Source organism: Ensifer sp. Root142, assembly GCF_001426785.1.
Lineage (GTDB): Bacteria > Pseudomonadota > Alphaproteobacteria > Rhizobiales > Rhizobiaceae > Ensifer > Ensifer canadensis.
Genome location: NZ_LMFK01000001.1, coordinates 1 through 453,002, shown reverse-complemented (window position 1 = coordinate 453,002; position 453,002 = coordinate 1). Strand labels below are relative to the sequence as shown.

At 62.4% G+C, this 453,002-nt stretch carries 438 protein-coding genes, 2 tRNA genes, 2 other RNA genes, 12 pseudogenes and 1 riboswitch (1 of these 455 running past the window's edge); of the genes and pseudogenes, 191 read left to right on the top strand and 263 right to left on the bottom strand.

Translation table 11 applies throughout. From position 1 onward, the window contains the following. A protein-coding gene (locus tag ASD52_RS02220; protein ID WP_025427492.1) for a hypothetical protein crosses the window boundary here: on the top strand, window positions 1–99 show its end. 306 nt of this gene lie to the left of the window's left edge; only the last 99 of its 405 coding nucleotides appear in the window; the start codon falls outside the window, past its left edge; its stop codon occupies window positions 97–99. A 230-nt stretch (window positions 100–329) separates the two neighbouring features. Here ASD52_RS02220 and ASD52_RS02215 read toward each other — a convergent pair whose 3' ends face one another. Further along, window positions 330–482 (bottom strand): hypothetical protein, encoded by a 153-nt coding sequence (locus ASD52_RS02215; RefSeq protein WP_025427493.1) that lies wholly within the window; start codon window positions 480–482, stop codon window positions 330–332. Window positions 483–683: 201 nt separating this feature from the next. Here ASD52_RS02215 and ASD52_RS02210 point away from each other — a divergent pair, with 201 nt between their 5' ends. Beyond that, window positions 684–1,139 carry a hypothetical protein gene (locus ASD52_RS02210; protein ID WP_057214251.1) on the top strand — a complete coding sequence of 152 codons (456 nt, stop codon included), beginning with the start codon at window positions 684–686 and terminating at the stop codon, window positions 1,137–1,139. A gap of 375 nt (window positions 1,140–1,514) precedes the next feature. On the opposite strand, the gene ASD52_RS02205 is transcribed toward ASD52_RS02210, so the two are convergent. Both ASD52_RS02205 and ASD52_RS36720 read right to left on the bottom strand, forming a co-directional pair. Further along, window positions 1,515–1,916 (bottom strand): hypothetical protein, encoded by a 402-nt coding sequence (locus tag ASD52_RS02205; protein WP_025427495.1) that lies wholly within the window; start codon window positions 1,914–1,916, stop codon window positions 1,515–1,517. 83 nt (window positions 1,917–1,999) lie between these two features. Further along, entirely contained in the window at window positions 2,000–2,173 is a 174-nt protein-coding gene (locus ASD52_RS36720; RefSeq protein WP_025427496.1) for a DUF1328 domain-containing protein, read from the bottom strand. Between the two features lie 237 nt (window positions 2,174–2,410). Between ASD52_RS36720 and ASD52_RS02200 the strand changes: the two genes are divergently transcribed. After that, a complete protein-coding gene (locus ASD52_RS02200) occupies window positions 2,411–3,073 on the top strand; it encodes a hypothetical protein (protein ID WP_025427497.1) in 663 nt (220 codons plus the stop codon). Window positions 3,074–3,518: 445 nt separating this feature from the next. Here the strand turns inward: ASD52_RS02200 and ASD52_RS02195 are convergent, their stop codons facing one another. The 5 genes and pseudogenes from ASD52_RS02195 to ASD52_RS02170 all read right to left on the bottom strand — a co-directional run bounded on the left by ASD52_RS02195 (window position 3,519) and on the right by ASD52_RS02170 (window position 8,354). Next, window positions 3,519–3,881: an SPW repeat protein gene (locus ASD52_RS02195; protein ID WP_025427498.1), complete on the bottom strand. Its 363-nt coding sequence runs from the start codon at window positions 3,879–3,881 to the stop codon at window positions 3,519–3,521. 94 nt (window positions 3,882–3,975) lie between these two features. After that, window positions 3,976–4,575: pseudogene (locus tag ASD52_RS02190) on the bottom strand (DUF6596 domain-containing protein); the annotation flags it as partial. 450 nt (window positions 4,576–5,025) lie between these two features. Further along, window positions 5,026–5,346: a hypothetical protein gene (locus tag ASD52_RS02185; protein WP_025427500.1), complete on the bottom strand. Its 321-nt coding sequence runs from the start codon at window positions 5,344–5,346 to the stop codon at window positions 5,026–5,028. 174 nt (window positions 5,347–5,520) lie between these two features. Next, a complete protein-coding gene (locus ASD52_RS02180) occupies window positions 5,521–7,038 on the bottom strand; it encodes a DUF1254 domain-containing protein (RefSeq protein ID WP_057206224.1) in 1,518 nt (505 codons plus the stop codon). 749 nt (window positions 7,039–7,787) lie between these two features. Then, window positions 7,788–8,354 carry a hypothetical protein gene (locus tag ASD52_RS02170; protein WP_156612858.1) on the bottom strand — a complete coding sequence of 189 codons (567 nt, stop codon included), beginning with the start codon at window positions 8,352–8,354 and terminating at the stop codon, window positions 7,788–7,790. Window positions 8,355–8,705: 351 nt separating this feature from the next. Here ASD52_RS02170 and ASD52_RS38110 point away from each other — a divergent pair, with 351 nt between their 5' ends. From ASD52_RS38110 to ASD52_RS02165, 3 genes are all read left to right on the top strand, one after another. Then, window positions 8,706–8,882: a hypothetical protein gene (locus ASD52_RS38110; RefSeq protein ID WP_156585759.1), complete on the top strand. Its 177-nt coding sequence runs from the start codon at window positions 8,706–8,708 to the stop codon at window positions 8,880–8,882. A 691-nt stretch (window positions 8,883–9,573) separates the two neighbouring features. After that, window positions 9,574–9,744, top strand: a complete 171-nt coding sequence (locus ASD52_RS39215) for a hypothetical protein (protein WP_200953994.1) — start codon at window positions 9,574–9,576, stop codon at window positions 9,742–9,744. Beyond that, window positions 9,737–10,204 carry a hypothetical protein gene (locus tag ASD52_RS02165; RefSeq protein WP_063991798.1) on the top strand — a complete coding sequence of 156 codons (468 nt, stop codon included), beginning with the start codon at window positions 9,737–9,739 and terminating at the stop codon, window positions 10,202–10,204. Before ASD52_RS39215 ends, ASD52_RS02165 begins: the two co-directional genes overlap by 8 nt. 119 nt (window positions 10,205–10,323) lie before the next feature. Here the strand turns inward: ASD52_RS02165 and ligD are convergent, their stop codons facing one another. Beyond that, window positions 10,324–11,610, bottom strand: a complete 1,287-nt coding sequence (ligD, locus tag ASD52_RS02160) for a non-homologous end-joining DNA ligase (RefSeq protein ID WP_347369212.1) — start codon at window positions 11,608–11,610, stop codon at window positions 10,324–10,326. A gap of 707 nt (window positions 11,611–12,317) precedes the next feature. Here ligD and ASD52_RS02155 point away from each other — a divergent pair. Then, window positions 12,318–12,677 (top strand): helix-turn-helix transcriptional regulator, encoded by a 360-nt coding sequence (locus tag ASD52_RS02155; protein WP_200953992.1) that lies wholly within the window; start codon window positions 12,318–12,320, stop codon window positions 12,675–12,677. A gap of 322 nt (window positions 12,678–12,999) precedes the next feature. Here ASD52_RS02155 and ASD52_RS02150 read toward each other — a convergent pair whose 3' ends face one another. From ASD52_RS02150 to ASD52_RS02135, 4 genes are all read right to left on the bottom strand, one after another. Further along, window positions 13,000–14,442, bottom strand: coding sequence for a DUF1254 domain-containing protein (locus tag ASD52_RS02150; RefSeq protein ID WP_057209430.1), 1,443 nt, complete (start codon window positions 14,440–14,442; stop codon window positions 13,000–13,002). A gap of 163 nt (window positions 14,443–14,605) precedes the next feature. Continuing rightward, window positions 14,606–14,980 (bottom strand): DUF1515 family protein, encoded by a 375-nt coding sequence (locus ASD52_RS02145; protein ID WP_244496112.1) that lies wholly within the window; start codon window positions 14,978–14,980, stop codon window positions 14,606–14,608. Then, complete coding sequence (locus ASD52_RS39655; RefSeq protein ID WP_082571693.1) at window positions 14,980–15,219, bottom strand: hypothetical protein; 240 nt, start codon at window positions 15,217–15,219, stop codon at window positions 14,980–14,982. Before ASD52_RS39655 ends, ASD52_RS02145 begins: the two co-directional genes overlap by 1 nt. Before the next feature lie 117 nt (window positions 15,220–15,336). Continuing rightward, the gene (locus ASD52_RS02135; RefSeq protein ID WP_057223345.1) at window positions 15,337–15,990 is read right to left on the bottom strand and encodes a lysozyme; all 654 of its coding nucleotides are present in this window, start codon (window positions 15,988–15,990) and stop codon (window positions 15,337–15,339) included. A gap of 96 nt (window positions 15,991–16,086) precedes the next feature. On the opposite strand from ASD52_RS02135, the gene ASD52_RS02130 reads away from it, so the two are divergent. Continuing rightward, on the top strand, window positions 16,087–16,314 hold the full coding sequence (locus ASD52_RS02130) for a nodulation protein (RefSeq protein ID WP_156585459.1): 228 nt from the start codon (window positions 16,087–16,089) through the stop codon (window positions 16,312–16,314). 286 nt (window positions 16,315–16,600) lie between these two features. On the opposite strand, the pseudogene ASD52_RS02125 reads toward ASD52_RS02130, so the two are convergent. From ASD52_RS02125 to ASD52_RS02090, 8 genes and pseudogenes are all read right to left on the bottom strand, one after another. After that, window positions 16,601–16,873, bottom strand: a pseudogene (locus tag ASD52_RS02125) (hypothetical protein); the annotation flags it as partial. Between the two features lie 272 nt (window positions 16,874–17,145). Continuing rightward, the gene (locus ASD52_RS39650; RefSeq protein ID WP_244497404.1) at window positions 17,146–18,066 is read right to left on the bottom strand and encodes a hypothetical protein; all 921 of its coding nucleotides are present in this window, start codon (window positions 18,064–18,066) and stop codon (window positions 17,146–17,148) included. Window positions 18,067–18,078: 12 nt separating this feature from the next. Next, window positions 18,079–19,605: a hypothetical protein gene (locus tag ASD52_RS02115; RefSeq protein ID WP_057222774.1), complete on the bottom strand. Its 1,527-nt coding sequence runs from the start codon at window positions 19,603–19,605 to the stop codon at window positions 18,079–18,081. Beyond that, the gene (locus ASD52_RS02110) at window positions 19,605–22,253 is read right to left on the bottom strand and encodes a DUF1983 domain-containing protein (protein ID WP_057222773.1); all 2,649 of its coding nucleotides are present in this window, start codon (window positions 22,251–22,253) and stop codon (window positions 19,605–19,607) included. The genes ASD52_RS02115 and ASD52_RS02110 overlap by 1 nt, the downstream gene beginning before the upstream one ends. 6 nt (window positions 22,254–22,259) lie before the next feature. Further along, complete coding sequence (locus ASD52_RS02105) at window positions 22,260–22,664, bottom strand: hypothetical protein (protein WP_057222772.1); 405 nt, start codon at window positions 22,662–22,664, stop codon at window positions 22,260–22,262. A 2-nt stretch (window positions 22,665–22,666) separates the two neighbouring features. Continuing rightward, window positions 22,667–23,263, bottom strand: a complete 597-nt coding sequence (locus ASD52_RS02100; RefSeq protein ID WP_057222771.1) for a DUF2163 domain-containing protein — start codon at window positions 23,261–23,263, stop codon at window positions 22,667–22,669. Next, window positions 23,260–23,928: a hypothetical protein gene (locus tag ASD52_RS02095; RefSeq protein ID WP_057222770.1), complete on the bottom strand. Its 669-nt coding sequence runs from the start codon at window positions 23,926–23,928 to the stop codon at window positions 23,260–23,262. Before ASD52_RS02095 ends, ASD52_RS02100 begins: the two co-directional genes overlap by 4 nt. After that, the gene (locus ASD52_RS02090) at window positions 23,928–26,033 is read right to left on the bottom strand and encodes a phage tail length tape measure family protein (protein ID WP_057222769.1); all 2,106 of its coding nucleotides are present in this window, start codon (window positions 26,031–26,033) and stop codon (window positions 23,928–23,930) included. The genes ASD52_RS02095 and ASD52_RS02090 overlap by 1 nt, the downstream gene beginning before the upstream one ends. Before the next feature lie 60 nt (window positions 26,034–26,093). Here ASD52_RS02090 and ASD52_RS02085 point away from each other — a divergent pair, with 60 nt between their 5' ends. From ASD52_RS02085 to ASD52_RS39030, 3 genes are all read left to right on the top strand, one after another. Further along, the gene (locus ASD52_RS02085) at window positions 26,094–26,462 is read left to right on the top strand and encodes a hypothetical protein (RefSeq protein WP_057222768.1); all 369 of its coding nucleotides are present in this window, start codon (window positions 26,094–26,096) and stop codon (window positions 26,460–26,462) included. A gap of 100 nt (window positions 26,463–26,562) precedes the next feature. Then, window positions 26,563–26,820 carry a hypothetical protein gene (locus ASD52_RS02080; RefSeq protein ID WP_057222767.1) on the top strand — a complete coding sequence of 86 codons (258 nt, stop codon included), beginning with the start codon at window positions 26,563–26,565 and terminating at the stop codon, window positions 26,818–26,820. After that, window positions 26,817–26,981 carry a hypothetical protein gene (locus ASD52_RS39030; RefSeq protein ID WP_162254143.1) on the top strand — a complete coding sequence of 55 codons (165 nt, stop codon included), beginning with the start codon at window positions 26,817–26,819 and terminating at the stop codon, window positions 26,979–26,981. The genes ASD52_RS02080 and ASD52_RS39030 overlap by 4 nt, the downstream gene beginning before the upstream one ends. 22 nt (window positions 26,982–27,003) lie before the next feature. On the opposite strand, the gene ASD52_RS02075 is transcribed toward ASD52_RS39030, so the two are convergent. From ASD52_RS02075 to ASD52_RS02050, 6 genes are all read right to left on the bottom strand, one after another. After that, window positions 27,004–27,627, bottom strand: a complete 624-nt coding sequence (locus ASD52_RS02075) for a hypothetical protein (RefSeq protein WP_057222766.1) — start codon at window positions 27,625–27,627, stop codon at window positions 27,004–27,006. Window positions 27,628–27,636: 9 nt separating this feature from the next. Continuing rightward, a complete protein-coding gene (locus tag ASD52_RS02070) occupies window positions 27,637–28,578 on the bottom strand; it encodes a hypothetical protein (RefSeq protein WP_057222765.1) in 942 nt (313 codons plus the stop codon). A 121-nt stretch (window positions 28,579–28,699) separates the two neighbouring features. After that, window positions 28,700–28,942, bottom strand: coding sequence for a hypothetical protein (locus ASD52_RS40690; RefSeq protein WP_057222764.1), 243 nt, complete (start codon window positions 28,940–28,942; stop codon window positions 28,700–28,702). 107 nt (window positions 28,943–29,049) lie between these two features. Beyond that, entirely contained in the window at window positions 29,050–29,439 is a 390-nt protein-coding gene (locus ASD52_RS02060; protein WP_057222763.1) for a hypothetical protein, read from the bottom strand. A gap of 14 nt (window positions 29,440–29,453) precedes the next feature. Next, on the bottom strand, window positions 29,454–29,939 hold the full coding sequence (locus ASD52_RS02055) for a hypothetical protein (protein WP_025426953.1): 486 nt from the start codon (window positions 29,937–29,939) through the stop codon (window positions 29,454–29,456). A 1-nt stretch (window position 29,940) separates the two neighbouring features. Further along, window positions 29,941–30,366: a phage tail terminator-like protein gene (locus ASD52_RS02050; RefSeq protein ID WP_057222762.1), complete on the bottom strand. Its 426-nt coding sequence runs from the start codon at window positions 30,364–30,366 to the stop codon at window positions 29,941–29,943. Between ASD52_RS02050 and ASD52_RS38105 the strand changes: the two genes are divergently transcribed. Continuing rightward, entirely contained in the window at window positions 30,365–30,622 is a 258-nt protein-coding gene (locus ASD52_RS38105; RefSeq protein WP_156612857.1) for a hypothetical protein, read from the top strand. The two genes, ASD52_RS02050 and ASD52_RS38105, sit on opposite strands and share 2 nt — an antisense overlap. On the opposite strand, the gene ASD52_RS02045 is transcribed toward ASD52_RS38105, so the two are convergent. Further along, a complete protein-coding gene (locus tag ASD52_RS02045; protein WP_057222761.1) occupies window positions 30,573–31,028 on the bottom strand; it encodes a hypothetical protein in 456 nt (151 codons plus the stop codon). The genes ASD52_RS38105 and ASD52_RS02045 overlap by 50 nt on opposite strands. Further along, on the bottom strand, window positions 31,028–32,065 hold the full coding sequence (locus ASD52_RS02040; protein ID WP_057222760.1) for a phage minor head protein: 1,038 nt from the start codon (window positions 32,063–32,065) through the stop codon (window positions 31,028–31,030). Before ASD52_RS02040 ends, ASD52_RS02045 begins: the two co-directional genes overlap by 1 nt. 33 nt (window positions 32,066–32,098) lie before the next feature. Between ASD52_RS02040 and ASD52_RS02035 the strand changes: the two genes are divergently transcribed. Beyond that, the gene (locus ASD52_RS02035) at window positions 32,099–32,341 is read left to right on the top strand and encodes a hypothetical protein (protein WP_057222759.1); all 243 of its coding nucleotides are present in this window, start codon (window positions 32,099–32,101) and stop codon (window positions 32,339–32,341) included. Here the strand turns inward: ASD52_RS02035 and ASD52_RS02030 are convergent. After that, complete coding sequence (locus tag ASD52_RS02030; protein ID WP_156612856.1) at window positions 32,338–32,700, bottom strand: hypothetical protein; 363 nt, start codon at window positions 32,698–32,700, stop codon at window positions 32,338–32,340. The genes ASD52_RS02035 and ASD52_RS02030 overlap by 4 nt on opposite strands. A 101-nt stretch (window positions 32,701–32,801) precedes the next feature. On the opposite strand from ASD52_RS02030, the gene ASD52_RS02025 reads away from it, so the two are divergent. Beyond that, window positions 32,802–33,428 (top strand): hypothetical protein, encoded by a 627-nt coding sequence (locus ASD52_RS02025; RefSeq protein ID WP_057222758.1) that lies wholly within the window; start codon window positions 32,802–32,804, stop codon window positions 33,426–33,428. A 12-nt stretch (window positions 33,429–33,440) separates the two neighbouring features. Here the strand turns inward: ASD52_RS02025 and ASD52_RS02020 are convergent, their stop codons facing one another. The 5 genes from ASD52_RS02020 to ASD52_RS02000 all read right to left on the bottom strand — a co-directional run bounded on the left by ASD52_RS02020 (window position 33,441) and on the right by ASD52_RS02000 (window position 36,997). After that, window positions 33,441–33,935, bottom strand: a complete 495-nt coding sequence (locus ASD52_RS02020; RefSeq protein ID WP_057222757.1) for a DnaT-like ssDNA-binding protein — start codon at window positions 33,933–33,935, stop codon at window positions 33,441–33,443. Between the two features lie 130 nt (window positions 33,936–34,065). Continuing rightward, window positions 34,066–34,422, bottom strand: a complete 357-nt coding sequence (locus tag ASD52_RS36705; protein ID WP_057222756.1) for a hypothetical protein — start codon at window positions 34,420–34,422, stop codon at window positions 34,066–34,068. Between the two features lie 12 nt (window positions 34,423–34,434). Beyond that, window positions 34,435–35,373 carry a DUF2184 domain-containing protein gene (locus ASD52_RS02010; RefSeq protein WP_057222755.1) on the bottom strand — a complete coding sequence of 313 codons (939 nt, stop codon included), beginning with the start codon at window positions 35,371–35,373 and terminating at the stop codon, window positions 34,435–34,437. Between the two features lie 11 nt (window positions 35,374–35,384). Beyond that, the gene (locus tag ASD52_RS02005) at window positions 35,385–35,849 is read right to left on the bottom strand and encodes a DUF2190 family protein (RefSeq protein WP_057222754.1); all 465 of its coding nucleotides are present in this window, start codon (window positions 35,847–35,849) and stop codon (window positions 35,385–35,387) included. Next, on the bottom strand, window positions 35,849–36,997 hold the full coding sequence (locus tag ASD52_RS02000; protein ID WP_057222753.1) for a DUF2213 domain-containing protein: 1,149 nt from the start codon (window positions 36,995–36,997) through the stop codon (window positions 35,849–35,851). The genes ASD52_RS02005 and ASD52_RS02000 overlap by 1 nt, the downstream gene beginning before the upstream one ends. A gap of 62 nt (window positions 36,998–37,059) precedes the next feature. Here ASD52_RS02000 and ASD52_RS01995 point away from each other — a divergent pair, with 62 nt between their 5' ends. Continuing rightward, window positions 37,060–37,659, top strand: a complete 600-nt coding sequence (locus tag ASD52_RS01995; RefSeq protein ID WP_057222752.1) for a hypothetical protein — start codon at window positions 37,060–37,062, stop codon at window positions 37,657–37,659. On the opposite strand, the gene ASD52_RS01990 is transcribed toward ASD52_RS01995, so the two are convergent. The 3 genes from ASD52_RS01990 to ASD52_RS01980 are packed head-to-tail and all read right to left on the bottom strand — an operon-like array spanning window position 37,652 to window position 40,891. After that, complete coding sequence (locus tag ASD52_RS01990; protein ID WP_057222751.1) at window positions 37,652–39,046, bottom strand: phage portal protein; 1,395 nt, start codon at window positions 39,044–39,046, stop codon at window positions 37,652–37,654. The two genes, ASD52_RS01995 and ASD52_RS01990, sit on opposite strands and share 8 nt — an antisense overlap. A gap of 8 nt (window positions 39,047–39,054) precedes the next feature. Further along, a complete protein-coding gene (terL, locus tag ASD52_RS01985; protein WP_057222750.1) occupies window positions 39,055–40,440 on the bottom strand; it encodes a phage terminase large subunit in 1,386 nt (461 codons plus the stop codon). Beyond that, window positions 40,427–40,891 carry a DUF2280 domain-containing protein gene (locus ASD52_RS01980; RefSeq protein WP_057222749.1) on the bottom strand — a complete coding sequence of 155 codons (465 nt, stop codon included), beginning with the start codon at window positions 40,889–40,891 and terminating at the stop codon, window positions 40,427–40,429. Before ASD52_RS01980 ends, terL begins: the two co-directional genes overlap by 14 nt. Before the next feature lie 194 nt (window positions 40,892–41,085). Between ASD52_RS01980 and ASD52_RS39645 the strand changes: the two genes are divergently transcribed. Further along, window positions 41,086–41,439 carry a hypothetical protein gene (locus tag ASD52_RS39645; RefSeq protein ID WP_082571692.1) on the top strand — a complete coding sequence of 118 codons (354 nt, stop codon included), beginning with the start codon at window positions 41,086–41,088 and terminating at the stop codon, window positions 41,437–41,439. Here ASD52_RS39645 and ASD52_RS01975 read toward each other — a convergent pair whose 3' ends face one another. After that, window positions 41,440–42,060 carry a putative metallopeptidase gene (locus ASD52_RS01975; protein WP_057222748.1) on the bottom strand — a complete coding sequence of 207 codons (621 nt, stop codon included), beginning with the start codon at window positions 42,058–42,060 and terminating at the stop codon, window positions 41,440–41,442. A gap of 120 nt (window positions 42,061–42,180) precedes the next feature. On the opposite strand from ASD52_RS01975, the gene ASD52_RS01970 reads away from it, so the two are divergent. Then, window positions 42,181–42,489, top strand: a complete 309-nt coding sequence (locus ASD52_RS01970; RefSeq protein ID WP_057222747.1) for a hypothetical protein — start codon at window positions 42,181–42,183, stop codon at window positions 42,487–42,489. An 86-nt stretch (window positions 42,490–42,575) separates the two neighbouring features. On the opposite strand, the gene ASD52_RS38100 is transcribed toward ASD52_RS01970, so the two are convergent. Together ASD52_RS38100 and ASD52_RS01965 are read right to left on the bottom strand one after the other, a co-directional pair. Further along, window positions 42,576–42,959 carry a hypothetical protein gene (locus tag ASD52_RS38100; RefSeq protein WP_156612855.1) on the bottom strand — a complete coding sequence of 128 codons (384 nt, stop codon included), beginning with the start codon at window positions 42,957–42,959 and terminating at the stop codon, window positions 42,576–42,578. 159 nt (window positions 42,960–43,118) lie between these two features. Further along, a tRNA-Met gene (locus ASD52_RS01965) sits at window positions 43,119–43,195 on the bottom strand. A 959-nt stretch (window positions 43,196–44,154) separates the two neighbouring features. Between ASD52_RS01965 and ASD52_RS01955 the strand changes: the two genes are divergently transcribed. Next, window positions 44,155–44,373, top strand: a complete 219-nt coding sequence (locus ASD52_RS01955) for a hypothetical protein (RefSeq protein ID WP_057222745.1) — start codon at window positions 44,155–44,157, stop codon at window positions 44,371–44,373. 155 nt (window positions 44,374–44,528) lie between these two features. Here ASD52_RS01955 and ASD52_RS01950 read toward each other — a convergent pair whose 3' ends face one another. The 5 genes from ASD52_RS01950 to ASD52_RS01930 form a co-directional block, all read right to left on the bottom strand. Beyond that, the gene (locus ASD52_RS01950) at window positions 44,529–45,119 is read right to left on the bottom strand and encodes a transcription termination/antitermination NusG family protein (RefSeq protein WP_057222744.1); all 591 of its coding nucleotides are present in this window, start codon (window positions 45,117–45,119) and stop codon (window positions 44,529–44,531) included. Further along, complete coding sequence (locus tag ASD52_RS01945) at window positions 45,116–45,538, bottom strand: helix-turn-helix domain-containing protein (RefSeq protein WP_057222743.1); 423 nt, start codon at window positions 45,536–45,538, stop codon at window positions 45,116–45,118. Before ASD52_RS01945 ends, ASD52_RS01950 begins: the two co-directional genes overlap by 4 nt. Further along, complete coding sequence (locus ASD52_RS01940) at window positions 45,528–46,049, bottom strand: hypothetical protein (RefSeq protein ID WP_244497403.1); 522 nt, start codon at window positions 46,047–46,049, stop codon at window positions 45,528–45,530. Before ASD52_RS01940 ends, ASD52_RS01945 begins: the two co-directional genes overlap by 11 nt. A 64-nt stretch (window positions 46,050–46,113) precedes the next feature. Then, window positions 46,114–46,758 (bottom strand): hypothetical protein, encoded by a 645-nt coding sequence (locus tag ASD52_RS39025; protein ID WP_162254141.1) that lies wholly within the window; start codon window positions 46,756–46,758, stop codon window positions 46,114–46,116. After that, window positions 46,755–47,660 carry a hypothetical protein gene (locus ASD52_RS01930; protein WP_057222741.1) on the bottom strand — a complete coding sequence of 302 codons (906 nt, stop codon included), beginning with the start codon at window positions 47,658–47,660 and terminating at the stop codon, window positions 46,755–46,757. The genes ASD52_RS39025 and ASD52_RS01930 overlap by 4 nt, the downstream gene beginning before the upstream one ends. A gap of 65 nt (window positions 47,661–47,725) precedes the next feature. Between ASD52_RS01930 and ASD52_RS39210 the strand changes: the two genes are divergently transcribed. Next, the gene (locus tag ASD52_RS39210) at window positions 47,726–47,896 is read left to right on the top strand and encodes a hypothetical protein (protein WP_200953989.1); all 171 of its coding nucleotides are present in this window, start codon (window positions 47,726–47,728) and stop codon (window positions 47,894–47,896) included. A 35-nt stretch (window positions 47,897–47,931) separates the two neighbouring features. Here ASD52_RS39210 and ASD52_RS01920 read toward each other — a convergent pair whose 3' ends face one another. From ASD52_RS01920 to ASD52_RS01910, 3 genes are read right to left on the bottom strand one after another with little or no spacing between them, the layout of a single operon-like run. Beyond that, the gene (locus ASD52_RS01920; RefSeq protein ID WP_057222739.1) at window positions 47,932–48,117 is read right to left on the bottom strand and encodes a hypothetical protein; all 186 of its coding nucleotides are present in this window, start codon (window positions 48,115–48,117) and stop codon (window positions 47,932–47,934) included. After that, entirely contained in the window at window positions 48,114–50,255 is a 2,142-nt protein-coding gene (locus tag ASD52_RS01915; protein WP_057222738.1) for a DNA cytosine methyltransferase, read from the bottom strand. Before ASD52_RS01915 ends, ASD52_RS01920 begins: the two co-directional genes overlap by 4 nt. Window positions 50,256–50,306: 51 nt before the next feature. Beyond that, the gene (locus tag ASD52_RS01910) at window positions 50,307–50,711 is read right to left on the bottom strand and encodes a hypothetical protein (protein WP_057222737.1); all 405 of its coding nucleotides are present in this window, start codon (window positions 50,709–50,711) and stop codon (window positions 50,307–50,309) included. Between the two features lie 48 nt (window positions 50,712–50,759). Here ASD52_RS01910 and ASD52_RS01905 point away from each other — a divergent pair, with 48 nt between their 5' ends. Further along, window positions 50,760–51,008, top strand: coding sequence for a hypothetical protein (locus tag ASD52_RS01905; RefSeq protein ID WP_057222736.1), 249 nt, complete (start codon window positions 50,760–50,762; stop codon window positions 51,006–51,008). 229 nt (window positions 51,009–51,237) lie between these two features. On the opposite strand, the gene ASD52_RS38095 is transcribed toward ASD52_RS01905, so the two are convergent. From ASD52_RS38095 to ASD52_RS01885, 4 genes and pseudogenes are all read right to left on the bottom strand, one after another. After that, window positions 51,238–51,567, bottom strand: coding sequence for a hypothetical protein (locus ASD52_RS38095; RefSeq protein WP_156612854.1), 330 nt, complete (start codon window positions 51,565–51,567; stop codon window positions 51,238–51,240). Window positions 51,568–52,505: 938 nt separating this feature from the next. Beyond that, a pseudogene (locus ASD52_RS01895) lies at window positions 52,506–52,751 on the bottom strand (DUF2312 domain-containing protein); the annotation flags it as partial. 9 nt (window positions 52,752–52,760) lie between these two features. Continuing rightward, a complete protein-coding gene (locus tag ASD52_RS01890) occupies window positions 52,761–53,006 on the bottom strand; it encodes a hypothetical protein (RefSeq protein WP_057222734.1) in 246 nt (81 codons plus the stop codon). Then, window positions 53,003–53,206 (bottom strand): Cro/CI family transcriptional regulator, encoded by a 204-nt coding sequence (locus ASD52_RS01885; RefSeq protein ID WP_057204932.1) that lies wholly within the window; start codon window positions 53,204–53,206, stop codon window positions 53,003–53,005. Before ASD52_RS01885 ends, ASD52_RS01890 begins: the two co-directional genes overlap by 4 nt. Window positions 53,207–53,289: 83 nt before the next feature. On the opposite strand from ASD52_RS01885, the gene ASD52_RS01880 reads away from it, so the two are divergent. The 20 genes and pseudogenes from ASD52_RS01880 (at window position 53,290) to ASD52_RS01790 (ending at window position 63,689) form a co-directional block, all read left to right on the top strand. After that, window positions 53,290–54,024, top strand: a complete 735-nt coding sequence (locus tag ASD52_RS01880; RefSeq protein ID WP_063991797.1) for a helix-turn-helix domain-containing protein — start codon at window positions 53,290–53,292, stop codon at window positions 54,022–54,024. Between the two features lie 554 nt (window positions 54,025–54,578). After that, window positions 54,579–54,878 carry a hypothetical protein gene (locus ASD52_RS01870; protein WP_057204938.1) on the top strand — a complete coding sequence of 100 codons (300 nt, stop codon included), beginning with the start codon at window positions 54,579–54,581 and terminating at the stop codon, window positions 54,876–54,878. Between the two features lie 17 nt (window positions 54,879–54,895). After that, the gene (locus tag ASD52_RS01865; protein WP_057222732.1) at window positions 54,896–55,639 is read left to right on the top strand and encodes an N-6 DNA methylase; all 744 of its coding nucleotides are present in this window, start codon (window positions 54,896–54,898) and stop codon (window positions 55,637–55,639) included. Window positions 55,640–55,680: 41 nt separating this feature from the next. Next, window positions 55,681–55,932, top strand: a complete 252-nt coding sequence (locus tag ASD52_RS01860; protein ID WP_057222731.1) for a hypothetical protein — start codon at window positions 55,681–55,683, stop codon at window positions 55,930–55,932. Continuing rightward, entirely contained in the window at window positions 55,932–56,168 is a 237-nt protein-coding gene (locus ASD52_RS01855) for a hypothetical protein (protein ID WP_057222730.1), read from the top strand. Before ASD52_RS01860 ends, ASD52_RS01855 begins: the two co-directional genes overlap by 1 nt. 1 nt (window position 56,169) lies before the next feature. Then, window positions 56,170–57,147: a hypothetical protein gene (locus tag ASD52_RS01850; RefSeq protein ID WP_057222729.1), complete on the top strand. Its 978-nt coding sequence runs from the start codon at window positions 56,170–56,172 to the stop codon at window positions 57,145–57,147. Next, window positions 57,147–57,476, top strand: coding sequence for a hypothetical protein (locus ASD52_RS01845; protein WP_057222728.1), 330 nt, complete (start codon window positions 57,147–57,149; stop codon window positions 57,474–57,476). Before ASD52_RS01850 ends, ASD52_RS01845 begins: the two co-directional genes overlap by 1 nt. 9 nt (window positions 57,477–57,485) lie before the next feature. Beyond that, window positions 57,486–58,448 (top strand): hypothetical protein, encoded by a 963-nt coding sequence (locus ASD52_RS01840; RefSeq protein ID WP_057222727.1) that lies wholly within the window; start codon window positions 57,486–57,488, stop codon window positions 58,446–58,448. 2 nt (window positions 58,449–58,450) lie between these two features. Further along, on the top strand, window positions 58,451–58,876 hold the full coding sequence (locus ASD52_RS01835) for a hypothetical protein (RefSeq protein WP_057222726.1): 426 nt from the start codon (window positions 58,451–58,453) through the stop codon (window positions 58,874–58,876). Continuing rightward, the gene (locus ASD52_RS01830) at window positions 58,876–59,064 is read left to right on the top strand and encodes a hypothetical protein (RefSeq protein ID WP_057222725.1); all 189 of its coding nucleotides are present in this window, start codon (window positions 58,876–58,878) and stop codon (window positions 59,062–59,064) included. Before ASD52_RS01835 ends, ASD52_RS01830 begins: the two co-directional genes overlap by 1 nt. Next, window positions 59,061–59,489 (top strand): hypothetical protein, encoded by a 429-nt coding sequence (locus ASD52_RS01825; RefSeq protein WP_057222724.1) that lies wholly within the window; start codon window positions 59,061–59,063, stop codon window positions 59,487–59,489. Before ASD52_RS01830 ends, ASD52_RS01825 begins: the two co-directional genes overlap by 4 nt. Beyond that, complete coding sequence (locus ASD52_RS01820; RefSeq protein WP_057222723.1) at window positions 59,486–59,881, top strand: hypothetical protein; 396 nt, start codon at window positions 59,486–59,488, stop codon at window positions 59,879–59,881. The genes ASD52_RS01825 and ASD52_RS01820 overlap by 4 nt, the downstream gene beginning before the upstream one ends. Beyond that, entirely contained in the window at window positions 59,878–60,072 is a 195-nt protein-coding gene (locus tag ASD52_RS01815; RefSeq protein ID WP_057222722.1) for a hypothetical protein, read from the top strand. The genes ASD52_RS01820 and ASD52_RS01815 overlap by 4 nt, the downstream gene beginning before the upstream one ends. Further along, window positions 60,072–60,206, top strand: coding sequence for a hypothetical protein (locus ASD52_RS40530; protein WP_277996376.1), 135 nt, complete (start codon window positions 60,072–60,074; stop codon window positions 60,204–60,206). Before ASD52_RS01815 ends, ASD52_RS40530 begins: the two co-directional genes overlap by 1 nt. Then, window positions 60,199–60,894: a hypothetical protein gene (locus ASD52_RS01810; RefSeq protein ID WP_057222721.1), complete on the top strand. Its 696-nt coding sequence runs from the start codon at window positions 60,199–60,201 to the stop codon at window positions 60,892–60,894. Before ASD52_RS40530 ends, ASD52_RS01810 begins: the two co-directional genes overlap by 8 nt. After that, window positions 60,894–61,292 (top strand): annotated as a pseudogene (locus ASD52_RS01805) (DUF968 domain-containing protein); the annotation flags it as partial. The gene ASD52_RS01810 and the pseudogene ASD52_RS01805, both read left to right, overlap by 1 nt. Window positions 61,293–61,389: 97 nt before the next feature. Next, the gene (locus tag ASD52_RS38090; RefSeq protein WP_156612853.1) at window positions 61,390–61,704 is read left to right on the top strand and encodes a hypothetical protein; all 315 of its coding nucleotides are present in this window, start codon (window positions 61,390–61,392) and stop codon (window positions 61,702–61,704) included. After that, entirely contained in the window at window positions 61,701–62,240 is a 540-nt protein-coding gene (locus ASD52_RS01800; RefSeq protein ID WP_057222720.1) for a DUF1643 domain-containing protein, read from the top strand. Before ASD52_RS38090 ends, ASD52_RS01800 begins: the two co-directional genes overlap by 4 nt. A gap of 47 nt (window positions 62,241–62,287) precedes the next feature. Continuing rightward, on the top strand, window positions 62,288–62,521 hold the full coding sequence (locus tag ASD52_RS01795) for a hypothetical protein (RefSeq protein WP_057223334.1): 234 nt from the start codon (window positions 62,288–62,290) through the stop codon (window positions 62,519–62,521). After that, a complete protein-coding gene (locus ASD52_RS01790; RefSeq protein WP_057222719.1) occupies window positions 62,481–63,689 on the top strand; it encodes a tyrosine-type recombinase/integrase in 1,209 nt (402 codons plus the stop codon). The genes ASD52_RS01795 and ASD52_RS01790 overlap by 41 nt, the downstream gene beginning before the upstream one ends. A gap of 89 nt (window positions 63,690–63,778) precedes the next feature. On the opposite strand, the gene ASD52_RS01785 is transcribed toward ASD52_RS01790, so the two are convergent. Both ASD52_RS01785 and ASD52_RS01780 read right to left on the bottom strand, forming a co-directional pair. After that, window positions 63,779–63,854: transfer RNA gene (locus tag ASD52_RS01785), tRNA-Lys, on the bottom strand. Between the two features lie 444 nt (window positions 63,855–64,298). Next, entirely contained in the window at window positions 64,299–65,216 is a 918-nt protein-coding gene (locus ASD52_RS01780; protein WP_025427508.1) for a PhzF family phenazine biosynthesis protein, read from the bottom strand. A 564-nt stretch (window positions 65,217–65,780) separates the two neighbouring features. Here ASD52_RS01780 and ASD52_RS36680 point away from each other — a divergent pair. The 3 genes from ASD52_RS36680 (at window position 65,781) to ASD52_RS01765 (ending at window position 67,974) form a co-directional block, all read left to right on the top strand. Continuing rightward, the gene (locus ASD52_RS36680) at window positions 65,781–66,485 is read left to right on the top strand and encodes a DUF930 domain-containing protein (RefSeq protein ID WP_025427509.1); all 705 of its coding nucleotides are present in this window, start codon (window positions 65,781–65,783) and stop codon (window positions 66,483–66,485) included. A gap of 319 nt (window positions 66,486–66,804) precedes the next feature. Next, entirely contained in the window at window positions 66,805–67,425 is a 621-nt protein-coding gene (locus ASD52_RS01770; protein ID WP_038576209.1) for a TetR/AcrR family transcriptional regulator, read from the top strand. A 12-nt stretch (window positions 67,426–67,437) separates the two neighbouring features. Then, window positions 67,438–67,974, top strand: a complete 537-nt coding sequence (locus ASD52_RS01765; RefSeq protein WP_025427510.1) for a DUF6151 family protein — start codon at window positions 67,438–67,440, stop codon at window positions 67,972–67,974. Between the two features lie 153 nt (window positions 67,975–68,127). Here ASD52_RS01765 and ASD52_RS01760 read toward each other — a convergent pair whose 3' ends face one another. Next, entirely contained in the window at window positions 68,128–68,376 is a 249-nt protein-coding gene (locus tag ASD52_RS01760) for a hypothetical protein (protein WP_025427511.1), read from the bottom strand. A 173-nt stretch (window positions 68,377–68,549) separates the two neighbouring features. On the opposite strand from ASD52_RS01760, the gene ASD52_RS01755 reads away from it, so the two are divergent. Beyond that, on the top strand, window positions 68,550–68,882 hold the full coding sequence (locus tag ASD52_RS01755; RefSeq protein ID WP_025427512.1) for a hypothetical protein: 333 nt from the start codon (window positions 68,550–68,552) through the stop codon (window positions 68,880–68,882). 92 nt (window positions 68,883–68,974) lie between these two features. Then, entirely contained in the window at window positions 68,975–69,505 is a 531-nt protein-coding gene (locus tag ASD52_RS01750) for a GNAT family N-acetyltransferase (protein ID WP_025427513.1), read from the top strand. A 241-nt stretch (window positions 69,506–69,746) separates the two neighbouring features. Here ASD52_RS01750 and ASD52_RS01745 read toward each other — a convergent pair whose 3' ends face one another. The 8 genes and pseudogenes from ASD52_RS01745 to ASD52_RS01715 all read right to left on the bottom strand — a co-directional run bounded on the left by ASD52_RS01745 (window position 69,747) and on the right by ASD52_RS01715 (window position 78,623). Next, window positions 69,747–70,481 carry an NUDIX hydrolase gene (locus ASD52_RS01745; RefSeq protein WP_025427514.1) on the bottom strand — a complete coding sequence of 245 codons (735 nt, stop codon included), beginning with the start codon at window positions 70,479–70,481 and terminating at the stop codon, window positions 69,747–69,749. Window positions 70,482–70,483: 2 nt separating this feature from the next. Beyond that, entirely contained in the window at window positions 70,484–71,590 is a 1,107-nt protein-coding gene (locus tag ASD52_RS01740) for an endonuclease/exonuclease/phosphatase family protein (protein ID WP_025427515.1), read from the bottom strand. Beyond that, a complete protein-coding gene (locus ASD52_RS38085) occupies window positions 71,559–71,885 on the bottom strand; it encodes a hypothetical protein (protein ID WP_128090503.1) in 327 nt (108 codons plus the stop codon). Before ASD52_RS38085 ends, ASD52_RS01740 begins: the two co-directional genes overlap by 32 nt. Window positions 71,886–72,037: 152 nt before the next feature. Then, window positions 72,038–73,405, bottom strand: coding sequence for an FAD-binding oxidoreductase (locus ASD52_RS01735; RefSeq protein WP_225906321.1), 1,368 nt, complete (start codon window positions 73,403–73,405; stop codon window positions 72,038–72,040). 135 nt (window positions 73,406–73,540) lie between these two features. Next, entirely contained in the window at window positions 73,541–75,931 is a 2,391-nt protein-coding gene (locus ASD52_RS01730; protein WP_025427517.1) for an arylsulfatase, read from the bottom strand. A 476-nt stretch (window positions 75,932–76,407) separates the two neighbouring features. Next, on the bottom strand, window positions 76,408–76,704 hold the full coding sequence (locus ASD52_RS01725) for a hypothetical protein (protein WP_225906314.1): 297 nt from the start codon (window positions 76,702–76,704) through the stop codon (window positions 76,408–76,410). Between the two features lie 199 nt (window positions 76,705–76,903). Then, on the bottom strand, window positions 76,904–77,386 hold the full coding sequence (gene greA, locus ASD52_RS01720; RefSeq protein ID WP_025427518.1) for a transcription elongation factor GreA: 483 nt from the start codon (window positions 77,384–77,386) through the stop codon (window positions 76,904–76,906). 336 nt (window positions 77,387–77,722) lie between these two features. Continuing rightward, window positions 77,723–78,623 (bottom strand): annotated as a pseudogene (locus ASD52_RS01715) (LysR family transcriptional regulator). A gap of 137 nt (window positions 78,624–78,760) precedes the next feature. Here ASD52_RS01715 and ASD52_RS01710 point away from each other — a divergent pair. Next, complete coding sequence (locus tag ASD52_RS01710) at window positions 78,761–79,534, top strand: SDR family oxidoreductase (protein ID WP_057206216.1); 774 nt, start codon at window positions 78,761–78,763, stop codon at window positions 79,532–79,534. A 161-nt stretch (window positions 79,535–79,695) separates the two neighbouring features. Further along, on the top strand, window positions 79,696–81,939 hold the full coding sequence (locus tag ASD52_RS01705; protein WP_025427520.1) for a mechanosensitive ion channel family protein: 2,244 nt from the start codon (window positions 79,696–79,698) through the stop codon (window positions 81,937–81,939). 131 nt (window positions 81,940–82,070) lie between these two features. Here the strand turns inward: ASD52_RS01705 and ASD52_RS01700 are convergent, their stop codons facing one another. Both ASD52_RS01700 and ftsZ (ASD52_RS01695) read right to left on the bottom strand, forming a co-directional pair. Next, window positions 82,071–82,886, bottom strand: coding sequence for a nucleotidyltransferase domain-containing protein (locus ASD52_RS01700; RefSeq protein ID WP_234907742.1), 816 nt, complete (start codon window positions 82,884–82,886; stop codon window positions 82,071–82,073). A gap of 104 nt (window positions 82,887–82,990) precedes the next feature. Beyond that, window positions 82,991–84,040: a cell division protein FtsZ gene (gene ftsZ / locus ASD52_RS01695; RefSeq protein ID WP_025427522.1), complete on the bottom strand. Its 1,050-nt coding sequence runs from the start codon at window positions 84,038–84,040 to the stop codon at window positions 82,991–82,993. A 455-nt stretch (window positions 84,041–84,495) separates the two neighbouring features. Here ftsZ (ASD52_RS01695) and ASD52_RS01690 point away from each other — a divergent pair, with 455 nt between their 5' ends. Then, window positions 84,496–84,846 carry a transposase gene (locus ASD52_RS01690; RefSeq protein ID WP_057222718.1) on the top strand — a complete coding sequence of 117 codons (351 nt, stop codon included), beginning with the start codon at window positions 84,496–84,498 and terminating at the stop codon, window positions 84,844–84,846. Next, entirely contained in the window at window positions 84,795–85,643 is an 849-nt protein-coding gene (locus tag ASD52_RS01685) for an IS3 family transposase (RefSeq protein ID WP_156612851.1), read from the top strand. The genes ASD52_RS01690 and ASD52_RS01685 overlap by 52 nt, the downstream gene beginning before the upstream one ends. 256 nt (window positions 85,644–85,899) lie before the next feature. Here the strand turns inward: ASD52_RS01685 and ASD52_RS01680 are convergent, their stop codons facing one another. Then, window positions 85,900–86,508 (bottom strand): glutathione S-transferase family protein, encoded by a 609-nt coding sequence (locus ASD52_RS01680; RefSeq protein ID WP_057206215.1) that lies wholly within the window; start codon window positions 86,506–86,508, stop codon window positions 85,900–85,902. 219 nt (window positions 86,509–86,727) lie between these two features. Between ASD52_RS01680 and ASD52_RS01675 the strand changes: the two genes are divergently transcribed. Continuing rightward, on the top strand, window positions 86,728–87,024 hold the full coding sequence (locus tag ASD52_RS01675; protein WP_025427525.1) for a hypothetical protein: 297 nt from the start codon (window positions 86,728–86,730) through the stop codon (window positions 87,022–87,024). 73 nt (window positions 87,025–87,097) lie between these two features. Here ASD52_RS01675 and ASD52_RS01670 read toward each other — a convergent pair whose 3' ends face one another. The 3 genes from ASD52_RS01670 to ASD52_RS01660 are packed head-to-tail and all read right to left on the bottom strand — an operon-like array spanning window position 87,098 to window position 90,902. Further along, on the bottom strand, window positions 87,098–88,123 hold the full coding sequence (locus tag ASD52_RS01670; protein ID WP_025427526.1) for an ABC transporter ATP-binding protein: 1,026 nt from the start codon (window positions 88,121–88,123) through the stop codon (window positions 87,098–87,100). Further along, entirely contained in the window at window positions 88,111–89,913 is a 1,803-nt protein-coding gene (locus tag ASD52_RS01665; RefSeq protein ID WP_244497401.1) for an iron ABC transporter permease, read from the bottom strand. Before ASD52_RS01665 ends, ASD52_RS01670 begins: the two co-directional genes overlap by 13 nt. 8 nt (window positions 89,914–89,921) lie before the next feature. Further along, window positions 89,922–90,902: an ABC transporter substrate-binding protein gene (locus ASD52_RS01660; protein WP_025427528.1), complete on the bottom strand. Its 981-nt coding sequence runs from the start codon at window positions 90,900–90,902 to the stop codon at window positions 89,922–89,924. Between the two features lie 139 nt (window positions 90,903–91,041). On the opposite strand from ASD52_RS01660, the gene ASD52_RS01655 reads away from it, so the two are divergent. From ASD52_RS01655 to ASD52_RS01645, 3 genes are all read left to right on the top strand, one after another. Then, the gene (locus ASD52_RS01655) at window positions 91,042–91,299 is read left to right on the top strand and encodes a hypothetical protein (protein WP_025427529.1); all 258 of its coding nucleotides are present in this window, start codon (window positions 91,042–91,044) and stop codon (window positions 91,297–91,299) included. Window positions 91,300–91,610: 311 nt separating this feature from the next. Continuing rightward, entirely contained in the window at window positions 91,611–92,081 is a 471-nt protein-coding gene (locus ASD52_RS01650; RefSeq protein ID WP_025427530.1) for a carboxymuconolactone decarboxylase family protein, read from the top strand. Then, entirely contained in the window at window positions 92,081–92,938 is an 858-nt protein-coding gene (locus ASD52_RS01645) for a sigma-70 family RNA polymerase sigma factor (protein WP_025427531.1), read from the top strand. Before ASD52_RS01650 ends, ASD52_RS01645 begins: the two co-directional genes overlap by 1 nt. Before the next feature lie 217 nt (window positions 92,939–93,155). Here ASD52_RS01645 and ASD52_RS01640 read toward each other — a convergent pair whose 3' ends face one another. Both ASD52_RS01640 and ASD52_RS01635 read right to left on the bottom strand, forming a co-directional pair. Next, window positions 93,156–93,788 (bottom strand): dihydrofolate reductase family protein, encoded by a 633-nt coding sequence (locus ASD52_RS01640; RefSeq protein WP_057206213.1) that lies wholly within the window; start codon window positions 93,786–93,788, stop codon window positions 93,156–93,158. Window positions 93,789–94,154: 366 nt separating this feature from the next. Then, on the bottom strand, window positions 94,155–94,853 hold the full coding sequence (locus ASD52_RS01635; protein WP_025427533.1) for a TetR/AcrR family transcriptional regulator C-terminal domain-containing protein: 699 nt from the start codon (window positions 94,851–94,853) through the stop codon (window positions 94,155–94,157). Between the two features lie 199 nt (window positions 94,854–95,052). On the opposite strand from ASD52_RS01635, the gene ASD52_RS01630 reads away from it, so the two are divergent. Continuing rightward, window positions 95,053–95,541: a RidA family protein gene (locus tag ASD52_RS01630; protein ID WP_025427534.1), complete on the top strand. Its 489-nt coding sequence runs from the start codon at window positions 95,053–95,055 to the stop codon at window positions 95,539–95,541. Between the two features lie 215 nt (window positions 95,542–95,756). Here ASD52_RS01630 and ASD52_RS01625 read toward each other — a convergent pair whose 3' ends face one another. After that, entirely contained in the window at window positions 95,757–97,202 is a 1,446-nt protein-coding gene (locus tag ASD52_RS01625) for a phospholipase D family protein (RefSeq protein ID WP_158268924.1), read from the bottom strand. Between the two features lie 684 nt (window positions 97,203–97,886). On the opposite strand from ASD52_RS01625, the gene ASD52_RS01620 reads away from it, so the two are divergent. Beyond that, on the top strand, window positions 97,887–98,768 hold the full coding sequence (locus ASD52_RS01620) for a hypothetical protein (RefSeq protein WP_025427536.1): 882 nt from the start codon (window positions 97,887–97,889) through the stop codon (window positions 98,766–98,768). On the opposite strand, the gene ASD52_RS01615 is transcribed toward ASD52_RS01620, so the two are convergent. Both ASD52_RS01615 and ASD52_RS01610 read right to left on the bottom strand, forming a co-directional pair. Beyond that, on the bottom strand, window positions 98,765–100,282 hold the full coding sequence (locus ASD52_RS01615) for a M81 family metallopeptidase (protein WP_025427537.1): 1,518 nt from the start codon (window positions 100,280–100,282) through the stop codon (window positions 98,765–98,767). The two genes, ASD52_RS01620 and ASD52_RS01615, sit on opposite strands and share 4 nt — an antisense overlap. Before the next feature lie 422 nt (window positions 100,283–100,704). After that, window positions 100,705–101,499: a transporter substrate-binding domain-containing protein gene (locus ASD52_RS01610; RefSeq protein ID WP_025427538.1), complete on the bottom strand. Its 795-nt coding sequence runs from the start codon at window positions 101,497–101,499 to the stop codon at window positions 100,705–100,707. A 248-nt stretch (window positions 101,500–101,747) separates the two neighbouring features. Here ASD52_RS01610 and ASD52_RS01605 point away from each other — a divergent pair, with 248 nt between their 5' ends. Continuing rightward, the gene (locus ASD52_RS01605; protein WP_057206207.1) at window positions 101,748–102,665 is read left to right on the top strand and encodes a LysR substrate-binding domain-containing protein; all 918 of its coding nucleotides are present in this window, start codon (window positions 101,748–101,750) and stop codon (window positions 102,663–102,665) included. Between the two features lie 64 nt (window positions 102,666–102,729). Here ASD52_RS01605 and ASD52_RS01600 read toward each other — a convergent pair. The 3 genes and pseudogenes from ASD52_RS01600 to ASD52_RS01590 all read right to left on the bottom strand — a co-directional run bounded on the left by ASD52_RS01600 (window position 102,730) and on the right by ASD52_RS01590 (window position 107,235). Continuing rightward, window positions 102,730–103,945: pseudogene (locus tag ASD52_RS01600) on the bottom strand (TCR/Tet family MFS transporter). A 646-nt stretch (window positions 103,946–104,591) separates the two neighbouring features. Then, a complete protein-coding gene (locus ASD52_RS01595; RefSeq protein WP_025427541.1) occupies window positions 104,592–105,065 on the bottom strand; it encodes a VOC family protein in 474 nt (157 codons plus the stop codon). Between the two features lie 211 nt (window positions 105,066–105,276). After that, window positions 105,277–107,235 (bottom strand): elongation factor G, encoded by a 1,959-nt coding sequence (locus tag ASD52_RS01590; RefSeq protein WP_057222716.1) that lies wholly within the window; start codon window positions 107,233–107,235, stop codon window positions 105,277–105,279. 275 nt (window positions 107,236–107,510) lie between these two features. Between ASD52_RS01590 and ASD52_RS01585 the strand changes: the two genes are divergently transcribed. Continuing rightward, window positions 107,511–108,194, top strand: coding sequence for a glutathione S-transferase family protein (locus tag ASD52_RS01585; RefSeq protein ID WP_025427543.1), 684 nt, complete (start codon window positions 107,511–107,513; stop codon window positions 108,192–108,194). Window positions 108,195–108,234: 40 nt separating this feature from the next. On the opposite strand, the gene ASD52_RS01580 is transcribed toward ASD52_RS01585, so the two are convergent. Next, a complete protein-coding gene (locus ASD52_RS01580; protein ID WP_025427544.1) occupies window positions 108,235–109,098 on the bottom strand; it encodes a hypothetical protein in 864 nt (287 codons plus the stop codon). Then, the gene (locus ASD52_RS01575) at window positions 109,095–109,904 is read right to left on the bottom strand and encodes an alpha/beta fold hydrolase (protein ID WP_025427545.1); all 810 of its coding nucleotides are present in this window, start codon (window positions 109,902–109,904) and stop codon (window positions 109,095–109,097) included. The genes ASD52_RS01580 and ASD52_RS01575 overlap by 4 nt, the downstream gene beginning before the upstream one ends. A 222-nt stretch (window positions 109,905–110,126) precedes the next feature. On the opposite strand from ASD52_RS01575, the gene ASD52_RS01570 reads away from it, so the two are divergent. The 3 genes from ASD52_RS01570 to ASD52_RS01560 all read left to right on the top strand — a co-directional run bounded on the left by ASD52_RS01570 (window position 110,127) and on the right by ASD52_RS01560 (window position 112,645). After that, window positions 110,127–111,176: an aldo/keto reductase gene (locus tag ASD52_RS01570; RefSeq protein ID WP_025427546.1), complete on the top strand. Its 1,050-nt coding sequence runs from the start codon at window positions 110,127–110,129 to the stop codon at window positions 111,174–111,176. Window positions 111,177–111,554: 378 nt separating this feature from the next. After that, a complete protein-coding gene (locus ASD52_RS39640) occupies window positions 111,555–111,959 on the top strand; it encodes an antitoxin Xre-like helix-turn-helix domain-containing protein (protein ID WP_025427547.1) in 405 nt (134 codons plus the stop codon). Continuing rightward, complete coding sequence (locus tag ASD52_RS01560; RefSeq protein ID WP_025427548.1) at window positions 111,956–112,645, top strand: RES family NAD+ phosphorylase; 690 nt, start codon at window positions 111,956–111,958, stop codon at window positions 112,643–112,645. Before ASD52_RS39640 ends, ASD52_RS01560 begins: the two co-directional genes overlap by 4 nt. A 493-nt stretch (window positions 112,646–113,138) precedes the next feature. On the opposite strand, the gene ASD52_RS01555 is transcribed toward ASD52_RS01560, so the two are convergent. Then, window positions 113,139–113,630, bottom strand: coding sequence for a hypothetical protein (locus ASD52_RS01555; RefSeq protein ID WP_025427549.1), 492 nt, complete (start codon window positions 113,628–113,630; stop codon window positions 113,139–113,141). Between the two features lie 364 nt (window positions 113,631–113,994). Further along, a complete protein-coding gene (locus tag ASD52_RS01550; RefSeq protein WP_025427550.1) occupies window positions 113,995–114,915 on the bottom strand; it encodes a LysR family transcriptional regulator in 921 nt (306 codons plus the stop codon). Between the two features lie 239 nt (window positions 114,916–115,154). Between ASD52_RS01550 and ASD52_RS01545 the strand changes: the two genes are divergently transcribed. The 3 genes from ASD52_RS01545 to ASD52_RS01535 all read left to right on the top strand — a co-directional run bounded on the left by ASD52_RS01545 (window position 115,155) and on the right by ASD52_RS01535 (window position 117,398). Further along, window positions 115,155–115,565 (top strand): cupin domain-containing protein, encoded by a 411-nt coding sequence (locus tag ASD52_RS01545; protein WP_025427551.1) that lies wholly within the window; start codon window positions 115,155–115,157, stop codon window positions 115,563–115,565. 89 nt (window positions 115,566–115,654) lie between these two features. Then, window positions 115,655–116,644, top strand: coding sequence for an aldo/keto reductase (locus ASD52_RS01540; protein WP_025427552.1), 990 nt, complete (start codon window positions 115,655–115,657; stop codon window positions 116,642–116,644). Window positions 116,645–116,657: 13 nt separating this feature from the next. Next, entirely contained in the window at window positions 116,658–117,398 is a 741-nt protein-coding gene (locus ASD52_RS01535; RefSeq protein WP_025427553.1) for an SDR family oxidoreductase, read from the top strand. Window positions 117,399–117,590: 192 nt separating this feature from the next. Here ASD52_RS01535 and gcvA read toward each other — a convergent pair whose 3' ends face one another. Continuing rightward, the gene (gene gcvA, locus ASD52_RS01530; protein WP_025427554.1) at window positions 117,591–118,541 is read right to left on the bottom strand and encodes a transcriptional regulator GcvA; all 951 of its coding nucleotides are present in this window, start codon (window positions 118,539–118,541) and stop codon (window positions 117,591–117,593) included. A gap of 149 nt (window positions 118,542–118,690) precedes the next feature. Between gcvA and ASD52_RS01525 the strand changes: the two genes are divergently transcribed. Together ASD52_RS01525 and ASD52_RS01520 are read left to right on the top strand one after the other, a co-directional pair. After that, window positions 118,691–120,109 carry an MFS transporter gene (locus tag ASD52_RS01525; RefSeq protein WP_081788907.1) on the top strand — a complete coding sequence of 473 codons (1,419 nt, stop codon included), beginning with the start codon at window positions 118,691–118,693 and terminating at the stop codon, window positions 120,107–120,109. Between the two features lie 66 nt (window positions 120,110–120,175). Next, entirely contained in the window at window positions 120,176–120,580 is a 405-nt protein-coding gene (locus ASD52_RS01520) for a DUF4180 domain-containing protein (RefSeq protein WP_234907744.1), read from the top strand. 142 nt (window positions 120,581–120,722) lie between these two features. Here the strand turns inward: ASD52_RS01520 and ASD52_RS01515 are convergent, their stop codons facing one another. The 4 genes from ASD52_RS01515 to ASD52_RS01500 all read right to left on the bottom strand — a co-directional run bounded on the left by ASD52_RS01515 (window position 120,723) and on the right by ASD52_RS01500 (window position 126,516). Beyond that, window positions 120,723–121,493: a siderophore-interacting protein gene (locus ASD52_RS01515; protein ID WP_025427557.1), complete on the bottom strand. Its 771-nt coding sequence runs from the start codon at window positions 121,491–121,493 to the stop codon at window positions 120,723–120,725. 300 nt (window positions 121,494–121,793) lie between these two features. After that, the gene (locus ASD52_RS01510; protein ID WP_025427558.1) at window positions 121,794–123,269 is read right to left on the bottom strand and encodes a DUF1254 domain-containing protein; all 1,476 of its coding nucleotides are present in this window, start codon (window positions 123,267–123,269) and stop codon (window positions 121,794–121,796) included. 51 nt (window positions 123,270–123,320) lie between these two features. Continuing rightward, complete coding sequence (locus ASD52_RS01505; protein WP_038576223.1) at window positions 123,321–124,811, bottom strand: DUF1254 domain-containing protein; 1,491 nt, start codon at window positions 124,809–124,811, stop codon at window positions 123,321–123,323. Window positions 124,812–125,286: 475 nt separating this feature from the next. Further along, window positions 125,287–126,516: a PLP-dependent aminotransferase family protein gene (locus tag ASD52_RS01500; RefSeq protein WP_057206203.1), complete on the bottom strand. Its 1,230-nt coding sequence runs from the start codon at window positions 126,514–126,516 to the stop codon at window positions 125,287–125,289. Window positions 126,517–126,853: 337 nt separating this feature from the next. On the opposite strand from ASD52_RS01500, the gene ASD52_RS01495 reads away from it, so the two are divergent. Further along, window positions 126,854–128,479, top strand: coding sequence for an arylsulfatase (locus ASD52_RS01495; RefSeq protein ID WP_025427561.1), 1,626 nt, complete (start codon window positions 126,854–126,856; stop codon window positions 128,477–128,479). A 164-nt stretch (window positions 128,480–128,643) separates the two neighbouring features. On the opposite strand, the gene ASD52_RS01490 is transcribed toward ASD52_RS01495, so the two are convergent. Continuing rightward, a complete protein-coding gene (locus tag ASD52_RS01490; RefSeq protein WP_025427562.1) occupies window positions 128,644–129,276 on the bottom strand; it encodes a glutathione S-transferase family protein in 633 nt (210 codons plus the stop codon). 376 nt (window positions 129,277–129,652) lie between these two features. On the opposite strand from ASD52_RS01490, the pseudogene ASD52_RS01485 reads away from it, so the two are divergent. Further along, window positions 129,653–130,213 (top strand): annotated as a pseudogene (locus tag ASD52_RS01485) (class I SAM-dependent methyltransferase); the annotation flags it as partial. Between the two features lie 816 nt (window positions 130,214–131,029). Here ASD52_RS01485 and ASD52_RS01480 read toward each other — a convergent pair. The 5 genes from ASD52_RS01480 to ASD52_RS01455 form a co-directional block, all read right to left on the bottom strand. Next, a complete protein-coding gene (locus tag ASD52_RS01480; protein WP_025427564.1) occupies window positions 131,030–131,941 on the bottom strand; it encodes an EamA family transporter in 912 nt (303 codons plus the stop codon). A 355-nt stretch (window positions 131,942–132,296) separates the two neighbouring features. Continuing rightward, window positions 132,297–132,605, bottom strand: coding sequence for a hypothetical protein (locus ASD52_RS01470; RefSeq protein ID WP_051509209.1), 309 nt, complete (start codon window positions 132,603–132,605; stop codon window positions 132,297–132,299). A gap of 191 nt (window positions 132,606–132,796) precedes the next feature. Next, window positions 132,797–133,426: a L,D-transpeptidase gene (locus ASD52_RS01465; RefSeq protein ID WP_225906323.1), complete on the bottom strand. Its 630-nt coding sequence runs from the start codon at window positions 133,424–133,426 to the stop codon at window positions 132,797–132,799. Window positions 133,427–133,503: 77 nt separating this feature from the next. Further along, window positions 133,504–134,457 carry a glycine betaine ABC transporter substrate-binding protein gene (locus tag ASD52_RS01460; RefSeq protein ID WP_025427567.1) on the bottom strand — a complete coding sequence of 318 codons (954 nt, stop codon included), beginning with the start codon at window positions 134,455–134,457 and terminating at the stop codon, window positions 133,504–133,506. Window positions 134,458–134,767: 310 nt separating this feature from the next. Then, on the bottom strand, window positions 134,768–135,292 hold the full coding sequence (locus ASD52_RS01455) for a metal-dependent hydrolase (protein ID WP_063991796.1): 525 nt from the start codon (window positions 135,290–135,292) through the stop codon (window positions 134,768–134,770). Between the two features lie 256 nt (window positions 135,293–135,548). Between ASD52_RS01455 and ASD52_RS01450 the strand changes: the two genes are divergently transcribed. The 4 genes from ASD52_RS01450 to ASD52_RS01435 all read left to right on the top strand — a co-directional run bounded on the left by ASD52_RS01450 (window position 135,549) and on the right by ASD52_RS01435 (window position 136,822). Further along, window positions 135,549–135,734, top strand: coding sequence for a cold shock domain-containing protein (locus tag ASD52_RS01450; protein ID WP_057247483.1), 186 nt, complete (start codon window positions 135,549–135,551; stop codon window positions 135,732–135,734). Between the two features lie 271 nt (window positions 135,735–136,005). After that, complete coding sequence (locus ASD52_RS01445) at window positions 136,006–136,293, top strand: hypothetical protein (protein ID WP_025427570.1); 288 nt, start codon at window positions 136,006–136,008, stop codon at window positions 136,291–136,293. Between the two features lie 15 nt (window positions 136,294–136,308). Further along, the gene (locus tag ASD52_RS01440; RefSeq protein WP_025427571.1) at window positions 136,309–136,524 is read left to right on the top strand and encodes a hypothetical protein; all 216 of its coding nucleotides are present in this window, start codon (window positions 136,309–136,311) and stop codon (window positions 136,522–136,524) included. A gap of 97 nt (window positions 136,525–136,621) precedes the next feature. Then, window positions 136,622–136,822, top strand: a complete 201-nt coding sequence (locus ASD52_RS01435; RefSeq protein WP_025427572.1) for a hypothetical protein — start codon at window positions 136,622–136,624, stop codon at window positions 136,820–136,822. Between the two features lie 231 nt (window positions 136,823–137,053). Here ASD52_RS01435 and ASD52_RS01430 read toward each other — a convergent pair whose 3' ends face one another. From ASD52_RS01430 to ASD52_RS01420, 3 genes are all read right to left on the bottom strand, one after another. After that, window positions 137,054–137,263 (bottom strand): cold-shock protein, encoded by a 210-nt coding sequence (locus ASD52_RS01430; protein ID WP_025427573.1) that lies wholly within the window; start codon window positions 137,261–137,263, stop codon window positions 137,054–137,056. 357 nt (window positions 137,264–137,620) lie between these two features. Beyond that, complete coding sequence (locus ASD52_RS01425) at window positions 137,621–137,917, bottom strand: hypothetical protein (protein WP_025427574.1); 297 nt, start codon at window positions 137,915–137,917, stop codon at window positions 137,621–137,623. Window positions 137,918–138,448: 531 nt separating this feature from the next. Further along, entirely contained in the window at window positions 138,449–138,805 is a 357-nt protein-coding gene (locus ASD52_RS01420) for a helix-turn-helix domain-containing protein (protein WP_082523501.1), read from the bottom strand. 146 nt (window positions 138,806–138,951) lie between these two features. Here ASD52_RS01420 and ASD52_RS01415 point away from each other — a divergent pair, with 146 nt between their 5' ends. Further along, window positions 138,952–139,833, top strand: coding sequence for an NAD(P)-binding domain-containing protein (locus tag ASD52_RS01415; RefSeq protein ID WP_057206190.1), 882 nt, complete (start codon window positions 138,952–138,954; stop codon window positions 139,831–139,833). Between the two features lie 163 nt (window positions 139,834–139,996). Here the strand turns inward: ASD52_RS01415 and ASD52_RS01410 are convergent, their stop codons facing one another. Both ASD52_RS01410 and ASD52_RS01405 read right to left on the bottom strand, forming a co-directional pair. Next, a complete protein-coding gene (locus tag ASD52_RS01410; protein WP_025427577.1) occupies window positions 139,997–141,034 on the bottom strand; it encodes an MBL fold metallo-hydrolase in 1,038 nt (345 codons plus the stop codon). Window positions 141,035–141,295: 261 nt separating this feature from the next. After that, on the bottom strand, window positions 141,296–141,955 hold the full coding sequence (locus tag ASD52_RS01405) for a peroxiredoxin (protein WP_025427578.1): 660 nt from the start codon (window positions 141,953–141,955) through the stop codon (window positions 141,296–141,298). 422 nt (window positions 141,956–142,377) lie between these two features. Here ASD52_RS01405 and ASD52_RS01400 point away from each other — a divergent pair, with 422 nt between their 5' ends. Continuing rightward, a complete protein-coding gene (locus ASD52_RS01400; RefSeq protein WP_057206253.1) occupies window positions 142,378–144,162 on the top strand; it encodes an adenylate/guanylate cyclase domain-containing protein in 1,785 nt (594 codons plus the stop codon). Between the two features lie 206 nt (window positions 144,163–144,368). Here the strand turns inward: ASD52_RS01400 and ASD52_RS01395 are convergent, their stop codons facing one another. Further along, a complete protein-coding gene (locus tag ASD52_RS01395) occupies window positions 144,369–146,678 on the bottom strand; it encodes a rhodanese-like domain-containing protein (RefSeq protein ID WP_025427580.1) in 2,310 nt (769 codons plus the stop codon). Window positions 146,679–146,906: 228 nt separating this feature from the next. Between ASD52_RS01395 and ASD52_RS01390 the strand changes: the two are divergent. Beyond that, window positions 146,907–148,282: pseudogene (locus ASD52_RS01390) on the top strand (IS1182 family transposase). A 398-nt stretch (window positions 148,283–148,680) separates the two neighbouring features. Here ASD52_RS01390 and ASD52_RS01385 read toward each other — a convergent pair. The 3 genes from ASD52_RS01385 to ASD52_RS01370 form a co-directional block, all read right to left on the bottom strand. Next, window positions 148,681–149,637 (bottom strand): MYG1 family protein, encoded by a 957-nt coding sequence (locus tag ASD52_RS01385; protein WP_025427581.1) that lies wholly within the window; start codon window positions 149,635–149,637, stop codon window positions 148,681–148,683. Window positions 149,638–149,972: 335 nt separating this feature from the next. Next, window positions 149,973–150,935 (bottom strand): helix-turn-helix domain-containing GNAT family N-acetyltransferase, encoded by a 963-nt coding sequence (locus ASD52_RS01375; protein WP_025427583.1) that lies wholly within the window; start codon window positions 150,933–150,935, stop codon window positions 149,973–149,975. A gap of 83 nt (window positions 150,936–151,018) precedes the next feature. After that, window positions 151,019–151,651, bottom strand: a complete 633-nt coding sequence (locus tag ASD52_RS01370) for a LysE family translocator (RefSeq protein WP_057222715.1) — start codon at window positions 151,649–151,651, stop codon at window positions 151,019–151,021. Between the two features lie 325 nt (window positions 151,652–151,976). On the opposite strand from ASD52_RS01370, the gene ASD52_RS01365 reads away from it, so the two are divergent. Both ASD52_RS01365 and ASD52_RS01360 read left to right on the top strand, forming a co-directional pair. After that, on the top strand, window positions 151,977–152,360 hold the full coding sequence (locus ASD52_RS01365; protein WP_025427585.1) for a hypothetical protein: 384 nt from the start codon (window positions 151,977–151,979) through the stop codon (window positions 152,358–152,360). Between the two features lie 401 nt (window positions 152,361–152,761). Further along, window positions 152,762–153,007, top strand: a complete 246-nt coding sequence (locus tag ASD52_RS01360; protein WP_025427586.1) for a helix-turn-helix domain-containing protein — start codon at window positions 152,762–152,764, stop codon at window positions 153,005–153,007. Window positions 153,008–153,296: 289 nt separating this feature from the next. Here the strand turns inward: ASD52_RS01360 and ASD52_RS01355 are convergent, their stop codons facing one another. The 3 genes from ASD52_RS01355 to ASD52_RS01345 form a co-directional block, all read right to left on the bottom strand. Next, window positions 153,297–153,974 (bottom strand): NUDIX domain-containing protein, encoded by a 678-nt coding sequence (locus tag ASD52_RS01355; RefSeq protein ID WP_225906316.1) that lies wholly within the window; start codon window positions 153,972–153,974, stop codon window positions 153,297–153,299. A gap of 37 nt (window positions 153,975–154,011) precedes the next feature. After that, the gene (gene ilvC, locus ASD52_RS01350) at window positions 154,012–155,031 is read right to left on the bottom strand and encodes a ketol-acid reductoisomerase (RefSeq protein ID WP_025427588.1); all 1,020 of its coding nucleotides are present in this window, start codon (window positions 155,029–155,031) and stop codon (window positions 154,012–154,014) included. Window positions 155,032–155,279: 248 nt separating this feature from the next. Further along, entirely contained in the window at window positions 155,280–155,927 is a 648-nt protein-coding gene (locus ASD52_RS01345; protein WP_025427589.1) for a TetR/AcrR family transcriptional regulator C-terminal domain-containing protein, read from the bottom strand. A 460-nt stretch (window positions 155,928–156,387) separates the two neighbouring features. Here ASD52_RS01345 and ASD52_RS01340 point away from each other — a divergent pair, with 460 nt between their 5' ends. Continuing rightward, entirely contained in the window at window positions 156,388–157,293 is a 906-nt protein-coding gene (locus ASD52_RS01340; protein ID WP_057222714.1) for a tyrosine-type recombinase/integrase, read from the top strand. A 9-nt stretch (window positions 157,294–157,302) separates the two neighbouring features. Then, a complete protein-coding gene (locus tag ASD52_RS01335) occupies window positions 157,303–158,511 on the top strand; it encodes an IS91 family transposase (protein WP_082571721.1) in 1,209 nt (402 codons plus the stop codon). 612 nt (window positions 158,512–159,123) lie between these two features. Here the strand turns inward: ASD52_RS01335 and ASD52_RS01330 are convergent. From ASD52_RS01330 to ASD52_RS01310, 5 genes are all read right to left on the bottom strand, one after another. Next, a complete protein-coding gene (locus tag ASD52_RS01330) occupies window positions 159,124–160,362 on the bottom strand; it encodes an NAD(P)/FAD-dependent oxidoreductase (RefSeq protein WP_025427593.1) in 1,239 nt (412 codons plus the stop codon). 243 nt (window positions 160,363–160,605) lie between these two features. Beyond that, window positions 160,606–160,872: a DUF2277 domain-containing protein gene (locus ASD52_RS01325; RefSeq protein WP_057222712.1), complete on the bottom strand. Its 267-nt coding sequence runs from the start codon at window positions 160,870–160,872 to the stop codon at window positions 160,606–160,608. 174 nt (window positions 160,873–161,046) lie between these two features. Then, window positions 161,047–161,979, bottom strand: coding sequence for a ribose-phosphate pyrophosphokinase (locus ASD52_RS01320; protein ID WP_057222711.1), 933 nt, complete (start codon window positions 161,977–161,979; stop codon window positions 161,047–161,049). 223 nt (window positions 161,980–162,202) lie between these two features. Then, window positions 162,203–162,652 carry a VOC family protein gene (locus ASD52_RS01315; RefSeq protein WP_057211159.1) on the bottom strand — a complete coding sequence of 150 codons (450 nt, stop codon included), beginning with the start codon at window positions 162,650–162,652 and terminating at the stop codon, window positions 162,203–162,205. 290 nt (window positions 162,653–162,942) lie between these two features. Then, the gene (locus ASD52_RS01310; protein ID WP_025427597.1) at window positions 162,943–163,275 is read right to left on the bottom strand and encodes a TetR family transcriptional regulator C-terminal domain-containing protein; all 333 of its coding nucleotides are present in this window, start codon (window positions 163,273–163,275) and stop codon (window positions 162,943–162,945) included. Window positions 163,276–163,476: 201 nt separating this feature from the next. Here ASD52_RS01310 and ASD52_RS01305 point away from each other — a divergent pair, with 201 nt between their 5' ends. From ASD52_RS01305 to ASD52_RS01290, 4 genes are all read left to right on the top strand, one after another. Then, window positions 163,477–164,811, top strand: coding sequence for an efflux RND transporter periplasmic adaptor subunit (locus tag ASD52_RS01305; protein WP_025427598.1), 1,335 nt, complete (start codon window positions 163,477–163,479; stop codon window positions 164,809–164,811). 8 nt (window positions 164,812–164,819) lie between these two features. Beyond that, window positions 164,820–166,763 (top strand): MacB family efflux pump subunit, encoded by a 1,944-nt coding sequence (locus tag ASD52_RS01300; RefSeq protein ID WP_057222710.1) that lies wholly within the window; start codon window positions 164,820–164,822, stop codon window positions 166,761–166,763. Between the two features lie 52 nt (window positions 166,764–166,815). After that, window positions 166,816–167,334, top strand: a complete 519-nt coding sequence (locus ASD52_RS01295) for a hypothetical protein (RefSeq protein WP_225906317.1) — start codon at window positions 166,816–166,818, stop codon at window positions 167,332–167,334. 77 nt (window positions 167,335–167,411) lie between these two features. Beyond that, window positions 167,412–168,104, top strand: coding sequence for a Type 1 glutamine amidotransferase-like domain-containing protein (locus ASD52_RS01290; RefSeq protein ID WP_207207599.1), 693 nt, complete (start codon window positions 167,412–167,414; stop codon window positions 168,102–168,104). 148 nt (window positions 168,105–168,252) lie between these two features. Here the strand turns inward: ASD52_RS01290 and ASD52_RS38080 are convergent, their stop codons facing one another. After that, window positions 168,253–168,501 carry a DUF1127 domain-containing protein gene (locus ASD52_RS38080; protein ID WP_128090489.1) on the bottom strand — a complete coding sequence of 83 codons (249 nt, stop codon included), beginning with the start codon at window positions 168,499–168,501 and terminating at the stop codon, window positions 168,253–168,255. Between the two features lie 74 nt (window positions 168,502–168,575). Between ASD52_RS38080 and ASD52_RS01280 the strand changes: the two genes are divergently transcribed. Further along, a complete protein-coding gene (locus ASD52_RS01280) occupies window positions 168,576–169,481 on the top strand; it encodes a LysR family transcriptional regulator (RefSeq protein ID WP_025427603.1) in 906 nt (301 codons plus the stop codon). Window positions 169,482–169,530: 49 nt separating this feature from the next. Here ASD52_RS01280 and ASD52_RS01275 read toward each other — a convergent pair whose 3' ends face one another. Together ASD52_RS01275 and ASD52_RS01270 are read right to left on the bottom strand one after the other, a co-directional pair. Beyond that, window positions 169,531–170,064 (bottom strand): hypothetical protein, encoded by a 534-nt coding sequence (locus ASD52_RS01275; RefSeq protein WP_025427604.1) that lies wholly within the window; start codon window positions 170,062–170,064, stop codon window positions 169,531–169,533. Window positions 170,065–170,199: 135 nt separating this feature from the next. Next, the gene (locus ASD52_RS01270) at window positions 170,200–170,607 is read right to left on the bottom strand and encodes a GFA family protein (protein WP_025427605.1); all 408 of its coding nucleotides are present in this window, start codon (window positions 170,605–170,607) and stop codon (window positions 170,200–170,202) included. Between the two features lie 312 nt (window positions 170,608–170,919). On the opposite strand from ASD52_RS01270, the gene ASD52_RS01265 reads away from it, so the two are divergent. After that, window positions 170,920–171,921, top strand: coding sequence for a threo-3-hydroxy-L-aspartate ammonia-lyase (locus ASD52_RS01265; RefSeq protein WP_025427606.1), 1,002 nt, complete (start codon window positions 170,920–170,922; stop codon window positions 171,919–171,921). Between the two features lie 587 nt (window positions 171,922–172,508). Further along, complete coding sequence (locus ASD52_RS01260) at window positions 172,509–173,258, top strand: SDR family oxidoreductase (RefSeq protein ID WP_025427607.1); 750 nt, start codon at window positions 172,509–172,511, stop codon at window positions 173,256–173,258. A 112-nt stretch (window positions 173,259–173,370) separates the two neighbouring features. On the opposite strand, the gene ASD52_RS01255 is transcribed toward ASD52_RS01260, so the two are convergent. Beyond that, window positions 173,371–173,823: an Lrp/AsnC family transcriptional regulator gene (locus ASD52_RS01255; RefSeq protein WP_025427608.1), complete on the bottom strand. Its 453-nt coding sequence runs from the start codon at window positions 173,821–173,823 to the stop codon at window positions 173,371–173,373. A gap of 114 nt (window positions 173,824–173,937) precedes the next feature. Between ASD52_RS01255 and ASD52_RS01250 the strand changes: the two genes are divergently transcribed. Continuing rightward, window positions 173,938–174,921: a nucleoside recognition domain-containing protein gene (locus ASD52_RS01250; RefSeq protein ID WP_057222709.1), complete on the top strand. Its 984-nt coding sequence runs from the start codon at window positions 173,938–173,940 to the stop codon at window positions 174,919–174,921. Window positions 174,922–174,942: 21 nt separating this feature from the next. Here the strand turns inward: ASD52_RS01250 and ftrA are convergent, their stop codons facing one another. Further along, window positions 174,943–175,998: a transcriptional regulator FtrA gene (gene ftrA / locus ASD52_RS01245; protein ID WP_051509172.1), complete on the bottom strand. Its 1,056-nt coding sequence runs from the start codon at window positions 175,996–175,998 to the stop codon at window positions 174,943–174,945. Window positions 175,999–176,071: 73 nt separating this feature from the next. On the opposite strand from ftrA, the gene ASD52_RS01240 reads away from it, so the two are divergent. The 3 genes from ASD52_RS01240 to ASD52_RS01230 all read left to right on the top strand — a co-directional run bounded on the left by ASD52_RS01240 (window position 176,072) and on the right by ASD52_RS01230 (window position 177,972). Then, window positions 176,072–176,503, top strand: a complete 432-nt coding sequence (locus tag ASD52_RS01240) for a rhodanese-like domain-containing protein (RefSeq protein ID WP_025427611.1) — start codon at window positions 176,072–176,074, stop codon at window positions 176,501–176,503. A 180-nt stretch (window positions 176,504–176,683) separates the two neighbouring features. Beyond that, window positions 176,684–177,154 carry a GNAT family N-acetyltransferase gene (locus ASD52_RS01235; RefSeq protein ID WP_025427612.1) on the top strand — a complete coding sequence of 157 codons (471 nt, stop codon included), beginning with the start codon at window positions 176,684–176,686 and terminating at the stop codon, window positions 177,152–177,154. A 398-nt stretch (window positions 177,155–177,552) separates the two neighbouring features. Continuing rightward, the gene (locus tag ASD52_RS01230; protein ID WP_025427613.1) at window positions 177,553–177,972 is read left to right on the top strand and encodes a DUF1801 domain-containing protein; all 420 of its coding nucleotides are present in this window, start codon (window positions 177,553–177,555) and stop codon (window positions 177,970–177,972) included. 350 nt (window positions 177,973–178,322) lie between these two features. Here the strand turns inward: ASD52_RS01230 and ASD52_RS01225 are convergent, their stop codons facing one another. From ASD52_RS01225 to ASD52_RS01205, 5 genes are all read right to left on the bottom strand, one after another. After that, window positions 178,323–179,555: an HlyD family secretion protein gene (locus ASD52_RS01225; protein ID WP_025427614.1), complete on the bottom strand. Its 1,233-nt coding sequence runs from the start codon at window positions 179,553–179,555 to the stop codon at window positions 178,323–178,325. Between the two features lie 3 nt (window positions 179,556–179,558). Continuing rightward, window positions 179,559–180,023 (bottom strand): hypothetical protein, encoded by a 465-nt coding sequence (locus ASD52_RS01220; protein ID WP_025427615.1) that lies wholly within the window; start codon window positions 180,021–180,023, stop codon window positions 179,559–179,561. A gap of 259 nt (window positions 180,024–180,282) precedes the next feature. Continuing rightward, window positions 180,283–181,551: an NAD(P)/FAD-dependent oxidoreductase gene (locus ASD52_RS01215; RefSeq protein WP_025427616.1), complete on the bottom strand. Its 1,269-nt coding sequence runs from the start codon at window positions 181,549–181,551 to the stop codon at window positions 180,283–180,285. A gap of 430 nt (window positions 181,552–181,981) precedes the next feature. Next, window positions 181,982–182,923 (bottom strand): efflux RND transporter periplasmic adaptor subunit, encoded by a 942-nt coding sequence (locus ASD52_RS01210; protein ID WP_057222708.1) that lies wholly within the window; start codon window positions 182,921–182,923, stop codon window positions 181,982–181,984. Continuing rightward, on the bottom strand, window positions 182,920–183,165 hold the full coding sequence (locus ASD52_RS01205) for a DUF3302 domain-containing protein (protein ID WP_025427618.1): 246 nt from the start codon (window positions 183,163–183,165) through the stop codon (window positions 182,920–182,922). Before ASD52_RS01205 ends, ASD52_RS01210 begins: the two co-directional genes overlap by 4 nt. 587 nt (window positions 183,166–183,752) lie before the next feature. Between ASD52_RS01205 and ASD52_RS01200 the strand changes: the two genes are divergently transcribed. Next, the gene (locus tag ASD52_RS01200) at window positions 183,753–185,441 is read left to right on the top strand and encodes an autotransporter outer membrane beta-barrel domain-containing protein (RefSeq protein ID WP_156408404.1); all 1,689 of its coding nucleotides are present in this window, start codon (window positions 183,753–183,755) and stop codon (window positions 185,439–185,441) included. 145 nt (window positions 185,442–185,586) lie between these two features. On the opposite strand, the gene ASD52_RS01195 is transcribed toward ASD52_RS01200, so the two are convergent. Further along, window positions 185,587–186,078, bottom strand: coding sequence for a MarR family transcriptional regulator (locus tag ASD52_RS01195; RefSeq protein ID WP_025427620.1), 492 nt, complete (start codon window positions 186,076–186,078; stop codon window positions 185,587–185,589). Window positions 186,079–186,232: 154 nt separating this feature from the next. Here ASD52_RS01195 and ASD52_RS01190 point away from each other — a divergent pair, with 154 nt between their 5' ends. The 4 genes from ASD52_RS01190 (at window position 186,233) to ASD52_RS01175 (ending at window position 188,828) form a co-directional block, all read left to right on the top strand. Further along, window positions 186,233–186,628 (top strand): Ohr family peroxiredoxin, encoded by a 396-nt coding sequence (locus ASD52_RS01190; RefSeq protein ID WP_025427621.1) that lies wholly within the window; start codon window positions 186,233–186,235, stop codon window positions 186,626–186,628. Between the two features lie 72 nt (window positions 186,629–186,700). Continuing rightward, window positions 186,701–187,729 (top strand): DUF3095 family protein, encoded by a 1,029-nt coding sequence (locus tag ASD52_RS01185; protein WP_025427622.1) that lies wholly within the window; start codon window positions 186,701–186,703, stop codon window positions 187,727–187,729. A gap of 438 nt (window positions 187,730–188,167) precedes the next feature. Continuing rightward, on the top strand, window positions 188,168–188,434 hold the full coding sequence (locus tag ASD52_RS01180; RefSeq protein WP_025427623.1) for a hypothetical protein: 267 nt from the start codon (window positions 188,168–188,170) through the stop codon (window positions 188,432–188,434). Between the two features lie 124 nt (window positions 188,435–188,558). After that, on the top strand, window positions 188,559–188,828 hold the full coding sequence (locus ASD52_RS01175; RefSeq protein ID WP_025427624.1) for an antibiotic biosynthesis monooxygenase: 270 nt from the start codon (window positions 188,559–188,561) through the stop codon (window positions 188,826–188,828). Between the two features lie 17 nt (window positions 188,829–188,845). On the opposite strand, the gene ASD52_RS01170 is transcribed toward ASD52_RS01175, so the two are convergent. Together ASD52_RS01170 and ASD52_RS01165 are read right to left on the bottom strand one after the other, a co-directional pair. Continuing rightward, a complete protein-coding gene (locus tag ASD52_RS01170; protein ID WP_038577231.1) occupies window positions 188,846–189,427 on the bottom strand; it encodes an isochorismatase family protein in 582 nt (193 codons plus the stop codon). Window positions 189,428–189,435: 8 nt separating this feature from the next. After that, entirely contained in the window at window positions 189,436–189,900 is a 465-nt protein-coding gene (locus tag ASD52_RS01165) for an Lrp/AsnC family transcriptional regulator (RefSeq protein WP_025427626.1), read from the bottom strand. A 199-nt stretch (window positions 189,901–190,099) separates the two neighbouring features. Between ASD52_RS01165 and ASD52_RS01160 the strand changes: the two genes are divergently transcribed. Further along, window positions 190,100–190,819, top strand: coding sequence for an aspartate/glutamate racemase family protein (locus tag ASD52_RS01160; RefSeq protein ID WP_025427627.1), 720 nt, complete (start codon window positions 190,100–190,102; stop codon window positions 190,817–190,819). A 261-nt stretch (window positions 190,820–191,080) separates the two neighbouring features. On the opposite strand, the gene ASD52_RS01155 is transcribed toward ASD52_RS01160, so the two are convergent. From ASD52_RS01155 to ASD52_RS01145, 3 genes are all read right to left on the bottom strand, one after another. Next, window positions 191,081–191,455: a VOC family protein gene (locus ASD52_RS01155; RefSeq protein ID WP_025427628.1), complete on the bottom strand. Its 375-nt coding sequence runs from the start codon at window positions 191,453–191,455 to the stop codon at window positions 191,081–191,083. 201 nt (window positions 191,456–191,656) lie between these two features. Further along, window positions 191,657–192,928, bottom strand: coding sequence for an NAD(P)/FAD-dependent oxidoreductase (locus ASD52_RS01150; RefSeq protein ID WP_025427629.1), 1,272 nt, complete (start codon window positions 192,926–192,928; stop codon window positions 191,657–191,659). Between the two features lie 18 nt (window positions 192,929–192,946). Continuing rightward, window positions 192,947–193,351: a helix-turn-helix domain-containing protein gene (locus ASD52_RS01145; protein ID WP_025427630.1), complete on the bottom strand. Its 405-nt coding sequence runs from the start codon at window positions 193,349–193,351 to the stop codon at window positions 192,947–192,949. Window positions 193,352–193,513: 162 nt separating this feature from the next. Between ASD52_RS01145 and ASD52_RS01140 the strand changes: the two genes are divergently transcribed. Further along, window positions 193,514–194,401, top strand: coding sequence for an NmrA family NAD(P)-binding protein (locus ASD52_RS01140; protein ID WP_025427631.1), 888 nt, complete (start codon window positions 193,514–193,516; stop codon window positions 194,399–194,401). A 270-nt stretch (window positions 194,402–194,671) separates the two neighbouring features. On the opposite strand, the gene ASD52_RS01135 is transcribed toward ASD52_RS01140, so the two are convergent. From ASD52_RS01135 to ASD52_RS01125, 3 genes are all read right to left on the bottom strand, one after another. Beyond that, complete coding sequence (locus tag ASD52_RS01135) at window positions 194,672–195,886, bottom strand: multidrug effflux MFS transporter (protein ID WP_057222707.1); 1,215 nt, start codon at window positions 195,884–195,886, stop codon at window positions 194,672–194,674. A 127-nt stretch (window positions 195,887–196,013) separates the two neighbouring features. Further along, window positions 196,014–196,637, bottom strand: a complete 624-nt coding sequence (locus tag ASD52_RS01130) for a histidine phosphatase family protein (protein WP_025427633.1) — start codon at window positions 196,635–196,637, stop codon at window positions 196,014–196,016. Window positions 196,638–196,909: 272 nt separating this feature from the next. Beyond that, window positions 196,910–197,662, bottom strand: coding sequence for a pyridoxine 5'-phosphate synthase (locus ASD52_RS01125; protein ID WP_025427634.1), 753 nt, complete (start codon window positions 197,660–197,662; stop codon window positions 196,910–196,912). Between the two features lie 457 nt (window positions 197,663–198,119). On the opposite strand from ASD52_RS01125, the gene ASD52_RS01120 reads away from it, so the two are divergent. The 3 genes from ASD52_RS01120 to ASD52_RS01110 all read left to right on the top strand — a co-directional run bounded on the left by ASD52_RS01120 (window position 198,120) and on the right by ASD52_RS01110 (window position 201,209). After that, the gene (locus ASD52_RS01120) at window positions 198,120–199,232 is read left to right on the top strand and encodes a hypothetical protein (protein WP_025427635.1); all 1,113 of its coding nucleotides are present in this window, start codon (window positions 198,120–198,122) and stop codon (window positions 199,230–199,232) included. A gap of 416 nt (window positions 199,233–199,648) precedes the next feature. Then, window positions 199,649–200,329 carry a MerR family transcriptional regulator gene (locus tag ASD52_RS01115; RefSeq protein ID WP_025427636.1) on the top strand — a complete coding sequence of 227 codons (681 nt, stop codon included), beginning with the start codon at window positions 199,649–199,651 and terminating at the stop codon, window positions 200,327–200,329. Window positions 200,330–200,534: 205 nt separating this feature from the next. Beyond that, window positions 200,535–201,209: an MnmC family methyltransferase gene (locus ASD52_RS01110; RefSeq protein WP_025427637.1), complete on the top strand. Its 675-nt coding sequence runs from the start codon at window positions 200,535–200,537 to the stop codon at window positions 201,207–201,209. An 80-nt stretch (window positions 201,210–201,289) separates the two neighbouring features. On the opposite strand, the gene ASD52_RS01105 is transcribed toward ASD52_RS01110, so the two are convergent. After that, a complete protein-coding gene (locus ASD52_RS01105) occupies window positions 201,290–201,649 on the bottom strand; it encodes a VOC family protein (protein ID WP_025427638.1) in 360 nt (119 codons plus the stop codon). 39 nt (window positions 201,650–201,688) lie between these two features. Next, window positions 201,689–202,816 (bottom strand): ATP-dependent RecD-like DNA helicase, encoded by a 1,128-nt coding sequence (locus ASD52_RS01100; protein ID WP_025427639.1) that lies wholly within the window; start codon window positions 202,814–202,816, stop codon window positions 201,689–201,691. A gap of 405 nt (window positions 202,817–203,221) precedes the next feature. On the opposite strand from ASD52_RS01100, the gene ASD52_RS01095 reads away from it, so the two are divergent. The 4 genes from ASD52_RS01095 to ASD52_RS01080 all read left to right on the top strand — a co-directional run bounded on the left by ASD52_RS01095 (window position 203,222) and on the right by ASD52_RS01080 (window position 206,185). Further along, window positions 203,222–204,310, top strand: a complete 1,089-nt coding sequence (locus tag ASD52_RS01095) for an AbrB family transcriptional regulator (RefSeq protein ID WP_057211151.1) — start codon at window positions 203,222–203,224, stop codon at window positions 204,308–204,310. Between the two features lie 141 nt (window positions 204,311–204,451). Then, complete coding sequence (locus ASD52_RS01090) at window positions 204,452–204,823, top strand: hypothetical protein (protein ID WP_057222706.1); 372 nt, start codon at window positions 204,452–204,454, stop codon at window positions 204,821–204,823. A 10-nt stretch (window positions 204,824–204,833) separates the two neighbouring features. After that, a complete protein-coding gene (locus ASD52_RS01085) occupies window positions 204,834–205,361 on the top strand; it encodes an RNA polymerase sigma factor (RefSeq protein WP_225906325.1) in 528 nt (175 codons plus the stop codon). Next, the gene (locus ASD52_RS01080) at window positions 205,358–206,185 is read left to right on the top strand and encodes an anti-sigma factor (RefSeq protein WP_025427643.1); all 828 of its coding nucleotides are present in this window, start codon (window positions 205,358–205,360) and stop codon (window positions 206,183–206,185) included. Before ASD52_RS01085 ends, ASD52_RS01080 begins: the two co-directional genes overlap by 4 nt. A 348-nt stretch (window positions 206,186–206,533) precedes the next feature. On the opposite strand, the gene ASD52_RS01075 is transcribed toward ASD52_RS01080, so the two are convergent. The 3 genes from ASD52_RS01075 to nthA are packed head-to-tail and all read right to left on the bottom strand — an operon-like array spanning window position 206,534 to window position 208,192. Then, a complete protein-coding gene (locus ASD52_RS01075) occupies window positions 206,534–206,905 on the bottom strand; it encodes a nitrile hydratase accessory protein (protein ID WP_057222705.1) in 372 nt (123 codons plus the stop codon). Next, window positions 206,892–207,551: a nitrile hydratase subunit beta gene (nthB, locus tag ASD52_RS01070; protein ID WP_025427645.1), complete on the bottom strand. Its 660-nt coding sequence runs from the start codon at window positions 207,549–207,551 to the stop codon at window positions 206,892–206,894. The genes ASD52_RS01075 and nthB overlap by 14 nt, the downstream gene beginning before the upstream one ends. Further along, the gene (nthA, locus tag ASD52_RS01065; protein WP_025427646.1) at window positions 207,548–208,192 is read right to left on the bottom strand and encodes a nitrile hydratase subunit alpha; all 645 of its coding nucleotides are present in this window, start codon (window positions 208,190–208,192) and stop codon (window positions 207,548–207,550) included. The genes nthB and nthA overlap by 4 nt, the downstream gene beginning before the upstream one ends. 346 nt (window positions 208,193–208,538) lie before the next feature. Here nthA and ASD52_RS01060 point away from each other — a divergent pair, with 346 nt between their 5' ends. The 3 genes from ASD52_RS01060 (at window position 208,539) to ASD52_RS01050 (ending at window position 211,503) form a co-directional block, all read left to right on the top strand. Then, the gene (locus ASD52_RS01060; protein WP_057222704.1) at window positions 208,539–209,552 is read left to right on the top strand and encodes a hypothetical protein; all 1,014 of its coding nucleotides are present in this window, start codon (window positions 208,539–208,541) and stop codon (window positions 209,550–209,552) included. 188 nt (window positions 209,553–209,740) lie between these two features. Further along, window positions 209,741–211,024 carry an SDR family oxidoreductase gene (locus tag ASD52_RS01055; RefSeq protein WP_025427648.1) on the top strand — a complete coding sequence of 428 codons (1,284 nt, stop codon included), beginning with the start codon at window positions 209,741–209,743 and terminating at the stop codon, window positions 211,022–211,024. After that, the gene (locus ASD52_RS01050) at window positions 211,024–211,503 is read left to right on the top strand and encodes a DUF2269 domain-containing protein (RefSeq protein ID WP_057211149.1); all 480 of its coding nucleotides are present in this window, start codon (window positions 211,024–211,026) and stop codon (window positions 211,501–211,503) included. The genes ASD52_RS01055 and ASD52_RS01050 overlap by 1 nt, the downstream gene beginning before the upstream one ends. Here ASD52_RS01050 and ASD52_RS01045 read toward each other — a convergent pair. After that, window positions 211,495–212,088, bottom strand: a complete 594-nt coding sequence (locus ASD52_RS01045) for a LysE family translocator (RefSeq protein WP_025427650.1) — start codon at window positions 212,086–212,088, stop codon at window positions 211,495–211,497. The genes ASD52_RS01050 and ASD52_RS01045 overlap by 9 nt on opposite strands. A gap of 277 nt (window positions 212,089–212,365) precedes the next feature. Between ASD52_RS01045 and ASD52_RS01040 the strand changes: the two genes are divergently transcribed. Beyond that, a complete protein-coding gene (locus tag ASD52_RS01040) occupies window positions 212,366–213,211 on the top strand; it encodes an aldo/keto reductase (RefSeq protein ID WP_025427651.1) in 846 nt (281 codons plus the stop codon). 627 nt (window positions 213,212–213,838) lie between these two features. On the opposite strand, the gene ASD52_RS01035 is transcribed toward ASD52_RS01040, so the two are convergent. The 7 genes from ASD52_RS01035 to ASD52_RS01005 all read right to left on the bottom strand — a co-directional run bounded on the left by ASD52_RS01035 (window position 213,839) and on the right by ASD52_RS01005 (window position 223,248). Then, window positions 213,839–214,333: a nucleoside deaminase gene (locus ASD52_RS01035; protein WP_025427652.1), complete on the bottom strand. Its 495-nt coding sequence runs from the start codon at window positions 214,331–214,333 to the stop codon at window positions 213,839–213,841. Window positions 214,334–214,805: 472 nt separating this feature from the next. Next, window positions 214,806–215,378: an acetolactate synthase small subunit gene (gene ilvN, locus ASD52_RS01030; protein WP_025427653.1), complete on the bottom strand. Its 573-nt coding sequence runs from the start codon at window positions 215,376–215,378 to the stop codon at window positions 214,806–214,808. A 22-nt stretch (window positions 215,379–215,400) separates the two neighbouring features. Continuing rightward, window positions 215,401–217,179, bottom strand: coding sequence for an acetolactate synthase 3 large subunit (locus ASD52_RS01025; protein WP_025427654.1), 1,779 nt, complete (start codon window positions 217,177–217,179; stop codon window positions 215,401–215,403). Window positions 217,180–217,974: 795 nt separating this feature from the next. Further along, window positions 217,975–219,192, bottom strand: coding sequence for an MFS transporter (locus ASD52_RS01020; protein WP_025427655.1), 1,218 nt, complete (start codon window positions 219,190–219,192; stop codon window positions 217,975–217,977). A gap of 254 nt (window positions 219,193–219,446) precedes the next feature. Beyond that, on the bottom strand, window positions 219,447–219,980 hold the full coding sequence (locus ASD52_RS01015) for an SRPBCC family protein (protein WP_025427656.1): 534 nt from the start codon (window positions 219,978–219,980) through the stop codon (window positions 219,447–219,449). A 420-nt stretch (window positions 219,981–220,400) separates the two neighbouring features. Beyond that, window positions 220,401–220,763 (bottom strand): hypothetical protein, encoded by a 363-nt coding sequence (locus tag ASD52_RS01010; RefSeq protein ID WP_244494216.1) that lies wholly within the window; start codon window positions 220,761–220,763, stop codon window positions 220,401–220,403. Window positions 220,764–220,806: 43 nt separating this feature from the next. Next, on the bottom strand, window positions 220,807–223,248 hold the full coding sequence (locus tag ASD52_RS01005) for an arylsulfatase (RefSeq protein WP_057222703.1): 2,442 nt from the start codon (window positions 223,246–223,248) through the stop codon (window positions 220,807–220,809). 216 nt (window positions 223,249–223,464) lie between these two features. Between ASD52_RS01005 and ASD52_RS01000 the strand changes: the two genes are divergently transcribed. Both ASD52_RS01000 and ASD52_RS00995 read left to right on the top strand, forming a co-directional pair. Then, entirely contained in the window at window positions 223,465–225,489 is a 2,025-nt protein-coding gene (locus tag ASD52_RS01000; RefSeq protein ID WP_162254147.1) for an ATP-binding protein, read from the top strand. A 269-nt stretch (window positions 225,490–225,758) separates the two neighbouring features. After that, a complete protein-coding gene (locus tag ASD52_RS00995; protein WP_025427660.1) occupies window positions 225,759–226,160 on the top strand; it encodes a VOC family protein in 402 nt (133 codons plus the stop codon). A gap of 29 nt (window positions 226,161–226,189) precedes the next feature. Here the strand turns inward: ASD52_RS00995 and cax are convergent, their stop codons facing one another. Next, complete coding sequence (gene cax, locus ASD52_RS00990; protein ID WP_057211147.1) at window positions 226,190–227,290, bottom strand: calcium/proton exchanger; 1,101 nt, start codon at window positions 227,288–227,290, stop codon at window positions 226,190–226,192. Window positions 227,291–227,351: 61 nt separating this feature from the next. After that, window positions 227,352–227,693, bottom strand: a complete 342-nt coding sequence (locus tag ASD52_RS00985; protein ID WP_025427662.1) for a potassium channel family protein — start codon at window positions 227,691–227,693, stop codon at window positions 227,352–227,354. A gap of 186 nt (window positions 227,694–227,879) precedes the next feature. Between ASD52_RS00985 and ASD52_RS00980 the strand changes: the two are divergent. Continuing rightward, a pseudogene (locus ASD52_RS00980) lies at window positions 227,880–229,022 on the top strand (sulfatase-like hydrolase/transferase); the annotation flags it as partial. 166 nt (window positions 229,023–229,188) lie between these two features. Here ASD52_RS00980 and miaA read toward each other — a convergent pair. Continuing rightward, the gene (gene miaA / locus ASD52_RS00975; protein ID WP_025427664.1) at window positions 229,189–230,100 is read right to left on the bottom strand and encodes a tRNA (adenosine(37)-N6)-dimethylallyltransferase MiaA; all 912 of its coding nucleotides are present in this window, start codon (window positions 230,098–230,100) and stop codon (window positions 229,189–229,191) included. On the opposite strand from miaA, the gene serB reads away from it, so the two are divergent. After that, window positions 230,099–230,986: a phosphoserine phosphatase SerB gene (gene serB, locus ASD52_RS00970; RefSeq protein ID WP_025427665.1), complete on the top strand. Its 888-nt coding sequence runs from the start codon at window positions 230,099–230,101 to the stop codon at window positions 230,984–230,986. The two genes, miaA and serB, sit on opposite strands and share 2 nt — an antisense overlap. After that, window positions 230,983–231,558 carry a GNAT family N-acetyltransferase gene (locus tag ASD52_RS00965; protein WP_025427666.1) on the top strand — a complete coding sequence of 192 codons (576 nt, stop codon included), beginning with the start codon at window positions 230,983–230,985 and terminating at the stop codon, window positions 231,556–231,558. The genes serB and ASD52_RS00965 overlap by 4 nt, the downstream gene beginning before the upstream one ends. Before the next feature lie 272 nt (window positions 231,559–231,830). Here ASD52_RS00965 and ASD52_RS00960 read toward each other — a convergent pair whose 3' ends face one another. Further along, complete coding sequence (locus ASD52_RS00960) at window positions 231,831–232,733, bottom strand: LysR substrate-binding domain-containing protein (RefSeq protein WP_025427667.1); 903 nt, start codon at window positions 232,731–232,733, stop codon at window positions 231,831–231,833. 94 nt (window positions 232,734–232,827) lie between these two features. Between ASD52_RS00960 and ASD52_RS40525 the strand changes: the two genes are divergently transcribed. Further along, complete coding sequence (locus ASD52_RS40525; RefSeq protein ID WP_255569857.1) at window positions 232,828–232,956, top strand: hypothetical protein; 129 nt, start codon at window positions 232,828–232,830, stop codon at window positions 232,954–232,956. A 330-nt stretch (window positions 232,957–233,286) separates the two neighbouring features. Here ASD52_RS40525 and ASD52_RS00955 read toward each other — a convergent pair whose 3' ends face one another. The 9 genes from ASD52_RS00955 to ASD52_RS00915 form a co-directional block, all read right to left on the bottom strand. Then, entirely contained in the window at window positions 233,287–234,795 is a 1,509-nt protein-coding gene (locus ASD52_RS00955) for a DegQ family serine endoprotease (protein WP_057217699.1), read from the bottom strand. Window positions 234,796–235,192: 397 nt separating this feature from the next. Continuing rightward, entirely contained in the window at window positions 235,193–235,579 is a 387-nt protein-coding gene (locus tag ASD52_RS00950; RefSeq protein WP_025427669.1) for an ACT domain-containing protein, read from the bottom strand. A 5-nt stretch (window positions 235,580–235,584) separates the two neighbouring features. Beyond that, complete coding sequence (locus tag ASD52_RS00945) at window positions 235,585–235,770, bottom strand: DUF2065 domain-containing protein (RefSeq protein WP_025427670.1); 186 nt, start codon at window positions 235,768–235,770, stop codon at window positions 235,585–235,587. Window positions 235,771–235,777: 7 nt separating this feature from the next. Beyond that, window positions 235,778–236,701, bottom strand: coding sequence for a protease modulator HflC (locus tag ASD52_RS00940; RefSeq protein ID WP_025427671.1), 924 nt, complete (start codon window positions 236,699–236,701; stop codon window positions 235,778–235,780). After that, window positions 236,698–237,795 carry an FtsH protease activity modulator HflK gene (gene hflK, locus ASD52_RS00935; protein ID WP_025427672.1) on the bottom strand — a complete coding sequence of 366 codons (1,098 nt, stop codon included), beginning with the start codon at window positions 237,793–237,795 and terminating at the stop codon, window positions 236,698–236,700. The genes ASD52_RS00940 and hflK overlap by 4 nt, the downstream gene beginning before the upstream one ends. A 253-nt stretch (window positions 237,796–238,048) precedes the next feature. After that, window positions 238,049–238,585 carry a dihydrofolate reductase gene (locus ASD52_RS00930; protein ID WP_025427673.1) on the bottom strand — a complete coding sequence of 179 codons (537 nt, stop codon included), beginning with the start codon at window positions 238,583–238,585 and terminating at the stop codon, window positions 238,049–238,051. Then, window positions 238,578–239,183, bottom strand: a complete 606-nt coding sequence (locus ASD52_RS00925) for a glutathione S-transferase (RefSeq protein WP_025427674.1) — start codon at window positions 239,181–239,183, stop codon at window positions 238,578–238,580. Before ASD52_RS00925 ends, ASD52_RS00930 begins: the two co-directional genes overlap by 8 nt. A gap of 151 nt (window positions 239,184–239,334) precedes the next feature. Next, entirely contained in the window at window positions 239,335–240,129 is a 795-nt protein-coding gene (locus ASD52_RS00920) for a thymidylate synthase (protein WP_025427675.1), read from the bottom strand. Between the two features lie 163 nt (window positions 240,130–240,292). After that, a complete protein-coding gene (locus ASD52_RS00915) occupies window positions 240,293–240,601 on the bottom strand; it encodes a DUF2853 family protein (RefSeq protein WP_025427676.1) in 309 nt (102 codons plus the stop codon). Between the two features lie 144 nt (window positions 240,602–240,745). Here ASD52_RS00915 and ssrA point away from each other — a divergent pair. The 4 genes from ssrA (at window position 240,746) to ASD52_RS00900 (ending at window position 242,415) form a co-directional block, all read left to right on the top strand. After that, window positions 240,746–241,109, top strand: a transfer-messenger RNA (tmRNA) gene (ssrA, locus tag ASD52_RS36550). A gap of 111 nt (window positions 241,110–241,220) precedes the next feature. Continuing rightward, window positions 241,221–241,736, top strand: coding sequence for an SspB family protein (locus ASD52_RS00910; protein WP_025427677.1), 516 nt, complete (start codon window positions 241,221–241,223; stop codon window positions 241,734–241,736). 20 nt (window positions 241,737–241,756) lie between these two features. Further along, window positions 241,757–241,966, top strand: coding sequence for a DUF4169 family protein (locus ASD52_RS00905; RefSeq protein ID WP_025427678.1), 210 nt, complete (start codon window positions 241,757–241,759; stop codon window positions 241,964–241,966). A 212-nt stretch (window positions 241,967–242,178) separates the two neighbouring features. Continuing rightward, window positions 242,179–242,415 carry a ribbon-helix-helix domain-containing protein gene (locus tag ASD52_RS00900; protein WP_025427679.1) on the top strand — a complete coding sequence of 79 codons (237 nt, stop codon included), beginning with the start codon at window positions 242,179–242,181 and terminating at the stop codon, window positions 242,413–242,415. On the opposite strand, the gene ASD52_RS00895 is transcribed toward ASD52_RS00900, so the two are convergent. Then, complete coding sequence (locus ASD52_RS00895) at window positions 242,395–243,279, bottom strand: GGDEF domain-containing protein (protein WP_025427680.1); 885 nt, start codon at window positions 243,277–243,279, stop codon at window positions 242,395–242,397. The genes ASD52_RS00900 and ASD52_RS00895 overlap by 21 nt on opposite strands. Window positions 243,280–243,680: 401 nt before the next feature. On the opposite strand from ASD52_RS00895, the gene ASD52_RS00890 reads away from it, so the two are divergent. Then, window positions 243,681–244,472, top strand: coding sequence for a hypothetical protein (locus tag ASD52_RS00890; protein WP_025427681.1), 792 nt, complete (start codon window positions 243,681–243,683; stop codon window positions 244,470–244,472). A 389-nt stretch (window positions 244,473–244,861) separates the two neighbouring features. Here ASD52_RS00890 and ASD52_RS00885 read toward each other — a convergent pair whose 3' ends face one another. Next, on the bottom strand, window positions 244,862–248,599 hold the full coding sequence (locus tag ASD52_RS00885; RefSeq protein WP_025427682.1) for an AsmA-like C-terminal region-containing protein: 3,738 nt from the start codon (window positions 248,597–248,599) through the stop codon (window positions 244,862–244,864). A 167-nt stretch (window positions 248,600–248,766) separates the two neighbouring features. Then, complete coding sequence (locus ASD52_RS00880; RefSeq protein WP_025427683.1) at window positions 248,767–250,173, bottom strand: FAD-linked oxidase C-terminal domain-containing protein; 1,407 nt, start codon at window positions 250,171–250,173, stop codon at window positions 248,767–248,769. Window positions 250,174–250,484: 311 nt separating this feature from the next. Here ASD52_RS00880 and ASD52_RS00875 point away from each other — a divergent pair. Further along, a pseudogene (locus ASD52_RS00875) lies at window positions 250,485–250,921 on the top strand (DUF1772 domain-containing protein). A gap of 76 nt (window positions 250,922–250,997) precedes the next feature. Here the strand turns inward: ASD52_RS00875 and ASD52_RS00870 are convergent. Both ASD52_RS00870 and ASD52_RS00865 read right to left on the bottom strand, forming a co-directional pair. Next, window positions 250,998–254,138 (bottom strand): efflux RND transporter permease subunit, encoded by a 3,141-nt coding sequence (locus ASD52_RS00870; protein ID WP_025427684.1) that lies wholly within the window; start codon window positions 254,136–254,138, stop codon window positions 250,998–251,000. Beyond that, entirely contained in the window at window positions 254,135–255,319 is a 1,185-nt protein-coding gene (locus ASD52_RS00865) for an efflux RND transporter periplasmic adaptor subunit (protein ID WP_025427685.1), read from the bottom strand. Before ASD52_RS00865 ends, ASD52_RS00870 begins: the two co-directional genes overlap by 4 nt. Window positions 255,320–255,635: 316 nt before the next feature. On the opposite strand from ASD52_RS00865, the gene ASD52_RS00860 reads away from it, so the two are divergent. From ASD52_RS00860 to ASD52_RS00845, 4 genes are all read left to right on the top strand, one after another. Next, on the top strand, window positions 255,636–256,457 hold the full coding sequence (locus tag ASD52_RS00860) for a cyclase family protein (RefSeq protein WP_057211137.1): 822 nt from the start codon (window positions 255,636–255,638) through the stop codon (window positions 256,455–256,457). 132 nt (window positions 256,458–256,589) lie between these two features. Further along, window positions 256,590–256,994 (top strand): carboxymuconolactone decarboxylase family protein, encoded by a 405-nt coding sequence (locus tag ASD52_RS00855; protein ID WP_025427687.1) that lies wholly within the window; start codon window positions 256,590–256,592, stop codon window positions 256,992–256,994. 135 nt (window positions 256,995–257,129) lie between these two features. Next, window positions 257,130–259,574 (top strand): UvrD-helicase domain-containing protein, encoded by a 2,445-nt coding sequence (locus ASD52_RS00850; RefSeq protein ID WP_025427688.1) that lies wholly within the window; start codon window positions 257,130–257,132, stop codon window positions 259,572–259,574. Between the two features lie 382 nt (window positions 259,575–259,956). Continuing rightward, window positions 259,957–260,259 (top strand): hypothetical protein, encoded by a 303-nt coding sequence (locus tag ASD52_RS00845; RefSeq protein WP_128090488.1) that lies wholly within the window; start codon window positions 259,957–259,959, stop codon window positions 260,257–260,259. 34 nt (window positions 260,260–260,293) lie between these two features. On the opposite strand, the gene ASD52_RS00840 is transcribed toward ASD52_RS00845, so the two are convergent. From ASD52_RS00840 to ASD52_RS00825, 4 genes are all read right to left on the bottom strand, one after another. Further along, window positions 260,294–260,740 (bottom strand): DUF488 domain-containing protein, encoded by a 447-nt coding sequence (locus ASD52_RS00840; RefSeq protein ID WP_025427690.1) that lies wholly within the window; start codon window positions 260,738–260,740, stop codon window positions 260,294–260,296. A gap of 51 nt (window positions 260,741–260,791) precedes the next feature. Continuing rightward, window positions 260,792–261,253, bottom strand: coding sequence for a GNAT family N-acetyltransferase (locus ASD52_RS00835; protein WP_025427691.1), 462 nt, complete (start codon window positions 261,251–261,253; stop codon window positions 260,792–260,794). Between the two features lie 190 nt (window positions 261,254–261,443). Continuing rightward, the gene (locus ASD52_RS00830) at window positions 261,444–262,085 is read right to left on the bottom strand and encodes a cysteine hydrolase (RefSeq protein ID WP_225906331.1); all 642 of its coding nucleotides are present in this window, start codon (window positions 262,083–262,085) and stop codon (window positions 261,444–261,446) included. A gap of 130 nt (window positions 262,086–262,215) precedes the next feature. After that, window positions 262,216–262,890: a phosphoribosyltransferase gene (locus ASD52_RS00825; RefSeq protein WP_025427693.1), complete on the bottom strand. Its 675-nt coding sequence runs from the start codon at window positions 262,888–262,890 to the stop codon at window positions 262,216–262,218. Between the two features lie 248 nt (window positions 262,891–263,138). On the opposite strand from ASD52_RS00825, the gene ASD52_RS00820 reads away from it, so the two are divergent. Both ASD52_RS00820 and ASD52_RS00815 read left to right on the top strand, forming a co-directional pair. After that, on the top strand, window positions 263,139–264,383 hold the full coding sequence (locus ASD52_RS00820) for a GGDEF domain-containing protein (RefSeq protein WP_025427694.1): 1,245 nt from the start codon (window positions 263,139–263,141) through the stop codon (window positions 264,381–264,383). 107 nt (window positions 264,384–264,490) lie between these two features. Then, window positions 264,491–264,991: a CreA family protein gene (locus ASD52_RS00815; protein WP_025427695.1), complete on the top strand. Its 501-nt coding sequence runs from the start codon at window positions 264,491–264,493 to the stop codon at window positions 264,989–264,991. Between the two features lie 82 nt (window positions 264,992–265,073). Here ASD52_RS00815 and ASD52_RS00810 read toward each other — a convergent pair whose 3' ends face one another. From ASD52_RS00810 to ASD52_RS00795, 4 genes are all read right to left on the bottom strand, one after another. Next, window positions 265,074–265,370: a hypothetical protein gene (locus tag ASD52_RS00810; protein WP_025427696.1), complete on the bottom strand. Its 297-nt coding sequence runs from the start codon at window positions 265,368–265,370 to the stop codon at window positions 265,074–265,076. Between the two features lie 247 nt (window positions 265,371–265,617). Next, complete coding sequence (locus ASD52_RS00805; protein ID WP_018326507.1) at window positions 265,618–266,082, bottom strand: chemotaxis protein CheW; 465 nt, start codon at window positions 266,080–266,082, stop codon at window positions 265,618–265,620. Between the two features lie 2 nt (window positions 266,083–266,084). Next, a complete protein-coding gene (locus ASD52_RS00800; RefSeq protein WP_057222701.1) occupies window positions 266,085–268,220 on the bottom strand; it encodes a methyl-accepting chemotaxis protein in 2,136 nt (711 codons plus the stop codon). A 179-nt stretch (window positions 268,221–268,399) separates the two neighbouring features. Beyond that, window positions 268,400–268,813: a MarR family transcriptional regulator gene (locus ASD52_RS00795; RefSeq protein WP_309141651.1), complete on the bottom strand. Its 414-nt coding sequence runs from the start codon at window positions 268,811–268,813 to the stop codon at window positions 268,400–268,402. Window positions 268,814–268,961: 148 nt separating this feature from the next. On the opposite strand from ASD52_RS00795, the gene ASD52_RS00790 reads away from it, so the two are divergent. The 4 genes from ASD52_RS00790 (at window position 268,962) to ASD52_RS00780 (ending at window position 272,201) form a co-directional block, all read left to right on the top strand. Then, the gene (locus ASD52_RS00790) at window positions 268,962–270,161 is read left to right on the top strand and encodes an NAD(P)/FAD-dependent oxidoreductase (protein WP_025427699.1); all 1,200 of its coding nucleotides are present in this window, start codon (window positions 268,962–268,964) and stop codon (window positions 270,159–270,161) included. Between the two features lie 64 nt (window positions 270,162–270,225). Beyond that, window positions 270,226–270,384, top strand: coding sequence for a hypothetical protein (locus ASD52_RS39200; protein WP_025427700.1), 159 nt, complete (start codon window positions 270,226–270,228; stop codon window positions 270,382–270,384). A 186-nt stretch (window positions 270,385–270,570) separates the two neighbouring features. Then, window positions 270,571–271,170: an SCO family protein gene (locus ASD52_RS00785; protein ID WP_025427701.1), complete on the top strand. Its 600-nt coding sequence runs from the start codon at window positions 270,571–270,573 to the stop codon at window positions 271,168–271,170. Between the two features lie 155 nt (window positions 271,171–271,325). Beyond that, window positions 271,326–272,201, top strand: a complete 876-nt coding sequence (locus tag ASD52_RS00780; protein ID WP_025427702.1) for a 50S ribosomal protein L11 methyltransferase — start codon at window positions 271,326–271,328, stop codon at window positions 272,199–272,201. Between the two features lie 1,435 nt (window positions 272,202–273,636). On the opposite strand, the pseudogene ASD52_RS40520 reads toward ASD52_RS00780, so the two are convergent. Continuing rightward, window positions 273,637–274,167, bottom strand: a pseudogene (locus tag ASD52_RS40520) (adenylate/guanylate cyclase domain-containing protein); the annotation flags it as partial. 631 nt (window positions 274,168–274,798) lie between these two features. Here ASD52_RS40520 and ASD52_RS00775 point away from each other — a divergent pair. Next, window positions 274,799–276,634, top strand: coding sequence for an aminopeptidase P family protein (locus tag ASD52_RS00775; protein WP_025427704.1), 1,836 nt, complete (start codon window positions 274,799–274,801; stop codon window positions 276,632–276,634). 259 nt (window positions 276,635–276,893) lie between these two features. Here the strand turns inward: ASD52_RS00775 and ASD52_RS00770 are convergent, their stop codons facing one another. The 6 genes from ASD52_RS00770 to ASD52_RS00745 form a co-directional block, all read right to left on the bottom strand. Beyond that, on the bottom strand, window positions 276,894–277,133 hold the full coding sequence (locus tag ASD52_RS00770; RefSeq protein WP_025427705.1) for a hypothetical protein: 240 nt from the start codon (window positions 277,131–277,133) through the stop codon (window positions 276,894–276,896). 228 nt (window positions 277,134–277,361) lie between these two features. Beyond that, complete coding sequence (locus tag ASD52_RS00765; protein WP_025427706.1) at window positions 277,362–277,676, bottom strand: AzlD family protein; 315 nt, start codon at window positions 277,674–277,676, stop codon at window positions 277,362–277,364. 3 nt (window positions 277,677–277,679) lie between these two features. Next, a complete protein-coding gene (locus ASD52_RS00760) occupies window positions 277,680–278,399 on the bottom strand; it encodes an AzlC family ABC transporter permease (RefSeq protein ID WP_025427707.1) in 720 nt (239 codons plus the stop codon). A 418-nt stretch (window positions 278,400–278,817) separates the two neighbouring features. Next, window positions 278,818–279,639, bottom strand: coding sequence for a 3-methyl-2-oxobutanoate hydroxymethyltransferase (gene panB, locus ASD52_RS00755; RefSeq protein ID WP_025427708.1), 822 nt, complete (start codon window positions 279,637–279,639; stop codon window positions 278,818–278,820). 2 nt (window positions 279,640–279,641) lie between these two features. Further along, the gene (gene panC, locus ASD52_RS00750; protein WP_057222700.1) at window positions 279,642–280,520 is read right to left on the bottom strand and encodes a pantoate--beta-alanine ligase; all 879 of its coding nucleotides are present in this window, start codon (window positions 280,518–280,520) and stop codon (window positions 279,642–279,644) included. Between the two features lie 196 nt (window positions 280,521–280,716). Next, a complete protein-coding gene (locus ASD52_RS00745) occupies window positions 280,717–281,103 on the bottom strand; it encodes a VOC family protein (protein WP_025427710.1) in 387 nt (128 codons plus the stop codon). Window positions 281,104–281,490: 387 nt separating this feature from the next. On the opposite strand from ASD52_RS00745, the gene ASD52_RS00740 reads away from it, so the two are divergent. Next, a complete protein-coding gene (locus tag ASD52_RS00740) occupies window positions 281,491–281,901 on the top strand; it encodes a VOC family protein (RefSeq protein WP_025427711.1) in 411 nt (136 codons plus the stop codon). A 211-nt stretch (window positions 281,902–282,112) separates the two neighbouring features. Further along, on the top strand, window positions 282,113–282,766 hold the full coding sequence (locus ASD52_RS00735; protein WP_198956844.1) for a CatB-related O-acetyltransferase: 654 nt from the start codon (window positions 282,113–282,115) through the stop codon (window positions 282,764–282,766). 34 nt (window positions 282,767–282,800) lie between these two features. Here the strand turns inward: ASD52_RS00735 and ligA are convergent, their stop codons facing one another. From ligA to aqpZ, 10 genes are all read right to left on the bottom strand, one after another. Continuing rightward, window positions 282,801–284,954 carry an NAD-dependent DNA ligase LigA gene (ligA, locus tag ASD52_RS00730; RefSeq protein WP_025427713.1) on the bottom strand — a complete coding sequence of 718 codons (2,154 nt, stop codon included), beginning with the start codon at window positions 284,952–284,954 and terminating at the stop codon, window positions 282,801–282,803. Between the two features lie 81 nt (window positions 284,955–285,035). Continuing rightward, on the bottom strand, window positions 285,036–285,998 hold the full coding sequence (locus tag ASD52_RS00725; RefSeq protein ID WP_025427714.1) for a hypothetical protein: 963 nt from the start codon (window positions 285,996–285,998) through the stop codon (window positions 285,036–285,038). Between the two features lie 83 nt (window positions 285,999–286,081). Beyond that, window positions 286,082–287,755 (bottom strand): DNA repair protein RecN, encoded by a 1,674-nt coding sequence (gene recN / locus ASD52_RS00720; protein ID WP_025427715.1) that lies wholly within the window; start codon window positions 287,753–287,755, stop codon window positions 286,082–286,084. Window positions 287,756–287,775: 20 nt separating this feature from the next. Beyond that, entirely contained in the window at window positions 287,776–288,642 is an 867-nt protein-coding gene (locus tag ASD52_RS00715) for an outer membrane protein assembly factor BamD (RefSeq protein ID WP_025427716.1), read from the bottom strand. A 172-nt stretch (window positions 288,643–288,814) separates the two neighbouring features. Further along, on the bottom strand, window positions 288,815–289,768 hold the full coding sequence (lpxC, locus tag ASD52_RS00710) for a UDP-3-O-acyl-N-acetylglucosamine deacetylase (protein WP_025427717.1): 954 nt from the start codon (window positions 289,766–289,768) through the stop codon (window positions 288,815–288,817). A gap of 337 nt (window positions 289,769–290,105) precedes the next feature. Then, a complete protein-coding gene (gene ftsZ / locus ASD52_RS00705) occupies window positions 290,106–291,875 on the bottom strand; it encodes a cell division protein FtsZ (protein ID WP_057222699.1) in 1,770 nt (589 codons plus the stop codon). Window positions 291,876–292,082: 207 nt separating this feature from the next. Beyond that, window positions 292,083–293,414: a cell division protein FtsA gene (gene ftsA, locus ASD52_RS00700; RefSeq protein WP_025427719.1), complete on the bottom strand. Its 1,332-nt coding sequence runs from the start codon at window positions 293,412–293,414 to the stop codon at window positions 292,083–292,085. Beyond that, complete coding sequence (gene ftsQ / locus ASD52_RS00695) at window positions 293,411–294,316, bottom strand: cell division protein FtsQ (protein WP_225906334.1); 906 nt, start codon at window positions 294,314–294,316, stop codon at window positions 293,411–293,413. The genes ftsA and ftsQ overlap by 4 nt, the downstream gene beginning before the upstream one ends. A 32-nt stretch (window positions 294,317–294,348) precedes the next feature. Further along, window positions 294,349–295,275 (bottom strand): D-alanine--D-alanine ligase, encoded by a 927-nt coding sequence (locus tag ASD52_RS00690; protein WP_025427721.1) that lies wholly within the window; start codon window positions 295,273–295,275, stop codon window positions 294,349–294,351. Between the two features lie 332 nt (window positions 295,276–295,607). Next, window positions 295,608–296,294, bottom strand: coding sequence for an aquaporin Z (gene aqpZ, locus ASD52_RS00685; protein WP_025427722.1), 687 nt, complete (start codon window positions 296,292–296,294; stop codon window positions 295,608–295,610). Between the two features lie 323 nt (window positions 296,295–296,617). On the opposite strand from aqpZ, the gene ASD52_RS00680 reads away from it, so the two are divergent. Then, window positions 296,618–297,928, top strand: a complete 1,311-nt coding sequence (locus ASD52_RS00680; protein WP_025427723.1) for an MFS transporter — start codon at window positions 296,618–296,620, stop codon at window positions 297,926–297,928. A gap of 118 nt (window positions 297,929–298,046) precedes the next feature. Here the strand turns inward: ASD52_RS00680 and ASD52_RS00675 are convergent, their stop codons facing one another. The 18 genes from ASD52_RS00675 to ASD52_RS00595 form a co-directional block, all read right to left on the bottom strand. After that, window positions 298,047–298,493: a hypothetical protein gene (locus tag ASD52_RS00675; protein WP_025427724.1), complete on the bottom strand. Its 447-nt coding sequence runs from the start codon at window positions 298,491–298,493 to the stop codon at window positions 298,047–298,049. Window positions 298,494–298,775: 282 nt separating this feature from the next. Next, on the bottom strand, window positions 298,776–299,750 hold the full coding sequence (gene murB / locus ASD52_RS00670) for a UDP-N-acetylmuramate dehydrogenase (protein WP_025427725.1): 975 nt from the start codon (window positions 299,748–299,750) through the stop codon (window positions 298,776–298,778). 2 nt (window positions 299,751–299,752) lie between these two features. Then, the gene (murC, locus tag ASD52_RS00665; RefSeq protein ID WP_025427726.1) at window positions 299,753–301,162 is read right to left on the bottom strand and encodes a UDP-N-acetylmuramate--L-alanine ligase; all 1,410 of its coding nucleotides are present in this window, start codon (window positions 301,160–301,162) and stop codon (window positions 299,753–299,755) included. Then, window positions 301,159–302,283, bottom strand: coding sequence for an undecaprenyldiphospho-muramoylpentapeptide beta-N-acetylglucosaminyltransferase (murG, locus tag ASD52_RS00660; RefSeq protein ID WP_025427727.1), 1,125 nt, complete (start codon window positions 302,281–302,283; stop codon window positions 301,159–301,161). The genes murC and murG overlap by 4 nt, the downstream gene beginning before the upstream one ends. 3 nt (window positions 302,284–302,286) lie before the next feature. Then, a complete protein-coding gene (gene ftsW / locus ASD52_RS00655; protein WP_025427728.1) occupies window positions 302,287–303,441 on the bottom strand; it encodes a putative lipid II flippase FtsW in 1,155 nt (384 codons plus the stop codon). 99 nt (window positions 303,442–303,540) lie between these two features. Then, window positions 303,541–304,932, bottom strand: coding sequence for a UDP-N-acetylmuramoyl-L-alanine--D-glutamate ligase (gene murD / locus ASD52_RS00650; RefSeq protein WP_025427729.1), 1,392 nt, complete (start codon window positions 304,930–304,932; stop codon window positions 303,541–303,543). A gap of 7 nt (window positions 304,933–304,939) precedes the next feature. Continuing rightward, a complete protein-coding gene (gene mraY / locus ASD52_RS00645; protein WP_025427730.1) occupies window positions 304,940–306,040 on the bottom strand; it encodes a phospho-N-acetylmuramoyl-pentapeptide-transferase in 1,101 nt (366 codons plus the stop codon). Between the two features lie 236 nt (window positions 306,041–306,276). Further along, complete coding sequence (locus ASD52_RS00640) at window positions 306,277–307,716, bottom strand: UDP-N-acetylmuramoylalanyl-D-glutamyl-2,6-diaminopimelate--D-alanyl-D-alanine ligase (RefSeq protein WP_057222698.1); 1,440 nt, start codon at window positions 307,714–307,716, stop codon at window positions 306,277–306,279. 1 nt (window position 307,717) lies between these two features. Further along, window positions 307,718–309,181 carry a UDP-N-acetylmuramoyl-L-alanyl-D-glutamate--2,6-diaminopimelate ligase gene (locus ASD52_RS00635; RefSeq protein WP_025427732.1) on the bottom strand — a complete coding sequence of 488 codons (1,464 nt, stop codon included), beginning with the start codon at window positions 309,179–309,181 and terminating at the stop codon, window positions 307,718–307,720. 67 nt (window positions 309,182–309,248) lie between these two features. Beyond that, window positions 309,249–310,997: a penicillin-binding protein 2 gene (locus ASD52_RS00630; protein ID WP_025427733.1), complete on the bottom strand. Its 1,749-nt coding sequence runs from the start codon at window positions 310,995–310,997 to the stop codon at window positions 309,249–309,251. Then, window positions 310,997–311,380 carry a hypothetical protein gene (locus ASD52_RS00625; protein ID WP_025427734.1) on the bottom strand — a complete coding sequence of 128 codons (384 nt, stop codon included), beginning with the start codon at window positions 311,378–311,380 and terminating at the stop codon, window positions 310,997–310,999. Before ASD52_RS00625 ends, ASD52_RS00630 begins: the two co-directional genes overlap by 1 nt. Window positions 311,381–311,387: 7 nt before the next feature. Beyond that, entirely contained in the window at window positions 311,388–312,413 is a 1,026-nt protein-coding gene (rsmH, locus tag ASD52_RS00620) for a 16S rRNA (cytosine(1402)-N(4))-methyltransferase RsmH (RefSeq protein WP_025427735.1), read from the bottom strand. Window positions 312,414–312,427: 14 nt separating this feature from the next. Next, entirely contained in the window at window positions 312,428–312,868 is a 441-nt protein-coding gene (gene mraZ, locus ASD52_RS00615; RefSeq protein WP_025427736.1) for a division/cell wall cluster transcriptional repressor MraZ, read from the bottom strand. Between the two features lie 588 nt (window positions 312,869–313,456). Then, window positions 313,457–313,856, bottom strand: an RNA gene (gene rnpB, locus ASD52_RS04865) — RNase P RNA component class A. Between the two features lie 97 nt (window positions 313,857–313,953). After that, window positions 313,954–315,144, bottom strand: coding sequence for an FAD-binding oxidoreductase (locus tag ASD52_RS00610; RefSeq protein WP_025427737.1), 1,191 nt, complete (start codon window positions 315,142–315,144; stop codon window positions 313,954–313,956). Between the two features lie 331 nt (window positions 315,145–315,475). Next, the gene (locus ASD52_RS00605; protein WP_025427738.1) at window positions 315,476–316,003 is read right to left on the bottom strand and encodes a transglycosylase SLT domain-containing protein; all 528 of its coding nucleotides are present in this window, start codon (window positions 316,001–316,003) and stop codon (window positions 315,476–315,478) included. A gap of 228 nt (window positions 316,004–316,231) precedes the next feature. Then, window positions 316,232–316,996, bottom strand: coding sequence for an N-acetylmuramoyl-L-alanine amidase (locus ASD52_RS00600; RefSeq protein WP_025427739.1), 765 nt, complete (start codon window positions 316,994–316,996; stop codon window positions 316,232–316,234). Continuing rightward, window positions 316,993–317,700: a DnaJ family molecular chaperone gene (locus ASD52_RS00595; RefSeq protein WP_025427740.1), complete on the bottom strand. Its 708-nt coding sequence runs from the start codon at window positions 317,698–317,700 to the stop codon at window positions 316,993–316,995. The genes ASD52_RS00600 and ASD52_RS00595 overlap by 4 nt, the downstream gene beginning before the upstream one ends. A 406-nt stretch (window positions 317,701–318,106) precedes the next feature. On the opposite strand from ASD52_RS00595, the gene ASD52_RS00590 reads away from it, so the two are divergent. The 3 genes from ASD52_RS00590 (at window position 318,107) to ASD52_RS00580 (ending at window position 321,160) form a co-directional block, all read left to right on the top strand. Next, a complete protein-coding gene (locus tag ASD52_RS00590) occupies window positions 318,107–319,321 on the top strand; it encodes a pyrophosphate--fructose-6-phosphate 1-phosphotransferase (protein ID WP_025427741.1) in 1,215 nt (404 codons plus the stop codon). A gap of 94 nt (window positions 319,322–319,415) precedes the next feature. Further along, a complete protein-coding gene (locus ASD52_RS00585; RefSeq protein ID WP_025427742.1) occupies window positions 319,416–320,051 on the top strand; it encodes a LysE family translocator in 636 nt (211 codons plus the stop codon). Window positions 320,052–320,167: 116 nt separating this feature from the next. Next, window positions 320,168–321,160 (top strand): lytic transglycosylase domain-containing protein, encoded by a 993-nt coding sequence (locus ASD52_RS00580; RefSeq protein ID WP_057211119.1) that lies wholly within the window; start codon window positions 320,168–320,170, stop codon window positions 321,158–321,160. Between the two features lie 38 nt (window positions 321,161–321,198). Here ASD52_RS00580 and ASD52_RS00575 read toward each other — a convergent pair whose 3' ends face one another. Next, window positions 321,199–322,554, bottom strand: a complete 1,356-nt coding sequence (locus tag ASD52_RS00575; protein ID WP_057222697.1) for a serine hydrolase — start codon at window positions 322,552–322,554, stop codon at window positions 321,199–321,201. Window positions 322,555–322,618: 64 nt separating this feature from the next. Beyond that, window positions 322,619–324,181 carry an EAL domain-containing protein gene (locus ASD52_RS00570; protein WP_057211114.1) on the bottom strand — a complete coding sequence of 521 codons (1,563 nt, stop codon included), beginning with the start codon at window positions 324,179–324,181 and terminating at the stop codon, window positions 322,619–322,621. Window positions 324,182–324,358: 177 nt separating this feature from the next. On the opposite strand from ASD52_RS00570, the gene ASD52_RS00565 reads away from it, so the two are divergent. The 5 genes from ASD52_RS00565 to ASD52_RS00545 all read left to right on the top strand — a co-directional run bounded on the left by ASD52_RS00565 (window position 324,359) and on the right by ASD52_RS00545 (window position 329,941). Next, window positions 324,359–325,606: a DUF3419 family protein gene (locus ASD52_RS00565; RefSeq protein ID WP_057222696.1), complete on the top strand. Its 1,248-nt coding sequence runs from the start codon at window positions 324,359–324,361 to the stop codon at window positions 325,604–325,606. Then, a complete protein-coding gene (locus ASD52_RS00560; protein WP_025427746.1) occupies window positions 325,603–326,337 on the top strand; it encodes a class I SAM-dependent methyltransferase in 735 nt (244 codons plus the stop codon). The genes ASD52_RS00565 and ASD52_RS00560 overlap by 4 nt, the downstream gene beginning before the upstream one ends. A gap of 120 nt (window positions 326,338–326,457) precedes the next feature. Further along, the gene (locus ASD52_RS00555; protein WP_025427747.1) at window positions 326,458–327,243 is read left to right on the top strand and encodes a glycoside hydrolase family 25 protein; all 786 of its coding nucleotides are present in this window, start codon (window positions 326,458–326,460) and stop codon (window positions 327,241–327,243) included. A 153-nt stretch (window positions 327,244–327,396) separates the two neighbouring features. After that, on the top strand, window positions 327,397–328,590 hold the full coding sequence (locus ASD52_RS00550; RefSeq protein WP_025427748.1) for a lytic murein transglycosylase: 1,194 nt from the start codon (window positions 327,397–327,399) through the stop codon (window positions 328,588–328,590). Between the two features lie 412 nt (window positions 328,591–329,002). Beyond that, on the top strand, window positions 329,003–329,941 hold the full coding sequence (locus ASD52_RS00545; protein WP_025427749.1) for a DMT family transporter: 939 nt from the start codon (window positions 329,003–329,005) through the stop codon (window positions 329,939–329,941). A gap of 512 nt (window positions 329,942–330,453) precedes the next feature. On the opposite strand, the gene metF is transcribed toward ASD52_RS00545, so the two are convergent. From metF to ASD52_RS00525, 4 genes are all read right to left on the bottom strand, one after another. Continuing rightward, window positions 330,454–331,395, bottom strand: a complete 942-nt coding sequence (gene metF / locus ASD52_RS00540; RefSeq protein ID WP_025427750.1) for a methylenetetrahydrofolate reductase [NAD(P)H] — start codon at window positions 331,393–331,395, stop codon at window positions 330,454–330,456. 2 nt (window positions 331,396–331,397) lie between these two features. Then, the gene (locus tag ASD52_RS00535; RefSeq protein ID WP_057211113.1) at window positions 331,398–332,417 is read right to left on the bottom strand and encodes a metalloregulator ArsR/SmtB family transcription factor; all 1,020 of its coding nucleotides are present in this window, start codon (window positions 332,415–332,417) and stop codon (window positions 331,398–331,400) included. Window positions 332,418–333,077: 660 nt separating this feature from the next. After that, entirely contained in the window at window positions 333,078–334,727 is a 1,650-nt protein-coding gene (ettA, locus tag ASD52_RS00530; RefSeq protein WP_025427752.1) for an energy-dependent translational throttle protein EttA, read from the bottom strand. 118 nt (window positions 334,728–334,845) lie between these two features. Then, window positions 334,846–335,592: a ribonuclease gene (locus tag ASD52_RS00525; RefSeq protein WP_081788876.1), complete on the bottom strand. Its 747-nt coding sequence runs from the start codon at window positions 335,590–335,592 to the stop codon at window positions 334,846–334,848. Between the two features lie 217 nt (window positions 335,593–335,809). Between ASD52_RS00525 and ASD52_RS00520 the strand changes: the two genes are divergently transcribed. Genes ASD52_RS00520 through ASD52_RS00510 form a run of 3 tightly spaced genes read left to right on the top strand, consistent with a single transcriptional unit; the run spans window position 335,810 to window position 339,451 of the window. Further along, window positions 335,810–336,793, top strand: coding sequence for an alpha/beta hydrolase (locus ASD52_RS00520; protein ID WP_025427754.1), 984 nt, complete (start codon window positions 335,810–335,812; stop codon window positions 336,791–336,793). 12 nt (window positions 336,794–336,805) lie between these two features. Then, window positions 336,806–337,759 carry a DMT family transporter gene (locus tag ASD52_RS00515; RefSeq protein WP_025427755.1) on the top strand — a complete coding sequence of 318 codons (954 nt, stop codon included), beginning with the start codon at window positions 336,806–336,808 and terminating at the stop codon, window positions 337,757–337,759. A 45-nt stretch (window positions 337,760–337,804) separates the two neighbouring features. Then, window positions 337,805–339,451: a thiamine pyrophosphate-binding protein gene (locus ASD52_RS00510; RefSeq protein WP_025427756.1), complete on the top strand. Its 1,647-nt coding sequence runs from the start codon at window positions 337,805–337,807 to the stop codon at window positions 339,449–339,451. 276 nt (window positions 339,452–339,727) lie between these two features. On the opposite strand, the gene ASD52_RS00505 is transcribed toward ASD52_RS00510, so the two are convergent. The 3 genes from ASD52_RS00505 to ASD52_RS00495 all read right to left on the bottom strand — a co-directional run bounded on the left by ASD52_RS00505 (window position 339,728) and on the right by ASD52_RS00495 (window position 341,497). Continuing rightward, on the bottom strand, window positions 339,728–340,078 hold the full coding sequence (locus ASD52_RS00505; RefSeq protein WP_025427757.1) for a cupin domain-containing protein: 351 nt from the start codon (window positions 340,076–340,078) through the stop codon (window positions 339,728–339,730). A 157-nt stretch (window positions 340,079–340,235) separates the two neighbouring features. Beyond that, complete coding sequence (locus ASD52_RS00500; protein ID WP_025427758.1) at window positions 340,236–340,574, bottom strand: TIGR01244 family sulfur transferase; 339 nt, start codon at window positions 340,572–340,574, stop codon at window positions 340,236–340,238. A 77-nt stretch (window positions 340,575–340,651) separates the two neighbouring features. Beyond that, entirely contained in the window at window positions 340,652–341,497 is an 846-nt protein-coding gene (locus tag ASD52_RS00495; protein WP_057222695.1) for a DUF4432 family protein, read from the bottom strand. 166 nt (window positions 341,498–341,663) lie between these two features. On the opposite strand from ASD52_RS00495, the gene ASD52_RS00490 reads away from it, so the two are divergent. Next, window positions 341,664–343,091: a L,D-transpeptidase gene (locus ASD52_RS00490; RefSeq protein WP_025427760.1), complete on the top strand. Its 1,428-nt coding sequence runs from the start codon at window positions 341,664–341,666 to the stop codon at window positions 343,089–343,091. 490 nt (window positions 343,092–343,581) lie between these two features. Continuing rightward, complete coding sequence (locus tag ASD52_RS00485) at window positions 343,582–344,871, top strand: FAD-binding oxidoreductase (protein ID WP_025427761.1); 1,290 nt, start codon at window positions 343,582–343,584, stop codon at window positions 344,869–344,871. Between the two features lie 430 nt (window positions 344,872–345,301). Here ASD52_RS00485 and ASD52_RS00480 read toward each other — a convergent pair whose 3' ends face one another. The 7 genes from ASD52_RS00480 to ASD52_RS00450 form a co-directional block, all read right to left on the bottom strand. Beyond that, window positions 345,302–346,822: a globin-coupled sensor protein gene (locus ASD52_RS00480; protein WP_025427762.1), complete on the bottom strand. Its 1,521-nt coding sequence runs from the start codon at window positions 346,820–346,822 to the stop codon at window positions 345,302–345,304. A 289-nt stretch (window positions 346,823–347,111) separates the two neighbouring features. Next, a complete protein-coding gene (locus tag ASD52_RS00475) occupies window positions 347,112–347,831 on the bottom strand; it encodes a ParA family protein (RefSeq protein WP_025427763.1) in 720 nt (239 codons plus the stop codon). Between the two features lie 234 nt (window positions 347,832–348,065). Next, a complete protein-coding gene (locus tag ASD52_RS00470) occupies window positions 348,066–349,214 on the bottom strand; it encodes an iron-containing alcohol dehydrogenase (RefSeq protein WP_025427764.1) in 1,149 nt (382 codons plus the stop codon). After that, window positions 349,211–350,596: an aldehyde dehydrogenase family protein gene (locus tag ASD52_RS00465; RefSeq protein WP_025427765.1), complete on the bottom strand. Its 1,386-nt coding sequence runs from the start codon at window positions 350,594–350,596 to the stop codon at window positions 349,211–349,213. Before ASD52_RS00465 ends, ASD52_RS00470 begins: the two co-directional genes overlap by 4 nt. A gap of 86 nt (window positions 350,597–350,682) precedes the next feature. Further along, window positions 350,683–352,047, bottom strand: coding sequence for a glutamine synthetase family protein (locus ASD52_RS00460; protein WP_025427766.1), 1,365 nt, complete (start codon window positions 352,045–352,047; stop codon window positions 350,683–350,685). A gap of 95 nt (window positions 352,048–352,142) precedes the next feature. Continuing rightward, on the bottom strand, window positions 352,143–353,690 hold the full coding sequence (locus tag ASD52_RS00455) for an amino acid permease (protein ID WP_025427767.1): 1,548 nt from the start codon (window positions 353,688–353,690) through the stop codon (window positions 352,143–352,145). 111 nt (window positions 353,691–353,801) lie between these two features. Beyond that, entirely contained in the window at window positions 353,802–354,575 is a 774-nt protein-coding gene (locus ASD52_RS00450; RefSeq protein ID WP_025427768.1) for an N-formylglutamate amidohydrolase, read from the bottom strand. 173 nt (window positions 354,576–354,748) lie between these two features. On the opposite strand from ASD52_RS00450, the gene ASD52_RS00445 reads away from it, so the two are divergent. The 7 genes from ASD52_RS00445 (at window position 354,749) to ASD52_RS00415 (ending at window position 361,356) form a co-directional block, all read left to right on the top strand. Then, entirely contained in the window at window positions 354,749–355,627 is an 879-nt protein-coding gene (locus ASD52_RS00445; RefSeq protein ID WP_025427769.1) for a MurR/RpiR family transcriptional regulator, read from the top strand. Window positions 355,628–355,814: 187 nt separating this feature from the next. Then, window positions 355,815–356,918 carry an ABC transporter substrate-binding protein gene (locus ASD52_RS00440; protein WP_025427770.1) on the top strand — a complete coding sequence of 368 codons (1,104 nt, stop codon included), beginning with the start codon at window positions 355,815–355,817 and terminating at the stop codon, window positions 356,916–356,918. 282 nt (window positions 356,919–357,200) lie between these two features. Beyond that, window positions 357,201–358,076: an ABC transporter permease subunit gene (locus ASD52_RS00435; protein WP_025427771.1), complete on the top strand. Its 876-nt coding sequence runs from the start codon at window positions 357,201–357,203 to the stop codon at window positions 358,074–358,076. Beyond that, window positions 358,073–358,861 carry an ABC transporter permease gene (locus ASD52_RS00430; RefSeq protein WP_025427772.1) on the top strand — a complete coding sequence of 263 codons (789 nt, stop codon included), beginning with the start codon at window positions 358,073–358,075 and terminating at the stop codon, window positions 358,859–358,861. Before ASD52_RS00435 ends, ASD52_RS00430 begins: the two co-directional genes overlap by 4 nt. Before the next feature lie 4 nt (window positions 358,862–358,865). Further along, on the top strand, window positions 358,866–359,927 hold the full coding sequence (locus ASD52_RS00425) for an ABC transporter ATP-binding protein (protein WP_025427773.1): 1,062 nt from the start codon (window positions 358,866–358,868) through the stop codon (window positions 359,925–359,927). 194 nt (window positions 359,928–360,121) lie between these two features. Further along, complete coding sequence (locus ASD52_RS00420) at window positions 360,122–360,475, top strand: TfoX/Sxy family protein (RefSeq protein WP_025427774.1); 354 nt, start codon at window positions 360,122–360,124, stop codon at window positions 360,473–360,475. A 166-nt stretch (window positions 360,476–360,641) separates the two neighbouring features. Next, a riboswitch (FMN riboswitch) is annotated at window positions 360,642–360,791 on the top strand. Between the two features lie 91 nt (window positions 360,792–360,882). Further along, window positions 360,883–361,356: a 6,7-dimethyl-8-ribityllumazine synthase gene (locus ASD52_RS00415; RefSeq protein WP_025427775.1), complete on the top strand. Its 474-nt coding sequence runs from the start codon at window positions 360,883–360,885 to the stop codon at window positions 361,354–361,356. A 240-nt stretch (window positions 361,357–361,596) separates the two neighbouring features. Here the strand turns inward: ASD52_RS00415 and ASD52_RS00410 are convergent, their stop codons facing one another. The 17 genes from ASD52_RS00410 to ASD52_RS00330 all read right to left on the bottom strand — a co-directional run bounded on the left by ASD52_RS00410 (window position 361,597) and on the right by ASD52_RS00330 (window position 380,375). Then, the gene (locus ASD52_RS00410) at window positions 361,597–362,874 is read right to left on the bottom strand and encodes a low temperature requirement protein A (protein ID WP_025427776.1); all 1,278 of its coding nucleotides are present in this window, start codon (window positions 362,872–362,874) and stop codon (window positions 361,597–361,599) included. 357 nt (window positions 362,875–363,231) lie between these two features. After that, window positions 363,232–363,669, bottom strand: a complete 438-nt coding sequence (locus ASD52_RS00405) for an RpiB/LacA/LacB family sugar-phosphate isomerase (protein ID WP_025427777.1) — start codon at window positions 363,667–363,669, stop codon at window positions 363,232–363,234. Between the two features lie 42 nt (window positions 363,670–363,711). Further along, window positions 363,712–364,479, bottom strand: a complete 768-nt coding sequence (locus tag ASD52_RS00400; protein WP_025427778.1) for a triose-phosphate isomerase — start codon at window positions 364,477–364,479, stop codon at window positions 363,712–363,714. Next, window positions 364,476–365,261 carry a DeoR/GlpR family DNA-binding transcription regulator gene (locus ASD52_RS00395; RefSeq protein ID WP_057223327.1) on the bottom strand — a complete coding sequence of 262 codons (786 nt, stop codon included), beginning with the start codon at window positions 365,259–365,261 and terminating at the stop codon, window positions 364,476–364,478. The genes ASD52_RS00400 and ASD52_RS00395 overlap by 4 nt, the downstream gene beginning before the upstream one ends. A gap of 104 nt (window positions 365,262–365,365) precedes the next feature. Further along, window positions 365,366–366,304, bottom strand: a complete 939-nt coding sequence (locus tag ASD52_RS00390; protein WP_025427780.1) for a TIM barrel protein — start codon at window positions 366,302–366,304, stop codon at window positions 365,366–365,368. Between the two features lie 14 nt (window positions 366,305–366,318). Continuing rightward, a complete protein-coding gene (locus tag ASD52_RS00385; protein WP_025427781.1) occupies window positions 366,319–367,158 on the bottom strand; it encodes a TIGR01459 family HAD-type hydrolase in 840 nt (279 codons plus the stop codon). Further along, entirely contained in the window at window positions 367,155–368,441 is a 1,287-nt protein-coding gene (locus tag ASD52_RS00380) for an FGGY-family carbohydrate kinase (protein ID WP_025427782.1), read from the bottom strand. Before ASD52_RS00380 ends, ASD52_RS00385 begins: the two co-directional genes overlap by 4 nt. After that, window positions 368,438–369,490, bottom strand: a complete 1,053-nt coding sequence (locus tag ASD52_RS00375; RefSeq protein ID WP_025427783.1) for a class II aldolase/adducin family protein — start codon at window positions 369,488–369,490, stop codon at window positions 368,438–368,440. Before ASD52_RS00375 ends, ASD52_RS00380 begins: the two co-directional genes overlap by 4 nt. A gap of 12 nt (window positions 369,491–369,502) precedes the next feature. Further along, window positions 369,503–371,035, bottom strand: coding sequence for a glycerol-3-phosphate dehydrogenase (locus ASD52_RS00370; protein WP_038576262.1), 1,533 nt, complete (start codon window positions 371,033–371,035; stop codon window positions 369,503–369,505). After that, complete coding sequence (locus ASD52_RS00365; protein WP_025427785.1) at window positions 371,035–372,072, bottom strand: 2-hydroxyacid dehydrogenase; 1,038 nt, start codon at window positions 372,070–372,072, stop codon at window positions 371,035–371,037. Before ASD52_RS00365 ends, ASD52_RS00370 begins: the two co-directional genes overlap by 1 nt. Then, a complete protein-coding gene (locus tag ASD52_RS00360; RefSeq protein WP_025427786.1) occupies window positions 372,069–373,646 on the bottom strand; it encodes an FGGY-family carbohydrate kinase in 1,578 nt (525 codons plus the stop codon). The genes ASD52_RS00365 and ASD52_RS00360 overlap by 4 nt, the downstream gene beginning before the upstream one ends. Further along, a complete protein-coding gene (locus tag ASD52_RS00355; RefSeq protein ID WP_057211106.1) occupies window positions 373,646–374,770 on the bottom strand; it encodes an ABC transporter ATP-binding protein in 1,125 nt (374 codons plus the stop codon). The genes ASD52_RS00360 and ASD52_RS00355 overlap by 1 nt, the downstream gene beginning before the upstream one ends. Further along, window positions 374,767–375,885 (bottom strand): ABC transporter ATP-binding protein, encoded by a 1,119-nt coding sequence (locus ASD52_RS00350; protein ID WP_057211104.1) that lies wholly within the window; start codon window positions 375,883–375,885, stop codon window positions 374,767–374,769. Before ASD52_RS00350 ends, ASD52_RS00355 begins: the two co-directional genes overlap by 4 nt. Window positions 375,886–375,888: 3 nt before the next feature. After that, a complete protein-coding gene (locus tag ASD52_RS00345; protein ID WP_025427789.1) occupies window positions 375,889–376,746 on the bottom strand; it encodes a carbohydrate ABC transporter permease in 858 nt (285 codons plus the stop codon). A gap of 10 nt (window positions 376,747–376,756) precedes the next feature. After that, entirely contained in the window at window positions 376,757–377,680 is a 924-nt protein-coding gene (locus ASD52_RS00340) for a sugar ABC transporter permease (RefSeq protein ID WP_025427790.1), read from the bottom strand. Window positions 377,681–377,837: 157 nt separating this feature from the next. Beyond that, complete coding sequence (locus tag ASD52_RS00335) at window positions 377,838–379,280, bottom strand: extracellular solute-binding protein (protein ID WP_025427791.1); 1,443 nt, start codon at window positions 379,278–379,280, stop codon at window positions 377,838–377,840. A 126-nt stretch (window positions 379,281–379,406) separates the two neighbouring features. After that, on the bottom strand, window positions 379,407–380,375 hold the full coding sequence (locus ASD52_RS00330; protein ID WP_025427792.1) for a sugar-binding transcriptional regulator: 969 nt from the start codon (window positions 380,373–380,375) through the stop codon (window positions 379,407–379,409). A gap of 32 nt (window positions 380,376–380,407) precedes the next feature. Between ASD52_RS00330 and ASD52_RS00325 the strand changes: the two genes are divergently transcribed. Continuing rightward, window positions 380,408–380,704: a hypothetical protein gene (locus ASD52_RS00325; RefSeq protein WP_057211102.1), complete on the top strand. Its 297-nt coding sequence runs from the start codon at window positions 380,408–380,410 to the stop codon at window positions 380,702–380,704. A 339-nt stretch (window positions 380,705–381,043) separates the two neighbouring features. Here ASD52_RS00325 and ASD52_RS00320 read toward each other — a convergent pair whose 3' ends face one another. Then, window positions 381,044–381,847 (bottom strand): LuxR C-terminal-related transcriptional regulator, encoded by an 804-nt coding sequence (locus ASD52_RS00320; protein ID WP_025427794.1) that lies wholly within the window; start codon window positions 381,845–381,847, stop codon window positions 381,044–381,046. A gap of 186 nt (window positions 381,848–382,033) precedes the next feature. On the opposite strand from ASD52_RS00320, the gene ASD52_RS00315 reads away from it, so the two are divergent. The 5 genes from ASD52_RS00315 to ASD52_RS00295 all read left to right on the top strand — a co-directional run bounded on the left by ASD52_RS00315 (window position 382,034) and on the right by ASD52_RS00295 (window position 386,883). Next, the gene (locus ASD52_RS00315; RefSeq protein WP_025427795.1) at window positions 382,034–383,122 is read left to right on the top strand and encodes an ABC transporter ATP-binding protein; all 1,089 of its coding nucleotides are present in this window, start codon (window positions 382,034–382,036) and stop codon (window positions 383,120–383,122) included. A 71-nt stretch (window positions 383,123–383,193) separates the two neighbouring features. After that, a complete protein-coding gene (locus tag ASD52_RS00310) occupies window positions 383,194–384,354 on the top strand; it encodes a spermidine/putrescine ABC transporter substrate-binding protein (RefSeq protein WP_057211169.1) in 1,161 nt (386 codons plus the stop codon). Window positions 384,355–384,432: 78 nt separating this feature from the next. Beyond that, window positions 384,433–385,299 carry an ABC transporter permease gene (locus tag ASD52_RS00305; protein ID WP_025427797.1) on the top strand — a complete coding sequence of 289 codons (867 nt, stop codon included), beginning with the start codon at window positions 384,433–384,435 and terminating at the stop codon, window positions 385,297–385,299. After that, complete coding sequence (locus ASD52_RS00300) at window positions 385,299–386,117, top strand: ABC transporter permease (protein ID WP_025427798.1); 819 nt, start codon at window positions 385,299–385,301, stop codon at window positions 386,115–386,117. Before ASD52_RS00305 ends, ASD52_RS00300 begins: the two co-directional genes overlap by 1 nt. A 4-nt stretch (window positions 386,118–386,121) precedes the next feature. Beyond that, the gene (locus tag ASD52_RS00295) at window positions 386,122–386,883 is read left to right on the top strand and encodes an SDR family oxidoreductase (RefSeq protein ID WP_025427799.1); all 762 of its coding nucleotides are present in this window, start codon (window positions 386,122–386,124) and stop codon (window positions 386,881–386,883) included. 296 nt (window positions 386,884–387,179) lie between these two features. On the opposite strand, the gene ASD52_RS00290 is transcribed toward ASD52_RS00295, so the two are convergent. The 7 genes from ASD52_RS00290 to ASD52_RS00260 form a co-directional block, all read right to left on the bottom strand. Further along, window positions 387,180–387,986 (bottom strand): class I SAM-dependent methyltransferase, encoded by an 807-nt coding sequence (locus ASD52_RS00290; protein ID WP_025427800.1) that lies wholly within the window; start codon window positions 387,984–387,986, stop codon window positions 387,180–387,182. Between the two features lie 193 nt (window positions 387,987–388,179). Next, complete coding sequence (locus ASD52_RS00285) at window positions 388,180–389,841, bottom strand: urocanate hydratase (RefSeq protein WP_025427801.1); 1,662 nt, start codon at window positions 389,839–389,841, stop codon at window positions 388,180–388,182. A 311-nt stretch (window positions 389,842–390,152) separates the two neighbouring features. Then, window positions 390,153–390,482 (bottom strand): TfoX/Sxy family protein, encoded by a 330-nt coding sequence (locus tag ASD52_RS00280; RefSeq protein ID WP_025427802.1) that lies wholly within the window; start codon window positions 390,480–390,482, stop codon window positions 390,153–390,155. A 111-nt stretch (window positions 390,483–390,593) separates the two neighbouring features. After that, entirely contained in the window at window positions 390,594–391,691 is a 1,098-nt protein-coding gene (locus tag ASD52_RS00275; protein WP_025427803.1) for a DUF917 domain-containing protein, read from the bottom strand. A 1-nt stretch (window position 391,692) separates the two neighbouring features. Then, entirely contained in the window at window positions 391,693–392,952 is a 1,260-nt protein-coding gene (locus ASD52_RS00270) for a Zn-dependent hydrolase (protein ID WP_025427804.1), read from the bottom strand. 8 nt (window positions 392,953–392,960) lie between these two features. Next, window positions 392,961–394,340 carry an amidohydrolase family protein gene (locus ASD52_RS00265; protein WP_057211100.1) on the bottom strand — a complete coding sequence of 460 codons (1,380 nt, stop codon included), beginning with the start codon at window positions 394,338–394,340 and terminating at the stop codon, window positions 392,961–392,963. Between the two features lie 42 nt (window positions 394,341–394,382). Then, window positions 394,383–395,921 carry an aromatic amino acid lyase gene (locus ASD52_RS00260; protein ID WP_025427806.1) on the bottom strand — a complete coding sequence of 513 codons (1,539 nt, stop codon included), beginning with the start codon at window positions 395,919–395,921 and terminating at the stop codon, window positions 394,383–394,385. A gap of 209 nt (window positions 395,922–396,130) precedes the next feature. On the opposite strand from ASD52_RS00260, the gene ASD52_RS00255 reads away from it, so the two are divergent. Beyond that, window positions 396,131–397,327, top strand: a complete 1,197-nt coding sequence (locus tag ASD52_RS00255; RefSeq protein WP_025427807.1) for a LysR family transcriptional regulator — start codon at window positions 396,131–396,133, stop codon at window positions 397,325–397,327. A 232-nt stretch (window positions 397,328–397,559) separates the two neighbouring features. Here ASD52_RS00255 and ASD52_RS00250 read toward each other — a convergent pair whose 3' ends face one another. Beyond that, window positions 397,560–398,597, bottom strand: coding sequence for a GlxA family transcriptional regulator (locus tag ASD52_RS00250; protein WP_025427808.1), 1,038 nt, complete (start codon window positions 398,595–398,597; stop codon window positions 397,560–397,562). Between the two features lie 108 nt (window positions 398,598–398,705). Here ASD52_RS00250 and ASD52_RS00245 point away from each other — a divergent pair, with 108 nt between their 5' ends. From ASD52_RS00245 to ASD52_RS00205, 9 genes are all read left to right on the top strand, one after another. Further along, on the top strand, window positions 398,706–399,608 hold the full coding sequence (locus tag ASD52_RS00245; RefSeq protein ID WP_025427809.1) for a 3-keto-5-aminohexanoate cleavage protein: 903 nt from the start codon (window positions 398,706–398,708) through the stop codon (window positions 399,606–399,608). Between the two features lie 11 nt (window positions 399,609–399,619). Next, complete coding sequence (locus ASD52_RS00240) at window positions 399,620–401,110, top strand: carnitine 3-dehydrogenase (RefSeq protein WP_025427810.1); 1,491 nt, start codon at window positions 399,620–399,622, stop codon at window positions 401,108–401,110. A 277-nt stretch (window positions 401,111–401,387) separates the two neighbouring features. Continuing rightward, complete coding sequence (locus ASD52_RS00235) at window positions 401,388–402,548, top strand: acyl-CoA dehydrogenase family protein (protein ID WP_057222694.1); 1,161 nt, start codon at window positions 401,388–401,390, stop codon at window positions 402,546–402,548. 230 nt (window positions 402,549–402,778) lie between these two features. After that, window positions 402,779–404,845 carry an acetate--CoA ligase family protein gene (locus tag ASD52_RS00230; protein ID WP_025427812.1) on the top strand — a complete coding sequence of 689 codons (2,067 nt, stop codon included), beginning with the start codon at window positions 402,779–402,781 and terminating at the stop codon, window positions 404,843–404,845. 4 nt (window positions 404,846–404,849) lie between these two features. Then, entirely contained in the window at window positions 404,850–405,632 is a 783-nt protein-coding gene (locus tag ASD52_RS00225) for a carnitinyl-CoA dehydratase (protein WP_025427813.1), read from the top strand. Between the two features lie 340 nt (window positions 405,633–405,972). Further along, window positions 405,973–407,562 carry an ABC transporter substrate-binding protein gene (locus tag ASD52_RS00220; RefSeq protein WP_025427814.1) on the top strand — a complete coding sequence of 530 codons (1,590 nt, stop codon included), beginning with the start codon at window positions 405,973–405,975 and terminating at the stop codon, window positions 407,560–407,562. Continuing rightward, window positions 407,562–408,677 carry an ABC transporter permease gene (locus tag ASD52_RS00215; protein WP_025427815.1) on the top strand — a complete coding sequence of 372 codons (1,116 nt, stop codon included), beginning with the start codon at window positions 407,562–407,564 and terminating at the stop codon, window positions 408,675–408,677. Before ASD52_RS00220 ends, ASD52_RS00215 begins: the two co-directional genes overlap by 1 nt. Next, window positions 408,674–409,501: an ABC transporter permease gene (locus tag ASD52_RS00210; RefSeq protein ID WP_025427816.1), complete on the top strand. Its 828-nt coding sequence runs from the start codon at window positions 408,674–408,676 to the stop codon at window positions 409,499–409,501. Before ASD52_RS00215 ends, ASD52_RS00210 begins: the two co-directional genes overlap by 4 nt. Further along, the gene (locus tag ASD52_RS00205) at window positions 409,494–411,146 is read left to right on the top strand and encodes an ABC transporter ATP-binding protein (RefSeq protein ID WP_025427817.1); all 1,653 of its coding nucleotides are present in this window, start codon (window positions 409,494–409,496) and stop codon (window positions 411,144–411,146) included. Before ASD52_RS00210 ends, ASD52_RS00205 begins: the two co-directional genes overlap by 8 nt. Before the next feature lie 81 nt (window positions 411,147–411,227). Here ASD52_RS00205 and ASD52_RS00200 read toward each other — a convergent pair whose 3' ends face one another. Further along, window positions 411,228–411,569 (bottom strand): PAAR domain-containing protein, encoded by a 342-nt coding sequence (locus ASD52_RS00200; protein WP_057211096.1) that lies wholly within the window; start codon window positions 411,567–411,569, stop codon window positions 411,228–411,230. Between the two features lie 173 nt (window positions 411,570–411,742). Further along, window positions 411,743–412,537, bottom strand: a complete 795-nt coding sequence (locus tag ASD52_RS00195) for a helix-turn-helix transcriptional regulator (RefSeq protein ID WP_057211094.1) — start codon at window positions 412,535–412,537, stop codon at window positions 411,743–411,745. A 128-nt stretch (window positions 412,538–412,665) separates the two neighbouring features. On the opposite strand from ASD52_RS00195, the gene ASD52_RS00190 reads away from it, so the two are divergent. From ASD52_RS00190 to ASD52_RS00160, 7 genes and pseudogenes are all read left to right on the top strand, one after another. After that, a complete protein-coding gene (locus ASD52_RS00190; RefSeq protein WP_025427820.1) occupies window positions 412,666–414,255 on the top strand; it encodes an ABC transporter substrate-binding protein in 1,590 nt (529 codons plus the stop codon). Between the two features lie 122 nt (window positions 414,256–414,377). Further along, window positions 414,378–416,372 (top strand): CocE/NonD family hydrolase, encoded by a 1,995-nt coding sequence (locus ASD52_RS00185; RefSeq protein WP_057211091.1) that lies wholly within the window; start codon window positions 414,378–414,380, stop codon window positions 416,370–416,372. A 66-nt stretch (window positions 416,373–416,438) separates the two neighbouring features. Then, window positions 416,439–416,933: an HPP family protein gene (locus ASD52_RS00180; RefSeq protein WP_057211088.1), complete on the top strand. Its 495-nt coding sequence runs from the start codon at window positions 416,439–416,441 to the stop codon at window positions 416,931–416,933. After that, window positions 416,930–417,497, top strand: a pseudogene (locus ASD52_RS00175) (TetR/AcrR family transcriptional regulator). Before ASD52_RS00180 ends, ASD52_RS00175 begins: the two are co-directional and overlap by 4 nt. A 139-nt stretch (window positions 417,498–417,636) precedes the next feature. After that, window positions 417,637–418,098 carry an SRPBCC domain-containing protein gene (locus ASD52_RS00170; protein ID WP_025427823.1) on the top strand — a complete coding sequence of 154 codons (462 nt, stop codon included), beginning with the start codon at window positions 417,637–417,639 and terminating at the stop codon, window positions 418,096–418,098. Beyond that, entirely contained in the window at window positions 418,091–419,686 is a 1,596-nt protein-coding gene (locus ASD52_RS00165; RefSeq protein ID WP_234907748.1) for an MFS transporter, read from the top strand. Before ASD52_RS00170 ends, ASD52_RS00165 begins: the two co-directional genes overlap by 8 nt. 124 nt (window positions 419,687–419,810) lie before the next feature. Continuing rightward, window positions 419,811–420,230, top strand: coding sequence for a GFA family protein (locus ASD52_RS00160; protein WP_025427825.1), 420 nt, complete (start codon window positions 419,811–419,813; stop codon window positions 420,228–420,230). 12 nt (window positions 420,231–420,242) lie between these two features. Here ASD52_RS00160 and ASD52_RS00155 read toward each other — a convergent pair whose 3' ends face one another. Beyond that, entirely contained in the window at window positions 420,243–420,644 is a 402-nt protein-coding gene (locus ASD52_RS00155) for an ACT domain-containing protein (RefSeq protein WP_025427826.1), read from the bottom strand. Window positions 420,645–420,876: 232 nt separating this feature from the next. On the opposite strand from ASD52_RS00155, the gene msrA reads away from it, so the two are divergent. Continuing rightward, window positions 420,877–421,554, top strand: a complete 678-nt coding sequence (gene msrA / locus ASD52_RS00150) for a peptide-methionine (S)-S-oxide reductase MsrA (RefSeq protein ID WP_038577286.1) — start codon at window positions 420,877–420,879, stop codon at window positions 421,552–421,554. Between the two features lie 43 nt (window positions 421,555–421,597). Here the strand turns inward: msrA and ASD52_RS00145 are convergent, their stop codons facing one another. Then, window positions 421,598–422,521, bottom strand: coding sequence for an alpha/beta hydrolase (locus ASD52_RS00145; protein ID WP_025427828.1), 924 nt, complete (start codon window positions 422,519–422,521; stop codon window positions 421,598–421,600). A 160-nt stretch (window positions 422,522–422,681) separates the two neighbouring features. On the opposite strand from ASD52_RS00145, the gene ASD52_RS00140 reads away from it, so the two are divergent. The 10 genes from ASD52_RS00140 (at window position 422,682) to ASD52_RS00095 (ending at window position 432,781) form a co-directional block, all read left to right on the top strand. After that, entirely contained in the window at window positions 422,682–423,590 is a 909-nt protein-coding gene (locus tag ASD52_RS00140) for a LysR family transcriptional regulator (protein WP_025427829.1), read from the top strand. A 205-nt stretch (window positions 423,591–423,795) separates the two neighbouring features. Further along, window positions 423,796–424,956, top strand: coding sequence for an ABC transporter substrate-binding protein (locus ASD52_RS00135; protein ID WP_025427830.1), 1,161 nt, complete (start codon window positions 423,796–423,798; stop codon window positions 424,954–424,956). A gap of 190 nt (window positions 424,957–425,146) precedes the next feature. Continuing rightward, window positions 425,147–426,145 carry an ABC transporter ATP-binding protein gene (locus ASD52_RS00130; protein WP_025427831.1) on the top strand — a complete coding sequence of 333 codons (999 nt, stop codon included), beginning with the start codon at window positions 425,147–425,149 and terminating at the stop codon, window positions 426,143–426,145. Continuing rightward, window positions 426,142–427,092 (top strand): ABC transporter permease, encoded by a 951-nt coding sequence (locus tag ASD52_RS00125; RefSeq protein ID WP_025427832.1) that lies wholly within the window; start codon window positions 426,142–426,144, stop codon window positions 427,090–427,092. The genes ASD52_RS00130 and ASD52_RS00125 overlap by 4 nt, the downstream gene beginning before the upstream one ends. Beyond that, complete coding sequence (locus ASD52_RS00120; RefSeq protein ID WP_025427833.1) at window positions 427,082–427,897, top strand: ABC transporter permease; 816 nt, start codon at window positions 427,082–427,084, stop codon at window positions 427,895–427,897. Before ASD52_RS00125 ends, ASD52_RS00120 begins: the two co-directional genes overlap by 11 nt. Before the next feature lie 25 nt (window positions 427,898–427,922). After that, window positions 427,923–429,350: a gamma-aminobutyraldehyde dehydrogenase gene (locus ASD52_RS00115; RefSeq protein WP_025427834.1), complete on the top strand. Its 1,428-nt coding sequence runs from the start codon at window positions 427,923–427,925 to the stop codon at window positions 429,348–429,350. Window positions 429,351–429,417: 67 nt separating this feature from the next. After that, window positions 429,418–429,909 (top strand): ester cyclase, encoded by a 492-nt coding sequence (locus ASD52_RS00110; RefSeq protein ID WP_025427835.1) that lies wholly within the window; start codon window positions 429,418–429,420, stop codon window positions 429,907–429,909. 289 nt (window positions 429,910–430,198) lie between these two features. Further along, window positions 430,199–430,951 (top strand): siderophore-iron reductase FhuF, encoded by a 753-nt coding sequence (gene fhuF, locus ASD52_RS00105; RefSeq protein WP_025427836.1) that lies wholly within the window; start codon window positions 430,199–430,201, stop codon window positions 430,949–430,951. A 2-nt stretch (window positions 430,952–430,953) separates the two neighbouring features. After that, complete coding sequence (locus ASD52_RS00100; RefSeq protein ID WP_057222693.1) at window positions 430,954–432,099, top strand: ABC transporter substrate-binding protein; 1,146 nt, start codon at window positions 430,954–430,956, stop codon at window positions 432,097–432,099. Window positions 432,100–432,259: 160 nt separating this feature from the next. Next, the gene (locus ASD52_RS00095) at window positions 432,260–432,781 is read left to right on the top strand and encodes a hypothetical protein (protein ID WP_025427838.1); all 522 of its coding nucleotides are present in this window, start codon (window positions 432,260–432,262) and stop codon (window positions 432,779–432,781) included. A 24-nt stretch (window positions 432,782–432,805) separates the two neighbouring features. On the opposite strand, the gene ASD52_RS00090 is transcribed toward ASD52_RS00095, so the two are convergent. Beyond that, complete coding sequence (locus ASD52_RS00090) at window positions 432,806–433,390, bottom strand: cysteine hydrolase family protein (protein ID WP_025427839.1); 585 nt, start codon at window positions 433,388–433,390, stop codon at window positions 432,806–432,808. Between the two features lie 114 nt (window positions 433,391–433,504). Between ASD52_RS00090 and ASD52_RS00085 the strand changes: the two genes are divergently transcribed. Next, a complete protein-coding gene (locus ASD52_RS00085; RefSeq protein WP_244494709.1) occupies window positions 433,505–433,948 on the top strand; it encodes an Lrp/AsnC family transcriptional regulator in 444 nt (147 codons plus the stop codon). 164 nt (window positions 433,949–434,112) lie between these two features. Here ASD52_RS00085 and ASD52_RS00080 read toward each other — a convergent pair whose 3' ends face one another. From ASD52_RS00080 to ASD52_RS00070, 3 genes are all read right to left on the bottom strand, one after another. Continuing rightward, complete coding sequence (locus ASD52_RS00080; protein ID WP_025427841.1) at window positions 434,113–435,399, bottom strand: aromatic ring-hydroxylating dioxygenase subunit alpha; 1,287 nt, start codon at window positions 435,397–435,399, stop codon at window positions 434,113–434,115. A gap of 250 nt (window positions 435,400–435,649) precedes the next feature. Further along, a complete protein-coding gene (locus tag ASD52_RS00075) occupies window positions 435,650–438,097 on the bottom strand; it encodes an FAD-dependent oxidoreductase (protein ID WP_057211084.1) in 2,448 nt (815 codons plus the stop codon). Beyond that, window positions 438,094–440,541 (bottom strand): FAD-dependent oxidoreductase, encoded by a 2,448-nt coding sequence (locus ASD52_RS00070; protein WP_057217677.1) that lies wholly within the window; start codon window positions 440,539–440,541, stop codon window positions 438,094–438,096. The genes ASD52_RS00075 and ASD52_RS00070 overlap by 4 nt, the downstream gene beginning before the upstream one ends. A 128-nt stretch (window positions 440,542–440,669) precedes the next feature. Between ASD52_RS00070 and ASD52_RS00065 the strand changes: the two genes are divergently transcribed. Then, window positions 440,670–441,536, top strand: a complete 867-nt coding sequence (locus ASD52_RS00065) for a LysR family transcriptional regulator (protein ID WP_025427844.1) — start codon at window positions 440,670–440,672, stop codon at window positions 441,534–441,536. Between the two features lie 6 nt (window positions 441,537–441,542). Here ASD52_RS00065 and ASD52_RS00060 read toward each other — a convergent pair whose 3' ends face one another. From ASD52_RS00060 to ASD52_RS00045, 4 genes are all read right to left on the bottom strand, one after another. Further along, on the bottom strand, window positions 441,543–442,214 hold the full coding sequence (locus ASD52_RS00060) for an amino acid ABC transporter permease (RefSeq protein ID WP_025427845.1): 672 nt from the start codon (window positions 442,212–442,214) through the stop codon (window positions 441,543–441,545). A 22-nt stretch (window positions 442,215–442,236) separates the two neighbouring features. Further along, on the bottom strand, window positions 442,237–443,052 hold the full coding sequence (locus tag ASD52_RS00055; RefSeq protein ID WP_025427846.1) for a transporter substrate-binding domain-containing protein: 816 nt from the start codon (window positions 443,050–443,052) through the stop codon (window positions 442,237–442,239). Window positions 443,053–443,063: 11 nt separating this feature from the next. Beyond that, window positions 443,064–443,366, bottom strand: coding sequence for a GYD domain-containing protein (locus tag ASD52_RS00050; protein ID WP_038576291.1), 303 nt, complete (start codon window positions 443,364–443,366; stop codon window positions 443,064–443,066). 61 nt (window positions 443,367–443,427) lie between these two features. After that, on the bottom strand, window positions 443,428–444,093 hold the full coding sequence (locus ASD52_RS00045; protein ID WP_025427847.1) for an isochorismatase family cysteine hydrolase: 666 nt from the start codon (window positions 444,091–444,093) through the stop codon (window positions 443,428–443,430). Window positions 444,094–444,240: 147 nt separating this feature from the next. Here ASD52_RS00045 and ASD52_RS00040 point away from each other — a divergent pair, with 147 nt between their 5' ends. Further along, on the top strand, window positions 444,241–445,131 hold the full coding sequence (locus ASD52_RS00040; RefSeq protein ID WP_025427848.1) for a LysR substrate-binding domain-containing protein: 891 nt from the start codon (window positions 444,241–444,243) through the stop codon (window positions 445,129–445,131). Window positions 445,132–445,146: 15 nt separating this feature from the next. Here ASD52_RS00040 and ASD52_RS00035 read toward each other — a convergent pair whose 3' ends face one another. From ASD52_RS00035 to ASD52_RS00020, 4 genes are all read right to left on the bottom strand, one after another. After that, window positions 445,147–446,838 (bottom strand): alpha/beta-hydrolase family protein, encoded by a 1,692-nt coding sequence (locus ASD52_RS00035; RefSeq protein WP_025427849.1) that lies wholly within the window; start codon window positions 446,836–446,838, stop codon window positions 445,147–445,149. 179 nt (window positions 446,839–447,017) lie between these two features. Then, complete coding sequence (locus ASD52_RS00030) at window positions 447,018–447,650, bottom strand: LysE family translocator (RefSeq protein WP_025427850.1); 633 nt, start codon at window positions 447,648–447,650, stop codon at window positions 447,018–447,020. A 313-nt stretch (window positions 447,651–447,963) separates the two neighbouring features. Beyond that, window positions 447,964–449,253, bottom strand: coding sequence for a mechanosensitive ion channel domain-containing protein (locus ASD52_RS00025; RefSeq protein ID WP_057217674.1), 1,290 nt, complete (start codon window positions 449,251–449,253; stop codon window positions 447,964–447,966). Window positions 449,254–449,511: 258 nt separating this feature from the next. Continuing rightward, window positions 449,512–449,970, bottom strand: a complete 459-nt coding sequence (locus tag ASD52_RS00020; RefSeq protein WP_025427852.1) for an Lrp/AsnC family transcriptional regulator — start codon at window positions 449,968–449,970, stop codon at window positions 449,512–449,514. A 124-nt stretch (window positions 449,971–450,094) separates the two neighbouring features. Here ASD52_RS00020 and ASD52_RS00015 point away from each other — a divergent pair, with 124 nt between their 5' ends. After that, window positions 450,095–451,378: a cystathionine gamma-synthase family protein gene (locus ASD52_RS00015; RefSeq protein WP_025427853.1), complete on the top strand. Its 1,284-nt coding sequence runs from the start codon at window positions 450,095–450,097 to the stop codon at window positions 451,376–451,378. 55 nt (window positions 451,379–451,433) lie between these two features. Here the strand turns inward: ASD52_RS00015 and ASD52_RS00010 are convergent, their stop codons facing one another. Together ASD52_RS00010 and ASD52_RS00005 are read right to left on the bottom strand one after the other, a co-directional pair. After that, a complete protein-coding gene (locus ASD52_RS00010) occupies window positions 451,434–451,784 on the bottom strand; it encodes a VOC family protein (protein ID WP_025428215.1) in 351 nt (116 codons plus the stop codon). Window positions 451,785–451,852: 68 nt separating this feature from the next. Further along, window positions 451,853–452,785, bottom strand: a complete 933-nt coding sequence (locus ASD52_RS00005; protein ID WP_051509174.1) for a LysR family transcriptional regulator — start codon at window positions 452,783–452,785, stop codon at window positions 451,853–451,855. Between the last annotated feature and the right edge of the window lie 217 nt (window positions 452,786–453,002).

The following is a 453,002-nucleotide window of genomic DNA, read 5'->3' as shown; positions in this document are numbered from 1 at the left end:
GCGTCGGTCATCACCTTCATCGGCGTGCTCCTGTTTGCGGCCATCATCTTTGGCAGCAGCGAGACGGTGACGCGGCCGACCGCGGTGCCGTCGCGCTAAAGCATTTCAAGGAAAAGTGCGAAGCGGTTTTCCGTCAGGAAATGCGTAAAAACAAAGAGCCATAGCGTTCTGCGGCTCAGTCTAAACGGGAAACGCTCCAGCGCATTTCCAGGAAAAGTGCGAAGCGGTTTTCGTAAAAAACAAGGAGCTAGCGCGTTTCCGTCTTTACCGGAACCGCGCTGGCTCGCAAAGACGCGCGGCCGTCTCCCGGTGGCAAGGCCGGGCGCTCTTTACTGAGCGCTCGCCTTCAGCACCCGATACGTCGCATTGTCGAGAGCAAGGCCGGTCTCGGTGCCGTCCTTCTGGAATCCGCGCACCGTGTTCCCGCAGGCCGTCAGCGAAAGCAGCACCGGACACACCAGCGCGATGGTGGCCCTGGACATCCTCATCTCCGTCTTGATTTGCCTCGCCTGACGAGATGACGCGCCCGCTGGTAAAATCAACGTGTCCGACAACAAAAACAAGGACTAAACCAGTTTCGTGCCGGCACCGCCCACTCGACACCTTCCGAAACTTGGAGCACTCTTAAACCTGTCGTTCGAGAGGATTTCATGATCAGGCTTATGCGAAGGAGTGGCACCCCTTTGGAGCTAGAGGCAAGCCAGGTGCTGCGCATCCGCAAGACGGATCCGCGCCTCGATGACGGTCTCGGCAACACGCTGATCAATGCCGGCCAGACCTTTTTCGTCCAGGAGGAGGCAGCGGCCGTCGCCGCTGCCGTCAAGGCCGAGCTGCCATCCCTCTATCGTTTCACCCATCGCATCGGCGCGCCGGTCTGGGTCAATGTGCACGCGGCCAAGGGGCCAATGCCGCTTGCGCCCAACCACCGCGTGCCTGGCCTAGGGTCAGCGCTGGATATCGGCGGCAAGCGCCAATATGTCCGCGAAAGCCCGGAAGAGGTCAGAAGCGCGATCGCGGCGGCGGGCGGTGATGTGCAGCCGATCCCGGACGAAGGCCTCTGGGTTCAGGGAAGAGAGACGCTGAGGGAGATCCTGGGCAGCCTCGAGGCCTGGGACGAGGAATTGACGACGCCGGAATAGGCCCGCCACCTGTCTCGCCCCGGCGGCCCTGAGCCGTACTGCCGGCCCGCGCAACCGCGCCGCTACAGCTCGCCCGTCGTATTTATTTCATCAGGCGTACCGGAATCGCCGAATCGGACCTTCCCCAGCCCAAGGTCGGCATAGTATTTACCGTACCGCGCAGTACGTTCCTTTATGAACTGCGCTTCCCCGCACCCTGAGCCATTTTGGGTGCTTGCTTGCCCCGCCATCGCGCGGGGCTTTTTCTTACCGGGCGCAGAACCTTTCCAGGAAAAGTGCGAAGCGGTTTTCCGTTAGGAAATGCGAAAAACAAAGAGACCGAGCCCTTCCAGGAAAAATGCGAAGCGGTTTTCGTCCGTCGATGACGGAAACATTTCAATCGACCTTGAAGACGGCATCGCCGGCGAAGACGATGACATATTGCCCCTCCGTCGTCGGCTCGCTTGCCCAGTCCGAAAGCTGCCGCCAATAGGGCTCGCGTCTCCAGATATCGGGGAAGTCCGGATCGACAAGCACGGTGATCTGCGGCCCCTGCCGATAGATCATCATGTGCGAATTCGCAGGATCCCATTCGGGCCCGAGCCGCTCATCCGTCATCCATAGACAGAGAAAATCGCGGCAAAGCTGCGGCCGCCGCTGATAGATCCGGCAGCCCTTGCCCTCGACGCAATTCTCACACCATTCGTTGGCCGGCTTTGCCAGCGCATCGATATCCGGCAGCCGGCAACAGAGCGTGCAGGTGCCGCAGGCGCGATCGGCAAGGAAGGTCTGGTTCATGCGCGGGTCCGTATCATCTCGCTGACGGCGGCGACAGAAAATTCGATATGTCCGCCAGTGTCGGCGCCGCAGCCCTCGTCACCTCAAACGACAACGCTACCGGCCATGAACGCCAGCACCAGGAAGATCAGGAAGACGATCAAAGCAAGATAGAACAGGATCTTGGCGATGCCCGCCGTTGCCGACGAAACGCCGGAGAAGCCGAGAAAGCCGGCGATCAATGAAACGACGAAGAAGATCAGCGCCCACTTGAGCATCGCAAATACTCCTGTTTGGTTGTCGCTACGGAAAGTCGAATCCCGGCAAAAAGTTCCCGTCCGCGTGGCATTCCCGGTGATGCGCTTTACCTCGCAAAGCGTCGGAGATACGGCCCTTGCCCTTGCGTTACTCCGCAGGCTTAGTCAGCAAACGGGGTCGATACTCAGATAAGGCTAATGTCCCGGTTCCGCCCCGCATTGTAGGATATGCCCACGGTTGCGACCCTGGGGGCGGCAATGTTTCTGCAACGAACCGAAATCCGCGAGCACACGATAGAGGTGCGGGAGTTCGTTGGCGAAGGCAGCGTCGAAATCGACGAGCGCATCCTGTTCGATGACGAGGATTCCCACATCGTTCTGCTTCTGGAGATCCTGGCCGGCGACGTCACCTTCACGCTCAGGGGCCCGGATGTCGCAAACCTGGCCAGGGATTTCGCCGATCGCGTGCGGCTCTATATCATACCCCCCGCGCGGCGGGCCTACGATGCCTTTCTGGAGATCCGCGCCCGACCCGGCAGCCGGTTTCGCGCCATCATCGCTCGCATCGGCAGCGCCTTTGTCAGTGCCGCCAGCGAGTTGTCCTGCCGCGCCTGCAAGCAGGTCTGCAAGCTCCTGGCTTCCACCGTGCTCGCCTATGTCGGCGTCCCCAACCCGGAAGATCTGACGCGGGGTGAGGTGCTGCACATCACCGCCGAGCAGTCGTACGAACTCGACGAGGGGCTCGGTCATGCCGCCATCCACGGCCCGCTGGCGGAAGGCCCGATCGGAACGTTCCTTGCCCTATTTGCCGACAACGTCAGGAGTGTCGTCTGGTCCGCATTGCAGTCCGCGCAGCAAGTCTTCGAGCCGCCCGACAGGACCTATACATTCGCCTGCAGACGCCTCGGTTGCTGCCCATAAACCGCTGAACGCCGGCGCCGTGGGCGCAACGGCGCCTCGCGGTCCGGAAAGCCGCCGCCCGCGATCGCGGCCCGACAATGGAAAGCCGGCGTCGGCGCTCGCCATTGGTCTATCATTCCAGCGATTTTCCGATTTCATTGCTACCGCATGTTTCCTTAAACCCTATCCGGCTTAGGGACAAAAACATGCAGCATTCAAAGCTACAGCGACCTTTGCGCGTCCAACAGGATGCGCGGCGCTGTAGGGCCCAACCAGCATTGCAAGACGCTGCTCCGCCCCAGACCCGGAGCCCAGCCCCGGAGCCATGAGAACTTAACGAACAGTTCCAATGAACGCACGTGTCGTCAGTCCCTTGAGAACCCTTCGATCAAACCTGTCCTTCGTCCATGATGGCCCTTCGGCTTGCGCCTACCGGGGCCATCATGGATTATCAGACGATGCTCTTTCACGCATGCGCATGCGGATCGTGGCGATGCGCCCAAACCGCCCAGGCCGACACGGCGGCCACGAGCAGCCCGAGGACGGCGTGCGTCCACATCACGCTCATATTGACCGCATAGCCGAGCACCCAGGGCGACACGACCAGCCATGCCCCAAGCGCCAGATTGGCCCACTCCTCCCACTCTGCGAAGACCGAGAGAGTAGCGTAGGCCAGCACAGCAAGCGCAAGCCCAACAATCCAGGCATTCCAAGCCGGAACGGTTTCCATGCTATACCCGATCACCCAGGGAGAAAGGAAAAGGCACACTGCCAGCGCAAGATTGCACCAATCCTGCCCTCTTTTGCCTTCCATGAAATGGTACGCCATTTGATAACCTCCACGAATGAAGTTTCACCAAGGCGTCACTGCCAGCGCGCAGTTGCACGCCCTGGATTCGAGATGGTTGTTGCAAGGTGAAACTTCAAGTGGCTGTTCGCAAAGGACGTTCTGCCCGCTGCCGCAGGAAGGCCGCATCGGAAGGCGAACCGGCGAGAGCAATGGCGATCGCATAGGCTTTTGCCGCTTCGTCCGCTTGCCCCATCCGCGACAGGAGCTCCGCTCGCGCCGCATGATAGGGCTGGTAGTCCCGAAGCTCGGCCGAAAGCGCGTCGAGCGAGCGCATCGCCGGTTCCTGCCACCCCGCCTCGCACAGCGCCACCGCCCGGTTGAGCCGCACGACAGGCGTCGGCTCCAGCCGCAGCAGGCTGTCATAGAGCAGTACGATCTGCGCCCAGTCGGATGCCTCGCCCTGAACGTGGCAGGCGGCAATGGCGGCCTTGATCTGGTATGGCCCCGGCGCGCGCCGCCGCATGGCGGTATCGATCAACCCGAGCCCCTCGTCGATCTGCCCCCGGTTCCATTTCGTCCGGTCCTGCTCGCCGAGCGGCACGGTGACGCCATCGCCGTCGACGCGCGCCAGGCAGCGCGCATGCGTGATCAGCACAAGCGCAAGGCACCCCTCGATCTCTGGATCTTCAGGGCGAAGCCGGTTCAGCAGCCGGCACAGAAACAGGGCCTCCTCGGCGAGATCCCGGCCCTGCGCCGGAGGGCGTTACTCACCCTGATCCAGAGAACGAACCAGATTGGGATGAGCAGGAGGGCGTAGAGGGAAGTGGTCGTCAGCATCATGGGGATATCCCCGGTTTGAGTTGCGTACGACCCAAGAACGGAAGCCGCCGTCGGATTTCGACATGCGTCCGAAATATTTTTGGAGGATCGGCGAGAGAGGCTCGAGCGCGGCGGCCTGTTGGCATGCCGGCAAGGCCTGAAGGTGAGGATGCAGTGGATTGCGTCTGTCGAAACGGAAGCGCTGCCGACAAAAAAGACCCCATCAACCGAACACGGCTGATGGAGCCAGACAGATCACTTGATAGTGCACGGTCAACAATAGGGCGAGATGCACCACGCCCTTACCCCTGCCCTCGGCACATAGGCGCAGAGATTCGCGGCGGCCGGGACAGATTGCCTCTCGCTACTTGACGGTCACGCCCATTGCGGGCGAGCCCTCGTTCGACCAGCACGAACACGGCTCGCCGGCCGGACCTGCGCCATAGCCGCACTGCTGTCTCGGGGTCTTGCACTGTCTTGGGCTCTTCGCATCAGCCAGCGCCTTCGCCTCGGCCGCAGTTGCAGTCTTGGCCTTCTTGCCGCTCGCAGGCTTCGCCTTGGCCTTTTCGCTCAGATGGGCATTTTCGACGCCAGCCCGGGAATCCCCGGACGGACCAGTTTCGCTGCAGGACGAAACAAGCAAGAGGGTAGCAACAGCAAACGCAATTCCGGAGAAGATCTTCATGAGATATCCGGTAATCCGACAATTGCGATTTTTCAAGATGGGTGGCGCGCGGATTTACCTCCAGAGCGGCTGGCCTTGGCCAGCGCACGGCTCCGATCGGCGCTGCGAGACGAACCTTCGCCTGACGATCGAACGAGCGGATGGCGAACCATCCGCTCGTTCGACTGTTTTCCCCTATTTCACCAGTTCGATCTCACCAGGCCGCCAGGAATTGTTGAACCAAGGTTCCAGCGGACCGTACAGGCGAAGGATCATGAACCAGCCCTTGCCCGGGATTGTCTGCACCCAGTTGTTCTCCATTCCCGCCGGGGCTTTCGGTCCGAAATAGACATCCACCGAACCATCCGCATTGGCCTTGACGCCCTTGTTCTGGCTACTGACGCTTGGGGCTTGCTGGTCGGTCTGCACCATCGACCGGGTCTGGTTGTCGTAGACGATGACCGACCAGAAATCCTTGACCGGGACATTTGGCGGCAGGCGCAGCTTGTAGGTCTTGCCGCCATTAAAGGGATTGCCCTCCGAATCCTGAACCGACCACGGATATTGCGAGCCCTCGCCCACCATCTTCTCTTCCATCGCCGGTGTCACGCCGATGGCGAAGTAATAGTAGAAGACAGCACCATCCAGGTTGCTGACACCGGGCGCCGACTCGAACTTGTAGCCGCCAAAAAACGGCAGGCGCCACGTACTGTCAGGATAGAAATACGCATCCTTCGCGCGAACCTTGAAAGCGATCGTCCGGGCCGTCACGGCGCCGATGTTGGCGGCATCGGTGAGGATCTTCTTCATCCGCTCATCGGGATTGAAGGGCTTGCCCTTGACGATGCCGATCGAGGCGAACAGGCCCAAGGTGGTGGGATCGGAACCGTCCGCCGGCTCTTCCTGGATGACCTGGTTCAACAGGCTCCAGAACGAATAGTCGCCTGGCGAGACGAAATTCGCCGGAATTCCGGAGGCATTGACGAATTTCATCGGCGGCGGGTTGGCGGCCTCGTCCAGGCGATAGATCCGCAGGTGCTTCTTGACCGAGTCAACCCCGGGCTGGGTGGAACCGTCTACAACGAAGGCGCGAAAGACGAGGTAGCTGCCGAAAGTGCTCGGCCGCACCACGTGATACCCCGATGGTATGTCGCCCTTGAATCCAGGCGGCAACAGGAGGTACTTGCCGCCTTTGCCCTTATCGGCCCCGGTGATGCCGATGTCGGCCACCCACTTGTACCAGAAGTCGTCGACCATCCCCAGCACCTTGGGCGGTATCTCGGCCACCAACGGTCCCTTGCTCGTGTCGACCCAAACGTAGTTGTAGATCGTGTTATCGTTGGCCGTCAGCTCCACGGACTTCGGATCGACCAGATTTTCCCAGATCACGTCGGTCTGGTTATCAGGCCCGAACTTGCGTATCGAGTCGCGCATGCCGGCCTGATTTACGATCGGAATCGCCAGCAGATAAGCCTGCAGCGCGCGCGAACGGTCGAGGTTGTCGTAGATTTTGTCGACGGTATCGGCCGACGGGTAGCCGTAATTGAGATTCAGCGTCCCGATCGAGGACTCGATCTTATCCGGAACCGCGACGCCCGACGCAAAGGGCGTCGTCATCTTGTAGGTCTGCGCCGTATCGGCAGCAGAAGCAGTACTCAAGCCTATCAGGACTGCCGCGGCGGCGGCGCAAAGCAGTCTCGTCGTACGTATCATTGCTCTCATGGCCGAACCTTTAAAATTGCGTTGGATCTGTGAAATAGAATTCCCTCAGTGCACCACTTACGCTGCGTCGCTTCCGGGCTTAGAGCAACGTAAATTACTGTTACGAGCGTGTAACTAAACCTCGAACGCGATGCGCCCTTCGGGGCAACGAGGCTTCAGTGGCGGGCGTATCGGACGACGTGCTGCGGTCTGAGTGGCACTTCCGTCGCTGCGACGGCTGTGGCTGCCAGCAGGAGATTCCGTCTGGTCGTCATGGTCTGCCCCTCGCTAATGCAGTAGGACGTGTGTGTTGCACGCCGTCGCAAGACGGCTTTGCTTGCGCGACATTCATATTTCTACGGTACTGAGCAGCAAACAGAGTTCGAAACCACTCATTTTACGCCAGGGCTCTGTTATTTCTGGAGTTTTTTGCACGATGTCTACTTAAGGGAACCGGCGGAGCTGTCCTCAATGGTCAACATGAGACGCGAAACGGTCGACCAAAGCCAGCCGATCGATTCTTACAGAGCAGGACTTTTGGAAATAAATCAGCAGCTTAAGGAAGTTTTGGTGGGTGATCACGGGCTCTAACCGTGGACCCGCTGATTAAGAGTAATTGATTTTAAGCTCAAAACCGCGTGGCACAAGTAAAGCGGTTTCCAATGTGCTTCCAAAACAGCACGAGAAACGCCGGAACATATCGAGAATTGGCAACCATATCTAACTACCATTTAGAGAGATCTTCGTAGCAGCGCAATCGTCTATTTATCTGCGCGGAGTCTGTCAGCATAAACGCCCAAGCTGGTGCCCCGGCCGCTGACAATAATCTGGCCGCCAGAGACGAGATTGCGCCTGACCTCCTCCGGAACGCCACACAGGCGCTCGAACACGATTGGAAAACTCTGCAACTCGATCGACGAGGGGCATCGACTGGAAATGTGCCGGTTGGCATCTGCAACGGTGAAAGAAAGCTCGACCTGGCTCCCGGTCAGCAATGCAATGATCATCGGACCAGTGAAGACGACAGCGTGATTCCCGAACAAATAACCAAGAAGCGGAGCACCGATCACGGCCACCGCCTTTCTGACCTCGCCGCCGTCCGGTGCCGTGGCCAACCTTCTGCAGACGATCCAAACTGCGCCGCCGGCAGAAATCAGACCAACACCAATGCCCACTAGGAATGTGCGGTTCAGCCACTCCATCGAGGGCAAGAACTGATAGCCAACCATCTTGGCCAATACAGGCAGTGCACCAGCTAGCGCCCAGATCCCAAATGCGATCTTCGCCTTGCCACGCAATTGACCTGGCGTATTCGCCTTTTCACTCATCCGCCCCCACAGCACCCTCGACAGAGTTCCCCATGCCGCACCTGTGACACAGTGAGGGTTGCACCTTCAAGAGCATCAATCGTTGGGCGAAAACTATTTACTAACGGCGGAGTCCGAACCCACGACCCCTTGCCCCCCAGGAGAGTGGGCTAATTTCGCCAAGCCCTTGTAGCGCAGGCGGTTGCGGCCTGCACACCCATCCACTTCGAGACTTATTTCGGGACTCTGTGACTCGCTATTGTCTTCACCCGCTCGATTGCCGACCGACGTTATAGCGAAATCTTACCTGTCACATTTGCATCTAGAACGTTTTTTCGCCTCCGCCTACCGTCTCACCAAGAGGAGATGGCCATGGACGATAGGAAGCAAGTCACCGAGTTCAGTGACGAGGAACTCTTGAACATCTGCATTGTGATGATCGATTCAGCACTCGACAAGGTGCCAATGCCAGACGACGTCGCGGATATCGCAAGCGCGGCACTCCATGAGTTGATCCGGCGCGGGATTATCGCGACGCCATTTCACTAGCAAGACCTTGCGAACAGTAGTTGCCGCCCCAACATCTTCTGCAGGAGGAGACGCCATGCCGAAAATACCTGCGCCGAAGCATCCGAAATGCCATCCCGACCGTAGTCTCCATTGCCAGGAGGCAATCGAGGCTGAATTCCAGTCGCTAGCCGATCGAGCCCACGCTGCCGGCTGGTCAGCGAGGAAGTGGCGACGGCGCTGATGGAACTTGCCGACAACAATTTCCTCTCGATGACCGCCAACACCGAGATGTTCGAGCTCGGCGCCGGCGTAGTGCTGATCGCCCCAAATCCGCATTAGCTTTACTTGCCCACCGAAAGACTGCGGGCACAGAACTGACAGCTAGAAGAAAATGCTCAGAAGCGCACCAATGGCAGCACTTACAAACACCAGCCATCTGACAATCCGAGGATCGGTGTACCAAGGTATCGGCTTCTGAAATAGGGCTTCAATCCTAGCCTTCTCTTCTTCCGTAATACTTTCTTCCGCCATAGTGCCCCTACGGAGCGCAGCGCATCAGTTAGTCGCTGCCTGCTCCTGTCCAACTGACCCACAACTCTAACCTCCTATCCCGACTTCGGTTCGGATGAAAGTAGGCTCTGAAGCTCCAGTGCCTCTCCCTAAATCTGGTCGTTGACTCTCTGCGCCAATGAGAACATTTGTAGAACAGATATTCTCAGAAGGCATCAGCATGAGCGACGAAACCGGCGCGGCAAAAGCCGCAAGCAGCGGCCCGTATGTCCACCTATGTGAACATCCTGGCTGTAAGAAGTGGGGCGGTTTCGGCTTCGCTGTCGGAAGGGCCACCCCGAACTGGTTCTGCTTCGAACATCGACCGGAATGGAAGAAGGGCAATGCCTAAGAACGGTGCCTGGTGGCTTTCCGAGCTTGTCGCCAAGGTTCGCGTCGAATGCTCCTGCGGCGTGAAGAAGCAATATGACGCCAAAGCGCTGCTAGAACGTGTCGGCGACATTCCTATGCCGTCCCTCCTAGAGAAGCTGGCTCAAGCCAACGGCTGCTCGAAAACAAAGAACAACTTCAATGATCGCTGCCAATTGAAATACAGCGACCCGATGCCTTCGGAGGCCCCGCCCTCCCGATTGTACCGGCTGGCAATGCGGAGCCAGCCGGACGACCGGAAGAAATCACCTTCGCCAACCTGCCGGAATGGTATGAGCTTTTCTGCCATTGCAAACGCTGTGGCCGGGAACATCACCTTGATCGGCACGATCTGGCGCGCCGGTTCGGCACCACGCAGTCTATCGTGGCTCTTGGTCGACGCATGCGTTGCAAGCAGTGCAGCAACAACAACGGGAATGTAATCCGGGTGGGGAAACAGAGACGGTGATTATCGACCGCGGAGATGGAACATTGCCGCCGCAGCGGTGTTATATGCACTCATCTCGAAGGATGCTTCTCTCCAAGGCCCCTCCCTTGGGACCTATTTTTTGAGCTCAAACACATCGGCATTGTCGGCTAGCTCGCGCATGCCTTTGAATGAGGGATGGCGAAGCTTCCCGTCGCTGGTGATCTCGGTATAGGTGATTTCGGCCACGAACGCCGGCTCGCAGAACACGACGTTATTGCGCTTCAGTGCGACCGGCGGCACCTTCGGCGGCATGGCTGCCAACTGCTTCCGAAGATCGCGGGTCATCTTGTCCGTAAAGCCCGTTCCGACGCCACCAACATAAACCAGCTCGTCGCCTCGCCTTGCCGCTAACAGTAGACGAGAGATTGCGCCCCGAACCTTCGTCGACGGCTCGTACCCAACGACGACAAAGCCGTCACTCCGATGACATTTAAGCTTGAGCCAATCGCCCTTCCGGCCGGATCGATAGGGAGCCCGCCTGTCCTTCGCGATGATACCTTCGAGGCGGAACTTGCAGGCCTGCGCCAAGATGGCCGCGCCCTCGCCTTCGATCTCTTCCGACACGCGAATGATGGGTGCCCCCTCTTCGATCGTATCTTCCAGGATCATCCGCCGTTCTCGCTGATGCAGGCCGCGCAGGTCGTGGCCGTCGAAGTAGAGAAGATCGAAGGCATAGAACAGCGCCTCGCCGGCGACGCGCTTGCCGCCGCGGCCGCCGAGTGCAGCCTGCAGCATGCCGAAGTTCGAGCGGCCGGCCTCGTCCAGCACCACCGCCTCGCCGTCGAGGATCATGGTTGTCGGTCCAAGCGACTTAGCCGCCGCCTCGATCGCCGGGAAACGATCCGTCCAGTCATGGCCGCCGCGCGTCAGTATGCGCACGCGGCTGGGCTCGACATGCAATGCCAGGCGGTAGCCGTCCCACTTGATTTCGAATGCCCAATCGCCAGCAGCCGGCACTTTCTTAGCAAGCAGCGCAAGGCATGGCTCGACGCGATCCGGCATGGGATCCGCCATCGGTCCAGGGGGAGGTTTCTTTCTCAGCGTTTTAGCCATTCCGTATAAACGCACGAGATGGCGAAAACGTCTCACCGCTCGCCCCTGCCCGAAATCTAGGCTGGTGAATCCTACAGGAGGAGCTTTTTGGCTCGGTGCTTTACACTTGCTGGATCTCGTCATCGAAAGAGACAGGGATGCCCAAACGCAAGCAGCGCCTGGAAGTCGAGTGAACTCCCGGATTTTGTGGCTGAGATGATTGCCGCTGGGTGCGACATCTGCGCCGTCGGCCACGATACTTACGTCGCCGCAGACATGGACCTTGTCCCACTGCCGTCGCGGAACGACGAGAGAATTACCAATCAAGCACCGTCCGGAGGCACGAAGAAGCAGTTAACGCGGTATTTCCCGTTCTGCCCCATTCCCGCAGCTTCAGAAGGGTCATCTGTTGGCTGAAGGCAGATGTGATAGTCATAGTCGTGAGATCGAAGCTCCGTTCCGTAAGGGATCAGCAATAGCTGATTTCTCGTCACGAGATGATGGTCCCCTGGATGAAGGTGAATTGAGAATCCGAATGGCCCTTTCGTGACGTCCGAACTCGGAATCGCTTGGCAGTCACCATCGACATCGTCGCCATTGCAACAGACGGGTGGGTAGGTCCAACCGCCAGCCGCCATGTGGGCATCGCTCGATGCGAACAGACCCATCAATAAAACCGCAAAAGGCACCAAAAGTGCTGTAGCTGGTGAGGAACCCATGGACCGCCTCGGCGTAGCCCTTCGACTTCGTGAGCCAGGTTGGATTTTGCGAAGCTGATGGCTATGGCTTCACCTACAAAAAAGCGGCCTCCACCATGGAGGCCGCAATTGGAATGCGTACCCAGTGATCAAAGTTTACAACTATTCCAGCTGTGGCGGAATACCTGTCTCGAGATCCGTATTTCAATCCCCGCAGCCGCTGTCTGTCTTGTCCTGACCGCCGGGCCAAATTTTTAAGGCAAACTACGATCTGACTAGCCTACGCGGCGTCAGCTGCGCATATTCGACCGGCAAAGCTAGCGACAGGGGATGCATATGGGTCGGACGACGGCAGATGCGGCAAAAGCGCTTTCCAGGCAGATGGGCCAGCGCATCAGAGCCATACGTAAGATGCGAGGGTATTCTCAAGGGCAACTGGGAAGCTTGATCGGCCTGTCGTTTCAGCAGGTTCAGAAATACGAAAATGGGACAAATCGTGTCTCCATTCCAGTGCTGATGCAAATTTGCGAGGTGTTGGACGCGCACCCAATGGATATCATCGGTGAAGGTCCGCAGGATGGACGGGACAAGAGACTAACCGCCTTGCTGCAACGCCTTGAAGCCGCAGAAAGCAAGCTGAAGATTCTTGAAAGCAAACTGGCCCGGATGCAGAAAATATTCGCCGAACCGGATTGATGGGGAGGACTTATCACCCGTCCCAAGGACCAGGGACATCTGCAGTGGCGAAGGTGAGGCAAAAAATACGGCCTCCGAGAGGAGAGCATCGGAGGCCGCAGGAGATTGCATTCAAGATCTGAACCATACACCCGCACTTGCTCTGATGCGAGAATCAATTGCCCGCGACACCCAGACCCGCGGACGAGAACGCAAATTCCTCGCCGAGTGCTCGGCACGAATGCGGCTTCGTCCTTCCCCTTTCGCAGGGGGCTTGTCCTGATGCCGGGCCCCGGAGGCTGCTGTAAAGCATCCGAGGCCCGATCCTTTCGGCTTATGCTCGTCAATCTGCCTTCGTTGCAGCCGGCAGGACCCACGATCCGTCGAGGATTGACGGATTTCCTTCTTTTGGCCAATACAACCGCATCATCAGAATAAACTTTCCCTTCGGGGCAGGTAGCCAGTTCGACTCTTTGTCTGTGCCTGGAGACTCATGCTGGATGTAGATATCGGTCGATCCGTCAGCATTGGCCTTGAGGTCCTGGCGCGGGCTGATTGAATAGCGGTTCAGCGGGTTATCAACGAAGAAGTATCCCGCGTCATACATCGTGATGGACCAGAAGCCGTTTGCCGGTGGCAGATGCCCCTTGGCAAAGGTGATCACATATTTTTCCGAACCGTTATAGTCGCGAGCAAACAGGCCATCGCCGGACTTCGTACTCGTCGGATAAACCGCATCCTGTGGGCGATTCGCACCAAGCCCGATTGCCGTGATCAGGGCGCGCTGTACATAGTCCGTACCATAGAGACCCGTTTTCGTCGTGTAGGCCCAGCCGTTGATGTCCTTTACATCGCCACCACTATCCTTGAAGTGCAACATAATCCGCGCGTAGGCGATCTGTGGGAGACGCTTCTGAAGGACGACGTCAAGTTTGCTCTCGTCGAAATCCTGGCCGGGAACGATCCCGATGGTCGCCAACCGCTCCAGCAGTGGAGCGTCTGCCGCGGCGGGTGGATTAGTCTTCAGCAGGTCGCAGAACAGTTTGAAGTAGCTGACTGCATCCAACGCATTGACCTGCTCACGAACGGCGGTCTTCATATCGATAGTCGGGTCAGGCTTGCCGGCCGGCGGCGTGTAGTCGGTTCCGTAGCCACTCAGGGGAACGAGTTTGACCTCATCCTGAAGCTTGTGGACTTCGGCATAATCCTCAGGCGTGCCGGTGCAATAGATACGTCCGAGGAGCCAAACCATGCTTGTCGGTGATTTGTACTCGGTCACGCCTTCAGGCAGGGTCCCCGTCCACTCCGGTCCGGTGATCGCATAGGTCTGGGCGCCCGTTCCTGTTGTTCTCTTTCCGGGCACTTCAAAGACGTTGGTCCAGCCGTCAAGCATTGGGAAGAGCGCGTAGCGATCGCCCATATCCGGAAGGCTCAAGACGTAGGGTTCCTTGGCGACATCGAAGAAACCATAGGTGTAAAGAGTATCTGCATTGGGAGCTGTCACGTCGCGGAAAGAGGCGTCCGGATAGGCACGCAGTCGACCAATCTGGCCCATCGGCGCCTTGGTGCCCTTGGGCTCCGCCACGTTTGTGATCACTCGCCGGGTATATTCCATGGTGACCAGCGGATAGGCATAGATATAGGCTTCTAGCGCTGTCCAGAAGTCGGTCCGTCCCAGCAGCTCGTCGCCAAGCGAACCGTCCTGTGCAACAACGGGCCCCGCTAAGACCCCCATAGCAAGCCCCGCACACGTAGATGTCGTGAATGCTCGACGCGAAATATTCATGTTTCCCTCCGAACTGCAACAATGTGCATTAGCGGCGAGATGCTAACTCACAGCGGGAGAAAAATCGACTCCAAAACTTGTCGTAGAAAATAGCCGGCTCGGCCCAGTCGACCGCTCACACTGTGGCCGCTTTCTCTCCTCGCACCGCTTCCGCAGAGCGGTTTCACACCTTCCCGATAATCACAAATACAATGCGCCGTATCGCTTCCGCGAAACTCACCCCGAGCGCCATCGCAGCTATCCCTGTGACGCCGAGCGCGCCGATGCCCATCAGCTTCCAACGTTTCACGTCGTCGGTTACCGGTTTCATCTCCGCCACGTCGGCGACAATTGTTGCCGTCGACGTTTCAAGATGACCAACGCGACCGACAAGCTCATCCATGCGGCGATGCACGCCCGCACGGCTCTCGGCCGCCTTGTCTTCCGCACGGTCGGCGCCCTCCTCTATCCGGCGCATCGTGTCTTGCAGGGCTCGCATTCCTGCCGCCAGTTCGCCAAGCTGGCGGTGGACAGCCGCCTCTGTCTCTGTGGATGCCATTACCGCCCTTCCCCGTGCCTCACGCATTCCGCATTCGTCCAGACGCCGCCGGCGCAAAGGCCGACGACAGTCCGGTCTATCTTTCGTTGATCCGCCGGCGTCGCCCCTCGCGCGCCGACCAGGTCAGTTCCGACGACCCGCCGCAGGCCGTCGACATTCGCTGGCGCCGAAGTCCCACAGGCCGTCAGGGCAAGTATCATAGTCAGAGCGAGCATCGCCCGCGGAATGTGCCGCCGCATTGTTTTGCCTCTTGAATGCGTTGGTGACTGATCGGGCGCCGTCCTCGCGGATCTCAAGGACGGCCCAGGTGATGGCAGCGAGCACGAGCACGCCGCCGAGGATCTTCGGCCAGGGGATCATGCCGGATCGAGCCGCTTGCGGATGAACAGGAAAGCGCCGCCCGCAAACGATGCGACAATGATGCCGGCCAGTGCCCACTGCAGCGGACCATTGCCGGTGAAAGCAAAGCCGAGGGTCGAGACGATGCCGGCGAGCCAGCTGACATTTTCCTTCGTCACGACTTCCGGAGCCTTCGGAGCAGCCGGCACGGTGTTGCTGGAAACGAACTCGCCCTTGGCCCAGAGCCCGGCTTCAGCCGCGCGGCGGTTGACGAGACCCTTTACCCGCTTGCCGCCGGCGTTGACCCACTTCATCAGCTCGGCCGGCACGGCGTCGTAGTCGCCCTTGTTGAGCTTTTTCAACAGGGTCGACGAATGCAGCTTGCCGGTATTGAAGTCGAAGGAGACGAGCACCGCGTGCTGGTTATCCGTCAGCGGCACTTTGACCAGGCGCGAGACTCGCTCCTCGAACGTGGCGAGATCGGCGCGCAGGATCTCTTCGGCGCGTGTCTCGGTGATTACCATGCCCGGCTTTACCACCGGCGCGCCGGCGGCGCTGGTATGGCCGTAACCGATGGTCCAGACGTCCGCGACGTCCTGATAAGCCTTCGTCTTCAGTCCTTCCCATTGTTTGACGAGCGCAAGGCCCGCCGCGTTGATGCGTCGGTTCATGTTCATGTTGCTACTTTCATTTTGGTGGGGGACAATCTTCTCAGTCGACAGACTGAGGAGCGGGTGATGGACTTCGAGAGGGTCGGGCGAGCACGGATGATGATGCGCCTGCCGGCACATCGGAAACAGATTTCCGACGCCAACTTCGCGGCACTCAATGAGTTGATGGAAGCCTACGGCATGGCAGTGTTGAGCCGCGATGAACTGCGCGAGCAACGGACATCAGATCCCAAAATGCTAAAGGAATTTGAAGACCTCTGTCAGGAACTGGAGGACGACATCGTCAAGATGCTGGCTGGCGTAAGCCCGCGAATGGTTCGCTGACCACCAGTAGATTCTCAGTAGTGAAAAGGTGCGCCCGGTTCGCAATGTTCACTTAACGAGTGAGCGGCATGCTCTCGATAGTTGCCGCCGCCCCCTGCCCCCCGCCGGCAACTTGGAACCGCAATCCAGCTCTCCGGATTGCGGTTCTTTCCGTGATGGAGCATCTGATGGGCTATGATTGGAATGGCGCCCGCTGGCGTCGATTAAGAGTGGCGAGATACGGAACCGCCGTGGCGTTGGCGGGTCTGCTGGTCGCTGTCGCGACGCAGGTGGTGACGAGGGCGCTTTAGGCGCCAGTTTCTGGCCAGATGAACGCCGGCAACTCGGTGATAAAGGCCTCGACGGTCGGCTGCTCGCGATCGCCGGCCATGACTTTCTTCAGTTCCGCCGTCGAGTAAGTCCACACGACCGACCGCCAGGCGAAAAGAGCCGCGCCCTCGGCCGCGAATTGCAGGTTCGGATCGTCGCGATAGGTGATGGCTGTCTGGATGCCGTCATACTGCCGCTCGCGCGCCTTGGCATCGAGATGAACCTGTATGGCATTCGAATAGTCAGCCTGCGTCGGCGGCGTGAATGGCTGGACGATTTCAACAACCGAGCCGCCGACCAGCTTTCGAAGCCCCTGATACTCCAGCAGCTCCTGCCACTGTTCGTCGGTGATCTCCATAGCGGCATCAGGAATAGCGCAATCTGGATTTGGTTCACTTCCTGTCACCACCTCAATACCGTCGACAACCTCGACGATGTTCCGCATGCGCCCGCCGTGCACCTGGCTGTTGAAAAAAGCCAGCGGCTTGCCGTCGCTGTCGGTCAATACGAAGTACGCCATAATCACCTCCCGAATGCCATAAATTCAACGCGCGCGGCCGAGTTAGCATGCGGCGTGCCATTCGGCCGGTTGACAACCACGTTAAATGATCCGGGCGATTTACTTCCGTGAAGCGCCGGTTGCGCCTGAATATTGGCATCCCCGTTACACACGATGACGACGTACATGTTCTGCGGGAAAGACAGCGGCATCGATATGGTTGCGAAGCCATTGGGGTCAGTGTTTATGACCGCCGTAGCCATTTGATGGATAAAGAAGTTGGGGGCAGGATACCGCACCCAAACGGCGGTTGAGCTTGATCCGGTCGCTATGTCGTTGTTCATCCAAAACTTGCCGAGCTGCGAAGCGTCAACTTGCGCCGTCAATCCCTGCACACCATCCCAGCCGATATTAACCTTGTTCCCCCCTTGGCCGCTACCGCCGCCTTGCTGGACCGGAGTGAAGCCGAGGGCCGCTTGCGCTGCGAGAATTGCCCGAACTGCGGCGGCGTCGGTCTTGTCGAGGAACGTCTTGGCGAAGTCCGTGACGGTGAACATCTCCATTACGGTAGCGCTCAACCCGCGCGGAACCTTGCCCGCGCCGAGCTGCGCAGAAATTGCTGCCAAGGCCGACAGCGACGCATTATCGAGCCGCTGCAGATAGGTCGACAGCGCTTGCGCGTTCGCAACCGTCTGCTGGCCATAGGCCGTGTCGCGCTGGATCCAGTATCCCTGCCCTTCCCCGGTTGCGCCGCGCCACGGCTTGGCAAGCGTCAGCTGCGTGTTGCTGTCGATGCTGAGGATCGGGATAGGGTTTCCGTCGCTACCGTCAAGGCCGAAGAGGCCGCCGTTTAGAACGGACGTGGCCCACGCGGTTCCGGCACCCGTGACCACGGCGTTGCCATTGGCCACGGAAACCGTGCCCGTTACATAGGGGATGGACATGTCTGGATTTTCCTAAGCTGGAACGCCGAAGATGTAGTAGCGGATGCCGATAGGCGCGTAAGCGCCGGAGGTCCGCCAGGTGCCGGGGCTATCGCTGCGATTGTAGTAGTCGCCGACATTGCCCGCGAAGGTGTGGAACCGGGCGTTGTTCGCCGTCAGCTCGCAATAGGTGCTTTCGCCGGCGTGAGATTGGTTGAAGTTGTAGACGTATCGCAGACGTTTGACGAACGGGAGGCGCCACAACGCACCCCACGACATGGGGAGGTTGTTTTGCCCAAGGCTCGCGCCACTTCCGGCGCCATGATGTGTGAGGTATTTCACCATCGGGAACATGCCCGCCCCGTCAAACGGGATATCGGTGATCACGTCGTTGCCGGCAGACACGTTGAAATAGCCTTGCGCGAGGATCTGCACCTGCGGCCAGCGGGTATCAATGACGATATCGGCCCAGCTCGGCGGGTCTGCGGAACCAGGGCGAAGGAACTGGACCACATCCCGCGCACCATCGTTGAACTGCCGAAGTACCTTGTTCGAGCCGCCCGTCGGCGGGCTGGTGTCCTCCAAATAGAGCATAAAGCGGGCGCGCATTGCCTTGCTGGCTTCGAAGTAGATCTTGGTGCCGTCGAACCAGTACTCCGCGCCGAAATCGAGGACCTGCGGGTTCGACGGATACATGATCGTCGCGCTGTCGTAGAAGTGTACATCGAGCACGACTGTGTCGGGCAAGGGAATGCCGGTCTCGTAGAAGCTCACTCCGGCTGGAAGAGCGATGTCAGCTGCAGCAATGACCTTCACCGGCAACTTGGAAGCATCAAAGGCCATCTGCTGAACGCTGGCAGCATCGACGTTGTAGCCAGGCTTGGCGATCCTCAACTCGGTTGATGAGATCTTGATAGTCTTGGTCCCGTTCGGCGCCAAAACGGGGGCGTCATCCGGCGCGATGTTGTTCCCCGGCAAATTCCAGACGTTCAACCGCTTGTCCCGCGATCGGAATTTGTTGAACGCATCAATTCCGTCATTCGGCGTGACGATGATCGGCGTGCCGTATGCGAAGTTCCCCAGATTGTTGTTGAGAACCATGTTTTCCGCCCATCCGATTTGAGCGTAATTTCCCACGGCGTAGTAGCCGCCCTGACCGTGGTAATACTCACCGCTATCGGTCCAGGCGACCATCTGTTGATTGTAGCGGTTGCTCCCACCGCCCTTCTTGGCTTTCACGTCAAACAGCGGGACATTGTAGCGTAGGGTCGGAAACGCTGAGTTTCGAAGTCCCCAAAACGTGCCCTGCGCAGTGGTGACAGACATGTACGTGAACGTCGCGGAATTGCTTCCCGGAGGATAGTAGGAGGGACCGCTACCAGCCTGGAACGTGTTCACCAGCCATATGTCACACAAGCTCGCTTGAATGCCGAGTTTGCTGTTGTAGAGGAACTTCCAGCGCTGGCTATCCGGCGTGGTGCGCGGATCGTCGGCATCGTTCTTCATGATCTTGATGCAGGCGGCATCCGTCGAGTCGATGCCAATCATCGTGCGAACCATCAGCTATAAAACTCCAGGGTGCCGGCATTAAGGTTGAAGTCGACCTTGTTGTTGTAGGCAAGAAACCGTCCGGCGCGGATCAAGCCCGCGTTGAGAACGTTCAGGCGAAGTTCGCCATTCTCGAAGACAAACGGCAGGTATGCCGAGTTTCCGGGGTTCCAGACAACGAACTGATCGGCCTTCACGGCAAAGCGCGATTTCAGGACGGCGTTCTCGGTGTAGATCTCGACATAGAAACCGCTGTCCTTGAACTGGTCGCTCAGGTTGGCACGCAGCATCACCGAGAACCGGGCATTGACGCCCGATTGATCGGCTGCCGCCTCGAACTTCACCAGGCCGCCGGCGAACCGGCCGTTTACATCCGCGCTGACGCCCGTGATGCTGTTCGCCAGCGCGCTGTCTTGTGTCGCACGGGTGTTTTCCTCGGTAACCAGCCGAGCAAGGTTCGTGCCTACCTTCGAGTCAAGCGAGACAATACGACTGCTCAATGCCTCGTCGGCCGTGGCGCGGGCTGTCTCTTCCGTGATCAGGCGGGCCAGGTTGCTGCCAACCGTGGCGGTCAATGCTGTGTAGAGCTGCGCTAACGCCTCATCTGCCGAGACGCGCACCCTCTGCTCCACGACGATCTGCGCGAACGCCTCGCCGACCGCTGCCTTCAGCTCCTGCCGCTTGATCTCGCCTACAGCACCATCGAGCGAAAACGCTGACGTCAGTTCTTCCAGCCGCTGCCACACGCCGTTGAACTCGCCCTGCAGCTCTTCGAAACGGTCCCTGACGTCGTCGCGTACCTGCCCAAGTCCAACCTGCAGCGTGAGTGCACCCGTGACGGTCGAAGTCGTTCGCCACGCCGTGAAATTTCGCAGCCGATCGGGCATGGTCGTAATCGTTGCCCGCGCCACATAGGCCTTCTCGGAAAGAATGTTCTTCGTCGTTCGGTACCGCCCCAATTCCGGCTCGGCACTCTGATCGGTAAAATCCTCGAGAGTGCCCTCGACCCGATAATTGAAAATCACCGACGTGATCGTCGGATCGTCCGGAGGGGTCCACACGAACTCCAACGCCGGCACGTCATAGCCGTTTCCGCCGGCGATCATGCCGGCGTAAACGTCAAAGCCCTGCACCGTGAACAGCTGCGACGGATTGATCGGCGGCACAGGCGGAATGACGATCGGCCCAGGCGCGATATCGCCATCGTCGTAAATGTCGGCGCCGGCCTCCCCGAGGATCAGCGTCACCTCGAAGGCTTCCGAGAGCTGCCACTCCATCACCATCCAGGTCTTACCCTCGAAGGTGACCCACTCGCCTTCCTGAACAGCGAAGCCAACGCGTCGGCTGACGGGCACGGTAGCCGTGCCGCCATTGCGGTTCTGGCGATAGCGGATGTTGAGCAGGTACTGCGCAATGTCCGGATCATGCACCTGCAGGAAGTCGTTCGACGTCTGGCGCGCACGCTTGTCGGCGGCGACGTCGGCATTGACGACAATCGTCTTCAGGCTCTCCGGATTCCACATCGCTTCCGGAGAAGTGAACTGGCCGGAGAGATGATTGAACAGGGCGAATGCCGATTTGCGCAGCTGTTTCTGCTTGGCCCGCTTTACCGGGATATCGGTTGGCGTGATTTCCAGCACCGGGATCTGCGGCGCGCCGACGATGACACCCGACAGACCGCGCCGGTTGATGGCGTAGCCAGCCATGGCGTCGTCGAACGCGGAAAGGGCTTCCGTATGATCGGTATCGCTGTCGACCCAGAGCGAGCACTGATAGGTCGGCTTACCCTTGCGCAGCGTGCGGCAGTAGTTGATCGCCGCAAAATACGACGGCAGATCCAGCTGACCCAGCGACTTGCCCTCGCCAACGATCGTGCGGCCAGAGCGCAGACCACGGAGGCCGAGCTGGTAGTTCAGCCGGTGGATCGCTGGCACAAGCGTGTGCACCCACGTCGACGGATCATCAATGCGTTGCGGACCCGCGCCGCCAGCGACGGTCGAGTCCTTCGTCGGATCGTACTCGCGCAGGCCGCGCAGCACGAACTCGATATCCGGACGTCCCTTGCCGGCGTCGCGAAAGAACTGCAAATGATAGTAGAGTTCGACGACGACATAGCAGAGCCCGCTCAGACGGCTCGTAGCCTTCCATGTGTTGCCGAGACCCGCAGTCACGTCGACGAGACGCTGGTCGACGCCCTGCCCCGGCCGGCCGTCATAGAAACGGATGGAGACGGAACTGTTGCCGTCGCCGTCGATGAAGCCCTCTACGCCATAGCGCGCGACCTCGTTGCCGATCGTTGCCTGGGCGACAAGATTGTGTTTCTGGCCGTACATATAGACGTAGGGCTCAAGCCCATCGCACCAGCCGCTCGCCAGAACGAAAACATGGGCGTTCAGTTTGTTGCCTTTGTCCCACTTTGCATAAAAGACGCGGTGCCCCTTCGTCTTTCCGGTGCCATAGAGCGTGCCCGCCGGCACGTCTCCGCCCATCTGCACCTGCCCCTGAACGGCGGTGAACTTCTGCTTGTTCTGCTGGCTCTGCTTGACCTTGGCGAAGGCGAACTTCGCGCCAAAGGCGAGCGCGCCGCCGACGATCTTGCCAACCAGGGCAGAGCCGAACAGCGTGCCGATCGCGGCGCCGATACCTGTGAAAATTGCCATGGAAAGTTATCCGAGATGGAACGTAGCGATGACGTCGGAAAGGCCGTGATCTGATCGGCCCCTCTCGGTTTTGGTGATGAAGCGCAGGCCAAGGCAGATGCCGACATGCTCGGCGCCATCAGGGAGACGAAGTATGACGAGATCCCCGAAGCGGGCCGAGGCGCCACCCGCGGGCTCCTGCCCCAGCTCGGTTGCGAAGAAGTCGACGAGGCTCGAAAATCTGCGACGCCGCAGTGCACGTTGTGCACCTGATAGCGTTCGGTATGCCCCGTGATACTTCTCGACGAGGGAGGTGCCGTGCAGGGCGTCCGCCATGGCGCAACCAAGGTGGAAACAATCGGCCGGGCCATAGGCATAGGGGGTCGATAGCTCACGCGTCAGCGTGGTCTCGACAATGCGAAAGCGATTCATGATTACCTCGAAACCTGTCCCCACTCTTCGGGAATGGTGCCGACCGTCGCCACATATTCGAGGCCCGTGTCGGTTTCGTCATTGTCAAACTGCTGCTCAGCAAGGCTGCGCTTGACCAGCGTTTGCCCGCGTGCCGAGCGGCCCGGCGGCTGCAGCTCGATCGTCAGCGACAGTGTGTGCGTGCCTGTGTCGTCGGCCGCGCCAGTGTCATAGGTCACGTTGTCAATTTCATAGATGCTCGACGCCAGCACGCCGATGACCTGGTCGGAGTTCGGCGCACCTACCAGGTGCGTGACGATCACTGGCGCATTCGGATAATCATACTGCTCAACGACAGCCATCGCGTCGGCCGGGTCTGTAACCGGGATGTTCGAAAACCGGATTGTCCGACTGGTCACCGAAGCGCCGAGGGCGCTGCGCATCTCACCTTGTTGCAGGTAGCGGTTCGGCAGGTATGTGATGCCGTTATACGCAAAGGGGCGCCCGCCGCGATGGTATCCGACCGGATCTCGGCCAGGCAAGTCAAAGCGGATCAGATCGATGCGAGAGATATCGCCGCTTTCAAGCGCGGCGATGACAGCGGGATCAAGGATACTCATGAGAAGAATACCTCAGTCGCGGTGAACGAGGGCGAGCGGTTGGCCCAAGACTTCTTGCCGTCGTAGCTACCGGGGTCGATTTGCATAGTGCACGACGGCTTCTCGAAATGGACCGTGGAAGACGTGTTGAAGACGCCGGTATCCAGGCGGTATCGAATCGACAAAGTTGCGACGCCGCCGGCGTTTGCAGTTGCAGGTGCGATGACCCGGTGCAGTGAACGAACAAGCGGACTTTTCCTGATTTCGACATAGTCGCCACGGGATAACTGGAAGCCAGCCGGAAGACCTGACACTACGATCGTGACGGGGTTTGTGATCGTTTGCAGAACCGCATCACCGCTGAATGCCCCGCCCCCAGCTTTGCTGCCTGAAAGCGGAAAACCGTTGTCGTGGGCGATGGGTCGTGGGCGGAAAACATCGTGTGCCAGAAACGTCTGCCCGTTATCGTCGAGTTGCATCATGAAAGCGTCCATGACGCCGAACTCAGGACGCAGCAGCGGGCGCGTCACATAGCCGGCAACCCAATACGGCGTCCCGAACGTTTGGCTCTCCGTGCGGCGCCCTTCCATCTGATCGCTGCTGCGGGGTTGAATTGGGTCGAACCTGCATTCGACCCACTCCTTCCTCCCATCGCCGAAAATCGGAAGCAAAATTGGATCAGGCATCAGTAAGCCTCGCCGCCGTTTTCATACTGATTCCGTTTGCCCTGCTCGTACGCCCGGAGGTTCTCGATGGTCACATTCTCGCTCTCCGAACGGATCGTAGGTCGGAACATCGGACCCTCCTCACCAATGACGCGAAGCACGACCTGCGTTGGCTGCGACTGAGTGGTAGGGGTGCTCGACGGTGCAACGTTCGTGTTCGCGGCACCATGCACGCGGTGGTTCGGGATAACCTGCTCGCCACCTTTGAACCGGACGAGCTCGGGCCCCTTCTCGCCGACCCAGGCAACGCCCGGGCGAGCCGAAGACGTGCCGCTCGCGTAACCGCGGAGTCCGGCCCACGGGTCGACGGCGGTCTTACCGCCACCGAACAGACCACCGAGCAGGCCAAGCAGGCCGCCACCACCGGCGCCCTTCCCGGCGTTGCCAACCTGAAACACGGCATCGATAACATCGGTCAGCAGCTTGTCGGCGATCCGGTCGAGCACGCCCAACGCCGCGTCGCCGAACGATTCCCAGACCGACTTCCCGCGCTCAAGCCCGGCGAAGAAGTCGTCGAAGAAACTATGGGTGAGCATCTTCGAGAACTCGATCGCCTCGCCCATACGAACGGTCTCGGCCTCGACCGAGGCCATGACCTGGGCAAGGGCAGACAGTTCGCTCTTCTGGGCGTCGGTGAGCGAGATGCCGCGTTGCTGCGCTTCGTTCAGGAACTGGGTTTCGTAGCGGAGAGCCGCAGCGGCTTCCGCCGTCAAGCCGAGGGAGTCGCGCTCCGCCTCGAGCGCGGCGATCTGACGTTCGGCGCCCTTCACGATGTCGTCGTATTTTTCGAGGTCGCTCTTACCGGCCCGCTTCTTCGACTTGTCGTCGACGGTCCCTATCCACTTAGCAAGATCCTTGACCTTGTCGGCCGCCGTCGAAGCATAACCGCCAATGGCTTCAATGCCCTTGCCGATATAGTCGGTGCCTTGGGCTGAGTTGTAGGCATCCTGCGCCGCGCGCATCACTGCGCCGGCGGCCTCAGGGTGCGGGTTCTTGGGCCGATCAAATTTGACAGGTGGGATGATGAAGTCATTGTAGTTCTTAAGGGGCTGCCCAATGGACTCCATCCAAAGGGCATATTCGTTGATCAAGTTGTTGAGGCCATCAATCGCTTTCTGCACCATGCTTTCGATGCCGCCAATGACCCGGTCGGCAGTCGAATAAACAAAATCAGCGATAGCTTCTGGCAACTTCCCCCATACAGCTTTGATTGCCTGATAGCCGCCAATGAACGCGCCAATGACCGCGTTCACGCCGTTCTTGGCGTCCGCCACGATATCCCGCCCAAATATCTGCGTGAGCTCATCGCGGAACACGTTCGCGGCCGCTACCGCCGCTGCAATTCCAGCGACGAATGCCACGACTGGGTTCGCCAGCGCGAAGGCACCGGCGACGATTCCCAGTTGGACGACCAAGCGGCCGAGGAGCGCGATCAACGATACGATGCCGCCAACAATCGCCGGCGCGTAGATCAACGTCAGCGCCGCCGCTGCCGCCACCGCATATGGCGCGATCGGTTCGAGCACATCCGCGAGGGCAGTCAATGCGGACTCGGCGAGCATTGACCAATTCACGTACTGCAGAAGCGCGGCGACGAGAGCGATGACGCCGATGGTGACCAGGCTGACTGGGGAAATGACCGACAGAAAAGCCTGGCCAAGCCCCTTCACCGGGTTCTCCATCGTCGAGAGCACCGCCGCCAGCTGAGTGCCCTGCTGCAACGCGATTTGCATTGGCCCCATACCCATCTGGGCGGAGACCGCGATGTCCTGAAACTGCGCGGCAATGTTCGCCATGTTGCCGCGACCGGCCGCGCCGCCATTCTGGTTCGCTGCGCGGTTCATCATCTCGATTTGCTTCGATGCTGACGCCGCAGCGGCCCCTTCTGTCGCATAAGCCTTTGCAGCAGCACTCGCAGCGCCGGTAGCTCCCCGGTTGGCGCCCGTCAGGCCGTTAGCCGCAGCTTCTGCGCGGGCAGCAGCCCCTGTCAGTTGATTGAGTGCTTGCGTCCCCTTCTCAACGGAGCCGCTTTCAACCTTCAATCCCAGCGTGGCGACATCGGCCATGGCTTTTCCTTTTCGTCGAACGTGCGCTATCGTCCCGCCGTTTCAATCGGAGGATGATTCATGCGCAGCTATGTGATTGCAGTTGTTGCACTGCTCGCGTTCCCGGCTTCCGCCCAGGAGCCGGATGTGAATGAGTTCCGCGCGGTTTTGGACGCGGCTTTTGGCAAGATGGCAGTCGCGTATCTTTGCAGAGACGAGATCGGCATTTCTCATTATCAAGCCGCGCGGATAGGTGCAGAAGGCGCAGCGATTCAGATCGGCATGCCCCGCGACGAAGCGGTCCTCGCCGTCGACAAGATGGACAAGAAATTCAAGGCTGACACCCGGACCGAGAATCCGAAAGCTGACGCCGGTAGCTGTTTCGGCAAACTAAACGAGTTTTCCCATGAACTGGACGTCGCGATTGCCAAGGTCAGGACCGGGAAATAACAAAAACCGTCCTCTACGAAGACGGCACCAAGGAAGAGTTCAAGTAGAAGGCCCGCAGAGACGACATTTGCCCACAGGCGCGTAATCCAGGGAAATAGCGATGGCGGATAGCTACGAACAGTTGCGGAAAAAGCCCAAAGACACTTTGGTCCGCGAGTACGATGGGATTGCCCAGAGCACGCAACTCGGTCTGAACTTTTATCGGGATGAGATAGCTCGACGCGACGCCGAAGAGCAGAGCCAGCTCATTCTCAGCTTCACGAAGCAGATGCGAGACATGACGATTGCCATCACCGTGATGACGGGTGTTGTCGTGGTGCTAACGATCGTCAACGTTTATCTGGTGTGGCCGAAATGAGCGAGACAAGTGACGAACCCGACATCGAAGTCGCCCTCGCCTCCTACATGGCCGAGGAGAACGTCGTCCGCGCTGAAGCGCTGCGCCGGATCGTGCGCGACTGGCTGCTTGGACATGGGTACTTGCCTATCACTCCCGCCACTCTTGATTTGACGAGTTAAGATCGGTGAACACCTGTTTTAATCAGGGATCTGGCTTCTCAAGCAGTTGGTCATTCTTCTGGTACAAGCGGTCGATCAAATAATAGAGCCCATGGCACGTCGTCACGAAGAGATGCGCTATGATGAGAGAGCACACGATTATTAAAGCGGCGTGTAGCATCTCCAGAGACGAGACTACGTAGGGGCCAGCTACTGGAATTTCACTTACCCTGCTGATCAACTTGCCGTCCGCCGCTGCCGCCACAATGAGCAGAATCGAGCCTATGGAGATTATCAGGGAAACAAATGACAGGTACCCGAACAACGAGCAAACGTACTGTCGCCGAGTAAGGTCTTCAGAGCGGCCATCTGTAGCGATGCGTTTGATCGGCCCAACGACAATGACTTCATCAAGATCACCAATTGAAGAACTGAAACTAGCGACACCAACCAACGCGGCGATATAGAAGCCGGTAAGAACCGCCGAAAAACTCCCTATTCTGTCCAGGAAGCCCTTGTCGCCAAAAAAATTCGCTTCAGCAAAGATGAAAGGCGCGCTTATCAATGCAGTCAAGAGCACGACCGTGAGAGCATTTCTCCTAAACAACTTGCGCCCATGCTCGTCAGTCAGTCTCAAGTACCCCAGAGGGTACGATAAGACGTTCATGAATCCCTCCTATGACTTGGCGATTGCCAGTCCTTTCTCGACAACTTCATCGACTATATCGATGCTACATGCAGGTAGTGATGCCTTGAACGAAGCCCGCTCAGAACGGACAAAAAGGATTTCCTTGGCCTCGTCGTCTTTATCAATTTTGACAGTTCGATTGCGCTGATCGTCCAGATCAATATCAACCTTGAAGTCCGACCAACCATCGCCCCGCGCTTTCTGCACGAGGTTGGCAAATACGCTTTTCCAATTCTTTCCGTTGATTTCACCTGTCACGCGGAGTCGGAGGACCTCTTGTTCTGGTTTAAAGAGCCCGTCCGCGTCTACAAAATCGGGTTTAGCAGGCCTAACCAAGGTCACGAAATTTACATGCCCCTTGCTGAGGGCATTGGACATTGTTTCTGACGGAACACCTTCAGGCTTAAAGGTACAATAGGTCTCAATGGGCTTTTTCGCCCGGAGGAATTCATATGGATACTCCTTCAGCGCGTCCGCAATGAGCCGCCTAATTACCGCCATGCTTATGCCGGGGATTTCTTCAAGGGTGGCCCGGTACACCCCATTTCCGGTCGTATCAGTCGAAATCACAAGGTGAGCGGAAATCGACTGCTCCTCATCCGCATCTTTCACAGCTTGGCGTATCGTTACCTTTTTCCCGGCCTGCTGCCTGGCTTTCTTTCGGTACGTTGGTTCAGCCGCATTAGGGCTCGCTCTATGGATCAGCACGACGAGCGCGCCGGCCTTCGGCTTTACCTCCATGAGTTCAACAATGTCGCCATTCGTTTGGACTTCGAGGGCTTTCTCAGCGGCAATATGTTTTTGGACCGCGTCAAACACGCTGTACTGTTTGGTATTACCAGTGAGAGGCAAGAACGGTGCGCCGATGTGGCGCGGCGCGAAACGAAACTCGTATTTGCGGAAGAACCGCGAATGCTTTTCTAAGAACAAGATTTACCCTCCGAATCCCAGGGGATCTAATCGGAGGATTTCACCTATGTCGAGTCAGTTGTGCTAGTTCGATTTAACCCCGTGGCGTTGTATTGGAGGAATCATGTGAATCTAACATCAATTAGCAGCGGGGGGATTCTTCTCGCCTCCTGATCGCCTCGGTTTCGCGCTCGATTTCCAAGCAAAAACTCGCATCCATGGCCCTCACGATACCAATCTCCTCCCGACGGATGATGTTTCCTGTGACCTGGCACCAAGCCATCAATTCTAGGTTCGATACCGGTACCGGCCCAGAGAACCCCGGCGGCTGTGACTGCCGGAGTTCCCAGAACCAATCCCAGATAAAGGCGCCGTGGTCCGGCACTTCGGCATCCGGGCTTTCCGTCTCGAACGCCTCGTTGCGCTCGCGCCTCGTCTCGCCATCCTTGTCACGGACGCTGTCGTAACGAGCAACGACAGCGACTGCCTCGGCTAGGGCTTCGCCGAGCTCTTCGTAAAATTTGCCCGATCCTCCGAGGTTGCCGCGATCTGGTCGTAGATCCAACCGGCTTCTTCCAGCACCTCGCGCACCTGCTCAAAGGTACATTCCGGCTTGGCTCCTTTCCAATCATGGTCACCCCAGTCCCAGGAGGCGACAGATGCGGCGGCCTTGTCGAGATATTCAGCCTCGACCTTGCTGGACGTCAGCTTCTTCTTGCGACTGGCAAGGAACTTGTCGCTGTGCTGGCGAACGACACGCTTTACAGCGTCGCTCTCGGCCGAGCGGATCATGAAGCGAATGCCGATGAGCTCGTCGGTGTCCGGGCCGGTGAGCTTCAGTTCGAAAAGATCTTCGGAATTGACGAGCTTGGAAATGTCCATGTTTTCACCTCAGATTACGGGATGGGGGTCGGATTGACGCGGATCGGTAGCTGGTTGAGGCCGATCGTGAAGCGTTCGAGTTCGAAGTCGTCAGAGCCGCCGCCCGGGTAGAGCGGGCCAGAAACAACGCCGCGGCTGTAGAAGATGGTATTCGTCTTGCCGGCGCCGCCGTCGTTGCGCTCGATCTTGATTGCCATGTTATCGAGGTTCAGCGGATCGCCGAATGTGCGCAGGATCATCTGACCGGCATCGTCGAAGACCGAAGCGACTTCTATCTGCGGATCACCTGCATTCGCCGTGCCCTTCTGCTTCTGAGTCACCGGCTCGTCGAGCGTGTTGTAGCTATTCATCGTGCTGTCGGCGCCGAAATCACCGACATTGCCAACCTTGCCAACCTGCACCCAGGTCAACCCTACAAAGGCGGACTGGATGAGATCGGTATTCTGGGCGAGCGCGCAAACATAGACCTTGCTGCCCTTCTTCGTTGCCTTGTTTGCCATGTTAGTTCTCCGGTTCGAATGCGTGGTAGGGGATGGTGATCGGGATCTGGACCCGTTCACTCTCTTGGAGCGGGCCTGCCGCCCATGGCTCGCTGCTGATCGTGATCCTCACGCCAGAGGCGAATAGCGTTTGGTTCTTGAACTGGTCGATGACCTGGTCGACGACTTCGAGGGCGTCGATAATTCCCTGCCCGACCGGCCAAACCACAGAGACCTGAAGCAAACCGCGCTTCTGTTGCGGATCGTCGCCCATGGTCACTTGGCGCGTCTGGTTAGGCATAAAGGCAAGGCGCAGATACCTTGGCGGCAGCGGCTGCCCGGTGACGGGAAACACGACGTTCGGCCCGGCGATCGGTAGCACCTGAGGCATGGCGCGCAGCCGCTCGGTGAGCGCTTTGAAGATGATTGCGTCGGAACCAACGGCCATGTATCGATTGCCTATGTCTGAAAAGCCGCCTCTCAGCGACGATGAAGTGTATGAGCTCATCCATGCGGCATTGCTGGCATTGGGCCGGGATAGCGCCGCAACGGTACGAGGCGACACCTCGCTCAAGGCCGCCCGGAAAGCGTTGACGATGCTTCAGCTTGGGTTGCTGGCGGCGATTGAAAAGAACATCGACACCAACGCTGCGATCAAAGACCCAGACGGGCCTTCAGCTCGGCAGCCTTTCGATCCACGATAATCGGCCAGTTCTGAGCGGCCAGGCGAACGAAGCCGTCGGCCGGCTGGCCGTTCGAGCCATATTCACGGTGCCCGGCATATGCGGCGGTGTAGCCGAAATAGAGTGTGTCTCCGATATCGGCTCCGGCGATCACCGCCTCGACCTGGTCGAAGCTTGTAGCATAGCTGTTTGGCCCAGAGCCGGGCGTGGGGTTCTTGCCCGACACGATCGAAGGCATCGCCGCAGTAGAAGCAAGCAGCGATGCCCGGAGAAAGCCGGTGTCAACACGCATGCGTCCACCCTGACCGGCGGGCTTCTGCATCTCCTCGACGACCTCATGCGTTGCCTCTTTGAACACAGCCTCGACTGCGCCATCGACCTTGTCCGCCCACTGAGCAACAGCCGCGCTGAAGGAGAGCGTCGCCATCAGGCCGCCTCGGCACGGTAGCGACGCGCGACGGCGCCGATGTAGTCGATCTTGTATTCCAGCCGGCAGCGGCAGCCCGACGTTTCCGTGATTGGCGCGCGCGGGTCGCCGGGATAGCGAAGCGACGCGCCCGACGGGCTTTGGAACGTCTCGTCGATGCCGACGCTCTTGCCGTTCATAACGCGGTGAGTGTGCCGAACTCGACTGTCGCCGGCCGATCGCCAAATCTTCGTGATGTCCTGCGCCTGGACTTTGCCCGCCTCTATCTGCTGCCGCATCCCCTCGTCTCGTGCGGAGCCGAGAGCCATCATGGTTTCGGTGCGCGCCAGCATTTCGCCGCGGAGCAATAGGTTCTTGTCGTTGAGCCTGCCGATGATCCGGGTCAGCGCTTCGCCCGCGACCGGCTTGCCTTCACGGATGGCAGCCGACACGGTGCGGTCAAAGCGCTTGTCCCGCGTCTTGAGCTCGAAGTACTTCTTCATCAGCTCCGGATCGCCGGATGCGAGGTTGCCCCGGGCCCGGTCGATAAACTCGATCTGGTAGCGGGTCAGGCCAATGACGCCACCCTCTCGCCGACCGGTGACACGGTTCTGCCGGCCGACAACGTCGAGTGCGGTGGCGCGCGGGTTGGCGCCTCTGGCAAGCCCCTGCTCCAACGCCTGGCGCACACCCTGCCGCTGATCTTCGGTGATGTGCGTAACCATGGTCGAAGACAGATCGCGGAGGATCGCCTCTGCAACCGGGTTGCGGACGCCAAAGCGCCAGATTACACGGTTGCCCTGCGGGTCCATCACCTTCGGCAGTTCGCCAACGGCATTGGTGCCACCGGCGTTGAAGGCCTCCTGCAGGGCGATTTCGAGTGCCGAGAATGCTTCTGGCTCAAGCTGCATCGCCTCGATCGCGCCGTTCACGTCGCCTCGCTCGAGACGTTCGACGACACGCGCGAGGATGATGCTCGACTTGATCTCGTCCACCGCCTCGCGAAACGCCGCAGCAAGGCGTGGCTCGTATGTGGCGAGCAATTCGTCGAATGTCATACGATTCTCGTTTTTTGGCTGGGAGGAAGGACTATGATGGTTGCTAACAACAGACCATTAGCTGGCAATCTCAGGACACGTATGATCCTCTTGTTGCTCGTATTAATTCCTCTGGCTTTCTACGCGCATGGCTTGGCTCGCGCGGGCTTGGTTTTGCTGATCGTCGCCATCATGTTTCAAGCGTTTATCGGCCCGCTGGATCCAGTCACCCAGACGATCGCAAATGCCCTCAACGGGGTTGCCGACCCGATCCGCGCCTTACTCGACCGAGGCTAGGATGCTGTTCGCCCTTGGACGACGAAAACAACGTTGGTCACGCCGTCGTATTTATTCGGGTCTCCATTCACGATGGCGTAGTCGGTACCGTTGGCGGCGACGATGTCGCCGACGGTGGGCTCGATCGCGAGGCCGACGGCCGAAATGTAGATCTGCATGTCACCGCTGCGGATAGTGGTCCCGTCGATGTAACGGGCCTCGTAGGCCATCGGGACGAGCGTTGCCGGGTAAGGCGTCGGGACCGGTTCGCCGCCCAAGACCGGGTCCGGAGGTGTGAGGCGGGTGACGACGCCGGCCTGGCCGAACTTGGCAATGAGCCGGCCCGCCGTGAGGCGAGCTCGCAAATAATCAAAATGCATAATTCGACGACACTTTCCGCTGCGAGAAGTTGAGCAAGGTTGACACTGCGCATCCGACGAAATCAAAGACTACTTGCAAAGCCGGGAGACACTTCAAACTGATGACGAAGAAAATAGTATCAATGCGCGAGTTTCTACGAACGGGCGCGTTCGGCCCATTGACGACCGACGCCACGCTCTTGGACGTCGCTCGGGCACTGGGGGCACCGACGTTTTTCTCGACCGAGCACGCAGAAGATGTCCCGACTTACTGGGGCTATGGAAAACTCGAAATCCAATTCGAAACCACCGCCCCTCACCGTACCGACTGGTTTCAGATTGAACATGCAGACGAACTTGAGGGAGAGTTCGAGCTCATCACTCAAAACCTCGTTCTCGCTCTAGAGGGGTGTGATGGCACCGCTCGCCCATCGGCGCTGTTAAGCTCCAACATCTGGCAACCAGAGCTCTGTGTGGTGACTATCGGCGCCCTAGCCGACGATGTGTTGCTCAATATAAGGGCGCGCAACATCCGTGTTGTTTATCGCGTGGACTCAACGTTCATTTCGGACGGTGATGCCATCAAGTACGTCTCTCAAACAGGCATCGAAGAAATTGTTCGCGAGATCGACCATAGAACCGAGATCGACAGCATCTATTCCTTCAGATTGGACAAAAACGCACCGGCGTCCATTGCCGACGTGCACGCAATTTCCAGTTCGCGCTACCTGGCCGCCTTGGCAAACTAAGAGCGTTTGTTTTCAAACCACCAGCGCACCAGGCCAGCATTGCGAGAGGAACGGCCATAGCAGTGCCTCGATAGAGGTCACGACCGGAGTAGACAACGCGACAAGGTCGTCAATGTCTCTCGATGTCGACGTGGCGTATTCGACTTCAAGCTGGCCGATCTTTTCGCGCTTGACCGTGGCCGTGCCTGTGACGACCGGTGAAAGGCTGCCCGGGTTCGTCAATTCGAGAAACGCCGCCTCATATGAAGCGTTGACGATCGCAACCGGGATTTCTGTCGGCGGGATCGCCTCACCGTCGTATGTCGATGCGCCGGTGCGCGGCCATGCCCGTTCCTGGGCGAATCCGCCGGTGCGCCGACCGCTGAACCGCGGTTCGTACCGATCGATCACCAAAGCGCCGCGCTGGCGAGCAGCGGCCTTCTGGTCATCAGTCGTGCCAAAAGGCATGACATAGCCGGCCGCCATCGCGTAGGCCGTGAAGCCGTCGTTATCGCCATATCCGGCCATGTCATTCCTCGCAATTTACATTAGGCATTCATAAACAAAGCCGGTGCATTCTTGCTGGCAGCAGGGGGGCGCCAGCACGCACACTTGCTGACGTAGGGGCTCGCTGTTGTAACAGCGGCCCCTTTTTCGTTCAGGGCTTGGTTGCCAAGTCTTCGAGGGCGGCGACGATCTCGTCCTTCTTCGCCGGCGTCTTATCGCCGAGAAGCTTGGAAGCCGCAGATTTGAAGGACATGAACTGCACGTTCGGATCGTTCGCCATGGCGAGGACTTCCGTCACGGACTTGGAAGAGTTGCCTTCGTCAGCGATATCCTCATCGCCATCGAGTTTCAGATGGCCGGCATCCACCCAGGCTTTCCCGACCGGATGGTCCTTCACCGTCTTCCAGTCGGCCGCTTCGACTTCAAGCGAACCGCCGCCAGCGATGACCGGGCCGCCCGGGATGCCAAATCCGCCCGGGCGAGTATTCTGAATGGTAATCTTAGACATAGCGAATACTCCTCAGATGCCGTCGAGGTAGCGCATGGCGCCCGGACGACGAACTTCGACACCGCCAAGGCGGAAGATGCCCGGCACTTCAAACTTCAGCAGACGCTGTTCGGCCTGCAGCCAGCGGAGCGGCATCGGCACATGCATCTTCACGACGTCGGGCGACCGGCGATAGGCCACCATGCGGTGGGTGCTGCCGGCGCCGGCGGTTTCCAGACCGAAGACTGCCCGGATAGTCAGCGGCCGGCCGGTCCGGATCGTGTAGATGTTCGCCCGCTGGATATGCTCCAGGATCGTCGTGGTCATCGTCGCGTCGAGACGCTTGGTCGCGATGAGCGCGTAACGATCCTGGTCGAGCAGGATGGTGTCGGCCTGCTCGATGCCGTTGGACGCGGTGAAGATGACCCCGAGCACGCTGTTGACGTCGGCAAGGATCTCGTCGGCGGTCTTGGTGGTCCAGGTTGCAGTGCCGCCCGCGCCGTTCGCCGCGGTAATGGCCGTGACCGAGGTGGTGTTGAGCAGGCCGGTCATGCCGAGCTTGGAGCGACCGAGGAACGCAACGTTGTCGACATACTGCTCGTACTTCCGACGGGCAGCGTCGGCGCGGTCGTTCTGCAGGCGGATGCCGTATGCCTGAGCATGGGCAAGCTCCTGCAGATTGTACCGGTAGCCGATCGCCGCCATCCAGACACGGCTGTTGCCGCCGTCGAGCTTGAAGTCGACGAACGGGATGTCGTCGCCATCTGCGGCGAACTCGCGGGCCTGCCCGACGTCATCGCCCATGGAGAAGAAGTCGATAGCCGTGGTCCAGTCCGGCGCCGAGTTATCGACGGGCACGAGCTCGCGATACTGGAAATCCGGATACTGGCGAGCATAGATGCCCGGCTCGATGTAGTTCTGAGCCGTGCGCAGGAAGTTCAGCGCCAGCGCGGGCGCGTCAGTGGTGAACATGTGCGTTCTCCTTACTTGGTGACGCCAAGGCGGAGACGCGCGAGCTGGTTGGTACCGCTCGTGACGCTTGCCCATTCGGCATTTTCGATCAGCTGGTTGGCTGCCGAGTTGGAAACGTTGGTGAAGCCCCCGGTCGGGGTCATATAGACCGGGTCGCCCTGAGCAACGGCGACAAGCGCGGTGACCCAGATCGAACCATTCTTCATGACGCTGATCTGGTCGTACGGCTTGTAGAGCTCGCCGTTGGCGAAGGGCAGAGTGCGATCGCCGACCGCGACGCCGGCGAACTTGCCGATAGCGGTCGGCAGCTTCACCGTGTCTTCGACCGTGTCGTAGATCACGCCCACGCCGAAAGGGATATTGCCGGAAGCTGCCGCAACGATCATCGACGTGATGAAATGCGGCTCAGTGGTGGCGATCAAGCCGGGATAGCCGGCCGGCGTGTCGCGCGAATAGGAGACGGGAGGAAAGGCCATTATGCGTTCTCCTTCTGATTGCCCATCCAGGCGTTACGATCGCGGGCAAGCATTGCCTCGTAGGCCTTGTTGGAGTCGGTGAGGTCCGCATCCGAGGTGAGCCCCTGCTTCACAGCGTTGCGGAAGGGGTCGCTGGGGTTCTTGGCCGCGTCCTCGACGAGCGTGTCGAAGCGGGCGTCAATATAGGCGTCGGACTTGCCGGCAACGGCGGCGTCGCCGATCTTGGCAGTAACGACGGCCTTGCGAATGGCAGCGTCGGACAGGCCCTCGGTCTTGACGTCCTTGGCGATTGCCTTGGCGGTGGCGATGAGATCGCCGCGGGCCTGGACGCGTTTGTCGAGATCGGCATCGGAAAGCACCTTAGCTTTCGTCGCGTCGAGCTCGGCATCCTTCTTGGCCAGCTCGGCATCCTTGGCGGCCAGCGCCGTCTGGTGTGCCGTTTCGGTTGCGGTCATCTTGGAGATGGCATCGGCAAGCCGAGACTGCAGTGTGGCGATGACGGTGGCGCCCTGGTCGGTTACTTCAACCGGGATGCCATCGACGGTAACCGTCTTCAGGGTCATGATCTTTTCCTCTTTCGGTTTCTGATCACTGGTGACAGGGGCAGCGCCCCACGACCTCACACCGTCACCGATGCGAGCTTGTGATCCGGCGCGGCCGCGCTGCACGATGGCAACGTGGTTGATCCGGATATCTTTCTGGATGGCGTCGTACTTCTCGCCTTCGGACGTGGTGCCCGGCTCCCATGCGAGATCGCAGGTGTAGCCGGCGGATAGCTCCCGCTTGCCCTCGTCGACGGATTTGATGGCCGCAGCATCCATGACGATGAGCGGGATGCGGACGAACTCGCCATCGCGTGCGACCTCGTCACCGATCTGGCCGACGGCCAGGTCTTTCCAGTTGGCAGCGCTGACGGCTTCGTCTGGGTGCTCGTTCGTCACCGGCTTGTGTGCATAGCTCCCGAGGCTGTCGCGGGCGAAAACCTGATCGGCGGGGCGGTAAACCTTCACGACCGGCATATCGGGCTTCCCGACCTCATGGCCGGCATAGTCCTGGATGCCAGTGCGTGCGGTGCGAACCTCAGCAATTAGGTAGCCGTCGGCGGTCCGTCGCGTGCCCGCGATCGGTGCAGCATCTATAAATTGCATATTCTGGTCACCTGGGCTTAAGCTGACTTTAAATCAGCAGAGAAACAGAAGGGAAATGCAGAGTGCGCAACTTCTTGATCGCCGCGAGCTTAATCGTCGCCTCTCCAGCTTGGGGCCAGGACGCGAACAACGAGAAGAACTTGGTGGACGGATTAAACAAACAACTTGGGCACACGGCGCCGAGCAGTACCGTTCTCACCCCGCAAAGTCCCTCCGCGACAATTGCGAATACGCCCAGTTGGGGGGTCATCGTTCGCGATCCGAAGGGTGGCCTCGTCGATGTTTTCGGTTCGGTTGACTACAAAGTCACCCCAACGGGAGCGATCGAAGTTCCCGGATACAGCCTTCCAAAGGGCGCTTCGCTCGAGGTTGTGCCGCAGAAAGAATTCATAGCTGCAGCTGCGGAAGTGAAGCTCGACCCGCTATTTCAGCCATTGGACAAGATCCCTGACGCCGTCACCAAGGCCACTGACTATCTTGCAACGAACCTCTGCGCCAAGAAAGGCAGACCTTCGTCCTTGACCTTGACCGTTTCGGTAAATGCATCTGGCTCGCTTTTTTTCGCAACTGTGGGCACCGAAGCCGGCTCCGAGGTCAGCTGGGATTTTGCAGACACCTGTGAGCGATATGGGCTTGAAGGGGATGGCATCGCGTTTAAGTAGTTGATTGACCTGAATTCCGGTACGGACTCGTTAGAGGGGCAAGGCCAGCTCCAGCCCGTACCTCATTTTCATCTGGCTCCTGCTCGCTAAGCTTGCCGTATTCATCAATGGCGGAATCAAGGCCTGGCAAAGAGCCATCCTCGACCAGCGCATTGACTAGAGCGTCGGATACAGCCTCGCGAGGAATAATTTCCTGCCCTGGCGAAGTGCCTACCAACTGGCGCGCGGCATCGGCTTTCGTCTTGAAAACGTCGGCCTTTTCCTTCTCGGACATGCCCCAGAGCGGCGCCCACTCATAGTAAATGTCGGGGTCGCGCGAGCCGGTACCGCTGCGGATGATGCACTCGTCGAGCCGCATCATGGCCGGGGTCATCTCGACTTCCTGCATGGCCTGGAGGCGATCGTAGTAGTTGCGCAGGTCGCTTTCGCCGGTGGCGTTCATGCCGGCCGGCGACTGACCGAGGAGCCGGGTCGCCGGAATATCGGCCGCGCCCGAGACGATCTGCAGGAACGACATCAGCACTTCCGGGAGGGTCGCGAAGCTCGCCGTCTTCTGTTCGAATTCCTCTTCCTTGTCGAGCAGCAGGTCGCCGTTGATGCCCTTGGCCGTGGCGGCAAGGGTGTAGCGCTCCAAGATCTTCGCGCGATACTCGGCATTGCCGATGTTCTGCATGAAATCCGGAAGCCGGATGATATTGACCTTCGCCTCGAAGACGAGACTGGCAATGTTCGCCGCAGTGCCATCGGCCTGCTTGATGGCCTCGACGACAGACAAGAGCACGCTGTCGCCCCAACCCGGATAGGCAGAGGTGGCAATCTCGTCATCGGGCGCCGGGTTGCCATGGAAGATGACCAGGCGCGACGGATGAATTTCGACCTGCCGGCCGCCGGCCGAGCTCACCTGATAGAGCGTTGGTTTGCCGTACCATTCCGACGCCGGGTCGCGCTCGACCTCGCCGGCCGTAAGCTGGCGGCGCGACATGACCGTGAGGTACTTCAAGCCACCCTTGCCGATGCGATCGACGCCCAGCGGGGCGGTGAGATCCTGCTCACCGGTACCGATGACCAGTGCAGCGCCGCCCCAAAGCCTCGCCTTGATACGGGCTTCGAGCACCTTGCCCTTGACGTTCAGACGCTTCTCTTCCGCCTCGATCGCCTCGATCTGCGGCTTCTTTGCCTGCCAGTCACGCCAGGCGCGGACGCTATCGAAGGCTGGGATATCGACGATCTTCCGCGGAAGCCAGGCGCCACGGTAGGCGTTCAGCAACTCCTCGTCCGAAAGCATCGGCATCGAATAGAACGTGGCAGACGCCTTGTCCCGGCTTGTGCCGAGGTTGGCGACCATGTTCGTCAGGCTGTCGCGGACGAAAGCGATGATGTTACCCATGTCCGCTCCTAAACGTTCGCCAGCGTGAACGTGCTTGCGCTCAACAGCGCGTTGAAAGCACGGCTCGTGCTGTCGGCGTCATCGTCATGTGCCGCTTCGGGGAAACCCTCAAGCGATGAAAACCAAGCCTCATTCCATGGTCCACGGAGAACCAGGACATTGCCCGCTTCGACCTGAGCCGAAAACGGGCTGAAGCGCGTGATCTTGTCACCGGATTCGGGCGTGGCCCGAACGGTGAAGCCGGCAAGCATCTTCGTCAGGTTGGTGACCTGCGATTTACCCGCCTGCCCCGGATCCTGCGGCAGTGATATCTGCGTATCCTTGCCGTCGGCTTCGGCGGTGTTCTTGATCAGCCGTTCGACACCCGAGGGTGACAGGCGATCGCGGCAATGATGGGCGACGATATATCGACCATCGGGTAGCTTTCCGATCTTGCTGCCGGCCGTCCAGTCCGGATCGTTGCTCTCTGTCTTCGGCGTGGCGCCCAAGTCCCAGCCGCGCATCCAGCGCGCGCCGGCAGGGATGGCATCGACCACCTCGCACCAGCCGCGGCGGAACAAGAGACCAGCCGCCGGCCGGATCTTCCAGTTACCACCCAGCAAGCGCTCGCGCTCGACCGTTGGCAAAGCCATGAGGTTTGCGAGGTAGCCGGGGTCGGCTGCCATGAGCGCGGCGTTGTCGGTCAGCTTCGCCGGGACGAACGTCACCGACTTCGGCGGGATAGGCTCGCCATCGAGCGGGTTGATGTAGTCTGACAGCTCTGCCGGATCATCGGCCCAGACAATGGCGTCACCGATGCGGACGAACCAACGCAGCTTGCCAGCCCGCTCCGGTATTGGCAGGCCGGTGTCTGGATTGATCCACCACGAAATGAAATCGGCGACCCAACTATCGGCATCCGGGTTGCACGTCGCCCTGATGTAGGGCCTCACGCCGCACATCGAGCGGTTACGCGAGACCATGTACCAGAACTGTTTGGCGCTGAAATGCGTCAGTTCGTCGAAGCAGATCAGCGGGATCTGCGAGCCCTGCCAGTTCAGGACCGTCTTGTCGTGCTCAAGGTGAGCGAACGATACCGAGGCGCCGGCCGGGAAGTTCCACTGCAGCACATGCTCTTTCGGCACCGCGCCGATCGAGGGATAAAGCTTCTCGCTCTCGTCCCATAGACCGCCCTCGTTTCGGACCTGCACCGTCGACCGACGAAAAAACACGGCGCCGAACTGCGGATTGGCCACGTGGCGCAGCGGCTCCATGAGCAGCGCCCAGGTCTTGCCGCCACCGGCCGAGCCGCCGTAGATGGCGATGTCAGCCGGGGAAGCAAGGAACGCTGTCTGCGGGCCAGCCTGCGGCCGGATGATTGTCTGGGCGCCCTGCCCTTGCTCAGCTCCTGCCATTGTCGGGTAACTGGAAGATCGTGACGGGTGATACTGGAACCGGCAGATCCTTTCCGTCCTTCCCCGTCAGTTCGCGGCGGTTGGTGTAGGCATTGCCCACCTCTTCCGCCGCTTGCTTCAACAATGACGAGGCCAGCACCATGTTGCCCGCGTTCTCTGCTTTCTCAGCCATACGCTGTAGTGCACGCAGCCGAACGGCGCGGTGACTGATGGCGATGGTGGCCGTATCCTCAAGGAACGTCTTGCGGGTCTCTTGGAACAAGAGCCGCCACTTCTCTGCGAGGTTGCTGCCAGCCTTCTTCGTTGGGTCGTAGCCTTCGACCGACTGGCGCGTGATCGTGGTGCCGTATTCCTTCCTGACTGCATCGACGACAACAGACGGTGTGTCGAAACAGGCGAGGCTTTGGACGATGAAGGTTTTGACCTCGTCCTTCAGGGTACCCTTGGCCATTGGTCTGTCAGGCTCCGGTCAGTTCGAAAGCATAATCCCGGTTCCCCGCCAAGCAGCGAGGAGTATGTTAGCACATACGAATACGGCGCTGGTGTCCGGGGAACGGATCCAAGCATCGGTCAGACAAATCGTTCTTGCCAATCAGCAAGCAACCTCTCGGCGTTTTCGAAGGGCTGCCTCCAAGGAGGTGCACAATGACATTCGCCCCATCAAGCGTATCCCTGATCACACTTGCGGCAATCTCAGTCGGCGTAGTTCGAGCCGACGCTCACCAGGCAAAGACCGGCTGGACCTATCCTCCGGCGTGCTGCAAGGCTCATGAGGTAGGTGGAGATTGTGGAGCCATTCCCGCTCCGGACATAATGCGAGGAGCTCGTGGTTTTTCTGTCTTCTTGCATGCGGGTGACCATCCCCTGGCTACACGACCACATGTGTTCTACATCCCGTATGGCGATGAGATGCCGTCGGGCGATGGACGATACCATATCTGCCTGCATCCGACTGAAGACGACGTGAACTGTTTCTTTGCCCCGCCTGATAGCAGCTAACTACGCGACCCTCAGCTGGCAGGTGCCGCAAGCGTGAGCGATCTGCACTCTGGCGATCTCGGGCTTCTGGTTTGCTGCATCGACCATGGCGCGGACACCTGCTGCATCTGCCCCATAGCGACGGACAACGCCGACGAACTCCTCGACATCGTGACCACGGATGACGAACACCGGGCGGCCTGTCGATCGGCTGAACTTCGGCCCACCGAATGCGTCGACATCCTGGGCAGCGTGGTAGAGCTCGTGCTCGACCAGCGCCATGAACTCGGCGTCTCCGCATTCCCTGCAGTAGTCGGCGTCCAGCGTGATGATGAAATCAGGGACGTGGCCGAACCACTGCTTGACCTGCATCTCTGCCCGGGCGCGGGACCACTTGCCCATTGTGCCCTGCGGAGATCCTGTCTCGCACTGGCCGATGACCCGACGCCCCTTCTTGCTGTTGCCGACGGTGGTCCAGAGGAAACCGATGTCAGCGAACCGGAGATGAGCGTGGTCGGGATTGTGAACCGGCGATGCCGCATCAATGAAGGTATCCCGTACCCAGTCGGGCATTTCCTCGGCGGGGGCAAAGGCTGGTGAGCTAATCTCGTCGAACATCGACAACGGCGGTTGCGGTCTCATTGTACCCGTTATCCCCAGGTGGTTGTGATTTACGGGTGCAGATCTACTGGCGAGCAGCAATTTGCTTGCGACTCAAGGTCGTTCATCGTTTCCTTCTTATGCAACTAGGAAAGGAACATCATGACGACATATGTAATCTCATACGACATCAAGAAAACGACGCCGGATCCATATTCGGAATTCCTCAACCAGGCGGAGAAGGTGGGCTGGAAGGTCTGGATATGGGCGCCATCAGTCAAGAAATGGTATCGGCTACCAAACACTACATTGGTGGGCGATTTCCAAAATCGCGACGCCGCACATCGGGCATTCAACACCGCGGTGGCTAATACCTCTGCAGCTATCGGCGTTACGGTTACAGTCGAAAAGTTCTTCCTGGCTGCCTATTCGGAATCACTCTTCAATTCGGACTTCATAACCGCAGGCTGATGCCGCAACCTCTACCCTCCCCTGAGGGCACAAATTGAGGCAGCCCCGCGGCAACATTCGCGGGGCTCTGTTTTCTTGCCAACTGTCTATCGGCCAACGTACCCCATAACTGGATAGCCATTGATAATGGCAGTGCACGGTGTACCTACTGGGTTCGCAGCCCCGTAGGCCGCGCCCCACTGCGTGACACAGTAATTACCCCAAGCCACTTGGGGAACGTTGTTCGCCTGTGGCGGTTGAAACTGCGGTCCGCCGACTGGTTGCGCAAAGCCACCAGGAAAACTCGGCACTACATTATCCAGTGGATTGCCCACCCCTTTGTGCACTTGGTCAAGGCCGTTGGCGGTGTCCTGGTTGATAACCCCCGTTTGGCAAAGCACGTCGGCAAGGAATCCGGACGAGCAAGACGCCGAAGCTTCATTTGAAATAAACGAGCAAGTAGCAACCAAAGCTATCACAATATTTTTCATGACCTTTCTCCTCAGGCCGGAAAATAACGTTGGCAGCGTTATTAGTTGTTCTTCAACCGCCGAAGCGGATGAACAGTAACTTTGCCTCTGTTCATGTGAGTTAATTTATACTGATCGCCAAACTTTAGCTGTTCCAAATGTAACGCTGATGGAAATAGGTTGCGGCGACAGGATCCAAACCTGCGACTCTCCAGTTTATGAGGCTAGGCGAGCTACCGGGCTGCTCTACGCCGACGAGACCGGACTTACCTGATTTGGGCGGCTTATGTGCGCCTAACATACTACGAACATACGGAGAACAAGTTGCGGCAGTCATCTGCCTCACTACCTGTGATCCCGCGCGGCGCTCCCGCGATCGTGGTATAATCCCAACTTGCTACAGAGCTTCGAACTTTGTTGACCAGTCAGGCCATCCGGCGTGACGGCGTGGCTCTCGTGTGTGCAAAAATGGTACCGGCCATGGTAGGTCGAAAGAACTTCCAAGAACCTGATCATCGCTCTTCAGCAGGGCTGCCGGTGAGCATTTTACTGCTCTCCATCCTCGGTATAACGGCCTATCTATTGGTCGAGGGATCCTTACTCGATAGAAAGCGCGACGGATCCAAGGTCTACCTGCCCGTTCCGCAAGTTCAGGATCGTTGAGGTCTTTCGTGGTTCTGAGCCACGCCGCTTGCCGTTTGCCCTGCCTGCGGAAATTGGTGCCGGATTCATCCACCTCGGGGAGGCAAAGGTCGCCACTACCAACGGCGCTGGATCTGAAGGCGCCTTCGCTCCTCGTCAGTGCCAAAGCAAAACGATTGAGCCAGCGATGAATACGAGCGAGAGCAATGCGAAACCAATTCGGTTTTTGTCGTCCGAAACGTTCCAGCGATGCGTTTTAGCATCCCTGAGGTTCCACTTAATCACGATGAAGCCAGCTAGAAGCAGTAGCCCCACGAATAGATACTCTCTCACCGAATTAACTCCTGCGACTTCCGGCACCCAGTTTTGGAGCATGAAGTGCGAGGCGCGTCGAGCGCAATTGTGCTTTGTTCATAACGTTGCGCCTCTTCGTTGACCGCCACGCCATGCGTCGACTTCGGGGGCTGTCGCGCTGTCGAAATACGACACCCGCCGTATGTCGCTTGCTTGATGATCGTCCTACGCCAAATCTCCCGCAATCCTTGGCGGGAGGTTCGAACCTAGGAGACTACCAATGAAGATCGTTATCGCCGCCCTGGCGTCGCTCGCTTTCGCGACTTCCGCCATTGCTGCCGTGCCGTCGACGCCAGCCGAAAAGCAGTCCACCGTCAAAACTACCGGCCAGATTGAATTGGCCTTCGGATCGTCGCGCGGACTTGCCGCATCAACCAAGAACAGCAAGAAGAGCAATGGCGGCGCGCCGAGTGGTGGAAAGACAACGTTCGCCAGATAATGAAACGAGATAGGGCGGCTTCGGCCGCCCTGAATTTCGGCAATATGCTGCTATGGCGGGAGGCGGTGAGTTCCTCCCTAAGGCCCGGCGAGTTTTCCCTCTAATCGAGGTCCGCAATCAGAACAGCCTGCAAATCACCAAAGATCGCAGTGATTCTAAGCGACTTTATCGATCAGATCAAGCGGCAGATCGACGTGAACAAGGCCACCAAGGTATTCGACCACAGCTTTGACGGTATTGCGTCCGGTGACATCGAGCACGGACGCGAGCATGCCCCCGACGAGGCGATGTTCGGGGGCGACCCTAACGACTGTCGACCGCGGGAACTCCTCCTGCAACTGCTTGCGGCTCCGCTTCTTTCGCGCGTCGCGCTCTCGCTGCAGGGCGGAACCCGCCATAGCCTCGGCGTCTCGCAGGCTCTCAACCTCGAAATCCGAGATGCGCAGCGGATAGCCCGCAACGCCGAGGATCGCCGTCACCCCGTCAACGCGGGAAAGTCGGTAGAAATCACGCGTGGGCAGATAGACGAACGAATAGCCGGTGATCATGGCGAAGCGGCGCTCGATCAGTTCCTTGGTCCGGTGATGTTTGATGTCCTTCCGGAATGACGGCATGAATATTTCGAGGTCGGCGTCTCTGACATTGCGCTCGATGATGAATTCGCCCTTGCGGTCCCCGCTCTCACCGACGCGCGGCGTTGCCGGGCGCTGTGTTCCTGGACGGGTCTTGATTGCGTACCAGCTCATTGGGCCTTCTCCATTTCGATCTTGCGGCAGGAAGTCAGAACGGTGGTGTGGTCGCGGCTGAAGATCCGCGCGATAGCCGGCAGCGACATCTTCCGCTGATGGCGAAGCTCCCACATGAGTAAATGGCGGTGTTCCGTGATCGATCGTACCCGCGACGGGCCGACCATCACCGCGAAAGGAATTCGGAGCTCGAGGCAACGCAGCTTCACGTGTTCCGTCGGCGACAATCGCGGCCGCTGCTGCAGACGGTACGCTCGATAGGCCCAGACGTGATCATCGGCCGGTGCGCGAAGCTTCGGCTTCGGAACGTAGACCTTCGGCGGCTTTGGCGTCCCGACCAGCTTCCTCCGCAGGGCAAAGACTTTGGCGCGGTAGACCGCCTCGGTGGTGACAGGCTGTTGCGGGAGTTCAAGCAGCACGGCTTTTCTCCTCGGGGGCGACCTCGGCCATCTCGGCTTCGATCTTCCGCCTAAATGCCGCCTGCTCGGCGCCAACCTGCCACCAGTCGGGCAGTTCGGAGATCTTGGCCCAGTACTCAGCCTTCTCAGGCGACATGGGCTCGTGGACGACGACGCCCCGTTCCTTGGCCTTGGCCTCCTCGTGCTCTTGGCGGAACTGGTTGAGGCGGGCTTGCACTCGGGCCATGAGCTCGGGCGAACGATCGACCTCGGGGGCGATACCCTTCAAGGCCGATGCAGTCTCGCGCTTGCGGGCCAGATCCTCGCGGGCCGCCCTCGCCTCCTGCTTTGCCAGGGCGGCAAGGATCGGCGGCTTCGGGATCATGCCGAGCAAGATATCCGGGTTGCCGGCGTAGTCGCCCCTGATGAGCTTCTGGGTGGCAATCGTGAGGCCGCAGTTCGGCACCCCATCGAGAGCGTAGCCGTAGATCACGTCAAACTTCTGGGCGTCAACACCTTTTGGCAAGCTCATCCCGGCGCTTTGCATGACGTCGAGGCTCCGAACGATGGCATCAGCGCGAACCGGGGCCAGGCGCTCAGTGAGCGTTGTAATCTCCCGGTTCAAGGTCGAAAATTGGGCCGGTGCTGGCAAATTCGTCATGGCCTGGATTCCCGTTCAGTTTCTGTTGGATGGATTCTCGGAACTCCCGCTGGTGGCGGGCATGCTCGGTTTCCCGTGGCGGGGCTTGCTGATGAGGGCGATTGCGAGGCTTGGCAGCGTTGCGCAACCAATTGCGCCACGTCGCCGGCCAATCGAGCTTGGTGGCGTCCTTCCCGGCTTTGGCGTTCCAGTAGTCCCGGAACTTGTCGAACTCGGTCATGGCTTGGGAGCGATCGAAACCGAGCTCGACCGCGAAAACCAGATTGGGCTGGAAGTCGGCAGGCAAGCGGGTCCCGCGTTTGTTGTCCGAGCGAAGCGAGGATGGGGTGGGGTTAATTTCTTTAGGGGGTGTGGGGGACCTTTCTTTATCAGGGGTGGGGTCGTCCCCGGACTGTCCCGTGACTGTCCCGTCCTTGTCCCGTGACTGTCCCGCCCGTTGACGGCGCTTACGATCGCGCTCGACCTGGCGACGCCGATCGATTTCAGCGTCCTTCCCCTCGATCGCTTCGACCGCGAGCGCAATCGCTTCCGGTGGTGCGCCGGCTTGGGCCATCTTGCGGATCAGTTCGGCGATGCTCACAGTCCGCACCCCGCTTCGCAGACCATAAGAAGATTGCCTTGTCCTCGCTCCTCGGCTGTCGTCAGGTCGATCTCAGACAACGGTCTGCCAGATCGATGTACGAACAATTCGCCGCGGATCTTGCCATGCTGGTGCATGTCCCGGATCAGTGCGTCAATCGCACAAGCGTCAGCGAATGCCGCCGGATCGGTCTCGCGAAGAATCCGCCACTCAGCATCGGAGCGATACGGGCAGAAAGTGCACGCGCTTTTCATCGGCACGGGATATCCGCGCTTGATCAGCCAAGCCTCACAGTCCTGCCGTGACATCCTCATTTCGAGCAACGGATACCGGTTGGTGGACCAGTTTTCCCAGGAGGCCCCGGCGCGCACGACCTCGTCAGTGCTGATGCCTATCCACACTTCAACTTGCGCGTCGGGGATCCGCTGGCGAGGCCGATACCCCAGCAGTTCGCGCTGCGTCTTCCGTATCGGGTCGATTTTATAGTCCTGAGTGCATTGCCGATTGACCTGGCCGAGCCGACCCTTGGATGATTTGACAAAGAATGGGGGCCGAGCGGACATGCCGTTAAGTCCGGCAGCCGCGTCCTCAATTTCCTTCTTGAGACTTCCGGCCGTGACCGTATGGATCGGGAAAGGGAGAACATTGTCCGACTGCAGCCACCGGACCTGCTCATAGACGCCGGCCGGTTCTGCCTCACCATCCGCGAAGATGGCGCAGTCGGGCATCGGACCGATTTCACCATGCGCAGCCATCAGCGCTAGTGTCGTCGACTGGACGCCCGCGCCCATCGAAAGCACGCGCAGCTTTGCGCCTTCCACCGGACCCCACGACCATCCGCCACGGCGGACGCGCGGAGCCTTCTTCGGTTCCTGGGCGAGAAGGTTGAACAGTTCCGTCATGCCTCGTCTCCCTCGCGGAACAAGCGCGGCGCGGTAACAGTTAGCCTCCGAAAGAGGAGACCATCATGAGCAAGAAACCTACTGAACCGATTCCGAAGCTCCCGGATCCTGAATTTCCGCCAGATATGCCGCGAGACGTGCCCCAGCCACCGGACAGAGAGCCCGACGTCCTTCCGGACGAGATTCCCGATCCGGGCCCGGATGAGAACCACAAGCCACCGAAGCTCAAGGCGTGACGCCAGCGAAGCAAGCGCAAGAACAGGGAGCGGACTCATGACACCGCACCTCGCTGTTCGAGGGCAGCCAGAGACCGATTGCAGCGGTCACGAAGGCGGGTGATCACGGCGAGCTTGTGCAGCTTCACGCCGTTGTCCGACTTGTTCATGCTGGACTTGAGGCGGAAGATCTGGGCTTCGAGTTCTTTGATCTCTTCGCGGAGGAGGTCGACGTCCGTCATTCTGCAGCCTCCCGGTACTCGACGAGGTGCTGGCAGTTTGCCGAGACAATCGCCGCAGCGACTGGCGGAGACACGGAGTTGCCGACGCACGAAACCTGGACGTTCTTCGGGAAAGGGCGGCCATTGATATCGGCATCGATCTTGTAGTCGGCCGGGAAACCCTGAGCCGAATACAACTCGCGGGGCGTCAGCATGCGCATGCCGATATCGACGATGACGAACTCAGCGTCACCGATGGTCAGGGTGACGAACTCGCGATCATCCCAGAAGCCATAAGAGCGCATGAAGTCGGCGACGTCACGCGCTCGGGCGTGCTGATCTTCGGTGAAAGGCGGCGCGCTGATCGCAGCCTCGACGTGGCTGAACCGCGGTTTGGTCGTGATGGTGTGAAAGGGCTCGTTCTCGGGCGTGTCCTGGTCGGAGCCGTAATAGGCGTGCAGATGCGGGGCAACGAGGGCCGACTTGTTGACGCCGGCGGTCACGGTTGCCGATGGTTCTTCGACGCCATGACCGACGCTGGCACCAAACTGGCGAGAAACGAAGGCAGAAACGACGCCTTGCTGCGCACCGGTGGCCGTCACGGTGGACATGGGCTCTGAAGCTTCGCGGCCCGGGTTAACGCCACCGATGCGGCGGCTGTCGTTGTTGTGCTGGGCAACGAACACTGCGGAGACGCAAGCATCAGCCTTGGCCGTGACTGTGGCCATGGGCTCGTCACCAGCGCGAGGGCGGCTTTGACCGGCCCGGCCGCCACACCCAACAATGGTCGGCACGATGACCGCAGAATGGCCACCGCCTGCGAGCACCGTCGGATGTGGCGCATCAGCCGGCCTGTCCCGGCGGTCGCTGCCCTTCATGCTCATGAGGCTGGGCACGATGACCGAGTTCTGTTCCTTCTTGCTGGCCGTGATGGTGTGGTGCGGTTCGTCGATTGAGCGGTTAGCGCCACCCTGCTGGGCATAGGTCAGCACAGGCGCGATGACAGCATGTCGGTTCTCGGTGGTGACCACGCGCACCGGTTCTTCCGCGCTAGCCGATCTGTCTTGGCCTCCGGCTCCGGGACCGTAGAAAGCAGACAAATGCGGGGCAATGATGCCGAGCGGCGCAGCGCCACCAGGCTTCTTGATGTAGCTGTTGGCGGTGATCGTCGAGACTGGCTCGTCCATGGCGCTGCCGGTCGCGCCGGTATTGAACCGGGTCAGCGACGGCGAAACGACGGCATGCTTAACGCCACCGGCCACGACCGTGCCAAGCGGCGTTTCACTATCCAGGCATCGCGGATCCTGTCCCTTGCGCTCGCCGTAACCTGTCTGAACCAGAAAAGGGCGCGCAGCGTCCAGCACATATCGCTTCGTGCCTCGCGCCACACGGGCCATGGTGGCATCGGCGAGCGGACGGATCGCGCGCAGACCGAACTTGCTCATGATCTCGCTCGAAGTGTCGAAGATCGATGGGCAAGGAAGCGACCAGTCAATAATTTCGGCGGCTGTGCGCCAAGGCAGTTTCTTTCCGGCGAGAACGTCCAGATCGGCCGGCGCGCCGTGTGTCGGCTCCGGCCAGACAATCGGCTGCCCGTCGCGACGTGCGATGACAAAGAGGCGCTTGCGGATGGTCGGCGCGCCGTAGTCGCAAGCCCGCAACTCACGATGCTGCAGTTTGTAGCCGGCGCGCTTCATGGCCTTGCACCATTTCTGGAAGGTCTGGCCACGGCTGTCAGGGCAAGGCATCAAGCCCTTGTCGGTTTCGACGAGCGGGCCCCACTCCTTCCACTCCTCGACGTTCTCCATGATGATGACGTCGGGCTTTGCGCGCTCGGCCCAAAGGACGATCACCCATGCGAGGTCGCGGATGTTACGCTCGACGGGCTTGCCGCCCTTAGCCTTTGAGAAGTGCTTGCAGTCTGGCGAAAACCAAGCCAGGCCCACATGCTGTCCGGCCACGTAGTCGAGCGGATCCACCTTGAAGATGTTCTCGGACAGGTGCAGCGTTTCCGGATGGTTGGCAGCATGCAGCGCCAGCGCGTCCGCGTTGTGGTTGATCGCGATGTCGGGCGAGCGGCCGAGCGCCATCTCAATGCCCGTCGAGGCGCCACCGCCACCCGCGAAACTGTCAACAATAAGAGGTACACTGTTCTGCATCACTTCCCCTCGTCCTTCAGTTCCGGCGCTAGATACTCGGCCCAATCCAGCCTACGGCCGGCGATCCGCTGCCACCTGCGTGCGAGCCGCAGCCGCACCGACGCGGGCAAGCTTCGCATCCAGCGCAACCAGACGGGCGCGCAGTTCTCTTTGTTCACGCTTGCTCTCCTCGATTTCGGCCAGACGCAGCGCGTCCATTTCCTCGGCGTCGATCCGTCGCGCGGTTCCTTCCCAGATCGAGCGCGCGCGCCGCTGGGTGAATTCTTTCTGGACGAAGCGATTGACGTACTTGCAGACTTCGAAAAATACGTTGTCGAGCTTGCCGTATCGCTCCAGGGGAAAGGCCCCCTTCATCAAATCGCGTGCCTCTAAAACATCCGCACTCATGTCGTTGCCCTTGTTGACAATTCTCGCCTTGGGGCGAGACCCCAAGGGCTTGTCGTGAGTTCCCAACACCTTGTCGTTCTCCTATGCGATCACTGATCCCGTTGATGGAGACACGTGATGCACACAGGCATTACTTCCGAAGAGGACGGCGCCGTTGGCGCGGCTGCCGGTCCCTCCCAAGTCATTCCCTTCCGTAGAGCCGCCGCCGCATACGAAGGCTCTACTGCCGGTGACGATCCCTCGTCGTCACCGGCCATTCCCTTGGGTTCCGCTGTTCAGGCCGTGGTTTTGAAGCTGGCGAACAAGCGGATCCGGTTGAGAGTTGAGAGCCCCAGCCGGGAGGAGGAAGACTGGGGCTCTCTTTGATCGCGAGGGAGGAGGAGCCGCGATCAATCCAGGACGGGGCGAAGGCCGGAGCGAAGATCGCAAAGGATGATCTCGGCCAGTTCGTCGTCAGTAATTTTCAGGAATTTGTTTTCAGCGAGCGCGTCACGGCGCTCCGAGATGAGGCGTCCGATCTCCTCGCATACCTCGCGCCAGAGAAAGACGCCGAGGAGTGCGAGGCCACTGATGCCGGCGACAAGAAATCAGGCGGTCATGACAGCACCTCATCGAACATTGGCCGCCCAGAAGGCATGTCACCGAAGATGGAAAAGGCCGATGAAATCTCGCAGTCCGGTTTGCCGAGGCGACGAGCTGCGCCGATACCGGCGATACTCCCTGCTCTGCGCAGCTGGGCTGCGGTGTTCTTCCCCATGAACTTCCGACCGTTGCGCCGTCCGTACTCATGAATGGCACTCACGGTGGCGCCGACATTCATGGCGATGTGCTTGGCGCTTATGCCGCAATCGATCCCGCCGTCGATCTGGGCGAGTTTTTGTTCCTTGGAGGCGCGGGCCCACCATGACGACTTCATCCCAATCATGCGAATTCCCTTTCGTTCGCCCGCAGGCACGTTCCGCAGTGAGTTCGGCCATAGCCGCCGCAGTTCTCTGGACGCTGGCAGTTTGGGCGCAGCGGAGACGGCGGTTTGGTGAGGAAAGAAGATGCAGGGGCCACAGCCGCAGCCGATGGCTCAACGCCGCCCTGCCGACGCCCGTCAGTCGGTCCGGCCTCGGAGGAGCGCTGACGGTCTGTCTCCGCTTCGGCCCTACTCACCGGATCAACGGTTGCGGTGCCCTTGGCCTCCGCGCCCTCCTCGGCTTTCGTCAGGAATTTCGGTGCCTCTTCAGGCGAATTGGGGTCGGCGGGGCATTCCTCTTTCGATCCGTCGATCTCCGGAGCACTTTCCCCGCCGGCAGGAATGTCGACAGACTGACTCGGTGGCGCCGTCGCGTCCTCCACACTGTCTCCGTATACCTGCTTGGGCGTCTCGCTTGCCGCTTCCGGCGAATTGGTTGCCCGTTCAGCCTCCGGGCCAGAGGGTTCGAGATTGATGGGGTCCACCGGACCTGCGCGCTCTGCGCTGCTTTCTACATCGTCTCCTCCTGCGTTGGCGCCGGCGCAATCTTCGTCTGCCGCCGCCTCGCGGTCGGTCTCGCGCTGGTCGCTGTGGTCTTCGGCTTCGCCTTGAGAGGCCGAAGCAATCTCGGTTGCTGGATCGCTCTCATAGCGACCAGCTTCGCAATGGCAGCGGCCGAGCCATTCACCGTCGATACGATGAACGTCGCCAGAGCCATTGCAGTACTCGCAAAGGGTTTCGTCCGCCTGGGCCTCTTCCTGCTCGATCATGATGTCGACGGCTGCGACCAGCGCAGCGCGGCCGGTCTCGGTCTGCAGGCCGGTGACGATGGTGTGAGCCAGCTTCGGGCTCAGTTCACCGGTTTCGGCGTCGTGAGGCTCGTCATCGAAGAGATCGGGCTGCGGAATCATCCCGAGTGCTGCCAAGTAGGTATCGAGGATCGCTTCCTGTTCGGCGCGCTCGTCCCGGTCCATCTTGCGGATCGAAATGACCTTGCGCAGGATTTTGGTATCAAATCCGGTGCCTTTGGCTTCGCCATAGACATCCTTGATGTCGTCGGCGATTGTCTGCTTCTCGGCTTCAAGCCGCTCGATACGCTCGATGAAAGAGCGGAGCTGGTCGCGAGCTACCATGTGAACGTCGGCCATGATCAATCCTCAGAATGGGATAAGGTCGTCGGTATCCGTGAGCGGTACCGGCTTGGTGATTTCAACTCGGGAGACGGCGGGCGTGCTGGCCGTGACGGCGTCCACAGCAGCGAGGACAACGAACGTGACACCAGGGTTGGCCCTGGCGAGGCGTGCCGCCTCGATCTGGGCGCCGGCCTTGCTCAGGTGCTTGTATCGCGGAGCGCCCTGCCCCAGTCCGTAGACCATCCAAAATTTCGCAATGGGCTGGCTCATCGAACCGCCTCCGGCTGCCCGCCGAATACGTCCGGTCGCTGCTCATGCCGGGAGATGCCAGTGATGCGCTCGATGTCGAGCACACGTTCCGCAGGGACACGGTTCCAGGAGTACAAGGCCGTGTGCTTGATGCCGAGTTCACGTGCGAGCGAAACTACGCCCCCCGCCTTCTCTGCTGCTCTTTCGACGATCTCAATCATGTAAGTGAAGGTAAGCTACACTTACTCTTTTTGTCAAGCGCTATGTAGGTGCTTTTTACGTAGGGGATAATTACAAACAGCGAATGGACACGATCGGCGAGAGAATCCGCGCAAGGCGCAAAGCGTTGAGCATCACCCAGCAAGGCCTGGCTGAAGCATTCGGCATAAGCCGCGTGTCCGTCACGCTATGGGAGAACAACTCCACCTCGCCAGAACGCGACAAGATCTCTCGACTTGCGGAAATTCTTGAGGCCGATCCGGAATGGCTCTTGACTGGGCAGGGAACCCCGCCTGAAGAGCCACCACAGGCTTACCGAATGAGAATGGTTCGGGAGAGGGTTCGTCCGTCAACGCCGAAGCCAAAGCCGAACGCGAGCTTTCCGCCTCGATGGCAAGCCTTTCCTGCGGACGTCAGAATTCCGCTTCGCGGCCATATAGCGGCCGGCGCCAACGGCCGGTTCATTCTGAATGGGCAGGATATCGCCCATGTCTTCTGCCCTCCCGGGCTGGAAGGCGTCGAAGGCGCTTATGCGGTCCAGATTGAAGGGACGTCAGGCGAGCCGCGTTTCTACCAGGGCGAAACCGCGTGGGTGAACCCGCACACGAAGGTGCGCCAGGGCGACGATGTAATCGTGCAGATCCTTGGCGATGACGACGATGACGAGGTTTCAAGCTACCTCAAGCGGTTCGTATCGCGGTCTGGCGACGTTCTTCGCCTCTACCAGTACAATCCTGGCAAAGGCGAGAGCCACGAGCTGGAGTTCCCAGCCGACAAGGTATTCAGCGTTCACAAGGTTGTATTTCACGCCATGCTTTGAAGCAGCTCGGCGCCCCGCCATGAAGGCCTGATGGTCAAGTTGCGGAACGCTGTCGGCATCTTTGGGCACTCGCTGCAGCGGATCTTCCTGCAGAGCTGCATGTAATTATGAACGCCCAGATCGGCGGCCTTCTGAAGGTTCGTCAGGTGAAGCACACGCGAGTGCCCACAATCATCACAAGCCACATAAACGCTTTCGAGCTCGACGACCAAACGAAGGGCGTCGGGATGATCTACGGGAGCACTACGCGACATTCTTTTCTCCTGTGTTCCTATTTTGTTCTCACAAAAACAGCAGGAATGCAGCCCAGAGTCGAGTCGCTTTTCTGAAATAATTTGCTTGCCACAAGAGCTAGCGGCCGAGCGCGGCCCCGCCCCTAGATATCTGCACGCCCCTCCCCGCCTCGTCAGAACCGAGCTGCGCGTCAGAATTTCCCCTGCTTACTCCTTACCTTACGAGAAAAAGTAGGGCTTACCTACATTCGATATTGACGAGTAAGGTAAGTTGCGCTTACATTCCTTACATCAGCAAGACGCTGACGAGAGGACGAAGCGATGATCAGCAAATCGGCAGTGATGAAGGAAGCCTGGGTTCAGTACCGGCTTGCGCTCGCCGAGAACGCAAAGCGCTTCACCCCCTACGAGAATTGCACCTTTGGCGAATGCCTGCGTCTGACGTGGCAGGCAATGAAGCGCGCGGCGAAGCGTTCGGCTCCGGTTGTTCCGGCTGCGAACGTCGAGCGCGTGACCCGCCTTCGTCAGGAAATCGAGAACCTGAATTACCGGCCGTTCCGCATGCCGATCGCGGCAGAGCGTGCGGCTTTGGAAGCAGAGATCAACAGGCTGTCGGCCTAATCACCGAAGGATTTACCATGCCGCAAATCAGCGAAGACGTATTGAAAGTATTGGACGCAGCGACCCTTGAAGGCGCGAAGGTCTTCTTGACCGGCGCACTGGACCGCAAGCTCTACACCGAGACAAACAAGGTTCTCGAAGCGGCTGGCGGCAAATGGAACCGCAGCGCGAAGGCGCACGTGTTTAACGGCGACGCTGCAGACGCCTTGGAACCCATCATCCTGACCGGCGAGTACAGCCGCACGAAGCAGGATTTTGGGCAATTTGACACCCCGATGGACCTCGCAACGAACGTTGCCATCATCGCCCGCATCGAAGCAGGGATGCAGGTTCTTGAACCAAACATCGGGCTCGGCAACATTGCCTTTGCAGCCGAGCGCCAAGGCGCCGTCATCACCGGGTTTGAAATCGATGTCGCACGCGCAGGGAAAGCTCACGCGGTCCTGCCCAAGGCTACCATCAAGGTAACTGACTTCCTGAGAGAAGCCGCTGAACCGCGCTTCGACCGCGTCGTTATGAACCCTCCCTTCGCCAAGCAGGACGACATTCGGCACGTGCTCCACGCACTGCGGTTCCTTAAGCCCGGTGGCCGGCTGATCGCGATCATGTCTGCGGGCGTGATGTTCCGCGAAAACAAGCTGAGTTCGGAATTCCGCGACCTCGTCGAGCAAAGCAGCGGCTCAATCGAGCGTTTGCCTGAGGGGGCATTCAAGGCCTCCGGCACCTCGGTCAACACCTGCATCGTCACCATCAACGCCTGATCCCCTTCGGCGTCGGCCTTCTTCCACCGAGGAAACGAACAATGCTCACCTCCTCCAACATGCGCACCATCATCGCGGCCATTGGCTGCGTCGAGCGTGAAGAAATCGAAATTGCCGGCGAGATGTCCGACAAGCGCTGGCTGGACTTCCAGACTGACCCGCATCGCACGTTCATGAAGCTGAACGACGAGCAGCAGGCCGTTGTCACCGATATCGTGAACCGCCGGATTGCGATGGGTCACAACTCCGCTGCTCGCCGCGATTTCGCCAGTGTCGAAGGGGCGCGCCTCTAATGGAACGGGCCGTCTCCTACGCCTGCGATCCGGCCGCCCGATACTGTGAATGTGGCGACTGCCAGCTTCCGCCGGCACGCAACATCGATCTGGACGCGATCGCCGAGTTCAACCGCGCGTCCTACGCCACCGCCTATTTCCTTCTCCTGCTGTGCGCCCTCCTCGCCTTCATGGCGATTGGGCTGGTGCGGACAGAGGAAGTCCACAAATCCATCATCGCTGACAGGAGCGTTTGAAATGACCGCAGAAACCAATCTTTGGAGCTGGTGGCAGAACGCCCTGGCGGGGAACCTCGGCCCGATGCATGAAGGCCAGCCGGAACAGGGCTATTACCGGACGCGCTTCAAGGGTGGACAGTGGGAGCCGGTTGCGATCTGGCTTGACGATGCCGGCGGCTGGCTCGCGATGCGCGGCGAGCGCATGGTCGATGCTGCGGACGCCTGGAATTTCTGCCGCACGCATCCGGTCAGCTATGAGGCCTACCAGAACGCAATAGAGGGCGCGGGTTGGGATGACGAGCCGCCGGCACCTGCCATGGGCCACAACCTGCCCTCCGATCCGTTCGAAGCGTTGAAGCTCGAATATCAGGCGGAGGCCGAGCAGGCGGCCGTCTTCATGAAAACCCCGATCACGACGCAGGATCAGGCCGACAAAGCCGCAATCTGGGCCAAGCGCCTGACCGCGATCAAAACCAAAGCCGAGAGCCTGCACAAGGTCGAAAAGCAGCCTCACCTCGATGGTGGCCGTGCGGTCGACGACAAGTGGCGCGACCTGAAGAGCGATCCAGACACCCTCGCCAAGAAGCTCAAGGCCCACGTCACGCCGTTCCTCAGGGAGCAGGAGCGCCTTGAAAACGAGCGCCTGCAGCGCGAGCGCGCCGAAGCCGAACGGAAGCGCCGTGAAGCCGAAGAGTTAGCCGCGCAGGCGGACGTAAGCGACACTGACGCGCAGGCCGAAGCAGAGCGCCTGCAGCGCGAGGCCGACGAGCAGGAACAAGCCGCGAAGTCGACGAAAACGCAGGCCGGCCGCACCGGCGCCCGCGTATCTCTCCGGACGTTCGTCTCCGCCCTCATCACCGACTACGACAAGGCTCTGAAGGCCTTGGGCAACCACCCCGAAATGAAAGCGCTCGTCGAGACGCTCGCCAATCGCGCGATCCGCGCCGGCGTCGAGCTCGATGGCGTTCAACGCTTCGAAGAACAAAGGGCCGCCTGATGACCGACCAAACACCCCGCACGATCGTCGCCGTCAAGTTCGCTTGGGAGAAAGCCGATAAGACATACGACTATTTCGCAGATTTTCCAGTCGCGGTCGGCCAGCGCATCTATGTACCGACAAAGCGAGGCGAGGCGAAGGTCGAGGTCGTCGAGATCAAGACCGCATCCGAAATGGCCTCGGTTGCTGCACTCCGCCCGGTCGAAGACCTGCGAACCGACGAAGAGAAGCAGGCCAAACACCCCAATGGACAGCGCATGTTCTCGGAAGACCGCACGATGCTCGATGACAAGGGCAATCGATCGATCTTCGATGACATCGACCGGTAGGAGATACCAATGAACGCTCACGTTCCAGCACTCTCGGGCGGCGGCCAGGTCATGGCGATCGTTCCTCAGACGTTCGAAGAAACCTTTCGGATGGCGCGCACTGTCGTTGCCTCCGGCCTCGCCCCGGCGGCGCTGGTCGGCAAGCTCACCGGTGACGACGCCGCGAGCGCTGTCGCTGTCGCCATCATGTCCGGCGCCGAGCTCGGACTCAAGCCGATGGTCAGTCTTCGGAGCTTCACCGTCATCAATGGCAAGCCGGCGCTCTACGGCGATGGCCTGATCAACGTCGTCCGCATGTCGGGCAAGGTCGCGTACCTCCGCACCGGCTGCGACGAGATCAACGGCAAGCTCATCGGTTACTGCGAAGCAAAGCGCCTCGACACCGGAGAAGAGAAGCGCGTTGAGTTCTCCCAGGATGACGCTACCCGCGCGCGCCTCTGGGATGATCGCCCCACGGTCCGGAAGCAGGTCTGGGACAACGGTCAAAAGGTCTGGAAGAACGACGTCCCGAACGATGCGCCTTGGTATCGCTTTCCTAAGCGCATGCTTGCCTGGCGCGCCGCCGGCTACTGCCTGCGCGAACTCTTCGGCGACGTGCTCGGTGGCATTCGCGACGAGTTCGAGGTGCGCGAGATCGACGAAGTCGAGACGATGCGGGATATCACGCCCGAGAAGCCGGCAATCCCGCCGAAGCCCCCGGCACCTCCTGCCCCGCCAGCCAAGGCCGCCGCACCAATCGAGGCCGAACCAGCCGCCTCGACGACCGAACCTGAATTCGACCTTGGCGATTTCCTTGAGCAGATCGAGACCGGCCTCGCCGGCGCCAAGGACGAAACCGACGTCGCTGAGATCTGGAACGACTTCGACGCGCCGGCCGTGCTCGAAACCAATGGGCACGCCGACATGATCGATACGGCCTTCGCTATCCGCGATCGTCGGCTCGCGCAGCTTGCGCCCTTGAACGGTGGCTGACCATGGCGAAGAAGGAGAAGCCCCCGCACATCGAAGCCGTGATGACGCCGCGCGGGCTCCGCGCGCACACGGCTGACGATGCCGAGAAGATGGCCGGGATTCCGCAAGGTAAGGTTTTCGAGCTCGTCCCGGTATCGCAGCGCTCGAACAAGCAGTTGCGCACCTACTGGAAGGCGCTTGGCCTCGTGGTCAAGGTCACAGGCAAGTGGGCTTCTCCTGAAAACCTCCACCGCGACATCAAGATGACGCTCGGCTACCGCGAGCAGACCATCAATCTGCGCACCGGCGAAATCACCCTCGTTCCCGACAGCATCGCTCTCGACAAGATGGATCACGACGAGTTCTGCGCCTTCATGAACCAGGCGATGGAGCTGCTGGCCGATCATGTCGGATTCGACCCGCTGGCGTTCCTGCAGGAGGCCGCGTGATGGACACGGAAACCAAGCTCCAAAAGGCCGGGGAAGCGATCGCGTATCTGCTCAACCGATCCCGCCGCGACGACAAGCTCTACTACCAGATTGGCTTTGGCACCGAGGCTTTCCGCCTTCTGACGGGCGCGCACGCAGTGTTGACCGGCGAGGACGTCGCAGCCGTTGAAAAGAGGTATGGCGCATGACCAGCAATCCGCGTGTGAACCGCTATCTCAAAGACAAGGCGATGGACCACATCGACCATGCGCTCGGCCGTCCGGTAGATCCGATGGGCGAGACCTACCGCGACCACTTTGCGACCGACAAAGACGGCAAGGATGCTGCGTCGTTCGGCGCCTCTCCTCACTGGCACTTGGACGGCTGCACGGGCCGGATGGCCTTCTACAGCGTGACCGACGCTGGCCGGAAGGCTCTTGCCGACCACCTCAAGGCTATCGGCGATCCGTGGCGGCCCTATTCAGTCGAATGGAATGACGCGACTTGCATCTATGCAGCGACCTCCGAGGCAGACGCAAAGAAGCAGGCCTATTCCTCAGCGTCGGACGTCTTCTCCGATTTGACGTTCCGAAAGTTCGATCGCGAAGCATCCGTGGCGAGGGTTGGCGCATGACCCTTTACGTCCTCCTCAAGCGCGATCTGTTCGAAAACCCGAAGCACCAGGGATACACCGGCATCAAAGACCTGGCCGGCACCTTCCCGCTCGAAGACTTCGAACGCTGGGGCATCCAGATCAAGGAAAAATACGAGCCCTACGATCGCGAGCACTACGCTCTTCGGGTCGAGCTCGCGCCCGAGTTCACCAATGCCTGCTTCCATGATCTGGCACAGGAACACCTCGAAAAGAAGTGCGCGGCTAAGGATGCGGAAATAGTAGCGCTGCGCGAGGCGATGCAGGAAGCTTGCGACCTGTTGGCCGAGCGCAAGTACGGCTCGCCGGCACGCTCTCCCGGCCACAACGCCCGCGTCGCCCTTGAATGGGCGTTGAAAGGCGGTGCAGCATGAACACGCTCCTCCGCCGCGTCATCAATGCCTGGATCCTCTGGCGGATCGACCGCCGGCTCTACCGGGCACACCCGCAGCTTCGTGACCGCGCCCAAGCCATCAAGGCCGCACGCCGGTCCCACCGGAAAACGAAACCCCTCATCGACGAGCAGCAAGAGGAAATGACCCGGCTGCTCAAGGCAGGTTTGTAATGGCCGATCTTTTCAACGCCATCTTCTATTCGTTCTGGACCTTCACCGGTACCGCGATCCTTCTCGGCATCGTAACGAAGGGCCTTGTCGCCATCGTTGCGCTTCTCGTGATTGGAGGTAGCCGCAATGGTTGACCATCCGATCCTTTTCAGCGGCGCGATGGTGCGCGCCCTTCTCGCCTGTCGGAAGACGCAAACCCGACGTGGTCTAAAGTTCCAGCCTGCGCCGGGAATATCCATCATTCGGAAGACCATCCGCCCACTTGATGCGGCACCATATCATTCGTTCGAGCGGCGCAGTGTGTACGGGAACTATGCTGGCGAGCTCGACATCAAGATTAAGCGCGGCGATCGCCTTTGGGTTCGTGAGGAATTCAGCGGACCATTCGAGTTCAAGCCGAAGGTGAACCCACCGACAACATGGCCTGTAGGCTGCGATATCTGGTATTGGGCGGATGGAAACCCTGATTACGGCGACTGGACCAAGCCCAAGCGGTCAATGCACATGCCCCGCTGGACGTCCCGCCTAACACTTCCGGTCACCGACGTTCGCGTCGAACGGCTGCAGGATATCAGCGAAGCCGACGCCATCGCCGAGGGCATTGAACCTCATCACTCGGGATGGATGCCTTACACGACGGCCTTCTATGAAGCCGACGGCGTGACGCCAGCCAACTACCACTTGGACCCGCGCGAAAGCTATCGCTCGCTCTGGAACAAGATAAACGGCTTCGGCGCATGGGAAGCGACCCCCTGGGTCGTCGCCTACACCGTCTCGGTGATCAAGCAGAACATCGACCAGATCGAAAGGGAGGCGGCGTAATGGCATCCCGCATCGCAAATTTCATCCGCCCCGCCCCGACGCCGAAGCGCAAGCCGACGAAGAGCAAGGACTATCTCGCCTTCATCCACGAGCTACCTTGCTGCGTGACCGGGCGGTATGGCGTCGAGGCCGCGCACCTGTCGTTTGCCTCGCCCCGATACGGCCACTATGGCCGTGGCAAGGGCAGCAAAGCTTCCGACCGCTGGGCGTTGCCTCTGCACCAAGCCGAACACCGCCGCCAGCACCGCATGAACGAGGAGCGGTTCTGGTCGTCGATCGGGATCGACCCGCACCTTCTGGCGCTCGTCGTCCACGGCATTTGGTCCGACCTCGGCGACGACGCCGTTGCGTTCGCGACCGCCATCATCAACCAGACGCTAGCCGACGCCGGCGCGCTTGATCGAGGGACGAGGCATGACCGCTATCACCGACGAAATGAAGCTGGAAGCCACCCGAGCAATTCAGGATTGGCACCTATCGACCAGCGGATTCCCAATGAGCATCGACGAGGCGCTCCTCGTCGCGACCAATGTCCTTGAGGCAGCTCTCTCCTCCCGCTCCGCTGAAGCAGGCAACGCGATGGCGCAAGCCGCCGCCTCCGATGTAGAGACGACGGCCAGCTTGCACCCTGTTTCCAAGCAGGGGCTCCCTCTCTTGCACGAAGAGGGACGCACCGAGACTGTAGCCGGAACCGATCATCCAAACTTTCATGAAAGTGCCAAGTTATCGAAATCGTGCCATGAAAACACGAGCAAGAGCGCCGCTCCCCAGCCCAACACGAACACAGTTGATGCGGAGGGATCAGAATGAGCAATCTTCTCATGACCCGGCGTGTGATCTTCTCTGAGTGCGGCCTGTATCGCTATCTGCTTGAGCATGACTTCGGCGGAAGTGGTCCAGTCATCTCGCTCGGCATGGTCAACCCGTCAGACGCGGACGGAGAGAAGAACGACCAGACCATGACCAAAGTGGACGGCTTCGCCATGCGTCTCGGCGCCAGCAAGGTTTCGATCTGGAATCTGTGCGCGCTCGTCAACAAAGATGTTAAGGCGCTCGCCTCCGCTGTCGATCCAATCGGCCCGGAAAATGACGCCCACATCGCCAAAGCCATCATGGATGCAGACATCCATATCGTCGCCTGGGGCCCTGCATCCAAGCTTCCGAAGGCGCTGCGCACAAGGTGGCGTTCTGTCGTCGATGTCCTGGCTGAGGCCGGTGCCAAACCGATGTGTTGGGGCACCGCACTCGACGGTCAGCCACGTCACCCCCTCATGCTGGCCTACGCCACCCCGCTTGTTCCATGGAGCGCTCCGCCAGCCGTCGCAGCGCAAGGGGAGCAGCCATGACTGCTCGCCGCGCATCGATCATCCCTGCCGGGAGTTGGCCGCCACGCATGACGGCAGACCTCGCCGCTGGGTACTGCGGTGAAAGGCATGTCGAGGACTTCCTCGAACGCGTGGGCACCACCTATCCGAAGCCGCGCATCGTTGACAGCACTCGGAGAAAGTTTTGGTATCGCGAGGATCTGGACAAGGCCATGAACCTTGGCACGGTGACCGCATCATCTGGATTGGGAGCAAAGTTCCGTGAAAAGATCAGGGAAAAGCGGGACGGTAGCGCTGCCTAAGCATGTCCATCGCGTCACAAAGCGCCGTCGCGGCGGCGCAGAGACCGTCTACACCTTCTACACGCGGTTCCGGAACACCAAGACTGCGTGGCCATCGATCGCGCTCCCTGAGCCGCTGGAGAAGGAATTCTCGGAGCGTTTGGCAATCTGCGAAGCACTGGATCGGGACGAGAAAGGTTTTCTCCTCGACGGCAAGCGCCTTCCTGATTCCAAAGACAAAGACTTTTGGCCGGAAGCTCAGAAAGCGCATGAAGCTTTCATCAAGCGAGGGCGTGAAGGCATCAAGGACTTCAAGGCGCTCGTCGAAGCGTTTCAGAACGAGAAGAACCCGTTCTGGACCGACCTCGCCGCATCCACCAGGCGGGGCTACAAAACGTCAGGCGACATCATCATCGAAACATGGGGCTACGATCTGCCGGTTGAATTGACCACGGTTGATGCTCAGGAGGCCATTGACGCCCTTGGCGAGACCCCGGCGAAGGCGAACCAGTTTCGCGCGTTCCTTTCGCGCCTGATGTCCTGGGGCGTCCCCCGTGGGTACTGCACTGCGAACGTGGTCGAGCACACGGAAAAAATCCCCGGTGGTGAACCGTGGGTGCCGTGGCCTAATTGGGCTTTTGAAATCTTGCTTGAGCATGCGCCCTTCCACCTGCAGATCATCGCCATGTCTGCGTTCTTCACGGGGCAGCGCCAAGGCGACGTGCTCGCAATGACGAAGCCCAAGGCTGGCGAGAACACGATTGCAGTGAAAGCGCAGAAGACGGGCAAGACCGTCTGGATCCCGGTGCACTTCGCCTATCGCAAGTGGATCGATCGGGTGCAGTCGGACAGCGTAATGCTCCATGCCGGTGCCCGGGCCCTCTCCTACAAGTCAGCCGACGGTTTCCGGACCGAATGGCAGAAACTGATGAAGAGGGACGAGTTCAAACGTTTCCGCGAGGAGCGGATCGTCTTTCACGGATTGCGCAAAAACGCGGTTATTAATCTGTTGGAAGTTGGGTGCACCGAGAACCAGGTCGGGGCGATCTGCAACATGTCGGCGCAGATGGTTCAGCACTACGGGCGCGAGGTCGCGCTGCGGTCATTGGCGAAGGACGCAATGAAGCTTATGGAGGCTCGTTGGAGCGAGATTGAGCCGGCTGCTTTCCGGAACAAGAACGGAACGTGAATTGGAAACCGTTTCCAAATTCCTGGAAACTGGCAACGTTTTTCAGAGCAGGAAAATTGGAATTTAATCAGCGTTTTCAAAGAGATGTTTGGTGGGTGATCACGGGCTCGAACCGTGGACCCGCTGATTAAGAGTCAGCTGCTCTACCAACTGAGCTAATCACCCATCCGGACCGCTTCGGTGTTTGTCGCTGCGGTCTGGAGGGGCGTATAAAGGCGTTCTTTCGGCTTGTCTAGCGTCCTTTGTAAAATTCTTGGGAAAAAATTTCAGACGGGCGGAAAACAGGCTTTTTCCACAGGATCTGCCGCCCTTCTCGCCAACTGCGTTGGATGCACCCACCATAAGCCTCTGAAACAACACGCCGTCTTTTCCCCTGCCCGACCTTGAACGCCGCGTCTGTGGCGAATGCATGCCTCCCAAAGCATATCGCGGCCTCGGGACGACGACATGCATCAGGCTAAATACATCGAGGACAAGAACCCAAGCGCATGTCGCGCAAAAGCGTGCAGCCGGTTTGCGGGTAGCGACACGCCTAAAGTCCGACTGGCCAACCCCAGGGATCGCGGCACGCTACAAGCGCCCTGACATCCGCCCCTGCGCCATGCTCCCTTAAAGCAGCAGCTCGCCGGCGGCGATCTTCACTGCATGGCCGCCGATGCGCGCCGTGTTGATCTGGCCGCCCGCCACATCGAGATGCAGGTGGATGAAGGACGGCCGCCCCATCTCCACCCCTTGCTCGATCAGAAAGGGGTGGTGGCCATCGACCAGCTGGTCGAAGTGGTGGATGGCACCGGAAAGTGCTGCCGCCGCCGCACCCGTTGCCGGGTCCTCGGCAAGGCCCATCTCGGGCCTGAACATGCGGGTGTGGAACCGCGCCGTGTGGTTGATGCCGCCGCGACAATAGAGATAGGCAGACGCTAGGCGTCCTTCGGCAAGCGGCGCCAGATGCTCCCAGCGCTGCGGGTCGAATTCGACGGTAGCGGCCGCGGATACATCGTGCAGCGGCACCATGACGAAGGGAACGCCGGCGCTCCAGAAGGACGGCGCATGGTTCTCGAAGCCGATCTGCGAGGTCTTCAGGCTCAGCGCGTCGGCAAGCGCCTGCTTGTCGAAGCGGGCGTCGAGCCGGGTCGATCTGCGCGGCAGGTCGAATTCGGCAAAGCTCGCCTCGCCCGGCTTGATGCGCACGGCGCAGCGCACCGGCCCCACCTTCTCCTCCAGTACCTGCACGAGATCGGCGCTCTCCTCAGCCATGCCGTGGGCTCTTTCGGCGATCGCCACCGCAGCACCTACGGTCGGATGCCCGGCAAAGGGAAGCTCGCGCCCCGGCGTGAAGATGCGCAGCCGCGCCGTATGCGCCGCCCCGCCCGGCCGGCGGATGAACACCGTCTCCGAAAGGTTGAACTCCTGCGCGATCGTCTGCATCGCCTGATCGTCGAGTGCATCCGCCCCGAAGACGACGGCCAGCGGATTGCCCTCCAGCCGGTTCTGCGTGAAGACATCGTAGATCGCGTAGCTGAGCGGCATTTATTCCCCCTTGCGAATATAGTCCGGCCACGAACTTGCAATGTCATCGCCCGGGCGGCAAGCGCAAAAACGCCATCGTGCACCACACCCATCGTTATCCGATCCCCCTCGCCACTGGGCCGAAAACAAGGCCGCCGTTGACCGCATGGGACACCCGTCAGCGGCACGACTGCGCAAGAACGCCCCTGCCGGTGCCGGAAAAGTGATCGCCGCGGCCGCCAATGCGCGACCGTGCCGCGGATTTGGTGCTGATCTCATGCATGGCGCCCGAAAATGTCCCGCGCTTCCGCGTCACGACGTGCATAGGGCGAGAAGCCAAAGCACTTCCAGGAAAAGTGCGAAGCGGATTTCCGTCAGGAAAAGCTAAGAACAAAGAGGTAGAGCGCTTCTGCGACCCCGTCGAAACGGGCAACACTTCAAAACACAACGCAGCAAACCGATCTTGAACGACGTGATCTACAGCGCCGCGCATCTATTAGACGCGCAAAGGTCGCTGTAGCACTTTGAATGGCTGCATGTTTTTATCCTTAAATCGAATAGGATTTAAGGAGCGGGCAGTAGCGCATGCAGCAAACGATGCGACGGGCGGATGACACGACGATCTGGTGGGCCTTGGCGCTTGCGCTGGTGCTGCATGCCTTCGCCTTCGCCGCATTCTCGCGCCTGCCGCCGAAGCTGATGCCCCCGCCGGGCGCCGTAGACAGCATCGAGGTCGAAATCCTGGCCGGCGTGCCGGAAAAGCCGAAACCTGCCGTGCCCGCGTCGGAAGCGAGCCTGCCGGTGCCAGAACCGCAGCGCGAAAATCTGAAGACGCCGGCCAAGACGACCGACGAGCGCCCCCGCGGCAACCAGCCCGCGCCGCAGGCCCCAGGCATGGTGCACGCCCAAAACCTCTATTCCGCCGGCATCCTCGCCTCGCCGCGTAGCCGCCAGGCGCGTAAGGGTCTGGCGCAGCTGGCGCCCGAAGAGCGCGTGGTGCAGCTCTGCAATCTCGAAGCGATGGAACAGGTCCACCGCTGGAAGGCCGACCTCGATCCGGATTACCTCGTCGCCTATGCCCTGTCGGGCGTGAAGTTCTCCGGGGAAACGCTGAAGACCAATGGCGGAGCGTTTCGCAGCAAACGGCAATGGTGGCGCATCGCCTATTCCTGCTCGGTCACGCCGGATCGAACGACAGTGGTCGGCTTCGACTTCAAGGTCGGCGATGCCATCCCGCGCGAGCAATGGCAGGACCTTGGGCTTCCCATCGCCGACACTGCCGCCGACTGATGGTCGCGAACCATCCCCTCGCATTACCCGCCCTTCGCCATCGCTCCGGCGCCAAACCGTTATGGCGCGTTGCGCCAAAACCGGGGCCGCATGGAGATGTTGCGTTGCGTTAAATAGCGCGCGCAATTCCTTGAATAAATTCAGGCATTTGCCCATCATGATCCGGGCCCGTGAGGTACCCCGTGTCGCGTCCCATTCCGGCCTTCGTCAATGCAATGACACGAAAATCACCCTCATAGCCGCTCGGGATCGCTCCTATCGCCCAGTTACCAAAAAATCCCGCCATTGACACATACCGACCGTATGGTATGTTGGTTAAATGCCCAGACCAACAAAGCAATCACCCGAACGCGGCAACGCACGGATCCGGCTTCTCGATGCGGCGCGCGATGTCATTCGCGCAAAAGGCTTTGCGGCCACCAGCGTCGACGACCTCTGCCGTGCGGCTGACGTCACCAAGGGCGCGTTCTTCCACCATTTCGCCAGCAAGGACGCGCTCGGCGTCGCTGCGGCCGATTACTGGGCGGAAACGACGACCGACTTTTTCGCCGCCGCCCCCTATCACGGACCGCCCGATCCGCTGGCGCGCGTTCTCGCCTACGTCGCCTTCCGCAAGGCGATCATCCTCGGTGAAATCACCGAGTTCACCTGTCTGGTCGGCACGCTGGCGCAGGAGGTCTATGCCAGCGCGCCCGACATTCGCGAGGCTTGCGCCCGCAGCATCTTCGGTCATACCGCCACGCTCGAAGCCGACATCGAGGCCGCACGCAGCGACCGCGGCATTGTCGACGCCTGGACGGCCGAAAGCCTGGCCCGGCACACGCAGGCCGTCATCCAGGGCGGCTTCGTGCTCGCCAAGGCCGGCAACGACCCCGAGCTTGCGCGCGAAAGCCTCGACCATCTCGACCGGTACATCCGGCACCTGTTTCACGTCACTTGAGGAGGATGCGACATGAGCGATACCACCCATATCGGATGCGCCTGCGGACAGACACGGCTGAAAGTGCAGGGAGCGCCGATCCTTGTTTCCGAATGCCTTTGCGACAGCTGCAGGGCGGCCGCCGCCCGCCTTGGCGCCCTGCCCGGCGCCCGCAACATCCTGACTTCCTATGAGGCCACCCCCAGCGCCGAATACCGCAAGGACCGGATCACGATTGTCTCCGGCGAGGAGAACCTCAGCGAATTCCGGCTGTCAGAGGGTGCGGGCTCACGCCGCGTCGTCGCCACCTGCTGCAACACGCCGATGTTTTTGGAAATGAAGGGCGCGCACTGGCTCAGCCTCTATCTGCACCTCTGGCCGGCCGAGACGCGGCCGAAGGCCGAGCTGCGCACCATGGTCGGCGACCTGCCCGACGCTTCCTGGCTGCCCAAGGACATCCCCAACCTGAAGACCCACACCGTATCCTTCTACGCCAAGCTTCTCTGGGCCTGGATCGCCATGGGCTTCCGCAACCCGAAGATCGCAATAGCGCGCAAGATCGAGGCCTGACGCCGGCGTGCGGATGGGTCGGCACATGTCGGCCTTCCGTCTCGCGCCCCTGCCAGCGGCGCTGCACCAGCAACGCGACATCATGCCCACCAGCCCGGACCCCGCATCTGGCGAGCGCTGCTGACTGCATATCTGCGCACCCAACCACAGCAATCAACCGCGCGATGCGAGCATCGTCATGAAAATGGGCGTCCCGACCACGACGCCGGCGAAGACAAACAACGGTCCGTAAATCAGCGCGCTCAGCGGGATGATGGAGACACACGCCCGCAAACCGTCATTCAGGCAGTTGTGCGTCCCGCCCTCGAAAATGCCGTAGACGGGTAGAAACAACCCCGCGATGATCAGGCTGGAAGCAAACGCCAATGCGGCGGATAGGATGAGGCAAGCGAGTGTCTTCATGCTTTACGGCTATAGGATTTTGGTGATCCGAGCCAACGCCCGACCATTGGGCACCATCGGGGTCGGATACGCATTGAATGCGGCTACGCGGAAGAGTTGCCTTTACCTTGCCGAAACTGCTCTTGCGATAATCTCGGATGAAATCCTGTCACGACGCCCATCAACATCGACAAATGCCCAGCACAACAAAGCGGCTACTCAACAAGCTCAGGGAGATGGAGGCGCGGCGCGGCGTCGAACGCCCACCGTCTCGGGGGCTTTTGTCGCCGTTCGCCAGGGGATTGGCGGAATTCCTGCAGGACTATCGCCGCATCACCTCGTTTTATGCCGGGTCGTTTTCCATCGTCATCTATTGTGCATTCGCCAGCTACGTGGGTGCCATCGTCGCACTGCTGTTCCAGTGGCCCGCGATCTATCCGGCCGCAGCCGCCTGCCTAGCCACGATCATTCTTCGGCATTGGGTCCGAAACGCCAAAAAGAGGCACGATCGACATTATCGACCGTGACGCCGTGTCCTCCCTGACGACCGATGTGCAGGCGCCGCCGCACCGCCACAATGCGGATTGTACCGATAGCTTTGCCATGTAATGTGCCGGCCATGGATAAGACCACGACATTCCCGATCTCGCTCTCCGGTTTTGAGATCGAAGGGCTGATTGAAGCGGATGCACCGCGACTGATGCCGCTTTACCAGAACTGTCAGGACTATGTGGTTTTGGAGCGCGGCCATCCACCGGATGCAACCGTGGCGATCGAAGAATTTCAAAGCTTTCCGCCGGGCAGAACCGAGGCCGACAAGTTCGTCTTCGGATTGAAATCGGGCGCCGGGAACCTCATCGGCATGCTCGCCTGCGACCGCAATTATCCGCAGGAGAAGTCCTGGTGGATCGCCTTGCTGATGATCGATCCGGCCTTTCGCCGGCACGGCGCGGCGAAAACACTCTGCGACGACTTCTTCAGCTGGCTGAAGACACAAGGCGCGGACCGCGTGGAGCTCGCCGTCTTCGCAGAGAATGAACAGGGCCTTCGCTTCTGGGAAGGCCAGGGCTTCGAGATGGTGCGCACCGCAGGGCCGGTCCCCATCGGGACAAAGCAGCACAGAATGGAAGTCTTGGGTCGATCGCTGTGAGCGTCTCAATTCCGCACGGTTGACGGTTGCGCCGATCGTTCGCCGAAAAGCCAACGCCGACCGTTTGAATCAGCCCCTGCCATTTTCCGGCATACGCCAAGCAGCCGCGCGCCGCCCATGGATAGCGCCGCCGTTCGCCGCCTGCCGACGAACAGGGCCGCTCCGCGCACCGGTTGACCACATCTCAAAGACGACGCGCTCCGCCGCCGCACAGCGCAATGGCCATGCCCCCGAGACATCGTCACCGCTTTCCGTCAAACAGCCAGGTGAGGATCGGCAAAATGAACGGCGGATAGTTGTGCGCACCCGGATCCGGCCCCCAGATGGCGATCGCCTCGTCGATCTCCGGCTCGGGATCGCCGGCGATATGGGCGGCCACCCTTGCAACCAGCGCTTCCGCCGTTTCCGCCACCCGGTAGAGCCGGAACACCGTCACCGCCCGCCCCATGTGCAGCACGTGATAGCCGGGTTCGGCAGTCGCGGCATCGAGGTCGATGCCGGTTTCCTCCAGCGCCTCGCGGCGGATATTGCCTGGAATGTCGCAGCGGCCGTCGACCACGTCATCAGGCTCCAGCGAGCCCGAGGGGCTGTAGACCCGGGCCGGATTGGCCGTGTGCGATCCCATGCGCACCAGGATCAGGGCACCATCGGACGACACGATCACCGGCATGGCGAACAGGTGGAAGGCGGCGTCCGCGCGGGTCTTGCGCCACCACAGAAAGGTCGAATAGGGCACCACATGCCCCTCGCCGACCACGCGGCCGTCCTCGATCCGGAGCGCCCGCTGCAGCACCATCTGCCCGTCGAAGAGATGCGGGTTAGCGGCGATCTCCGCCCGCCAGTTTTCCTGCGCGGTATCCACCTGATCGAGATGGAAGGGATGCGGGCCCTCCTTCACCCGGATATCGACGCCTGAGATCGGCAGGATCTCGCCTTCTTCGGGCCAGTGGGCAAGGTTGCTTTCGAGAGTATCCATCGTCACACGTCCAGTGTCATGGCCACGGGGCAATGGTCCGATGCCTTCGGCCGGTCCCAGCCGGTGCGCGGATAGCGCTCCACCTCCTGCCCCGGCGGAAAGATCGTGCGGAAGGGCTGGCCGCCGCGGATGATTTCCGGCACTTGGGCTGCATTGCGCTGCGCGAGCGCCGGCGACAGCCAGATATAGTCGAGCTGGCAGAGGTGCCGCTCCTGCGGCCCGCGGCTGTGAAACAGCGTCCAGCGGTCGAGCACCGGCCGGCGCAGCATCGGGTTTTCGACAAAACCGTCTGCAGTCAGCACATCGAGCGCGCTTTCCTCCTCCTCGCGCGGCACGAACTCGTAGCCGTTGCGCCGGTCGCCAAGGATGTCGACCTTCTCCTGATAATCATTCATGTCGCCGCAGATCGCGAACATCTTGTCAGCCGTATGCCCGCGACCAAAGCGGCTTTCGATGATATGGCGCACGGCCTTGGCCTCGGCCACCCGCACCGGCATCGTCGCCTGGCGCCCGTCGAGCCCGTCGCGTGCCGGCCCCATGGATTTGAAATGCACGACATAAAGCGTCAGCGGCCGCCCGCCGATCCGCAGGTCCAGTTCCAGGCAATCACGCTTGAAGATCCGGTCGTTCGGCCGGCTGGAGGCAGCGAGCGCATCGTTGAAGATATCGAGATCCGCATAGGTCAGCCCCGCATGGCTCTTCACCTCGAGGCACTCGATCGGCTGGCCATCGCGCGTTTCCTCGCGCATCAGCACCGCCACGTCGATCCCGCGCGAATCATTGCCCTCGATCAGGTATTTCTGGCGATAGCCGTTGCCGACCATGCGGAAGAGATAGTTGTACTCAAACGCCTGCAGCGACGCCATGTTGTCGGCCTCCTGCAAACACAGAATATCCGCATCGCAATCGGCAATCGCCAGCGCCGACATCTGCCGCGTATCATCCGTATGCGCGATCGTCCGCGCCTCCTCCAGCCGCTGATACTCCGCCTCGCTCTTCACCTCGAAGAGTCTGAGCACCCGGTCCTGCTTGAGCTGATTGCGGAAGCCGGAAAAATCGAAGCGGCTCATGAGATTTTCAATATTGAAGGTGGCAAGTCGAAGGGACATCAAGCAATTCCATAACTGAATTGCCGCGGAGATTAGGCATTGAAGCGCAAATGTCGAGGGCGATTTCCCGGCAGGTGCGGGAGCCTCTCCTGAGTGGCCCCCAACGCTTGTTGTCCAGCGAACGGTCAGTGATGTGGAAAGCACACGCCTGCGTGTCTTCGAAACAACCGAAGACCACCGTGAAGGCGAAAACCAAGAGTTTTTTCGTGCCGACAAAGGCGACCCCATGAGAAACCGCCGGAATACAGCAAATGAAGCGGATGGATTTCTGCCCGCTGCTTGATGCAGCAGCCATGGCCCAGCGTTGTTTCCGCGCCGGTGTCGAGCTGGTCTATTCGCGGTCCCAAGCCTGACGGCGGTGGGCGCATGGCCAACGTGCCGAGCGCCGGCACGTTGGCGTTCCTAGGCACCGCGCGAATTCCTCGCTGCATGAAAGCTTTTGCCGCGTTAGCCCGATTTTCGTTCTGGCTGGATATTCTGGTTGAGCCGGAAGAGATTGCCAGGATCGTACTTGGCTTTAAGCGCCGCCAGCCGTGCATGGTTGCCACCATAGGCCTGGGCGACCCTTTCGGTTTCATCCTCCGGCATGAAGTTGACGTAGACGCCACCTGTCGCATGTGGCGCAGCCGCGGCAAAGATTGCCCGCGCCCAATCGATGGAGGGTTGTTCGTCGGCCTGGTCACGCCACCTGGTGTGAACGTTCATGACAAACTTGGCCTCGCGATGCGGATAGGCGGTCGCGTCGGGTGCCACGCGGCTGCTGGCACCACCGAGCTGCCCGATGAAGATTTCACATTCATCAGTCGGCAACGTCCCTATATGTTCGCTCAGGATCTCAAACAACCCGTCGCTCAGGGCCGTGAAATTGTGCGACTTCCAATAGTTGAATGCCCCTGGCGTGAGAAGCGGATCGAATGCCGTCTGCCATGCGGAATATGGCTGCACGCCGACGACGTCGGCGATCGGTTCGCCAAGCGAACGCAGTGGTTCAAGTGCCTCCTCGGCTCTGCTCGGCTCACCGGCATAGCAGACGGCGAAGACGAGGATTTCCTTGCCGTGCACCTCTTCGGGCAGGAACGGCAATGGCGGCGCCTTACGCAGGACCACCCAAATGGTAAGATCGTCGGACGCAGCGGCCGCCACGCGGCGATACCCCGCAAGAAGTTCACGGGCGTGGGCAAACGGATGAACGATCAGCCCGGATACCAGATCGGGACCGACCGGATGCAGCTTGAACTCGAACGACGTGACCACGCCAAAATTTCCACCGCCGCCGCGAAGAGCCCAGAATAGGTCCGGATTTTCCGTTGTGTTTGCATGGACAAGCTCGCCGTCGGCGGTCACCACATCGGCCGAAATCAGATTGTCTACCGTGAATCCGTATTTGCGACTGAGCCACCCGAAACCACCCCCAAGCGTGAGACCGGCCACCCCTGTGGTTGAGTTGATACCGAGCGGGGTGGCAAGACCGAACGCCTGCGCCTCTTTGTCGAACTCTCCGAGCGTCGCGCCAGGCTCGACCCTCGCGGTGCGTGCCTTGTCATCGACCCGGACAGAACGCATCGGCGAAAGATCGATCAAAAGTCCGCCTTCGCAGACGGCATTGCCGGATATGTTGTGACCGCCACCGCGTACAGAGAGGAGCAATCCGTTGTCGCGGGCAAACTGCACCGCCTTTACGACATCTCCTGCGCCATGGCAGCGCACCACAGCCCCAGGCCGCCGATCGATCATGGCGTTCCAGATTGTCCTGGCCTCGTCGTAACCAGCCTGGCCGGCCAAACACACGTTCCCGCGACACCGAGTTCCCAACATCTCCAAAAGGTCGGTTGAAAGGGTGACCGTTTCGCCCTGAAGCCCACTAAATTGAACATCTGTCATTTCATCCTCCCTGCCGGCACGGATGTACGAGACGCCTCTTGGGGCGCAGACGGACGAACCGGCCCTTGCTTAGTTCAGTTGCACCGACAGCTTGTCGATGGTTCCCGTGAACTGAAATGGCACCTGGTAATCCCCGTCCTCGACGCCAGTGCGGGTATCGACGCCGACATCGAAGGTCTCGTCAATCGTCATGAGGAAGGGCACGGTGTTTGCGACCTTTTGACTGGCGACTTCTTTGCCGTCGACGTTCAGGACTCCGCTGCCGCCCTTGCCGGGGCCGCCACCATCGTATTTGAAGGTAAAGACGATGGTATGCTTGCCCGGAGTGAGCGCGTCCTGGCCTTCCCAACGGAATTTTTCCAGTGCCAGAAGGTTGTAAAGGAAGACCGGCTTGCCCTTCAGCAGGTAGAGCCCGTACCCGCCGAAGCGACCGCCTTGGGTGACCAGCATGCCATCGCCGCCGCCTTGCGGCACGTCTACCTCAGCCGTGACAGTGTAGCTTTTATTGACGATGTCGGGCGCGTTTCCGGATGGAAGACCGGATATTTCGCCTGAGTACGTAAACAAGGTTTTTCCGGCCGTGGCACTCGGGCGGGGTGCGAGAACGCGCTGGAGAAAGTCGTTGTCGAGCGGAAACACACCATACTTCGCCGCCTCGACGAGGAACAGTTCCTTCAACTCCTGAAGCTTGTCAGGCATCTTGGCCGCGAGGTCGTTGTTCTGCGAATAGTCCTCGTTGAGATTGTAGAGTTCCCAGGTGTAGCCATTGACCACTTCGGGCATCTTACCCAAACCGAGCAACCACGGCGCAAGCGGCGGCGTTGTGGATGCCATCCAGCCGTCGTGGTAGATGGCGCGGTTGGCCAGCATTTCGAAATACTGCGTCGTACGCCGAGACGCAGTATTGGCGTTCTCCTTGTCCCAGCTATAGGCCATGGAAACGCCTTCAATCGGCTTCTGCGCCACGCCGTTGACCATCACGGGAGCCTGAATGCCGGTCGCCTCGAGGATCGTCGGGACGATGTCGATCAAATGGTGGAATTGTGTGCGGATTCCACCGGCATCCTTGATACGGGCCGGCCAGGCCATGGCCATGCCTTGCCGGGTGCCGCCAAAGTGCGATGCCACCTGCTTCGTCCACTTGAATGGGGTGTCGAAGGCCCAGGACCACGCCACCGACATGTGCGGCTGGGTCTTGTCCGAACCCCAGACATCGTAATATTTCAACTGTTCCTTGACCGGAACATTGATGCCTTCGATCGCGGCCAGGTCGAACGGCGTGCCAACGGTGGAACCTTCGGCACTGGTACCATTGTCGCCTTCGATGTAGATGACGAGCGTATTGTCGAGCTTGCCCAAATCGTCCACCGCCTGGATCACCCGTCCGATCTCATTGTCGGTGTAGGCCACATAGGCGGCATAGACTTCCGCCTGGCGCGCGAAGAGCTTCTTGCTGTCGGCGTCGAGCGTATCCCACTTGGGCAGATCGTTGGGCCACGGCGTCAGTTGGGCGTTCGCCGGAATGACGCCCAGCTTCTTCTGATTGGCGAATATCTGGTCGCGCATGGCATTCCAGCCCATGTCGAACTTGCCCTTGAACTTATCGACCCATTCCTGGGTTGGATGATGGGGGGCGTGGGTGCCGCCCGGCACGTAATAGAGGAAGAACGGCTTATCAGGCGCAACGACGCTGAGTTGTCGCATGTAGCCGATCGCCTCATCCGCCATGTCAGTCGTGAGGTTGTAGCCGGGCTTTCCGATCCATGGAAAAATCTGTGTGTGATCGCGGAACAGGTAGGGTGTCCACTGGTCGGTCTCGCCGCCCATGAAGCCATAGAAGTATTCGAAACCCATCCCAGAGGGCCATTGGTCGTAGGGGCCCGCCAAGCTGTACTGATAGCTCGGCGTGTTGTGGTTCTTGCCGAACCAGGACGTCGCATAGCCGTTGTCTTTCAGGATTTCACCGACGCTGGCGTTATCGAGACCGAGGATGGAATCATAACCTGGATAACCGGTGGCCTGCTCGGAGATCACACCGAAACCCACGGAGTGATGATTGCGGCCGGTAATCAGAGCCGCGCGCGAGGGCGAGCAGAGCGCCGTCGAGTTGAACTGGGTGTAGCGGAGCCCCGCCTGCGCGATCCGGTCCAATGCAGGCGTGGGGACAACACCGCCGAAGGTACCAGGGACACCGTAGCCCGCGTCGTCGGTCATGATCAAAAGGATGTTCGGCGCGCCTTTTGGGGGCACGATCTGCGGCGGCCAATAGGGCTTCGAGTCTTTCGCGCTGAGCCCGATCGCACCACCGAATGTCGGCGGGGGGTTGGGGAGATATCGCCCGTCGACCGTCGTCGTGGCATCCGGGTTGCCCGGTGTGCCGGTGATCTGTTGTGCGCTCGCCGCACCAAACCCCATCAGGATTGTGATGATGGCGGTCGATGCAATCGCGGTCGATTTCATGCTACGCATGTCAACACCCTCCCCTCGTGGCAGCTCCGTCCGAGGGCGGACGCGCACTGCACCATTTCGATCTCGCTCGGCGGCCATTCCATACTGAAGAAAGGTTCGATCGGACTGTAGAGACGTAGGACTGTGCCCTTGGTCGCCTTGGGCACGGCCGGCAACATCGGCGGAGCTTTCAGAATCGGCACCTTGATTATTTCAGCGATGACGCTTCTGAGCAGGACGACGTGACGGCAGTGATTGCAGCGAATGCGAGCAACCGGACGGCGTCATTGATGCGCCGCTTGGATCAGTCTTCCGGATGTGGCGGAATACTACCACACAGATTGCGCTCTTGATACTGACTCAACCGCTCACGACCCGGCGTGGCTCGCCCCCGACCGTCGAGTAGCCGGGTGAAAGGCAGCGGCAGCTTTTGGCCGATACCGTTGAAAAACACCCCCGATGTGAAGTGGCTCAACGTCGGCGAGATATTAAGTTATCAGTTGCAAAAGCAGCGAAGGCGAACTTAGGAAGCCGCCAACAAAGAGGCCAACGAATCCAAGAGCTAGCGCTCCGACAAGTCCATGGTTCTCCCAGCCAGTCGAAGCTCCCACCGCTGTCGCTGCGACGATGATCGACACTGACCATACGATCTTGATGAGCACGACCGTGCGCCGCATGACTGTAGGTTTTTCTTGCGCCATGGCAAAACCAGTTTGTTTCGAAGCCTTTGTTGATTGAATATAATATCGAATTCTCTTTCCACGATAGCCGTGATTGATAGCCATCGTCCCATCCCGGGCCAGTAGCAGCCAAGCCAGCGCCTCTAGCTGTGAACTTTCAGGAGGTTGTCCATTTGGAGCAGATTTAGGAGACTGGAGTTACCACACCTCAGTTTTCCAGGATCGCACCGAATGAACATTCACAAGAATGCCCGACTGACGCCGTTGCATCGAGAGGAAATGGCCGTCGGACAAAACGCCCGCCCTATGAAATCCCCGTAATATCCAGCTCGTGTCCGCCCATGGCAGCCACATCGCCGACCCCCTTGCCCATGAGGATCCGGGCCACCGGGGAAACGTAGGAAATCGATCCGGCCTTCGGGTCCGCCTCGTCCTCGCCGACGATGCGATAGGTCTGCACCCGGCCGTCGTCGCGGCTGAAGGTGACGGTGCTGCCGAAGGCGACGATGTCAGTCGAGGTCGGGGCGGCGACGAGCTGGGCGGTGCGCAGCCGTTCGGCAAGATAGCGCAGGTCGCGCAAGGGGCCGGCCGCCTGCCGCCGGCGCTCGTTGACGTCTTCGATCCCGCTGGTCGCATCATAGGCCGCGCGCGCTTCGCGCTGCTGCTGCTCCAGCACCTTGAGGCCCGCTTCGGTGACAAGGTTGGGATGCGGCGAAACCGGGCGGTCGGGCAAAAGGGTTTCCGCCGCGGTTTCGGCACTTTCTTCCTTGGTGAAGGCAACGCTCACGATCGAACTCCGTTTGGACGCGGCAGGCTCTTACAATGCCTCCGCGCGAAAGCCCACTGTCGGTGAGGCACCGCGCTGGGGATGACAAGAGTAATCGCTGATATTGCCCCATCCGCGGGCGGCGGTCACCCCGCATTATCTGACGTCATCCGCTGGCATGAGGCACTTGGAAACCGGCACCAGGCAGAGGCGCGGATCGGCCATCCATGACAGTCCGAAGCCCGAATGAGTAAGGGCCATCGCCGCACCGGACGCCTCCTCTTGTCCGCAAAACCCGCGACGCGCCTCGCCACCCTTGCAATCAGCGGCTGCCCGCCTTCGCCGCCACGCACCCCATCAGGTGGCGAGCAACGGCCGCATCAATCCCTCCAGCCACTCGGCAAACACCTGGAAGCGACGGGAAAGATGCTGGCGGTGCGGGTAGAGCAGCGCCAGCGGCATCGGCTCGGCGCAATGGCCGGGCATGACCTCGACGAGGTCTCCGGCCTGCAGATGCGCCTTGACGTCATAGGCCGGGATCTGGATGAGGCCGAGATCCGCCAGGCAGCAGGCGATGCTGCCCTCGGCGCTGTTGACGGTAACGCGGCCGGCCATCGCCACGGTCCGTGTCTCGCCACCTTCGATCCACTCCCACTCCTCCACCCGGCCGGTTGAGGGCGACGCGTAGTTGACGGCGAAATGCCGGGCCAGGTCTTCCGGTTTTTCGGGCGTGCCATAGCGCGTGAGATAGCCGGGCTTGCGACATTGACGAGCTTGAGGTTACCGATCGGCCGGGCGATCAGGGCGGAATCACTGCGCGGCCCGACCCGCAGCGCGCAATCGACGCTTTCCTCGATCAGGTTCACCGCCCGGTCGGTCATGCCAAGGTCGACGTCGATACCGGGATATCGCTCGAGGAAGCTGGCGAGTTCAGGGCGACGATCAGCCGGCCGATCCGGCTCGGCAGCTCGACGCGCAGCCGGCCGGTCGGCCAGTCCTCTCCCTGGCGAAACAGGTTTTCCGTCTCGTCGACATCGGCGATCAGCCGCATGCAGCGCTCGTAGAAGGCCGCCCCATCCTGGGTCGGCGAAACCTTGCGGGTGGTGCGATGCAGGAGCCGCGTGCCCACCCGGGTTTCCAGCGCCTGCACCGCCGCCGACACCGACGAGCGCGGCATATCCAGCGTGTCGGCGGCGCGAGTGAAGCTGGCGCAGTCGACGACGCGTGTGAAAATGCGAAAAAGCTCGATCCGGTCCATGGTCAGCCGCTTATTGTTCGAGATTCCTGACAGGTTATGTCACGGACGGCGGCTTTATAACAGAGATGCCGACGATATGCTTCGGGTGGAAAGACGGCCGCAGCGGGCGGCCTTCAAGCACCGAAAAGGTTCTGGCCATGACCGATCACAGCATCAGAGGTAAATCCGTTCTCATCGCCGGCGGCGCGAAAAACCTCGGCGGTTTGTTGGCGCGCGATTTTGCCGAACAGGGCGCCCGCGCCGTCGCCATCCATTACAACAGCGCCGCAACTAAGGCCCCCTCCGAGGAGACCGTGGCTGCGATCAAGGCGGCTGGTGCCAATGCCTTCGCCTTCCAGGCCGACCTGACCGGCGCCAGCGCGGTGGAAAAGCTGTTTGCCGATGCCAAGGCCGCGCTCGGTGGCATCGATATCGCCGTCAACACGGTCGGCAAGGTGGTGAAGAAGCCGCTCGTCGACATCACCGAGGCCGAGTATGACGAGATGACCGCGGTCAATTCCAAGTCCGCCTTCTTCTTCCTGAAGGAAGCCGGCAAAAATGTCAGCGACAACGGCAAGGTCTGCACGCTGGTCACCTCGCTGCTCGGCGCCTTCACGCCGTTTTACGCCGCCTATGCCGGCACCAAGGCGCCAGTTGAACACTTCACCCGCGCCGCCGCCAAGGAATTCGGCGATCGCGGCATCTCGGTGACGGCGATCGGCCCGGGGCCGATGGATACGCCCTTCTTCTATCCTGCCGAAGGCGCCGATGCCGTTGCCTATCACAAGACTGCTTCCGCGCTGTCGAAGTTCTCGACCACAGGCCTTACCGATATCGAGGACATCGTGCCTTTCATCCGCTTCCTCGTCTCCGACGGCTGGTGGATGACCGGCCAGACCATCCTCGTCAATGGCGGCTACACCACGAAGTGACCGGCAAAGGGCGGTGCTGGCGCCGCCCGTCGACAGGACAGAAATTTCACAATAGCCTCATAAACGAGCCGCCCTGCTCCGCCGACGGAAGATCGACCGGAGCGGGCGGCCGTTCGACCTGCTGCGGCATCCAACGCCCCGGCGCTTCACGGATGGATTTCATGGCGTCTTTCCTGCCCACGTCGCCTCGCCTGCCTGCGCTGCTCGCCCTTCTCGTCATGCTCCTTCCGCCGCTCTACGCCCGGGCGCAGACGCCGCCGGCCCCCGTGACCGTCGTTCTCACCCATGGTCAGCCAAGCGAGGAGATCGAAAGCACGCTGCGGGCAGCAGCCGCTTCCGGCCGGCCGGTCACCGTCGAATGGCGCGATGCGCCGGACACCGCACCAAAGGCACCGATCGACGCCACCACAGCCGCCGCCACAACGCCTCAGCCCCAGTCGCCCGCGGCCGACGACGCGCTCGAGGGACTATCGGCTCGCTTCGTCAATGGCCTGCAGATGGGCCTGAATGGCACCTCGGCCATCGCTGCCGTCATGGGCGATGTCGCAGCCAGCGTGCGCGCCGAGGGACGGTCTATCCTTTCGGTCACCTCGGTGGCGCTGGCGGCCATTCTTGCCGGCCTCGCCGCCGCCGGCCTGCTCGGCTTTGTCTTCCACCGCCTCATCGGCAGCCATTTCGCCATCGTCGACGTGCTGCACCGCGTGCGCGCTTCGCTGGTGCGGCTGGGTCTCGACATCATCCATCTCGTCATCTTCGCAGGCGTCGCGCATGCGATGCTAAGGTTCTTCCTCACCGCCGGCACTGCCTCGCAAGAGCTGGCCCGCGCGCTGGTAACCGTCGCCGTCACCACGGCCGCCTATGCGGTCTGCGGCCGCTTTCTCTTCGCCCCGTCGCGGCCGCAGACGCGGTTGCTGCCCATCGCCCGGCCACGCTTCCATTTCGCCATGCTGGTTGCCTATGGCGCCATCGGTGCCGTCGTCGGCGCCAGCGTGCGCTTCGCCAACGAGCGTGCCCTGGAGCCCGCCGCCATCGAGGGCTGGTTTCTGATCGGCGTCACCGCGGTGACGTTCCTGAAGCTCTACTGGTTCATCGCCGGCCGCACCGATATCCGCAATCTCTTTGCCGGCGAAGCGCCCGGCGCCGTCCGCCGCGCCATCGCATTCGTCGTTCCCGAGTTCTATGCGCTGAGTGCGCTGACGCTCTGGCTCATGGGCTGCATCGTCGCCGGCAGCCCCAACAGCGCTCAGTGGAGCTTTGCCGGCGGCACGACGCAGGTCATCCTGCTCGGCCTTCCCATCCTCGCCTTCGGCATCCATTCGCTGGCGGGTGCGGCCGCCGATCGCCGGCGCACGCCCGCCTCCTCGCCGCTGCACCTGGCCATCGCCGGCAGCGTGCAGACCGCCCTTGCCGGCGCCGTGTGGCTGATCGGGCTGCATATCATCATCGTGCTGTGGAGGCCGATCATGATCCAGGGCGATACCACCGCCGCCGTCGACTGGATCGTCATTCTAGAGCGCGTCAGCCTTGCCGTCGTCGCCAGCTGGGTGATCTGCAGCTTCCTCTGGCGCAGTTTTGAGGCCTTTGCGCCCACCGCCCGCGTCTCCATGCCCGGCGAGACCGAGGAGGAGGCGCAGATCCATCAGACAAGCCGGCTTTCGACCATCCTGCCGCTGATCCGCAATCTCGTCTTCGGCGGTATCTTCGCCGTCACCAGCCTCGTCGTGCTTTCGGCGCTCGGCATTAACATCGCGCCGCTGCTTGCCGGCTTCGGCGTGCTTGGCCTGGCGCTTTCCTTCGGCTCGCAGACGCTGGTCAAGGATGTGGTATCCGGCATCTTCTTCATCGCCGACGACGCATTTCGCGTCGGCGAATATGTCGACACCGGCAAGCTCAAGGGAACGGTCGAGCGCATTTCGCTCCGCTCGCTGCGCCTGCGCCACCAGAACGGCCAGATCCACACCATTCCCTATGGCCAGCTTCAGGCCGTCACCAACTACAGCCGCGACTGGAGCACGGTGAAGTTCGAGCTGAAATTCGAGCGCGAGGACGATCCGGAAATAATCCGCAAGACCATCAAGAAGGTTGGCCTTGCCATGCTGGAGGACGAGGAGTTCGGGCCGGAGTTCCTGGTACCCTTGAAGATGCAGGGCATCCAGGACGTCACCGAAAACTCGCTGGTCGTGCGGCTGAAATTCACCGCCCGGCCGGGCAACCCCAGCATCCTGCAGCGCGAGGCGATGAAACGGCTGCTGCCCGCGCTGCGCGAGGCCGGCCTCAGCCTCGCCTCCAATGCCGTCACCGTGCGCTCCGGCCCCGGTGGCCTGAGCGATGCCGATGTGGCTGCGGCGAATGCGAGGCTGGCGAAAAAGCCGATCGATCCCGAAGCGGCCGCCGCCGAGACATAACGCTTGTCGCGCAAACGTGCGCAGCGACATGCTGCTAATACACGAGCTTGAAGCGCACCCTGGAAATCGCGGCGCGCCGTGCCACGGCATTTCCTGGCGGAAAACCGCTTCGCACTTTTCCTGGAGATGCTCTAGCCCGAAAGCCCACCCTGCCGCCGTGCAGTCTGCGGCGCATCGCGGCGATCACCGTCAAACAGCGGCCCACCCTGGCGCTCGAGCTCGTCCTGCGCCAGAGTCACCAGCACATCTGGCTGCGCCTCGCCAGCCAACCGGAAAGCGTCGTCGAAGCGCTGCGCCAGCGCGGGGTCAAGACGCTGGAGGAGCCGCGGCAGCCATTTGCCCTTGCCCGACCAGTGGCCGCGCCCGAGCAGCGCCAGGTCGCATAGCGGCTGGTGGAGGGCCGCGGCGATCGCCCGCATTTCCGCCGTCGGCCGCCTATCCCTGAGGTCGTCAAGCAGGTCGGTGATCTGGTAGCGAAGCATGTCCCGCCGCTCCGCCTTGAGCGGACCCGGCCCGCATGAAAGCCTGGCCTTTGCCTCGTTCTGGAGGGCCAGGCCGCGATCGATGTCCCGGCCGACAACTGTTCCGCCTGCGACCATGTCGAGCAGCACGGGATAGCCGCTGGCAAGATCCTGATCGACAAACCAGTTCAGCGTCTCGAAATCGTGGACGAAAGCCTCGACCGGAAATCCGCCGGCGATGAAGCTCTCGCGCCAGGCATTGCTCAAGTGTTCGTGCAGCACCACCAGATCGATATCGGAGGATGGCGTGCCCTCGCCGCGCAGGATCGAGCCGGCAACGATGGCAAACAGCGCGCCTGGATAGCGCTCGTTCAGGATCGTTTCGGCCGTGCGAACCGCCCGCACGCGCTGGGCGGCCGTGGCGTCGTTGTCGGGCAAACCCGCCTGACCGTCTCGTTCCGCGTCCATCATGCCCGTCTCGTCCATACGAAAAATCCCCCCGGGCGGCTGTCATCGCACGGGAGGATTTTCAAAGAAAGGCAGAAGGCTTCGATGCCGCCAGGAACCTGGCAGCGCGTGAGGCCGAGCCGTTACTGCAGCGTGCGGGTCGGCGCCTGGCCGGGCTGGCCGGGCTGGCCGGCGTTCGCCGCAGCACTTGCCGGGTCTGCCGCGTTGCGCTGGCTGTCGAGGCCGGTTGCCACCACCGACACGCGGAAGGTGCCGTCGAGCGTGCGGTCGAAGATCGAGCCGACGACGATGTCGGCCTCGTCATAGACTTCCTCGCGAATGCGGGTGGCCGCTTCGTCGACTTCGAACAACGTCATGTCCATGCCGCCGGAGATCGAGATCAGCACGCCCTTGGCGCCGCGCATCGACACTTCGTCGAGCAGCGGGTTGGCGATCGCCGCTTCCGCCGCCATCAGCGCGCGGCCCTCGCCGGTCGCCTCGCCGGTACCCATCATCGCCCGGCCCATGCCCTTCATGACGGATTTCACGTCGGCGAAGTCGAGGTTGATCAGGCCTTCCTTGACGATCAGGTCGGTGATGCAGCCGACGCCGGAATAGAGCACGCGGTCGGCGATCACGAAGGCATCGGCAAAGGTGGTCTTGGCGTCGGCGATGCGGAAGAGGTTCTGGTTGGGGATGACGATAACGGTGTCGGCCGCTTCGCGCAGGCGCTCGACACCCTCTTCAGCCATCTGCATGCGGCGCTTGCCTTCGAAGCTGAACGGCTTGGTGACGACGCCGACCGTCAGGATGCCGGCCTTGCGGGCTGCCGCCGCGATCACCGGCGCAGCACCGGTGCCGGTGCCGCCGCCCATGCCGGCGGTGACGAAACACATATGCGTGCCGCCGAGGTGATCCATGATCTCGTCGATCGATTCTTCCGCCGCCGCGCGCCCGACTTCCGGCAGCGAACCTGCACCAAGGCCCTCGGTCACATGCGCACCGAGCTGGATCAACCGCGACGCCTTCGACATCGCCAGTGCCTGGGCGTCCGTATTCGCCACGATGAAATCGACCCCCTGGAGCCCTTCGGTGATCATGTTGTTGATGGCATTGCCGCCGCCGCCGCCGACACCGATGACGGTGATCTTCGGGCGCATTTCGGTGATCGTGGGCTTCTTGAAATCGTTCATGGCTTTGTCTCCTAGGGCGAACGCCGCCAAAACAACGGATCGGGGCGAATCGGGCAGCTGTTATTTTAGGAATTGAAAAAAGCCACGGAGAAGGCAAGAGAAAAGGCTGATGCCACTTTCCACACATGATTTGTCATTTGCCGTTCGAGTGGGATTTCAGTCCTTCGCCCAGTTCGTCGTGGCGACCAAATTAATTCTTTTTATCAATGACTTGCTACATTTCCACATAGGCAACCGCCATTTGCCTCGGATCGAGCCGGCGCCACCCTCTTCTTGCTTCAATGGACCGAAACGGCGCGGCGCATCTCTTCCCACTCTATGTCGACAGGGCGGATCGGCCAATACAAGTGCCAATCGGGGGCAAACGTGAACTGCAAATTGGAGTGCGCCCCTGAGGGCGGACAGATAGGCCTGATGAATTGACCGGGCTTGCCGGGTTTCCGAAAGTGGAGCCCATGGCAAAACATCGCATTCACAGTATGGAATTCAAACGGCAGGTCGCGCAGGAGTTTGTCGCGGGCGAGACGCTGCATGGCCTGGCAAAGCGCCACGACGTGTCGCGCAACTTGATCCGGATTTGGGTGCGCAAGTATGAGGAAGGTGCGTTCGACGACGACGCTCAGGCCGCCGACCTTATCCAGGAATACGAGGCCCGGATTGCAGCGCTTGAACGCCTCGTTGGCAAACAGGCGCTGGAACTGGAGTTTCTAAAGGGGGCTCTGAAAAACGCACCGCGGCCGAGAAGCGGAGTTACATCCGCCATCACCGGCCCGCTGGTATCTCCGTCACCGAAGGATGCGAGCTGATGGGTATCGCACGCTCGACCTATTATGACAGCCCGGAAAAGCCGGTCGATGATACCTCTATCGTCGAGGCGATGTTTGCGATCTGCGATGAATTTGAATTCTACGGCTACCGTCGCGTTGGTGCCGCGCTACGCCAGCAGGGCTTGGTCATCAACCACAAGAAGATCAGACGGTTAATGCGTCAACACGATCTGCATCCGAAGATTCGCCGCAGGTTCGTCGCCACCACCGACAGCAATCATGATGGCCTGATCTTCCCGAACCTGGCGAAGGACATCGTGCCGACCGGCCCCAACCAGCTCTGGGTTTCCGACATCACTTACGTCGCGCTGCCAACCCGCTTCATCTATGTCGCGGTCATCCTCGATGCCTGGTCACGGTTAATCGTCGGTTACGCCGTCAGTCGGAGTATCGACGCGCGTCTGACGGTTGCAGCATTGAAGGCAGCGATAGAGCGTCGGCGGCCGCCATCGGGCTGCATACATCATTCCGACCGCGGTTCCCAATACGCAGCTCAGGTGTACCGGGATGCCCTGTCTGGCAGTGATCTCGTCGGCTCAATGGGCCGCAGGGGGAATCCTTATGACAATGCCAAGGCCGAAAGCTTCATGAAGACGCTGAAGGTCGAAGCGGTGTACCCAATGGCCTATGAAACTTTCGAAGAGGTGACCGAACACCTTCCCCACTTCATAGAGGAGGTTTACAACACACGCAGACTTCATTCAGCGCTCGGCTATCTAAGCCCGCAGCAGTTCGAGGATCAACACATCCGGCAGACTGGCAAAACAGCGGCCTGATCACTGTCCGCCCTCAGGGGCGCACTCCAAATGGCGGCCAGATTTGCCCCTCACCCCAGCCCTCTCCCCGCGTGCGGGGAGAGGGAGAACCGAGCGTGCGGCCCCCTCCAATTCTCCGCACGTCCAATTCCATCCCTCTTGCGGAATGCGTCTCGGCGGGTGCCGCAAAGTCCCTTCTCCCCGCCAGCGGGGAGAAGGTCCCGGCAGGGGGATGAGGGGCGGATCACCGCGATAACCCCGTCCCTCGACGGGCGGTCTAAGCCTCAAAGCTCGGCCGCGCCCGCACCCTTTCCAGCCAGCGCTGGACATTCCTGAGATCTCCCGGCACCTCCATGCCGAAGACGTCGCCAAGCCAGGCGCAGACGCCGGCGGTGATGTCCGCGATCGAGAACTTGTCGCCGGCAAGGAACGGCCGGCCATCGGCAAGCTCCCGGTCGAGCCAACCCCATTTCCTCGGCACCGCCTGCCGCTCGGTCTCGGCGAAGGCGGGAAACTGCCTCAGGCGGTCCTTGAAGAAAGCATCGGAATGCAGCGCGACATTGCCGATGGTGCCAAAAATCACCAGCTCGGCCCGCCGGTTCCACATTTCCACTTTGGCACCGCTGACGGCGTCGCTGCCGAAAAGCTGCGGTTCGCGGTGCGTCTCCTCGAGATAGCGGCAGATGGCGACGCTCTCGGTGATGACGGTGCCGTCATCCAGTTCCAGCACCGGGATCTGGCCAAGCGAATTGAGCGCGAGGAACTCGGGCCCCCTGTGCTCCGCCTTGGCGAAATCGACGTCCACCATCGGCAATTCGATGCCCTTCTCCGCCATGAAGATACGCACCCGGTACGAATTCGGTCCCATGCCCTGATAAAGTTTCATCGCTTCCTCCCATCGGCTCGCACGGCATGATTGCCGCCCCGTCGTGATGCAGCCACTATGCCATACCAGTTGTTTTTAGCAACCAGTTTTATTTAACTATATAGTTTATTTCGAGCCGCGGTTGCGCAAGCCGACTGCGTCAAAGTCGCCAGGCGCAAAGGTAACCCGACTTGAACACCGCCGGGCTCCGTGGACTGCTGCTGCAAACAGGAGCCGCGCATGCAGATCAGAGCCCTGGCCCTTTCGGCTGTCGCGCTTCTCGGCGCCGGCGCTTCCCATGCCGCCCTTGCGCCGAACTATCAGCGCGCCAACGAACTGACCGCGATCATCAGCGCCGTTGCCGCAGCAGTGCCGAAATATCCGATCGACAAGATCATCAGCCAGGGGCGCGACCGCTATACGGTGGTCGCCGGCAAATGCACCGTCATCGCCCACATCGTCGGCCTGCCGGCAGAGCCGGGGCTGGTCGGACCAAGACAGTTCAAGGTGGAGCTCGACAGACCGCGTTGCGATTGATGTTTCTGCCTGCCTGTCGACCCGGCGCAGATGCTGCCGACCGTCGGTCGCGATCGGCGCTTATCCTATGCCCTCAAAGCCGCCAGCTGCTGGCAATCGCGAAGGTCGCTTTCTGTCCAACAGGAATGGCCGTGCCGCCATAGGCCTTCAGTGCCTGCCCGTCCGGCAGCGCCAGCGTCAGCGCAAAGCGTTCGCCCTCGTAGACGCAAGCCTTGACCTCGAGCGCGATGCCGTCGGCGGTGAGCCGCACATGCTCGGGCCGCACCAGCACGTCGCGACGAAGGCCGCTGTCGGTGGAGCCGATCGCCTGGCGGAGCATCGGCCACTCCAGCGCCCTCGGCGCGCCCTCTGGTAGTGGTAGCCTGAGGATCGAGCCGCGGCCGATCAGCCCGCCGACAACACTGCCTTCCGGGCGGGTATAGATTTCCGCCGGCGGCGCCAGTTGCACCAGCCGCCCCTCCGACATCACGGCAACATCGGTCGCCAGCGCCATCGCTTCCGACTGGTCGTGCGTCACATAGACCATCGTTGCGCCGGAGCGCTCATGGAAGATGCGGAAGGTCTCCTCCATCGATTTACGCAGGTGCTGGTCGAGATTGGCGAGCGGCTCGTCGAGCAGCACCACATCGGGCGACGTCACCAGGCAGCGCGCCAGCGCCACCCGCTGCCGCTGTCCGCCGGAAAGGGCCGCAGGTCGGCGCTCGGCATAATCGGTGAGTTTTACCAGCGCCAGCGCCTCGCCGACGCGGCTGCGCCAGGTCTCGCCGGAAATGCCGCGCACCTTCAGGGGATAGCCGACATTTTCCGCCACGGTCATATGCGGCCAGAGCGCATAGGACTGGAACACCATCGCCATGTTGCGCTTTTCCGGCGGCAGCGCCCGCGAGGCATCCGATAGCCGGCGCTCGCCATAGTCGATCGAGCCGTCGGTCGGCTGCTCGAAGCCGGCGATCATGCGCAGCACCGTGGTCTTGCCGCAGCCAGATGGCCCAAGCAGCGCCAGAAACCCGCCTTCGCGCACCGTCAGCGACACGTCGGAGACGGCAGGACGACCGCCGCCGAAATCCTTGGTCAGGTGATTGAGGATCAGTTGCGCCACGGCAGCACGCCTTCCGGTAGATAGTTTGCAAGGGCCTCGAGCGCCGCCATCAGTACCATCACCATGATGACGACCAGCACCGAGAGCGCCGACGCCAGATCGGATGAGCCGCTGTCGTCGAGGTTGAAGATCGCCACCCCCAGCGTCTGCGTACCCGCCGACCACAGCAGGGCTGAAACCGTCAGCTCATTGGCGGCTATCAGAAAGACGAGGATGATCGAAGCGCCCGCCGCCGGCGCCACCAGCGGCAGGATGACGTCGCGCATGCGTCGGAAGAAACCGGCGCCCGACAGCCGCGCCGCCTCCTCCAGCGATGGGTCCATCTGCAGGAAGGCGCTCATAACCGGCTTCAGGCTGACGGCAAGGAACGAGGAGAAATACGCAATCAGGATGATCCAGATGGTGCCGTAGAGCGATACCTTGAGGATCGGCAGCGGCGCTGCAAAGGTGAGGATGAAAGCAACCGCCAAAACAATGCCGGGCAGCGCATAGGGAATCTCGATCAGGATGCCGATCGTGCTTGAAAGCGCACCCTTGCGCCGGTTCATGAGATAGGCGGCCGGCACCGCGACGACGAGCAGCCCGAGCGCCGCCGTGCTCGCCAGGAACAGCGAATTGCCAAAGGCGCTCAGCGTCATCGTCTGGCGAAAGAGAATTTCTTCATAGGCGCGCAGCGAGACGGTCTGAAGGTTGAGCGGCACGCCATAGGCCGGAACCAGCGAGCTGGCGATCAGCGCCGCCAGCGGCGCTACCAACACCAGAAACAGGATCGCCGAAAGCGCCAGTTCGACAGCCACACGAAAGCGCCCGAGCGAAAAGGCGGCGCTGGCGCCGGAAAGGCCGATGATGCGGTAGTCCCTGCCCGCCAGCGCGCGCTGTTGAAGGATCAGCCCGGCGGCCGCGATCACAGCGATCAGGCTGGAGAGCAGCGCGATCTCGCCGAAGGTGCCGGTGCCGAAGCTCGCGAGCCGCGTGTAGATCAGCGTCGGCAGCACCGAAATCCCGGCGGGAATGCCGAGGATCGCCGGAATGCCGAAATTGCCGACGCCGGAGACGAAGGCGATTGCGGCACCGGCGATCAGCCCGGGGGCGGCCAGTGGCGCAACGATATCGAGAAGGACGCGAAACGGCGACGCGCCGGAAAGTCTTGCCGCCTCCACCCCGTCGCGCGGCGACGCAGCCAGCCCCGCCTTCAGCGCCAGGAACACCAGCGGCGCGTGCTGCACCCCGAGAAGCAGAGAGATGCCAAACAGCGAATAGAGCGGCTGCGGGCTGCCGAGCGGCGGTGCGATCCCCAGCGTTTTCAGGAGCGGGCTTGCCGGCCCGGTCATCTCCACCCAGGCAAGGGCCGTCACCTGCGGCGGGATCATCATCGGCAACATGAAGGCAAAACTCAAAAACAGTTTGCCCCTGACATCGGTGAGCGCCACGGCAAAGGCAAAGAGCGCGCCGATCACAAGCGAGATCAGCATGCCGCCTGTCGCCGTCACCAGAGTGTTGCGGATGGCCGCATAGGTCGCAGGCTCGGTCAAGACAGCGATGGAATTGCCATTGATCACTCCCGCAAAGCCGGCTTTGGCGAGGCTGATGAGCGGCAGCGCGCAGAGGAAGAAAAGGCAGGCGAGCACGAAGGGCACCAGCCAGCGCGGCTCGCCGGCGGGCGAAGCACCCGGTCTCGCGCGACCCGACCCTGGCTCGCTTGACCTCACCCGCCCCGGACGCTGCAGCCCCGCAATGGGAAAGCGCAGCCAGCGGTGCCGGCTGCGCATGGTTTCACCCTGTTCGGACATTCAGGCGATCAGTTCGTACCGAAGATGCCGGAGAAGGTCTTGAGGTCGGCGTCGGAATTCTTCACGGCCGAAGCAGCATTGATCGGCAGAACCTTGATCGTCTCGCGCGCCGGATAACCTTCGGGCAGCGCCACGCCGTTGCGTGCCGGGATATAGCCCATCTTCACCGCCGTCTTCTGGCCCTCCACCGAGATCAGGAAGTCGACGAATTTTTTGGCGGCGTCAGGGTTCTTGGCGGTCTTCAGGATGCCGACCGGCTCGGTGACGGCGGAAACGCCCTCGGCCGGGAAGACGAACTCGACCGGCGCGCCCTTGGCCTTCTCGCGGATCGCCATGAAGTCGACGATCATGCCGTAGGCCTTCTCGCCGGTGGCGACCGCCTTCAGCACGCCGCCATTGCCGCCGGCAGCCGTGGCACCGTTTTCGGCCAGCGCCTTGTAATAATCCCAGCCGAGGCCGTCGATGCCGGCAAGCGTCTGGGCGTGGATGAGGGCCGCACCCGAGGTCAGCGGGCTCGGCATCGTCACCAGGCCTTTGGCGTCGGCCTTCGCCAGATCCTGCCAACCCTGAGGCTTCGTCGAGGCCGAGGTGTTGTAGATGATGCCGGTGGTGATCATCTTGGTGGAGTAATAGGCGCCGTCGGCGTCATAGAGCGCCGCGTCGTAGTTGGCCGCTTCCGGCGACTTGTAGGCGAGCAGCTGGCCGGCTTCCTTCAGGCGCTGCATCGTCACGGTGTCGGCGATCAGAAGCACGTCGGCAACCGGGTTGCCGGCCTCGATCTCGGCCATCAGCTTGGCCATCAGCTTCGTCGTGCCTTCGCGCACCCACTCCACCTCGACACTGGGATTGGCCGCCTTGAAGGCGTCGACCGTCGCCTGCGCATCCTCGTTCGGCTGGCTGGTGTAAAGCACCAGGCTCTCGGCAAAGGCGGCGGTGGAAAGCAGCGAAGCGACAAGCGCGCCGGCAACGACGGAAACAAACGATTTCATCGGCATATCCTCGGTTCAAGATGGCGCCGAGCCTTAGAGCCGGTGTTTTACAGGGGTGTGACAGGGCCGCCGGCTGACACACCCTTGACAGCACCGGCAAGCCGCGAAATCGTGCGCCCCAAACGGATGGAGAATTGTGATGGATACTTTGCTGAAAGTGGCCGGCGCTCTGGTCATCCTGGTATCGGCTGGCGCGGCCGTTGCCGTAACCCTGCCGTCCTTCGGCGCACCGGCGGTGATGTGGGCGCTGCAATGGGCGCTTCCGGGCATCGGCATCGGCATCGCCCTTGCCGCCTTCGGCTCGATGCTCGGCCAATTGAAGCGCATTCGCCTTGCCGCCGAGCGCCAGGCCGATCTGTTCCAATCCATTCTGGAACGCCGTCAGCCCGCGAAATAACGGTACCGCTTGCGATCGGCGACGACCCTATCCCGCAGCCATCGGGTGAGACCGTGGGCTCTCGCCGCAGGTCTCTTCGACGTGCGGGAAACACGTCACGCCCATAGACAGGCAAACACGTTTCCAGCTTGGCCGCGGCGAAGATGGCGGCAAGGCTCAAGCGCAACCATCTGCTCACCACCCTTCAAAGGTGCAGCACGCACCCCGCCTGCGGGCCTGCCAGAAAAAATTCGCGAAAAAATCTGCGTCGATGTCACAGGGGCCAATCCTGGCTCGTCATGTAGTCGGAACCAACGAAAGGAAACGGAACCATGACTGCCAAGATCGACCTTTTCGCCGCCGCTCCGCAACTGATGAAGAGCTGGACCAGCGTCTCTATGTCCGTCGCCGCCAGCCTCGAGTCTGATCTCATCGAACTCGTCAAGATCCGCGCATCCCAGATCAACGGCTGCGCCAACTGCATCAACATGCACACCCAGGAAGCGCGCGCCAAGGGCGAGACCGAGCAGCGTATCTACCTGCTGTCGGCCTGGCGCGAAGCCCCCTGCTATTCCGAACGCGAGCGCGCCGCGCTAGGCTGGACCGAGGCGCTCACTCGCCTGTCGGAGGGCCATACCCACGAAAGCGCTCGTCAGGCTCTGCAGAACCATTTCACCGAGGAGGAGCAGGTGAAGCTCACGCTCATGATCAACGTCATCAACGGCTGGAACCGCCTGGCCGTCGGCTTCGGCCTCTGGATCGAGCCGGCAGCGGCAAAGGCAGTCGCCGAGGTCGCCGCCTGATGACGGGCAACGCCCAGCTCGACGCAGCGGCCGGTTTCGACCCGCTGCGTCCGAAACTCATGCGCGTTGCCTATCGCATGCTCGGCTCGGTCGCCGACGCCGAGGACATAGTGCAGGAGGCCTTCATCCGCTGGATGGGGGCCGACCGCTCCGCGGTGCGCGAGCCCGAAGCGTTCCTGCGAAGCACCGTCACCCGGCTCTGTCTCGACCAGCTGAAGTCGGCGCGGCGCCAGCGCGAGACTTATGTCGGCCCCTGGCTTCCCGACCCCGTCGTCGAGGAGGAACCGGAAGAGGACGTCACCCTGCCCCTGATGCTCGCTCTGGAGCGCCTGTCGCCGCTCGAGCGCGCCGCCTTCCTGCTGCACGACGTCTTCGGCCTCAGCTTCGAGGAAGTCGCCGCGACGATCGAGCGCGACCCGGCCGCCTGCCGCCAGCTCGCCGCCCGCGCCCGCACCCATGTCCGCGAGGCGCGGCCCCGCTTCCATGTCGAGCAGGCGCGCGGCGTCGAACTTGCCGAAGCCTTCTTCACCGCCTCGCGCAGCGGCGACCTGAAGACGCTCGGCGCCATGCTCGCCTCCGATGTCAGCATCCACGCCGACGGCGGCGGCAAGCGCCCCGCAGCGATGCGCCCCATCCTCGGCTTCGAGGCGGTTCTCGGCGTGCACGAAAAACTGGCGGTCGCCTTCCGCACGCAGATCTCGACGCTCGTGCGCTCCGGCTTCATCAACGGCCTGCCCGGCTTCGTCACTCGCGAAGCCGACGGCGAACTGCAGTCGACAGCACTAGAGATCGAGGACGGTAAGGTCGTGGCGATCTACATCGTGCGCAATCCCGACAAGCTGGGGCATCTGCACTAAGAGCATTTCCAGGAAAAGCGCGAAGCGGCTTTCCGTCAGGAAATGCTAAAAAACAGAGAGATAGAGCGTTTTCGTCTAAATCGGAAACGTTCTACAGCGCCGCGCGTCTTAGGTCGCTGTAGCACTTTGAATTGCTGCATGTTTTTGTCCTTAAATCGAATAGGATCTAAGGATAAAAACATGCAGTAGGAGTTGTGGATCGCATGCTCGGACGTGGTCACGCCGGCCGATAAATCTGCGCCACCGAGCCCCCCGGAAACGCTGTTGAGCTGATCAGCTTGAGGCGCTTTGGCGGGGCGACGTCAGAGAAGATCGGCAAACCCCTGCCGAGCACCACCGGATGCACCAGCAGGGCGTATTGATCGACCAGACCTTCCGCGATGAGACTGCGCGCGAAGGCGGCGCCGCCGTGGGCGAGGATCGGCTTGCCGTCCCGGGACTTCAACCTGGCGATCTCGTCGGCCAGATCGCCGCTCGCCACATAGGCCTCACTCCAACTGTCCGCGCCGGGCTGCAGCTTCCCCGAATGCGTGCTTCCCGCGTCGGTCCGGGCATCTTCGAGCGCCCTGGTCGCTTCAGCCGCTTTCAGGACCGCCGGCCCTTGTTTTGAGAAGACGGCCTTCGGAATCCGGTTCATCGGCGGCGCGAATACCTGTGTGGAGGTCGGCCAAAATGCCGCCATGTCCTTAAAGGTGCGGCTGCCCATGATGTGTAGGCTGGCGTTCCCCACCGTCTCCACCGACCAGGCAATGGCCTCTTGATCGCCGCTGAACACCCATTCGATTTCGCCCTCGGGCCCGCCGACAAAGCCATCGAGCGACACGGACATCTTCAGGATCAACTCTCTCATTGCTTCTTCCTCACGCTGGTCCGACCCAAGGACGGGCGAGATCAATCGGTTCCGACAATTCGCATTCGCCAAGCCGAAAAAATCTCGACCAACTCCGTGTCGCTTCTTCGGCCTGCGCAGGACGATCGGAATTACCGGTTGAGCGCAACCGGTATGGTTCCTGTTGCCGCGCCTCGGTCACCCACGCCGCCATTGTCCCGTGGCCCGTTAGCGGCTCCCAGGAAGGGCGAAACGATTTCCCGTCAGGAAATGCGTAAAAACAAGGGCTTAAAGCGCAGAAGGCGAATCTGAAAGATCGCGACGTGTATCAATGCATGTCGCGCAAAAGCGTGCAGCGGTGTTGCGGGAAACCGTGTCGTCGCGCGCTCATCGTCTCGGGCCGAGGCCATCGAGCAGGAAGTCGAGGCCTTTCCTGAAAGCACCGTCCCAGTCGTTATCCAATAGCAGACGAGAGCGTTCAATCGTCGGGTAGTGTTCGCTGAGACCTGCAAGGCGCTGCTGCCCGGCGGCCCTGTCCTCGTCCGAGAGGTCGAAGCTCGCCCGAGTGATGGTAGCGCCCATCACATAGTTCCAGAGCGACCATATCGCGACGTTCAAGTCCGCGTCCGAAACACCGGCTCCCGACAGGGTCCTGCTCAGGAGTTCCAGGCGATTGAGCATGTTCGGGCCGAGCGCCCGGCGCGGCAATAGCGATGCCGACCAGGGATGGCGCAGCATGACGGCGCGCCAGTCTTCGAGCATATGAACGACGTCCCCGCGCCAGTCTTGAGCCTCGACCCTATGCGACGGCCCGCGATATTCGAGCACCGCGTCGAGCGCCAGATCAAAGACCTCGTCCTTGTTGCCGACATGCCAATAGAGGCTCATCGCGCCGGCGCCGAGGCGATCGGCCAGCCGACGCATCTTCAATCCGTCGACCCCTTCGGCATCAAGCAGGTCTACGGCGGTCGCCACGATCCGTTCCAGGGAGAGCGGCGCTTCACTGCGTGGCTCCTGCACAGGCTGGAGTGACGCAGCCTTCCGCTGAGGCCGTTTGCTCTGAGTGCCGCTGCGTTTGGCTGCCATCGTTTTTCCTTGCTGATCAGAGCGTCGTTTTAAGCCGACAATCCGCCGAATGTCGATCCTGACCAATTGACGCGTACGTTGTACGATGCAATTTAATCGTACAACGTACGAGTCAATCGCATCGGCAATGCGTTCAAGTTCAATCCTGCAGGCCGTGAGCGTCGGTTGCTCACGGTCCTCTCGGAGCCAAGAGAAAATCATGTCACGCGACAGCAAGCATCTGCTTATCGGAGGGCTAATCATCATGAGCATGGCAGTTCCCACTGCGACGACAGCGAATGAGAATGATCTCAAGCTGACCATCGTCAATCCGCAAAACCTCTACGACCCGACGCCGAACGGCTACAGCACGGCGGTGATCGTGCCCCGTGAAGGCCGGGTTGCCTACATCTCCGGACAGGGCGGCCAGGACAGCACCGGCGCCCTGTCGCCCGACTTTGCCGTCCAGGTCAGGCAGGCCTACGCAAATCTGCGCACCGCCCTCGATGCGCTCGGCGCCAAACCGGATCAGGTCGCCAAACTCACGGTCTTCGTGGTCGATCACGACATGTCCAAGCTCGAGGTCCTGACCAAAAACGTCAAGGAAATGTTCGGCGCGTCCCTGCCGGCGCAGACGCTGATCCCCGTCCCCAAGCTTGCCATCGACCCCATGCTCTTCGAGGTCGAAGCCGTCGTCATGCTGAAATAGCGGCGGCGACGCATGAGGCGCGATTGGCAACTGTGTGAGCGGATACCAATGGGTACTTACGGGGACCGTCGTCGCGCCAACAGGCACGCAACTGCTCTAAGAGGCGCGTCTGCGGAGATTCTTCCATGCTTCAGCGCGCGCTCACGTCGTCGCGCCGTTTACGGCCCAGCAATGCCGGGACGTCAGGCTGCACGCCGGTCGCAAAGCGATCGGCGTCAAACTTGCGAGTCGATCGGCAGGAGTTTCACGAGGTCGGCGATGAGCCGCCGGCGGAATCCCGTTTCGGGCTCGTCGCCGTAGCTGACGATCTCGCCGTCCCGCACCGTCTTCCAGACGATCGCGCCATTAGGATCAAGGAAGACGTGGTAGCTGTTGGCGGGCGCGACGCCGGTCGCCATATAGGCCGTCAGCCTCGAGGCAAGCTCCGAACTCTCGATATACAGGCCGGCTTCCGTGTTGATTACCGCGGATCGCGGGTCGAGGTTGAAACTGCCGATGAACACGGCCTTGTTGTCGAAGACCATGGCCTTGGTGTGCAAGGCCGCCCGCGACCGCCCGGAATGGTGCGACCAGCCTGACCGGAATGCGTCGGTGTCCGCGCGCAGTTCGTAGAGCTCCAGGCCGTTCTCGAGAAGGCGCCTGCGGGTCTTGGCATAGACCGAATGCGCGGCGATCTGGTTGTTCGAAGCGAGCGAGTTGGTCAGCACGCGCACCCGAACATGGCGCTCGTGCAGCGCCTTGACGATCGCCTGCGCCCCGGCGGGCAAGGCGAAATAGGGCGCCTCGACGAGCAGTTCCTCCTTCAACTCGGTGACCCGCCCGCGAATGAAGGCGGTAACGTCGTCGGCCGCCTTGCCGCTGGCGATTGCTTCCGGGTCGTCGGCGATGATCCGCCCTGGCGCCCACACGAGACCGTCGCGCAGCTCGGCGCTCCGGGTCGCCAGCTCGCCGAGATCCTGGTCGATCGGATAGGGGTATTCGGCGGCGGCAATCTCCTGGCGCAAGCGGGTCAGAATGGCGTCGAGATCGGCGGCGCCATAGGTGCGCTTGACGATGGTCGCGATCGGCCTCGTCGAGGCGCTGTTCCAGTATCGGTCGAACACCCCCGACAGATCGTCCACAACGGGCCCGACCGCCAGCACATCCAGATCGCGAAAATTGGCGACGGTGTTCACGCCATAGTAGTCGTCGCCGATATTGCGGCCGCCAACGATCGCCGCCGAATTGTCGGCCACCATCAGCTTGTTGTGCATGCGGCGGTTGACCCGGCGGAAGTCGACAAGGAAGTCTAGCCTGGACCACCTCCGGTTCTTGGTCGGGTTGAACAGACGGATTTCGACGTTGGGGTGGGCGTCGAGGGCAGCTTTGACCTGATCACTGGCCTTGTAATAGGGATCGTCGACCAGGAGCCGCACCCTGACCCCGCGATCGGCCGCCCGCATCACCCGGTCGACGATGATCCGGCCGGTTGTATCGCCGTCCCACACATAATACTGCATGTCGAGATGTTTCTCGGCCAGGTCGGCCAGCGCCAGACGCGTGATGAAGGCATGTCGCGCCTCGCTCAAGAGGCTAAAGCCGGAGAGGCCAGGATGCGCGGCAGCGGCCGGGCTGAAGAACTGGCTCAACCGGGTTAACGCGGTATGCTCGAACCCCGTCATGGCCTTCATCTCTGGTTAGCGGCGGCGGCGCCTAACGCATGTCGCGCAAAAGTGCGCCGCGGTTTTGCGATAACGACATGCGTAAAAACAAGAACTTAGAGCGCGGCAAGCGAATCCTAGAGATTGCTACGCGCTTTAGCCCTCTTCAAGAAGCTTCATGATCTCCGCCTTCATCGTCGCGTCGTCTTGGGAGGCGAGAATCGATTGATGTAGCCGGTTTTGCGCAGATCGAATTCGACCAATCCACGTCGCCAGAGTTGACCAATCTCGGTATCGACACGTCGGCAGTCGACCCAGTCATCGCTCTGGACGCACCCAGTTTGGCGTCAGGGAAAATGCGCCAATGGACAGTGGGCGCGGCATGTTTTCCCCGTCTATATTGGGCTGAAACGATAACACGGTTCAGATGCAATGTCGTCACCGTTCACTGTGGGCGGTGCGAGCGAGGGTGCCGACTGGGGGATGATGGCGATTCGCGGCTGGCGATCGTCGTGCAGCGAAGGTGACGGGATCACGCGGCGAGATCAATGCGCTTGCTGAGCGAGGCCTCGGCGCTGCCCTCCCTTCCAGCCGAGCTCAATGACTTTTCCGCTCGATGCAGGAAGGAGGCGAGGCTGAAATTGTCGCAAGCCACCGCTCGCTGTCCGCCCCCTTTTATCAAAATACTAACGCCCTGGTTGCTAAATGGACGAACGCGCTCGCTCTCGTTACCGGTGGGATCTTCTGCCGCAGGAGTGGCCGGTTGCCGAGGTGCCGATAGCCATGTGGCCATTCGAAGATGACGTGTATCCGGAAGGGTATTTGCTGCCTGTGGATGTGACCGGGACACCACTGCGATGGAGGGACTTCGGGCGGCGGCACGGGGTTGCCGTTCTGCATTATGGGCACTACGGGCTGTTCGCCGCCGACAATGTCCGGCTGCCGGATGGTACGCGCGGTCGGGTGCGCCTTGCGCCCCAAGGCCCTCATTGGCGGCGACCGCTCAACGATCATAATCGCGCCTGGTCCAGCGCCGCCGTGGCAATCCCGGTCCACTGGCGTTGGGGCACGCTGACGATAGGCCCCGACGATGTCGTGTTTGAGGACGATCAATCGTTGCCGGAGTACATGTTGCAAGGCCGCAACGAACGCCTCGATTACGATCTCTGCCAAAGTTCCGAGATCCGAAACCTCGCCCTGACAATGGAAGGGTGCAACGCGCTTTACGGCTTGCTCGTTGAACGACATTGGGCGCGTTCTCCCGACGATGAGAGCTGCTCATATACGCGGAAAGGCGCGGCCAGGCTGCTTGCAAAAATTCGCGGCCTCGGCGAGACATTCTATGATTTCACCAGTCCGGGCTGGCTGTGTTACCGGGGCTATGCGGCCGAGCACGAGAGGATAAGCCGTCAGCTCGAACGGCTCGGTTGGCACGATGTTACCGAGAAACCCGCCTCCCTGTCGGCAGACGGAGCTGGTGCGTCTGACGGGATGCCGGAGCTTCTGCGAACAATGGCGCTTTTCGTTGTCGGCACCATGGTCGCCTTTTTCATCCTGCTCGCCATCACAATACTCGCCCCGGTCTAGCGCGCCGCCACAATCTCTGCCTCCCTATCCAGCGGATAGATCGGCCGGCGCACGCGTTTGAATGCCCGTGCCCCGATATTGGCGGTGCTCAGACCATCGGCGTCGACCTCGATGATATCAGACGCGATCGGGCCGAAGGCGGCGCGGAAATGTTGCTGCGACTTGACGACGACGATGTCGTAGCGGGCGGGCTCGATGCCGACGGCGCGAAACAGGTTCTGGTCGAGCAGCTGCTGCCGCTCGCTCGAAATCAGGATGTCGATGCCTGAGACATGGAAGCGCACGCTTGGGCCGAGCGACGCCGGCAGGCCCTGGAACATCGGCCCTTCGAAGATGATCCGGCCATCGGAGATCGCCTGCACCGTGCCCCTCACCCGGATCGGCCCGCCGCCGACCGCAGGGTCGATCTTGCAGCCGAGCGTCACCTCCCGCTCGGCGCCGAGGCCGGCTTCGATCAGTTCGGCCACCACAGCTGGGTCGCACATCGCCCCGAAGGCTGCGTTTTCGACACCCGCCTGCAGCAGGCCTGTGAGCAGGCAGGTGGAATCGCTGTAGGCGCCGCAGCCGGGATTGTCGGAGAAATCGGCGATCACCAGCGGCCCGGGCTCGCGCTTGGCCGCGAAATGTTTCGCGATGGCGCCCGGCAGCGCGGCAAGCGGCAATTGCTGGTCCTGATGCTCGCGCCGCCGCCAGATCTCGTCGCAGAGCCGCTCGGCGTGCGCAATGGCATCGGCGTCGGCAACCCGCGCCTTGTCGTAGCAGATCACGGCAGAAGGTCCGGTGTTGTGGATGTCGGCGTCGTAGAAGCCGGCATTGATGGAGGTCGCAAGGATCCCATTCTCCTCAGCGATGGCATCGGCGATCTCCAGGAGTTCGGTCATGGCGCAGGCATGGGTCGTGCGGCCGTCGTTGCAGCCATTGATCATCGGCGGCTGGCGGATGGCGATGGCGGGCGTGATCTCCCTGCGCATCGCCGCCTCCAGCAGCGCGCCGGCCTTGTGGCCGCACTCGGCCATGTCGACATGCGGATAGGTGCGGAACGACACGGCAATGTCCAGCAGCGCGGCCATGTCAGGCGCGGAATTGGCATGAAGGTCGAAGGTGGCAGCGATGGGCAGATCGGACCCGACGATGCCTCTGACCGTCTCTAACAACTGGATCTGCGCATCGTCGGCCGTTTCGGTGCACATGGCGCCGTGAAAGACGATGAAGACGCCGTCGAGTTTTTCGCCGTTGAGCGCCGCCGTCACATCTTCGACGAAGCGCAGCCGCGTTTCCTCGTCGACCCTTCCGCCGGGCTCCGCCCGCGCCGCCACCGTATAGACCGACTCCCAGCCATAACGATCGCAACAGTCGATGAAGCCGCCGATTTCCGAATTGGTGCCGCGGCAATTGTCCTCGATCGCCGCGCCCTTGAAGTAGTGGCACATCTGAAAATCTTTAAAGCCGGTCTTCAGCTTCGAGAACGTGTTGGTTTCCTGGTTGAACTCGAGAACGGCGACCTTGAAGCTCATCGCATGCACTTTCATGTTGGGACTGGGAGAAAATCGAGGAAACGGGCGCCGGGGAAGCGCGAACACCCCGGCGCCGCGCCCACCGCTTGCCGCGCCCTGCGCTGAGCGCAACGCACAACACGCGAATTCCTTGTGAGAGGCGTGCAACACACCCTGACCCTCTCCCCGCAGGCGGGGAGAGGGAACGAGGCCGCCACGCGCGCATCACCTTGCGCACTCATTCACTGTTGCGAACGTTGCGGGCGCGGCAGCGACGCCGTCACCTTGTCGTGACAGAAGAGAAAGCTGAGAGGGCTGGCGGCTGTTGGGGTTGCGAGCGGGTGCCGCAATGTCCCTTCCTCCCGCATGCGGGGAGAAGGTGGCCGGCAGGCCGGATGAGGGGCTTCGATGAGCCAATAACGATCCTGCTCTAGCCCCTCGCCTCACCGGAAATATTCGGTCGTGCTCTTCGGCCGCGCCATGATGTCGAAGTCGAAATACTGTTTGCGGATCTTCTCGTAGGTGCCGTTCGCCATGATCGCCTCCAGCCCGGAATTGAGCTTGGAAAGCAGCGCCTCGTTGCCCTTGCGCACCGCCATGGCGTTGCCCTGGGCGGTGTCGAGAATGAAGCTGTCGCCGACGAAATCGCAGCAGCCGCTGTCGTCCTTGGCCAGCCAGTCGGTCAGCGCCATCTGCCCTTCGAGGATCAGGTCGAGGCGGCCGTTGGCCATGTCGAGAAACACTTCGCTGAGCGTTGGATAGAGTTTTATCTCGCTGTCGGGAAAGAACTCCTGCAGCGCCTCGACCGCCACCGAGCCGGACTGCGTGCCGATCACCTTGCCCTTCAGCGCCTCCGGTGAAACTTGCGCCAAGCCCAGGTCCTTGCGGGTGATGAAGCGCATGGCGTTGAAGTAGTAGGGCTTGGTGAAGTCGACTTCCTTCTTGCGGTCCTCGTTGATCGCCATCGAGGCGATCATCACGTCGAACTTCTTTGCCTGAAGGGCGGGAATGATGCCGGACCACTCGTTGGTGCTCCACACGCATTCCATCTTGATCTCGGCGCAGACCGCCTGGCCGATATCGTAGTCGAACCCTTTGATCTCGCCGCTCGCCGTCACATAGTTGAAGGGCGCATAATCGCCTTCCGTGCCGATCGCCAGCTTGTCCGCCGCAAGGCTGGTGCCAGCCATCGCACAGGCGAAGAACATCGCTGCCGCACTCATGAACTTCTTTTGCATCTCGTTCCCTTTATTGTTCTTCTCGGCGCCTCCCGGAATATCGCTCGCAAAGCCGCACACCGGGTTACACCCAATGCGGATTTCGCTTGTTATTCCGTAAACTTGCTGCCGATCGTTGTTGCATTTTCGCTTTATTATTCATCGACAATGGGGGATGCGGCAGCGCTTCGCAATGTCAAAGAAATAATCCCAGCCATCCAAAAAATTCATATATACTTGAGCGATTGAACCGCCTTCCGGAGAAACCCATGCGCGATCTGCCGAGCCTGAAATCCCTGCGCGCCTTCGAAGCGGCGGCGCGCAATGGCAGCCTCACGGCGGCGGCAAACGAGCTCTGCATCGGCCAGGGCGCCATCAGCCACCAGATCCGAATTCTCGAAGACAATCTCGGCCTCAGCGTGTTCGTCCGGAAGCAGCACGGCGTCGAACTGACGCCCGAGGGTGCCCTGCTCTTTGCCTCCTGCAACCGCGCCTTCGACGATCTCGAAGGCGTCGTCCAGCATATCCGCCCGCGCAACACCCAGAAGATCCTGCGGGTCAAGGTCGGGCCGTTCTTTTCGATGAAGCTGATTGCGCCACGCATCTCTGAGTTTCTGGCCGAAAATCCCGGCCTGCAGATCCACCTCTCCCACCTCGAAACCAACACGCCCGCCTCCGGCACCGCCGACGTCATCATCGACTATTGCCTGCACCCGCCACCCGCCCGGTTTTCGCAGCGGCTCTTGCGCGAGCGCCTGGTGCCGGTCTGCGGCAAAGCCACTTGGGAGGGGCAGGCCGACAAGCACGATCTTCTCTCGGGCAACCGCCTGCACTATCGCGGCCTTCAGGAATGGCAGAGCTGGATCGCCTCCTCCGGCCTCCGGCTTTCGCCCAGCCGCCAGGACCTGATCTTCGACGACCAGCACATCATCCTCGAGGCGGTCAAGGAAGGACAGGGCGTCGCCCTCGTCGACCGCACTATGGTCGAATATGAGCTCAGAACCGGACAGATCTGCCTGGTGCACGACCACTATTACGAACCGGCAGAGACCTACCAGTTCGTCTGCCAGGAAGAGCTGTTCCGTACCAAACCGGTGACCAAGAGCTTTCTCGGCTGGCTGCTGCAGGAAATCGACGAGCGCCAACGCCGCTATGCCGAGATTGCCCCGGCCGGCTCCGCTGGCTAAGGCGCGGAGTGGCCGTGACGGGGCAACCGTACCGCTCCGCGACCACTATGCAGCCGACGCGATCTCACCCTCGGGATGACGACGTCGCTGGGCCGGCGTCAGGCAGCGAATGCCCATACCGCAGACCGAGAACCAGGGGCACGGCGATCGCATAGATGACGACGACCGTAAGCCAGATTGCACCGGGCCATTGCTCCCGGACGACGAAATAGAAGCTTGAGAACGCCAGCGGCGCCACGATCGAGGCGAGGCTGACGGCCGACGTCAGCACGCCCTGGAACTGGCCCTGCTGGTCCTCGTCGACCTGCCGGGTCGCCAGGGATTGCAGCGCCGGCGTGCCAATGCCGCCAAGCGCGAAAACCGCCATGATCGCGAAGATCATCCAACCCTCTGTCGCAAACGCCATGACAACAAGCGCAAGACAAACGCCAGCGATGCCCGTCAGGATGGTGGCGCGCTCGCCGAGCAGTTTCACGACCGGACCGGGAAGGAAGGCCTGGGCAAGGGCCTGGCAGACGCCAAAGGCGCCGAGTGAAAGGCCGATCCAGAGCCCGTTCCATTGAAAGGTGTCGCTGCCCCAGAGCGCCCAGCAGGTGCCATAAGCGTCGCCGGTGGCGCTGAAGATGAAGAAGGTGAGGATGACGGGAAAGCAGGCTCTTCACAGAAAACACCCAGCGCAGCGGCCGAAGCGGGTTCAGCGCTGCAAGATCGATCTTCTCCCGGCTCGGCGCGCGCGACTCCGGCAGGATGAAGAACGCCAGCAGCAGATTGAAGCCGTTCAGCACGGCCGCCGCGATGAATGGCAGCCGCAGCCAAGTGTCGCCCAAAACGCCGCCAAGCACTGGGCCGATGATGAAGCCGATACCGAACATGGCGTTGAACAGGCCGAAGCGCCGGGCGCGCTTATCCTCCGGCGAGATGTCGGTGATGTAGGCTGATGCCACCGACATGTTGGCGCTCGTCAGGCCGGCGATCGCGCGGCCGATGAAGAGCATCCAGAGATTGGGTGCAAAAGCCAGGAACAGGTAGTTGATGGCGGCACCGCCAAGCGAAATCAAGAGCACCGGCCGACGGCCCAGCCGATCGCTGAGCACGCCGAGCACCGGCGCAAAGATGAACTGCATCACCGCGTAAAGTGCGGTCATGATGCCGATATAGGGGGCGACGTTGTCGGCGTGGGTCACCTCCTTGAGCAGCGAGGGCAGGATTGGAAAGATGAGGCCGATGCCGATGGCATCGAGGACAATGGCAGTAAAGATGACGATGAGGGGTCTGGTCATGACAGGTTCCGATGGACGCAAGCATGCGGACGCCGCCAGGCGCCATGAGCTCACGATAAGGCCCGACAGAGGTCAGGCGTTTGATGTTCTGGGAACCGCTGGCCGATCCATACGTCAGGCGTACGGATGGCGTGTGCTTGACCGCCTGGACGTGAATTCGTCCACCTGTTTACTCCGCCACTGAGCGGATCAAGGGAAGCAGTCGCTTTTCGCGATGGGCGATATTTACGCCAGACGATTGCGCGCGGCAAGCCCCCTGCTGCTGGCGCGTGGTGGCTGGCAGCTTCTTGCCAGGCGTCGGTTTGGACCTGGCCCTGCCAAAACGGCGGCACCAATGCGTCCGTCCTAGTCCTGCCTTCTTTTGGAAAGAACGCGCCTCCGGCCCGACAGCGGAGGACTTGCGCGCCATGGCCACGACCCGGCATCCTCGGCTGCCGTGGCTGAAAGCCAGATTGTAGGCCGTTGTGTTGAGGTAGCCGGCTGCGTCTACGCAGAGCCGCCATTTGCCGCGGCTGGTGAGGCCGCAGGCGCCTGTTGCGCTCGCGCGGTCCTCTGAAGGTGGATGGAAGGACAGAGCAACCATCTGACCAGCTCGCGCCGCCCGGCGCGCTTCACGCCAGGCGCGTCGCCCGCGAAAGGGATGGTCTCAGCCGCGGCGCGCCGCTTCGATCGCCGCCACGTCAATCTTCCTCATGGTCATCATCGCGTCGAATGCACGCTTGGCCTCAGCACCGCCTATGGCGAGCGCATCGGTCAGCACGCGCGGCGTGATCTGCCAGGACAGGCCCCATTTGTCCTTGCACCAGCCGCATTCGCTTTCCTTGCCACCGTTGCCGACGATGGCGTTCCAGTAGCGGTCGGTTTCTTCCTGACTGTCGGTTGCGATCTGAAAGGAGAAGGCTTCGCTGTGTTTGAACGTGGAGCCACCGTTCAGGCCGATACAGGCAACACCCGCAACCGTGAATTCAACGACCAGCACATCTCCCTGTTTTCCATCCGGATAATCTCCAGGCGCACGGATCACAGCGCCTACTGCGCTGTCGGGAAAGGTCGCGGCATAAAAGCGGGCCGCCTCCTCCGCGTCCTTGTCGTACCATAGGCAGATCGTATTCTTGGCCATTGTGTCGTCCTCTCACTGTTCGTTGCCCAATCCGGCCTGAACGACTTGAAGTAGGAGGAAAACCGCCTGTCTCCAGCCCGGACACCCAATTTGATGGGAAAAATGAGACAAGCCGGCCAGTTTGCCGAACCGTTTGCCTGGCGCGGCCCGGAGCCTCGCCGCATGGGCCGCCGAGGACTATGCCGGAGCGAAAGCCTGGTCCGTGCGCGACCTACCCAGCCTGCGCCGTCCCATGAGAATGGATCACCGCCTCGGCCTCCTTGCCGTAGAGCTCCTCGAAATGGTCGAAGTTCTTGGAGAAGTAGCCGATCCCTTGCGTTGCCGAACGCAACGCCCGCGCCAGCTCGTCGAGCGCCGAGCCCGGCACCAGGGCGCGAAAAACGTCCCAGCCCTTGGCCGCCTCGTCGCGGTCGAAGCCGAGCACCTGGCCCTTGAAGGTCGAGACAACCGGCACCAGGCTGCCGGAATAGATCGACGGGATGTGGATCTCGACGCGCACCACCGGCTGCATCAGCACGGCGGAGGCCTGCGACAGCGCCTGGCGCACGCCCATCTTGGCAGCAGCCCGGAAGGCGAATTCGGAGCTGTCGACCTGATGGTGCTGGCCATCCGTCAGCGTCACGCCGACATCGATCACCTGAAAGCCGAGCGGCCCCTTCTCCATCGCCTCGCGTGCGCCCGCCTCGATCGCCGGGATGAAGTTGCGTGGCACCGCGCCGCCCTTCACCGTCTCGTTGAAGCTGAAGCCGCCGCCGCGCTGGTTGGGGTGAACACTGAGCTTGACGTCGGCAAACTGCCCCGCCCCGCCCGTCTGCTTGCGGTGGCGGTAGTGCACGTCTGAGGGTTTGAGCACCGTCTCGCGATAGGTCGGGCTCGGCGGCCTATCGGTGACGCCGACATGGAAGACATCGGCCAGCGTCTTGCAGAGATCGCGCAGATGCACCGGCCCCTGCACGCAGATCAGCTGCGCGCCTGTGCCCTCCTCCTGCATCACCTTGAGGCTGCGATCGGTCTCCGCCAGCTTCGCAAGCGTACCGGAAAGCTTGGTCTCGTCGCGCTCGCTGTCGGGCACCAGGATGCGCTCCAGCATCGGCGTCGGCGGCACCGTCCAGTCAGGCGCCTCGGATGCGGCAGTGCCGGTCAGAAGCGCCGGCACCGGCAGGTGGTCGGATTTGACGGCGGCAAAGATCGTGCCAGGCTCCGGTGTCCCTGTGGCAAGCGGTTTTCCGGTCGCCGGGTCCTGCACCGAGCCGACACCGCCGCCGCCGAGTGCCGCACCCTGTTTGATGCCGTTTGAAAGCGCGCGGACAAGCACGGTCTTGCCGACATTCTGGCGGTGAAAGGCATGAAAGCTGACGGCAGCGAGGTTCGCTTCGGGAACCTTGCTCGCCTCGCCGAGCCTTTTTCGCAGCGTGTCGACCGGCGGCGCCTCGTGCCTCAGCGCCTTCATCAGCCGCAGGATGCCGTTGCTGTGGCTCGCCGCGCCGACGAGAACAGGGATGATCCGGTTTTCCCTGAGCAGCCGCGAGGAGATGGCATAGATCGTGTCGCTGCCGGGCTCGCGATCCTCGATCAGCTCTTCGAGCAGCCAGTCGTCGAATTCCGAGAGATGTTCGAGCAATTCGGTGCGCGCTTCCTTCTCGCGCTCCAGCGTCGTATCCGGGATCTCGATCAGCGCCGAGGTCTGGCCCTCGCGATAGCGCCAGGCCCGCTCGGAGATCAGGTCGCAGCTGCCGACGATCCTGTCGCCTTCGCGGATCGGCACCTGCCGCAGGATCAGCATGTGGCTGGAATAGTCCTGCAGCGCGGCGATGACATCCCGCAACCGGCCGCGCGGCTCGTCCATGCGGTTGACGAAGATGATGCAGGGCGTGCCCGATGCTTCGATCACCTTGAGATAGGGCGCTGCCAGCACCGCCTCCTCCGGCGCCGGCGAGACGCAGAGCACGCAGGCGTCGCTCGCCAGAAGCGCGTGCTGCGCGTGCGCGAGCGCCTCGGTGCCGCCGGGCGCATCGAGCGCGCACCAGGCTTCCTTGCCGATCTCGAATTCGGTGATGTTCAATCCATAAGGTGACGTGGCCTTTCTGGAGCTTTCCCCCAGCGCAGCCAGTTTTTCCACCAGCGTGGATTTTCCGGTCTGCGAAGGCCCAACTACCGTGAAGCAGCGCATCGGCGATCCTCCCCTGTTGCGGAGCGCCGTGCGTTTCGACGCCCTGCCTTCTATTAAGTCTAGCGCATCTTTTGGGCTTTCAATGGCCTTGGGCAAAAACGGAACACGAACCGTGCTTCAAAGCACGCCACTTGGCGTTCGCAACACTCCAAAAACTGATTGCATAAGTGCATCAGTTTTGCCATAAGTTCCCCAGTAAAATCCGACCCATCAGCGTTGCGCCGGGTTACCGGACGCAACGCCCGCCTGAACCGTCAGCATCGGAGATTGTCCGCATGTCGCTCACGCTTTATCTGCATCCGCTCGCCTCATTCTGCCACAAGGTGCTGATCGCGCTCTATGAGAACGATACACCCTTCGAGCCGAGCCTGGTCGATCTTCTGGATCCCGTGGAGGCGGCCCGTTTCGCTGAGCTCTGGCCGGTCGGCAAGATGCCGGTGCTGCGCGACAGCGCCCGCGATGTCACCATCCCGGAGACGTCCATCATCATCGAATATGTCGATCGCCATTACCCCGGCAGCCAGCCGCTGATCCCCAGGGATAGCGACGCGGCGCTACAGGCGCGGCTCTGGGATCGCTTCTTCGATCTCTACATCCATGTGCCGATGCAGAAGATCGTCACCGACACGCTGCGCGCCCAGGGCGAGAACGACCATCGCGGTGTCGCAGATGCCCGCGCTACGCTCGGCGTCGCCTATCGCATGGCCGACCGGCATTTCGCAATCAACGCCTTTGCCGGCGGTGCCGCCTTCAGCCTTGCAGATTGCGCCGCGGCCCCCGCACTCTTTTATGCCGGAATTGTCGAGCCCTTTGCCGACGCCTATCCGCATCTCTCCGCCTATTTCGAACGGCTGCTCGAACGCCCTTCGATGACCCGCGTGCTGGCCGAGGCGCGCCCCTATTTCCACATGTTTCCCTATAAGGATCTCATGCCCGCGCGCTTTCTTGCCGGGGCCTGAAACGGCCTCGAAACCGCCGCCCGCCGTCGGACGCCGCACCCTAGAATTGTGGTTGCGGCTCGGCCTGCCCGCTGCCTTCCGGGCCGCTGTCCCTCGCCTTCGCCGGCTGCAGAACCTCGAGCGTGCGCACCAGCTCCCAGGCCGCCTGAAGTTCGGTTTCAAACAGCGCGATGCTGACATCGATCGGCTCAAGCCTCGCGCGCGAAGACGGTATTTCCCGGCGGCCGATCTCGTCCTGTACCCGGTAGAGATCGGCGCGAAGCGCATCGACATTCAGTCCGAGCGAGTGCAGCACGATGTTGATCTTGCGTTGCAGGTAGCCCCGCGAACCGGCGCTGAGCTCCGAGCGCAAACCCAGGATCGACAGAAAATTGACGAGGAAGAGATAACCGTCGGCCCCGAGATCGGCCTCAGGATAGCGCGGCAAGGCGCGCAACGTCTCGGAAAAGCGTGGCCGCGAGCACAGGAAGATATCGATCCGGAACGCCGTGTCGATCAGCTCGGTCCATTCCGCTTCATCGAGCGGGCCAAGCTCACTCAGTTCATGGTCAAGGTTGAAATAGGGCATCGAGCGCCTGGCGAGGATGAGCGCCAGCCGGACGGTAGAAGGCGACATCGGCGAGCCGCGCGCGGCTTCCGCCTCCGCCAGGCGCACGATGCCGGCGTCCGGCACGCCCCGTTCGATCTCGCCCCGGCTTGCCAGATATTCGTAGCGCAGCATCGACGTCTGGAGATAGGCGAGCCAGGCAAGCCGCACCTGTCTGGATGCGGCCCAGCGCGCCAGAAGATAGCCGCTGCCGACAACGGGCAAGTTGTAGAGGCGCAGATCGTGCCGCTCGAAGCAATTGTGCTCGAAACCGGCAAAGCTCTCCAGCGACAGTTGGGGGCTTGCCACGTCGCTCACCGCAGGCACTCCTCGATGTCGTCGAGTACCCGGCGATAGCCGGCATCGCTCTTGCAGACATCCGTGTGGTTGCGACGATCAACGGTATAGAACGGCGGATCCTGCGCAAAATCGCCGGGTTCGACGATATTTTCATACTGGCCGATCGTGATCTTGGTCGCGACCAGACATCGCAGTCGGCCCCGCGCCAGCCGCGTCAACGTCCCGGCTTCGATATCCCTTATGAAGTCCGATTTAGGCCGAAGGTCTTCCAGGATCGGTGCCTTGTAGAGCAGGCCGCATCGCAGCGCCGCCAGTATCCCGTGCCCCACCATCATCCCGCCCGCGTTGTGCAGCGCGTTCGATCCCTTGTGAGCAGGCGCAAAGAGCAGAAGCTGGATGTGATCCGCATAGGCGTCGTTGGCGCGGGCGAGATCCAGCGCCACCTGCCGCATGATCGCGCCACCCAGCGAATGCGCCACCACGACGACCCGGTCGTAGATGAAGGGCTGCCGCTGCGCTCCGTAATAGATGTAGCGATTGGAAAATTCGGCCGGCTCGGCCAGCAGCTTGCGAAACAGATCGAGCACCCAGCGACTGATCACACGCGCCCGGCTGCGCACGCTGTCATAACCGAGGAAGAGAACGTCCGCAGAGGAAAAAAGCGCATCCCGCCGGATATAGGCACTGGCATTGTGCCACGTCGCCTCCGCGGCGCCGGTAAAACCGTGCAGGAAAACGACCAGCGTTCCGGGCGTATCGAGGCACCAGAAGGCCGAACTGCCCACGCCGAAATCGATCCGGCCGAGACAATAGTGATTGCTCATTGCCCGCCCTTCCAACGCCTCTCCGCCCGCCATGATACAAGGCATTGCCCGATCAAGCGATGCATCTATTATAAGTAGCATTGCGGCGCCGCACGCGCGGACGTTCTCCCGTTCGACGCGGAGCCGACGCCTCATCCGCACCGTCACCTTGTTCCGCCTCGCTCCGCCCCTAATTTGTCACCCAACAGCAAAGGCCGACACCACAGGGAAGAGGAAAGCCAGATGGAATACCGACTGCTTGGCCGCTCCGGCCTGAAAATCTCGACGATCACCATGGGAACGATGACGATCGGTGGCGGCGGCAAGTTCGCGCAGGTCGGCAATGTCGGTCTCGACGAGGCGCGCCGCTATGTCGACATGTGCCTCGATGCCGGCGTCAACCTGATCGACACCGCCGATATCTATTCCACCGGCGGCTCGGAGGAAATTATCGGCGACATCCTCGCCGGCAAGCGCAAGAACGGCGTGCTGGTTGCCACCAAGGCGCGTTTCAACATGGGGCCGGGCCCGAACGACGGCGGCCTCTCCCGCCACCACCTGATTGCCGCCTGCGAAGCGAGCCTCAGGCGGTTGAAGACCGATGTCATCGATCTCTACCAAGTGCACGAATGGGACGGCCAGACGCCGCTCGAAGAAACGATGGAGGCGCTCGACACGCTCGTTCGCCACGGCAAGGTGCGCTACATCGGCTGCTCCAACTATTCCGGCTGGCACATCATGAAGGCGCTCGGCATCAGCGCGCTCGACCGCCGCCACCGCTTCGTCAGCCAGCAGATCCACTACACGCTCGAAGCCCGCGAGGCCGAATACGAACTGCTGCCGATCAGCATCGACCAGGGCCTCGGCGTGCTCGTCTGGAGCCCGCTTGCCGGCGGCCTGCTGTCGGGCAAGCACCGGCGCAACCAGACGCCGGAGGGTACCCGCCAGCTCGCCGGCTGGAACGAGCCGCCGATCCGCGACGAAGAACGGCTGTGGAAGATCGTCGACATGCTGGTAGCGATATCAGGCGAGCGCGGCGTCTCGCCAGCCCAGATCGCCCTTGCCTGGCTGATCGACCGCAAGGGCGTCACCTCCGTCATCATCGGCGGTCGCCGGGAGGAGCAGTTCCGCGACAACCTTGCCGCCGCAAGCCTCAAGCTTACCGATGAGGAGCGCGAACTGCTCGACGCCGTCAGTCTGCCGCCGGTCATCTATCCCTACTGGCACCAGCTGCGCAGCGCCAAGGACCGACTTGGCGAAGCCGATCTTTCGCTGCTGGGCCCGCATGTGTGAGAGCACGCTATTGCCAACGCGGCGAAGCGCGTTGCCCCTCATCCGGCCTGCCGGCCACCTTCTCCCCGCATGCGGGGAGAAGGAAACCCGCGGCGCCCTACCCATTCACATCGCGCCATACCAAAGCCTCCCGATCACCATGAGAGGGATCGCCGAGTTGCAACCCACTCTGTACCGCGTCCCCTCTCCCCGCCTGCGGGGAGAGGGTTAGGGTGAGGGGCCAATCTGCGACAGCAGTGAGTGGCAAAACTGCGAGAGCCCGGCGAGAACCCACCCGGCCACGCGTCGCTGTCGGACACCACACCTCCCCTTGACTTCCAGCTCAAAACCCCCATTTTATATCATATGATACGGCACGGGATTTCATAGGAGACGTTCATGCCCAGCGCACAGCCGGTTCTTGCCCCCGACCGCGACGCGGCAAGACATGAGGAAGCCGTCATCGTCAGGGCGGTGGTGAAGGCCTGCGACCTGTGGAAGCTGACCAACCGGGAAGCGTCGCAGCTCTTCGACGTGCCGATCGCCACCTGGAACCGGATGAAGGCCGGCGACTTCAAGGGCAAGCTCGACCAGGACAAGCGCATGCGTGCCAGCCTGATCGTCGGCATCTTCAAGGGCCTGCGGCTCTATTTCAACGGACCGCTGACCTATCAATGGCCAAAGGCGGTCAACACCGGGCCGGTCTTCGACGGCCAGTCGCCGGTCGACCTGATGATCGAGGGCGGCATACCCGCGATGATGAAGGTGCGCCGCTATCTCGATGGCCTGCGCGGCGGCCTATGATCGCCGAGATCGATTTTACCGATCCGGCCACCATCCGGCTGATCTCGACCGCCTATATCGACGAGCCGGCCGTCAAGCCGCTCTGCGACGACGAGGACGACATCGAGATCCTCAACCGGCTGGAGGCGCTGACATCCGCGCGGCTGAGCCCGCTGGCGCTACCCGCCGGTGTCAACCCGGCGGAGCTTCTGAACGAATCCTTCGGCTACGGCTGGTCGCTGATCAACGCCGCCTTCTGCCACGCCCGCCCGCCGGGCAACCGCTTCAACAACGAGGACCGCGGCGCCTGGTACTGCGCCTTCGGCGACACCGCGCTCGAAACCTGCCAGGCCGAGATCGTCTATCACCGCACCCGCGCGCTTGCCGACGCCGGTATGTTCCAAGACATCGGCGCCTACCGCGAGCTGATCGCCGGCTTCACCTGCCGTTTCCACGATGTCCGCGGCGAAACCGATGCTACCTATCTCGACTCCGACCCGACCCTTGCCTATCCGGCCGGTCAGGCACTCGCCGCCACTGTCTACGCGGAAGGCGGCAACGGCCTGATCTACCCCTCCGCCCGTCACCTCTCAGGCGAATGCATCGCCGTCTTCCGCCCCGCCGTCATCCAGAACATCCGCCAGGGCCAAACGATCACCTTCGAGTGGAAGGGTTCGCCCGAACCGACGATCCGGCGGGAAGGCTGAGGGTGCCGCAGCGGAGCTGCGGACGCAAAGTCATCTGTGATGCGGAAAGATCTAAATCCACTGACTGCCTAAAAACTCCCTCATTCCGGCCTTGTGCCGGAATCCAGCCAGCCCAAGTCCTTGGGCTGAAAGGTCTTTTGACCTGACAGCCGCCAAGTCGCTGGATGCCGGTACACGGCCGGAATGAGGGAGAGCAAGTCGCGCGCTCCGCCCTGAGCGGAACGGTTCGTCGGAACCAACCACTCAGCACCGGGGCTCGGGAATAGGTCGAAACGCCATCAGGCGGTAAGTTTGGAATGCCGGGAATGCGCTACTGCATGTTTCCTTAGATCCTATTCGATTTAAGGATAAAAACATGCAGCAATTCAAAGTGCTACAGCGACCTTTGCGCGTCTAATAAGACGCGCGGCGCTGTAGCAACGCACGCGACATCATCAATGCGCAGATGCACCACGCTCCCGCTCGCGGTCCATTCGAGCTTGTCAGGGCGTGATTACTGAGCGGCCTGGCAAGCCCTCAGGGCCTTGAAGGCTGCGTCGGTTCCGGCCAATTTTACGACAATGGGATTGCCGCCCTGGGGCGTAATCGTCACAGCCTTCTTCTTGGCCAGGTCATAGATGAAGTCAGCATTGTTGACCCATACGAACGCGCCGCGATAGCCGTCTATGGCTTGGCCCTTCGCCTCGCCGCTGAACTGCTGGCCATCGACATCGAACAGGACCGCAAGCTTTTCGTTTGCAGCAACATTAGCATCAGCTTTGGTGTAGAGCGCCATGTAGCCACGCAGCGCGGCCGTTGCATCGATGCCCATCTGAACTTGTGTACCGTCTGCGTTTGATTTTGTGATCAAGCATCCTGGCCCCATGTTGTCCTTCACGAGAATGTCCCAGCCGGCTTCTGAACCGTATTTGGTCTGGGCCATCACACCGGTTGCAAGGAGGGTCGAGAACGCCAGCGTCAGTCCAATTGCAATCTCCGTTTTCATAGCAATCTCCTTATGTTTAACAGGAATTACCAAGCCAAGCGCGGAAGGACGCCGTTTATAGCAGCGCCCAACAGGCTGCGCTGCAACGGCTTCAACACGAGTTTGCGCGCAGGAGAAAAGCGAGCAACTGCGGCTTTCTAATGGAAACGGGCGAAATACTATCGGCGCTGTCGCCTGGATTGCACCGGCAATCAAATAATTCGGTGGATTAACCCTTCATTAATCTTGGAATCGCCGAAAAATTGATAACGTGAACGTGGCTGCTTGCTTTTGGGCACCGCTGCCAATCGTAAGGCATTGAGGCAACCTTAGGGCGTCCGGCAACGGGCGCTCTTTGCGTGTAGCTCTTGAAAAGTTTCAACGATCACGCCTGCTGGAATGACTTGTGACGCGGACCCCGATACCGCAGCGCGTCGGCAATCAATGCAAATGCGGGCGACGTTTGCCGGCGGCTCGGGTAATAGAGGTGGTAGCCGGCAAAGGGCGGGCACCAATCTTCCAGAACCTGCACCAGCTGGCCCGAGGCGAGATAGGGCGCGACGGCATCTTCAGGCAGGTAGGTCAGGCCCAGCCCGCCAAGGGCCGCGTTCAGCCTGAGCGCGATGTTGTTGAAGACGAGTTGGCCCTCGACCCGCACCTTCACCTCGCGGCCTTGCCTCTCGAATTCCCAGGCATAGATGCCGCCATGGGTCGGCAGGCGCAAGTTGATGCAATTGTGCTCCGTCAGGTCCTGCGGCATTAGCGGCATTTTCCGTGTGGCGAAATAGGCGGGTGCGCCGACCACCGCCATGCGCATGTCGGGCCCGATGCGCACGGCGATCATGTCCTTGGCCACCTGCTCGCCGAGGCGCACGCCGGCGTCGTAGCGCTCCGAGACGATATCGGTCAGGCCGTAGTCGACGATCACCTCGACATGAACATCCGGATAATCAGGCAAGAGCCGCTCCAGCGCCGGCCAGAGGATGCGATCGGCCGCATGCTCGCCGGCGGTGATGCGGATCGTACCCGCCGGCTTGTCGCGAAACGCGCTGAGCGCTGCCAGTTCCTGGTCGATCTCATCCAGGCGCGGCCCAATCGACACCAGCAGCCGCTCGCCAGCTTCGGTCGGCGAGACGCTGCGGGTCGTGCGCGTCAGGAGCCTCAAGCCCAGCCGCGCCTCGAGCCCGCGGATGGTGTGGCTCAGCGCCGACTGTGAGACCCCGAGCTGCGCTGCCGCCTTCGTAAAGCTCCGTTCCCTTGCTACAGCAAGGAAGGCGATGAGGTCATTGATCGGCTGGCGCGGCATTCATGAATTCCCCTCATAAGCTCGTGCGATATTTACCATCTAATCCTGATCAATCCCACGCCCTAAATTGCTGCTGCATGTTTCCTGAGATCCTATTCAATCTAGGGATAAAACACGCAGCAATTCAAAGTGTTACAGCGACCTTTGCGCGTCCAATAAGGCGCGCGGCGCTGTAGTGACGACAGCGACGACGTCAGGCCCGACCACGGCCGCGTCGCCATTTGCAAAGGATCGACGCCATGAACATCAAACGAAGCGGCTCGCAGCCCTCGGCCAAGGGACCGGCGGATTATTTCACCGGCACGGTGCGCATCGATGCCCCCTTCAACGGCTCGTCCCCTGCCCGCGTCGGTGGCGCCACCGTCACGTTCGAGCCCGCCGCCCGCACCGCCTGGCACACCCATCCGCTCGGCCAGACACTGATCGTCCTATCCGGCCTTGGCCGCGTCCAGCGCGAAGGCGGTCCGGTCGAGGAAATCCGCCCCGGTGATATCGTCTGGTTCGAACCGGGCGAGAAGCATTGGCACGGCGCCTCGCCTTCCGCCGCCATGACCCATGTCGCGATCGCCGAAGCCCTCGACGGCAAGGTCGTCGACTGGATGGAGAAGGTCAGCGATGCGGACTATGGCGCCGAAATCAGGGCCGACTGATCGCCATCTCCCGGAGCGCCCTCGCCAGCCCGGCCGTGTGCGCCATTTCTAGCCCAAAGACATCATCATTCGAGACAAGGAAAAGCCCCATGGAAAAGCGCACACTCGGCAAAAGCGGCCTTGAAGTCTCCGCCCTCGGCCTCGGCTGCATGGGCCTCAGCTACGGCTATGGCCCGGCAACGGAGAAGCAAGCGGCAATCGCCCTCATCCGCACCGCGTTCGAGCGCGGCGTCACCTTCTTCGACACCGCCGAGGCCTATGGCCCCTACCAAAACGAAGAACTGCTCGGCGAGGCGCTCGCGCCGATGCGCAACAAGGTGGTGATCGCCACCAAGTTCGGTTTCGACTTTGACAACCAAGGTGGCCAGAGCGGCATGAACAGCCGGCCGGATCAGATCCGCAAGGTCGCCGATGCGGCACTGAAGCGCCTGAAGACGGACGTCATCGACCTCTTCTACCAGCATCGTGTCGATCCCAATGTGCCGATCGAGGACGTGGCCGGCACGGTGCAGCGGCTGATCAGCGAAGGCAAGGTCAGGCATTTCGGCCTTTCCGAAGCCGGCGCCGAGACCATCCGCAAGGCCCATGCGGAACAGAAGGTCGCTGCACTCCAGAGCGAGTATTCGCTGTGGTGGCGCGAACCGGAGGCCGAAATCCTGCCGCTGCTCGAAGAGCTCGGCATCGGCTTCGTACCCTTCAGCCCGCTCGGCAAGGGGTTCCTGACCGGCGCCATCAACGCCGACACCACCTTCGACGCCAAGGATTTCCGCAATGTCGTGCCGCGCTTCACGCCGGAGGCGCGCAAGGCCAATCAGGCGCTGGTCGATCTCCTGGGCCAGATCGCTGCCCGCAAGGGAAAAACGCCGGCGCAGGTAGCACTCGCCTGGCTGCTGGCGCAACAGCCTTGGATCGTGCCGATCCCCGGCACCACCAAGCTGCCCCGGCTCGAGGAAAACATCGGCGCCGCGGCCGTACGGCTGACCTCGGACGATCGCGGCGAAATCGACGATGCGCTCGCCAAGGTCACCATCGAGGGCGATCGTTATCCGGCCCACCTGCAGGCGCGCGTCGGCCGCTGAAGAAGAGGCAACAATGACAGAGAATATCAAGGACAAGGTGGTCGTCATCACCGGCGCCAGCAGCGGCCTTGGCGAAGCGACGGTGCGGCGGCTTGCCGGTGACGGCGCCAGGCTGGTGCTGGGCGCGCGCCGCATCGACCGGCTGCGGGCGCTTGCCGACGAGCTATCGCTCGGCAAGCAAGCTGCCGTTCAGACCGACGTAACGTCGTTCGAGGAGGTCAAGCGCCTGGTCGATCACGCCGTCCGGCTCCATGGCCGCATCGACGTCATGCTCAACAATGCCGGGCTGATGCCGCACTCGCCATTGGAGCGCTGCAAGGTCGAGGATTGGGACCGCACCATCGACGTCAACCTCAAGGGCGTGCTCTACGGCATCGGTGCTGCACTTCCTCACATGAAGCAGCAGAAGAGCGGCCACATCATCAACGTCTCCTCGGTCGCCGGCCACAAGGTCGGCCCCGGCGGTGCCGTCTATGCCGCCACCAAACACGCCGTACGCGTGATTTCCGAGGGGCTGCGGCAGGAGGTGAAACCCTACAATATCCGCACCACCATCATCTCGCCGGGGGCGGTCGCGACCGAACTGCCCGACAGCGTCACCGAGACTGATGTCGCCGAGAATGTCCGCGCGCTCTACGAGCGTATCGCCATCCCCGCCGACAGCTTTGCCCGCGCCGTGGTCTACGCCATGAGCCAGCCGGAGGATGTCGACATCAACGAGATCCTGTTCCGGCCGACCAGCCAGGAATATTGAAGCCGCGGGAGGGTGGCGCCTTGCCGCCCTCCTCTCGTGATCCCTTCGATCGCGCAAGCTGCTTCCTGCGCAAATACCGCTACAACGACCTCGGCAGCAAGACGCCGCGCCTCTCGACGAGACGCGGCGTTTTTCTTTTGCGGGTGGCGCAACGAGGAGAACCGGGCGAAAGCACCTGTCGAGGCAGCAGCGTCAGCCGGCTGCTACGGAGGCAATTGCCGCCGGTTTCGCTCCCTGGCCAACCTCGCCCAGCATCCAGTCGCAAAACGCCAGAACCCGCGGATCCTGGCCAGAGCTTTCGGGATAGACGAGGTGATAGGCATAGTCCTCGGCGACGCTGACGCCGATGTCGAACAGCTGCACCAGCCGTCCCTCGGCAAGTTCGTTGCGGATCATCGCGAGATCGACAAGGCCGACAGCGCCACCATCGATAACGGCCTCGACCACATGGCTGGTGTCGGTAAAGGCCACGCATCGGCTGTCGTCGAAATCATCGATGCCGGCAGCCGCCATCCACATGCGCCAGTTCGGCCACAGCATGCCTTCGGTATAGCATTCGACATGGCAAAGCGTCTGAGCGAAGAGATCGCGTGGCGTCTTCGGCCGTCCGCTGGCAGCGATCAGCTTCGGGCTGCAGACCGGGGCGATCACCGCCTCGAACAGGCGCTCAGACCGCGTCTGCGCATAACGGCCGGAGCCGAAGCGGATGGCGATATCGACATCGTCGGCGTCGAAATCCCTGACCTCGTCGCTGATGTCGAATGTCAGCTCGATCGTCGGGTTGGCGGCACGAAATTGCGACAGCCGCGGCAACAGCCAGTTGGTGGCAAAACGCGGGCTGAGCGACACGCGCAACTGCTGGGCGCCGCGCGCCATCCGGCGCGCACGGCCGACCGCCCGCTGCAGCGTCTCGAGCGCCTGGACCGCTGCCTCGAACACCACGGCGCCGGCCGGCGTCAGCTGGATGCTGCGGCTGGTGCGGGTGAACAGCACGAGGCCGAGTTGATCCTCGATTTCCTTGATCTGGTAGCTGACCGCCGCCGGCGTCAGCCCGACTTCGTCGGCCGCACGGGTGAAATTGAGATGGCGACCGGCAGCCTCGAAGGTTCTGAGCGCGCGGGTTCCTGGCAGCATTCGGCTCATGGATCTTCAAGCTCCATTTAACAATGCATCGAGAACTATTTGTTTTTCAATGAGCGATCAATCGGTGATGATCGAAAGCATTGATGATCGAAGCCATCGGGACCGCAGATTTCCGTCTCGCGGCGCCCAAATTTCCATGGAGTGAACATATGTCAGTTGGCTTGACCCCGAGCGATGGGCGGGCAGATAGCGCTGCCCTTGCGCCCGGTCAGAACGACGCGCTGCATTGGCCGGCGCGCCTTTGGGTAGCGCTCTTCATCTTCAGCGGGGTGATCCTGCTCGACGGGCTCGATATCTCGATGATTGCCGTAGCGATCCCCGAAATCCAGCATGAGTTCGGTATCAGTGCAGCCACCGCACAATGGCTGGTCAGCGCCTATATCCTCGCCTTCGGCGGCTTCCTGCTTCTGGGCGGGCGCTGTGCGGATCTGTTCGGCCGCAGGCGTGTGTTGGTCGTCGGGCTCGGTGTCTTTGCCGTGGTGTCGCTGTTCGGCATGGTCACCAACGACCCGATCCTTTTGATCGTTTCGCGCTTCATCAAGGGCATGACCGCAGGTTTCACCGGACCGGCGGCCATGTCGTTGCTGACCACGACCTTCCCGGAAGGCCCCCACCGCAACAAGGCTTTCGGCATCTTCAACCTCTTCGAGGCTTCGGGCTACTCCTCCGGCCTGCTCGTCGGCGGGCTGCTCGCCGGGCTGGACTGGCGCTACATCTTCGTGCTGCCGGCGCCGATCGCGGTGCTGTTGATGCTGGCTGCTTTGCGCTTCCTGCCGCCGGATGCGCCGCGCGCCGAGCGCCTGCGGCCGGATGTCGGCGGCGCGGTCACCCTCGTCGCCGGCATGCTGCTGCTCGTCTTCACCGTCGCCTCGACGGCCGATGCCGGCTGGACCTCGCTGCGCACGACCGGTGGCCTTGCGCTCTCCGCCCTGCTGCTCATCACTTTCCTGCTGATCGAGCACCATGTCGAGCAGCCGCTGATCCGGCTCGGCATCTTTCGCAACCGCGGCCTAGTAGCCGCCAATGTCAGCGCCGCCCTGCTCTATGGCGGCGCGATGGGCTTTCAATTCCTGATCGCTCTCTATCTGCAGAACCTCCAGGGTTGGAAACCGATACATATGGCTTTGATGCTCCTGCCGGCCGGTCTCATGGTGGTCATCCTCGGGCCGAAACTGGGGGCATTGATGAACCGTTTCGGCGTCCGTCGCGTGTTGATGGTTGGACTTGTGGCTTTCGTGCCCTGCTATCTCCTGATGCTGCGGATCGGCCCGACGCCTGACCTGTGGACCGTATTGCTGCCGGCATCGCTGCTCTGGGGCATTGGCTTTGCGCTCAGCATCTCGGCGCTGATGGTCGTCGGGACCAGTGGTGTCGCAGACGAGGAACAGGGGCTGGCCGCCGGACTGCTCAACAGCTCGCTGCAGGTCGGCGGCGCCTGCGGACTTGCCGTCGTCACCGCCGCGATCATGCCCGGCACGCAACTCGCCATGCTCTATCCCGGCGTCATCGTCATCCTGGCCTTTGCTATCCTGACGCTGCTGGCGCAATTGATCCATCGCCGCCGCTGAGGAGGCCGGCGCCGGCGCCGACCCGATCAACGGTCGGTCGCCGGCGACTACGTGTAAGGCATAATCTTGCAACCTCCGTCTTTCCTCGCTATGCCCTTCGCCATGGAACAGCTCGTCGAAATCGGAAATACGCGTGTTCTCAGATGCGCAGACGAAGGCGGCCTGCTGCGGGTCGCAGGCGACGCCAATGATTTTCTTGGCGATGCCTGGGCCCATAGTGCCGATATGCTCGCGATCCCGGTCACGCGCCTCGGCCCGGATTTCCTCAACCTCAGCACGCGCGTCGCCGGCGAGGTCTTCCAGAAGTTCGTGAACTACCGCATGAAATGCGCCATCGTCGGCGATATCTCTGGGGCGCTTGAAAGCAGCAAGGCGCTTGGCGACTTCGTTCGCGAAACCAACAAGGGCAATGCGCTCTGGTTTGTGCACGATTTCGATGCGCTTCGCCTCAAGCTCGCCAGCGCCGCCTGACCCAGCTTTCCCGAATGCATGTCGCGCAAAAATGCGCTGCGGTTTTGCAATGACGACATGTGAAAAACCCGGAACTTAAAGCGCGGCAAGCACACCCCGGAGCTCGCGGCGCGCTTCAAGCGAACGGCCCGCCCCGTGGCGGTTACTCAAACTTCTCCGTGCTATCCGCCTTGCCCTTGACCCAATATCCCGATGCCTTGATCCAGGAGAGCGGATAGCCACGTTCCTCGGTGAGATGCGCGCGGATCGCCCGCGTCACCGAGGCTTCGGCCGCGACCCAGACGAAAGTGTTGGGCTCGATGACGACAGAGCTAAGGATGGCGAGAAGCGCCGAGGCGTCGGTCGCCTGATGCAAGGGGCGATAGACCCAGTGGCACGTCAGGTCGGCCTTCGTCTCGAACGCCTGTTGCTCGGCAGCGTCAGCGACGGCGGCAATGCTGGTGATACGGGCGCCGGCAGTGGCCTCCTCGATCCGCCGACCGATCGCCGGCAGCGCTGTCTCGTCGCCGATCAGCAGCCAGCGCTCGACGTTGGAAATAACCGCCGAGCCGCGTGGGCCGCCGACGCTCAAGCCATCGCCCGGGCGCGCGTTCATTGCCCACTCCGTGATCGGCCCGGCCTCGTGCAGCGCGAAATCAAGCACCAGCGTGCGGGCGGCGGCATCGTAGCGGCGCGGCGTATAGTCCCGCCGCTCCTCCGTGCCCTCGGCTGAAGGCACCAGGATCTTGACGTGATCATCGGCGCCAAGGCTGACGAAATCGGCAAGGTCATCGCCAGAGAGCGTGATGCGCAGCATGCCGGGCGTGATCCGCTCGACATCGGTAACAGTGAGCGTGCGTCGCTTGAGATCGTGACGCACACGCTCGATCCTTGGGGTGGAAGCACTGTGGAAAGAGGGTTGGCTGTTGTCCATCTGTATCCTCTGGGGGCTCGCAAATCTCGATCCGCAGGACACAGTCGCGCAGATCGAAACATGAGAGCCGTTCGATCATACGCGTTGAGTGACGTTAACGCTTACGTGGCCGGACAGCGCCCGACCATTTCGCCCGTTGTAGCCGACATGCCGCCCTTCTGCAACGCGTTCTGAACGCGCTACCAAGAGCGACAGCGCCTCTAGAGCGTTCGGACCAAACGGCGTCGCCGAAACGCTCTATCTGTTTGTTTTTGCGCATTTCCCGACGGAAAACCGCTTCGCACTTTTCCTGGAAAGGCTCTATCCCGCCTTGTCGACCGCCGGCGGCGTCCATGTGCCGTCGACAACCGTCGGCTTTGGCCAGTAGGCGCGGATGTAGAGCGAGAAATCCCCGTCCTCCGGCGCCGGCAGCCAGTTGTCGCGAAGGTCCTCCTTCGGCGGCTCGGACTGGACGTAGATCGTCAATGATCCATCGGCATTGTATTTCAGTGACTTGTTCTTGGTGCCGAGTGAATAGCGCTTGATATCGTTCGGCTCGAAGAAGTGGTGCTCGTTGTAGAGCGTCAACGACCAGAATCCATTGACCGCAGGTGCTTCGCCCTTGGCAAAGGTCACGGTGTAGCTGTTCTTGCCGTTCAGGCGTGCGCTCGCCTGATCGAGATCCTGGTAGAAATACTTGGTCTCGGATGGCGCGTTGACGAAGATGTTCGACTTGGCGACGGCCGTACGGGTGTAATAGTCCGTGCCGAACGCCGCGTTGTTCGACGTCGTCGTCCAATTGTGCGTCAAGGGCAGGCCGTAGTTGCGGAACTGGAACAGCGGCTTGACCAGCCGCTCCTCTGCCTCCACAGCCGCCTCGTCCACCGCTTTGCGAATAGCCGGGTCGGCCTTGGCCGCTTCAGCGACCGCAAGCACCTGGGCGTAGCGCGCCTCTTCGCCCGGCAAGGGCGGCGCATCGGCGAGAACCAGCGGCAACTCGTCGATGAATTTCTCCGGCACCACCCATTGCGTTTCCGCCGATCCGTCACCGGAGGCCGGCACCTTCTTGACCGTGCTCCAGTCGACCGACTTCATCGTGCCGTCGAATTCCGACAACGGATAGAGCGTGATGCCCTTCAGCACCTCCTGGATGGCTGCCTTGTCCTCAGGCGTATCGTCCTGGAAGACGCGCGGAATGACGTTGGCGGTGTTGGTCGAGGCGCGGAAAACCTTGGTGATGCCCTTGGGAACCTCCCCCTGCCAGTTCGGCCCGACGAGCAGGTAGAATCCCGGCTGCGTGCCATACATCTTGCCGAGCTGGGCAAAGCTGTCGGTCCTGAGGTCGACGACCTGATAGACCCAGAAGCGATCCTTGAAGTCTGGGACCTGAATGACAACCGGCGATTGGTCGAGCCCCAGCAGCCCTGCGCCATAGACCACGTCCTGGTTCGGGCAGGCCACCAGCCGCTCATCCGGCTCGATATAGTCCGTCAGCATCGTCAGGCTGTTGATCGGCGCCATCGGGGCGGCACCGGAATAGATCCGCTGCGGAATCTTGGAAAAGGCCAGCCGCCGATTGAACATGTTGACCATCGGCCATGCCCAGAAATAGGCATCGCTGACGACGAGCTTTGCATAGTCGGCGGTGATCCGCGTGCCTGAAACCGGGCCGGCGGGCATGGAGGTGGCCCAGGCGGGCGAGATCCGTACCGGTTCTGCCGCTGCTTGGCGAACAGCAAGGATCGCGGCAATCGCGGTCACGGCCAGGATCGGGCGATGGGTTGTGGTGGTGACCATAAGAAATTCCCAGGGAAATGAAGCGACGGGCGCCGATTGGCAGACCGTGGATTACTTGACCTTCTCCAGATCGCCGGGCTTCCAGCTCTTGTCGAAGAAGGCCTTGGTCGGGCCGTAGAGGCGCAGGATCGTGAAGAAGCCCTGGTCGGGAATCGTGGCGATCCAGTTCTTCCCCTCACCCGGCGACTTCGGCCCGAAATAGATATCGGTCGAGCCGTCGGCATTCTGGACCGGCTTGTCCATGGTGTTGAGCGAGGGGAACGGCTGGCCGTTGTCAAGGCCCGATCCGGTGACCGGATCGTAGACCGTCACCGACCAGAAGATCTTGGCCGGGATATCCTTGGGCAGGGTCAGCTTGTAGTTCACGTCGCCCGAGAGATAGTCGCCGTCGGCGTCCCTGAAGGCATTGGGATATTTGGCGCCGACATTCTCCATGTTGATCGCCATGCCCGGGCTGGTCGAATAGGCATAGGTGAAGAAGCTGGAGCGGGCATCAAGCTGGTTGTAGCTGTCGGCGGTGAAATCGGCATTGGTCGAAAACGGGTTCAGCCACTGTCGGTCCTCGTAATATCTCAACGAGGTCGGCCCATAGCCTAGGCCATGCGCCATGCGCGAGGCGGTCTTGGCCGCATCGTCGAGCAGCTTGCGCATCTCTTCGTCGGGCGCAAACGCCTGCCCCTTGATGATGCCGAGATCGGCGGCCATGCCGCGCATCTCGAAATCCTTGGGGTCGACATATTCGTGCTCGACGAAGCGCGCCAGCATGTCGAAGGCCGCGCCATCCTGCGGATAGAGCATGTTGACCGCCACGCCTGAGGCATCGGGGAACTCCATCTTCTTCGCCGTCGCCTCCTTGCCGAGCGGATAGATGCGGGTCTGTTCCATCACCTTCACCGGCTCTTCCAGTTGCTTCGGGTCCTTGAAGAAGCCGCGCCAGAAGACGAAGACGCCATAGGTTCCGGAGCGATAGGTGAAGTAGCCGTCGGGAATTCCGCCCTCATAGTCCGGCGGCAGGATCAGATACTTTCCGCCCTTGCCCTGGTCCGGTCCGGGCAGCCCGACATCACCCGCCCATTTGCGTCCGCCGATCTCGCCTTCAGACGGGATCGGCCGCTGGAAGAAATCGTCGAGGATCCCCTGAAGTCCGGGCGGAACCTCGATCACCATCGGCCCGTCTTGCTTGAGGTCGAGATAGCCGAGCCCATAGATCACATCGGAATTGGGCGTGGTGATCAGCGTCTTGGCATCAAGCCGCTTCTTGAAGATCGGCAGGACATTGTAGCCTTTGCCGAATTTGGCCTCCGAGCCTTCCTTCATGCCGTACATGTTGAGCGCCGGCAGCGCCCAGAGATAGGTCTGCACCGCCCGCTGGAAGATCAACTCTTTCTGCAGCGCGGTGACGCTGTCCGGCGACAGATATCCCTTGGTGTAGGGCGCGCGCGCCAGATCGCGCGCGTCGGCAGCGACAGTGGTTGAGGTCATCGTCGAAAGGGCGAGAAGGCCCGCAGTCAGGCCAGTAGCTAGAATAGTGTATCGTGGCATCGTCCGCTCCTGGAATGCTCGATCACAAGATCACATCGATGGAGATGACAGAAGAACGTAACAGTTACGATGGCGGCGTAACGACAGATTCAGGGCGGGCGGGGCCAATCGCGGCCAGCCAAAGCGTGTCCCGCTAAACAGCATTCCTGTGCCGTCACCAGCCCGGCCGTTTCCGCTCCGCTGAAAGCGGAAGAGACACCACAAAGCTCAGCAAATTCAGGCGGGATTGCTGACAAGCCATGCATTGTCCTCGACAGATCGCTGGGACGGCCTAGCGAGGAACCCTCACTCCTGTGCTTGTCACAGGAGTCCAGTCAGTCCAAGTCCTTGGACGGAAAGGTCTTTCGATCCGACAGACGTCGGATCGCTGGATCCCCGTCACAAGGGCGAGGATGAGGGGCTCTTCCCATCAAATCAAAAAAGGCGCGCCCGTTTCCGCGGACGCGCCTCTCTAGGAGAAACCGGGTGGCTACCGTCAGGCCGCCAGTGCCGCGGCTTCGCCGCGCACGAGATCGCTGAGACGGCGGATGCCCTCTTCGATCATCTTGTCGTTGGCGCAGGAGAAGGAAACGCGCAGCGTGTTCTCGCCCGAACCGTCGGCAAAGAAGGCGCGGCCGGGCACGAAGGCGACCTTGGCCGTCTCCAGCGATTTCGCCAGAAGCGCCGTTCCGTCCATGCCCTTGGGCAGCGTCACCCAGACGAACATGCCGCCTTCCGGCTTGGTCCAGGTCACGCCATCGGGCATGTACTTTTCAAGGGCTGCCAGCATGGCGCTGCGGCGGTGCTTGTAGACCCTGTGGATCTTGGCGACCTGCGCGTCGAAACCACGCTCGGCAACCGTGCAGATCGCCATCTGGTTGATGGTCGAGGAATGCAGGTCGGCCGCCTGCTTCAAGAGAACGAGCTTGCGGATCACCGTTTCCGAGGCGCAGACCCAGCCGACGCGCAGACCCGGCGCCAGCGTCTTGGAGAACGAACCGCAATAGACGGTGCGGGTGTGGTTGATGTCGCCCTTGCGGGCGATTTCCAACGCCAGGATCGGCGGGATCGCCTCGCCGTCGTAGCGCAGCGACTGGTAGGCGGCGTCTTCGATAACGGCAATGTCGAGCTCTTCGGCAAGGTCGAGCACCCGTTCGCGCCCTGCCCGGTCCACCGTCTCGCCCGTCGGGTTGGAGAAGTCGGCCGAGAGATAGGCGAACTTGACGCGGCCGCCGGCGGCTTTCGCGGCCTCGGCATAGGCCGCAGGCGTGCGGTTGCCGCCCGGGTTCAGCTGGTCATAATGCGGCTCATAGGCGTTGAACGCCTGCAGCGCGCCGAGATACGTCGGCCAGGTCACGAGCGCCGTGTCGTTGGGCGACAGGAACAGCTTGCCGATATAGTCGAGGCCCTGCTGCGAACCCGAGGTGATGAAAATGTTGTCGACACCGGCTGGAATGCCGATCTTTTCCATCTGCTTGGCGAGCCATTCACGCAGCGGCTTGTAGCCTTCGCTGACGGAATACTGCAGCGCAGCGCTGACGGCGGGGCCGGAGAAGATCTCCGCATATGCGTCCTTGAACTCCACATCCGGAAACAGCTCGGGATCGGGAATGCCACCGGCAAACGAGATGATGTCGGGGCGGTCGAGCAGTTTCAACAGTTCGCGGATTTCCGAGGCGCGCATCCTGCTGGCGCGCGTCGCGAATATATGGTCCCAGTCGAGCATTGGGTCGTTTCCTCAAGGATTATTGGAGCGGGGCAGCGCCTCCAGGCTTCGTCCCGCAATCATTCTCATTGTGCTTCGACAGGATCACGGCGGCTAATTTATGTCAATGTTATTGACCTAAATCGGCTTCAATTTCTGCCTCACGCCATCTCACTTGACGTCAATTGAGTGACGGAGCGTAACCCACCGTTCCACCGAACGAGACTGGCCTTCGTAGCCCTGATGTTACTGTTACATCCTTGTCCGCCTCACGCACGGGGCGCAGACTTCCGTTCGTCCACCGATTGCAGACCCAGGCAGCATTTCCGACCCTTCAACGACGTGGAGTAAAGACGCCATGAGCACGCATCCCGACGACGATCAGCAGCAGAACGGACATCCCCTTGGCGTCAGCCGGCGCAATCTTCTGCTTGCCGGCAGTGCGCTTGCGGCAGCGGCGCTGACCACGTCAGGTGGGGCGACGCCGGCCGTCGCGCAGCAATCCGCCCAACCCGCCGCCGCAGGCGCCAAACCGAACATCCTCATGATCATGGGCGACGATATCGGCTGGTTCAACCCGAGCATCTACAACCGCGGCATGATGGGTTACCGCACGCCCAATATCGACCGCATCGGCAATGAAGGCGCTGTCTTCACCGACTGGTATGGCGAGCAGAGCTGCACCGCCGGCCGCGCCGCCTTCATCACCGGCCAGTCGCCGATCCGCACCGGCCTCACCAAGGTCGGCCTGCCCGGCGCCGATGTCGGCCTGCAGCCGGAGGACCCGACGGTCGCCGAATTCCTTAAGGCGCAAGGATATTCGACCGGCCAGTTCGGCAAGAACCACCTGGGCGACAAGGACGAATTCCTGCCGACCAATCATGGCTTTGACGAATTCTTCGGCAACCTCTACCATCTCAACGCCGAGGAAGAGCCTGAGAACCCCGACTATCCGAAGAGCCCCGAGTTCCGCAAACGCTTCGGCCCGCGCGGCGTCATCCACTCCTATGCCGATGGCCGGATCGAAGACACCGGTCCCCTGACGAAGAAACGCATGGAAACGGTCGACGGCGAGTTTCTGGTCGCAGCGCTCGATTTCATCGATCGGCAGAACAATGCCCAGAAACCGTGGTTCTGCTACTTCAACTCCACGCGCATGCACGTTAACACCCACCTGAAACCCGAGTCCGCAGGCAAGACCGGCAAGGGCGTCTATGCCGATGGCATGGTCGAACATGATGGCATGGTCGGCGAACTCCTGAAGAAGCTCGACGATCTCGGCCTCGTCGAAAACACCATCGTCATCTACACCACCGACAACGGCGCCGAAGTGATGACCTGGCCGGATGGCGGCAACACCCCGTTCCGCGGCGAAAAGGCGACCAATTGGGAAGGCGGCTACCGCGTGCCGACCTGCATCCGCTGGCCTGGTGTGATCAAGCCGAACACCGTCTACAACGACATGTTCTCGCACTACGATTTCATCCCGACCTTCTGCGCGGCCGCGGGAGAGCCGGATATCGTCGCCAAATGCAAGGCCGGCTACGAGGCGGGTACCAAGACCTTCAAGGTGCATCTCGACGGCAACAACCTCATGCCCTTCTTCCGCGGCGAGGTGAAGGACGGGCCGCGGCGCGAATTCCTCTATTGGAACGACGACGGCGAACTGGTCGCCGTGCGCTTCCAGGACTGGAAGGTCGTGTTCAAGGCACAGGAAAGCACCGGCATCGGCGTCTGGCGCGACGAGTTCACCACGCTCCGCGTGCCCAAGCTGTTCAACCTGAGGGCCGATCCATTCGAGCGCGGCGACGAGTCGATCGAATACGAATCCTGGTACTTCGCCCGAGCCTTCGTGGTGGTGCCGTCGCAGGCGATCGTGGCGAATTGGCTGTCGAGCTTCCAGGAGTTCCCGATCCGCCAGAAGCCGGCAAGCTTCAACCTCGACGACGTGATGAACAAGCTGTCCGCTTCCGGCAGCAAATAGCGCCGGGTCATGAGGTCCGGGCCTTCGGGTCCGGGCCTCCTGCCCTGCGAACACCGCTACAGCGCCGCCCGTCAAATATGACGCGCAAAGAACGCTGTAACGCTTTAAACTTGCTGCATAATTTCATCCTTAAATCGAATCCGATTTAAGGGATTATGCAGCAATCAGCCCGCAGCCTCGAGGCTTGCAAGAGCGTCGGCGATCCGCGGCGGCGCCTTGGCGCGCGCATACATTCGCTCGAGATAGGCCTTGAGATTGGGGAACCCGTCGATCAGCCCGACCTCATTGCCCCAGTCGATGACATAGACGGTGACGCAATCGGCGATGCTGATGCGGTCGCCGATGACGAACGTACGCCCGTCCATGTGACGCTCGAGCACCTCAGCCATCGCCACAAACTCCTCCTTGGCAAGCGCAATGTCCTCGGGCAGACGCTTGTCTTCGGGGTATAGGAATGTGTGCTTGGCGATCCGCCATAGCGGCTGCTCCAGCTCGGTGACGGCAAACAGCGTCCAGCGATAGGCCTGCGCCCGCTCGTTCAAGTCGGTGGGCATCAGCCCCTTGTCGGCGTATTTCTCGGCCAGATAGAACACGATCGCGGCGGATTCCGTCAGCACCAGGTCTCCGTCGACCAGTACCGGAACCTTTCCGGCGGGGTTGAGGCGCAGAAAATCGGGGTGACGGTTTTCGCCGCCCAGCAGGTTGACCGGCACGAACTCGAAGTCCGCATCAAGCTCCTGAAGCGCCCAAAGGGCACGAAGCGAACGTGTCGGACCCAATCCATAGAGTTTCATCATCTTGGCTTTCCTCGATTTCAATCAGCCTGCAGCGTCGCTGCACTGTCAAAACGGCGGCCCCGAATGGCTGATCTCATGTTTGCGCACATTCCCTGCATCGAATTTCACATCGGTTTTGGGCGGCTTCGCTATTTTTCTCCAAGCCCTGAGGGCGGCTTCGGATTCCCACAGTTCCATCATGTTAACACGGGAAGGATCGACGGAGTCTTCGCTGATCGACAGGTCGAGGCAGCCTACAGCGCCGCGCGTCTTATTAGATGCGCAAAGGTCGCTGTAGCACTTTGAATTGCCACATGTTTTTATCCTTAAATCGAATAGGATTTAAGGAAACATGCAGTAAGAGGAATACCAAGTGACGAGCACACGCGACGATACCATGGCCTTCTACCGCGACAACGCCGAGACTTATGCGGCACGCGACCGTCAACCGCCGACGGATCGTCTCGCCGCCTTCATCGCCCGGCTTTCGCCCGGTGCCGCTGTGCTCGATCTCGGCTGCGGTGGCGGCCACGACAGCCTGCATCTGATCGAGGCAGGGCTCGAAGTCACGCCCTGCGACGGATCTGCGGAACTGGCGCGCGCGGCAGAGCGGCGGATCGGCCGCAAGGTCGAGATCGTCACCTTTCAGGACATCGAGTGGAGCCAGAGGTTCGACGCCATCTGGGCGGAAGCCTCGCTGTTGCACGTGCCGCGCACCGAATTGCCTGACGTGCTGGTGCGGGTGCACAGGGCCTTGCGGCCGGGCGGCCTGCTGCAGGCGAGTTTCAAGGCGGGCGAACGGGAAGGCCACGACCGCTTCGGCCGTTACTTCAACTATCCCTCGGCAGCCTGGCTCCGGACCTGTTTCGAATGGGCCGGATGGTCGAACATCCACATCGAAGAAGCGGACGGCGGCGGCTACGACAACCAGCCGACCCGCTGGCTGCATGTGACGGCCACGGCTGACCACGCAACGCCTCGAAGCGGGCTGCTTCCCTCCTGCGCACGCAGACGGACACTCCGCGCGTCGGTCAGCACCATCGATCGAAAAATGAAAGGACCACGCGTTCAGGAGGACTGTACCGCCCGCAGCAACTGCCGCTTTGCGCGGCTACTGCCTGTTTCCTTAAATCCTATTCGATTTAAGGATAAAAACTTGCGGCCATTCAAAGTGCGACAGCGACGTTTGCGCGTCTAAATAAAACGCGCGGCGCTGTAGGGGCACGGGCGGATCAGCACCAGAAAGCAAAGGCCGGCGACCCGCTCTAACGACGCGAACAGTTCAAGCCAAAACCTTATCTCAGGCTTCGCGACTAAAGTAACTCAGGATCAGAAGCGTGCAGATCGCGCCGATGATCAGCGCATCGAAAAGTGCAAAGTGCTCCAGAATGTTTGGCATGGTACATCCTCCTTCCCACTAAACCTATGAGAGCATAATTTTGTTCCAATGGAAAGCTTTTCAGGAAAATATACTTTATTGATCAACGTCAATTCAGAAACACAATCTTGCAACGCAACAGACAAATACTGCAACGCACAAACGGATAACCAGTCAAATTCCACGGAAACCTCAACCAGAAAGAGTATCGCGGAGGTAACAGTCATGGCTCGCAACCGTCCCCAGGCTGGCTGGTTGCGTTACATGGCCGCGCCGACCAGTCCGGCCACGAACGTCTCCCGATAGGCTAAAGCTCAGGTGGGCCCGATGGCCGCCGCACCGTACAGGCAATGATCGCCGCAGGCCGACCCTCAGTCTTGCTGAAAGCTCACCGGGTTAGCGTCCGCGCTCGAATTTCGGTTTTGCCTGACGTGCCGTCCGCCGTGGCTTGAAAAGCATATCCTTGGCGGCAAGCATCGCCCCGACCGTGATCATGACGCAGGCGACCGCGATCGACCAATGGAACATGCCAAACCCTGCCAGCAGCAGGACGATGACCGAGAGCAGCGGCGCGGCATAAGAAAGAGCGCCGAGGATCATGATGTCGCCGTGCTTGCAGCCATAGTCCCAGGCGTAGAAACCCGCTCCGAGCGGTATAGCGCCCAGAATGGCGATCGCGGCCCATTGCACCGACGTTTCCGGCCAGACGGTGGTTTCCAGTGTCAGATGCAGCGCAAGCGCAACGACTGCGGTGATCAGGCAATAACCCGCCACCACATCGGTTGGCACCTGGCCGAACCGGCGCGACAGTACGGAATAGCCGGACCAGACGAAGGCGCAGAACAGGGCGATCAGATGGCCAGGCTTCACGCCCTCGGCCAGCCCGACGCTGCCGCCCTTGGTAATCACCAGAATGGCGCCGGCGAGACCGAGGATCACGCCGAGAATGTGGTGCAACTGCAGCCTCTCGCCCGGCAGGAATGCCGCAAACACCACGATCAGCAACGGCCACAGATAGGCGATCAGGCTCACCTCGACCGGCGGCGCCGACTGGATCGCGAAGAAATAGGCGCAGTGGTAGATGCAGAGCCCGGCAGTGCCGAGCGCCCAGACCTGCCATGGCTGGCGCAGCGACTTGATTGCGGCCGGACGAAAGACCCAGCTCGAGGCTCCGACAAGCCCGCCAAGCAGAAACGTCATCGCGGCCAGCTGAAACGGCGGGATCGGCCCGGCAGCGGTGGAAAGAAGCGCAAGGAACGACCAGGTCACGATCGCCAGAAAGCCGATCAGCGTCGGTATCGTCGTCATGTCGCATGGCCTCCATCCGCAAGCGCATGTTTTCGCATGGAAAGGGCGTTCTCCACTGCCGCATACGGTCAATCGCTAACGGAAATGCGACGTGGCGGCGCGTTGGGGCATCGCCCCCTTTGTCACATCAAGCGGATTGATGGTTGCGCGCGCTGCACCGCCTTGAGCTGGCGCCACCTCCAGGAGAAGTCATGCGGAAATTCGAGGCGCGACCAAGAACCATTGCGCCCTATATTGCGGGCCGCCGGCGCGTTGCGCCGAACGATCGCGACCCGAAACCGCGCGGGCGGTTTCGGGTCGTCGATAGGAGGCAACATAAGGCCGGAAGCATTGATCCGTCCTCACGCGCCGTGCGTCAGGCGGCCGGCTGGACCGACTTCACGCTGCCGCTGGTGTCGACGATGCAGTTGAACTTTCGTCCGCCGGCGTCGAGATCGACGCTGTAGGATGTCGCGTCCAGCTGGCGCGAGCTTGTGGGCAGAACCTTGCTGCTATCGACCTTGGCGGTGCCGGCCGCCGCATTGGCGCAGATCAGCTGCAGATCGGCCGGCGCCGTCTGCAAGCTCGTGCGCGCCATTTCCTCCGGCTTCGGGGGCGCCGACTGGCAGCCGCCGAGAATGGCAAGGCCAACGCCTGCCGCGACAAACAAGTTCCTTGAACGCATCGTCCCCTCGATCACAAAAAGTCCTCCCCTTCCAGATCCTGTGGCTTGCTGCCCGGCCTACCCTTGTCTCAAAGGCAGGCTGAGATCAGACACCTGTCGCAACGCAATTTCCTAAACAGTCCGGTTTCATCACGCCTGCGAGACGCACCTGCCCGACACGCCGTCAGGTTCGCTGCCGCCGGTTTGTCTCGTCAAACACCCTTGTAGAGTGCCGCGCCCTGCATCAGCACGATCACCTTCGCCCCGACCTCCACGCGTGAGTGCAGGTCGGTGACGTCATCATTGTTCATGCGGATGCAGCCGGACGACACGTCGAGCCCGATGGTCCAGGGCTCCACCGTCCCGTGGATGCGGTAGATCGTGTCCTGGTCGCCCTCATAGAGATAGAGCGCGCGGGCGCCGAGCGGGTTGTCCGGGCCGCCGGGCATGCCTGCCGCCCATTTCGCAGCGTTCGGATCGCGCGCCACCATTTCGGCCGGCGGCGTCCAGGTCGGCCACTCCGCCGTGCGCCCGACGCGCACGATGCCGGCCCAGCCGAAGCCCTCGCGGCCGACACCGATGCCGTAGCGGATCGCCTGCCCGCCGGGCTGGACCAGATAGAGAAAATGCTGGTTGCCGTCGATGATGATCGTGCCCGGCTTTTCCGCCGTGCGGAACGGCACCACCTGCCGGCGAAAGGCCTCGGGCAGCTGATTGTTGCGGGCAAAATATTGCCGCGCTTTCTTCTTGTCGTAGTTGACCCATTTCTTGGTCCTGGCGTCATAGATCTGGGTCTGCGCCAGCGCCACCAGGGGGCCGAGACAAACGCCTGCGGCCAGCATCACCAGCCCGAGCTTGCGCGCCCGGGTCATGAACCTGGCGCGTCCTGCATCGGCTGCGTTTCGATCCGGTGTTGTCGTCATGGTTTCGCCCACCCGTCGATGCGTGCCGTGTTGTCGTCCACCCATTTCTTCGCGTAGTCGGCCGGCGCCTGCCGCTCGACCTCCAGCGCGTAGCTCATCTTCGTCACTTCTTCCGGCGAGAAATCGACCTGATCCAGGAACTTGGCGATGTCAGGATGTTTCTTGCCGAAGCCGGTGGCGTAGGCGATCTGGAAATGCGCCGCGTCCCAGGAGGTCGCAGCCGTCGACTTGCTGATCCACAAGGGGTCATCCGCACCGACGATCTTCCACTTGGCCGGATCGTGCGGCGGCTCCTCGATGCGCGCAATCTTGTGCAGCTCGAAGACGTGGTGCGGAGCATAGCAGTAAAACACCATCGGCCGCGCCGTCGCGATCGCCGCGTCAACCCCTGCCATTGCCACCTCTTCTTCCGCCTCGAACAGCGTCAGGTTGGCGCCATAGCCATAGCTGTTGGCCCGGGTGCGCTCGATACCGGTCGAAAGCCAGGTCGGCGCGCCGATCCAGAGCTCGCCCTTGCCGTCGCCGTCGGTGTCGAGGATCTTGGTCTTCTCGGGGTCGCTAAGGTCGGCGATCGTCTTGATCGTCGCTGCCGCCTCCGGCGTGGCACAGAGCCCCTGCCAGGCGGGCACGCTGCGTGCGCTGAGCGTTGCCACACCCTTGTCTGTCACATATTTCTTGACGATGTCCCCGAAATTGGGCTGCCAGACTTCCGGCTGGATATCGACATCGCCGGTCTCGAAGCCGACGAAGGCGTTGAGCGTGCCGAGCTCCTTGACCTCGGCATCAAGGCCGAATTTCTTGGCAATGCTGACCTTGAGGATATTGGCCGTCGCCTGGCCGGACGGCCAGTTGGGCATGGCGATCACCAGATCCGCCGCCATCACGGGGGCAGCGGAGCCGAGCAGAAGCACCAGGCAAGCAGACATGCAGAACTCTAGACGTCTCTTCACAGTCCCCTCCGAACAGCATTGACCGATCGACTTGAATGACTTGCGAATGCGTATTGAAAGCGGCACAGGCAGCGGGCGTACCCGCACCCCGGGAGCGGGCGTACCCGCACCCCATCGAATGCAACTGTTCCTGTATCCGGGCCGCTTACCGGCCCCGGCGCCGTTTTCCGCCGCCCTGTCTTCTTTGGCCGGCAGGATGCCTACAGGATCGACATCCGTCAACGCCCGGTTACACCGGACGTTGAAATGGCTGTGATTTTCTCTATCAGCCGGCAGTTGTCCCCAGAGCTGGCGAGCTATGGTCCAACCGTTATTTGACCGCAGGCAGTGCAGCCACCCGGCCGCGCCATCGCCGCCAGTCGAGCGTGGCGGCGACGGCGGCCGAAACCACGATCAGCAGCTCGGCCATGAAGGTCCAGTGGAAGAGGAAGTTGAGATACCAGGGTTTGTAGAGCGCCTGGACGTGCACGAGGTTCACGCGAAGATCCGATAACGGATGGAACCAGCGAATATCGGCGGCGACCGAGTCCAGGAGCAGATGCAACAGCACGTTCGCGAGCCCGACGCTGACGAGAATGAGCTGATTGCGCCTGCCACTCAGCGTCAACGCCAGCGCCAGAGCTGCTGCGGCAGCCAGCCAGAACAGCGGCGTGTGCGTCCAATAGTCATGGTGCGCCGTTCGCCGGCCGTCGACCAGATAGAAATAGGCGAGATCACAATCCGGCAGCACCGAACAGACATTCCCTGTGGCAATGATCGCGCCGGATTGAGTCGGTCTACCACGCGCGATGAAACGGCTGAGCAGGTAGCCCGCCGGCAGATGAGCAACGAACAAGAACGATCCCCCGGACAATTGACGCATGACGCGAACAGGAACGCGATTGCAACTCATCTGGTCGAATTCGTGGCGACCTTGCGTTAGACGCAATTAAAGCTCACAGTATCTTATCGACATTGGCCATTATGGCTTTTCGCGGCGTCAGAGGCTCTCGACCCGCCATCTTTCCCCATATCGAGCGTTGAAGTGTGCGCGCCGCGCACGCTCGACATCCCTCGAACGCCCATGTGCTGACATGATCACAGGAACGATCATGCGTTTCGACTTCAATCGCGGCTACGGCTTCGTTCAGCCGGAAGACGGTGGTCGCGCAGTCTACGTCGATGCGCGGGCGCTCTATAGGTCAGGCATCAAATCGATCTTTCCCGGGCAGACTTTCCGCTTCGAGATCTGGAAAGACGAAAAGGGGCGCATCGCCGCCCGCAACCTGCGGCTCTGACGCAGTCGAAACAGATCGTCCTACTGCCTGTTTCCTTAAATCCTATTCGATTTAAGGATGAAAACATGCAGCCACTCAAAGGGCTACAGCGACCTTTGCACGTCTAATAAGACGCGCGGCGCTGTAGTCGCAACGCCGCGCAAATGCCGGCGATAGAGCACATTGCGCAAAAGTGCGTAGCGGTTTTGCGATCACGGCATGCGCAAAAACAAGAGCTTGAAACGCAATAAGCGCCCCTCGGAGATCGCGGCCCGCTTTAGAAGGAGACGTCATGTTCAGCCGAACCAAGCACCGCACCGTCCACTTCAGTGAACCCTTCCAATTGCCGGATGTCGAAGGAGTGCTCGCGGCTGGAGACTATGAGGTGGATGATGACGAGGAACTGATCGAAGGCATTTCGTGGCTCGCCTATCATCGCGTCGCCACCTTCATCAAGGTGCCGGCAACCGCGGACAATGACCATCGCATGCGCATGGTCGCAATCGCGCCGGATGAGCTCGATCGCATCATCGCTATCGACCGCGCCAAGCATGCCTTCGTCCCGGCACCCCAACCCTGAAGAGGTCAAGAACCAATGCCCGCACATCGCTTCGCCGTTGGATTATCGGTCCGTCTCAGGGATCGCAGCCATATCTCGCCGATTGCCGCGGAAACCTACCGCATCACCGCCATCATGCCCGTTCGCGACAGCCAGCCCCAGTACAGAATTCGCAACGACGAACTTGGCCAGGACCGCGTCAGCAAAGAGGAAAACCTGGAGCCGATCGAGTGGGGCATGCCCCGCCACTAGATCGCTTCGGAAACGCTCTATCTGTTTGTTTTTACGCATTTCCGGACGGAAAACCGCTTCGCACTTTTCCTGGAAATGCTCCAACCGAGGAACCGCCATGACCTATTACGGAAAACTGAGACAGCTGCTCCAGTGGAAAGGCGCGCCGGCCATGGTGCCCATCACCAAGCCGCCGACGCGAAAACCGTCTCTCCGCAAGCCAAAAACCCTGTCGGACGACGAGCAGAAGGGTGCGAACGAGAGCGCCGTCAAATCGCGGCGCGGCCGCGAAACGCTGGAGCGGCATCGCCTCTTGTGAACGGTGGCAACGGGATTTGTTTGAACACGCGCCACGACGGCAAGGGCGCAGGCAGACGGGCGAGCCCGAGGGCGCGGTCGTCTGTGACGACGGCAATCGCCACGCGTCGCAGTCTTGCGGGCTGAAAAGCGCCCAAAGAAAAAGGCCGGGAAATCCCGACCTTCTCAATATCGTCTCAATGGCCAGTGCCAGTACATCCGTGGTCAAGGACCAGAGACGAAATATCGGTGATTACGCAGCCGACAGGTTGTCGGCAGCGCTCTTGCCCGAACGTGCATCGCGAACGATGTCGAAACGGACCTTCTGGCCTTCAACGAGCGAGCTCATGCCAGCGCGTTCAACAGCAGAAGCGTGCACGAAAACGTCGGTTGCGCCGTCGTCCGGAGCGATGAAGCCAAAACCCTTGGTGGTGTTGAAGAACTTTACGGTTCCAGTATTCATAAGAAATTCCTTTCAATCAAAAGTTCGCCTCCCGACTTTGGGCCGGACAAGGCAGTAAGATCGATTTTGATAGGAAAGGTCAGCTTGAACGCCGGTCGGCGAGAAAACAAAGCTCAGCAAGCAAGATCGATGGCAGACCCTTTACAGGCACATTGTGTTCTTAGCAAGGAGCAAGATCGACTACGGAAATACGTAAGGGCTCCGTACACCATTTTCGATGGCCTAACTTGCGCGCATCCCGCCCGGCCGATGGCAGCCTTGACCGGGCACGCGGCTGGGTTGGTTTGTCGGCCGGGCGTGGCGTCCGCGCCCGCGATGCATTCCTCGGCGAGCGGCGCTGCCTGCCGGCAGATGCGCCTACTTGATCGTGCAGATGCCGTTGGCTCCGCCCTTACCAGTATAGGAGACGGCGGGCGAACCGTCCGGGTTGACGCTGAGCGAAATCGTCACCCCGCCGCCCTTGGCTTCGAAGTAGTTGTCGTTGAATTTCTTCAGCTTGCCTTCCTTGCCGTTGATATAGATCGGCCCGCCCTCATCGGCGTGCACCTCGATATTGCCAGGGCAGGAAGCATTGACCAGCGGAATGCCGGCAACGGCCTCGCCGGCCAGAGCAAATGCAGCGATTGCGGCAGCAGCACGCAGGCACGTCTTCATGACACTCTCCTTGGGAACCGTGGTCGACAGCACCGGGGGCAGAAACCGGCGGCCGGATCGTGGCAGCATGAGAATGGGTGTCAAGCAAGAGTGCAACCGCAGCAAGGCGTTGGCATGCGGCCCATTGCCGCCACCGCGACATCATCGACGGCATGCTCCTTCGTTTGGCATCTGGCTCAGGGAGCAATCCACGGCAGCTTTCAAGCGTCGCAGCGCCGTTCAGGCGTGATCTGTCGCGACGCCACGGCCAAACGAGAAAAGACCCGCCGCGGTCAGCACGCGACGGGTCTTTGGCAGATGCGGATCACCAACGGGGAGGCTCGTTGGGATCACGTGAACCAGCTGACTGGGAGGCGATCAGTTGGTTCGCATTGCTCTTGGCAAAGGTCTTTGCCTTGCATGTGTTGGATATTAGCCGAGCGATCTGCCAGGAGGTGTTCCCAGGGTAACAGGCACGAAAAAATCATCGGAAGCGGCGGGGCATGCTCAGCTTGTCCCTGCCCAATGTTCGCACCGGTCACCCCAACCGCCTCAGGCAACCACAGCATCGTCGACGACGGCCACTGAACCCTTGCCATGCCGACCGCCCTCTTCCCCCCAACGACACAAGGCGGCGGCCGCAACGTTGAGCGCCGCGCCGCGCTCCGTCAGGGAGTAGACAACCTTTGCCGGCAGCGACGAATAAACCGTACGATCGACCAGTCCATCCGCCTCCAGCTCGCGCAGCGGCTGGGCCAGCATCTTTTCGCTGATCGCCGGGATGGACTGGCGTAGGCGGCCAAACCGGCGCGCCGCCTTTCCAAGCTCGCAGAGGATATCGACCTTCCACTTGCCCTCGATCGCCTTGAGTGCGGTGGCAAAGCCGCAATTTTCCATGGTCGGGTTCACGATATCCTCCTTACTATCCGGGGAGTAAGCACTTACCCCACGGTAAGCGCTTACCGGCCGGTGCGTATTGCGCACGTCCGGCGCCACCATACCTCTGGCCAGCGACGGCAAAAAAAGCGTCGCGCCAACGGATATGGAGTTTTGCAATGAAGCCATCAATGAGTGTTTTGGGAACGGGACGCATGGGATCGGCGCTGGCGCGCGCCCTGCTCCAGGCCGGGTATCGCACCACGGTCTGGAACAGGACAAGGGAGAAAGCCGAGCCGCTCACGGCACTCGGCGCCACCTTAGCGCCGACCGTCCGCCAGGCGATTGACGCGTCCGAGATCGTCATCGTCAATGTCAGCGACTATGCCGCCACCGCAGCGTTGCTGCGCGCAAACGACGTTGCGCCCGGCCTGGCAGGCAAGCTGATCGTTGAGTTGACCTCGGGGACGCCTGAGGGCGCGCGCGAAACCAGCGGGTGGGCCGCGACCCATGGCGCCCAATACATCGATGGCGCCATCCTGGCGACGCCCGACTTCATCGGCACCGATGCGGGCACGATCCTGCTATCGGGCGCGCTTGAACCCTTCACCGCCAACGAGACTGTGTTTCGCGCGCTCGGCGGCAATGTCCAGCACATCGGCACCGAACCGGGGCGCGCCAACGCGCTCGATAGCGCCCTCCTCGCGCTGATGTGGGGGGCGCTCTTCGGCGGGCTGCACGCGATCGCCGTCTGCCGAGCCGAAGACATCGACGTTGGCGAACTGGGACGCCAATGGAAGGCGACCGCGCCCGTCGTCGAAGGGCTGGTCGCCGACCTGATCAAGCGGACCGGTGCCGGACGGTTTGCCAGCGACGCGGAAACGCTGTCGTCGATCTCGCCGCATTACGGCGCGTTCCAGCATCTCAAGGACCTGATGGAAGCGCGCAGCATCGATCGGACCGTAGTCGACGGTTATGACGCGATCTTCAGCCGGGCGATTGCATCGGGCCATCTGCATGACGACTTCGCCGCCCTCTCCCAGTTCATGGGCAAGGCGTAGCGCCCTCAAGCAAACAGGGAACATCTCACCTATTCCCGGACCGGCCGCCATTCCGAGCTGGCTAGGGATCAGCCCTTGGATCGGATCCGATCCAAGGAGAAATCATGCAGTAACTTTAAAGCGTTACAGCGTCGTTCGCGCGTCATGTTCGACGCGCGGCGCCTTAGCGCACCAGCGGCCCGTTTGCCTTTTTCCAGGCATCGATGCCGCCCTCGATATGGCAGGCGCTGATCAGTCCGGCGGCTTGCGCCGCCTGGACCGCCATCGCCGAGCGTTCGCCGAAGGCGCAATAAAAAACGATGCGCTTGCCCGTCGCAAGCGCCAGTTCATGCAGCATGCCGCCAGCGCCGATGTTTTCCCGCAGTTCCGGATAGGGTGCGTGCAGCGCACCGGGAATGGCGCCGTGCTTTTCCCGCTCCGCCTTCTCGCGCAGATCGACGATTGCGACATCCGAACGGCCCCTGAGCGCCAGGGCTTCCACCGCCGAAACCGCCCAGCCCTTGGCGGCGATCTCGTCCTGATGCAGGCCGACATGGATATTGGCCGGCACTGCCACATCCATCATCTTCGGGTTCGGCAGGTTGAGATTGTTCATCAGGTCGACATATTCGTCGACCGATTGCACCTTGAGGCGCGGATTGAAGCGCTTTTCCTCGCCGATGGTCGAGACCGTGTCGCCCTTATAGTCGTGGGCCGGATAGACCAGCGTGTCGTCGGGCAGCTTCAAGAGCTTGTTGAAGATCGAATCATATTGCTGGCGCGGGTCGCCGTTCTGGAAATCCGTGCGCCCCGTGCCGCGGATGAGCAGCGTGTCGCCGGTAAACACCCGCCCACCCGTCAGGAACGAATAGCTGTCGTCCGTATGGCCAGGCGTGTAGAGCACGTCGAGGCTGAGGCCCTCGATCGAAACACGGTCGCCCTCGGCCACCCGCATCGAAACCACATCGGCCGCCGTTTGCTCGCCCATGACGGTGATGCAATGGGTGCGATCGCGCAGCGCCCCGAGCCCGGTGATGTGGTCGGCATGCAGATGCGTGTCGACCGCCTTGACCAGTTTCAGGTCAAGCTCGCGCACCAGCTGCAGATAGCGGTCGACCTTTTCCAGAACCGGGTCGATGATCAGCGCCTCTCCCCCCTGCCTGGAGGCAATGAGGTAGGTATAGGTGCCGGACGTACTGTCGAAGAGTTGGCGGAAGATCATCGGTTTCCCCCTAGAGCATGTCGCGCAAAAGTGCTCAGCGGTTTTGCGATGACGACATGCGCAAAAACAAGAGCGTAAAGCGCAGCAAGCGAATCCTAGAGATCGCGACGCGCTTTAGTGCAAGCCCGCTGCATCCCGCGGGACAAATCTCATCCGCGGGATGTCTCGTACTTCAAGAAGCGGCTGCATGATCCTTGCCGAGACCGGCTCCGGCCCAGGGCGTCATGCAGTGGCGCGGGCGCGGCAGGCCGCCTCCCGCGATTACTTCGGCTGCGGCACGATCCGGATATAGGGTTTTGGTGCGCGCCAGCCTTCCGGATACTTCTGCTTGGCTTCCTCGTCGCTGACCGAGCCGGCGATGATCACGTCTTCGCCGTTCTTCCAGTTCACCGGCGTTGCCACCTTGTGCTTGGCCGTCAGCTGCAGCGAATCGATCACCCGCAGCACCTCGTCGAAGTTGCGACCGGTGGTCATCGGATAGATCAGGATCAGCTTGACCTTCTTGTCCGGCCCGACGACGAAGACGTTGCGCACAGTCTGGTTATCGGCGGCGGTGCGCTGCGTCGGGTCGCCCGATACCGGCGCCGGCAGCATGCCGTAGAGCTTCGACACGTTGTAGTCGACGTCGGCGATCATCGGAAAGTTCGGCGTGGCTCCCTGCGTTTCCGCGATGTCGCTGACCCAGCCGGCGTGGCGGTCGAGCGGATCGACGGAGAGCCCGATGATCTTTACCCCGCGCCGGTCGAATTCCGGCTTGATCTTGGCCATGTAGCCAAGCTCGGTGGTGCAGACTGGCGTGAAATCCTTCGGATGCGAGAACAGCACGGCCCAGGAATCGCCGATCCAGTCGTGAAACTGGATCTTGCCTTCCGTGGTTTCCGCCTGGAAATCCGGTGCGATGTCGTTGATTGCAAGTGTCACGATAGACCCCATCATTTGAATATGCTGGCTTCAGCCATACAAGGCGGGAAGTGTGCCACTTTTGGTGCGATAGGCAACTTCTAAAGATGAGGTAGAGAGACGAGAGGCGGCCGCCTTGCCGCTGTGGTAATCTGCGTCATATCAGTCTGTGCTGATATGACCGATTGCGTGGGACCGTGTGCGGTCATCCGGCGAGGAGCAGACCTCGGAGCGATGCCTTGGCATCGGTTAAGGATTGCGACGCGGCCGGTGGTCGACAGGCGGCCCACCCGAAGGGCCGGACACTTTTGGCCCGCTGATGGCGTCGACAATCCTTACCGGACCGCTTGGGTCCGGCTCCGGTTGTCTTCTTGCCGGAGAACAAAATCGCTCCGGCGCAGGAGGTCAATATCGGTGCAGGTTGGTATCAGGTCGGAGCTGCCATGAGCGATACGCGAAAAATTGCGGCCATCCTTGTCGCCGACGTGGTCGGGTACAGCCGGCTCGCCGGCGCCGACGAGGAGCGTATCCTGGCGCGGCTGCGCACGCTGCGCAGCGACCTGATCGACCCCACCATCGCCGTCTACAACGGCCGCATCGTCAAGCGCACCGGCGATGGCAGCCTCATCGAGTTCCGCAGCGTCGTCGATGCCGTGCGCTGCGCCATCGAGGTGCAGAGCGCCATGCTGGAGCGCAACGCCGGCGTGCCCGAGGACCGGCGCATCGAGTTCCGCATCGGCATCCACCTCGGCGATGTCGTCGAGGAAAGCGACGGCGACCTGATGGGCGACGGCGTCAACATCGCCTCGCGGCTGGAAGGCATCGCCCGCCCCGGCGCGATCTGCCTTTCCGAGGATGCCTACCGTCAGGTCAAGGCGCGGCTGGACCTTACGGCAACCGACCTTGGTGCCACGCAGCTGAAGAACATCGTCGAGCCGATCCGGATCTACGCGCTGGAGATCGGCGTTGCCCGCGCGGCCAATGGCCCCGCCCCTGCCCCGACGCCGGCAAAGGCGCAGCCGCCGAGCCCGTACCGCCTGCCGGAAAAGCCTTCGATCGCCGTGCTCGCCTTCGACAACATGAGCGGCGATGCCGAGCAGGAATATTTCTCCGACGGTATCAGCGAGGACATCATCACCGACCTTTCCCGGCTGTCGGAGCTGCATGTCATCGCCCGCAACTCGTCCTTCGTCTACAAGAACGCGGCGGTGTCCGTGCCTGAGGTCGCCAAGGCGCTCGGCGTGCGCTACGTGCTCGAAGGCAGCGTGCGCAAGGCCGGCAACCGCGTGCGCGTCACCGCGCAATTGATCGACGCCAACGATGGCGGCCACGTCTGGGCCAATCGCTTCGACCGCGATCTCACCGATATCTTCGCGGTGCAGGACGAACTGACGCGGGAGATCGTCACTGCGCTGAAAGTCCAGTTGACCGGCGGCGACAAAAGCTCGCTTGCCGGCGGCCGCCCGGTCGACGTCAAGGCCTACGAGCTGCTCTTGCGCGGCCGCGAGCAGGCGTCTGCGCACACGCTGCTCGCCAATGCTGCCGCACGCAGCCTCGCCGAAGCCGCTGTTGCCATCGACCCCGACTATGCCGCCGCCCATGCGCTCATCGCCTTCACCCATGTGCTCGACTATATCAACGACTGGAGCGCCGATCCCGAGCAGTCGCTGAGCACCGGCCGTGCGCTTGCCGAACGGGCAGTCGCGATGGCGGACGACCAGCCCGACTGCCACTGCGCGCTCAGCGTCGCCTGCATGTGGATGAGAGAGCTGGACCGGGCGCGGGACGAGGCGCATCTGGGGCTGGCGCTGGCGCCCAACTCGGTGCAGCTCCACATGGCGCTCGCCCATGCGCTGATCTTCTCCGGCGAACCGAAGGCAGCGCTCGACGAACTCGACATCTCCATGCGGCTCGACCCGCTCTATCCCGAAGTGCTTTTACAGTTCCTCGCCGACGCCCACTTTTCGCTCGGCGCTTACGAAACGGCGATCCTGGCGATCGAGGCCCGACTGATGCGAAACCCGCATTCGGAAACCGCCTTTGCCCTGCTCGCCTCCTGCCACGGCCATCTCGGCCATCTGGACCAAAGCCGCCAGGCCTGGAACCGCGCGCTGGAACTCAACCCCAATTTCTCCATCCCCCGCCGCCGCCGCGTCCTGCCCTTCCGCAACCCGGATGATTTTGAGCGTCGAGTGGAAGGGTTGCGCAAGGCGGGGCTGGTGGAGTGAGAGGCCGGGAAGCACTTTGCGTGCCTGGCTCGGCACATTCAAGACATACAGACTGTTTGCGAAAGTAGCGCAGCTAACCGTTCGGGTCACAACACGTGTGAAGGTCATCTCTGCAAGACATTGAACGACTGGATTGCGCCAAAGGTGGTCACAATGATCCGGATTGCGTTTGGTGGCCACATGGTTTCATGTGGCTCTTGCTCAATCTATCTCTTGACCTCGATTACAAGTGGATAGCCCTCGTCGTCCCACTCCAAAAAACCGCCGGCAAAATAGTAGATGTGCGTGTAACCCCAGGCGATCGCCTTGGCCGAAGCATAAGCGGCATAGGTGCAACTCTTGCCCTGACAATAGAAGGCGACCTCACCTTCCTTTCCCCCCACCATGGCAAGGCTTTCCTTTGATAGGCCGGTGACGAGGGATAGGTTGATGGCCTTGGGGATATGGCCATTGTCATAGTTAAGCGAAGCACGCACATCGATGAAGGGCACGCCGCGTGCGAGCAGCGCCTTTGCTTCCGTGACATCGATTTTTATGGTTCTGTCGACACTGAGTTCGCCCTTGGTCAGCGCCATAAACTTCACGTAGTCGTCAAGGGCGAGGTCTGTGCCAGCCCCCTCGGGCAATCCGGCCTTGCGGAGTCCCTCCTGCAGGCGCGTGATGTAAGGCCTATGGTAGCTGAATGCGCTACCATACCAATCATAAGCACTTTCCTGGACGGTGAGCGGATCGCCCAAGAAGGACATGGCCAGCGTGTTATACTGGTCGATCAGCGTCTGAATGCCGTCAGTGCGCCCGAGATGTCCGTAGCTTGCTATCAGGGTGGCGTAATCTGCCCGGAGATCGGACTTTTTGCCGATCACGCGTTCAAAGGTGTCGACGGCTTCGACATATTTTCCCTGGGAAAAGAACGAGACTGCGAGCATGCGCAGCGTTGCACGCGAGGGATGGGGATCGAACCTCATCGCCAGGCGGGCCTGCTGTTCCGCCTCAGTTGCGCGTCCCTTCGCGTTGAGAATCCGCGCCAGGCCGACATGGTTGTCAGGATCATTCGGCGCAAGCTTCATCGCCCGGTCGATGGCAGTGAATGCTTCGTCATAGCGACCCTGCTGCGCAAGCACCTGCGCCGATATCGCATAGGCAAGCGGCGTCGGCTTCTCCATAGCCTTTGCTAGATTTCTGATGAGGTTCTTTGAAGCGGTCTCCCGACGGTAAAAATCCCAGGACAAGATGCTCGTCCGCCAGTTTGCTGCTGCCAGTGACGCATAGGCGCGGCTATAGTTTGGATCGAGTACGATCGCCTTCTGGAAGAAGTCGGAGGCCGTGGCCGTTTCGGCCTCGCTGTCCCGGCGAAGATGATCCCAACCCCGCAACAGCGAATCGTAGGCTTGCGGATTCGTCGTTTCCGGCACCGCTGCCACGCTTCGCTCGGCACTCGTCAGCTTCACTGAAAGAGTTGAAACGATCTGTCCGATCACCCTGTCCTGCAGCCCGAACACGCCGCTCATTTCCCCATCATAGCGCTCGGCCCAGAGGTGATGTCCGTCGATCGCGTCAATCAACTGGGCATTGACACGAACATGGTTTCCCTCTCGACGTACGCTGCCCTCCAGGATGTAATGGACGCCCAGTTCCTCGGCCACCTGCTGAACTTTGGTGGGCTTGCCCTTGTAGGTGAAGGTCGAGTTGCGCGCGATCACGAAGATGCCAGACAGTTTTGAGAGTTCGGTGATCAAGTCGTCGGTCATCCCGTCGGCAAAATAGCTCTGCCCCGCATCAGAGCTGAGATTGTCGAATGGCAGGACGGCGATGGAGGGCGTTTGGGGTAGCGGAAAAGCCATCCGCGCAACGGACGCCGCGTCAGCACTTTCGCGCGTTTGGGCCAGCCAAACTGCTGGAACGCTTATCAGGAGCAGGAAGGCCAAAGCAGCCGGGATTCTCCAACGGCGAAAGCTTTTGAGGTTGAAGCGTCGCAGCCGAGTATTTCCCTCGAACCTCACCCGGTAGACACGGACGGGCCGCTGGATATTCTTCACATGCTGCTCGCCGATAAATTCCAGCGGCAATTCGAACTTGCCCTGCAAGTGATCGAAAGCAGTGCCAGATACGAAAAGTCCCCCTGGCTCACACATCTGCTCAAGGCGAGCCGCGACGTTGACGCCATCGCCCAGCAAATCATCCTCGTCGACAACCACATCTCCGAGATTGATGCCCATGCGGAGGAGAAGTCGACGCTGGACTGGGACATCCACTTGGCACGCAGCGACCTTACTTTGTGACGCGACTGCGCAAGCCACGGCGTCGACGACGGAGCCAAATTCCACGATCGCACCATCGCCCATGAGTTTCACGATGCGTCCGTGATAATCTTCCATAAAGGGATCGAAGATTTCGGAACGCCATGCCTTGATTGCAGCCAGGGTCCGGGCCTCGTCGGCTTCGATGAGTCGCGAATAACCGACAATGTCGACGGCAAGAATTGCCACCAGCCGCCGTTCTGCGCGAACTGCTTCCATAGCCACCTCTCCCAAAGGTGTAGAGAAGGCCTCGCTCTTGCGTTGGTCAGGGGCGGGAACTCTAGCTTCCGAAGCTACGCTTGTTTCCTCGCTCGTGCCAGATTTATTGCCTGACTCGGGACCTTGCCGGAATGGCCGCTTCGGGCCGATACTGTTGAAAAACTCGGTATTGCCGGTACTTGGGACGCGTGATTCAATCCTCTGAGTGATTTGCAGGGGATCAGGTGAATGATGGGATGTCAGGCGGCTCCGGCGCAGCTCTTCTACGACTTCTGCCTCAAAGATCACGTCCCTGCTGACCATCTGCTGCGCGGGATAGACCGCCATCTCGACCTCGACAGCGTGCGAGCACCGTTGAAGCCGTTCTACAGCAACACAGGTCGTCCTTCGGTTGCCCCTGAGCTGATGATGCGGATGCTGATCATCGGCTATTCGATGGGTATCCGCTCGGAACGGCGACTTTGCGAGGAAGTCCACCTCAACCTTGCCTATCGTTGGTTCTGCCGCCTCGGACTGGACGGCAAGGTACCGGATCACTCCAGCTTCTCGAAGAACCGTCATGGCCGGTTCCGGCAAAGCGACATCCTGCGGCACCTATTCGAGACGGTGGTGGAACGCTGTCTTGCCCAGGGACTGGTGGGCGCGGAAGGGTTTGCCGTCGATGCCTGATCGCCGCAGACGCCAACAAGCAGCGTTCTGTGCCTGGTGCGGAGTGGGAAGTCAAAGACGATGCCAGCCGCTCGGTCCAGGAATACCTTGCAGTTCTTGATGATGCCGCTTTCGGTGCGGCATCGCCGGTGACGCCGAAGTTCATCTCGCCTTCCGATCCAGCAGCGCAATGGACGGGTGCCCACAAAGGCCATGCCTTCTTCGCCTACGCCACCAACTATCTGATCGATACCGATCATGGCGTCATTCTGGACGTGGAGGCGACACGTGCGATCCGCCAGGCAGAGGTCGGAGCATCCCGCACAATGCTCGACAGGACCGAGAACCGCTTCGGCTTGAAGCCAGACTATCTGGCAGCCGATAGCGCTTATGGTTCTGCCGACAATCTGGCCTGGCTGGTCAAGGAGAAGAAGATCGCGCCGCACATTCCTGTCTTCGACAAATCGAACCGGACGGACGGGACCTTCTCGCGTTCGGACTTCACCTGGGAGGCCGAGAATGATCGCTACGTCTGCCCTGCGGGAAAGGAATTGAAGCAGTTCCATCGAACCTATGCAACGCCCAGATCAGGGATCACGAGCGAAGGAACACGACTCTATCGCGCCAGCAAAAAGAACTGCGACCCGTGCGAATTAAAGCTTCGCTGCTGCCCGAACATGCCTATGCGCAAGGTGCCGCGTGATCTCAACGAGGATGCCCGCGATGTTGCCCGAGCTATTGCCACCACACCTGAATACGTGCAGTCCCGACATCGTCGCAAGAAGGTAGAAATGCTCTTTGCCCACCTCAAGCGCATTCTGCGGATGGCGCGTTTGAGGCTAAGAGGACCGTGCGGTGCGCGAGACGAATTCTTGCTGGCAGCAACCGCCCAAAACCTCAGGAGGCTCGCGAAACTCAGGCCGCAAAGGTCGCTATACCGCGCCATCGCCGCATGAGCGCGGCATACATCGATACCTTGCGCTAAGGCGCAGGGCAGATAACCGATGACCCCGCGCCCAAAAGACCAAAACGGGCGGATGGGCGGAAATCCATCGAGTTTTTCAACGAAATCGGCCGACTGCGGACGTAATGATTGCAAAGCGCCAGAAAGAAAGCCAGTCCGGCAAAGACGACGACAGGCAGATACTGCGGCCGCTTCGCGAATAGGTTGGTGCCATCAGCCGGCTGCGGGCGGGAACTCTCTCCCCACATAAGCCGTATCCCGCATGCCGGACACAGAGAGTGCTTGGCCGTTTCTGGTCACTTCGGCCAAGTCCGACGAGTGGTGCAGCGCTTCCTCAACAAGCCCATGGCAGCAAGTGGTCGGACTGCACCACAATCGTCACTCGATGGCTCACGCCACCTGAGCAGCCGTCGCTTGCCCTTGCGCGACAGAGACAGCCTCCGTTACCGCCAGTTCCGCCATCGCCAGCGCTGCCTCGCGGGTTTTGGCGGCGGCGATGAAGCGGCCGTTGTGGCAGAAGGTGGCGCCCGCAACGCCGCAGGCGGCCTCGAGGTCGGCGTTGGTGAGGCCGGCCCAGGCGGCCGGCAGGTCGGCGCGCAGCTCGAAGCCCTCGTCGGCGCGGCGGATGCCGGTCAGGCACCAGTCCTTGTCGCGCGGGTGGACGACAAACAGCAGGTGATCGGCGCCTGCCTTGACGATGGCGGGACGGAACGGCATGCCCATCGGCAGCTCCAGCACACGGGCCTCGCCGGTATCGACGATCGCCTGGTGCACGACGGCTTCCGCACGCAGTTTTGCGGCGCTACGGCCGATGCTGGCCTCGACGAAACTGCGGGCGATGGCGAGGGCTGAATGGAAGGCGCGATCATCGGCGCCGGGATCGGTCTCGTCGAAAACCGGTTTCAGGGTTTCGAGCAGCGCCGGCAGCGTCAGTCCGGCGAGCGGCCCGGCAACGGAGGGGCTGAGCGCGCCATTGTCCACCAGATCGATTGGCAGCACGAAGCTCTTGTCGAAGGAGGCGTGCACCGCCTCGACATGCGCTTCCGGGACACCGGAGGCGGCGAGATAATCGCGGCCATAATGCTTCCAGATCAGGCCGAACGAGCTGTAGGGCTGGCCATCATCGCGCAGCGGTGCGCCGCGCTGGTGATGGTCGAAGATCCTGGTTTCAGCGTCATAGGCGCCGCCGACGTCGTAGATGATGCGGTCGGTGCCGGGTGTGATCCACTCCGGCGCCCGGCTGCGCACGATCTTCGCCTCAGGGAACAGCCGGGTCAGGATGACGCTCGACATGAGCTCATCGGCATGGAAGCCACCGGAATGGGTGACGAGGAATTCTGGGCTCATGCCGGGATACGCCTTGTGGTTTTCTGAAGAAAGTTCGCCCGAGGGGCGTTTGCGATGGCACCAGATAGCCTTTGCCAGACGCCATCTCAACCCTCTGATCGCTTATTCCGGGGTTCGCGCCCTCATCCGGCACGGCCTTGCGTTTCAGACGGAGGTGCTTTCGGTTCCGGCCCGGAACACCAAGCGGCGGCCCGATCCGGAGGATTTCGCCGCACGCGGATAGGCCGCCGTCAACCCACAACAGATCTGCCGCCGGGGCGCAGCCCCGCGCCGTTGCCCCGCTATGCGGGACGATGGATGGGAACCACGCGGCGCGGACAGAAGACCTGTGCCTCTTATCGCTCGCCGGCCACTTTCCGTTTCACCCCCTGCCCGAGATCGAGCGACCAGGTCTGGCCCACCAGGTCCTTGCCGAAGGAATGGTGCGGCGCCTCCTCGGTGAGCGTGAAGCCGGCGCGCTCGTAGATGCGCCGGGCCGAGGTCAGCACGCTGTTGGTCCACAGCACCAGCGTGTGATAGCCGACAGTGCGGGCGCGCTCGATGCAGGCGGCAACCAGCGCCGCCCCGACGCCGCGTCCGCGCGCATCCGGCTCGACATAGAGCAGCCGCAGCTTGGCCACATCAGGCTTGTCGCCGGCCACGAGGAAGATCGAGCCGACGACGCGGCCGTCGATTTCGGCGATCCAGGCGGCCTCGCGGGCCGGGTCGAAGGATTTTACGAAATCCGCGAGGATGCCCGCAGCCAGCGCCTCATACTCCTGGTTCCAGCCATATTCCTGAACATACAGCACGGTCTGGCGATGGATGATCCAGCCGAGATCGCCCGGCTTCAGATCGCGCAGCATTAAGTCCCCGCCTGCCTTGTCCTCAAGGATCTCGCTGATGGTGCTGGTGGCCGCGATCAACCGCTTGCGCTCGGTCGATGGCAATGTATCCAGCAGCTTGCCGATCGCCTCGCGGGTGTTCTGCTCCAGGGCGGTGAACGCCTTGCGCCCGGCAGGGGTGAGCGAAATCGGCTGGCGGCGGCCACCCTCCGGATGGTCCGACTTCTCGACCAGCCCGCGATCGGAGAACCGCTTTAGCGTGCGGCTGAGCTGGGCACGGTCGACTTGAAGCGTCCGCATCAGCTCGGCCGCCGTCGTCTCTTGCCGATGGGCAAGCTCGTAGAGGATACGCGCTTCGGTGAGCGTGAACGGGCTCTGGTCGAGATGGGCGTTCAACAGGCCCAGACGGTTGGTGTAGAGACGGTTGAAGGCGCGCAGCGCCGCCACATCAGGGTGATCGTTGGTGAGTGCCATGGGAAATGATCCAGCATGAGTTGACTCAATCAACAACGGTTTGTTGATTGAGTCAACATAAAATGGCAATCGGTCGAGGCGTATTAGTTCCTGGCCCCGAGCGCCAGCCGGCAGGCAAGGCCAGCAAAGACGGTGGCGAGCAGATATTGCGGCAGCTTCTTGAAGCGGGTGGGCGACGTGAACCGGCTGCGGATCCGGCCGCCAAGCAGGATCACCGCGCAATTGACGAGAAAGCCGATGCCGTTCAGCACCGTCGCCAGCACCAGCGTCTGCACGATCATCGCGCCGTTTTCGGGCCGAATGAACTGCGGAAACAGCGCCAGCACGAACAGCGCCATCTTCGGGTTGAGCAGGTTGGTGAGCAACCCCTCGCCAAAAATCCGCCGGAGTGACAGCCGCTTCAGCGACGCGGACGGCGAAAAGTCGATCGCCTGCGAGCGCAGGGTCTTGAAGGCGAGATAGAGCAGATAGGCGCAGCCGACCCAGCGCACGATCTCATAGGCGATCGGCACGGTGGCGATCAGCTGCGACAGTCCGAGGGCGGCGGCAAGCGCATGGCAATAGGTGCCGAGCGCGATTCCGGCATAGGTGAGGAACCCCGCCCCCTGCCCCTGGCTGACGCTGCGTGAAGCGATCAGCAGCATATCGGGACCGGGCGTGGCGGTTAGCACCAGCGACGCGGCGGCAAAAAGTGCAAGTGTGGAAAAATCCGGCATGACATCTTCCTTTGAGGTGGCCGGAATTTCGGTTTAGCCGGATTCGTGGGAATGGCAAGGCCGGCGTGAAAGCCGCCTTACGGCCTGTGGGGATGCGGGGTCGGCAAAAGCGGGTGCATCATGCGGTTGCGAGCTCAAGTGCCAGCATTGTGGAATATCGGGCGCAAGGCTGATGATCGCCGTTCGCCCATCACTTGGACGCTTGCTTGCCGCGCGAAGAACCAATGCGGATTTCGGCATTCGACAACAAGACAGATCCAAGTTGTATTCGACATGATTTGACCGTAGGAGACGTTGTCATATTGTAATCAGGGGTTGAAACTTAATGACCATTTCATTCAAGCGATTGCTCGCAGCCACGCTGATCGGCTTTACCCTCATGCCGGGTCTGGCCCACGCGGAATCCTTGGCCCAGCTCGAAAAGCAGGGCTATAAGGTCAGCAAACTCACCAAGAACAAGGCCGGCCTGCATGGCTGGGTCGCATCGAACGGCGACAAGCGCTTCTTCTGCCGCATGAATGTCAGCATAGCCGTTGTCAGCAAGAAAGAGCTGGTCAGCATCACCTCGGCCGGTAACCTGGTCAAGCTGAACCGCGCCACCTTCGAAGCGACATTGGGTGGGCCTGATCCGTCCCTGCCCCTCTGGAGCGACCTTCAGGCCGGCCGCGTCAAGGCGCCTCACGTCAAGGGCTGCACGCCCCTTCGCTGACCGACACGGGGCAGGCCTGCTCCCTGCTCTGGGCGCGGGTCTGCTGCAGGATTGCCCGGCAGTACCCTCCGCAGACAGTGACGACGCAAAGCCAGCCACCGGCGATGTTCCTTTCACCGCAAAAGTCATGCCCGCACCAGTTTTTTTGAGCGGGCACACCCGTCGCCTCAGGCACTATATCATAAGGTTTCCAAACGATTTTTCATTGCGGCAGACGCTTGCCTGCCAAAGGGCCCAGCGGCTCTGTCCACTCAAAAATGCCGGGACCAGCTTGCCTTGGCGATCGCCCTGACTATATTAGCGAGGCCTGAACGCCTCTCATTATTCGAGTCGCACGATATTTTCGGGCCCCCTTCACCCGACGAAACTCCTTGTCGGTGGACGAACGAAGGAGACACTTCATGTCCTTTAAGAAAAATCTGAATAAGGCTTCCGACGCCACTGTTTCGCGTGTCAGCATCGGAGCCGCTGTAAAGCGTTCGCGTGAATCCCACGGCTACACCGTCGATGATATGTCGGTAACCACAGGCCTGACGGAAACGGAAATCTCCAAGGTCGAACTTGGTGCCGATACCGATCCCGTCAAGCTGCAGCGCATCGCTGCCGCCCTGCAAGTCTCGCCTACCACCTTCACCGCCACACACTAACGGCGGTGCCGGGCACATAGTGTCCGGGCCGGGCACATGCCCACCCCGAAATGCGACCTACGATAGACCATTCTCTTGCAGCAAGGCTCAACCGCCGCTGCTTCAAGCCGAGAGTCTGGACTGAAATCTGGCCCAGCGGCCATTGGCTCAAAAAGGGAAAGCCGGGGTTTTCGCCCCGGCTTCCTTCGTTTTTGGAAAGCTCTTCCGCAAAGACGTTCATTGCCGCAACGGACCCACCGTCATGCTCACCGCAATGTTTTGCCTCCCGTGACGTCGATCAGTGCTCTCCTCACCGTCCCGGTGAACGGACAAGGCGATTGGATCCCTGGGAGAAAAACGTGGAAACCGGATAAGGCAATGCGAGTGGCGGCATCTCGTCCGGCCCGAAATATCGAAGCGATCTTGTCTCGCTGTCTGTCCACTCCCCGCAGTCGTCAACGATCCGGCACCCGAACAGTGTGACGATGTATTCGACGTGATCGCCATTCGGATAGGTGTAGCGAAATTCCCGCCCACCGAAGACGCCGAGAATGGTTGCAGGCACAACCGTAAGGCCGGTCTCCTCCACCACCTCGCGAATGACGGCCTCCTGCGGCGTTTCGCCGGGCTCGATAGCGCCGGCAGGCAGGCTCCACCCCTCGCCCGAAGATTTCTCCTGCAGCAGCAGATTGCCCGCGTGGTCATGGATGACGGCGGCGACGGAGGGAAGCAGGAGCAAGCGGTTTCCGATCAAACCGCGCAGTTCCGCCAGATACGATCTCATCGGGCTCATCGGGGCGCTTTCCATGAGGTAGCGGGCCAATGTCGAACACCGGGACGAATTAGGCAAGTGCCTCCATGAGGCGTGGTCGCGCCCGACGTCGATCCTGGCATCCGTTTCCTCGACAGCACGCCGCGCAATGGTCGAGCCCGCCTGCGGCGGCGCGGCGACGATCGCTTGCTGCAGCAACGAAAAAAGCCGGAGCATGCGCCCCGGCCTTTCCTATGCATTTGATCGCTAAAACTTAGTTCTTCGCCTTGTCGACCAGCTTGTTCTTGCCGATCCACGGCATCATGCCGCGCAGCTTGGCGCCGACTTCTTCGATCTGGTGGTTGTCGTTGACCCGGCGGATGCCCTTGAAGCGGGCCGCACCCGACTTGTATTCCTGCATCCATTCCGAGGTGAACTTGCCGGTCTGGATGTCGGTGAGAACGCGCTTCATCTCGGCCTTGGTTTCTGCCGTGATGATCCGCGGGCCGGTGACGTATTCGCCCCACTCTGCCGTGTTCGAGATCGAGTAGTTCATGTTGGCGATGCCGCCTTCATAGATCAGGTCGACGATCAGCTTGACTTCGTGCAGGCACTCGAAATAGGCCATTTCCGGCGCGTAGCCGCCTTCGACCAGCGTTTCGAAGCCGGCGCGGATGAGCTCGACGAGACCGCCGCACAGAACTGCCTGTTCGCCGAAGAGGTCGGTTTCGCACTCTTCCTTGAAGTTGGTTTCGATGATGCCCGAACGGCCGCCGCCGACGCCGCAGGCGTAGGAGAGCGCGAGGTCAAGGGCGTTGCCCGAAGCGTCCTGGTGAACGGCAACGAGGCAGGGAACGCCGCCGCCCTTCTGGTATTCGCCGCGAACCGTGTGGCCCGGGCCCTTCGGTGCGATCATGACGACGTCGAGCGTCGCCTTCGGCTCGATCAGGCCGAAGTGAACGTTGAGGCCGTGTGCGAATGCGATGGCAGCACCGTCACGGATGTTGCCGGCGATGTCAGCCGTGTAGATTTCGGCCTGCAGTTCGTCCGGCGTTGCCATCATGATCAGGTCGGCCCACTTGGCAGCTTCGGCGACCGAAAGAACCTGGAGGCCATCGGCCTCGACCTTGGCAGCCGTTGGCGAACCCGGCTTCAGCGCGACGCGGATTTCCTTGGCGCCGGAATCCTTCAGGTTCAGCGCGTGGGCGCGGCCCTGGCTGCCGTAGCCGACGATGGCGACCTTCTTGGACTTGATGAGGTTGATGTCGGCATCACGATCGTAATAGACGCGCATTTGAATGGTCCTTCCCGTTGCTATCAGTTGTATTTCCGCTGCACGATGCCTGAACCGGGATCGATCCAGGCGCCATGCAGCAATTCCGTTTCTGCAGCGGCCTTTGCGCGTCTTCAACACGCGGCGCTGCAATTCAGTTCTGCAGCGGCCTTTGCGTGTCTTCGACACGCGCCGCTGCAATTTCAGTTCCGCAGCGACCTTTGCGTGTCTTCGACACGCGGCGCTGCAGGCGGAGATCTCCCCCGCCGTTAAACCTTCCGGCCGTAGAGCGTGAGAAAGGCGCTGACCGCCTGCTCCGCCTTGCGGCCGAAACTCTTTTTCATCTCGCCGGCCTCTTCGCCGAGCAGCATCTTCAGGTGCCAGTCGGAAACGACCAGCCCGTAAAGCGCGCCATAGGCTTCGTCGGCATCGTCAAACGCGAGCAGCCCCGCCTTGCGGCCGGCCTCCAGCAGAGCGGCAGCACGCCGCCCGATCTGCCGGCGTCCGCGCTCCTGCAGCATGTGGCCGAGCTTGGAGCCTTCGCGGCTCGCCTGGCCGATCGCCAGCCGGTTCAGCGCCAGCGACACGTCGCCGGCAAGAACCTCGAGCAGATCCTTGGCGAAGACAACCAGATGCCGGCTCAGGCTTTCGGCGTCGAGCGCGCTCGCGGCGACATCCAGCGTGCGCACCTTGCTCGCCTGGAAACCGATCATCGCCGATAACAGCCCGTCGCGATCGCCGAACCACTTGTAGAGGCTTTCCTTCGAACAGTTGGCAGCCCGCGCGACACCGGCGGTCGTCAGCGCCTTCTCGCCGCCGTCAACAAGCAGACGCAACGCCTCTTCGAGGACGACACCCTGACGCTCGGTCAGGCCGCTCCCGGCATTCGCCTCTTTTGTCGCAGCAACGCTTTGCACCTGGCTCCACCCATTTGAGTACCGTACGGTACGGTTCGCAGTGTTCTAATCAAGCGCGACGGAAGCGTCAAGGCGATTTTGTCGAGTGGGCGAAATTTCGACAGCGGCAGCGGATGTGGATCCTCATGGGCTGAGGATGCAAAACTGGAAGAGCTCGACGCCCCGCGGGATAGAAGGATGTCGTCGTGATCTTGTGCTTAACCAACGCTCCGAGTTTCAGGGACACCCGCTATTTCCGGCACGACAGCGACGCAATCTCTGCATGCCGCTGCGCGCTTGCCGGCGTTGGTGCGATGGCAACCATGCGCCAAAGAACGAACCCGCTCGCGCGGGAGGGGCGCGGGCTGAGGCGTGTGCCTCGTTGACGGTATCGGCGAGGCTTTGATCGGACCAGGGGTGACGAACGGCCGGAGTCCTCCGAGCATGAAGGGGTCAACCTTCAGCTTGAGAGGAGCATCCGATGACCGTCGTTCCTAATCCATCCGGTAGCGCGCTTCGTGAGCGCATGATCGAAGACATGTCCATGCGCGGCTTCACCGAGGCCACGCGCCGTGACTACATCCGTTGTGTGAAGGCGTTTGCCGCCTTCATCGGCCGCTCCCCCGACATGGCGACGGCTGAGGATCTGCGCCGGTTCCAGTTGCACCAGACCCGGGTGGGCATGCAGGCAGCGAGCATCAACAGCTCAGTCTCGGCGCTGCGCTTCTTCTTCACTGTGACGATCGACCGGCCCGATCTCTCGCGCCGCCTGACCGTGATCCATCAACCACGCAGGCTGCCGCTGGTTCTGAGCGTCGCGGAGGTAGTACGGCTGCTCGACGCCGCACCGGGGCCGAAGTACAAGGCTGCCCTCGGCACGGCCTATGGCGCCGGATTGCGGGTGTCGGAGATCGTGGCGCTCAAGGTGACCGATATCGACTCGACACGCATGCTGATCCGCGTCGAACAGGGCAAGGGGCGCAAGGATCGCCACGCCATGCTGTCGCCGCAACTGCTCGAGTTGCTGCGGGCTTGGTGGCGCGAAGGCAAGCGCCGCGGCGTAATGCTGCCGCAGGGCTGGCTGTTTCCGGGCCGCAACCCGATCACGCCACTCTCCACGCGGCAGATGAACCGCGTCGTCCATACCGCCGCGCAAGCCGCCAAGATCAAGAAGCGGGTGACGCCGCACACGCTGCGCCACAGCTTCGCCACGCATCTGCTGGAGCAGGACGTCGACATCCGCGTCATCCAGGTCCTGCTCGGCCATGCCAAACTTGATACGACCGCGCTCTATGCCCGCGTCGCCACCAAGACCATCCGCGCCGTGATGAGCCCGCTCGACCGGATCAGACTTCTGACAGAGAACGAGACCAGACCGGACGCGTGACGCGTGGCGGTGAGCCGCCCGTTACTAGAGGTCGCCGATATCTTCCACCGCCATGGCGCCGCCTGGCGCGCGACCCATGCCGGTCACTTGAGCCTCGGCCAGTTGAAGGTAATGTCGGCGATCGAGAGCTGCCGCACCGCAGCCCTCGGCGGTCACGTCGAGGCATGCGAGGACTGCGGCCATAGCCGCATCGCCTATAACAGCTGCCGCAATCGTCACTGCCCCAAGTGCCAGGGTGCGGCGGCAAGGGAATGGCTCACCGCGCGCCAGGCCGATCTGCTGCCCGTCGGCTATTTCCATGTTGTCTTCACGCTACCGGTCGAGGTCGCCGACATCGCCTATCACAACAAGAGGATAATCTATGATCTCCTCTTCCGTGCCGCCTCGCAGGCCATGCTCACCATCGCGGCCGATCCCAAGCACCTGGGCGCACGCATCGGCATCACCGCCGTGCTGCATACGTGGGGCTCGGCGATGACCCATCATCCGCATGTGCACATGATCGTGCCCGGCGGCGGCATCGCGCTCGATGGTGAGCGGTGGGTGTCATGCCGACCCGGCTTCTTCCTGCCCGTGCGCGTGCTCTCAAGGCTGTTCCGCCGCCTCTTCCTGGCGAAGCTCACTGAGGCCCATGCCGCCGGCCAGCTGAAGTTCTTCGGCGATCATGCTGGCTTAAGCGAGCGCAGCTCCTTTGTTAAATTCCTGGTGCCGCTCAGAAAAAAGAACTGGTTCGTCTACGCCAAGCCACCCTTCGCCGGACCCGAGGCCGTTCTGGCGTATCTGTCGCGCTACACCCATCGCGTCGCCATCTCCAACAGCCGGCTGATCGCGCTCGATGGCTCTGGTGTGACGTTCCGCTACAAGGACTACCGTCGCAGCGGTGACGAGCGTTATCGGGCCATGACGCTCGATCCAGATGAATTCATTCGCCGCTTCCTGCTTCACGTGCTGCCCATGGGCTTCCATCGCATCCGACACTATGGACTGCTTGCCAGCGCCGGCCGCGCGGCAAATGTCGCCCGCGCCCGCGTGCTTCTCGCCGCGCCCCAGCCTGAAATCGGCCGATCCGATGATGCCGATACTGCTGCCCCACCAGACTGGCGGCCGCCCTGTCCGTGCTGCGGCGGGCGCATGATCATCATCGAGACCTTCGAGCGCGACAACCACGCCCAAGCACCGCCATCCGCCGCCTCAACAACAAGGCCCCAAACGCCATGACCGCGACCCGCCCGTCACGCACCATTCCTGCCCAGGAACCTCATCGTCCCCGGAAGGATAACTTCGTCCGCCCGCGTCGAACGTCGCAACTAAACACACCAAATCGACCTCGCTGGAACCACCAGGCCGCAGCATGCGCGGCACCGGCGAAGTTCGCTCCGACCTCACCATGATCATTACCACCCCTCAGCCGCACTTCGGCCGAACACCACCCAACGAAAACGACAAATCCCCATAGACCGGCAACCGCGCTTTCCATCCCGCGGGTTCTTTCACTGGAGGCTTTCGGACGCCGGCCCGAGCCAGGCCAACGCGTGGAGCGCCAGCATCCGAAACCCATCACACCAGCAGACATTCAGGTCCTCGCTTATCTTCGACTGGCTCGGGCCGGAAGTGGACGCACTGCTTCCAGCGGTAATCGATGGCAGACATTCCCGCGCAGAAGCGAAGTCCTTGGCTGATCCCTGGAGACCATTGCCTTCGCCCAGTCGGAACGTCGCCAAGGGGCGAGACGTGACACTGGTGGTGGCGGCGCAAAACAGCGGCTGACAATCTGTCGGCCTCTGATCCCGGCCCTGACCGTCAGGAACTTCTTGACCATGCCGAAGGCGGTCACGAATGCCCCGCGATATGGTCGACAAGGCGAGGCGCTTCCTCGGCGATCGCCAGGATGATGCCTGACTTGCGTGTGGAGGCGAAGTCCAGCCCTGCGAAATAGAGGCCCGGCAGGGCGGCCACGCCATCCTCATGAACAGGCTGTCCCGCGCTGTCGAGCACACCGGGAAGCCTCATCCAGCTGAAATCGCCCTTGAACCCGGTGCACCACACCACGCTCGCTATGCCGGAGCGGGAGAGATCGAGCGAACCGATCGGCGGGTTCTGTCGACGCAGCGCGACCGTCTCCGCCGGGTCGGGCTCGGCAGGGGGCGCATCGATCCCGGCGCGGCTGATATAGTCGTCGACATGGCGTTTGACAGTGTCGGAGGCTTCATCCGCAAAGCGGACATTCGCTTCGAGATCGTCGGCAAACGAGAGGTTGCCGCCATCCTCGATGCCGGTGAGACGCCCAAGAAGCGCGACACCTTGGGCGCTCAGCGCCTGAAGGCTTATCGTATGCACCGAGCCGAGCACACCGCGCGGCGGGATGCGTCCCGCAAGTCGAATGACCTCCTCTCGCCGCACGTCGAGAAACCCGCTTTCGAGCAGCCAGACCATGATGTCGCGACCCCGGTAGCGCCGCGGGAGCCGCCCGACACGACTGGTCGCAAGGAAGACCTTTCGGCCCGCTTCCGCCAATTCCTCGGCGATCTGAGCACCCGATTGGCCGCTTCCGACCACCAGTACCGATCCATCTGGCAAATCAGCAGTGCTGCGGTAGCCGGAAGCGTCGATCTGATGGAGAGCCGGCGACAACGCGGGCGCCCAGACCGGGCGCACCGGGCAATTCAAGCAGCCGCTTGCGACGATAACGTTGTGCGCCCAAAGCGTGCCGTGTGAAGTGGTGAGCCGATAGGCGCCATTCTCGTGCGCGAGTTCGCTTACCGCGGTATCCGGTTCGATCGGCAGCGTGTTGCGCCGGGCGAAATCCTCAAGCAGAGCGACGAACTGCTCGCCCGTCATGGCACCATCCGGATCCGGACCGTCATAGCAGTCGCCCGGCATGACGGTCTGCACATTGGGAGTATTCATCCGAAAGCAGTCCCATCGCTGTGTGCGCCAGGTCTCTCCGATGCGGCCCCGCTCCAAGACACTGTGGCGCAGGCCCCGTCGTGCCAGCCAATAGCTGACACCCAGGCCGGCCCAGCCGGCCCCGATGACGACAGCATCGAGAACATCGCCGTCATCAGTCATCTGCTGCGGTGATCCCATAATCGCCCCCGGCAATCCCGCCATCCCCGCGCAGCATTAAGCCCTGTCGACGGCAACGAGTCCAGCACCGCCGATTTCCGCGCGGCTGGCCGTTCGCATTCCGGTTCGCGGCCCTCTCGCCAGACCGCAAGGCGATCCCGCCTGATGCGAAGCAGATCGCTTCGTCGCTGGTGCGGTGACTGTGAAAGAGCTCCCGTCGATCTCCGGTGCGTGACAGGACTCCCCTTACGCGAACCGGGCCGCTGTTCTCGCGCGCGCCCTTGCCGCGACTTCCTCGCGATCGCGAGGGGGTTGAGAAGTCTCCAGCGAATCCAGCAGCTGGCGGGCGCATGCCGCGACTGAATTGACCGCGCGCTCGAACGCAGCCTCATTGCGTTTCGATGGTTTGTTCGTGCCGCTCACCTTGCGCACGAACTGTAGCGCGGCGTCACGAATCTCCTCGTTCGTCGCAGGCGGATCAAAATTGAACAAGGGTTTGATATTCCGGCACATGACTTGCTCCCGGGCGTGTCACTGACAGGAGGGTGGCGAAGCATACGAAAATAGTCGCGTGAGCGCCAATTGCAACGGACGGGCCAAGCCGGGCCGCGTGGGAACGCTGCGCACTGCATGCCCGGAAAACGAGCGTGATCTTGGCTGACGGTTGCAATCGCGCCATGAGCCGGATCAGTTGAAAAGGGTTGAAACGCTTTGCTCCCTGGCGGTGCGAGCGAGGACTTCGCCGATCAGCGGCGCAATTGTGACGCGTCGGATATTGGCGGTCTGGCGGTGAGCTTCGGTTTCCTGAATGGAATCGGTCACGACCAATTCCTTGAGGTTGCTGGCGCCAATGCGTTCACAGGCGCCTTCGGAAAGCACACCATGGGTGATGTAGGCAGAAACCTCCTTGGCACCAGCCTCCAGCAGGGCTTCCGCCGCATTGATCAGCGTGCCGCCGCTATCTGCGATGTCGTCGATCAGAAGACAACTTTGCCCGGACACATCGCCAATGATGCCCATCACTTCCGAGACACCGGCGCGGGGTCGCCGTTTATCGACAATGGCAAGATCGGCACCAATGCGCTTGGCGATGGCGCGAGCCCGCGCCACGCCGCCCACGTCGGGCGAAACGATCGTCAAGTTCTTGGTGTCGTAGTGCTTTTCAATATCGCGGGTCATCACCGGCGCTGAATAAAGATTATCGGTCGGTATATCGAAAAAGCCCTGAATCTGGTCGGTATGGAGATCGACGGTGATGACGCGGTTAACACCTGCACCGGCAATCATATTGGCGACCAGCTTGGCCGAGATCGGAGTGCGGCCGGTGGCGCGGCGATCCTGGCGAGCATAGCCGAAATACGGGATCACGGCCGTGATCCGGCGGGCAGACGAGCGGCGCAGTGCATCGGTCAGGATCAGCAACTCCATCAGATTGCCGTCGGCGGGGGCGCTCGTTGACTGGAGAATGTACACGTCCTCGCCGCGCACATTCTCATGGATTTGAACGTAGATTTCCTGGTCGGCGAAACGCTTGACCGTACAGTCTATGAGGGGAAGTTCCAGGTGGCTGGCAATAGCCTGGGCCAGGGCGCGGTTCGAGTTACCGGTCACCAGCTTCATCAGCGCGATCCTGTTTCAAGGGGCCTTCGAGAGGAAAAGACCTTCCAGTTTCGCGGGGCACCTTCAGAGCCTTCCCCCAGACTCGCAACACGGCACCTCGCATTGCTTGCGCAATAGGGCGAAAACGTCGGGAGAAATCAAGATTTATCTGCCGCAGAGGCCTGTGCTTCGAGACTGATTTTTGCGGCAGCCCAATGACCGGTTTGGGCTCCACAAGCGGTCGTCAGCATCTCGGTCGATTACCTATCTGCTCAAGCTCAAGGACGTTTCCCTCCGGATCGCGCGCATAAGCAATAAGAAATGGCTTATCCGGCGTCCCAAAGTCCGTGATTTCGCCGATCTGCGCCCCGCCGGCTTGGATGATTTCCGCGAGCACCACGCTGATATCTTCCATCTGGAATGACAGGTGCCCGAAACCGGGCTCATTCACCCTTGGCTGGTCTCGATCATGAGTGACCTTGTGCTCATGTATCTCCAAGAATGGGCGTTCGAGTTCGGGGAATGTCAGCCAGATCGTATATATCTCAGAGTTCGAAATACCATTGCCGCGCGACACTTTTTCCCCGGACACCATCTTGGGTTCACGAAGGGATTCGCATTTCATGACATTCATGTAGAACGCTGCGAGCACTTCCGCATTTCGGGCTACCAAGTTGATGTGGGCAAGTTTCATGACGGTCGATATCCTCGGCTATGAGGCAACCATATTCATTGGTCGGGAACAACGAAAGAAGTCTCCTTCAGGCCGTCAACGGTCATTGGAGGCATTTGCCAGGCAGGACCGCATTCATGCGCCTGGGGCTCGGCGTTTGTACCCCTGATCCGCCTGCCGGCATCTTCTACAACGAGTGTGGCGAGCTTGTCGCCAGATCCTCGCAACCTGAGCGCAGAGGACAGCCGCGTCCCCTCTTCCCGCCTGAGGCCAGCGCAAATCTCGCAAGGCTTTTGAAGCGCGCCCGCGCCTCAGGCGCCGGTGCGCCGGTGGGCTGGAATGACGCCGCCAAGGATGCCGCGCACCAGAATGCGTACCGCCTGCGCCCGGCCAGCATCATCCGCTGAACGCTCCAGAAGCTGAACCAGCGATAGCCCCTCCAAACCGGCGAGCAAGGCTTGCGCGTGGACGCGCGCCCCGCCCTCGCTCACGCCATCGCCACCCAACCGCTGCAAAACTGCCGCGAGCGCCTCGGTCCCCCGCGCCAGCCGGGCGGAGAAGATCGCTGCAATCCGCTCGCTGCGGTGGCTGGCGCCGACGATCTCGAGCCAGGCCGCCGCCTCGCCGGCGTTCCAATCCCGCATCTGACGGTCTCGGGGCTGAAGGGGTAACACCAGGGGCATCCTGGTTGCGGGGAGCACTCCGCCTCCCCGCAGCCAAAACATTACAATAATATAATGATCTCAATGCTTCCCGCTCCGGCCGTTTGTGCCTATTTGCTGCTAGGATGAATCGCGCCTGGAACGATGGCGCTGGCAAGGCCAGGTATGGGGCCGGGTATGGGCATGAACAAGACAGGCAAGACGGCACGCACCGAGACCACCGCACGCGAGGAAGCGACGCCCAACGTCACCTTCATTCCCGGTGCCACCCCCATCCGGCGCAAGCGACGCACGCGCACCTGGCTGTGGATCCCCGTCGTCCTCGCCGTCCTCGGCGCCGGCTATTATGGCTGGACGCGCTATGCGACCAATCCGACCGGGGCTGCCATGGTCACCCAGGCCGTTATGCGCGGCGACATCGAAAACAGCGTCACCGCCGTCGGCACACTTGATGCGGTCAAATCGGTCGATGCCGGCGCCCAGGTCTCCGGCCAGTTGAAGGCCCTGCATTTCGATATCGGCGACAAGGTCGAGCAGAACCAGCTCGTTGCCGAAATCGACCCCGCCACCATCGAAAACCGGATCGAGATCGACCAGGCCGAGCTTGCCAATCTCCAGGCGCAGCTCGTGTCGAAGAAGGCCCAGCTCGTGTTGAAACAGGCCAATATCGATCGCCAGCGCAATCTGGTCGCCGCCAACAGCATCGCCCAGTCGACGCTCGACCAGGCAATCGCCGATCTTGCCGCCGCCGAGGCCGACGTCAACGCCATCGAAGCGCAGATCCGCAAGCAGCAGGCGACCCTTGCCGGCGACAAGGTCGATCTCGGCTACACCAAGATCTTCGCGCCGATGGGCGGCACCATCGTCGCCAACCCGGCCAAGGAAGGCCAGACGCTGAACGCCAACCAGACGACGCCGACCATCGTCACCATTGCCGATCTCTCGACCATGACCGTCAAGGCGCAGGTGTCTGAGGCCGATGTCGGCAAGCTCAAGGTCGGCATGGACGCCTATTTCACCCTGCTCGGCCAGCCGGGAAAACGCTTCGAAGGCAAGCTGCGCCAGATCCAGCCGATGCCGGACACGGCAAACAACGTCGTGCTTTATTACGCCCTGTTCGACGTTCCCAATCCTGATGGCGAGTTGATGATGTCGATGAGCGCCCAGGTGTTCTTCGTTCAGTCATCAGCCAAGGACGTGCTGATCGTGCCGAGTGCTGCGCTGCGCATGACCGGCGAGAAGGATGGCGGCCAAGCGGCCGGCAAGCGTGGCGGCAATGCGAACGCCGCCGGTGGCAAGGCAGGCGCTGCCGGCGGCAGCGCCGAGCTCACCGTGGTCACACCCTCGGGCGCGCCCGAAACCCGCGCCGTCGACGTCGGCATCCGCAACCGCGTCAACGCCGAGATCACGAGCGGCCTCAATGAAGGCGACACCGTCGTCGTCGCCACCGGCACCGATACCCCGGCGGCGAGCACCCGTGGCAGCCAGCGCGGCATGCGCATGCCGCCGATGTTCTGAGACCGGCCATGACCCCGCTCCTCTCGCTCCGGCACGTCAGCAAGACCTATTTCAACGGCGATCTCGCCGTCGAGGTGCTGCATGGCGTCTCGCTCGACATCGAGGCCGGCGAGTTCGTCGCGATCATCGGCCAGTCCGGCTCGGGCAAGTCGACGCTGATGAACATTCTCGGCTGCCTCGACCAGCCGACCGAGGGCGACTATCTCATCGACGGCGAGCGGGTGTCGGGCTTCGACACCGACGAACTGGCGGCGCTCAGGCGGCGCACCTTCGGCTTCGTCTTCCAGAGCTACAATCTCATCCCCACCGCAAGCGCACAGGAAAACGTCGAGGTGCCGGCCGTCTATGCCGGCATGTCGGCACGAGACCGTCACGATCGCGCAGGCGCCCTGCTGCATCAGCTGAAGCTCGGCGAGCGGCTCGACCACCGCCCAAACCAGCTTTCCGGCGGCCAGCAGCAGCGGGTATCGATCGCCCGCGCGCTGATGAACGGCGGCCGCGTGGTGCTGGCGGACGAACCGACCGGCGCGCTCGACAGCCAGAGCGGCTCCGACGTCATGGCGCTCTTGCGCGACATGAACGACAATGGCCATACGGTCATCGTCATCACCCACTCACGCGAGGTCGCCGAACAGGCCGACCGGCTGATCGAGATCCATGACGGCCGCATCGTCGCCGACCGCACCAAGAAGAGCCGCAGCAATCCGGACGCAGCCCATGCGCTCAGCCGGACGGTGAGCGAGGGCTCGGCTGCGATCGCCGACGTCACCGAAGCGGTGAAGATGGCGTTCCGGGCGTTGCGCGCCAATCTCTTCCGCACCATCCTCACTTTGCTCGGCATCGTCATCGGCGTCGGCTCGGTCGTCGCCATGCTGGCGATCGGCACCGGCGCGCAGGATTCCGTGCTCAGCCGCATTTCCTCCATGGGCTCCGACCTCCTGGTGGTCAGGCCGAGCATGGCCAATTTCCGCGGCAGCGCCGGCGGCAGCAATGTCACCCTTGTTCCTGCCGATGCCGACGCCATCCTCGAGGTACCGAATGTCGCCTTCGCCGTGTCCGAGTTGACCAGCACCGTCACGGTCCGGCGCGGCAATGTCGACTACCAGACCAGTGCCAACGGCACGGTGCCGCAGTTCACCACCGCCAAATCCTGGAAGATACAGCAGGGCGAATTCCTCACCCAGGACGACATGGACACCTATGCGCCGGTGGCGGTCCTCGGTCAGACCGTGGTCAAGACGCTGTTTCCTGAAGGAGACAATCCGCTCGGGCAGTATGTGCTCGTCAACAAGATCCCCTTCCAGGTCATCGGCGTGATGGCGGAAATGGGCGCCACCTCCTTCGGCAACGACCAGGACGACGTCGTGCTCGTGCCGCTGACGACGGGCAGCATGCGCCTCTTCGGCCAGCGCAACGTGCGCACCATCACCGTGCAGGTGAAGGACGCGGCCGCCATCGACATCACGCAGCAGACCATCCAGGCGCTTCTCAACCAGCGGCACAAGCGCGAGGACACCCAGATCACCAACATGTCGTCGGTGCGCGAAGCCTTCACCGAAACCTCCAATACGATGAAGCTGTTTCTCGGCTCGGTCGCCGCCATCTCGCTGCTCGTCGGCGGCATCGGCGTGATGAATATCATGCTGGTCTCGGTCAGCGAGCGCACCCGCGAAATCGGCGTGCGCATGGCAACCGGCGCGCGCCAGCGTGACATCCTCCTGCAGTTCATCATCGAGGCGCTGGTCGTCTCGGCGATCGGCGGCACGCTCGGCGTCGTCCTCGGTCTCGGCACCGGAGCGCTCGCCGGCCAGTTCGGCATGCCCGTTTCGTTCACGCTCGGCCCCGTCGCACTCGCCTTCGCCTGCGCCTTTTTGACTGGCCTCGTCTTCGGCTTCCTCCCCGCCCGCAATGCTTCCCGCCTGCAGCCGGCGGTGGCACTCAGTGCCGATTGAGGCAAGCGGAGATTTTTCAACGAAATCCGCCCATTGCCGACACTCTTGTGTCATGCAACAACAACGCGAAATCCCTTATCAGGCGCATTTAGCACTCGGCATGCAACGCAAGAAACCGCTTTATCGCAAGGTGAACACCCGAACGCACGGTGTGCGGCACGGTGACGGCGGCGAGTGGCGAGAGTCACGAGGCACAAAGGCCGTCAAACTGGATCTGTCTCATAACGGCTCGATGCACTCTCACCACCGGCATGGATTGGACTACACACCGCTGTTCCGGTTTCTCCTTTCACGCGTTGGCAACGATTGGAACGAAACCTACAGCGAAGCCGTCGCTCGGATTGATCGCTCTGATCCCATCTTTTGGCTGGTCGCCCGAAGCGAAGATGAACGACAGCCGTATGTGCGCCTCGGCGAGAGCTCATACTACAGCGGCCTATATGTTGATGAGAACAAGCACCTGGCATTGGTGGACCCGACGCTCACCGTCGACAATATGAAGCCCACTTGCAGATGCTGTACACACACTTTCAACGGGGAACGCTTCACACAGCCGTATGACGAGAGTTGAAGCGGCATCATGTAGCCACCGAGACTTTGCCAATCTTTGCATTCTGACCGGATCGCTTGACAAACCAAGAGGATTACTTGCTCAACCTCATATTCTACAGCGACCAGCTTTTCCCCGAATGTTCGGCAATCGACCTCCGGCTCGTGGACTTGCTGAAGGCCCGCGGCGGCGGAAACCGCATCGCCTATGTCGCCTCCGGCCCGGAACCGGACCGCAGCTTCTTTCTGGCCGGCCAATCCTATTATGGCAGACACGATCTCGATCTCGCGCTGTTCTACGATCTCGACGAGCCGCATCCCGCCGAAGATATCGCCGGGCTCTTCGCCTCAGACGCCATTCACCTCGCGGGCGGCCACACCGGTGAATTTCTGCAACGGCTGAAACGAAGCGGGATGCTCGGGCCGCTCCGCAATTGGGCGCCCTCCGGCGGCATCCTCATCGGCGTCAGCGCCGGCGCCATTCTCATGGGCCCGACGATCGCCACCGACGCGCTCTTCATCGGCCGCAGACCGGAGGAGATAACGGACGGCAATGCCCTCGACCTCATGCCATTCGAGTTCTTCCCGCATCTTAGTGACGAGGACACCTACCTGCCCGACCTGCTGCGTTACAGCACCGGCACGGCGAGGCCGATCGTAGCATGCAACGATGGCGACGGTGTCGTTGTTGCGGGTGGAAAGATTGAGTGCGTGGGAAATCCGCTGTGGATCTCCGGTGGCGCCGTACGCGCGCCAGGCGAAATCGAGCTTGGCGGCTTTTCGATAGCGTAGCCCTCAGTTCGCGGCACTCGCGCTGGCGCTACGGCATGCCGCGCAAAACTGAACAGCGAAAAAACAAGAGCCGCGAGCGCGGCAAGAAGATCCTGAGATCGCGGCGCGTTTTCGCGCCGACGAGGCCGTCGCAGATGCCTTTCGTCGTCTACATCGCCCCCGCACGCGCGGCTTCGGAATATCGCGCAGTCGCTGCGGTTCCTCGCGACGACGCCGGCGCGCTTTCGGTGCGCCTTCCCTGCCACGCTTCGGCAGGTGTGACGCCGATGTCGTCCAGACGCTCCGCGTCCAGTTCGCGCAGATTTTGCAACTGCCAGAGCCGCGAGCGCGGCGAAGCGGCGAGAAAGAGGCCAAGTTCCCTGAGCATGTCGAACACCCATGTTTTGCTGCTGATCATGCTCGCATTGTGCAAGGCATCGATCTATAAATGAAGCTTGGATGTTCTATGCAATGCATAAGGATTTCTTTGGTATGGCAACCCTCAACCTGGACTACCTCAAAACCTTCGCGCTGGTCGCCGAACTCGGCAGCTTCTCCGCCGCCGCGGAGCGCCTGGGGCTGACGCAGCCGGCCATCAGCCTGCAGGTGCGCGCGCTGGAAAAGCAGCTCGGCGTGCGCCTCGTCGAGCGCGTCGGCCGCACTGCAAGGCCAAGTGCCGCCGGCGCCGAACTGCTTGCGCATGTTGGCCGCATCGAGGCCGCGACAAACGAGGCTGTCGACGCGGTGGCACGCCACTCCAAGGGCGTTCTCGGCCGCGTGCGGCTCGGCACCGGCGCCACCCCTTGCGCCTTCATGCTGCCGCCGCTTCTCGCCGATCTCAATTGCCGCTTTCCCGATCTCGACATCACCGTGGCGACGGGCAACAGCGCCGACATTGTCAGGGCTGTCGACGACAATCTGCTCGACATCGGGCTGGTCAGCCTCCCCGTCTCCGGCCGCATGTTCGAAGTCACCCCGCTTTTCGACGAGCGCTTCGTCGCCATCGCTCCGGCGGAGACCTCGCTCCCCGACACCGTGACGGCGGAGACATTGGCGCAACGACCGTTGATCCTTTACGAGCCGGGCGCCAACACCCGCCGGCTCACCGATGAATGGCTGGCGGCAGACGGCGGCACCGCCGTCAAACCGGTGATGGCGCTTGGCAGCGTCGCCGCGATCAAGGAGATGGTCGCCGTCGGCCTCGGCGCGGCGCTCGTTCCGGAGATCGCCTTGCGCGCGCATGATCGCGAACGGCTGGTCGTGCGACCGCTGTCGCCGCCACTCTCGCGCCGCTTCGCCCTCGTGCTGCGCCGCGACAAACGGCTTGATCGAGCCCTGCGCGAAACGCTGGCTGCCTTGAAGACGCTGGCGGCGCTGGAGCCGGAGCCCCTGATATAGGCTGCAAGGTTGCGGCCACGAGACCGGCGCATTGTTCCAGCCTTTCAAATCATGCAAGCGCGTCCAGTTGCCGCAAGAGCTTGAAGCCTACGTAGTCGCTGCACCGGAACTGCCGACGGTAGTAGCAGTCCCAATAGCTCATCACCCGGTCACAGGTGAGCTTATAAAACGCCGGATTTGCCTTGATAAATGTTGAGACAACGTCCCGCTCCAAGTCGGGCAGAGCCGCGTAGATGTCATGGATGATCTCGACGACGTATTCGCCGATCAACGCGATGACGAAAGGAATGGACCAGGGCTTATTGATGTGAAGGATTTCTTGCAGAGCGGCCTGACGTCCGAAGCCATCGGAACTGCGCGTCAGCATGCACAGTGCAATTTGGCGCCGTTGCAGGTTCAGCCCTACAAACTCCGGCTTTGTCGAGGGAAGAACCCGACCAGGTATGTGCAGGATCTCGCCGAGAACGTTGACCGAAAACGGTTCGGAAACGTAGTCGGAATTCAGTTTGAGTGCTGAAACAGCAATCGCGGACTGGGAGCGGAGTGCACTCGGGAAGGCTTCTGGAAACGTCTTTTCCACCATCAATCAACTCCAGAAATGCAGCCCCACCAGGGACATGTGGCCGCAACATTATCCGCGAGGCAATATCCCCGCAAAAGCTGACGGCTGCATCAAGAACTGCGTAACACAAGGGGTCAGGATTTTCAGAAACGAGCCCTACAGATGCCGCACCTCTGATGGTGTCGAGCCCCAGTCATCGTGCAGTCCGTCGAAGTAGGTGACGGGTGCGGCCATCAGTTCGTCGATATCGACGCCGTCGAGGCAGGCGACGTTGATGTTGTAATAGGTGTGTCCCGTCATGTTCGGTGCGTCGATCCGCTCGAACGGGCGCACGCCGCAATGGCTGCAGAAGAAATGATGGGCGACCGGGTTGCGACCGCGATAATCCGCTAGCGCCTCTTCGCCGGCGATCAGACGGAAAGCCGACGGCGCCACCTCCACCGACCACAGCCGCATCTTGGTACAGAGCGTGCAGTTGCACTTGCCGGTCCCGGCGCTGAGATCGACATCTGCCTCGATGTAAACTGCGCCGCAATGGCAGCTGCCAGTGTAGGTCTTCAGCATTCCGCCCCTCCCGCCTTGCCTGAAAATCCCAAATCCAAGGTCCTGCGGCGTGTGTGCGTCCCATCTGACGCGACGCTGCCAAGCCGCGCAAACTATGCCACCGGCCGCCGTTGTTGAAAATCGCGGAACTGTGCAGCAGATGCCTTAAAGCCGGTACAATGCGGCCTGGCCCGTGTCAGCGGTGTCATAAGGCAGATGGCGCCAATGGTTCTTCAACCTGGCTCGTGCAAACGCCGGCGCGATGCTACATTGCCGTGCCTTGGAAAATTCCCTCTCGGCCCAGGGCCACCGCGTGCGCAATGGAGGTTTCTCGTGGTCAATCCTGCACCGGCACCCGCTTCGCTGCGCATCCCGACCTTCGACGATGTCCAGACCGCCCGAGCACGCATCGCCGGCGCGGCGCACCGCACGCCTGTGTTGACATCGCGAACTGCCGACGCCCAAGCCGGAGCGACCGTATTTTTCAAGGCGGAGAACCTGCAGCGTGCGGGCGCTTTCAAATTCCGTGGCGCGTACAACGCCATCGCTGCGCTGGACGCACGCTCCCGGCAGAATGGTGTCGTCGCCTTTTCCTCAGGCAATCACGCCCAGGCACTCGCCTATGCCGCGAGACTCCAGGGTGTTTCGGCGACAGTGGTCATGCCGCGCGACGCTCCGGAGATAAAGGTGGCGGCGACCAGGGGCTATGGAGCCGAGATCGTCTTTTACGATCGATATACGGAAGATCGTGCGGAGATAAGCCTGCGCCTTGCCGCCGACCGGGGCGCAGCGCTGATCCCTCCCTATGACCACCCGGATGTCATCGCCGGACAGGGTACCGCAGCACTGGAACTGATCGAGGATGTCGGGGAGATCGATTTGCTCGTCGTTCCGCTGGGCGGCGGCGGTTTGCTTGCCGGCAGCGCGCTCAGCGCCAGGGCGCTTTTGCCCGCCTGCTCCATTGTTGGCGTCGAGCCCGAGGCGGGAAACGACGGCCAGCAATCATTGCGCAAGGGCGAAGTGGTTCAGATCCCGGTGCCGAAGTCGATCGCTGATGGCGCGCTTGTCACCCATGTCGGCAACCACAACTTCGCCATCCTGAAAGACACGGTCGATGACATCGTCACGGTTACTGATGGGCAACTGGTCGAGACGATGCGGTTCTTTGCCGAGCGCATGAAGATCGTCGTGGAACCGACCGGCTGCCTGGCCGCGGCGGGCGTTTTGCAGGGGGCAATCGCCTGTGGCGGAAAGCGGGTGGGTATTCTGTTGAGCGGCGGCAACATCGATCTGAAAACCTTCAGCGCACTTCTAGAGCGCCGTGCGTTCAGATGAACGCACAAAGGACGCTCTAGCACTTTGATCCTAGAGCATCTTATCCGCTTTCAGCGATTCCACTTGAAAGCAGGATGCTCTAGGCGGGCACTGAAGCGCGCACCCGCTTACCCTTCGGTTGCATCAATGCTAATATGCCCTCGATCGGTGAATGGGGATCGCCGCCATGATCGAGGGTCAAGCTTTCTACTATGTCCTGGTTTGGATGCTGGCTTTTGCCGTCTGGTTTTTCTTCTTCCGATGAATGTGAAGGATAGTCGGCCCTACAGCGCCGCGCGTCTTTTAGGATGCGCCAAGGTCGCTGTAGCACTTTGATTGACTGCATGTTTTTGCCCTTTGATCGGATAGGAGTAAAGGAAACATGCAGGTGCTTGAGCAGTCATCTTTGCCGCGGCGAACTTTCCAGGGTGCAGGGCAAACACGAGATCGTGGCAGATGCTACGCTTCGATCCGCTCAACCCTGACATCCGGACCGACCCTTCAAATTTTCGATGACCACCATCATTCAGTTGTCCCCATCGCAAATCGGGTGGGCGCTGCTTCTTGTCGGCGATACTCAGTGCGCCTCAACCAAGAGGAGCAAGTCCATGTCCATGCTGCAAGATAAGATCGCAATCGTCACCGGCGCGTCGTCGGGTATCGGCCGCGCGGTCGCAGAACTCTTCGCCACCGAAGGCGCGAAGGTGGTTTTGAACGCCCGCACCCAAGCACCACTCAATGCCGTGGTGGAGGCTATCCGTGCCGAGGGCGGCGAAGCGATCGCCGTCAGCGGCGATGTCGCTGACGAAGATACCCATGCCCGGCTGATTGAGGCCGCCATCAGCCGGTTCGGCGGCCTCGACATTGCCGTCAACAATGCCGGCGCCGTCGGCGCGGTCAGGCCGCTTGCCGAGATCACGGCCGCAGAATGGCAGGAGGTGCTGGCCGCCAACTTCACCTCCGCCTTCCTCGGCGCCCGCCACCAGATCCCGGCAATGCTCAAGCGCGGCGGCGGATCGCTGGTCTTCACCTCGACCTTCGTCGGCACCAGCGTCGGCATCCCCGGCATGGGCGCCTATGGCGCCTCCAAGGCGGGGTTGATGGGGCTGGTCAAGGGCATCACCGCCGACTATGGCGCGAGCGGCATCCGCGCCAATGCCCTGCTCCCGGGCGGCGTCGACACGCCGGCTGCCGGCAGCCAGGAGCAGAAGGAATGGGCCGCAGGCCTGCATGCGATGAAGCGGATCGCCCAACCGGAGGAAATCGCCCGGGCGGCGCTATTCCTGGCAAGCCCGATGGCAAGCTTCGTTGCCGGCACCGCGCTCTACGCCGATGGCGGCAACGCCGCGGTCAAATGACCATAGCGGCAACGCCGTTGTTGCGCGCCGGAGTAGATCGCCCCGGCGCCTTCGTTTGATGCCGCAGATCGGGGTGCAGTGCCTGCGAAACTCGTCCAGTTACATCGAAGCTTCAAAGCGGGATTGCCGTCGTCTCCTTGCCGGTGCGGATCACGAAGCTGGTGTAGTATCGCGCGACATTGCTCCCTTCCCCGAACAGTCGCTCGGTGAGCGCGTCGAGTTCGTCCATGTCCTTCAGGCGCAGCATCAGAAGCGCATCGGTCGCGCCGCTGACGCTATAGGCCTGGGTCACCGCCGCCTCGGCGGCGACCATATCGAGAAAACGGCGCACATATTGTTCGCCGTGGCGCTCCAGCTCGACGGTGATGATCGCCTTCACCCCTCGGCCCGCTTTTGCGGGATTGAGAACGGCAACGACGCGGTCGATGATACCAGCGGATCTTAAGCGCCTGATGCGCCGCAGGCAGCTCGACGGCGACAGCCCGACCTCGGTGGCAAGATCAGCGTTGGTTCGCGACGCATCCTCCTGCATCAGCTTGAGCAGCTTTCTGTCGATCCGATCCATTCCATCCCCCAATTTATGCGCGTGCAATTTTATTGCACATATTCGCATATTTTGACCACAACTGCGAATGGCCCCGCGCTAGTCCTTGGACAACCCATTCAAGGAGGCATCGCCATGACCGTTCACATCATCCTCTACCGCAAGACGCTCGCCACTCTCGAAATCTACTGGGACCTGGTGCGCATCATCGTTCCCGTCACGATCGTCACCCATGTCCTGCAGGAACTCGGCGTGATCCGGGCGGTCGCACCGGCCTTCGAACCGCTGATGACGCTCGTCGGGCTGCCGCCCGAGCTCGCCTTCGCCTGGCTCACCGGCCTCTTGGTCGGCATCTGGGGCGCGGTCGTGGTCGTCTTTGCGCTGGTGCCGGTTTCGGAACTGACGACCGCCGACATGACCATCTTTTCGGCGCTGATGCTGGTGGCCCACGCCATCCCGATCGAACAGCGCATCATCCAAAAAGCAGGCCCTGGCTTCCTGGTCACAGGGGCGCTCAGGATCGGCGGCGGCCTCATCTTCGCGGCACTGCTACACCAGGTCTTCGCGGCAACCGGCTGGCTCGCCACGCCGCTCAACCCCACATGGATACCGGTCAACGAAGGCTCCGGCTGGATCGCTTTCGCGCTCAGCACGCTGAAGACGCTCGCCACCATGCTCGTCGTGCTCTTGGCCTTGAGCTGGACGATCGAGATCCTCAAGCTGGTGGGCCTCCTCGGCTGGCTGAACCGGGGCATGGCGCCGCTCTTCCGCCTTGCGGGCATAAAGCCGCAGACGGTGCCGTTTGCCGCCGTCGGCGTACTCTTGGGGATCTCATATGGCGGCGCGCTGCTGATCCGTGAGGCACGCGAGGCGAATGTCGAGCCGCGCCAGGTCTTCCTCGCGTGCGTCTTCATGGGCTTTGGCCACAGCCTGGTGGAGGATACGCTGGTCGTGGTTGCCCTCGGCGCCGATTTCACCATCGTGTTCTTCGGTCGCCTAGTCTTTGCCATAGCGGCAACGGCGATCGTCGCCCGGGTCATCGTCTCGGCGCCGGACGCCGTGTTCTTCAAGTCGTACTTCCGCAGGAACGGCAGCGAACTTGCCCCGTCGGAGGCGTAGTGGCAGCAGGGCGCGGTCCGGCTACTCGGCCGCGACCTCGGCCGGCGCACCCGCTTGCGCTGCCACCCGCCCGAACATGGCGCGATAGGCGGCGGGCGTCGTCGAAAGCTGCTGGCGAAAGTGATGCCGCAGCGTCTGGGTCGAGCCGAAGCCCGAGCCTTCGGCCACCTGTTCCATGCCAACAGTGCTTTCCTCCAGCAACTGCCGGGCCCGCGCCAGCCGCTCGCCAAGCAGCCAGCGCGCCGGCGTTGTGCCGGTGGCCGCCTCGAAGCGGCGCAGGAAGGTGCGTTCGCTCATGCCCGCTGCTTTCGCCAGCGCCGCGATCGAGAAATCCTCACCGAGCCGCGCGCGCATCCGGTCGATCAAGGGCCCGAGGCGCGCGCTCTCGTGCACTTCCGGCACCGCCCTTTCGATAAATTGCGCCTGCCCGCCATCGCGGTGTGGCGGCACGACGAGGCGCCGCGCCACCCTGTTTGCCGCCTCGCTGCCGAAATCGCGGCGAATGAGATGCAGGCAGAGATCGATGCCGGCGGCACTGCCGGCAGACGTCAGCACCGCGCCGCTATCGACATAGAGCACGTCGGGCACCACCTCGACATCAGGGTAGAGCGCCCTGAGCTTGTCGGTGTAGCGCCAATGGGTCGTTGCCCTGAGGCCAGAGAGCAGACCGGCCGCCGCCAGCACGAAGACGCCGGAGCAGATGGAGAGAACCCGCGCGCCGCGCGCATGTGCCGCCCGCAGGGCCTGGCACAGGGCTTCAGGCACCGGGGTATCGGCACCGCGCCAGCCGGGCACGATGATGGTTCCGGCCTCAGCCAGGAGATCGAGCCCGCCATCGGCCGTCAGCCTGATGCCGCCGGTGGCCCTCAGTTCCCCCGGTTCGATCGCCGCAACGGCGAAGCAATACCACCCCTCGCCCATCTCAGGCCTGGGCAGGCCGAACATCTCCACCGCCACGCCGAACTCGAAGGTGCAGAGACCATCATAGGCGAGAGCGACGACGAGTGGATTGGCTGGTGATGGCGATGTGACAGACGGTTTTGGCATGATCTTGAGCATATATGGCAAACCTGCCATCTGCCAGCCCCTTTCCGACATTGCTACAACCCTCCTCGTCAACCGCCCAAGGCCAGAGCCACAGGAGAGAAAGATGAGCTACGTCACCGAAACCCAGGCCGCAGCACCCGAGATCGCCATTGCCCATTTCGCCCGCCGCCTGAGCGTCGAGACCGATTGCTCCGACGTTGCCGCCGCGCTGAAGAAGGGCGAACAGGATTTCGTGCTGCTGCACGTGGTCGGAACCGAGGCCGCCTATGCCCGCCGCCATGTGCCGGGCGCGATCCACCTGCCCCACCGCGAGATCAGCGCAGAGCGTTTGGCCGAATGGCCGGCCGACACCCTGTTCGTCCCCTATTGCGCTGGGCCGCATTGCAACGGCGCCGACCAGGCGGCGCTGAAGATCGCCCGGCTCGGACGACCGGTGAAGATCATGATCGGCGGCATTACCGGCTGGGAAGACGAAGGCCTGGCCTTCGCTTCAGGCGCCGCCCCCGGCGAACCCCGGCTGCTGCTTGCCGCCTGAGCGCTACTCCTGCGATGCAGATGGCCCGCGGATCAGGCGGGCCATCGCTGGCTCCCCGGGCGGCCGGATTCGATTGTGCGCGTATCCATGCACTCCACCAAACGGCCACCTTGGCGGATCGGCGCAAACACGCCAAGGTAGCCGGCAGGATCACCCCTGCCAGCCCCCTTGAGGAGCCCTATGACGATTGCCATTTCCACGCGCCCATTCGAGCATCGCGATGTCGCCACGGTGCTGGCGCTGATGCGCGGTCTTGCCGTCTTCGAAGGCTATATCGACAAGTTTGCCGTCACTGAGCGGGACCTGATCGACCACGGCCTTTGCGACAGCCCGCGCTTCGGGGTCTTCGTGGCGGAGCTCGACGGTCGCGTCGTCGGCATCGCCGTCCAGTATGTCATTCCCTGGACCTATGACCTGAAGCCAACGGTGGTTTTGAAGGAACTGTTCGTCGAGGAAACCGCGCGCTCTTCAGGCGCGGGCGCTGCCCTCATCGAAGCGCTGAAGCGCTACGCCGCCGAAATCGGCGCGCCGCGCATCAACTGGACCGTGCTTGCCGGCAACGCCCCGGCCAAACGCTTCTACCGGCGTCACGGCGGCGGGCCCGACGAAGTCTGGGAACCGTGGACGATGCCGGTGCCGTCAGGCAACTAACCGACATCGCGGCAGTGAGCGCGTTCGCAAGCGCACGCAGACGCGGGTGACAGCACCTGTGCGGCGCAACGGCCGCTCGTTGTATGGGATGGTCTATCGTTGCAATTCATGCTGCCCCCTCGACCTAGCGCCCGCCCGCACCATATTGCCGCGCAAGCCGGAAAATGGCGTCACGCGGTGTCCTCCCGTTGCGGAAACGACGGCGCTGCGCTTCACGCCGCAACACATTAATCCCGCTGCATAATACCTTGAATCGATTCCGATTTGAGGCATTGTGCGGTGGCAATTGCGCCGCCCAAGCAGTCGAGGAGCCAGGACGGCGTTTCTGGCACGAGCAAAGTAAGCGCAGTTTTTGCCGGCGGAAGAAACGGAGCCGGAAGTCGGAGGATAGAGGCCCAATGAATGCATCGGAACACATCGACCAGTTGATTGCCGGGATTAGCGACTGGCGCGGCAAGACACTCGCCAGCCTGCGCAAAAGCATCCTTGGAGCAGACAAGGAGATAGCAGAGGAATGGAAGTGGATGGGAAGCCCGGTGTGGTCTCGCGATGGCATCATCGCGGTCGGCAACGCCCACAAGGATAAGGTGAAGCTTACCTTCTCTCACGGCGCGAGCCTGCCGGACCCTGAAAATCTGTTCAACAACGGCTTTGGCGGCAAGGTCTGGCGCGCGATCGACGTCTTTGAAGGTGACGAGATCGACGAGCGCGCGCTGCAGAACCTCGTCCGCGCCGCCATCGACTACAACCAGGCCAAGGCGAAGAAGAAGGCGTCTTCGGGCAGCCGGGCAAAGGCGGCCAAAAACACGGACGCATGATGCGGCCGCTTGTCCCTGCCGGCGCCGACACAGGACTGGCGACAAACCGACTGTTCGCTATTTTGCAAGAATGGAAATGGCGTTGCGAAGCGGCACAAGAATTGCGCTCCGGTGCGTTTGGTCATGCCCGCCGGATCGTTGCCAGGGCGCGCCGCATATCCACCTAGAGCATTTCCAGGAAAAGTGCGAAGCGGTTTTCCGTCAGGGAATGCGCAAAAACAAAGAGATAGAGCGTGTCCGTGACTCCGTTTAAACCGGAAACGCTCTAGCCCCTCCCGCGTGCCGACCGACGGAAAAGGTGGCGCGAACACGCGCCGCGCCGTTTTGCCGTCAACAGATGCGGCGGACCGTCAGTGCCCGCCGAGCACCAGTGTCTGCACCGGCAGCATCAGCGCCTGCATACGCAGGATCATCGCATGCACCAGGCCGACCGTGTCGACAACGTGCAGATAGATCCCGCGCAGCGTGCTGGTGCCGGGTGCTTCCAACTCGTCATGGCTGTTGGTGTAAGCGTTGGCGATGCAACTGCTGCCCGGTGGAAGCCCTTCGAGGCCGCCGGGATAGAGCGGCTCAAGGTAAACGGTGATCGTGCCGGGCGCCGCTAGTTGCGAGAGGTCGATCAGTTGATCGCTCGCCCTCAGCTGTCCGCCGGCGATCACGGCCTGCACCTCCGTCACCACCATCGGGATGATGGTGAAGGGTTTGCCGACGCAGGTGGCCTCGGCAATCATGCCGACTTTCAACACCTGCGCCTCGATCTGGCCGAACCCGGCGATCAGCGCCACGCGACCGGCCTCAGACGGTACCATAATGCCCGCCGGGCGCAGCATCGGGTTGACGACTTCGCCGACCCTGAGCGTGAATTGCTGCAGCGTGCCGGAAAAGCCGGCGCGCACGGTGGTCTTGTCGAGCTCCACCTGAGCCTGTTTGAGGGCTGCCTCGGCGCTTGCCTTCTGCGATGGCAGCAGCGACGCGATCTTCGTTTCCAGCGTGCGCTTGTTGGCAGTGGCCGCGTCGACCGCTCCCCTGCGGCCGTCAGCCGCCACCTGCAGCCGCTCGATCTCACGCGGAGCCACGACATTGGGGTTGCGGCGCATCAGCTCCGTCTGGGTCTCGAGCTGGTCCTGTGCCTGAAGAAAGGCGCCTTGCGCCTGCTGGATCAGCCCGTCGGCGGCGGCAAGCTCAGTCTGCGCCACCGTGGTTTCGGCCTCGACCTCGGCAATCTGCCGACGTGCAAGCTCGATCGCCGCTTCCTGTTCGGTACTGTCGAGCTTGAACAGCGGCGCACCAGCCTCCACCATTTGATGGCGCTGGACATAGACCTCGGCCACACGCCCGCCCGTCTCCGGCAGAATGGTAACGGTGCGGAACACCGAGGTGACGTTCTTGGTCGACGGATGGAAATAGAACACCAGGGTGATCAATGTCAGCGTCAGCATCAGACAGGCGGTGATGCCGTACCGAAGTTCGAACCAGACGGAATAGAGCGTGATTTCGTGGCCGAACCTCTTGCCCTGGACATACCGGCGAAAGAGATAGTCGGGAAGGATGGTCAGCATCGAGCAAAGCAGGAACTCGAACATGGCTCATGCCCTCCCATCATTCGAGGTCGGCTCGACCCTGGTTTCGACAGCCGACGCCGCCGGCTCGGGAACAACAGGGTGATCGACACGGACGTGCCCATGGGCGTCCAGCTCCGGCTCCGGTTCGCGGCCCGACATTTTCTCCAGCGAACGCGCGATCGATCTGAGCGGCGACCAGATGTCGGGCAGATCCACCAGAGCCAAGATCAACCCCGCGATCCAGAAGAGATGATTGTGCGTAAACAGCGCGATCAGCGCCAGCACTGCCACGACCTCGAACTTCGCCTTGCTCCCCCCGTGGGCCATCTGCTCGGGCAGGGCATGCAGGCGCAGGTAGAGCGTGCCGATCCCGAAGATTGCGAGCAGCAGGAACACCACGACGAAATTGAACAGAAGGTCAGACTGCCCGGGCGGCGTGACGAACATCGGCAGATGTTCGATCGCTTTTGGATGTATCAAGTCTGCCATCTCCGTCTCCCCCAACGCATGTCAGGTTATAGTCTCGATTTCAGAGAGTTAGCACACAATTTGCGCTTGTAAGCAAAGTCTTTTTTACCGTATCCCCGATCACGGTTGATATCAGCCGGTCGCGTCCGGCGGGCCTTGCCGGCCACCGCCCCTCCATCATTGCGTCAGGAGCCAGCGAGCCCTTGTAGAGGCACACTCACCTGTAGAGGCACACTCACCACCCGCGATGCTCAGGCCCGCCGGCTGTCATGCCGCACCGCTATTGCCCGTCGCGCAAAGTCTCTTTCTGGGTAATCAACCGGGCGCTGTGCTGGCCACTCAAATAGGTCCAGAACCAGCTCCAGGCGACGGCGAAGCGGCTGCGCGTGCCGATCAGGAAATAGATATGGGCGATGCCCCAGATCCACCAGGCAAGCGCACCCTTGAGCTTGAAGCGGCCGAAATCGATGATCGCCGCCCGCCGACCGATCGTCGCCAGGCTGCCCTGATGGCGGTAGCGAAAATCGCCGGGCGGCTTGCCGCCACCAAGGCGTGCGCGGATGACCTTCGCGACATAGGCACCCTGCTGCTTTGCGGCCGGCGCGATCCCCGGCACCGGCTTGCCTCCGTCATAGGTGACGGAGGCCGTATCGCCGATGACGAAGATATCGTCATGACCTGGCGCCTCAAGATCGGCGCCGACGATCGCGCGGCCGGCCCGATCCTCGGCAATGCCGAGCCAACGGGCGGCGGGCGACGCCTGGACGCCGGCGGCCCAGACGAGCGTCCGGCTGGCAACGAAAGTCTCGCCGATCGTCACCCCTTCGGCGGTGCAGTCCGTCACCGGCGTTCCGGTCCGGACCTCCACGCCCAACCTTTCCAGTTCACGCCGGGCATAATCGGACAGGTCCTCGCTGAAGGCAGCCAGAATGCGCGGCCCCGCCTCCACCAGGATCACCCGGGCCTTTCGGGTATCGATGCGGCGAAACTCGCTCGGCAGCGTGCGGTGGGCCATTTCGGCGATGATGCCGGCAAGCTCGACGCCCGTCGGCCCGGCGCCGATCACGGTGAAGGTCAACAGCGCCTCGCGCACGGCCGGGTCTTCCTCGAGTTCCGCCTTTTCGAAAGCGATGAGCACGCGGCGACGGATGGTGGTCGCGTCCTCCAGCGTCTTCAGACCCGGCGCCACCGGCTCCCATTCGTCATGGCCGAAATAGGCATGCGTCGCGCCGGTGGCGATCGCCAGCGTGTCGTAGCCGATCGCCTGCCCGCCCTTGAGCGTCACCGTCTTGGCGGCAGCATCGACGCCGGTAACCTCGCCCAGAAGCGTCGTTACCTCCGGCCGGTCGCGATAGAGATTGCGGATCGGCCAGGCGATCTCCGACGTAGCGATCAGCGTGGTCGCGACCTGGTAGAGCAGCGGCTGGAATAGATGGTGGTTTCGCCGGTCGATCAGCGTGATACGCACCGGCGCGCCGGCAAGCCCGTTGACGAGCTGCAGCCCGCCAAACCCTCCACCGACGACGACGACATGATGCCTGTCCTGCATGGCCATGATCCCGATTTGACTTTTCTCAAATGTGGAGCGGCGCCGCGCCAACACAACCGCCGGCTTCGTATGCCACCCTTGCAAAATCGGTCATGGCGCTGGCACCGGCGTTGCAATAATGTGTTGGGCTACCGTAGACGGGTGCCGGAAGTCGGTGCTGGCAGGATCGTTTCCCCCTCTCCCTGCGAGGCGGCCTTCGGCGCCGTGTGGCTGGCGCAATGCCGCCCTTCAGCTGCTGCTGGTCATTTGCAGAACGCATTCGAGAGCAGTGGCAGCCTCACCTATTGGGCAACGTCGGCCAAGCATGGGTTCAGCACGCGATTTCCGAAAATGGACCCCGGGCATGGGACATGATTGCTTGCAGCTGGCCGCCCTACGCCCGCAGCCGTTTACACAAGCACTGATCGTTTCGCCCCGATCTAGCCCTCAGTCAGAAGGGGTTGATGTAGTTCGTGATCGCGATCTGCCGAAGCAGGTCTTTCCGGATCACATGGGCCGCGCTGACATGTTCGGTAAAGATCGCCGCATCCCCCGTGCTTCCTGCGGGCAGACGATTGGCAAACTCGGCGTCATCAAGTTTTACCCTGACAACGAACGGCAGCGTCTCGATGGTCTTCGATGAAACGGCAGTGCCCGACGTCTGCGTCTGTCCGGTCGCCACCGCCTGGAGAATGCTCTCAACCTTGCCGCCGTAGACTTTTCCGGGCTCGTACTTGAACGTCACCTCAACAGGCTGACCGGGCTCGACATAGCGCGCATCGATCTGCGGCACCTCGACGCCGATGATCGTCTCCGAGGTATCGATGAAGGCCATGACCGGTGATAGCGGCAGATTGGCGACACGCGCGCCCGTGCGCAGCGCTAGGTTCGTCACGTAGCCATCGGCAGGAGCACGGACGATGGTTTTTTCGAGGTTCCAGTTGGCTCCCACCAACTGCGCCTCCAATTGATCGACCTCGGCCTGATATTGTTCGACATCGAACGCGCGTCCGGCGGGAGTCGTCTGCAATCTCGTTTTCTCCGCCAGCCGCAACTGGCTCAACTTGAGCTGGGCCTGCAGAGCATTGACCTGCGACTGATAGGGAGCGGGATCGATACGGAACAGCACGTCACCAACCCTTAGCGGCGAATTCGCCTTGACCGGCACCTCGACCACTTCGCCCGCGACGCTGGGCACTATGGCGACGGAATTGCGCACGACGAGTGCGGGTCCTTGCGGTGCGCCCCAGTTCATCGGGATGAACAGGCCGACCAGCAGGATGAGCAGGACCAGTATCGGTGAGACCTTCCAGAACAGATTGAACGGGACAATCCGAAACTTCACCAGGCAGAACAGGATGACCAGATAGACGTTGAGAAGAACAACGATCATTGTCCAAGCTCCACCTTGGAGACACGGGGAACGTCAACATAGGCCCAGATCAGGACGATCGGCCAAAGGGCGAAACCCAACAGCAGCGTCACCCAACCGCCCACCGTCACCGCTTCGGCCCACGGATGGTTCCGCTTTTTGGCGATCATCCCGGGCAGCATGGCCAGGAAGACGATCACCGCGACGGTGCTTAAGACCAGGACGACAAGCACGATCCACGCAAATAGGTCGATAAGGCTCATGGCCAAATCCCTTCGTTGAGGCGTAAACACTATTGAGCCAGGCATGGCCGTGGCCTCTGGCATGAGCGAGCCGACCCGCGCTGCCGGCAAGGACGCTGAACAGATCGGCTCAGGCTAGCCAATGCCGCTCGCGTGGGAAGTACGTAACAGTTAATCCGATGCCGACGTCGGCACGGCCGAGAAGACGGCATGACGGCCTTGGCCCGTGGCGGGCGCCCTCGCGCAACGACGGGTGCAACCGTGTCTCTTTCACCTTTGAACCGCCCGCACGGGCGGCTCCGCATTGTCCCCGACGACGTTGGTCGAGCATCGGCAACGGCTTTGTCGAGTTCGGCCCGATTGCCAGGCATGCGGGAAAAACCGCCATCGAACCACTAGAATTGCACGGTGGGAGTGCGGCAAGCTTTGAGGAAATATACAAATGGAGTCGGTGCGGCGGGGCAGTCGCCTGCCGCCTCGGGGGCAAGGGGAATAGCGCCAGGAAGCGGCTTGGAGCGATTGACGATACTTCGCTGCGGCAGGAATGTCGCAGAGCGTTTGGGGGAAGCATGCGCAGAGCTGATTTCCATGTCCGACAAGCGGCGTCGATGGCATATCTGGGTGCGGCGCTGATTGCCGGCCTCTGCAGTTTTGGGGCAGCCGGCGACGCATTAGCCGCGAACTGCAGTTCCCGCGGCGGCCTGGCCTATCTCGGCAACACGAAAGGGGCCACCCGCTCTGTCTGGCTTTCCGGAACCAGCGCCGGGTCTTTCGGCCTCGAGGCGGCTCAGGGCAATCAGACAGTCGACACCTGGAGCAAGAGCAAGCGCGGCCTCCATCTCTCGCTTTCGCCGGTCGTTTCAAACGGCAACGGTGGCACGCACAAGCTCTATGACACATCGAGCGGAAAACCGTGCCTGCTCGACACCCAGAACCAGGTGCGTAATATCATCTTTCCGAACATCGACTGGCCCGACGGCCGCCCGGATGTTGGCCCACAGCCGGTGTTTCCGGGTTTCAACTTGCCCGATGGCCGACCGGACGTCGGCCCGCAGCCGGTGTTTCCGGGTTTCAACTTGCCCGATGGCCGACCGGACGTCGGCCCACAGCCGGTGTTTCCGGGTTTCAACTTGCCCGATGGCCGACCGGACGTCGGCCCACAGCCGGTGTTTCCGGGTTTCCACTTGCCCGACGGCCGCCCGGATGTCGGCCCCCAGCCGGTGTTCCCGGGTTTCAACTTGCCCGATGGCCGCCCGGACGTCGGCCCGCAGCCGGTGTTTCCGGGGTTCACGCCGCGCACCCCGACCGCCATCAGAGGCGGCCGCGTGGTCGCAGCCCCCACGCCGGACACCTGTATCGACCCGCGGTCGATAAATTCCAACAAGCAACAGCGCGACCTGCCGATCTGCCGGGACCTCGCTGCCGAAGAAGCCGCCGCCCAAAGCGCCGACCGATCACAGGTGCCGTTGACGCCGGGCCGCGATCTGCCAGCGCCCTCGCTCTGGAACTTCTGGTCGGATATCCAGTTCGCAGACATATCCGACGAACGTTATGACCGCGACAGCGACACGCTCGCCCGCTCGTTGACGATGGGTCTCGATCGCCGCATCACCAACGACCTCGTCGTCGGCATGACCGTTTCCCTTGAGAACAGTTCGACCGATGCGTTCGACGGCACATTGGGCATCGACACCGACGGCTTCAGCTTCGGCCCCTATGCGGCCTACCGTCTGTCGAAACACTGGGCGATCGACGGATCGCTGACATACGGGCGCTACAACAACGATATCGACCTGAGCGTGCTGAGTGGCCGACAGGATTCGGAGCGTCTTGCCGGCGAAATCTCGCTCCACGGCCAATATAAGGTCGATGCCTATTTCATCCGCCCCAAGGTCTCCGTCAATTGGTCCCATATCGACAGCGACGCCTACGACCTCTCGGGCAGCATCCTCAACATACCGGTCAGCGTTTCCCTTCCCGGCGACAGCTTCAATTATGGCGTCCTCGATCTCTCGACCGAGATCAGCCGTTATTTCCGTCTGCCGGACGGGCAGCCGTTTCTCGCCTTCGCCGAACTCGGTGCCGAATACCAATTCGAGCGGCCCAACGACGGCAAGATCCTGACCGGCGACCTGTCGGAAGTGACGCCCTCGCCCTGGGCGTTTTCGCTTCGCTCGGGCTTCCGAATGCTGGTGAACGACAACCTCCAGATCGAAGCGACGGGCGGCTATTTGAGCTTCGGCCAGAAAGATCTCGATGTCTGGGAGGGCAAGCTCCACGTCGCGTGGAGCTTCTGATTTCCAGCAAACGTGCGAAGCGGTTTTTCGTCAGGAAATGCGGAAAAACAAAGAGATAGAGCGCTTCCGTGATTCCGCCTAACGCTCTGACTATCTCCTGCGAGCCGACAAGCGGCGAATCTGCCCGGCTCCTGGCTACCGAACGTCATGTTTTCTCAGGATGCGTCGCACGCAACAGGTTGTCGCGCAACTTCACCACGGTTTGCTGCACCACCGGAAAATCGTCTCCGAGACCGATCACGTCCGTCAATGCTGCGCCGGGCTCCATTTCGACCAGTTTGCGTCCAGCCGCTGTCAGCGTCACGCGGACCTGCCTTTCATCGGCCGGATCGCGCCGGCGCTGCAGATAGCCCTCGGACTCGAGCTTCTTGAGGATCGGCGTCAGCGTGTTCGACTCCAGGAAGAGCTTCTCGCCGAGCGTGCCCACGGTCTGTTCGTCTTCCTCGGAAAGCGCCACCATGGTCACGTATTGAGTATAGGTCAGACCGAGCTTGTCCAGCAGTGGCTTGTAGGCGCGACCGAAGGCGAGGTTTGCCGAGTAGATCGCAAAGCACAGAAAATTCGAAAGCTTCCTGCCGCCGTATTCGGCCTGCGACGCGGAAACGTCGGCACCTTTTGCTGTTGGGGATTTGGGCATGGGTATATCCTGTTCCATTGTCCTCGTTGTCGACCCTTATATAAATCGCATCCGATTAAATCGCAATGGTATTGACATCCGGTTTGGGTTGGCATATTTACATCGCATCCGATTATAGTGGATGCGATAAAACTTAACCAGAAAGGATTTCACCATGACCGAGAAGCTCCTCTTCACCGGCAAGACCCACAACACCGGCGGCCGCAACGGCGGCACGCGCAGCGACGATGGCATGCTTGACCTCAAGCTGGCGCAGCCGCATCCGGCCGCTGAAAACCTCTTCGGTGCTGCCTGGTCCGCGTGCTACATCGGTGCGATCGAGGTCGCCGCCTCCCAGAGAAAGATCAAGCTTACGGCCGGACCCGAGGTCAACACCGAGATCGATCTGAACGTTAATGACGGCTCCTACTTCCTGCGCGCACGTCTCAATGTCAGCCTGCCGGGCCTCGACCGCGACGTCGCCCATGAACTGATCCATGCAGCCCACGAGATCTGCCCCTATTCCAAGGCGACACGCGGCAACATCGATGTCGAGACCAATCTGGTCTGAAGGCCATCCGGTCAGGTCTGGCCGCTCACCCGGCAGACCTGACCTCCCCTTATGCCCACTTGGAGAACACGGATGAGCAACAGCCACACCCAGCCGCCGCAAGCCTATAGTGAGTTCTCTGATGTGGTCGACCCGGCCATCTATGAGCCATTGCCCGACGATTGGCACATCGCCATTACCGATGTCGTCGACTCGACCTCGGCGATCAGGTCCGGGCGCTATGAGGACGTCAACTTTGCCGGCGCCTCCGCGATCGTCGCCTTCGGCAACGCCCGGGGGACGTTCGATTTTCCCTTCGTGTTTCGTGGCGACGGCGCGGCATTCGCCCTGCCGCCGGAGGCGGCCGCAACCGCGGCATCGACCTTGCGTCAGGTCGCGGCCTTTGCGAGCGACAGCCTTGGCCTGACGCTTCGAACCGGGTTGTTGTCCGTGCGCGAAGTCCGCGCCAACGGAAGCGATGTCAGGATCGCCCGCTACGCGGCATCGCAAGACGCCACCTATACCATGTTTGCCGGTGGCGGATTGAAATGGGCGGAACAGCAGATCAAGCGCGGGCGCTACCTGATAAGGCCGGACAGGGATACGACGCAACCGAACCTGACCGGTCTCCGGTGCGAATGGAAGCCGTTTCCCAGCCAGCGCGGTGAAATTCTCTCCTTGCTGGTAGAGCCGACCGAACAGACCGGCGCTCAGGACTTTGCCGCCCTGGCGAGAAGCGTCCTTGCCGTTCTCGAGGCCGGGCAGCGCCAGGCTCATCCGGTGCCGGAGGCGGTCGCGGTACCAAAGGATGAGCGGATGGATGTCGACCCGGCGCGCTGGTCGACGGTCGCGGCCAATTCGGATTTCCGCAAGTGCGATGACGGCTTGCGCCTGACGCTCGATTGCACGCATGAGCAGATCGACCGGGTCGAAGCCATCCTTGTCGCCGCCAGACAACGCGGCGAAGTCAGTTTCGGTCTACACCGCCAGTCTCATGCGCTGATGACCTGCCTGATCCCATCCGGCAGACCTGATTCACACCTACATTTTCTCGACGGAATGGACGGCGGCTATGCCAGGGCCGCGGAAATGCTGGCACCTGCCAAACAAGCTGCGGCGTGATTATTGGCGGGCGGCAAAGGCCATCCACTTTCATATCCACCTCCAGCAAACCGACATCCAGTAGATTCGCTAGGCAGTTGACAGAAACATCGCAAGCCCCGGACGGGGCCGTCCAAGCCCTCCATATCAAGCTTGCGATGGGCTACCGGATGCCGGCGCCCACAGCCGAGCCCTCACCCCGGTTTACCATTTCATTCTGTCGCGACCGCTCGTGAAGCATTCGACACCAGAGCGCGAGGGTCGCCAAGTGAAACAACCGAAAGCTCAGCCGCGACAGAACGACCCAATGAATGCGATTTTTCCGAATTAATCCAAAGTGATTGCAGAGATATCTTTCGGATGGGCGGGTCGAAAACAGCCACATTCGTAGCATCATTGAAATGAACGTTACCAAACGCAGCAGTGTAGTTGAATATTTGACCCACAAGGGAGGACATCATGCCTACCGTTATGGCTTATCACGATGTCAAAGACACCAAACACTGGCTCGCCTCGCCGCTCCGCAAGCAGATCTTCGAACCGATCGGCGTCACAAACATCCGCACATTTGTAGACCCTCAGGCATCCAACCGCGTCGGCTTGGTCATGGATGTTGCCGACATGGCAAAATTGGAGGCCTTCATGCAGACAAAAGCGGCAGCGGATGCGATGACGCATGATGGCGTGCTGCCCGAAACTCTGGTGTTACTCGTCCAATCCCAGTAACCGGGGTGCCGCATCCGACATCATGCCAAGACGGTCTTAAGGCGCTTGCGCCGATGTCTCGGCATCACAAAGGCCCCTCCGGGCAGGACACTCGTCCCAACCCAACCTGACGCAGGAGGATGATATGACGACATTGTTCGTAAGACACGAAGTCTTCGACTACGCGGCCTGGCGCAGGGTATACGATGCGTTTTCGCCGGTGCAGAAGGCAAACGGCGTTTTGGCGGAGGCGGTTTATCAAGCCCCTGACAATCCCAACGATGTTACCGTAACCCATGAGTTTGCCACGCTTGAAGCGGCTCAGGCGTTCGGCAACCTGGACGAATTGAAAACGGCAATGCGCAACGGCGGTGTGCAAGGCACGCCGACAGTGTGGTTTGCCAACAAGGCATGAGATAGCCCGGAGTGGCATCACCCCGCCTGCGCCATCGCCGGCTCGAAGCCGATTTCGTCGATGGTTCCGACCAGCACGATCTCGTCGCCGAGCGACCATTCGGCGGCCCGCGCCGCCATGTGCGCCGGGACCTTTTCCGAGCCGCCCGGCCCCGGTGGCACGTCATAGGTGGCGTGCGCGTCGTGGGCGAGGATCACCTGGAAGCCGAGGTCCATCGCCCGGCGCGCCGTTGCCGCCAAACACATTTCCGACAGCATGCCGCAGATGGCGATGGTTTCGACCCGATGGCTCCTCAGCCGCGCCTCCAGATCGGTGTCGTGAAAACCATCGTCGACGGACTTGCGCACGACCGTTTCACCGGGGCTCGCATCGAAGAACAACTGCCAGCCGTCCGTGCCCGGCTCGTCCGGCGCACCCTTTTCCCCGTCGTTCTGCACGAAGATGATGGGGACTGCCTTTTCGCGCGCGCGCTCAAGCAGCCGGCCGACGGCCCGCTGCAGCGACAGAAGATCCGGCACCGCATCCGCACCCGATATGAAGGCGCGCTGCACGTCGACGACCACAAGCGCCTCGGCCAGTTTGATGCCGTTCTCGCTCATCGTCTCAATCACTCCGCATAATCGACCGGCACCGCGGTGCCGCTCTTCAGGATCTCCATCGAGATAGACGCGGAAACGTCGAAGAGCTCCACCTTGCGCACGATCTGTTTGTAGACCACGTCGTAGTGTTCGACCCGCGGCAACACGACCTTGACGATATAGTCGTAGTTGCCGGTCAGGCGATGCGCCTCGACGATCTCGGGGATGTCGCTGATCGCCCGGCGAAATGTCTCGATCCACTCGTCGGAGTGATGCGCAGTCTTGATCATCGCGAACACGGTGGTCGGCACGCCCATGCGCTCGCGGTTGAGAACGACGATACGCTTGGCGATGTAACCTGCCTCTTCCAGCCGCTGGATGCGGCGCGAACAGGCGGACAGCGAAAGGTTCACCCGGTCGGCAAGTTCGCCGACGGCCATGCTCCCATCCTGCTGCAACAGCGTCAAAAGCTTCCTGTCTCTCTCGTCCAGCACGCTCACCACTCCCATTTCATCGAAACGATACGCTGCATATTTGCACAATCAACAGTCATTGCGCAATTCATTCGCGCTAAACGACCATTCTCGCGCCATCAAAGCGAACCATTGCGGACGAAGGTCCGGCATAGTTTCCCCATCGAAAACAGCTGGCCGCACTTCGGTGCGGATGGCGACAGGATCAGGGAAAGAAACGATGGAAATGCGCAAGATCGGTCTTATCGGCGGCATGAGCTTCGAAAGCTCGGTGGTCTATTACCGCATGGTCAACGAGGCCGTTCGCGAGCGGCTGGGCGCGCTGCATTCGGCCGAGGTGCTGCTGCACTCCGTCGACTTCCAGTCGATCGTCGACCTGCAGAAGGCCGGCCGCTGGGACGACGCCGCCAGGCGGCTTGCCGATGTTGCCCATGGGCTGAAGACGGCCGGTGCCGACTGCGTGCTGATCTGCACCAACACCATGCACCTGATCGCCGACGCCGTGCAGGCGGCCGTCGACATTCCGCTGATCAACATCATCGACGAGACCGGAGCCCGCCTCAAGGCCGCCGGCGTTCGCAAGCCGCTGCTGCTTGCCACCCGCTACACGATGGAGCACGGCTTTTACGCCGAGCGCATGAAGAGCCACGGCATCGAAGTGATGGTGCCCGACGCTGCTGGCCGCACGCTGACGCACAACATCATCTTCGACGAGCTTTGCGCCGGCAAGGTGCTGAGCCCTTCCCGCAAGGCGCTGATCGACCTGATCGACACGGCGGAGGCCGAAGGGGCCGATGCCGTCATCCTTGGCTGCACCGAGATCTGCCTGATCCTCGACCCGAAGAGCCTGCCGCTGCCGGGCTTCGACTCCACCGCGATCCACGCCGACGCCGCCGTCGAATTCGCCCTCGGCGTCGAGGATTTGCGCCGCGCCGCATAAGCCAGGATCGGGCGTTCCCCGATCCGCACCGACCGCAAACGAAAATGGCCTCCAGCCTGCGCTGTGGGCCATTTTCCGTTGATCCATGCGGCATGCTCGGTCCCTTACAGGCGTCTTATTAGACGCGCAAAGGTCGCTGTAGCACTTTGAATGGCTGCATGTTTTGATCCTTAAATCGAATAGGATTTAAGGAAACATGCAGTAGGCGCAATTGCCGCGCCGCGTGCTTGACGTTTGCCGCCGTTCAGGTGCGTCGGATGTTCAAGCCGTTTCCTGCCCGCTGCGTGGCCCGCGAAGGCCGATGCAGTTGCCCCAGGGGTCGCGAACCTGGCACATCCACAACCCGTCTTCGATCGCAAGCGGGCCGCGATAGAGCGGCGCGCCCAGACCGTTGAAATCGGCAAGCGCCCGGTCGAAATCCTCGACCTGCCAATAGACGACCGAACCGGCCGCGCCGCTCGCCACCTTCTCGTCCGCCGGCACGATTTCCAGATGGGTCGAACCGATCTTCAGATACTCGAAATCGAAGGCGTCCAGACGGCGACGTTCTGCGCTTGGGAAGGCGCGCTGATACCAGGAAAGCCCTGCATCCACATCGGCGACATGCACCAGAACCGCAGCCACAAATTCTGTCATCACAACACCTCGCCAACGCAAAGAACCATTTGAGGGTCGGCATTTCCGTCCCTCTACAGCGCCGCGCGTCCATGACGCGCAAAGGACGCCGTAACACCTTATATTTGCTGCATAATTCCTTAAATCGAATCCAACTTGAGGAATTATGCTGAGCGGGCCTTATACAGGGTTTGCACGCGGATGCGCGGTCTCGCGGTACGCTCAGGCGGGCACGGCGACAGCGCTTTCGGCGACCGGCTGCGCGCATATCGCCTGCCAGTCGCACTCCTTGAGGCCCGCGGCTGCAAAGGGGTCGATCAGCGTGCCCGAAACTATCGAGGCGAGCAGCGCCGGCGAAGGCGGAATGCGCGCGATCGTTGCCACCAGCCGGTCGCGCAGCCAGGCAAGCGCTGCGGAGTCCGATTGGTAGAAGGGCGTGAACGCCAGCGACAGCAGCTGGAACAGCGCCATATGGTTGCGCCTCGCCCGGCCATACGCGGCCAGCGCCGCGTCGATATCGTCGGTAAGCGACAAAGTGTGGGCAAGCGTCGCCGCATCGATCAGCGCCATGTTGGCGCCCTGCCCCAGTTGCGGGCTGGTCGAATGCGCGCTGTCGCCGACAAAAGCGACGCGGCCCGACGTCGGCGGGCGCAAGGTGCGGTGGGCATAGCGCGCCAGCGTCAGTTGGTCCCAATCGTCGATCTGGTCGAGCAGCGGCGCGCAATCCGGCCAGTAGTCGCGAATTGCCGCCTTCCATCTGTCCAGACCCGCCGCCTTCACGGCGTCGGCATCGCCGACCTTGACGCTCCAGAAGAAGGCAACATGGTCTCGCGCCTTCGGTCGCGCCCGGCCCGCCGGCAGGATGCCGATCATCACCTTGGCGCGGTCGTAGCGCTGTGTCAGTGCGTTTGGATCATGGGTCAGGCCGTCACTGTCGAGCGTCGCCCAGAAGGCGCCATAGGCAAGCTCGCGCACGCCGGGCGCCGTCGCGGCACCCGCCGCAATGGTCGAGCGGGCACCGGTCGCGTCGATGACGAGATCATAGCGCCCCGCCTCCTGGCCGGCGGCATCCGTCAGCACCGCCTTTTCGCCCGAGGTCTTGGCCGCGGTCAGCGTCATGCCGGTGCGAATGGCAATGCCGGCCGCTGTAACTGCATCATGCAACACGCCGAACAGCGCTGCGCGCTGAACGGCCAGCCCGAAGCGACCGCCCGCAAGCGCGTCATAGCGCACGTCGAGCACCGTGCGGCCGCTCCTGGCATCGGCGCCGTGCAGCCGGTCGATGCGGCTGCCGAGCGCCATGATCGGCTGAAGCAACCCGAGCGCGGCGAGCGCCGTCAGCCCCGTCGGCTGCAGCATCAGCCCGGAGCCGACCGGCGCGACGTCCGCGAAACGTTCCAGGATTTCAACGCGGTGGCCCTGCCGCGCAAGCAAAAGCGCCGAGGCAAGCCCGGCCGGCCCGGCGCCGGCAATACCGATATCGAGTCTCTTCATGCAGTCAGCAATAGCCGCTCAAGGCGCGCCGTCATAGGCCTGGCGCGAGGCGCGGATTGCCACATGGTTGGCAGCCGACCAATCGACAAAATGCTTCAGCAATTCGTGCAACGAGCGCCCGAGATCGGTCAGCGCATATTCCACGCTCGGCGGCTGCGTCGGAAAGACCGTGCGACTGATATAGCCGTCGCGCTGCAGGTCGCGCAGCGTCTGCGTCAGCATGCGCTGGGAGATATCGGGGATCAGCCGCCGAAGTTCCGAGAAGCGCAACGCCCCGTCGGCCAGCGACAGGATCATCAGCGAGTTCCACTTGCCGCCGATGTTGTCCATGACGTCGCGCACCGGGCAATTCTCGACATCCATCGGCACGCCGCAGACCATCGCCACGCGCTTGCCCTTCACATCACCACTGAGCTTGTTCATGGGCCGGTACCCTTTTTGTAACCACGGCAGAAAAAACTGCCTCCTTTACAGCTCTTACCAGATTACTAGATTAGAGCAACTCTCAAAAAGAGACCAACAACCGGCAGACGTGCTTTCCCTCCCGAAGCGTCGGCTGGCATCACAGAGAAAAAGGAAAAGTTCATGTCCGATACATTGCTCGTGACCGGCGCCACCGGCCAGCTCGGCAAGCTCGTGCTCGATGCGCTGCTTGCATCCGGCAAGGTCCAGCCGGCCAACATCATCGCCACCAGCCGCGATACGGCAAAGCTTTCCGACTATGTCGGCAAGGGCGTGCAGGCACGTGTCGCCGACTTCGACGATCCGGCCTCGCTCGACCGGGCCTTTGCCGGCGCCGACCGCATCCTGATCATCTCCACCGATGCGCTCGACCAGCCGGGCAAGCGCCTGCATCAGCATCTGGCAGCCGTCGCGGCCGCGAAGAAGGCCGGCGCCAAGCACATCCTCTACACCTCGATGCCGAACCCGGAGACCTCGGTCATCCCGTTTGCGCCCGATCATCTCGGCACCGAAAACGCCATCAAGGCAACCGGCATCCCCTACACGATCCTGCGCAACGGCTGGTATATGGAAAACCTGTTCATGGCGCTGCCGCATGCGCTGGAAACCGGACAGTGGTACTCGTCCTCGGGCAAGGGCCGCCTCGCCCACCTCGCCCGCGCCGATGCCGCAAAGGCCGCCGCAGCAGCCCTGCTTTCAGCCGGCGATGAAAGCCGCACGTTCACGCTGACCGGCCCGGAGCTGCGCTCGACCGACGAGATCGCCGCTCTCGTCTCCAAGGCTGCCGGCAAGCCGCTCGACGTCGTCCACATTTCCGACGACGCGCTGGCCGGCGGGCTGAAGGGCGCGGGCCTGCCCGACTTCCTCATCCCGATCGTCGTCTCCTTCGACGCCAACACCCGCGAGGGCCATATCGACATGGTGACGAGCGACGTGACGACCCTGACCGGCGCCACCCCCCTGCCGCTCACCGCCTTCCTCGAAGCCAGCAGGGCAAGACTTGCCGGCTGAATGGTAAGCGCCCTCATTCCTGTGCCTGTCACAGGATTCTAGCCAGCCCAAGTCTTTGGGCTGAAAGGTCTTTTGACCCGACAGACGTCGGGTCACTGGATCCCCGCCACAAGGGCGAGGATGAGAAGGACGGGATGTCTCTCGCATCAAACAGGGGATCTCGGTCGTTTGTCATCAGCCGGGCCGGCAAATGCCGGCTTTCGGTCCGCCAACACCCCATTGCTTCCAAGCTTTCCCCACGGCCTGCCCAATCTTCGCAGCCCTCTATCGTTATCGGACGGCCTCCACCGGCCCGACATCTCCCCGCACCGCGATCTCGGCCAGAACGAGAGCGCTGAGGCCCGCGAGGAAGAAACCCGCCGACAGGTTCAGCGTCGTGCCGTTGTAAAAGGCGCCCAGACCGATGGCAAACAGGGTCGCGATCAGGCTCGATCCGGAGGCGATCAACGATGCGCCGAGGCCCGCAACCTGGCCAAGCGAGCGCATAGCCATGGCGTTCAGGTTGCCGAACAGCACCCCGACTGCAAAGAACGCCGCAAAGCCGAGCACCATCAGCACGGTCAGTGGCGGCCGTCCGCCCCAAAAAATGGATGCCGCCAGCATCATCAGTCCCGCCGTCGCCAGCCCGACAAAACCATAGCGTGCCATTGTCTCCGCCCCAAAGCGCTGCACAAGTTTTGCGTTGAGGAACGAAGCAAGCCCGATCCCTGTGGCCAGCATCGCAAAATACAATGGGAAGGTTTGTCCGATCCCATAGGCATCGAAGAAGAGATCGGCCGCCGTGCTGAGGTAAAGGAGCTGCGCACCGAAGACGAGCCCGGTCGCCACGATCAGCAGCGTCACGCGCCGATTTGACAGGATACGCCGCCCGTTCGACAGCAGAAGCCTCGGACGAAAGGGAATGCGTTTCCCGGCCGGCAATGTTTCCGGTTGCCGCATGACCAGCCACAACCCGAGAAGGCCTGCCACAGCGAGATAGACCACGAAGACGCTGCGCCAGCCGCCGACCGCGATGATACCCTGCGCCAACGTCGGAGCCAGCATCGGCACGAGAATGAAGAGCGTGAACATGAATGACATGACGCGGGCCATGGCATCGCCCTCGAACTGGTCGCGGATCATCGCCCGCGTGGCGATCTTCGGTCCGGAGACGCCGACCCCCTGAAGAAATCGGCCGAGAATCACCATTTCGAGTGAGCCTGCCACCATGGCGATGACCGTACCGAGCGCATAGACGCCAAGGCCCAGAACAAGCGCTTTCTTTCGTCCCATCGCGTCGGAGAGCGGGCCCAGCAGCAACTCTCCGAACGCCATGCCGAGGATGAAAAGCGATATGATGTGCTGGGTAGAGAGCGGCGGCGCAACGCCGACATCGGCCCCGATCTGACGCAAGCCCGGCAACAGCGCATCGATGCTGATGGAGGTTAGCGAGGTCAGAAGGGCATAGAGAGCGATACGCTCGCGGAAACTGGTGGGAGATGTCATTAGCCGCACACAAAGGAAAAGATAGGCTCGACCTATAGCAGTCAAGCCGCAGGTTTGCGCGCGCCAGTCGCAAGACTCGTTCGAGAAACTTTGCTCCTGAAAGTTCAGCGTCTCGGTTTCACGGCGCTCAGGAGTTCAGGTGGGAGGCATCCGCCAGGCTGATGACTGCCCGATTTCGGAAGAAATCGTCCTGGCGCAGATGCGTGATGCTCCCGGATTTTGCCGGGAAACTCAGGAAGCCCGAGGCATCGATCGGTATCTTCATCCACGCGGCAAGGACCAGCGTGAGTGTAAAGCCATGGGTCACGATGATCTGTGTCTCGCAAGGCCGCTCGACGATCGCGTTCACGCAAGGGTAGACACGGGCTGCCACGTCGCGCCGGGTTTCCGCGCCATCGATGCCGCAATGGTAATCGAGCCGGTTGTCGTCCGGCGCCGGGCTATACCGTGCGTCGAGCCACGCCTGGGGTTTGCCGCCCGCCACACCGTAGCTGATTTCCCTGAGATCGGCGGTCTCCGTCACCGGCCGCTGGAAGCGCTTTGCAATGGCAGCCGCCGTCTGCGATGCGCGGCGAAGATCCGAGCTATGGATCTCCACCTCGTTCCCGCCGATGAGGTCCAGCAGCTGCTCGGCAGTTGCCGCCGCGTCCTCGTGGCCGCGAGTTGTCAGGTCGGTGTCGTACCAGCCTCCCACCTTGTCCTCTTCGTGGTGGATGGATTGAGTGTGGGTGACGACGAAAATGTCTTTCATATCGGCAATCTCATGAATTTCGCCTCGTCGGTCCGGTTTTCGCGACACAGCAACTGCATGGCGCGCCTTAAATCGGAATCGATCGACGGAGAAAATTATGCAGAAATTTTAAAATGTTACAGCGCCGCGCGGCGCTGCAAGAGTGAACATTCCGCCATGCCAGCGCTTGCGGAATACGTCGCGAAACTCGCGACGTCCCCATGGGCTCCGCGCCCGCCTGCCGCTCTGAATGGCGCGCCCGTCAGGGACTGCGTCGCCTGCAAATGGTGGCTTCAAACCGTCTGGCCGCAGGCGCGGCGGAAGCGGCGCACGGTTTCGGCCATGCCATACTCCAGCGCATCTGCCGTCAGGCCATGGCCGATCGACACTTCGGCGAGGTTGGGGATGTGCCTGGCGAGCAGCGGCAGATTGGCGACTGTCAGGTCGTGCCCGGCATTGACCTCGAGCCCGAGGCTGGCGGCGATTTCCGCCGTGCGGCCGAGTTCGGCGGCAATCTTTTCCGCCTTCTCGGGGTCGTCATAGCAACCGCCATAGGGGCCGGTATAAAGCTCGATGCGGTCGGCACCCGTCTCCTTGGCAATGCGTAGCGCCTCGGTGTCCTCGTCGCCATCGGCAAACAGCGAAACGCGAAAGCCCTTTTTCTTCAGCCGACCAACGACGCTGCCGAGCAGGTTGTGGTTCTTGCGGAAGTCCCAGCCATGGTCTGAGGTCGCCTGCGCCGGATCGTCAGGTACCAGCGTCACCTGTTCCGGCTCGTGCGTTTCGACGAGGCGTAGAAACTCCTCGTTCGGGTAGCCTTCCATGTTGAACTCGGTCGCTGAGAATTCGTCGTCGATGAGATCGCGGATCGGCTGCAGATCGGAGAAGCGCACATGGCGCTGGTCGGGGCGCGGATGCACCGTCAGCCCGCTTGCGCCGGCTTCAAGAGCAATGCGGCCGAGCGCAGTGACGGACGGCCAGGGAAGATCGCGCCGGTTGCGCAGCATGGCAACGGCATTCAGATTCACGGACAGTTTTGCGGGCATGTCGGAACTTTCCAGAGGCGGGCAATGTCAATGCAATGTTCTACTGCATAATTGTAAAAACAGAAAACAGTTTGGACCAAGATTATGCAGCAATTCCAAAGAGTACGTTCGCCAGCGAAAGTCGGCTCCGGCGTCGCTTGTTTGCCGGCCATGCCTTGACGAAACCTTGACATTAGTGGGGCCTAACATGCAGTGCGTCCAGCAAGACCCATCAACCAAGGCAAAAACCGATGCGGATGTCGGCGATGCAAGGTCGCAAAAGACGCACCGCTACGTTCTGCCACAGGGGACGGTCGCAATTTTGAGTTTATTTCAGATAAATCTCAAATTTGGGGTCAAGCATCCTGACAACAGCTTTTTTTGAGCCTAAATTTCCGAATCATATCGAATTGCGGCAGATCTGCCCTTCGATCTCTTTCATAAAGTTTCGCGACGAATGAACCTGGAGCAACAATTGATGATGGCGGTCGAAAGACCCTGCGACGAGACGATACGGCAAAACCTTCGCCGTATCCTCGAGAGCAAGTCTTTCGCGCGTTCCGAACGCCTGCGCGCTTTTCTCGCCTATGTGGTCGAAAAGGAGATGATCGGCGAAGGCCCGCAATTGAAGGGCTATTCGATCGCCATCGACGTCTTCGACCGCCCTCAGGCGTTCAATGCCGACAGCGATCCGCTGGTGCGGGTGCATGCCGGCAAGCTGCGCAAATTGCTCAAGGCCTATTACGAGACCGATGGCGCCGAGGACGAATGGCATCTGGTCATTCCCAAGGGCACCTATGTACCGGAATACAGCCGCCGGCAGATCGATGCGGCCTGCCCCGCCGAGCCACAGACGCGCCAGCCGAAGCTGACGCGCAAGCGCCTCCCCGGCCAGAAGACGGCCTGGCCGCCGGCACCGTTGTCTTCGCCGCTGGCTGTGCTGTCGGTGCTGCCGCTTTTGTTGTTTGCGCCGCTGCCTTCACCGGAAATGACGATGGACATCGATGCGCAGGCGAAGCTCTTCAACGGCCGCCATTCGATCGAGCGCGTGCTGCCCTCCGTCAACGTCGCCATATCGGGAGACCAGAACGCCGACGTCAAAGCCTTCGCCGTCGCCCTTCGCGCCGCCGCTCAGCGCCACCGGACACTGGCGCGCGCCACCGACGGCGACGCCGGACGGCCGGTATCGCGCAATGCGGCGCTGTCGTTTTCGCTCGAGCTGACCTGGTACGACGCGCCTGCGGCCGGTGTGCGCGTTACGCTCAAGCATGATGGCGAAGGCGTGCCGCTGCGGCAGGATTTCATCACAAGCGAACGATTGAAGAGTGAGCCCGATCTGCTGTTTGAAAGCATGTCGCTGGCATCCGAACTGTTTTCCCTCGATGGCGAGATCTACACCCATGCGAGCGAAGAACAGATCCAGAGCCCGCTGATGGATTGCATGACGGCAACCGCCCAGTATCGCAAGCTGCTGACCCGCGGCAGCTTCGAAAGCGCCTGGTCCTGCCAGCAAAAACTGGCACCGCTGCGCGGCGACGAGCCGCTGTTCATCCTCAGCGCAAACAGCCCACTCCGGGTCATCGGCCACTGACGGAAAACCATGCTGCCTGCGTCCTAAGCGGCCCGCCAGCATGGCCCAAACCAGCACTTCCCCTGCAATATTCAGGACTATTCATATATGTGATTCGCGTATACGGTGTGGCCATGCGTTGGGAATTGGTGCCTGGTTGCTCGTCAGGCAAGCACAATTGTCAGCAGTAGCCGCGCCCTTCGCGGTGTGCCCCAGCCGAGCAGCAGTCGCTATCGTCGACCATCGACGGTTGCATTGGAGCGCGGATCGCTTCCGCTCCGGTCATACCGTGCGATCGCGACGAGTTCCTGATGCCTGCGGCATAATTCCGTAAATCGGCAGCGATATCGGGATCAATTATGCAGCAAATCGAAGCGTGACGGCTGCCTTCGCCCCCTTGAACAGGCGCGCGGCACTGTCAAACGGGGATCATCGATATGCCGCGAGACCACTGGAAGTACGAGGGCGCGCTGGCGGCGCCGGAGCGCACCGGCTACCTGCCCAGACTGCCGCTTCCCCATCACGATCCCTCAAGCCCGCTTGCAATCGCCGATATGGCCGATGCCTTCGGCGTCACCCACCGCACCCTGCATTTCTATGAGGAGAAGGGCCTGCTGACCGCCGCCCGCATGGGGCCGATGCGGGTCTATGGACCGGACCACATCCGCCGCATGGCCGTCATCAACGCCTGCCGTGAAATCGACATGCCGATCGCGGCCATCCAGGAACTGCTCGCTGGTCTTGCCGGCGCCGACGACCAGACAGAGGCCGACCGGCTGTTCAAGGAAGCGCTGTTGTCACGACGCCGGGAACTGGCGGCGCAACAATCCAACCTGCGGCGCCAGATGCAGCGCATCGCCGAACTGCTGGAAAACGAAGCTGAACAGGGCGAGGCCTCGTCCGATGACGCCGAAAACGTGCATCTCTCGCCGATCGAGAGCGAATGCCTCACATTCATGGCCGAAGGTTACCCGGCTGCACGCATCGCCCGGCTGATGGAGATGGATCTGGCCGCAGCGCTGACGCTCGAGGCCGGCATCATCCGCAAGTTCAACGCCCACAACCGCTTCCAGGCCATCGCCAAGGCGGTGCTATCAGGCATGATCGCCGCGGAATAACCAGGCGCGACGCTTCGCGCTATCGGACGTATCTAGCCGAGATCCCGCGCTGGTCACGGGGATGAAGCATCGCGGTGTCGAAATTCCCGTCGCCGAAAAGGGCATCGTGAGGGGGCAATTCTCCCTGGATCATCGACAATGTGATGTCTTCAGCGCCACGCTCATGTTACGAGGCGCTTGAACGATGCAATGAGAGACGACCCCGATGCTTCCCTGGATCCTGCTAGACCGCGCAACCATTCCCGGTGATGGCGACGAGTTGCGCCTGAAGAGCCGCGGCAGCGAATTTTCCATCATGCTCGGCTCGACGGAATTGATGAACAGCCGGCTGAGCGGATCGGAAGAGGCGCTGGCGACGCTGAGCTGTGAGCGGATTGCCTGCCGGAAGAATGCCCGCATGCTGATCGGCGGCCTCGGCATGGGGTTTACCTTGCGGGCCGCATTGGGCGCGCTGCCTGATGATGCCAGGGTGGTGGTCGCAGAGCTCGTGCCAGCTGTCGTCGAGTGGGCGCGCGGACCGATGGCGGATCTCCACCAAGGCACGCTCGACGATCCACGCGTCGACATCCATGTCGGCGATGTCGGCGCGCTGATCCGATCGAAGACCGCCGCTTACGATGCCATCCTGCTCGATGTCGACAATGGTCCGGATGGCTTGACGCGCGCCTCCAACGACAGCCTCTACAACCACACCGGCCTTCGCGCGGCCAAGGCTGCCCTGCGCCCAAACGGCGTGCTTGCCGTCTGGTCATCGGCGCCGGACAGCGCCTTTACGCGCCGCTTGCGCGAAGTCGGCTTTGCCACCGACGAGGTGAATGTGCGCGCCAACGGCAAGCGTGGTGGTGCCCGCCATGTCCTGTGGATGGCGACCAAGCGCTAGCAAAGAGCAGAAAGAGGGCGCGCGCTTCAGATCCGGCCGCGGCGCGACGGAGCCAAGAAAAACGCCGCGCTATTCGACAGTCACCCGTTGCGAAAAGCGCGGCTTGAGACCGAGATCGGATCGTCGCACGGGTCCTTCGCGTTGGCGAAGACATAGCCATCGGCCTGATGGATGGCCCCAAACACCAGCCCTTCGGCAGCGCAGCGCTCGCAGAAGGCTTCGACGTCTCTCACGTCGAATACCAGCTTGACCAGCGACTGGCCGCGCCGCTGTCCCTTGGCCGCCGGGTGGATCATCAGGTTGGCCCCGCCTTCCCCGCAGATCAGCTCGATGATCCGGTCGCCCGCCTCGTCGCATGCTTGAAAGCCGAAGTGCTTCTCGTAGAAGCGGACGGTCGCCTCGACGTCTTGGGCGTAAATGATGATCCTGTTGATCGGCACTGAAATCTCCCTCGATCGAAGACTTAGGCCTGCCCGTCCTCAGCGAACGATCGTCAGGCGCTCGGCCGCACGGGTGATCGCGGTATAAAGCCAGCGCTCGCGGGTATCGCGAAACGCCCAGCTCTCGTCGAACAGCACGACATTGTTCCACTGCGAGCCCTGCGCCTTGTGCACCGTCAGCGCGTAGCCGAAGTCGAATTCGTCGTAGCGCTTGCGGGTCGACCAAGGAATTTCGCCCTCGACCTCTTCGAAGGCTGCCTTCAGCAGCTTGATCTTGGCGGCACCGCGATCCATGTCGTCGTCCTCAGGGCGGATCATCAGGTTGATGCCGGGCTTCACCGTTTCCTTCGACGAGCTCATGACCTGCCAGAGCGAGCCGTTGAGCAGGCCCTTGGCCGGGTCGTTGCGCAGGCAGACCAGCTTGTCGCCGGATTGCGGATATTCGCTGGTAAAGCCCTTGAGCTCGCGAAGCCGCTGGTTGTAGCGCCGCCGGGTCTTGTTGGTGCCGACCAGCACCTGGTCGGCCTCCAGCACCAGCTCCTGGTTGACCTGCCCGCGGCCGATCACCTGGGTGGTGCCGTAGTCGCCATGCATGATCTCGTTGCCTTCGCGCACCTGCATCGCCAGCCGGATGATCGGGTTGTCGCGGGCCTGGCGGTGAATGTCGGTCAGCAGATAGTCCGGATCCTGATTGGTGAAATAGCCGCCGCCGGTGACCGGCGGCAACTGGCCGGGGTCGCCGAGAACCAGGATCGGCGTGCCGAAGCTCATCAGGTCCTTGCCGAGCGCCTCGTCGACCATCGAACATTCGTCGACGATGATCAGCGCCGCCTTTGCGACCGGGCTTTGCCGGTTGATGGAAAACATCGGCGCGATCGAGGTCTTGCCGGTCTCCTCGTCGGAAACCTCCTCCTCGCCGCGCGGCCGGTAGATCAACGAGTGAATGGTCTTGGCGTTGCTGGCACCCTTGGAGCGCAGCACCTGGGCGGCCTTGCCGGTAAAGGCGGCAAACAGCACGTCGCCATCCACATGCTCGGCGAAATGGCGCGCAAGCGTCGTCTTGCCGGTGCCGGCATAACCGAACAGCCGAAAGAGCTGCGAGCGGCCCTCTTTCAGCCATTGTGAAACGGCCTTGAGGGCCTCGTCCTGTTGCGGAGCAAATTGCATGATCCGAAGTGTCAGGATTCGGGGTGCACAAGCAAGCCCGGATTTCGGGTCGTCGTATCCTGCCGGACGCCCGGCACCCGCGTTTGCAACGACCTCCATCGCGAAATCCCGCACCAGATCAAGGAGCTATCATCGATCTGCCGCGCGCCGGGCTGCCCAGCGCCGCGCCGCAATGGCGCAGGCGTGTCACATGACGGCACCCCCATCCAGTCGTTTCGGCCGCCCGCCCTATCCGCTGTGGCACTTTCTGGCCCTGTGGCCAGCCTGCCGCTTGAATGCCTGCGCGCAATGCTGCTAACGAGCGGTTGCGCGGCGGCGAACCGATCCCTGCATGGGCCAGCCCCGACAAACGGATCAGGCGGGCACGAACACGTCAACCGCCTGAGGCAATGCCGGAGAATGCCCTTGAAGCCCGACCAGCCCGCCACGCCCTCGTCTTCGGACCCTGTCGGCATCGGCCGCCTTGCGCCGACGCTGCAATGGCTGCTTCTCACGCTCGTCTCCGTGATCTTTGCGACAGTCCTCGAATTGGTCGGCATTCCCGCCGGGCTGTTGATGGGGCCGATGCTCGCGGCCGTGCTCTTCGGCATGAACGGCGGCACCATCCGCCTGCCCAAGCAGGTGTACTTCTGCGTGCAATTCATTCTTGCAATGATGATCGCCGGCGCGATGACGCCCGGCATGCTCGGCACCTTTTCCGGCAACTGGCCGCTGTTCCTCGGCGTCATTCTCTCCGTCATCGCCGTCAGCACGCTCTGCGGCTGGGTGATCACCCGCATGCGCATCCTGCCGGGCACGACGGCGATCTGGGGCTCGTCGGCGGGTGCCGCCTCCACCATGCTCTTGATGGCGGATGCCTATGGCGCCGATGCGCGCCTCGTCGCCTTCATGCAGTATCTGCGCGTCATCTTCGTCGCCAGCACCGCGACGATGGTCGCCCATCTCTGGGTGACCGGCGCGGAGGCCGAAACCGCAATCGTCTGGTTCGAGCCTGTCTCGATCCTGCCGTTCCTGGCAACGCTTGCCGTCGGGCTCGGCGCGGCCTTTGCCGGCCGGATGCTGCGCGTGCCGGCCGGCGCCTTCCTGCTGCCGTTCCTCGTCGGCGCCGTGCTCAATGTCAGCGGCGTCATGACCACCGAGCTGCCGCAATGGCTGCTGGCGCTCTGTTACGCCCTGCTCGGCTGGAACATCGGCCTTGGCTTCACCCGCTCGATCCTTGCCCACGCGCGCCGCGCACTGGTGCCGACGGTGATCTCAATCGTCGTCTTGATCTCGTTTTCCGGCCTGCTTGCCCTGCTGCTCATCAAGGTCGCCGACATCGACCCGCTGACGGCCTATCTCGCCACCAGCCCGGGCGGGCTCGATTCGATCGCGGTCATCGCCGCTTCGAGCAATGTCGACCTCTCCTTCGTCATGGCGCTGCAGTCCGCCCGTCTCATGATCATCACCATGATCGGCCCCGCGCTCGCCCGCTTCGTCGCCAACCGCGCCTGAAAGCGGTGCGGCTCGCCGGCACTTGAAAAAAGTGCGACGATGCAACAATTCCGGGAATAATCCCCGCCCTCCTCGTGTCTCATGTCAGGATCCGCGCGCCTGCGCACTCCGCTAGATTCAAGTTGAGGAAGGAAAGCTCCCATGAGAACGTTACCGCTCGCTATTGCCATTTCCCTTGTCGCCGGCGCCGCCTTTGCGGCACCTCCGGTCAAGACGGTCGAAACGGCAAAGGGCAATGTGCTCGCCGCCGCCAACGGCATGACGCTTTACACCTACAAGGACGACCATGGCGGCGTTTCCAGTTGCTATGACGCCTGCGCGAAGAACTGGCCGCCCTTCACGGTCGAAGGCGATGCCATGGCGGAAGGAGCCTACACGGTCGTCGAACGCAAGGATGGAGCCAAGCAGTGGGCCAAGGACGGTATGCCGCTGTATTTCTTTATCAAGGACAAGAAGATGGGTGACATTACCGGGGATGGCTTGAAGGGCGAATGGGATGTCGTCAAGCCGTGATGGCGTGAATATGGATGCGGGGGCGAAAAGCCCCGCATCCGACCGGTTCGAGGAGGATGTGCTGGCGCTGATGCCGGCGCTCCGGCGCTATTCGCGCAGCCTTGTGCGCTCGGATCCTGATGGTGAAGATCTGCTGCAGGATTGTGTCGAGAAGGTTCTGGCGCGCCGCGCCCAGTGGCGCGGAGTCAACCTGCGTGCCTGGGCCTTCACCATCATGACCAATCTCAGCCGCAACCGGCACCGGCACACCGCGCTGCACCCGCAGGTCGAGCTCGACGACAACCTCGGCCTCCAGGCGGAAACCCAAGAGAGCGATCCGCTCGAACGCTCGCGGCTGGAACGGGCGCTGAACGGCCTTTCGGCGGAAAACCGCTCGGTGCTGATGCTCGTGGTGATTGAGGGATACCGATACCAGGATGTGGCCGACATGTTGGCCATTCCGATCGGCACGGTGATGTCCCGCCTGTCGCGGGCGCGTCACCAGCTTGCCGAAGCGATGAAGGACGACAACGTGATCAGCATGCGGAGACCGAAATGACGGACGAATTGAACACCGTCTCCGAAGACGACCTCAACGCCTATGTCGACGGCTTCCTGAGCGAGGCGGACCGGGCGCGGGTCGAGCAATGGCTCGAGCGCAACCCCGCGCGCGCCGAGGAGGTCCGCCAGTGGCAGGGCCAGGCAACCGAACTCCGCGCCATGTTTTCGACCTATGCCCGCAGTGACGAGCGCGACCGGGCGTTGCTCGCAGGTACGAGCAGCCGGGGCGCGGCCGTCGCTTCGCGCGATCGCTGGACTTTGCGCCTTGGCGGCCGCATCGCCGCCGGTCTCCTGCTCTTTGGCGCCGGCGCCCTCAGCGGACTTTATGCCCCGCATGTCCTCGCCCCCGAACGTTCAGAACAGGTTGCCCTGGTGACTGAGAGCTTGCCGCGGCAGGCGCAGTCAGCGTTTCTCATCTATGCAAGCGAGGTGCGCCACGCCGTCGAGGTCGGGCCGGACCAGCAGACCCACCTTGCCACCTGGCTCGGCAAGCGGCTCGATCATCCGCTCAACATTCCCGATCTGTCGAAACTCGGCTTTTCGCTCGTCGGCGGCAGGCTGCTACCGGTCAACGGCAAGGCGGGCGCGCTGTTCATGTATGAAGACCCGAGCGGCCAGCGGTTGACCGTGCTTCTCGGCCGCAACCCGGACAACCGCGAAACCAGCTTCCGCATCGACAGCAGCGGCGGCGTCGAAACCTTCTACTGGATCGACGGACCGATCGGCTATGCCGTCACCGGCGAAGTGCCGCGTACGCTTCTGCAACAGGTCGCCGACGAATGCTACCGCCAGTTCGAGAAGCCGGCAGCCGCCAAGAGTTGACGGCGTCAGAGACGACTGCAGCGCTGCCGCAACTGAAAGCGTTTCGAGGTTAAAACCGTCGCCATATCATAACGTTGGCTCAGTTTTCGAAGCATCGATTCACGTTACGTGATGTTCCGTGGAGATGGCCCCTCATCCGGCCTGCCGGCCACCTTCTCCCCGCACGCGGGGAGAAGGAAACTTGTGGCTCGCGGCCACTCCACGTCAGCCATTCGCTGCCGAGGTGCTCGTCAACGACAGATGCCAGGTGGCAACGCTATTGTCGTCCACGTCCCCTCTCCCCGCCCGCGGGGAGAGGGCTAGGGTGAGGGGCAAACCCGCTCGCGTCCCATGAGATATGACAGACCGCTACCGCAGCGGGTCGTTCTCGATCAGGATCGGATGCCCATGCGGCGTCGCCTCGGCCGCGCGCTGCCAGCTCTTCGTCAAGGTTTCCAGCTGCCCGCTGGAGGTGATCGAAAGCTCGGTGACGAGCCGCGACAGCGCCGCCACCCAGCAATCGAAATAGTCGCTGGCATCCGCCTTGCGGCCGGGCTTGTAGAGTTCGGCGGAAAGCGCCTCGGCCCATTCGTTCCAGGAAAAGACGCCCTTTTCGTGCAGTCTCACCGTCATGGCAAAGGCAGACGCCTGCCACAGCTCGGCGAAGACGGGATCGCCCTCGGGCGATTTCGGCAGCCCGGCGGAGGCGGCAAGCGGCGATGTCGTCTTACAGGTGCTCAAGGTAGCTCTCCCAGGCATCGATCGACACCGTCAATGTCGGGTCGGCGCCCTCGCCCCAGATCTCAGCCCCGTCAAACACCACTGTATAGAGCCACTGCGCGCTCTCGCCGCGGCCATGGGCGTTATCATCGGGAAAGACGAAGGAACCCTGCACCGCCTCGATCGTGCCGAGCTTGGCGCGGGCATAGCGCGGCAGCCGCGTATGGGTCGTCGGGTTGAAATTTTTGGTGCGCACCTGTTCGCCGACGACGAAGCGCGGGCGCGTTTCGACCAGCCGGTCGCAAGAGCCGCCCTTGGCAAGCACCGCCGGCACCATGTCGGCCTTCAGCACGCGCTTGGGCTCGGCTCCTTTCTCGAGCATTTGGCCGCCGTCGAGTTCGGCCTGGGTCACGAAACCGTGGCGCTTCAGCAGCGTCTCCAGCGCCCGCGTCCAGATCTCGTAATAGCTCGCCGAGAGATAGGTGGCAGGCGGCAGGTTTTCACGCGCATGCCGGCTCTCGTCGATGGTCCAGGCGCCGAAGGCGCCGCAGGAAAGCGTCACGCCGAGCGCCCGTTTTTCCCATTCGGCGTGAAAATAGGGTTCGTTGGTCTCGGGCGCGACCGGACCCATTCCATGCTGCCCGCCGAGATCGTGCGGCCCGTTCATCGCAGCGCCTCGGTGACAAGCGCAAGCCCGGTACCGATCATGGAATCGCGGGTCACCAAATCGGCAAGCTCTTCCTCGCGGAGCCCCTCTGTCCCCACCGGCCGCTCCGGCACGACGAGATAACGCAGCTCCGCCGTCGAATCCCAGACGCGAATGCGCCTGTCCTCGGGGAGCATCAGCCCGAATTCCGCCAGCACCCCGCGCGGATCGATGACCGCGCGCGAGCGATAGGGCGGCGCCTTGTACCAGACCGGCGGCAGGCCGAGCACCGACCAGGGATAACAGGAGCAGAGCGTGCAGACGACGAGGTTGTGGGTGTCGGCCGTATTGAACACGGCGCGCATGTGCTCGCCCTGCCGGCCGGTATAGCCGAGGCTGGCGATCGCCGCCGTTGCGTCGCCCTTCAGCCAGTCGGCAAATTCGGCGTCGGTCCAGGCCTTGGCAACGACGCGGGCGCCGTTTCGCGGGCCGATCTTGGTCTCGTAGGTCTCGACGATGGCATCGATCGCCGCCGGATCGATCAGGCCCTTCTCCGTCAACACCGTTTCCAACGCCTTTACCCGCGCCTCCATATCGGTGAAATGGTTGTCGTGGTGATGGTCGTGATCATGGTGATCGTGACCATGATGGTGTTCGGACATTGCCTGGCTCCTCGCAGCACGGCGCCTCGCGGCTGCGCAGATGGCGCCGCTGCCTCCCTGAGGCAATAGTCGTAGCGAATAAACGCCGATTTCGAAATCGATTTTACCAGCGGCCGTGGACCGGAATTGTCACCGTAACAAGTCCGGTTCGACGCGGTTTGCCATCGCTGTCAAAACGGCCCGTTTGATTGCAAGCAATCATCAGGAAACGGCGAAGGCACGATTGCACACCACCTCCGTCACAAGTCTGAAGTTGCGCTAAGGTCTTAGCAAGCGGGGTGATTCGACGCCACGACGCCTTGTGGGCGGAAGGCGGAGGACGGAGCATTGGGGGAACTGGCAGCGCATGACGACACCAACCGAAAGTGCTTTCCCGTCCCGTGCTATCCGCGTCGTTGCGCCCGTCTTTTCCCTCGGCTTCTTTTTCCTCTTCCTGGCACTTTTGCCGTTGCCATTGGCGGTGGGCCTGCTCCGGCTCCCGATCGACGAGATCAGGCGTGATTACGCCATCAGCCGGAACCCCGTTCTCGTCAGCGGCGCAGAGATTTGCTCGGTCGATTGCCTGCCTGGCAGCGGCGAACCCCAGCTCTGCAGCACGCAGGTTCGCTTTCAGCACGATGGTCAGCCCCACGAGCAAATCTTGAACACCCGTTCGGTCGGTCAACCCGGCCTTTGCCGGCACGGCAACATCACAATCGCCGGCGACAGCCCCGAGCATGTCAGCCTCACCCATGATTATCGCAGCGTCATTCGCACGACGGCGCAGCGGCTCATCCTCGGAGCCGGCCTTGTGCTGTTCAGCCTGGTCATGCTGAGCAACGCCATCCCCATTCTCCTTGCCCGCCGCGCCGCCGGCCGGCGGTATTTGCTGAAGCCCATCATCGTCGATCTGAGCGGCAGCCAAATCCTGCGCTACGCCCCGAGCGTTCCCTTTGCGCGCGGTACTATAAAGACAGCCTATACCCGGATGAAGCCAGGCCAGCGCCCACTGTACCTCCGGCCGACGAGCGACGACCGCGCGCTGCCGACAACCCCCTTCGCCGGACATGCCTACCCCGCCCTCGCCGTCATCACCGAAGGCGTCCCGTTACCGATCCTGCTTGACGAGAAACTCACCCGGCTTGAACTGAGCGAGGCCGAGCGCAATCACATTCGAGCGGCAATCGATGAGACCATAGGGGTGTCCTTCGGCGACCTCCTATCCCCCGCGTTCGTCAGGGAAAAACTCATTCGACCGTTGCGGAAAGACAATCCGGTCGATAGGCCACGATTGCCTTCAAAATGGGCATTCCGGCTTGCCATAGTCATTCCGCCAATGCTGCTGCTCGCTGTCTTGTCCATTATCGACCAGTTCTTGTGATAGGTTCGCCCTGCCCCCTGCCGCGTCGGTTGTTGACCTAGCAATCGCAGGCTTGCCCTGGTGCCCGCAGCAGCCTCTGCTGTTGCATGATGCCGGCTCCATCCGAGGCGCGAAGTCGTCCAATCCACCTTCGCTGCTCGATCATTTTTACCCGCCAATTTTCGCTGGCAGCTCTGTAAACTGACGTCATGAAAATTCTGATTCTCGGCGCCACCGGCTTCATCGGCTCGGCCCTCCTCGATCGACTGACAAGCGACGGACATGGGGTGACCGGCCTTGGTCGCAATGTCGCCCGCGCCCGGCTGAAACGGCCGGGAGCGTCATGGATTGCCGCCGACCTTGCTGAGATGCGCAAGGCCGGCGACTGGCTGCCGCTGGTCGAGACGCATGACGTGGTCGTCAACTGCGCCGGCGCGCTGCAGGATGGCCTGGCCGATCATGTCGCTGCAACCCAGGAAGCGGCGATGCTGGCGCTCTATACCGCTGCCAAAAACAAACCGCCGATGCGCATCGTGCAGATCTCGGCGCCGCGCGGCGATGCCGGCACTGACCTCGCCTTTCTCGCCACCAAGTTCCGCGCCGACACGGCGCTTGCGGAAAGCGGCGTGTCGCATGTCATTCTGCGGCCGGCGCTGGTGCTCGGCCGCAATGCCCATGGCGGCTCGGCCCTGCTCAGGGCGCTTGCCGCCCTGCCCTTCGCGATCCCGCTCGTCCACGCGCAAAGCCGCGTCGAAACAGTTGCCCTTAGCGATGTCACCGAGGCGGTCAGCGCCGCCGTCGCAGGTCTCCTGCCCGAACGAAGCGACCTCGTGCTCGGCCACCCAGAGCGGCCACCCCTTGCCGAGCTCGTCGCGCTGCACCGCCAATGGCTTGGCCTATCGCCAGCTAGGATCGTTTCGCTGCCGGCCCCGCTCGCCGCACCCGTCGGGCTCCTTGCCGATATCGCCGGACGGCTCGGCTGGCGCTCGCCACTGCGCTCGACTGCGCTTTCGGTGATGGCCGGCGGCGTCTCAGCCGAGGATGACGCTCACGCCCCGGTGCCGTTTCTGTCGGCCCGCCAAAGCCTTTCGGCTGTGCCATCCGGCGTGCAGGATCTCTGGTTTGCCCGGCTTTATCTTTTGAAACCACTGTTGATCGTCGGGCTGTCGGCCTTCTGGTTGCTTTCGGGGCTGGTCCCGCTCTTTGCCATCGATGCGGCGAGACAGCATTTCCTGCGGTTCCTGGCCGAAGGCCCGGCAACGGCGTTGACGCTGTTGACCTGCCTTGCCGATATCGTGCTCGGAGCCGCGGTGCTCGTCCGCCCGTGGGCGAAACAGGCGCTCTTGGGAATGCTGGCGCTGACCGCCGCCTATCTCGCCTCCGCAACCCTGGCGGAGCCCGAACTCTGGACCGATCCGCTCGGGCCGCTCGTCAAGGTTCTGCCGTCGATCCTGTTGACGCTTGCCACCCTCGCCATTCGGGATGAACGCTGATGTTTCCGGACGACCTCCTGCGCCTCACCCATGTCATCGGCGCCACCGTGCTCTTCGGTACCGGCGCCGGCATCGCCTTCTTCATGCTGATGGCGAGCCGCACGCGCGATGCGCGGCTGATCGCCCATGTCGCCGGCACAGTCGTGGTCGCAGATACGGTCTTCACCGCCACAGCCGTGGTGTTTCAGCCGATCACCGGATATCTGCTGGCGACAAGCATTGGCTGGTCGCTTGCGGAAGGGTGGATCGCGCTGTCGCTGATCCTCTATGTCGTCACCGGCCTGTTCTGGCTTCCCGTGGTCTGGATCCAGATCCGGCTGCGCAATCTGGCGCAGCTTGCTGCGGCGGAGAACACGCCGCTGCCGCCGGCCTTCGATCGGCTCTATGCCATCTGGTTTGCCTGCGGCTTCCCGGCCTTCTTTGCCGTTGTCGGCATTTTCTGGCTGATGCTGGCAAAGCCGCAGTTCCAGCTATTTTAGCATCGGCCACAGGCTGACGACGAGCAGCACCGCCATGGTGATGTTGAACCATTTGAGCCGTGCGGGCTCCGACAGCCATTGGCGCAGGGCCGAGCCGAAACCGGCCCAGGTGGAGACGCTCGGTACGTTGACGAGGGCAAAGACCAGGCCGACGGCAAGCACGCTGGCGATGTAGCTTTCGCCGCCGGTATAGGTCGCCATTGCCGAGACTGCCATGACCCAGGCCTTGGGATTGACCCATTGGAAGGCCGCCGCCTGCAGGAAGGTCATCGGCACGGCGCCGGCCTTGCCTTCGCCGAGCGAGCGCGAGGTGCCGATCTTCCAGGCGATCCAGACGAGATAGGCACCGCCGGCAAACTTCAGGGTGGTGTAGAGCAACGGTACGGCGTGGAGAAGCGCGCCCAGGCCGAGACCGACGGCGATCAGCAGCGAGAAGAAACCGGCACCGATCCCCAGCATATGCGGGATGGTGCGCACGAAGCCGAAGTTCACGCCCGAGGCAAAGAGCATCATATTGTTCGGGCCCGGCGTAATCGACGTCGTGAGCGCGAACAGAAACAACGCCAGGAGCGTATCGGCCTGCATTATCTTCCTCCACCAGGATTAGGTCAACATAATTGACCTAATCCTGGCAACCAGCCCGGAATTGTCACGGTGACAACATCGGGCGACCACCGGCCTGATAGGACGGAACGGGAGTTGGGTCGAGTTCCGCGCCCGAGATATCGCGACCAGCAACGCGCCTGCGCGCCGAGAAAAGGCACCTCGAAAGACCCGCCGATTGCGCTAGATTGCGACATACGAAACGCTGGGACCCGCCCAACGCTTAATCCCGTCCACGTCCGACCAAGGGGAAAGCCGAATGCACGATCCGATCCCGACCACCACGCTCATCGATGGACGCTCCGTTCCGGTTCTCGGCCAGGGCACCTGGCGCATGGGCGACGAGCGCTCGCGCGCCGCAGAGGAAGTGAAGAGCCTGCAGGCCGGCCTCGACCTCGGCATGACGCTGATCGACACCGCCGAAATGTACGGCAACGGCGCCTCGGAGCGCGTCGTCGGCGAGGCGGTCAAAGGCCGGCGCGACGAAGCCTTCATCGTCAGCAAGGTGCTGCCCTCCAATGCCAGCCGGATCGGCACCGAGGCCGCCTGCGAGCGCAGCCTGAAGCATCTCGGCATCGACCATATCGATCTCTACCTGCTGCACTGGCGCGGCGGCTATCCGCTCGCCGAGACGGTGGCGGCGTTCGAAGCCCTGAAGAAGGCCGGCAAGATCGGCGCCTGGGGCGTTTCCAACTTCGATGTCGACGACATGGAGGAGTTGTTGGCGGTTCCCGGCGGCAAGAACGTCGCCGCCAACCAGGTTCTCTACAATCTCTCAAGGCGCGGCATCGAATATGATCTCCTGCCCTGGTGCCAGAAGCGCGGTGTCGCCGTCATGGCCTATTCGCCGCTCGACGAGGGCCGGCTCTTGCGCAACGCGGATCTCGTCCACATCGCCAAGGCGCACCAGGCAACGCCGGCGCAGATCGCACTCGCCTTCCTGAAAACCCGCCCCGGCGTGATCTCGATCCCCAAGACTGGCTCGGCGGAACGCGCCCGCGAAAACCGCGACGCGATGGACATCCACCTGACCCCGGAAAACCTCGCGACCCTCGACAACGCCTTCCCGCCACCGAAGCGCAAAAGGTCGTTGGAGATGATTTGAGGGCCGACCGTTTAAGGCCCCACTCGGATCTTTCCGGCAGAAATTGGCAGGTTCAGCTCTCATGATGACGGGTCGTGGAGACGCTGGGGACCGGCCAAACCCCCCGTCATTCCTGTGCTTGTCACAGGAATCCAGCCAGCCCAAGTCTTTGGGCTGAAAGGTCTTTTGACCCGACGGACGTCGAGTCGCTGGATTCCGGCACTACAGCGCCGCGCGTCTTATTAGGCGCGCAAAGGTCGCTGTAGCACTTTGAATTGCTGCATGTATCCTTAGGATACATGCAGTGGGCCGGAATGCGGGAGAATGGCGTGCCCCTATCGCGTGTAGGCTGTTTACGGGATTAGCCAACTGCCTGGCCTGTCGAAGTTTCCTGGCGACTTGCACAGCGTTCCGCCCGCCCCTCATCCGGCCCGCCGGCCACCTTCTCCCCGCCTGCGGGGAGAAGGATAGATGCGGCAAACTTGCGCAATTAGGCAGAAACTGCCACCAGACTCCAATCCATTGGACTCATAGGATCGTCGCGATCCAGAGCATTTCCAGGAAAAGTGCGAAGCGGCATTCCGTCAGGAAATGCGTAAAAACAAAGAGATAGGGCGTTTCTGCGACTCCGTTTAAATCGGAAACGCTTTAACGACGAGACCAGTATTCTTCGTGGAGTTTCGCCGCCTCGTCCACAAGCATGGGGCCGACGACTTCCGTTGGGCGCTGACCGGCGGCGAACACGATGTGGCAGGGGAGATCAAGCGTCGGATTTTCCTCGCTCGCGCCTATCTGTTGTTTCATCTCTCTCTCGGACAGGCCAAACACGACGCGCCCTATGCCTGCCCAATAGATCGCGCCTGAGCACATGGCGCATGGCTCCGCGGACGTGTACATCGTGCATCCGGCAAGAAAATCCAAATCATAGGCTTTGCCGGCGCGCGTGGCTAAAAGCCGCTCCGCGTGGGCCGTGCGGTCGCCACCTTCCGAACTGTAGCCGTTGCACTGTTCCAGTAAGACATTGCCGTCACGGTCGGCGAGAATTGAACCAAACGGGTGATCCCCGCCCTCGCGCGAACGCCGCGCCACATCGAAGGCCTTCCGCAAAAGTGTCTCATCATAGGGCCGCTTGCTGCTTGCCATTTTGTGAGCTCCTGAGAATTATCGCGGTTCATTCACCACTAATGTTTCCCCGGTAACGGAACGGGTAATTTGCATTCTCTGCCAGGTAAAAGGATGTCAGCTCCCCAGCGCCGCCTATCTGCCATTCCCCCGATGAACAGATACAAGAATCAATTTGATCTTTTTTGACTTTGGCAGCAAGGCCGATCGAGGTGCGAGCTTGTCAGGGAAGAATCGGGGGGACGGGTGGCAGTCGCCACCTAGAGCATTTCCAGGAAAAGTGCGAAGCGGTTTTCCGTCAGGAAATGTGTCAAAACAGGGAGATAGAGCGTTTCTGCGACTCTGTCTAAACCGGAAACGCTCCAGTTGCGCAAACTCGAAGTTGCACCCCCTCTCCCCGCCTGCGGGGAGAGGGCTGAGGTGTGGGGCAAACACCCCCCGCCTGGCTCAGATAGGCCAGACAAGGGTCACCCCCCTACCCGCTAACCTACAATCACATCCCCTGCGGGCCGCGGTTCATCGCGGCGATGCCGGTGCGGCAGACTTCGATGAGACCGAGCGGCTTCATGATGGCGATGAACTGTTCGATCTTCGACGACTTGCCGGTGATCTCGAACACGAAGTGATCGATATTGGCGTCGATGACGGAAGCACGGAAGGCATCTGCCAACCGCAGGGCCTCGACGCGATGGTCGCCCGAGCCATGCACCTTGACGAGCGCCAGCTCGCGCTCGACCGGGCGGTCATGGCCAAGCGTGCCGGCACGCACGGTGAGATCGACGACCCGGTGGACCGGAACCAGCCGCTCGAGCTGGTTCTTGATCTGGTCGAGCACGTGCGGCGTGCCGCGGGTGACGATGGTGATGCGCGAGAGATGCGCCTGATGTTCCGTTTCCGAAACGGTCAGGCTCTCGATGTTGTAGCCTCGGCCGGAGAACAGGCCGATGACCCGGGCGAGAACGCCCGGCTCGTTGTCGACGAGAACCGAAAGCGTGTGCGTTTCGGCGACTTCGGTTTCCTTGGCGATGAAATAGGCGGAACCGGTCGGTTGAAGGTGTGCGCTCATTTTATTGTTTCCTGTCCCTATCTCAAACCAGCTGGCGGCCCTTGGCGTCGATCGCGTTGGCGACCGCTTCGTCCGTGGCTTCGTCCGGCAACAGCATCTCGTTGTGCGCCTTGCCCGATGGGATCATCGGGAAGCAGTTGGCGAGGTTGGCAACGCGGCAATCGAAGATGACCGGCGCCGGCGTGTCGATCATGCGACGGATCGCATCGTCGAGTTCGCCCGGCTTGTCGCAGCGGATGCCGACACCGCCATAGGCTTCCGCCAGCTTGACGAAGTCAGGCATCGCCTCGGTGTAGGAATGCGACAGACGGTTGCCGTGAAGCAGCTGCTGCCACTGGCGCACCATGCCCATGTACTGGTTGTTGAGGATGAAGATCTTGACCGGCAGGCCGTACTGGACCGCGCAGGACATTTCCTGGATGCACATCTGGATCGAGGCATCGCCGGCAATGTCGATGACGAGGCTGTCGGGATGCGCGACCTGGACGCCGATGGCAGCCGGGAAACCGTAACCCATCGTGCCGAGACCACCCGAGGTCATCCAGCGGTTCGGCTGTTCGAAGCCGAAGAACTGGGCGGCCCACATCTGATGCTGGCCGACTTCGGTGGTGATGTAGGTGTCGCGACCCTTGCTCAACTCATAGAGCCGCTGGATCGCGTATTGCGGCATGATGACGTCGTCGTTGGCGGCATAGGCCAGCGAGTTGCGCGCCCGCCACTTGACGATGCCTTCCCACCAGTCGGCCAGCCGTGTCTTGTCGTCCGCCTTTGTGGCCGCACGCCAAAGCCGGACCATGTCTTCGAGAACCGAGCCGACATCGCCGAGGATCGGCACGTCGACGCGAACGTTCTTGTTGATCGACGACGGATCGATGTCGATGTGGATTTTCTTGGAGTTGGGCGAGAACGCGTTGAGGCGGCCGGTGATGCGGTCGTCGAAGCGCGCGCCGACGCAGATCATGACGTCGCAGTCATGCATCGCCATGTTGGCTTCGTAGGTGCCGTGCATGCCCAGCATGCCGAGCCAGTTCTTGCCGGAAGCAGGATAGGCACCCAGCCCCATCAGCGTCGAGGTGATCGGGAAATTGGTGAGCTCGACCAGTTCGCGCAGCAGCTGCGAGGCTTGAGGGCCGGAATTGACGACACCGCCACCGGAATAGATGATCGGACGGCGGGCCGTCTTCATCAGTTCGACGGCTTCCTCGATCTTCTTCAGATCGCCCTGCGTCTTCGGCTGGTAGCTCGTCTGGGCCGGAACGGCCGACGGCGGCGTATAGGTGCCGGTCGCAAACTGCACGTCCTTCGGGATGTCGACAACGACAGGACCCGGACGGCCGGACTGGGCGATGCGGAACGCCTCATGGATAACGCGGGCGAGATCGTTGACGTCGCGAACCAGCCAGTTGTGCTTGGTGCACGGCCGGGTGATGCCGATCGTGTCGCACTCCTGGAAGGCGTCCGAGCCGATCAGAGAGGTCGGGACCTGGCCGGAGATGCAGACGAGCGGGATGGAATCCATCAGCGCGTCCTGCAGCGGGGTGACGGCGTTGGTGGCTCCGGGACCGGAGGTAACCAGCATGACGCCGACCTTGCCGGTGGAGCGGGCATAGCCTTCGGCCATGTGGCCGGCGCCCTGCTCGTGGCGAACGAGGATGTGCTGGATATCTTCCTGCTGGTGAATTTCGTCGTAGATCGGAAGCACGGCGCCACCGGGATAGCCGAAGATATGCTCGACGCCATTGTCCTTCAGTGCCTGGAGAACGATCTCCGCGCCTGTCATCTGGTTCTCTGTACCGCTCATTGACTTGCTTCCATCCCTTTTCCCAGTTGGGTGCTTAGCTTGTTTGAAGGCATAAAAAAAGGCCCCGTCAGGAGCCTCGTTTAGCGCATGGGTGGCTACTGCCGGATGGTTACACCATCCTGCCCATGCGCCGTCCCACCACAAGAATAACCGCAAAATTTATCATGGGACGATTTGTTAAACGCAAAAGCCGGAAGCGTCAACGCTTTTTCCGGGAGATATCGGATTGCACGAAACCGGGCCGCCGCCGCCGCAAGCGCCCATGAGGCAACGTCGCGCCATCGCCACCAATCCCTTCCGTTTACCATATCGATCCACTTAAACTTAAGTGGCCTGGGGAAAGATGGCCCGGCTGCATGATGCAGTGCTAAAAAACAAGGCAATGATATGCTTGACCTTTCCGTACTCTCGCCGCTGGTCATCAGCGCTGGCGCCATCTACCTGTTCTTCCGCTGGGTCGTCTTCGACATGAACTCCCACCAATAGAGCGGTTGCGACAGAGCCGGCCCTGCCCGTTCACGGACCAAAGCTCCCTTGATCGCGGCCGAAAGCTCCGCCGACGTCATGCGTTGACCAGCTTAGCCACGAGATCGCCGAGCAACCGTTCCAGTTCCCGGTCACCGTTGGGTTTGCCGACCCGCTGCGTGTCGCGTCATTGACGCGGCCCAGCCCGTCGCTTGCCCGCCTCCGTACACGGGCCGGTCCTCGAACTTCGCCTGGTACCCGGGCGCTGACCGAGCGAGGCGGACCTGATCCAAGCCCTCGCGGCCGTCCACGTGGGCTATCGCCCGATGATCACTGTGCCGGTACGGGCACCGGCACGCCTTTGGGGAATGGCCTGAAGGTCAAGGCGATCAGGAAGGCGCCGAGACCGATGCCCCAGGCACCGATATAGAGCCAGGCGTAGCTGGCGAAGGCGTCATAGATCAGGCCACCGGCCAAGGGTCCGGTCGCCATGCCAAGGCTACCTGCCATGGCCGTGCCGCCAATCACCGTGCCCATCATCCGCTGCGGAAAATTCTCGCGCGCCAGCACCGCATAAAGCGGCATGACACCGGCATAGATGAAGCCGAACAGCACCGCCACCGCATAGAACGCCCCCAGTTCGCTGACGAAGACATAGGCAAGCGCGCCGAACGCCTGGATCAGCAGTCCCAGAACCAGAATGCGCTTGGCTCCGAACCGGTCCCCGAGCAGGCCGAAGGCGACGCGGCCGCCCATGCCCGCGAGCCCTTCGACGCTGTAGATCGAAACGGCAGCTATCATCGGGATGCCGCAGGTGACCGCGTAGCTCACCGTATGGAAGATCGGGCCCGAATGGGTGGCGCAGCAGAAAAAGTTCGTCAGCAGAAGCACGATGAATTGCGGGGACCGGACGGCCTGGCTGACCGACATTGACGATTGCGGCCCGCTATCCATTGCCGAAGCGGTGTTTTCGTCTTCCTGAACCGGCGGGCGGCGCACCAAGAGCGTCGTCGGTATCATCACGGCGGCAACGATGACCGCGATGATCTGCAGCGCCGTTCTCCAATCGTAGATGGAGACGAGCCATGCCGCCAGCGGCGACATGGTCATCGGCGCCATGCCCATGCCGGCAGAAACCAGGGATACCGCCAGGCTGCGATGGGTATCGAACCAGCCGGTGACGCAGGCCATCATCGGCGCAAAGATCGCCGCGGTCGCCGCGCCGACGAGAAGGCCGAAGACGATCTGAAACTCGATGAGCGATGTCGCCCGGCTTGCCAAAAGCAGGCTCCCGGCAAGAATAACCGACCCGATCAGCACGATCATCCGGGCGCCCAGCCGGTCCGAGAGGCTGCCCCAGGCGATGCTTGCCGCCGCCATGGATAGAAAGCCGATGGTCATCGCGCTGGAGACGCCGGTGACGGACCAGCCGGTATCCTGCGAGATCGGCCGAAGAAACACCGGCAGCGAAAACATGGCGCCGATGGCGATGCAGCCCAACAGGCCGCCCGCCGCGACGATCACCCAGCGATATCGGGAATTGTGCATGTGGTATCTCCTCGTACCTCATCTCGACTGCTGTTCTTCAAGCGGCCCGGCTTGCGCCGGCCCGGACGGAAACTCCACGCAAGGCACACACACCGTCCCCTCGGCACAAGGACGCTTCCGGGCTCGGACATCCGACTCGTCGTCGCACTTTTTTTGCGCGAACAGATTTCTGGAGCACAGCCGGCGTGCGGCATCGGGCTCTCGGAGCGAGAAGCCCTGCATCGCCACACGCCTGTTGTGACCGGCGCTCCCCTTCAGGCAGGCAGCCGTTGGTCGTAGTCTTTCATCAGGCGGTTCCAGCCGTCCCAGAAAGGTTGCGGCTCCGTGCCGTTGGCACGAGCAGCCAGAATGTCGAGATGCATGTGCCAGCCGGCACCGAACATCAGCATGGTGGCGCGGTCGGCAATGCTGCGGTGGGTCACGGTCAACAGCACCCTGTTGCCCACCGTCTCCAGCTCGAAGGAAACGTCACCACTACCGGCCCAGCTTATCGAGAGCTTTCTCGGCGGGTCGAGGTCGGTGATCTGGCTCTGCATCCGATGCTCTTCGGGAAAACCGGCCGGGCGCTCGCCGGGCGGGTTGGTGAGTTCGTCGTTGCGCCAGACGAGTTCGACCGGCGCGCCTACCTTCATCTCCATCTGGCCTGACGCCAACCACTGCTGGCGCAGGTCGCTTTCGGTCAGATAGGCCCAGACTCGCTCGATCGGCCCGGGTAGTAGCCGCGTCATCTTCAACGTGTCCGGTTCACTCAGCACGCCATAGGTGTCCAGGGTCGAAAGGTCGTTCATCTGTCGTCTCCTTTTTGGGTTTGTCGGGCTTGGGTTTGTCGGGCCCGGAAAGGCCGGGCGAGGTTCGATCGGGTCGGCTTTGGTCTGGCCACGGCCGGTCGGGCCGTGGTTTTCCGTTGATGGAGACACGCGCTGGCTCAACGCCCTCTCGAGCCTGTCGAGACGGTCGGTCCAGAAGCGTTCTGGGCATTCGGCAGGTGGTCGGGGTGAAAGACGAACATCATCTCAGGCACCTATAATTCAACCATTTGGTTGAATGTACGCGCGCACTGGCAAATAGTCAACCGTTTGGTTGAATTACGTTTGCGACAGGACGTATGGTTTCCCGAACTTCCCCGTTATTGCGAACAGGTCAGCCGCCGTGGCCTTCAATCAAGGTTGTCGTCCCCGAGATTCCGCGTCCTGAACTGGGATCTTCGTTCAACGCTCCGGAGCGACGAGCCAAGCGCGCGACAAAAGGATGGAAAAGACGGCATGAAGCGCGACGACCGGCCACAGCAGGACGCCGGTCAGCTCACCGGCGACAGCGAGATAGGCAAGATAAAGCGTCACGGCCACATTGTAGGTCAACATGCCGACCAGAGGCGAATGCCGCCAGCAGGCGAGCCCCAATGCGATCAGGGCGATCCCGGCCACGCGAGCAGCCGACGCTCCCGCGCCGGCCAGGGGCTCGCCGAACAACAGTTCCGCCACAAACGACGGGGCGATGAGTAACGCCATCCCCGTGGCCGCCTCGCTGACGGCGGCGAACATCAGGACCGTTTTCATCGAACTCACCAGCATATACCTTTCATTCAACCATGCGCTTCAAGGCTGCCTGAACAGCCTAAGGCTTCGCTGTTGGCTGCTCGCTCAACTTGAAAGTCAACTTGTCGATTTTGCCGGTGAACCTGAAAGGTGGATCGTAGCGATACTCGATCATCGCGACGCCGGAGCGCGTATCCAGGCCAACATCGAAAGATTCGTCTTCCGGAAACGTGATCGGCGTGGTGTGATCCAGCGAATTCCTTACCACTTCCTTGCCATCCACGGTCAAGATACCCGTGCCACCTTGACCCAGCGCTGGGCCGTCCGACTTGAAGTCAAAGACAATGGTGTGCTTGCCGGCATCCAGTGTGGGCCCTTCCCATGTGGTTCGTTTGAGGTCGAGCAGGTTATAGAGGAAGACGACCTTACCGCTCCCGAATCCCAGTTCTCCCTTGCTCAGGAACAGCCCGTAACCGCCGAACCTCCCACCCTCGGTGACGATCATGCCTTCCGCTCCGCCTTCGGGTATCTCGACTTCGGCCGTGATGCTGTAGGACTTGTCCAGTATTTTCGGCGCAGCACTGGCTGGCACACCGCTTAGTTCGCCCGAATAGGTGAATTCCGCCCGTCCCGCCGTCAGGCTCGGACGAGGCGCGTTCCAGCGGGCGAGCGTGGAGTTATCCAGCGGCAAGACGTCGTGTTTTGCTGCCTCCGAATAAAACAGCGCCTGCATTTCCTTAAGCTTGTCTGGCATCTTGGCGGCAAGGTCGTCGAACTGGGTGGGGTCGTCCTTGACGTTGTAGAGCTCCCATTTGTATCCGGAGATCACATCGGGAGGCGTCTTGGCGCTCAGCTCCCACGGCAGGGTCGCTGGCGTCGTCGCCGCCACCCAGCCGTCGTGATAGATGGCGCGATTGCCGAGCATCTCGAAATATTGGGTCTTGCGCGTGGATGGCGCCTCGGCGTTGGCTTTGTCGCAGGTATACATCATGCTCACGCCATCGAAGGGGCGCTGCTGGATGCCGTTGATCGTGTCCGGCGCTGTGATACCGGTCGCCTCAAGGATCGTCGGCACGATGTCGATGAAATGGTGGAACTGCCGGCGGATACCTCCCGCGTCAACAATGTGGCCCGGCCACGACATCGCCATGCCCTGAGCCGTTCCGCCGAAGTGCGACGGCACCTGCTTCATCCATTTGAACGGCGTGCCCATCGCCCACGCCCAACCAGCGGAGAAATGCGGGAACGTGCGGTCCGACCCCCAGAATTCGTACCAGAGATACTGGTCTTTCACCGGGACCGGAACGCCGTTGAACGTCGTGAACTCGTTCGGCGTGCCGTTGACCATGCCTTCGGCGCTCGCACCGTTGTCGCCGCTGATGTAGATGATCAGCGTGTTGTCGCGTTCGCCCAGATCGTCGACCGCCTGGATGACCCTGCCGATCTCATTGTCGGTATAGGCGAGATAGGCTCCATAAACGTCCGCTTGCTTGATGAAGAGCTTCTTCTGCTCAAGATTGAGGGTATCCCATTCCGGCAGTTCCTTCGGCCAAGGCGTCAGCTTGGCATTTTCGGGCATGATGCCCAGCCGTTTCTGGTTGGCAAAGATGGTCTCGCGAAGCTTGTTCCAGCCCTCGTCGAAGAGATGCATATCGCCGATCTTCTTAATCCATTCCGGCGTGGGATGGTGCGGCGCGTGGGTGCCGCCGGGCACGTAGTAGACGAGGAACGGCTTGTCTGGCGCGATCTCCTTCAACTGCGTCATGTACTGTATGGCATCGTCGGCCATTGCCGTGGTCAGGTTCCAATCGGGCTTGCCCTCGAACGGGTAGATGGCCGTGGTGTTGCGGAACAGGTTCGGTTGCCACTGGCTCGCGTCGCCCCCGACGAAGCCGTAGAAATATTCGAAGCCCATTCCGCTCGGCCATTGGTCGAACGGGCCCGCCTGGCTTGACTGATAGAAGGGCGTGTTGTGGTTCTTGCCGAACCACGAGGTGGCATAGCCATGGTCCCTGAGAATGGTGCCGATGGTGCCGTTCTCCTTGCGGATGATCGAGTTATAGCCAGGATATCCCGTTGCCATCTCACCAACGACACCGAAGCCGGCGACGTGATGGTTGCGGCCGGTAATCAATGCCGCTCGTGAAGGCGAGCACAGCGATGTGGAGTGGAAGTTCGTGAAACGCAGGCCCTCGTTGGCGATGCGATCGAGAGCAGGCGTCGGGACGACGCCACCAAAGGTGCCGGGCGCACCGAAGCCCACATCGTCCGTCATGATAAGCAGCACGTTGGGAGCGCCCTGCGGCGGCGCGATGCGCGGGGCCCACCAGGGCTGCGACTCCGAGGCCTTTTGATTGATCACGCCGCCGAAGCGCGGATCGGCTTGGGGAAGCTGCTTGCCGTCAATCGTGATCGTGGCGTCCGGAGAACCCGGGAGACCTTTGACCTCCTGCGCCAACCCGGGGATGCAACTCATGGCGAGAAAACCTGCGCCCGCAAGCATGCTGTGACAAATTTTCATGAGGAAAATCTCCCGTGGCTCAGGCACACTTTGAATTCATTATATTAGAGTACGCGCATAAATTGATGCGAGCAATGCACCAGCCATGCGTCGCTGGCAGCGTTCGCGCCTGATCGGCGCAGCCAATGCCGAAACCACTTGTTAAATCCCCCGCGCTAACATGAAGGACCGTTGTGCCGGGGTTGTGCGTTGCTGAACAATGATCTTCATTCCTCGATGCGTGCCGGAGAGCAGGATCGCCGCGACGGCTTGAAGCCCGGCAATCGCTTCCTCGGCCGCGTCGTCGCGTGCAGCGGTTCGCGCGCAACCATTGCTGCCGTCGCGGAAAAGGGCGAAACCTCGCTGACGGAACTCTGGTCGGTCGGCCGGCTGATCTCGATCACGGTCGGAAGAAACCGTGTGGTTGCCCTCGTCTATTCCATGCAGACGGCCAGCAGCGAATGGGGCGAAGACACCGACAACACCTTCCGCATCGAGGTCGAGCTGATGGGAGAAGTCCATGTCGGCCCCGGAGGCCGTGAGGAGTTTTCCGCCGGCATCAGCGTGTATCCCTACCTTGGTGCGGTCGCCCATCGCATTCGCACCGCCGATCTCGCCCGCATCTACGATTCCGGCCAGGACGATTGCTGCATCATCGGCAAGCTGACCCAGGACGAAAGCCTCGACGCGACGATCCATGTGCCGTCGATGCTGGCCAAGCATTTCGCCATCGTCGGCACCACGGGTGTCGGCAAGTCGACCGCCGTGACGCTGCTGCTCAACAAGGCGATTGCCGCCGATCCGAAACTGCGCGTGCTGATCCTCGACCCGCACAACGAATTTGCCGCCGCCTTCCCGGAACTTGCTGTCGTCATCGACCCCGATACGCTTGACCTGCCGTTCTGGTTCTTCCGGCTGGAGGAGTTCGCCGAGGTCATTTTCCGTGGCCGTCCCGCCATCCCCGAAGAACTCGACATCCTGCGCGACGTCATTCCCGACGCCAAGAAAGCCTTCAAGGGCAGCGCCGAGTCCGGCCTCGTGCGCCGCCAGACGGAAAAGAGCTCGATTACCGCCGATACCCCCGTGCCCTATCGCATCGCCGACCTCTTGGCGCTGATCGACGAGCGCATTGGCCGGCTCGAAGGGCGAAACGACAAGCCGCATCTGCGTTCGCTCAAGGTCAGGATCGTCTCGGCGATCAACGACCCGCGCTACCACTTCATGTTCTCGTCGAACACGATCTCCGACACGATCCAGGACACGATCGCCAAGGTCTTCCGCATTCCCGGCGAGGGCCGGCCGATCGCCACCTTCCAACTCGCAGGCATCCCGTCGGAAGTCGTCAATTCCGTCGCCTCGGTGCTTTGCCGCATGGCGTTCGAAATCGGCCTTTGGAGCAGTGGCGGCATCCACATGCTGGTCGTGTGCGAAGAGGCACACCGCTATGTGCCCGCCGACCCGTCGCTCGGCTTCCTGCCGACGCGCCAGGCGATCGCCCGCATCGCCAAGGAAGGCCGAAAATACGGGGTCTCGCTCGGCATCATCACCCAGCGTCCGGGCGAACTCGACCCGACGATCCTGTCGCAGTGCTCGACGGTCTTTGCCATGCGGCTCGCCAACGACCGCGACCAGGAGATCATCCGCTCGGCCATTCCCAACTCGTCGATCTCGACCACCAGTTTCATCTCATCGATTGGCAACGGCGAAGCCATCGCCTTCGGCGAGGCGGTCGCCGTGCCCATGCGAATGCGCTTTACCCGCGTCAACGAGGAGCGGCTGCCCCGCGCCCACGGGATTATCGACCGGGTCGACGAGGACGCGCCGCCGACCGTCGACATCCGCTCGATCGTCAACCGCATGCGGGCGATCACCGGCCCGAACATCTCGAATTTCCAGCAGAGCTATCTGGCGGCCGCCACCACCGACGAGCAGGACGAGCGGCTCTGGGCCGCAGAACTGGGCCCCGAGACCCGCGACGAACCGGCGCCTGCCGGCTTCGACGACGATGACGTAGCGGAGATCGAGCCCTATCGCCCCGACATGCTGCCCCGCGCGCCCGAGCCCGGCAATCCGCAGCTCGAGCGTTTCAACCAGATCCGCCAGCAGCTTCTGACCGAGACACCGGAGCCGGCGGCCGGCTATCGCCCGCCGCCACCGACTGAAGCCTATCCTGTCCGCCCCGCCACCGAACCGCGACGCGAAGGCTCGCTGCGCGACAGCCTGCTCAAGCGGCCGCTCGGCAGCATCATCCGCAAACCCTGAGACGCGCAGGTGCGCCTCGGCAGGCTTCGGCTCGCGCCGGCCCCTCAAGGCGTTTTCACCCTCCCCACCGGACATCAGCAGATCGGACAGACTTGTGCGCCCCCGCCGCGTGCGGCAAAAGTGCGCCCGCGTTCGCGCCAGCAAAGGCACGGGCGCGTCAAAGGAGCGGGAACCGCAGGGCCGACCTGGCCGTTCTCCAGTACGGGGCCAAGCCGACATCAAAACAGCGCCGCGGCGTGCGGCCAAAACATTCGACGCAGGAGGCAGACATGGTAGCAGCCGTCACCCCTTTCCTGATGTTCCAAGGCAGCAACAGGGCCGAGACCGCGATGGCGCTCTACGTCTCGCTGTTTCCCGATGCCGAGATCCTGTCGATCGAGCGCTATGGCCCTGGCGAACAGGGTGCCGAAGGCAGCGTCAAGGTGGCAGCCTTCCGCCTTGGCGGCCAGACGGTGAAATGCATCGACAGCCCGGTCAGCCACGCCTTCGATTTCACCCCGTCCTTCTCCTTTTTCATCGATTGCGACAGCGAGGAAGAACTCACTCGTCTTTCCACCGCTCTTGCTGAGGACGGCAAGATACTGATGCCACCGGAGGATTACGGCTTCAGCCGGCGTTTCACCTGGGTCAACGATCGCTTCGGCGTTTCCTGGCAGATCAACCTGCCCTGAACAGCTGGGTCCTTTGCCTGCGTGCGAGCTCACAAGAGCTTGGGCGGCAGCAGATACAGCGTCATGGCGAAGATCACATAGACCATGAGCATCAGCACGCCTACGAACCACGCGGCCCGGCCGCTGGTCGTGACGATGAAGGCCGTCATGGTGGAGAGCAGCACCATGGTGACCGCACCCGGCCAGAACTGCAGGTCCATCGGCGTCGGCCCGATAACGTAGCTCAAAAGCACGAGAACGGGAGCAACGAAAAGGGCAATCTGGGCAGCACTACCGAGCGCAATGCCGACGCTCAGGTCCAGCCGGTTTTTGCGAGCGCCGGAAAATGCCGACGCCATTTCGGCCGCCGCCCCCACCAGTGCCACGACGATAAACCCGACGAATGCCGGCGTCATTCCGAACGTCTCGGCCGCCTGCTGCACCGATTCCACGAAGACTTCGCTGACTAGGGCGACCATGACCGTCACGGCGGCCAACGTCGCAAGCGCAACACTCAACGGCCAGGGAGCATCGTCCGAGGTGGCAGCATGCTCGACGCTGCCGAAGAATTCGCGATGGCTTTTCAGGGAGAAGAACAAGCCCAACCCGTATGCGATGATCAGAACGATCGCCAGACCGAAGCTCAACTCCTGCATGAAGTCCGGTGCCGCTGCGAGACTATCGGCCTCGGCCATTGCCGACGGAACGATAAGGGCGATCGTTGCCAGGAAAAGCATGCTCGTCTGCAGGCGGGCGCCGACGCGATTGTAGTCCTGAACGTGGTATTTCAGGCCGCCGAGCAGGAATGAAGCGCCCAGCATGAAAAGCGTGTTGCAGACGATGGCGCCGGCCAATGAGGCCTTCACCAGCGTGTACTGACCAAGCCGCAAGGCGGCCAGCGCAATGATAAGCTCGGTCAGATTGCCGAGTGTTGCGTTGAGAAGGCTGCCGACCGTGTCGCCCGTCCTGGCGGCGACGGCTTCGGTGGCATGGCTCAACAAAGTTGCCAACGGAATGATCGCCAAGACCGAAAGCAGGAAAAGCAGCGTGTGCGCATCGGGTGCGGCACTATGCGCCACCAGCACCAACGGCCCCAGGACCAGGAGCCAGAGGAGCGGAGTGTGCCGAATTTCGTGCCAAAGCTGGCTCATGAGCCCCCCAAATGCATCGAGGCTTCTCGACCGGAATGCGGCCGGCGACAGCAAACAAGGCTCAGTCTGGCGAATCTCGCCCGTTGCTATCATCGGCCGTAGTCCTCAGCGCCTGGACACTGACGGCTGCCACGAGGCCGGTGAGCACAATCCCCGTAAGACCGATAAGCAAGGCCAGCACGCGCGAAGACAAGTGGCTCGGCACCAGATCGCCGTAGCCGATGGTAAGACCGGTCACGAAGGTGAAATACAGCGTGTCCATCATCCGCCATTCCTCTATTCGCCCGATCAACAGGCCGCACCCGAGCATGATGCCAAGCATGCCGGACAGGATTGGCCAGACAACGCCAAGCTGGCGATAGAACTCGATGAAGAAGATCCGTCTTGTGCGCTTAGTACCCATCGGACCCTGCCCGAGAAACGAAAGCCGCCATCCCCATGATGGCCGCCTGAAAGACATTTCCAGATAATGCCGACGACCAGATTACCCCTGCAGTCCAGATTACAATTTAGGGTGATCTAATGTGGAGAAATGTCAACTCTGTAACGGTAACGAGGTAGGTCGGCTGCCATCGAGCGGATTTTGCGGTTCCCCGACATGGATCCGAAGCTGCGGGCGATGTTCCAGAAAGTGACCAAAGGCGCTCTGTCAGGCAAAGCGGGTGAAAAAGCCGTGGAAGAGTTCAAGATCAACGGCCAGTACGTCGATACGCCGACGATCAACGGTGCACCGGGTGTTGTCGGTATTCCGTTCTTCGACAGCTACGTCGAGAAGGCCGCCGTTGGCTTCCTCGACGACGCATCCAAATCCGACAAGCCATTCTTTATCAGCGTCAACTTCATGAAGGTGCACCAGCCGAACCTGCCTGCACCGGAGTTCGAGCATAAGTCGATGTCGAAATCGAAGTATGCCGACAGCATCGTGGAACTGGACACCCGCATTGGCCGCATCATGGACAAACTCCATGAAACCGGCTTGGACAGAAATACCCTCGTGTTCTACACCACCGATAACGGCGCCTGGCAGGACGTGTACCCCGACGCCGGTTACACGCCATTCCGCGGCACCAAAGGTACCGTTCGCGAAGGCGGCAATCGCGTTCCCGCCATCGCTGTCTGGCCGGGCAAGGTCAAGCCAAACAGCAAGAACCACGATATCGTCGGCGGGCTTGATCTGATGGCGACTTTCGCCTCCGTCGCCGGCGTCGCCCTGCCGGATAAGGACCGCGAGGGCCAGCCGACCATCTTCGACAGCTATGACATGTCGCCGATCCTGCTCGGTACGGGCAAGTCGGAACGCACGTCCTGGTTCTACTTCACCGAGAACGAACTTTCGCCCGGCGCTGCCCGCGTCGGCAATTACAAGGCGGTGTTCAATTTGCGCGGCGACGACGGTCAGTCGACGGGAGGACTGGCGGTCGATTCGAACCTTGGCTGGAAGGGCGCATCCAAATATGTCGCAACGGTCCCGCAGGTCTTCGATCTTTGGCAGGACCCGCAGGAGCGCTACGACATCTTCATGAACAACTACACGGAGCGCACCTGGACGATGGTCACCATCGGCGACGCGATCAAACAGCTGATGGAAACCTATGTAAAGTATCCGCCGCGCAAGCTGCAGAGCGCGAGCTACTCCGGTCCGATCGAGATCTCGAAATACCAACAATTCCAGTGGCTACGCGATGAGTTGTCAAAGGACGGTTTTAGTATCCCGATGCCAACAGGCAACTGATCACCTATCCCGAAGGTGGTCGCCCGCATAGCCGCGCCGTCGACCGCGGCGCGTCTTGACGACGACACTTCCGCACCAAACGACAAAGCCGCCGAGAATGGCGGCTTTGTCCTGCAAGTCTGAATTTTACACATCGTTATCCGGTGGTGCGATCGCCCGCCGGAACTCAAATAGCCTCGGCAGCATTCTCGATGCGCTGCCAGCTGTCGTCGAGCTGGTTGCGAAACCAGGTCATCTGCCGCTTGGCATATTGCCGGGTTGCGGCGGCGCCGGTCTCGATCACCTCGGCCTCATCGATCTCGCCGCGCAGGAGCGCGGCAATCTGGCTGACGCCGATCGCCTTCATCACGGGCATGGCCGGATCGAGGTTCAGCGCCAAGAGCGCACGCACCTCGTCGATCGCCCCACCGGAGAGCATCATACCGAAGCGGCGGTTGATGCGATCGTGCAGCACCTTGCGATCCGGCAGCACGACAAGCTTTCGCGCCCGTTGCGGATCGATGATCTCAGGGCCGCTCTTCTGCTGGTAGAGGCGGATCGACTGGCCGGTCGCCTCCACCACTTCGAGCGCGCGCACGATACGCTGGCCGTCGCCGGGCTTCAGCGTCTCTGCCGTCTGCGGGTCGCGCGCGGCAAGCTCGGCATGCAGCCCATCCGGCCCCTCTTGCATCAGCCGCTCGCGCAGCCGCTCGCGAATGGCGGCCGGAATTTCGGGCATGTCGGCAAGCCCGCCGGTCAACGCCTTGAAGTAGAGCCCGGTGCCGCCGACGAAGACCGGCAACCGGCCGGTCTTGCGCAGCGTGGCGACGAGCGCTTGCGCCTCGCGCAGCCACGCCCCGGTCGAATAGGCCTGACCGGCAGGCATATGGCCGTAGAGACGGTGTTCGACGCCACCCATATCGGCCTCGTCAGGGCGCGCGGTCAGCACCCGCAAAGTGTCATAGACCTGCATGCTGTCGGCGTTGATGACCACGCCGTCATGCCGGCGCGCCAATTCGACCGCAAGCGCGGACTTGCCGCTGGCGGTCGGCCCGGTTATCAGGATCGCGTCCGTATCGGTTTCAAGGTTGTTGTCCATGGCTCTCGTTGCCACGCTTATCGCCAATCCGTCAAATCCTGTTCTGACGCCAGCGCTCGCGGAAGCCGCCGCTGACGCCGTTAGGGCATCCGGTCTCTACTGGCTCGCCGACGGCGTCGCCTGCGACCTGGCGCTCACCGACGGCACGGACCCCTTTGCCGCCGAGGCGGCGCTGCGCGGCGCGCTGAACGGAACGCCTGTCGATGTCGCCGTCCAGGACGCCGACACCAGGCGCAAGAAGCTTCTGATCGCCGACATGGACTCCACCATGATCGGCCAGGAATGCATCGACGAACTTGCCGCCGAAGTCGGCCTCAAGGACAAGGTTGCCGCCATCACCGCCCGCGCCATGAACGGCGAGATCGCCTTCGAGCCGGCGCTGATCGAGCGCGTCGCGCTGCTGAAGGGCCTGCCTTCGAGCGTCGTAGGCGATGTCATCGCCAGGCGCATCACGCTGACGCCGGGCGGCCCTGAGCTGATCGCCACGATGAAGGCGAAGGGCTACTACACCGCCCTCATCTCCGGCGGCTTCACCGTGTTTACCGGCCCGGTCGCCGACATGCTCGGCTTCCAGGAAAACCGCGCCAATACGCTGATCGAGAAGGACGGCACGCTGACCGGCGAGGTCGCCGAACCGATCCTCGGCAAACAGGCCAAGGTCGATGCGCTCATCGACATTGCCGGCCGCCTCGGCATTTCGACCGACGAGGCGCTTGCCGTCGGCGACGGCGCCAACGATCTCGGCATGCTGCAGCTCGCCGGCACCGGCGTTGCGCTGCACGCCAAGCCCGTGGTCGCCGAACAGGCGAAGGTCCGCATCGACCATGGCGACCTCACGGCCCTTCTCTATCTGCAGGGCTATCGAAAGACCGATTTCGTCAGATGATCGTTTCCGAGACCGAACGCCTGCGCATCCGCGCCTGGAAGGAGGCCGACCGCGATCTCTTCTTCGAGATCAACAATGATGCCGAGGTGATGGCGTTCTTCCCCCATCGCCGCAACCGGGAGGAAACCGACGCGCTGTTCGACCGCGTCGGCCAGGGCATCGCCGAAACGGGGCTCGGCTTCTTCGCTGTCGCGCTGAAAAAAGACGACCGGCCGATCGGCTTCTGCGGCCTCGCCTATACCGACCTCGAGCCCCACCTGCCGAAAGGCACCGTCGAGATCGGCTGGCGGCTCGCCGCCCCCTTCTGGGGCAAGGGCTATATCACCGAGGCAGCGTCCGACCTCCTGCGCTACGGCTTCGACGAAAAAGGCCTTCGCGAAATCGTCTCCTTCGCCGTCCCCGACAACACCCGCTCGACGGCGGTGATGGCGCGCCTTGGAATGCACCGCGACCCCGCACGCGACTTCAACCACCCGCGCATCCCCGCCGACAAACCGCAGCTCGTTCGCCACGTGCTCTACGCAATCACCCGGGCGGAATGGCAGGCACAGCGGGCGAAGGACGTGGCGTGAAAGCGCCGCGGCGCCGGTAAACGGCGGCTTGCGGGTTCATCCGTCAGCCGCTTGCAGTTCATGACGCTGCGCTTGCCCCTCACTGTCCTGCCGGACATCTCTCCCCGCCAGCGGGGAGAGATGCGCAAGCCGAACCCTCTTCGCCAATCCCCAACGTTTGCGCGTTGTCAGTCCGGTCACATCCGAGCCTGCTCCCCGCAGGCGGCGAGAAGGTGCCAGCAGGCGGATGAGGGGCGACCCACCCGGAACATCTCGCAACGCCATCCGAGACGTCACCCCCCGCGCCCTGCCCCCGGATAACTCCGTTCGACCCAAGTGACGAACGCCTGCGCCGCCTCTGACAAAGCGTCGAACCGCCGCGCCACGAGAAAGAAGGCGCCATAGGGCACCGAGACATCGAACGGCTGCAGCAGGCGCCCGGCCGCAAGCTCGTCGCGCACATGGTCGCGATCGACCAACCCGACGCCGTTGCCGCGCAACGCCGCCTGCAGCACCATGGCGCCATCGGTAAAGATCGCGCCCCGCTCGATGCGAACCGGTCCCGCCCCGGCAGCAGTGAACCATTGCTGCCATGCTTCGCGATTGTCCTCGTGCAGGAGCGCATGCTGCATGAGATCGACAGGCATCAACAAGGGCCTGCCGGACCGGGCAAGCTCCGGCGCGATCACCGGGATCATCTCCACCTGCGCAAGCCGTCGCGCCTCGACGCGCGGCCAGGAGGAGAGCTTCAAGCTGTGACGCATGGCGATATCAGCGTCCCCGCTGCGAAACTCCACAAGCCGCGGGTCGGCGTCGATCAACAGGTCGATCTCGGGATGCTCGCTCTGGAACTCCGCCAGATGCGGAACCAGCCAGCAGCCGGTAAGGGACGGTTCGGCACTGACCCTCAGCGTATGGCCAGGCTTGTGCCCGGAGAGCGCCTCCAGGCTGTCTCCCACCATGTCGAAGGCGGAGGTCAGCACCGAAAGCAGCGACCGGCCCTCGACCGTCAGGCTGACGCTGCGGTGGCGCCGCTCAAACAGCGGCCGGCCGATGAGGTTTTCCAGCTCGCGGATCTGTCGGCTGATTGCGGCTTGGGAAACGAAAAGCTCGCCGGCAGCCAGCGTGAAGCTTTCGAGCCGGCCCGCAGCCTCGAAACTCCGCAACGCTGTCAGGGGCAGACGGCCGCGCTTCATGCATAACCTCAAGTCATCCGAAGACAACTGTAAACTCGTTTGAGCCTTTGCGACAAGTGCGTTGAAATGAGGAACCAGAAAGGAGGATCCGGCCATGTACGCCATCCTCGAGACCCTGATCGACGCGCTGCGCCTGATGACCTTTCAGCCCCTGCGGCACGACATACACCGCACCCGACCGGAACGGACCGCCAGCCACGGCGTGCCCTGCGCCAAAGACTGAGGGGGGGGCCGCCGCACCGCTTTCCCCAACGGCGCTGCAGGCGGTACCTCCAAGACAGCGGCCACCGCCCGTCACCACAGTGCCGGACGTAAGACAGGACCTACCAAACATGCAGCAATTCAAAGTGCGACAGCGACCTTTGCGCGTCCAATAAGACGCGCGACGCTGTAGATCGCCCGAAGCGCCACCGCATAATACTGAGCTTCGACCGCTGCCGGTTCAAGGAAGACACCGCCTTGAATCGAAATCTCAGGGATCGGAATCAAGCCGGGAGAGAACGGCGCGATCATCCTGAAAGGATTCAGGAAAAGGCCATCGCGCCACGCCGTCCTATTCCATGCGCACGGTGACGAAGCGCAATTCGCCGGTCTTGTTGGAAAGCATCAGCAGCGCATTGCGCCGGCCGTCGGACTTCAGCTCTTCAACGCGCTCGGAGACGTCGTCAGGCGTATCCATCGCTTCCTGGCCGACCTCGACGATAACGTCACCCGGCTCCACCCGCCGCTCGGCGGCGGCAGAGCCTGCCTGGACCTCGGCGATCACCACGCCTTCGACATCGTCGGCAATGCCGAACTTCTTGCGGCTTTCGGCATTGAGCGTGGTCAGCTTCATGCCGAGCACCGTGTCGGTGGCGGGCAGCTCGGCTGCCGGCGGCTGATCCGTCTTCTTGTCCTCGCCGCCTTCTTCATTGGTGGTTACCGCGGCATTGGCGATGCCCTCGCCATCCTCGAGCCGTCCGAGCGTGACCTTGACCGTCTGCTCCTTGCCGTCGCGGATGATCACCACGTCGACGGCCTTGCCGACGGCACTTTCGGCGACCGCCCGCGGCAGGTCGCGCATCTCGGAGACGTCCTTGCCATCGAACTTGATGATGACGTCGCCGGCCTTGATCTCGCCCTTGGCGATCGGCCCGCCCTCGATAATGCCCGAGACCAGAGCGCCGCGCGGCGAGGCCATCTTCAGGCTTTCAGCGATATCGTCCGTCACCGGCTGGATGCGCACGCCAAGCCAGCCGCGCCGCGTCTCGCCGAAATCCTTCAGCTGCAGCACGACATTGGCGGCAAGCTCGGTCGGAACCGAGAAGCCGATACCGATCGAGCCGCCCGTCGGCGAAATGATCGCCGTGTTGATGCCGATCACCTCGCCCTGCATGTTGAACAGCGGGCCGCCCGAGTTGCCGCGGTTGATGGCGGCGTCCGTTTGGATGAAATTGTCGTAGGGGCCGGCATTGATGTTCCGGCCGCGCGCCGAGATGATGCCGACGGAGACAGAGCCGCCAAAGCCGAACGGGTTGCCGATCGCCATGACCCAATCGCCGATCCGCATCTTGCGGGAATCGCCGAAGGGTACTGCCTTCAGCGGCGTCTTCGGCTCGACCTTGAGCACCGCGAGGTCGGTCTTGGTATCCTTGCCGACGAGCTTGGCCTTCAGCTTGCTGCCATTGGCGAAGATCACTTCGATATCGTCGGCACCCTCGATCACGTGATTGTTGGTGACGATGACGCCGGCGGGATCGATGACGAAGCCGGAGCCGAGCGAATTGACGGTGCGCTGGCGGTTGCCGCCCTTGTCGCCCTGCCCCTTGAAGAACTCGTCGAAGAAGTCCTGATAGGGCGAGCCCTCCGGCACCTGCGGCGTCGGCGCATCGTCGTCGTTCTTGACGCGCTGGGACGTCGAAATGTTCACGACCGCATCAAGCAGGCCGGCCGCAAGGTCGGCGACGGATGCGGGGCCATTGCTCGGCGGGCGAACGGCGGCCGTCTGCGCCATGGCCGCATTGGACAGAAGCAGCGTGGCGGCCAGCGCCAGAGCGCCGAAGGATTTCGATCGAGTGGACAATTCGCGGAGCTCCTCACATTGTCTCGGCGGTGCGGCGCCCTTGAAGGTAGCCGCGTCATGCGATGCTCTGCAGCCCCATGCGCCCGACAAAGAGCAAGGGTCGCTGCAGCGACTTTGATTTGCCGCATAATTTATCCCACGATCGATCCCGATCGGAAGACTTATGCAGCCGGTGACAGAGACGCGATCCGGGGATCACGTTGCACCCGATCTTCCAGTGAAGATACGGCGGAATTCAGAAGCGTCCAGACACGATTTTCTGATCCGCTCGAAAGTGCGGATACGGAGCCTACAGCGCCGCGCGTCAAATATGACGCGCTAAGGACGCTGTAGCACTTCAGGCTCACTGCATAATTTCTCCTTAAATCGAATCCGATTTAAGGAATTATGCAGTAGATCAGATGGTGATCTCGTGCCCGTGCTCTTTCAGCGCCTGCACCGCTTTGTCGAGATCGGAGCCCGGCACGAAGATATAGTCGGTGCTGAAGGTCGAATTGGCAAAGACGCCGATGCCCGCGGCCGACAGCGGCCTGAGCACGGAAGAAAGCACGCCGGGCACGTCGACGCTGAAATGCTGTTCGATACGGAAGCAGCGCCAGCCGAGCGAACTCTGGGTGCTGGAAGGGACGCGCGCGGCGCGACAGACGAGGGTCATTTCCTCTCGCGAGCTGGACACGGTCCAGAAACCCGGCCCCGGCAGCCATTCCGGCATCTGGGAACCGACATTGAGACGGGTGATCGCATATTCGGCATCGACCAGCCGGATCAGCAGTTTATGTGGCATTCGCATTATCCTCGAAGCAACCAGACAAGTCCGACACCGGCGGCAACGGAAAATACCCCGGCCAGTCGAAGCTGATGCTCCGGGACATACGGCAAACGCTTCGCCAATTCCACTAAAACCAAAGGGGCCAGTGCGTACACCAGCCCCTCGATGATCAGGAAAAAAGCAATCCCGGTCAGAAAGTCGGACATTGTCCGCTTAGTTCCCGGTCGCCGGTTGCGTCTCTGTCGCAGCCGGTGCTTTGCCTTCCGAGTCATTGAAATAACGGAAGAACTCCGAATGCGGCGACAGCACGAGCGTCGTGTCCGAGCTACCGATGGACTCCGTATAGGCGGTCATCGAACGGTAGAATTCGAAGAACTTCGGATCGCGCGCAAATGCGTCGGCAAAGGTCTTCGTCCGTTCGGCTTCGCCTTCACCGCGCAGGATTTCCGATTCGCGCTGGGCGTCGGCGACGATCTCGACGACCTGACGGTCGGCGATGGCGCGGCGACGCTGGCCGGCTTCGTTACCGCGGGCACGGATCAGTTCGGCTTCCGCCAGACGCTCGGCCTTCATGCGGTCGAAGGTCTGCTGCGAGACTTCCTGCGTAAGGTCTGTGCGACGGATGCGAACGTCCTCGATGTTGAGGCCGAGCGATTCGGCATCGGTTTTGAGGTCGGCGCGAACTTCGCGCATCATCGATGCACGCTCGTCGGACAGCGCTGCCTCGAAGCCACGCAGACCGTAGACGCGACGCAGCGATGCGTCGAGACGGGTGCGCAGACGTGCCTCGGCAGAATCGCGGTCGCCCGAAACGGTTTCGCGGAAGCGACGGGGATCGGCGATCTTGTAGATGACGAAGGCGTCGACTTCATAGAACTTGCCGCCCGAAACCTGGACGCGGATGTTGTCGAGATCGAAGCGCAGGGCCTGGTCTTCGACATACTGCACGCGATCGGCATCCATGAAGGCGAAGGGCAGCTTGAAGTAGAGGCCCGGCTGGGTCTTGACGTCCTGGATCTGACCGAAGCGAACGACGATCGCCTGCTGGCGTTCGTTGACCACGAAGATCGACGAATAGAGACCGACCAGGACGACGGCGAGCAGGATCAGGATGATTGAAGTACGATTGTTGATCACTGTGCGCCTCCCGACTGTGCCGGCCGACCGATTTCATTCAGCGGCAGATAGGGCACGACGCCCTGCCCGTTCTTCTCGTCGATGATGACCTTCTTCGACTTGCCGAGAACGCCTTGCATCGTTTCGAGATAGAGACGCTTGCGGGTTACATCAGGCGCCTTTGAATATTCGTCATAAACAGAGATGAAGCGCTGGGCCTCACCTTGCGCTTCCTTGACGACGCGGCCCTTGTAGGCGGCTGCCTCTTCGCGGATCTGCGCGCCCTGACCGCGGGCCTTGCCGAGGATCTGGTTGGCGTACTGGTTGGCTTCTTCGACGAAGCGGTCTTCGTCCTGCTCGGCACGCTGCACTTCGTCGAACGCATCGGCGACTTCGCGCGGCGGGGCCGCATCCTCGATCGCCACGGTGTTGACGGAAACGCCGGCGCCGTAGCTGTCCATCGTTGCCTGGATCGTGCTCTTCACGTCGGCGGCGATCGCCTGACGGTTATCGCGGAAAATGTCCTGGGCCGGACGACGGCCGACCACTTCGCGCATCGCGCTTTCGGCGACCTGCTGCAGCGTGTCAGCCGGATTTTCGACGTTGAAGAGGTAGGCCTTCGGATCCGTGACCGAGAACAGCACCGAGAACTGAACGTTGACGATGTTCTGGTCGCCGGTGAGCATCAGGCCGGCATTGGACTGACCGCTGTTGCGGCCGCCGATGTTCTGCTGCTGCTCGGTGATCTTGACGAACTCGACGGTTTCGAGCGGCCAGAAGTGATAGTGCAGGCCCGGCATCGAGATCTCGTCCTTCGGCTTGCCGAAGCGCATTTCGACGCCGCGTTCATCCGGCTGGACGGTGTAGATCGAGTTGATCAGGATGAAGCCGACGATCAGCAGGCCGACGATGGCGAAGATGCCGCCGTTGAAACCGCCGGGAACGACGTTCTTCAGCTGATCCTGGCCACGGCGAATGATCTCTTCGAGATCCGGCGGTCCGCCCTTGCCGCCGCCACGCGGCCGGTTCGGCCCCTGGCCCCATGGCCCCTGATTGCCTCCGCCGCCGCCGCCGCCCCAAGGGCCGCCGCCGCCATTCTGATTGCTCCAGGGCATCAAAACCTCTCTTTTGAATACTGCTCACGCTGAACTGCCGCGCGAATGCACGGACGTCCACGATGTGAACCCGTTATAGGTATGACATGCACCGCTTTCAACGCGATACGCCAGAGTTCACCGTAAATGGTTCAAAATAGTTGACGAATGGCCCATTACGCGCGGCGCGCCAAACATGACGCGCCAAGGACAGCGCTTCAAACTCGCTGCATAACTTTCTCCTTAGATCGATGCCGATTTTAGGAGGCATGCATTAGCGCGTGGCCCGGCGCCGCCACGTCACGAAATGCATGGCATGGCTGTCTTTCTCGCCCTGCGGCAGGTCCTCTTCGAACACCTTGTCGAAAACGTCAGGGTCGATATCCGGAAAGCGAGTATCGCCTTCGACTTCCGCCTGAACCTCTGTGATGTGCAGGATATCGGCGACGCCGATCGATTGCCGGTAGATCTCGCCGCCGCCAATAACGCAGATCTCGTCTGCCCCTGATGCCGACGCTTCGCGCCGCGCTGCGCCCAGCGCCTCCTCCAGCGAATGCGCGACGGTCGCGCCCTCAGCAGTAAAATCTGCGCTGCGGCTGATGACGATGTTCGCTCGGCCGGGCAGCGGACGTCCGATCGAGGCCCAGGTCTTGCGCCCCATGATCACGGGCTTGCCGATCGTCAGCGCCTTGAAGCGCTTGAGATCGGTGGAAAGCCGCCACGGCAGATCGCCGTCGCGGCCGATGACGCCGTTGGCGGCAACCGCGACGACGATGGAGATTTTCGGCTCGTTGGTGCTGGTATCAGTCATGGAACCCATTCGGTTTGCTGTCGATTTCACTTGCCCTGACATAGGCTGCCCGGTCCGTGACCACCCGGATATAGCGGTCGACGACCTCACTCTCGGGCAGGATCTTGCGCATCCATTGCAGTGCGCTGGCCAAAAGCAGGTCGGCGGCGCTCATCGTCGCGCCGAGCAGATAGGTCTGTCGGTTGAGCACGTCGATCACATGGGCGCACATTTCGCTGTAGAGCCGCGCCTGCGCCGGATTGTTGATCGTCGCGCCGGTGATGTGGGCCAGCGCCGTCGGCTCGATCACGCCGGCATAATAGGCAAGCCAGGAGAGATAGGCGCCGCGCTCGGGATGGCCGGGCGCCCGGCCGAGACTGCATTCGGGGTGAAGGTCGGTGAGATATTGTACCACGGCCGCCGATTCCCAGATCAGCGCACCCTTGTGCAAGAGCGCCGGCACCTGCTTGTGCGGATGCGGATTGTTGTCGTCGGGTGCGCCGGTGCCATCCCAGCGGCGGATCGAGACATAGCGGATCTCGTATTCCGCGCCGATCTCCTCGAGCAGCCAGACGATACGCGACGAGCGCGACAAGGGTGCGTGGACGAGCGTCAGCATCGAAACCTCCCGACAGCGCCTCGCCGAACATGATGCGCAAAGGCCGCTGTAACATCTGAACTCCGTAAGAAACGGCAAACCCTCCCGGTCTGCCGCCGTTACGCGAATGCCCGTATCGACCGCCTGCCCGCACCCCCGAGGCGACGACGCCTCAGACGGCGATCGGCGCCTTGATGGTTGAATCAGCTTCGTAGCCGACCAGGGTAAAGTCTTCAAAACGGAACGAAAACAGATCCTTGACGTCTGGCTTGATCTGCATGGTCGGCAGCGTCTTCGGCGTGCGGGCAAGCTGCAGCCGTGCCTGGTCGAAATGGTTGTGGTAGATATGCGCGTCGCCGAAGGTATGGACGAAATCGCCCGGCTTCAGCCCGGTCACCTGCGCCACCATCATCGTCAGAAGCGCGTAGGAGGCGATGTTGAACGGCACGCCGAGGAAGATGTCGGCCGAACGCTGATAGAGCTGGCAGGAAAGCTTGCCGTCGGCGACATAGAACTGGAACAGGCAATGGCACGGCGGCAGGGCCATCTCGTCGACCAGCGCCGGGTTCCAGGCGGAAACGATATGACGGCGCGAGTTCGGATTGGTCTTCAGGCTTTCGACAAGACCGGCGATCTGGTCGATATGCCGCCCGTCCGGCGCCGGCCAGGAGCGCCACTGGTAGCCGTAGACGGGCCCGAGATCGCCGTTTTCGTCCGCCCATTCGTCCCAAATGCTGACGCCGTTTTCCTTGAGATAGGCGATATTGGTCTCGCCCTTCAGGAACCACAGCAGTTCGTGGATGATCGAGCGCAGGTGCAGCTTCTTGGTGGTCAGCACCGGGAAGCCTTGCGAAAGATCGAAACGCATCTGGTAGCCGAAGACCGAGCGCGTCCCCGTTCCCGTCCGGTCACCCCGGTCGGTTCCGCTGGTCATCACATGGTCGAGGAAGTCGAGATATTGCTGCATGGTCTGGCGCCGCCGATTCGTGTTGTCCCAAATTTAGGGTGAAGCCGGCGGCAAACCAATGTCCCGGGGGTGTTTATCCCGCATATTCAGCCGCGCTCAAAGCGGGATCAAGGAAAGTGCGCGCGGTTTTCCGCCTGCATCCCGCCTTCACAATGAACGTGATCTACAGCGTTTGCAGCTTACCGAGGTTCTTGGCCACCAGATAATAGAAGGTCACGCGTGACTTGGATCGATCTGCCGACATCGCCTTCGTCGTCGCCGAAATGGCCGCATCCGCTTCCGCACCCACGACGCCGAGCTTCTTCTCGCACCATTTTTCCCTAACGCGATCGAGTTCCTTGGGGTCCGTGGCCGACACGAGCGAGGAATCCTTGTTGCGCAGTGCAATGCCGAGATGGCGCACGATCTTGTTCACAACAGCTTCGTCGGCGCCGCTGTCATACTTCTGCACATCTGCGAGATAGTCAGTCATGATGCCTCCAGATTGATCTTGCTCGATAAACCGCAGCGCCCTTGCAGGCCGCGTGCAGCAGCCGGAGTTTTTCACGGCTGCCATTCATGTCAAGGCGTTTGGCATGTCAGGGGTTTTGGAAAAGCTGCGATATATCCGTGCTTTCCCCTTTTCTTCAGCGCCGGAAAGACCTATATGACAGATGCCGTCTTCGGGCGGCTATGGCAATAAACGGGCGGTGAAATAAACCCATTGGACCCGGGGGCGGTACCCGGCGCCTCCACCAAAAACCGGTCGAGATTTCGATGACCGGCTTTTGATGGGGGCGAAATAGGATCGACAAGGGCGTAAAGATCGACTTTTTGCTCGGCATTGTACCACCGTTATCGGGCTAAACTTATAGTTGCAAACGACAACTATGCTGAAGCACGTCTCGCTGCCTAACGGCGGTGCGACACTTCAAATCAAGTCCTTCCGGGTAGCACCGTAAGGCGGGGTCCGAAGGCACCTGGCAACAGAAGCCTTCACCTTCTCCCCCGCTTCGAAATGGTCTATAGATGCTTGAATAATTGACTCGTCATATCGAGACGGGCAATGGAAAGCCGACAGTAGAATTGAGTTCGAGAAAGACGGGAATCTCATGGGCCAGGACCACATTCGCTACGACATTCTGGCGCAGGACGCGCTTCGCGGCGTCATCCGCAAGGTGCTGACCGAGGTTGCGGCCACCGGCCACCTGCCCGGCGAGCACCATTTCTTCATCACCTTCCTGACCGGCGCGCCGGGTGTTCGCATCTCGCAGCACCTGAAATCCAAGTATCCCGAGCAGATGACCATCGTCGTGCAGCACCAGTTCTGGGAACTCAAGGTTTCCGAGGCCGGCTTCGAAATCGGCCTGTCCTTCTCCGATACGCCGGAGCGGCTGGTCATTCCGTTCAATGCCATTCGCGGCTTCTACGACCCCTCGGTCAATTTCGAACTCGAATTCGACGTGGCGACGGCCGAAGAGGAAGAGGCCGAATCGGCGGAGATCACCGCCTATCCCGTTCCTGAAACCGATGGCGAAGTGCCGCCCAAGGACCCGGAAAAATCCGGCGACGCCAAGAACGGCGGCGGCTCGGTGGTTTCGCTCGACTCCTTCCGCAAGAAGAACTGAGGCAAGCGAAAGGACGCGGCATGAGTGGTGACGTCGTCAATCTACGCCAGTTCCGCAAGCGCAATGCCCGCGCCGAAAAAGAAAAGCAGGCCGAACAGAACCGCATCTCGTTCGGCCGCACCAAGGCCGAGAAATCGCTGACCGACGCCTTGAATGCGAAGGCGGCAAAGGCCCTCGACCAGGGGCGCCGCGAACCTTCCGGCGATCGACCTGACGAGGCCGAGGACTGAAGCGCCGCGCGCACGAACGGCTGCGGAACGTTTAAAGCGTTACAGCGACCTTTGCGCGTCTAATAAGACGCGCGGCGCTGTAGAGATCGCGACGCGCTTTAGAACGTCGAACCCGGCGCACGACCTGCAAAAAAGCGATTCCGCTTCAATGACTTGCAGCAACGTCCCGAATCAAACCGCCAACGACTTGAATCAATTTGCGAGCTCCGGCGATGATCCGAAAACACTCCGCCACCTTGCACGGCCACCGCACCAGCTTCTCGCTGGAAGATCCGTTCTGGTTGGAGCTGAAGACGATCGCGGCCGCCCGCGCCATGCCGATCGCCCAACTGATCGTCGAGATCGACGATGCGCGTGGCGCCGACAGCAACCTGTCTTCGGCGCTCCGCGTCTACGTTCTCGACTGGATCAAGGCGAATATAGAGCTGTCAGCGGCCAGCGACACTTGACGGCTCTTCGCCTGGCTCATCGCGGCCGCTTCCGAATGTCTCGGTGAAGACGCCTGCAAGCCCCTCGCGCAGCTGGTTTGCCATCGCCCTGATGCCGCCCGGCCGACGCAAATACTCGACCAGGCAAACCCGGTTGCGCCCGGTATTCTTGGCGAGATAGAGCTGGTCGTCGGCGATCTTGAAGACATCCTCATAGTGGGCGGGATAGCTGAACAGCGCCACACCGACGCTGACAGTGACTGGCTCTGCGCCCGGCGCGATCGCCTGCCCGCGCTCGGCCACCGCCAACCGAATTCGCTCCGCCATCGCCCCTATCGTTTCGGGACGGGCATAGGGAACGAAAACGCCGAATTCCTCTCCGCCGAGGCGCCCCGTCAGGCCGCTACCGTCCACTGCCTGGCGCATCTCGGTTGCTATCGCCACCAATGCCTGATCGCCGGCCAGATGGCCGTGGCAATCGTTGATGCGTTTGAAGTGGTCGGCGTCCAGCACCATCAGCGCCGACGTCGGCGGAAACGGCTCGAGGTCCTGATCGGCAAAGAATGCGGTGACATCCGATGTGAAGGCGGCACGGTTGAGACAGCCCGTCAGGCCGTCATAGCGACTGGCCAGCGTCAGAAGATCGTTGGCAAGTGCCAACTGTTGGAGCTTGATGCCGATGAAGGCGAAAAGCGGGATGGCCAGCAGCAGCGGAATGAACAGCGCAAGGCGCATTGAGGTCGCCATCAGCTCGCCGCCGAACGGGACGATGTAGTAATAAGTGATGAGAAGGGCAACGGCCGTGCAGCCGGCAGTGCCTGAAAACGTCCAGTTCATGATCCAGATGATCGCGCGGCGATCAAGGCCCTGCTCCAGCGACTTCATGCCACCCCCCGTTGCAGGCCTCACTGTGAAGGCAGGATGCTAACTCCTGCTCAATCAATCCATTAGGATTTTAGGGGTCTCCCCATTTCAGCGCGCAAAAGCAGGCATTCGGCGCAGGAGCGGGATTGCCTTCACAAACCAGATGCATGCCTCAGCACCCGTCCCTGAACACACCAATCCGGGAAAATTTGAAGCACACGCCGACAGAAACATAGACTTGAGATTGCAACTGTGGCCCATCCCACCGGTTTCTGTGTGCTTGGCGCCACAGCTCGGGCATTTCGGTAACGCTTGATCCGGCAATAAACGCGAATGGGCTTGTTTAGACTGCACTAATTTCAAACAATCATACAGTTGCCAGCGCACGAGAGTCGCTGGCTGGACAGGAGAGGGAGGAACCCATGAAGCTCTATGCTCGTATCGGTCTGGCCACGTGTTTGACTTTGTCATCGGCCGCCATCGCCAGCGCCGCCGATATCGCACCCCTTCTTGCACCCACAGCCCAACAGCAGGAGACGGAGAGCGGCTGGAAGTTCACCGTTGCACCCTACTTCTGGATGGCGGGCCTGACGGGCGACACCGCCCAGTTCGGTCTCCCTGAGGTGCACATCGATTCAAGCTTCGGAGATATCTGGGACCATCTCGATTTCGCTTTCATGGCGACGGGCGAAGCCCGCAACGGGCCCTACAGCATCTTCGGCGACGTGATCTATACCGACCTTTCCGCCGACGGCCACACGCCGAACGGCATTCTTGCCAATAGCGTCGATGTGAAATCGAAGACCTTTGCCGGATTGCTTGGCGTCGGTTATGCGATCTACGAAGATCAATCGTCCAACCTGGATTTCGTCGGCGGCCTGAAAGTCTGGTCGGTTGATTCGACGCTTTCGTTCTCAGGCGGCCTGCTCAACGGTAGGAAACGCGAAGACAGTGCGACATGGGTCGATGCGGTCGCGGGCTTGCGCGGCGCCTATTATTTCACGCCCGAGTTCTATATGACCGGCTGGGGGCTGGTCGGTGCGGGCGGCGCGGATCTCGACTGGGATGCAGCGCTCGGTCTCGGCTACAAGTTCACGGATACGATCTCAGTCGTCGCCGGCTACCGCGCACTCGGCGTCGACTACAGCGACGACGGCTTCAAGTTCGACGCCGTGCAACACGGACCGATCCTCGGCGTTGCCATCCACTTCTGAACCGGGACGCGGCGACGCTTCGCAATCCTGGCCGAAAGATTCTATGCTCCAATGCGAGCTGGAGACCCAAGCATTTCCAGGAAAAGTGCGAGGCGGTTTTCCGTCAGGAAATGCGTAAGAACAAAGAGACAGAGCATTTCTGCGACTCCGCTTAAACTGGAAACGATCCAAGCGTGATCGTCCGGTGTGAGCACGCGGGCGACAAACCGCACAGCTGCACGCCCGACGGCACGCACAGCTACAGCGACCTTTGCGCGTCTTATTAGACGGGCAAAGGTCGCTGTAGCACTTTGAATTGCTGCCTGTTGTTATCCTTAAATCGAATAGGATTTAAGGAACCATGCAGTAGGCCAACGCCTATGCGGCGCGCAACCGCGATGCCGGCAAGACTATTGCACGGTAATGTCGGGCAAGACGTCGAAATTCAGCCCCTGGCCGCCCGGTTTCTGCGGGCCTTCGACGGTACCTGTATTCGGCTGCGCCTGCGCTGGCGCGCCCAGCTGCTGTTGCTGCTGGCGTTCGCGTTCGGCCTGAGCAGCCTCTTCCGCCGCCTTGCGGGCCGCCTCGGCGCGGGCGGCGAGATCCGCCTTCACCCGCTCCGCCTCGACTGCCGCAGCGGCGCGGCGCCGTTCTTCGGCGATCGCCCGCAGGCGCTCGACTTCACGCTGCTGCGCCTTTGCCTTGTAGAGCTGCACCTCGCGGCGCAGCCGCTGCTTCTCAAGCACGTTGGCCTGCAGCGTCTCGACGCGCCGGCGCTCGCGCTCGAAGGCCCGAAGCGAGAGGAAATTCGAGAGATCGGCAACATCGAGGCTGACGCCTGGCGATGCCAGCAGTCCCGCGAAGCCGAGCCGCACGCGCGGCTCAGCGCCAGCAAGCGCCTCGTCACCCGGACGGAAAGTCATGTCGATGCCGGCATCGATGCGTTCTGCCGCAAGGTCGAGCGACGCCTCGCCGGCAAAAGCTGCGTTGCCGTCGGCGGCCGTCACGTTCTGTGCCCGCAGCACGCCGCCGGCGATGCTGAAGGGCACCTTGACCACACCGACGACCGACTGGCCCGAAAACACCGTCGCCTCCGCCGCCTGGCGGATCGCGTCAGCTGAAATCTCCATCTTCAGCGCATCGGCAGTCGCCATCAACTGCGGCAGGGCGGCGCTGTTGATGCCGTTGAGTGTCACGCCGTTGAAGGTCGCAGTGCCCGAGCCGCTTGCCGAATGCGCCATGGCTTGCGCGTTCGCGCCCGATGCCTCCAGCGCCACGGACAGGTCGAAGGTGCCGGTGGCAACCGGCGCGCCTGCCCGCATCCAGCCCGCCTGCGCCAGATCGCCGCCCTTGACGTCGAGACGCGAGCGCAGGAAGCCGGAACCGTTGGCATTGCCGATCTGCACCCGGCCCTCAAGTTTGCCGCCGAGCCAGTCGCCGGTCGCGTCGGTGAAGGCGATCTCGTCGCCCTTCCATTCCATCTTGCCGACAAAATTTCCAACGGCGCCGTAGAAGCCCGGCCAGAAATTGGCCGCCTGCACATCCAGGGCCACGTTGAGGCCGGTCCAGGCCGCCTGGGCGACCGGCGTTTTCGACAGCGCGCCGGTCGACATGTCCTGAACCTGGCCGAGGATGCCCTCGGCGAGCCAGGCGAGATCGAGCGTTGCAAGGTTGATCTGGCCCTCCGCCTTGCCCGGCACCTTGCGGTCGATCGTCAGCGCGCCTGCAAAGCCGTTGTTATCCGCCTTGCCTTCGACCGTTGTAAGGGCGATCGCCTCCGGTGTCGTCGCCACGTCGGCCGAAACAGAGATCGGCAGGCCACTGCCCGTCTGTGGCAGGGCGATGCCCTGCTGCAGCAGATAAGGTTCGAGGTCTTCCGTCTGCAGCGTCAGCTTGGCCTGGCCCTCGAGGAAATGGTCGCGCGAAAGATCGAAGCTGCCCTTGGCGGCAAGCGCCGTCTTCTCAGTGGTAAAGGTCACCGTGCCATTGGCGTTGGAGCCATCGGTGCTCTGCAGCTTGACCGAGAGGATGCCGTTGGCGTCCGCATCGAATGGCAGCGGATCGAACCCGGCCTGGCCGAGCAGCAACAGCGTCTGCGGGTTTTCGAGCGTCGCTTCGAGCAGCATGCCCTTGCCGGCAAGCGCCTGGGCCATGTCGGGCGCCTGATAGCTGGCGGCGATCTTGGTGCCGTTGGCCGTGCCGAAGATGCCGAAGGTCGCGGGCGCGTTGCCTTCCTTGTTGCCGGCGGTCAGCGTCACGTCGAAGGCGGCGTCCGTGTAGTACGGGCCAGCCTTGGTCAGCCGACGAAGGGCCGGATGATCGACGGCGTGCCGGCCGATCATTTCCAGGAACGGCGTCAGATCGTTGGCCGCGAGCTTCATCTTGGCCGAAATGACGGGCTTTGCGAGATCGCCGCTGGCGCGGCCGGAAAAGGCAAGCTGCGCGCCGGCAAGCGAGCCGATCGCCACGCGCTCGGCCTGTAACTGGCCGTTCTTGAGCGTCACCACCGCCTGAACGTCGCGGGCATCTTCGCCGAAGGCGGAGAACTCGTCGGCCGAAAGGTCGGCAGCGATCGCGTGCTGCATCAATGTCGAGGTCGAGGCATCGCCGGCGACGAGGCCAGCCAGCGCCTGCAAGGCTTCGAGATCGATGCGGTTGCCGTTCAGCTGCAGCGAAAGGTTCGGCTGCTGCTCGGCGAAGGACTGGCGCTCGAGCCGCCCCTTGAGGCTGGCATCGCCGGCCGCGACTTCAAGGTTTTCGAACTGCTGCAGCGTGTCGGTCAGGTTGACGGTTGCCGAAAAACCCGCGGTCTTCAGCTTGCGGATGGCCGGGTCGACAGAGCCGGCCAGCCAGCTCGCCAGCCCCGACGGCTGGTTGGACGCGAGCAGCAGGTCGCCGCGGAAGGAGCGCTGACCCTTGAGGTTGAGCCGTCCCTTGGCCTCGAGCTGGGTGCGACCGGGCAGAAGCGCCACGACATTGTCGATTACCCATCCGGCGCCATCAGGCTGTACGTCGATGCGCACGTCGCGCACCGTCGTATCGCCGATGACGATCGCCGGCAGCTTCAAACTGGCCCTGCCCGGCACCTGCGGAATGGGAATGTCGGCAGCGATCGCCAGCATCGCTTCCAGCCGCTGGCGCATGGAGATCGCCGGGTCGCGCCCGGTCTTGCCGTTGCTGCCGGAATTGCCGATGCGGCTGACGTCGATCTGCTGGCCGTCGGCAATTAGCAGGAACTTCTGCTCCTTGCCGGTGTCGAGCGTCGCCTCGCCGGTCACCACGTAAGGATCATCCGAAGGACCGACCTCGAAGCGATACTCCGGCACACGGATGCTCTCATTGGTCAGCTGGAAATCGCCGTTGATGCGCAGCGGCGCATGGTCGTCGACTTCTTTGGCCTCGCCCTGCGGGCGGTTTTCGGTCAGCGTGAAGCGGCCGCCGTAAAGCGGCTTGAAGTCGACGATCTTCAGCGCGCCATCGAGCTCGACGCCGAATGGACGCTTGTCCGGCGTCACCCGCGCCTTGAGGCTGAGCGCGCCCGCCTCGTCCACCTTGTTACTGGCAAAGGCAAAACTGCCGGCCTCGCCGTCCAATGCCGCACGACCTTCGACCTTCCAGGGGCCGGCCAGCGACCGGGCCGAAAGATCGGCGGCAAGGTCGGTCACGCGCCGGGTGCGGCCGGTCTGCTCGTCGATGAATTCGATCTCGCCCTGGGTGATCTCTACGTTTTCAAGCACCACCGTCTTGGCGGGGATCGCCGTGCGCGTACCACGCGCCCAGTCGAGCGTACCGTCGGAAAGCAGCCGGACCTTGGCCTTGGGCCGGTCGAGGCGCATGTCGAAGATTAGCGCTTCGCCACTCAGGAACGGCGCAAGCTCCGCGCTCATCGAGAATTGTTCGACCTGGATCAGCGGTTCGCGCGCATCGCTGCCGCCGACACGCACGTCGTTGAGCGTCACGGTCGGGAACGGGATCAGGCGTGCGTCGACGCGGCCGTGCACGACGACGGGTTTGCCCATGATGCGGCTAGCCTCGCGCTCGAATTCCTTGCGGAAACCCGTCCAGTCGATGAACCACGGGGCGATCAGCGCCGCAAAGAGCGCAACAACCACAAGACCGCCGATGGCAACCAGAATTCGCGAAAGCACCGTGCCTACATTCCCATCAAGTTCTCGGGGCGCCTGTCGACGCCGTCTGCGTCCATATGAACGCCAAAGGGACGTTTCCGTCCATTACAATTGCGCGGGCGCGCCCGCCTTTGCCCCAAAGGGGTAGTGGCCGCGCGGCCGCGTGTCCCCTCGCCCGTCGTCTCGCGTCAGGCGAAGATCTTGCCGGGGTTGAAGATATTCTGCGGGTCGAGAGAACGCTTGACCTGCCGCATCAGATCCAGCGCGTCGCCGAGTTCGGCTTCGAGGAACGGCATCTTGCCCTGACCGATGCCGTGTTCGCCGGTGCAGGTCCCGTCCATCGACAGCGCCCGCGCATTCAGCCGCTCGACGAAGGCCTCGGCCCGCGCCACGTCGGCGGCGTCCTTGTCGTCAAACAGCAGGCCGACGTGGAAGTTGCCGTCGCCCGCGTGGCCGACGATCGGTGCCGTCAGACCGTGCTGGGCGATGTCGTCATGGGTCGCCGCAACGCAATCGGCCAGCCGCGAGATCGGCACACAGACATCGGTGGAGAGAATTGCAGCCCCGGGGATCAGGCTCTTCTGGGCCCAGTAGGCGTTGTGCCGCGCCTTCCACAGCCGCGCCCGCTCTTCCGGGTTGGTCGTCCAGATGAAGCCACTAGAGCCGAATTCCGACGCAATTTCGGCAAAGTGCCGCGATTGCATCTCGACGCTCTCGCTGTTCCCATGGAATTCGACAAAAAGCGTCGGCGTTTCCTCATAGGAAAGGCCGGAGTAGCCGTTGCACGCCTTCATCTGCAAAGCGTCCAACAGCTCGATGCGGGCGACCGGAATGCCGGACTGGATCGTCAGGATCACCGCGTTGCAGGCATCGGCAATCGTCGGGAACGGGCAGACGCCGCCGGAGATGACCTCGGGAATGCCCTGCAGCCGGAGCGTGATCGAGGTGATGATGCCGAGCGTGCCCTCGGCCCCGACGAAGAGCCGGGTCAGGTCATAGCCGGCAGACGACTTGCGTGCCCGATGCGCGGTGCGCACCTCGCGCCCGTCTGATGTCACCACCGTCAGCGCCAGCACATTGTCCTTCATCGTGCCGTAGCGCACCGCGTTGGTGCCGGACGCCCGCGTCGAGGCCATGCCGCCGATCGAGGCGTTGGCGCCGGGATCGATCGGGAAGAACAGGCCGGTGTCGCGCAGATAGGTGTTCAGCTCCTCGCGGGTGATGCCGGGCTCGACCCGGCAATCCAAGTCTTCCGCGTTGACCTCGAGCACCCGGTTCATCCGCATCATGTCGACGGAAATGCCACCGTTCGGCGCGTTGACGTGGCCCTCGAGCGAGGATCCGGTGCCAAAGGGAATGAGCGGCACGGCATTTGCGGCTGCGATCGCAACGATCTCGCGCACCTCGTCGGCACTCTCGGGGAAGACGACGCCATCGGGAAGCTGCGCCGGGATGTAGGTGGTGGTGTGGGCATGCTGGGCACGGATCGCTTCGCCCGTCTGGAACCGATCGCCGAATCGGGCAGCAAGCTGCCCCTTTGCGGTTTCGATCCCGGTTTCGTTTCTCGAGCCAGCTCTGATCGCCTTCAATGCCACGGAAAACGTCCCTTCTTCATGCCATTCGCGCTGCCCCATTCCGACATAGGGGAAGCGCTTTCATTTCAAGGCGCTACTGTGCAAATCGGAATCACTTTGTCCAGACGTTCACGCAGTCTCCGGCAGACTATCGCGTGAAAACGCCGCTGGTGAGACCTGAGGGTCACAAAGCTTTCGCATTGCGACGGATAACGTCGATCAGAATTCCCTCCCGGATCTGCCCTTGAGCCGGCAGCTCTGCGCCCAACGACGACACCTATCGTTGTGCAGCCCCTGACGGTATATACTGAAGGGAGAGAGGAGAAGGTCAAATGCTCGGTCTGCTCGCTTTGTTTACCGCAGCGGTATTCTTCGGCGCCGCCGTCTACATCAACGTCGCCGAACACCCGGCAAGGCTTCACCTCGATGAGCGGCCCTCGCCCAATGGGTGCCGGCCTACCGGCGAGGTTTCGAGATGCAAGCCTCGCTCGCAATCATCTCGGGCCTGCTCGGCGCTGCCGCATGGTGGCAGAGTGACAATGCACTTTGGGGCCTAGGGGCAGCAATCATCATTCTGAACTGGCCCTACACGATCCTCGTCATCATGCCGATCAACCGACGCCTCGAGGCAACGCGGCCGGATGAGGCGAGCGAGGAAACCCGCGCGCTTCTCCGCCGCTGGGCGAGGCTCCACGCCGGCAGGAGTGCGCTGGGCGCGATCGCAGCGGTGGTCTTTCTGATCGCCGCCTGGCTTGAACTTCAGGGTTAGCGCTTTTTAGAGCCAGGGAGCAGCGCGACAGGCGGTCAGCGTTGACATCTTCGCTGCCGACGCTGAGAGCCCGCCGCTATTTCGTTTCGAGCGCGGCCGCCGCTTCCATTTCCTCGTGCAGCTTGCGCTCCTCGTCCGCATGCGGCTTCGTGAGCCCAGCAATGACGAGATAGGCGACCGGCGTGAGATAGAGCGTCACGACCACGGCAAGGCCGAGCCCGCCGACCAGCACCCAGCCGAGCGCAATGCGCGCCTCGGCACCGGCACCGCTTGCCAGCACCAGCGGCACCGCGCCGACGATGGTGGCGATCATCGTCATCATCACCGGCCTGAGGCGAATGTTGGCGGCGTTCTCGATCGCCGTGCGCACATCCTGGCCGCGATCACGCAGCTGGTTGGCGAATTCGACGATCAGGATGCCGTTCTTCGCCATGATGCCGACAAGCATGACCAGGCCGATCTGGCTGTAGATGTTAAGCGTGTTGCCGGTCATGATCATCGCAAAGATCGCGCAGGCAAGCCCGAGCGGCACCGTCGCCATGATGATGAAGCCGCTGATGAAGCTTTCGAACTGCGCCGCCAGCACCAGGAAGATGATGACGAGGGCAAAGCCGAAGGTGATGACGAGGCCGTTGGCGTTCTCGTTGAGGGTGGCAGCCTCGGCCAGCGGCATGATGCGCGAGCCCGGCGGCAGCAGCGGCTCGGCCATCTGCTCGACCATGGTCAGCGCCTCACCGAGCGCCAGGTCGGACTTGAGCCCGGCCGACAGCGACACGGCGCGAAGCTGCGATTCGCGCGAGAGCTGCGGCGCCACGGCGGTTTCCTCGACGCTGGCGATCGTCGACATCGGCACGATCTTGCCGTCGCCGGCTTTCAGAAAGATGTTCTGCAGGTCGGTCGGGTCGTTGACCGGATTGGTCGAGGACAGGAGCTTGACCGGGTAGGATTCGCCGTCGACATAGACATCGACGACGCTGTTGCCGTCGAGCATCGCCTGCAGCGCCCAGGCAAGGCCGCCGATATCGACGCCCATGTCGGATGCCCGCTCGCGGTCGATGGTGATCGAAAGCTGCGCCTGGTTGGCCTCATAGTTCAGCCGCACATTCTCGAAACGCCCGGTGTCTTCCATCTGGCGCACCAGCTTTGCCGCGGCATCGCCGAGCTTGGTGTAGTCGTTACCAACAAGCGCCACCTGCAGGCCGCTGCCGGCGCCGCGAATGCCGAGGCTGTTGGGCTGCATCGCAAACACCCGCACCGAGGGGATGCGCGCCGTCACCTTGTTGATGTCGGAGACGATCTGCTGCTGGCTGCGGTCGCGCTTGTCCCAGGGGGCAAGCGTCAGCACCATGAAGCCGCTATTGGCCGAACCACCCTGGCCGGAGATCGAGAAGATGTTGTCGATCTCGCCGGATTTGACCAGCGGCTGCAGCCCGTCCTCGATCCGGCGCATCTGCGCCTGCGCATATTCCAGCGACACGCCCTGCGGCGCGTTGATGCGCATCATCACCTGCGAGCGGTCCTCGCTCGGTGTCAGTTCCGATTTCAGCGTCATGAAGCCGATGCCGCCCATGGCGGTGAAGAAGGCGGCAACGACGAAGACGATCAGCGGCGCATTGAGGCAACCGCGCAACGTGACCCGGTAGAATTCCGAAGCCCGTGCCCCGAACCGGCGCATCGGCCCCGGCTTCTCGTTGTGGGCCTCCTTTGTCAGCATGCGCGATGCCAGCATCGGGCAGAGCGTCAGCGACACGAAGGACGAAAGCAGGATCGAGAAGGCGAGCACGAAGCCGAACTCGCGGAAGAGCCCGCCTGTCTGGCCCGGCAGGAAGGACAGCGGCACGAACACGGCCGCAAGCGTCGCGGTCGTCGCCAGCACCGCGAAGAACACTTCGAGCGTGCCGTGCACGGCCGCGGCCCTTGGGCCCAGCCCTTCGGCCCGCCGTCGCACGATGTTTTCCAGAACCACGATCGCATCATCGACCACGAGCCCCGTGGCGAGCACGATCGCCAGCAGCGTCAGGATGTTGATCGAGAAGCCGGCCATGTAGATCGCCGCCACCGTCCCGATCAGCGCGATCGGCATGGTGATGGTCGGGATCAGCGTTGCGCGCCAGTCGAGCAGGAACATGTAGATGACGAGCGTGACGATGAAGATCGCCACGCCCAGCGCAATCTCGACCTCGTGGATGGCGCCGTTGATGAAGACGGCGTCGTCGCTGGTGATCCTGAGCTGCGTGCCCTCGGGAAGAATCTGCGTCTGGATCGTCTCGACGACCTTGCGCACGCCCTCGGAAATATCGACGGTATTGGATTGCGCCTGGCGGATGATGCCGAGGCCGATGCCCTGGCGGCCGTTGGAGCGCAGCGCCGTGGTGCCTGAATCGGGTCCGAGCGTCACCGTGCCGATGTCGCGCAGCCGCACATTGTTGACGAGGATGAGGTTTTCGAATTGCTCCGGCGTCTGCAGGTCGGCGGTGGCGCGCACCGAAATGTCCTGGCTGGCGCTCGTGAGCTTGCCGGCCGGCACGTCATAGGAGGCGTTGGCAAGGGCCGTCCTGAGGTCTGCCACCGTCACGCCGCGCCCGGCAAGCTTGGCTTGGTCGAGGTCGATGCGAAAGATTTTTTCCTGGTCGCCATAGACGGCAACGTCGGCGACGCCCTCGACGGCGGCCAGCCGGTCGCTGATCTCGTTTTCGACGAGCAGCGTCATGTCTTCCATCGACATGGTATCGGAGGTCAGCGCCAGGCGCATGATCGGTTGGCTGTCGGCGTCCGCCTTGACGATGCTCGGCTCGTCCGCCTGGTCGGGCAGCTGGTTGCGAACGCGCCCCAGCGCATCGCGGATATCGTTGGCCGCCTGGCCGATGTCGGTGGTGTCGGAGAATTGCAGCGTCACGCGGCTGCGGCCGAAGGACGAGGTCGAGGAGATGTCGCGGATGCCCTGCACGCGCGAGACCGCACCTTCGACGACCGATGTCACCTCGCGGTCCATGGTCTCGGGTGCTGCACCGTCGAGCGTCGTCGTCACGGAGACGACCGGCTGGTCGACCTGCGGCAGTTCGCGGATCTCGATGCCGTTCCAGGCCGCAAGGCCGGCGACGACGATCAGCGTGTTGACGACCAGGGCGAAGATCGGCCGGCGGATGAAAAGCGCGGTGAAGCCGGTCTTGCCGGCCTCGCGCGCGGTCTGGTGGCCGGGTTCCTTCGCGCCGCTCACTTCCCGTCCTCCGCGACCTTCTGCGCGGCATCGCGGCGCTCGCGCCCGGCAATGCGCACGTCGCCGCCGTCGCGCAGCCGCTGCACACCTTCGGTGACGACTTCGTCGCCTTCGCTCAAGGCCGCATCAACCAGCACCTTGTCGGGGTTGCGCTGGATGATCTTGACCGGAACCCGCTCGCTCTTGTCGGCGCTGACACGCCAGACATAGGAGCCTTCGGAGCTCCACTGGATCGCGAGCGGATCGACGGTCGGATAGGTGTCGCCATCGAATGCCATGGTCACCGAGAAGGACATGCCCGCCCGCAACGTGTCGTCAGGATTTTCCAGCCGCGCCCGCACGCGCAGCGTCCGGCTTGCCTGGTCCAGGCGGTTGTCGATGGCGTGAATGACGCCCTCGAGTTGGCTGCCCGGCTGGGCAATGGCGTGCGCTGTCACCGGCTGGCCGACGACGATCTTGCTCGCAAAACGCTCCGGCACCCAGAAGTCGACGAGGATTTCCGAGCGGTCGTCGACCACGGCGATCGGCGTCGTCGTGGTGACGTAGTCGCCGACATTGACGGTGATGATGCCGACAACGCCCTGCGACGGCGCAACGATATCGCGGCGCTTGAGGTCGAGCTCGGCGGTCTTGAGCGCAAGCTCCGCGGCCTGCATGGCGATTTCGGCGTCGCGCACGTCGACGGCGGTCACCGCGCGCGCTGTGCTGAGGTTGCGATAGCGCTCCAGTTTTTCGCGGGCACTGTCGCGCGTCAGCCGCGCCTGGTCGGCAGCAATCTTCTGGTCGTCGCTATCGAGCTTGGCGATCACCTGCCCCTGCGCCACCTTTTCGCCGGAGCGCACGAGAATTTCGGTGAGGTTGCCGGTGGCCGTCGGCGTCACGGTGACGGAGTGGATCGCCTCGCCGTTGCCGATCGCGTTCAGCCGGTCATTGACGACAGACGTTGCCGAAGGGCGAACCATGACGAGGATGGCGTCGTTGCCGCCCTGCCTGCGTCCGCCGCTGCCTTGGCCGCCCTCGCCCCCAGCGGCACCGCTCTGCTTGGAGATGGCATCGATCAGCGGATGCGAGACACCGATCGCGGCCAGCGTTTCGCCTGCTCCGGGCACGAACCGCACCCAGACGCCGGCACCCACCAAAAGCACAACGGCGCTCACCGCCAGCTGTTTCCAAACCCGCATTCATGTCTCCAAATATGCAAAACGCGCTCCTGCGCGGCACGCGCCGGCGGAACGTTCCGATTTGCCCAGAGTATCGTTGTTCGCACCTTTGTGGGCAACGGCGGAATGCCATCATTACGCAATTGTAATAAAAGCGTATTTGTTGGCGGCATGATGACATCAGCGCCATCGTGCGCCGGCAATCGCGATCGCCGTGTCATTCCATCAAAACGCACGGGACAAAGACCGTTTACAGCGATTTCCTCTGAGGTATCCTGCAACCGCTGGCAGCCATTGCCATCAGGTTTCGACCGGTTCTTGAGAGGGAAGCAAAGACATGTGCGATGCGTGCGTCATGGAATCCGTAAAGCAGAAAATGTTGTCCCGCCGCAGCTTCTTCAAGGCAGCAGCCGTCGGCACAGCGGGCATCGCCGCCGCGAGCGCCGGTATCGCCCCGCCGGCGCTCGCCCAGGGACACACCGGCGTCACCGACCTCACCCACGAACTCTACGAGGAGTTCCCGACCTTCTTCGGCCAGCAGCAGTTCTTCCGCGAGCAAAAGTTCAGCTACGCCAAGGACAAGTTCAACCTGTTCGAGCTCCGGGTGAACGAACACACCGGCACCCATGTCGACGCGCCGCTGCATTTCTCCGCCGATGGTCTGTCGGTCGCCGAGCTGCCGGTTGAAAAGCTCGTCGTGCCACTCTGCGTCGTCGACATCCGCGAGAAGGCGTCCGCCGATGCCGATGCGCAAATAACACCCGACGACATCAAGGCCTGGGTCGCCGCCAATGGCGACATTCCGGAAAACGCCTGCGTCGCCATGCTTTCCGGTTGGGGAGCGCACCTTGGCACTGACAAGTTCCGCAATGCCGATGCAAACGGCAAGATGCACTTTCCCGGTTTCCACGCCGAGGCGGCGAAATACCTGCTCGACGAGACCAAGGCGGCCGGCATCGCCGTCGACACGCTTTCGCTCGACCATGGCCCCTCGCCTGATTTCGCCACCCACTATGCCTGGCTGCCGGAAGGCCGCTGGGGACTGGAGGCGGCCGCCAACCTCGACAAGGTGCCCGTCAAGGGCGCGACCCTCGTGCTTGGCGCGCCCAAACACCGCGGCGGCACCGGCGGTCCGGCGCGCGTGTTTGCGCTCGTCTAGAGCATACCCAGGAAAAATGCGAAGCGGTTTTCCGTGAGGAAATGCGTACAAGCAAAGAGGGATACCAACCTGCCGATCCGGCGGCGTCCGCCGCCGGACGCCCCCCGATTGACCCTATGACCAGGAGACGTCATGAGCACCATCGCCCCGCCTGCCGATCCGGAATCCGACGCGCGCGTAAAAGCCGTGTTCGACGACATTCGCGCCACCCGCAAATCGGATTTCATCAACAATATGTGGCTGTGGCTCGCCTTCGATGCCGACCTGCTGGAGCAGACCTGGCGCGACGTCAAGGCGGTGATGGCAACGCCCTCCGCGCTCGATCCGCTGGTCAAGGAAATGCTCTACATCGCCGTTTCCGTCAGCAATGGCTGCGGCTACTGCGCCCATTCGCATACGGCTGCCGCGAGAGCCAAGGGCATGAGCGACGCCGAACATGCCGATCTCTTGCGCGTGATCTCACTTGCCGCCAGAACCAACCAGCTGGCGACCGCCTTGCAGGTGCCGGTGGACGCTGCCTTCGACAGGACGGCCTGACGGCGGTGAGCGCGAGAATAAGCGGCTTCGAAATCGCCTGTCTTTCCACAGGCTTGGTGCGGGTGGCGCAGAAAACGGAATAAAAGAAGAACATCCTTTCTGGCCTTTCGCCTCCGAATCACTACATTGAGCCGCATGATGAGTGGTTTCGACGACATTCCCTTCTTCGACGAAGAGCCGGCCCCGCGCAAGCAGCCGCCAGCAACGGGCGGCATCGCCGCGCGCGCCATGGCTGCCCGCGACCGCCAGCAGCGCCCGGATTATCTCTCCGGCCTCAATCCGGAACAGGCCGAAGCGGTCGAATCTCTGGATGGCCCGGTGCTGGTTCTCGCCGGCGCCGGCACCGGCAAGACCCGGGTTCTCACCACCCGCATCGCCCATATTCTTTCCACCGGCCGCGCCTTCCCCTCGCAGATCCTTGCGGTGACCTTCACCAACAAGGCGGCGCGCGAGATGAAGGAGCGCGTCGGCGTGCTCGTCGGCCATGCGGTCGAGGGCATGCCCTGGCTCGGCACCTTCCACTCGATCGGCGTCAAGCTGTTGCGCCGCCACGCCGAGCTGGTGGGCCTGCGCTCCGACTTCACCATTCTCGACACCGACGACGTCGTCAGATTGATCAAGCAGATCATCCAGGCCGAGGGCCTCGACGACAAGCGCTGGCCGGCCAAGCAGTTCGCCGGCATGATCGACGGCTGGAAGAACAAGGGCCTCGACCCGGCGCAGATCCCCGAGGGCGATGCCCGCGCCTTTGCCAACGGCAAGGGCCGCGAGCTCTACGCCGCCTACCAGAACCGGCTGCGCACGCTGAACGCCTGCGACTTCGGCGATCTGCTGCTGCACCCGATCCGCATGTTCCGCAGCAATCCGGATGTGCTGAAGGAATACCACGACAAGTTCCGCTACATCCTCGTCGACGAATATCAGGACACCAACACCGCGCAGTACATGTGGCTGCGGCTTCTGGCGCAGCGCGCCAAGGGCGTGCCGCAGAACGTTTGCTGCGTCGGCGACGACGACCAGTCGATCTATGGCTGGCGCGGCGCGGAAGTGGACAACATCCTGCGCTTCGAAAAGGATTTCCCCGGCGCCAAGGTCATCAAGCTCGAGCGCAACTACCGCTCGACCGAGCATATTCTCGGCGCCGCCGCGCATCTGATCGCCCACAACGAGGGGCGCCTCGGCAAGACGCTGTTTACCGAACGCACCGACCCGGATGACGAGAAGGTGCAGGTGCACGCCGCCTGGGACTCCGAAGAGGAAGCCCGCGCCGTCGGCGAGGAAATCGAACAACTGCAGCGCAAGAGCCACAAGCTCAACGACATGGCGATCCTGGTGCGCGCCTCGTTCCAGATGCGCGAATTCGAAGACCGCTTCGTCACGCTCGGCCTGAACTACCGCGTCATCGGCGGCCCGCGCTTTTACGAGCGGCTCGAGATCCGCGACGCCATGGCCTATTTCCGGCTCGTCTGCCAGCCGGCCGACGACCTTGCCTTCGAGCGCATCGTCAACACGCCGAAGCGCGGCCTTGGCGACACCACCATTCGCACCCTGCACGACTATGCCCGCGCCCGCGACGTGCCGATGCTTGCGGCTGCGACTGACATCATCGAGACCGACGAACTGAAGGCCAAGGCCCGCAAGGGGCTGTTCGATGTCGTCGCCGATTTCCGCCGCTGGCAGAGCCTGCTCGAAACCACGCCGCACACCGAACTTGCCGAGCAGATCCTCGACGAGAGCGGCTACACGGCTATGTGGCAGAACGACAAATCGGCCGAAGCGCCGGGCCGGCTCGAAAACCTCAAGGAACTGATCCGCTCGATGGAAGCCTTCGAGAGCCTGCGCGGCTTCCTCGAACACGTCGCGCTGGTGATGGACGCCGAGCAGAACGAAAACCTCGATGCCGTCTCGATCATGACGCTGCATTCGGCCAAGGGGCTGGAGTTCGACACCGTGTTCCTGCCCGGCTGGGAGGAAGGCCTGTTTCCGCACCAGCGCGCGCTTGACGAGGGCGGCCGCTCCGGCCTCGAGGAAGAACGCCGTCTTGCCTATGTCGGCATCACCCGGGCAAAGCACCGCTGCCACATCTGGTTCGTCTCCAACCGCCGCATCCACGGGCTGTGGCAGTCCACCCTGCCCTCGCGCTTCCTCGACGAGTTGCCGAATACCCATGTGGAGGTGGCCGAGACCGAGCAGTCCTATGGCGGGTACGGCCGCGGCGGCTATGGCCAGTCGCGCTTCGACAAGGCCGATCCCTTCCAGAACAACTACTCCACCCCCGGCTGGAAGCGCGCCCAGCAGAACCGCTCGGATGCGACGCGCGACAACTGGGGCTCGCGCTCCGGCCACGCCGTCGAGCGCATCGGCTACGGCGAAAGCGGCCCGCGCAGCCGCACCATCGATGGCGAACTGGTGGCGAAATCCACCAGCACCGAGCCCTCGCGCTTCACCGTCGGCGACCGCGTCTTCCACATGAAGTTCGGCAACGGCAACATTTCAGCGATCGAAGGCAACAAGCTGACGATCGACTTCGACAAGGCCGGGCAGAAGCGCGTGCTGGATGGATTTGTCGAGAAAGCGTGAGCGCAACGAGTCTGCTAGGCTGGCACATCAGGTGGCAACCAGTTGGGACAACGGACGATTTGGATTGCCGGCATCGGATTCTAAATCGCCCAGGCGGAACGGCCAATATGATTGACACCTCCCGCACCGTCGAAGTCAAAAAATCCTGGCCCCAATTGATAGGAATCCTCGCCGCCGCCGCAGCACTGTCGGCGGCTTCCCTAACAACTGTACTGAACTGGGTGTAGAAGCAGGTTCTGGTCGCTTGTTGTTCGCCCGCTATCTCGGCTCGATAGCTTGGCCCGCTGCATTCCTGGGTGTACTCGTCCTCTACGTTCCGATGCGACGCAGCGTTATCATGTTGTCCCCTCAGGGGTTTAGCGATGCTCGACTGGCTCCGAGCATGATCCCCTGGCCCGCGATCGTCGGCCTCAATCCGATCGAGTATCACAAACAAAAAATGATTGTGTTGACACTCGATCCGAACACGATCGGCCGCCTACATAAGAAAATTGGCGCGAAGATTCGGCGAAGCGGCATGTTTGGAACACCCAAAGGGCTCCTAGTGGTCTCGCACGGCCTTGCCATTACTTTTGCCGAGCTACATTCACTACTCCTTGCCTACCATCGCGACCATGGCCACAAGGCTGATGTTGTTCAAACAGCTTGCGAGTACGGGAGCGTTCATCAAGAGCGTGACGGTTGAAGGAGACGGCACAGCTGCTGGCGACTGTCAGGTCCTACAGATGCTCGACGCGAAGGCGGCCTCCCCAACGATCGTTGAGATATTCGCAGACGAGGGTGCGGTGGCAGCGGTGCGGTTTGTCCTCGGCGCAGAGCAGGCAGGCGCCCTGCAGCGCCTCCGGCTTCACGTGCTGCTCGACCTTGCGCTCCGCCATCAGGTCGAGAAAGTCCCGCGAAAAGGTCTTCCAGTCGCCCTTGTCGGTCTTGTAGGCCTTCATGATCGCCTCGGTGGGCGCAAAAAGCGGCTGGTGCACATAGTCGATACCGCCGATCTTCTTCAGGAAGAACGCAAGGTCATTGGCCTTGGCGAAGCCGGCAAGCTGCGAGGTATTGTGCAGCCGGACATCGACGATCGTCTTGACGCCGGCCTTCTGCAGGCGATCGAAAAAATCTTCCGCCGATGATTTTGTGAAGCCGATCGTAGAAACCTGCACGTTGTCCATCGCGTCCACCCCAGTTGCCCGCTGTCACACAGCCTTCAGCCAAGCTAAAGCCTAGATCATCTTGCGGTAGACGAGAAAGCCTGAACGCTCCGCCACCTTGTCGTAAAGTGCCATCGCTGTGGCATTGGTCTCATGTGTCTGCCAGTAAACCCGCGGCGAGCCGGCCGTGCGGGCGGCCTCGTAGACGCCTTCGATCAATGCCGCGCCAACGCCCTTGCCGCGCGCAGCTTCGCTGGTGAAGAGATCCTGGAGATAGCAGTTCGGCCCGATGGACGTCGTGCTGCGGTGAAAGAGGTAGTGGGTGAGCCCGACCAGCCGTCCCTCGTTTTCGGCCACCAGCGCGTGCATCGGCTCGTAAGCATCGAAGAATCGCGACCAGGTCATTGCGGTGATATCAGGATCGAGCGCCGTTGCACCCGACCTTCCATAAAAGGCGTTGTAACCATCCCAGAGCGGCAGCCATTGCTGGTAATCGCTGCGGACAATCGGGCGGATGCGAACTGCGTCGGTCATATCTCTATCCTGCTGGATCGATGCGAATGAACTATGGGGATGATGGCGTGATGTCTTTCCATTCATAGCCTGCCTGCGCAAGGCGTGCTCAGCCCTCAAGGGGCGAAGGCGCCACGGTCTTCGCGATTGCGAGGACCGTGCACCCACTGAAACAGCCCGAGCTGGAGCGGACCAGCGACAAAGACTGCCGCTACATTCGGCCCTTGGCCATCGCCCCGATGATCTCGTCCACGCCGGTCAGGATCGCGTCGCCCATGAAGGCGATGTTGTCCATCGAGCGCTCGCCGGCCTCGTGGTGGCCGGCGCCGCAGGCATCGCGGATGACGATCGGCACCAGCCCAAGATCGGCGCCATGGCGCACCGTCGGATCGATACCGATTTCGGTTGCAATGCCGCAGATGGCAAACGAGGTCAGTCCGAGATCGCGCAGGATGATGGCAAGGGGCGTGCCCTCGAAGGCCGAGAACGTGATCTTGTCGAGAATGGCCTCATCGTCGCGCGGCGCCAGTTCCGCCACCAGCTCGAAGCCCGGCGTGCCGCGCAGGAACCAGGGCTTGACGGCATCGGGATCGTCCGTGCGCTGCCAGGCCATCGCCTGGCGCATCTGGAACGCGCCCATCAGCGGCTTCGGCATCGACAGATGCCGCAGAAAGATGATGGGATAGCCGCCGGCGCGCGCGGCCTCCAGAACCTTCAGCACCTCAGCCAGGATCGCCGGGCCATTCTTGACCTGATTGGTGATCCCCGCCTGCATGTCATAAACCACCAGCGCCATCCGGTCCGGTCGGCAAAAATCGGCAAGCGTTTTCCCAATGTCCAGTGAAACTGCCATCATTCCCCTCTTCCGGCCCACCTCCTCCGGCGGCCGTCCTCACGCTTCAATCAAGCACCGGGAATGTGGCGCGGCGGTTCCAAGGTTTCAATACGGCCGGAGGCAGATGTTGGCGGTAACAACCTCCGTCTCAAGCGTCATCGCACCCGCCTGCCCTCGCCCTGCTGATCAAGGTCATGACCTCGGCATCCGAGGTCTGCTCGAAGTCGCGGTAATGCAGGCCGACGGCGCGGAAGAAGGCGGGGGTGGAGAGACAGACGATGCCGTCGACCGACGGCCGCAGGCTTGCGAGCGCGCTCGCCGGCGCAACGGGAACCGCCAACAGCAGGCTACGCACACCGGTCCGGCGCAGCGCCTGGATCGCCGCGCGGATCGTGCCGCCGGTGGCAATGCCGTCGTCGACGAGCACCACATTGCGATCCCTCGGCGAATGCGGCTCGCGATCGCCGAGATAGAGCACCCGCCGTCTTGCGATTTCCGCGCGTTGGCGCTCGGCTTCGGCGGCGATGTAGCCGCGCGGCGGCCGCACCAGGCGCACGGCCTCGCGGTTCAGCACCAGTTCCGCCTCTTCGCCATCGACCAGTGCGCCAAGCCCGAATTCCTGATGACCCGGCGCGCCGATCTTGCGCACGATCAGCACCTCAAGCGGTGCGCGGAGATACGTGGCAATCTCGAAGGCAACCGGAACGCCGCCGCGCGGCAGCGCCATGACCAGGGGCTCCGGCGGCGCCTCGACGGCCACCGCCTGCGCCAGCCTGCGGCCGGCGTCGGCCCTGTTTTCGAAGAACACCGGTCCCGTGAACATGTCGCCTCTCCCGGCCCGCAGAAGGCCGCTTGAACCGCCTGGCACCGCGTCACCGCCGACGAAACGCCTGACCATCCGGCAGTTGTCACTCCGCATCGGTGGACAACCGTGTCAATTTCGGCAGTCGCTAAAATTGCAGCGATTTCCGCCGGGTTTCGTTAAGGCGCCAAAGCTACCAATTGACCCCTGCATATTTGGCATTGACGTAAGCCGCCTTCCTCGATTTTAGCACGACAGGCCGTTTCGAAATGAGCTTTCTCCCCGCCCTATCGATCATATGCCTACTGGTGATGCTGCCGGTACTGCTTTCGCTGCAGAAATCATCGATGCCAGGCGCTGCGGAGTTCGCTTCCGGCTGTGCCATGACAGCCATTGCCATGACACTGGTGATGCTGGCCGAGATCCAGTCTCTCCGGCCGCTGCTGCTTGTCGGCTTTGCGTTTCTTGCCATCGCCTGTCTCTTCGTACTCGCCGGGTTCCGCTCGTTCTTCGCTCTACCCAGCTGGAGGCCGGCAATCCTGCCGCTCGGCGCAACGATGGTTGCAACCATCTCGGTTCTGGCTGCGTTCGGCGCTGAGAGTACCGCGGCTCGGGCGCTGATCACGCTCGGCATCGCCGCCGCCGTCTTCGTGGTCGCCTCCATTTCCGTCCTGAGGCTGCGCACAGCGAGCGACCCGACAACACGGAAGGCAATCGTCATCGGTGCCGCCATTGCCAGCGTCACGCTCCTGCAGATCGCCGCGATCTCGCCCCCTTCCCCCGTGAACGAGGCGGGCCCGGCTCCCCTTGTTGCTTGGAACTTTCTGCTGGCTGCGATGTGGCTGCTCTACATGCCCATCCTGTTTCTCGGCGTCATCCTGATGACTCATGACCGCGTCATCGCCGATCTCAAGACCACGATTGCCCGCGACGAGTTGACAGGAGCGCTGTCGCGGCGCGCCTTCATCGAACTTGGCGAACGCATCTTTGCCTCGTGCACGGCGCACGCGCGCCCCGCCGCCTTCCTGCTGCTCGACCTCGACTATTTCAAGCAGATCAACGACCGCTATGGCCATGCGGCCGGCGATGCCGCGCTCGGCCATTTCGCCGACACGGTCACCGCCTGCCTTGCCGGACGCGGCACATTCGGCCGCATCGGCGGCGAGGAATTCGGCGTGGTGCTGTCTGACCATACCGAAGGCGAAGCGTTTCTGCTGGCCGAGGAGATCGGCCGTACGGTCCGCGTCACCCCCGTCGGACGTTTCGGCCAGCCGATCCGATTGACTGTCAGCATCGGCATTGCCAGCGCGGGCCTTGGCGATACCATGACCGACGTGATGATCCGGGCGGACATGGCACTCTACGCCTCCAAGGCCGACGGACGCGACCGCTGCACCATCGCCGGGAGGCTGCAGCCAGACGCCAGCGGTCGCGTGCTTGCCGCTGCCGCCGCACAGCTTCGCGCTGCCGAGGCCTATTCGCTCGCACCGCAACTGCTGCGCGACACCGGCTGATCCGGGAACCTCCGCTCAGCCCGGTTCACGTGTCCACCTTGCGCTGGCCATCTTGCATTGATTGGGGCAGAACCTATGTGAACGGTGCAAACCACCGGAGGAAATTCATGTCCCGTTCGTTCCGCGTCTTGATGCTAGCCAGCCTTGCCGCTTTCGTAACGACAGTCTCTCCCGCCCGGGCCGAAACCGTCGGCGAAGTCGGCGTCGACTGGCTCGGCAACGACATCATCGTCGACGCGGTCAGCGATCCCAAGGTCAAGGGTGTGACCTGTCACGTCACCTATTTCGATCGCGGCGTCATCGATAGGCTGAAAAACGGCAACTGGTTCGAGGATCCATCCAACAACTCGATCGCCTGCCGCCAGACCGGCCCGATCGAGATCGGCGACATCGACCTTTCGAAAGAAGGCGAGGAAGTGTTCCGCTCCGGCTTGTCCTTGATCTGGAAAGACCTGCTCGTCACCCGGATCTATGACCGCAAGAACGACACGCTGATCTATCTTGCCCACTCGCGCGAACTGACCGACGGCTCGGCCAAGATGTCGATCACGACGATCCCGCTCTACGGGCAGACCGTCAACTGGCAGGAAGGCAAGCCGAAGCCCTGACAAAACGAACCCTCCCGGAAGAGTGTTCCAGGAGGGCTTTGTCACCGGCCAGTCCCCACAACTGGCGTCAGGCCATCGATGCTCAATAGGTAGGCGGGACGATACCCTGGTAGTAGTCGCCGTCACCACCCTGATAGCGATCAGTTAACGGCTGCTGGTAGGCACGCGGAACGGTTCTGTAGATACTGCCTGTCGACATCCTATCGACTGGAGCAACGGTGGTGCGCATCGGGGCGACCCTGGCGCGATACTGTGTTCCGGGAGGATTGTTCGCGTCGATGCCCTGATAGTAGCTGTCAGCCAGAACTGGCCCGGCGGCGCCGGCAATGAGCGTTGTTACGGAGAGCGCGGCAATGAGTTTCCTTACAGACATGGTCATAGGTTCAACTCCTGTTTCAAAAATACGGTACCCGGCCTCCGAACAGGTACGCTGCGACAACGCTAAAGTAGTACAACTGTTCCGTCAGCGCTCATGACGTTTTGTCACGATAGCCTCGCCCAAGCGTGAAAATCATGACGCAAGTTTAACTTGACCTGCGGGCTTTCTGACCAACGTGCCACGCGCAAAACGCGAAACGCCCCGGGAAAGCCCCAGGGCGCATCGCCAATCCGCGGCTCGAAGGTGGTCAGGCGGCCTGCGCCAGCTCGTCGGCAATCACCGTGTCGAGGTTGAGGAAGCAGACCATGGTCTTTTCCAGCGCGACAATGCCGCGGCAGAAGGCACGTTGCGCTTCCGGAATGATCTCCGGCGCCGGCTGCAGATCTTCGCTCTTGATGGTCATCATGTCGGATACCTGCTCGACGAGCAGGCCGACCAGCTTGCCGGCAATGTCGGTGACGATGATCGCCGAACGTTCCGACGGTTCGGTCATCTTCATGCCGAGACGGCAGGCCATGTCGATGACCGGGATCACCGCGCCGCGCAGGTTGATGAGGCCGAGCACGTAGGGCGGCGTGTGCGGCATCGGCGTCACCGGCGCCCAGCCGCGGATTTCGCGGATCGCCATGATGTCGATGCAGAATTCCTGGTCGCCCAGATGAAACGAAACGATTTCGAGATAGGCACCGGACTGCTTGATTGCGTTGGACATGATCAGAATTCTTCCCAATTCTCACCGGAGGCCGACGTCGATGGCACGGAGCCCGGTTGGTTGCCGAATGCGCCCGCTAGCTTGCCCATCAGGGCCTTGGCGGGGGATGGAGCTGGACGCGAGGTCGATTTTGCCGAGGCAAGGTTGTGCAAAGGCACCGCCTTGTGCGTGCCCCTGGGTACGAGCCTTGCAGCTGCAGGCGTCGTTGCGGCTGCGATCTGCGTTGAAGCCCGCGTCTGGACAGGCGCTGCCGGCTTCACGGTCGTAACTGGCTTCACGCTCGCGGTCGTCTGCGACGGTGCGTTGGAGCGCATCAATGCTTGGACGGTCCGGCCCTCGTGGAACTGGCCGACGAGTTGCGTCAGCTTTTCCGCGTCCTGCGCCAGCGTGTGGCTGGAGGCGTTGGTCTGTTCGACCATCGCGGCGTTCTGCTGCGTCATCTGGTCGAGCTGGCCGACCGCCGTGCTGATTTCGTTGAGCCCGGTCGACTGCTCACGCGCCGCCATGACGATGGAACTCATGTGCTCGTTGATCCGCGCGACATCGGCGCCGATGCGACCGAGCGCCTCGCCCGTCGCCTGCACCAGCCGGACACCGGTGCCGACCTCGTTGCCCGAGCGGCCGACGAGCGTCTTGATATCCTTGGCGGCGCCTGCGGCGCGCTGCGCCAGCGCGCGCACTTCCTGCGCCACGACGGCAAAACCCTTGCCGGCTTCCCCTGCCCGCGCTGCCTCGACGCCGGCGTTCAGCGCCAGAAGGTTGGTCTGAAAGGCAATCTCGTCGATGACGTTGATGATCGTGCCGATCTCGTTCGAGGCATCCTCGATGCGGGCCATGGCGCTGATCGCCTCGCCGACGATGCGGCCGGATTCCTGCGCATTGGTGCGGGTCTCGTCGACCATGCGGCTCGCCTCTTCGGCGCGCTGGGTCGCGGTGCGCACGGTCACCGTGATCTCGTCGAGGGCGGCGGATGTCTGCTCCAGCGATGCGGCCTGCTTTTCGGTGCGGCGCGCCAGGTCGTCGGCGGCGGTGCGCATCTGGCGGCCATTCGTCTCGATCGAGAGCGCGTTTTCCTTGACGTTGAAGAGCACGTCACGCAGGCGCTCGACCGTCTGGTTGAAATTGCGGCGCAGCGTATCGAGCTTGCCATCGAAGGGGCGGTCGATGGTGACGGCGAGATCGCCTTCGGCAAGCTGCGTCAGTGCCAGGCCGAGGCTGTCGACCGCAGCCTGGATGCGGCGAACCGCTTCGTCGCGCTCGCTTTGCTGCTGTTCGCGTTCCTTCTCGATTTCGCGGCGGCTTGCCGCCGCATTCTGCTCGAGCGATTGCTTTTCTATGGCCGAGGCACGGAAGAGATCGACGGAGCGGGCCATGACGCCGATCTCGTCGCCACGGTCAAGCGCCTCGACCTTGGAGCCGAGCTCGCCCTTCTGGATGCGCTGCATGCTGTCGCGAAGCCCGAGGATGCCGCGGCGCAACGTCGCCCCGTGAAACCAGAGCAGGCCGAGCAAGGTCGCCATGGCGACGAGACCGGCTATAGTCTGCAGCAGAAGCGCATCGGCCGAAACGGCGCGCGCTTCGTCGACCCGCGTCTGAACCAGTTGTGTCGCAGCCTCGGAGAGCTGCGAAAGTGCTTTACCAAGCCGTTCGCCGGCACCGTCGATCGCGTCGTCGATCTTGCCGAATTCTTCCGTCGAAGCCTTGCCTTCGACCAGCGTCTTCAGGTCGACGCCGATTGCCTGGCGAAGTTCGGTGAGATCCGCGTCGAAGGTCGAAAGCGCGTCAGTCCGGCCGAGCAGCGTCGCCAGCGTCTTGATATCCGCCTTGCTGGCTTCGAGAAGGCTAAGCGTGGTTGCGATGCCTGCGGCGCGCTCCGGATGGATCACGCCTTCGTTACGGTCGACGATGGTATCCATGGCGTTGAGCACGAGGTTGGTGGTGGCAAGCCGCATCTCGTCGACGGCGGTCAGGCCGCGCTGCGCGGTGATCGCCCCGTTCAGCGCCTCGTTCGAGCGCATGTCCTCATACCAGCCGACGCCGAGCACGGAGCCGAAGCCAACGAAGGCGGCACCGGCGAGCGTGGCAAGCCGCTGGCTGACGGTGAGGTTCTTTTTCAGGGGCGCAGACGTTCCGGTCATAGGGCAGTCCATGGTCACGGACCTGCCAAAACCAGGCGAAGTCCTCCGTTAAAATCGATGCGGAAAGCCGGGCTCGATCAAACCGGATGACGTCATGTCATGTAGAGGTGAAGCACTTCACCCGCGTTGGCAAAACACTGGCAAACAGACCTTAAGCATTCGCTAAGCCGACCCCCGAATCATGGGGAGAAACGCAGCGCGGCGAGATGCTTTTGCTGGAGCGCGGTCGCCCCTTCGAGAAAGCGCAGCAGAACCGCCTGCTCCTCGGCTGAAAAGGTCGCGAGGAAGCCGGCACCTTCCTCGGCGATCGGCCGGTAATAGGGCGCCGTCAGCATCTCCACTGCATCGGTGTTTTCCACCATCACCTTGCGCCGGTCTTCGGCGCTGCGCGTCCGCTGCAAGAGGCCGCGTGCCTCCATCCGGTCGATCAGCGCCGTCACCGCCGCTGGCGTCAGTCCCGTCTCCTCGGCAATCGCGCCGGCCGGTCGCGGGCCGGCATGCAAGAACGCGAGGCAGCGGCGCTCGGCGGCATTGAGCTGCAGCCGCTCGCCCACCGCCTCGTCATAGGCTTGGGTCGCATCCTGCCAGCGCATCACGGCGCCGCCAATTGCTCGGACGAGTCCGTCCGGCGCCGGGCTTGACGAATTTACTTCGATCATCTAAATATTAATCCATCGTACTTTTCATTCATCGCAACAATATGAACTTCGCTTGCAGCGGACGCAAGCCTTGGAGACGCATATGCCAAAGCAGAATTCCATCGCGATAACAGGCGCCGGCATTGCCGGCCTGTCCCTCGCCATTCGCCTGCGCCAGACCGGCCACTCAGTCCAGATCTTCGAGGCGCGGCCGCGGGAGGCGTCCGGCGAAGGCGCCTTCCTGACGCTGGCGCCGAACGGCATCAATGCGCTGCGCGCGCTCGGCCTTGCCGAGCGTGTCTCTTCCCTCGGCATCCCGACGACCGGCATTGAAATCCTCAACGCCGCTGGCCGACGGCTGGCATTGCTCGATGAGCGGGAAGCCCAACGGCAGGCGGGCGCCGCGAGCATCACCCTGCGTCGCGCCGACCTGCTGGAGGCGCTACGCCAGACAGCGTCGGCGCAGGGCGTCGACATTCGCTATGACCACGCGCTCATCGACATCGAGCGGAAAGCGGACGGCGTGACCTTGCGCTTCGGCAACGGCGAGAGTGCGCATGCGCATTGGCTCGCCGGCTGCGACGGGGTCTGGTCGCGCACGCGGCGCCTCGCATTGCCCGCCTCGCCCGAGCCGCTCTATACCGGGTTGACAGGCACCGGCGGCTTTCTCGATTGTCCTCACGTGCCGTCGAGCGGCGGCGTGCTGCGCCTGATGTTCGGCGAAAGCGCCTTCTTCGGCTACATCAAGGCGCAGGAAGGGCCGGTGTTCTGGTTCGATTCCTTCACGCTCGACGAGGAGACGGCGATCGGCCGGCCGGATCCGGCAGCCCTTGCCGCCCGCACCCGCGCCCAGCACGCCGGCGACGCCGCCCCGGTCCGCGACATCGCCGCGGCCGTCACCTCGGTGCCGCGCGCCTATCCGGTCTTCGACATGGGCCACCTGCCGCGCTGGTTCGACGATCGCGTCGTGCTGCTTGGCGATGCCGCCCATGCGGTCTCTCCCCATGCCGGCCAGGGCGCCTCGATGGCGATCGAGGATGCCGTCGTGCTCGCCGCCTGCCTCACCGCCTATGGCGCGCCGAGCCGGGCCTTCAGGGCCTATGAGACGCTCCGGCGCGACCGGGTGGAACACATCGTCCGCATCAGCCGCCGCCGTGGCGCCAAGAAGCAGGCAAAGGGCCCGGTCGCACTGTTCCTGCGCGATCTTCTCCTGCCGCTTCTGTTGCCCTTCGACGCGAAAACGACCCAGGCCGTCCAGCGCTACCGCGCCGATCTCGACCCGCTGGTGTTGCCGGCCGCCTGAACGCCGATCTCCGGCCCGGCCGGAGATCCCTTCCCCTTGGCGCTCCGGATGCTATGATAGGGTCATGAACACGAGAACGCAGAGATCGATCCGGCTTCCGCTGCTTGCGGGTCTTGCGATGGCGCTTGCCGTCGTGACGCTTCTCGCCTTCCGCGGCTGGATGGCGAACGGCGCCGATATCTTCCTGGCGCTCGCCCAGTCCGGCCTTGCCTGGTGCATCTGAGCTGACGGGCATTACTGCCGGAGGATTTCCAGGAAAAGTGCGAAGCGGTTTTCCGTCCGGAAATGCTTCAACACAAAGAGATTGCCTGCGGCAATTGTCCCATTTGCGTGGCTGCGGCGGAGACGGTATCAAAAGCCGATCAACCTGATATGGCCGGCCAAGGCCCCAACTAAATCGGTAGCACGCATGAAAACCATTCGCATCGCCCTTTGGGCCGCCGTCGTCGTCATGGCCGGCGTTCTCGGCTGGCTGACCTACGAGATGACCCAGTCGAAGCAGCAGGGCGCCTCCGGCCCCTTCGGCGTGCCCTTCACGCTGGTGGCGCAGGATGGCAAGGAGATCACCGAGAAGGCTTTCTCCGGCAAACCGACCGCGCTGTTCTTCGGCTTCACCCATTGCCCGGAGGTCTGCCCGACGACGTTGTTCGAGCTGAACGGCTGGCTGGAAAAGGTCGACCCGGAAGGCAACAAGCTGCAGGCCTATTTCATCACCGTCGACCCTGAGCGCGACACGCCTGAAATTCTCGGCCAGTACGTCTCCAACGTGTCCAAGCGCATCACCGGCATTTCCGGTCCGGCCGACAAGGTGCTGGAGATGGTCAAGGGCTACCGCGTTTACGCCAAAAAGGTGCCGCTCGACGCCGAAAAGCCTGACGGCGACTACACCATGGACCATACCGCCTCGGTGTTCCTGCTCGACGCCGACGGCAGCTTCTCCGGCACCATCGCCTACGGGGAAAACCCCGAAACCGCGATCAAGAAGCTCGAGAACCTCACCAAGGGTTGAGGACCGCTCCTGCCCCAATCGAACATCTTTGCTAGCGCCGGCATCGCCCGGCGCTTTGCGTTTGCCAAGCTTTCATGCTAGCGGCGGGGGCTTGCAGCGGCGCACGTCGGATAGGGCGTGCGGCGATTATGCAGAGCCAGCCGAAGGACAGAGCCTTGAGCGAGATCAGACTTTTCGTCACCACCACCGAGAAGCAGGCGGAAGCCGTGCTCGACCGCATGAGCGAGGTCTTCGGCGAAGAGGATTTTGCCATCGGCACGACGGAAGTCGACGAAAAGCGCGACGTCTGGGAAGCCTCGATCTACATGATGGCGGCCGACGAGGAGAGCGTCAACGAGCGGCTGACGGAGGCGCTTGCCGACGACTTTTCCCATCTTGCCATCGAACGCGAAGTGCTGCCGGATATCGACTGGATCGCCAAGTCGCTCGAGGGGCTGGCGCCCGTGCGCGCCGGCCGTTTCGTCGTGCATGGCTCCCATGACCGCGACAAGGTCCGCACCGGTGAGATCGCCATCGAGATCGAGGCCGGCCAGGCCTTCGGCACCGGCCACCATGGCACGACCGCCGGCTGCCTCGAAGTGCTGGCGACCGTGGCGCGCACCCGCACGGTGCGCAACGTGCTCGACCTCGGCACCGGCAGCGGCGTGCTGGCGATCGCTGCCTGGAAGCTCCTGCATGTGACGGTGCTCGCCACCGACATCGACCCGATCGCCACCCGCGTTGCCGAGGAAAATGCCCGCCGCAACGGCGTCGTCACCGGCATGACCTTTGCGACGGCCCCCGGCTTTCACTCCACCGCCTTCAGCGGCAACGGCCCCTTCGACCTGATCATCGCCAACATCCTCGCCCGTCCGCTGATGAAGATGGCAGCGCAACTGACCGCCAACCTCGCCCCCGGCGGCTCGGTGATCCTCTCGGGCATTCTTGCCGAGCAGCGCTGGAAGGTGCTTGCCGCCTATAACGGGCAGCACCTGCGCCATGTCCGCACCATCTGGCGCAACGGCTGGGTGACGATCCACCTGGAGAAGTGAGGCACGCGTCCGGAGCGACAGCCGCAGGGTTTCTTCGCAAAGCCTGACCTGGTCTCGGTTTGCAGCCTATCCCTTCGCCGGACGGCGGTGGGAGAACTGAGCGATGGATATGCCGGCTTTGCGGAAGCCGTTCAGCCAGAGCTCCGCATCCTCTGACAAGGAGCAAATCTTCGCGGTGTTTCGGGCGTAGACGTCTGCATCGAACGCCGCGGGCATCGCGCGCGTTATGATTGCCGCCTCCTCCGCCCTGCCGAGCTGGGCGAGACAGGCCGCCTGGCCTGCCGAGCTGGGCGAGACAGGCCGCCTGGTTCAATCGGAAGAAATACGGCGGATCGATCAGGGTTCCGTAGGCGGTCAATGCCGCATCGAACCTGCGCGCGAGATAGTAGCAGTCCCCGAGACTGGAGAGGAACGCCGGCGGCAGGAGCGGCTCGAACTTGCAGCCCCGTTCGACAAGCGCCAAGCCTTCTTCATGCATTCCCGCATAGGAAAGGATCATGCCTCGGGCGACAAGGACGTTCATGTCGCGCGGGCTCATCGAGATCGCAATGTCGGAGTAGCGCAGGGCCTCGTCAATTTTCCCGACCAACAGAAAGCATGCAGCAACGCTGGTGAGGACGAATGGATCGTTTCTGTCGGCAGCGATCGCCCGCGCGGCATATTCCTGGCACTCAACCTCAAGCCCGGCATCTGTCGCAGCATCAGGCTCACTGAACCGCCAGTATGCGTAGAGCAATCCTAGCGAGGCGAGAGCGGGCGCATAGGTCGGGTCGACGCGGATCGCCTCCTGCATGTGCCCGCGTGCACCCTGTTCGTCACCGTTGCGCCAGGCAGCCCCTGCCCGGAGCCAGGACCTATAGGCGGAGATATCCGTCGTCGAACTCCTTGCGCGAACGGCCCCGGCCACCTCTTGAAGATTGAAAAACAGGCGACCTATGATCGCATCGACGATTTGATCCTGGACCGCGAAGATGTCCGCCATTTCGCGATCGAATCTCTCGGCAAAGACATGCGCCCCTGTCTGTGTGTCGATCAATTGCACCGAGGCGCGCAGGCGCTGGCCAGCCAGCCGGACACTGCCTTCGAGGACGAATTCCGCACCGAGCTGCCGGCCCACCTCCGCCACGTTCACCGATTGGCCCCTGTAGCTGAACGTGGTGTTTCTGGCGACGACGGAGAGATTCCGGAAGCGGCTCAGCTCGGTGATGATGTCCTCGGTGAGGCCGTCGGCGAAGTAGTCCTGCTCTGTGCTTCCCGACATGTTCGTGAGAGGCAGAACGGCGATGGTGGTAAATTCCCTGCCGCGAGAAAGTGTCGTTTGGAGCAGTGCCCGGGCCGTCTCCATTCCGAAGATCCTGACCGGCGCAGCAATGTTCTTGAGCTGCACCAGTCCGAGGTCTTTCATCACGACGGGGATCTTGCCTCGGACTTCATTGTGCACCTTCTCGGACATGCAGATGCCACCCGGCTCGGCCAGCGCTTCCAGTCGCGCTGCGATGTTGACCCCCTCGCCATAAATGTCTGAACCCTCGCCGATGACATCGCCGATGTTGATGCCGATGCGGAGCAGGATCTCGCTGGGTTCTGGAACACCGGCATTCGCCTCCGCCATCTTCCGCTGAAGCTCGAGCGCGGCCTCGACGACGTCAATCGCGCTGGCGAATTCGACCAGCACGCCGTCGCCCATCAGCTTGACGATGCGTCCTCCATGGGCGCGCACCACCGGGTAGAGCACATGACTTCGCCGCTCCTTCAGCGTCTCATACGTCCCGGCTTCATCGGCTTCCATCATGCGGGAATAGCCGACCACATCGGCGACGAGGATCGCAACAAGGCGGCGGTGGATTGATTTCTCGACCACGCTCCCACGTCTCCTTCGGGTGGCGCACTCTGTTGGGAAACCGAACTCGTCCACAATATCGGGATTGTGACCTTGTGCAAAATCATCTTGTGGCACGTGCTCCATAACGGCGCACGAAAGAGCCGTTGATGTCAGGGTGCCAGCGCCAAAAAGCCAAGCCGAAGAAAAACGAAAAGGCCGCCACGTCTTTCATGACGGGCGGCCCTTCGAAACAAAGGCGATGCCAGGGGCATCGCCTGCTGGTTCGGCTTGAGACCGAACCATGCCCGCGAGCCTGAGGAGGAGGAGCGCTCGAGCGGGCGTCTACCGTTCCGAAATTGACCACCCTTGAGGGAGGAGGAGAACAGAGTGATCAACTATTCTCGGAACTGCAGGCTTTTGAACCACCGGATGTTCGTCCGTGTTCGTTGAGGCGGCTTATAAACTATTATTCCGATAGAGATAGCAGCTTCTTGGCATAGGAGCCATGCAGAAAGCGCATATGTATGGTAAATGAGCAATTGCCCTCTAAAGCATTTCCGATTTATGCGGAATCGCAAAAACGCTCTATCTCTTTGTTTTTACACAATTCCTGACGGAAAACCGCTTCGCACTTTTCCTGGAAATGCTCTGATTCTGTGCACGTCCTGCCGCCGGCATGCCCGGCAGGATCTCGCCTCTTTCCTCCCCATGGACGTTTCCGCTAAGATCGCGCATCTTTCCCGCGGTTCTCCGCCCAATTTACCGGAAATCCCTCATGTTTCAGTCCTTTGAAGTCACCTCCACGCCCCAGTTCGGCAAGGAGCGCACAGAAGCCTTGCGCGCCACCTTCGCCGCCCTCGGCATCGACGGGTTTCTCGTACCCCGTGCCGACGAGTTCCAGGGCGAGTATGTGCCGGCATCGTCGGAGCGGCTTTCCTGGCTCACCGGCTTTACCGGTTCCGCCGGCGTCGCCCTCATTACGCAGCGTCAGGCTGTCGTTTTCGTCGATGGACGTTACGTGACCCAGCTGAAGGAACAGGTCGACGGCCAGGTCTTTATCGGCGGCGATCTCATCGGCGAGCCGCCGCATCTCTGGCTGGAAAATAACGGCACCAAGGGCTTCAGGCTCGGCATCGACCCGTGGCTGCACACAGGCGCTGAAGTGCGCCGGCTGGAAAAGGCGCTTGCCGTCCTCGGCGGCTCGCTCGTCTTCCTCGACCACAACCCGCTCGACCGCATCTGGACCGGTCGCCCGGCAGCCCCGCTCGGCCGCGTCTCCATCCAGCCGATCGAGCAGGCCGGCGAGCTTGCCAAGGACAAGATCGCGACCATCGCTGGCGGCCTCGAAAAGGCCGGTGCCAGCGCCGTGGTTTTGACCGACCCCTCCTCCGTCGCCTGGACCTTCAATATCCGCGGTACCGACGTGCCGCACACGCCGCATCCGCTCGCCCGCGCCATCATCCATGCCGACGGCCGCGCCGAGATCTTCCTCGACAAGCGCAAGACCGGCATCGAGCAGGAAGCCTATCTCACCCAGATCGCCGAGATCGCAGCACCCTCGACCTTCGACGACCGCCTGTCGACGCTCAGTACTGCGGGTGCTGCCGTCATGCTCGACCCGGACCTTGCCTCCTTCGCCATTTCCGAGCTGATCCGCTCCAAGGGCGGCAAGGTCGTCGAGGCCGTCGACCCAGCCCGCCTGCCCCGCGCCCAGAAGAACAGGGCCGAGATCGAGGGCTCGACCCGCGCGCATCTGCAGGATGGCGCCGCGATGGTCGAATTCCTCGCCTGGCTCGACAAGGCCGAGCCCGGCACCGTCACCGAGATCGGCGCTGCCAACCAGCTGGAAGCCGCCCGTGCCACCGTCGGCGAGCGCATGCAAAACCCACTCAAGGACATTTCCTTCGACACCATCTCCGGTGCCGGCTCGCATGCGGCGATCATGCACTACCGCGTGACGACCGAAACCGACCGCGCGATCGAAGCAGGCACCATGTTCCTGATCGATTCCGGCGCGCAATACATCAACGGCACCACCGACATCACCCGCACGGTGGCGGTCGGCGCGGTTCCGGAAGAGCAGAAGCGCTTCTTCACGCTGGTGCTGAAGGGCATGATCGCCATCAGCACCGCGCGTTTCCCCAAGGGCTCGCGCGGTGTCGACCTTGACCCCTTGGCCCGCATCGCGCTGTGGAAGGCTGGCGCCGACTACGCCCATGGCACCGGCCACGGCGTCGGCTCCTACCTCTCGGTGCATGAGGGACCGCAGCGCATCGCCCGGCTTTCAACCCAGGAACTGCTGCCCGGCATGATCCTGTCGAACGAGCCCGGCTATTACCGCCCCGGCGCCTTCGGCATCCGCATCGAAAACCTCATCGTGGTGCAACCGGCCGAAGAGATCGCCGGCGGCGACCTGGCGATGCTCGGCTTCGACACGATCACCTATTGCCCGATCGACAGCCGCCTGGTGCTGCCGGCGTTGCTGACCGACGAGGAACTGGGCTGGTTCAACGCCTACCACGCCGAGACGCGCGAAAAGCTGATGCCGCTGTTGGTGGGCGACGAGACCCGCAACTGGCTGAAGACCGCGACGAAAGCCATCACACGCTGAGTGGGGCATTGCGAAGGGGCTGAAGCGCGTTTCCAGTCCCCAAAGCATGTCGCGCAAAGGTGCGCAGTGGTTTTGCGATAACGACATGCGCAAAAACAAGAGCTTAAAGCGCAACAAGCGAATCCGGGAGAGCGCCCGGCGCTGTAGCAAATTGGGGCGGGATGCGGCCGGAAAACCGCACGCAGTTTTCCTCATCCCGCTCTGACGCCGGCTTTCAAGAAGAAGCACAAAGGCTTGGGGGAAGCCCCGGCTTTTCCTTTCAGATTCCCAACAGTTTCTTGGCCTGGCCGAGCGTTGCCTCCGACGCGGCGTGATCGCCGGCCTTGTGCTGGTCTTCGCCCTGCTTGCGCAGCGCCGTGACCTTCGCCATGTCGGCCTCGGAAAGAGAGGCCGTCGGGATGGCCGCATCGATCGCAGCCATCATGGTGGGGCACTGGTTGGCAAAGGCCGTCGCAGGCGCAAGCGCGAGCAAAAGGGCAATCGAGATCCTGGTAATCATGGTCGCTCCTCCACCACCGGGAGGCTGCAGCAAGTCAAAGTGCAACCGCGACCTTTGCGCGTCAGACAGGGCGCGCGGCGCAGCCGTACCTCTCCGGCAATCAGAGGATGATAATCCAGGACGCGCCCGAAGCCAACGCCGGAGCGTTCAGCGCACCCTGCCCTGCCCGCGCCGTCTTCGACGACACGACCAGCGACAGGGATTGCCCGCACAAAGGCGGTGAGGAACCTACAGGACGAGATGCCGGATCAGCATCACCACCACCCAGCCGATGACGAGCATGCGCAAGGTGGAGAGATTAAGCCCGAGCGCAATGGCGAAGGCGACGAACATCGAGACCGCGACGTCGAAGCCGCCATAGACGAAGGCCGGCGCCACCAGCGTCGTCAGCACCGCCGCCGGAACGGCGTTCAATGCCGATTCGAGCCGCGGCGGGATCTGCTTCATCTGGGTGATGAGCACATAGCCACCGATGCGGGTGATGAAGGTCGCAACGGCCGCCGCGATGATCAGATAGATGAGATTGAGGTGTTGCGGGTCCATGGCTCAGGCCTCCTTCTCGATGGCGACGGGCGGTGCCGAAACCGTCTCGGTCGGCGGCAGGCAGGCGGCGAGCAGCACGCCCGCCAGCGCCCCGATGCTGACATGCCAGGGCGAGCCGACGAGATGCATGCCGGCAACCGACGCCACGGCAGAAACCGCAACGATCGGCAAAAAGCGGTCACGCTTGCGAAAACCCATCACCAGGCCGAGGAAGTAGATCGGCAAGAGCACGTCGAGGCCGATGGCCTTGGGATCGCCGATCAACTGACCGAAGATCGCGCCAAGCAGCGTGTTGAAGATCCAGGGGAAATAGATCACCAGGCCGAAGCCGAGATACCAGGGGAAGGTCACCGGCAGGCCACGCTCGCCGCGCTTCTCGGTCTCGGCATATTGCGGATCGACCAGCAGGAAGAAGGCAAAGAACTTCTGGACCGGGGTGAAATGCCGGATGTATTTGGCGATCGAGGCGGAATAGAGCACGTGGCGGAAGTTGACGGCGAAGACCGAAAGCACCACCAGCCATGGCTGGACATGGTTGCCGAACAGCTCGATGCCGACCATCTGGCTGGCGCCGGCATAAACCGTCGCGCTCATGAACACGGTATCGGCGATGGTAAAACCATTGTCGACCGCAAGCGCACCGAACAGCGCGCCAAAGGGTGACGCCGCTAGCATGATCGGGAAGCCGCCGCGCACGCCTTCCCAGAATTCGTCTTTTCTCATGGAATCCTCCCGCGGCGCCGGCAATGGGCGCCCGCGGCATGCCGTCTTTAATCGGGATCGATCAAGGCCACATGCAGCATTTCAAAACTGCGACAGCGACTGTGCACCTCAAGGCGCGCGCGGCTGTCGTCCTGTGCCGGACAGATAGGCGTTCCCGCCCCGACCAACAATTCAATTGCGCTTATACAATGATTGAATTTTATGATGCCTGACCGCGGCAGGCTTGAACGAAATGCGCACGGGTCGATAAGCGATCGCCGTTTTTTCACCGCCGCCTCGCCACCGACCACCTGGCGGTGGGGCATTTATCCGAAGATCGCTCCCCCAGTGGGATAGGGCGCAAGCCGCATGACCTGCGCCCTCCTGTTCAAAGTCGCCGTGTGCTCGTTGGCGCGGCCAGGTCGTGCAAAGAGATGTGTCAGCGCTTGACCTGGAACGTATGCTCGACACCCGGGAACGTGCGCGCCTTGACCTCGTTGGCGTATTCCTCCGCAGCCTTCGAGATCGCCGGCGCCAGTTCGGCAAAATGTTTGACGAAGCGGGGCTTGAAGTCGTTGAACAGGCCCAGCATATCGTCAGAGACGAGGATCTGGCCGTCGCAGGCCGGCGATGCGCCGATGCCGATGGTCGGCGAGCGCAATTCCCCGGTGATCTCGCGCGCAACCGGCTCGACGGTGCCTTCGACGACGATCGCAAAAGCGCCGGCATCGTCGATCGCCTTGGCGTCGCGGCGGATCTTGGCCACTTCCTTCTCGTTGCGACCGACCGAGCGATAGCCGCCGGTGGTGTTGACGAGCTGCGGCATCAGCCCGACATGGCCGAGAACCGGAATGCCGCGGCTGACGAGGAACTCGACCGTCTCGGCCATCTCGGCGCCACCCTCGAGCTTCACGGCGCTACAGCCGGTTTCCTTCAAAACGCGTGCAGCACTTCGGAAGGCCTGTTCCTTGGATTCCTGGTAGGAGCCGAACGGCAGGTCGATGACAATGCAGGAGCGCTCCGAGCCGCGCATGACCGCCTGGCCATGGGCGATCATCATCTCGAGCGTGACGCCGACGGTGGTGTCGAGACCGTAGAGCACCATGCCGAGCGAATCGCCGACCAACAGGAAATCGACATGCGGATCGAGCAGCCGGGCAATCGGTGTCGTATAGGCCGTCAGGCTGACGATCGGGCGCTCGCCCTTCAGCGCCTCGATATTGGCAGGGCTCAGGCGGCGTCTGGCAGATTGTACGCTCATTCTCAGGCAACCTTTGCAAAATGGGCGGATTTGGCGGCAATCACGCGGTTGTCGAGCAGCTTCGTCGTGCCGAAGCGCACGAAGAGCAGCAGCAGCAGCACCGGCTTGTCACCGATCTCTTGAATTGTTTCGAGCGTGCCAGGATCGCGCAGCGCCACGACTTCGGGTCGAGCCAGCGGTTCGGCGGAAAGAAAAGCCGTCACGGCCCTTTCCACTTCGACGGCATCGGTGATCCCGGACGCGACCAGCCGCTCGGCCTCGGCAAGTGCCTTCGGCACGATGGCAGCCGCTTCACGCTCAGCGGCGCTGAGGTAGACATTGCGCGACGAACAGGCGAGCCCATCGGCCTCGCGCACCGTCGGCACGCCGATGATCTCCACCGGCTGGGCGAGATCATCGACCATACGGCGAATGATCTGCAGCTGCTGGAAATCCTTCTCGCCGAAATAGGCGCGGTCCGGCTGCACGATGTTGAACAGCTTGGTGACGACAGTCGCAACGCCGGCAAAGTGGCCGGGACGCACGGAACCTTCAAGCTCGGAGCCGAGCTTCGGCACGTCGACCACCGTTTCCATCGGTCGCGGATACATGTCGGACACCCCTGGCGAAAACAGGAAGTCGACGCCGCCCTCTTCCAGCATCGCCTGATCGCGGGCGAGATCGCGCGGATATTTGCTCAAGTCTTCGTTGGGGCCGAACTGCAGCGGATTGACGAAGATGCTGGCAACGACGACGTCATTTTGCCCGCGCGCACGGCGCACAAGCTCCATATGGCCGACATGCAGATAGCCCATGGTCGGCACGAGCCCGACCGTCTTGCCTGCCCGCCGGTATTCGGCAAGGGCTGCGCGCAGCTCGGTGATGGTGGTGATGGTCTTCAAATCCGGACCCTCCAATCCGCGAAGGCGCCGCTAGCGCCCCGCCCCGCGGCCTGTGGCTCTTGGCCCGCTCCGCGAAAAGGCAATTGCACAAAATTTGGCTGCAAACCTCTATCTTGTGCAGCGCAAAAAGACAAACGGAATTGGTGCCGCTGCGAATAGAGCCAAGCCAATTATCGCACGGTCCGGGCGGGCAAGCTCAGCTGTGGGCGGAACTCGGCACCCGCCAGGGCGGATCGAGCCTGTTGGCGCCTGCGAAATAAAGTACGATGCGGTTGCCGGCGGGATCAAAGATTTCGGCTTCCCGCCACAGCCAGCTCTTGTCGGCGGGACTGCTCGCAAACAGGATACCGGCCTCGATCAGCCGGCTGACGGTCAGATCCAGATCGTCGCACTCGAAGTAGACGGTTGTGCCGCTGCCGCCCGCCTCGCCCTGATGCAGCGAAAACGAACTGCCGCCATCCGGGCAGACGAAGCGCACATAATGCGGCCGCGCATCGACGATCGGCTGCAGCCCGAGCGTGCGGTAGAACTCCCACCCCGCATCGAGATCGGGCATCGTCACCGTCACCTGGTTCAAACGCATCGTGTCTCCTCACATCCCGGGCGCCGACAGTCATCGTTGCTCGCCGCACCTCTTCACGAGGTCCGGAGACCATGGAACATCCGCCAGAAATGTGCGAGGTGCAAACGATGCGGATTCAGCATGGACCGCCAAACTCTGATCGGCCTCGTGTGGCACTCGCCGCCGTTCCAGATGTGCTCGCCCATTTCGAGCGCGCCGCCGGCACCTTGCCGAGCGAATTGCCAGTAATCTCGGGTGAACCGGAAATGCTTGAAAACCTATGATTGCACACCACATCAGCGGGGACACTTCGCATTTCTCAAAAAATGTCTGAACGGCTGTCGGCTGCGTGTCACGCCGAACGTCCTAGTTATGTTCAATCAAGAAAATCCCTACGAGGAGCATTCCATGCGCATGATTTTTGTAAACCTGCCCGTCAAGGACCTGAAGGCGTCCCGGGCCTTTTTCGCGGCACTCGGCTATACCTTCAACGAGCAGTTCTCCGACGACACGGCCGCCTGCACGGTGATCTCGGACAATATTTTCGTCATGCTTTTGACCGAACCGAAGTTCCGCGGCTTCATCACCGGCGAGATCAGCGATGCCAGCAAGGGCACCGAGGTCATCACCGCCCTTTCCGCCTCGAGCCGCGCCGAATGCGACGACATGCTCGCCAAGGCACTCGCTGCCGGTGCCAAGCCCTGGAAGCCGGCACTCGACTACGGCTTCATGTACGGCATCAGCTTCCAGGATCTCGACGGCCACGTCTGGGAATTCATGTGGATGGACATGGAAGCCGCCCAGCAGCAGGCCTCCTGATCTGACGCAATCCCCTTGCCTTGCGCCCGCCGCGTTTCGCGGCGGGCGCTTTTTTTTGTCTGATCCGGTGCACGCAACTATGAGCGAGGCTATCGGCCGCAGAGGTTTTGGGGAGAAATTGCCCGAAAAACCGGATAGTTGGGGAACCCATACGTCGAGAAGGCGAGTGAGCCGTCGCTGACGCTTGCAATGAGCAGAATGAGGAAGCCCCATGTCCATGAATGTCGAAGCCAAGCATTGGTCCAAGGTCGAGCTTTTGCACGAGACCGTGCGCAACCCGAATATCCATGTGCGCGGCACCAACAGCTACTACAGCAACGCTTGGACGGGTTCCTTCGAGGAGAGCGTCGTTCGCTACCTCTATGGCGACGACTACAGCCTCAAGGCCTGGGAGCCGCAATGGCCGATCGACCAGTTGCGGATCGGAGACTACGTCGCGATCGGTGCCGAGGCGGTAATCCTGATGGGTGGCAACCACACCCACCGCACCGATTGGGTCAGCCTCTATCCGTTCATCGATATGATTGGCGAAGCCTATATCGGCAAGGGCGACACGATCATCGGCGACGGCGCCTGGATCGGCATGCGCGCCATGATCATGCCGGGAGTCACCCTTGGTGAAGGCGCCGTCATCGCTTCGGGCGCGATCGTCACCAGAGACGTGTCGGCTTACACCATCGTTGCCGGCAATCCGGCCCGCCCCGTTCGCCAGCGCTTTCCCGAAGCAGACATCGAGACGTTGCTCTCACTCGGCATCTACCGATGGGAGAGGTCGAAGTTCGACGCGCTGCGCAATGTCATCTGCGCCGACGACATCGCCGCGCTGAAGGCAGCATCCGAAGCCTACGACGCGGAACAGGCATAACGACAACGCCTGCCAGCGCCCCTGATCGTGGGCATCAGCCCCCGATCAGCGCCAGCCACTCGTCCTCGTCCATCGTCTGCACGCCGAGTTCGCGCGCCTTGTCGAGCTTGGAGCCCGCTCCCGGGCCGGCGACGACGATATCGGTCTTCTTCGACACGGAACCTGCCACCTTGGCGCCGAGGCTTTCCGCCTTGGCCTTGGCCTCATCGCGCGTCATCTTTTCGAGCGAACCGGTGAAGACCACGGTCTTGCCGGCGACCGGGCTGTCGCTCGCAACCGGTATCTCCGCCCCTTCGGGCGTCACTTCGGCAAGCAGTCGCGTCACCACTTCAAGGTTCCTCGGCTCCTTGTAGAACTCGACGATGGCGCGGGCGACGACTTCGCCGATGCCGTCGATACTGTTGAGTTCGTTCCAGGCATCACCCGTAAAGGTGCCGGCTTCGCTCATGGCTGCGCCGAAGGCCTCGTAGGTGCCGTAGGAGCGCGCGAGCAGCTTGGCCGTGGTCTCCCCGACATGGCGGATGCCAAGCGCGTAGATGAAGCGATGCAGCGCGATCGAGCGGCGGGTGTTGATCGCGTCATAGAGCTTGCGCACGCTGACGCGGCCGAAGCCGTCGATGTTTTCGAGCTTTGTCAGCGACGTCTCCTGGCGCTTTTCCAGCGTGAAGATGTCGGCCGCCGTGCGGATCGACAGCGTCGGATCCTCGCTCTCGAAGAAGAACTCGATCTGCTTGGAGCCGAGGCCTTCGATGTCATAGGCATTGCGCGAGACGAAATGCTTGAGATGCTCGACCGCCTGCGCCCGGCAGACGAAGCCGCCGGTGCAGCGGCGCACTGCATCCACCTTGCCGGACTTCTCGTTGATGTCGCGCACCGCATGGCTGCCGCAGACCGGGCATGTCGTCGGAAAACGATAGGGCTCGCTCCCCTCCTTGCGCTCGTCCATCACCACGTCGACGATCTGCGGGATGACGTCGCCCGCCCGCTGGACGATCACCATGTCGCCGATACGGATGTCGCGACCCTCGCGGATCGGTTCGCCGCTGTTGCCGAGCCCCTTGATGTAATCCTCGTTGTGCAGCGTCGCATTGGTCACGACGACGCCGCCGACGGTGATCGGCTCCAGCCGTGCCACCGGCGTCAGCGCGCCGGTGCGCCCCACCTGGATGTCTATGGCCGTCAGCCGCGTAAATGCCTGCTCGGCCGGGAACTTGTGCGCCGTCGCCCAGCGGGGCGAGCGCGAGCGGAAACCGAGCCGCGCCTGCAGGTCGAGCCGGTCGACCTTGTAGACGACGCCGTCGATATCATAGTCGAGATCAGGCCGTTCGCGCTCGATATGGTGGTAATGCGTCAGCAGCTCGTCGGCCGACGAAATCCGCTGCATCAGTGGATTGACCGGGAAACCCCAGGCCTTGAATGCCTCGACCATGCCGAATTGGGTATCGGCAGGCATTTCCGACATTTCGCCCCAGGCATAGGCAAAGAAGCGCAGCTTGCGGCTGGCAGTCACCTTGGCGTCGAGCTGGCGGAGCGACCCGGAAGCGGTGTTGCGCGGGTTGACGTAGAGCGGCTTGCCGAGCGCTGCCATCTCGGCGTTGAGTGCGGCAAAGTCGGACTTCGCCATGTAGATTTCGCCGCGCACCTCGACGATCTCAGGAGCGCCGGCCGGCAGCGTCTGCGGGATCATGCCGATGGTGCGGATATTGGCGGTGACGTTTTCACCTGTTGTGCCGTCGCCACGGGTCGCCGCCGTCACCAGCCGCCGGTTCTCGTAGCGCAGCGACATCGAGAGGCCGTCGATCTTCGGCTCGGCGGTAAAGGCGATCGAATTATCCGGCAGCTGCCCGAGGAAGCGGTAGACCGAGGCGACGAAATCGCGGGCGTCCTCGTCGGAAAACGTGTTGTCGAGCGACAGCATCGGCCGGGCATGAACGACCGGCTGGAAGGTAACGGATGGCGCTGCCCCCACCTTCTTCGATGGGCTGTCCTCGCGCGCAAGCGCCGGAAACTGCGCCTCGATCGCATCGTTGCGCCGCTTCAGCGCGTCATAGTCCGCATCCGTGATCTCCGGCGCGTCGTTGCCATGATAGAGCGCGTCGTGCCGGGCAAGCTCGGAGGCGAGAAAGGCCAGCTCCTCGGCGGCTTCCGTTTCGTTCAGCTTCTCGACGGGTTTCAGTTCACTGGACATGCGCGACGACTCCGGATTGGGAGTCGTTTTTTAGAGCAACTGTCGGGAAAGAAAAGAGCGGCCGTTATCGGTCTCCCCTGATCATCCGGCCGGAGCGACACTTGGCTCGACGTCGGCGCAGCGGCGGATCTCCAACTCACACCAGCGCTCGTATCGCTTCTGGTAGCGCGCGCGTATCCCTTCCAAATCCTGCCGGTGGACGCCGCGTCTGGTGTAGATCCATTTGCCTTCCGCAAGGCCGCGCATGACGCGACCAACCGGATCGAGGCCGAACATTTTCAGGATGGCGGCGCCGCCCTTGTCCCAGCCGATGCCATAGAGGTCGATACCTTCGGGCGGAAACTCCTGGTACTCCAGGATCGCCGACACCGTCGCCCAGACGAGGATGCCGTTCTGCCGCCGGCGTTCGCTGCGCATGGAATCGAGCAGGTAGCTGAGATTGAGGATGGTAGCGAGATAGACCACCTTGGCCTTGCGCGCCTTCGGATGGACAAGCAACCCGTTGGCAAGCAGGTCGTCGAAGCCATAGTCACCTTGCAGGAACAGCTTGAAGTGCTTCTTCTCGAAGGCGTAGTAGTCGGTGAAACCGTAGATATTGTCGTCGGAGTCCTGCAGGCAGATCAGGCTGTAGGGATCGGAGAAGAAGGCTTTCATATCCTCCTCCGGATCGATCGCGTCGCTCTGAAAGACGTCCTGCGCCTTGCGGATGACATCATAGGCAACCGCCGTCGATGGCGGGACACGCACCAGGTACGGGCGGTCATCCTCAGCGCTGGAGCGCAGAAACCCGAGCGGTGCGGCGCCATCGTCCTTCTCGTCCGGCAGTTCGATGCTGCGCGCGCCGCGAAGTCGCGCGACCAGATAGGGGATGAGCGCCGTGCCGGCCACCACCGCCAGGATGCCGATCACCCCCAGCTGTTTGTTGGCTTCCTTCATCGTCAGGATGTAGCCGACGAAGGCGAGAGAATAGAGCAGGATCAGTTCCGGATGCTTGCGCATCTGGTCCAGTCGAAGCTGAATTCGCTGCTGGAGCTGTTCCCACATGCCAAAGCTCGCATATCCGCGCAACGCCTAATAAAGACACGCGCTCGACCGGGAGACAACTTGGCGAGAAGGCGTAGCGGGCACTAACCGTTGCCGGAAAGCAATCGGGCGGCGGCCGCCCTCGCCTCTTCGGTGATCGAGGCACCGGCGAGCATGCGGGCGATTTCCTCGGTGCGGGCCTTGTCGTCCATTCGGGCGACGCGGGTCGAGATCATCTCGGCCTTTTCGGTCGATGGTCCCTTGGAGATCAGCAGATGCGTCGCCGCGCGTGCGGCAACCTGCGGCGCATGGGTGACCGAAAGCACCTGCACCGTGCCGGAAAGGCGCTTCAGTCGCTGGCCGATGGCATCCGCGACCGCGCCACCGACTCCGGTGTCGATTTCGTCGAAGACGAGGGTCGGCGCCGAGCCGCGGTCGGCAAGCGCCACCTTCAGCGCCAGCAGGAAGCGCGAAAGTTCGCCGCCCGAAGCCACCTTCATGATCGGCCCCGGCCGGGTGCCCGGATTGGTCTGGACATGGAATTCGACCAGATCGATGCCGTCGACGGTCGGCTGGGCCGCATCGCTCTGCACTTCGACCATGAAGCGGGCACGTTCGAGCTTCAGCGCCGGCAGCTCGGCCATGACTGCAGCAGACAGCGCCGACGCCGTGTTCTGTCGCTTGTCGGACAAGGTGCGCGCCGCAGCGTCGAAAGCCACCCGTGCCGCAACAACCTGCATGTCGAGTTGCTTCAGCTTCTCCTCGCCGGCATCGAGGTCGGCCAGGTCGGAAATCATCCGCACCGCCAGCGCCGGAAGCTCGGCGACCGGCACGGAATATTTTCGGCTGGCGCCACGAAGCGCAAACAGGCGCTCCTCCACCCGCTCCAATTCCTTCGGGTCGAATTCGGTGTTGCGCAGCGCTCGCTCGACGGCCATTTGCGCATCCGAAAGCTGGTTCAGCGCGGCATCCAAGAGCTCGACGGTTTCTTCCAGCAGCCCCGGCGCCTCATGGCTCTTGCGCTCCAGCCGGCGCACCAGCGAGGCAATCAATGGAACCGGCGAGCCGTTGCCGTTGAGAAATTCGGAGGCTTCGTTGATGTCGCCGGCGATCCGCTCGGACTTCATCATCCGCGCGCGCTTTTCGGCAAGCTCGTCCTCTTCGCCATCGCGCGGGCTGAGCTTTTCCAGTTCTTCGACAGAGGAGCGCAGATAGTCCGCTTCGCGTGCTGCCGCCTCGACGCGCTCGCGATGCTTCTTCAGTCCGCGTTCGGCATCTTTCCAGGCGCGGTAGAGGCCGGAGACCTGCTCTGCCTCGTCGGTCGTGCCGCCAAAGGCGTCGAGAAGCGTGCGGTGCGCGTCGATATCGACAAGCGCGCGGTCGTCATGCTGCCCGTGGATTTCGACCAGTGTCTGGCCAAGTTGCCGCATCAATTGAACGCTGACCGGCTGATCGTTGACGAAAGCCTTGGTGCGGCCATCGGCCGACTGCACGCGACGGAAAATCAGATCGCCATCATCGTCGACGCCGTTGTCACGCAGCATCAGCCGTGCCGAGTGCCCCATCGGCACGTCGAAGACCGCCGTCACCTGGCCCTTGTCCGAGCCGTGACGCACGAGCGAGCCGTCGCCGCGCCCGCCAAGGGCCAGCGACAGGCTGTCGAGCAGGATCGATTTTCCGGCACCTGTCTCACCGGTCAACACGGACAGGCCGGCCTCGAACGCCAGATCAAGCCGTTCAATCAGGACGATATCGCGGATCGAGATCTGGGCGAGCATCCGGGGTCAAATCTTCCGTGTCAGGCGCCGATCAGCTTCTTGCCTGCGCGCGCAATCCAGGAATTGCCGCTTTCGCGAGGCTCGAGGCCACCCGACTGCAACAGCTTGAAGGAATCACCATACCACTGGCTGTCCGGATAGTTGTGTCCGAGAACGGCGGCAGCGGTCTGCGCTTCGGAGGCCACGCCCATTGCGTAATAGGCTTCGACCAGACGGGCCAGTGCTTCTTCGACCTGGTTGGTATTGGGATACTTCTCGACGACGGTGCGGAAACGCGACACGGCGGCGAGGTATTCCTTGCGCTCGAGATAATAGCGGCCGACCTGCATTTCCTTGCCGGCGAGCTGGTCGCGGGCAAAGCGGATCTTCGCCTGGGCATCCTCGACATATTGCGAGTCCGGATACTTGTCGACGACGGCCTGCATCGCCTCGATCGCCTTAAAGGCCGGCTTCTGGTCCTGCGTCACGCCCGGGATCTGCTTGGTATAGGCAAGCCCCTGAATGTACTGCGCATAGGCCGCATCTTCCGACTGCGGATAGAGGTTCAGGTAGCGCCCGGTGGAATTGATCGCCTCCTGGTACTGGCCGTTGCGATAGCTGACGAAGGCGTTCATCACGAGCGCCTTGCGCGCGTATTCGGAGAAAGGATGCTGCCGGTCGAGCGCTTCGAACTTGCGCGCCGCTTCCGTGGTCTTGCCGGCATTGAGGTTGGCGAGACCCTGGTTGTACAGCACCTCCGGCGGATCGGTCTCGGCCGTCAGCTTGGTGATGTCGATATCGGGATCGTTCTGGCAGGCGGTAATCAGGGCGCTGCCGGCAACGGCCGCGACTACCACGGCGAACACACGCGCTGACTTTTTCAAATCAACAGAAACTGCAAGAACCATCGGATATTCCCGTTCCATTCTGCGGGCATCGACCCCGCCAGACATGCGCTTTTAGAGCAAGTTGCCTCAATGCCGCAACGTCATGATCGGTGATTCATGCAAATTTATGGCGGCGCCGACATGAAAATGCCGGCCTTTCGGCCGGCGACTGGAGGAGAGTGTCTTTTTGTTGTTATGCGGACCAGGGCGCGAAGCCCGGAACTGCAACCGCAACCATGTCGCGCGCACGGGTGCGCTGACGTGGCGTGGCGGTTTCGACGACCTCGTAGGCCGAGGGATCACTGAGCAGAGCCTTGAGCACATTTGCGTTCATCTTGTGACCACCGCGATAAGAACGGTAGCAGCCGATAAACGGTGCGCCGGCAAGCGAAAGGTCGCCAACGGCGTCGAGCGTCTTGTGGCGCACGAATTCGTCCGTATAGCGAAGGCCTTCGACATTGATGACCGAATCGTCATCGGAGATCACGACCGAGTTTTCCAGCGACGAGCCCAGCGCGTAGCCGGCAGCCCAGAGGCGCTCGACGTCGCGCATGAAGCCGAAGGTGCGGGCACGCGACAGTTCGCGCTTGAACACCGAAGGCGTCATGTCGCCCTTCCAGGCCTGGCGACCGATCAGCGGGCAGTCGAAATCGATCTCGACCTCGAAGCGCATACCGTCATAGGGCGTGAATTCCGACCAGGACGCACCTGATTCGATCCGCACCGGCTTGATCACGCGGATGTAACGACGCTTGACCGCCAGCGCGCGAACGCCCACCTGCTCGATCGCATCGATGAAGGGTTCGGAGCTGCCGTCCATGATCGGCATCTCGGCGCCATGAACCTCGATGGTGAGGTTGTCGAGGCCGAGCGCGTAGATGGCGGCCATCACATGCTCGATGGTTGCGATCGAGGTGGCCGGCGACATGCCGAGAACGGTGCAGAGATCGGTGTTGCCGACCTGCGAGGAAACCGCCTTGAACTCGCTCAGGCGGCCGTTGGCGAGAACGCGCTGGAAAACGATGCCCGCATCGGCTTCGGCCGGATGAAAGGTGATTTCCACCTCGGCGCCCGAATGAACGCCAATTCCCTTGAGCGTTACCGGGCTAGCAATCGTGGTCTGAAATCCGAGCAGTTCGATTCCCATTCTCGTCGTCACTTTCAATACCTATGGCCATAAGGCCCAAACATCAGGCGGATGCAGCGGTTTTCAGGGCGCAAGAAAGGCGCCCGAGAGTTTCGGCCCAAAGGCCGGAACTCTGCGTTTCGAACAGACAGCGCGTGATCGAATCGCATGCATCCCCAATTCCGAGCTTGAAAATAGTGGTTCTGAAGCACCATTCCAAATCACTGTTCGTTTCGTTTTGTTACGCATCTGTAACACGCCGTTTGACCCCGGCAACCTATTGAAAGAATGCTAGAAATACAAAAATGCCCGGGCGGTAGCCCGGGCATTCGGCAAGGTGAAGGAACGGGCCTTCAAATCAGTTCGATTGACGGCGCAGGAACGCCGGGATCTCGAGCTGATCATCTTCGTGCGAGCGCGCCTGCGGTGCGGCGCGACCGTGATCGTCAAGCTGGCCGCGACGCGGCGCATAGAGGCTGGCCTCCGGCGAAAGCGGACGGCGCTGCTGGGAAGCCGCACTCGGCGCACCGGCCGTCATGTCGGCGTTGACGCTGGGGCTTTCCCTTTCGCGCAGGCCGAGCGAGCTGGTGATGCGGTTGAGAAGACCCATCGGGCCGCGCTCTTCCTGCAACTGCGGCGCCGGCTGGGCGCGCTGGTCCATCTCGGCCTTTACGACGGGCGGGAAGTCCTCGACCTTCGGCATGCGAACCGGCTCGGCCTGCTGGCGCATCACCGGAGCGATCGGCTCCTGGCGCTGAACCGGCTGCGGCTGGACCTGTGCGTGAACCGGCATTTCGACCGGACGCTGAACTGGAGCCGGCTGGCGCATGACCGGAGCGGCTTCTACCGGTGCGGCACCGGCAAAGAGCTTGCTCTGGGGACGAAAGTCGTCGTGAGCCTGCTGCATCGGAGCCGGAGCCTGGGTGGCGGCGCGGGTTGCGATGTCGAGTTCGCGTTCCATTTCCGCTTCGCGGATCGCAAGCGCGATCTGGTCGACGGAGTTCTGCTGCTGCACCGGCTGGGCGACCGGCTGCTGGACCGGAGCGGGCTGGTGCTGGGCAACCGCCGGCTGCTGTGCCGGAATGGCTGCGGACGGACGGATGATCGGCTTCTGCGCTGCTACCGAACGAAAGTCGGCCGAACGACCGGCTACCTCCGCGGCCGTGCGATCGATACCGGTGGCAACGACCGATACGCGGATCAGGCCTTCAAGTTCTTCGTCGAACGTGGCGCCGAGGATGATGTTGGCGTCCGGATCGACTTCTTCGCGGATGCGGGTCGCAGCTTCGTCGAGTTCGAACAGGGTCAGGTCGCGACCACCGGTGATCGAGATCAAGAGGCCCTGTGCGCCCTTCATCGAGGTTTCGTCGAGCAGCGGGTTGGCGATCGCAGCTTCGGCAGCGGCCATTGCGCGGCCCTCGCCCGAGGCTTCGCCGGTGCCCATCATGGCGCGACCCATTTCGCGCATCACCGAGCGGACGTCGGCGAAGTCGAGGTTGATGAGGCCTTCCTTGACCATGAGGTCGGTGATGCAGGCAACACCCGAATAGAGGACCTGGTCGGCCATCGCGAACGCATCGGCAAACGTCGTGCGGTCATTGGCGATGCGGAAGAGGTTCTGGTTCGGGATGACGATCAGGGTGTCGACCGACTTCTGCAGTTCGGCGATGCCCTGGTCGGCGAGCCGCATGCGGCGCTGGCCTTCGAAATGGAAAGGCTTGGTGACGACGCCGACAGTCAGGATGCCCTTGTTGCGGGCGGCCTGCGCGACGATCGGGGCTGCACCGGTGCCGGTGCCGCCGCCCATGCCGGCGGTGACGAAGCACATGTGGGTGCCATGCAGGTGATCGATGATCTCATCAATGCACTCTTCAGCAGCCGCGCGGCCGACTTCCGGCTGCGAGCCGGCGCCCAGACCCTCGGTCACGGCGACACCCATCTGGATGACCCGTTCTGCCTTGGTCATGGTCAGCGCCTGCGCGTCGGTGTTGGCAACGACGAAGTCGACGCCTTCAAGACCCGCTGTGATCATGTTGTTGACGGCATTGCCGCCGCCGCCGCCAACACCAAAGACGGTGATGCGGGGCTTCAGCTCCGTGATATCCGGCTTCTGCAAGTTGATAGTCATAGTACCCGTTCCTTCTGTTTTCTGGCCGCCTTGCCGAGCCGACCAAATCCTTGAAATTCCAACTTTGTCTTCGTCCAGCATCGTCCCTGTTCGGTGCCGGCCGTACTCCGCGCATAACCCCGAAAATCGTCTGCGATTTTCGGAAAGGCTTATGCACGTCACAAACCTTAGAGCGCGCTTTGCACGTCCATCCGGACGCGCGGCGCTCTAAAAACTTTCCTTCAGCCACTGGCCCATGCGGGCGATGCGGCCGTTGCCGTTGCCGATCGACGAGAACATGCCGCCCTGGGCCGCATGCGTTTCGAGGTCGGCGACCTGCGGATAGATCATCAGACCGACGGCCGTGGAGAACGCCGGTCCCTTGGCAGCAGCCGGCAGCCCGGAAACTCCGAGCGGACGGCCGATACGAACATTGCGCGCCAGGATGCGGCGTGCCGCTTCCGGCAGGCCGGTCAACTGGCTGGCGCCACCCGTCAGCACGATGCGCTTGCCGACGATCGGGCTGAAGCCCGAGCGCTGGATGCGGTCGCGGATGAGCTCCAGCGTTTCCTCGATGCGGGCGCGTACGATCCGCGACACCAGAGCGCGCGGCACGTGGGTCGGCTGGTCGCGGTCGTCCTCGCCGATCGGCGGGACCGAGACGATGTCGCGCTCGTCGGCGCTGTTGGGCAGGGCCGAGCCGTGCACGACCTTCAGCCGTTCGGCGTCTTCGATGCGGGTCGAAAGACCGCGCGCCAGGTCCGTCGTCACATGGTGGCCGCCGAGGCTGACCGCGTCGGCGTGAACCAGCTTGCCCTCGGCAAAGACCGAGATCGTCGTCGTGCCGCCACCCATGTCGATCGCGGCGCAGCCGAGTTCGACTTCGTCATCGACAAGAGCCGCCAGACCGCTGGCATAGGGCGTCGCAACGATGCCCTCGACCGAGAGATGCGCTCGGTTGACGCAAAGTTCGAGATTCTTCAGCGCCGCCCGCTCCGCGGTCAGCACGTGCATGTCGACGCCGAGCACGTCGCCGAACATGGCGAGCGGATCGCGGATGCCGCGCTCGCCGTCGAGCGAGAAGCCAGTCGGCAGCGAATGCAGGATGGCGCGGTCGGAACGCAGCGATTGCTGGCCGGCGGCCGACAGCACTCTCTTCAGGTCGCTGGCATCGACTTCCTGGCCACCGAGGTCGATGGTCGCGGTATAGACGTCGCTCTGCAGGCGGCCTGCGGAAATGTTGACGATGAGGCTGTCGATGGTGAGGCCGGCCATGCGCTCGGCCGCATCGACGGCGAGCCGCACGACGCTTTCGACCGCATCGAGATCGGCGACGACGCCGTTCTTCACGCCGCGGGATTTCTGGTGGCCGATGCCGATGATCTCGACGCTATGCGTGCGGTTCGGCAGGATCTGGCTTTCGGCGCGCGGCGTCAGCCGGCCGATCATGCACACGATCTTCGTCGAGCCGATATCCAGCACCGAGACGACATGAGACCGCTTCGAAGAAAGCGGCTTCAGGCGCGGCAGGCCAAAGCTGGAGGAACCGAACAAACTCATATCCGCCCCTCTTTCTTTCTCTCCGTCTCCTGCGCCTTCAGCATCTTGTCCCTCGCCTTCAAGGCAACTTCGCGCCGGGTGACCGCATCCGGCGTCAATTGAACTGTGGTTCGATCTTCCAGCCGCAGATCGACTGCGGCGATGTCGCGCTCGAGCAGCTGGTGCTCGCTTTCCATCTCCGACAGAACCTTCATCGCACGGGCGACATCGTGTTCCGGCAGCTTGACGACGATGCCGTTGTCGAGGCGCAGATCCCAGCGACGGCCGGCGACGCGCACGAAGGCCCTCACCCGCGAGCGAATCTCCGGCCAGCGGGAAAACTCGTCGTAGAAATCGGCCGCTGCCGTCTCGGCGTCGCGGCCGACGAACAGCGGCAGGGCTGCAAACTTGTTGTCGCGCAGCGGCGCAATCGCGCTGCCGCTGCGCTCGATCAGCGACAGGTCGGAGCCGTGCTGCCAGATGCCAAAGGCCTTGCGCTCGGTGAGCGTGACTTCGATCGTGCTCGGATAGACCTTGCGAACCGTAACGCCCTGCACCCAGGGCAGTTCGGCGATCAGCTTGCGCGCTTCGATGATGTCGAGCGCCACCAGCGACGTCGTGCCGTCAAGGCCGAGCTGCTGCAGGATATCGATCTCGGAGGTCTGCTCGTTGCCGGAGACGCGCACGTCCTCGATGGCAAAGCCGGCCGCCGTCGTCGATGCCTGCGCGACGTTCTGTGTATGGCCGCCGAGCGACATGCCGTAAAAGCCGGTGGCGGCGAAAAACGCGACGGCAGCGATCGTGCCGGTATGGGCTGGAAAGCGGACGCGGCCGCTGCCGAGGCTGACCAGGAAGCGAACGGCCTTGCGAAGCGGCCGCGGCAGAACGCGTGCGCCATCCGCCTCGGCAGCAACTGCGCCCAGCGGGTCACGAACTCTCTTGCCCCTTTTGCCCCTTACCGCAAGCACGAAGCGTCCTCCACCATCCAAGTCAGAAACTCGCCAAAACCAAGGCCAGCATGCTGAGCCATCTCGGGCACCAGGGAGGTTGGGGTCATGCCGGGCTGGGTGTTGATTTCCAGCCAGATCAATTCGCCTTCACCGGAGGTACGGTCGTCGAAGCGAAAGTCGGATCGGCTGACGCCCCGGCAACCGATTGCCTGATGCGCCTTCAATGCGAGTGTTTGTATTTTTTGGTAAATATTTGGTGAAACCTGTGCCGGAATGACGTGTTGCGAGCCACCTTTTACGTATTTGGAATCATAATCGTAGAAGGCGTGGCCCTGCGGGATGATTTCGGTGACGCCAAGCGCCTTATCGCCCATGACGCCGCAGGTGAGTTCGCGGCCGGCGACATAACGTTCGACCATGATTCGGTCGCCATAACGCCACTCGCTCGAGGTAACGACCTGCGGCGGATGCGACTGATCTTCCTTGACGATGACGACGCCGAAGCTCGAGCCTTCGCTGACCGGCTTGACGACGTATGGCGGGCGCATCGGATGTTTCGGACCAAAGCCCCGGCGATCCATCACCAGCGCTTCGGCAACCGGAACACCGGCGGCGGCGGCCACGTGCTTGGCCTGCGCCTTGTCCATGGCGAGTGCGGAGGCCAGAACGCCAGAATGGGTGTAGGGAATTTCCAGATATTCAAGAATGCCCTGGATCGTGCCATCCTCGCCGAACGGACCGTGAAGGGCGTTGAAGGCGACGTCCGGGCGCAGCGCGGCCAGAACCGAAGCGACATCGCGCGCGACGTCTACACGCGTAACGCGGAAACCTTCCGCTTCCAGAGCATCGGCGCATGCAGCCCCGGACGACAGGCTCACCGGTCGCTCCGAAGAAAATCCGCCCATAAGGACAGCTACATGCTTGCCGTTCATTCATACCCCCGAAAATACGTCACTATCGCAACGCTTGCTTGCGCCTGGCTGAATCCGGCAACGCGAGTCACCGGTGGCCATCGGAGGCACTAGAACGGCATTATAGTTAATGAACCGTTTACTTTTATTAACCTTAGTCGGGAAACGATCGGCAGCCGTGCTCGAAAACGTTGCGATTACAACGCTTTCTGGCACGAAATCAGCGCGTTGGCGCGGCCTGTTTACACAAAACACAAACCGCTAAAAAATGAAGGCCCCGCACCAATTCGGTGCGAGGCCTTAACGATTGGCGGTATTTTCGGCTTAACGATCAGTCGTTTTTGCCGAAGCGATTAATCGTCTTCACCGACGATTTTCCAGACGATTCCCGCGATCGCGGCGCCGACGATCGGAGCCAGCCAGAAGAGCCAAAGCTGCGAAAGCGCCCAGTCTCCAACGAATAGCGCCTGCCCTGTGGAGCGGGCCGGATTGACCGATGTGTTGGTGACCGGGATCGACACCAGATGGATCAGCGTCAACGCCAGGCCGATGGCGATCGGCGCAAAGCCTGAGGGCACGCGGCCATGGGTGGCACCGAGAATGATGAACAGGAAGAAGAAGGTCATCACCACTTCCATCACCAGCGCGGCCGTCAGCGAATAGCCGCCGGGCGAATGTTCGCCATAGCCATTGGCGGCAAAGTCGCCGAGCTGGAAGTCCGCCTTGCCGCTGGCGACGACGTAGAGCACGGCTGCAGCGACGATCGCGCCCAGCACCTGGGCGATGATGTAGCCGATGAGGCTGGAGGCTGGGAACTTGCCGGCAACGGTCAGACCAACAGAAACGGCCGGGTTGAAATGGCCGCCGGAAATGCCGCCGACGGCATAGGCCATGGTGAGAACGGTGAGGCCGAAGGCGAAGGAAACGCCGAGCAGGCCGATCCCAACAGCCGGAAACGCAGCCGCCAGCACCGCACTGCCGCAGCCGCCGAAAACGAGCCAGAATGTACCGAGAAATTCCGCAGAAAGCTTCTTGAACATGCATTCGCTCCCGAAAACCGAAGCTGATCGCTTCAATCGCCCAGAGTTTGCCACATTTTGATTCCGGTCAACCCCGGTTGTGACAGGGATGTCATCGCCCGCAAAACACGAAACCGCACGCCGGGCCTTCACTTGTCTGCCTATTTTAGGAGCAGCCGTGCCTATGATTCGCGCGAGCCATGCACCCTCGGAATAATGCTGCGCCACCCCTCGGATTCGTTCGCATTTCTTACGAATTCAGGGTTTCAACATGCGGAAACTTGCGTTAAGACGCCCCGACCGCCTCCCAAGACGGCATGACATCCATATCAGGAACGACAACAATGACAGACGCGACAACCTCCCTGTCGCCGAAGGATAGCGCGTTGCAGACGCCGGCAGTGAACTCCCCTGCCCGGGTGCTGTTCGCCAGCCTCGTCGGCACCACCATCGAATTCTTCGACTTCTACGTTTACGCCACCGCAGCGGTGCTCGTATTCCCGCATCTCTTCTTTCCGACGTCCGACCCGACATCGGCCATGCTGCAATCCTTCGCCACCTTCTCCATCGCCTTCTTCGCCCGCCCGTTCGGCGCAGTGATCTTCGGCCATTTCGGCGACAAGGTCGGCCGCAAGGCGACGCTGGTCGCAGCGCTGATGACCATGGGCATTTCCACCGTCGTCATTGGCCTCTTGCCGACCTACGCGTCGATCGGCGTCGCGGCCCCGCTCTTGCTCGCCCTTTGCCGCTTCGGCCAGGGCCTCGGCCTCGGTGGCGAATGGGGCGGCGCCGTGCTGCTCGCAACCGAGAACGCGCCCGAGGGCAAGCGCACATGGTATGCCATGTTCCCGCAGCTCGGCGCCCCGATCGGCTTCATCCTGTCGGCCGGTACCTTCCTCATCCTCGGCGAAGTCATGACAGATGAGGCCTTCCTCGCCTGGGGATGGCGCGTGCCCTTCATTGCCAGCATCCTGCTGGTTATCGTCGGCCTCTATGTCCGCCTGAAGATCACCGAGACGCCGGAATTCCAGAAGGCGATCGACAAGCACGAGCGCGTCCAGGTTCCGATCGCGCAGATCTTCCGGTTCCACAAGCGCAGCCTCGTGCTCGGCACCTTCGTGGCGCTTGCCACCTTCGTCTTGTTCTACCTGATGACGGTGTTCTCTTTGTCCTGGGGCACGGCCAAGCTCGGCTATTCGCGTGAGCAGTTCCTCGTCGTGCAGATGACCGGTGTCGTCTTCTTCGGCCTGATGATCCCGGTCTCGGGCATCCTGTCGGACCGCTACGGCCGCCGCCTGGTGCTGATCATCACCACCATCGGCATCGGCGCCTTCGGCCTGGTCATGGCACCGCTCATGGCCGGCGGTCTCGGCGGCGCCTTCCTGTTCTCCATCCTCGGCCTCGGCCTGATGGGGCTCACCTATGGTCCGATTGGCGCAGCACTCGCCGCCCCCTTCCCGACCTCGGTGCGTTATACCGGCGCGTCGATGACCTTCAACCTCGCCGGCATCTTCGGCGCGTCGCTCGCGCCCTACATCGCCACCTGGCTTGCGACCAACTACAGCCTCGACCATGTCGGCTACTATCTGCTGGGGGCCGCTGCGATCACGCTCGTTTGCCTGGTGCTGTCGACGGAAGAAGAGGTTTCGGCCTGATTTCTGTTGCGCCTCGCCACACACGCGGCCTGTTCCACAAAAAACGAAAGAGCCGCAGCGACAACGCTGCGGCTCTTTCCGTGGGCCAGTTCTGGTAGCCAAGTCTCCGACCAGTTGCCTAGTCCGAACTTGCTCCGATGAAGATAGTTGCAGTTGCATCCGTTCTGAAGAGAAACGCGAAGTCCCAAAACACGGGATAGGCGGGATGCCCGTTGCTAAGCCAGAAGGTCTCGATTGTTGCTGATGTCTTGACCATCGTGTCGACCTGCGCCTTGAGCAGCTCAACTAAGGAAGTGAATTGTCCGGATTTAAGTGCTGTACTTGATGGACCAGCGCTAGAGTCACCAACATACAGCACGGCTTCCATAACCTCCGGCCACACCGACCCACTTTGTACTTCTTCTATTCCGCCCAACACAGCTCCTGTCCCCAACACCATCTGAACAATTGCAGTTGAATCTATCTGGCTCCCCAGTTGCACCTCGTACAACTTCAGAAAAACGGAATAATTTGTTGAACCAGCATTCAAAATGGCAGCGATTTTTCCCAGAGTTCCCTGATCCATTGTTAGTCCAGACGTTAGAGTATGCGGAAGTTAGCAGGTGCCAGCTTGGTTGCGGCACGTCATGACAAGTTGGCTTTAGCCCGCGACCCTCGTTGCCAGCAAGCTCTGATCTTGTCTCCCTGAATCCAATTTCCTGGATCCAGCCTCCGCGCAAAGATGCCGACCTGGACCCGTGGATGCGAGGATCAAGCCCAAGCATGACGGCGAGAGAAAGAGACTCCGGCTGAGGACGCCAGAAAAGCGATGCCGCTGCGGCCCTTCATAAAACTATTCCCATAAGCCTCAGGCGATGCCGCGGCCGAGGAATTCCTTGATCTCGTAGCCCGGCATGAAGGTACCGATGCGCTTGATTTCCCACTCCAGCCGAACACCGGAATGTTCGAGCACGCGGTTCCGCACGGTTTCGCCGAGATATTCGAGCTCGTAGCCCGTCGCCTGACCGGTGTTGATCATGAAGTTGCAATGCAGCGGCGACATCTGCGCGCTGCCAATCATCATGCCGCGGCAACCCGCTTCGTCGATCAGCTTCCAGGCCGAATGTCCCTCCGGGTTCTTGAAGGTCGATCCCCCCGTCTTTTCGCGAATCGGCTGCACGGTTTCGCGGTGCTGGCGCACGGCGTCCATGTCGGTGCGGATCTTGTTCTTGTCCTCGGGATAACCTTCGAAGATGGCGTGCGTGAAGATTAGGTCCTTAGCCGCCGCGGAATGGCGATAGCCATAGCCCATGTCGGCATTCGACAGCACATGCGTATTGCCCTGACGATCGACCGCGTGCACCTCGACGACGCGCTCGCGGGTCTCCGAGCCGTTGGCGCCGGCGTTCATGCGCAATGCGCCGCCGATCGCGCCAGGAATGCCGTAGTAGAAATAGAAGCCGCCGATGCCGTTATCGAGCGCCATCGCCGCAATGTTCTTGTCCGGGCAGATCGCGCCGGCCTTGATGCGGTTCTCGCCGACGAGTTCGAGATCGCCAAAACCCTTGGCCGAAAGCCGGATGACGACACCAGGAATGCCACCGTCACGAACCAAAAGGTTCGAGCCGACACCCATGACCATGACGGGTACATCAGCCGGAACCAGCTTCAGGAAGGTGATGAGATCGTCAGTGTCGTGCGGCTGGAACATCAGCTCGGCAAGACCGCCGGCGCGGAACCAGGTCACGCGATCCATCGGCGCATCGGGCGTGATGCGGCCGCGAACGGCGCTGACTCCGCTTCCGAGTGCTTCGAGTAGTTTCTGACCGTTGACCTGTTTCATGCTCAATTTCCTGAAATGTCTGCGAGTTCCCGTGGCAGGGCAGCGGCCCAGTAGGTGATGCTGCCAGCCCCCAAGAGAACCACAAAATCACCCGGCTGCGCAATCTTGCTGACAACCGGCGCGATTGTTTCGGGTCCGACCACATGCCGGGCGTCGCGATGGCCGCCGGCCTTGATGCGGTTGACGAGCTCTTCGGCGTTGACGCCGTCGATCGCTTCCTCCCCGGCCGCATAGACAGGCGCGATCAGAACCGTGTCGGCGTCGTTGAAGCAGGCTGAAAAATCTTCGAACAGGCTCGCAAGGCGCGAGTAGCGGTGCGGCTGGTGCACGGCGATGATGCGGCCCTGGCATGCCTCGCGCGCCGCCTTGAGCACGGCCTTGATCTCGACCGGATGGTGGCCGTAGTCGTCATAGATGCGCACGCCGTTCCAGTCGCCGGTAAAGGTGAAGCGCCGCTTGACGCCGCCGAAGGAGGCAAGCCCCTTGGCGATCGCCTCGGGGCTGACGCCGAGGCGCTGGGCGACCGCGATCGCGGCCGTGGCGTTCGACACATTGTGGCGGCCGGGCATCGGCAGGCGCAGATCCTTCATCGAGATCACCTGGCCGGTGCGGCGACGGCGGATCTCGATATCGAAGACGGAAGTGGCACCGTCCATGCGGATGTTGAGGAAACGAACGTCGGCCTGCGGGTTTTCGCCGTAGGTGATGACCTTGCGGTCCTCGATCTTGCTGACCATGGTCTGCACTTCGGGGTGATCGAGGCAGAGCACGCCGAAACCGTAGAATGGCACGTTCTCGACGAACTGGCGGAACGCGGCGCGCACGGCGTCGAAATTGCCGTAGTGGTCGAGATGCTCAGGGTCGATGTTGGTGACGACGGCGACATCGGCAGGCAGCTTGAGGAAGGTGCCGTCGGACTCGTCGGCCTCGACCACCATCCACTTGCCCTCACCCATGCGGGCATTGGTGCCGTAGGCATTGATGATGCCGCCGTTGATGACGGTCGGGTCGAGCCCACCGGCATCGAGAAGGGCAGCAACCATCGAGGTCGTCGTCGTCTTGCCGTGGGTGCCGCCGATGGCGATCGCATTGCGGAAGCGCATCAGCTCGGCCAGCATCTCGGCGCGGCGCACGACCGGCAGCAGTTTTTCACGGGCGGCGATCAGTTCGGGATTGTCCTTCTTGATCGCGGTCGACACGACGACCACTTCGGCATCGCCGATGTTCTCGGCCTTGTGGCCGACGTAGACCTCGATGCCCTTTTCGCGCAGCCGCTGGACATTGGCGCTATCAGACTGATCGGAGCCCTGCACCCGGTGACCGAGATTGTGCAGCACCTCGGCAATACCGCTCATGCCGATACCGCCGATACCGATAAAATGAACCAGACCGATCGTCTTCGGCATTTTCATGAGCGCTTTTCCTTGAATGTCTCGACTGTCAAACCGCTGGCAATAGCCTCTACCATCGATGCAAGCAAGCGCGCGGCGTCCGGCTTTCCGGTTTCGCGCGCATTGGCGGCCATCTGCGCCAGCGATTGTGGATTGGCCATGGCCTCAGCAAGAATGCCGGCAAGGCGCTCGGCGGTCAGCTCCGCCTGGGCGATCACCTTTGCGCCGCCCTTGGCGGCAATCGCCGCGGCATTGGCCGCCTGATCGTGATCGAGCGCATAAGGATAGGGAACGAGGATCGCCGGCCGGCCGATGACCGCAAGCTCGGAAACCGTCGAGGCGCCCGAGCGGCAGATGACCAGCTGGGCGCCGGCGATGCGCTCGGCCATATCGGTGAAGAACGGCGAGACCTCGGCGGGAACGCCGAGCTTCTCATAGGTGGCGATGACGCCGTCGCGATCTTCCGGACGCGCCTGCTGCGTCACCGTCAGCCGCTGGCGAAGTGCGTCGTCGAGACGGCAGATCGCCTGGGGGATCGCCTTCGAGAAATATTGCGCGCCCTGGCTACCGCCGAAGACGACGAGATGGAACGGCGCTTCGCCCGCCGCCGCGACATAAGGCACCTTGGCAGCATCGAGCACGGCCGGACGCACCGGGTTGCCCGTCGTCACCGTCTTGGCGGCAAAGGTACCGGTGCCCTCGGGCAGGAAGCCGCCGGCGATCGCCTTGACGCGGGAGGCGAGCGCCTTGTTGGCACGACCCATGACAGCGTTCTGTTCATGGATCATCGACGGCACGCCCATGCCGGTTGCCGCCAGCAGCGGCGGCACGGTCGGGTAGCCGCCGAAACCGACGACGGCCTTCGGCCGCAGCCGGGCGATCAGCCGGCGCGCGGCACGCATGCCGGTCCAGAGCGTCCACAGCGAGCGCACGACATGAATGGGGTTCTTCGAGCCGATGGTTGCCGACGGCACCACATGCACCTCGTCTGCCGGGAACTTGCCGGCGAAACGCTCGGCGCGACTGTCGGTCACCAGATGCACCGAATAGCCGTTGGCCTTCAGCTCATGGGCGAGCGCCTCGGCCGGGAACAGATGGCCGCCGGTACCCCCGGCGGCAAGAAGGATAATGCCTTTGGTCATTCTTTACTCCGCCGGCACGCCAATGCCGGACCGAAACAGGCTACGCTCCACGGCGCGCTTCTCTGGGCGATGGCGCGTGAGCGCCAGGATGAAGCCGGCGGTGACGCAGATCGCCACCATGGACGAGCCGCCATAGGAGATCAGCGGCAGGGTCATGCCCTTGGCCGGAAGCAGTTCGAGGTTCACGCCGATGTTGATCATCGACTGGATGCCGATCTGCAGCACGAGGCCGGCAACGGCGAAGCGGTTGAAGTCGTTGCGCTCGCGGAAGGCGTGGTTGAGGCCGCGCAGCACCAGGAAGGCGAAGATCATCACGATCAGCATGCAGAAGACGATGCCGAATTCTTCAGCCGCCACCGAGAACACGAAGTCGGTGTGGCTATCGGGAATGATGCGCTTGACGATGCCTTCGCCCGGACCGCGGCCGAACCAGTCGCCGCGGATGATCGCCTCGCGCGCCGTGTCCATCTGGAAGGTATCGCCCTCCCCGGTCAGGAATTTGTCGATACGGCCGGCCACGTGCGGCAGCATGGTATAGGCGACGAAGAAGCCGCCGAAGGCAGCGCCGGCGAGCACGATGATCCACAGCCACGGCATGCCGGCCATGAAGAACATGCCGCCCCAGACCGCGGTCGTCAGGATCGTCTGGCCAAGGTCGGGCTGGGCGACGAGCAGCGCGCCGACAATGCCGAAGAGCAGGATGGCAAAGAGATTGCCGGGAATTTCCGGCTGGCGCGCATGTTCCGAAAACAACCAGGCGCAGACGACCACGAAGGCTGGCTTCATGAATTCCGAGGGCTGGATGGAAATGCCGGCGATTGAGATCCAGCGCATCGAGCCCTTGACCTCCTGGCCGATGAACAGCACCAGCACCATCATCGCGAGCGACACGCCGAGCAGGATGATCGCGGCGCGGCGCACCTGCCTCGGCGACAGGAAGGAGATGGCGACCATCACCACCAGCGACGGCAAGAGGAAGACGGCGTGGCGCTTGACGAAGTGGAAGCTGTCGAGGCCGATGCGCTCGGCGACCGCCGGGCTTGCCGCAAACGACAGCATGAAGCCCACGCCCATCAACAGGATGAAGGTCGCCAGGAAGAACCTGTCGATCGTCCAGAACCAGTCGGCCACAGGGCCACGTTCGGCTCGGCTTACCATCTGTCAGTCCCCTTTATCAGGCGCGCCTGCGCCAAACGTCCGAAACCCCGGCATCACCGCCACCCGTCGCGCGCCGGATGGGCGCGCGGACGGCGAGCGTCAGATCAGCATCGTCACGCCCTGCAATGCCTTGACGTGCGTCACGAAGGCATCGCCGCGTATTTCAAAGTTCTTATACTGGTCGAAACTTGCGCAAGCCGGGGATAACATCACCGCCGACGCGCCTTTGTCATCGTGCTCGGCATCTGCTGCGGCATGCGCCACGGCCTTTTCCAGCGTGCCTGAAATCTCGAAGGGCACCGCCTCGCCGAGCGTTGCGGCAAAGGCCGGTGCGGCCTCACCGATCAGGTAGGCCTTGACGATCTTCGGGAAGAACGGCGACAGCGAAGTGATGCCGCCCTCCTTCGGAAGGCCGCCGGCGATCCAGTAGATGCGCTCGTAGCTCGACAGCGCCGGGGCCGCTGCATCCGCATTGGTCGCCTTGCTGTCGTTGACGAATACGACAGCACCCTTGCGGCCGACCGGCTGCATGCGATGCTTCAAGCCGGGGAAGCTTTTCAGCCCCTGGCGTATCTCGTCTTCGCTGACATCGACGGCAAGGCATGCGGCGATTGCCGCGGCAGCATTCTGCGCATTATGGCCGCCGCGCAGCGTCTGGATGCCATCGAGATCTACGAAGAGCCGCGACGTTCCGCCGTGCGCCTCAAGGACGCGCGAGCCTTCGGCATAGATCCCGTCGGCCAGAACATGCCGGCGCGAGATGCGAACCACCTTGGTGCCCGCCCGCTCGACGCGATCGGCAATCAGTGCGCAGAAGCTGTCGTCGACACCGACGATCGCCGTGCCGCTGCCGGCCACCAGCCGCTCCTTGATATCGGCATAGTGCTGCATGGTGCCGTGCCGATCGAGATGATCGGGCGTGAGATTGAGCAGGATACCGGCCGTCGGGTTGAGCGTCGGCGCCAGATCGATCTGGTAGGACGAGCACTCGACCACATAGAAGCGGCCGGCCTTCGGGGGCTCAAGCGTCAGTACGGCCGTGCCGATATTGCCGCCGAGCTGGGTGTCACGGCCGCTTTCCCTCAGGATATGGGCGATCAGCGCCGTGGTCGTCGATTTGCCGTTGGTGCCGGTAATGGCGATGAACGGGGCATCGGGCGCCTGCGCCCGGCGCTCGCGCACGAAAAGCTCGACATCGCCGATGATCTCGACGCCAGCGGCATGCGCGAGGTCGACGGTCCAATGCGGCTTCGGATGGGTCAGCGGCACGCCGGGCGAAAGCACGAAGGCGGCAAAGGCACGCCAGTCGATGCCGTGCAGGTTCGCTGTCGGCACACCCGCCTCGCCGGCCTTGGCGACGCTGTCGGGATTGTCGTCCCAGGCCGTCACCTCGGCGCCGCCGGCGACGAGCGCCTGCGCAGTCGCCAGCCCCGAACCACCAAGCCCGAAAAGAGCGACCTTCTTGCCCCTGAATGTGCTGACCGCGATCATCGTCCGCTCACCGCAGCTTGAGGGTGGACAGGCCGACCATCGCAAGGATGACGGCGATGATCCAGAAGCGGATCACGACCTGGCTTTCCGTCCAGCCCTTCTTTTCGAAGTGGTGGTGGATCGGCGCCATCAGGAAGACGCGGCGCCCGGTGCGCTTGAACCAGAACACCTGGATGATCACCGACAGCGTTTCCATGACGAACAGGCCACCGATGATGATCATGACAAATTCATGCTTGACCGCGACGGCAACGGTGCCGATCAGGCCGCCGAGCGCCAGCGAACCGGTATCACCCATGAAGATGGCGGCGGGCGGCGCGTTGAACCAGAGGAAGCCGAGGCCGGCGCCGATGACGGCGCCGAGGATGACGGCGAGCTCGCCCGTGCCGGGCACGAAATGGATCTGCAGGTAATTGGCGAAAACGGCGTTACCGGCGAGATAGGCGATGAGGCCGAAGGCGGCCGCCGCGATCATGACGGGCACGATGGCAAGCCCATCGAGACCATCCGTCAGGTTCACGGCATTGCCGGCGCCGACGATGACGAAGCCACCGAACAGCACGAAGAAATAGCCGAGATTGATCACGAGGTCCTTGAAGAACGGGAAGGTGACCGAGGAGCCGAAGGTCGAGCCGGCAGCACCGCCCGAAAGCGACGCCTGCATCATGAAGAACACGGCAATCGCGGCGATGATGAACTCGAAGCCGAGACGCGCCTTGCCGGAAAAGCCTTTGTCCGACTGCTTGGTGACCTTGAGATAGTCGTCATAAAAGCCGATGGCGCCGAAACCGAGCGTGACGAGAAGGGTCGAGACCACATAGACGCTGGAAAGATCGGCCCACAGAAGCGATGACACGACGATGCCCGCAAGGATCATCAACCCGCCCATCGTCGGCGTGCCGGCCTTCTTGAAATGCGTCTGCGGACCATCGGCGCGGATAGGCTGACCCTTGCCCTGACGGATGCGGAGGGAGGCAATCATGCGCGGACCGAAAAGGAAAACGATCAAGGCCGAAGTGAAAAGCGCTGCACCGGTACGGAACGTGATGTAGCGAAAGAGATTGAAAAACTGAAAGTGGTCCGCCAGTTCCACGAGCCAGATGAGCATAAGGGACCTTTCCCCAAAGGTTTAAAATCGGACACCGTCCAACAGAATCATCTGAAAAACGATACGCGCTTGTATGCGAAAGTGTTAGGCCGCGCTGCCTAACCCAAGGCTGTATCCACCGCCGCCAGCATCGGCGACGACCACTACAACGCAGCGCGCCGCTTGAGGCACGCGAAGATCGTTGTCGTCATTTGGTCGACTGCATCATTGCCGCTGAACCGCTTGCAGTCCGGCAATCACGCAGTTGCTTCGTCCCCCTCGGCCTCGGGCTCCGGATAGGCTTCGATCAGCGCATGCACGATCTTGCCGCAGCCCGTGCCCTTCGAAGACTTGATCATCACCACGTCGCCGGTCGCAACCGTGCCGAGTGCATAGGCCTTCAGTTCGTCCACCGTTTCGCGGTAGACGACGGAGATTTCCGGCGGCAACGCGTCGCGCAGGTGGGCCATCAACGGCCCGGCAAGCCAGACATCGGTGATGCCGGCTTCGACGAGAGGTTTGGCGAGCGCGGCATGAACGCCGGCGGCGTGTTCGCCCATCTCCAGCATGTCGCCGAGCACGGCGATGCGGCGCCCGCCCGGCGCCGGTGCTGAATCCTGCAGCAGCGAAATCGCCGCGCGCATCGAGCTCGGATTGGCGTTGTAGCTCTCGTCGATCAGCGTCAGTGTGCCCGCGCCGATCAACAGTTGGTGCCGGCGGCCCCTGCCCGTTTCGGCCTGCATCGTCGCCAGCGACGAGGCGGCGTAGTCGACATCGGCGCCGACCAGCTTCACCGCCGCGAGCACGGCCAGCGCGTTCTCGGCGATATGACGTCCAGGAGCGCCGATGGTGATTTCCATCGTCCGGCCGCCAAGGACGGCCCAAAGCACTGAACCGTCCGCCGCACCGGCAAACTCGACGAGGCGGAACTCCGCCTTCGGGTTGACGCCGAAGGAGTGGATATAGCTGACGCCAGCCGTACCCGCGGCCTTTTCGAGCAGCTTGTACTGGGCACTGTCGTGGTTGATGACCGCGTGGCCGCCATTGACGACGCCCTCGAAGATCTCGGCCTTGGCCTCGGCGATCTGGTCCAGGCTGTCGAAGTTTCCGAGATGAGCGGCAGCGATGCTGGTGACGATTGCCACATGCGGGCGGACCATCTTCGTCAGCGGCCGGATCTCGCCCGGATGGTTCATGCCGATTTCGAAGATGCCGAAATCGGTGGCCTCGGGCATGCGCGCAAGCGTCAGCGGCACGCCCCAATGATTGTTGAACGAGGCCACGGAGGCGTGCACGCGCCCTTGCGGCACCAGCACGTGCCGCAGCATCTCCTTGGTGGTGGTCTTGCCGACGGAACCGGTGACGGCGATGATCTTCGCAGCACTGCGGTCGCGCGCCGCGCAACCGAGCCGAATCATCGCTTCAAGCACGTCGTCGACGACGATCAGTGGCGCGCTGAGGCGGCCGAGCGCCGGCAGTTTGCCTTCGCTGACAACGAGGAGTGCGGCGCCATTGGCGAGCGCAAGGCCCGCATAGTCGTGGCCATCGACCCGGTCGCCCTTGATCGCGAAGAAGGCTTCGCCCTTGCCGACCGAGCGGCTGTCGATCGATATGCCGCTTACTCCTTCGGGCAGGTTTCCAACCGGACGGCCGTTCATTGCGGCCAGAAGATCGCTGCTTGTCCAGAGCCAGTTCAAATCACAGACCTCCCAATGCCTTGCGGACTTCCGCATGATCCGAGAACGGCAGCGTGACGGAACCGACCGTCTGGCCTTCCTCATGTCCCTTGCCGGCGACGATCAGCGTGTCGCCGCTTGTCAACATGCCGACGGCGGCACGGATCGCTTCGGCGCGGTCGCCGATTTCGGTTGCACCTGGAGCCGCAGCCATGATTTCCGAGCGGATCACCTCAGGCACTTCCGAGCGCGGATTGTCATCCGTGACGATCACGACGTCGGCAAGCCGCGTGGCGATCTCGCCCATGATCGGTCGCTTGCCCTTGTCGCGGTCGCCGCCGCAGCCGAAGACCACGATAACGCGGCCCGTCGTGAACGGCCGCACCGAGGCCAGCACATTTTCGAGCGCATCGGGCTTGTGGGCATAGTCGACATAGGCAAGCGCGCCGTCCCTGGTCTGGCCGACCAGTTCGAGGCGGCCGGAGGCACCCTGCAGCTTTTCAAGCGCGGAGAACGCCGCCTTGGCGCTGATGCCGGTGGAGATCGCAAGTCCCGCCGCGACAAGCGCGTTGGCAACCTGGAAATCGCCGGCAAGCGGAATATGGATTTCGAAGATGTCGTCGCCGACATGCACTTCGGCCGACTGCTTGTGGCGGAAATGTTCGACCCGCTTCAGCGAGATGAATTCGCCCTTGCGGCCGACGGTGCGCACGTCGAGCTTGGCCTTGCGGGCAGCCGCAATCGCCTGTTCCGACCACTGGTCGTCGGCAAAGACAACCGCGGGCGCGCCCTTCGGCAGTAACGCTTCGAACAGCCGCATCTTGGACGCCATATAGTGCTCGACCGTCGGATGGTAGTCCATGTGGTCGCGGCCGAGATTGGTAAAGGCCGCAGCCGAAAGCTTGACGCCGTCGAGCCGGCTCTGGTCGAGGCCGTGGCTGGAAGCCTCCATCGCCGCATGGGTGACGCCGGCATCTGCGAGTTCGGCAAGAAGCTTGTGCAGGGAAACCGGATCGGGCGTGGTGAGAGAACCGTAGTCGTTGCGGCCGGGCGCCACCACGCCTGTCGTGCCGATCATCGCGGCAGCAAGGCCCGAATGCGCCCAGATCTGCCGGGTGAAGGAGGCGACCGAGGTCTTGCCGGCCGTGCCCGTCACCGCAACCATCGTCTCAGGCTGGCGACCGTAGAACGCGGCGGCGGCGCGCGCGAGAAAGGCGCGCGGGTTGCCGAGCGAAAGAACGGGTGCGGAGGATCCATCAGGCTTGACGCCGGATTCAGCGACGACGGCAACGGCGCCGCGCGCAAGCGCGTCGACGATATAGCTGGTGCCGTTTGCCTTGGTGCCGGAGACGGCGACGAAAAGATCTCCTGGCTGCACATGCCGGCTGTCGGCCGTAATGCCGGCAACCTCGATCTGCGAGGAAGCGCCATCCAGTTGCGCAGAAAGTTCAGGGAAGCTCGTTCCCGCCAGGTCTTTTATCTTCATGAACCGCACGTCTCACATCGCTCTCAATTCGCCGGAATCGCGAATCGTCCGCATTCTCATTTCATGCCTAATAAGACACAAGCATGGCAGAACCATCTTCTCCGAACTTCGGTTCGACGCCGAGAAGCGGTGCGGAGCGGCTGATGATGTCGCGAACCATGGGCGCGGCATTCGAGCCGGCGGTCCGTCCGCCGCCTTCGCCGGTCTTCGGCGCGTCAATGAAAGTCAGCACGATGTACTTCGGATTGTCGATCGGAAACGCTGCGAGAAAGGCGTTGAAGTTCTGGTCGCTGGCATAGCGGCCGTTGACGACCTTGTCGGCCGTGCCGGTCTTGCCGCCGACGTTGAAGCCCGGCACCTGCGCGCGCTTGCCCGAACCGGCGATGCCGTTCCAGCGAAGCAGAAAGCGCATGTCGTCGCTGGTGCTTTTCTTGACGACCGTCGTCGCCAGTTCATCGGCCTGCTCCTGCGAGCGTGGCAGGAAGGTCGGCGGGATCAGCTTGCCGCCGTTGACGAGCGCGGCACCTGCGACAGCCGTCTGCAGCGGCGTCGTCGAAACGCCGTGGCCGAAGGAGATGGTGATCGAGTTGATCTTCTTCCATTCGCGCGGCTGGCTCGGGGATTTGACTTCCGGCAGCTCGGTCGGCAGCTTCGACAGCAGGCCGATCCGGGTCAGAAATTCCTTGTGGCCGGGAATGCCGATCAGGTCGGCGATCTTGGCGGTGCCGATGTTCGACGAATACTGGAAGATTTCCGGAACGGTCAGCACCCGGCGCTTGCCGTGGAAGTCCTTGATGGTGAAGCCGCCGATGCGGATCGGTGCCGAGGCGTCGAAGCTGTCGTTGAGCGTTACCTTGCCGGAATCGAGACCCATGGCGATCGTGAACGTCTTGAAGGTGGAGCCCATCTCGAACGTGCCGTTCGACATGCGGTTCATCCAGCCCTCTTCGGCACCTTCGGCCGGCTTGTTCGGGTCGTAATCGGGGACCGACGCCAACGCCAGCACTTCGCCGGTATTGACGTCGAGCACCACGGCCCCGGCGGCCAGCGCCTGGTAGTTCTTCATGCCGGCATCGATGACGTCGCGCACGATGTTCTGCACCCGAACGTCGATCGACAGCTTGACCGGCTCGAGCTTGGCATCGCTGGTCATGCCGATGGCGGCGAGATCGGCGAGCCCCTGCCCGTCGATGTAGCGCTCCATGCCGGCAACACCGCGGTTGTCGATGTTGACGTGGCCGAGAACATGGGCGGCGGTCGGGCCGCCCGGATAGAAGCGGCGCTTTTCCGGCCGGAAACCGACGCCGGGAATGCCGAGCGCCAGGATTTCGCTCTGCTGCTTCGGGGTCAATTGGCGGCGCAGCCACTGGAAGCGCGATTTCGACTTCAGCTTGTTGTAGATGTCGCGGGCGTTGAGATCGGGCAGCACGGTTGCAAGCCGCTCGACCGCCTCATCCGCATCGACGATCTTGTGCGGCTCGGCATAGAGAGAGACCGTGCGGATGTCGGTGGCGAGGATCTCGCCGTTGCGGTCGAGAATATCCGGGCGCGAGGCCATCAGATTGTCGGCGCGGCCGATACTCGAAACCGTCTCCGGCTGCGCCATGCCGTATTGCACCAGGCGGCCACCGATGACCGCATAGACGATGCCGAAGCTGGCGATGATGATCGCCACGCGGTTCTTCGCCTGATTGGTGGTCTTCTTGCGTGTGCCCTGGAAGGTGACGTTGAGCTTGGCCTCGGCCGGCAGGTTGTTGCCGCCTGCGGAGAAATGCGCCTTGCTCTTCAAGACCATGATGCGGGAGAGAAACGACATCAGCGCGCCACCGAACCTGTTGCGATATTATCGGTCTTTTTCTCCGACGCCTTGGCGGCGGCGAGCTTCTTTTCTTCTTCCGTCGGCGGCACGTCGGCCTTCAGCATCGGCAGCTCCTGCGGGCGCACGAGTTGCGTCGACGGCGTCGGTGCCAGTTGCAGATCAGCGCCGAAGGCGCCAACCAGACGTTCCAGCCGGTTCGGCTGCGTCAGCAGCGCCCAGTCGGCGCGCAGAAGGTCGATCGTGTCTTCTTCCAGCTTGATGGCGGCATCGAGCCTGCGCACCTCTTCCAGCTTGTTTTCGGCACGATGCTTGATCGTGTAGGTGACCGTGGCGGCTGCCGTCATGACGACGATCAGGACTATGTCGAGTGTTCGCAGCATATCTCTCTCAGCCCCCCAACCGTGCAAGGCTCGCCAGTTCCGGCAGATTGAAAATGGATAGATCGTTTCCCGGCGATGGCGCTTCCGTGCGGATACCGGCTCTGAGCTTGGCAGACCGGGCGCGCGGATTGAGGGACGCTTCTTCCTCGCTGGCGGCCACCATAGGCTTTCCAACTGGTGTGAAGGTTGCCGCACGCGCGGTCACCAGTGGCAGATGGCGCGAACCCGCAGCCTTGCCCGAGCGATCCTGGAAGAAAGCCTTGACGATCCGGTCTTCGAGCGAATGGAAGGTGACGACCACGAGACGGCCGCCCGGCTTCAGCGCCCGCTCGGCGGCAAAAAGCGCCTGGGCGAGTTCGCCGAGTTCATCGTTGACGAAGATGCGCAGCGCCTGGAAGACGCGGGTTGCCGGATGGATCTTGTCCTTGGCCTTGCGCGGAGTGACGATTTCGATCAACCCGGCGAGATCGCGGGTGGTTTCGAACGGCGTTTCGGCCCGGCGCTTTTCGATGGCGCGGGCGATGCGGCCCGACTGCTTTTCCTCGCCGAGGAAACCGAAGATGCGGATGAGATCGGAAACCTTGGCCCGGTTGACGACGTCGGCGGCAGAAACGCCGGCTGCCGACATGCGCATGTCGAGCGGGCCCTTCTTCTGGAAGGAGAAGCCGCGCTCGGCCTCGTCGATCTGCATCGACGACACGCCGATATCGAGCACCACGCCGTCGAGACTGCCGGCGGGCGCATGCTCGGCGAGCTGCGAAAAACGGGAGTGAATGAGCTTGAGCTTACCACCCGCGGCCGCAGCCATCGACTGGCCCGCGGCGATCGCCGTCGGATCGCGATCGAGCGCGATCACATCGGCGCCAGCATCGAGGATGGCGGATGCATAACCGCCGGCACCAAACGTGCCGTCGAGAATGACCTTGCCGGGGGCCGGATCGAGCGCCGCGAGAACCTCGCTCAGGAGGACGGGAATGTGACGGACCGGTCCGCCATCGGCTTCAGAAGTTCCTCCGCCTTGTTCCGTCACCATTCCGCCTCTCCATTCTATTCCGGACGCAACCCCCGTGATTTGCGCCCTTCCCGGGCCGCCGCTTGCGCCTTTGCAAAGGCCTGCGGCTCCCAGAGCTGAAAATAATCGCCCCGCCCGACGAACATCACGTCGGTCGAGATACCGGTGAAGTCGCGGATGAAATCCGTCACCATCAACCGACCTTCCGGATCGAGCTTGACGAAGACCCCGCCCCCGTGAACGAGCAGCGACATCTCGTTGGCCGCCGGAGAAAAAGGATCCTCGGCCGCCATCTGCCTCTCGAACCGATCCAGGAGCTCCGGCCCACCGACGCTGATCGCCGGAAAGACGAAATCCTGGAAGCAGTATAGCTCTCGAACGCCTCCATCCGACAGCACGGAACGAAACGCCGAAGGCACGGACACCCGCCCCTTTGCATCGATCCGATTGGTAGCATTTGACAAGAAGCGGTTCATGACGCGAAACGGCCGCCCAAGACTGACGGGCCATTATCATCGACCCGCGGGAACACTCGACCACACCCACAAAACGCCCCCGCCGGACACCAACATGTCCGCCCATCTCCCGAAGCCGGGAGACACTGGAATTTTGCGATGACGGGCCACGACGCGGCCCTTGCGCAGTACCATTATGGGATATCATGGGACCATATGGGCGTCAATGGGATTGGCTCTTGAACAGCTGGGTAGCTGATCAAATATTGATAGGTTGTTAAGTTTAACGAAGGGTTACGAAAGCACCCCCGATGCCTCGCAATGCGACGGCCAAACGGCTTCAAATCGTTGGGAAATCGGAATATCAGCAAGATTGCAGCCAAGCGGGCGGACGGCGCTGCGGCCATGGTTTTCGCGTCCTAGCTGGCACAAAGAGCAAAGGACGTCAGCCGAACTTGCGCTGCCCAAAGCCTCGCTGCTGCTAAGAGCATCGCCGTCTACTGCATGTATCCTTAAATCGTATTCGATTTAAGGATACATGCAGCAATTCGAAGTGCTACCGCGACCTTTGCGCGTCTAACAAGACGCGCGGCGCTATAGAAGGAAGAAATCGCCAGTTGGCCTGTAAGCCGGGTTCTGTATGGCCCCATTGCCCGAAGACAACGGAACGTGGCAGCCATTCATCTGGGACTACGTTTGCACGCAGCCTCTTGCAACCCACCCGGATGACTGGCCCGGAAACAGGCTGGACGCTTGCGCGCCCGCGTCATCCCTATTCGGTCTTGCTCCCGGTGGGGTTTGCCGTGCCGTCCATGTCGCCATGTCCGCGGTGGGCTCTTACCCCACCCTTTCACCCTTACTCCGCAAGCGGAGCGGTTTGCTTTCTGTGGCACTTTCCCTGAGGTCGCCCTCGCCGGACGTTATCCGGCACCGTATTTCCGTGGAGCCCGGACTTTCCTCCCCCCGCGGCCTTTCGGCACTTGCGGAGCGCGGCTGCCCGGCCAACTGGCAGGCGGTCCTTAACCGACCGGGAAGCCGAGCGCCAGAGAAAAACGGCGATCTCGACGTTTCGGCTTTGGCACGCCGCCACACTTTTACTTCAGTGCTTAGCGGAACGAGACGGCGAAATCCGTTTCATAGGCCGGATCGTCGATCCGACCATCCATCACCAGCTTGGCGCCAAGCCGACCGATCTCGTCGGAGCTTTTCGCCGCCTGGCCGTTACCACCCGTGACGACGGCAATACGATCGCCGCCGGCAAAGCCGATATAGGGAAAGCCGTGGCGGGTGAACGACGTCACGCAGGGGCGGAAATGCGTCGAAGCGGGCTTGAAGCCGGGCATCACCTCGGCGAGCAATCCGCCCATGTGTTCCGCTGCTCCGGCGCCGGCGCTGCCCCGGAACCACGCCCGCACCTCGGGCTCGCTCTTGAGAATGCGGTCGGTCGGATCGCCGCCGATCTTGATGTAATGCTTGCCGTCGGCATAGGCGACCGGCGGCAGCAGGTAGTAGCTCTTCGCCTGCTCCGGCGACGCACCGATCAGCGATGGCATATGGTCATAGGTTGGCAGATCGTCAGCCGCGACCTCCGCGAAGAACACGGTGCGCGCCTTGACGACGAGGTCGATCGGTCGGGGAAGAAGCGTGTCGGAAAGGGAAAACCCGCCGGCGGCAACGATCACGCGTCCCGCAGTGAGTGTTGCGCCCTCTGTCGTCGTGACGACGACGCGGTCGCCGGCCTCGGATACGGACGCCACTTCGCTGCGGACAATCCGGGCGCCGGCCTTTTCCGCACAGATCGTCTGCGCCAGAACGAGCGCATGTGGATTGATGTAGCCGGCCCCTTGCGCCTCGTGGATGCCGGCAAAGCCCTGGGGGAAACGGAACCAGGCAAAGCGTTCGGACAGTGCATCTTCGTCCAGAAGCGGCGCCTCGACGCCGAGCGCGTCGCGAGCCTTGGCGACCTTCTCGATATAGTCGTAGCTTCCGCCCGGCGCCGGGCCGGCGATCAGGCAGCCGACTTCCGCATAGAAATCGATGCCGCTTTGCCCGGCGATCTCTCTGTAACGGTCGATGGAACGCTTGGCGAGACGCGCCCAGACGGGATCGTCGTCGATCGTGCGGGTGATTCGGGCATTGTCGTAATGGCTGGAAAAGACGCCGCCGTGATTGGCCCAGTCGCTGGGCTCGTCCGGCCCGACCAAGGCCACCCGTGCGCCGGAAAGCGCCAGGTACCGTGCTGCGGCCGCCCCCATCATGCCCTTGCCGACAATGATGAAATCAAAGCTTTCCGACATGTCCGTCCCCATCATCTCGATCAGGCGGAGATAGCATGTCAGTGCAGTTATGACACTGCGGGGGCATCACATTTCGAAGTTCGCCGGAACGCGAGACCTGTCCGGCTGGAGCATCTGCCACCGCTCAAGGACGGTCAGCGGATGATGCTCGGTATTCGATAGAATACAATGCCCCTTACTGCATAATTCCTTAAATCGGATCCGATTAAGGACGAAATTATGCAGCAAGTTTAAAGTGCTACAGCGACCTTTGCGCGTCTAATAAGACGCGCGGCGCTGTAAAACATGCTTTGCGCGCACGACCTGGTGCGCGCCATACGGACGGCATCACTTAGTCGATGATGCTCTGGACCTTGCCGCAGTAACGCTTGGAGACCGGGTTCATGCGCTTGGCAGCGTGGCCGGCATTGTACTTCAGGATGGTGCCGCAGGTGGTGCCGCCGGAAAGCTCATGCGCCACAGCAAGATACTTCATGCCGAACTTGATGTTCGTTTCGGGATCGTAGAGACCCTTGGAGGAGCCGGAATAGCCCATCATGCGCGCCGTCGCCGGCTTGATCTGCATCAGGCCGATTTCGCCGGCACTGCCGCGCGCCATGGCATTGAAATTGCTTTCGACCTTGACCACCGCATGGGCCAGGTCCGCCGGAACGCCGTACTGCTTGGCGTAGGACTGGATCAGGATTGTGTACTGCGTGCCTTCTAAGATTTCCGGTTTCGGGTAACCTGTCGTCCGTGTAACTGACTTGAGGGATGAGGTCTTGATGGTCTTGTCGATATTCCCCGCATACGACGTACCAATCCCGGCGAAGAACATGCCAAAGCATGCCGCCACCGCAGCAACAGACGATATTCTCATGTAGTTTGAAGTCTCCGGTCTGGGGAATGGGCGGCACGGCGCACCCCGCCGTTCAAGCCTCACTTCCCGATCGTTTCATTGACAGGAAATGAGCGTTGCGCCCTGACGTTCCCTGCAGTTCCAATCAGCGGCAAATGAATGCCGCATCATGGTAAACATGTGGCAACGCAGCAAATTTGTGCGACAAAAGACCGGGAAAGCTAATTTAGCACGCAAAAATTTTGCGCGTCAGGCACCAAACTGCGGTAGTCCCGCAAGCAGACGGTGCAACGTATCGAGGGTCGAGATATCGGCGATGCCGTCGACCCTTTCCTGGCGAAAATGCCGTTGGAAGGCGGCGACGGCGCCCTCGGTTTTTTCGCAGAATTCGCCAGTGACTTCAATGCCGTAACCATAGAGCGACAGCATGGACTGGATCGCCTCGACCGGTTGGCCGTGATCGCCGCGCTGAAAAAAGCGACCGCCGCCGATCGGCGCCGGCTCCACCCAGTGCCCGACGCCCTCGCGATGCAGGCGATCCCACGGAAATTTTTCACCCGGATCGACCTTGCGAATTGGCGCAATATCGCTGTGTGCGAGGACCCGTTCCGGGGCGATCGACCACCGTTCGCCACAGTCCCGACACAATTCGACGACCGCAGCGATCTGTTTTTCGGGAAAATCCGGTAGCCCGCCGGGGTGACCGGCGTTGGCGATCTCGATGCCGATCGAGCAGGAATTGATGTCCGTCTCGCCCTTCCAGAAGCTTTTGCCCGCATGCCAGGCCCGCAGCGTCTCCGGCACGAGCTGGTCGACGCGACCGTCCTCGTGGACGAAATAGTGGCTCGAAACCTGGCTTTCCTGGCGGCACAGCCATTCGAGCGCAGATTTCGCCGTCGGCATCCCAGTGTAGTGAAGCACGATCATATCGGGCACCCGCGCATCCGCACGGTCGCCGAAGTTGGGCGACGGCATGAAACGTGCACCCGAGTAGTCGCAGTATTTCGACGTCATGCGGCGCGGCGTTCTCTCTCGATCGCCTCATAGGCGGCGTTCAGCGCGGCCATGCGGTCATTGGCGATCGCATGGAACTCTTGCGGCACGCCACGCGCAACCAGCATGTCCGGATGGTTCTCGGACACCAGCACGCGGTAGTGCTTGCGGATCTTAGCAAAGTCGTCCTTGGGCGAAACGCCGAGCACCTGATAGGGATCGCGGCCGTCGCTGTGCACGTGGCGCGCCATGATCCGTTCGAAATGCGCTTCGTCCATGTGGAAGATCTCGGCGACCCGCATCAGGAAGGCCAGTTCCTTTTCATGCACCGCGCCGTCGGACTTGGCGATGTGGAACAACCCGTCGATGATGTCTTCCAGGATCGGGCAATTGCTCTCGCAGGACGAGCAGAGCGACGCCATCTTCTCGGCATAGGCTTCGAAACCGGCGACGTCCTGGCGCGCGAGGTTATAGAGACGGGCAACATTCTGGGCCTGATCGGCGGGAAACTCGAAGATATCGCGAAAGGCCGAGACCTCCGCCTCGGTCACGACGCCGTCGGCCTTCGCCATCTTGGCCGAAAGCGCGATCATCGCCACGGAGAAAGCCACCTTGCGCCGGGTTTCCGGGTCGCCTTCGAACAGTGTGCGCACGGCCTCGACCACACCGGCAAGTGCGTTGCCGGTGGCGGTGACGATTTTGAGGAGGCTATCCCAGAATGACATGCACGATTTTCCTGTCTCTCCAGCCTATAGCATGGACTATTGTGGTGGCAAATTGCAAGCGGTGGCCTGCGGCGAACCACGGGAATGACGAATTTGTGATGGCCCCTCACTATTGTCAATCCGTTGCGGTAACGTTGCGCCAGCGCGAGGGTTCCCATCTGTTCCCTGGGGAACAGGTCAGCACCTTCGGGAAGAGGCTCAACCCCCTGCCCCACAGCGGGTTGGCGCCGAGCCTGCCTCTTGCCGCCGCGGTTTGCGCGGCATCATGTCCACGGTCGTTTTCGAGACCGAGGCGACAAAACCCAAGCACTTGCCGACCGGACATCCACAGACCTGTCATTTAACTTCCATCGGATTTACGCTAGAGAGGCCCCACCAATTGCATGCCGAATCCCGAGGAGGAAACATGGCCAAGAAGAAAGTCGCAATGCTGACGGCCGGCGGGCTGGCGCCTTGCCTGTCATCCGCCGTTGGTGGCCTGATCGAACGCTACACCGACATCGCGCCCGACTACGAGCTGGTGGCCTACCGCTCCGGCTACCAGGGCGTGCTGCTTGGCGACCGCATCGAGATCACCAGGGACATGCGCGAAAATGCGCATATCCTGCACCGCCACGGCGGCTCACCGATCGGCAACAGCCGCGTCAAGCTCACCAACGCTGCCGACTGCGTCAAGCGCGGCCTGGTCAAGGAGGGTGAAAACCCGCTGCGCGTCGCTGCCGAGCGCCTCGCCTCCGACGGCATCGGCATCCTGCACACGATCGGTGGCGACGACACCAACACCACCGCCGCCGACCTTGCCGCCTATCTCGGCGCCAATGGCTACGACCTGACGGTCGTCGGCCTGCCGAAGACGGTCGACAACGACGTGGTGCCGATCCGCCAGTCACTCGGCGCCTGGACGGCCGCCGAACATGGCGCCCGCTTCTTCGATCATGTCAGCAACGAACAGAGCGCTGCCCCGCGCACGCTCGTCGTCCATGAAGTCATGGGCCGTCACTGCGGCTGGCTGACGGCGGCAACCGCCCGCTCCTATGTCCAGATGACTGAGGACAAGCAGTTCGTCGACGGCTTCATGATGAACAAGCAGCTGAAGAACATCGACGGCCTCTACCTGCCCGAGATCAAGTTCGACCTCGAGGCCGAGGCCGAGCGGCTGCGCGCCGTCATGAACCACTCGGGCTTCGTCACGCTGTTCGTCAGCGAAGGCGCCTGCCTCGACGCGATCGTCGCTGAGCGGGAAGCTGCCGGCGAAACCGTCAAGCGCGACGCCTTCGGCCACGTGAAGATCGACACCATCAATGTCGGCAACTGGTTCTCCAAGCAGTTCGCGGCCCTTCTCGGCGCCGAGCGGTCGATGGTGCAGAAGTCGGGCTACTACGCCCGCTCCGCGCCGGCAAACGTCGACGATCTCCGCCTGATCCAGAGCATGGTCGACCTGGCGGTCGAAAGCGCACTTAACAAGGTCTCCGGCGTCACCGGCCACGACGAGGATCAGGGCGGCAAGCTGCGCACCATCGAGTTCCCGCGCATCAAGGGCGGCAAGCACTTCGACACCTCGACGAAGTGGTTCGGCAACGTCATGGATGTCATTGGCCAGAAGTGGCAGGCGGAAGACTGATCAGAGATCTCTGATTAACAGTTGACGGCTCCGCGCCTTGGTGGCTCCCTCCCGAGATCAGTCTCGGAAAGCCCTCAAGCGCGGAGCCTTTTTCATGTCGTTCGAACACTGGTTTGCCTTTGCCGCTGCCTCTGCAGTGCTGCTCGCCATTCCCAGCCCGACCATATTGCTCGTCATTTCCTATGCGCTCGGCCATGGCCGCAAGACGGCGGGCGCGACGGTTGCCGGCGTGGCGCTCGGTGATTTCACCGCCATGACCGCATCGATGCTCGGGCTCGGCGCACTGCTCGCCACCTCCGCTGCGGTCTTCACCGTGTTGAAATGGGTGGGGGCCGCCTATCTCGTCTGGCTCGGCATCCAGCTCTGGCGGGCACCGGTTGCCGGAAGCGAAGGTACCGGTGAGCATGCGCCCGCCAAGGAACGGCCGCTGCGCATCTTTTTCCATGCCTATGCCGTCACCGCACTCAACCCGAAGAGCATCGTCTTCTTCGTCGCCTTCCTGCCGCAGTTCCTCGATCTGTCGCAGCCGCTCTTTACCCAGATGGCGATTTTCGAGGTAACGTTCCTGACGCTCGCCATCCTCAACGCAAGCCTCTATGCAGCGCTTGCGACCGCCGCCAAAAGCACGATTTCGAAGCCGAATATCAGGCGGATCGTCAACCGCACGGGCGGCTCGCTGCTCATCGGCGCCGGGCTTCTGACGGCAACCATGAAGCGGGCGTCGGCCTGAAATTCGCTCGTGCGCTTGCTGCGCGACGCCCCATGGGTTAATGGAGATTCACGCATGGCGGCTAATCGCCGTTGATTTGCCGGGGCTGCGGGGCCCAGAAGCACGAAAGTGACAGCATGCCGAAATTCCGTATTTCCCTTTCAAAACAGACGTTTGGCGTGGCAGCTATTCTGTCGGCGACACTCGTCTCCGGGTGCTCGACTGTCGAGCATACCTCGGTGGAAGAGCTTACGGCCGTGCAGACGGTCACCCCGCTTGCAAAACCCGGCACCGAAATGACGGCCTATGCCCTTCCGACACCGGATGGCGCGGCAACCGCGGCATCCGCTGCCCTGTCGGCACAAACGGCCGGCATGGCAACCACCTTTCCCGTCGGCACTGATCTCGCGCAGGCCGCCGGTCCGGCACCGACGGTCGTCGCCGTTCCCGGCGGCAAGCCGGGCGCAGCGCAGGCCGTCGCCATGGCGACGCCGGTAGCAGCTTCTGCCAATGCCGCTGTCCTGCCGGAAAGCGCATCCGCCCTCGTCTCGCCGAAGACGAGCCGCGTCCAGGATCTTCCCGTTTCGACGCTTGCCGTTGCTGCCGCGATGGAATCGGACTTCGACACCGGCGAGCCCGTCGGCCTCGAAACGCTCGTCGCCAACCGCATGATCGTGCCCACCGAAAAGCCGAAGATGGGCGTGATCGGTTCGAGCGTCGCCGCCGTTGCCAGCGTCATTCCCGATTCGATGAAGCTGACCAAGGCGCCGACCAGCTCGCGCCCGGAACTCGACAAGCTCATCAAGCATTACGCCGACCTCAACGGCATTCCCGTCGAGCTCGTGCACCGCGTCGTCAAGCGCGAGAGCAACTACAACCCGCGCGCCTACAGCAAGGGCAATTACGGTCTGATGCAGATCCGCTACAACACCGCCAAGGGGCTCGGCTACGAAGGCCCGGCCGAAGGCCTGTTCGATGCGGAAACCAACCTGATGTATGCGACCAAGTACCTGCACGGCGCCTGGATGGTTGCCGACAACAAGCACGACGGCGCGGTCAAGCTCTATGCCAGCGGCTATTACTACCACGCCAAGCGCAAGGGCCTGCTCGAAGAACTCGGCATGAAATAACGACGCCGGATCGTTTTGGTGAACGTTTCAGGAGGCGCTCAATCGAGCGCCTCTATTATTTTGGCGTTGAGCTGCTGCACGTCGTAACCACCGCGTGACGGCGTCAGCCCCAGGCGCACGACCGCAAGGCGAAGCGAAGGCACCAGCAAGATCGCCTGCCCGTCATGCCCGAGCATCCAGAAGGCATCGGCAGGAAAGACGCCTGTGCCGGCGCGAACCCCATTCTCCTGCAGCCACACCTGGCCCGCGCCATATTCGCCGCCGGATGCCTTGGTCGGCGTCCGCATGAAAGCGACATAATCCCTAGGCAACAGCCCCCTACCCTTCCAGTTGCCGTCCTGAAGCAGGAATTGCGCAAAACGCGCCCAGTCGCGCGCCGTTGCATACATGTAGGACGATCCGACAAAGGTGCCGCTGGCATCGGTCTCGAGCACCGCACTCGTCATCCCGAGCGGCAGGAACAGGGCATCGCGCGGATAGGCAAGCGCTGCGGCGGGGTCGTCGAAGCTTTGCATCCAGAGCCGCGACAACAGCGTGCTCGTGCCGCTGGAATAGCTGAAGGTCGAGCCCGGCTTCGATGTCGCCGGCTTGGCTGCGGCGAAGCCCGCCATGTCCCTTTCGAGATAGAGCATGCGCGTTACATCGCTGACATTGCCGTAGCCCTCGTTGAACTCGAGGCCGCTCTCCATTCCCATGAGGTCGGCAAGCCTGATCTTGGCGCGCGCGTCGCCGCTCCATTCCGGCAGCAGGCCGGCGCGCGTCACGTCCATGTGCCCTTCGGCGACGCGCATGCCGATCAGCGCTGATGTCACCGATTTGGTCATCGACCAGCCGAGAAGCGGCGTCGAGCGATTAAAGCCCGCGCCGTAGGTCTCGGCAATCAGATGTCCGTCGCGCACCACCGAGATCGCGCGCATGCCAGGACCGGCAAGGTTGCCATCCTCGATCAATGACTGAACGGCCGGATCGATATCCGCCTTGTCGCCGTCCGGCCAGGAGACATCGGCCGATCGGGCGATGTCAGGCGTCGACGGCTCCACCGCTGGAGCCAGGGCAGCGAGATCGTCGTCGGAAACGTTGGCGCAGCCGAGCCCTGGGCGATAGACCGCATGGGCCGGGGCGGCAAAGCCGAAGATGCGGGCAGACACCAGCCGCTTCTCCCGGTCGACCGAGACGCTGATGAATTTCAACAACGGATGGCCCGGCGCCTGGACGTCGTCGGCAAGCACCGCCTGCCCGTCACGCCCGGCGATGAAGACATTCGAGCAGACGATCTTGGCGGCGTAGCCATCGCCGACCTTCAGCAGCCCCGGCGGCGCCACGGCCAGCCACCCACCGACGCAGGCAATGGCCACGACAACAGCAGCCCCGACAGTTTTCAATACGCGTGCCATCGCATTCTCCCGTCTGACGCGAGAGAGAGAAGCAGCATTTGAACGAAAGGAAAAGCCCTTGCCTTTATGCGAGCCGACGGGCGTCTTCGCCGTCCCTATCGCGCAACAGGGCTGAGAGGTCGCGCGCGGGCAATGCCGGGGATATCCATGGCCCCCAGGCTTCTACAGCGCCTGCGGTGCGGGCGCAGTCCATTTCGCTTTCCCTGGCGATGCCGCGCACCGCCATCGGCAGCCGCAGCACCTGCCCTGTCTTGACGAGGCAGGCGAGCAGCGCGACGCTGCGCTCGCTGCCATGCGACCTGCGGATCGCCGGCAAATCCACAGTCAGTTGGTCCGGCTTAAGCTCCCCGACAAGGTTGAGCGGCAGCGAGGCAGCAGCGCCACCGCTCAGCGCGATGCGCACGCCGAGCGCACGCAGACCGTGCAGATTTTCACTGATCAGCCCCATATCGCCGGTCGAGGACGCTTCTGCCACCTCGATCGTCAGCCGGCCGGGCGCCAGTCCCGCCTCGTCCAGGCACGCCTTGATATGGCCGAGGAAATCGCGATCCCGCAGTTGCAGCGCGAGGGGTGCCACCGTCAGGCCGACCGGCGATGGCCAGCTCGCCGCCTGCCTGCAGGCCTGCCGAAGGGCCCAGTTGCCGACCGAGAGTGCCAGTGCTCCCTGTTCGAGCGGCTCAACAAAAGCCTCCATGTCGATGACGCCGCGGACCGGGTGCAGCCAGCGCAGCAATGCTTCGAAGCCGCGGATGGCGCCGCTCGCTGCACCGGCGATCGGCATGTATTCCAGAAAGAATTCCCGCTGGGCGACCGCGCGGGCAAGGTCGCGCTCGGCCTCGGCGCGCATTTCCGCGGCTCGCGCAAGGTGCGGCGCGTAGATGACATGGCTGTTACCGCGCATTTCCTTGGCTTCGTAGAGCGCCAGGTCCGCCCGCTTCAACACGGAGCCGGTCGACAGGTCGCCTGGTTCCAGGAACGTAACGCCGATGCTGCAGCCGGATGCCACTTGGCCGTCCGAAAGATCGAACGGCGCGTCGAACAGCGCCTTCACCCGGCCGGCAAGCGCCGCGACCTCGGCATCCGACGGAGAACCCGGACCAAGCAGCACGAATTCGTCGCCACCGAGCCGATAGACCGTCGCCTCGCCGGAAAACGCCCGCCGCAGCCGAGTGCCGATGCCGCTCAGCAACCGGTCACCGGCATCATGGCCCATCGTGTCGTTGACCGCCTTGAACCGGTCGAGGTCGATGAGCAGCAGCGGCCTGCGCTCGAATGCCGTGCCATCGGAGCGAAGCGCGCGAAGCACATCGGCCTCCAGCGCCGAGCGGTTTTCAAGCCCGGTCAACCGGTCGCGGTGAACCTCGTTGCGCAGCCGCCGCTCGGCGCGGCGCGCGGCGCGCAACTCGCGCTCCAGCCGTCGTGAATAGGACCAGCGGTAGAAAGAGGCACCGGCGACGAAGGGCATGACGCCCGCCGCAAGTGCTCCGGAAAAATTCCAATGTGTAAAGGATCCATCCGTGAACAACGTTTCCGTGGTCAGCCAGATCGCTGGAAACAGTGCCCCCAGTGCCGTGCCGGCAGCTGCAAATCGCTGCTCGGGCTTCGGCAGAAACGTTCTTAACATCATGTCGACGCCCCCCGAATATAGGGAGGAGCTAGCACGCCAGGGTTTAATGAATTCTTATGGGTGAAAAATCGTAGTCGGCATTTTTTGTGCGGCGCAGCAGCTGTGAAAAAACCCGTCATCAAAGTGTAGCCGAGTCACTTTAGAAGCGGCTAAGTTTCAACTGGATGAGCGGCAGAGATGACCGAACTTGCCCCTGACGTCGGCTTTGGCAGAAAAAATCCCAAGCTAAAAAACGCCCTCCTGCAACACAAGACCCTTTCGCTTGCCGGCCTGTCCGAGCGCCTGTTTGGCCTGCTCTTCTCCGGCCTCGTCTATCCGCAGATCTGGGAAGACCCAATCGTCGACATGGAAGCAATGCAGCTTCGCCCTGGACACCGCATCGTCACCATCGGTTCCGGCGGCTGCAACATGCTGACCTACCTGTCCGCCGGCCCTGGTCGCATCGACGTGGTCGATCTCAATCCGCACCACATCGCGCTCAACCGGCTGAAGCTTGCCGCCTTCCGCCATCTGCCTGCTCACAAGGACGTTATCCGGTTCCTGGCAACGCAGGGCACGCCATCGAACGTGCAGGCCTTCGACCTGTTCATCGCCCCGAAGGTCGATCAGGCCACCCGCAGCTACTGGAACGGCCGCAGCGTCACCGGGCGCCGGCGCATCGGCGTCTTCGGCCGCAACATCTATCGCACCGGCCTGCTTGGCCGCTTCATCGCCGCAAGCCACATCCTGGCGCGACTGCATGGCGTCAATCCGGAAGAGTTCGTCCAGGCCAGCTCCATGCGCGAGCAGCGCCAGTTCTTCGACACGCGACTGGCGCCGCTGTTCGAGCGCCCGTTCATTCGCTGGATCACCAGCCAGAAGAGCTCGCTGTTCGGCCTCGGCATCCCGCCGCAGCAGTTCGACGAGCTGGCGAGCCTGAGCAACGACAAGTCGCTTGCCTCCGTGCTTCGCCACCGCCTGGAAAAGCTGACCTGTCATTTCCCGCTCAAGGAAAACTACTTCGCCTGGCAGGCCTTCGCACGCCGCTATCCCCTGCCGCACGAAGGCGAGCTTCCGGCCTACCTGCATGCCGGCAACTACGAGACGGTCCGCGATCGTGCCGAATGCGTCGAGGTCCACCACGCCAATTTCACCGAGCTTCTGGCGAAGAAGCCGGCAGGATCGGTCGACCGCTACGTGCTGCTCGACGCCCAGGACTGGATGAACGACCAGCAGTTGAACGATCTCTGGACCGAGATCACCCGCACCGCAGACGCAGCCGCGACAGTGATCTTCCGCACGGCCGCTGAAGAGAGCATCCTTCCCGGCCGCCTCTCCACGGCTTTGATGGAGCAGTGGCACTATGATGCCGAGACATCGCTGAAGCTCGGCAACGCCGATCGCTCGGCCATCTATGGCGGCTTCCACATCTGGAAGAAAGCATGAGCGGGGTGGAGCACGCCGAGATCAGCCACCAGCGGCGCATGGACCAAATGTATCGCTATCAAAGGCACGTCTACGATCTGACGCGGAAGTATTATCTCTTCGGCCGCGACACGCTGATCCGCGAGCTGAACGCGGGCGCGGGCGCCTCCGTGCTCGAAGTCGGGTGCGGCACGGGGCGCAACCTCGCGCTCATCGGAACGTGCTTTCCCAAGGCCCGGCTCTTCGGCCTCGACATCTCCGCGGAGATGCTGGCCTCGGCGGAAACCAAGCTCAGCCGCCGCGGCAGTTCGGCGGCCACGCTGCGCATCGCCGACGCCACCAGCTTCCAGCCCCAGCTTTTCGGCGAAACCGGTTTCGACCGGATTGTCATCTCCTACTCCCTGTCAATGATACCGGACTGGCAGGGCGCGATCGAAGCGGCGATCGACGCGCTGAACCCCGGCGGCTCGCTGCATATTGCCGATTTCGGCCAGCAGGAGCGGCTGCCGGCAAGCTTCCGCCGCCTGCTGCGCGGCTGGCTGACGCGCTTCCATGTGACCCCGCGCGAAACACTGTTCGAGGTGCTGGGAGAGCGGGCAAGACGCGACGGCGCACAGCTCGAGCGCCGGGCCATCGGCCGGGGTTATGCCTGGCTTGCGGTCTACCACCGCCCGGCCGTAACAGCGGCGTCAGTGACAAATCCGGCCGCTGCACGGCTTGGCGACCGAAGTGCTGCCGCAATTCCCGCTTGAGCTAACTCAATTTTTACGATGATATGGTGAAAATGAGGTTCACGCCTCACTGGGGGACATCACCATCATGAAAGCCATCGTGTGAGGCAGGATCGTCGTTCGTTTCGAAACAGGACCTCCATGCGCCGGCTTCTTCTGGCACTGCTGCCCATTGCCACTCTCCTTTCCGCCTGTTCGTCGACCGACTACGATCTGTTGCAGACCGCATCGATCCCGCCGCGCTTCAGCGATACCGACCCGCAGGATTTCGGTGGCCGCACGCCGCACCACCACAACATCCACGGCATCGACATCTCCAAATGGAACGGCGATATCGACTGGATGAAGGTGAAGAATTCCGGCGTCTCGTTCGCCTTCATCAAGGCGACGGAAGGCAAGGACAGGGTGGATACGCGCTTCAACGAATATTGGCAGCGCGCTCGCGCCGCCGGCATTCCCTATGCGCCCTATCACTTCTACTATTTCTGCTCGACCGCGGATGCCCAGGCCAACTGGTTCATCGCCAATGTGCCGAAGAGCGCCGTCTACCTGCCACCGGTCCTCGACGTCGAGTGGAACGGCGAATCCAAGACCTGCCGCCACCGCCCATCGCCGGACGAGGTCCGCGTCGAGATGAAGCGCTTCATGGACCGGCTGGAGGCCCATTACGGCAAGCGGCCGATCATCTATACCTCTGTGGATTTCCACCGCGACAATCTCGTCGACCAGTTCAAGGAGCACCACTTCTGGGTTCGCTCCGTCGCCAAGCATCCGGGCGAAGTCTATGTCGAGCGCCGCTGGGCATTCTGGCAATATACCAGCACCGGCGTGATACCGGGCATTGACGGCACCACCGATATCAACGTCTTTGCCGGCTCGGCCAAGAACTGGAAGAATTGGGTCGCCGCCGTTTCCAAGCCGGGATGACGACAGCCACGGTTCTGTGCAGAAGCGCGGCAAACCGACCCATTTTCTTCTTTCCGTCATAATGCTCTGAGAGAGCAGCAGCAGATTGCATCTTTGGTACATTGACCGCCAGCGGCGGCGCTTCGCGCCCTGCGGCGACAGAAAGGAATTATGATGATCCTCAAAGCCCGGCATGCTCTTGCATCCGTCGCGCTCCTCGCGCTGACAGCCTCCCCCGTTCTCGCGCAAGCGCCGGCATGCGGCGGCGATCTTGGCGCCTTCCTGCAAGGCGTCAAGGCGGAGGCGGTCGCCAAGGGCGTTCCGGCCGACGTCGTCGACCGTGCGCTCGCCGGTGCCGCCATCGACCAGAAAGTGCTGAGCCGCGACCGCGCCCAGGGCGTGTTCAAGCAGACCTTCACCGAATTCTCCAAACGCACCGTCAGCAAGTCGCGGCTCGATATCGGCGCGCAGAAGATGAAGGAATATGCCGACGTCTTCGCCCGTGCCGAAAAGGAATACGGCGTGCCGGCCCCCGTCATCACCGCCTTCTGGGCGATGGAGACGGACTTCGGCGCCGTTCAGGGCGACTTTAACACCCGCAATGCGCTGGTGACCCTTGCCCATGACTGCCGCCGGCCGGAAATGTTCCGCCCGCAGCTCATCGCCGCCATCGAGATGGTTCAGCACGGCGACCTCGACCCGGCAACGACGACAGGCGCCTGGGCCGGCGAAATCGGCCAGGTGCAGATGCTGCCCGAAGATATCATCGCCTATGGCGTCGATGGCGATCGCGACGGCCACGTCAATCTCAAGAAGAGCTCGCCGGACGCAATCCTGACCGCCGCAAAGTTCATCCAGAGCCTTGGCTTCAAGGCCGGCCAGCCGGCGATCCAGGAAGTCAGCGTTCCCGAGCAGTTGCCTTGGGAAAAGACCGGCCTGCAGCCGGGCATGAAGGCGAGCGACTGGTTCGCGCTCGGCGTCAAGCCGCGCAACGGTGACACCGCCTTCGGCAATCTCGAAGCCTCTCTGGTGCTGCCGCAGGGCCGCAAGGGCGTCGCCTTCCTCACCTACCCCAACTTCAACGTCTATCTCGAGTGGAACCAGTCGTTCATCTACACGACTTCGGCTGCCTATTTCGCGACCCGCCTTGGCGGCGCCCCGACCTATGAGGGCGGCAATCCGGAACCGGGCCTCGACGACACCGGCATGAAGGCGCTGCAGGCCAAGCTGCAGACCCTTGGCCACGACGTCGGCAAGGTCGACGGCATCCTCGGCTCGGGCACCCGCGCAGCATTGCAGAAGGAACAGCTGCGTCTCGGCCGTCCCGCCGACGGCTGGGCAACCCTGGAACTGCTGAACTCGCTGTAAACGCGATCTTCCGGCCGGATTTTGGCCGGGCGACCATTCGTCTGTCCGCTTCGATCGAAACCGGCCGAAGTGGACAGACGTTCTCCCTTATCGAACGATCCTACAGCGCCGCGCGTCTTATTGGACGCGCAAAGGTCGCTGTCGCACTTTGAATTGCTGCATGTCTTTGTCCTTAAATCGAATAGGATTTAAGGAAACATGCAGTAGACATCGATGCTTGGCGCTTTCGCGCACCGCGGATGGCAAGAAGTGGGTGGTGCACTTCAACGCGCCGCGCTAGATCTGTGTGACGCCTTTTCATGCAGCCTTTCAGACGCCGGAGGCATGCAGCGGAGAAAGCGCCCAATTCGATTGCGCATCCCGACTGGTCGATTTGACCGACAGCGGCCGCGCAGAAAGCGCGAGCAGACCCATGAACGCACTAGGACAGACCGGCAGCCAGCAGATGACGATGCGGACCTGGGCGCTTCTCGCCCTGCTTGGGCTCATCTGGGGCGGATCGTTCTTCTTTGCCCGTGTCGCCGTCGCGCACGTGCCGCCGTTCACCCTGGTGTTCCTGAGGCTCGGCCTCGCCGCCCTGGCGTTGCATCTCTACATCCGCAGGCGTTTCGGCATCTATCAGGCGCTCGCCAGCCGCTGGCGCGAATTCCTGCTGATGGGCCTGATCAACAACGCCATCCCACATGCCTTCATCTTTCTCGGGCAAACCCAGATCGGCGCCGGCTTGGCGGCGATCCTGAATGCAACCACGCCGGTCTGGACCGTGATCATCGCCAACATGGCGACCGACGACGAGAAACTCAGCTCCGCCAAGATCGGCGGCTGTTTGCTCGGCCTCGCCGGCACCATCGTGCTCATCGGGCCAAGCGCCATCGCCGGGCTTTTCGGCAACGCCAGCAGCGTGCCGCTCTGGGCGCTGATGCTGCCGGTGCTTGCCGCCGTCAGCTATGGCCTGGCGGCAACCTATGGCAAGCGCTTTCGCGGCCTTGCCCCGCCGGTCACCGCGGCCGGCCAGTTGACCGCCTCGACGCTGATGATGCTGCCGGTCGCAGCCCTCGTCGATACGCCCTGGGCCCTGCCGATGCCGCCGCTTGACGCGACGCTTGCCATCCTGGCGCTGGCGCTCGTCTCCACCGCCTATGGCTACATCCTGTTCTTCCGCATCATGGGCGAAGCCGGCGCCACCAACGCCTCGCTGGTCACGCTTCTCGTCCCGCCAAGCGCAATCCTGCTCGGCTATCTCTTTCTGGGTGAGACGCTGCAGCCAGCGGATGTGGGCGGTATGGCGCTGATTGCCGCCGGCCTTGCCGTTTTGGACGGCAGGATCTTGCGGATGAAGCGCGCCGCATAAGAGGAATCGAACAAGCCGGATACGGCAGAAAGCGTGCCCTTTAGAAGCACTCACGCACGGTTACAAGCGTTTACATTAACCTTCCGGCAGTGATTGTGAAAAAAATGTGGCGGCATAAAATGCGATTTAATTTCAAAACATTAGCCCTGTTGACAAGGCAATTGTGATCACGCGTTTTCGCACTGCAGCACAAGTTTCCCTTTCAAGCGCCGTTAATTCGCCCTATGTTTTAACCGTCAGCGCAAGGAGGGTCTTCGATGGGACTTACACATTCGTTGAATGTCCTCATGATTAGTGCAGCGTTCGTATTCGTGGCCACAATGCTCTTCATCTGAAGTCAGGCCGCTGAGAGTCCAAACCGAAATAGGGACTTTAATTTTCCGGAAATCCAATTTGCGGCAGAAATTTTTGGGCTAGATCGACAAGAGCAATCTGCCCCGACGCTGCAGGAAAAAAGAAAGCGCATGAAGGACACCTTCATGCGCTTTCGCTTTTTCGGATTGTTTTGCGTTCTACGCCGCCGCACCGGCAAACGCCTTCAGCGAGATATCCTCGCCCCGCGACGCCTCGTCCGCACGCTCGAACCCGACGAGATCGCAGACGGCCGTGATCAGCGGCGAACGGTTCATCGTATAGAGGTGGAAGTCCCTGACGCCGCGGCGGGCAAGATCGACGATCTGCTCGGCAGCAATATGCGTCGCCTCCTTGAAGCGCTCGGCCGGCTGGCCTTCCAGATGCGAAAGGCGGGTGACGATCACCTCCGGCACGCTGGCGCCGCAAAGACCGGCGAACTTCTGCACCTGACCGAGATTGTTGATCGGCAGGATGCCGGGCACGATCGGGATCTCGATGCCGGTCCGGCGGACGCGCTCGAGGTAGCGCTCGAAATCGTCGTTGTCGAAGAAGAACTGGGTAAGCGCCCGCGTCGCGCCCGCATCCACCTTGCGCTTCAGCATGTCGATGTCAGCCGCCACATCAGGGCTTTCCGGGTGCTTTTCCGGATAGGACGACACAGAGATTTCGACGTCACCACGATCGCGAAGCGCCCGCACGAGGTCGGAGCTGCTCTCGTAACCACCGGGAAAGGGCTGATAGGTGCTGCCGATGCCGCCCTGCGGATCGCCGCGCAATGCGACGAAGTGCCGAACGCCGAAAGCGAGAAATTCGTCGATAACAGTGTCCACCTCGGCCTTCGGCGCGCCGACGCAGGTCAGGTGCGCGGCCGTGTTGGCAAAGCCCTTCTCCTCGATCATCCGTCTGACTGTTGTCAGAGACCGCGCCTTGGTCGAACCGCCGGCCCCATAGGTGACAGTGACGAAGGCGGGACAAAAGACCGAGAGATCTTCCGCAGTCTGAAAGAGCTGTGCTTCCATCTCGTCGGTCTTGGGGGGGAAATATTCGAAGGAAAGCCGCAGATTGCCGCGCTCGGCGGGATAAAGCGTCTGTGCCGTCATTCTCAAATTCCCCCTGCTTGCATGCGCTGATGTGGCGCTTCGCTCTCCTCGACGGCCCGCTGATCGCGCGCAAGCCAGATCGTCACCGTCAGTTTTCCTCCGTCCGTGCCTTCCGGCGACAGATCGGTCGTCTTTTCCAGGGCGAGCCCGGCCTTTGCCAGCCAGTCGGTCATCGCCTGATGCGAGAAGCCAAGCCGCGCATGGGCATGCTCGTCGCGTAAGTGCTCCAGCCCGTGCGGCGCAAAATCGATGATCACCAACCGCCCGCCCGGCGTCAGCATGCGTGCCGCCTCAGCGATCGCCGCTTCCGGCTGATCGAGGAAATGCAGCACCTGGTGGATGGTGACGAGATCGAAGAACTGGCCATCAAGCGGCAAGTTGAAGATATCGCCGTGGCGGATCGACGCCTTGGTGATGCCGGCGCGGTCGAGATTGGAGCGGGCAACGGCCAGCATGTCGCGACTGGCATCGATGCCGATGCCGCGCCGATAGAGCCCTTCGAACAGTTGCAGGATGCGCCCTGTGCCGGTGCCAAGATCCAGCAGGCTCTCGACCGGCTCGTCGCCAACCATGTCGCGCAGTGCCGTCTCCACATCCCGCTCGCTGACATGCAGGCGCCGAAGCTCGTCCCAGCCGGCCGCGTTGCGGCTGAAATAGGCCTGCGCCTTTTCGGCCCGCGCTTTCTTCAAGGTGACGAGCCGGGATGCATCGCGCGACAGAACTGCGTCGTCGCCGGTGGCGGATGCAAGCATCGCCCTGACCAGCGACACGCGGGCGCCCTCCTGGCGAAGGCGGAAATAGGCCCAGGCGCCTTCCTGATAGCGGTCGACGAGTTCGACCTCGGCCAGGAGCTTCAGGTGCCTCGAAATGCGGGGCTGCGATTGTCCGAGAATTTCGGTAAGATCAGTGACGGTGAGATCCCCAGCGGCAAGCAGCGCGAGAAGGCGCATGCGGGTCGGCTCACCCGCAGCCTTCAGCACATCCACCAGCGCGTCGAGACCAAGCTCTCTCTGATCCGCCATATCATTCCCCATCAACACATAAAGATATGTTTATGTGATTTGCGGATGTAGCGCAAGCGGATTTGCGCGAAGAGACCAAACTATGCCGCTCCAGGAACAGGATTTTCCACCGTTTCGACACGCAAACGGGCGAAGCTTGCGCTCCGCCCGTTGACGATGCCTTTGCGGCGTGGCGTGCCACTGACCCTGCCCTGCGCTCTCCGCCTCGCGGCCCGCTCCCGCCCTTGACCGCGGATGCCCACAGTCTCAACGCAGCGCAATGTGGACGACGCATCCAAAGAAGCGGTTTCAACGAGAGGGCCAGCGGCAAGGGTCACGCACCGCAGCGTCCATGACGCATTCTATGGAATGGTTGGCGGGAGAGCGTATCGCCCGAACCAGCCATCGGTTCGGGATACGACATATGCAAGCAGGCGGCTGAGACTGGCGCGAAACGAGACGGGGCAGGATGCCGCAACGTCAAAGCTGTGGCATGCCTTCTCCCTTAAATCGTTTCCGAGCCAGGGCTGAAAGCACGTCACCCAAAGGTGCGCTGCGGTTTTGCGATAACGAAATGTGCAAAACCAGAGCTTACGGCGCAGCAAGCGAATCCTGGAAATCGCTACGCTTTGAGCGGGGCGCACGTCGCGCAAGCCGAGGCTCACGCGACGTGCCAGAGTGTTAGCGCGTCAGGCGCTTGTAGGTGACGCGCTTCGGGTTGACCGAATCCGGGCCGAGGCGACGGATCTTGTCCTTCTCGTAGTCTTCGAAGTTGCCTTCGAACCATTCGACCTGGCTGTCTCCTTCGAAGGAGAGGATGTGGGTCGCCAGACGGTCGAGGAACATGCGATCGTGGCTGATGATAACGGCGCAACCGGCGAAGTTTTCCAGCGCGATTTCAAGTGCCGCCAGCGTCTCGGTGTCGAGGTCGTTGGTCGGTTCGTCGAGCAGCAGCACGTTGCCGCCGTTCTTCAGCATCTTGGCGAGGTGAACGCGGTTGCGCTGACCACCCGAAAGATTGCCGACCTTCTGCTGCTGGTCGCCGCCCTTGAAGTTGAAGGTCGAGCAATAGGCGCGCGAGTTCATCTCGTATTTGCCGAGCTTGATGACTTCGGCACCACCGGAGATTTCTTCCCAGACGGTCTTGTTGCCGTCGAGCGCGTCGCGGCTCTGGTCGACATAGCCGAGGTGCACGGTTTCGCCGATACGGATCGAGCCGCTGTCGGGCTGTTCCTGGCCGGTGATCATGCGGAAGAGCGTCGTCTTACCGGCACCGTTCGGGCCGATGATGCCGACGATGCCGCCCGGCGGCAGCTTCAGCGACAGGCCGTCGATGAGTAGGCGGTCGCCGTACCCCTTGGTGACGCCGTCCATTTCAATGACCACCTGGCCGAGACGCTCGCCGACCGGGATGATGATCTGCGCGTCGCCCGGACGCTGGTTTTCAGCGGCGTTGACCAGTTCGTCGTAGGAGCGGATACGCGCCTTGGACTTGGCCTGACGGGCCTTCGGGCTGGATGCGATCCATTCCTGCTCGCGGGCGATCGCCTTCTGGCGGGAAGCCTCTTCGCGGCCTTCCTGCTGCATGCGCTTGGCCTTGGCGATGAGGTAGGCCGAATAGTTGCCCTCGTAGGGAATGCTGCGGCCGCGGTCGAGTTCGAGGATCCAGCCGGTGACGTTGTCGAGGAAGTAGCGGTCGTGGGTGATCATCAGCACGGCGCCGGGATATTCGCGCAGGTGCTTTTCGAGCCAGGCGATCGTCTCGGCGTCGAGGTGGTTGGTCGGTTCGTCGAGCAGCAGCAGGTCCGGCTGCGACAGAAGCAGCTTGCAGAGCGCAATACGGCGCTTTTCACCGCCCGAAAGACTTGTGACGTCTGCATCACCCGGCGGGCAGCGCAGCGCTTCCATGGCCATTTCGACCTGGCTCTCGAGATCCCACAGGTTCTGGCTGTCGATGATGTCCTGAAGCTTTGCGCCCTCTTCCGCCGTCTCGTCGGAATAGTTCATCATCAGCTCGTTGTAGCGCTCGACGATCGCCGTCTTGGCGGCAACGCCTTCCATGGCGTTTTCGAGCACGGTCTTGGTCGGGTCGAGCTGCGGCTCCTGCGGCAGGTAGCCGATGGTCGCACCTTCGGCGATCCAGGCCTCGCCGGTATATTCCTTGTCGAGGCCGGCCATGATGCGCAGCACCGTCGACTTACCGGCACCATTCGGGCCGAGGATACCGATCTTCGCGTCCGGATAGAACGACAGATGAACGTTCTCCAGGACCTTCTTCGCGCCATAGGCCTTATTGAGCCCGGCCATATGATAGATGAACTGACGTGCCATAAAAGAATGCTCCGCATGGGAAGGAAATTTGCCCGCTATGTAGGCGAATTAGTGCAAAGGGGCAATCGCCAAAGGCGTTTGCCCCCGCCTATCCCATGCCGGAGCGCCTTGTCAGCCGCTATCCGCGGCCTGCCGCGTCAGCAATGCCCTTGGCACATTTGAACTCCGTCGGCCCCGCCGCCTGGATCAGCGGCGCGAGGCTGGATTTGCCCGAAACGTCTCCCGTCAAGCCGATCGTCAGGCCGGTGATGACGCTGCGTCCCGCGACCGTCTGGCAGCGCATGCGCACCCGGTCGCCGGCCCCTGCGCCGAAGCTCTGGTCGAAAGCCTGCTTGATCGCCTTCTCATCGAGTTCCGAGCCGATACGCGCCCGAAAGAGCGCGCCGACGGCGGACCGGTTGAGCTCGTCGAGCATATGCAGTTGCGTGGCGAAATAGTCGTCGACCGGTGCCGTCTGGCAGGTGCCGCTGCGCAACCATTGGTGACGATCGAGGCCGGATTGAACGCCCGGCATGGCGACCAGCAGCCGCGCCGCCGTATCATCGGCCATGGCGAGCTTCGGCAGATCGAGCCAGTCGCCCTTGCGGTCCTGGGTGCGCATCTCGGCCGCCACCCCGCAATAGCTCTTGCGCAAGGGCCAGAGCCCGTGCAGCGACAGGTTCGTGGCATCGAAACGTTCGGCCGTCTGGTTGGCGAATTCCTTGCGTTGCGGCCGCGTCTCGCAGAAGCCCGGCTGCCAGCTGACGGCAAGCACATATTCCGTGCGGCCCGAGGCGCCTTCCGCCGCGGCATCAACCTTCTCTTGCGCCAAGGCAAACGAGGATGGAGCAAGCAGCATTGCCAGCGCCATCGCAACAATTGTCATTGGACTTGATACCGCTTTACTCCAACATGCCATGACACTCTCCCGATAAAACAAAACGGGAACAAATATCGCTCAAAACGGGAAAATTGGAACTGTTAATTACAGGTCCGCGAAATCGCTTGTGACCTCATGCGTAACGATCAACAAGCAGCGATTGCCTTTCCCCTGTAAATCGATTTGATATCGGCAGAGTCTGACGATTGGTCCGGGAGAAGGCATGTTCGGGCAGGTGAGGACGCATCAGAGCCCGACAGGCGCTATCTTGAACTGGCGCCATTTTCCGGCAGCTGCCGACGCGCGTGGCATTCTTCTTGTCAGCCATGGCCTTGCCGAACATTCCGGCCGCTATGCCCGTTTTGCCGAGGCGATGGCCGGCCACGGCTTTCACGTCTATGCCCACGACCATCGCGGACATGGCGCGACGCGCGCGCCGGATGCGCCGCTGGCCATGTTCTCGAACAGCTCAGGTCTCGACAAGGTGTTTGCCGACATCAGGGCCATGCGCACGCTCGCCACCGCCGCCCATCCGGGCGGCCTGCCGGTCATCCTCTTCGGTCACTCGATGGGCGGGCTGATCGCGCTCAACGCCGCCGAGACCGATCCAGGTCTCTACGATGCACTCGCCGTCTGGAACTCGAATTTCCGCCCTGGTATCGCCGGGCGCGGCGGCCAGTTGATCCTGAAGATCGAAAAGGCGCTCAAGGGCTCGGATGTGCCGAGCCCGCTGTTGTCGAAGCTCACTTTTGGCGCCTGGGGTCAGGCGATCAAGGATCGCAAGACCGATTCCGACTGGCTGTCGCGCGACGAGGCGGAGGTGGCCAAATATATCGCCGATCCGCTGTGCGGCTTCGACGCGACGGTGTCGCTCTGGCTGGATCTGATGCGGCTCGCCTTTGCCGGCGCACGGGCCGACCGGCTGGCGCGCCTGCCCGCCGGCCTGCCTGTTCATCTCGTCGGCGGCAGCGCCGATCCCTCGACCGAAAACGGCGGTGCCGTCCGCTGGCTCGGCGAGCGCATGAAGGCGCGCGGAATGACGGATGTATCGGTAACGATCCATGAGGGCATGCGCCACGAGACGCTCAACGAAATCGGCCGTGAGAAGGCAACAGCGGAGTTTGCGGCCTGGTGCCAATCGGCCGTCGGCAAATCTTCTGTCGGCCATTCTGTTGCCGCCAAGGCTGTGGCCGGCAAGAGGACCTGACCCGACATCATCATGGCAGACATGTCCCTCCCCAAGACCTCCAACGCCAATGACCGCATCTCCTTCGGCCTGACGCTGATGGTCCTTTCGGTGCTGTTGTCGCCGCTGATCGACATCTTCGCCAAGCTCGCGATCTCGACAGTACCGTCGGCACAGATCACCGCCGTGCGCTTCATCCTGCAGGTCGTCTTCATCCTGCCGATCGTGCTCGTGCGCGGCAGCCTGTTCGACCTCACCTGGCGCAAGACCGGGCTGCACGCGCTGCGCGGCGGCCTGCTTGTCGTCACCATGCTGTCCTTCATCACCACGCTGAAGGTAATGGAGGTGGCCGACGCCATCGCCATCTTCTTCGTCGAGCCGATCATCCTCACCATCCTCGGCAGCATCTTCCTCAAGGAGACGATCGGCTGGCGGCGCTACACCGCCTGTGCCGTCGGTTTCCTCGGCGCGCTCCTTGTCATCCAGCCAAGCATGCAGGAGGTGGGCCTGATCGCGCTGCTGCCGATCGTCGCCGCCTTCGGCCTGGCGGTGTTCCTGCTGGTGACGCGCATGGTGGCGCAGAATGAGGACCCGTGGTCGATGCAGTTCCATGCCGGCATCTGGGGCGGTCTCTTCTGTCTCGTACTGCTCTGGCTCGGCGAAGGCAGCGGATCTGGTATCTTCGACCCGGTCTGGCCCGAGGGCAACACCTGGTTCTATCTGCTCGGCGTCGGCGTCACCGCCACTATCTCCGGCGTGCTTGGGGTCTATGCCTATCGCTCCGCCCCCGCCTCGGTGCTGGCGCCGCTGCAATATCTCGAAATCGTCTCGGCGACGATCTTCGGCTGGCTCGTCTTCGGCGACCTGCCCGACGCGCTGAAATGGCTGGGCATTTCCATCATCATCGGCTCCGGCCTCTACATCATCTGGCGGGAACGCCGGGTCGACAAGACCGCGAGCATCGCTCCGGTTTCGCCGGCGATCTGAAAACAAGTGATCTGAAAACAAAAGAATGACTATCGGGAGGAAAGCATGAAAACTGGAGGTCAGCTCGTCGTCGACGCGCTCGTCGCCAATGGCGTCAAACGCATCGCCTGCGTACCGGGGGAAAGCTATCTGGCGGTGCTGGATGCGCTCTACGACACCGACATCGATGTCGTCGTCTGCCGCCAGGAGGGGGGCGCTGCAATGATGGCCGATGCCTGGGGGCGGCTCAGCGGCGAGCCCGGCATCTGCATGGTAACGCGCGGCCCCGGCGCCACCAATGCGTCGGCCGGCCTGCATGTGGCCCGGCAGGATTCGATCCCGATGATCCTGTTCATCGGCCAGGTCCAGAGCGAGGCTCGCGAGCGCGAAGCCTTCCAGGAGATCGAATATCGCCGCGCCTTCACCGAGGTCGCGAAATGGGTCGGCGAGATCGACGATCCCGCCCGCATTCCCGAATTCGTCACCCGCGCCTTCGCGGTCGCGACCTCAGGCCGGCCGGGCCCGGTCGTGCTGACGCTTCCCGAGGACATGCTTACGCGCAGCGCCGAGGCGCCAGCGGCAAAGCCCTACCAGCCGGTCGAGGGCCATCCGGGTCCGTCCCAGATCAAGCAGCTCGGCGCGCTGCTCGAAGGCGCCAAGCGCCCGATCGCCATCCTCGGCGGCACGCGCTGGACGGCTGACAGCGTCGCCGAATTCCAGCGCTTTGCCGAGCGCTGGAGCCTGCCTGTCGGCTGCTCCTTCCGCCGCCAGATGCTGTTCGACCACCTGCACCCCAACTATGCCGGCGATGTCGGCATCGGCATCAACCCGGCGCTGGCAAAAGAGATCAAGGAAGCTGATCTGGTGCTTCTGGTCGGAGGGCGCTTCTCCGAAATGCCGTCGTCCGGCTATACGCTGATGGATGCGCCCTATCCGCGCCAGACGCTTGTCCATGTCCACCCCGATGCATCCGAACTCGGCCGCGTCTATCGGCCGGAACTGCCGATCGCCGCCAGCCCCCGCGATTTCGTCACAGCACTCGAAGGGCTCGCGCCAGCGGCCGAGCCGGTGTGGTCGGCACGCACCAGGGCGATGCATGAAGGTTACCTCAAGTGGTCGACACCGCCGGAAACCGGCCCCGGCGACGTGCGCATGGGCCCGATCATGAACTGGATCGAGGCGAACACACCGGAAGACACCATCTTCACCAACGGCGCCGGCAACTACGCCACCTGGGTGCATCGCTTCCACCGCTTCCGCAGATACGCAACACAGGCAGCCCCCGCCTCCGGCTCCATGGGTTACGGCCTGCCGGCAGCCGTTGCCGCCAAGCATCTGCACCCGGATCGCGAAGTCATCTGCTTTGCCGGCGACGGCTGTTTCCTGATGCACGGTCAGGAATTCGCAACTGCCGTGCGTTACCGCCTGCCGATCATCACTGTGGTTGTCAACAACGGCATCTACGGCACGATCCGCATGCACCAGGAGCGGGATTATCCCGGCCGCGTCAGCGCCACGGACCTGACCAATCCTGACTTTGCCGCCCTTGCCCGCGCCTATGGCGGCCACGGCGAGACGGTGGAAAAGACTGAGGAGTTTGCCGATGCATTCCTGCGCGCCCGCGCCAGCGGCAAGCCGGCGATCATCGAGATCAAGCTCGATCCGGAAGCCATCACCCCGACGCGCACGCTGAGCGAAATAAGGAAAGGCTGAGCGGAACGGGCAGGTTTTCCTTCGAGCACGCTTCAATCACGGCGCCGACGCGCCGTGGCTGGATTCCTGTGACAAGCACAGGAATGAGGGCATGGAACTGTTGCGGCCAACCGAGCCCGTTTCCGACGTGATCGCACATCTCCGCAAACGCGGCATGCGCGCTGCGACACCTCCTAGCGCTCCCTCATTCCTGTGCTTGTCACAGGAATCCAGCTGCGTCGTGTCGACGACGCAGGGAGGTGGTGTCCTCCTCTATACTGAGTTGCCGCTTCTTGCTTATTCCAGCCACTCCGTCGCAAACGCACCGGTCACATGCAGGTCGGTGGTTTCCAGGCGCCCAGGTCCGAGGTTTTCGAACTTGTGCGGCACGTTGGCCGGCGCCACGACGATCTGCCCGGCTTCTGCCTCGATCTTGCGATCGCCGACGGTAAACAGCGCGCGGCCGGTGCGGATGATGAAGGTCTCGGGATAGGGATGACGGTGCAGCTTCGGCCCGCCGCCAACCTTGTCGGTGGTATAAAACATCACCGAAACGTCGGCGCCATAGGAGCCGCCCTGGAACTCGCCCTGCCAGACATCGGGCTTTTCAGCCCACTGCTCGCGTTCGATCAAATGTATTCCCGTCATGCCATATCCTCCGCCGTTCGTGTATCCGAACCGCGGTCGAGCCGGCGCGTCAGGTGCGCATTCCCTGGGGCATGCATCCCTTGGGGGCTATGTGGACCCGAGGACACATCGTCGCAAAGGGCGCACGAAGTGCGCCCTTATGCTGCGGTAGGCCGGCTCAGCCGCGAATATGCTGTGTCTGCTGGAAGACCGCCGTCGAGCGAGCGCCGGAGCGGCAATAGCCGAGCATCGGGCGCTGGAATTCGTCAAGCGCGTCGACCATCTTTTGGACCGCATCCGCCGTCACGCCCATCGGGCCGACCGGGATGTGCATGGTCTCGATGCCCAGCTCCTGCGCGCGCGCTGCGATGGAATCGAAGGTCGGCTGGTCCGGCGCCTCGAAATCGGGGCGGTGGCAGACGATGGACTTGAAGCCAAGCGCCTTGATCTGGTCGAGGTCTTCGACCGTGATCTGGCCGGAAACCGAGTATTCATCGTTGATCGGGCGGATGTCCATGGTCGCTTAATCCCTGCAAAAAACCTTGGCCACTGATGTAGGCGCGGTGCCCGCCGGCGTCAATTCCAATCGCTCAGTCAGGAGACACCGAAGGCAAGCGCATAGGTCTGTGTCTGCCCGGGCTCGAGCAGTTGCAGCTCACCGGCAGCAGCAAGCTCCGGCCGCTTGGCGAGGCGATGCGACGCAGGCTCGATGCTGATGACATCGGCCGCACCACGCTGACAGCGCCACATCTGCAAGTAAGGCAGCGTGTCGGCGCGAAAGCGCACCGCCAAGCACTTCCCGCCCGCACCGACCAGCGGCGAAAGCGCCACTTCGGACCAGCCGCCGGCCCCGACGCTGGCCGGGATGCAGAAATGCGCGCTCTCGCCCTCGCCGAAGCGCCAGGCCCGTTCACCCTCGGCAAAAGAGGGACTGGTTATGCGGGTCGCGTCGCCGACCAGTCGGCCGGCAATATTGAGGTGGTACATCATCATCGGCGGAAAGGCGCCGGCGCCGGTGTTGGTGAGCCGGTCTTCCAGCATCACCTCATGTCGGTCCGCATCCACATGCCAGCGCCGTTCCAGGAGCGCGTGGCCGCCATCGGCAAGATTGACCTCGACGGTGGCGATGCAAAGCGTGGTGTCGGCGGACATGTGCGTGTGCTTGACCGGCGTGCCGGCAAGCGAACCGTGCAAGGGATAGCGCGTGCCTTCCCCGCGGCCGGCAATCGGTTCGGGATGGCGGATGTGGTCTGGTCCGCAGGTAAAGAGAAAACCGGCGAGTGCCCGGTCGATGCGCGGGTCGCCATCGGAGGGGATCGCGGTACCCGGCGAAAGATCGACGCCATCAACGACGAAGGCGGCAATATCGAGTGCCGACAGACGGTCGAACAGCAGATGATTCTCCTGTTCGTTATCGGGTGCATCAAATCTCGTTCGCATGCACCAGCCTCCAGTCCAACTCACGGGAATCACAGCGATCACAAAGACATGATAGCCGACAGGGGCTGTTTTTCATCGGTTGAAAGCTGCTAAGGGTGCGCCTAGATAGAATTTAACCGCTTATTCATGATGAATTCACTTTTTTCACATTAACGTCGAAATCCAAATGTACCGCGCCACATCAACCACCATGAGAACAGGTTTTATCGTGACGTCAGCGACCCGCACCGGCCTCTCGCTCCTCGCCGCAGCCGGCTTCCTCGCCGTGGATCTTGCATCCGCCTTTGCTCAGGAAGGTTACGGCCGCAATCGCCGCGGCAATGGCGACGTGATGCTGGTGACGCCGGAAGGCGAAATTCTCGACTATATGCCGGGCCCCGATGAAGTGCGCACCATGCGTGACCGTCGCGGCCGCACCGTGCTGGTCGACAACTGGGGCAACGTGGTCGCAACCGTAGTACCGTCCGACGGCTATCGCGCCTATCGCCGCCAGGGCGACGTCGATGTCTATTCCAACCGCCGCAACGGCGACCGCGGCTACGGCTATTCCGAGCCGGGCGATGTCACCGGATCCATTCAAGACTATCGCGATCCGGCCTATCGCGACGTGGTGCCGCCCTCGGTCGAGCGCAACGACCTGCCCAACAGCCTGCCCGGCCTGATCGACGGCAGCGAAGAGGCGGCGATCGATCCGCAATATGAGCAGCCATTGCGGCAGTCCATGCCGCCGGCCATATCGGTCAAGTCCAAGTCGCGCGCCGAAATCACCGCGCTGCAGGTCTTCCTCGACCGCGAAGGTTTCTCGCCCGGCGTCATCGACGGCAAGATGGGCTCGAACGTCACCAAGGCGATCGAGGCCTGGCAGCAGTCAACCGGCGAAACGCTCGATCCGAACAACACCGAAGATATCCTCGAGCGCCTGCGCATGAACGGCGGCCTGCCGATCACCAGCTATACGATCACGGCCGCCGATGCCGCAGGCCCCTATGTCGCCTCGATCCCCGACGACTACGCCCACAAGGCGATGCTGCCGCACATGTCCTTCACCGCGACGACCGAAATGCTCGGCGAGAAGTTCCACATGGACGAGACCTATCTGCGCGAGCTCAACCCAGGCGTGGACTTCACCATTCCGGGCACGATCATCAAGGTCATCAATCCCGGAGAAAACCGCAAGGAAAAGGTCGCGCGCATCGTTGCCGACAAGGCCCGCAAGCAGGTTCTGGCCTATGATGCCGCCGACAAGCTCGTCGCCGCCTACCCGGCAACGATCGGCTCGTCCGACACGCCCTCGCCGTCAGGCATCGTCAATGTCGAGCGCATCGCGCTCAATCCCGGCTACACCTACAACCCGAAGATCAACTTCAAGCAGGGCAACAACGACAAGATCCTGACGCTGCAGCCGGGGCCGAACGGCCCGGTCGGCACGGTCTGGATCGCGCTCTCGAAGCCGACCTACGGCATTCATGGCACGCCGGAGCCCTCCAAGATCGGCAAGACCCAGAGCCACGGCTGCGTTCGCCTGACCAACTGGGACGCAACGGAACTTGCCAAGATGGTGAGTGTCGGCGTCACGGTCGAATTCGCAGACTGAGGCATCAGCCGCTCGATACATCCCGCAGAAAACGATCAAAGCCCGGGTACCACCCGGGCTTTCTTCTTTGCCGACCGTGGCAAGCGTTGCCGCGTAGGAACCCCGGTGGAATTGACTGAAATCGCAGCTTTTTTCGCATCCCGTCCCCCAATTGGGGGAGTGACAGCGACATGTCTCCGTTGAAAATGAGCTTGCCTGATCGATGACGTCATCGGTCAGGTTATTTTCATCGGAACCCATAGGGCCGGTGCGGCGGACCGCCGACCCGGCAAAGACATTTACACCCGACTACTCCACCGACACGACCCAGACCGCGGCCGCCCACGAACCGGCTGCGGTCATTTTTTTGCGGACGCCCCACAGTCAACCTTCATGACCTCATGAAACCCCTCATGACCTCATGAAACATTGTCATGAGAATTTTCGAGGCGATGGCCCTATCACTTAGCCACCTCTAAATTTCAGGCCCTTGACCGAAGGAATGTCCGCGATGGCGACCGAGCGCACCTTGCCCAACCTCTGGCATGCGACGGCACCGGCAGCGCCGGACACGCGCCCGCTTGCCCGCGACCTGACGACAGATGTCGCCATCATCGGCGGCGGCTTCACCGGTCTTTCGGCTGCACTTCATCTCGCGGAAAAAGGCGTCAAGGCCACGGCGATCGAGGCGAAGATGATCGGCTTCGGCGGCTCCGGCCGCAATGTCGGCCTCGTCAATGCCGGCATGTGGGTCAAGCCCGACGATCTGATCGCGACGCTGGGGCTCGAGGCCGGCAACCGCCTGCTCGGCGAACTCGGCGACGGCCCGGCAATGGTCTATGCCCTGGTCGAGAAGCACGGCATCTCCTGCGAAGCCGTCCGCAACGGCACCCTGCACATGGCCGTCGGCGCCGAAGGCTTGAAGGATATCAGCGACCGCGAGACCCAATGGAAGAAGCGCGGAGCGCCGGTCGAGGTTCTCTCGGCCGAGCGATCGAGCGCGCTCTCGGGCGCTGAAGGTTTCTCCGGTGCGCTTCTCGATCGTCGCGCCGGCACGATCCAGCCGCTTGCCTATGCCCGCGGCCTTGCCCGTGCGGCCCTTGCCGCCGGTGCCGAGATCTATACCGACACTGCGCTCGTCGGCGCCGAACGCAAGGGCGAAACCTGGGTGCTGAGAGCCGGCCAGAACATCGTCAGGGCCAAGCAGGTGATCCTCGCCACCAATGCCTATGGCGGCATGTTTGCCGAGACCCCGTGGCAGGAACACACGCAGGAACTGACGATCCTGCCCTACTTCCAATTCGCCACCAATCCGCTGCCGGAAAAGGTCGCAAGCCGCATCCTGCCGGAGCGCCAGGGCACATGGGATACGGGCCTTGTCATGACCTCGTTCCGCATGGACCAGCAGAACCGCCTGATCTTCGGTTCGATCGGCCGGCTCGATGCGATGGCCGAGGGCACGCACCGCGCCTTCGCCGCCCGCTCCGTGCGCAAGCTCTTCCCCTATATCGGCGATTTCCGCTTCGAATACTGGTGGGACGGCCGCATCGGCATGACGACCAACAACCTGCCGGCCATGCATACGCTGGCGCCGAACGTCGTCTCCGTCAGCGGCTACAACGGCCGCGGCATCGCACCCGGCACCGTCTTCGGCAAGGCGCTCGCCGACCACGTCACCGGCCAGACCTCCGCGATCCCGCTTGCCGAAACGCCTGTGACGCCCGACACCTGGCGCAGCGTCAAGTCCGCCTTCTACCATGCGGGCGCACAGGCCAAGCATCTGGTCGACCGCCGGTTCTGAGCGGTTTCGTCAACGCGCGACGAGACATCCCTTGCAGACATCGAAGATGGTGAACTCCGTCTGAGACGGGCGCCATGTCGACGCACGTTCATGCGCAGGTGGCACCCCATCCTCCGTCTTCCTCGGGCTTGACCCGAGGATCCAGGGCCTGCCACGCGAAATTGGCATGTGCTTTCGTGGAACTGCAGAACGGGATCCTCGGGTCAAGCCCGAGGATGACGACCGGAGAAGTGAAGCCCGGGGACGGAACGTCACGAAGACAAGCTCGGGGCTGACTGAGTGGTCAAAACTTACCATGATCACAGCGGACGCCGAAATTCCTACGAACTTCGCGGCGATCCAAGTGCGCTCATAAAACTCTGGCTATAATAGACAGCGCCCCGGACCGGGATGATCCGAGGCGCTATTGCCCATACTGCGATACGTGGGCTCAGGCCGCGCGGCGATAACCGGACGCGGTGCCGACGTGAACCTGGGTAGACGTCTGGAACGCCTTCAGCTTCAGCGCGATCTGTTCTGATTCCACCGTCAGCGCCTGGCTCGCGGCATTGGCTTCTTCAACCATGGCAGCATTCTGCTGGGTGATCTGATCCATCTGGCCGATCGCCGTATTGACCGCCTGCAGGCCGGTGGCCTGTTCCGCCGTGCTGGCGCGGATGTTGCCGAAGACCGAGCTGACTTCGACCACCTGCGAGACGATCTGCTGCAGCGACTGGGCGACCTGGTTGACCGAGCTGACGCCATCATCCACCTGGCCGCGCGACTTGGCGATCAGGCCCTGGATGTCCTTGGCCGCATCGGCGCAGCGCTGGGCGAGCGCCCGCACTTCCGAAGCGACAACCGCAAAGCCCCTGCCCGCCTCGCCGGCACGCGCCGCCTCGATGCCGGCGTTGAGCGCAAGCAGGTTGGTCTGGAAGGCAATCTCGTCAATGACGTCGACGATGCGGGCGATGCTCGCAGACGAGGTCTGGATTTCCTGCATCACCTCAATCGCGTGGCTGACCACCTCGCCGCTCCGCTCGGCATTGGCGCGGGCGGCAATCACCGTCGAGTTCGCCTGATCGGCGCCTTCGGCCGTCTGCTTGACGGTGCGCGTCACCTGTTCGACGGCAGCGGCCGTCTCCTCGAGGTTTGCCGCCTGGCGTTCGGTGCGCTTGGCGAGATCGTTGGCTGCTGCCGCAATTTCCTTGGCGCTCAGATGGATCTGGCTGGCGCCGGCCTCGATGCCGCCGATCGCGCGGGCAAGCTCGCTGATCGCATGGTTGAAGTTCTCGCCGAGTTCCTCGTAGGCAACCGGCAAATCGGCGGCGATGCGCGCCGTCAGGTCACCGTCGGAGATCTTCTTCAGGGCAACGCCGAAGGTCTGGCTGACGAGCTTGCGTTCGGTCGCCAGTACCTCTTCCTGCACCGCGCGCTGCTTCGTGACGTCGGAGGCGTCCATATAGACCGAGATCGACAGGTCCATGTCGAGGAACATGCCCTTGACGAGGCTCGAAAGCATCGCGCTCATCTCTTCCGCCGAGGTCGTCTGGCGCGAAAACAGACCGCCCTTTGGCCAATTCGCTTTGACGATCTCCGTGATCAGATGTTCGGCGATCAGCGCGTAGCCGCCGATATACCAGCGCGGCTCCAGCCCGATACGGGCGTGCACCTGGCCGATGGTGCGGACCTTCGCGCCATATTCGTCGTTGAAATTGGCGTCGGCGATGTTGGCCCAGTGGCCGACCTGCGCGCCCTTGGCGCGGTTGATGTGCGCATCCGACGAGAAGAAGCGGTTCGTCTCCGGCGTCTTTTTGACCCGGGCGTAAAACTTGTCGAGCGCCGGCGCCAGCTCCTTTTCGAGGATCGGCTTCAGGGCCTTCAGGCTCGCCTTGGCGGCATCGTCAAGCGCCATGAAATTGAGACGACCGGCAATGTCTTCCTTGCCGGCAGCGACGTGTTCCGTTTTCATGCGCGATTTCCCTGCATGCTCTTGCTGGATCATGGAAGCTGGACGGGAGACCAAGCGAGAAAGGTCGAATCCACAATCCTTGCCGCAATCATGGCGGCTACCTGCACCCTCGCAAACCGCCATAAGGTGCAATCGCTTTCCACCAGCACTGGTATAAGCCCATGGTAAAGGAAGCCTTACGGGCAACAGCCTTTTCGGGTGGTCGCAACGCGATTCAACCGGAATTGACGAACATCAATTCCGGTTATGGCAGTCTTCAAAGCGGCTAACTTCGTATGCCGATCCCTGATCAGGCCGCGCGCCGCGTCGCCCAGGATGGTGCACGCGAAGCCCAGGAGCGGCGCGCCCTCACCGGCGTCAGAGCCTGCACTTCCTTGGCAAGCGCAGCTGCATTTTCGCGGGCCTTGTCGAGGTTGCTGACGCGGGTATCATCCATCGACTGAAGCGTGCCGCCGCAGTCGAAAATCTCGCGATAGGCAACGCGCTCGACGATCGGCGTGTCGAGCACGGAGACGCCGCGCGAAGCAAGCAAAGTCTTGATGGTCTGCAGCGCCCGCGTCGTCACCAGAGAATTGACCCGGGTGAGAACGACGGAATGGTTGATGCGCACACGCGACCTGTCCTCGATCTGGCGGATGAGCTCGAGGATCTGCACGGCACCGCGCGCATCCATCGCGCAGCCCTGCACCGGGATCAGCACCTGGTCGGAAAGAGCGAGAGCCAAAGCGACGATCTGATCCTTGGCGCCGGCGAGGTCGATGATGATGTAGTCGGCTTCGTCCTTCATTTCCCGGATATGACATTCCAGCGATGCCGGCGTGATATGCGAGATGACGGAGAGATTGGCGATCTGGCCGGAGTTTTCCGCCCAGCTGGTGATCCAACGCTGCGGATCGGCATCGAGGACCACAACACGGTGTCCCTGTCTCGCCAGTTCCGTCGACAGGATCAGCGCCGCCGTCGTCTTGCCCGCGCCGCCCTTTGCATTGGCGAATGTGATGACCGCCATCTTCTTCCTCATTCTGTCCTGTGTTCCGTGGCCTGCCCAACCGATGCTTCGCCGGGCAATGCCGCTTAATAGAACCTTTCAGAACATGGTTAACGAATTGGAAATTTTCGTTGGCGAAGATTAACCCCCGCCCTGCCCAATCCGCAGGCAGGGCGCGAAAAAGCCCGGAAAACCAATGGTTTCCCGGGCCGAAGAAAATTAACGGTCAGTTACTTTAGAGCGACTTGCCGGCGGTCAAATGCACTCCCTGAACAGCTTCTTGGCCGCATCGAGCGTCAGTTCAACCGGGTTGCCGCCGGCGGTCGGATCGACGATCGCCATTTCCGACATCTCGTCGATACGGTCGGTGCCGACGCCGAGTGCGGAAAGCTTGTCGGGAACGCCGAGTTCCTCGCGCAGCTTCAGCACGTAGTCGTAGAAACCGTCGAAGCCACCGGAAATGCCGAGATAGGCGGCCGCCCTGACGATCCTGTCCTCGATCGCGCTGCGGTTGAAGCGCAGCACCGGCGGCATCACCACGGCATTGGTCATGCCGTGATGGGTGTTGTAGATCGCACCGACCGGATGCGACAGCGAATGGATCGCGCCGAGCCCCTTCTGGAAGGCGACGGCACCCATGGCGGCCGCGCTCATCAGGTTGGCGCGTGCTTCGATATCGGTGCCGTCCTTGTACGCGCGCGGCAGGTATTCCTTGACCAGGCGCATGCCTTCAAGCGCGATACCGGCCGACATCGGATGGTAGAACGGCGAAGAATAGGCTTCCAGGCAATGGGCAAAGGCGTCCATGCCGGTGCCGGCGGTAATCACTTTCGGCATGCCGACCGTCAGTTCCGGGTCGCAGATGGTGACGGCTGGCAGGAACTTCGGGTGGAAGATCACCTTCTTCACATGGCTGGCGGAGTTGGTGATGACGCTGGCGCGGCCAACCTCTGAGCCGGTGCCCGCTGTCGTCGGCACCGCGACGATCGGCGCGATGCCTTCGACGCTCGCACGTGTCCACCAGTCGCCGACATCCTCGAAGTCCCAGACCGGGCGGCGGCTCTGGCCGGCCATGAAGGCCACGCACTTGCCGAGATCGAGGCCGGAACCGCCGCCGAAGGCGACGACGCCATCATGGCCGCCGTCCTTGAACGCCTTGACGCCGGCGGCGAGGTTGACGTCATTCGGGTTCGGATCGACGTCGGCGAAGATCGCCCGGCCAAGGCCGTTGGCCTCGAGGATATCGAGCGCATTCTGCGTGATCGGCATCGGCGCCAGGCCACGGTCGGTGATCAACAGCGGCTTCTTCATGCCGACAGCCTTGCAATGTTCGGCAAGCTCCTTGATCCGGCCGGCGCCAAACTTGATGGCGGTCGGGTAGCTCCAGTTCGCGGTGATCGTCATGCTGTGACTTTCTTCAGATGGTAGGATTTCGGACGGGTAAGGTTCTGGAAGCCGATGACCGAAAGCGAGCCGCCGCGGCCGGTTTCCTTGACGCCGGTCCAGCACAAGGCCGGATCGAGATAGTCGGCGCGGTTCATGAAAACGGTGCCGGTTTCAAGGTCGCGGCCGATGCGCGAGGCGCGGTCCGCATCCTGGGTCCACAGCGACACGGTCAGACCGTACTGGCAATCGTTCATCAGCTCGATCGCCTGGCTGTCGCTCTTCACCTTCATGATGCCGACCGCCGGACCGAAGGTTTCTTCGCGCATGAAGGCCATCGAGTGATCGACATCAACAAGCACCTGCGGCGCGAGATAGGCGCCGCCATCATCCTGCGGGAATAGTTTCGGATCGACCAGCGCCTTGGCGCCCTTGGCGATCGCATCGGCGATCTGCTCGCGCACAGTTGCGGCGAAGCGCTTGTGCGCCATCGGGCCAAGCGTCGTTTCCGGATCGAGCGGGTTGCCGAGCTTGTAGTTCGACACCCAGGCAACCGACTTCTCGACGAAGGCGTCATAGAGCGATTCATGCACATAGATGCGCTCGATGCCGCAGCAGCACTGGCCGGAATTGAAGGTAGCGCCATCCATCAGCGTGTCGACGGCCGCATCGAGATCGGCGTCTTCCATGACATAGCCCGGATCCTTGCCGCCGAGTTCGAGGCCGAGACCGGTGAACGTTCCGGCGGCCGCGCGCTCGATCGACCGGCCGCCTTCGACCGAGCCGGTGAAGTTGATGAAGTCGAAGCTTTTCGCCGCGATCAGCGCCGCCGTCGTCTCATGGTCGAGGAAAACGTTCTGGAACACGTCGGCCGGAACGCCGGCCTCGACGAAGGCGCGCACCATGCGTTCGCCGACGAGGATCGTCTGGCTGGCATGCTTGATGACCACCGTGTTGCCGGCCATCAGCGCCGGCGCGACCGTGTTGATCGCGGTCATGTAGGGGTAGTTCCACGGCGCGATGACGAAGACCACGCCATGCGGCTCGCGCTCGATACGACGGCCAAAGCGGTCGCTCTCTTCGACGAGGATCGGCTTCAGCGCGTCGGCAGCAATCGAAGCGACATAGTTCGAGCGCTCGTTGAAACCCTTGAACTCGCCGCCGTGGCGCACCGGCCGGCCCATCTGCCAGGCCAGTTCCGGCACGACCTCGTCGACCATCTCGTTGAGACGGGCAACGCCTGATAGTACCAGGTTGACGCGCTCGTCCAGCGGACGGCGGGCCCAGCTCTTCTGCGCCTGGCGCGCGTGGGCGACGGCCTGCTTGGCCATTTCCAGCGGCAGCGCCGGGCGCTCGGCATAAACCTCTCCGTTCACCGGAGAAATACACTTGATCATGCTCATGATCGTCTTCCTGCTTCCATTTCGAATGACGGCGTAGCCGGCCCTTGGTACCGGACCGGCCACTGAGATCTAAGTTTCCGGCCTTGTCAGGCCCGCTCGAAGCCGCGCGCCACTTCCCAGTCGGTGACGCGACGGTCGTATTCTTCCTGCTCCCACTCGGCCGCGCGGACATAGTGGTCGATGACGTCGTCGCCGAAGGCGGCACGCAGCATCTTGGACCCCGTCAGCGCCTCGGTGGCGGCGCGCAGGGTGCGCGGGATCTCGCGCACGTTCTTGCCGCCGTAGGCATCGCCGACGAAGGGCGCTTCCAGTTCCATCTTGCCTTCGATACCGGAAATGCCGGCCGCGAGCAAAGCCGCGAAGGCGAGATAAGGGTTGAGATCGGAGCCGCCGACGCGGCACTCGATGCGGATCGCCTTGGTGTCTTCACCGCAGAGGCGGTAGCCGGCCGTGCGGTTGTCCTTGCTCCACACCGCCTTGGTCGGCGCGAAGGTGCCGGCCATGAAGCGCTTGTAGGAGTTGATGTAGGGCGCGAGGAAATAGGTGATCTCGCTGGCGTGGCTGAGCAGGCCGGCCACATATTGGCGCATCTGCTCCGACATGCCGTATTTGCCGTCCTTGTCGAAGAATTTCGGCGTCTTGCCGTCAGGGCTCCACAGCGACTGGTGGATATGCGAGGAGGAGCCCGCGGCCGAATAGTTCCACTTGGCGAGGAAGGTGATCGCCTTGCCGCGCGACCAGGCAATCTCCTTGCAGCCGTTCTTGATGATCGCATGCCGGTCGGCCATCGTCAGCGCGTCGGCATAGCGCACGTTGATCTCTTCCTGGCCGGCGGACGCCTCGCCCTTGGAATTCTCGACCGGGATATCCGCGCCCTGCAGGCCGTTGCGGATCGCCCGCATTACATCCTCTTCCTTGGTGGTCTGGAAGATGTGGTAGTCCTCGTTGTAGCCGCTGACCAGCTGCAGGTCGCGATAGCCGGACTGGCGCGCGTCGTCATAGGTCTGATCGAACAGGAAGAATTCGAGCTCGCTCGCCATGAACGCCTTGAGGCCCATCGCCTCCAGCCGCGCGATCTGCTTCTTCAGGATGGCGCGCGGTGAATGCGGCACTTCGGCATGGGTGTGATGATCGAGCATGTCGCACAGCACGAGTGCGGTGCCTTCGAGCCACGGAATGCGCCGCAGCGTCGAAAGGTCCGGCTTCATCGTGTAGTCGCCATAGCCCTTCTCCCAGCTCGTCGCCTTGTAGCCGGAGACGGTCTCCATCTCCATGTCGGTCGCCAGCAGGTAGTTGCAGCTATGCGTTTCCTGCCAGGCGCTGTCGACGAAATACTGCGCGTGGAAGCGCTTGCCCATCAGCCGGCCCTGCATGTCGACTTGGCAGGCGAGAACCGTATCGATGCGGCCGGCGGCGACATCCTCTTTCAATTGCTCGAACGAATAGCTCATCAAATTTCATCCCATGTTTCGGCAAGCGGCCGTTCCCGTGGCCGCAAAAAGAAAGGCGGAAGCTGCAGATGCGCTCCCGCCCATTTTATTATTGGTTAGACTTGGCCGACCGCCTTTTCGGCAGCGGCGATTTCCGCCTGGCGGCGAGCCACTTCATCGCCGATCGGCGGACCGCGGAACCGGCGGTTTTCCAGGCCGAACCAGATGATCGCAGTCAGCGCCAAGAAGCCGACGGTGATGTAGAGCGCCCAGTCGTTTGGCGGCTGGATGCCGAGAACGAAGATCAGCACCATGGCGATGATCGAGAGCACCGCGAAGAGCTTGAACATGCCCTCGCCCAGGTTCCACGGACCCATCTTGTCCCACTTCGACGTACCCCAGGCGAACAGACCGAGCGTGATCGGGATCGCGAAGGAGAAGAACAGGAAGATGACGGTGCACGATACGACGATCGTATAGACCGGCGTTTCGCCGATCGAGACCAGCGACGAGCCCCAGACGAAGAGCACGGAGAGGATCGAACCGGTCCAGATCGCAGCCACCGGCGTGCGGTAGCTCGGGCTGACCTTGGCCAGAGCCTTGGACGCCGGCAGGCCGCCGTCACGCGAGAAGGCGAAGATCATGCGCGAGACCGACGTGACGGTTGCCAGGCCGCACAGCCACTGGCTGACGAGGATGGCGAGGTAGAGCACGTCCTTGATCACAGGGTGAACCTGCGCGTCCATTGCCCAGAAGAACACGTTCCAGCCCTGCTTGGCGGCTTCGTCCATGTTCGGCAGCATCAGCACGAAGGAGCAAAGCATGATGTAGCCGAACAGCGCCGACCACAGCACCGACGAGACCATGCCGCGCGGCACGGATTCTGCCGCCTTTACGGTTTCTTCCGAGGTGTGCGCGGAGGCGTCGTAGCCGGTGATCGTGTAGATCGGCAGCAACAGGCCGAGCAGGAACACCCAGGTGCCCGAGGTCGCCGGCCATACGTTTCCACCCGTCTCGCCGGAATAGTTGGAGAAGGTGAAGAGGCGGGCGATGTCGTAGCTGTCGGCGACGGCAAGGCACACGAGCGCAAGCAGGATCGCCGTTGCGAAGATCAGGTAACCCGAGAAGTCGGTGAGCTTGGCCGTAAGCCCGATGCCCATGTGGTTTACCAGCGCCTGAGCGCCCGTGATGACCGCAAGGAAGATGATGCGGGTGAGCGTCGTATCCGCAAGACCGAAATACGGCGTGCCGAACGAGCCCATGAAGAAGTAATAGGTGCCGACGTTGATGGCGCCGAGAACGGTGACGAGACCGAGCAGGTTGAACCAGGCGGTTACCCAGCCGGTGAAGCGGTTGCCGAGGATCGAGCCCCAGTGATAAAGGCCGCCGGCCGTCGGATAGGCCGAGCTGATCTGCGCCATGGCGACGGCAAAGACGAGCGAAATGAAGCAGCCAAGCGGCCAGCCGATGCCGATTGCGGCCCCACCCGCACCCGACGTCGCCTGCGCCAGCGAGTTGATGCCGCCGGAGAGAATGCAGATGATGGAGAATGAGACCGCGAAGTTCGAGAACTGGCTCATTCGCCGCTCGAGCTCCTGGGCATAGCCCATCGAATGCAGGACCTGCATGTCCTGCTTTTTGTCGAGATCACTGTAGTCTGACATTTTTCTTCCCCTGATTTCTTCAGACCCGACCGCCCCATTGCAGCAGGGTCCCATCACCACCTGCCCCGGCAAGCCGGAACAGGACCGCGGCAAAGCCGCTCCCCAGGGTCTTTATTTTGCTGAAAGCGCTGCCACGCCTTTGCTGAGCAGCCCTTCCAGATAATCGGCCATGACCCTCTGGCCGATCTCGTTTCGAATGAGATCGTTGCGGATCTCGATCATCACATTCGGCAGCCCGTTGTGGACGCCGTATTCGATCAGACTGTGCGTAACGCCGTCGGCCGGCCCGTAAGGCTCGTTGCGGCGGATATCGTAGGCGACCTTGCCCCTGGTTGCGAAGGTCAGCATCTGATCGGCGAGCCGGCTGTCGGCATCATGCAGGATGCCCACTTCGACGGAACGCGGCTTGCCGAAATAGACGGGCGTGAACGAATGCATCGTGACGACCACCGGCGGTCGGCCTTTGGCCTTGCGCTCGGTCACGAACTGGCTGATGGCGTCGTGAAACGGCAGGTAGATCTCGTCGACCCGTGCCCGGCGCTCCTCCTCCGCCATGTCGCGGTTGCCCGGAACCTCATAGACTTCGCTGACGGCAGGCATGGCGCCGTCGGCCTCCGGCGGGCGGTTGCAATCATAGGCAAGGCGCGAAAAGCGCTGGTAGATCAGGACCGCGTCGAGCTTGCGCGACAGAAACTCTGCAACCGCGAGCGCGCCCGGGTCCCAGGCAATGTGGCTTTCGAGCGCCTGCGGCGAAAGGCCGAGCGAACCGAGACGCTCCGGCACCCGGCGCGACGCATGTTCGCAAACGAGAACGATATCGCCTCTCCCGGCCGCGTTCTCGATCGCAACCGGATCGCCATCTGTATCGGTCAAAAGTCGCGTCAACACCGGCATCCCCTCTTGCCCCGTTAGACGTTCGTTAATGAAAAGATTTGTTCAGAGATTAGCGAGTGTCAATCGAAATCTGAAACGATCTCTTCAAAATTGCGATTGACTCCAATTGTGACAGCGATGTTTAATCTGTCACAAACTGGCGTTAGACCAGTTCAGGGGAGACTATGACTAGCAAGGCGACACCCACGACGGTGTCGGATGTGATCAACGCCCACTTCGCCGCGCTGACCCGCGCGGAAAGACAGTTGGCAGAGACACTTCTCGACAACTATCCCGTATCGGGACTCGGTTCGATCACCACGGTCGCCGAGAACGCCGGCGTATCGACTCCGACCGTCGCCCGCATGGTGCAAAAGCTTGGTTTCAAAGGCTTTCCCGATTTCCAGTCGCGGCTGCACCAGGAGCTGGAAGCCACGATTTCCAACCCGATCACCAAGCATGACCGCTGGGCCGCAAGCGCGCCGGGCACCCACACGCTCAATCGCTTTGCCGATGCCGCCATGAACAACATGCGCGAGACGCTGGCGCAGATCGAGCCGCGCGAATTCGACGAGGCGGTCGCCCTTATCGCCGACCGCAAGCGCAACGTCTATCTGCTTGGCGGCCGCATCACCCGCGCCGTTGCCGATTATCTCTTCACCCATCTGCAGGTGATCCGCCCTGGTGTCACCGAAATCGCGTCGAATGCCAGCGCATGGCCACACTACGTGCTCGACATGCGCCACGGCGACGTGCTGATTCTCTTCGACATCCGCCGTTACGAGCAGGAAATGGAGACGCTGGCGAAATCGGCGCGCGAACGCGGCGTCGAGATCGTCCTCTTCACCGATCGCTGGAGCTCGCCGGTGGCAAAATCCGCCTCCAAGGTCTTCCGCTCGCAGATCGAGGTGCCCTCGGCCTGGGACAGTTCAGTGGTGATCCTGTTTCTGGTCGAGGCCCTGATCGAGGCCGTCCAGAGCACCAACTGGGACGCAACCCGCGACCGGATGAAGACGCTAGAGGGATTGTTCGATTCGACCCGCATCTTTCGCAAACCGGTTTAGGAGGAGTGGCCGGCACGTTCACGGAATTTTATGCACGTGTGTTTCAGTGAAGGCGCCGTGTCGAAAAAAGAATTGTTCTTCCAACGACATGCGCGGCGCGAACAGACAGATCGCTGTCACACAAGTTTCATCGCATCTCTTTAACAGCATCGCCGAAATTGACTGAAAACCCATAAGGAGAACGCCAGTGATTTCAACGACTCAACGCCTGCTCTCGCTTTCCACCGCCATGCTTCTGGCAACGACGGCCATCGCCGCTGCCGAGCCGAGCGAAGAGCTCATCGCCGCCGCCAAAAAGGAAGGCTCGCTGACCACCATCGCACTTCCGCACAACTGGTGCGGCTATGGCGACGTCATCGCAGGCTTCAAGGCCAAGTATGGCCTGGAAGTCAACGAGCTGAACCCGGATGCCGGTTCGGGCGACGAAATCGAAGCCATCAAGGCCAACAAGGGCAACACCGGCCCGCAGGCGCCTGACGTCATCGACGTCGGTCTCTCCTTCGGTCCGTCGGCCAAGGCCGAAGGCCTGATCCAGCCCTACAAGGTCTCCACTTGGGATTCGATCCCGGATTCGGCCAAGGACGCCGAAGGTTACTGGTACGGCGACTACTACGGCGTTCTCTCCTTCGTGGTGAACACCGACATCGTCAAGGACGTGCCGAAGGACTGGGCCGACCTGAAGAAGTCGGACTACGCCAACTCGGTCGCCATGGCCGGCGACCCGCGCGCCTCCAACCAGGCGGTTCAGGCCGTCTACGCCGCCGGCCTCGCCGCTGGCGAAACCGATGCCGTCAAGGCTGGTGAAACGGGCCTCGGCTTCTTCGCCGAAGTCAACAAGGCCGGCAACTTCGTTCCGGTTATCGGCAAGTCCGCCTCGCTCGCGCAGGGCTCGACCCCGGTCGTGATCGCCTGGGACTACAACGGCCTTTCCTGGCGCGACAGCCTCAACGGCAACCCGCCGGTTGAAGTCGTCGTTCCGGCTTCGGGCGTCGTCGCCGGCGTCTACGTCCAGGCGATCTCGGCCTACGCGCCGCACCCGAACGCGGCAAAGCTGTGGATGGAGTATCTTTATTCCGACGAAGGTCAGCTCGGCTGGCTGAAGGGCTATTGCCACCCGATCCGCTTCAACGACCTCGCCAAGAACGGCAAGATCCCGCAGGAACTGCTCGACAAGCTGCCGCCGGCAGCAGCCTACGAAAAGGCTGTCTTCCCGACGCTCGAAGAGCAGGCCAAGGGCAAGGAAGCGATTACCACCAAGTGGGATAGCGTCGTCGGCGCAAACGTGCAGTAATATCCATGACTTCCGCCTCTCCGCGCCTCGGCGCGGGGAGGTTTCCCTAAAGCGCGTCACGATCACCAGGATTCGCTTGCTGCGCTTTAAGGTCTTGTTTTTGCGCATGTCGTTGTCGCAAACCGCAACACGCTTTTGCGCGACATGGTTTAATCTCGTGCACAATTCCTTAGCTCGGTATCGATCTAAGGAATTTTGCAGCAAATCAAAGCGCTAAGGCGATCTTTGTGCGTTCATGCGGACGCGCAAAGGTCACTGCAAGCCTCGGGACAGAAAGCCTATATGAGCACCGCTTCACCGACCTTGATCAGCAAGCGAGCCGTCATCGACTGGCTCGGCATTGCCCCCTTCATGCTTTTCGCGCTGCTGTTCCTGATCATCCCGACGCTTTATCTCGTCACCGGCGCGTTCCTGACGCCCGATGGCAGCTTTACCTTCAAGAACATCGGCGATCTGTTCACGCCCTCGATCCTCAGCGCCTACTGGATCTCGATCCGGATCTCGATCGCGTCCTCGATCGGCGGCGCGCTGATCGGCTTCTTCCTCGCCTGGGCAATCGTGCTCGGCGGCGTGCCGACCTGGATCCGCTCGGGCCTCCTGACCTTTTCGGGCGTCGCCTCGAACTTCGCCGGCGTGCCGCTCGCCTTCGCCTTCCTCGCGACCCTCGGGCGCACCGGCCTCGTCACCGTCTTCCTGCGCGAATGGTTCGGCTTCAATCTCTATTCGACCGGCTTCAACCTGCTGTCGTTTTTCGGATTGACCATCACCTACATGTATTTCCAGATCCCGCTGATGGTGCTGATCCTGACGCCGGCGCTCGATGGTCTGAAGAAAGAATGGCGCGAAGCCTCTGAAATCCTTGGCGCCTCGACCTGGCAGTACTGGCGCATGGTGGCGCTGCCGATCCTGTGGCCGAGCCTGCTCGGCACCACGCTCCTGCTGTTTGCCAACGCCTTCGGCGCGATCGCCACGGCCTATGCCTTGACCGGGTCCTCGCTCAACATCGTGCCGATCCTGCTCTATGCGCAGATCCGCGGCGACGTGCTGCACAATCCGAACCTCGGCTATGCGCTGGCGCTCGGCATGATCGTCATCACCGGCATCTCGAACGTTCTCTATATCTGGCTGCGTATGCGCGCCGAACGGTGGCAGAAATGAAAGCACAACGTCTCGGCGCCTGGATCGCCATCGCCATCGGTGCAAGCTACTTCATCATCCCGCTGCTGGGCACGCTGGAATTCTCGCTGCGCATGCGCCGCGGCGAATACTCGTTCGACGCCTATCGCTCGGTCTTCTCCGACCTGCAGTTCCGCGAGACCTTCGGCTATTCGATGATGATGGCCGTGTTGACCATCGTCTTCGGCATGCTGCTGGTGGTGCCGACCGCCTATTGGGTCCGCCTTCGCCTGCCGCAGGTGCGCCCGATCATCGAATTCATCACCCTTCTGCCGCTGGTCATCCCGGCGATCGTCATCGTCTTCGGCTATCTGCGCCTCTACAACTCCTCGTCGTGGATCCCGCTGACCGGCTCGATCTCCGGCACCAATGCGCTGTTGATGTTCTCCTACATGACGCTGTCCCTGCCCTACATGTACCGGGCGGTCGATACCGCGATGCGGGCGATCGACGTCCGCACGCTGACGGAAGCCGCCGAAAGCCTCGGCGCCAAATGGCCGACGATCCTGTTTCGCTGCATCTTCCCCAACGTCATGAGTGGCGTGCTCTCCGGCGCCTTCATCACCTTTGCGATCGTCATGGGCGAATTCACCATGGCCGCGCTGCTCAACCGCCCGGCCTTCGGTCCGTACCTGCAGCTCGTCGGCGCCAACAAGGCCTATGAGCCTTCGGCGCTCGCGGTCATCGCATTCGCCATCACCTGGCTCAGCATGGGTCTGATCCAGCTCGTTTCCCGCATCCAGAAATCCGCTCCGGCCAAGGCTTGATCACATGGCATTCCTGACACTGAACAATATCCAGAAGTCCTTCGGCCCGGTTCAGGTCGTGCACAACTTCAACATGGTCATCGACAAGGGCGAGTTCGTTTCGTTCCTAGGCCCGTCAGGCTGCGGCAAGACGACGATCCTGCGCATGATCGCCGGCTTCGAGACGCCGTCGGGCGGCACGATCACCATCGACAGCAAGGACCAGGGAACGCTGAAGCCCAACCAGCGCAACATCGGCATGGTGTTCCAGGCCTATGCGCTGTTTCCCAACATGAACGTCAACGACAACGTCGCCTTCGGCCTGAAAGTCGCCGGGGCGCAGAAGTCGGAGATCGATACACGCGTCAAGCAGATGCTGAGCCTGATCAAGCTCGAGCACCTGGCCGACCGCTTCCCCTACCAGCTTTCCGGCGGCCAGCAGCAGCGCGTGGCGCTCGCGCGCGCCCTCGCCGTCAAGCCGCAGGTGCTGCTGCTCGACGAGCCGCTGTCGGCGCTCGACGCCAAGATCCGCGTGTCGCTGCGCGAGGAAATCCGCCAGATCCAGCAGCAGCTCGGCATCACCACTGTCTTCGTCACCCATGACCAGGAAGAAGCCCTGTCGATCTCCGACCGCATCGTCGTCATGAATTCCGGGCGAGCCGACCAGATCGGCACGCCGTTCGAGATCTACAACACCCCTGCGACCCGATTCGTCGCCTCCTTCGTCGGCACGCTCAACATCATCGAAGCCAAGGTCGCCGACCCGGCCGCCGGTGCTGTCACCATCGGCAACCAGCAGGTGTCGCTGAAGGAGCCGATCGCCGGCATGAAGGGTGGCGACAACATTTCGCTGGCGCTGCGCCCGGAGGCAGGCTCGATCGCCGACAGCGCCAGGGGCGACACCGCGCTGACCGGCGAGGTGGTTTCGACCAGCTTCCTCGGCTCGGTCATCCGCACCAAGCTGCGCATCGGCGGCGACGTCATCTCCTTCGACATGTTCAACGACCCCGGCCTGACGCCGCCGGCCTTCGGCTCGAACGTCACGCTCCGCTTTGCCGCCAAGGACCTGCTCGTCATCCGCGAGTAGATCTCCAGCGTCCCCCTACAGCGCGTGCGTCTTGTTACGCGCAAAGGTCGCTGTAGCGCTTTGAAGTGCTGCATGTTTTTATCCCTAAATCGAATAGGATTTAAGGAAACATGCAGTAGCTGCCTTGCACATGCCGTGGAGAGATTGCCTGAACCGTCGAATGAAAAACAGCGCATTTTGCACCGGCGGCCGCCATGACTAAAGCGCAGCCGAGTGCGTTCGTCACCCATATCCACGAAGAACTCGCGGATATCGGTCCCGTTGACATAGGCCGCTTCTTCGGCGGTTGGGCCTATCTTGTCGCTGATCGCCAGTTCGCCATCAGCATCAAGGATCGCCTCTATTTCAGGGTTGATCAGCCCCTGAGAGATGCGCTTCTCAGCGAAGGATGTCAGCCGTTCACCTACAACAAGGGCGGCAAACCGGTGGTCGTGCACCGCTACTACGAAGCACCGGTCACTTGCCTTGATGACAGGCAGGCGCTGCTCCATTGGTCCGCACGCGCGATCGCCGCCGAAGACGAAGCCCCGCGTCGCGTCCGCAGATAAATGTCTCGTGGCGGCGACGCGGCACGCGGCCGAGGTCAGACTACGGCGGCTCCCGACGGGAACAGATTTGTCCGGGAGCGATACGGCACGGAAAAAATCTGTCGCGATTTCCCGGATTTTCGTCGCGTCATGCGTTTGACCAGGCACGGCCGATCTATATAGTCGCTCTTGTTCTCAGGGCGGGGTGAAACTCCCCACCGGCGGTAGCGATCGAAAGATCGAAGCCCGCGAGCGCTTCGGAGGTCTACTTCGGAGGTCAGCAGATCCGGTCAGATTCCGGAGCCGACGGTCACAGTCCGGATGGAAGAGAGCAAGCAGGAACGTGGACCCCACACCGGGGTTTCGCGCGCGTGCATGTTCGCCCGACGGGAAAATTGGAAACGCCAAACCCTGGAAGGCTTGAGACCATGACTATTCTTTCCCACCCCACCGCCAAGATTGCGATTGTCCGTGCCCGCTGGCACGCCGACATCGTCGACCGCTGTGTCGATGCCTTCGTCGCCCAATGGACGAAGTTCGGCGGCAGTGCCGCCGACGTCGAGATCTTCGACGTGCCAGGCGCGCTGGAAATCCCGCTGCACGCGCAGAAGCTTGCCAGGACCGGCCGTTACGCCGCGATCCTCGGCACCGCCTTCGTCGTCGATGGCGGCATCTACCGCCATGACTTCGTCGCTGGCACGGTGCTCGACGGTATGATGCGCGTCCAGCTCGATACCGACGTGCCGGTGCTGTCGGCCGTGCTGACGCCGCACAATTTCCAGGAAAGCGCGCCGCTGATCGCCTTCTTCCGCGAACACTTCGTCGCCAAGGGCGAAGAAGCCGCCAATGCCTGCGCCCAGATCCTCGACGCCCGCGCCAAGCTGGCGCTGCTCAACGCCTGATCTGCTGGCGGGCCGCAAGCCCGCGCCGTATCCGGCCGCCACCCCTCATCCGGCCTGCCGGCCACCTTCTCCCCGCCTGCGGGGAGAAGGCTAGGGTGAGGGGCAAGGCTCGCTCAGCGCTCCGATGCGCAACCATCGAGCCGCTTCGCGGCGCCTGCTTGAATCAACCTCTGAACCACCTGAATCAAGCCGCCAGCAACAGCCGGCAAACCGCTGTTTCGAATAGCCAATTCCCGGCGTTCAATGCACCGGCTCTGCCTCATCAAGGCACCGTTCCAGCGCCGCCATCCGGTGGCGATGACCGACCGCCTCGAAACCGACGACGGTCACGAACGGCGCAAACATCAGAATGATCAGGCAGATCGCCATGTCGACGCCCGCCATCGCGGCCGCGATCGACGCCGCAAGCAGCAGCATCGTGCCGGCGAGCAGCCAGGCATGAAGCGGTTCCGACTGCCGCAGCAGATAGGCATACATGCCGTAGACCAGAGCGATATAGGCCGCGACCGGGACCGCCACCGTCAACACGGTCGCAAGCGACCCGATATGCGCCTTGTGCTCGATGTAATAGGCGGCGACATGCAGGCCCGCACCGGTCGCAACGATCGCGGCGAAAATGAACATGTGACCATAGCCCCAGACGAAGGAGCGTCTGCGGTGCACGTGCAGGACCTCGGCACTCGGCAACAGGAAATAGATCCACCACATGCCGAAGGTAAGCCCGGTGCCCGCAAGGCAGACGAGCGCCACGTCGAGGTTCCAGCCCTCCCCATCCACCACCGCCGTGATCGAGGCGACCGTGCCGACGACGCCTTCTCCGAGCGCGATGATTGCCAGAAGGCCGTAGCGTTCCGCAATATGGTGGGCATGCCAGGGCGTGCCGCCATGCCGCGTCTCGGCGATATAGGGCCCGAGCATCTCGATGACGGTGAGCGCCACGACCATGGCGAAGGTGACAACGATCGAGAAGTCGACGAAGATCTGCACGACCCAGCCGAGTTGCGCAACCGTGATCGCTACCACATAGGTCATGCAGGCCTGCCGTCGTGCCGGATCTTGGCCGGCGGCGCGCAGCCACTGGAAGATCATCGCCACCCGCATGACGACGTATCCGAGCACCATCACGCCATTGTCGAGATGGGCACCCTCGTCGACCGAGCGGAACATGGCGGGAAGGCCGATCGCCAGGATCAGCACGCCGACCATCTGCACCATGGTCACGCACCGGAACACCCAGTCGTCGGTGTCATAGGCGGAAGCAAACCAGGTGAAATTGATCCAGGCCCAGCAGATGGCGAAGCTGGCGAAGAAGAAGCCGATCAGCCCCGCCTTGAAATGTCCTTCGGCCATCAGATGCGCAAGCTGCGATGCCGCAAGGCTGAAGGCGATGACGAAGGTCAGGTCGAACAGAAGCTCGAGCGTCGTGGCTGTGCGGTGGTGTTCGTGCGTGTCGCGGCCGCTCATGCGCGCCAGGCGGTGGCTTCCGGCATGCGGCGGTGTCGTTGGGGCGTCGGGCATGGGGCGGCATTCCTCGCTGACGTGACGATATGCAAGCATGTTCAAATATTTACAGAAGCTTCGTCAAGCCGGCAGTGCCCCGGCGGTCTGCCAAAACACCCGACAGCGCCGCGCCTCAAACATGACGCGCAAACGACGCTGAAACGAATTAGGCAGTGGCAAATCAGGAAAAGACGCCCGGCATCTCTGCCGGGCGTCTCGCCGCGATGCGCGAGGGAGGATCAACGTGCATTGCGGTATTAGAGCATTTCCAGGAAAAGTGCGAATCGGCTTTCCGCCAGGAAATGCGTAAAAACAAAGAGATAGAGCGGGTCTGTGGCTCCGTTTAAACCGGAAACGCTCTAGCAGTTGGCTCGCTTACTTCGCCGCGTCGAGACGATCGATCGCGTCGACATTGCCGGCCGACGGGCCGTTCGCGTCGAATTCGGAGGCGAGCCAGGTATCAACGATCGACTTCGCCAGCTCCGGCCCGATGACGCGCGCGCCCATGGTGATGATCTGTGCGTTGTTCGACTTTGCCGCCCGCTCAGCGGAATAGGTGTCGTGGGTCAGCGCGGCGCGGATGCCCGGCACCTTGTTGGCCGAGATGCAGACGCCGATACCGGTGCCGCAGAACAGGATGCCGCGCTCGTTGTCGCCATCGACGATGGTCTGCGCCAGCTTCTGCGACAGGTCGGCGTAGAAACCGGACTGGCTGAGGTCGCTGACTTCGAGGTCGGCCTTGCCCTTGAGATGGGCGGCGATGACGTCGAGCAAGGGCTTGCCGGCGCTGTCTGCTCCGATTGCGATCTTCATGATTGTTCCTTTCCGTCTTGTTGATCTGCGGGGTACGAGGGCTCAGATCGCCTTCGAGACGCGCTGCAGAATGTCGAGATAGCCATTGACGTCCCAGGCGGAGCGGCCGATGAACAGGCCGTCGATGTGCCCCTGGGTGATCAGTTCTTCGCAATTGCCGGGATTGACGCTGCCGCCGTAGAGGACGGGAACGCGCACGCCGAGCGCGCCTTGCGCCACGTCGGCGATCCGCTTATGGCGCTCGTCGGCATAGTCTGATGTTGCCGGAATGCCGTTGACGCCGATGGCCCAGACCGGCTCGTAGGCGAGCAGGATCGTCGCCTTGCGCGCGTCGCCTTCCAGCAGTTCCAGCGCGCCTTCAACCTGCCGCTTCAGGACGGCATCCGCCTCGCCCGCCTCGCGCTCGGCGAGCGTCTCGCCAATGCAGATCAGCGGCACCAGGCCGTGGCGCACCGCCGCTGCCGTCTTCAGGCCCACGGTACGGTCGGTCTCGCCGAAGTGCTCGCGCCGTTCGCTATGGCCAAGCTCGACCACATCGAGGTTGCAGTCCCTCAGCATCACCGGCGAAACCTCGCCGGTCCAGGCGCCGGCGTCGTCCCAATGCATGTTCTGCGCACCGACCTTGACGCCCGTTTGCACGAGCCGTTCCTTGACCTGTCTGACGGCGGTAAAGGGTGGAATGACGAAACGCTGGATGCGCTCGTCGCGCGCTCCGTCCGCTGCGGCCAGCCTCTCGGCAAAGACCATGGCCTCCGCCAGCGTCTTGTTCATCTTCCAGCTTGTGCCCACCCAGAGCTGCGGCTTGTTCATGCTTTCTCCGATGCTTTTCGATTGTCGACCGTCACCAGGGGGATTCCGGCCTCGCGGAGCGTCGCGGCATGCTCATCCGTCACCTCGGCGCCGGTCAGCACCGCATCGAAGGCGTCGAGCCCTGTCAGGAAATGCAGGGCGGAACGCCCGAACTTGTCGTGATCGACCATGAGATATTTGCGCGCCGCCGACTTCACCATCAGCCGCTTGGCCTGCACGACCTCCTGGTCCTGGTGGAAGGCTGCCGTTCCCGCGACTGCGGAGCTGGAGAGGAAGGCGATATCGACGCGCAGCGAGCGCAGCGCCTCTTCGGTGACGATGCCGAAAAAGCCGTTGAACTTCTTGCTGTACTGGCCGCCGAGCGCGATGACGTTGATGCCGGGCGCACCGGACAGACCGGTGATGACGCCGAGGTTGTTGGTGATGACGGTCAGCGGCCTGATGTCCCTGATGCAGCCGGCAATCGCGCCGGCCGTCGAACTGTCGTCGATGAGGATGCTCTGCCCCGGCTCGATCAGGCTCGCCGCATATTCGGCAATGCGGTTCTTCTCGGCGGCGGCAATCTTCTCGCGGTAGCGGAAATCGCTTTCGAACTGCGGGCTCGACTGGATCGAAGCGCCGCCATGCACCTTGCGCAACAGGCCAGCCTGTTCGAGATCGTCGAGGTCGCGATGCACCGTCATCTTGCTGACGCCGAAACGGAGTGACAGATCCTCGACGGACGCCGTGCCGGCCTCCATCAAAACATCCATGATCGCCTGTCGCCTGTCTTCCGGCTTCATCGTCATCCGCCTCGATCCCGATGCCGCGAGAGCGCGACATCACACCTGAGAAGATAACACCTTTATGTTATATTTCAATCTAACTAATGATACTTTGTGATATTTCAGTGTGATTTTGATGATCGGTTGAACCCGGTATCGATGTAGGGCTCCCAGAACTCCACGGATTCGCGGATCATCTCCACAACGTTGTGGTCGGTCGGTTCCCGCTCGCGGAAGGACAGCTCCAGGCAGATCTCGTTGTCGGTGCCGCCGCCGGCCTTGACCGCATCGATCAGCTTCTCCGGCGTGATGCGGCCATCCCGGTTGTAGGCAGCGGTAAACGGCCAGTGCCCGCCCTTGTTCATCGACGACTGCTTGATGTGGATGATCGGCGAGCGCTCGGGAAATGCGCCCGCCCAGGCATAGGGGTCGATGTCATCGGGGTCGTCGGAGGTGACGTCGCCATGGTCGATATCGACCATCATCTTCATTGGGAGCGGCAACTCCGCCTCGGCGAGCCGCCGGTCGAGCGAGCGGCACTCGGCGATCGTGTGGCCGAACTCGCGCCCGACCGACATCGGTTCCCAGAACACATAGGAAAGACCGGCCGCCTTGCCGTGTTCCGCCACGTCGCGCCAGCAGTCGATGGCGATCTTCATCATCTCCTCGCGCCGGGCCGGGTCGTCATAGTCCCTCAGCGTGAAGATCGCAAACTGCGTGCCCATGCCGGATGCGCCAAGCTCGGCGGAGATATCGGCAAAGGTCTTGAACCAGTCGACATAGTAGCGTCGCACATCCGGGTCGGGGTGGCCGAAGTGGTTGAGCCTGCCATAGGGCCCGGTCATGCCCGAGGTGATCCTGACGCCGGTGCGGCTAAGCGCTGCCCTGAACTGACGGATGGTCTTGGAGATCGTTGCCGCCGGCCAGCCCGGATTGACGAACTCATGCGTCAGCTGCACGTAGCCGATGCGGATCTGCTCCCCGATTGTCTCGATCAGATCATCAGGCTCGGCAAAACGATTGACCAGCGGATTGGTGTTGAGCGACAGCGTGAAAGCCAAGACCGTACTCCTGACTACCAGAGAAATTTCGGGAGGATGAAATCGGGCGTGGCGCCATGCTCGGCAAAGAGTTTTTGCCGCTCCTTGTCGGAGGCATGCTCCAGTATCCCGGTGGTCACCAGCGCCGACTCAAGGCCGGCACTTGCCGCCCCGGCGATATCGTGTTCGATGCTGTCGCCGATTGCGCAGACGCGCGACGGATCGGGATGACCGAGAAAGTCGAGGGCAAAATCGTAGATGTCGGCGAATGGTTTTCCGATCCAGCGCACCGTGCCGCCGAGTTCCTCGTAAAGCTCCGCAATCCGCCCAGCCCCGAAAGCCATTCCGCTCTTGGTCAGCATCACCTTGTCGGGGTTGGTGCAGAGGCACGGCACGCCGCGCCGTGCCGCAGGCGCCAGCAGCGCCTCATAGTGCGACAGCGGCAGGACATCGCCTTCGCTCGCAGCCAGAAGCACGAAGTCCGCATCCGCGCCATCTTCGGTGCGCTCGAGGTCGAGCCCGGTGAGCGGCGACAGATCGCCGTCGCGGCTGACCAGCAGGCACTTTTTCGGAGGCCCGCTTGCCTGCCCGCCTTCCTTTTTCAGGATCTGCCACGCCACTTCGCCCGAGGTCAGGAACCAGTCCCAGCTGCCGGCGACGAAGCCGAGATCGACGAGACGGCGGTCGTTTTCCGCCGAGCGCTTGCCGGAATTCGAGAGAATGATGATGCGCTTGCCCTGATTCTTCAGCCGCACCAGCGTTTCGGCAGCACCAGGATAGGGCCTGCGGCCGTCGCGCAGCACGCCGAACTGGTCGATCAGAAAGGCGTCATAACGATCGGCGATATCGCCGAGGCCTGAGATGACAGTACTCATAACACACCTGCCTGTCTTGCACCGGCAAGCGCCAGCCGCGCCGTGCCGGCTGCGGCCTCTTCCGAACGTACCGTCAGGAACGGCACGCCGAGCTTGCGCGCGCGGATTGCCGACCACGCCGCATTTCTTGCACCGCCACCGACGGTGCGTATGGAACCGAGCTTGGGTCCGCCGAACGATGTCAGCCTGTGATAAGCAAGGCTTTCGATACCGGCGATGCCTTCGAAGATTGCCTTCAGAAACATCGCGTCATCCTCGGGTCGCGGCGTCAGGCGTGGCTCAAGATTCGGATCGGCGATGGGGAAGCGCTCGCCGGGCTTCGTCAGCGGGTAATAGTCGAGCCCGCTATCGACAGCCGGATCGATGCGGGCGGAAAGCTCATCGATGCGCTCTGCGGAAAAATACTCGGCCAGAACAACGCCTCCCGTATTCGATGCGCCGCCCGCCAGCCACATGTCGCCGATCCGGTGGCTGTAGAGGCCATATTCCGGGGCAAACAGCGCCCGGTCGGAAAGCACCTTCACCGTCAACGTCGTGCCGAGTGCGCTGACGCCATCGCCCGGACGATCGGCACCGGTCGCCAGAAACGAGGCACAGCCATCGGTCGTGCCGGCGACTAAAATGACATCCGGCGTCAGGCCGAAGGCTTCGGCTGCGGCCGCCGATATCGTCGCAACCGGCGCACCGGCCGGCAGCACCTCCGGCAGGAGATCGATGCGCGCGCCAGTTCGTGAGATCCACTCCGGCCAGCACCGCGCCACCGGATCGTAGCCGGTCTTCAAGGCATTGTTCTCGTCGGAAACGTCGTAGAGCCCGGTAAAATGCCCGGCGAGCCAATCGGCCTGATGGATGACACGGAAGACATCCGGCACCGATTGGAACAGCAGCACCTTGGCAAGACCGGAGGTTGCCCCGTGGGCGGCACTTTCCTTCGGTGCATGGGCGGCAATTGCGTCCAGCATCGTCCGGTCGGAAACCGGATCGTTGTACATCATCGGCGTGGCAAGCGGCGCACCGTCGGCGGAAACGGGCAGCATCGTGCCCGAGGTTCCGTCGATGCTGATGGCGCGGATCCGTCGACGATCGACCGCCTCGAGCACCTCGCCAAGCGCCGCCCGCACCGCCTTCCACCAGCCGACCGGATCGCGGTGGTCATCGGAAAAAGCGGCGAGCTTGGCCGCACCAGAGGCGACGATCGTGCCGTCAGGCACCATCGCCACGGAGCGCGCGCCCGACGTGCCGATATCGATGCCGACAACAAGGGCGTTCTGATCTCCACTCATTGCAGCGCCTGCCCTGCCCGGTTGAGCTTCTGGCGATATTTCTCCGCGTCCCAGCCGAGCAGTTCGGCGTTCTCGGCATCGCTCAGATAGCGAAGACGCCCATTTGCGGGAATGCGGGCCGTCACGTCGGCAAGGCAGCGCGCCATGGCGAGCGCGCCTGCGGAAATGGTCTTCTCGACCAGTACCCCCTTGCCGGGAAACAGCAGAAGCGGCGGCAGGGTTTCGCCACGTTCATTCCTGGCGGTCTCGATCGAAACGGCGGTTTCGCCCGGCGCGGCGATGACGGACCCCTTGCCGAGGAAGATGACATGGTCGGGATAGAGGCTGCCGCCGGCAGCAATCCGGCAGCTTTCGAGGTCGGTTGCGACCGCATGCAGTCGTGCGTCGTCGGGCAGGCAATAGCCACTGTCGACCGCAAGGCGGGACAGTGCCGCGAGATCGGCTGATGGCGCCGCCCGTCGCTGCGTCGTCAACCGGCGGGAGACCTCGGTCAGAAGGATTGCCGCATCGGCGACGGTCTCGGCGGCAACTGCAAGGCCGTGATTGCCGAGGATCAGCACCGACGTCTTCTCCTGCAGCCGCTCGGCGATCGCCTTGGCAAGCGGCAGCCCCGGCCGCGCATAGGGTACGAAGACATGCGGGATACCCGTCAGGCGTTCGGCAGCGATGGCCGCACCGATCGTCTGCACGGCGGTCGCGATGGTTTCGACGCAATGGACATGGATCACCACCTTCTGCGGCATCAGCGCATGTACCGTCGTCTCGATCGACGGCCTGAGGCCGGAAGGGTTCATTTCGGAGATGACGAAGTCCTGGGCTTTCTCGGCCGCGGGATCCATGCGATCCAACGCTTCGAGCAATGGGTCGAGCGCCACCGGCACCATGACGTCGCGCTGGCGCGCATGGGCAAGCCAGAGGCCGGAGGCCTTGATCCAGAGCGTGCCGACCTCCTTGATCGACGTGTTTCCGCCCGCCCCCTGCACCAGCAGCGGGTCGGCGCCGACCCGCGCCGAGATATCAAGCAAGGCCTCCAATTCCAGACTGCGCATTCCCACTCTCCTTCAGGCCGCCACTTGCTGGCGTTCCAGCCAGCCGGCGAAAGCCAGCCTCTCGGCCTGTGTCATGTGCAGGCCGTGTTTCGTCCGCCGTTCCAGTAGGTCTTCAGCCGTCGACGCCCATTCGTTGTCGATCAGGAAGCGCGCCTCGCGCTCGCGAAACAGCGGGCTGAAGACAGCGCCGAGGTCTTCGAGCGATTTGGCATTGCCGATCAGATCGTGCGTGCGCGTGCCGTAGAGCCGCGCGTAATGCTTGGCGAGGTCGGCCGTCAGCCAGCGATAGCGCGCCTTGAGATCCCCAAGAAACTGCTCGAAATCGGCATTGGCCATGTCGCCACCCGGCAAATGCGCCTTGGCGGTCCAGGCCGCACCCATCTCAGGGAAGAACGGTTTCAGCCGCTCGAGCGCATGTTCCGACAGCTTGCGGAAGGTGGTGATCTTGCCGCCGAAGACGGAGAGAAGCGGCGCCTGGCCGTTGGCCGCATCGACCTCGAAGATATAGTCGCGCGTCACCGCCGACGGGTTTTCGGCATTGTCGTCATAGAGCGGACGCACGCCGGAGAAGGAGTGGACGATATCGTCTTCGGTCAGTTGCTGCTTGAAGTAGCGGTTCACCGATTTCAAGAGATAGGCGATCTCGTTGCCATCGGCGGATACGTCCTCGGGCCGCCCCTCATAGGGGATATCCGTCGTGCCGATCAGCGCCAGGTCGTTCTGGTAGGGGTTGATGAAGATCACCCGCTTGTCCGGGTTCTGCACCAGATAGGCCTGCCGCCCCTCCCAGAATTTCGGCACGACGATATGGCTGCCCTTGACCAGTCGCACACTGCGGCTGGAATTGAGCCCGGCGATCCGGCCGATGACATCGTTGACCCATGGCCCCGCTGTATTGACCACGCAGCGCGCCTTGACCTCGGATTTCACGCCGGTGCGCAGATCCGTCATCTCCACCTGCCAGAGGCCGTCGACGCGACGAATGGCGCTGCAGGCGGTTCGGGTCAAGACGCGCGCGCCCTTCTTCTGCGCATCGAGTGCATTGAGCACAACGAGCCGGGCGTCATCGACCCAACAGTCGGAATATTCGAAGGCCTTGCGATAGTCCCGCTTGATCGGCGCACCCTCAGGCGCAGTGCTGAGATCAAGGCTGCGGGTGCCTGGCAGACGCTTGCGGCCGCCGAGGTGGTCGTAGAGGAACAGTCCGAGCCGCACGAGCCAGGCGGGCCTGTCGGCCGGATTGTGCGGCAGCACGAACCGCATCGGCCAGATGATGTGCGGCGCGGATGAGAGCAGCACCTCGCGCTCGATCAACGCCTCGCGCACCAGCCGGAACTCGTAATATTCGAGATAGCGCAGCCCGCCATGCACCAGCTTGCCCGAGCGCGAGCTTGTGCCTTGCGCCAGATCGTCCTTCTCGCACAAGAGGACCGAGAGCCCTCGCCCGGCCGCATCGCGCGCGATCCCCGCACCGTTGACGCCGCCGCCGACGACAAAAAGATCATATATTCCGGTCTCGGAACCCACGTTCTTGCCTCCCGTCATCAGCACGGATTGACCGGCGGCAGGCCGGCGATGTAGCGGCGCACCTCTTCGGCAGCCATCTCGGCGGCGTAGGTGACGGTGCGAACAGAAGCGCCGGCGATATGCGGCGTCAGTGTCACGTTCGGAAGCTGGAGCAGTGGCCAGTCCTCCGGCACCGGTTCGACAGAGAAGGTCTCGAGCATGGCCGCCGACAGGTGGCCGCTCACAAGGTTCTCATAGAGCGCGTGGTAGTCGCAGAGCGGCCCGCGCGCCGTGTTGACGAAGATTGCACCGGGTTTCATGTTCGCGAAGGTCTCGGCATTCATCATGTTCCGGGTTTCCTCGGTGACGCGCGGGTGCAGCGTCACAAGGTCGGAGCGCGACAGGAGGTCGTCGAGCGCCACATGCTCGACGCCGGCGTTGAGATCGTCGGCGCTCAGCTGCACATAGGGGTCATGCACCAGAACCTTTGTGCCGAAGGCCCGCAGCAGCCGCACCACCTTGGTGCCGATGTTGCCGTAGCCGATGACGCCGACGGTCATTTCCGAAAGCTCACGGCCGGTGCGGTCGGCGCGGTAGAGGTCGCCGCGCCACTCGCCCTTGCGTAGCGCCTCGTGGCCGGTGCGGATCAACCGCGTCTCGGCGAGGATGGCGCCGAGCGTGAACTCGGCAACGGCGCTGGCATTGCGGCCGGGCGTATTGACGACGCTGATACCGGCGTCGCGTGCCGCCGACATGTCGATATTGACGGGCCCGCCACGCGAGACGGCAACGAGCTTCAGCCCGGGAAGCGACGTCAGCATGCCGCGCGAGAGCGGCGCAAGCTGCGTCACCAGGATTTCCGCGTCGCCGATGAATTCGACGATATCGTCCGCCTTCCCCAGATATTCCTTGAGACCGTCCATGCCTTCGACGGCGTAACCATGCTCCATCGGCACATCCGGCCAGGGCAGCTCGAGGGTGCGGATCTCATGGCCGTCGCCGCTTGCTTCGACGATCTTGTCGCGAAACACGTCCGGCAGCATGAACCGGTCGCCGATGATGGCTATCTTTTTCATTTCAGTTCTTCCTGTTGTGATCCCGAGGCAGCATCCTGGGAAAGTGCGTGCCACACGGGTCGAAGCGCGATGCGCGACTGCTGGTAGGAGGGGAAGAGGCCGTCGTAACGGCGCGCAAGCGCCGCGTCGGCGGGCTCGGCAGCGCGCTGATGCGGCGACACCCAGTCACGCACGCATTCTGCCATCGAGGGGTAGATACCGAGGGAGACGGCCGCGATCATGGCTGCTCCTGCCGCCCCCGCCTCCTCGCGCTCGCTGGTCTGGACACTGGCCCCGAGCGCACCACCAAGAATGCGCCGAAGCGAGGCGCTACGTGCGGCACCGCCGGTCAGCCGGATGCGGCCCGGAAGCGGCCCCATCTCGGCGTAGCAATCGCGCGCGGCCATGGCGAGCCCGTCGAACACCGCCTTCACCATGTCGCCGAAGCCGTGGGTGATCGAAAGCCCGACGAAGGAAGCGCGCGCCGAAGCGTCGACGAAGGGCCCGCGCTCGCCCGCATCCGAAATATAGGGCTGGAACAGGAGCGACGTATCCTTGGCCTCCGCCAACCAGCCGTCGACATGGGACAGAAGCTCGCCCTTGGTCTTTTCGACGCCCATGCCTTTCAAGAGGCCGCCGGCGACCGACAGGATCCAGTCGATGTTGAGCGTTGCCGCCATGTTCGACTGCATCTGCGCATAGGTGTCCGTGATCGGCATGCACATGGTGTAGCCGGTGAGATCACGGTTGAGCCGCACGTCGTCGGCGCTCGTGGCAAGGCGCATGTGCATGCCGGTCGAGCCGATGATCGAGCAGCCGGTGTCGGTGCCTGGATCGTAGAGCCCGGCGCCAAGTGCCGTGCAGACGACATCGACATAGCCGAGCACCACCGGTGTGCCCGTGGGAAGACCGGTGGCGCCGGCTGCCTCCGACGAAAGCAGGTGGTGCGACGTTGCCCCGTCGACGATCTCTGGCAGGAAATGCTTGAGCTTCTGAAGGCCGAGAAAACGGATGACGTCGTCGTTGTAGCTGCGGGTGCGGAAGTTGCCGAAGGTGAAGTTGGCTTCGGAGGGATCCGTGGCACGCATTTGCGTCAGCTTGAAGTAGAGCCAGTCCTTGCAGTGAAACGTGGTTGCAACACCGGACAGCATTTCCGGCGCGTTGTCGCTCATCCAGCGCAGCTGCGCGCCTTGCTGGCACGCGGCAAGCCCGGAGCCGGTGCTGGCGAAACGCTCGACATCGCCGCTGTCGCCACGTAGGCGCTCCACCGTGTCGCCAGCACGCGCGTCGAGCCAGAGCCAGCCTTTACCGATGGGATCGCCCGCTCTGTCGATCATCCAGGTGCCGTCGCCCTGCCCGGTCACCGCGATCGCCGCAACACGGCCAGCGAGGTTCTCGACCCTGGCCGAAAGCTCGGTCAAGGTGGTGACCGTGTCGGTCCAGGTGCGATTGAGGTCCTGCACGCTGCCGGTCCTGCCGACCGCCTCGTACGTGTTCGGCACCGATGCCATGGCAAGCTGCCGCCCACCAAGGTCGAAGGCCACCGACTTGATGACCGACGTTCCCGCATCGATGCCGATGAGGATGTCGCGCATCAGGCAAGCTCCACGCCGTGGCTGATCGCCTTGCCGCTGTCACCGTCGAACACATGCAGGCTCGACGGATCGAGGTGGATGCCGATCGGCTGGCCGACGGCAAGTTCGGTGCGGTCATGCTCGACCAGCACCATGGTGCCGCCGGCAAAGTCTGCCGCGATATGCGTCTGGTCACCGAGCCATTGGTTGACCGCCACACGTCCGGAAACTCCGTCGGCGCTGCGGCGCACCGCATATGGCCGGATCCCGAGCACCACCTTCTGCCGCTTCATCAGCGCGTCGCGCACGGCATGGGAGAAATCCGACGCCGGATATTCCAGCCGCACGCCGTCCCTGAGGCCGAAGGCGACCTTGGCGTCCGAACCGGTGACACTCGCCTCGAACACGTTCATCGGCGGCTCACCGACGAAGGTGCCGGTGAAGAGGTTCGCCGGACGCTCCTTGATCTTCTGCGGCGTATCGAACTGCTGCAGCACGCCGCCTTCCATCACCGCGATGCGATCGGCAAGGGCATTGGCTTCTGTCTGGTCGTGGGTGACGAGGATCGCCGTCAGTCCGCGTTCCTTGATGTAGTGCTTGATGCGGCCGCGCAGCACGGCGCGCAGCTGCGGCTCGAGCTGGCCCATCGGCTCGTCGAGCAGGTGCAGGTTGGCATCACGGATCAGCGCCCGCCCCAGCGAGGCGCGCTGCTGCTGGCCGCCGGAGATCGAGCTCGGATAACGCCCGAGAATATCCTCGATCTCGAGCAGCTTGGCGATACCAGCCACCTTCTCGTCGACGACGCTCTGCGACAGCTTGGACGCCTTGAGCGCAAAGGCGATGTTCTCGCGCACCGTCAGCGGCGGATAGAGCGAATAGCCCTCAAACGCCATGGCGACGTTGCGGCGCACCGGCGCAAACGTCTGGACTTCGCGTCCGCCAAGCGAGATCGTGCCGCGCGACACCGCCTCGAAACCGGCGATCATGCGCAGCGTCGAGGTCTTGCCGCAGCCGGACGAGCCAAGCAGCGCGATGATCTCGCCCTTCCGGACGTCCATGTTGAGCTTCTTGACGGCGTGGACGCCGTAATCGACCGGACCATAGAACTTATCGACGTCCCTGATCAAAAGAGCGGTGTCGTTCATGCCGCTTCTCCATTGCGCTTGGATGCGATGTCGGCGCGCGGCAGAAGCCGGCCGCTCGCCTTGTCGAAGAGGAAGGCGTGGGCACCGTTGACGGCGATATGGGCCGGTCCTGCCACCGGTCCAGGCGTTCCGGCCGGACGCGACACGAGGATTTCACGGCCGCGCGCGGTCATCGCCAGCGTCACGGTCTTCTCGTTGAGCGGCGTTTCCGCCTCCACCGTCACCGGGATGGCGCCCGGCGCCGATGCTTGGACAAAGACGATGCTTTCCGGGCGCAGACCGAGAACACAAGGTTTGCCCGAGACATCGCCGTCATAATCGGCAAGCCGCACCCGGACGTTGGAGAGTTCGACGAAGACACCGTCACCGCTCTTCTGCGGCGCCACGTCCAAAAGATTGATCGTCGGATCGCCGAAGAGCCGCGCGATCTCGATGTCGGCGGGTGCGTTGTAGATTTCCTGCGGCGTACCGATCTGGCGGATGCGCCCCTGCGACATCACCGCGATCCGGTCGCCGAGCGCCATCGCTTCCTTGTAGTCCTGGGTCACGTAGACGACGGTAGCACCTTCTGCTGCCAAAAGGCGCGGCAGTTCCAGCCGCATCTCGAAGCGGAGTTTCGCGTCGACATTGCGCAACGGGTCGTCGAGCAAAAGCAGCGGCGGCGAGCCGACCAGCGCGCGGGCCAATGCCGTGCGCTGCTTCTGGCCGTTGGAAAGCGCCTTCGGGTGATGGCTCAGTACATGGTCGATCTTCAGGAGCTTGGCGACCTTTTGCACGCCCGCGGTGATCGCATCCTTCGACGACCGCGTCGCCGTCAGCGGGCTGGCGATATTGTCGAAGGCGCTCATGTGGGGAAAGAGCGCGAAGTTCTGGAAGGCCATGCCGACACCGCGGTGTTCGGCATCGACATCGGTCATGTCCTCGCCGCCGATCAGCACCCTGCCCTCGTCGGGCTCGATGACGCCGGCGACAAGGCGCAGCAGCACCGTCTTGCCGGCGCCGGACGGGCCGAAGAGCACCAGGCGTTCGCCATTGGCGACATCGAGCGACAGGTCGTCGAGAACCGTCTGGCTCTTGTAGCGCTTGACGATGTTTTTTAGGTGAAGCGTCGTCATGTCTTACCCTTTCACCGCGCCAAGCGACAAACCTTCGACGAGGTAACGCTGGGCGTAGAGTGCGAGCGCGAGCGTCGGCGTGACCGAGAGAACGATGGCCGAGGCTATCTGCCCGTATTGGATGCCTGAGGATGTGACGAAGGCAAGTGCGCCCACGGTCACCGGCTGCTTGTCGGCGGAGGCCAGCACCAGCGCGAAGACGAAATTGTTCCAGGCGAAGATGAAGGCGAGCAGGCCGGCGGCAGCGATACCGGGACCGGCGAGCGGCAGGGCGATCTTGCGGAAGGTCGCAAACCAGGAATGGCCGGCGATGCGGTAGGCATATTCGACGTCGGCCGAGATATCCTCGAAGTAACCACGCACGATCCACAGGATCAGTGGCAGGCAGATCAGCTGGTAGACCCAGATCAGGCCGAAATAGGTGTTGGAAAGGCCGAGCCACTGGAAATATTGGGTCAGCGGCAGCAGCACCAGCAGCGGTGGCGCGAAGCGGAACGACAGCAGCGTGAACGCGATGTCTTCCGAACCCCTGAACTTGTGCCGGGCAAAGGCGTAGGCCGCGGGAACGCCGAGCACCAGCGCCACCGCAACGGAAGCGACCGACAGGAAGATCGAGTTGCCGAGGTTGCGCATGAAGGCGATGTCGAGCGTACCGGCGGCCGTCTGCAACTTGCCGGTGATCAGCGCCGCATAGTTGGATAGTGTCGGCGAGAACACGATCGATGGCGGAATGGTCAGGATCGTCTCGTTCGTCTGGAACGACATCAGGAAGATCCAGAAGATCGGGAACATGAAGAAGACAACGACGAGCGTCAGGGCGACAGCGCGCAGGACCCGTTCGATGGGAGACGTGGTTTCCATGTGAACCTCCTTACGCTTCGCCGCGGGCGCGTTCGCGCAGGCGCAGCCAGTTCTTGATGAAGACGTTGGAGAGCGTGTAGGTGATCGCCCACAGGATGATCAAAAGCGCTGCCGAACGGCCGACATTGGTCGACTGGAAGAAGTTGAGATAGGCCTCGACCTGAAAGACGGTCAGCGTGTTGCCGGGGCCGCCTTGCGTCATCGCATAGATGATGTCGAACTGCTGGATACTGTCGAGCAACCGGAACAGCGTCGCCGTCAGGATATAGGGCGTCAGCATCGGCAGGGTGATGCGGAAAAAGACGAAGCTTCGCGGCACGCCGTCAAGCGCCGCCGCCTCGAAAGGCTGGGTCGGCAGCGACCGAAGGCCGGCCAGAAGCAGGATCATGATGAAGGGCGTATAGACCCAGATATCGACGAGGATGACGGTCAGGAGTGCCGTGTCGGGCGAAGAGGCCCAGCGGAAGTCATGCAGGCCGATCAGGCTTGCGAGGTAGCTGAGGATGCCGAAACTCGGATTGGTCATCAGCTTCCACATCAAAGCGGCGAGCGCCGGCGCAATCATCAGCGGCAACAGCAGCATGATCGAGATGAAGTTGTTGATCGTTGAGCGGCGCTGCAGCAACAATGCGATGCCGAGACCGAGCAGCAGTTCCAGCGTCACGGTGATCCCGGCATAGAGCAGCGACACCTTCAGCGTGTTCCAGAAGGCCGGATCGGTGACGAAGTTTAGGTAGTTTTCGCCCCAGTTGAACTGACGCGCCCAGGGCTGGCTCAACCTATAACGCTGGAACGAATAGATAACCGCCGTGAAGAAGGGGATGAGAATGCCGATGCACACGAGCAGCGCCGGCAGGCTCAGCACATAGGGAAGCATCTTCCTGCTGATCCTGAAACCTGACGCCGGTTTGCGGAGTGTTGCTGTTGAAGCCATGTGGAGCTCCGTTCTCTAAAGTCTTGAAGAAAGCACGCGGCACGCGAGGTCGAGCCCCGCGCCAGTCCACCGGCATCTCAGGTTGGTTTGGGCGGCCTTAAGCCGATCTCGCGGGATGCCCGGCGCCGAATGCGCCGGGCATCGCTTGGGAGGCGTATCAGCCGAGACCAGCTTCCTTCAGCTGGCGATCGATGCTTTCGACGAGCTGGTCGAGACCTTCATCGACCGGTACCTGCTTGGCGACCATCTTCTGCAGCGTCGCCGCCCATTCGGTGGTGACGTCGAAGAACAGCGGCTGCGGCGTGAACTTGATCGAGGCGCCGGCGGCCGAAGCGTCGAACATTTCGACATAGCCCGGATACTTGCCGTTCAGCTTCTCGCGGAACATCTCGTCCTTCCAGATCGACTGGCGAACGGGATCGACGAAGTCCATCTTGGTGGCGCCGAACAGCGCGTGCTCCGGACCCGACGCCCACTGCAGGAAGTACCAGGTGGCGTCCTTGTCCTTGGAGAAATTGGACATGGCGAGCGACCAGATCCAGATGTTTGGCGTCGAGGCCGTGGCTTCCGGGTTGGCGGCAAAGGCGGCGTAGCCGAGCTTGCCGGCCATCTTGTTGTCGCCGCCGTTCATGAAGTAACCAAGGCAATCGGCGTCGAAGATCATCGCCGATGCGCCGGCACCGAGATCGGCGCCGACCTGATACCAGGTATAGGTCGACCAGTCCTTCGGGCCGCTTTCCTGGATCATCTGCACGAACTTGGTGTGATAGGCCTTGGACTCGGCCGTATTCATCGCTGCCGACAGCTTACCGTCGGCTGAAACGTTCAAGTCCTTCTGGTTGAAGTTGGCGTAACCGGACAGGAAGCCCGGATGGATCGTCGCCCAGGAGCGCGAACCTCTGACGCCGATGCCGTAGATGCCGCCGATGTCCTTCTGCAGCTTGGCCGCGACCGCGATCATGTCGTCGAGGTTCTTCGGCAGCTCGACGCCGGCCTTGTCGAACATCTCGCGGTTATAGGTGATGTTGTTCTGTTCGAACGCCCACGGAATGCACCATTGCTTGGCGTCTTCCGAACCGAGCGCCCCGCCCGGCTGACCGTTCCAGGCGCAGGAGTTCTTCACGCCGGCGAGGAAATCGTCCCAGTTGTAGTTCGGGTTGGTCTTGGTCGGATCCTTGATCCATTCGTTGAGGTCGGCGATCCAGCCGGCCGGACCATAGGTCCAGGTCATGTAGGCGCCGGTCATGAAGGCGTCGTATTCGGACGAGCCCGACGAAAGCGCTGCCGTCACCTTGTCGAAATAGACGTCCTCCGGGAACACGTCATAGGTGACTTCGATACCGGTCAGATCCTTGAAGGCCTGAAGGTTGGCAATCATCGCGTCAGCATAGGGATGCTTGTTCAGAAGCAGCTTCAACGACTTTCCGGAATGCGCCTTCCAGTCGAAATCGGCGGCCAGCGCCTGGGTCGACATCATGTTGAAGAGCGTGCCGGCCGAACCGGCCGCAATCCCGGCAGCGCCGAGACCCTTGAGCATGCCGCGACGATCTACCTCTCCGCGCAGAAACGCGCTGATGAGGTCTTTCTCCTTCTCGTACATAAGTCTTCTCCTCCGTTGCGGGTATGATTGCATCATGCGATCACCGGCTACCCGACCGGTATTCCTCCCCCGAGGCGTTAGAGCGACACCTCCTCGCCCTCGCCTCTCGACTTTGTCAGGCACTCCTCATTTTCCGTCGGCGGCCAGCGCCCGAGCGGTCTTTTCGTCGGTGATGAGGCCGCTCAGCAGGCCGCTGCCAAGCACGGCACGAATGGCAGGCGTCTTGATCTTGCCGCCGGCGACGGCCACCGTGCGCCGATCCTTCAGGTCGTCGCGGCTGAGCGTGAAGGTGCGGTTCGACAGCGTCGTCTCGATCGGGCGACCATCCTCGTCGAAGAAGTGGCCAAGCAACTCGCCCTTGCCCCCGCCCCTCTGAATTTCCTCGATCTCGCTCATCTCGATCATTCCGGTCGAAACCAGCGACGCCTCGCGCTCTGCCGTGCCGATGCCAACCAACAAGAGGTCGGCGGTCTTGGCGAGATCGAACACTTCGCGCACGCCGCGCTGGCTGAAGAGCACGTCGCGATCCTCGACGGTGTTGGCGAAGAACGGCACGGGCATGACATAGGCTTCCGCGCCGGTACGCTCGGCCAGCCGGTGGATCACGTCATGCGGGTTTGCCGAGAACTTGCGGGTGAGACCGCCGAGCAGCGAGACGAAACGGGTGTTATTGCTGGTGGTGCGCGGCAGATACTCGACACAAGCAGCAAGCGTGCGGCCATGACCGACGCCGACGAGCGCAGTTTCGCCGCGTTCGATCTCGCGCTTCAGGAACTGCGCGCCAGAAATGCCGAGCGCCTTCAGCGGCAGATCGTCGGCATCGAAGTCGGGAACGACCTCGCAGTAGTCAAGTCCGTAGCGCGCGGAAAGCTTCTGCTCCAGCTCGACGCATTCCGACACTTCGCCATCGATATAGACCTTCACCAGGCCTTCCTGGTTGGCCTTCATGATCAGGCGGTGGGCTTTCAGTGACGTCAGCCCCAGCCGCTTGGCAACCTCGGCCTGGGTCAGACCGCCGGCATAATGCAGCCACGCGGCGCGCGTCGCCATGCTGGTTTCGTCGTCGCGAAGGTTTGCACCACCGATGATCGCCATCGTCTCCACCCAGGTTCGTTATGTTGCAACGCATGATACCTTTTGCATTGCATGATATTTTTATCTCGTTGCTGAAAGAAATTTCATGCCGTGAAAAAAATGTCAAGCAAGTACGTGCGCGGTGCGTTCATGGTTTGTGGATCGCGGCGAATGACGAGGAGAAAGGACTGGCCGACGAGCGTGCAATGGGCCGAGAATCGATGGCGATGGGACTGCTGCCGCTGGCGGGCATAGGGAGGGCCGAGGGCGCATCGAGACGCCTCATCCCTGTGCCTGTCATAGGGATCCAGCCAACCCAAGGCCTTGGGCTGGAAGGTCTTCTGACCTGACAGACGTCAGGTCGCTGGATTCCGGCACAAGGCCGGAATGAGGGAGAATGGGATGCGCCGCACCTCCAACACAGCCATTCTCAGCCGACGCTTCACACTTTGGCAGTTCTCTGGGAACGCCAAGGGTGCAAAAACCTCCTCATCCCTGTGCCTGTCACAGGGATCCAGCCAGCCCAAGGCCTTGGGCTGGAAGGTCTTTTGACCCGACAGACGTCAGGTCGCTGGATTCCGGCACAGGGCCGGAATGAGGGGCGACGGGGATACGCCGCCCGTCAAGCAAGGGCGCGCTCTTAGAATTTCGCCAACACGCCCCCCGAAAGACTGGTGTGGCGCTGAACCCTACTGGCCGAGATTGCGCAGGTAGAGGGAAAGAAGCTGCGTCTGAGAGGAGATGCCGAGCTTACGGTAGACGTTGCGGCGGTGGACCTTGACCGTGCCGGTCGAGATCCCAAGCTTCAGGCCGATCGATTCCGACGAATGACCCTGCAGCACGAGTTCGATGATCGAGGCTTCGCGCTCGGTCAGATTCAGGTGCTGCCAGACGCCGTCCGCGGGAGGGTGCGCCGACTTTCTCCGGCTGCGGCCGGTCTTTGCCAGCGCCGTGTCGAACCGGCGCCCGAGGTCGGCCCAGTGGTGGCGCACAAGGGCGGAGACCAGCGGCTCGACCTTCTTCAGCAACGCGAATTCCGCCGTGCTGAACGGGCCTGTCGCCTCGCGCCGCATCAGCGAAAGCACGACGGTGATCTGCTCGCTGATCGGCACGAAGAAGCCGACCTCCTCCGCCAGTCCCGTCTGCACGTAATAGGTCCGATAGTATTCGCTGGAGAAGAACCGGTCCGGCGCCCGCTCCCGCATGCGCCAGACACCCGGCTTGCCCTCGCAGGCCGCGTGGTAGAACGGATCAAGCAGATAGGGCCCGGCCTGGTAGAGGCTGACGAATAGAACATGGTCCTTGGCATTGAAGGTACTGTAGAGGTCGATCGGCCGTTCCTTGCCGCGATAGGCGAAAACCACGACATAATCGAAGGTCATCAGCGTCGACATCAATTGCCGATAGGCCGCACCCACAGCCTCGTCGTCCATGGTCGCACCGTCGACCATGGGCGCCAAGACCTGAAATAATCCCTCGAGATCGATGCCCAAACCGCTCTCCCGCCGATCCGGCCCTGTTCCGGGGTATACTCCTCCCACAAGCCAATTCGCGTTGAAATACCTCTCTCGGGGTATATACCGGCACCGGGCGCTTTGACTAGGCTGCCTGTCAATGACGGTGGAGCGCGGGGGCATCAGAGCCTTGGCGGTATCCGACAACAACCGCAGGGAACAGACGTGACATCCGCTTCGACGAACGACATCGAATTCCGTTCGGTCGCCAAACGCTATGGCAGCGTGACCGCCGTTTCGGACATCAACTTCGCGGTGCCCCGGGGCGCCTTCATGGCGCTGCTCGGACCTTCCGGCTGCGGCAAGACCACCTGCCTGCGCATGATCGGCGGCTTCGAGCAGCCGAGCGAAGGCACCGTCTATATCAACGGCGAGGCGATGAACGGCGTTGCCGCCTATCGGCGCCCGGTCAACATGGTGTTCCAGCACTATGCGCTGTTCCCGCATCTCGACGTCGAGCAGAACGTCTCCTATGGCCTCAGGCAGATGCGGCCGCGCATCGCCAGTGCCGAGATTTCGCGCCGCGCCCAGGAGGCGCTGGAGATGGTCCGGCTCGGCGGCTTCGGCAAGCGCCGGATCCACGAAATGTCCGGCGGCCAGCAGCAGCGCGTCGCGCTCGCCCGCGCCATCGTCAACAAGCCGAGGGTGCTCCTGCTCGACGAGCCGCTGGCGGCACTCGACAAGAAGCTGCGTACCGCCATGCAGATCGAGCTGCAGACCCTGCAGCGCGAACTCGGCATCACCTTCGTGCTCGTCACCCACGACCAGGAGGAAGCGCTGTCGATGAGCGACTTCGTCTGCGTCATGAATGCCGGCCGCATCGTCCAGGTCGGGCCGCCGCAGGAAATCTACGATCGCCCTGCAAGCCTGTTCGTCGCCGATTTCGTCGGCAAGACCAACCGGATCGCTGCCACCGTCGACAATGGCGGCGCCTCCATCCTGTTTGCCAACGGCACGCGGTTTGCCGCCCCGGCCACCACGACACCGAGCGCCGGTGCTGCCATGGTCGCGTTGCGCCCCGAGGCGATCAGCCTGAAACGCAATGGTGCTGCCGCCACTGCCGCCCTCACCGGCACCGTCACGCACCGCATCTTCCTGGGATCATCGGTCGAATACTCCATCGATGTCGATGGCCTCGGCGATTTCCTCGTCACCGCCGACCGCCGGGCGCTCGGCGACAGCGATCTCGTCGAGCCCGGCGACAAGGTCGGCCTCGCCTTCGATCCGAATGCGCTTCACGTCTTTCCGGCCTGAAATGTGTTTCCGGCCCGACCCGGCCGCCCCCTGAGCCTTGCATGAACGTCAACGATAAAGGGAACAGCGTCATGACCAAATGGTACAGAGAAAATGCCCCGATCACCGCCGAGCAATTGGCCGACGAGCTGATGCGCCTGAAGCGCGGCTCGGTCACCCGCCGCCACTTCCTCGGCGTCACCGGCCTTGGCCTTGCAACGGCGGTTCTGGCGCGCCAGCCGGGCCTCTTCAATTCGACGGCCTTTGCCGGCGATCTCGGCACGCAGATGTCGATCGCCACCTGGCCTAATTATCATGATCCTGCCACCTTCGAGGCGTTCCAGACGGCAACCGGCGTTGCCGTCGAGGTCAACGTCTTCGGCTCGAACGAGGAAATGCTCGCCAAGCTCCAGGCCGGCGGCACCGGCTGGGACCTGTTCGTGCCCACCAACTACACCATCTCCACCTATGTGAAGCTCGGCCTGATCGACGAACTCGATCTCTCCAAGCTGCCGAACTACGACGCCTCGACCGAGACCGCGCGCTTCACCAACGAGGGTGTCGTCGACGGCAAGACCTATGCCGTGCCGAAGAACTGGGGCACCACGGGCATCGCGCTCAACTCCAGCAAGATCAAGACACCGGTGACCAGCTGGAAGGACTTCTTCGAGATCGCCATGACCGAGGCCGACGGCCGCGCCATGGTCCACGACTACCAGCTGACCACCATCGGCAATGCGCTCGTCTCGCTCGGCTATTCCTTCAATTCGACCAAGCCGGAAGGGCTCGCCAAGGCCGAGGAACTGCTGATCAAGGTCAAGCCGCACCTCTACGCCATCAACAGCGACTACCAGCCGTCGATGCGCGCCACCGACGCCTGGATGACGATGTGCTGGACCAATGACGGCGCGCAGCTCAACCGCGACATGCCGGAAATCCAGTTCGTGCTCGGCAAGGACGGCGGCGAAATCTGGTCGGACTTCTACGCCATCCCGAAGAGTGCGGCCAACAAGGCGGCCGGTTATGCGCTGCTCAACTACCTGATGGCACCGGAAAACGCCGTCAAGGAACATATCGCCAATGGCGCGCCGACCACCGACAGCCGCGTGATGAAGCTGCTGCCGGCCGACGTCACCGGCAACAAGATCGTCTATCCCGACGAGGCCTCGCTGACGCCGCTCGAATTCGGCGCCGCGGTAACCTTGACCGATCCGGGCCGCGCCGAGCTGATGGCGCGGTTCAAGTCAGCCTGATTGAAACTTTGACGTGACCGCCCCTCATCCTCGCGGTGAGGGGCCGAAATGCCAATGAAACTTGACGGATCAACTCACATGCCCGCGGCAACGAACACGAAGAGAAACCTGGTGACGGCAGCGCTGGTGGCGCCGGCGGCGGCATGGCTGATGATCTTTCTGGTCCTGCCGTTCATCGCCATGCTGGTCTTCGCCTTCGGCGAGCGCGCGCCCGAAGGCGGCTATCAGGCGGCGTTCACCTTCGCCCAGTTCGCCAGGCTCCCGACCCGGGCGGCCGCCTTCTGGAACACGATGGTGCTGGCGCCGGTCGGTGCGCTGCTCTGCCTGCTGGTCGCCTACCCCGTCGCCTATTATCTCGCCGTCAAGGCGGACCCGCGGTACCGCCTTATCCTCGTGTCGCTGGTGGTCGTACCCTTCTGGACGAGCCTGCTCGTTCGCACCTATGCCTGGATGTATATCCTCGGCTCGCGCGGCATTCCGAACCTGCTGTCGATGATCGGCCTTGAGGATGTGCGCCTGCTCAATACGCCGGGCGCCGTGCTGCTCGGCATCGTCTATGGCTACCTGCCGCTGATGATCATGCCGATCTATGTCAGCCTCGAAAAGCTCGATCGCCGGCTGCTCGAAGCCTCCGCCGATCTCGGCGCGAGACCCGTCTCGACCTTCTTCGGCGTCACCCTGCCGCTGTCACTGCCGGGCGTGATGACGGGCGTGGCGCTCGTCACCATCCTGCTGCTCGGCGAATACCTGATCCCGCAGCTTCTCGGTGGCGGCAAGGTGTTCTTCATCGGCAACGCGCTGGTCGATCTCTTCCTGCAATCTCGAAACTGGCCTTTCGGCTCGGCGATCGCCGTGACGCTGGTGGCCGTGGTCGTGGTCATCCTGATGGTGGCGATGCGCATCGCCTTCAGGGTCGCCGGCACAAGACAGGTGGATCTCGTCTGATGCGCGCCTTCATCTCCTCGGTCTATATCTTCCTCTACGCGCCGATCGCGCTGGTCGTCCTGTTTTCGTTCAATGCCGGCCGCAGCGCCAGCGAGTTCACCGGCTTTTCGACCGCATGGTACGGCAAGGCGCTCGGCAATACCTTCCTGGTCTCGGCGCTGCAGAACAGCCTGATGATCGCCTTTACCAGCGCCACCCTTGCCGCCATCTTCGGCACCATGGCCGCACTCGGCATGGAGCGGCTGGCGCCGCGCAACCGGGCGATCTTCGACGCGCTCTTTGCCGCGGCCATCGTCGTGCCCGGCGTCGTCATCGGCATCGCCACGCTTGTGGCGCTCGTCGCCGTCTTTTCCTTCGTCAATCCGGCGCTATCCGCCATCTGGCCGGGCGACCAGCCGCCACAGCTCGGGCTCGGCTATGGCTCGATCATCGCCGCGCACGGGCTGTTCTCGATGGCGCTCGTTACCATGATCGTGAAAGCTCGCATCGCCAGCCTCGGGCGCGATATCGTCGAGGCATCGAGCGATCTCTATGCGACGCCGCTCACCACCTTCCGCCTGATCGTGCTACCGCAGATCCTGCCGTCGATCCTGGCGGGTTTCCTGCTCGCCTTCACCTTCTCCTTCGACGATTTCATCATCGCCTTCTTCGTCGCCGGTTCGAAGACGACGCTGCCGATCTACGTCTTCGCTTCGATCCGCCGCGGCGTGACGCCGGAAATCAACGCGATCGCGACGCTGGTGCTCGTCGCCTCGCTGCTCCTGATCCTGACCGCCCGCATCCTGATGCGGGACAAAAAACCGAAATCCGGGGAGTGAACAGATGATCCTGAAAGACCGGGTCGCGATCGTGACCGGAGCGGGCTCCGGGATCGGTCAGGCGGGCGCTGCCATCATGGCGCGCGAGGGTGCGCATGTCGTCGTCGTCGACCGCAGCCCCGAGGCCGGCAGCCTGACCGTCGACACCATCCGCGCCATGGGCGGCAAGGCCGAGGCCGTCACCCTCGACGTTACCGACGATGCAGCGCTTGCCGACGGCATCGCCGATATCCTCTATCGCCACGGCCGCATCGATATCCTGCACAATCACGCCGGCGCGCAGGTTGCCGGCGATCTTGAAGAGGTCGAAGTCTCCGGCTTCGACCGCTCGTGGAACCTCAATGTGCGTGCGCATTTCATGGCCGCCCGCCTGGTCATGCCGTCGATGAAGGCCGCCGGCCGCGGCGTCATCGTCAACACCTCGTCATCGTCGGGCGTGCTCTACGACCGCGAGATGATCGCCTACACCACCACCAAGCATGCGGTTATCGCCATGACCAAGCAGATGGCCGGCGACTACGCCCGCCACGGCATCCGCGTCAACGCGCTCTGCCCCGGTTGGGTCGATACGCCCTTCAACGACCCCTTCATCGCCCAGATGGGCGGTCGCGGCGCGATCGAGGCCTACATCCGCGAAAAGGTACCGCTCGGCCGCTGGGCAAGCGTCGACGAAATCGCCGAGTCGATCCTGTTCCTGGTGTCCGACCGATCGTCCTACATGACCGGCCAAATCCTGGTGGTCGATGGCGGCGAGACGGTGGTGTGACGTCCGGACGCTGAGGTACCCACCAGGCCTCGTTGTGAAGGCGCCGCCGCCCCACTCGCCTCATTTCCGCGCTGGCTCGGAGCGTTTTCCTCGCGTCCCTGGTGTCTGTGGTGCGCGAAGCGCTTCCTCCTTTCCCTCATTTCTGTGCTTGTCACAGAAATCCAGCCACGGCGCGTCTGCGCCGTGAAGGACTTGTGCCAGACGCCGGAACGAAGGAGCCTCTGGCGCCGCCGACGCGGCGCCGCTGGATCTCTGTGACAAGCACAGAGATGAGGTCGGCAAATGTTGACGCCCTATCACACCTCCGGAACAATACCCCGGCATGCCCAGGCCACTGCCGCAAACGACCGGGGGCCGTCGGGTTGGCCAGCCTCATAGGCGGCCTTCACGGCTGCATCGATCTTCACCCGCTGGGCTGGCTCTAGTGCCGAGACGTATTTGCCGAGAGGTCCCTCACCCGCGGAGATCGGCTGCCAGAAATCTGCGAACGACTGATAGTCCATCCGGATCATAAGCGACGTCTGCTCGATATCCACGAGGCCATGCGCCGCGAAGCTCTGTATCATCTCTCCGGGCCGCATCATCGGCTGGAAACAATAGCGGGCGCGTACCTGATCGGCATTTTCATCGAGCATCGCCGCCGTATCGAGCACCATGCGCATGCCCGGCAGACCGCCGAAATGATCCCAGACCACGGCCGCAACCACGCCGCCCGGCCGCACCACCCGGCGCATTTCGGCGACGGCCTTTTCCGCTTCAGGTACGAAATGCAGGACCAGCAGCGCCAGCGCCCGGTCGAAATAATCATCGGCAAAGGGAAGCGCGCAGGCATCGGCCTGCTGGATCCTGATCCTCGGATCGGTGTTCGCCTTGATCGCCGCTTCGACGAAGACGGGCGAAAAGTCGATCGCCGTGATCTCACGGAGATCTGCCGCATGCGGCAGCGCAAAGGTCAGGCTTCCGGTACCACATCCGACGTCGAGGATCCGCTCGCCATCTGCAAGGCCTGAAAAGTTGATAAAAAGCGGCGCGAGCTGTTTGCTCCAACGCCCCATCAGTTGCTCATAGCCAGTCGCACTTTGAACATTGAAGCTTGATGTCATGATCGCCCCCAAGCAGCAAAGCCAGCATTCTACCGCGTTTCCATAAATCGTATTCGATTTAAGGAAACATGCGGCAATTCAAAGTGCTACAACGACCTTCGCGCGTACGCGCGGCGCTGTAGCTCGCGCACTGCTCGATACCAAGGCGTCGACGATCCTCTCGGAGAGACGGTGGCAAGACGCCGGCCCCTGGCTATGTCAGGGCAATGTGCCCGATGCCCTTGGCGGCGATCTCCTCAAAACTCTCGTCGTAGCCGGCATCGGCGTAGCGGATGACGCCGAGTGCGGTGTCGTTGGTGAGCGCATGGTCGAGCCGCTCGTCGGCAGCTTGCGTGCCGTCGGCCACCACCGTCACGCCGCAGCTCGTCATGTAGCCGGCATAGCCGCCGCCGCCCGAATGCACGACGACGAGATCCGCCATCGAGGAGCAGAGCAGCATGGCGTCGAGCAGCGGCCAGTCGGCGATCGCGTCCGATCCGTCCTTCATCCGCTCGGTCATGATGTTGGGATGCGCCATGGCGCCGGCATCGAGGTGGTCGCGCGAAAAGGCGACTGGTCCCTTCAATTCGCCCGACGCCACCAGTTCGTTGACGCGACGGGCCAGCGCTGTGCGCTCACCATGGCCGAGCCAGGCGATGCGCGCCGGCAGGCCCTCGAACGGGATGTGCTCGCGTGCAAGCCTGATCCAGTTGGTGACGATCTTGTTGTCCGGGAACATTTCGAGTAGCAGGTCGTCGATGCGCGCGATGTCGCTCTCCTCGCCGGACAGAGCCATCCAGCGGAAGGGGCCGATGGCGCGGGCAAAGAGTGGGCGCAAATAGGCCTCGGTGAAGATTGGAATGTCGAAGGCGTTGGTAACGCCGCCCTCGCGCGCCTGGGTGCGGATGAGGTTGCCGTTGTCGAAGACTTCCGCGCCCTTTTTCTGAAACTCGAGCATCGCCGTAACATGCTCGACGATCGAGGCGCGGCTTGCGGCCATCAGCTGGCCCTGGCCGTCGTCACGCAGCGATTTCACCTGATCGACCGTCATGCCCTTCGGCACGTAGCCGTAGACGAGGTCGTGCGCCGAGGTCTGGTCGGTAACCACGTCGGGCACGATGCCGCGCCGGGCGATTTCCGGGTAGACCTCGGCGGCGTTGCCGATGAGCCCGACGGAGAGCGCCCGCTTGTCCCGGACCGCCGCATCGATCATCGCAAGTGCCGTATCCAGATCCGGTGCGATCTCCTGGAGGTAGCCGATCTCCCGGCGCTTCTTCGCCCGCTCCGGGTCGATATCGACGCAGAGGATGGCGGCGCCCGCCATGCGGCCGGCAAGCGGCTGCGCGCCCCCCATGCCGCCGAGCCCGGCCGTCAGCACGAAGCGGCCGGAAAGATCGCCGCCGAACCGCCGCTCGGCAATGCGCATGAAGATCTCGTAGGTGCCCTGGATCACCCCCTGGCTGCCGATATATTGCCAGGCCCCGGCCGTCAGCCCGCCCCAGCAGATCAGCCCCTTGCGTTGCAGCTCGTAGAAGACTTCGGCCTTGGCCCATTGGCCGACGATGTTGCAGTTGGCCATGATCACCAGCGGCGCCTTGGCATGGGTCTTGAGCAGCCCGACCGGCTTGCCGGACTGGATGATCAGCGTCTGGTCCTCGTCCATCTCGATCAACGTCTTGACGATGGCGCGGTGCGCCGGCCAGTTGCGCGCGGCCTTGCCGAGCGCGGCATAGACGATGAGGTTGTCCGGATCCTCGCCGACAGAAAGCACGTTTTCGAGTAGCCGCAGCAAGGCCTCCTGCCGCCAGCCCTTGGCGCGCAGCACCAGTCCGCCGGGGATCGGAAAGTTCGGGTGACGGGGGTTGGCCTTGGGCATCGTCTCGTTCCTCTTCGTTGTCGCGAGGCAGCTCGCTGCCCCTCACCCTAACCCTCTCCCCGCAAGGGGAGAGGGGATTGTTCACAGCTTGCGGCGAACATCGCGTGCGAAGCCGCTATGGTCCATCGCCCACAGGCCGGGGGCGTAAACGGCTCCCCTGCTCGCTGCCAACGCGCCATCTCATCACAATCGTGCCTCTCCCCTTCTCGGCGAGAAGAATAACCACGGCTTGCCGCCCCGGGTCGCAACGACGTCGCCTCTCCCCGCCTACGGGGAGAGGTTAGGGTGAGGGGCAAAACCACTCTCTGCATTCACTTCGGCGGCAACGTTTCGACGAAGGCAGTCGCCGCATCGATGAGCCGCTTGCGCACGGCGTCGTCGCCATAAGCGTCTGCCCCGGCCCGCACCCAGCCATGCATCGCGCGGCCGTTCATCACCATCAGTTCGACATCGGACAGCGCCAGCGCCCAGCCGTCATTGCCCTTGCCGAGCCGCACCAGCATCGATCCTTCGCGCGCGCCGCAGAGCAGGTTGCCGTTGAGCAGAAACGCCCAGCCGCCGAACATCGCCTTTTCCGACAGCCCCGGCCGCCCGGCGATCTCGTCCTTGATCAGTTCCTCAAGTCCCGCATCCCGCGCCATGACCTCTCTCCCCTGGCGTTTCCTGTGCACACGAAATCTGGAAACGCTTTACCTCATTGTTCTCTTGCATTTCCGGACGGAAAACCGCTTCGCGCTTTTCCTGGACATGCTCTACGACCGCCCGGCCAGAGCGTAGCGGGCGAGCTCTATGCCCATCGCCTTTTCGACCGAGGGGTAGACCGTCGGGTCGAGCACGCTGGACGCAAGCGGGATCACCGACTTCGGCACATGCAGCACGAAGATCGTCATGCCGACCCGCAGTTGGCCGACGCTCAAGGGTTCGCCCTCTGATGACAACGTGGTGATGACGTCAGGGAAGGTGGCAAGCCTCCGGCCTTCCGCAGAGTCAACCGCCATGTATTCATTCATCACGTGCAATACCGTTGAGTCAGCCCCCTTCCCCAGCGTCACCGTGCCGATGTCGAAGGCCTCCTTGGTGTAGGTGACCGACTTGTCGGTGATCGTGCCTTCGGCAAGGATCGCGCCATTGGTCGTCTTGACGATCGCATCGATCACCGCGCTGCCGCCCTTGGCTTCCGCCGCGATGATCGCCTCGCCGAGCGCCAGCGCCAGCGAGATGCCGCCGAGCGCCGCATTCGCCTTGACGTAGGACGCGCGGACCGGATTGCGGCACGAGGCGATGAAACCGCCGGACATGTCGGAGGCGGTGCGCAGGATCGGCGAGACCTTGGCGGTCGCGCCGCGGACCACCAGCTCGATATAGCGGTTCTCGTCGCGATTTCCCCCGACGGCGGTCTGGATCATCTGTTCAGGCGACCCGGCAAGGCCGATCGAGCCCATGTCGCCGGTCGGGTGCGCCCGGATGTCGCCGACCGCATCGACCACCTTGGTCCCGAGGATCGCCGATGGCAGCCAGCCATTGAGCGTCGAGGACTTGCCGTTCTGGCCGATGATCAGGCCCGAAAGCTTCTCGCCGAGCGCCTCCTGCAGCAGTTGCACCGCCTTGACGTAGTCGACGCCGCGCATTTCCCAGGGGGTGGTCGAGGCCGGCGCGCCGATGGCGGCTGCTGTCGCCACCCAGTCGTCGGCATCAAGCTCGTCGACCGACACCAGTTCCGGTTTGCCGATCGAGACCGCGGCATAGCCGAGCATGCGGCCGTGATCGGCCCAGCCGCCGCCGCCGGCGGCATAGACGGAGCCGCCCTTGACCGCAGCTTCGACATCCTTCTCCGTCAATATCCGACCCATCTCAAACCTTCTCCTGCAATTGTTTGTCGAGCCTTCTGACGGCATCGAAGAGCACGGCAGTGCCTAGCGCGATATCGTCGTTCTCCGCCCACTCGTCCGGGGCGTGCGAACGACCGCCCCGGCACGGAATGAAGATCATCGCCGAGCGGGTGATGCGCCCCATCCACGCGGTGTCATGCCCGGCTCCGGAGGCCATGCGCCGGTGGCGGGCACCGATCTGGCCGCAGCTTTCCTCCAGCGTCGAAAGCAGCAGCGGATCGCCGGGTGTGGGATGATTGTCGGAGATAACATTGGCGGGCGCGATGGTCACGCCGGCCTCACCGGCAACGCGCGCGGCAAGCGCGCCCAGTTCGACGATGAATTTCTCCATCTGCGGCTGCAGTTCGGCACGTGCATCGATCAGCAACCGCGCCCGCGACGGCACGACATTGGCGGCGTTCGGTTCGATCGAGAACTCGCCGACGGTCGCGGTGAAGTGTCCCTCGCCCTTGGAGAATTCGGTTGCCAGCGCCTCGATTGCCAGCACCAACCGGGAGGCTGCGACAAGCGCATCGCGCCGGTGGTCCATCGGTGTCGTGCCGGCATGGTCGGCCTGCCCTTCGACGATGATCTCGATGCGGGTGATGCCGGAGATCGCTGTGACGACGCCGATATCCAGGCGCCCGGTCTCCAGCACCGGCCCCTGCTCGATATGCAGTTCCAGAAAGGCCTTGATGTCGGAACGCTTGAGCGCTGGCAGCCGCGACGGATCGCCGCCAACTTCGACGATGCCCTGCCGCAGGCTCAGTTCGCCCTGCACCCGGCTCAGCCAGCCATCCGGCAGGATGCCGGCCATGCCGCGGCTGCCGACGCAGGAAACGCCGAAGATCGACACTTCCTCGGCAAGGAAATCGACGATCTCCAGGTCGTGATCGAGTTCGATGCCGCCGTCGGAAAGCGCGCGCGCCACTTCAAGTGCCGCGGCGACGCCGGCAATGCCGTCGAAGCGACCGCCCTCCGGCACCGTGTCGGAGTGGGAACCAAGCATCAGCGTTCCGAGCGCGGACTTTCGCCCCTTGCGCCGGCCGATGAGATTGCCGGCAGCATCGATGCGCGTCTCCAGCCCCGCCGCACGAAAGCGGCGATCGAGGAAGGCGCGGCCCTCCAGAAACAGCGGCGTGAAAGCCCGGCGGGTATAGGGCCGATCCGGCTCCGTGATCCCCGCAAGCCCGTTGACGATGCCGGCGATCCGGCTGGCATCCACCGGCAGATTGGTCTTGATGCTCGTGCTCATCGGGCCTCCTGCAAAGGCAAAGTCTGCAGCGGGCGAACGAAGGCGCCGGTGCCAGGCTTGGCGACGACGGCGCGCCCGTCAAAGGCAAGCGACCCGCGCAGATAGGTGGCAGACACCCGCCAGGGCAGCCTGATGCCGTTATAGGGCGACCAGCCGACGACGTTGTGACCGCTTGTCGCCGCATCATAGGTATAGGGCTCGGGCGTCATGACGATGATATCGGCGTCCTTGCCGGCCTCCAGCGCGCCCTTCTGGTGGTCGAGCCGGAAATGCCGCGCCGGGTTCAGCGTCATCAGCTCGGCCGCCCGCGTCAGCGGGATGCCGCGCTCAAGCGCGCCCTTGACGAACAGCGGCACCATGACCTCCAGACCCGGCACGCCGGAGGCATTGGCGAGCATGTCCGGATTGGTCTTGCGATCCTCCGACCAGCTGACATGGTCGGTCGAAACCATCGTCACCGTGCCATCGGCCACATGCCGCCATAGCTTTTCCACCTCGGCACGCGGGCGGATCGGCGGATTGATCTTCGCCTTGCCGCCAAGCCGGCGAACGTCGTTCTCCTCGTCGAGCGTCAGATAATGGATGCAGCATTCGATCGTCGCCGCGTGGCCCTGGCGCCGGTAGGCGTCGGCAATCTCGTAGCCGCGCCCGAGCGAGCAGTGGACCACATGCGCCGGGCATCCGGTCGAAGCACCCGTTTCGTAGATCTGGTTGGTCGCCAAGAGCTCGGTGAGCGGCGGACGGGAAAGGCCATGGGCGCGATAATCGGTGATCCCAGCGGCCCTGACCTTTTCGATCGCGCCGCGCACCGCCTCGTCGTCCTCGTTGTGCACCCCGGCTGTAAGCCCCGTCGGCGCGATCGCGCGAAAGCAATCCTCGAGCAGCGCTGCGGGAATGCGCGGAAAGCGCTTGGGGTCGGTGCCGAAGGTGGAGAACTTGAAGGCGGCAACGCCGGCCTCGACCATTTCGAGGATGCGGGCCGGCCCCTCCTCGGGGTCGACCGTGCCGTAGAGGGCGAAGTCGACCCGCGCCTGCGGGCTCGCATGGGCGACCTTGCGCCCAACGGCCTCCGCCGAGCAGACGAGATTGCCTTCGTCATAGGGCATGTCGACGATCGTGGTCACACCGCCGGCCGCGGCCGAGCGCGTCGACCAGACGAAATCCTCCTGGTTCTTCTGCGACAGCGAATGCACCTGCGCGTCTATGGCGCCGGGAAGGATCATTGCGCGTCCGAGATCGTGGCGTTCACGGGCAGCCGGTGCCACCCCCTGCCCGACATGCACGACCTTGCCATCGCGCACGGCCACATGTCCGCCTTCGACGATCCGGTGCGGGAGAACGATGGTGCCTTTCAGGACAAGATCGAAATCGGACATCGTGTTCTCTCCATCGGATCAGCCTTGTTGGATCAGCCTGGATCACTTGCTCAGCGCAAAGAAGTCGTCGAACTCCGGCATCGGCGCCATGGTGACGAAGGTGCGCAGCAGGTCATGGCAGGTAAACGCGCCTTGCAACGCCTCGATTTCCTTCGATAGCGGCCGGTCCTTCAGATAGATCGGGCTGATCGAGCGGGTGCGCTCATGCGCGAGCTTGACGATGCCGTGTGGCGCATCGCCGACAAGATCGATCGCCTGCGACGACAGGATCGCCTCGATCGCCGCCAACTGCCGCAGATCGCGCACCTGGGTTTCCATGCGCTCGACGATCAAAGGCAGGAAGGTCGCCTCTTCCTCCAACCCGCCGGCAACGACGATCGACTGGGCCGAAAGCGGCACCGCCATCGACTGCACGCGCATGTAGAGCTCGACCGCAAGCTTCATCAGCGGGCCGAGGCCGGTGGCGATTTCGCCCGGCGCCACCAGATTGACCGGCAGGTTGCGGCGCCCGCCGTTCGACAGAAGGATGCAACGGTTGAGCACGTTGCGCGCCACATGGGAAAACGCGATTTGCGCCGTTTCGACATAGAGCGTCGTGGTCAAGGGCAGCGAAGCACCCGAGGCATGCACCTGGCCGCCGAGCACCACCGGATTGTCGTCGGAAAGATAGGTCGCCTCGACCAGACGGCCGGCGGCAACCAGCAGCGTATCGACAACGGCGCCGAACACCTGTGCGGTCATGCGCAGGCTCAATGGGTCATGGATCGCCGTCGGCAAGGGCCAGTCGGAAACGCCCGATTGGCCGTAGAGCCAGGAGCCGACCAGCGCCTCGCCCCGCGTCGACAGCGTCGCGGCCACCCGCCACGGATCAGCCGAAGCGCCAAGCGCCTGCGACGACATCACGCCGGTCACCAGCAGCACGCGGATGGCCGCTGCCGCCTCGCGCAGCACGTCGGCGGCCGCCGAATAGGCAATCGCATTGACGCTGAGTGCCGCAAGCGCGTCGCGCGGCCGCATCACCAAAGGCGTCAGCCCGGCATCGGCAAGCGCCGTTTCGGCCGGAACCAGCCGGCCGCGATGATAGGCTTCGCCGACCCCGGTCAGAACGGCCGCGATCTGCCCCATCAGGCCGATATCGGCGCAGCCCATCGAGCCGTGCCGACGCACTGCCGGGATGATGTCGTGCTCGATGAGTGCGAGGAAGGCGTGGATCAGCTCGGGGCTGCATCCGGTATGCCCGCGCATCGCGGTGTTGCAGCGAATGGCGATGGCCTTGCGCACGATCGGCACCGCAAAAAATTCGCCGGTGCCGAAATGATGGGCACGCACCAAGGAGGTATTGAACTCCGCCAGATCGTCCGCCGTCCAGAGCCGGTCCTTCATCGAGCCGACGCCGGTGTTGGACCCGTAGACCGGCAGGCCGAGCGCGATGCGATCGGCGATCACCTTGTGGGCAGCCGCCACCCGCTCCATGCCGCCCTCGTCCGCGACCGGTCGCGCCGCACCCGAGCCGATTTCCTCGAGCGTCGCGAAGTCGAGCGGTTTTCCGCAGAGAACGATGGACTTGACCTGTTGCAGCATGCCTCGAGAACCTTACCACGCGATCCGCCTCGACGCCGAAACGATGCGTGGATGCAAAGACTTGATGCGATCCCGCCTCTATGGGCGAGGGATCGTCTGCCAGCATGCTATGCGTTTTGTTCGCTCTCGTGATATATCCCAAATCCGGAACGGCCGATGCCAAATTCTGAACATGGTGGCACCGACGATGCCGGCGGAGAACTTACGCAATGGATATCGCCACGATCCTGCTCGTCGAGGCCGTCATGCGCGAAGGCGGCATAAGGCGCGCCGCCACCTTGAGCAGCCGTGCGCCGTCGAGCGTCAGCGCCGCCGTTCGCCGCTTCGAACAGGCCGTTTCGATCCCGCTTTTCCGTCGCGACGGCGGCCTCGTGGCCCTAACGCTGGAGGCCCGTGCACGCCAGGCCGATGTGACCGAAGCAAGCGCCACAATCCGGGCGCTGCTGACTACGGCTAGCGGCGAACCACCGACTGCGATCCCGCCTGTCGGCCTCGTCGCCCTCGACCGTTTCGTCCGGATCGCCCGGGCCGGCAGCATCCGGGCGGCCGCCCGCACCCTCGGCCTTGGCCAGCCGCAACTGACACGGCAGATCGCCGACCTCGAACGTCATCTGCAATGCCGGCTGCTCGGGCGGTCCCATGGCGGCATCGTCTGCACCCCGACAGCCCTCGGCATCATCCCTGAAGTCGAACGCCTGCTCGACATCTGGGCGCGGCTGACGCGCGCTTCGGCCGACCGGTTCCGCCGCGACGTCACCACCTGGCGCCTCGGCGCGGTCATGCCGCTCGGGCCGGAAAGCGAGATTGCCCGCATGCTGGCGGCGCTGACGGCCACTTGGCACCGCTCCCGCCCGCGGCAATCGCTGTTCATCTCCAGCACCACCGCCGACGAGCTTCTCGCCGGTCTCAAGAGCCGGCGCTTCGACGCCGCCCTGCTCGATATCGCCGGCATTCCACCAGATTTCGACGGCCGTCTCGTGTCCGAAACCGCACTGGTGCTCGCCGGTCCGGCACCGGCCCTTTCGGAAATGGGCGGCGATCTCCCCCGGCTGCTCGCCACCTGCCCGATCGCCGTTCCGAGCGTGCGAAGCGGCCTGCGCCGGGAGGTCACCCGCTTTCTCGATGACACGCTCACGGAGCATGAGCACCGCCGCGTGACACTGGTCGAGGTCGATTCCATCCCCGTCATCATCAACCTGGTCAGCCACCATGGCTATCTCTCGGTGCTGCCGGAAACCTCGCTGTCGCGGGTCCAGCGCCCACCCGCCATGATCCGGCTAGGGCCGCTCTACCGCCAGTCGCTGACGCTCATCTGGCCGCGCGGCGCCTTTTCCAGCGAGGTCGGCGACCTGATGATCGGCATGATGAAGACGGGTCCGCAGGCAGCGACAGCCTCGCCAGCGTAATCGGGATCGCCGGAATCAGTTCTTCACGATCTGCCGTCAAACAGCTGAAACGACTCAGGAATACCGCACCGTTGAATCAGCTCATGAGGTGCATCGTCGCCTCAAAGCCGGTGTCTCCACCTGAGCAGCTAAAGCGCGTCGCGATCTTTCGGATTCGCTTGCTGCGCTTTAAGCTCTTGTTTTTTCGCATGTCGTCATCGCAAAACCGCTGAACACTTTTGCGCGACGTGCCTTAGGGATGTCCAGTCGCCTTGGCCTTGCCGATCGCACCCTCCGGCGAACGGCCGCGATCCTCGGCTCCATGGCCAAGCTTCAGCCGACGACGCGTCTCGCTCGGGCTCTCGCGGTAATGGGCGCGGTAGCTGCGCGAGAAGGATGATGACGAATTGAAGCCGGTGATCGCGGCGATGTCGGCAAATTCCATGCGCGTCTCGATCACCTTACGCCGCGCCGCATTAAGGCGCAGCGCCAGGTAATGTTCGTGCGGCCCCACCCCCATCGTGTCGCGAAACAGGTCCCGCAGGTGCCGGGCACCGACGCCGATGCGGCGGGCGAGCCGCGCGAGCGTCAAAGGCGCCTCAACCGTTTCCTCCATCAGCTTGACCGCGGCGCCGACACGGGGGTCGAGGATGCGCATGTTGCCGATCGCCGGCATCTGCAGGAGGTCGCCGCGGGTGCGCTCCTGTTCGTAGATGAACAGGCGCGACACTTCGAGCGCCAGCGAATAGCCGTGCGCCCGGCGGATCAGCTCCAGCATCAGGTCGAGCGTCGGCAGGGAGCCGCCGGTGGTGATGCGCTTGCCGTCGATGACGAACCGTTCGCGCACCATCGTCACCTGCGGATAGGTGGCGGTAAAATCCTCGAAATCCTCCCAGTGGGTGGTGGCTTTGGAATTGTCGAGCAAGCTGGTTTCGGCAAGCAGCCAGGAGCCGGATTCGATGCCCGCCATCAGCTCGCGATGGCGCGCCGTCTGCGACAGCATCATCTTCAGCTGCGAGGTGGCGCTCCGCTGCCAATTGTAGCTCGACAGGATGAAGAGCGGCGCCGTTTCGCGCTGTGGTCGGAAAGCGCCTGCAACCGGAATGGGGATGCCGCTCTTGGTTTCGATCGGCTCGCCGTCAGGGCTGTAGAGCGTCCAGCTGTAGAGCGGCCGGCCGGCGATGCGGTTGGCAGCGCGCATCGGCTCGATCACCGAGGCAACGAGGATCAGGTTGGTCTCCGGCAACACCAGGATGTCGGCGTGCTGCACCTGCGAAACGCTCTGATCCATTCGCAAACTTCTCCTTATCGTTGCCGATAATGTACAAGATAGAACCGATTATGAAAAGCAGAGCCGCCGTTCTTGGCTCGTAATGGCTTTAATAAAAGGGAGACTGCAATGCCGCTCAGCATGAACCGCGAGGTATTCATCACCTGTGCCGTCACCGGCGCCGGAGACACCGTTTCAAAGTCCAGCCACGTTCCGATCACGCCAAAGCAGATTGCCGATGCGGCGATTGAAGCCGCCAAGGCGGGTGCTGCCGTGGCCCACTGCCACGTCCGCGATCCGGACACCGGCGCCCCTGCCCGCAGGCTCGATCTCTACCGCGAAGTCACCGACCGCATCCGCTCCGCCGATGTCGATGTCGTGCTCAACCTGACAGCCGGCATGGGCGGGGACCTGGTTTTCGGCAATGTCGAAAGCCCGTTCCCGGTCAACGAAAAAGGCACCGACATGGCCGGCGCCACCGAGCGCGTTGCCCATGTCGCCGACTGCCTGCCGGAAATCTGCACGCTCGACTGCGGCACCATGAACTTCTCGCTCGGCGACTATGTCATGACCAACACGCCGTCGATGCTGCGCGAAATGGCGCGGCAGATGACGGCGCTCGGTGTCCGCCCCGAGATCGAGGCCTTCGACACCGGCCACCTCTGGTTCGCCAAGCAGCTCGCCGAGGAAGGGCTGATCGAGGATCCGGTGCTGATCCAGCTCTGCATGGGCATTCCGTGGGGGGCGCCTGATGACCTCAACACCTTCATGGCCATGGTCAACAACGTGCCGGATAACTGGACCTTCTCTGCCTTCTCAATCGGCCGGAACGCGCTTGCCTACCCGGCAGCAGCAGTCCTTGCCGGCGGCAACGTCCGCGTCGGCCTCGAAGACAATCTCTATATCGGCAAGGGCCAGCTCGCGACCAACGGTCAGCTCGTCGAAAAGGCAGTCGGCCTCATCGAGGGCATGGGTGCCAAGATCATCGGGCCGGATGAGGTCCGCAAGAAACTGAAGCTGACGAAGCGCTGAGCGGGGATATCATGAGCCTTATAACGAAAGCAGCCTGCGTCGGTGGCGGCGTCATCGGCGGCGCCTGGGTAGCGCGGTTTGCGCTTGCCGGCATCGATGTGAAGATCTTCGACCCGCATCCGGAGGCAGAACGCATCATCGGCGAAGTCATGGCCAATGCCGAGCGCGCCTATGCGATGCTGACCATGGCGCCGCTGCCGCCGAAGGGAAAACTCACCTTCTGCAAAAGCATCGAGGAAACGGTCAAGGACGCTGATTGGATTCAGGAAAGCGTGCCCGAGCGGCTGGAGCTGAAGCGCGGCGTCATCACTCAGATCGATGCCGCCGCAAGACCTGACGCGCTGATCGGCTCCTCCACTTCGGGGCTGCTACCATCCGACCTGCAGGCCGAGATGAAGCACCCCGAGCGCATGTTCGTGGCGCACCCGTATAACCCCGTCTACCTGCTGCCGCTCGTCGAACTCGTCGGCGGCAAGAAGACGTCGAAGGCGACGATCGAGCGCGCCATGCAGGGCGTCGAACAGATCGGCATGAAGGGCGTCGTCATTGCCAAGGAGATCGAGGCCTTCGTCGGCGACCGTCTGCTGGAAGCGCTCTGGCGCGAGGCGCTGTGGCTGATCCAGGATGACATCTGCGATACCGAGACGCTCGACAATGTCATGCGTTACTCCTTCGGCATGCGCTGGGCGCAGATGGGTCTGTTCGAGACCTACCGCATCGCCGGCGGCGAAGCCGGCATGCGCCACTTCCTTGCCCAGTTCGGCCCCTGCCTGAAATGGCCCTGGACCAAGTTCACCGATGTCGTCGATCTCGACGATGCGCTGGTGGAGAAGATCGGTGCACAGTCGGACGCGCAGGCCGCCGGCCGCTCGATCCGCGAGCTCGAGCGCATCCGCGACGAAAACCTCGTCGGCATCATGCATGCGCTGAAATCGGGCAATGGCGGCGAAGGCTGGGGCGCCGGCAAGCTGCTTGCCGACTTCGAGGCGAAGCTCTGGGCCAACGCCAAGAAGCCTGAAGCCGATCTCGGCGACGTCAAGCCGCTGCACATTCTCGACACCAAGGTCAGCGCCGCCTGGGTCGACTATAACGGCCACATGACCGAGCACCGCTATCTCCAGGTGTTCGGCGATACCTCCGACGGCCTGCTGCGCCTGATCGGCGTCGACCTCGACTATGTCCGCGACGGCCACAGCTACTACACGGTCGAGACCCATATCCGGAACCTCGGCGAGGCCAAGCTCGGCGATGCGCTCTATTCGACCTGCCAGCTTCTGTCGTCGGACGAGAAGCGCCTGCATCTCTTCTCGACGATCTACAATGCCGAAACGAAGGAAGCCATCGCAACCGCCGAGCAGATGATGCTGCACGTCGACAGCAAGGCCGGCAAATCGGTCGCTGCCCCAGCCAAGGTCCTGGACAAGCTGAAGGCGATCACCGAGGCCCACGCCGGCCTGCCGACGCCCGAAGGTGCCGGACGGTTCGTCGGCCAGAAGCGCTAACGGACGGCTCCTTCGACGTGGAAGGGGCAGTCTTTGCGGGAAAAGTCGGGCGACGGCCGCCCCTCATCCCGCTGCCGCGACCTTGTCCCCGTCAACGGGCGAAGGAACATGCTGCAGCCGCTCGCCCCTGTCTTCGGCAGTAGGAGCGCAGCCGCAAAGCGTCCCCTCTCCCCGCCTGCGGGGAGAGGGTTAGGGTGAGGGGCAGGCAACCGCGCATGCCAGCGGCCGATGGGGAGATCGGCCAGAGGGCAGGCAGATAAATTGCGAGGGAGAACACATGAATTTCGCACTGACCGATGAACAGCAGATGATCGTCGACGCGGTCCGCAGCTTCGTCGAGACCGAAATCTATCCGTATGAGGACGAGGTCGAGCGCACGGGTATCGTGCCGCCCGAACTGGGCCAGGATATTGCCCGCAAGTGCAAGGAAATCGGCTTCTTCGGCTGCAATTTCCCCGAAGAGGTGGGCGGCGCCGGTCTCGACCATACGTCCTTCACGCTGGTCGAACGCGAGCTCGGCCGCGGCTCGATGGGCCTCACCGTCTTCTTCGGCCGCCCTTCGGGCATCCTGATGGCCTGCAACGACGAGCAGCGCGAAAGATACCTGCTGCCGGCGGTCAAGGGCGACAAGTTCGACGCGCTCGCCATGACCGAGCCGGATGCCGGCTCCGACGTGCGCGGCATGAAGTGCTTTGCCCGCAAGGACGGCGACGACTGGATCGTCAACGGCACCAAGCATTTCATCAGCCATGCGGACATCGCCGATTTCGTCATCGTCTTCATCGCAACGGGTGAAGAGGACACACCGCGCGGGCCAAAAAAGAAGATCACCTGCTTCCTCGTCGACCGCGGCACCCCCGGCTTCGAGATCCGCAAGGGTTACAGCTCCGTCTCCCACCGCGGTTACAACAACTGCATCCTGACCTTCGACGACTGCCGCCTGCCCTCCGCCCAGATCCTCGGCGAAGTACACAAAGGCTTCGACGTCGCCAACGACTGGCTGTTCGCCACACGGCTGACGGTGGCTGCGACCTCGGTCGGCCGCGCGCGTCGCGCCTTCGATTACGCGCTGAACTACGCCGCCGAGCGCAAGCAGTTCGGCAAGCCGATCGGCGCCAACCAGGGCGTCTCCTTCAAGCTCGCCGACATGATCACCGAGATCGACGCCGCCGATCTGCTGACGCTTTCGGCCGCCTGGCGCCTCGACCAGGGCCTGCCCTCCAACCGCGAGATCGCCTCTGCCAAGGTCTACGCCACCGAAATGCTTGCCCGCGTCACCGACGAGGCGATCCAGATCTTCGGCGGCATGGGGCTGATGGACGACCTGCCGCTCGCCCGCTTCTGGCGCGACGCCCGCGTCGAGCGCATCTGGGACGGCACCTCCGAGATCCAGCGCCACATCATCAGCCGCGACCTGCTGCGGCCGCTCGGAGCGTAACGAATGATCGAGCGGCGCTCCTCCCCACCCCTCATTCCTGTGCCCGTCACAGGAATCCAGCAGCGGCACGTCCGTGCCGCGATTGACCCTTTGACGAACACCAGACCCGACACCGCCTCCAAGGCAGAAACACTCTTCACCGGCTTGCCGATGCAAGACGGCTGGATTCCTGTGACGAGCACAGGAATGAGGGCGTCGCGAAACACAGGAACGTGGGAGTGTCTGATTAGATGACCCAAACACCCCGTTCCCTCGACAGGCTGATCCGACCAAAATCCATCGCCGTCTTCGGCGGCAAGGAGGCGCGGCGGGTCATCGAACAATGCGACAAGATGGGCTTCGCCGGCGATATCTGGCCGGTGCATCCGAGGGAGGACCAGATCCTCGGACGCAGGTGCTACCGCTCGGTCGCCGACCTTCCCGGAGCACCGGACGCGTCCTTCGTCGGCGTCAATCGGCAGCTCACCATCGACATCATCGCGGCGCTTTCGGCGCGCGGTGCCGGCGGCGCCGTCTGCTATGCCTCGGGTTTTCGCGAGGCGGCAAGCGAACTCGATGACGGCAACGACATGCAGGAAGCGCTCGTTGCCGCTGCCGGCGACATGCCAATCGTCGGCCCGAATTGTTACGGCTTCATCAACATGCTCGACGGCGCCCTGCTCTGGCCCGACCAGCACGGTATGCAGCGCGTCGAAAGAGGCGTTGCCGTCCTGACGCAATCCTCCAACATCGCTTGCAACATCTCGATGCAGACGCGCGGCCTGCCGCTCGCCTATCTCATGACCGCCGGCAACCAGGCGCAGACCGGCCTGTCCGACATCGCCTGCGCCGTGCTGGAAGATCCGCGCGTCACTGCCGTCGGCCTGCATATCGAGGGTTTCGACAGCATTGCAGCGCTCGAGCGGCTGGCAACGCGCGCCCGTGAACTCGGCAAGCCGGTCGTGACTTTGAAGGTCGGCAAGTCGGAGGCAGCCCAGCTTGCCACGGTCTCGCACACGGCCTCGCTTGCCGGCAACGACCGGGTCTCCTCCGCACTTCTCGCCCGCCTCGGCATCGGCCGCGTCGACACGCTGCCGGCGCTGCTGGAAACGTTGAAGCTGCTGCATGTCGCCGGCCCGCTCGAAAGCAGCGAGATTTCCTCGATGAGCTGTTCGGGCGGCGAGGCCTCGCTGATGGCGGATGCCGGCGTGCGCTATCGCGTCAACTTCCGGGCACTGAAGGAAGAACAGCGACGCCCCCTGAAGGAAAGCCTCGGCGAGATGGTGACGATCGCCAACCCGCTCGACTACCACACCTTCGTCTGGGGCAACCGCGAGAAACAGACGACCGCCTTCAGCGCGATGATGAAGGGCGGCTATGCGCTCAACCTGATCGTGCTGGACTTCCCCCGCCAGGACCGCTGCGACGCGGCCGACTGGGTGACGACCTGCGACGCGGTGATCGATGCGGCAAACGCGACCAGCGCCCGCGCCGGTATCGTCGCCAGCCTCGGCGAAAACATGCCGGAACAGACGGCACTCTCTCTGATGGCTGCCGGTGTCATCCCCTTCTTTGGGATCGACGAGGCGTTGGCAGCCGTCGAGACCGCTGCCGGCATCGGCGCGGCCTGGGCCAGACCCGCACCGCCGAAGCTCCTGAACGGCGGCGTTTCAGGCGGTGGCAATGCCATCACCCTTAGCGAACATGAAGCCAAGACCGAGCTTGCGGCTTCGGGCCTTAAGGTTCCGCCGGGCACGACCGCATCGACGCCGCAAGAGGCCGCCACGGCAGCCGAAAGCCTCGGTTTCCCCGTCGTGCTCAAGGGGCTGGGCGTCGCCCACAAGACCGAGGCCGGGGCCGTCAAGCTGAACCTTGCAAGCAGTGCCGAGGTGCTTAGCGCCGCGGAAGGCATGGCTGCCGTGGCATCGGGTTATCTCATCGAGAAGATGGTGGCAAAACCCGTGGCCGAACTCATCATCGGCGCGATGCGCGATCCCGTCGCGGGCCCGGTGCTGACCATCGGCGCCGGCGGCATCCTCGTGGAACTGCTGGATGATTCCGCAATCCTGACGCTGCCGACGACGCCGGAGCTGATCCGCGAGGCGATCGACGGACTGAAGATCAGGAAGTTGCTCGACGGCTACCGCGGCGGACCGAAGGGCGATTTCGCGGCCCTTGCCGACGCTGTCGCCGCTGCGGCATCCTATGTCGTTTCAAACGCTTCAAACCTCGAAGAACTCGATATCAATCCTTTAATGGTGTTACCGGAAGGCCATGGAGCCATCGCCGCCGACGCCCTGATCCGCCGGAGGAACTGACGCCATGACCGGACCGATCCTTACCCGCCGCGAAGGCGGCATTCTCGAAGTCACGATCGACCGGCCGAAGGCGAACGCCATCGACCTGAAGACCAGCCGGGTGATGGGCGAGATCTTCCGCGACTTTCGCGACGACGACACGCTGCGCGTCGCCATCATCACCGGGGCCGGCGAAAAATTCTTCTGTCCGGGATGGGACCTGAAGGCGGCGGCGGCCGGCGATGCTGTCGATGGCGACTACGGCATCGGCGGCTTCGGCGGCATGCAGGAACTGCGCGATCTCAACAAGCCTGTGATATCAGCCGTCAACGGCATCTGCTGCGGTGGCGGCCTCGAAATCGCGCTTTCCACCGATCTGATCCTCGCAGCCGAGCACGCCACCTTCGCGCTGCCGGAAATCCGCTCCGGCACCGTCGCCGACGCCGCCTCGATCAAGCTGCCGAAGCGCATCCCCTATCACATCGCCATGGACATGCTCCTGACCGGCCGCTGGCTCGATGTCGTCGAAGCCAACCGCTGGGGCTTCGTCAACGAGATCCTGCCCGCCGACAAGCTGATGGCGCGCGCCTGGGAGCTCGCCCGCCTGCTCGAGAGCGGCCCGCCGCTCGTCTATGCCGCCATCAAGGAAGTGGTGCGCGCAGCCGAGGGCGAGACCTTCCAGGCGACGATGAACAAGATCACCCGCCGGCAGTTCAAGACTGTCGACATTCTTTATTCGAGCGAGGACCAGCTGGAGGGCGCAAAGGCGTTTGCCGAGAAGCGCGACCCGGTCTGGAAGGGGCGCTGACAGACGCTGCCACGGGCGGCGCAGGACTGACGACGGGCCGGTGAACCGGCAAAGCGACGTCACGGAACGTGTGGGGTCTCCCGCGCGCCGCCGAAGGCCTATCCATAAATGTAGCTTATGGAAATGAATTATAATTTAGGACGTTACAAGGTGCAATCGAGCGATTAGGCTTATCGATCTGAAGCCAAGAGCGTCCGCCCGAGAAAGGAGAAACGAGGCAAGCGAAGACAAAAAATGGGCCCAAACGGCCGATCCGAAAGCCATCCGCAAGGTGGCGGTACGCAGCAATCTCTACCAACCACAACGAACGGCGAATGCCGACACAGAAGGGAACAGGGGAATGAGCGATTACAAGGATTACCTCACACGACAGGTCATGCTCGGCAGGATGAACCGGCGTGAATTTCTCGGACGCGCGGCTGCAGCCGGCATCCTCGCATCGACGGCAGGAACACTGTTTGCCACCAGCGCCGCGGCCCAGGAGCCGAAGCGCGGCGGCCATCTGAAACTCGGCCTCGAAGGCGCTGCCGCGACCGACTCGAAAGATCCGGCCAAGGCACTCTCGCAGTTCATGTTCGTCGTCGGCCGCAACTGGGGCGACATGCTGGTCGAAAGCCATCCGACCACCGGCGCACCCGTGCCGGCGCTCGCCGAATCCTGGGAGCCATCTGCCGATGCCTCGACCTGGACCTTCGCCATCCGCAAGGGCGTGAAGTTCCACGACGGCAAGGAACTGACCATCGACGACGTCATCAAGACGCTGCAGCGCCACACCGACGAGAAGTCGGAGTCCGGCGCGCTCGGCGTGATGAAATCGATCGAGGAGATCAAGGCCGACGGCGACAAGCTGGTGCTGAAGCTGACGGAGGGCAATGCCGATCTGCCGCTGCTTCTGTCCGACTATCACCTGATCATCCAGCCGAATGGTGGCATCGACGCTCCCGACGCCATGATCGGCACCGGACCCTTCAAGGTGGCGAGCTTCGAGGCCGGCGTTCGCGCCACCTTCGAGCGAAACACCGACGACTGGCGGACGGATCGCGGCTTTGTCGATTCGGTCGAGCTGATTGCAATCAACGATGCCACCGCTCGCATCGCGGCCCTTTCCTCCGGTCAGGTCCACTTCATCAACCGCGTCGATCCGAAGACCGTCAATCTCCTGAAGAAGGCGCCGACCGTCGAGATCCTGAACACGTCCGGCCGCGGCCACTACGTCTTCATCATGCACTGCAACACTGCGCCGTTCGACAATATCGACCTGCGCATGGCGCTGAAATATGCGATGGACCGCGAGACCATGGTCGAGCGCATCCTCGGCGGTTACGGCAAGGTCGGCAACGACTTCCCGATCAACGACACCTACGCCCTCTTCCCCGAAGGCATCGAGCAGCGCGCCTATGACCCCGACAAGGCGGCCTTCCATTACAAGAAGTCCGGCCACAGTGGCTCGGTGCTGCTGCGCACCTCCGACGTCGCCTTCCCAGGCGCCGTCGATGCGGCCGTGCTCTACCAGGAAAGCGCGAAGAAGGCAGGCATCGAGATCGAGGTCAAGCGCGAACCGGGCGACGGCTACTGGACGAACGTCTGGAACGTCCAGCCGTTCTCCACATCCTACTGGGGCGGGCGCCCGACCCAGGACCAGATGTATTCGACAGCCTATCTGTCCACCGCCGACTGGAACGACACGCGCTTCCTGCGCCCCGACTTCGACAAGATCCTGCTCGAGGCACGCTCCGAACTGGACGAGACCAAGCGCAAGGACATGTATCGCACCATGGCGATGATGGTGCGCGACGAAGGCGGCCTGATCCTGCCGATGTTCAACGACTTCGTGAACGCCTCCACCAAGCAGGTGAAAGGCTACGTCCACGATATCGGCAACGACATGTCGAATGGCTACGTCGCGACCCGCGTCTGGCTCGACGCCTGATGATGGAAAGCGGACCGATGACTGGTCCGGTTCCGACGGATGGGACCGCGGATGGAGCACATCCGCGGTCTGCCGATCTTTCCGGTGTACCAGCAAAACCCAACCCCGCCGACGCCCAGGGCGAACTCGGTGGCACCTTCAGGCGGCGCTTTATCTTTCGCCGTCCTCTCGCGGCGCTGATCCTTCAGCGCCTCGGCCTGAGCGTCGGCCTGCTCTTTGCCGTGTCGCTGATGATCTTCGGCGGCATCGAGGCGCTTCCCGGCGACTTCGCCACCACCTATCTCGGCCAGTCGGCAACGCCGCAGGCGGTGGAAAACATCCGCAAGGACCTCGGCCTCGACAAGCCCTGGAGCGAGCGTTACCTCTCCTGGCTCGGCGGCGCCGTGCAAGGCGACTTCGGCACCTCCTGGGCCAGCAAGAACTCGGTCGGGGAACAGATCGGCAAGCGTCTCGGCAATTCGCTGTTCCTCGCTTTCTTCGCCGCGCTCGTCTCCGTGCCGCTTGCCGTCGGCTTGGGCATGCTGGCGGTGCAGTTCCGCAACCGGCTGCCGGACAAGATCATCAACGTCGTCTCACTGGCGGCCATCTCGCTGCCCGAGTTCTTCGTCGGCTATCTCCTGATCATGTTCTTCGCCGTCAAATTCGGCGTCGCCACCTTCCCGGCGACGGTCTATGACAGCATGACCTTCAGCGAGCGGCTTTCGGCGATCGCGCTTCCGGTCGCAACCCTCGTGCTCGTCGTTCTCGCCCACATGATGCGCATGACCCGAGCGGCGATCCTCAACGTCATGTCGTCGGCCTATGTCGAGACGGCCGAACTCAAAGGGCTTGGCATGTTCCGCATCATCGCCCGCCACGCCGCTCCCAATGCCGTGGCACCTGTTATCAACGTCATCGCGCTCAACCTTGCCTATCTCGTCGTCGGCGTCGTCGTGGTCGAGGTGGTGTTCGTCTATCCCGGCATGGGGCAATACATGGTGGATGCCGTGACCGTGCGCGACATGCCGGTCGTGCAGGCCTGCGGCCTGATCTTCGCGGCTTTCTACATCTTCCTCAACATGGCGGCCGACATTATCGCCATTCTCGCCAACCCGAGACTGAGGCATCCGCGATGAACCTGAGATCCATCCCCCTTAGCGCCTGGATCGGCATCGCCGGCATCGCCATTGCGATCTTCTGCGCCCTGTTCGCCCCTGTCATCGCCCCCTTCGGCGAACGCGAGGTCGTCGGCGACGTCTGGCTTCCTTCCGGTGGCGACTTCCTGCTCGGCACCGACAATCTCGGGCGCGACCTGCTGTCGCGCCTGATCTACGGCGCCCGCACCACCATCTTCGTGGCGCTGGCGGCAACCGTGCTGTCCTTCTCGCTCGGCATGATCCTCTCCTTCACCGCCGCGGTCATGGGCGGGTTCGTCGACCAGTTCTTCTCCCGCTTCAACGATCTGATGATGGCGATCCCGACGCTGATCTTCGCCCTCGTCGTGCTGGCGGTGCTGCCGCAGCATCTGTGGATCCTGATCCTGGTCATGGCCGTGCTCGATTCCACCCGCGTGTTCCGCATCGGCCGCGCGGTCGCGCTCGATGTCGCGGTCATGGAGTTCGTCGAGGCGGCCAGACTAAGAGGCGAAGGCAGCGTCTGGATCATCTTCCGCGAGATCCTGCCCAACACGTTGTCGCCGCTGCTTGCCGAGTTCGGCCTGCGCTTTGCCTTTTCCATCCTGTTTCTTTCCACCCTCTCCTTCCTCGGCCTCGGCATCCAGCCGCCGGCCGCCGACTGGGGCGGCATGGTCAAGGACAACAAGGATGGCATCATCTTCGGCATATCAGCTGCCCTGATCCCGGGTGCTGCGATCGCGACACTGGCGATCTGCGTCAACCTCGTGGTCGACTGGCTGATGAAGAGAACCTCCAGCCTGAAAGGAGGGCGTGGCGATGCCTGAGGCTTCACCTGACAAGAACACGCTTCTTTCCGTCAAGAACCTGAAGATCGAAGCGACCAGCTATCCCCCGGGCGAGCCACCGAAAACCGTGACCCTGGTCGAAGGCGTTTCCTTCGACCTCCAGAAGGGCAAGGTGCTTGGCCTGATCGGCGAATCCGGGGCCGGCAAGTCGACCATTGGCCTGTCGGCGCTCGCCTATGGCCGCGGTGGCGTGCGCATCACCGGGGGCCAGGTGCTGCTCGACGGCAAGGATATCCTGCCGCTCGACAAGAACGGCATCCGCTCGATCCGCGGCGCCCGCGTCTGCTACGTCGCACAGTCGGCGGCCGCCGCCTTCAACCCGGCGCACCGGCTCGGTGATCAGGTGATCGAGGCATCGCTTCGCCACGGCATCATGAACCGCGAGGAAGCAAAAAAGCGTGCGCTCTACCTGTTCCAGGTGCTCGGCTTGCCGAATCCGGAAAGCTTCGGCGAGCGTTATCCTCACCAGGTTTCCGGCGGTCAGTTGCAGCGGGCGATGACCGCTATGGCGCTCTGCCCCAACCCGGAGCTGATCGTCTTCGACGAGCCGACGACGGCGCTCGACGTGACGACCCAGATCGACGTGCTCGCCGCGATCAAGCACGCGATCGAGGAAACGCACACCGCAGCCCTCTACATCACCCATGACCTTGCCGTTGTCGCCCAGATCTCCGACGACATCATGGTGCTGCGCCACGGCAAGACGGTGGAGTACGGCACCACCAAACAGGTGATCGAGGCTCCGGCCGAAGACTATACCCGGGCACTGGTCAGCGTACGCCAGACCAAGCGCGAAGAAGCGCCGGACCAGACCGGCACGCAATTGAAGATCGAGCATATCAGCGCTGGCTATGCCAACGGCTTCAAGGTGCTGCACGACGTTTCCATGCATCTGCCCAAGGGCCAGACGTTGGCGATCGTTGGCGAAAGCGGTTCCGGCAAGTCGACGCTGGCGCGCGTCATCACCGGCCTCTTGCCGCCGACCGAAGGGCGCATCACCTTCGAAGGCAAGGAACTGCCGCGCGCCTTGAAGGGCCGCAGCAACGACGAACTGCGCCGCATCCAGATGATCTACCAGATGGCCGATACGGCGATGAACCCGCGCCAAACGGTGCGCGACATCGTCGGCCGACCGCTGTCCTTCTACTTCGGCATGCATGGCGCCAAGAAGACGGCGCGGGTCAAGGAACTGCTCGACCAGATCGAGATGGGAACGAAGTTCCTCGATCGCTATCCGGCCGAGCTTTCCGGCGGCCAGAAGCAGCGCGTCGCCATTGCCCGGGCGCTCGCCGCGGAGCCGGAACTCATCCTCTGCGACGAGCCAACCTCGGCCCTCGACCCGCTGGTGGCCGAAGGCATCCTGAATCTGCTTTTGAAGCTTCAGGAGGAAACCGCTGTTTCCTATGTCTTTATCACCCACGACATCGCCATCGTCCGGGCGATTGCCGACAGCGTCGCGGTGATGCATCGCGGCCGGCTGGTGCGTTTCGGCCCGAAGTCCAAGGTGCTGGCACCGCCCTTCGACGACTATACCGACCTGTTGCTAAAGTCCGTTCCCGAGATGGAAATCGGCTGGCTGGAGCGGGTGCTGACGACCCGCCGCATGGAAAGTGCGGGCAACTGAGGGCCAGCGCCGAAAGTGCCTACGTAGTCCCCTCTCCCCGCCTGCGGGGAGAGGGCTAGGTTGGTCAAGACGATCCAGCCGTCACTTCACCTTGCAATCGACATCGCCCAATCGTTGCGCCGCTTCGCCCTCAAAGGTCACCGACGGCTCCGCCTTGGCGGTGCAGTCGCCGGTGGCGCCACTGCCTGACCGGAAATGCACGACCGGCTGCCCTTCGATCATGATGCTCGGCACCACCTCGTAAAGCTCCGGCGGACAGTTGGCGACGTCGGAGAGCCGAAGCGCCGGCTGGCCGCCGATCATGACGCTGGTGGAGCCGGAAAGCGCGCAAGCCGGGATGGGCGGGCGCGCATCTTCGGCGGCAGACGGCATGGCCGAGACCGCGAGCAGAAGTCCAGACATGGCGATATCTGCAGATTTCATCAGCTTCTCCTTCGACGGTGCAGACGCGGAATGCAACGCAATCTAGAGCATGTCGCGCAAAAGTGCGCAGCGGTTTTGCGATAACGACATGCGTAGAAACAAGAACTTAAAGCGCAGCGAGCAAACCTGGAGATCGCGATGCGCTTTAAGTCGGCAACGCCGCGCACGCTATCTCAATAATCGGTCGGCACCGTCAGCACGTCGGCATCAGGCGTTTCGAGAAAGGCCCTGACCGTCGAGGGCATCTGCCGCGAGCCTGTGGCCAGCACGCCGCAGCGCGACAGCATCTGCCGGATATCCGGCTCCTGGCCGAGGGTGCGCCAGATCATCCGCGAGGCATAGGGCAGGTTTTCCTTGCGCCAGGAAACGCCCATGGTCGTGCCGCGCAGATAGACGCGCTGATGCACTTCGAACGGCATCAGGATCGTCTGCGACAGCATCGGCTGGCGCCCGACGCTGCGCTCGGCGATGAAGATGCGATTGCGCCAGAAGGTGACGAGGCCGACATATTTCGAAAACTGCTGGATTTCGTTGGCGGCATCGCGGATGCGCTCAATCGACTTCACCCGGATCGATCCGCTCTCCTCGTGAATGCGGGCGCAGGAACAGACGACGCGGCCGGGCCACGACGGCGAGAGATGGTAGGTCTGGTAATAGCCGATATGGCGGCGAAGCCCGGCCAGATCACCGGGAAATCCTTCAAGCAGCAGCCCGGCTTGCGAGCGGTCGCGATCGGGCCTGACCATGCGGGCTTCGAACAGTTTCGACGACAGGGAAAAGTCCTGCGCCTGCAGCCCGAAGAAGCTGGCGATGCGCGCGACATTATGCGCCGACGGCCGCGCCTCGCCACTGATGTAGCGGTTGAACTGCTGACGGTTGATGCCGATCTCGCGACAGATCTGCGAGATCGAGCGCCGCGTCGCGCAGGCGAAACGAAGATTGGCGGCAAAGTTGTCGGCGTCGTGCACGAGCGGCTCCCAGCGATCCGGAACAGATAGCGTAAAGTCGCGTAAATCAGCGTCAAGTCGCGAAATTGTGCAACCCGCCGCAGCCGTTAGGTTTTCCCTTGAAACAACACTTCAGAGGGAACCTGCATATGAGCGAATTCACCAAGCGTCCCGACGGCCTCATCGTGCCGACAGGCATCAACCGCCGCGGCTTCCTGGCGGGCACCGCGGCCCTCGGTCTGGCGGCAGGCTTGGGCGGCACGATGGTTGCGGGCGATGCACGCGCCGAGGAGCCCAAGCGCGGCGGTCACCTGAAACTGGGCCTGAAGGGCGGCGCCACCACCGATACGCTCGATCCCGCCGGCTATAGCGGCTCGGTGTCCTTCGTCATCGGCCACCTCTGGGGCGACACCCTGGTCGAATCCGATCCGAAGACCGGCGCGCCGCTGCCGGCACTGGCCGAATCCTGGGAGCCCTCGGCGGATGCGTCGCAATGGACCTTCAAGATCCGCAGCGACGTCAGCTTCCACGACGGCAGCAAGATGACCATCGCCGATGTCATCGCCACGCTGAAGCGGCATTCGGACGAAGGCTCGAAATCAGGTGCGCTCGGCTTGATGCGCTCGATCAAGAACATCGAGGAAAAGGCCGGCGCGCTGGTGCTGACACTGACCGAAGGCAATGCCGACCTGCCGCTGCTTCTGACCGACTATCACCTGATCATCCAGCCACGCGGCGGCGTCGACAATCCCGCCTCGCCCATCGGCACCGGCCCCTACAAGCTTGCAAGCTATGAAGCCGGCCTGCGCTCGACCTTCGAGAAGAACGCCAATGACTGGCGCCAGGACCGCGGCTTCGTCGACAGCGTCGAAATCATCGTGATGAACGACACGACCGCGCGCATCGCCGCGCTTTCCTCCGGCCAGGTGCATTTCATCAACAACATCGACCCGAAGACGGTGCCGCTCCTGAAGCGTGCGCCGCGCGTCGAGATTCTCCGGACCGCCGGCAAGGGCTTCTACAGCTTCCTGATGCATTGCGACACGGCGCCCTTCGACAACAACGACCTGAGGCTCGCACTCAAATATGCGGTCGACCGACAGGCGATTCTCGACCGCGTTGTCGGTGGTTTCGGCACGCTCGGCAACGACTATCCGGTCAACGAGAACTATGCGCTGGCGCCCGAGGGCATCGAGCAGCGCGCCTATGACCCCGACAAGGCCGCCTTCCACTTCAAGAAATCGGGCCACGACCGGCCGATCCTTCTGCGCACCTCGGATGCCGCCTTCCCCGGCGCCATCGACGCCGCGGTTCTGTTCCAGGAAAGCGCCAAGAAGGCCGGTATCGAGCTCGAAGTGCGCCGCGAGCCGGAGGATGGCTACTGGACCAATGTCTGGAACGTCCAGCCGTTCTGCGCCTCCTACTGGGGCGGCCGGCCGACGCAGGATTCACGCTACTCCACCTCCTATCTCTCCAGCGCCGAGTGGAACGACACGCGCTTCAAGCGCGAGGACTTCGACAAGCTCCTGCTTCAGGCCCGCTCGGAGCTCGACGATGCCAAGCGCAAGGAGATGTACCGTACGATGGCGATGACGGTGCGCGACGAGGGCGGCCTGATCCTGCCGGTGTTCAACGACTACGTGAACGCCGCTTCCGCATCGCTGAAGGGTTTCGTCCACGACATCGGCAACGACCTTTCGAACGGCTATGTTGCCAGCCGCGTCTGGTTCGACAGCTAAGAACACGGTTTCGCGTACGGAAGTGCGTAAAAACAATGCGTTAGAGCATTTCCAGCAGAAGTGTTTAGCGGTTTTGCGTCTGGAAACGCGTAAGAACAATGAGAGTGAGCGGAACAACCGATATGTCAGAGCGTGAATTCACCCTGATCGAGAACGAGTGGATCCGATTGAAGGACGGCACGCGGCTTGCCGCCCGCATCTGGATGCCGGATGGCGCCGACGCTGAGCCGGTGCCGGCCGTGCTCGAATACCTGCCCTACCGCAAGCGCGGCGGCACGAGTCTCCGCGATGAATCGACCTATCCGGTCTTTGCCGCCGCCGGCATTGCCGGCGTGCGCGTCGACATTCGCGGCTCGGGCGAATCCGATGGCGTCATCGATGGCGAATATACGCCGCGCGAGCTTTCCGACGGCTGCGAGATCATCGAATGGATCGCCGCCCAGCCGTGGTCGAATGGCAAGGTCGGGATGATGGGCATCTCCTGGGGCGGCTTCAACTGCCTGCAGGTGGCAGCCCTCAAGCCGCCGGCGCTGAAGGCGGTGATCTCGATCGCCTCGACCGTCGACCGCTACAACGACGACATCCATTACAAGAATGGGTGCCATCTCTCCGCCCAGCTTTCCTGGGCGGCGACCATGCTTGCCTATCAATCGCGCGCGCCCGACCCTGCGATCGTCGGCGACCGCTGGAAGGAGATGTGGCTGGAGCGCCTGGAGAACGAACCCTACTTCATGGAGGAATGGCTCGAGCATCAGCGCCGCGACGCCTTCTGGCAGCACGGCTCGATCTCGGAGGATTTCGGCGGCTTCGACACTCCCGCGCTCGTCATCGCCGGTTGGGCCGACGGTTATCGCAACACGCCGCTGAAAGCCGTCGAGGGCCTCGGCGCAAAGGCCAAGGCGCTGATCGGCCCCTGGGTGCACAAATATCCGCATTTCGCCTGGCCAAAGCCCCGCGCCGATTTTCACGGCGAGGCGATCCGCTGGTGGAACCGTTGGCTGCGCGACGAAAAGAACGGCGCCGAAGGCGGACCGCAGGTGCGCGCCTATATCCTCGACGGCCCGCGCCCGGCCGTCCGGCGCGACAACGACCCTGGCCGCTGGGTCGCCAAGGACGTCTGGCAAAAGCCGGAGATGCAGGTTCTCGGCATCACGCTCGACGGCAGGCTTTCCACCGACGCCAAAGATATGGGCACCGGCGAGGTCTATCTGAAATCACCGCTCGATACCGGCACGGCTTCCGGCGAATATTTCACCCTGAAACCCGATGCCGAAATGGCCGGTGACCAGCGCATCGACGATGCCGGAGCGCTGACCTTCGAAACGCGGCCGCTGCTGGAGGCTGAAGACTATCTCGGCCAGCCAAGCCTCTCGGTCGATGTCACCTGCCCGGCCGACACGGCCAACCTTGTCGCCCGCATCGTCGACGTGCACCCGGATGGTACCGCCACCCGCATCGCCTTCGGCGTGCTCAATCTGGCGCATCGCGACGGCAATGCCGAACCGCGGGCAATGGAAAAGGGTCGCCGCACGCGGATCACACTGGTGCTCGACGCCTGCGGCTATCGCGTGCGCGCCGGCCACCGCATCCGGCTGTCGCTGTCGACGTCCTACTGGCCGATGATTTTGCCGCCGCCTGATGATCCCGGCCTCACCATCGACACAGCGAGCCTGACGCTTGCCCTTCCGCTGCTCGGCCAGCACAACGAGGTCGTCGTGCCGGAGCCGGAAAATCCGGATCCGCTGCCGAAATACATCGAGCGGACGGCCGGCAGCACCAGCCGCACCGTCGAACGCGACATGACCAACGGCGTCACCCACTATCGCATCTACGAGGATGGGGGCTTGAGCGAGCATCCGGATACCGGGCTCGCGACGCAGGACATCCGCGACGAGACCTGGTCCATCGCTCCCGACAATCCGCATTCGATGATCGGCACCTCGACCTGGACCTGCATTTCCAAACGCGAGGGCTGGTCGGTGCGCACGGTCTCGACCTCGGTTCTCACCTGCGATGCCGACGACTGGATCACCGAAGCCAAGATCGTCGCCTATGAAAACGACGCGCCCATCTTCGAGAAGAGCTTTGCCAAGCGGGTCGCACGCGACCTGATGTAACACCGTCTTGGCTCCAAAAGCGTATGACTGCACCAATCGGTAAACATTTTACTGATAGTTACAGTCGTGCGCCATTTCTTCAATTGCCACCAACCTGCCGTCCATATCGGCCGCGGCCTCGTTGCCGGCATGGGTGGCCTCGTGGCCATCGCCGCCGTCGGCGCGCTCACCAATATCGTCGGCGAACCGCTTCTGATGGCGCCGTTTGGCGCCAGCTGCGTGCTGATCTTCTCGGTCGCCGGCAGCCCGCTCTCCCAGCCCGCCAATGTCGTCGGTGGACATTTCATCGCGACGCTGGTCGGCCTCGTCATGCGCGCAGTCTTCCCCAATGAGTGGTGGGCGGTCGGCCTTGCGGTCGGTGCTGCGATCGCGCTGATGGCAGCGCTGCGCATCACCCATCCGCCGGCGGGCGCCACTCCGCTCGTGGTCTTTGCCAGCGACCCCGGCCTCGACTTCCTGCTTTTCCCCGTTCTGACCGGCTCATTGGTGCTGGTTGCGGTTGGAACGCTGTTTCATCGTTTTGGCAAGGTCGAGTATCCGCTGCCGAGGAAACCCGCATGAGCCGCGTCGTCGCCGAGCGCCAGGACGTCATCGCCACGCTCGCGGAGGTCTTTCGCGAACACGGCTATGATGGCGCGAGCCTCAACCTGATCACCGAGAAGACCGGGCTCGGCAAGGGCAGCCTCTATCACTTCTTCCCTGGTGGGAAGGAGGAGATGGCCGAGGCGGTGCTTGGCGACATCGCCCTATGGTTCCAGACCAACATATTCGACCTGCTGCGCAACAGCGAAAGGCCGGCGGCTGCGATCGACGACATGTTTGCCTCCGTCGACAGCTACTTTCGCCGGGGACGCCGCCTCTGCCTGATGGGCGTCATTGCCCGCCAGCGGCGCCCATGATCGCTTCTCCGTCGAGCTCACCCGATACTTTGCCGATTGGCGGACTGCCCTCGCCGAGGCGCTCGGCCGCCAGGGTATCGCCGAGAACGAGCGGCAGGCGCTGGCCGAAGAAGTGATCGGCGGCATCCAGGGGGCACTCATTCTTGCCCGCAGCCTTGGTGACGCCGAAGCTTTCGGCCGCGTGCCCCTCCGCCTTAAGGGCCGATGCACCCTGTCGCATAACTGACAAAAATCAGATCTCAGGCCTCGGCCGCCTTGACAATTCCCCGCGCGCCCAGTTATTAACCATCAAGTTAAATAACTTTCAGGTTAAAGAACGGCCGCGCCAAGCGACAGCGCTGGCTGCGGGAGGAATTGTTATGGCAATGACCAGTGAAAACGCATCGCGCGAACACAGACTGAGCCTCGAAATCACCAGGATCTTCGATGCGCCGCGCAGCCTGGTGTTTAGGGTATGGTCAACGCCCGAGCATGCCTTGCGCTGGTGGGGACCGCGCGATTTCAGCCCGCACTCGCTGACGATGGATTTCCGCCCCGGCGGCGCCTGGCGCGCCTGCATCCGTTCGCCGGAAGGGCGCGACTATTGGATGGGCGGCGTCTATCGCGAGGTGATCGAGCCGGAGAAACTCATCTTCACCTTCGCCTGGGACGAAGAAGGCAAGCCGGGTGCCGACACGCTGATCACCGTTTCATTCGTCGATGTCGGCGGCAAGACCCGTCTGACCTTCCACCAGACCCCCTTCGACAGCGTCGACGAGCGCGACTCGCACCAGGAAGGCTGGGGCGAGTGCCTCGAAAGACTGGAGGAGTATCTTTCCGATGTCTGAGACAATGACCACCGCGGACAACACACCGGGCCCGAAGGCCACGCGGCGGGAGTGGATCGGCCTTGCCGTCCTCGCCTTGCCCTGCATGCTCTATTCGATGGACCTGACGGTCCTGAATCTCGCGGTGCCGCAACTGACCGAGCAGCTGAAGCCATCGGCCTCGCAGCTCCTGTGGATCGTCGATATCTACGGTTTCATGGTGGCGGGCTCTCTGATCACCATGGGCACGCTTGGCGACCGCATCGGCCGGCGCCGGCTCTTGATGATCGGCTCCATCGCCTTCGGCATCGCCTCGGTGCTGGCCGCCTTCGCCTGGAGCGCCGAAACGCTGATCCTCGCACGTGCTGTCCTCGGCGTCGCAGCAGCAACCTTGGCGCCCTCGACGCTGTCGCTGATCCGCAACATGTTCCTCGATGACAAGCAGCGCACGCTGGCGATCGGCATCTGGATCGCCAGCTTCTCCGCCGGCGGCGCCATCGGCCCTGTCGTCGGCGGGCTGATGCTGTCTCAGTTCTGGTGGGGTTCGGTGTTCCTGCTCGCGGTGCCTGTGATGATCCTGCTTCTGATCCTCGGTCCCATGCTGCTGCCGGAGTTCCGCGATCCGAATGCCGGCCGGCTCGATTTCATCAGTGCCGGACAGTCGCTGGTTGCCGTGCTGTCGGTAATCTATGGCATGAAGCGCATCGCCGAGGACGGTCTCGACGTCACCGCCGTGTTCTTCATCCTGCTCGGGCTGACCGTCGCCATCCTGTTTGCCCGGCGCCAGAGCCGGCTTGCCGATCCGTTGATCGACCTCGCCTTGTTCAGGACCCCGGCTTTCAGCGCCGCCCTCGGCGTTAATATTCTCGGCCTGTTCGTCGGCTTTGGCGCCTTCCTGTTCGTGGCGCAGTATCTGCAGCTCGTGCTCGGCCTGTCGCCCTTCGTCGCCGGTCTCTGGTCGGTGCCGACAGGGGTCGCCATGGTGCTCGGTTCGATCCTGGTTCCGTCGCTTGCCGCCCGCTATGCCGCCTCGAACCTGATTGCTGCCGGCTTCGTGCTGACCGCCATCGGCTTTGCGATCTGCACCCAGGTCGAAACGACGAGCAGTCCGCTGCTCGTCACGACGGGCCTCGTCGTTCTCTGCCTCGGCTTTGCGCCAGTGGGCACGCTGACGACGGACCTGATCGTCGGCTCCGCCCCGCCGGAGCGCGCCGGCGCTGCATCGGCGATCTCGGAGACGAGCTTCGAGTTCGGCGGTGCGCTCGGGATCGCCGTGCTCGGCAGCATGCTGACATCAGCCTATCGCACCCGCATGGACGCCGTGATCGTCACCGGCCTTCCGACTGAGACCGTGGAGGCCGCACGCCAGACGCTTGGCGGCGCCGTCGCCATCGCCGAGCAACTTCCGGGCGAGCAATCCGAACGGCTGCTCAATGCCGCCCGCGACGTGTTCACCAATTCGTTTGCCTTCACCGCATCGATCTGCGTGGCCCTGTCGCTGCTGACGGCACTGCTCGCCTTCCTGCTCTTGCGCAAGGCAACCGGTGACGGCGCCGACAGCGATCCGGCAATTGCCGACGAGGCGGAGGCCTCGGTCAAAGCCGGATAATAACCGGCGTCCGCACAACGGACGCCAACACATAAATCGCATCAACGTTCAACTCGCCAGCGTCGTTTCCCCGGTCGAAAGACCAGGGACAGCCGACGACTGTCCAAAGACAGGAGCCCGTCCGATGAAAAAGCGCTATCGCGGCAGCTGCCACTGCGGCACCGTTGAGTTCGAATGCCAGCTCGACCTTGCCGAAGGCATCCGCCGCTGCAATTGCAGTTTCTGCGCCAAGACGCGCATGCAGAAATCCTTCGCGCTGCGCGACGAGTTTGCCATCACCAGGGGCAAGGAGGCGTTGACGAGCTATCGGGCGGAGCCTTCGAACTGGCGGGAGGGCGACGTCGATCACTACTTCTGCAGCCGCTGCGGCATCCGGCCGTTTTCGCGCGGCTATCTCGAGGATTTCCTCGGCCATTTCTACGCCGTCAACGTCGCCTGCGTTGACGGCGTCAGCGACGAGGAACTCGGCACGGCACCGATCATCTACGAGAACGGTCGTCACGACGACTACGAAAACCCGCCGCGCGACATCCGCTTCATGTGATCGCCGAGGCGATCAGGCCGGGCTCAATGCCAGCAGCGCCTCGAGCGCACGCTCGGCATCGGCCTCCGGCACGAAGATGTGGTCATGATAATAGGCGGCCACGACGTTGGCACTGATGCCCTCCCGCGTCAGCGCCGTCGCCACCGCCGCCGTCAGCCCGACCGCCTCAAGCGCCGAATGCACATTGAGCGTGATGCGGCGAAGCAGCGGACCATAGGAAAGGCCGGCCGCATCGGCAGCATGACGCTCCAGGATCAGCGTCAGCCCCTCGTCCTCGCGATAGGTGGCAAGCGGCTCCACCGGCATGTAACGCTGCGCCTCGTCATGGGGCACGGTGCAATAGACATAGGTCTGCGGAAACAGAACCGGCGCCATCGTCGCCAGCAGCTTCGTCAAATCCGTTTCGCCAGCCATCACCCCTCCTCTAACCTTCCACAGTCCCCGCTATGCGGGATCAAGTCGCCAATGCAGTGGTAGCGGATCGTCACATTGCCGTGAAGCACGCTCTTGCGATTTGCATTCGGCCGGGTCCGCGAAAAACATGGGTTCACACGGCCGCCGCCCGAACGCGGCAGAGGAAGCAACCATGTCTTCGACACGCAACATTCTGCCGTTCGCTCCGGCTATCAACCACCATCTCTGGCTGATGGCTCCGGCACTTGCCATCTGCGCCGCCCTTTCGATTGCGCCCTCAGCCCGCGCCGCCGAACCGGCCGTATCCATTCCCCCGCCGTCGCTGGATGAGAAAGCGGCCAGCGGTCCGGAAACGGCGGTATTTGCCGGCGGTTGTTTCTGGGGCGTCCAGGGCGTCTTCCAGCATGTGAAGGGCGTGACCAACGCTGTCTCGGGCTATGCCGGCGGCAGCCGCGACACGGCGTCCTATGAGGCGGTCAGCAATGGCGACACCGGCCACGCGGAATCGGTGGAAGTGACCTACGATCCGAGCCAGGTCAGCTACGGCAAGCTGTTGCAGATCTTCTTCTCCGTCGGCCACAACCCGACGCAGCTGAACTATCAGGGGCCGGATCACGGCACGCAGTATCGTTCGGCTCTGTTCGTTGCCACGCCGGAGCAGAAGAAGATCGCCGAGGCCTACGTCGCCGAGCTCGGAAAATCAGGCGTCTTTCCGACCGAGATCGTCACCGAGATCGCGCCGCTGAAGGGCTTCTATGTCGCGGAGGGCTACCATCAGGATTTCCTGACGCGCAACCCGACCTATCCCTACATCGTCTACAACGACATGCCGAAGATCGAGAGCCTGCGCAAACTGTTCCCGCAGAGCTTCCGCCCCAATCCGGTGCTGGTGTTCAAGGCGAAGAGCTAGCGCGTTTCCGCCCGCAATTGCGCTCCGGTGAAAACTGGAGCGTTCAGCCGGTTCCGACAAGCACCGCAATACCTTCGGCCAAGCGCCGAAAGCCTTCGCGCGCACCCTCACTCATGTGCCGTGCCCGCAGCCAGGCGTGGATCATCTGCGGCTCTTCGCGAAAGGTGACGTTGACGCCGGCCGTCGCAAGCCGCGCGGCATAGAGGCGCGCGTCATCGCGCAAGGGGTCGAAATAGGCACCAGCGATATAGGTCGGCGGTAAGCCGGAAAGATCCTTCTCCGCCAGCGGCACCGCAAACGGGTCGTCGGCCGGCGCCTGCAAAATCTTTCGGTAGTAGCTGGTATCGGCAGTCGTCAGTCCCGGCGCATCGGACATTTCGAGATAGGAACCGGAAGCCAGGTCACCGCCGAGGCCAGGATAGATCAGCGCCTGCCCGACGATACCAGACACCCCGTCCGCCCGGGCCTTCAACACGATGCCTGCGGTCAGGTTCCCGCCGGCACTGTCGCCGACGACCACCACCGGTCGGCCATCGGCCACCAGGAAATTCAAGACCGCGTAGCAATCCTCGAAGGCGGCTGGCCAGACGTGGTCGGGCGCCAGCCGATAATCAACCGACACCAGTTCTGCCCTTGCGAAATCGGCAAGCTCGGCGCAGATGGCGTCATGGCTGTCGAGCGAGCCGACGACCCAACCGCCGCCGTGAATGTAGTAGATTCGGGTGTCGGTCGAAACGCTCGCCGGCCGATAGCGCCGGATCGGGATCCGGCCGTCGACAAGCTCGTCCTCGCGCGTCAGCCCCGCCGGCGACGGCGCGTCGAACTCTGCGCAGAGCGCATCGTACCATTTGCGCTGCTGTTCGATCGACGCATCGACCGCATCGGCGGGATAGAATTCTTCGCAGCGCCGGTGAAAGGCGAGGATGCCCTCCTCCGTCGGCATCGGTTTCGATACAGCCTGATCCAAAGTCCGCCTCCCTGATCTCTCCGGCGGAAGTCTAGCAGCAGGCCGCCGGTCTTCTATCCGGAAACCGACATAACCGGACAAATCCCGCCGCAGTTGCGTTGTCGGGGACGATCTCTTGGCAGCGCTTGCAAGCGCGCCTCCACAACGATTAACTGCACGGATGGCCTTCACCTTCAGACAGTTGCAGTATTTCGTCGCCGTCGCCGAGCAAGGCTCGATCACGCGGGCGGCGCAGAACCTCTCGATCTCGCAATCCTCGATCACCGAGGCGATCAAGGAGCTTGAAGGGGACCTCGGCGTCGAGCTGTTCGACCGGCATCCGCGCGGTCTTTCGATCACCCACAACGGCCATCAGTTCCTGCGGCATGCGACCAAGATCCTCTCCGATGTCTCCGACGCCCGGCGCAGTTTTTCCGACAGCCGCGAGGAAACCGGCGGCAAGCTCAATCTCGGCGTCACCTCGCTGGTTGCCGGTTACGTCCTCTCCGACCTGCTCGCTCGCTATCGCCGCGCCTGTCCCGGCGTCGATGTCAGTGCCATCGAGGACAACGGCTCATATCTCGAACACCTGCTGATCGGCGGCGAACTCGACGTTGCCGTCATGGTCATTTCCAACCTGCGCGACCGCATGGCGCTGCAGGCTGAGATTCTCGAAACCTCGCCCTATCGCCTCTGGCTGCCGATCGGCCATCCGCTTGTCAGCGCCGACATCATCTCGATCAGCGATATCGCCAAGGAGCCGCTGATCATGCTGACGGTGGATGAAATCGAGGAGAACACCGGCAAGCTGCTGTCGGCGCTCGGCGCCCGCCCGCATGTCGCCTTCCGCACCCGCTCGGTCGAAGCGGTGCGCAGCCTGGTGGCGACTGGCGCCGGCATCGCGCTCCTGCCCGATCTCGTCTACCGCCCCTGGTCGCTTGAAGGCGACCGCATCGAGAGCCGCGACGTCTCCGGCGCCCTGCCCGTCGTCCAGGTCGGCATGGTCTGGCGCAAGGGCTCCAGCCTGCCGCAATCGGCCCGCGATTTCGTCGGCATAGCCGAAGCGCTTCGCAGCGCCCGGCCGCGCTAAAAATCCCGGTGCGATCCAGAACCACGAGTAAAATCATGTAGCTACTCGGCATTTGCCGGGCACGTTGGAGCCTTGACACGGCCCTGATATCGGTAAAACCGATAGCGGCATTCTGATTAATGAATTTGCGAATGCGGAGAAATCAAGGCACGTTTCAATCTGGGAACGAAGCCGTAAAATGCGGCTCAAAATTGGGAGAATTCAGATGAAGCAGATCCTGAAATCCTGCACCGCGCTGACGTTGTCGCTCGGCCTCGTGGCGCCCGCCTTGGCGCAGGAGCCGCTGAAGGAACTGGGCAAGGGCGAAGGCGAACTGTCGATCGTCGCCTGGGCTGGCTACATCGAGCGCGGCGAGACCGACAAGAACTACGACTGGGTCACCGATTTCGAAAAGCAGACCGGCTGCAAGGTCAGCGTCAAGACGGCCGCGACCTCCGACGAAATGGTGGCGCTGATGAACGAAGGCGGCTTCGACCTCGTCACCGCCTCGGGCGACGCCTCGATGCGGCTCGTCGCCGGCAAGCGCGTCCAGCCGATCAACACCGATCTCATCCCCAGCTGGAAGACGATCGACGAGCGCATGCAGAACGCGCCCTGGCACACGGTCAACGGCGTTCACTACGGCACTCCCTATGTCTGGGGTCCGAACGTGCTGATGTACAACAAGGATGCCTTCAAGGGCGAAGCGCCGAAGAGCTGGAACGTCGTCTTCGAGGAAATGAACCTGCCCGACGGCAAGTCCAACAAGGGCCGTGTCCAGGCCTATGACGGCCCGATCCATGTCGCCGACGCCGCCAACTACCTGATCAAGCACAAGCCCGAGCTCGGCATCAAGGATCCCTACGAACTCAACGAAGACCAGTACAAGGCAGCGCTCGATCTGCTGCGCACCCAGCGCACGCTCGTCGGCCGCTACTGGCACGATGCGATGATCCAGATCGACGACTTCAAGAACGAAGGCGTCGTCGCCTCCGGCTCCTGGCCGTTCCAGGTCAACCTGATGGAAGCCGAAAAGCTGCCGATCGCCTCAACCATCCCGGAAGAAGGGGTCACCGGATGGGCTGACACCACCATGCTGCACGCCGAAAGCGCCCATCCGAACTGCGCCTATATGTGGATGGAGCATTCGCTGTCGCCAAAGGTCCAGGGCGACGTCTCTGCCTGGTTCGGCGCCAACCCGTCCGTCGGCGCAGCCTGCAAGGGCAATGACCTTCTGACCGACGCCGGCTGCAAGACCAACGGCTACGAGGACTTCGACAAGGTCAAGTTCTGGAAGACGCCGGTGACGAAATGCGCAAGCCAGGGCGAATGTGTGCCTTACCACCGCTGGGTCTCCGACTACATCGGCGTTATCGGCGGTCGCTGAGCCGCCACGACCATATCGCAAGCATCGCCCCTCACCCTGACCCTCTCCCCGCACGCGGGGAGAGGGAACGCCCCCGGCAAACCCGCCGGGTGAGCTTTGGGCGAGACGCCAACCGCACGTTCCCTTCTCCCCCCGAGCGGGGAGAAGGTTGCGGCAGCGGGATGAGGGGCTGGAATCCTGGAGCAATTTGATGTCCACCGCCGTTCTTTTCGACAATGTTTCCCGCCACTTCGGCGCCGTACGCGCGGTCGATGGTGTGGACCTCGAAGTCGCCGAGGGCGAGTTCTTCGCCATGCTCGGCCCCTCGGGCTCGGGCAAGACCACCTGCCTGAGGCTGATGGCCGGCTTTGAACAGCCGACAGGCGGTCATATCGAAATCTTCGGCGAAACCGCGGAGGGCGTGCCGCCCTATCGCCGCAGCGTCAACACCGTGTTCCAGGACTATGCGCTGTTCCCGCATCTCTCGATCCTCGACAACGTTGCCTACGGGCTGATGGTCAAGGGCGTCGGCCGCGAGGAGCGCCGCAAGGCGGCGGCAGATGCGCTCGCCATGGTCAAGCTGCCGGACTATGGCAGCCGCCGCCCCGGCCAGCTCTCGGGTGGCCAGCGTCAGCGCGTGGCGCTCGCCCGCGCGCTGGTGAACAAGCCCAAGGTGCTTTTGCTCGACGAGCCGCTCGGCGCGCTCGACCTGAAGCTGCGCGAGCAGATGCAGGAGGAACTGAAGACCCTGCAAAAATCGCTCGGCATCACCTTCGTCTTCGTCACCCACGATCAGGGCGAAGCGCTGTCGATGGCCGACCGCATCGCCGTCTTCAACGACGGCCGCATCCAGCAGCTCGGCAGCCCAGAAGAAGTCTACAAGCAGCCGAAGACACGCTTCGTCGCCGATTTCGTCGGCTCGTCAAACGTCTTGCCGGCAAAGCTGTGCCAGAGGCTGGGCGTCAGATCCTCCTATGCCAGCCTTCGCCCCGAGGCGATCGCGCTGTCGGCCCCGCGCGAAGGCGCGCTCAGCCTCAACGGCACCGTGTCGGCCCATAGTTTCCTCGGCGCGGTCAACCGCGTCGTCGTCGACGTCGAAGGCGCGCGCATCGCGGTTGCAAGCCCCGCCTCGCTCGCCGTCCCGCAAATCGGCAGCCCCGTCACTATCAGCTTTGCCGCCGACGAACTGCACCCGATGGAGGACGCATGACCGCCGTCGCTGAAAATCTCGCAGTCCCGGATCGCCGCGGCCCGACCGGCCGGCTCTCGGACTTCTTCTGGAAGCACCCGCATGTGCTGCTTGTCGTCATGCTGGCGCCGCCGCTCTTATGGCTCGGCGTCGTCTATGTCGGCTCGCTCTTTGCTCTCCTGCTGCAGAGCTTCTTCTCGATCGACGACTTCTCCGGCCTGATCAATTACGAGTTCACCTTCGCCACCTACCGCCAGCTGCTGAGCGAAACCAATCTCGACATCATCCTGCGCACCGTATCAATGGCGGCAATCGTGACGCTCGCCTCGGCGCTCATCGCCTTCCCGATCGCCTATTACGCGGCGCGCTACGCGCAGGGAAAATGGAAGGTGCTGTTCTATCTCGGCGTCATGCTGCCGCTCTGGTCGAGCTACCTGGTCAAGATCTATGCCTGGAAGCTGATCCTGGCCAAGGAAGGCATCGTCACCTGGTTCCTCGCGAAGCTGCATCTTCTGTGGGTGCTCGATGCCTGGCTCTCGCTTCCCGTCGTCGGGGGCAACTCGCTCTCGGTCAGCTACACCGGCACCTTCATCGTCTTCGTCTATGTCTGGATGCCGTTCATGATCCTGCCGATCCAGGCAGCGCTGGAGCGCGTGCCGACCAACCTGATCGAGGCCTCCTCCGATCTCGGCGGCACGCCGGCCCAGACCTTTCGCCACGTGCTCTTCCCGCTGGCGCTGCCGGGCATCGTCGCCGGCTCGATCTTCACCTTCTCGCTGACGCTCGGCGATTACATCATTCCGCAGATCATCGGCTCCTCCCGGCTGTTCATCGGTCAGGCGGTCTATGCCCAGCAGGGCACTGCCGGCAACATTCCGCTTGCCGCCGCCTTTACCGTGGTGCCGATCGTCATCATGGGCGCCTATCTCTGGATGGCCAAACGCATGGGGGCCTTCGATGCGCTCTGACCGCCTCAACCGCTCGCCCCTCGGACTGAAGATCGCAGCTGCCGCCGGCCTCGCCTTCATGCATGTGCCAATCCTGCTGATCTTCCTCTATGCCTTCACCACGGAGGAAAAGAGCTACCAGTTCCCGCCGCCGGGGCTGACGACACAATGGTTTGCGGTTGCCTGGAACCGGCCGGATGTCTGGGCGGCGCTGACGCTCTCGGTCAAGGTCGCCTCGATCGCGACCGCGGTCGCCCTGGTGCTCGGCACGCTCTGTGCCGCCGCCGTCAGCCAGACCCGCTTCTTCGGCCGCGAGACGATCTCGCTGCTGGTCATCCTGCCGATCGCGCTGCCCGGCATCATCACCGGCATCGCGCTGCGCTCGGCCTTTTCCATGGCGGAGATGCCATTCTCCTTCTGGACGATCGTGCTCGGTCACGCGACCTTCTGCATCGTCGTCGTCTACAACAATGCGGTGGCCCGTTTCCGCCGCATATCGGGCTCGCTGATCGAAGCCTCGATGGACCTGGGTGCCGACGGCTTCCAGACCTTCCGCCACATCATCCTGCCGAACATCGGCACCGCACTTCTTGCCGGCGGCATGCTCGCCTTCGCGCTGTCCTTCGACGAGGTGATCGTCACCACCTTCACCGCCGGCCAGCAGTCGACGCTGCCGATCTGGATGCTCGAAGAACTCATCCGCCCGCGCCAGCGACCGGTGACCAACGTGGTCGCCATGATCGTGGTGCTGGTCACTTTCCTGCCGATCCTCGGCGCCTACTACCTGACCCGCGACGGCGACCAGATCGCCGGTGCCGGCAAGTGAACTCGACTTTCAAGGGAGAACAGACATGGACACCCAGCTTTTGATCGGATCGCGCTTCGAAGCCGGAACCGAGGCCGAAGAGCATATCCTGAACCCGCGCACCGGCGGAAAGATCATCGACCTCGCCGAAGCCTCGCACATTCAGGTCGAGGCGGCGGTGAGCGCGGCAGAACGCGCCTTCGTCTCCTGGTCGATGACGACACCCGGCGAACGCTCCGGTTACCTGCTCAGGATCGCCGACGCGATCGAAAAGCACGCCGACGATTTCGCAGCCCTTGAAGCGCTCAACTGCGGCAAGCCGATCAATGCGGTGAAGAACGACGAACTGCCGGCGATCGTCGATTGCTGGCGCTTCTTTGCCGGCGCCATCCGCAATCTGCACGCGCCGACATCGGGCGAGTATCTGCCGGGGCATACCTCCATGGTTCGTCGCGATCCGGTTGGCATCGTCGGCTCGATCGCGCCCTGGAACTACCCGCTGATGATGATGGCGTGGAAACTGGCACCGGCGATTGCCGGCGGCAACACCGTCGTTTTCAAGCCGTCCGAACAGACGCCTTTGACGGCGCTGAAGCTCGCCCGTCTGCTCGCCGACATCCTGCCGGAAGGCGTGGTCAACGTTGTCACGGGCCGCGGCGAAACCGTCGGCAACGCGCTGATCAACCACCCGAAGATCGCGATGGTCTCGATCACCGGCGACATCGCCACCGGCAAGAAGGTGCTGACGGCCGCCGCCAAGACGGTGAAGCGCACGCATCTGGAGCTCGGCGGCAAGGCCCCTGTCATCGTCTATGACGACGCCGACCTCGAAGCCGTCGTCAACGGCATCCGCACCTTCGGCTATTACAATGCCGGCCAGGACTGCACCGCCGCCTGCCGCATCTATGCCGAAGCCGGCATCTACGAAAAGCTCGTCGCCGACCTGAGTTCGGCCGTCTCCACCATCCGTTACAATCTCGCCGACGACACCGAAAACGAGATCGGCCCGCTGATCTCGCGGCGCCAACGTGATCGCGTCGCAAGCTTCGTCGAACGTGCGGCCGACCAGAAGCATATCGAGATCACCACCGGCGGTGCTCCTGGCAGCGCCGACGGTTTCTTCTTCCAGCCGACGGTGATTGCCGGCGCGACGCAGGAAGACGAGATCGTCCGTCGCGAGGTGTTCGGCCCTGTCGTCTCGGTCACCCGCTTCACCGGCAAGGACGATGCCGTCGGCTGGGCCAACGACAGCGATTATGGCCTCGCCTCTTCGGTCTGGACGAAGGACATCTCCAAGGCGATGAAGGCCGCCTCGCGCCTGCAATATGGCTGCACCTGGATCAACACCCACTTCATGCTGACCAACGAGATGCCGCATGGCGGCGTCAAGCAGTCGGGCTATGGCAAGGACATGTCGGTCTATGCGCTCGAGGACTACACTGCTGTCCGTCACATCATGATCAACCACGGCTGACGCCGGCAGGACGTTGGCCGCGGTGCGGACAAAGCATGCAAACGAAGATAAACGGGAGGAAAATGCCATGTATCGCCGTCAACTGCTTGCTGCTGCAGGTGCATTGGGTCTGAGCACACTTCTTCTGGCGCCCGCCGGCCTCGCCGCCGACGCGGCGCCTGATGTCGTCGGTGCCTATGTCGCAGCGTGGAATGCCCATGACTCGAGCAAGGCCGCATCCTATTTCGCCGACGACGTCACCTATTACGACGCGTCCGTCGGCAAGCCTGTCACCGGCAAGGATGCCGCCAAGACCGGTGTCATCGACAATTTCCTGAATGCGGTTCCCGACGCCGTCTGGACCATGAAAGGCGACCCCATCGCCGCCGGCGACAAGGTCTCCTTCGAATGGGAATTCTCCGGCACCAACTCAGGCGCCTGGGCCGATGGCACGGCCGCGACCGGCAAGAGCTTCAAGTTCACCGGCGCCTCGGTCTTCACGGTCAAGGACGGCAAGATCGCCACTCAAAGCGACTATTACGACGCGCTCGGCTTCTACAAGCAGCTCGGCCTGATGTAGGCGGCCGTCGAGCCCGCGGCACCGGCCCTTCAGTAGCCGCAAGCCCGAGCTTGCGGCTGTCTCGCGCCTCGCCCGCGCATTAAAACATGCGGACAAAACTCATAAAATAACTTGCACAACGAATAAACATGAGTAACACGATCATCTTATGAATGTCTGACCCGTTCAGAAGGTGTCGCATGGTTGCAAGATGGCGTCTGTCCGCCCCCGCATTTGTGTTCGCGACGGCTCCGCGCGGCAGGCCTCGCAACGGCAGTGGGCCGGCCACGGGCCACACGCGGGTGCCCCAATGACTGCCGTATCCGAAGCGATCATGGAGACAGGCGCCCCCAAGGTTCTGTCTGCTGCCTTTTCCGGCCCGCACGCCTGGTGCAACGAAAAGATGGTGCTGTCGGACGATCTTTCCGACGGCATGGTCCTGCCCGAGTTCTTCGCCTCCGGCGCCTTCGACCGCGCCCTCGACACCTACGCTGAAAGGTCCGGCGGCACCGACCGCCGCGCGATCGCCTCCATGTGGTCGCTCTACTACTTCTCGGCGCTCACCATCCCCTATCTCGTTGCTCGCGTGCTCGACCATCAGGTGTTGCCGGTCGCCTTCAACCGCATGAAGGTGGCGCTGGCAGAAGATGGCCTGCCCCGCGCCTTTGGCGTCGCCGATGCCGGTAACTGGCAGGCGGGCGATGACGACGACGTGTTTGCCACCCTGGCGCCGCTGATGGGCGAGCACCTGCGCGAAGTGGTCGGCTACCTCAAGTCGAGTGGCGGCATCGCGCCGAAACTCGCCTGGAACAACGCGCTGGTTTACATCGACTATGCCCTGCGCGCCGCCGGCGTCGAGCCGCTTCATGCCCAGGCCGAAGCCCTCATCGGCAGCAGATCCCTGCCCGACGGCTCGCCCAACCCCTTCTTCGATTGCCTGCGTCACGAGGAAGAGGACGGTGCGCGGGTGTGCCGGCGCAAGATCTGCTGCCTGCGCTATCTGCTGCCGGGGGTCCGCAGCTGCGGCAGCCTCTGCGCCCTTCCCACCCAACGGAAACAGTAGTTTTGCTTCTCCTATCGCGATCCACGGTCCGGGCCTTGCTGGCCATCTTCGTCACCACCACGCTTTTCGCCACTGGCGCCCGGGCCGAAAACCGATGGCCGCTGACGGTGAAGGACGCGGCCGGGCGCGAGGTGACGTTAGCGGAAAGGCCAAAAGCCATCCTGCTTGGCAGCGGCTTCAACCTGGTCGCGCTTTCGCTCATTCATCCGGACCCCGTCAGCCTGCTGGCCGGCTGGTCCGGAGAGATGAAGGGCGACAACCCTGAGATCTACGAGAGCTTTCGCAAAAAATTTCCTGCAATCGCCGACGTGCCGCTGATCGACGACGGCGGCACCGGCGCCGCACTGTCTTTCGAAACGCTGCTGACGCTGAAGGCCGACCTCGCGATCCTCGCCAACTGGCAGGCCGACACCGAGCCGGGCCAGCGCGCCATCGACTATCTCACCAGCACCGGCGTGCCGGTCATCGTCGTCGACTTCAACAGCGATCCCCTGAAGAGCACGCCGGATATGATGCGGCTCCTTGGGCGTATCTTCGAACGCGACGAGCAGGCCGAAGCCTTCGCACGCTACTACGAAGACAAGCTGGCGCTGATCCGCTCCCGTGTCGCCGCCAAGCCCGAACCGCGCCCAACCGTGCTGATGGATGCGTTTCCCAAGCCTGACCGTTGCTGCTGGGCCTATGGCGTCGGTGGGCTCGGCGAATTCCTGACGATCGCCGGCGGCCGCAACATCGCCGAAGGCGCGCTGCCGCGCGTCGGCGGCACCGTCAATGCAGAAGCGGTGATGGCGGCAAACCCCGACGTCTACATCGCCACCTCTTCGCCCGGCGGCACCTATAGCGGCTTCTCCATCGGTCCCGGCGTTGCCAGGCAAGAGGCGCAGCAGACCTTGGCTGCGGCCGTCGCAACGCCGGCGCTATCGAGCGTTGCGGCGGTCGAGAACGGCCGCGTCCATGGCGTCTGGAACTTCTTCAACGCCATCCCGCTCAATATTGTCGCTGCCGAAGCCTTCGCCCACTGGCTGCGGCCCGACATCTTCGCCGATCTCGACCCGGAAAAGAGCCTCGCCGACATCAACGAACGCTTCGCAGCCGTTCCTTTCGAGGGCACCTATACCGTCAGCCTTGGGGCCGTTACGCCCCGGTAGAAGCGCCCAAAAGCCCGCAACATTTGCAATCGCCGCAAGGGGTTGACGAAATCGCTCGCCGTTCAATCCACCAAATGTCGCAAGCGTGACCTTCGACCAGAGCCACGCGATGTTGCCACCCGCTCCTCACACTATATAAGGGTCGACGAGGAGGAGCTTCATGCTTTGGTTGGTAGCGTTGGTTGGCGTGGCGATCGTGTATCTGGCGGCGCGTTTCAGCCGCTTTCGCCGGTGGGCCGAGCCCATCCTCTCGGTCGCAGTGGCGATCGCCCTGCTCTCTGCCTTCGTCGTCTGGATCAGCGACCGCGGCGAGCGCAAGGCTGCAGCACCTGAGCCGGTGGCGACGGCCCCGGCGGCTCCGGCCGCCCAGAACATCAGCCTCGACGGCATGACGTTCGAACAAAGCCAGCCGGAGCGCAGCTTCCGCCTGCGCGGCACCGTCAGCAACAATGGCGCAACACCGCTCGAATATTTCCGGCTTTCCGTGACGCTCGAAGACTGCCCGCAGGACGCATGCGCGAAGATCGGCGACGACTCAGCCCTGGTTCTCGCCCGCGTGCCCGTCGGCCAGGCAAGGCCTTTCGAGACTTTCCTCACTTTCCCGAGCCGAGAGGGCGAAAGCCTGACGACGCCGAAATGGACCTACCAGGTGCTGGAAGTCCGCGGCGCCGCCAGCCGATAAGCCACTGCACGCGTTGCGGCGTCCTTACGCTGCCGACGCCGGCCGCATGGCCGAAATGATTGCCGCCGTGGTCGTCACCTCCGCGAATTCCGCCCGCAGCGTTGCGACATGGGCACGGTGGATGTCCCGCGCCGGGATCATGTCGCCGTCGCCATCCGGCTGGTCGAAGCAGTCGCAGGCATCTTCCACCAGGACCACCCGGTAACCGAGATTGGCGCCGACCCGCACCGAGGTCGAAACACACATATCAGTCGAGATGCCGAAGAGGACGATCGTATCAACGCCGAGCCGGCGCAGGCGAAGATCGAGATCGGTGCCGATGAAGGCGGCGTTGACGCTCTTGTTGACGAGCGGTTCGTCGCCAACGGGCTCGAAGCCCGGGCGCGGCGCGTTGCCAGACGCACCCGGCCTCAAGGTCGAGCCCGGCGCGACGCTGTCGTGCCGCACATGGATGATCGGCCGGCCGGCCGCGCGCCAGGCGGCAAGCAAGGCGCGGCCGTTGTTGTCAACGTCCCCGTTCCAGCGTGGCGGCCAGGGAGCGGCATCAAATGCCTGCTGCATGTCGATCGGGATGAGGACGGCATTGTCGGGAAGTCTCGGAATGGTCATGGCTAACGCTCCTTGATTGCCTCGGGAAGCTAGCCGTCCTATCGTCCGGTTTCACTGGACATGATGGCGGAAGACCGGACGATTGTCCGGCAAAATGACCAAGGGGACGACACATTGACCGAACTTGATGAAAAGGACCGGCTGCTGGTGGCCGCCCTGCGGCAGGATTCGCGCCAGAGCCTGGTGGCGCTTGCCCGCCATGCCGGCTTGTCACGCAGCGCCGCCCATGAACGTCTGCGCCGGCTCGAAACCAAGGGCGTCATCGCCGGCTATACGATCCGCATCGGCATCGAGGACAAGGCGCCGGTCGTGCGCGCGCTGATCGCGATATCCTTCCAGCCCGGTAAGAACTGCGACCACATCGTACCGCATCTCGCCGGCATGCCGCCGGTCGTCAGCTGCTGGTCGCTCGCCGGAGAGACCGACCTGATGCTGCTGGTCGAATGCGCTTCGAACGGCGATCTTGACACCATCCGTCGGCGGATCTCGTTGATATCGGGCGTCGCCACCGTGCAGACCCATGTGGCGCTGCGCACCCATTTCGATAGGCGTGACTGATCGCGCTGCGCCGGTAGACGATGCCTGGCGTTGTTTCGGCCTCCATGCCGCAACTGAGACCACGGATACCTACCTCATTCCTGTGCTCGTCACAGGAATCTAGCGACGGCGCGTCCGCGCCGTCAGTGACATTCTTCGTCACATCAGGCGTTTTCAGAATTCTTTCACACCGCCGACGCGGCGCTGCTGGATCCCTGTGACAAGAACAGGGATGATGGTTGCGAAGGCCGGCTGATCTCGTCGAGATACCAGTTGATGTAGCGCAGCTCGTTCTGCTCCATCGGCGCGATCGGGCCCGGCACGAAATAATGCGAGCGCACGCCGCGCGAGGTGTGCTCGATGATCGCCTTGTCCTCATCGGTCGTGACCTTCCACAGCCAGGTGAGCTTTTCGAGGTCGTAGTCCTGCCCCTCCTCGGCCTTGCCGTCGACAAGCCAGATCAGCTCCATTTCGCAGGTGCCCGCCGTCTTCGGAATGAAGCGGTAGATCATGCCGTGATCGGGATAGCAGACGAGGAAGGTCGTGCCGCCGAGGTGGATGGAGGTGACGCCGCCGTCGAAATCGCTGAACCGGCCCATCAGGGTGCTAAGCGGCTGGCCGTCCTTGCTGCCGGTCTTGACGCCGTCATAGAGCGCATAGCGGAAGGCATGCACCGTCTCCTTGCCGCCGGCGGAACTCTGCCAGTGATCGCCGGAACCGACCTCGATGCCGAGAGCGCAGGTGCGCGCCTCCATCTTGGCGTTCAGCTCCTCGATCATGTGCAACGGCTGTTCGAGCGCGTGCGTCTCGGAATACTCAGGATGCGCCGGGCCGCAATGGTAGCACTCGACATAGTTCTCGACCGCGAGCTTCCAGTTGGCGTCGACAGGATAGGACTGCCGGTGCGCGACCTTGGCCTCGGCCCAGCCATATTGGCCGCAGGTGGCATGCAGCAGGTTCTCGACCTCGGTGAAATCGAGCGGCTGTTCGGCAAAGGAGATGAAGATCAGCCCCTCGACGACGCGCACATGAAGCTTCTTCAGCCCATGGTCCTCACGCTTGAAATCCTTCGGCATCAGCCGCGCCGCCTTCAGCGCACCGTCATTGCCGTAGGTCCAGGCGTGGTAGGGACAGACGAAGGCGCGGGCGTTGCCCTTTTCCTTGGTGCAGACCTCGGCGCCGCGATGGCGACAGACGTTCAGCATCGCATGGATCGCGCCCGTGGCCGTGCGGGTGACGATCACCTGCTCGGCGGCCATGCGAAAGACTTCGAAGTCATTGGGGTTGGGGATCACGCTTTCATGCGCGACGCAGTGCCAATGGCGGCGAAACACCCGGTCGAGATCACGCTCGTAGATATCCTCGTCGTGGTAGAAGGCCCGCACCAGCCCATGGCCCGGCCGATGCGCAGCGACCAGCTGATCGATGCGGTCGCCCGCGACAGTCGTATTGGAAAGGTCCGATGCGAACATGGCCCTGAACTCCTGAAAGAAGAACCGGAAGAACCGCGTCCCGGCGCGCGCATGCTAAATTTGCCTTGATGTACGAGGCTGCCCCTCACCCCCACCCTCTCCCCGCACGCGGGGGAGAGGGAGAGCGCTCCACCCGCACCTCAACCGCGCCCTTACTCAGGCACGGCGGTCGCCACACGTCTCCTTCTCCCCGTCAAACGGGGAGAAGGTGGCCGGCAGGCCGGATGAGGGGCAGCCTCAAACGCCGTCGTTACATCCTCACCCGCTCGGAACGCGGATCGTACATCGCCTTCAGCGACGCCTCCGCCTTCACCCGCGTGCCGGCGATCTCGATCTCGAAGCTGGAGCCGAGCACGTCGGCGTCGCTTTCGCCTTCCGACGGCACATAACCAAGGCCGATGGCACCGCCGAGATGGTGGCCGTAGTTGCCCGAGGTGATGGTGCCGACGATCTGGCCGTCGCGCACGATCGCTTCGTTGTGGAAGAGCAAAGGCTCGGGATCGGCCAGCCGGAATTGCACCAGCCGGCGCGAAAGCCCGCGATTGTGCTTGGCCAGCACCGCCTCGCGACCGATGAAATCGCCCTTGTCGGGTTTCACCGCAAAACCGAGCCCGGCTTCGAGCACATGGTCCTCGTCGGTGATATCGTGGCCGAAATGGCGGAAGGCCTTTTCGATACGGCAGCTGTCGAGCGTGTGGATGCCGCAGAGTTTCAGCCCGACATCCTGCCCCGCCTCCTCCAGCGCCTCGAACACATGCGCCGTCTGGTCGGTCGAGACGTAGAGCTCCCAGCCGAGTTCGCCGACATAGGTGACGCGGTGGGCGCGGGCGAGCCCCATGCCGATCTCGATTTCGCGCGCCGTGCCGAAGGGATGCGCCGCATTCGAGAAATCGTTCGGGCTCACCTTCTGCATCAGTTCGCGCGCCTTCGGCCCCATGACGCAGAGCACGCTTTCGCCGGCACCGACATCGGTGATGACGACGAACTCGTCGCGCACATGCTTGCGCAGCCAAGCAAGATCACGTTGAAGCGTGGCGCCCGGAACGACGAGCAGGAACGCGGTTTCAGAAAGGCGCGTGACCGTGAGGTCGCTTTCGATGCCACCACGGCCGTTGAGCATCTGGGTGTAGACGATACGGCCGGCCTCGACATTCATCTCGTTGGCGCAAAGCCGCTGCAGGAAGGAAAGCGCATCGCGCCCCTCCACCCGGATCTTGCCGAAGGAGGTCATGTCGAACAGGCCGACGCCGTTGCGAACCGCCAGATGTTCGGACTTCTGGTTCTCGAACCAGTTCTGCCGTTTCCAGGAGTAGCGGTATTCGCGCTCCTGGCCGTCATTCGCAAACCAGTTGGCTCGCTCCCAGCCGGCCACTTCGCCGAAGACCGCGCCACGCGCCTTCAGATGCTCGTGCAGCGGCGAGCGGCGCACGCCACGCGCCGTCGCCATCTGGCGATAGGGGAAATGGTCGGCATAGAGCAGCCCCAGCGTCTCAGAGACCCGATCCTTGAGGTAAGCGCGGTTCTTCTGGAAGGGCTGTGCCCGGCGGATATCGACCTCCCAGAGATCGAAGGGCGGCTCGCCGTCGTTCATCCATTGGGCGAGCGCCATGCCGGCGCCGCCTGACGATACGATGCCGATCGAGTTGTAGCCGGCCGCGACCCAATAGCCTTTCACTTCCGGCGCCTCGCCGAGATAGTAGCGGTCGTCCGGCGTAAAGCTTTCCGGCCCATTGAAGAAGGTATGGATGCCCGCCGTCTCCAGCATCGGCATGCGGTTGACGGCCATTTCGAGGATCGGCGAGAAATGGTCGAAATCGTCTGGCAACTGGTCGAAGCAAAAATCCTCACGGATACCGTCCATGCCCCAGGGTTTGGCCTTCAGCTCGAAGGCGCCGACCAGCATCTTGCCGGCATCCTCCTTGTAGTAAGTGCATTCATCCGGCACGCGCAGCACCGGCAGGCGCTTGAGGCCGGGGATCGCCTCGGTGACGATGTAGAAGTGCTCGCAGGCATGCAGCGGCACGGTGACGCCGGATTGTCGCGCGAACTCCCTGCCCCACATGCCGGCGCAGTTGACGACGTTGTCGGTTTCGATCGTATAGCTTTCGCCGTTCTGCTCGCAGGTCACGCCCGTTACCCGGCCGTCCTTCTTCAGAACCGCGGTCACCTTGACGCCCTCGATGATCGTCGCGCCGTTCTGCCGCGCACCCTTGGCGAGCGCCATGGCGATGTTGGCCGGGTCGCACTGGCCGTCGAGCGGCAGATGCACCGCCGCCTTCACATCCGAGGTGTTGAGATGCGGATACATCGCCTTGACTTCGTCAGGCGTGATTTCACGCACATCGACGTTGAAGGCGCGCGCCAGCGAAGCCTGGCGGTAGATCTCCTCCTTGCGTTCTTCCGTCAGCGCCACGGTGATCGAACCGTTCTGGCGCATGCCGGTGGAGATGCCGGTTTCGGCCTCCAGCTTGACGTAGAGGTCGGCGGAATATTTTGCCAGCCGCGTCATGTTCTGCGAGGCGCGTAGCTGGCCGATCAGGCCGGCCGCATGCCAGGTCGTGCCCGACGTCAGCTGCTTGCGTTCGAGCAGCACCACGTCGGTCCAGCCGAGCTTGGCGAGGTGATAGGCGACCGAACAGCCGGAGACGCCGCCACCGATGATGACTGCCCGGGCTTTCGAGGGAATCGGCTTGGTCATGCGCGCAGTCTTTCATTGGAGGGATCCCAGAGCGGCTGGTCGGCCTCGACGGTCGCCTTGAAGCGGTCGCCGAAGATCTCGACCTCGATCTCGTTGCCGGGCACGGCGAGATCGGCGCGCAGCATGCCGAGCGCAATCGACTTGCCGACGCGGTAGCCCCAGTTGCCCGAGGTCGTTTCGCCCACCACCTGGCCGTCCGACCAGAGCGTCGACATATACGGCGCGTCGCAGCCGTCGGCGGCGACTGTCAAAGTGACGAAACGTTTGCTGACACCCTGCTGCTTTTCGCGCTCCAGCGCCGCCTTGCCTTTGAAGCCGGGCTTTGCCCAGTCGACGAAGCGCTCCAGCCCGCCCTGCAGGATGGTGTAATCGGTGGAAAGGTCGCCCTTCCAGGCGCGGTAGCCCTTCTCGATGCGCAGGCTGTCGAGCGCCTCCATGCCGAAGGGTTTCAGGCCATGTTTCTCTCCGGCAGCCCAGACGGCATCGAAGATCGCGGCGGTATCGTCCACCTTGGTGTGGATCTCCCAGCCGAGTTCACCGGCAAAGGATACCCGCACCAACTGGCAGTAGCGCCCGGCAATCTGCGCTGTCTGGTGCGTGAGCCAGCCCTTGGCGAGATCCGCATCGCTGACATCGGCAAGGATGTCGCGCGATTTCGGCCCGGTGAGGATCTGGCAGCTAAACTGCGTGGTGACATCGTCAAGCGTGAACGCGGCATCGGCGGGCCGATGTTTCTGCAGCCATTCGAGATCGTGCCACTGCGCCGTTGCCGCCGTGATCAGGAAGAAGAAATCCTCGTCCAGCATCATCACCGACATTTCGGTGACGATGCGGCCCTTGTCGTCGGAGAAATAGGCAAGGCCGATGCGGCCCGGCTTCGGCACCCGGCCGGTGATCAGGCCCGAGAGCCATTCGGTCGCGCCCTTGCCCTTGATCCGGAAGCGCGAGAACCCCGGCAGGTCGAGGATGCCGGCGGCATCGCGCACGGCGAGACACTCTTCCTCGATGCGCTTGGCCCACGGCCCCGCCCGCCCCCAGGTCTGCGTTGCCTCTTCGGAGGTGTCGTCACCTGATTTGGCGTACCACATCGCCCGTTCCCAGCCGTTATAGGGCTTGAATTGCGCGCCGAGTGCCTGGATCCGGTCGTGGATCGGCGACAGCTTCTTGCCGCGACCCGCCGCCCAATAGTGCTTCGGAAAATGCATCGCGTACTCGTGGCCGTAGATCTCCATGCCCTTGGCGATGCAATAGTCCTGGTCGGTATAGTCGGTGTACCGGCGTGGATCGCAGGACCACATGTCCCATTCCGTCTGGCCCTCGGTGATCCACTCAGCCAGCACCTTGCCGGCGCCGCCGGCCTGGCAGATGCCGAAGGTGAAGACGCAGGCCTCAAACGCGTTCGGCACGCCGGGCATCGGCCCGATCAGCGGATTGCCGTCGGGCGCATAGGGGATCGGGCCGTTGATGATCCGCGACAGCCCCGCGGTCCCAAGGATCGGCACGCGCTCGACAGCGTCGTTCAGATACCATTCCAGCCGATCGAGATCGTCAGGGAAGAGCTGGAACGAAAAGTCCTCGGGCATCGGATCGTCTGATGTCGTCCAGTGTGCTCGGCAGTTACGCTCATAGGGCCCGAGGTTCATGCCGTTCTTCTCCTGGCGGAGATAATAGGAGCTGTCGACATCGCGCAAGAGCGGCAGCTTGTGTCCGACCTCCTTCGACCAGGCGGCCAGTTCCGGGATCTCGTCGAACAGCACGTACTGATGGCTCATCACCATCATCGGCACGTCGCGGCCGAACATCTTGCCGACCTCGCGGGCATAGTAGCCGGCGGCGTTGACGACGTATTCGCAGCGGATTTCGCCCTGCGGCGTCGAGATCACCCATTCGTCGTTTTCGCGGCGCGCCGCCGTAACGGGACAGAAGCGGATGATCTTTGCGCCCATGTCGCGCGCGCCCTTGGCCAGCGCCTGCGTCAGCTGCGCCGGGTCGATGTCGCCGTCATAGGGGTCGTAGAGCGCACCGGTCAGCTCGTGCGTTTCGAGGAACGGATAACGGCTGCGCATCTCGTCGGGCGTCAGGATGTCGAGGTCCATGCCCTGGTAGCGACCCATGCCGACGACACGCTTGAACTCCTGCAGCCGCTCCTTCGAGTGGCCGAGCCTTATCGAGCCGGTGACGTGGTAGTTCATCGGATAATCGACGAGCGCACCGAGATCGCGGTAGAGCGAGGCGGAATAGCGCTGCATGTTCATGATCGACCAGGACGACGAGAAGGTCGGCACGTTGCCGGCCGCATGCCAGGTCGATCCGGCCGTCAGCTCGTTCTTTTCCAGAAGCACGCAGTCGGTCCAGCCGGCCTTGGCAAGATGGTAGAGCGAGGAAGCGCCGATCGCTCCCCCACCGATGATCACGACACGCGCGTGAGACGGCAAATTCGACATGCACTGTTCCCTCGTTTTGCCGGAATTCTTGCCGTCGAAACGAGGCGCCATCAAGCGATGGAAACAGGCTTTATTGATCGAAGAATTCGATTAGATTGAGTGGAACTTCGAAACCGGATGGGATGCCGATGCAAGTGGATCTGATCGAGACGTTTCTGGACCTGATGGAAACCCGTTCCTTCAACCGCACGGCCGAGCGGCTGAACATCACCCAGTCCACCGTTTCCCACCGCGTCAAGGCGCTGGAGGCACAGTTCAATCGCAAGCTCTTTACCCGCAACAAGGGTGGAACCGTGCCGACAGCCGCCGGACTCAGGTTTCTAGACTACGCAATAGCCTTGCAAAACCAGTGGCATGAGGCAACGCGCGCGGTCACCAATGCCGGCGCGCTGGAGCGCTCCATGCGGCTCGGCATCCAGCACGATCTGGCCGAAGCCTTTGCCGGCGAATGGCTATTCACGATCAGGCGTGAGCTGCCGACAACCGAAATCTACATGGAAGCGGATTATTCCAACCAGATGAACCGGGATCTCGGCGCCGGCAACCTCGACCTCGCCATGCTCTATACCCCGCACTATCTGCCCGATCTTCATTACGAAAGGATCGGCGATCTGCATTACATGATGGTGAGCACGGAAGCGGCTGCGCTATCGGATATCAGGGTCGAGACCTATATCCAGGCGATCTATTCGCCGGCCTTCGATCGCGCTCACCGGCTGGCTCTGCCGCATCTCTCCGCAGCGCCTGTTGCGACCGGCCAGAACATGGCGATCACCATGCTCCTGCATTCGCTCGGCGGAGCCGCCTATGTCACCACCGCAACGGCCAGACGGCTGACGCAATCCGGCCACGTCGCCCTTGTTGCCGATGCGCCGGTGATCCCGCAGACGGTCTACGCCGCCACCAGTCTGCGCACCCGTCATGCCCATCAGCACCGCAAGATCATCGGTGCGATGGAGGTGCTGCTTTCCGCAGGAAATGAGGAGGAAGCCTAATGTACGTTACGCCATTCGGCGCTGGATCAGCCGCTGTAAAAACATCAGGATCGAGACGATCGCAAGATAGTAGACGAGTGCTGCCGAATACCATTCGACGAAGCGGAAACTCGACGCGATCGCGTCGTTGACGACGGCCATGATCTCCCGCATCGAAATCACATAGGCAAGCGAGGTCAGCTTGATCAGGTTGATGAACTCGTTGACGAGCACCGGCATGACGATGCGCAAGGCCTGCGGCAGGACGACGAGGCCGAAGGTCTGCAGGCGGTTGAGCCCGAGCGCGCGTGCCGCATCTGTCTGCCCCTGGCCGATCGCCGCGAGCGCCCCGCGCATCGCTTCGGCCATATAGGCGGTCGTCACCAGCGTGAAGGCGATGAAGGCGGCGGCAAAGGGCGTGTACCAGGGCGCGCGCGTCAGGCCGGGAAAGAGCTGCGGCGCACCGTTCCAGACGATCAGCAGCACCAGGATGAGCGGCGACGAGCGAAACAGCCAGACATAGAGCTGGGCCGCCGTGCGCCGCACCGCCGCCATCGAGTTCAGGGCGACGGCGAGCGGCAGGCAGAGCAGAAACGAGGCGACCTGAACCAGGATGGACAGCAGGATCGCGATGGCCGCCCCCTGCAACATGACCGGCATGGTCAGGGCATCCAGAAACAGTTTCGTGTCGAAGTTCATGCCCTGTCCACCTTTTCAAGCCTCAACGATCGTAATCGACGTCGAACAGCGCCGGGTCCAGCCCGTATTTCTTGGCGATGCCGGCAAAAAAACCCTGCTCCTTCAGGGCCTTCAGCCCAGCCTTGACCGCGGCCGCATCGCTGCCTTCCTGGCGGCTGTAGATGCCGTAGGTGAAATCCGATGCCCACGTGTAGGGAAGCTGCAGCGTCCCGTCGGAACGCGAGGCGCGGTAGGCGCCTTCGGCCTCTTCGGTCATCGTCGCATCGACGCGGCCGACGAGGACCTGCTGGTAGGCCGCCTGCTGGGTCGGATATTCCTGGACCTCGACCGGCGGCTGACCCTTGGCGATCAGTTCCTTGTTCAGGGGCTCGATCCGCTCCTGCTTGTAGTAGGCGCCGGCTTCGAGCGCGATCACCTTGCCGCTCAGATCCTCCGGCGCCTTGATTGTGTCGCTACCGGCCTTGGTCACCATCGCGGTGGCCGATTTCATGTAGGACACGCCGTCATAAGTCTCGCGGCGCTTGGCGTTGATGTAGATGCCGCTGACGATCAAGTCGCAGCGCCCGGCCCCGAGCGTCGGCAACAGCCCGGCAAACTCCGTGACGGTATAGTTGACCTTGGCATTCCAGAGACCGGCGAGCGCTTCGACGATCTCGATATCGATGCCGGTCGGGGTTAGATCGGCCGGACTTTCCTTGAAGGTCAGCGGCGGAAAGGCCGCGGTGGTGCACACACCGATATCGCCATCGGCGGCAAAAGCCGGCGGCTCCGCCTGGGCAAGCCCCGCCGACAGCAGGATGGTTCCGAGAAGGGTTGCATGCGATGCCAGTCTGATCATCTCTATTCCCCTCATTGTGTTGGTGAAACGCGCCCGACGATGTCGCCATAGGTCTGGCTGTCGAAGGCGGGAAGGATAAGCGGGTCGACGAACCCGTCGCGTCGTGCCGTCAGCACGTATTGCATCATCGACGCATTATCAGGCATCTCGAAAACCTGGACGAAATCATAGGTTCCGAGCGTGGCGTAGAAGGCGACCGAGCGGCCGCCGAGCGAAGAAACGCGGTCTTCGCTCACCTTGCGCCGCGCGCCGCTGTCGGCGAGTTCGGCCAATCCCTTGGCCGTCAGTTTCATTAGCGAGATATATCGTTGCATGGGGCATCATTCCGTTGAAACGGTTGGCATCAGAACCGGTGATGTGGTGTTGGCGTCAGTGTTAGCGGCTAGCTTTTGCCAGGCCGGCGATGACCGCGTCGCTGGTCGAGACCGTGCCGAAGATGCCGTTCTCGATCGAGATCATGTTGATCGCCGCCTCATGCGCCCATTGCTCGCCGCTGGCGCAGCAATCCGAGATCGTCAGGCACTGGAAATTGCGGTCGCAGGCCTCGCGCAACGTCGTATGCACGCAGACGTCGGTGGTGCAGCCGGTAAACAGCATATGGGTGATGCCCTGCGCTCTGAGCACATGCTCGAGATCCGTATAGGTGAACGAGCTGTTGCAGGTCTTGTCGATGATGACGTCGCTGTCTGCGACATCGAGCTCGGGTAGCAGCTGAAAGCCGGGGCTCGAGCGCAGCAGGACCTCGGTGTTTTCCAGCCCCGAGCGCTTGCGGCGCCATTTTTCGTAAGGCGTCATGTCGGCGAGGTCGGCACGATAGCCCTGGCGCGTATGGATGATCAGGCATCCGGCTTGCCGCGCCGCGGCGATGACACGGTTGACGGCCGGCAGAATTGCCCTAAGCGGCGCCGGATCATAGCCCATCGAAGCGAAGTAGCCGTCGGGCGAGCAGAAGTCGATCTGCAGGTCGATCACCATCAGCGCGGTCTGCGACGGAACCAGCTTTCCGTCATAAGGAAAATCAAATGGTTGGGCCTCGATCATGCATGTCTCCCTCTCTCCGATCCAATTCATAGGAGCAAAAATCGATTGGGAATAGCGATTTTTTGTGCTTGATATTGTCTAGTTTTGCTAAACAATTGCCATTGCTTTGCACGCGACAGTCGATTGTCAATCAAGGCGGAAGTTCGAATGAAAGCTTTGCATTTCCTGCCTTATCTCAGGGCCTTCGAAGCCGTCGCCCGGATCGGCTCCGTGCGCCAGGCGGCCGACGAACTGGGCCTCAGCCCCGGCGCGGTATCGCTGCAGCTGCGCCGGCTTTCAGAGACGACGGGGCTGACACTTCTGGAGAAATCGGGACGCAATATCCGCCTGACGGCGGCCGGACGTGATTTCGCCCAGACCGTCTCCCATGCCATGGGCAATCTTGCCGTCGCGGTCGAGAATGGTGCCGAGCGGCAGCTCGAAAACCACCAGAAGAAGCTGACGGTCGCCCTGCCGCCGGCGCTGGCGATCGCCTGGATGGCCAGCCTCCTGGTGCAGTTCGCCGATGCGCGCGGCGTCAGCGATCTCGCCATGCGCAGCTGCATTCGCGCAAGCGACGTCCTCTGGGACGATGTCGACCTGGCGATCGTCTACGACAATCCGCCCTTCGACGGCCTGTGGTGGCAGGTGGTCAGCGACGTGAAGCTCAGGACCATATGTTCGCCGTTATTGTTCCCGCGGCTGGAAGGCTCGCACCGCGACAGGAAGCTGCGCGACGTCACATTGCTGCATGAGGATGACGGGCGGGAATGGACGCGCTGGTCGGCCGCCTCGCGCATCTCGCTCGAAGGCAGCCGCAGCGTTCGGGTGCCCTCGGTCGCCGTCGCCGTCGCATCCGCCCTGCAGGGACAGGGCATTGCGCTCGTCTCGGACGTTCTCACCCGCTCCTACCTGCAGGAAGGCCGGCTGATCCAGCCGTTCCCGACGGCGATACCGGCATCAGCAGGCTACTATCTTCTCTGTCCGACGGAGAAGGCCGAGGAACCGCTGATCCAGGCGCTTGCCCACCAGATCGCCGCCCACCTGCGTGGCGACTGACTGGCGCCGTACCCTTCAATAGCGCCCTTTGAGCAGCGCCTTCAGCCGCACCGCATCATCCGCGGTTACGCCCGGCGGATCGACAACCTGCATCCACGCATCGATATAGTGTTCCGGCGCATAGACGTGGCCGTAGCCGATCGGCGTCGTCGTGCCCATCGCCATGTCGGCCAGAAGCTGGAACATCGTCACGACAGGAAACCATCGAAGATCGGGCGAGACGTCATGCCCGCGCGGCGCTTTCATCCAGTCCGGCTCGCGGTAGAAGGAATACGGATCGAAGAAGGTGATCGGGTCGCTGGCATATTGCAGGTAGACGATGCGGACATTGCCCCATTCAGGGCCCGGAATATCAAGCGTATTCGCCTGGTTGGTGAAGCGGATCACCGATCCGTCGCGATAGAGCGGGCGCCATTGCGGAGACCCTGGATTGCGATTGCGGGTGATCGATAGCCAGGTCTTCGTCGGAAACGGCGAGCCGACCCAGAGCGCGCCCTGGAACGGATCGCTGATGATGTCGAACGGGTCGACCGAACCCTGCGAATTCATCGAGCCGAGGCTGAGGCCGTAGAGATAGAGCCGCGGCCGCTTGTCCTTGGGCAGCGTCGTCCAGTAGCCGTAAACCGCGTCGAACAGGGCGTTGGCTGTCTCGGCGCCATATTCCGGCTCGACCAGCAGAGAGAGCCAGCTCGTCAGGTAGGAGTATTGCACCGCGACACTGGCGACGTCGCCTTTCAACAGATATTCGAGCGAATCGAGCCCCGGCGGATCGATCCAGCCCGTTCCGGTCGGCACAACGATCATAAGGTTGGAGCGCTCGAACCCGCCGACGCGCTTCAGTTCTTCGAGCGCGAGCTTCGCTCGCTCCTTTGCCGTCTCGGCCGAATTGAGCCCGGCATAGACCCGCAGCGGCTCCTTCGCCCCGCCATTGAAGAAGGCGCCGATGTCCTTGGCGCTCGGCCCTGACGCGATGAACTGGCGTCCCTGCCGCCCGAGTTCATCCCAGGTCATCAGCGACGCGCCACTGCCCGTCTTCATCGGGTCAGTCGGCGGCGCCACATCAGGATCGATCAGCGCGTCGAGCCGTTGGAACGAGCTGTCGGCCGCATGCAGAGCGTAGCGGAAGATCACCCCGTCGGTGGCCGACCAGAACAGTGCAATTGCCGCCGCTACTGCGGCGAGCTTTGCTAGTGGCCGCGTCAACACATACTCGAAGCGCCTGGCGAGAACGCGGAACGTCAACCGAAACAGCCGTGCCAGCAGGACGATGAAGATGAAGACGAGCACGGCAATCAGGCCAAGCTTCAGCGGCTCCGCGCTCTCGACCGGGTCGAGGCCCATGAGGTTCCGCACGGTATTCTGCCACGCCGCCGCCCGCCAGAGGAAGGCGAGTGCAACGGCGGTGCAGCCGAGGGCAGCCACCAGCTTGAGGATCAGCCCGGTCCGTGGCCGCACATCGGGCAGCTCGAGAAACGACCACAGCCAACGAAGGAACACGCCGATGGCATAGCCGGCAGACAGCGAAAGACCTGAGATGACCGCTTGGATGACATAGGGGCGCGGGATCAGGCTTGGCGTCAGCGATGCAGCGAAAAACAGCACCCCGACGATGAGGCCCGTCGTCGAAAACGACGCCCTATGCCCGGACACGAACTGTGGAATGGGCCACTTTGCCACGCGCAGACCTGTCTCTTGAAGGTGATCCACCGGCAGGCTCCTTGTTCACGGTCGTTCATCGAGCGCGCCATTCCGATCGACGCGTTACCCGATTGATAACCGCCAGTCACCGCGCCGACAACCTCGTATCGGCCCTGCAACCGCTACGGGCGCGACAACCCTTGCCAAAGCGGCGAATGCGGCATCCCCTTACACGCGGTGGGTGCGGATCAGCTCTTCTGGAAGGCCAGGTGAACGCCGAGCCCGACGAGCACACCACCGCCGACGCGTTGCATGGCGCGCTGCGCCATGCTCGAACGCTTGAGCCGGGTGATCAGCACGCCCGCGAGGATGACGCAGGCAATATCAGCCGACGAAAACATCAGGTTGACGATCGTGCCGAGGATGACGAACTGCAGCCAGACCGGAAACGCCGCGGATGCATCGATGAACTGCGGCAGGAAGGCGACGAAGAAGATCGCCGTCTTCGGGTTCAGCACTTCGACGGTGATGCTCTCGAAGAAGGCGCGCCGGCCGGATTTCGCCTGGATGCCGGGCAAGGCGCGCTCCCCTTGCGTCTTGGCGCGAAACAGCGAGATGCCGAGCCAGACGAGATAGGCCGCACCGGCAAACTTGACGACCATGTAAAGCACCGGCACCGCATGAAACAGCACCGACAGGCCGGCAGCCGCCGCGAAAACATGCACATAACCGCCGAGGTGAATGCCAAGCGTCGCCATCAATCCGGACCAGCGGCCGCGCGCCATCGTCTGCGCCGCCGCATAGAGCATCGCAGGACCGGGGATATAGGCGAAGATCGCCGTGGTGGCGAGGAAAGCCAACAGCAGTTCCATTGAAGGCATCGATGTGCTCCCGATAGGCTGGACGGTGCGGATAAGCTGGCAATAGACAATGCCTGCGCTTGCTTGGCAAGGCGAATGGGCCAATGCGCGCACGCAGACATTGCGGGCCGGCCCGACCTTGCCACGCCCACCTGCCTGCCGTTTTGGAATCTACAAGCCGGAATGCGGCGCGCATCTCCCAGCCGAGGGCGACCGACGCGCAGGCCGCAACGTCGCCTCCCATAGTTGTCCAGTCCGGTGTTGCGAGCCCAAGACGTGTGCAGCGTCGGGCGTTTCATCGTCCTCCACACCACCCGCGTAGCGGCGTTCCGCTTCACGCGCGGGTCACCTCGACAGGTGTCTTCATGATGATTTCACGATGCGGGAACGGGATGGAAATGCCGGCCGCCTTGAACGCATCCCATAGCGCCATCAGCACTTGACCGCGAATATTCGTCAGCCCGTTGCTCGGATCGGAAATCCAGAACCTCAATTTGAAATCGAGCGATGATGCACCGAAACCGGTCATCCAGCAGACCGGCCGGGCATAGGTGCTGGCGACCCGCGGAATCGATGCGGCGGTCTCGATGGCGATGCGCGCGACCTCGTGCGGATCGCTGTCATAGGATGTTCCGAAGTCGATCTCGATGCGAACATAGTCGCTGGAAAACGACCAGTTCACGACTTGCTGCGAAATGAAGTCTTCGTTTGGAATGAGGTATTCCTTGCCGTCTCTCGTGATCACCGAGACGAACCGGGATCGCAGGTCGCGGACCGAGCCGAAGGTATCGCCGAGTGTGATCGTGTCGCCCGGTTTGATGGATTTATCGAGCAGGATAATGATCCCCGAGATGAAGTTGGAGACCACCTTCTGCAGGCCAAAGCCGATGCCGACACCGACGGCACCGGAAAAGATCGTCAATGCGGTCAAGTCGATACCGGTGGCGTTCAGGGCGATTAAGCCGGCGAAGCAGATCAATGCGATCTTGACCAATTTGCTGATGAGGACCTTGAAGGAGGGGGTGAGATCCGCAGACCTCTGTATCCAATGCGCCGAGACGTTACCGAACAGGACGGCGAGCCAGATCAGCGCAAAGGAAAGGACGATAGCCTTCAAGACAAGCAACAGCGAAAGGCGAACCGCGCCGAGATTGAACGCCACGCCATCGAGCGTCGTCAGGATCACGCGATCGAGGCCAATCGCGTAGAGCGCAAAGTAGATCCAGCCAGTGACGGCAACAACACGCGCCAGCGTCTGATTTCTGATGATGCGCGTGAGGACCGAGATAACAAACCACGCCGCCGTAAGCGTAAGCGCGGTGCCGACCAGCCATCGGTATGACGGCCATCCAAAGCGCAACAGCATCGCATCGGCGATCCACAGCCATATAATCAGAAATAGCCACCGTAGCCGCCGCATGAAAGCGATGATGACGCGCAGCAAGTCCGGATTGCCCTTGATGGTGCGTGCGCGAGCTTCGACTGCCGGCTCTATCCGCTTTGCCAGGAGGCCACAAACCAGGTAGCCGGCGACAATCAGGGCGAGTTGATAGAACGTCCACTCGTTGAGAAGGACCGTCCGCATCCAGGAACCAACGGCGTCGAACGCTTCTACGAAATCCATCGCCTTTCTCCGCGAGCGCCATGCGTCCATCTGAGCGCACGAGAGCGGGGTGAGGAAAAGTGGGCGCGGTTTCCGCCCGCATCCCGCCCTAGCCAGAATCGATCACGTTCATGATCGTGGGTCGATCGACCGAAAATCATCGTGATCCAGGGACGCTCTCTTTTGAATCTAGCGCACCCTTTGCACTTTCAAAGCCGCCGCCCGAAAACCTGGTGCGGTCGCGTCGGGAAAATGCGACCCGCATACAGCGCAGTCCTCTCAGATCCGCCGCTCCTTGATCGTGTTCATGACGAAGCTTGTCTCGATCGAGGCCACGCATTTGAGCCGCGCGATCTTCTCCTTGATGAAGCGCTCGTATTGTTCGAGCCCGGCGCTCATCACCTTCAGCACATAATCGCGCGAGCCGGTGACGAGGTGGCATTCGAGCACTTCGTCCCAGCCGCGGATCGCCTGCTCGAACATGACGATCTCGTCCTCGTGCTGACGACTGAGCCTGACGGTCGCGATCGCCGTCATCGTCCAGCCCTCGACCGCCGGGTCGATCAAGGCGGTATAGCCGCGGATCACGCCGGTCTCCTCCAGCCGCCGCAGCCGGCGCAAACAAGGCGACGCCGATAGCCCGACGCGCTCGGCGAGCTCGTTGTTGGTGATGCGCGCGTCGGCCAGCAATTCCTTCAGAATTCGGCGGTCGGTTTCATCGGCAATTTTCTGCGTCATATTCCTTCAGTCCTGGCAATAGTTTGCGCAACTCAAGGGTATGTGATCGCAAATAGCAAGGATCGGTCCAGGCGTCTGATATAATTTGCCTGTCAGTCGCCCCGTTTCGCTTCAGGAGAAAGCCATGACCGCGCCGCACCCCTACAAGACTCATATCGGAAACCACAAGCTGCATCCCGAAACACTGATGCTGAACTATGGCTACGATCCTGAACTGTCGGAGGGGGCCGTCAAGCCGCCGGTGTTCCTGACGTCCACCTTCGTCTTCCGTTCGGCCGAGGAAGGCCGCGACTTCTTCGATTTCGTCTCCGGCCGCCGCGAGCCGCCGGCGGGTGTCGGCGCTGGTCTTGTCTATTCGCGCTTCAACCACCCGAACAGCGAAATCGTCGAAGATCGCCTTGCCGTCTATGAGCGCACGGAAAGCTGCGCGCTGTTTTCCTCCGGCATGTCGGCGATTGCCACGACACTGCTCGCCTTCGTCAAGCCCGGCGACGCGGTGCTGCACAGCCAGCCGCTCTATGGCGGTTCGGAAACGCTGCTGGCGAAAACCTTCCTCAATCTCGGCGTTTCGGCCGTCGGCTTTGCCGATGGCGTCAACGAGGCGGCGGTGACCGCGGCCGCCGAAGAGGCGATGGCCAAGGGCCGCGTCTCGGTCATTCTCATCGAAACGCCTGCCAATCCGACCAACAGCCTGGTGGACGTCGCCATGATCCGCCGCGTCGCCGACGCGATCGGCGCCAAGCAGGGTCACACGCCGGTGATCGCCTGCGACAACACCCTGCTCGGACCGGTCTTCCAGCGGCCGATCGAACACGGCGCCGATATCTCGCTCTATTCGCTGACCAAATATGTCGGCGGCCACTCCGACCTCATCGCCGGCGCAGCCCTCGGCTCGAAGGCGGTGATGAAGCAGGTGAAGGCGTTGCGCGGCGCCATCGGCACGCAGCTCGATCCGCATTCCTGCTGGATGCTCGGCCGCTCGCTCGAAACCCTGTCGGTGCGCATGCACAAGGCCAACGATAACGCCCGCGTCGTCGCCGAGTTCCTGCGCGACCATCCGAAGGTCGAGCGTATCCACTACCTGCCCTTCCACGACGAAGCCTCACCGCTCGGCAAGGCCTATGCGGCGCAATGCACTGGCGCCGGCTCGACCTTCTCCTTCGATATATCAGGCGGCCAGGAAGCGGCCTTCCGCTTCCTCAACGCACTGCAGATCTTCAAGCTTGCCGTCAGCCTCGGCGGCACGGAATCGCTGGCGAGCCACCCGGCGGCGATGACCCATTCCGGCGTGCCGATCGACGTGCGCCGCCGGATCGGCGTTCTCGACACGACGATCCGGCTTTCGATCGGCATCGAACATCCCGACGATCTGGTCGCCGACCTCGCCAACGCGCTGACGCTCGCCTGATTTCGAGAACCTGACATCAGCAGACCGGCCGCCGACGCCTTCGCGACCGGTCTGCTCAATGGGACAGGATGTTGATCACGTTGCCGAACGGGTCGCGGAGATAGAAGCGCCTGACACCCCAGGGCTCATCGGTAATGTCATAGACGATCGCCACGCCCTTTTCCCGGGCTTGGGCATAGACCGCATCGACATCGTCAACCTCGATCGAAAGCACCGGCACCGGCGTGCCGTTCCCGCCCTCACTCGCCACGCTCACCTGCGGCAATGCCGTCTGCCCTTTGGCCGCGAATGTCAGAATCCAGCCGTGATCCATCACCAGCTCGAGCCCGAGCAGATCTGCGTAAAAGGCGTGCGCGGCCTGCGGATCTGACGCGTAAAGATTGGACACGATACGTTTGACTGCCATGTCGTCCTCCCGGTTTTGCCACTCGGCAATCTGTATCGCCACGACAAGTTTGCCAAGAGCAGTGGTGCCTACTCCGATCGCGGCAGCACGGTCCGGATCGCGGTTTCGACCACAGCCTTGAAGCGCGCGATCTCCGGCCGCCGCTGCTGCTGGCGCGAGGTCTCCAGAAAGACCGTTCCCTCGGTGCCGTCGATTGCGAGCGGGCGGATGACGAGCGCCGGATGCAGGCCCGCCAGATGCCGGGCGAGTGACGACGGAACGGTGGCGACCAGCCGGCTCGCGGTCAGTGCATCGCCGATCCCCAGATGCGATGGCATGATGAGCATGATACGGCGCGAGCGCCCGTCCCGCGCCAGCAGCCGATCAAAATGGTTGTCCGAGACCGGCCACGGCAACGAATAGAGATGCGAGGCTGACAAATAGCCTTCGACCGTGACCTCATCCGTCGGAGCCAACGGGCAGAGCGGACCGAACAGGCAGACGAGGCGGTCGATCGCAACCGGGGTCCGGTCAACGAGGCTGCGGTCGTCACGATCGCCGCCGACCGAGATGACCGCATCGACTTCGCCCTGCGACAGTTCGGTGGCGTAGGAGCGGCGCTCGAAGGAGCGGATCTCCAGGCTATGGCACGCATGGTCCTGTTGCACGCCCTGGATCAGCACCGGCAGCAACTGCTGGCGCAGGCCGTCGGGCACCACCAGGGTAAACCGGCGCGCCTGGGGCAACGCTTCCAAAGCGCCGGATGAAACCGCGAGCGTAATGCTGGCAATCATCTCGCTGAGCGGCACCGCGATCTCTTCCATCCGCGGCGACGGCGCCATGCCGGTTGGCGTGCGCGCGAACAGTTCGTCGGAAAAATCCTCCCGCATGCGCCGCAGCCTGTGGCTGATCGACGACGCCGTCACCCCGAGCCGCACCGCCGCCCGCCCGACATGGCGTTCCAGCATCAGTGCATGCAGCACTTTCAGATTGTTGAGGTCGATGCGACGCCAGTCGAGCATGCTGAATTCCGTTCAATGCGAGATGAGGAGCGATCATTTTCCAGCGATCGTTGGCCTTGCTACAGCGGCTCCTTAACACAGGAGGTGGCATGAAAGCAGCCGCGTCCCAGGAGAGAACGGACCATTGAGATGCAGGTGATGATCGAGGGACAGTCACGCTTCCGGCCTTTCGGCTTACCTTATTAGTCACGCTTCCGGCCTTTCGGCTTACCTTATT

Coding starts and splice junctions, on each gene's coding strand:
- ASD52_RS02215 (WP_025427493.1), bottom strand. CDS start 482: ATGTCCAGGGCCACCATCGCGCTGGTGTGTCCGGTGCTGCTTTCGCTG.
- ASD52_RS02205 (WP_025427495.1), bottom strand. CDS start 1,916: ATGAACCAGACCTTCCTTGCCGATCGCGCCTGCGGCACCTGCACGCTC.
- ASD52_RS36720 (WP_025427496.1), bottom strand. CDS start 2,173: ATGCTCAAGTGGGCGCTGATCTTCTTCGTCGTTTCATTGATCGCCGGC.
- ASD52_RS02200 (WP_025427497.1), top strand. CDS start 2,411: ATGTTTCTGCAACGAACCGAAATCCGCGAGCACACGATAGAGGTGCGG.
- ASD52_RS02195 (WP_025427498.1), bottom strand. CDS start 3,881: ATGGCGTACCATTTCATGGAAGGCAAAAGAGGGCAGGATTGGTGCAAT.
- ASD52_RS02185 (WP_025427500.1), bottom strand. CDS start 5,346: ATGAAGATCTTCTCCGGAATTGCGTTTGCTGTTGCTACCCTCTTGCTT.
- ASD52_RS02180 (WP_057206224.1), bottom strand. CDS start 7,038: ATGATACGTACGACGAGACTGCTTTGCGCCGCCGCCGCGGCAGTCCTG.
- ASD52_RS02170 (WP_156612858.1), bottom strand. CDS start 8,354: ATGAGTGAAAAGGCGAATACGCCAGGTCAATTGCGTGGCAAGGCGAAG.
- ASD52_RS38110 (WP_156585759.1), top strand. CDS start 8,706: ATGGACGATAGGAAGCAAGTCACCGAGTTCAGTGACGAGGAACTCTTG.
- ASD52_RS39215 (WP_200953994.1), top strand. CDS start 9,574: ATGAGCGACGAAACCGGCGCGGCAAAAGCCGCAAGCAGCGGCCCGTAT.
- ASD52_RS02165 (WP_063991798.1), top strand. CDS start 9,737: ATGCCTAAGAACGGTGCCTGGTGGCTTTCCGAGCTTGTCGCCAAGGTT.
- ASD52_RS02155 (WP_200953992.1), top strand. CDS start 12,318: ATGGGTCGGACGACGGCAGATGCGGCAAAAGCGCTTTCCAGGCAGATG.
- ASD52_RS02150 (WP_057209430.1), bottom strand. CDS start 14,442: ATGAATATTTCGCGTCGAGCATTCACGACATCTACGTGTGCGGGGCTT.
- ASD52_RS02145 (WP_244496112.1), bottom strand. CDS start 14,980: ATGGCATCCACAGAGACAGAGGCGGCTGTCCACCGCCAGCTTGGCGAA.
- ASD52_RS39655 (WP_082571693.1), bottom strand. CDS start 15,219: ATGCGGCGGCACATTCCGCGGGCGATGCTCGCTCTGACTATGATACTT.
- ASD52_RS02135 (WP_057223345.1), bottom strand. CDS start 15,990: ATGAACCGACGCATCAACGCGGCGGGCCTTGCGCTCGTCAAACAATGG.
- ASD52_RS02130 (WP_156585459.1), top strand. CDS start 16,087: ATGATGATGCGCCTGCCGGCACATCGGAAACAGATTTCCGACGCCAAC.
- ASD52_RS39650 (WP_244497404.1), bottom strand. CDS start 18,066: ATGTCCATCCCCTATGTAACGGGCACGGTTTCCGTGGCCAATGGCAAC.
- ASD52_RS02115 (WP_057222774.1), bottom strand. CDS start 19,605: ATGGTTCGCACGATGATTGGCATCGACTCGACGGATGCCGCCTGCATC.
- ASD52_RS02110 (WP_057222773.1), bottom strand. CDS start 22,253: ATGGCAATTTTCACAGGTATCGGCGCCGCGATCGGCACGCTGTTCGGC.
- ASD52_RS02105 (WP_057222772.1), bottom strand. CDS start 22,664: ATGAATCGCTTTCGCATTGTCGAGACCACGCTGACGCGTGAGCTATCG.
- ASD52_RS02100 (WP_057222771.1), bottom strand. CDS start 23,263: ATGAGTATCCTTGATCCCGCTGTCATCGCCGCGCTTGAAAGCGGCGAT.
- ASD52_RS02095 (WP_057222770.1), bottom strand. CDS start 23,928: ATGCCTGATCCAATTTTGCTTCCGATTTTCGGCGATGGGAGGAAGGAG.
- ASD52_RS02090 (WP_057222769.1), bottom strand. CDS start 26,033: ATGGCCGATGTCGCCACGCTGGGATTGAAGGTTGAAAGCGGCTCCGTT.
- ASD52_RS02085 (WP_057222768.1), top strand. CDS start 26,094: ATGCGCAGCTATGTGATTGCAGTTGTTGCACTGCTCGCGTTCCCGGCT.
- ASD52_RS02080 (WP_057222767.1), top strand. CDS start 26,563: ATGGCGGATAGCTACGAACAGTTGCGGAAAAAGCCCAAAGACACTTTG.
- ASD52_RS39030 (WP_162254143.1), top strand. CDS start 26,817: ATGAGCGAGACAAGTGACGAACCCGACATCGAAGTCGCCCTCGCCTCC.
- ASD52_RS02075 (WP_057222766.1), bottom strand. CDS start 27,627: ATGAACGTCTTATCGTACCCTCTGGGGTACTTGAGACTGACTGACGAG.
- ASD52_RS02060 (WP_057222763.1), bottom strand. CDS start 29,439: ATGGACATTTCCAAGCTCGTCAATTCCGAAGATCTTTTCGAACTGAAG.
- ASD52_RS02055 (WP_025426953.1), bottom strand. CDS start 29,939: ATGGCAAACAAGGCAACGAAGAAGGGCAGCAAGGTCTATGTTTGCGCG.
- ASD52_RS38105 (WP_156612857.1), top strand. CDS start 30,365: ATGTATCGATTGCCTATGTCTGAAAAGCCGCCTCTCAGCGACGATGAA.
- ASD52_RS02050 (WP_057222762.1), bottom strand. CDS start 30,366: ATGGCCGTTGGTTCCGACGCAATCATCTTCAAAGCGCTCACCGAGCGG.
- ASD52_RS02045 (WP_057222761.1), bottom strand. CDS start 31,028: ATGGCGACGCTCTCCTTCAGCGCGGCTGTTGCTCAGTGGGCGGACAAG.
- ASD52_RS02040 (WP_057222760.1), bottom strand. CDS start 32,065: ATGACATTCGACGAATTGCTCGCCACATACGAGCCACGCCTTGCTGCG.
- ASD52_RS02035 (WP_057222759.1), top strand. CDS start 32,099: ATGATGGTTGCTAACAACAGACCATTAGCTGGCAATCTCAGGACACGT.
- ASD52_RS02030 (WP_156612856.1), bottom strand. CDS start 32,700: ATGCATTTTGATTATTTGCGAGCTCGCCTCACGGCGGGCCGGCTCATT.
- ASD52_RS02025 (WP_057222758.1), top strand. CDS start 32,802: ATGACGAAGAAAATAGTATCAATGCGCGAGTTTCTACGAACGGGCGCG.
- ASD52_RS02020 (WP_057222757.1), bottom strand. CDS start 33,935: ATGGCCGGATATGGCGATAACGACGGCTTCACGGCCTACGCGATGGCG.
- ASD52_RS36705 (WP_057222756.1), bottom strand. CDS start 34,422: ATGTCTAAGATTACCATTCAGAATACTCGCCCGGGCGGATTTGGCATC.
- ASD52_RS02010 (WP_057222755.1), bottom strand. CDS start 35,373: ATGTTCACCACTGACGCGCCCGCGCTGGCGCTGAACTTCCTGCGCACG.
- ASD52_RS02005 (WP_057222754.1), bottom strand. CDS start 35,849: ATGGCCTTTCCTCCCGTCTCCTATTCGCGCGACACGCCGGCCGGCTAT.
- ASD52_RS02000 (WP_057222753.1), bottom strand. CDS start 36,997: ATGCAATTTATAGATGCTGCACCGATCGCGGGCACGCGACGGACCGCC.
- ASD52_RS01990 (WP_057222751.1), bottom strand. CDS start 39,046: ATGGGTAACATCATCGCTTTCGTCCGCGACAGCCTGACGAACATGGTC.
- terL (WP_057222750.1), bottom strand. CDS start 40,440: ATGGCAGGAGCTGAGCAAGGGCAGGGCGCCCAGACAATCATCCGGCCG.
- ASD52_RS01980 (WP_057222749.1), bottom strand. CDS start 40,891: ATGGCCAAGGGTACCCTGAAGGACGAGGTCAAAACCTTCATCGTCCAA.
- ASD52_RS39645 (WP_082571692.1), top strand. CDS start 41,086: ATGACATTCGCCCCATCAAGCGTATCCCTGATCACACTTGCGGCAATC.
- ASD52_RS01975 (WP_057222748.1), bottom strand. CDS start 42,060: ATGAGACCGCAACCGCCGTTGTCGATGTTCGACGAGATTAGCTCACCA.
- ASD52_RS01970 (WP_057222747.1), top strand. CDS start 42,181: ATGACGACATATGTAATCTCATACGACATCAAGAAAACGACGCCGGAT.
- ASD52_RS38100 (WP_156612855.1), bottom strand. CDS start 42,959: ATGAAAAATATTGTGATAGCTTTGGTTGCTACTTGCTCGTTTATTTCA.
- ASD52_RS01955 (WP_057222745.1), top strand. CDS start 44,155: ATGAAGATCGTTATCGCCGCCCTGGCGTCGCTCGCTTTCGCGACTTCC.
- ASD52_RS01950 (WP_057222744.1), bottom strand. CDS start 45,119: ATGAGCTGGTACGCAATCAAGACCCGTCCAGGAACACAGCGCCCGGCA.
- ASD52_RS01940 (WP_244497403.1), bottom strand. CDS start 46,049: ATGAGCTTGCCAAAAGGTGTTGACGCCCAGAAGTTTGACGTGATCTAC.
- ASD52_RS01930 (WP_057222741.1), bottom strand. CDS start 47,660: ATGACGGAACTGTTCAACCTTCTCGCCCAGGAACCGAAGAAGGCTCCG.
- ASD52_RS39210 (WP_200953989.1), top strand. CDS start 47,726: ATGAGCAAGAAACCTACTGAACCGATTCCGAAGCTCCCGGATCCTGAA.
- ASD52_RS01920 (WP_057222739.1), bottom strand. CDS start 48,117: ATGACGGACGTCGACCTCCTCCGCGAAGAGATCAAAGAACTCGAAGCC.
- ASD52_RS01915 (WP_057222738.1), bottom strand. CDS start 50,255: ATGCAGAACAGTGTACCTCTTATTGTTGACAGTTTCGCGGGTGGCGGT.
- ASD52_RS01905 (WP_057222736.1), top strand. CDS start 50,760: ATGCACACAGGCATTACTTCCGAAGAGGACGGCGCCGTTGGCGCGGCT.
- ASD52_RS38095 (WP_156612854.1), bottom strand. CDS start 51,567: ATGATTGGGATGAAGTCGTCATGGTGGGCCCGCGCCTCCAAGGAACAA.
- ASD52_RS01890 (WP_057222734.1), bottom strand. CDS start 53,006: ATGAGCCAGCCCATTGCGAAATTTTGGATGGTCTACGGACTGGGGCAG.
- ASD52_RS01885 (WP_057204932.1), bottom strand. CDS start 53,206: ATGATTGAGATCGTCGAAAGAGCAGCAGAGAAGGCGGGGGGCGTAGTT.
- ASD52_RS01880 (WP_063991797.1), top strand. CDS start 53,290: ATGGACACGATCGGCGAGAGAATCCGCGCAAGGCGCAAAGCGTTGAGC.
- ASD52_RS01870 (WP_057204938.1), top strand. CDS start 54,579: ATGATCAGCAAATCGGCAGTGATGAAGGAAGCCTGGGTTCAGTACCGG.
- ASD52_RS01865 (WP_057222732.1), top strand. CDS start 54,896: ATGCCGCAAATCAGCGAAGACGTATTGAAAGTATTGGACGCAGCGACC.
- ASD52_RS01860 (WP_057222731.1), top strand. CDS start 55,681: ATGCTCACCTCCTCCAACATGCGCACCATCATCGCGGCCATTGGCTGC.
- ASD52_RS01855 (WP_057222730.1), top strand. CDS start 55,932: ATGGAACGGGCCGTCTCCTACGCCTGCGATCCGGCCGCCCGATACTGT.
- ASD52_RS01850 (WP_057222729.1), top strand. CDS start 56,170: ATGACCGCAGAAACCAATCTTTGGAGCTGGTGGCAGAACGCCCTGGCG.
- ASD52_RS01845 (WP_057222728.1), top strand. CDS start 57,147: ATGACCGACCAAACACCCCGCACGATCGTCGCCGTCAAGTTCGCTTGG.
- ASD52_RS01840 (WP_057222727.1), top strand. CDS start 57,486: ATGAACGCTCACGTTCCAGCACTCTCGGGCGGCGGCCAGGTCATGGCG.
- ASD52_RS01835 (WP_057222726.1), top strand. CDS start 58,451: ATGGCGAAGAAGGAGAAGCCCCCGCACATCGAAGCCGTGATGACGCCG.
- ASD52_RS01830 (WP_057222725.1), top strand. CDS start 58,876: ATGGACACGGAAACCAAGCTCCAAAAGGCCGGGGAAGCGATCGCGTAT.
- ASD52_RS01825 (WP_057222724.1), top strand. CDS start 59,061: ATGACCAGCAATCCGCGTGTGAACCGCTATCTCAAAGACAAGGCGATG.
- ASD52_RS01820 (WP_057222723.1), top strand. CDS start 59,486: ATGACCCTTTACGTCCTCCTCAAGCGCGATCTGTTCGAAAACCCGAAG.
- ASD52_RS01815 (WP_057222722.1), top strand. CDS start 59,878: ATGAACACGCTCCTCCGCCGCGTCATCAATGCCTGGATCCTCTGGCGG.
- ASD52_RS40530 (WP_277996376.1), top strand. CDS start 60,072: ATGGCCGATCTTTTCAACGCCATCTTCTATTCGTTCTGGACCTTCACC.
- ASD52_RS01810 (WP_057222721.1), top strand. CDS start 60,199: ATGGTTGACCATCCGATCCTTTTCAGCGGCGCGATGGTGCGCGCCCTT.
- ASD52_RS38090 (WP_156612853.1), top strand. CDS start 61,390: ATGAGCATCGACGAGGCGCTCCTCGTCGCGACCAATGTCCTTGAGGCA.
- ASD52_RS01800 (WP_057222720.1), top strand. CDS start 61,701: ATGAGCAATCTTCTCATGACCCGGCGTGTGATCTTCTCTGAGTGCGGC.
- ASD52_RS01795 (WP_057223334.1), top strand. CDS start 62,288: ATGACGGCAGACCTCGCCGCTGGGTACTGCGGTGAAAGGCATGTCGAG.
- ASD52_RS01780 (WP_025427508.1), bottom strand. CDS start 65,216: ATGCCGCTCAGCTACGCGATCTACGATGTCTTCACGCAGAACCGGCTG.
- ASD52_RS36680 (WP_025427509.1), top strand. CDS start 65,781: ATGCAGCAAACGATGCGACGGGCGGATGACACGACGATCTGGTGGGCC.
- ASD52_RS01770 (WP_038576209.1), top strand. CDS start 66,805: ATGCCCAGACCAACAAAGCAATCACCCGAACGCGGCAACGCACGGATC.
- ASD52_RS01765 (WP_025427510.1), top strand. CDS start 67,438: ATGAGCGATACCACCCATATCGGATGCGCCTGCGGACAGACACGGCTG.
- ASD52_RS01760 (WP_025427511.1), bottom strand. CDS start 68,376: ATGAAGACACTCGCTTGCCTCATCCTATCCGCCGCATTGGCGTTTGCT.
- ASD52_RS01755 (WP_025427512.1), top strand. CDS start 68,550: ATGCCCAGCACAACAAAGCGGCTACTCAACAAGCTCAGGGAGATGGAG.
- ASD52_RS01750 (WP_025427513.1), top strand. CDS start 68,975: ATGGATAAGACCACGACATTCCCGATCTCGCTCTCCGGTTTTGAGATC.
- ASD52_RS01745 (WP_025427514.1), bottom strand. CDS start 70,481: ATGGATACTCTCGAAAGCAACCTTGCCCACTGGCCCGAAGAAGGCGAG.
- ASD52_RS01740 (WP_025427515.1), bottom strand. CDS start 71,590: ATGTCCCTTCGACTTGCCACCTTCAATATTGAAAATCTCATGAGCCGC.
- ASD52_RS38085 (WP_128090503.1), bottom strand. CDS start 71,885: ATGGCTGCTGCATCAAGCAGCGGGCAGAAATCCATCCGCTTCATTTGC.
- ASD52_RS01735 (WP_225906321.1), bottom strand. CDS start 73,405: ATGTTGGGAACTCGGTGTCGCGGGAACGTGTGTTTGGCCGGCCAGGCT.
- ASD52_RS01730 (WP_025427517.1), bottom strand. CDS start 75,931: ATGAAATCGACCGCGATTGCATCGACCGCCATCATCACAATCCTGATG.
- ASD52_RS01725 (WP_225906314.1), bottom strand. CDS start 76,704: ATGGCTATCAATCACGGCTATCGTGGAAAGAGAATTCGATATTATATT.
- ASD52_RS01710 (WP_057206216.1), top strand. CDS start 78,761: ATGACCGATCACAGCATCAGAGGTAAATCCGTTCTCATCGCCGGCGGC.
- ASD52_RS01705 (WP_025427520.1), top strand. CDS start 79,696: ATGGCGTCTTTCCTGCCCACGTCGCCTCGCCTGCCTGCGCTGCTCGCC.
- ASD52_RS01700 (WP_234907742.1), bottom strand. CDS start 82,886: ATGGACGAGACGGGCATGATGGACGCGGAACGAGACGGTCAGGCGGGT.
- ftsZ (WP_025427522.1), bottom strand. CDS start 84,040: ATGAACGATTTCAAGAAGCCCACGATCACCGAAATGCGCCCGAAGATC.
- ASD52_RS01690 (WP_057222718.1), top strand. CDS start 84,496: ATGGCAAAACATCGCATTCACAGTATGGAATTCAAACGGCAGGTCGCG.
- ASD52_RS01680 (WP_057206215.1), bottom strand. CDS start 86,508: ATGAAACTTTATCAGGGCATGGGACCGAATTCGTACCGGGTGCGTATC.
- ASD52_RS01675 (WP_025427525.1), top strand. CDS start 86,728: ATGCAGATCAGAGCCCTGGCCCTTTCGGCTGTCGCGCTTCTCGGCGCC.
- ASD52_RS01665 (WP_244497401.1), bottom strand. CDS start 89,913: ATGTCCGAACAGGGTGAAACCATGCGCAGCCGGCACCGCTGGCTGCGC.
- ASD52_RS01660 (WP_025427528.1), bottom strand. CDS start 90,902: ATGAAATCGTTTGTTTCCGTCGTTGCCGGCGCGCTTGTCGCTTCGCTG.
- ASD52_RS01655 (WP_025427529.1), top strand. CDS start 91,042: ATGGATACTTTGCTGAAAGTGGCCGGCGCTCTGGTCATCCTGGTATCG.
- ASD52_RS01650 (WP_025427530.1), top strand. CDS start 91,611: ATGACTGCCAAGATCGACCTTTTCGCCGCCGCTCCGCAACTGATGAAG.
- ASD52_RS01645 (WP_025427531.1), top strand. CDS start 92,081: ATGACGGGCAACGCCCAGCTCGACGCAGCGGCCGGTTTCGACCCGCTG.
- ASD52_RS01640 (WP_057206213.1), bottom strand. CDS start 93,788: ATGAGAGAGTTGATCCTGAAGATGTCCGTGTCGCTCGATGGCTTTGTC.
- ASD52_RS01635 (WP_025427533.1), bottom strand. CDS start 94,853: ATGGCAGCCAAACGCAGCGGCACTCAGAGCAAACGGCCTCAGCGGAAG.
- ASD52_RS01630 (WP_025427534.1), top strand. CDS start 95,053: ATGTCACGCGACAGCAAGCATCTGCTTATCGGAGGGCTAATCATCATG.
- ASD52_RS01625 (WP_158268924.1), bottom strand. CDS start 97,202: ATGACGGGGTTCGAGCATACCGCGTTAACCCGGTTGAGCCAGTTCTTC.
- ASD52_RS01620 (WP_025427536.1), top strand. CDS start 97,887: ATGGACGAACGCGCTCGCTCTCGTTACCGGTGGGATCTTCTGCCGCAG.
- ASD52_RS01615 (WP_025427537.1), bottom strand. CDS start 100,282: ATGAGCTTCAAGGTCGCCGTTCTCGAGTTCAACCAGGAAACCAACACG.
- ASD52_RS01610 (WP_025427538.1), bottom strand. CDS start 101,499: ATGCAAAAGAAGTTCATGAGTGCGGCAGCGATGTTCTTCGCCTGTGCG.
- ASD52_RS01605 (WP_057206207.1), top strand. CDS start 101,748: ATGCGCGATCTGCCGAGCCTGAAATCCCTGCGCGCCTTCGAAGCGGCG.
- ASD52_RS01595 (WP_025427541.1), bottom strand. CDS start 105,065: ATGGCCAAGAATACGATCTGCCTATGGTACGACAAGGACGCGGAGGAG.
- ASD52_RS01590 (WP_057222716.1), bottom strand. CDS start 107,235: ATGCGCTGCTTCACGGTAGTTGGGCCTTCGCAGACCGGAAAATCCACG.
- ASD52_RS01585 (WP_025427543.1), top strand. CDS start 107,511: ATGTCGCTCACGCTTTATCTGCATCCGCTCGCCTCATTCTGCCACAAG.
- ASD52_RS01575 (WP_025427545.1), bottom strand. CDS start 109,904: ATGAGCAATCACTATTGTCTCGGCCGGATCGATTTCGGCGTGGGCAGT.
- ASD52_RS01570 (WP_025427546.1), top strand. CDS start 110,127: ATGGAATACCGACTGCTTGGCCGCTCCGGCCTGAAAATCTCGACGATC.
- ASD52_RS39640 (WP_025427547.1), top strand. CDS start 111,555: ATGCCCAGCGCACAGCCGGTTCTTGCCCCCGACCGCGACGCGGCAAGA.
- ASD52_RS01560 (WP_025427548.1), top strand. CDS start 111,956: ATGATCGCCGAGATCGATTTTACCGATCCGGCCACCATCCGGCTGATC.
- ASD52_RS01555 (WP_025427549.1), bottom strand. CDS start 113,630: ATGAAAACGGAGATTGCAATTGGACTGACGCTGGCGTTCTCGACCCTC.
- ASD52_RS01550 (WP_025427550.1), bottom strand. CDS start 114,915: ATGCCGCGCCAGCCGATCAATGACCTCATCGCCTTCCTTGCTGTAGCA.
- ASD52_RS01545 (WP_025427551.1), top strand. CDS start 115,155: ATGAACATCAAACGAAGCGGCTCGCAGCCCTCGGCCAAGGGACCGGCG.
- ASD52_RS01540 (WP_025427552.1), top strand. CDS start 115,655: ATGGAAAAGCGCACACTCGGCAAAAGCGGCCTTGAAGTCTCCGCCCTC.
- ASD52_RS01535 (WP_025427553.1), top strand. CDS start 116,658: ATGACAGAGAATATCAAGGACAAGGTGGTCGTCATCACCGGCGCCAGC.
- gcvA (WP_025427554.1), bottom strand. CDS start 118,541: ATGAGCCGAATGCTGCCAGGAACCCGCGCGCTCAGAACCTTCGAGGCT.
- ASD52_RS01525 (WP_081788907.1), top strand. CDS start 118,691: ATGTCAGTTGGCTTGACCCCGAGCGATGGGCGGGCAGATAGCGCTGCC.
- ASD52_RS01515 (WP_025427557.1), bottom strand. CDS start 121,493: ATGGACAACAGCCAACCCTCTTTCCACAGTGCTTCCACCCCAAGGATC.
- ASD52_RS01510 (WP_025427558.1), bottom strand. CDS start 123,269: ATGGTCACCACCACAACCCATCGCCCGATCCTGGCCGTGACCGCGATT.
- ASD52_RS01505 (WP_038576223.1), bottom strand. CDS start 124,811: ATGCCACGATACACTATTCTAGCTACTGGCCTGACTGCGGGCCTTCTC.
- ASD52_RS01500 (WP_057206203.1), bottom strand. CDS start 126,516: ATGCTCGACTGGGACCATATATTCGCGACGCGCGCCAGCAGGATGCGC.
- ASD52_RS01495 (WP_025427561.1), top strand. CDS start 126,854: ATGAGCACGCATCCCGACGACGATCAGCAGCAGAACGGACATCCCCTT.
- ASD52_RS01490 (WP_025427562.1), bottom strand. CDS start 129,276: ATGATGAAACTCTATGGATTGGGTCCGACACGTTCGCTTCGTGCCCTT.
- ASD52_RS01480 (WP_025427564.1), bottom strand. CDS start 131,941: ATGACGACGATACCGACGCTGATCGGCTTTCTGGCGATCGTGACCTGG.
- ASD52_RS01470 (WP_051509209.1), bottom strand. CDS start 132,605: ATGCGTTCAAGGAACTTGTTTGTCGCGGCAGGCGTTGGCCTTGCCATT.
- ASD52_RS01465 (WP_225906323.1), bottom strand. CDS start 133,426: ATGCTGGCCGCAGGCGTTTGTCTCGGCCCCCTGGTGGCGCTGGCGCAG.
- ASD52_RS01450 (WP_057247483.1), top strand. CDS start 135,549: ATGCGTTTCGACTTCAATCGCGGCTACGGCTTCGTTCAGCCGGAAGAC.
- ASD52_RS01445 (WP_025427570.1), top strand. CDS start 136,006: ATGTTCAGCCGAACCAAGCACCGCACCGTCCACTTCAGTGAACCCTTC.
- ASD52_RS01440 (WP_025427571.1), top strand. CDS start 136,309: ATGCCCGCACATCGCTTCGCCGTTGGATTATCGGTCCGTCTCAGGGAT.
- ASD52_RS01435 (WP_025427572.1), top strand. CDS start 136,622: ATGACCTATTACGGAAAACTGAGACAGCTGCTCCAGTGGAAAGGCGCG.
- ASD52_RS01430 (WP_025427573.1), bottom strand. CDS start 137,263: ATGAATACTGGAACCGTAAAGTTCTTCAACACCACCAAGGGTTTTGGC.
- ASD52_RS01425 (WP_025427574.1), bottom strand. CDS start 137,917: ATGAAGACGTGCCTGCGTGCTGCTGCCGCAATCGCTGCATTTGCTCTG.
- ASD52_RS01415 (WP_057206190.1), top strand. CDS start 138,952: ATGAAGCCATCAATGAGTGTTTTGGGAACGGGACGCATGGGATCGGCG.
- ASD52_RS01410 (WP_025427577.1), bottom strand. CDS start 141,034: ATGATCTTCCGCCAACTCTTCGACAGTACGTCCGGCACCTATACCTAC.
- ASD52_RS01400 (WP_057206253.1), top strand. CDS start 142,378: ATGAGCGATACGCGAAAAATTGCGGCCATCCTTGTCGCCGACGTGGTC.
- ASD52_RS01395 (WP_025427580.1), bottom strand. CDS start 146,678: ATGGAAGCAGTTCGCGCAGAACGGCGGCTGGTGGCAATTCTTGCCGTC.
- ASD52_RS01385 (WP_025427581.1), bottom strand. CDS start 149,637: ATGAGCCCAGAATTCCTCGTCACCCATTCCGGTGGCTTCCATGCCGAT.
- ASD52_RS01375 (WP_025427583.1), bottom strand. CDS start 150,935: ATGGCACTCACCAACGATCACCCTGATGTGGCGGCGCTGCGCGCCTTC.
- ASD52_RS01370 (WP_057222715.1), bottom strand. CDS start 151,651: ATGCCGGATTTTTCCACACTTGCACTTTTTGCCGCCGCGTCGCTGGTG.
- ASD52_RS01365 (WP_025427585.1), top strand. CDS start 151,977: ATGACCATTTCATTCAAGCGATTGCTCGCAGCCACGCTGATCGGCTTT.
- ASD52_RS01360 (WP_025427586.1), top strand. CDS start 152,762: ATGTCCTTTAAGAAAAATCTGAATAAGGCTTCCGACGCCACTGTTTCG.
- ASD52_RS01355 (WP_225906316.1), bottom strand. CDS start 153,974: ATGCTCCGGCTTTTTTCGTTGCTGCAGCAAGCGATCGTCGCCGCGCCG.
- ilvC (WP_025427588.1), bottom strand. CDS start 155,031: ATGCGCGTCTATTACGATCGTGATGCCGACATCAACCTCATCAAGTCC.
- ASD52_RS01340 (WP_057222714.1), top strand. CDS start 156,388: ATGACCGTCGTTCCTAATCCATCCGGTAGCGCGCTTCGTGAGCGCATG.
- ASD52_RS01330 (WP_025427593.1), bottom strand. CDS start 160,362: ATGACTGATGACGGCGATGTTCTCGATGCTGTCGTCATCGGGGCCGGC.
- ASD52_RS01325 (WP_057222712.1), bottom strand. CDS start 160,872: ATGTGCCGGAATATCAAACCCTTGTTCAATTTTGATCCGCCTGCGACG.
- ASD52_RS01320 (WP_057222711.1), bottom strand. CDS start 161,979: ATGAAGCTGGTGACCGGTAACTCGAACCGCGCCCTGGCCCAGGCTATT.
- ASD52_RS01315 (WP_057211159.1), bottom strand. CDS start 162,652: ATGAAACTTGCCCACATCAACTTGGTAGCCCGAAATGCGGAAGTGCTC.
- ASD52_RS01310 (WP_025427597.1), bottom strand. CDS start 163,275: ATGCGGGATTGGAACGCCGGCGAGGCGGCGGCCTGGCTCGAGATCGTC.
- ASD52_RS01305 (WP_025427598.1), top strand. CDS start 163,477: ATGAACAAGACAGGCAAGACGGCACGCACCGAGACCACCGCACGCGAG.
- ASD52_RS01300 (WP_057222710.1), top strand. CDS start 164,820: ATGACCCCGCTCCTCTCGCTCCGGCACGTCAGCAAGACCTATTTCAAC.
- ASD52_RS01295 (WP_225906317.1), top strand. CDS start 166,816: ATGCAACAACAACGCGAAATCCCTTATCAGGCGCATTTAGCACTCGGC.
- ASD52_RS38080 (WP_128090489.1), bottom strand. CDS start 168,501: ATGATCAGCAGCAAAACATGGGTGTTCGACATGCTCAGGGAACTTGGC.
- ASD52_RS01280 (WP_025427603.1), top strand. CDS start 168,576: ATGGCAACCCTCAACCTGGACTACCTCAAAACCTTCGCGCTGGTCGCC.
- ASD52_RS01275 (WP_025427604.1), bottom strand. CDS start 170,064: ATGGTGGAAAAGACGTTTCCAGAAGCCTTCCCGAGTGCACTCCGCTCC.
- ASD52_RS01270 (WP_025427605.1), bottom strand. CDS start 170,607: ATGCTGAAGACCTACACTGGCAGCTGCCATTGCGGCGCAGTTTACATC.
- ASD52_RS01260 (WP_025427607.1), top strand. CDS start 172,509: ATGTCCATGCTGCAAGATAAGATCGCAATCGTCACCGGCGCGTCGTCG.
- ASD52_RS01255 (WP_025427608.1), bottom strand. CDS start 173,823: ATGGATCGGATCGACAGAAAGCTGCTCAAGCTGATGCAGGAGGATGCG.
- ASD52_RS01250 (WP_057222709.1), top strand. CDS start 173,938: ATGACCGTTCACATCATCCTCTACCGCAAGACGCTCGCCACTCTCGAA.
- ftrA (WP_051509172.1), bottom strand. CDS start 175,998: ATGGCAGGTTTGCCATATATGCTCAAGATCATGCCAAAACCGTCTGTC.
- ASD52_RS01240 (WP_025427611.1), top strand. CDS start 176,072: ATGAGCTACGTCACCGAAACCCAGGCCGCAGCACCCGAGATCGCCATT.
- ASD52_RS01235 (WP_025427612.1), top strand. CDS start 176,684: ATGACGATTGCCATTTCCACGCGCCCATTCGAGCATCGCGATGTCGCC.
- ASD52_RS01230 (WP_025427613.1), top strand. CDS start 177,553: ATGAATGCATCGGAACACATCGACCAGTTGATTGCCGGGATTAGCGAC.
- ASD52_RS01225 (WP_025427614.1), bottom strand. CDS start 179,555: ATGTTCGAGTTCCTGCTTTGCTCGATGCTGACCATCCTTCCCGACTAT.
- ASD52_RS01220 (WP_025427615.1), bottom strand. CDS start 180,023: ATGGCAGACTTGATACATCCAAAAGCGATCGAACATCTGCCGATGTTC.
- ASD52_RS01215 (WP_025427616.1), bottom strand. CDS start 181,551: ATGCAGGACAGGCATCATGTCGTCGTCGTCGGTGGAGGGTTTGGCGGG.
- ASD52_RS01210 (WP_057222708.1), bottom strand. CDS start 182,923: ATGATCGTTGTTCTTCTCAACGTCTATCTGGTCATCCTGTTCTGCCTG.
- ASD52_RS01205 (WP_025427618.1), bottom strand. CDS start 183,165: ATGAGCCTTATCGACCTATTTGCGTGGATCGTGCTTGTCGTCCTGGTC.
- ASD52_RS01200 (WP_156408404.1), top strand. CDS start 183,753: ATGGCATATCTGGGTGCGGCGCTGATTGCCGGCCTCTGCAGTTTTGGG.
- ASD52_RS01195 (WP_025427620.1), bottom strand. CDS start 186,078: ATGCCCAAATCCCCAACAGCAAAAGGTGCCGACGTTTCCGCGTCGCAG.
- ASD52_RS01190 (WP_025427621.1), top strand. CDS start 186,233: ATGACCGAGAAGCTCCTCTTCACCGGCAAGACCCACAACACCGGCGGC.
- ASD52_RS01185 (WP_025427622.1), top strand. CDS start 186,701: ATGAGCAACAGCCACACCCAGCCGCCGCAAGCCTATAGTGAGTTCTCT.
- ASD52_RS01180 (WP_025427623.1), top strand. CDS start 188,168: ATGCCTACCGTTATGGCTTATCACGATGTCAAAGACACCAAACACTGG.
- ASD52_RS01175 (WP_025427624.1), top strand. CDS start 188,559: ATGACGACATTGTTCGTAAGACACGAAGTCTTCGACTACGCGGCCTGG.
- ASD52_RS01170 (WP_038577231.1), bottom strand. CDS start 189,427: ATGAGCGAGAACGGCATCAAACTGGCCGAGGCGCTTGTGGTCGTCGAC.
- ASD52_RS01160 (WP_025427627.1), top strand. CDS start 190,100: ATGGAAATGCGCAAGATCGGTCTTATCGGCGGCATGAGCTTCGAAAGC.
- ASD52_RS01155 (WP_025427628.1), bottom strand. CDS start 191,455: ATGACAGAATTTGTGGCTGCGGTTCTGGTGCATGTCGCCGATGTGGAT.
- ASD52_RS01150 (WP_025427629.1), bottom strand. CDS start 192,928: ATGAAGAGACTCGATATCGGTATTGCCGGCGCCGGGCCGGCCGGGCTT.
- ASD52_RS01145 (WP_025427630.1), bottom strand. CDS start 193,351: ATGAACAAGCTCAGTGGTGATGTGAAGGGCAAGCGCGTGGCGATGGTC.
- ASD52_RS01140 (WP_025427631.1), top strand. CDS start 193,514: ATGTCCGATACATTGCTCGTGACCGGCGCCACCGGCCAGCTCGGCAAG.
- ASD52_RS01135 (WP_057222707.1), bottom strand. CDS start 195,886: ATGACATCTCCCACCAGTTTCCGCGAGCGTATCGCTCTCTATGCCCTT.
- ASD52_RS01130 (WP_025427633.1), bottom strand. CDS start 196,637: ATGAAAGACATTTTCGTCGTCACCCACACTCAATCCATCCACCACGAA.
- ASD52_RS01125 (WP_025427634.1), bottom strand. CDS start 197,662: ATGCCCGCAAAACTGTCCGTGAATCTGAATGCCGTTGCCATGCTGCGC.
- ASD52_RS01120 (WP_025427635.1), top strand. CDS start 198,120: ATGATGGCGGTCGAAAGACCCTGCGACGAGACGATACGGCAAAACCTT.
- ASD52_RS01115 (WP_025427636.1), top strand. CDS start 199,649: ATGCCGCGAGACCACTGGAAGTACGAGGGCGCGCTGGCGGCGCCGGAG.
- ASD52_RS01110 (WP_025427637.1), top strand. CDS start 200,535: ATGCTTCCCTGGATCCTGCTAGACCGCGCAACCATTCCCGGTGATGGC.
- ASD52_RS01100 (WP_025427639.1), bottom strand. CDS start 202,816: ATGCAATTTGCTCCGCAACAGGACGAGGCCCTCAAGGCCGTTTCACAA.
- ASD52_RS01090 (WP_057222706.1), top strand. CDS start 204,452: ATGAGAACGTTACCGCTCGCTATTGCCATTTCCCTTGTCGCCGGCGCC.
- ASD52_RS01085 (WP_225906325.1), top strand. CDS start 204,834: ATGGATGCGGGGGCGAAAAGCCCCGCATCCGACCGGTTCGAGGAGGAT.
- ASD52_RS01080 (WP_025427643.1), top strand. CDS start 205,358: ATGACGGACGAATTGAACACCGTCTCCGAAGACGACCTCAACGCCTAT.
- nthB (WP_025427645.1), bottom strand. CDS start 207,551: ATGAACGGGCCGCACGATCTCGGCGGGCAGCATGGAATGGGTCCGGTC.
- nthA (WP_025427646.1), bottom strand. CDS start 208,192: ATGTCCGAACACCATCATGGTCACGATCACCATGATCACGACCATCAC.
- ASD52_RS01060 (WP_057222704.1), top strand. CDS start 208,539: ATGACGACACCAACCGAAAGTGCTTTCCCGTCCCGTGCTATCCGCGTC.
- ASD52_RS01055 (WP_025427648.1), top strand. CDS start 209,741: ATGAAAATTCTGATTCTCGGCGCCACCGGCTTCATCGGCTCGGCCCTC.
- ASD52_RS01050 (WP_057211149.1), top strand. CDS start 211,024: ATGTTTCCGGACGACCTCCTGCGCCTCACCCATGTCATCGGCGCCACC.
- ASD52_RS01045 (WP_025427650.1), bottom strand. CDS start 212,088: ATGCAGGCCGATACGCTCCTGGCGTTGTTTCTGTTCGCGCTCACGACG.
- ASD52_RS01040 (WP_025427651.1), top strand. CDS start 212,366: ATGCACGATCCGATCCCGACCACCACGCTCATCGATGGACGCTCCGTT.
- ASD52_RS01035 (WP_025427652.1), bottom strand. CDS start 214,333: ATGGCAAGCAGCAAGCGGCCCTATGATGAGACACTTTTGCGGAAGGCC.
- ilvN (WP_025427653.1), bottom strand. CDS start 215,378: ATGAGCGCACACCTTCAACCGACCGGTTCCGCCTATTTCATCGCCAAG.
- ASD52_RS01025 (WP_025427654.1), bottom strand. CDS start 217,179: ATGAGCGGTACAGAGAACCAGATGACAGGCGCGGAGATCGTTCTCCAG.
- ASD52_RS01020 (WP_025427655.1), bottom strand. CDS start 219,192: ATGCACAATTCCCGATATCGCTGGGTGATCGTCGCGGCGGGCGGCCTG.
- ASD52_RS01015 (WP_025427656.1), bottom strand. CDS start 219,980: ATGAACGACCTTTCGACCCTGGACACCTATGGCGTGCTGAGTGAACCG.
- ASD52_RS01010 (WP_244494216.1), bottom strand. CDS start 220,763: ATGCTGGTGAGTTCGATGAAAACGGTCCTGATGTTCGCCGCCGTCAGC.
- ASD52_RS01005 (WP_057222703.1), bottom strand. CDS start 223,248: ATGAAAATTTGTCACAGCATGCTTGCGGGCGCAGGTTTTCTCGCCATG.
- ASD52_RS01000 (WP_162254147.1), top strand. CDS start 223,465: ATGCGTGCCGGAGAGCAGGATCGCCGCGACGGCTTGAAGCCCGGCAAT.
- ASD52_RS00995 (WP_025427660.1), top strand. CDS start 225,759: ATGGTAGCAGCCGTCACCCCTTTCCTGATGTTCCAAGGCAGCAACAGG.
- cax (WP_057211147.1), bottom strand. CDS start 227,290: ATGAGCCAGCTTTGGCACGAAATTCGGCACACTCCGCTCCTCTGGCTC.
- ASD52_RS00985 (WP_025427662.1), bottom strand. CDS start 227,693: ATGGGTACTAAGCGCACAAGACGGATCTTCTTCATCGAGTTCTATCGC.
- serB (WP_025427665.1), top strand. CDS start 230,099: ATGGCTCTCGTTGCCACGCTTATCGCCAATCCGTCAAATCCTGTTCTG.
- miaA (WP_025427664.1), bottom strand. CDS start 230,100: ATGGACAACAACCTTGAAACCGATACGGACGCGATCCTGATAACCGGG.
- ASD52_RS00965 (WP_025427666.1), top strand. CDS start 230,983: ATGATCGTTTCCGAGACCGAACGCCTGCGCATCCGCGCCTGGAAGGAG.
- ASD52_RS00960 (WP_025427667.1), bottom strand. CDS start 232,733: ATGAAGCGCGGCCGTCTGCCCCTGACAGCGTTGCGGAGTTTCGAGGCT.
- ASD52_RS40525 (WP_255569857.1), top strand. CDS start 232,828: ATGTACGCCATCCTCGAGACCCTGATCGACGCGCTGCGCCTGATGACC.
- ASD52_RS00950 (WP_025427669.1), bottom strand. CDS start 235,579: ATGCCACATAAACTGCTGATCCGGCTGGTCGATGCCGAATATGCGATC.
- ASD52_RS00945 (WP_025427670.1), bottom strand. CDS start 235,770: ATGTCCGACTTTCTGACCGGGATTGCTTTTTTCCTGATCATCGAGGGG.
- hflK (WP_025427672.1), bottom strand. CDS start 237,795: ATGCCCTGGAGCAATCAGAATGGCGGCGGCGGCCCTTGGGGCGGCGGC.
- ASD52_RS00930 (WP_025427673.1), bottom strand. CDS start 238,585: ATGACTGATACCAGCACCAACGAGCCGAAAATCTCCATCGTCGTCGCG.
- ASD52_RS00925 (WP_025427674.1), bottom strand. CDS start 239,183: ATGCTGACGCTCGTCCACGCACCCTTGTCGCGCTCGTCGCGTATCGTC.
- ASD52_RS00920 (WP_025427675.1), bottom strand. CDS start 240,129: ATGCAGCAATATCTCGACTTCCTCGACCATGTGATGACCAGCGGAACC.
- ASD52_RS00915 (WP_025427676.1), bottom strand. CDS start 240,601: ATGACTGACTATCTCGCAGATGTGCAGAAGTATGACAGCGGCGCCGAC.
- ASD52_RS00910 (WP_025427677.1), top strand. CDS start 241,221: ATGGGCCAGGACCACATTCGCTACGACATTCTGGCGCAGGACGCGCTT.
- ASD52_RS00905 (WP_025427678.1), top strand. CDS start 241,757: ATGAGTGGTGACGTCGTCAATCTACGCCAGTTCCGCAAGCGCAATGCC.
- ASD52_RS00900 (WP_025427679.1), top strand. CDS start 242,179: ATGATCCGAAAACACTCCGCCACCTTGCACGGCCACCGCACCAGCTTC.
- ASD52_RS00895 (WP_025427680.1), bottom strand. CDS start 243,279: ATGAAGTCGCTGGAGCAGGGCCTTGATCGCCGCGCGATCATCTGGATC.
- ASD52_RS00890 (WP_025427681.1), top strand. CDS start 243,681: ATGAAGCTCTATGCTCGTATCGGTCTGGCCACGTGTTTGACTTTGTCA.
- ASD52_RS00865 (WP_025427685.1), bottom strand. CDS start 255,319: ATGCGGGTTTGGAAACAGCTGGCGGTGAGCGCCGTTGTGCTTTTGGTG.
- ASD52_RS00860 (WP_057211137.1), top strand. CDS start 255,636: ATGTGCGATGCGTGCGTCATGGAATCCGTAAAGCAGAAAATGTTGTCC.
- ASD52_RS00855 (WP_025427687.1), top strand. CDS start 256,590: ATGAGCACCATCGCCCCGCCTGCCGATCCGGAATCCGACGCGCGCGTA.
- ASD52_RS00850 (WP_025427688.1), top strand. CDS start 257,130: ATGATGAGTGGTTTCGACGACATTCCCTTCTTCGACGAAGAGCCGGCC.
- ASD52_RS00845 (WP_128090488.1), top strand. CDS start 259,957: ATGATCCCCTGGCCCGCGATCGTCGGCCTCAATCCGATCGAGTATCAC.
- ASD52_RS00840 (WP_025427690.1), bottom strand. CDS start 260,740: ATGGACAACGTGCAGGTTTCTACGATCGGCTTCACAAAATCATCGGCG.
- ASD52_RS00835 (WP_025427691.1), bottom strand. CDS start 261,253: ATGACCGACGCAGTTCGCATCCGCCCGATTGTCCGCAGCGATTACCAG.
- ASD52_RS00830 (WP_225906331.1), bottom strand. CDS start 262,085: ATGGCAGTTTCACTGGACATTGGGAAAACGCTTGCCGATTTTTGCCGA.
- ASD52_RS00825 (WP_025427693.1), bottom strand. CDS start 262,890: ATGTTCACGGGACCGGTGTTCTTCGAAAACAGGGCCGACGCCGGCCGC.
- ASD52_RS00820 (WP_025427694.1), top strand. CDS start 263,139: ATGAGCTTTCTCCCCGCCCTATCGATCATATGCCTACTGGTGATGCTG.
- ASD52_RS00815 (WP_025427695.1), top strand. CDS start 264,491: ATGTCCCGTTCGTTCCGCGTCTTGATGCTAGCCAGCCTTGCCGCTTTC.
- ASD52_RS00810 (WP_025427696.1), bottom strand. CDS start 265,370: ATGACCATGTCTGTAAGGAAACTCATTGCCGCGCTCTCCGTAACAACG.
- ASD52_RS00805 (WP_018326507.1), bottom strand. CDS start 266,082: ATGTCCAACGCAATCAAGCAGTCCGGTGCCTATCTCGAAATCGTTTCG.
- ASD52_RS00800 (WP_057222701.1), bottom strand. CDS start 268,220: ATGACCGGAACGTCTGCGCCCCTGAAAAAGAACCTCACCGTCAGCCAG.
- ASD52_RS00795 (WP_309141651.1), bottom strand. CDS start 268,813: ATGCGCTGGCAGGATGCGACCCAAGCCTATGACGAGGCGGTGGGCGAG.
- ASD52_RS00790 (WP_025427699.1), top strand. CDS start 268,962: ATGCCAAAGCAGAATTCCATCGCGATAACAGGCGCCGGCATTGCCGGC.
- ASD52_RS39200 (WP_025427700.1), top strand. CDS start 270,226: ATGAACACGAGAACGCAGAGATCGATCCGGCTTCCGCTGCTTGCGGGT.
- ASD52_RS00785 (WP_025427701.1), top strand. CDS start 270,571: ATGAAAACCATTCGCATCGCCCTTTGGGCCGCCGTCGTCGTCATGGCC.
- ASD52_RS00775 (WP_025427704.1), top strand. CDS start 274,799: ATGTTTCAGTCCTTTGAAGTCACCTCCACGCCCCAGTTCGGCAAGGAG.
- ASD52_RS00770 (WP_025427705.1), bottom strand. CDS start 277,133: ATGATTACCAGGATCTCGATTGCCCTTTTGCTCGCGCTTGCGCCTGCG.
- ASD52_RS00765 (WP_025427706.1), bottom strand. CDS start 277,676: ATGGACCCGCAACACCTCAATCTCATCTATCTGATCATCGCGGCGGCC.
- ASD52_RS00760 (WP_025427707.1), bottom strand. CDS start 278,399: ATGAGAAAAGACGAATTCTGGGAAGGCGTGCGCGGCGGCTTCCCGATC.
- panB (WP_025427708.1), bottom strand. CDS start 279,639: ATGAGCGTACAATCTGCCAGACGCCGCCTGAGCCCTGCCAATATCGAG.
- ASD52_RS00745 (WP_025427710.1), bottom strand. CDS start 281,103: ATGCGTTTGAACCAGGTGACGGTGACGATGCCCGATCTCGATGCGGGG.
- ASD52_RS00740 (WP_025427711.1), top strand. CDS start 281,491: ATGCGCATGATTTTTGTAAACCTGCCCGTCAAGGACCTGAAGGCGTCC.
- ASD52_RS00735 (WP_198956844.1), top strand. CDS start 282,113: ATGTCCATGAATGTCGAAGCCAAGCATTGGTCCAAGGTCGAGCTTTTG.
- ligA (WP_025427713.1), bottom strand. CDS start 284,954: ATGTCCAGTGAACTGAAACCCGTCGAGAAGCTGAACGAAACGGAAGCC.
- ASD52_RS00725 (WP_025427714.1), bottom strand. CDS start 285,998: ATGTGGGAACAGCTCCAGCAGCGAATTCAGCTTCGACTGGACCAGATG.
- recN (WP_025427715.1), bottom strand. CDS start 287,755: ATGCTCGCCCAGATCTCGATCCGCGATATCGTCCTGATTGAACGGCTT.
- ASD52_RS00715 (WP_025427716.1), bottom strand. CDS start 288,642: ATGGTTCTTGCAGTTTCTGTTGATTTGAAAAAGTCAGCGCGTGTGTTC.
- lpxC (WP_025427717.1), bottom strand. CDS start 289,768: ATGGGAATCGAACTGCTCGGATTTCAGACCACGATTGCTAGCCCGGTA.
- ftsZ (WP_057222699.1), bottom strand. CDS start 291,875: ATGACTATCAACTTGCAGAAGCCGGATATCACGGAGCTGAAGCCCCGC.
- ftsA (WP_025427719.1), bottom strand. CDS start 293,414: ATGAGTTTGTTCGGTTCCTCCAGCTTTGGCCTGCCGCGCCTGAAGCCG.
- ASD52_RS00690 (WP_025427721.1), bottom strand. CDS start 295,275: ATGAACGGCAAGCATGTAGCTGTCCTTATGGGCGGATTTTCTTCGGAG.
- aqpZ (WP_025427722.1), bottom strand. CDS start 296,294: ATGTTCAAGAAGCTTTCTGCGGAATTTCTCGGTACATTCTGGCTCGTT.
- ASD52_RS00680 (WP_025427723.1), top strand. CDS start 296,618: ATGACAGACGCGACAACCTCCCTGTCGCCGAAGGATAGCGCGTTGCAG.
- ASD52_RS00675 (WP_025427724.1), bottom strand. CDS start 298,493: ATGGATCAGGGAACTCTGGGAAAAATCGCTGCCATTTTGAATGCTGGT.
- murB (WP_025427725.1), bottom strand. CDS start 299,750: ATGAAACAGGTCAACGGTCAGAAACTACTCGAAGCACTCGGAAGCGGA.
- murC (WP_025427726.1), bottom strand. CDS start 301,162: ATGAAAATGCCGAAGACGATCGGTCTGGTTCATTTTATCGGTATCGGC.
- murG (WP_025427727.1), bottom strand. CDS start 302,283: ATGACCAAAGGCATTATCCTTCTTGCCGCCGGGGGTACCGGCGGCCAT.
- ftsW (WP_025427728.1), bottom strand. CDS start 303,441: ATGGTAAGCCGAGCCGAACGTGGCCCTGTGGCCGACTGGTTCTGGACG.
- murD (WP_025427729.1), bottom strand. CDS start 304,932: ATGATCGCGGTCAGCACATTCAGGGGCAAGAAGGTCGCTCTTTTCGGG.
- mraY (WP_025427730.1), bottom strand. CDS start 306,040: ATGCTCATCTGGCTCGTGGAACTGGCGGACCACTTTCAGTTTTTCAAT.
- ASD52_RS00635 (WP_025427732.1), bottom strand. CDS start 309,181: ATGAAGATAAAAGACCTGGCGGGAACGAGCTTCCCTGAACTTTCTGCG.
- ASD52_RS00630 (WP_025427733.1), bottom strand. CDS start 310,997: ATGTCGTTTCTCTCCCGCATCATGGTCTTGAAGAGCAAGGCGCATTTC.
- ASD52_RS00625 (WP_025427734.1), bottom strand. CDS start 311,380: ATGCTGCGAACACTCGACATAGTCCTGATCGTCGTCATGACGGCAGCC.
- rsmH (WP_025427735.1), bottom strand. CDS start 312,413: ATGGTGACGGAACAAGGCGGAGGAACTTCTGAAGCCGATGGCGGACCG.
- mraZ (WP_025427736.1), bottom strand. CDS start 312,868: ATGAACCGCTTCTTGTCAAATGCTACCAATCGGATCGATGCAAAGGGG.
- ASD52_RS00610 (WP_025427737.1), bottom strand. CDS start 315,144: ATGTCGGAAAGCTTTGATTTCATCATTGTCGGCAAGGGCATGATGGGG.
- ASD52_RS00605 (WP_025427738.1), bottom strand. CDS start 316,003: ATGAGAATATCGTCTGTTGCTGCGGTGGCGGCATGCTTTGGCATGTTC.
- ASD52_RS00600 (WP_025427739.1), bottom strand. CDS start 316,996: ATGACGTCGAAATACTGCGACTACTCGGGTGCACGTTTCATGCCGTCG.
- ASD52_RS00595 (WP_025427740.1), bottom strand. CDS start 317,700: ATGTCATTCTGGGATAGCCTCCTCAAAATCGTCACCGCCACCGGCAAC.
- ASD52_RS00590 (WP_025427741.1), top strand. CDS start 318,107: ATGGCCAAGAAGAAAGTCGCAATGCTGACGGCCGGCGGGCTGGCGCCT.
- ASD52_RS00585 (WP_025427742.1), top strand. CDS start 319,416: ATGTCGTTCGAACACTGGTTTGCCTTTGCCGCTGCCTCTGCAGTGCTG.
- ASD52_RS00580 (WP_057211119.1), top strand. CDS start 320,168: ATGCCGAAATTCCGTATTTCCCTTTCAAAACAGACGTTTGGCGTGGCA.
- ASD52_RS00575 (WP_057222697.1), bottom strand. CDS start 322,554: ATGGCACGCGTATTGAAAACTGTCGGGGCTGCTGTTGTCGTGGCCATT.
- ASD52_RS00570 (WP_057211114.1), bottom strand. CDS start 324,181: ATGATGTTAAGAACGTTTCTGCCGAAGCCCGAGCAGCGATTTGCAGCT.
- ASD52_RS00565 (WP_057222696.1), top strand. CDS start 324,359: ATGACCGAACTTGCCCCTGACGTCGGCTTTGGCAGAAAAAATCCCAAG.
- ASD52_RS00560 (WP_025427746.1), top strand. CDS start 325,603: ATGAGCGGGGTGGAGCACGCCGAGATCAGCCACCAGCGGCGCATGGAC.
- ASD52_RS00555 (WP_025427747.1), top strand. CDS start 326,458: ATGCGCCGGCTTCTTCTGGCACTGCTGCCCATTGCCACTCTCCTTTCC.
- ASD52_RS00550 (WP_025427748.1), top strand. CDS start 327,397: ATGATCCTCAAAGCCCGGCATGCTCTTGCATCCGTCGCGCTCCTCGCG.
- ASD52_RS00545 (WP_025427749.1), top strand. CDS start 329,003: ATGAACGCACTAGGACAGACCGGCAGCCAGCAGATGACGATGCGGACC.
- metF (WP_025427750.1), bottom strand. CDS start 331,395: ATGACGGCACAGACGCTTTATCCCGCCGAGCGCGGCAATCTGCGGCTT.
- ASD52_RS00535 (WP_057211113.1), bottom strand. CDS start 332,417: ATGGCGGATCAGAGAGAGCTTGGTCTCGACGCGCTGGTGGATGTGCTG.
- ettA (WP_025427752.1), bottom strand. CDS start 334,727: ATGGCACGTCAGTTCATCTATCATATGGCCGGGCTCAATAAGGCCTAT.
- ASD52_RS00525 (WP_081788876.1), bottom strand. CDS start 335,592: ATGACAATTGTTGCGATGGCGCTGGCAATGCTGCTTGCTCCATCCTCG.
- ASD52_RS00520 (WP_025427754.1), top strand. CDS start 335,810: ATGTTCGGGCAGGTGAGGACGCATCAGAGCCCGACAGGCGCTATCTTG.
- ASD52_RS00515 (WP_025427755.1), top strand. CDS start 336,806: ATGGCAGACATGTCCCTCCCCAAGACCTCCAACGCCAATGACCGCATC.
- ASD52_RS00510 (WP_025427756.1), top strand. CDS start 337,805: ATGAAAACTGGAGGTCAGCTCGTCGTCGACGCGCTCGTCGCCAATGGC.
- ASD52_RS00505 (WP_025427757.1), bottom strand. CDS start 340,078: ATGACGGGAATACATTTGATCGAACGCGAGCAGTGGGCTGAAAAGCCC.
- ASD52_RS00500 (WP_025427758.1), bottom strand. CDS start 340,574: ATGGACATCCGCCCGATCAACGATGAATACTCGGTTTCCGGCCAGATC.
- ASD52_RS00495 (WP_057222695.1), bottom strand. CDS start 341,497: ATGCGAACGAGATTTGATGCACCCGATAACGAACAGGAGAATCATCTG.
- ASD52_RS00490 (WP_025427760.1), top strand. CDS start 341,664: ATGTACCGCGCCACATCAACCACCATGAGAACAGGTTTTATCGTGACG.
- ASD52_RS00485 (WP_025427761.1), top strand. CDS start 343,582: ATGGCGACCGAGCGCACCTTGCCCAACCTCTGGCATGCGACGGCACCG.
- ASD52_RS00480 (WP_025427762.1), bottom strand. CDS start 346,822: ATGAAAACGGAACACGTCGCTGCCGGCAAGGAAGACATTGCCGGTCGT.
- ASD52_RS00475 (WP_025427763.1), bottom strand. CDS start 347,831: ATGGCGGTCATCACATTCGCCAATGCAAAGGGCGGCGCGGGCAAGACG.
- ASD52_RS00470 (WP_025427764.1), bottom strand. CDS start 349,214: ATGACGATCACCGCGAACTGGAGCTACCCGACCGCCATCAAGTTTGGC.
- ASD52_RS00465 (WP_025427765.1), bottom strand. CDS start 350,596: ATGAGCATGATCAAGTGTATTTCTCCGGTGAACGGAGAGGTTTATGCC.
- ASD52_RS00460 (WP_025427766.1), bottom strand. CDS start 352,047: ATGAGCTATTCGTTCGAGCAATTGAAAGAGGATGTCGCCGCCGGCCGC.
- ASD52_RS00455 (WP_025427767.1), bottom strand. CDS start 353,690: ATGTCAGACTACAGTGATCTCGACAAAAAGCAGGACATGCAGGTCCTG.
- ASD52_RS00445 (WP_025427769.1), top strand. CDS start 354,749: ATGACTAGCAAGGCGACACCCACGACGGTGTCGGATGTGATCAACGCC.
- ASD52_RS00435 (WP_025427771.1), top strand. CDS start 357,201: ATGAGCACCGCTTCACCGACCTTGATCAGCAAGCGAGCCGTCATCGAC.
- ASD52_RS00430 (WP_025427772.1), top strand. CDS start 358,073: ATGAAAGCACAACGTCTCGGCGCCTGGATCGCCATCGCCATCGGTGCA.
- ASD52_RS00425 (WP_025427773.1), top strand. CDS start 358,866: ATGGCATTCCTGACACTGAACAATATCCAGAAGTCCTTCGGCCCGGTT.
- ASD52_RS00420 (WP_025427774.1), top strand. CDS start 360,122: ATGACTAAAGCGCAGCCGAGTGCGTTCGTCACCCATATCCACGAAGAA.
- ASD52_RS00415 (WP_025427775.1), top strand. CDS start 360,883: ATGACTATTCTTTCCCACCCCACCGCCAAGATTGCGATTGTCCGTGCC.
- ASD52_RS00410 (WP_025427776.1), bottom strand. CDS start 362,874: ATGCCCGACGCCCCAACGACACCGCCGCATGCCGGAAGCCACCGCCTG.
- ASD52_RS00405 (WP_025427777.1), bottom strand. CDS start 363,669: ATGAAGATCGCAATCGGAGCAGACAGCGCCGGCAAGCCCTTGCTCGAC.
- ASD52_RS00400 (WP_025427778.1), bottom strand. CDS start 364,479: ATGAACAAGCCGCAGCTCTGGGTGGGCACAAGCTGGAAGATGAACAAG.
- ASD52_RS00395 (WP_057223327.1), bottom strand. CDS start 365,261: ATGAAGCCGGAAGACAGGCGACAGGCGATCATGGATGTTTTGATGGAG.
- ASD52_RS00385 (WP_025427781.1), bottom strand. CDS start 367,158: ATGAGTACTGTCATCTCAGGCCTCGGCGATATCGCCGATCGTTATGAC.
- ASD52_RS00380 (WP_025427782.1), bottom strand. CDS start 368,441: ATGAGTGGAGATCAGAACGCCCTTGTTGTCGGCATCGATATCGGCACG.
- ASD52_RS00375 (WP_025427783.1), bottom strand. CDS start 369,490: ATGCGCAGTCTGGAATTGGAGGCCTTGCTTGATATCTCGGCGCGGGTC.
- ASD52_RS00370 (WP_038576262.1), bottom strand. CDS start 371,035: ATGACGGGAGGCAAGAACGTGGGTTCCGAGACCGGAATATATGATCTT.
- ASD52_RS00365 (WP_025427785.1), bottom strand. CDS start 372,072: ATGAAAAAGATAGCCATCATCGGCGACCGGTTCATGCTGCCGGACGTG.
- ASD52_RS00360 (WP_025427786.1), bottom strand. CDS start 373,646: ATGCGCGACATCCTCATCGGCATCGATGCGGGAACGTCGGTCATCAAG.
- ASD52_RS00355 (WP_057211106.1), bottom strand. CDS start 374,770: ATGAACGACACCGCTCTTTTGATCAGGGACGTCGATAAGTTCTATGGT.
- ASD52_RS00350 (WP_057211104.1), bottom strand. CDS start 375,885: ATGACGACGCTTCACCTAAAAAACATCGTCAAGCGCTACAAGAGCCAG.
- ASD52_RS00345 (WP_025427789.1), bottom strand. CDS start 376,746: ATGGAAACCACGTCTCCCATCGAACGGGTCCTGCGCGCTGTCGCCCTG.
- ASD52_RS00340 (WP_025427790.1), bottom strand. CDS start 377,680: ATGGCTTCAACAGCAACACTCCGCAAACCGGCGTCAGGTTTCAGGATC.
- ASD52_RS00335 (WP_025427791.1), bottom strand. CDS start 379,280: ATGTACGAGAAGGAGAAAGACCTCATCAGCGCGTTTCTGCGCGGAGAG.
- ASD52_RS00330 (WP_025427792.1), bottom strand. CDS start 380,375: ATGGCGATCATCGGTGGTGCAAACCTTCGCGACGACGAAACCAGCATG.
- ASD52_RS00325 (WP_057211102.1), top strand. CDS start 380,408: ATGATACCTTTTGCATTGCATGATATTTTTATCTCGTTGCTGAAAGAA.
- ASD52_RS00310 (WP_057211169.1), top strand. CDS start 383,194: ATGACCAAATGGTACAGAGAAAATGCCCCGATCACCGCCGAGCAATTG.
- ASD52_RS00305 (WP_025427797.1), top strand. CDS start 384,433: ATGCCCGCGGCAACGAACACGAAGAGAAACCTGGTGACGGCAGCGCTG.
- ASD52_RS00300 (WP_025427798.1), top strand. CDS start 385,299: ATGCGCGCCTTCATCTCCTCGGTCTATATCTTCCTCTACGCGCCGATC.
- ASD52_RS00295 (WP_025427799.1), top strand. CDS start 386,122: ATGATCCTGAAAGACCGGGTCGCGATCGTGACCGGAGCGGGCTCCGGG.
- ASD52_RS00290 (WP_025427800.1), bottom strand. CDS start 387,986: ATGACATCAAGCTTCAATGTTCAAAGTGCGACTGGCTATGAGCAACTG.
- ASD52_RS00285 (WP_025427801.1), bottom strand. CDS start 389,841: ATGCCCAAGGCCAACCCCCGTCACCCGAACTTTCCGATCCCCGGCGGA.
- ASD52_RS00280 (WP_025427802.1), bottom strand. CDS start 390,482: ATGGCGCGGGATGCGGGACTTGAGGAACTGATCAAGGACGAGATCGCC.
- ASD52_RS00275 (WP_025427803.1), bottom strand. CDS start 391,691: ATGGGTCGGATATTGACGGAGAAGGATGTCGAAGCTGCGGTCAAGGGC.
- ASD52_RS00265 (WP_057211100.1), bottom strand. CDS start 394,340: ATGTCCGATTTCGATCTTGTCCTGAAAGGCACCATCGTTCTCCCGCAC.
- ASD52_RS00260 (WP_025427806.1), bottom strand. CDS start 395,921: ATGCTGCAACAGGTCAAGTCCATCGTTCTCTGCGGAAAACCGCTCGAC.
- ASD52_RS00255 (WP_025427807.1), top strand. CDS start 396,131: ATGGATATCGCCACGATCCTGCTCGTCGAGGCCGTCATGCGCGAAGGC.
- ASD52_RS00250 (WP_025427808.1), bottom strand. CDS start 398,597: ATGGATCAGAGCGTTTCGCAGGTGCAGCACGCCGACATCCTGGTGTTG.
- ASD52_RS00245 (WP_025427809.1), top strand. CDS start 398,706: ATGCCGCTCAGCATGAACCGCGAGGTATTCATCACCTGTGCCGTCACC.
- ASD52_RS00240 (WP_025427810.1), top strand. CDS start 399,620: ATGAGCCTTATAACGAAAGCAGCCTGCGTCGGTGGCGGCGTCATCGGC.
- ASD52_RS00235 (WP_057222694.1), top strand. CDS start 401,388: ATGAATTTCGCACTGACCGATGAACAGCAGATGATCGTCGACGCGGTC.
- ASD52_RS00230 (WP_025427812.1), top strand. CDS start 402,779: ATGACCCAAACACCCCGTTCCCTCGACAGGCTGATCCGACCAAAATCC.
- ASD52_RS00225 (WP_025427813.1), top strand. CDS start 404,850: ATGACCGGACCGATCCTTACCCGCCGCGAAGGCGGCATTCTCGAAGTC.
- ASD52_RS00220 (WP_025427814.1), top strand. CDS start 405,973: ATGAGCGATTACAAGGATTACCTCACACGACAGGTCATGCTCGGCAGG.
- ASD52_RS00215 (WP_025427815.1), top strand. CDS start 407,562: ATGATGGAAAGCGGACCGATGACTGGTCCGGTTCCGACGGATGGGACC.
- ASD52_RS00210 (WP_025427816.1), top strand. CDS start 408,674: ATGAACCTGAGATCCATCCCCCTTAGCGCCTGGATCGGCATCGCCGGC.
- ASD52_RS00205 (WP_025427817.1), top strand. CDS start 409,494: ATGCCTGAGGCTTCACCTGACAAGAACACGCTTCTTTCCGTCAAGAAC.
- ASD52_RS00200 (WP_057211096.1), bottom strand. CDS start 411,569: ATGAAATCTGCAGATATCGCCATGTCTGGACTTCTGCTCGCGGTCTCG.
- ASD52_RS00190 (WP_025427820.1), top strand. CDS start 412,666: ATGAGCGAATTCACCAAGCGTCCCGACGGCCTCATCGTGCCGACAGGC.
- ASD52_RS00185 (WP_057211091.1), top strand. CDS start 414,378: ATGTCAGAGCGTGAATTCACCCTGATCGAGAACGAGTGGATCCGATTG.
- ASD52_RS00170 (WP_025427823.1), top strand. CDS start 417,637: ATGACCAGTGAAAACGCATCGCGCGAACACAGACTGAGCCTCGAAATC.
- ASD52_RS00165 (WP_234907748.1), top strand. CDS start 418,091: ATGTCTGAGACAATGACCACCGCGGACAACACACCGGGCCCGAAGGCC.
- ASD52_RS00160 (WP_025427825.1), top strand. CDS start 419,811: ATGAAAAAGCGCTATCGCGGCAGCTGCCACTGCGGCACCGTTGAGTTC.
- ASD52_RS00155 (WP_025427826.1), bottom strand. CDS start 420,644: ATGGCTGGCGAAACGGATTTGACGAAGCTGCTGGCGACGATGGCGCCG.
- msrA (WP_038577286.1), top strand. CDS start 420,877: ATGGCTCCGGCACTTGCCATCTGCGCCGCCCTTTCGATTGCGCCCTCA.
- ASD52_RS00140 (WP_025427829.1), top strand. CDS start 422,682: ATGGCCTTCACCTTCAGACAGTTGCAGTATTTCGTCGCCGTCGCCGAG.
- ASD52_RS00135 (WP_025427830.1), top strand. CDS start 423,796: ATGAAGCAGATCCTGAAATCCTGCACCGCGCTGACGTTGTCGCTCGGC.
- ASD52_RS00130 (WP_025427831.1), top strand. CDS start 425,147: ATGTCCACCGCCGTTCTTTTCGACAATGTTTCCCGCCACTTCGGCGCC.
- ASD52_RS00125 (WP_025427832.1), top strand. CDS start 426,142: ATGACCGCCGTCGCTGAAAATCTCGCAGTCCCGGATCGCCGCGGCCCG.
- ASD52_RS00120 (WP_025427833.1), top strand. CDS start 427,082: ATGCGCTCTGACCGCCTCAACCGCTCGCCCCTCGGACTGAAGATCGCA.
- ASD52_RS00115 (WP_025427834.1), top strand. CDS start 427,923: ATGGACACCCAGCTTTTGATCGGATCGCGCTTCGAAGCCGGAACCGAG.
- ASD52_RS00110 (WP_025427835.1), top strand. CDS start 429,418: ATGTATCGCCGTCAACTGCTTGCTGCTGCAGGTGCATTGGGTCTGAGC.
- fhuF (WP_025427836.1), top strand. CDS start 430,199: ATGACTGCCGTATCCGAAGCGATCATGGAGACAGGCGCCCCCAAGGTT.
- ASD52_RS00095 (WP_025427838.1), top strand. CDS start 432,260: ATGCTTTGGTTGGTAGCGTTGGTTGGCGTGGCGATCGTGTATCTGGCG.
- ASD52_RS00090 (WP_025427839.1), bottom strand. CDS start 433,390: ATGACCATTCCGAGACTTCCCGACAATGCCGTCCTCATCCCGATCGAC.
- ASD52_RS00080 (WP_025427841.1), bottom strand. CDS start 435,399: ATGTTCGCATCGGACCTTTCCAATACGACTGTCGCGGGCGACCGCATC.
- ASD52_RS00075 (WP_057211084.1), bottom strand. CDS start 438,097: ATGACCAAGCCGATTCCCTCGAAAGCCCGGGCAGTCATCATCGGTGGC.
- ASD52_RS00070 (WP_057217677.1), bottom strand. CDS start 440,541: ATGTCGAATTTGCCGTCTCACGCGCGTGTCGTGATCATCGGTGGGGGA.
- ASD52_RS00065 (WP_025427844.1), top strand. CDS start 440,670: ATGCAAGTGGATCTGATCGAGACGTTTCTGGACCTGATGGAAACCCGT.
- ASD52_RS00060 (WP_025427845.1), bottom strand. CDS start 442,214: ATGAACTTCGACACGAAACTGTTTCTGGATGCCCTGACCATGCCGGTC.
- ASD52_RS00055 (WP_025427846.1), bottom strand. CDS start 443,052: ATGATCAGACTGGCATCGCATGCAACCCTTCTCGGAACCATCCTGCTG.
- ASD52_RS00050 (WP_038576291.1), bottom strand. CDS start 443,366: ATGCAACGATATATCTCGCTAATGAAACTGACGGCCAAGGGATTGGCC.
- ASD52_RS00045 (WP_025427847.1), bottom strand. CDS start 444,093: ATGATCGAGGCCCAACCATTTGATTTTCCTTATGACGGAAAGCTGGTT.
- ASD52_RS00040 (WP_025427848.1), top strand. CDS start 444,241: ATGAAAGCTTTGCATTTCCTGCCTTATCTCAGGGCCTTCGAAGCCGTC.
- ASD52_RS00030 (WP_025427850.1), bottom strand. CDS start 447,650: ATGCCTTCAATGGAACTGCTGTTGGCTTTCCTCGCCACCACGGCGATC.
- ASD52_RS00025 (WP_057217674.1), bottom strand. CDS start 449,253: ATGGATTTCGTAGAAGCGTTCGACGCCGTTGGTTCCTGGATGCGGACG.
- ASD52_RS00020 (WP_025427852.1), bottom strand. CDS start 449,970: ATGACGCAGAAAATTGCCGATGAAACCGACCGCCGAATTCTGAAGGAA.
- ASD52_RS00015 (WP_025427853.1), top strand. CDS start 450,095: ATGACCGCGCCGCACCCCTACAAGACTCATATCGGAAACCACAAGCTG.
- ASD52_RS00010 (WP_025428215.1), bottom strand. CDS start 451,784: ATGGCAGTCAAACGTATCGTGTCCAATCTTTACGCGTCAGATCCGCAG.
- ASD52_RS00005 (WP_051509174.1), bottom strand. CDS start 452,785: ATGCTCGACTGGCGTCGCATCGACCTCAACAATCTGAAAGTGCTGCAT.